417 protein-coding genes and 2 tRNA genes (1 of these 419 running past the window's edge) are annotated in these 451493 nt (G+C 63.5%); 238 read left to right on the top strand and 181 right to left on the bottom strand.

Translation table 11 applies throughout. The features are described from left to right. Window positions 1–228: 228 nt before the first annotated feature. Window positions 229–801, bottom strand: a complete 573-nt coding sequence (locus O0880_RS00005; RefSeq protein ID WP_289884376.1) for an acyloxyacyl hydrolase — start codon at window positions 799–801, stop codon at window positions 229–231. 111 nt (window positions 802–912) lie between these two features. Here O0880_RS00005 and O0880_RS00010 point away from each other — a divergent pair, with 111 nt between their 5' ends. Further along, complete coding sequence (locus O0880_RS00010; RefSeq protein WP_289887259.1) at window positions 913–1797, top strand: NAD(P)-dependent oxidoreductase; 885 nt, start codon at window positions 913–915, stop codon at window positions 1795–1797. Window position 1798: 1 nt separating this feature from the next. On the opposite strand, the gene O0880_RS00015 is transcribed toward O0880_RS00010, so the two are convergent. Further along, entirely contained in the window at window positions 1799–2992 is a 1194-nt protein-coding gene (locus O0880_RS00015; RefSeq protein WP_289884378.1) for a M20 aminoacylase family protein, read from the bottom strand. Between the two features lie 206 nt (window positions 2993–3198). Between O0880_RS00015 and O0880_RS00020 the strand changes: the two genes are divergently transcribed. The 4 genes from O0880_RS00020 to O0880_RS00035 all read left to right on the top strand — a co-directional run bounded on the left by O0880_RS00020 (window position 3199) and on the right by O0880_RS00035 (window position 10026). Beyond that, window positions 3199–5274 carry a molybdopterin oxidoreductase family protein gene (locus O0880_RS00020; RefSeq protein WP_289884380.1) on the top strand — a complete coding sequence of 692 codons (2076 nt, stop codon included), beginning with the start codon at window positions 3199–3201 and terminating at the stop codon, window positions 5272–5274. A 1-nt stretch (window position 5275) separates the two neighbouring features. Next, a complete protein-coding gene (locus O0880_RS00025; protein WP_232251015.1) occupies window positions 5276–6325 on the top strand; it encodes an aminopeptidase in 1050 nt (349 codons plus the stop codon). A gap of 275 nt (window positions 6326–6600) precedes the next feature. Then, complete coding sequence (locus tag O0880_RS00030; protein ID WP_071321661.1) at window positions 6601–8283, top strand: long-chain fatty acid--CoA ligase; 1683 nt, start codon at window positions 6601–6603, stop codon at window positions 8281–8283. 60 nt (window positions 8284–8343) lie between these two features. Then, complete coding sequence (locus O0880_RS00035) at window positions 8344–10026, top strand: long-chain-fatty-acid--CoA ligase (RefSeq protein ID WP_289884383.1); 1683 nt, start codon at window positions 8344–8346, stop codon at window positions 10024–10026. Here O0880_RS00035 and O0880_RS00040 read toward each other — a convergent pair. Beyond that, on the bottom strand, window positions 10023–11195 hold the full coding sequence (locus O0880_RS00040; protein WP_289884384.1) for an acyltransferase family protein: 1173 nt from the start codon (window positions 11193–11195) through the stop codon (window positions 10023–10025). The two genes, O0880_RS00035 and O0880_RS00040, sit on opposite strands and share 4 nt — an antisense overlap. Before the next feature lie 161 nt (window positions 11196–11356). On the opposite strand from O0880_RS00040, the gene O0880_RS00045 reads away from it, so the two are divergent. Further along, on the top strand, window positions 11357–12229 hold the full coding sequence (locus O0880_RS00045) for a LytTR family DNA-binding domain-containing protein (protein WP_289884385.1): 873 nt from the start codon (window positions 11357–11359) through the stop codon (window positions 12227–12229). Between the two features lies 1 nt (window position 12230). Here O0880_RS00045 and O0880_RS00050 read toward each other — a convergent pair whose 3' ends face one another. Together O0880_RS00050 and O0880_RS00055 are read right to left on the bottom strand one after the other, a co-directional pair. Next, window positions 12231–13823: an alkaline phosphatase D family protein gene (locus O0880_RS00050; protein ID WP_289884386.1), complete on the bottom strand. Its 1593-nt coding sequence runs from the start codon at window positions 13821–13823 to the stop codon at window positions 12231–12233. 24 nt (window positions 13824–13847) lie between these two features. Beyond that, window positions 13848–14288 (bottom strand): acyl-CoA thioesterase, encoded by a 441-nt coding sequence (locus O0880_RS00055; protein ID WP_071321665.1) that lies wholly within the window; start codon window positions 14286–14288, stop codon window positions 13848–13850. A 61-nt stretch (window positions 14289–14349) separates the two neighbouring features. Between O0880_RS00055 and O0880_RS00060 the strand changes: the two genes are divergently transcribed. The 12 genes from O0880_RS00060 to O0880_RS00115 all read left to right on the top strand — a co-directional run bounded on the left by O0880_RS00060 (window position 14350) and on the right by O0880_RS00115 (window position 26319). Beyond that, window positions 14350–16203, top strand: a complete 1854-nt coding sequence (locus tag O0880_RS00060; protein ID WP_289884388.1) for an ABC transporter ATP-binding protein/permease — start codon at window positions 14350–14352, stop codon at window positions 16201–16203. A 196-nt stretch (window positions 16204–16399) separates the two neighbouring features. Beyond that, entirely contained in the window at window positions 16400–17356 is a 957-nt protein-coding gene (locus tag O0880_RS00065) for an amino acid ABC transporter substrate-binding protein (RefSeq protein WP_071321666.1), read from the top strand. A gap of 99 nt (window positions 17357–17455) precedes the next feature. After that, entirely contained in the window at window positions 17456–18205 is a 750-nt protein-coding gene (locus tag O0880_RS00070; RefSeq protein WP_071326160.1) for an amino acid ABC transporter permease, read from the top strand. 1 nt (window position 18206) lies between these two features. Beyond that, the gene (locus O0880_RS00075) at window positions 18207–18899 is read left to right on the top strand and encodes an ABC transporter permease subunit (protein ID WP_071321667.1); all 693 of its coding nucleotides are present in this window, start codon (window positions 18207–18209) and stop codon (window positions 18897–18899) included. A gap of 41 nt (window positions 18900–18940) precedes the next feature. Further along, entirely contained in the window at window positions 18941–19666 is a 726-nt protein-coding gene (locus tag O0880_RS00080) for an amino acid ABC transporter ATP-binding protein (protein WP_071321668.1), read from the top strand. A 39-nt stretch (window positions 19667–19705) separates the two neighbouring features. Next, on the top strand, window positions 19706–21166 hold the full coding sequence (locus tag O0880_RS00085) for an amidohydrolase family protein (protein ID WP_289884390.1): 1461 nt from the start codon (window positions 19706–19708) through the stop codon (window positions 21164–21166). Between the two features lie 151 nt (window positions 21167–21317). Continuing rightward, window positions 21318–22382, top strand: coding sequence for a dihydroorotase (gene pyrC, locus O0880_RS00090; RefSeq protein WP_071321670.1), 1065 nt, complete (start codon window positions 21318–21320; stop codon window positions 22380–22382). Between the two features lie 7 nt (window positions 22383–22389). Then, complete coding sequence (locus tag O0880_RS00095; RefSeq protein WP_289884392.1) at window positions 22390–23193, top strand: DUF3025 domain-containing protein; 804 nt, start codon at window positions 22390–22392, stop codon at window positions 23191–23193. Between the two features lie 34 nt (window positions 23194–23227). Continuing rightward, complete coding sequence (locus O0880_RS00100; protein ID WP_071321672.1) at window positions 23228–24217, top strand: Gfo/Idh/MocA family oxidoreductase; 990 nt, start codon at window positions 23228–23230, stop codon at window positions 24215–24217. An 11-nt stretch (window positions 24218–24228) separates the two neighbouring features. Beyond that, complete coding sequence (locus O0880_RS00105) at window positions 24229–25443, top strand: MFS transporter (RefSeq protein ID WP_289884393.1); 1215 nt, start codon at window positions 24229–24231, stop codon at window positions 25441–25443. Beyond that, window positions 25443–25568 carry a hypothetical protein gene (locus O0880_RS00110; RefSeq protein ID WP_257786871.1) on the top strand — a complete coding sequence of 42 codons (126 nt, stop codon included), beginning with the start codon at window positions 25443–25445 and terminating at the stop codon, window positions 25566–25568. Before O0880_RS00105 ends, O0880_RS00110 begins: the two co-directional genes overlap by 1 nt. A gap of 259 nt (window positions 25569–25827) precedes the next feature. Continuing rightward, a complete protein-coding gene (locus O0880_RS00115) occupies window positions 25828–26319 on the top strand; it encodes a transposase (RefSeq protein ID WP_289884395.1) in 492 nt (163 codons plus the stop codon). A gap of 186 nt (window positions 26320–26505) precedes the next feature. On the opposite strand, the gene recG is transcribed toward O0880_RS00115, so the two are convergent. After that, window positions 26506–28608: an ATP-dependent DNA helicase RecG gene (gene recG, locus O0880_RS00120; protein ID WP_289884396.1), complete on the bottom strand. Its 2103-nt coding sequence runs from the start codon at window positions 28606–28608 to the stop codon at window positions 26506–26508. 199 nt (window positions 28609–28807) lie between these two features. On the opposite strand from recG, the gene queA reads away from it, so the two are divergent. From queA to O0880_RS00165, 9 genes are all read left to right on the top strand, one after another. After that, window positions 28808–29863: a tRNA preQ1(34) S-adenosylmethionine ribosyltransferase-isomerase QueA gene (gene queA / locus O0880_RS00125; RefSeq protein WP_289884397.1), complete on the top strand. Its 1056-nt coding sequence runs from the start codon at window positions 28808–28810 to the stop codon at window positions 29861–29863. Between the two features lies 1 nt (window position 29864). Continuing rightward, a complete protein-coding gene (tgt, locus tag O0880_RS00130; RefSeq protein WP_034745502.1) occupies window positions 29865–31004 on the top strand; it encodes a tRNA guanosine(34) transglycosylase Tgt in 1140 nt (379 codons plus the stop codon). Window positions 31005–31199: 195 nt separating this feature from the next. Beyond that, on the top strand, window positions 31200–31532 hold the full coding sequence (yajC, locus tag O0880_RS00135; protein WP_071321676.1) for a preprotein translocase subunit YajC: 333 nt from the start codon (window positions 31200–31202) through the stop codon (window positions 31530–31532). 96 nt (window positions 31533–31628) lie between these two features. Then, window positions 31629–33494 (top strand): protein translocase subunit SecD, encoded by a 1866-nt coding sequence (gene secD, locus O0880_RS00140; protein ID WP_071321677.1) that lies wholly within the window; start codon window positions 31629–31631, stop codon window positions 33492–33494. A 90-nt stretch (window positions 33495–33584) separates the two neighbouring features. Continuing rightward, window positions 33585–34607, top strand: a complete 1023-nt coding sequence (secF, locus tag O0880_RS00145; RefSeq protein ID WP_071321678.1) for a protein translocase subunit SecF — start codon at window positions 33585–33587, stop codon at window positions 34605–34607. A 73-nt stretch (window positions 34608–34680) separates the two neighbouring features. Continuing rightward, window positions 34681–35430, top strand: coding sequence for a hypothetical protein (locus O0880_RS00150; RefSeq protein WP_289884402.1), 750 nt, complete (start codon window positions 34681–34683; stop codon window positions 35428–35430). After that, a complete protein-coding gene (locus O0880_RS00155; protein ID WP_071321680.1) occupies window positions 35427–36128 on the top strand; it encodes a YafY family protein in 702 nt (233 codons plus the stop codon). The genes O0880_RS00150 and O0880_RS00155 overlap by 4 nt, the downstream gene beginning before the upstream one ends. 74 nt (window positions 36129–36202) lie before the next feature. Further along, entirely contained in the window at window positions 36203–36829 is a 627-nt protein-coding gene (locus O0880_RS00160) for a glutathione S-transferase family protein (RefSeq protein ID WP_289884404.1), read from the top strand. Window positions 36830–37032: 203 nt separating this feature from the next. Beyond that, entirely contained in the window at window positions 37033–37233 is a 201-nt protein-coding gene (locus O0880_RS00165) for a hypothetical protein (RefSeq protein ID WP_289884405.1), read from the top strand. Here the strand turns inward: O0880_RS00165 and O0880_RS00170 are convergent. The 3 genes from O0880_RS00170 to O0880_RS00180 form a co-directional block, all read right to left on the bottom strand. Next, a complete protein-coding gene (locus O0880_RS00170; protein ID WP_071321682.1) occupies window positions 37230–38078 on the bottom strand; it encodes an HDOD domain-containing protein in 849 nt (282 codons plus the stop codon). The two genes, O0880_RS00165 and O0880_RS00170, sit on opposite strands and share 4 nt — an antisense overlap. Before the next feature lie 232 nt (window positions 38079–38310). Beyond that, window positions 38311–38595, bottom strand: coding sequence for a hypothetical protein (locus tag O0880_RS00175; protein ID WP_070290811.1), 285 nt, complete (start codon window positions 38593–38595; stop codon window positions 38311–38313). A gap of 44 nt (window positions 38596–38639) precedes the next feature. Continuing rightward, a complete protein-coding gene (locus O0880_RS00180) occupies window positions 38640–39074 on the bottom strand; it encodes a MarR family transcriptional regulator (protein WP_071321683.1) in 435 nt (144 codons plus the stop codon). A 132-nt stretch (window positions 39075–39206) separates the two neighbouring features. Here O0880_RS00180 and O0880_RS00185 point away from each other — a divergent pair, with 132 nt between their 5' ends. The 10 genes from O0880_RS00185 (at window position 39207) to O0880_RS00230 (ending at window position 54195) form a co-directional block, all read left to right on the top strand. Further along, window positions 39207–40151: a helix-turn-helix domain-containing protein gene (locus O0880_RS00185; RefSeq protein WP_289884410.1), complete on the top strand. Its 945-nt coding sequence runs from the start codon at window positions 39207–39209 to the stop codon at window positions 40149–40151. Window positions 40152–40290: 139 nt separating this feature from the next. Further along, complete coding sequence (astC, locus tag O0880_RS00190) at window positions 40291–41532, top strand: acetylornithine/succinylornithine family transaminase (protein WP_289884412.1); 1242 nt, start codon at window positions 40291–40293, stop codon at window positions 41530–41532. Between the two features lie 94 nt (window positions 41533–41626). Beyond that, window positions 41627–42658, top strand: coding sequence for an arginine N-succinyltransferase (locus O0880_RS00195; RefSeq protein ID WP_071321686.1), 1032 nt, complete (start codon window positions 41627–41629; stop codon window positions 42656–42658). Between the two features lie 13 nt (window positions 42659–42671). Beyond that, window positions 42672–43724 (top strand): arginine N-succinyltransferase, encoded by a 1053-nt coding sequence (gene astA, locus O0880_RS00200; protein WP_289884413.1) that lies wholly within the window; start codon window positions 42672–42674, stop codon window positions 43722–43724. After that, window positions 43717–45198, top strand: a complete 1482-nt coding sequence (gene astD, locus O0880_RS00205) for a succinylglutamate-semialdehyde dehydrogenase (protein ID WP_289884414.1) — start codon at window positions 43717–43719, stop codon at window positions 45196–45198. The genes astA and astD overlap by 8 nt, the downstream gene beginning before the upstream one ends. 24 nt (window positions 45199–45222) lie before the next feature. After that, on the top strand, window positions 45223–46563 hold the full coding sequence (gene astB, locus O0880_RS00210; protein ID WP_289884416.1) for an N-succinylarginine dihydrolase: 1341 nt from the start codon (window positions 45223–45225) through the stop codon (window positions 46561–46563). 148 nt (window positions 46564–46711) lie between these two features. Then, complete coding sequence (locus O0880_RS00215; protein ID WP_289884418.1) at window positions 46712–51439, top strand: NAD-glutamate dehydrogenase domain-containing protein; 4728 nt, start codon at window positions 46712–46714, stop codon at window positions 51437–51439. Further along, window positions 51439–52464, top strand: a complete 1026-nt coding sequence (locus O0880_RS00220) for a succinylglutamate desuccinylase (RefSeq protein WP_289884419.1) — start codon at window positions 51439–51441, stop codon at window positions 52462–52464. Before O0880_RS00215 ends, O0880_RS00220 begins: the two co-directional genes overlap by 1 nt. A gap of 148 nt (window positions 52465–52612) precedes the next feature. Beyond that, on the top strand, window positions 52613–53584 hold the full coding sequence (locus O0880_RS00225; protein ID WP_289884420.1) for a DUF2167 domain-containing protein: 972 nt from the start codon (window positions 52613–52615) through the stop codon (window positions 53582–53584). A 101-nt stretch (window positions 53585–53685) separates the two neighbouring features. Next, on the top strand, window positions 53686–54195 hold the full coding sequence (locus tag O0880_RS00230) for a DUF1993 domain-containing protein (protein ID WP_071321692.1): 510 nt from the start codon (window positions 53686–53688) through the stop codon (window positions 54193–54195). On the opposite strand, the gene O0880_RS00235 is transcribed toward O0880_RS00230, so the two are convergent. Next, a complete protein-coding gene (locus O0880_RS00235) occupies window positions 54192–54758 on the bottom strand; it encodes a glycine zipper 2TM domain-containing protein (protein ID WP_289884422.1) in 567 nt (188 codons plus the stop codon). The two genes, O0880_RS00230 and O0880_RS00235, sit on opposite strands and share 4 nt — an antisense overlap. 177 nt (window positions 54759–54935) lie before the next feature. Here O0880_RS00235 and O0880_RS00240 point away from each other — a divergent pair, with 177 nt between their 5' ends. The 6 genes from O0880_RS00240 to O0880_RS00265 all read left to right on the top strand — a co-directional run bounded on the left by O0880_RS00240 (window position 54936) and on the right by O0880_RS00265 (window position 64008). Further along, window positions 54936–56048 carry an NADH:flavin oxidoreductase/NADH oxidase gene (locus O0880_RS00240; RefSeq protein WP_289884423.1) on the top strand — a complete coding sequence of 371 codons (1113 nt, stop codon included), beginning with the start codon at window positions 54936–54938 and terminating at the stop codon, window positions 56046–56048. 195 nt (window positions 56049–56243) lie between these two features. After that, complete coding sequence (locus tag O0880_RS00245; RefSeq protein WP_289884424.1) at window positions 56244–57827, top strand: ATP-binding cassette domain-containing protein; 1584 nt, start codon at window positions 56244–56246, stop codon at window positions 57825–57827. Between the two features lie 255 nt (window positions 57828–58082). After that, window positions 58083–58541 (top strand): RidA family protein, encoded by a 459-nt coding sequence (locus O0880_RS00250; RefSeq protein WP_071321696.1) that lies wholly within the window; start codon window positions 58083–58085, stop codon window positions 58539–58541. Window positions 58542–58657: 116 nt separating this feature from the next. After that, complete coding sequence (locus O0880_RS00255) at window positions 58658–60088, top strand: amino acid permease (protein WP_071321697.1); 1431 nt, start codon at window positions 58658–58660, stop codon at window positions 60086–60088. Between the two features lie 418 nt (window positions 60089–60506). After that, on the top strand, window positions 60507–61979 hold the full coding sequence (locus tag O0880_RS00260; protein ID WP_289884425.1) for an amino acid permease: 1473 nt from the start codon (window positions 60507–60509) through the stop codon (window positions 61977–61979). Window positions 61980–62046: 67 nt separating this feature from the next. After that, window positions 62047–64008, top strand: a complete 1962-nt coding sequence (locus O0880_RS00265) for a S9 family peptidase (RefSeq protein ID WP_289884426.1) — start codon at window positions 62047–62049, stop codon at window positions 64006–64008. Between the two features lie 11 nt (window positions 64009–64019). Here O0880_RS00265 and O0880_RS00270 read toward each other — a convergent pair whose 3' ends face one another. Beyond that, window positions 64020–66170 carry an FUSC family membrane protein gene (locus O0880_RS00270; protein WP_289884427.1) on the bottom strand — a complete coding sequence of 717 codons (2151 nt, stop codon included), beginning with the start codon at window positions 66168–66170 and terminating at the stop codon, window positions 64020–64022. Between the two features lie 90 nt (window positions 66171–66260). After that, a complete protein-coding gene (locus tag O0880_RS00275) occupies window positions 66261–67949 on the bottom strand; it encodes a M14 family zinc carboxypeptidase (RefSeq protein ID WP_289884428.1) in 1689 nt (562 codons plus the stop codon). 154 nt (window positions 67950–68103) lie between these two features. Between O0880_RS00275 and O0880_RS00280 the strand changes: the two genes are divergently transcribed. Beyond that, entirely contained in the window at window positions 68104–68679 is a 576-nt protein-coding gene (locus O0880_RS00280; protein WP_289884429.1) for a hypothetical protein, read from the top strand. Between the two features lie 82 nt (window positions 68680–68761). On the opposite strand, the gene O0880_RS00285 is transcribed toward O0880_RS00280, so the two are convergent. From O0880_RS00285 to purB, 6 genes are all read right to left on the bottom strand, one after another. Beyond that, the gene (locus tag O0880_RS00285) at window positions 68762–70915 is read right to left on the bottom strand and encodes a S46 family peptidase (RefSeq protein WP_289884430.1); all 2154 of its coding nucleotides are present in this window, start codon (window positions 70913–70915) and stop codon (window positions 68762–68764) included. 306 nt (window positions 70916–71221) lie between these two features. Further along, window positions 71222–71491 carry a GlsB/YeaQ/YmgE family stress response membrane protein gene (locus O0880_RS00290; RefSeq protein ID WP_071321703.1) on the bottom strand — a complete coding sequence of 90 codons (270 nt, stop codon included), beginning with the start codon at window positions 71489–71491 and terminating at the stop codon, window positions 71222–71224. 175 nt (window positions 71492–71666) lie between these two features. Continuing rightward, a complete protein-coding gene (locus O0880_RS00295; RefSeq protein WP_289884431.1) occupies window positions 71667–72242 on the bottom strand; it encodes a YceI family protein in 576 nt (191 codons plus the stop codon). A 135-nt stretch (window positions 72243–72377) separates the two neighbouring features. Continuing rightward, window positions 72378–72932 carry a YceI family protein gene (locus O0880_RS00300; RefSeq protein ID WP_071321705.1) on the bottom strand — a complete coding sequence of 185 codons (555 nt, stop codon included), beginning with the start codon at window positions 72930–72932 and terminating at the stop codon, window positions 72378–72380. Window positions 72933–72974: 42 nt separating this feature from the next. Then, window positions 72975–73499, bottom strand: coding sequence for a cytochrome b (locus O0880_RS00305; protein ID WP_046684510.1), 525 nt, complete (start codon window positions 73497–73499; stop codon window positions 72975–72977). 185 nt (window positions 73500–73684) lie between these two features. Further along, a complete protein-coding gene (gene purB / locus O0880_RS00310) occupies window positions 73685–75064 on the bottom strand; it encodes an adenylosuccinate lyase (protein ID WP_289884433.1) in 1380 nt (459 codons plus the stop codon). Between the two features lie 278 nt (window positions 75065–75342). Between purB and O0880_RS00315 the strand changes: the two genes are divergently transcribed. Further along, window positions 75343–75957 carry a glutathione S-transferase N-terminal domain-containing protein gene (locus tag O0880_RS00315; protein ID WP_289884434.1) on the top strand — a complete coding sequence of 205 codons (615 nt, stop codon included), beginning with the start codon at window positions 75343–75345 and terminating at the stop codon, window positions 75955–75957. A gap of 180 nt (window positions 75958–76137) precedes the next feature. Here O0880_RS00315 and bfr read toward each other — a convergent pair whose 3' ends face one another. Next, a complete protein-coding gene (gene bfr / locus O0880_RS00320) occupies window positions 76138–76614 on the bottom strand; it encodes a bacterioferritin (RefSeq protein ID WP_289884435.1) in 477 nt (158 codons plus the stop codon). A 421-nt stretch (window positions 76615–77035) separates the two neighbouring features. Here bfr and O0880_RS00325 point away from each other — a divergent pair, with 421 nt between their 5' ends. Continuing rightward, a complete protein-coding gene (locus tag O0880_RS00325; RefSeq protein WP_289884436.1) occupies window positions 77036–77716 on the top strand; it encodes a Fe2+-dependent dioxygenase in 681 nt (226 codons plus the stop codon). 202 nt (window positions 77717–77918) lie between these two features. Here O0880_RS00325 and O0880_RS00330 read toward each other — a convergent pair whose 3' ends face one another. After that, window positions 77919–78620 (bottom strand): energy transducer TonB, encoded by a 702-nt coding sequence (locus O0880_RS00330; protein WP_289884437.1) that lies wholly within the window; start codon window positions 78618–78620, stop codon window positions 77919–77921. Between the two features lie 16 nt (window positions 78621–78636). After that, complete coding sequence (locus O0880_RS00335; RefSeq protein WP_071075208.1) at window positions 78637–78852, bottom strand: (2Fe-2S)-binding protein; 216 nt, start codon at window positions 78850–78852, stop codon at window positions 78637–78639. A gap of 412 nt (window positions 78853–79264) precedes the next feature. Here O0880_RS00335 and O0880_RS00340 point away from each other — a divergent pair, with 412 nt between their 5' ends. From O0880_RS00340 to O0880_RS00355, 4 genes are all read left to right on the top strand, one after another. After that, a complete protein-coding gene (locus O0880_RS00340) occupies window positions 79265–79549 on the top strand; it encodes a FeoA family protein (RefSeq protein ID WP_071321711.1) in 285 nt (94 codons plus the stop codon). A 2-nt stretch (window positions 79550–79551) separates the two neighbouring features. Then, the gene (locus O0880_RS00345; protein ID WP_289884438.1) at window positions 79552–81453 is read left to right on the top strand and encodes a ferrous iron transporter B; all 1902 of its coding nucleotides are present in this window, start codon (window positions 79552–79554) and stop codon (window positions 81451–81453) included. 9 nt (window positions 81454–81462) lie between these two features. Beyond that, window positions 81463–81744: a hypothetical protein gene (locus tag O0880_RS00350; RefSeq protein WP_071321713.1), complete on the top strand. Its 282-nt coding sequence runs from the start codon at window positions 81463–81465 to the stop codon at window positions 81742–81744. Between the two features lie 64 nt (window positions 81745–81808). After that, complete coding sequence (locus tag O0880_RS00355) at window positions 81809–81970, top strand: hypothetical protein (protein WP_156894640.1); 162 nt, start codon at window positions 81809–81811, stop codon at window positions 81968–81970. Window positions 81971–82005: 35 nt separating this feature from the next. Here O0880_RS00355 and O0880_RS00360 read toward each other — a convergent pair whose 3' ends face one another. After that, a complete protein-coding gene (locus O0880_RS00360; RefSeq protein WP_289884439.1) occupies window positions 82006–82926 on the bottom strand; it encodes an AraC family transcriptional regulator in 921 nt (306 codons plus the stop codon). A gap of 128 nt (window positions 82927–83054) precedes the next feature. Here O0880_RS00360 and O0880_RS00365 point away from each other — a divergent pair, with 128 nt between their 5' ends. Further along, a complete protein-coding gene (locus O0880_RS00365; RefSeq protein WP_289884440.1) occupies window positions 83055–84044 on the top strand; it encodes an oxidoreductase in 990 nt (329 codons plus the stop codon). Window positions 84045–84090: 46 nt separating this feature from the next. Here O0880_RS00365 and nagZ read toward each other — a convergent pair whose 3' ends face one another. The 4 genes from nagZ to O0880_RS00385 all read right to left on the bottom strand — a co-directional run bounded on the left by nagZ (window position 84091) and on the right by O0880_RS00385 (window position 89711). Then, complete coding sequence (gene nagZ / locus O0880_RS00370; protein WP_289884441.1) at window positions 84091–85632, bottom strand: beta-N-acetylhexosaminidase; 1542 nt, start codon at window positions 85630–85632, stop codon at window positions 84091–84093. Window positions 85633–85812: 180 nt separating this feature from the next. Then, window positions 85813–87423, bottom strand: coding sequence for an FMN-binding glutamate synthase family protein (locus O0880_RS00375; protein WP_071321717.1), 1611 nt, complete (start codon window positions 87421–87423; stop codon window positions 85813–85815). 223 nt (window positions 87424–87646) lie between these two features. Next, the gene (locus O0880_RS00380; RefSeq protein WP_071321718.1) at window positions 87647–88657 is read right to left on the bottom strand and encodes a M48 family metallopeptidase; all 1011 of its coding nucleotides are present in this window, start codon (window positions 88655–88657) and stop codon (window positions 87647–87649) included. Window position 88658: 1 nt separating this feature from the next. After that, entirely contained in the window at window positions 88659–89711 is a 1053-nt protein-coding gene (locus tag O0880_RS00385; protein ID WP_232251017.1) for a YjgN family protein, read from the bottom strand. Window positions 89712–89875: 164 nt separating this feature from the next. Between O0880_RS00385 and O0880_RS00390 the strand changes: the two genes are divergently transcribed. From O0880_RS00390 to O0880_RS00405, 4 genes are all read left to right on the top strand, one after another. Then, on the top strand, window positions 89876–90547 hold the full coding sequence (locus tag O0880_RS00390) for a glutathione S-transferase (RefSeq protein ID WP_289884443.1): 672 nt from the start codon (window positions 89876–89878) through the stop codon (window positions 90545–90547). A gap of 118 nt (window positions 90548–90665) precedes the next feature. Beyond that, the gene (locus O0880_RS00395; RefSeq protein ID WP_289884444.1) at window positions 90666–91100 is read left to right on the top strand and encodes an Sbal_3080 family lipoprotein; all 435 of its coding nucleotides are present in this window, start codon (window positions 90666–90668) and stop codon (window positions 91098–91100) included. A 69-nt stretch (window positions 91101–91169) separates the two neighbouring features. Continuing rightward, window positions 91170–91943, top strand: coding sequence for a 5'-3' exonuclease (locus O0880_RS00400; protein WP_289884445.1), 774 nt, complete (start codon window positions 91170–91172; stop codon window positions 91941–91943). A 145-nt stretch (window positions 91944–92088) separates the two neighbouring features. Continuing rightward, window positions 92089–92496, top strand: a complete 408-nt coding sequence (locus tag O0880_RS00405) for a response regulator (protein ID WP_071326165.1) — start codon at window positions 92089–92091, stop codon at window positions 92494–92496. A 4-nt stretch (window positions 92497–92500) separates the two neighbouring features. Here O0880_RS00405 and mnmA read toward each other — a convergent pair whose 3' ends face one another. Together mnmA and O0880_RS00415 are read right to left on the bottom strand one after the other, a co-directional pair. Next, window positions 92501–93616 (bottom strand): tRNA 2-thiouridine(34) synthase MnmA, encoded by a 1116-nt coding sequence (gene mnmA / locus O0880_RS00410; protein ID WP_289884447.1) that lies wholly within the window; start codon window positions 93614–93616, stop codon window positions 92501–92503. Between the two features lie 31 nt (window positions 93617–93647). Continuing rightward, a complete protein-coding gene (locus tag O0880_RS00415) occupies window positions 93648–94127 on the bottom strand; it encodes an NUDIX hydrolase (RefSeq protein WP_071321724.1) in 480 nt (159 codons plus the stop codon). A gap of 413 nt (window positions 94128–94540) precedes the next feature. On the opposite strand from O0880_RS00415, the gene O0880_RS00420 reads away from it, so the two are divergent. From O0880_RS00420 to O0880_RS00430, 3 genes are read left to right on the top strand one after another with little or no spacing between them, the layout of a single operon-like run. Continuing rightward, complete coding sequence (locus O0880_RS00420; protein ID WP_071321725.1) at window positions 94541–95653, top strand: Re/Si-specific NAD(P)(+) transhydrogenase subunit alpha; 1113 nt, start codon at window positions 94541–94543, stop codon at window positions 95651–95653. Window positions 95654–95677: 24 nt separating this feature from the next. Beyond that, complete coding sequence (locus O0880_RS00425) at window positions 95678–95992, top strand: NAD(P) transhydrogenase subunit alpha (protein WP_071321726.1); 315 nt, start codon at window positions 95678–95680, stop codon at window positions 95990–95992. An 8-nt stretch (window positions 95993–96000) separates the two neighbouring features. After that, window positions 96001–97455 (top strand): NAD(P)(+) transhydrogenase (Re/Si-specific) subunit beta, encoded by a 1455-nt coding sequence (locus O0880_RS00430; RefSeq protein ID WP_289887260.1) that lies wholly within the window; start codon window positions 96001–96003, stop codon window positions 97453–97455. A gap of 46 nt (window positions 97456–97501) precedes the next feature. Here the strand turns inward: O0880_RS00430 and O0880_RS00435 are convergent, their stop codons facing one another. The 5 genes from O0880_RS00435 to O0880_RS00455 form a co-directional block, all read right to left on the bottom strand. Beyond that, complete coding sequence (locus O0880_RS00435) at window positions 97502–98446, bottom strand: sensor domain-containing diguanylate cyclase (RefSeq protein WP_071321728.1); 945 nt, start codon at window positions 98444–98446, stop codon at window positions 97502–97504. A 115-nt stretch (window positions 98447–98561) separates the two neighbouring features. Beyond that, on the bottom strand, window positions 98562–99704 hold the full coding sequence (locus tag O0880_RS00440; protein WP_289884453.1) for a UbiH/UbiF/VisC/COQ6 family ubiquinone biosynthesis hydroxylase: 1143 nt from the start codon (window positions 99702–99704) through the stop codon (window positions 98562–98564). 9 nt (window positions 99705–99713) lie between these two features. Next, on the bottom strand, window positions 99714–101036 hold the full coding sequence (locus tag O0880_RS00445; protein ID WP_289887261.1) for an aminopeptidase P N-terminal domain-containing protein: 1323 nt from the start codon (window positions 101034–101036) through the stop codon (window positions 99714–99716). Beyond that, window positions 101036–101764 (bottom strand): N-acetylmuramate alpha-1-phosphate uridylyltransferase MurU, encoded by a 729-nt coding sequence (murU, locus tag O0880_RS00450; protein ID WP_289884455.1) that lies wholly within the window; start codon window positions 101762–101764, stop codon window positions 101036–101038. The genes O0880_RS00445 and murU overlap by 1 nt, the downstream gene beginning before the upstream one ends. A gap of 210 nt (window positions 101765–101974) precedes the next feature. After that, complete coding sequence (locus O0880_RS00455; RefSeq protein WP_289884458.1) at window positions 101975–103042, bottom strand: phosphotransferase; 1068 nt, start codon at window positions 103040–103042, stop codon at window positions 101975–101977. Between the two features lie 99 nt (window positions 103043–103141). Between O0880_RS00455 and O0880_RS00460 the strand changes: the two genes are divergently transcribed. The 4 genes from O0880_RS00460 to rsmA all read left to right on the top strand — a co-directional run bounded on the left by O0880_RS00460 (window position 103142) and on the right by rsmA (window position 108780). Further along, window positions 103142–105391: an LPS-assembly protein LptD gene (locus O0880_RS00460; RefSeq protein WP_289884459.1), complete on the top strand. Its 2250-nt coding sequence runs from the start codon at window positions 103142–103144 to the stop codon at window positions 105389–105391. Window positions 105392–105494: 103 nt separating this feature from the next. Further along, complete coding sequence (locus O0880_RS00465; RefSeq protein WP_289884461.1) at window positions 105495–106883, top strand: peptidylprolyl isomerase; 1389 nt, start codon at window positions 105495–105497, stop codon at window positions 106881–106883. Between the two features lie 16 nt (window positions 106884–106899). Beyond that, complete coding sequence (pdxA, locus tag O0880_RS00470) at window positions 106900–107949, top strand: 4-hydroxythreonine-4-phosphate dehydrogenase PdxA (protein ID WP_289884462.1); 1050 nt, start codon at window positions 106900–106902, stop codon at window positions 107947–107949. Between the two features lie 51 nt (window positions 107950–108000). Next, complete coding sequence (gene rsmA / locus O0880_RS00475; protein ID WP_071321735.1) at window positions 108001–108780, top strand: 16S rRNA (adenine(1518)-N(6)/adenine(1519)-N(6))-dimethyltransferase RsmA; 780 nt, start codon at window positions 108001–108003, stop codon at window positions 108778–108780. Between the two features lie 14 nt (window positions 108781–108794). Here rsmA and O0880_RS00480 read toward each other — a convergent pair whose 3' ends face one another. Continuing rightward, entirely contained in the window at window positions 108795–109712 is a 918-nt protein-coding gene (locus tag O0880_RS00480) for a LysR family transcriptional regulator (RefSeq protein ID WP_289884463.1), read from the bottom strand. A 228-nt stretch (window positions 109713–109940) separates the two neighbouring features. Between O0880_RS00480 and O0880_RS00485 the strand changes: the two genes are divergently transcribed. From O0880_RS00485 to O0880_RS00515, 7 genes are read left to right on the top strand one after another with little or no spacing between them, the layout of a single operon-like run. Continuing rightward, window positions 109941–111056: a porin gene (locus tag O0880_RS00485; protein ID WP_232251018.1), complete on the top strand. Its 1116-nt coding sequence runs from the start codon at window positions 109941–109943 to the stop codon at window positions 111054–111056. Window positions 111057–111114: 58 nt separating this feature from the next. After that, complete coding sequence (locus tag O0880_RS00490; protein WP_289884469.1) at window positions 111115–112137, top strand: ABC transporter substrate-binding protein; 1023 nt, start codon at window positions 111115–111117, stop codon at window positions 112135–112137. A gap of 21 nt (window positions 112138–112158) precedes the next feature. Further along, complete coding sequence (locus tag O0880_RS00495; RefSeq protein ID WP_289884471.1) at window positions 112159–112998, top strand: ABC transporter permease; 840 nt, start codon at window positions 112159–112161, stop codon at window positions 112996–112998. After that, on the top strand, window positions 112995–113774 hold the full coding sequence (locus O0880_RS00500; RefSeq protein ID WP_070290842.1) for an ABC transporter permease: 780 nt from the start codon (window positions 112995–112997) through the stop codon (window positions 113772–113774). Before O0880_RS00495 ends, O0880_RS00500 begins: the two co-directional genes overlap by 4 nt. A gap of 13 nt (window positions 113775–113787) precedes the next feature. Beyond that, window positions 113788–114819 carry an ABC transporter ATP-binding protein gene (locus O0880_RS00505; protein WP_289884483.1) on the top strand — a complete coding sequence of 344 codons (1032 nt, stop codon included), beginning with the start codon at window positions 113788–113790 and terminating at the stop codon, window positions 114817–114819. Between the two features lie 17 nt (window positions 114820–114836). Beyond that, a complete protein-coding gene (locus O0880_RS00510) occupies window positions 114837–115781 on the top strand; it encodes a nucleoside hydrolase (protein ID WP_289884484.1) in 945 nt (314 codons plus the stop codon). 35 nt (window positions 115782–115816) lie between these two features. Beyond that, the gene (locus O0880_RS00515) at window positions 115817–116887 is read left to right on the top strand and encodes an adenosine deaminase (RefSeq protein ID WP_289884486.1); all 1071 of its coding nucleotides are present in this window, start codon (window positions 115817–115819) and stop codon (window positions 116885–116887) included. A gap of 1 nt (window position 116888) precedes the next feature. Here the strand turns inward: O0880_RS00515 and O0880_RS00520 are convergent, their stop codons facing one another. After that, a complete protein-coding gene (locus O0880_RS00520; RefSeq protein WP_071321742.1) occupies window positions 116889–118271 on the bottom strand; it encodes a short-chain fatty acyl-CoA regulator family protein in 1383 nt (460 codons plus the stop codon). A 158-nt stretch (window positions 118272–118429) separates the two neighbouring features. On the opposite strand from O0880_RS00520, the gene O0880_RS00525 reads away from it, so the two are divergent. The 5 genes from O0880_RS00525 to mmsB are packed head-to-tail and all read left to right on the top strand — an operon-like array spanning window position 118430 to window position 124042. Next, window positions 118430–119938 (top strand): CoA-acylating methylmalonate-semialdehyde dehydrogenase, encoded by a 1509-nt coding sequence (locus tag O0880_RS00525; RefSeq protein ID WP_071321743.1) that lies wholly within the window; start codon window positions 118430–118432, stop codon window positions 119936–119938. Window positions 119939–119947: 9 nt separating this feature from the next. Continuing rightward, window positions 119948–121108: an acyl-CoA dehydrogenase family protein gene (locus O0880_RS00530; protein WP_071321744.1), complete on the top strand. Its 1161-nt coding sequence runs from the start codon at window positions 119948–119950 to the stop codon at window positions 121106–121108. Then, window positions 121105–121890 carry an enoyl-CoA hydratase gene (locus O0880_RS00535; RefSeq protein WP_289884491.1) on the top strand — a complete coding sequence of 262 codons (786 nt, stop codon included), beginning with the start codon at window positions 121105–121107 and terminating at the stop codon, window positions 121888–121890. Before O0880_RS00530 ends, O0880_RS00535 begins: the two co-directional genes overlap by 4 nt. Continuing rightward, window positions 121883–123016: an enoyl-CoA hydratase/isomerase family protein gene (locus O0880_RS00540; RefSeq protein WP_289884494.1), complete on the top strand. Its 1134-nt coding sequence runs from the start codon at window positions 121883–121885 to the stop codon at window positions 123014–123016. The genes O0880_RS00535 and O0880_RS00540 overlap by 8 nt, the downstream gene beginning before the upstream one ends. Before the next feature lie 21 nt (window positions 123017–123037). Beyond that, entirely contained in the window at window positions 123038–124042 is a 1005-nt protein-coding gene (mmsB, locus tag O0880_RS00545) for a 3-hydroxyisobutyrate dehydrogenase (RefSeq protein ID WP_289884496.1), read from the top strand. Window positions 124043–124228: 186 nt separating this feature from the next. Here the strand turns inward: mmsB and O0880_RS00550 are convergent, their stop codons facing one another. Continuing rightward, the gene (locus O0880_RS00550; protein ID WP_071321748.1) at window positions 124229–124810 is read right to left on the bottom strand and encodes a hypothetical protein; all 582 of its coding nucleotides are present in this window, start codon (window positions 124808–124810) and stop codon (window positions 124229–124231) included. Window positions 124811–124846: 36 nt separating this feature from the next. Further along, window positions 124847–125446 (bottom strand): hypothetical protein, encoded by a 600-nt coding sequence (locus O0880_RS00555; RefSeq protein ID WP_289884500.1) that lies wholly within the window; start codon window positions 125444–125446, stop codon window positions 124847–124849. A 245-nt stretch (window positions 125447–125691) separates the two neighbouring features. Here O0880_RS00555 and O0880_RS00560 point away from each other — a divergent pair, with 245 nt between their 5' ends. Continuing rightward, window positions 125692–126417 (top strand): HAD family hydrolase, encoded by a 726-nt coding sequence (locus O0880_RS00560; RefSeq protein ID WP_289884501.1) that lies wholly within the window; start codon window positions 125692–125694, stop codon window positions 126415–126417. Between the two features lie 102 nt (window positions 126418–126519). After that, on the top strand, window positions 126520–127536 hold the full coding sequence (hrcA, locus tag O0880_RS00565; protein ID WP_071326168.1) for a heat-inducible transcriptional repressor HrcA: 1017 nt from the start codon (window positions 126520–126522) through the stop codon (window positions 127534–127536). A gap of 94 nt (window positions 127537–127630) precedes the next feature. On the opposite strand, the gene fur is transcribed toward hrcA, so the two are convergent. After that, complete coding sequence (gene fur, locus O0880_RS00570) at window positions 127631–128062, bottom strand: ferric iron uptake transcriptional regulator (RefSeq protein ID WP_071321751.1); 432 nt, start codon at window positions 128060–128062, stop codon at window positions 127631–127633. 123 nt (window positions 128063–128185) lie between these two features. Here fur and O0880_RS00575 point away from each other — a divergent pair, with 123 nt between their 5' ends. Genes O0880_RS00575 through O0880_RS00585 form a run of 3 tightly spaced genes read left to right on the top strand, consistent with a single transcriptional unit; the run spans window position 128186 to window position 130045 of the window. After that, window positions 128186–128881 carry an outer membrane protein assembly factor BamE gene (locus O0880_RS00575; protein WP_083411572.1) on the top strand — a complete coding sequence of 232 codons (696 nt, stop codon included), beginning with the start codon at window positions 128186–128188 and terminating at the stop codon, window positions 128879–128881. A 19-nt stretch (window positions 128882–128900) separates the two neighbouring features. Then, window positions 128901–129710, top strand: coding sequence for a 4-hydroxy-tetrahydrodipicolinate reductase (dapB, locus tag O0880_RS00580; protein ID WP_071321753.1), 810 nt, complete (start codon window positions 128901–128903; stop codon window positions 129708–129710). Window positions 129711–129718: 8 nt separating this feature from the next. Further along, complete coding sequence (locus tag O0880_RS00585) at window positions 129719–130045, top strand: barstar family protein (RefSeq protein ID WP_289884510.1); 327 nt, start codon at window positions 129719–129721, stop codon at window positions 130043–130045. 94 nt (window positions 130046–130139) lie between these two features. Here the strand turns inward: O0880_RS00585 and O0880_RS00590 are convergent, their stop codons facing one another. After that, complete coding sequence (locus O0880_RS00590) at window positions 130140–131387, bottom strand: CaiB/BaiF CoA-transferase family protein (RefSeq protein ID WP_071321755.1); 1248 nt, start codon at window positions 131385–131387, stop codon at window positions 130140–130142. Then, complete coding sequence (locus O0880_RS00595) at window positions 131387–132565, bottom strand: acyl-CoA dehydrogenase (protein WP_289884512.1); 1179 nt, start codon at window positions 132563–132565, stop codon at window positions 131387–131389. The genes O0880_RS00590 and O0880_RS00595 overlap by 1 nt, the downstream gene beginning before the upstream one ends. A gap of 161 nt (window positions 132566–132726) precedes the next feature. On the opposite strand from O0880_RS00595, the gene O0880_RS00600 reads away from it, so the two are divergent. Next, complete coding sequence (locus O0880_RS00600) at window positions 132727–133623, top strand: LysR substrate-binding domain-containing protein (protein WP_289884513.1); 897 nt, start codon at window positions 132727–132729, stop codon at window positions 133621–133623. On the opposite strand, the gene O0880_RS00605 is transcribed toward O0880_RS00600, so the two are convergent. Both O0880_RS00605 and O0880_RS00610 read right to left on the bottom strand, forming a co-directional pair. After that, window positions 133620–133985: a glyoxalase/bleomycin resistance/extradiol dioxygenase family protein gene (locus tag O0880_RS00605; RefSeq protein WP_071326169.1), complete on the bottom strand. Its 366-nt coding sequence runs from the start codon at window positions 133983–133985 to the stop codon at window positions 133620–133622. The two genes, O0880_RS00600 and O0880_RS00605, sit on opposite strands and share 4 nt — an antisense overlap. A gap of 76 nt (window positions 133986–134061) precedes the next feature. Then, window positions 134062–134826 carry a helix-turn-helix domain-containing protein gene (locus O0880_RS00610; RefSeq protein ID WP_289884515.1) on the bottom strand — a complete coding sequence of 255 codons (765 nt, stop codon included), beginning with the start codon at window positions 134824–134826 and terminating at the stop codon, window positions 134062–134064. A 177-nt stretch (window positions 134827–135003) separates the two neighbouring features. On the opposite strand from O0880_RS00610, the gene leuS reads away from it, so the two are divergent. The 15 genes from leuS (at window position 135004) to O0880_RS00685 (ending at window position 153742) form a co-directional block, all read left to right on the top strand. Continuing rightward, a complete protein-coding gene (gene leuS / locus O0880_RS00615) occupies window positions 135004–137643 on the top strand; it encodes a leucine--tRNA ligase (RefSeq protein WP_289884517.1) in 2640 nt (879 codons plus the stop codon). 2 nt (window positions 137644–137645) lie between these two features. Continuing rightward, on the top strand, window positions 137646–138251 hold the full coding sequence (lptE, locus tag O0880_RS00620) for an LPS assembly lipoprotein LptE (RefSeq protein WP_289884518.1): 606 nt from the start codon (window positions 137646–137648) through the stop codon (window positions 138249–138251). Between the two features lie 10 nt (window positions 138252–138261). Next, complete coding sequence (gene holA, locus O0880_RS00625; protein WP_071321760.1) at window positions 138262–139278, top strand: DNA polymerase III subunit delta; 1017 nt, start codon at window positions 138262–138264, stop codon at window positions 139276–139278. A 23-nt stretch (window positions 139279–139301) separates the two neighbouring features. Next, a complete protein-coding gene (locus O0880_RS00630; RefSeq protein WP_289884521.1) occupies window positions 139302–140567 on the top strand; it encodes a glutamate-5-semialdehyde dehydrogenase in 1266 nt (421 codons plus the stop codon). A gap of 71 nt (window positions 140568–140638) precedes the next feature. Continuing rightward, the gene (locus O0880_RS00635; RefSeq protein ID WP_034745744.1) at window positions 140639–141076 is read left to right on the top strand and encodes a CopD family protein; all 438 of its coding nucleotides are present in this window, start codon (window positions 140639–140641) and stop codon (window positions 141074–141076) included. A 10-nt stretch (window positions 141077–141086) separates the two neighbouring features. After that, window positions 141087–141704 carry a 2-hydroxychromene-2-carboxylate isomerase gene (locus O0880_RS00640; RefSeq protein ID WP_289884530.1) on the top strand — a complete coding sequence of 206 codons (618 nt, stop codon included), beginning with the start codon at window positions 141087–141089 and terminating at the stop codon, window positions 141702–141704. Between the two features lie 142 nt (window positions 141705–141846). Next, window positions 141847–143016 carry a class I SAM-dependent RNA methyltransferase gene (locus O0880_RS00645; protein ID WP_071321762.1) on the top strand — a complete coding sequence of 390 codons (1170 nt, stop codon included), beginning with the start codon at window positions 141847–141849 and terminating at the stop codon, window positions 143014–143016. A 189-nt stretch (window positions 143017–143205) separates the two neighbouring features. Then, window positions 143206–144486 carry a multidrug effflux MFS transporter gene (locus tag O0880_RS00650; protein WP_198043851.1) on the top strand — a complete coding sequence of 427 codons (1281 nt, stop codon included), beginning with the start codon at window positions 143206–143208 and terminating at the stop codon, window positions 144484–144486. A gap of 259 nt (window positions 144487–144745) precedes the next feature. Further along, on the top strand, window positions 144746–146851 hold the full coding sequence (locus tag O0880_RS00655; protein WP_232251022.1) for an HDOD domain-containing protein: 2106 nt from the start codon (window positions 144746–144748) through the stop codon (window positions 146849–146851). A gap of 5 nt (window positions 146852–146856) precedes the next feature. Continuing rightward, window positions 146857–149061, top strand: coding sequence for an EAL domain-containing protein (locus O0880_RS00660; RefSeq protein ID WP_071321765.1), 2205 nt, complete (start codon window positions 146857–146859; stop codon window positions 149059–149061). 3 nt (window positions 149062–149064) lie between these two features. Continuing rightward, the gene (locus O0880_RS00665; protein ID WP_289884534.1) at window positions 149065–150624 is read left to right on the top strand and encodes an SEL1-like repeat protein; all 1560 of its coding nucleotides are present in this window, start codon (window positions 149065–149067) and stop codon (window positions 150622–150624) included. 177 nt (window positions 150625–150801) lie between these two features. After that, a complete protein-coding gene (locus O0880_RS00670) occupies window positions 150802–151506 on the top strand; it encodes a DUF4197 domain-containing protein (protein ID WP_289884535.1) in 705 nt (234 codons plus the stop codon). A gap of 58 nt (window positions 151507–151564) precedes the next feature. Beyond that, window positions 151565–151638: transfer RNA gene (locus O0880_RS00675), tRNA-Gly, on the top strand. Window positions 151639–151850: 212 nt separating this feature from the next. Beyond that, window positions 151851–153071: a DNA cytosine methyltransferase gene (locus O0880_RS00680; protein WP_289884536.1), complete on the top strand. Its 1221-nt coding sequence runs from the start codon at window positions 151851–151853 to the stop codon at window positions 153069–153071. Next, window positions 153068–153742, top strand: a complete 675-nt coding sequence (locus tag O0880_RS00685) for an Eco29kI family restriction endonuclease (protein WP_289884537.1) — start codon at window positions 153068–153070, stop codon at window positions 153740–153742. The genes O0880_RS00680 and O0880_RS00685 overlap by 4 nt, the downstream gene beginning before the upstream one ends. Before the next feature lie 57 nt (window positions 153743–153799). On the opposite strand, the gene O0880_RS00690 is transcribed toward O0880_RS00685, so the two are convergent. The 10 genes from O0880_RS00690 to O0880_RS00735 all read right to left on the bottom strand — a co-directional run bounded on the left by O0880_RS00690 (window position 153800) and on the right by O0880_RS00735 (window position 159212). Beyond that, the gene (locus O0880_RS00690) at window positions 153800–154789 is read right to left on the bottom strand and encodes a tyrosine-type recombinase/integrase (RefSeq protein ID WP_289884538.1); all 990 of its coding nucleotides are present in this window, start codon (window positions 154787–154789) and stop codon (window positions 153800–153802) included. A 19-nt stretch (window positions 154790–154808) separates the two neighbouring features. Next, window positions 154809–155054: a DUF4224 domain-containing protein gene (locus tag O0880_RS00695; RefSeq protein WP_289884539.1), complete on the bottom strand. Its 246-nt coding sequence runs from the start codon at window positions 155052–155054 to the stop codon at window positions 154809–154811. A gap of 9 nt (window positions 155055–155063) precedes the next feature. Further along, window positions 155064–155276 carry a hypothetical protein gene (locus O0880_RS00700; RefSeq protein ID WP_289884540.1) on the bottom strand — a complete coding sequence of 71 codons (213 nt, stop codon included), beginning with the start codon at window positions 155274–155276 and terminating at the stop codon, window positions 155064–155066. Then, window positions 155270–155572 (bottom strand): hypothetical protein, encoded by a 303-nt coding sequence (locus tag O0880_RS00705; protein ID WP_289884541.1) that lies wholly within the window; start codon window positions 155570–155572, stop codon window positions 155270–155272. Before O0880_RS00705 ends, O0880_RS00700 begins: the two co-directional genes overlap by 7 nt. Continuing rightward, window positions 155566–155718, bottom strand: a complete 153-nt coding sequence (locus O0880_RS00710) for a hypothetical protein (RefSeq protein WP_289884542.1) — start codon at window positions 155716–155718, stop codon at window positions 155566–155568. Before O0880_RS00710 ends, O0880_RS00705 begins: the two co-directional genes overlap by 7 nt. Continuing rightward, complete coding sequence (locus tag O0880_RS00715) at window positions 155715–157553, bottom strand: replication endonuclease (protein ID WP_289884543.1); 1839 nt, start codon at window positions 157551–157553, stop codon at window positions 155715–155717. The genes O0880_RS00710 and O0880_RS00715 overlap by 4 nt, the downstream gene beginning before the upstream one ends. Continuing rightward, window positions 157543–157896, bottom strand: coding sequence for a hypothetical protein (locus O0880_RS00720; RefSeq protein ID WP_070313738.1), 354 nt, complete (start codon window positions 157894–157896; stop codon window positions 157543–157545). Before O0880_RS00720 ends, O0880_RS00715 begins: the two co-directional genes overlap by 11 nt. A gap of 101 nt (window positions 157897–157997) precedes the next feature. Then, window positions 157998–158399 (bottom strand): hypothetical protein, encoded by a 402-nt coding sequence (locus O0880_RS00725; RefSeq protein ID WP_289884547.1) that lies wholly within the window; start codon window positions 158397–158399, stop codon window positions 157998–158000. A 121-nt stretch (window positions 158400–158520) separates the two neighbouring features. Then, the gene (locus O0880_RS00730; RefSeq protein WP_071079002.1) at window positions 158521–158784 is read right to left on the bottom strand and encodes an ogr/Delta-like zinc finger family protein; all 264 of its coding nucleotides are present in this window, start codon (window positions 158782–158784) and stop codon (window positions 158521–158523) included. Window positions 158785–159014: 230 nt separating this feature from the next. Then, entirely contained in the window at window positions 159015–159212 is a 198-nt protein-coding gene (locus tag O0880_RS00735; RefSeq protein ID WP_289884549.1) for a hypothetical protein, read from the bottom strand. A gap of 314 nt (window positions 159213–159526) precedes the next feature. Here O0880_RS00735 and O0880_RS00740 point away from each other — a divergent pair, with 314 nt between their 5' ends. The 3 genes from O0880_RS00740 (at window position 159527) to O0880_RS00750 (ending at window position 161503) form a co-directional block, all read left to right on the top strand. Continuing rightward, window positions 159527–159964: a helix-turn-helix transcriptional regulator gene (locus O0880_RS00740; protein ID WP_289884550.1), complete on the top strand. Its 438-nt coding sequence runs from the start codon at window positions 159527–159529 to the stop codon at window positions 159962–159964. Between the two features lie 318 nt (window positions 159965–160282). Further along, entirely contained in the window at window positions 160283–160645 is a 363-nt protein-coding gene (locus tag O0880_RS00745) for a hypothetical protein (protein WP_289884551.1), read from the top strand. Between the two features lie 453 nt (window positions 160646–161098). Continuing rightward, window positions 161099–161503 (top strand): hypothetical protein, encoded by a 405-nt coding sequence (locus O0880_RS00750; protein ID WP_289884552.1) that lies wholly within the window; start codon window positions 161099–161101, stop codon window positions 161501–161503. A 332-nt stretch (window positions 161504–161835) separates the two neighbouring features. Here O0880_RS00750 and O0880_RS00755 read toward each other — a convergent pair whose 3' ends face one another. Beyond that, complete coding sequence (locus O0880_RS00755) at window positions 161836–162180, bottom strand: hypothetical protein (protein WP_289884553.1); 345 nt, start codon at window positions 162178–162180, stop codon at window positions 161836–161838. Between the two features lie 447 nt (window positions 162181–162627). Further along, a complete protein-coding gene (locus tag O0880_RS00760) occupies window positions 162628–163152 on the bottom strand; it encodes a hypothetical protein (RefSeq protein WP_289884554.1) in 525 nt (174 codons plus the stop codon). Between the two features lie 282 nt (window positions 163153–163434). On the opposite strand from O0880_RS00760, the gene O0880_RS00765 reads away from it, so the two are divergent. Then, complete coding sequence (locus O0880_RS00765; RefSeq protein WP_289884555.1) at window positions 163435–164187, top strand: hypothetical protein; 753 nt, start codon at window positions 163435–163437, stop codon at window positions 164185–164187. Window positions 164188–164306: 119 nt separating this feature from the next. Here the strand turns inward: O0880_RS00765 and O0880_RS00770 are convergent, their stop codons facing one another. The 24 genes from O0880_RS00770 to O0880_RS00885 all read right to left on the bottom strand — a co-directional run bounded on the left by O0880_RS00770 (window position 164307) and on the right by O0880_RS00885 (window position 182429). Then, window positions 164307–165539 (bottom strand): phage late control D family protein, encoded by a 1233-nt coding sequence (locus tag O0880_RS00770; RefSeq protein ID WP_289884556.1) that lies wholly within the window; start codon window positions 165537–165539, stop codon window positions 164307–164309. Next, complete coding sequence (locus tag O0880_RS00775; RefSeq protein ID WP_289884557.1) at window positions 165536–166144, bottom strand: phage tail protein; 609 nt, start codon at window positions 166142–166144, stop codon at window positions 165536–165538. The genes O0880_RS00770 and O0880_RS00775 overlap by 4 nt, the downstream gene beginning before the upstream one ends. A 15-nt stretch (window positions 166145–166159) precedes the next feature. After that, window positions 166160–169000 (bottom strand): phage tail protein, encoded by a 2841-nt coding sequence (locus tag O0880_RS00780; RefSeq protein WP_289884558.1) that lies wholly within the window; start codon window positions 168998–169000, stop codon window positions 166160–166162. Window positions 169001–169030: 30 nt separating this feature from the next. Continuing rightward, window positions 169031–169144, bottom strand: coding sequence for a GpE family phage tail protein (locus tag O0880_RS00785; RefSeq protein WP_071650284.1), 114 nt, complete (start codon window positions 169142–169144; stop codon window positions 169031–169033). An 8-nt stretch (window positions 169145–169152) separates the two neighbouring features. Then, window positions 169153–169461: a phage tail assembly protein gene (locus O0880_RS00790; protein WP_289884561.1), complete on the bottom strand. Its 309-nt coding sequence runs from the start codon at window positions 169459–169461 to the stop codon at window positions 169153–169155. 35 nt (window positions 169462–169496) lie between these two features. Then, on the bottom strand, window positions 169497–170006 hold the full coding sequence (locus O0880_RS00795; protein WP_289884562.1) for a phage major tail tube protein: 510 nt from the start codon (window positions 170004–170006) through the stop codon (window positions 169497–169499). Between the two features lie 53 nt (window positions 170007–170059). Then, the gene (locus tag O0880_RS00800; RefSeq protein WP_289884563.1) at window positions 170060–171235 is read right to left on the bottom strand and encodes a phage tail sheath protein; all 1176 of its coding nucleotides are present in this window, start codon (window positions 171233–171235) and stop codon (window positions 170060–170062) included. A gap of 5 nt (window positions 171236–171240) precedes the next feature. Next, window positions 171241–171474, bottom strand: coding sequence for a hypothetical protein (locus O0880_RS00805; RefSeq protein ID WP_289884564.1), 234 nt, complete (start codon window positions 171472–171474; stop codon window positions 171241–171243). After that, window positions 171475–173004: a phage tail protein gene (locus tag O0880_RS00810; protein WP_289884565.1), complete on the bottom strand. Its 1530-nt coding sequence runs from the start codon at window positions 173002–173004 to the stop codon at window positions 171475–171477. It lies immediately after the preceding gene. Next, window positions 173001–173609 carry a phage tail protein I gene (locus tag O0880_RS00815; RefSeq protein ID WP_289884566.1) on the bottom strand — a complete coding sequence of 203 codons (609 nt, stop codon included), beginning with the start codon at window positions 173607–173609 and terminating at the stop codon, window positions 173001–173003. The genes O0880_RS00810 and O0880_RS00815 overlap by 4 nt, the downstream gene beginning before the upstream one ends. A 4-nt stretch (window positions 173610–173613) precedes the next feature. Continuing rightward, a complete protein-coding gene (locus tag O0880_RS00820; protein WP_289884567.1) occupies window positions 173614–174525 on the bottom strand; it encodes a baseplate J/gp47 family protein in 912 nt (303 codons plus the stop codon). Further along, on the bottom strand, window positions 174522–174866 hold the full coding sequence (locus O0880_RS00825) for a GPW/gp25 family protein (RefSeq protein ID WP_289884568.1): 345 nt from the start codon (window positions 174864–174866) through the stop codon (window positions 174522–174524). The genes O0880_RS00820 and O0880_RS00825 overlap by 4 nt, the downstream gene beginning before the upstream one ends. Then, the gene (locus tag O0880_RS00830; protein WP_289884569.1) at window positions 174863–175525 is read right to left on the bottom strand and encodes a phage baseplate assembly protein V; all 663 of its coding nucleotides are present in this window, start codon (window positions 175523–175525) and stop codon (window positions 174863–174865) included. Before O0880_RS00830 ends, O0880_RS00825 begins: the two co-directional genes overlap by 4 nt. Window positions 175526–175623: 98 nt before the next feature. After that, window positions 175624–176505: a PIN domain-containing protein gene (locus tag O0880_RS00835; protein ID WP_289884570.1), complete on the bottom strand. Its 882-nt coding sequence runs from the start codon at window positions 176503–176505 to the stop codon at window positions 175624–175626. 103 nt (window positions 176506–176608) lie between these two features. After that, window positions 176609–177076, bottom strand: a complete 468-nt coding sequence (locus tag O0880_RS00840; RefSeq protein WP_289884571.1) for a phage virion morphogenesis protein — start codon at window positions 177074–177076, stop codon at window positions 176609–176611. Further along, window positions 177073–177561 carry a phage tail protein gene (locus tag O0880_RS00845; protein WP_289884572.1) on the bottom strand — a complete coding sequence of 163 codons (489 nt, stop codon included), beginning with the start codon at window positions 177559–177561 and terminating at the stop codon, window positions 177073–177075. Before O0880_RS00845 ends, O0880_RS00840 begins: the two co-directional genes overlap by 4 nt. Further along, window positions 177545–178057 (bottom strand): lysis system i-spanin subunit Rz, encoded by a 513-nt coding sequence (locus tag O0880_RS00850; protein WP_289884573.1) that lies wholly within the window; start codon window positions 178055–178057, stop codon window positions 177545–177547. Before O0880_RS00850 ends, O0880_RS00845 begins: the two co-directional genes overlap by 17 nt. After that, window positions 178054–178614 (bottom strand): glycosyl hydrolase 108 family protein, encoded by a 561-nt coding sequence (locus tag O0880_RS00855; RefSeq protein WP_289884574.1) that lies wholly within the window; start codon window positions 178612–178614, stop codon window positions 178054–178056. Before O0880_RS00855 ends, O0880_RS00850 begins: the two co-directional genes overlap by 4 nt. Next, on the bottom strand, window positions 178614–178985 hold the full coding sequence (locus O0880_RS00860) for a hypothetical protein (RefSeq protein ID WP_035820867.1): 372 nt from the start codon (window positions 178983–178985) through the stop codon (window positions 178614–178616). The genes O0880_RS00855 and O0880_RS00860 overlap by 1 nt, the downstream gene beginning before the upstream one ends. A 64-nt stretch (window positions 178986–179049) precedes the next feature. Beyond that, window positions 179050–179259, bottom strand: a complete 210-nt coding sequence (locus O0880_RS00865; RefSeq protein WP_289884578.1) for a tail protein X — start codon at window positions 179257–179259, stop codon at window positions 179050–179052. Further along, complete coding sequence (locus tag O0880_RS00870; protein WP_289884579.1) at window positions 179259–179762, bottom strand: head completion/stabilization protein; 504 nt, start codon at window positions 179760–179762, stop codon at window positions 179259–179261. Before O0880_RS00870 ends, O0880_RS00865 begins: the two co-directional genes overlap by 1 nt. A gap of 95 nt (window positions 179763–179857) precedes the next feature. Further along, a complete protein-coding gene (gpM, locus tag O0880_RS00875; RefSeq protein WP_289884581.1) occupies window positions 179858–180574 on the bottom strand; it encodes a phage terminase small subunit in 717 nt (238 codons plus the stop codon). Continuing rightward, window positions 180574–181593, bottom strand: coding sequence for a phage major capsid protein, P2 family (locus O0880_RS00880; protein WP_070345468.1), 1020 nt, complete (start codon window positions 181591–181593; stop codon window positions 180574–180576). The genes gpM and O0880_RS00880 overlap by 1 nt, the downstream gene beginning before the upstream one ends. A gap of 47 nt (window positions 181594–181640) precedes the next feature. Beyond that, window positions 181641–182429: a GPO family capsid scaffolding protein gene (locus O0880_RS00885; RefSeq protein ID WP_289884583.1), complete on the bottom strand. Its 789-nt coding sequence runs from the start codon at window positions 182427–182429 to the stop codon at window positions 181641–181643. Between the two features lie 136 nt (window positions 182430–182565). Here O0880_RS00885 and O0880_RS00890 point away from each other — a divergent pair, with 136 nt between their 5' ends. From O0880_RS00890 to O0880_RS00900, 3 genes are read left to right on the top strand one after another with little or no spacing between them, the layout of a single operon-like run. After that, on the top strand, window positions 182566–184377 hold the full coding sequence (locus tag O0880_RS00890; protein ID WP_289884584.1) for a terminase ATPase subunit family protein: 1812 nt from the start codon (window positions 182566–182568) through the stop codon (window positions 184375–184377). A 14-nt stretch (window positions 184378–184391) separates the two neighbouring features. Continuing rightward, complete coding sequence (locus tag O0880_RS00895) at window positions 184392–185429, top strand: phage portal protein (protein ID WP_289887262.1); 1038 nt, start codon at window positions 184392–184394, stop codon at window positions 185427–185429. Continuing rightward, window positions 185426–185641: a hypothetical protein gene (locus O0880_RS00900; protein WP_289884585.1), complete on the top strand. Its 216-nt coding sequence runs from the start codon at window positions 185426–185428 to the stop codon at window positions 185639–185641. Before O0880_RS00895 ends, O0880_RS00900 begins: the two co-directional genes overlap by 4 nt. A gap of 578 nt (window positions 185642–186219) precedes the next feature. On the opposite strand, the gene O0880_RS00905 is transcribed toward O0880_RS00900, so the two are convergent. After that, window positions 186220–188214, bottom strand: a complete 1995-nt coding sequence (locus tag O0880_RS00905) for an ATP-binding protein (protein WP_289884586.1) — start codon at window positions 188212–188214, stop codon at window positions 186220–186222. Between the two features lie 815 nt (window positions 188215–189029). Here O0880_RS00905 and trmB point away from each other — a divergent pair. Beyond that, the gene (gene trmB, locus O0880_RS00910) at window positions 189030–189710 is read left to right on the top strand and encodes a tRNA (guanosine(46)-N7)-methyltransferase TrmB (protein ID WP_289884587.1); all 681 of its coding nucleotides are present in this window, start codon (window positions 189030–189032) and stop codon (window positions 189708–189710) included. Window positions 189711–189896: 186 nt separating this feature from the next. Beyond that, on the top strand, window positions 189897–190916 hold the full coding sequence (gene galE / locus O0880_RS00915) for a UDP-glucose 4-epimerase GalE (protein ID WP_289884588.1): 1020 nt from the start codon (window positions 189897–189899) through the stop codon (window positions 190914–190916). A 113-nt stretch (window positions 190917–191029) separates the two neighbouring features. Here the strand turns inward: galE and rfbD are convergent, their stop codons facing one another. The 11 genes from rfbD to O0880_RS00970 all read right to left on the bottom strand — a co-directional run bounded on the left by rfbD (window position 191030) and on the right by O0880_RS00970 (window position 203579). Beyond that, window positions 191030–191914: a dTDP-4-dehydrorhamnose reductase gene (gene rfbD, locus O0880_RS00920; protein ID WP_289884589.1), complete on the bottom strand. Its 885-nt coding sequence runs from the start codon at window positions 191912–191914 to the stop codon at window positions 191030–191032. A 53-nt stretch (window positions 191915–191967) separates the two neighbouring features. Continuing rightward, window positions 191968–192513 (bottom strand): dTDP-4-dehydrorhamnose 3,5-epimerase, encoded by a 546-nt coding sequence (gene rfbC, locus O0880_RS00925; RefSeq protein WP_289884590.1) that lies wholly within the window; start codon window positions 192511–192513, stop codon window positions 191968–191970. Window positions 192514–192550: 37 nt separating this feature from the next. Then, window positions 192551–193444 (bottom strand): glucose-1-phosphate thymidylyltransferase RfbA, encoded by an 894-nt coding sequence (gene rfbA / locus O0880_RS00930; RefSeq protein WP_289884591.1) that lies wholly within the window; start codon window positions 193442–193444, stop codon window positions 192551–192553. Then, complete coding sequence (gene rfbB, locus O0880_RS00935; RefSeq protein WP_289884592.1) at window positions 193441–194523, bottom strand: dTDP-glucose 4,6-dehydratase; 1083 nt, start codon at window positions 194521–194523, stop codon at window positions 193441–193443. Before rfbB ends, rfbA begins: the two co-directional genes overlap by 4 nt. Before the next feature lie 1255 nt (window positions 194524–195778). Then, on the bottom strand, window positions 195779–197065 hold the full coding sequence (locus O0880_RS00940) for a Glu/Leu/Phe/Val dehydrogenase (protein ID WP_034785857.1): 1287 nt from the start codon (window positions 197063–197065) through the stop codon (window positions 195779–195781). A gap of 214 nt (window positions 197066–197279) precedes the next feature. Then, window positions 197280–198257: a LysR family transcriptional regulator gene (locus O0880_RS00945; protein WP_289884594.1), complete on the bottom strand. Its 978-nt coding sequence runs from the start codon at window positions 198255–198257 to the stop codon at window positions 197280–197282. A 44-nt stretch (window positions 198258–198301) separates the two neighbouring features. Further along, the gene (locus tag O0880_RS00950) at window positions 198302–198796 is read right to left on the bottom strand and encodes a hypothetical protein (RefSeq protein WP_289884595.1); all 495 of its coding nucleotides are present in this window, start codon (window positions 198794–198796) and stop codon (window positions 198302–198304) included. Further along, the gene (gene recQ / locus O0880_RS00955; protein WP_071321788.1) at window positions 198796–200619 is read right to left on the bottom strand and encodes a DNA helicase RecQ; all 1824 of its coding nucleotides are present in this window, start codon (window positions 200617–200619) and stop codon (window positions 198796–198798) included. Before recQ ends, O0880_RS00950 begins: the two co-directional genes overlap by 1 nt. Before the next feature lie 6 nt (window positions 200620–200625). Beyond that, entirely contained in the window at window positions 200626–201471 is an 846-nt protein-coding gene (locus tag O0880_RS00960; RefSeq protein ID WP_289884596.1) for an undecaprenyl-diphosphate phosphatase, read from the bottom strand. Between the two features lie 155 nt (window positions 201472–201626). Next, the gene (locus O0880_RS00965; protein ID WP_071321790.1) at window positions 201627–202775 is read right to left on the bottom strand and encodes an MFS transporter; all 1149 of its coding nucleotides are present in this window, start codon (window positions 202773–202775) and stop codon (window positions 201627–201629) included. A 33-nt stretch (window positions 202776–202808) separates the two neighbouring features. Next, window positions 202809–203579, bottom strand: a complete 771-nt coding sequence (locus tag O0880_RS00970) for a DeoR/GlpR family DNA-binding transcription regulator (RefSeq protein ID WP_289884597.1) — start codon at window positions 203577–203579, stop codon at window positions 202809–202811. 180 nt (window positions 203580–203759) lie between these two features. On the opposite strand from O0880_RS00970, the gene O0880_RS00975 reads away from it, so the two are divergent. Next, window positions 203760–204053, top strand: a complete 294-nt coding sequence (locus O0880_RS00975; protein ID WP_289884598.1) for a hypothetical protein — start codon at window positions 203760–203762, stop codon at window positions 204051–204053. A gap of 40 nt (window positions 204054–204093) precedes the next feature. Here the strand turns inward: O0880_RS00975 and O0880_RS00980 are convergent, their stop codons facing one another. Both O0880_RS00980 and O0880_RS00985 read right to left on the bottom strand, forming a co-directional pair. Beyond that, window positions 204094–204372, bottom strand: coding sequence for a YkgJ family cysteine cluster protein (locus O0880_RS00980; protein WP_289884599.1), 279 nt, complete (start codon window positions 204370–204372; stop codon window positions 204094–204096). Between the two features lie 71 nt (window positions 204373–204443). Next, window positions 204444–205313 carry a head GIN domain-containing protein gene (locus O0880_RS00985; RefSeq protein ID WP_071321794.1) on the bottom strand — a complete coding sequence of 290 codons (870 nt, stop codon included), beginning with the start codon at window positions 205311–205313 and terminating at the stop codon, window positions 204444–204446. 346 nt (window positions 205314–205659) lie between these two features. On the opposite strand from O0880_RS00985, the gene O0880_RS00990 reads away from it, so the two are divergent. The 4 genes from O0880_RS00990 (at window position 205660) to O0880_RS01005 (ending at window position 208932) form a co-directional block, all read left to right on the top strand. Then, a complete protein-coding gene (locus tag O0880_RS00990; RefSeq protein ID WP_071321795.1) occupies window positions 205660–206310 on the top strand; it encodes a TetR/AcrR family transcriptional regulator in 651 nt (216 codons plus the stop codon). Between the two features lie 168 nt (window positions 206311–206478). Further along, the gene (locus O0880_RS00995; RefSeq protein ID WP_071321796.1) at window positions 206479–207129 is read left to right on the top strand and encodes a protein-L-isoaspartate O-methyltransferase; all 651 of its coding nucleotides are present in this window, start codon (window positions 206479–206481) and stop codon (window positions 207127–207129) included. A gap of 15 nt (window positions 207130–207144) precedes the next feature. Then, window positions 207145–207468 (top strand): rhodanese-like domain-containing protein, encoded by a 324-nt coding sequence (locus O0880_RS01000; RefSeq protein ID WP_071321797.1) that lies wholly within the window; start codon window positions 207145–207147, stop codon window positions 207466–207468. Window positions 207469–207612: 144 nt separating this feature from the next. Further along, window positions 207613–208932 (top strand): TolC family outer membrane protein, encoded by a 1320-nt coding sequence (locus tag O0880_RS01005; protein ID WP_071321798.1) that lies wholly within the window; start codon window positions 207613–207615, stop codon window positions 208930–208932. A 72-nt stretch (window positions 208933–209004) separates the two neighbouring features. On the opposite strand, the gene O0880_RS01010 is transcribed toward O0880_RS01005, so the two are convergent. After that, the gene (locus O0880_RS01010; protein ID WP_289884600.1) at window positions 209005–209472 is read right to left on the bottom strand and encodes a DMT family transporter; all 468 of its coding nucleotides are present in this window, start codon (window positions 209470–209472) and stop codon (window positions 209005–209007) included. A 93-nt stretch (window positions 209473–209565) separates the two neighbouring features. Between O0880_RS01010 and O0880_RS01015 the strand changes: the two genes are divergently transcribed. Beyond that, window positions 209566–210465 carry a LysR substrate-binding domain-containing protein gene (locus tag O0880_RS01015; RefSeq protein WP_289884601.1) on the top strand — a complete coding sequence of 300 codons (900 nt, stop codon included), beginning with the start codon at window positions 209566–209568 and terminating at the stop codon, window positions 210463–210465. A gap of 6 nt (window positions 210466–210471) precedes the next feature. On the opposite strand, the gene gloA is transcribed toward O0880_RS01015, so the two are convergent. The 4 genes from gloA to O0880_RS01035 form a co-directional block, all read right to left on the bottom strand. Then, complete coding sequence (gloA, locus tag O0880_RS01020; RefSeq protein ID WP_070290874.1) at window positions 210472–210879, bottom strand: lactoylglutathione lyase; 408 nt, start codon at window positions 210877–210879, stop codon at window positions 210472–210474. A gap of 113 nt (window positions 210880–210992) precedes the next feature. Continuing rightward, window positions 210993–211415: an OsmC family protein gene (locus tag O0880_RS01025; protein WP_071321801.1), complete on the bottom strand. Its 423-nt coding sequence runs from the start codon at window positions 211413–211415 to the stop codon at window positions 210993–210995. A gap of 102 nt (window positions 211416–211517) precedes the next feature. Beyond that, complete coding sequence (locus tag O0880_RS01030; RefSeq protein ID WP_289884602.1) at window positions 211518–212828, bottom strand: sorbosone dehydrogenase family protein; 1311 nt, start codon at window positions 212826–212828, stop codon at window positions 211518–211520. 39 nt (window positions 212829–212867) lie between these two features. Then, window positions 212868–213134 carry a hypothetical protein gene (locus tag O0880_RS01035; RefSeq protein ID WP_289884603.1) on the bottom strand — a complete coding sequence of 89 codons (267 nt, stop codon included), beginning with the start codon at window positions 213132–213134 and terminating at the stop codon, window positions 212868–212870. A gap of 264 nt (window positions 213135–213398) precedes the next feature. Between O0880_RS01035 and O0880_RS01040 the strand changes: the two genes are divergently transcribed. The 7 genes from O0880_RS01040 to can all read left to right on the top strand — a co-directional run bounded on the left by O0880_RS01040 (window position 213399) and on the right by can (window position 222610). Then, entirely contained in the window at window positions 213399–214358 is a 960-nt protein-coding gene (locus O0880_RS01040; protein ID WP_232251024.1) for an NAD kinase, read from the top strand. Window positions 214359–214406: 48 nt separating this feature from the next. Further along, entirely contained in the window at window positions 214407–216074 is a 1668-nt protein-coding gene (gene recN, locus O0880_RS01045) for a DNA repair protein RecN (RefSeq protein ID WP_071321804.1), read from the top strand. A 269-nt stretch (window positions 216075–216343) separates the two neighbouring features. Then, complete coding sequence (gene hemH / locus O0880_RS01050) at window positions 216344–217453, top strand: ferrochelatase (protein WP_289884604.1); 1110 nt, start codon at window positions 216344–216346, stop codon at window positions 217451–217453. A 480-nt stretch (window positions 217454–217933) separates the two neighbouring features. After that, window positions 217934–218470, top strand: a complete 537-nt coding sequence (grpE, locus tag O0880_RS01055) for a nucleotide exchange factor GrpE (RefSeq protein ID WP_289884605.1) — start codon at window positions 217934–217936, stop codon at window positions 218468–218470. A 91-nt stretch (window positions 218471–218561) separates the two neighbouring features. Continuing rightward, window positions 218562–220505: a molecular chaperone DnaK gene (dnaK, locus tag O0880_RS01060; RefSeq protein WP_071321807.1), complete on the top strand. Its 1944-nt coding sequence runs from the start codon at window positions 218562–218564 to the stop codon at window positions 220503–220505. Window positions 220506–220666: 161 nt separating this feature from the next. Next, window positions 220667–221800: a molecular chaperone DnaJ gene (dnaJ, locus tag O0880_RS01065; RefSeq protein ID WP_034745985.1), complete on the top strand. Its 1134-nt coding sequence runs from the start codon at window positions 220667–220669 to the stop codon at window positions 221798–221800. A gap of 138 nt (window positions 221801–221938) precedes the next feature. Beyond that, window positions 221939–222610, top strand: coding sequence for a carbonate dehydratase (gene can / locus O0880_RS01070; RefSeq protein ID WP_289884607.1), 672 nt, complete (start codon window positions 221939–221941; stop codon window positions 222608–222610). 18 nt (window positions 222611–222628) lie between these two features. On the opposite strand, the gene O0880_RS01075 is transcribed toward can, so the two are convergent. Then, entirely contained in the window at window positions 222629–223114 is a 486-nt protein-coding gene (locus O0880_RS01075; RefSeq protein ID WP_289884608.1) for a hypothetical protein, read from the bottom strand. A 224-nt stretch (window positions 223115–223338) separates the two neighbouring features. On the opposite strand from O0880_RS01075, the gene O0880_RS01080 reads away from it, so the two are divergent. The 4 genes from O0880_RS01080 (at window position 223339) to O0880_RS01095 (ending at window position 227000) form a co-directional block, all read left to right on the top strand. After that, window positions 223339–224223 (top strand): TauD/TfdA family dioxygenase, encoded by an 885-nt coding sequence (locus O0880_RS01080; protein WP_071326177.1) that lies wholly within the window; start codon window positions 223339–223341, stop codon window positions 224221–224223. Between the two features lie 116 nt (window positions 224224–224339). After that, window positions 224340–225284: an ABC transporter substrate-binding protein gene (locus tag O0880_RS01085; RefSeq protein ID WP_289887264.1), complete on the top strand. Its 945-nt coding sequence runs from the start codon at window positions 224340–224342 to the stop codon at window positions 225282–225284. 1 nt (window position 225285) lies between these two features. Then, a complete protein-coding gene (locus O0880_RS01090) occupies window positions 225286–226131 on the top strand; it encodes an ABC transporter ATP-binding protein (protein ID WP_289884609.1) in 846 nt (281 codons plus the stop codon). Beyond that, on the top strand, window positions 226128–227000 hold the full coding sequence (locus O0880_RS01095; RefSeq protein WP_289884610.1) for an ABC transporter permease: 873 nt from the start codon (window positions 226128–226130) through the stop codon (window positions 226998–227000). Before O0880_RS01090 ends, O0880_RS01095 begins: the two co-directional genes overlap by 4 nt. Here O0880_RS01095 and O0880_RS01100 read toward each other — a convergent pair whose 3' ends face one another. Continuing rightward, the gene (locus O0880_RS01100; protein ID WP_289884611.1) at window positions 227001–227894 is read right to left on the bottom strand and encodes an HTH-type transcriptional regulator ArgP; all 894 of its coding nucleotides are present in this window, start codon (window positions 227892–227894) and stop codon (window positions 227001–227003) included. 138 nt (window positions 227895–228032) lie between these two features. Here O0880_RS01100 and O0880_RS01105 point away from each other — a divergent pair, with 138 nt between their 5' ends. The 5 genes from O0880_RS01105 (at window position 228033) to O0880_RS01125 (ending at window position 234594) form a co-directional block, all read left to right on the top strand. Continuing rightward, window positions 228033–230507, top strand: a complete 2475-nt coding sequence (locus tag O0880_RS01105; protein ID WP_289884612.1) for a PBP1A family penicillin-binding protein — start codon at window positions 228033–228035, stop codon at window positions 230505–230507. Window positions 230508–230511: 4 nt separating this feature from the next. After that, on the top strand, window positions 230512–231135 hold the full coding sequence (locus tag O0880_RS01110) for a trimeric intracellular cation channel family protein (protein ID WP_071321814.1): 624 nt from the start codon (window positions 230512–230514) through the stop codon (window positions 231133–231135). Between the two features lie 96 nt (window positions 231136–231231). Next, complete coding sequence (locus O0880_RS01115; protein WP_289884613.1) at window positions 231232–233109, top strand: beta-propeller domain-containing protein; 1878 nt, start codon at window positions 231232–231234, stop codon at window positions 233107–233109. Window positions 233110–233170: 61 nt separating this feature from the next. Next, window positions 233171–233743 (top strand): sigma-70 family RNA polymerase sigma factor, encoded by a 573-nt coding sequence (locus O0880_RS01120; RefSeq protein WP_071326178.1) that lies wholly within the window; start codon window positions 233171–233173, stop codon window positions 233741–233743. Next, window positions 233740–234594 carry a hypothetical protein gene (locus tag O0880_RS01125; protein ID WP_289884614.1) on the top strand — a complete coding sequence of 285 codons (855 nt, stop codon included), beginning with the start codon at window positions 233740–233742 and terminating at the stop codon, window positions 234592–234594. The genes O0880_RS01120 and O0880_RS01125 overlap by 4 nt, the downstream gene beginning before the upstream one ends. A gap of 6 nt (window positions 234595–234600) precedes the next feature. Here O0880_RS01125 and O0880_RS01130 read toward each other — a convergent pair whose 3' ends face one another. Continuing rightward, window positions 234601–235746: an MFS transporter gene (locus O0880_RS01130; RefSeq protein WP_289884615.1), complete on the bottom strand. Its 1146-nt coding sequence runs from the start codon at window positions 235744–235746 to the stop codon at window positions 234601–234603. Window positions 235747–236029: 283 nt separating this feature from the next. Here O0880_RS01130 and O0880_RS01135 point away from each other — a divergent pair, with 283 nt between their 5' ends. The 7 genes from O0880_RS01135 to O0880_RS01165 all read left to right on the top strand — a co-directional run bounded on the left by O0880_RS01135 (window position 236030) and on the right by O0880_RS01165 (window position 244324). Next, entirely contained in the window at window positions 236030–236806 is a 777-nt protein-coding gene (locus tag O0880_RS01135) for a gamma-glutamyl-gamma-aminobutyrate hydrolase family protein (protein WP_289884616.1), read from the top strand. A 58-nt stretch (window positions 236807–236864) separates the two neighbouring features. Beyond that, window positions 236865–238235 (top strand): glutamine synthetase family protein, encoded by a 1371-nt coding sequence (locus O0880_RS01140; protein WP_034788700.1) that lies wholly within the window; start codon window positions 236865–236867, stop codon window positions 238233–238235. Between the two features lie 11 nt (window positions 238236–238246). Beyond that, a complete protein-coding gene (locus O0880_RS01145; protein WP_289884617.1) occupies window positions 238247–239707 on the top strand; it encodes an aspartate aminotransferase family protein in 1461 nt (486 codons plus the stop codon). Window positions 239708–239845: 138 nt separating this feature from the next. Then, the gene (potA, locus tag O0880_RS01150) at window positions 239846–240994 is read left to right on the top strand and encodes a polyamine ABC transporter ATP-binding protein (RefSeq protein WP_289884618.1); all 1149 of its coding nucleotides are present in this window, start codon (window positions 239846–239848) and stop codon (window positions 240992–240994) included. Window positions 240995–241001: 7 nt separating this feature from the next. Beyond that, a complete protein-coding gene (locus tag O0880_RS01155; protein WP_289884619.1) occupies window positions 241002–241943 on the top strand; it encodes an ABC transporter permease subunit in 942 nt (313 codons plus the stop codon). Further along, window positions 241940–242797: an ABC transporter permease subunit gene (locus O0880_RS01160; protein WP_071321823.1), complete on the top strand. Its 858-nt coding sequence runs from the start codon at window positions 241940–241942 to the stop codon at window positions 242795–242797. The genes O0880_RS01155 and O0880_RS01160 overlap by 4 nt, the downstream gene beginning before the upstream one ends. 36 nt (window positions 242798–242833) lie before the next feature. Further along, window positions 242834–244324, top strand: coding sequence for an aldehyde dehydrogenase (locus O0880_RS01165; protein WP_289884620.1), 1491 nt, complete (start codon window positions 242834–242836; stop codon window positions 244322–244324). Window positions 244325–244440: 116 nt separating this feature from the next. On the opposite strand, the gene panB is transcribed toward O0880_RS01165, so the two are convergent. From panB to O0880_RS01195, 6 genes are all read right to left on the bottom strand, one after another. Continuing rightward, window positions 244441–245316, bottom strand: coding sequence for a 3-methyl-2-oxobutanoate hydroxymethyltransferase (panB, locus tag O0880_RS01170; protein WP_198043854.1), 876 nt, complete (start codon window positions 245314–245316; stop codon window positions 244441–244443). A 98-nt stretch (window positions 245317–245414) separates the two neighbouring features. Continuing rightward, a complete protein-coding gene (gene folK / locus O0880_RS01175; RefSeq protein ID WP_071321825.1) occupies window positions 245415–245894 on the bottom strand; it encodes a 2-amino-4-hydroxy-6-hydroxymethyldihydropteridine diphosphokinase in 480 nt (159 codons plus the stop codon). Between the two features lie 8 nt (window positions 245895–245902). After that, entirely contained in the window at window positions 245903–247276 is a 1374-nt protein-coding gene (pcnB, locus tag O0880_RS01180; RefSeq protein ID WP_289884621.1) for a polynucleotide adenylyltransferase PcnB, read from the bottom strand. Then, complete coding sequence (locus O0880_RS01185) at window positions 247269–247940, bottom strand: HAD family hydrolase (RefSeq protein ID WP_071326180.1); 672 nt, start codon at window positions 247938–247940, stop codon at window positions 247269–247271. Before O0880_RS01185 ends, pcnB begins: the two co-directional genes overlap by 8 nt. Beyond that, window positions 247940–248608 carry a DnaA regulatory inactivator Hda gene (hda, locus tag O0880_RS01190; RefSeq protein ID WP_071321827.1) on the bottom strand — a complete coding sequence of 223 codons (669 nt, stop codon included), beginning with the start codon at window positions 248606–248608 and terminating at the stop codon, window positions 247940–247942. The genes O0880_RS01185 and hda overlap by 1 nt, the downstream gene beginning before the upstream one ends. A 76-nt stretch (window positions 248609–248684) precedes the next feature. Continuing rightward, window positions 248685–249767: an AI-2E family transporter gene (locus O0880_RS01195; protein WP_071321828.1), complete on the bottom strand. Its 1083-nt coding sequence runs from the start codon at window positions 249765–249767 to the stop codon at window positions 248685–248687. Between the two features lie 189 nt (window positions 249768–249956). Here O0880_RS01195 and purM point away from each other — a divergent pair, with 189 nt between their 5' ends. Next, window positions 249957–251000: a phosphoribosylformylglycinamidine cyclo-ligase gene (purM, locus tag O0880_RS01200; protein ID WP_034788683.1), complete on the top strand. Its 1044-nt coding sequence runs from the start codon at window positions 249957–249959 to the stop codon at window positions 250998–251000. A 65-nt stretch (window positions 251001–251065) separates the two neighbouring features. Here the strand turns inward: purM and O0880_RS01205 are convergent, their stop codons facing one another. Together O0880_RS01205 and O0880_RS01210 are read right to left on the bottom strand one after the other, a co-directional pair. Further along, complete coding sequence (locus O0880_RS01205) at window positions 251066–252388, bottom strand: MFS transporter (protein ID WP_071321829.1); 1323 nt, start codon at window positions 252386–252388, stop codon at window positions 251066–251068. Window positions 252389–252555: 167 nt separating this feature from the next. After that, the gene (locus O0880_RS01210; RefSeq protein ID WP_289884624.1) at window positions 252556–254172 is read right to left on the bottom strand and encodes a choline dehydrogenase; all 1617 of its coding nucleotides are present in this window, start codon (window positions 254170–254172) and stop codon (window positions 252556–252558) included. Window positions 254173–254335: 163 nt separating this feature from the next. Here O0880_RS01210 and O0880_RS01215 point away from each other — a divergent pair, with 163 nt between their 5' ends. Beyond that, window positions 254336–255169, top strand: a complete 834-nt coding sequence (locus tag O0880_RS01215) for an IclR family transcriptional regulator (RefSeq protein ID WP_083411584.1) — start codon at window positions 254336–254338, stop codon at window positions 255167–255169. Here the strand turns inward: O0880_RS01215 and O0880_RS01220 are convergent. The 5 genes from O0880_RS01220 to O0880_RS01240 all read right to left on the bottom strand — a co-directional run bounded on the left by O0880_RS01220 (window position 255166) and on the right by O0880_RS01240 (window position 261130). Beyond that, window positions 255166–256392 carry a 6-phosphofructokinase gene (locus O0880_RS01220; protein ID WP_071321831.1) on the bottom strand — a complete coding sequence of 409 codons (1227 nt, stop codon included), beginning with the start codon at window positions 256390–256392 and terminating at the stop codon, window positions 255166–255168. The two genes, O0880_RS01215 and O0880_RS01220, sit on opposite strands and share 4 nt — an antisense overlap. A gap of 116 nt (window positions 256393–256508) precedes the next feature. Beyond that, entirely contained in the window at window positions 256509–258557 is a 2049-nt protein-coding gene (locus O0880_RS01225) for a sodium:solute symporter family protein (RefSeq protein ID WP_289884629.1), read from the bottom strand. Next, window positions 258554–258868, bottom strand: a complete 315-nt coding sequence (locus O0880_RS01230; protein WP_289884631.1) for a DUF4212 domain-containing protein — start codon at window positions 258866–258868, stop codon at window positions 258554–258556. The genes O0880_RS01225 and O0880_RS01230 overlap by 4 nt, the downstream gene beginning before the upstream one ends. Continuing rightward, on the bottom strand, window positions 258861–260399 hold the full coding sequence (locus tag O0880_RS01235) for a sensor histidine kinase (RefSeq protein ID WP_289884633.1): 1539 nt from the start codon (window positions 260397–260399) through the stop codon (window positions 258861–258863). Before O0880_RS01235 ends, O0880_RS01230 begins: the two co-directional genes overlap by 8 nt. Next, entirely contained in the window at window positions 260396–261130 is a 735-nt protein-coding gene (locus tag O0880_RS01240; protein WP_071321835.1) for a response regulator transcription factor, read from the bottom strand. Before O0880_RS01240 ends, O0880_RS01235 begins: the two co-directional genes overlap by 4 nt. Before the next feature lie 202 nt (window positions 261131–261332). Here O0880_RS01240 and recA point away from each other — a divergent pair, with 202 nt between their 5' ends. The 6 genes from recA to O0880_RS01270 all read left to right on the top strand — a co-directional run bounded on the left by recA (window position 261333) and on the right by O0880_RS01270 (window position 267097). Then, entirely contained in the window at window positions 261333–262439 is a 1107-nt protein-coding gene (gene recA, locus O0880_RS01245; protein WP_289884635.1) for a recombinase RecA, read from the top strand. A gap of 265 nt (window positions 262440–262704) precedes the next feature. Continuing rightward, window positions 262705–263160 (top strand): recombination regulator RecX, encoded by a 456-nt coding sequence (gene recX / locus O0880_RS01250; protein WP_071321837.1) that lies wholly within the window; start codon window positions 262705–262707, stop codon window positions 263158–263160. Between the two features lie 405 nt (window positions 263161–263565). Beyond that, window positions 263566–264276, top strand: a complete 711-nt coding sequence (locus O0880_RS01255) for a DUF2889 domain-containing protein (protein ID WP_354669876.1) — start codon at window positions 263566–263568, stop codon at window positions 264274–264276. A gap of 78 nt (window positions 264277–264354) precedes the next feature. Continuing rightward, window positions 264355–265524, top strand: a complete 1170-nt coding sequence (gene sucC / locus O0880_RS01260) for an ADP-forming succinate--CoA ligase subunit beta (RefSeq protein WP_071321838.1) — start codon at window positions 264355–264357, stop codon at window positions 265522–265524. Window positions 265525–265537: 13 nt separating this feature from the next. Further along, window positions 265538–266419, top strand: coding sequence for a succinate--CoA ligase subunit alpha (gene sucD / locus O0880_RS01265; RefSeq protein WP_034746085.1), 882 nt, complete (start codon window positions 265538–265540; stop codon window positions 266417–266419). Between the two features lie 213 nt (window positions 266420–266632). Further along, window positions 266633–267097, top strand: coding sequence for a prepilin-type N-terminal cleavage/methylation domain-containing protein (locus tag O0880_RS01270; RefSeq protein WP_083411585.1), 465 nt, complete (start codon window positions 266633–266635; stop codon window positions 267095–267097). A 21-nt stretch (window positions 267098–267118) separates the two neighbouring features. On the opposite strand, the gene O0880_RS01275 is transcribed toward O0880_RS01270, so the two are convergent. Beyond that, the gene (locus tag O0880_RS01275) at window positions 267119–267841 is read right to left on the bottom strand and encodes a flagellar brake protein (protein ID WP_289884641.1); all 723 of its coding nucleotides are present in this window, start codon (window positions 267839–267841) and stop codon (window positions 267119–267121) included. 162 nt (window positions 267842–268003) lie between these two features. On the opposite strand from O0880_RS01275, the gene O0880_RS01280 reads away from it, so the two are divergent. Continuing rightward, complete coding sequence (locus O0880_RS01280) at window positions 268004–268381, top strand: DUF6713 family protein (RefSeq protein ID WP_071321841.1); 378 nt, start codon at window positions 268004–268006, stop codon at window positions 268379–268381. A 17-nt stretch (window positions 268382–268398) separates the two neighbouring features. Here O0880_RS01280 and moaC read toward each other — a convergent pair whose 3' ends face one another. After that, entirely contained in the window at window positions 268399–268905 is a 507-nt protein-coding gene (gene moaC, locus O0880_RS01285; protein WP_289884642.1) for a cyclic pyranopterin monophosphate synthase MoaC, read from the bottom strand. Window positions 268906–269096: 191 nt separating this feature from the next. On the opposite strand from moaC, the gene O0880_RS01290 reads away from it, so the two are divergent. Continuing rightward, window positions 269097–270683, top strand: a complete 1587-nt coding sequence (locus O0880_RS01290) for a M48 family metalloprotease (RefSeq protein WP_289887265.1) — start codon at window positions 269097–269099, stop codon at window positions 270681–270683. Between the two features lie 3 nt (window positions 270684–270686). On the opposite strand, the gene O0880_RS01295 is transcribed toward O0880_RS01290, so the two are convergent. The 4 genes from O0880_RS01295 to O0880_RS01310 form a co-directional block, all read right to left on the bottom strand. Next, window positions 270687–271277, bottom strand: coding sequence for a DUF2946 family protein (locus O0880_RS01295; protein WP_289884644.1), 591 nt, complete (start codon window positions 271275–271277; stop codon window positions 270687–270689). Continuing rightward, window positions 271270–272283, bottom strand: a complete 1014-nt coding sequence (locus tag O0880_RS01300) for an alpha/beta fold hydrolase (RefSeq protein ID WP_289884645.1) — start codon at window positions 272281–272283, stop codon at window positions 271270–271272. The genes O0880_RS01295 and O0880_RS01300 overlap by 8 nt, the downstream gene beginning before the upstream one ends. Before the next feature lie 10 nt (window positions 272284–272293). Then, complete coding sequence (locus O0880_RS01305; protein ID WP_071321845.1) at window positions 272294–272719, bottom strand: nuclear transport factor 2 family protein; 426 nt, start codon at window positions 272717–272719, stop codon at window positions 272294–272296. A 70-nt stretch (window positions 272720–272789) separates the two neighbouring features. After that, the gene (locus O0880_RS01310) at window positions 272790–272984 is read right to left on the bottom strand and encodes a zinc-finger domain-containing protein (protein WP_071326184.1); all 195 of its coding nucleotides are present in this window, start codon (window positions 272982–272984) and stop codon (window positions 272790–272792) included. Window positions 272985–273242: 258 nt separating this feature from the next. Between O0880_RS01310 and O0880_RS01315 the strand changes: the two genes are divergently transcribed. From O0880_RS01315 to O0880_RS01365, 11 genes are all read left to right on the top strand, one after another. Further along, entirely contained in the window at window positions 273243–273977 is a 735-nt protein-coding gene (locus O0880_RS01315; protein ID WP_071321846.1) for an AzlC family ABC transporter permease, read from the top strand. After that, window positions 273970–274320 (top strand): AzlD domain-containing protein, encoded by a 351-nt coding sequence (locus tag O0880_RS01320; RefSeq protein ID WP_071321847.1) that lies wholly within the window; start codon window positions 273970–273972, stop codon window positions 274318–274320. The genes O0880_RS01315 and O0880_RS01320 overlap by 8 nt, the downstream gene beginning before the upstream one ends. Before the next feature lie 77 nt (window positions 274321–274397). Beyond that, complete coding sequence (locus O0880_RS01325) at window positions 274398–275609, top strand: phosphoglycerate kinase (RefSeq protein WP_289884646.1); 1212 nt, start codon at window positions 274398–274400, stop codon at window positions 275607–275609. A 113-nt stretch (window positions 275610–275722) separates the two neighbouring features. Further along, window positions 275723–277177 carry a pyruvate kinase gene (gene pyk / locus O0880_RS01330; protein ID WP_071321849.1) on the top strand — a complete coding sequence of 485 codons (1455 nt, stop codon included), beginning with the start codon at window positions 275723–275725 and terminating at the stop codon, window positions 277175–277177. Window positions 277178–277249: 72 nt separating this feature from the next. Next, on the top strand, window positions 277250–278314 hold the full coding sequence (gene fba, locus O0880_RS01335) for a class II fructose-bisphosphate aldolase (RefSeq protein ID WP_010401625.1): 1065 nt from the start codon (window positions 277250–277252) through the stop codon (window positions 278312–278314). Between the two features lie 118 nt (window positions 278315–278432). Continuing rightward, window positions 278433–279326: a phosphoribosylaminoimidazolesuccinocarboxamide synthase gene (locus O0880_RS01340; RefSeq protein WP_289884650.1), complete on the top strand. Its 894-nt coding sequence runs from the start codon at window positions 278433–278435 to the stop codon at window positions 279324–279326. 1 nt (window position 279327) lies between these two features. Then, complete coding sequence (purE, locus tag O0880_RS01345; protein WP_289884651.1) at window positions 279328–279828, top strand: 5-(carboxyamino)imidazole ribonucleotide mutase; 501 nt, start codon at window positions 279328–279330, stop codon at window positions 279826–279828. A 15-nt stretch (window positions 279829–279843) separates the two neighbouring features. After that, window positions 279844–281052 (top strand): 5-(carboxyamino)imidazole ribonucleotide synthase, encoded by a 1209-nt coding sequence (locus O0880_RS01350; RefSeq protein WP_289884652.1) that lies wholly within the window; start codon window positions 279844–279846, stop codon window positions 281050–281052. Beyond that, window positions 281049–282083 (top strand): L-threonylcarbamoyladenylate synthase, encoded by a 1035-nt coding sequence (locus tag O0880_RS01355; RefSeq protein WP_289884653.1) that lies wholly within the window; start codon window positions 281049–281051, stop codon window positions 282081–282083. Before O0880_RS01350 ends, O0880_RS01355 begins: the two co-directional genes overlap by 4 nt. A 240-nt stretch (window positions 282084–282323) precedes the next feature. Next, window positions 282324–283715: an esterase gene (locus tag O0880_RS01360; RefSeq protein ID WP_289884654.1), complete on the top strand. Its 1392-nt coding sequence runs from the start codon at window positions 282324–282326 to the stop codon at window positions 283713–283715. Between the two features lie 99 nt (window positions 283716–283814). Next, complete coding sequence (locus O0880_RS01365; RefSeq protein WP_071321854.1) at window positions 283815–284501, top strand: OmpW family outer membrane protein; 687 nt, start codon at window positions 283815–283817, stop codon at window positions 284499–284501. A 38-nt stretch (window positions 284502–284539) separates the two neighbouring features. Here the strand turns inward: O0880_RS01365 and O0880_RS01370 are convergent, their stop codons facing one another. Then, window positions 284540–285046: a flavin reductase family protein gene (locus tag O0880_RS01370; protein WP_071321855.1), complete on the bottom strand. Its 507-nt coding sequence runs from the start codon at window positions 285044–285046 to the stop codon at window positions 284540–284542. Between the two features lie 211 nt (window positions 285047–285257). On the opposite strand from O0880_RS01370, the gene msrA reads away from it, so the two are divergent. Next, window positions 285258–285791, top strand: coding sequence for a peptide-methionine (S)-S-oxide reductase MsrA (msrA, locus tag O0880_RS01375; protein WP_071321856.1), 534 nt, complete (start codon window positions 285258–285260; stop codon window positions 285789–285791). A 40-nt stretch (window positions 285792–285831) separates the two neighbouring features. Here msrA and O0880_RS01380 read toward each other — a convergent pair whose 3' ends face one another. Together O0880_RS01380 and pdxH are read right to left on the bottom strand one after the other, a co-directional pair. Next, the gene (locus O0880_RS01380; RefSeq protein ID WP_289884657.1) at window positions 285832–287073 is read right to left on the bottom strand and encodes a cyclopropane-fatty-acyl-phospholipid synthase family protein; all 1242 of its coding nucleotides are present in this window, start codon (window positions 287071–287073) and stop codon (window positions 285832–285834) included. Between the two features lie 111 nt (window positions 287074–287184). Further along, a complete protein-coding gene (gene pdxH / locus O0880_RS01385; protein ID WP_289884658.1) occupies window positions 287185–288402 on the bottom strand; it encodes a pyridoxamine 5'-phosphate oxidase in 1218 nt (405 codons plus the stop codon). 112 nt (window positions 288403–288514) lie between these two features. Here pdxH and tcdA point away from each other — a divergent pair, with 112 nt between their 5' ends. Further along, window positions 288515–289357, top strand: coding sequence for a tRNA cyclic N6-threonylcarbamoyladenosine(37) synthase TcdA (tcdA, locus tag O0880_RS01390; protein ID WP_071321858.1), 843 nt, complete (start codon window positions 288515–288517; stop codon window positions 289355–289357). On the opposite strand, the gene thpR is transcribed toward tcdA, so the two are convergent. Beyond that, window positions 289354–289881 carry an RNA 2',3'-cyclic phosphodiesterase gene (thpR, locus tag O0880_RS01395; protein ID WP_289884662.1) on the bottom strand — a complete coding sequence of 176 codons (528 nt, stop codon included), beginning with the start codon at window positions 289879–289881 and terminating at the stop codon, window positions 289354–289356. The two genes, tcdA and thpR, sit on opposite strands and share 4 nt — an antisense overlap. 85 nt (window positions 289882–289966) lie before the next feature. Here thpR and O0880_RS01400 point away from each other — a divergent pair, with 85 nt between their 5' ends. Next, window positions 289967–290431: an FKBP-type peptidyl-prolyl cis-trans isomerase gene (locus tag O0880_RS01400; protein ID WP_071321860.1), complete on the top strand. Its 465-nt coding sequence runs from the start codon at window positions 289967–289969 to the stop codon at window positions 290429–290431. Window positions 290432–290515: 84 nt separating this feature from the next. Continuing rightward, entirely contained in the window at window positions 290516–291448 is a 933-nt protein-coding gene (gene cysK / locus O0880_RS01405) for a cysteine synthase A (protein ID WP_289884664.1), read from the top strand. On the opposite strand, the gene O0880_RS01410 is transcribed toward cysK, so the two are convergent. Then, window positions 291409–292725: an SGNH/GDSL hydrolase family protein gene (locus O0880_RS01410; protein WP_289884665.1), complete on the bottom strand. Its 1317-nt coding sequence runs from the start codon at window positions 292723–292725 to the stop codon at window positions 291409–291411. The two genes, cysK and O0880_RS01410, sit on opposite strands and share 40 nt — an antisense overlap. 97 nt (window positions 292726–292822) lie before the next feature. Here O0880_RS01410 and O0880_RS01415 point away from each other — a divergent pair, with 97 nt between their 5' ends. After that, window positions 292823–293734, top strand: coding sequence for a LysR family transcriptional regulator (locus O0880_RS01415; RefSeq protein WP_289884666.1), 912 nt, complete (start codon window positions 292823–292825; stop codon window positions 293732–293734). 116 nt (window positions 293735–293850) lie between these two features. Next, on the top strand, window positions 293851–294252 hold the full coding sequence (locus O0880_RS01420; RefSeq protein ID WP_071321864.1) for a DUF2809 domain-containing protein: 402 nt from the start codon (window positions 293851–293853) through the stop codon (window positions 294250–294252). A gap of 6 nt (window positions 294253–294258) precedes the next feature. Here the strand turns inward: O0880_RS01420 and O0880_RS01425 are convergent, their stop codons facing one another. The 3 genes from O0880_RS01425 to O0880_RS01435 form a co-directional block, all read right to left on the bottom strand. Next, a complete protein-coding gene (locus O0880_RS01425) occupies window positions 294259–297072 on the bottom strand; it encodes a pitrilysin family protein (RefSeq protein ID WP_289884667.1) in 2814 nt (937 codons plus the stop codon). Between the two features lie 86 nt (window positions 297073–297158). Further along, the gene (locus O0880_RS01430; RefSeq protein ID WP_289884668.1) at window positions 297159–297515 is read right to left on the bottom strand and encodes a hypothetical protein; all 357 of its coding nucleotides are present in this window, start codon (window positions 297513–297515) and stop codon (window positions 297159–297161) included. Further along, complete coding sequence (locus O0880_RS01435) at window positions 297515–298243, bottom strand: hypothetical protein (protein ID WP_071321867.1); 729 nt, start codon at window positions 298241–298243, stop codon at window positions 297515–297517. The genes O0880_RS01430 and O0880_RS01435 overlap by 1 nt, the downstream gene beginning before the upstream one ends. 212 nt (window positions 298244–298455) lie before the next feature. Between O0880_RS01435 and O0880_RS01440 the strand changes: the two genes are divergently transcribed. Continuing rightward, window positions 298456–300225 carry a GGDEF domain-containing protein gene (locus tag O0880_RS01440; RefSeq protein WP_289884670.1) on the top strand — a complete coding sequence of 590 codons (1770 nt, stop codon included), beginning with the start codon at window positions 298456–298458 and terminating at the stop codon, window positions 300223–300225. Between the two features lie 22 nt (window positions 300226–300247). Here the strand turns inward: O0880_RS01440 and O0880_RS01445 are convergent, their stop codons facing one another. Further along, complete coding sequence (locus tag O0880_RS01445) at window positions 300248–300730, bottom strand: CinA family protein (protein ID WP_289884671.1); 483 nt, start codon at window positions 300728–300730, stop codon at window positions 300248–300250. 258 nt (window positions 300731–300988) lie between these two features. Between O0880_RS01445 and O0880_RS01450 the strand changes: the two genes are divergently transcribed. The 3 genes from O0880_RS01450 to O0880_RS01460 are packed head-to-tail and all read left to right on the top strand — an operon-like array spanning window position 300989 to window position 306212. Then, window positions 300989–301606 carry a YfiR family protein gene (locus O0880_RS01450; RefSeq protein WP_289884672.1) on the top strand — a complete coding sequence of 206 codons (618 nt, stop codon included), beginning with the start codon at window positions 300989–300991 and terminating at the stop codon, window positions 301604–301606. A gap of 2 nt (window positions 301607–301608) precedes the next feature. Continuing rightward, complete coding sequence (locus O0880_RS01455) at window positions 301609–303639, top strand: ATP-binding protein (RefSeq protein ID WP_289884674.1); 2031 nt, start codon at window positions 301609–301611, stop codon at window positions 303637–303639. After that, complete coding sequence (locus tag O0880_RS01460; RefSeq protein WP_071321871.1) at window positions 303636–306212, top strand: EAL domain-containing protein; 2577 nt, start codon at window positions 303636–303638, stop codon at window positions 306210–306212. Before O0880_RS01455 ends, O0880_RS01460 begins: the two co-directional genes overlap by 4 nt. 18 nt (window positions 306213–306230) lie before the next feature. On the opposite strand, the gene thiL is transcribed toward O0880_RS01460, so the two are convergent. Further along, the gene (gene thiL, locus O0880_RS01465) at window positions 306231–307211 is read right to left on the bottom strand and encodes a thiamine-phosphate kinase (RefSeq protein ID WP_289884676.1); all 981 of its coding nucleotides are present in this window, start codon (window positions 307209–307211) and stop codon (window positions 306231–306233) included. A 112-nt stretch (window positions 307212–307323) separates the two neighbouring features. Here thiL and O0880_RS01470 point away from each other — a divergent pair, with 112 nt between their 5' ends. After that, entirely contained in the window at window positions 307324–307893 is a 570-nt protein-coding gene (locus tag O0880_RS01470) for a hypothetical protein (protein WP_289884677.1), read from the top strand. 6 nt (window positions 307894–307899) lie between these two features. Here the strand turns inward: O0880_RS01470 and O0880_RS01475 are convergent, their stop codons facing one another. Then, window positions 307900–308421: a MarR family transcriptional regulator gene (locus O0880_RS01475; protein WP_289884678.1), complete on the bottom strand. Its 522-nt coding sequence runs from the start codon at window positions 308419–308421 to the stop codon at window positions 307900–307902. A 122-nt stretch (window positions 308422–308543) separates the two neighbouring features. Between O0880_RS01475 and O0880_RS01480 the strand changes: the two genes are divergently transcribed. The 3 genes from O0880_RS01480 (at window position 308544) to O0880_RS01490 (ending at window position 312647) form a co-directional block, all read left to right on the top strand. Continuing rightward, window positions 308544–309737 carry an MFS transporter gene (locus tag O0880_RS01480; RefSeq protein WP_289884679.1) on the top strand — a complete coding sequence of 398 codons (1194 nt, stop codon included), beginning with the start codon at window positions 308544–308546 and terminating at the stop codon, window positions 309735–309737. A gap of 35 nt (window positions 309738–309772) precedes the next feature. Beyond that, window positions 309773–310135: a hypothetical protein gene (locus O0880_RS01485; RefSeq protein WP_289884681.1), complete on the top strand. Its 363-nt coding sequence runs from the start codon at window positions 309773–309775 to the stop codon at window positions 310133–310135. A gap of 193 nt (window positions 310136–310328) precedes the next feature. After that, window positions 310329–312647, top strand: coding sequence for an NADP-dependent malic enzyme (locus O0880_RS01490; RefSeq protein WP_071321875.1), 2319 nt, complete (start codon window positions 310329–310331; stop codon window positions 312645–312647). Window positions 312648–312989: 342 nt separating this feature from the next. Here the strand turns inward: O0880_RS01490 and O0880_RS01495 are convergent, their stop codons facing one another. Further along, a complete protein-coding gene (locus O0880_RS01495; protein ID WP_289884683.1) occupies window positions 312990–314009 on the bottom strand; it encodes an HD domain-containing phosphohydrolase in 1020 nt (339 codons plus the stop codon). Further along, a complete protein-coding gene (locus O0880_RS01500; protein WP_289884685.1) occupies window positions 314006–317359 on the bottom strand; it encodes an MHYT domain-containing protein in 3354 nt (1117 codons plus the stop codon). The genes O0880_RS01495 and O0880_RS01500 overlap by 4 nt, the downstream gene beginning before the upstream one ends. Before the next feature lie 321 nt (window positions 317360–317680). Here O0880_RS01500 and O0880_RS01505 point away from each other — a divergent pair, with 321 nt between their 5' ends. After that, on the top strand, window positions 317681–318481 hold the full coding sequence (locus tag O0880_RS01505; RefSeq protein WP_289884688.1) for a class I SAM-dependent methyltransferase: 801 nt from the start codon (window positions 317681–317683) through the stop codon (window positions 318479–318481). Window positions 318482–318484: 3 nt separating this feature from the next. On the opposite strand, the gene O0880_RS01510 is transcribed toward O0880_RS01505, so the two are convergent. The 3 genes from O0880_RS01510 to O0880_RS01520 all read right to left on the bottom strand — a co-directional run bounded on the left by O0880_RS01510 (window position 318485) and on the right by O0880_RS01520 (window position 320220). Next, window positions 318485–318985: a hypothetical protein gene (locus O0880_RS01510; RefSeq protein WP_071321878.1), complete on the bottom strand. Its 501-nt coding sequence runs from the start codon at window positions 318983–318985 to the stop codon at window positions 318485–318487. A 64-nt stretch (window positions 318986–319049) separates the two neighbouring features. Continuing rightward, on the bottom strand, window positions 319050–319796 hold the full coding sequence (locus O0880_RS01515; protein ID WP_289884689.1) for a M56 family metallopeptidase: 747 nt from the start codon (window positions 319794–319796) through the stop codon (window positions 319050–319052). Window positions 319797–319803: 7 nt separating this feature from the next. Continuing rightward, window positions 319804–320220: a GNAT family N-acetyltransferase gene (locus tag O0880_RS01520; protein WP_289884690.1), complete on the bottom strand. Its 417-nt coding sequence runs from the start codon at window positions 320218–320220 to the stop codon at window positions 319804–319806. A 144-nt stretch (window positions 320221–320364) separates the two neighbouring features. Between O0880_RS01520 and O0880_RS01525 the strand changes: the two genes are divergently transcribed. The 4 genes from O0880_RS01525 to O0880_RS01540 all read left to right on the top strand — a co-directional run bounded on the left by O0880_RS01525 (window position 320365) and on the right by O0880_RS01540 (window position 322979). Beyond that, the gene (locus tag O0880_RS01525; RefSeq protein ID WP_071321881.1) at window positions 320365–320757 is read left to right on the top strand and encodes an Imm10 family immunity protein; all 393 of its coding nucleotides are present in this window, start codon (window positions 320365–320367) and stop codon (window positions 320755–320757) included. 69 nt (window positions 320758–320826) lie between these two features. Next, entirely contained in the window at window positions 320827–321408 is a 582-nt protein-coding gene (locus tag O0880_RS01530; protein WP_289884693.1) for an NnrU family protein, read from the top strand. Window positions 321409–321422: 14 nt separating this feature from the next. Beyond that, on the top strand, window positions 321423–322010 hold the full coding sequence (locus tag O0880_RS01535; RefSeq protein WP_289884695.1) for a GNAT family protein: 588 nt from the start codon (window positions 321423–321425) through the stop codon (window positions 322008–322010). A 465-nt stretch (window positions 322011–322475) separates the two neighbouring features. Continuing rightward, window positions 322476–322979, top strand: coding sequence for a hypothetical protein (locus O0880_RS01540; RefSeq protein ID WP_289884696.1), 504 nt, complete (start codon window positions 322476–322478; stop codon window positions 322977–322979). A 238-nt stretch (window positions 322980–323217) separates the two neighbouring features. On the opposite strand, the gene O0880_RS01545 is transcribed toward O0880_RS01540, so the two are convergent. Continuing rightward, window positions 323218–323304: transfer RNA gene (locus O0880_RS01545), tRNA-Leu, on the bottom strand. A gap of 148 nt (window positions 323305–323452) precedes the next feature. On the opposite strand from O0880_RS01545, the gene O0880_RS01550 reads away from it, so the two are divergent. Continuing rightward, on the top strand, window positions 323453–325423 hold the full coding sequence (locus tag O0880_RS01550) for an APC family permease (RefSeq protein ID WP_071321884.1): 1971 nt from the start codon (window positions 323453–323455) through the stop codon (window positions 325421–325423). A gap of 67 nt (window positions 325424–325490) precedes the next feature. Here the strand turns inward: O0880_RS01550 and O0880_RS01555 are convergent, their stop codons facing one another. Together O0880_RS01555 and O0880_RS01560 are read right to left on the bottom strand one after the other, a co-directional pair. Further along, a complete protein-coding gene (locus tag O0880_RS01555) occupies window positions 325491–326807 on the bottom strand; it encodes a hypothetical protein (protein ID WP_071321885.1) in 1317 nt (438 codons plus the stop codon). Between the two features lie 275 nt (window positions 326808–327082). Further along, complete coding sequence (locus O0880_RS01560) at window positions 327083–329443, bottom strand: DNA polymerase II (RefSeq protein WP_289884700.1); 2361 nt, start codon at window positions 329441–329443, stop codon at window positions 327083–327085. Between the two features lie 154 nt (window positions 329444–329597). Here O0880_RS01560 and O0880_RS01565 point away from each other — a divergent pair, with 154 nt between their 5' ends. Beyond that, entirely contained in the window at window positions 329598–331277 is a 1680-nt protein-coding gene (locus tag O0880_RS01565; RefSeq protein ID WP_289884702.1) for an AMP-binding protein, read from the top strand. A 98-nt stretch (window positions 331278–331375) separates the two neighbouring features. On the opposite strand, the gene O0880_RS01570 is transcribed toward O0880_RS01565, so the two are convergent. The 8 genes from O0880_RS01570 to hutC all read right to left on the bottom strand — a co-directional run bounded on the left by O0880_RS01570 (window position 331376) and on the right by hutC (window position 341917). Continuing rightward, complete coding sequence (locus O0880_RS01570) at window positions 331376–332350, bottom strand: choice-of-anchor A family protein (RefSeq protein WP_232251027.1); 975 nt, start codon at window positions 332348–332350, stop codon at window positions 331376–331378. Between the two features lie 214 nt (window positions 332351–332564). Beyond that, a complete protein-coding gene (locus O0880_RS01575; RefSeq protein WP_289884703.1) occupies window positions 332565–334289 on the bottom strand; it encodes a glycosyltransferase in 1725 nt (574 codons plus the stop codon). Window positions 334290–334468: 179 nt separating this feature from the next. After that, a complete protein-coding gene (locus O0880_RS01580; protein WP_010401544.1) occupies window positions 334469–334738 on the bottom strand; it encodes a type B 50S ribosomal protein L31 in 270 nt (89 codons plus the stop codon). 228 nt (window positions 334739–334966) lie between these two features. Next, window positions 334967–336229 carry a transcription termination factor Rho gene (gene rho, locus O0880_RS01585; RefSeq protein WP_010401543.1) on the bottom strand — a complete coding sequence of 421 codons (1263 nt, stop codon included), beginning with the start codon at window positions 336227–336229 and terminating at the stop codon, window positions 334967–334969. Window positions 336230–336384: 155 nt separating this feature from the next. After that, window positions 336385–336711 carry a thioredoxin TrxA gene (gene trxA / locus O0880_RS01590; RefSeq protein ID WP_071321891.1) on the bottom strand — a complete coding sequence of 109 codons (327 nt, stop codon included), beginning with the start codon at window positions 336709–336711 and terminating at the stop codon, window positions 336385–336387. Window positions 336712–337002: 291 nt separating this feature from the next. Further along, a complete protein-coding gene (locus O0880_RS01595) occupies window positions 337003–337464 on the bottom strand; it encodes a response regulator (RefSeq protein WP_071321892.1) in 462 nt (153 codons plus the stop codon). A gap of 72 nt (window positions 337465–337536) precedes the next feature. Beyond that, the gene (locus O0880_RS01600) at window positions 337537–340881 is read right to left on the bottom strand and encodes a PAS domain-containing hybrid sensor histidine kinase/response regulator (protein ID WP_289884709.1); all 3345 of its coding nucleotides are present in this window, start codon (window positions 340879–340881) and stop codon (window positions 337537–337539) included. 316 nt (window positions 340882–341197) lie between these two features. Beyond that, complete coding sequence (gene hutC / locus O0880_RS01605; protein WP_289884711.1) at window positions 341198–341917, bottom strand: histidine utilization repressor; 720 nt, start codon at window positions 341915–341917, stop codon at window positions 341198–341200. A gap of 181 nt (window positions 341918–342098) precedes the next feature. Here hutC and ada point away from each other — a divergent pair, with 181 nt between their 5' ends. The 12 genes from ada to O0880_RS01665 all read left to right on the top strand — a co-directional run bounded on the left by ada (window position 342099) and on the right by O0880_RS01665 (window position 357036). Then, complete coding sequence (gene ada / locus O0880_RS01610) at window positions 342099–343154, top strand: bifunctional DNA-binding transcriptional regulator/O6-methylguanine-DNA methyltransferase Ada (protein ID WP_071321894.1); 1056 nt, start codon at window positions 342099–342101, stop codon at window positions 343152–343154. Then, window positions 343151–343840, top strand: coding sequence for a 2OG-Fe(II) oxygenase (locus tag O0880_RS01615; RefSeq protein WP_289884714.1), 690 nt, complete (start codon window positions 343151–343153; stop codon window positions 343838–343840). Before ada ends, O0880_RS01615 begins: the two co-directional genes overlap by 4 nt. 74 nt (window positions 343841–343914) lie before the next feature. After that, window positions 343915–345573, top strand: a complete 1659-nt coding sequence (locus O0880_RS01620; RefSeq protein ID WP_289884716.1) for a mechanosensitive ion channel domain-containing protein — start codon at window positions 343915–343917, stop codon at window positions 345571–345573. A 146-nt stretch (window positions 345574–345719) separates the two neighbouring features. Continuing rightward, complete coding sequence (locus O0880_RS01625) at window positions 345720–346346, top strand: GNAT family N-acetyltransferase (protein ID WP_289884717.1); 627 nt, start codon at window positions 345720–345722, stop codon at window positions 346344–346346. A gap of 67 nt (window positions 346347–346413) precedes the next feature. Next, complete coding sequence (locus tag O0880_RS01630; RefSeq protein ID WP_289884718.1) at window positions 346414–348087, top strand: amidohydrolase; 1674 nt, start codon at window positions 346414–346416, stop codon at window positions 348085–348087. 106 nt (window positions 348088–348193) lie between these two features. Beyond that, window positions 348194–349897, top strand: a complete 1704-nt coding sequence (gene hutU, locus O0880_RS01635) for a urocanate hydratase (RefSeq protein WP_289884719.1) — start codon at window positions 348194–348196, stop codon at window positions 349895–349897. Window positions 349898–349916: 19 nt separating this feature from the next. Further along, window positions 349917–351476 (top strand): histidine ammonia-lyase, encoded by a 1560-nt coding sequence (gene hutH / locus O0880_RS01640; protein WP_289884720.1) that lies wholly within the window; start codon window positions 349917–349919, stop codon window positions 351474–351476. A gap of 56 nt (window positions 351477–351532) precedes the next feature. After that, window positions 351533–352321, top strand: a complete 789-nt coding sequence (gene hutG, locus O0880_RS01645) for an N-formylglutamate deformylase (RefSeq protein ID WP_071321901.1) — start codon at window positions 351533–351535, stop codon at window positions 352319–352321. Beyond that, window positions 352306–353694: a formimidoylglutamate deiminase gene (locus O0880_RS01650; RefSeq protein ID WP_289884721.1), complete on the top strand. Its 1389-nt coding sequence runs from the start codon at window positions 352306–352308 to the stop codon at window positions 353692–353694. Before hutG ends, O0880_RS01650 begins: the two co-directional genes overlap by 16 nt. After that, on the top strand, window positions 353694–354269 hold the full coding sequence (locus O0880_RS01655; RefSeq protein ID WP_071321903.1) for a HutD family protein: 576 nt from the start codon (window positions 353694–353696) through the stop codon (window positions 354267–354269). The genes O0880_RS01650 and O0880_RS01655 overlap by 1 nt, the downstream gene beginning before the upstream one ends. A 14-nt stretch (window positions 354270–354283) precedes the next feature. Continuing rightward, a complete protein-coding gene (gene hutI / locus O0880_RS01660) occupies window positions 354284–355510 on the top strand; it encodes an imidazolonepropionase (protein WP_071321904.1) in 1227 nt (408 codons plus the stop codon). A 44-nt stretch (window positions 355511–355554) separates the two neighbouring features. Beyond that, window positions 355555–357036, top strand: coding sequence for a glycine betaine ABC transporter substrate-binding protein (locus O0880_RS01665; RefSeq protein WP_289887266.1), 1482 nt, complete (start codon window positions 355555–355557; stop codon window positions 357034–357036). Between the two features lie 11 nt (window positions 357037–357047). Here O0880_RS01665 and O0880_RS01670 read toward each other — a convergent pair whose 3' ends face one another. Continuing rightward, window positions 357048–357227 carry a hypothetical protein gene (locus tag O0880_RS01670; RefSeq protein WP_034746290.1) on the bottom strand — a complete coding sequence of 60 codons (180 nt, stop codon included), beginning with the start codon at window positions 357225–357227 and terminating at the stop codon, window positions 357048–357050. Window positions 357228–357456: 229 nt separating this feature from the next. Between O0880_RS01670 and O0880_RS01675 the strand changes: the two genes are divergently transcribed. Next, the gene (locus O0880_RS01675; protein ID WP_289884724.1) at window positions 357457–357594 is read left to right on the top strand and encodes a hypothetical protein; all 138 of its coding nucleotides are present in this window, start codon (window positions 357457–357459) and stop codon (window positions 357592–357594) included. A 209-nt stretch (window positions 357595–357803) separates the two neighbouring features. On the opposite strand, the gene O0880_RS01680 is transcribed toward O0880_RS01675, so the two are convergent. The 4 genes from O0880_RS01680 to O0880_RS01695 form a co-directional block, all read right to left on the bottom strand. Continuing rightward, on the bottom strand, window positions 357804–358313 hold the full coding sequence (locus O0880_RS01680) for a GNAT family N-acetyltransferase (protein ID WP_289884725.1): 510 nt from the start codon (window positions 358311–358313) through the stop codon (window positions 357804–357806). Further along, window positions 358310–359254, bottom strand: coding sequence for an EamA family transporter (locus O0880_RS01685; protein WP_289884726.1), 945 nt, complete (start codon window positions 359252–359254; stop codon window positions 358310–358312). The genes O0880_RS01680 and O0880_RS01685 overlap by 4 nt, the downstream gene beginning before the upstream one ends. 332 nt (window positions 359255–359586) lie before the next feature. Next, a complete protein-coding gene (locus tag O0880_RS01690; RefSeq protein WP_071321907.1) occupies window positions 359587–360036 on the bottom strand; it encodes a glycine zipper 2TM domain-containing protein in 450 nt (149 codons plus the stop codon). 154 nt (window positions 360037–360190) lie between these two features. Further along, entirely contained in the window at window positions 360191–360619 is a 429-nt protein-coding gene (locus tag O0880_RS01695) for an Mpo1-like protein (protein WP_071321908.1), read from the bottom strand. 150 nt (window positions 360620–360769) lie between these two features. Here O0880_RS01695 and O0880_RS01700 point away from each other — a divergent pair, with 150 nt between their 5' ends. Then, window positions 360770–361648: a hypothetical protein gene (locus O0880_RS01700; RefSeq protein WP_289884727.1), complete on the top strand. Its 879-nt coding sequence runs from the start codon at window positions 360770–360772 to the stop codon at window positions 361646–361648. A 33-nt stretch (window positions 361649–361681) separates the two neighbouring features. Beyond that, window positions 361682–362215: a DNA-deoxyinosine glycosylase gene (locus tag O0880_RS01705; protein ID WP_289884728.1), complete on the top strand. Its 534-nt coding sequence runs from the start codon at window positions 361682–361684 to the stop codon at window positions 362213–362215. A 14-nt stretch (window positions 362216–362229) separates the two neighbouring features. Here O0880_RS01705 and O0880_RS01710 read toward each other — a convergent pair whose 3' ends face one another. The 3 genes from O0880_RS01710 to O0880_RS01720 form a co-directional block, all read right to left on the bottom strand. Next, window positions 362230–362880 (bottom strand): hypothetical protein, encoded by a 651-nt coding sequence (locus O0880_RS01710; RefSeq protein WP_289884729.1) that lies wholly within the window; start codon window positions 362878–362880, stop codon window positions 362230–362232. 104 nt (window positions 362881–362984) lie between these two features. Next, window positions 362985–364193, bottom strand: coding sequence for a hypothetical protein (locus O0880_RS01715; protein WP_071326193.1), 1209 nt, complete (start codon window positions 364191–364193; stop codon window positions 362985–362987). Window positions 364194–364303: 110 nt separating this feature from the next. Further along, a complete protein-coding gene (locus tag O0880_RS01720; protein ID WP_071326194.1) occupies window positions 364304–365170 on the bottom strand; it encodes an HDOD domain-containing protein in 867 nt (288 codons plus the stop codon). Window positions 365171–365444: 274 nt separating this feature from the next. On the opposite strand from O0880_RS01720, the gene O0880_RS01725 reads away from it, so the two are divergent. Then, window positions 365445–366023 carry a DNA-3-methyladenine glycosylase gene (locus tag O0880_RS01725; RefSeq protein WP_071321912.1) on the top strand — a complete coding sequence of 193 codons (579 nt, stop codon included), beginning with the start codon at window positions 365445–365447 and terminating at the stop codon, window positions 366021–366023. 15 nt (window positions 366024–366038) lie between these two features. Here O0880_RS01725 and O0880_RS01730 read toward each other — a convergent pair whose 3' ends face one another. Then, entirely contained in the window at window positions 366039–367742 is a 1704-nt protein-coding gene (locus tag O0880_RS01730; RefSeq protein ID WP_289884730.1) for a methyl-accepting chemotaxis protein, read from the bottom strand. A gap of 75 nt (window positions 367743–367817) precedes the next feature. Further along, window positions 367818–368276 carry a cache domain-containing protein gene (locus O0880_RS01735; protein ID WP_071321914.1) on the bottom strand — a complete coding sequence of 153 codons (459 nt, stop codon included), beginning with the start codon at window positions 368274–368276 and terminating at the stop codon, window positions 367818–367820. A 281-nt stretch (window positions 368277–368557) separates the two neighbouring features. Here O0880_RS01735 and O0880_RS01740 point away from each other — a divergent pair, with 281 nt between their 5' ends. From O0880_RS01740 to O0880_RS01765, 6 genes are all read left to right on the top strand, one after another. Continuing rightward, a complete protein-coding gene (locus O0880_RS01740; RefSeq protein WP_083411591.1) occupies window positions 368558–369934 on the top strand; it encodes a lysine 2,3-aminomutase in 1377 nt (458 codons plus the stop codon). 2 nt (window positions 369935–369936) lie between these two features. After that, on the top strand, window positions 369937–371262 hold the full coding sequence (locus O0880_RS01745) for an MFS transporter (RefSeq protein WP_289884731.1): 1326 nt from the start codon (window positions 369937–369939) through the stop codon (window positions 371260–371262). A gap of 129 nt (window positions 371263–371391) precedes the next feature. Beyond that, a complete protein-coding gene (locus tag O0880_RS01750) occupies window positions 371392–373122 on the top strand; it encodes a serine hydrolase domain-containing protein (protein ID WP_289884732.1) in 1731 nt (576 codons plus the stop codon). Between the two features lie 110 nt (window positions 373123–373232). Then, window positions 373233–374081, top strand: coding sequence for a fumarylacetoacetate hydrolase family protein (locus tag O0880_RS01755; RefSeq protein ID WP_071321916.1), 849 nt, complete (start codon window positions 373233–373235; stop codon window positions 374079–374081). Beyond that, on the top strand, window positions 374081–374647 hold the full coding sequence (locus tag O0880_RS01760) for a carboxymuconolactone decarboxylase family protein (RefSeq protein ID WP_289884733.1): 567 nt from the start codon (window positions 374081–374083) through the stop codon (window positions 374645–374647). Before O0880_RS01755 ends, O0880_RS01760 begins: the two co-directional genes overlap by 1 nt. Window positions 374648–374740: 93 nt before the next feature. Further along, a complete protein-coding gene (locus O0880_RS01765; RefSeq protein ID WP_289884734.1) occupies window positions 374741–376309 on the top strand; it encodes a S1C family serine protease in 1569 nt (522 codons plus the stop codon). 54 nt (window positions 376310–376363) lie between these two features. Here O0880_RS01765 and O0880_RS01770 read toward each other — a convergent pair whose 3' ends face one another. The 3 genes from O0880_RS01770 to yjgA form a co-directional block, all read right to left on the bottom strand. Further along, on the bottom strand, window positions 376364–377032 hold the full coding sequence (locus O0880_RS01770; protein ID WP_289884735.1) for an alpha/beta hydrolase: 669 nt from the start codon (window positions 377030–377032) through the stop codon (window positions 376364–376366). After that, window positions 377029–377661: a molybdopterin adenylyltransferase gene (gene mog, locus O0880_RS01775; RefSeq protein ID WP_071321921.1), complete on the bottom strand. Its 633-nt coding sequence runs from the start codon at window positions 377659–377661 to the stop codon at window positions 377029–377031. Before mog ends, O0880_RS01770 begins: the two co-directional genes overlap by 4 nt. Window positions 377662–377750: 89 nt before the next feature. Further along, complete coding sequence (yjgA, locus tag O0880_RS01780; protein WP_071321922.1) at window positions 377751–378350, bottom strand: ribosome biogenesis factor YjgA; 600 nt, start codon at window positions 378348–378350, stop codon at window positions 377751–377753. Window positions 378351–378446: 96 nt separating this feature from the next. On the opposite strand from yjgA, the gene pmbA reads away from it, so the two are divergent. From pmbA to O0880_RS01795, 3 genes are all read left to right on the top strand, one after another. Further along, on the top strand, window positions 378447–379799 hold the full coding sequence (gene pmbA / locus O0880_RS01785; RefSeq protein WP_071321923.1) for a metalloprotease PmbA: 1353 nt from the start codon (window positions 378447–378449) through the stop codon (window positions 379797–379799). Between the two features lie 251 nt (window positions 379800–380050). Continuing rightward, complete coding sequence (locus O0880_RS01790; protein ID WP_289884737.1) at window positions 380051–382462, top strand: TonB-dependent receptor; 2412 nt, start codon at window positions 380051–380053, stop codon at window positions 382460–382462. 30 nt (window positions 382463–382492) lie between these two features. Continuing rightward, window positions 382493–383812, top strand: coding sequence for an aminotransferase class V-fold PLP-dependent enzyme (locus O0880_RS01795; protein ID WP_289887267.1), 1320 nt, complete (start codon window positions 382493–382495; stop codon window positions 383810–383812). A 52-nt stretch (window positions 383813–383864) separates the two neighbouring features. Here the strand turns inward: O0880_RS01795 and O0880_RS01800 are convergent, their stop codons facing one another. Beyond that, window positions 383865–384989 carry a M14-type cytosolic carboxypeptidase gene (locus O0880_RS01800; RefSeq protein WP_289884738.1) on the bottom strand — a complete coding sequence of 375 codons (1125 nt, stop codon included), beginning with the start codon at window positions 384987–384989 and terminating at the stop codon, window positions 383865–383867. Window positions 384990–385131: 142 nt separating this feature from the next. On the opposite strand from O0880_RS01800, the gene O0880_RS01805 reads away from it, so the two are divergent. After that, window positions 385132–385383 (top strand): hypothetical protein, encoded by a 252-nt coding sequence (locus tag O0880_RS01805; protein WP_071321926.1) that lies wholly within the window; start codon window positions 385132–385134, stop codon window positions 385381–385383. A gap of 155 nt (window positions 385384–385538) precedes the next feature. On the opposite strand, the gene paaX is transcribed toward O0880_RS01805, so the two are convergent. Beyond that, window positions 385539–386468 carry a phenylacetic acid degradation operon negative regulatory protein PaaX gene (paaX, locus tag O0880_RS01810; RefSeq protein ID WP_289884739.1) on the bottom strand — a complete coding sequence of 310 codons (930 nt, stop codon included), beginning with the start codon at window positions 386466–386468 and terminating at the stop codon, window positions 385539–385541. A gap of 224 nt (window positions 386469–386692) precedes the next feature. On the opposite strand from paaX, the gene paaA reads away from it, so the two are divergent. The 20 genes from paaA to O0880_RS01910 all read left to right on the top strand — a co-directional run bounded on the left by paaA (window position 386693) and on the right by O0880_RS01910 (window position 407044). Continuing rightward, complete coding sequence (gene paaA / locus O0880_RS01815) at window positions 386693–387682, top strand: 1,2-phenylacetyl-CoA epoxidase subunit PaaA (RefSeq protein WP_289884740.1); 990 nt, start codon at window positions 386693–386695, stop codon at window positions 387680–387682. Between the two features lie 28 nt (window positions 387683–387710). After that, on the top strand, window positions 387711–387995 hold the full coding sequence (gene paaB, locus O0880_RS01820; protein ID WP_034746356.1) for a 1,2-phenylacetyl-CoA epoxidase subunit PaaB: 285 nt from the start codon (window positions 387711–387713) through the stop codon (window positions 387993–387995). Further along, window positions 387995–388762: a 1,2-phenylacetyl-CoA epoxidase subunit PaaC gene (gene paaC / locus O0880_RS01825; protein ID WP_289884742.1), complete on the top strand. Its 768-nt coding sequence runs from the start codon at window positions 387995–387997 to the stop codon at window positions 388760–388762. Before paaB ends, paaC begins: the two co-directional genes overlap by 1 nt. Beyond that, window positions 388762–389289, top strand: a complete 528-nt coding sequence (gene paaD / locus O0880_RS01830) for a 1,2-phenylacetyl-CoA epoxidase subunit PaaD (RefSeq protein WP_071321930.1) — start codon at window positions 388762–388764, stop codon at window positions 389287–389289. The genes paaC and paaD overlap by 1 nt, the downstream gene beginning before the upstream one ends. A 39-nt stretch (window positions 389290–389328) precedes the next feature. Continuing rightward, complete coding sequence (gene paaE / locus O0880_RS01835; protein WP_289884743.1) at window positions 389329–390408, top strand: 1,2-phenylacetyl-CoA epoxidase subunit PaaE; 1080 nt, start codon at window positions 389329–389331, stop codon at window positions 390406–390408. Between the two features lie 50 nt (window positions 390409–390458). Continuing rightward, entirely contained in the window at window positions 390459–391250 is a 792-nt protein-coding gene (gene paaG, locus O0880_RS01840; RefSeq protein ID WP_289884744.1) for a 2-(1,2-epoxy-1,2-dihydrophenyl)acetyl-CoA isomerase PaaG, read from the top strand. A 1-nt stretch (window position 391251) separates the two neighbouring features. Next, a complete protein-coding gene (paaH, locus tag O0880_RS01845) occupies window positions 391252–392820 on the top strand; it encodes a 3-hydroxyacyl-CoA dehydrogenase PaaH (RefSeq protein WP_289884745.1) in 1569 nt (522 codons plus the stop codon). Further along, window positions 392810–393268 carry a hydroxyphenylacetyl-CoA thioesterase PaaI gene (paaI, locus tag O0880_RS01850; RefSeq protein ID WP_232251031.1) on the top strand — a complete coding sequence of 153 codons (459 nt, stop codon included), beginning with the start codon at window positions 392810–392812 and terminating at the stop codon, window positions 393266–393268. The genes paaH and paaI overlap by 11 nt, the downstream gene beginning before the upstream one ends. 70 nt (window positions 393269–393338) lie before the next feature. After that, window positions 393339–394667 (top strand): phenylacetate--CoA ligase PaaK, encoded by a 1329-nt coding sequence (paaK, locus tag O0880_RS01855; RefSeq protein WP_071326197.1) that lies wholly within the window; start codon window positions 393339–393341, stop codon window positions 394665–394667. 30 nt (window positions 394668–394697) lie between these two features. Then, complete coding sequence (gene pcaF / locus O0880_RS01860; protein WP_289884746.1) at window positions 394698–395903, top strand: 3-oxoadipyl-CoA thiolase; 1206 nt, start codon at window positions 394698–394700, stop codon at window positions 395901–395903. An 84-nt stretch (window positions 395904–395987) separates the two neighbouring features. After that, window positions 395988–397139: an ABC transporter substrate-binding protein gene (locus tag O0880_RS01865; RefSeq protein WP_289884747.1), complete on the top strand. Its 1152-nt coding sequence runs from the start codon at window positions 395988–395990 to the stop codon at window positions 397137–397139. Between the two features lie 73 nt (window positions 397140–397212). Continuing rightward, window positions 397213–398091 carry a branched-chain amino acid ABC transporter permease gene (locus O0880_RS01870; protein WP_046684305.1) on the top strand — a complete coding sequence of 293 codons (879 nt, stop codon included), beginning with the start codon at window positions 397213–397215 and terminating at the stop codon, window positions 398089–398091. After that, entirely contained in the window at window positions 398088–399104 is a 1017-nt protein-coding gene (locus O0880_RS01875) for a branched-chain amino acid ABC transporter permease (RefSeq protein WP_289884748.1), read from the top strand. The genes O0880_RS01870 and O0880_RS01875 overlap by 4 nt, the downstream gene beginning before the upstream one ends. Before the next feature lies 1 nt (window position 399105). Next, complete coding sequence (locus tag O0880_RS01880) at window positions 399106–399861, top strand: ABC transporter ATP-binding protein (protein WP_289884749.1); 756 nt, start codon at window positions 399106–399108, stop codon at window positions 399859–399861. Next, window positions 399861–400595 carry an ABC transporter ATP-binding protein gene (locus O0880_RS01885; RefSeq protein WP_289887268.1) on the top strand — a complete coding sequence of 245 codons (735 nt, stop codon included), beginning with the start codon at window positions 399861–399863 and terminating at the stop codon, window positions 400593–400595. Before O0880_RS01880 ends, O0880_RS01885 begins: the two co-directional genes overlap by 1 nt. 9 nt (window positions 400596–400604) lie before the next feature. Continuing rightward, window positions 400605–401219, top strand: coding sequence for a phenylacetic acid degradation protein PaaY (gene paaY, locus O0880_RS01890; RefSeq protein ID WP_071321940.1), 615 nt, complete (start codon window positions 400605–400607; stop codon window positions 401217–401219). 32 nt (window positions 401220–401251) lie between these two features. After that, on the top strand, window positions 401252–403303 hold the full coding sequence (paaZ, locus tag O0880_RS01895; RefSeq protein ID WP_289884750.1) for a phenylacetic acid degradation bifunctional protein PaaZ: 2052 nt from the start codon (window positions 401252–401254) through the stop codon (window positions 403301–403303). Between the two features lie 417 nt (window positions 403304–403720). Continuing rightward, entirely contained in the window at window positions 403721–404986 is a 1266-nt protein-coding gene (locus O0880_RS01900; protein ID WP_289884751.1) for a hypothetical protein, read from the top strand. 10 nt (window positions 404987–404996) lie between these two features. Further along, a complete protein-coding gene (locus O0880_RS01905) occupies window positions 404997–405404 on the top strand; it encodes a hypothetical protein (RefSeq protein WP_289884752.1) in 408 nt (135 codons plus the stop codon). A gap of 65 nt (window positions 405405–405469) precedes the next feature. Next, window positions 405470–407044, top strand: coding sequence for a methyl-accepting chemotaxis protein (locus O0880_RS01910; RefSeq protein ID WP_289884754.1), 1575 nt, complete (start codon window positions 405470–405472; stop codon window positions 407042–407044). Between the two features lie 63 nt (window positions 407045–407107). Here O0880_RS01910 and O0880_RS01915 read toward each other — a convergent pair whose 3' ends face one another. The 12 genes from O0880_RS01915 to O0880_RS01970 form a co-directional block, all read right to left on the bottom strand. Further along, the gene (locus tag O0880_RS01915; RefSeq protein WP_289884755.1) at window positions 407108–408331 is read right to left on the bottom strand and encodes a Xaa-Pro peptidase family protein; all 1224 of its coding nucleotides are present in this window, start codon (window positions 408329–408331) and stop codon (window positions 407108–407110) included. A 45-nt stretch (window positions 408332–408376) separates the two neighbouring features. After that, entirely contained in the window at window positions 408377–408916 is a 540-nt protein-coding gene (locus O0880_RS01920) for a type II secretion system protein (protein WP_289884757.1), read from the bottom strand. Beyond that, window positions 408903–409292, bottom strand: a complete 390-nt coding sequence (locus O0880_RS01925) for a type II secretion system protein (RefSeq protein WP_289884758.1) — start codon at window positions 409290–409292, stop codon at window positions 408903–408905. Before O0880_RS01925 ends, O0880_RS01920 begins: the two co-directional genes overlap by 14 nt. 5 nt (window positions 409293–409297) lie before the next feature. Then, window positions 409298–409792 carry a type II secretion system protein gene (locus O0880_RS01930; protein ID WP_289884759.1) on the bottom strand — a complete coding sequence of 165 codons (495 nt, stop codon included), beginning with the start codon at window positions 409790–409792 and terminating at the stop codon, window positions 409298–409300. Then, window positions 409789–411675 carry a secretin and TonB N-terminal domain-containing protein gene (locus tag O0880_RS01935; protein ID WP_289884761.1) on the bottom strand — a complete coding sequence of 629 codons (1887 nt, stop codon included), beginning with the start codon at window positions 411673–411675 and terminating at the stop codon, window positions 409789–409791. The genes O0880_RS01930 and O0880_RS01935 overlap by 4 nt, the downstream gene beginning before the upstream one ends. A gap of 17 nt (window positions 411676–411692) precedes the next feature. After that, window positions 411693–412232, bottom strand: a complete 540-nt coding sequence (locus O0880_RS01940) for a hypothetical protein (RefSeq protein ID WP_289884762.1) — start codon at window positions 412230–412232, stop codon at window positions 411693–411695. Beyond that, entirely contained in the window at window positions 412229–412849 is a 621-nt protein-coding gene (pilO, locus tag O0880_RS01945; protein ID WP_289884763.1) for a type 4a pilus biogenesis protein PilO, read from the bottom strand. The genes O0880_RS01940 and pilO overlap by 4 nt, the downstream gene beginning before the upstream one ends. After that, entirely contained in the window at window positions 412837–413379 is a 543-nt protein-coding gene (locus tag O0880_RS01950; RefSeq protein ID WP_289884764.1) for a hypothetical protein, read from the bottom strand. The genes pilO and O0880_RS01950 overlap by 13 nt, the downstream gene beginning before the upstream one ends. Then, on the bottom strand, window positions 413370–414170 hold the full coding sequence (locus O0880_RS01955; RefSeq protein WP_289884765.1) for a hypothetical protein: 801 nt from the start codon (window positions 414168–414170) through the stop codon (window positions 413370–413372). Before O0880_RS01955 ends, O0880_RS01950 begins: the two co-directional genes overlap by 10 nt. Beyond that, entirely contained in the window at window positions 414157–415854 is a 1698-nt protein-coding gene (locus O0880_RS01960) for a GspE/PulE family protein (RefSeq protein WP_289884766.1), read from the bottom strand. The genes O0880_RS01955 and O0880_RS01960 overlap by 14 nt, the downstream gene beginning before the upstream one ends. A gap of 24 nt (window positions 415855–415878) precedes the next feature. Next, on the bottom strand, window positions 415879–417072 hold the full coding sequence (locus tag O0880_RS01965; protein ID WP_071321955.1) for a type II secretion system F family protein: 1194 nt from the start codon (window positions 417070–417072) through the stop codon (window positions 415879–415881). Window positions 417073–417320: 248 nt separating this feature from the next. Further along, on the bottom strand, window positions 417321–419855 hold the full coding sequence (locus tag O0880_RS01970) for a M4 family metallopeptidase (protein WP_289884768.1): 2535 nt from the start codon (window positions 419853–419855) through the stop codon (window positions 417321–417323). A gap of 666 nt (window positions 419856–420521) precedes the next feature. On the opposite strand from O0880_RS01970, the gene O0880_RS01975 reads away from it, so the two are divergent. Next, window positions 420522–421178 (top strand): hypothetical protein, encoded by a 657-nt coding sequence (locus tag O0880_RS01975; protein WP_071321957.1) that lies wholly within the window; start codon window positions 420522–420524, stop codon window positions 421176–421178. 52 nt (window positions 421179–421230) lie between these two features. Here O0880_RS01975 and argH read toward each other — a convergent pair whose 3' ends face one another. Further along, window positions 421231–422628 (bottom strand): argininosuccinate lyase, encoded by a 1398-nt coding sequence (argH, locus tag O0880_RS01980; protein WP_071321958.1) that lies wholly within the window; start codon window positions 422626–422628, stop codon window positions 421231–421233. A gap of 265 nt (window positions 422629–422893) precedes the next feature. On the opposite strand from argH, the gene O0880_RS01985 reads away from it, so the two are divergent. Further along, window positions 422894–423091, top strand: coding sequence for a hypothetical protein (locus O0880_RS01985; protein ID WP_071321959.1), 198 nt, complete (start codon window positions 422894–422896; stop codon window positions 423089–423091). A 253-nt stretch (window positions 423092–423344) separates the two neighbouring features. On the opposite strand, the gene O0880_RS01990 is transcribed toward O0880_RS01985, so the two are convergent. Genes O0880_RS01990 through O0880_RS02000 form a run of 3 tightly spaced genes read right to left on the bottom strand, consistent with a single transcriptional unit; the run spans window position 423345 to window position 426564 of the window. Further along, window positions 423345–424892: a M56 family metallopeptidase gene (locus O0880_RS01990; protein WP_289884769.1), complete on the bottom strand. Its 1548-nt coding sequence runs from the start codon at window positions 424890–424892 to the stop codon at window positions 423345–423347. Continuing rightward, window positions 424892–425308 (bottom strand): BlaI/MecI/CopY family transcriptional regulator, encoded by a 417-nt coding sequence (locus O0880_RS01995; protein WP_289884770.1) that lies wholly within the window; start codon window positions 425306–425308, stop codon window positions 424892–424894. Before O0880_RS01995 ends, O0880_RS01990 begins: the two co-directional genes overlap by 1 nt. Further along, on the bottom strand, window positions 425305–426564 hold the full coding sequence (locus tag O0880_RS02000; RefSeq protein WP_289884771.1) for an alpha/beta hydrolase: 1260 nt from the start codon (window positions 426562–426564) through the stop codon (window positions 425305–425307). The genes O0880_RS01995 and O0880_RS02000 overlap by 4 nt, the downstream gene beginning before the upstream one ends. 255 nt (window positions 426565–426819) lie before the next feature. Here O0880_RS02000 and O0880_RS02005 point away from each other — a divergent pair, with 255 nt between their 5' ends. Then, window positions 426820–427020: a hypothetical protein gene (locus O0880_RS02005; protein WP_071321962.1), complete on the top strand. Its 201-nt coding sequence runs from the start codon at window positions 426820–426822 to the stop codon at window positions 427018–427020. Window positions 427021–427190: 170 nt separating this feature from the next. Continuing rightward, entirely contained in the window at window positions 427191–427616 is a 426-nt protein-coding gene (locus O0880_RS02010) for a GNAT family N-acetyltransferase (RefSeq protein ID WP_071321963.1), read from the top strand. Window positions 427617–427660: 44 nt separating this feature from the next. On the opposite strand, the gene O0880_RS02015 is transcribed toward O0880_RS02010, so the two are convergent. Both O0880_RS02015 and O0880_RS02020 read right to left on the bottom strand, forming a co-directional pair. Further along, on the bottom strand, window positions 427661–429052 hold the full coding sequence (locus O0880_RS02015; RefSeq protein ID WP_289884773.1) for a YfcC family protein: 1392 nt from the start codon (window positions 429050–429052) through the stop codon (window positions 427661–427663). A gap of 14 nt (window positions 429053–429066) precedes the next feature. Next, on the bottom strand, window positions 429067–430203 hold the full coding sequence (locus tag O0880_RS02020) for a succinylglutamate desuccinylase/aspartoacylase family protein (RefSeq protein WP_289884774.1): 1137 nt from the start codon (window positions 430201–430203) through the stop codon (window positions 429067–429069). Between the two features lie 235 nt (window positions 430204–430438). On the opposite strand from O0880_RS02020, the gene O0880_RS02025 reads away from it, so the two are divergent. From O0880_RS02025 to O0880_RS02035, 3 genes are all read left to right on the top strand, one after another. After that, window positions 430439–431449 carry a MurR/RpiR family transcriptional regulator gene (locus tag O0880_RS02025; protein WP_289884775.1) on the top strand — a complete coding sequence of 337 codons (1011 nt, stop codon included), beginning with the start codon at window positions 430439–430441 and terminating at the stop codon, window positions 431447–431449. Between the two features lie 32 nt (window positions 431450–431481). After that, complete coding sequence (locus tag O0880_RS02030) at window positions 431482–434283, top strand: TonB-dependent receptor (RefSeq protein WP_289884776.1); 2802 nt, start codon at window positions 431482–431484, stop codon at window positions 434281–434283. A 154-nt stretch (window positions 434284–434437) separates the two neighbouring features. Next, on the top strand, window positions 434438–435691 hold the full coding sequence (locus tag O0880_RS02035) for a cyanophycinase (protein ID WP_071321967.1): 1254 nt from the start codon (window positions 434438–434440) through the stop codon (window positions 435689–435691). Here the strand turns inward: O0880_RS02035 and O0880_RS02040 are convergent. Next, window positions 435682–436896, bottom strand: coding sequence for a DUF418 domain-containing protein (locus O0880_RS02040; RefSeq protein WP_289884777.1), 1215 nt, complete (start codon window positions 436894–436896; stop codon window positions 435682–435684). The genes O0880_RS02035 and O0880_RS02040 overlap by 10 nt on opposite strands. 8 nt (window positions 436897–436904) lie before the next feature. Continuing rightward, entirely contained in the window at window positions 436905–437507 is a 603-nt protein-coding gene (locus tag O0880_RS02045; protein WP_289884778.1) for a TetR/AcrR family transcriptional regulator, read from the bottom strand. 215 nt (window positions 437508–437722) lie between these two features. On the opposite strand from O0880_RS02045, the gene O0880_RS02050 reads away from it, so the two are divergent. The 10 genes from O0880_RS02050 to O0880_RS02095 form a co-directional block, all read left to right on the top strand. Continuing rightward, window positions 437723–439159 (top strand): IgA Peptidase M64, encoded by a 1437-nt coding sequence (locus O0880_RS02050; RefSeq protein ID WP_289884779.1) that lies wholly within the window; start codon window positions 437723–437725, stop codon window positions 439157–439159. 441 nt (window positions 439160–439600) lie between these two features. Further along, on the top strand, window positions 439601–439786 hold the full coding sequence (locus O0880_RS02055) for a hypothetical protein (protein ID WP_156894665.1): 186 nt from the start codon (window positions 439601–439603) through the stop codon (window positions 439784–439786). Beyond that, window positions 439783–440568 carry an enoyl-ACP reductase FabI gene (gene fabI, locus O0880_RS02060; protein WP_198043860.1) on the top strand — a complete coding sequence of 262 codons (786 nt, stop codon included), beginning with the start codon at window positions 439783–439785 and terminating at the stop codon, window positions 440566–440568. The genes O0880_RS02055 and fabI overlap by 4 nt, the downstream gene beginning before the upstream one ends. Window positions 440569–440578: 10 nt before the next feature. Beyond that, window positions 440579–442015 (top strand): efflux transporter outer membrane subunit, encoded by a 1437-nt coding sequence (locus O0880_RS02065; protein ID WP_289884780.1) that lies wholly within the window; start codon window positions 440579–440581, stop codon window positions 442013–442015. Between the two features lie 17 nt (window positions 442016–442032). Next, window positions 442033–443106, top strand: coding sequence for an HlyD family efflux transporter periplasmic adaptor subunit (locus tag O0880_RS02070; RefSeq protein WP_289884781.1), 1074 nt, complete (start codon window positions 442033–442035; stop codon window positions 443104–443106). 2 nt (window positions 443107–443108) lie between these two features. Continuing rightward, window positions 443109–445853: a ribosome-associated ATPase/putative transporter RbbA gene (gene rbbA, locus O0880_RS02075; RefSeq protein ID WP_289884782.1), complete on the top strand. Its 2745-nt coding sequence runs from the start codon at window positions 443109–443111 to the stop codon at window positions 445851–445853. 1 nt (window position 445854) lies between these two features. Then, a complete protein-coding gene (locus tag O0880_RS02080) occupies window positions 445855–446979 on the top strand; it encodes an ABC transporter permease (RefSeq protein ID WP_289884783.1) in 1125 nt (374 codons plus the stop codon). Between the two features lie 101 nt (window positions 446980–447080). After that, on the top strand, window positions 447081–449357 hold the full coding sequence (locus O0880_RS02085; protein ID WP_289887270.1) for a DUF3141 domain-containing protein: 2277 nt from the start codon (window positions 447081–447083) through the stop codon (window positions 449355–449357). A 9-nt stretch (window positions 449358–449366) separates the two neighbouring features. Further along, a complete protein-coding gene (locus O0880_RS02090; protein ID WP_071321973.1) occupies window positions 449367–450782 on the top strand; it encodes a bifunctional enoyl-CoA hydratase/phosphate acetyltransferase in 1416 nt (471 codons plus the stop codon). Beyond that, window positions 450779–451493: the 5' portion of an acetate/propionate family kinase gene (locus O0880_RS02095; RefSeq protein ID WP_289884784.1), read on the top strand. It continues 503 nt past the right edge of the window; only the first 715 of its 1218 coding nucleotides appear in the window; the start codon lies at window positions 450779–450781; its stop codon lies off the right edge, out of view. Before O0880_RS02090 ends, O0880_RS02095 begins: the two co-directional genes overlap by 4 nt.

The raw sequence follows: 451493 nt of genomic DNA on the forward strand, positions 1-451493 counted from the left end.
CCCACCCCTTCCCATCCCGAACAGGACCGTGAAACAACTTTGCGCCGATGATAGTGCTGCAACCAGTGTGAAAGTAGGTTATCGTCAGGCTTGTTATACGCAGTAGAGAAAAACCCCACCGGACTCCGGTGGGGTTTTTTTTCGTCTGCCGGTTTTGTTTGAGGCAGTCGAATGGCAGGCATAAAAAAAGGCACCGCTACGCGGTGCCTTTGTCATTTATCACGCCCATTAAAAATGGTAAGCGACTTTGATGTTCATGTAATTGACGCCGCTATTCGGTTTCTTGTAGCCACCGTTCGAGAAATGCTGGATCTTTGCAGCGACTTCCCATTTGTTATTGAAGATATAGCCGACGCCGATATGGTCGCCGAACTGGAAGTGGGTCGACAGGCGGTTATCGTCGTTATCGTACAGCTTGGACAGCATATGCACGCCTATGCCGCCTTCGGCATAGAAGCCCAGTTTATTTGTGTTTTCAAAGCGGAACACGGGGGTAAAACCCAGATCCCACAGTTTTTGATGCTGGCCAGGGACATTGCGATAGCTCTTGCCATCCCAACCGCCGATGCTGGCATCCCAGTAGCCGCTCAATTGCGTGCCATTCGATACGAACCAGGCCTTATCCCAGTTCGAGGTCACGCCAGCGCGCACCATTTGCACCTTTACGCCCTTGGCGTATTCACCGTAGACGGAGTCGATCAGTTTGTCGTCGGCGGCAAAGCCGGCATTGGCCGCCATCAGCGCGGTCAAGGCGGCGATGGATTTGAGGAGATTCTTCTTGAAGAACATAGAGGCTTTCATCGTAAAATTGGCCGATAGGCTGCTGTCTTGTTTGCGCAGGCGCAAGCTTGCTTTGCATGCCGCTTTCGCCACTTGTTGATCTCAGGGGTTCAATTGACATTCTCTACAAAAATCGCGTTTCTCGGTATCGGTCTGATGGGGGATCCGATGGTCCGGCGCCTGCTGCACGCTGGATATTCTGTCACAATTTGGAATCGCACGCACAGCAAGGCCCAAGTCCTGCGTGCGGCAGGCGCGCAGCCTGTCGTTTCCATCGCCGAGGCGGTCAATGGTGCGGACGTGATCATCTCGATGCTGGAGGCGGGTCCCATCGTGGCGCAGGTGCTGCAAGATGCGTTGCCGGCCCTGCCGGCTGGCGCGATCTGGATCGATATGAGTTCCACCAAGCAAGCCGAAGCCCAGCAATTTCATGCCACCTTGCAAGCAGCTGGCCATGCCTTTGTCGATGCACCCGTTTCAGGGGGCGTCGGCGGCGCCCAGGCTGGCAGCCTGGCCATCATGGCCGGCGCCAGCGCCAGCGATTATGCGCGCGTGGCGCATATTTTGACGGCAATGGGGCGGCCGACCCTGGTGGGGCCGGCCGGCAGCGGCCAGGTGGCCAAGTTATGCAATCAGCTGATCGTCGGCGCGACCCTGAATATCGTGGCAGAAGCATTGCTGCTGGCCCAGGCGGCCGGCGCCGATGCGAGCGCCGTACGGGCCGCGATCCGCGGCGGCTTCGCCGAAAGCAAGATTCTGGATGTGCATGGTCAACGCATGCTGGAACGTAATTTCGTTGCCGGTGGCCAGGTGAAAAGCCAGATCAAGGACATGCACAATATCCTTGCGGCGGCCGAGGCGGCCCATGTCACCTTGCCGGTGACGCAATTGGTGACGCAACGCTATGACAGCATCGCCGCCACCTATCCGACGGCGGACCATGCGGCCGCCTTGCTGGCCCTGGAAGCGTTGAATCCGGGCCAGCGCCTGGGCGGCGGTCCGGACAAGTTGAGCTGATTCAAGTGACGGGCAGGCTCGCTTCGGCCAGCTTGACCCAGAAACTGGCGCCGATCGGCAGCAGATGGTCGTTGAAGTCATAACTGCCATTGTGCAGGACGCACGGTCCCAGGCCGTGACCGCCATCGCGGTGCTCGCCATCGCCATTGCCGATGAAAATGTAGCAGCCGGCTTTTTCCTGCAGGAAAAACGCAAAGTCCTCGGCACCCATGGTGGGCTCGACATTGGCGTTGACCTTGTCCGCTCCCACCACGCTCTGCATCACTTCGACGGCAAACGCCGTTTCTTTCGCATGGTTGACCAGCGGCGGATAGTTGCGCTTGAAGTGGAAATCGACTTCGGCGCCAAAGGCGGTGGCCGTGTGCACGGCGATATCGCGCATGCGCTCTTCGATCAAGTCCAGCACGGGCGTGGTGAAGGTGCGTACCGTGCCGACCAGGCTGGCGTCATCGGGGATCACATTGGTGGCGCTGCCCGCATGGATTTGCGTGATCGACAGCACGGCCGTGTCGAGCGGACTCTTGTTGCGGGTAATCACGGTTTGCCAGCTTTGCGCGATTTGCACGGCCACCATCACGGGATCGATGCCCTTGTGCGGCTGGGCCGCGTGCGCTCCCTTGCCTTTCACTGTGACGTGGAATTCATTGCTGGAAGCCATCATCGGTCCTGGCACCACGCTCAGGGTGCCCGTTTCCGCGCCCGGCCAGTTGTGCATGCCGTAGATGGCATCCATGGGAAAGCGGGTAAACAAGCCGTCTTCGATCATTTCGCGCGCGCCGGCGCCGCCTTCTTCGGCCGGCTGGAAGACCAGGTACACGGTGCCGTCGAAATGGCGGTGCTGCGCCAGGTGATGGGCGGCGCCGAGCAGCATGGCCGTGTGGCCGTCATGGCCGCAGGCGTGCATCTTGCCCGGATGGCGCGAAGCATGCTCGAAGGTATTCATTTCCTGCATGGGAAGAGCATCCATGTCGGCACGCAAGCCGATGGCGCGCTTGGACGTGCCATTCTGGATGATGCCGACCACGCCCGTGCGGCCCAGGCCGCGTACCACGGGAATGCCCCATTCCGTCAGTTTGGCGGCGACGACGTCCGAGGTGCGCTGTTCTTCATAGCACAGCTCGGGATGGGCGTGCAGGTCGCGGCGGATAGCTTGCAGCTCGGATTGAAACGCCAAGATGGGATCAACTAGTTTCATGGGACTCTCCTGTGGATGCTGGCGCGCAGCCATGTAGGGCGCGCCGGACCGCGTTTGTCTGATCAAAAACAGGCGCGGCTAATAATGCATTGTAGCCCTTGTTAGCCGGGGAAATCCAGCGCACGGCCGAGCTTGCCATGGCGCCAACAGCAAGCGTGCGGAATGGTTTACAGTATCGCCTTCCGCCAACGTTTTTGGATTGCACCATGACCACGACCCAAGTGCGCGCCGCCTGCCCGCTCGACTGCCCCGATACCTGCGCCCTCCTGGTCACGGTGACCGACGGCGTCGCCACGGCCGTCAAGGGCGATCCCGACCACCCGACCACGGCTGGCGTGCTGTGCACGAAGGTGTCGCGCTTCACGGAGCGCACCTACCATGCGGACCGCCTGTTGACGCCGCTGCGCCGTGTGGGCAAGAAAGGCGAGGGCAAGTTCGAGCCCATCAGCTGGGACGAGGCATTGCAGACCATCGCGGCCCGATTGAAACCGATCGCCGCGCGCGATCCGCAAGCGATCTTGCCGTACAGCTACTGCGGCACCATGGGCCTGGTGCAGGGCGAGTCGATGTCGTCGCGCTTTTTCAACCAGCTGGGCGCTTCCCTGCTGGACCGCACCATCTGCGCCTCGGCCGGCGCCACCGGATACCGCTATACGGTGGGCGCCAGTATCGGCACGGACCTGGAACAGTTTCAGAATGCCAAGCTGATCATCATCTGGGGCGGCAATCCGATCGCCTCGAACCTGCATTTCTGGATGCGCGCGCAGGAAGCCAAGCGCCATGGCGCCACTCTGATCGCCATCGACCCCTACCGTTCGCTGACGGCCGAGAAATGCCACCAGCATATCGCCTTGCTGCCCGGCACCGACGCGGCCCTGGCGCTGGGCTTGATGCATGTCTTGATCACGGAAGATTGGCTCGATCATGATTACATCGAACGCTACACTGTCGGCTATGACGCGTTGCAACAGCGCGCGCTGGAATGGCCGCCCGAGCGCGCGGCCGAGGTGTGCGGCATCACCGCCACGGAAGTGGTGGAACTGGCACGCCTGTACGGCCAGACTTGCCGTAACGGCGACGGTGCCGCCATCCGCGCCAACTACGGCGTGCAGCGCGTGCACGGGGGCGGCATGGCGGTGCGCAATATCGCCTGCCTGCCCGCGCTGACGGGCGCCTGGCGCCATGCGGCCGGCGGCATGCAGCTGTCGAGCTCGGGTTCCTTCCCCGTCAACCGCAAGGCCTTGCAGCGCCCTGATTTATTGAAGGGAAGCCCGCGCACCATCAACATGAGCACCATCGGCGACGACCTGTTGAAGGAAAGCTCGCCCGAGTTCGGCCCGCAAGTCGAAGCCGTGATCGTCTACAACTCGAATCCGCTGGCCGTGGCGCCCGACTCCTCGAAAGTGGCGCAGGGTTTTGCCCGCGAGGATTTATTTACGGTCGTGCTCGAGCACTTCCAGACCGATACCGTCGACTACGCCGACATCGTGCTGCCCGCCACGACGCAGCTGGAACACGTCGACGCGCACGCCACGTATGGCCATTTGTACATGATGGCGAACAACGCGGCCGTGGCGCCGCTGGGCGAGGCGAAGGCGAATACGGAGATTTTCCGCCTGCTGGCGCAGCACATGGGCTTTGATGATCCGTGCTTCCAGGAAAGCGACGATGCGCTGGCCGCGCAGGCGTTTGACGCGACCCATGCGCGGGCCGTGCATTTCGATTGGGAATCGCTGAAACGCACGGGCTGGCAAAAACTGGCCATGCCCGAGGCGCCGTTCGCCGACGGCGGCTTCCCCACGCCATCGGGCAAGTGCGAGTTCTACTCCGATGCCATGGCGCAAGCAGGACTCGATCCCTTGCCCACGTATATCGCGCCGTACGAATCGCTGGCCAGCAATCCCGCGCTGGCGGCCCGTTATCCGCTGGCGATGATTTCCCCGCCGGCCCGCAATTTTTTGAATTCCACTTTCGTCAACGTGACTAGCCTGCGCGCGGCCGAAGGCGAGCCGCACCTCGATATCCATCCCGAGGATGGCGCCGCGCGCGGCATCGCGGCCGGCGACATGGTGCGCATCTTCAATGACCGCGGCAGTTTTGTGGCCAAGGCCAGGGTGACGGACAAGGCAAGAAAAGGCCTGGTGGTGGGCTTGTCCGTGTGGTGGAAGAAACTGGCCAGCGATGGCAAGAACGCCAATGAAGTGACGAGCCAGCGCCTGACGGACATGGGCCGCGCTCCCACCTTCTACGACACGCTGGTCGAAGTGGAAAAGGCTGGCTGACATGGCGCGCTGGCCGGCCCGGCTGCTTGCAGGCATGCTGTGCCTGTCGCTGGGCGGCTGCACGCAGCTGCGCTATTACGCGCAGGCGGCGCAGGGACAGTATGCGTTGTGGTCCGGCGCGCGTCCCGTCGACGACTGGATGAACGACCCTGCCACCGAGCCGCGCCTGAAGGCCCGCCTGCTCAAGGCGCAGCAGATCCGCCGTTTTGCCGTCAGCGAACTGGACTTGCCGGACAATGGCAGCTACACGCAATACGCCGCCTTGTCGCGGCCGTTCGTGCTGTGGAACGTGGTGGCCACGCCGGAACTGTCGCTGCAGCCGCTGCAATGGTGTTTTCCCGTCGCCGGCTGCGTCAGCTACCGCGGCTATTACAGCAAGGACGAGGCCCTGGCCTACGCCGATGAACTGCGGGCCCAGCATTACGACGTGCAGGTGGGCGGCGTGCCCGCGTATTCCACGCTGGGCTGGTTCGACGACCCGCTGCTGTCGACCTTTATCCATTACAACGATGCGGAGCTGGCGCGCCTGGTCTTCCACGAACTGGCGCACCAGGTGGTGTACGTGCCCGGCGATTCCGCCTTCAACGAATCGTTTGCCGGCGCCGTGGAAGAAGCGGGCGTGCAGCGCTGGCTGGCGCGCGAGGGCAATGACGCCATGCGCGACGCCTATGCCCGGTATGCGGCGCGGCGCCAGGATTTCCTCGCCTTGCTGCTGCACTACCGGGGCGAACTGGAAGCCGTGTATGCGGGCGACGCCAGCGATGCGCAGAAGCGGGCGCGCAAGGCGCAGCTATTTGCCGAGTTGAAAGAGGCGTATCAGGTGCTGCGGCAAAACTGGGGCGGTTTTGCCGGTTATGACCGCTGGTTCGAGCAGCCATTGAGCAATGCGCACCTGGCTTCCGTGTCCACCTACAATGAATTTTTGCCTGCCTTCAAAAAATTGCTGGAAGAAAAAAAGAACTTTCGTGCTTTTTATGCTGCAGTGCACACAATGTCTCAGATCAAGAAGCCTGAGCGCAGGCGTGCGCTGGAACAATTGTCCAGCCCCTGACCCGTAAAGATTGCCCCGTACGCCGAGGCGAACGATCCTGCAACGGCGTATTTATCATGCTGCAATGCAGCACAAAACTGCCCTAGAGTTGCTGCTCGAATACTGTTGAAAGCGCTTGCATGGAAGCGCGGCGACCGATAGCATCGCGTTAGTAGCATAGAGCAATTGCTCGTCAGAATGCTCAAACCGACTGCAGGACGACAGAATCCGCAGCAATGATCCGCGCCGGCAAGGTGCGCCGGCTCCCCACGATTATTCGAGACAAGAGGCACAGGATGGAAAAAATTTGGCTGAAGTCGTACCCTCCCGGCGTACCTGCCGACATTAATCCTGATCAATATCGTTCGCTGGTGCATGTGCTGGAAGAAGCGTTTCAAAAATATGCGGACCGCAATGCCTATGTCTGCATGGACAAATTTCTCACCTATGCCGAACTCGATACCTATTCGCGCCAGTTGGGCGCCTGGCTGCAAAGCCGTGGCTTGAAAAAAGGGGCCAGAGTCGCCCTGATGATGCCGAACGTGCTCCAGTATCCGGTGGCGATTGCCGCCGTGCTGCGCGCCGGCTACACGGTGGTCAACGTCAATCCGCTGTACACGCCGCGCGAACTCGAGCACCAGCTCAACGATTCGGGCAGCGAAGCCATCATCGTGCTGGAAAACTTCGCCCACACGCTCGAACAGGTGTTGAGCAAGACAGCCGTCAAGCACATCATCGTTGCCAGCATGGGCGAGATGCTCGGCGGCTTGAAGGGCATGATCGTCAATTTTGTCGTGCGCAACGTCAAGAAGATGGTGCCCGCGTATTCCCTGCCGAACGCCATGCGTTTCAAGCAGGCGCTGGCGCTGGGCAGCCGCATGAAACTCACACCGGTCGAGCTGAGCATCAACGACGCCGCCTTCCTGCAATACACCGGCGGCACGACGGGCGTGTCGAAAGGCGCGACCTTGAGCCACCGCAATGTGATCGCGAATGTGCTGCAGAGCGAAGCGTGGTCGGGCGCGGCGCTCGACCAGAACAGCAAGGAGCAGCTGATCATCGTCTGCGCCTTGCCGCTGTACCATATCTTCGCGCTGACGGCGTGCGCGATGTGGGGCACGCGCGTAGGCGCGCTGAATATCCTGATTCCGAATCCGCGCGATATCCCGGGCCTGATCAAGGAACTGGGCAAGTACAAATTCAACTTGTTGCCGGCAGTCAATACGCTGTACAACGCGCTGGTGAATCACCCCGATTTTGCCCGGCTCGACTTCTCGGGCTTGAAGATCGCCAATGGCGGCGGCATGGCGGTGCAGCAATCCGTCAACGACAAATGGCTGCAGGCGACGGGCGTCTCCATCATCGAAGGCTATGGTTTGTCGGAAACATCACCGGTTGCCACCTGCAACCGCGCCGACACCACGGTGTTTTCCGGCACCATCGGCTTGCCCGTGCCGTCGACCGACATCGCCATCCTCGACGATGACGGCAAGGAAGTGCCGCTGGGCCAGACGGGCGAGATCGCCATCCGCGGTCCGCAAGTGATGACGGGCTACTGGAACCGCCCCGACGAGACGGCCAAGGTGATGACACAGGACGGTTACTTCAAATCGGGCGACGTGGGCATCATGGACGAGCGCGGTTACGTGAAGATCGTGGATCGCAAGAAAGACATGATCCTCGTCTCCGGCTTCAATGTGTATCCGAACGAGGTCGAAGCCGTCATCGCGGCCCATCCGGGCGTGCTCGAATGCGCCTGCGTGGGCGTGCCGGACGAACATTCTGGCGAAGCCGTGAAAGTGTTCGTCGTGCGCAAGGACCCGAACCTGACCCAGGAAGTGCTGGCCGCGTATTGCAAGGAGCAGTTCACGGGCTACAAGCGGCCGAAATACATCGAATTCCGCGATGAACTGCCGAAGACCAACGTTGGCAAGATTTTGCGTCGCGCCTTGCGCGACGAGAAGAAGATAGCAGCATAAACAGTGCCGGGGGCGCCCAAGGCTGCGCCCCCTTTAATACAGATAAAGATGAGGCAATTGATGGACAAGATTTGGTTGAAGTCGTACCCGGACAGCGTTCCCGCAGAGATCGACTGCACGCAGTATCGTTCCGTCACGCATTTGCTGGAAGAATCGTTCCAGAAATACGCGGACCGCAACGCTTTCGTGTGCATGGATAAATTCCTCACCTACCGCGAACTCGACAAGCTGTCGCTGCAGATGGGTGCCTGGCTGCAAAGCAAGGGCCTGAAGACGGGCGCGCGCGTGGCGATCATGTTGCCGAACGTGCTCCAGTATCCGGTGGCGATGGCGGCGATCTTGCGCGCCGGCTACACAGTCGTCAACGTCAATCCGCTGTACACGCCGCGCGAATTGCAGCACCAGCTGATCGATTCGGGCAGTGAAGCGATCATCGTGCTGGAAAACTTTGCCACCACGGTCGAGCAGGTATTGCCGCATACCCAGGTCAAGCATGTGATCGTTGCCACCATGGGCGACTTGCTGGGTGGACTGAAAGGCACGATTGTCAACTTCGTCGTGCGCAAGATCAAGAAAATGGTGCCCGCGTTTTCCTTGCCTGGCGCCATCAGCTTCAACAAGATGCTGGCCGAGGGAGCGCGCCTGACCTTGACGCCCGTGCAGCAGGGCCATGACGATATCGTCTTCCTGCAATACACGGGCGGCACGACGGGCGTGTCGAAGGGCGCCATGCTGCTGCACCGTAACGTGATCGCCAACGTGCTGCAAAACGAGGCGTGGATTTCGCCCGTGATGACCAAGGAAATGCGCGCCACCTCGATGGGCTTCATGTGCGCCTTGCCCCTGTATCACATCTATTCGCTGACGGTCAGCGCCCTGATGGGCATGCGCGTGGGTGGCTTGAACGTGCTGATCCCGAACCCGCGCGACATTCCCGGTTTCGTCAAGGAATTGTCCAAGCACAAGATCGTCGTCTTCCCGGCCGTCAATACGCTGTACAACGCGCTGCTGAACAATGCCGAGTTTGCCAAGCTCGATTTCTCCAGCTACAAGGTGTGCAACGGCGGCGGCATGGCCTTGCAGCGCAACGTGGCCGAGCGCTGGCTGAAATTGACGGGCTGCCCGCTGATCGAAGGCTATGGCATGTCGGAAACGTCGCCCGTGGTGACGGGCAACCGCGTCGACATCACGGAATTCACGGGCACCATCGGCTTGCCTTTCCCGTCGACGGAAGTGGCGATCCTGAACGACGACGGCGTGGAAGTACCGCTGGGCGAACCGGGCGAGATCGCCGTGCGCGGCCCGCAAGTGATGGCCGGCTACTGGCAGCGTCCGGACGAGACGGTCAAGTCGATGACGGCGGACGGCTATTTCAAGACGGGCGACGTGGGTGTCATGGACGAGCGCGGCTATGTGAAAATCGTGGATCGCAAGAAAGACATGATCATCGTCTCCGGCTTCAACGTGTATCCGAACGAGGTGGAAGACGTGGTCGCGTCGTGTCCGGGCGTGCTCGAATGCGCGTGCATCGGCGTGCCCGATGCGAACTCGGGCGAAGCCGTGAAAGTGTTTGTCGTGCGTAAGGATCCGAATCTGACGGTGGAACAGATCCGCGAGCATTGCAAGCATGAATTGACGGCCTACAAGAAGCCGAAATACATCGAATTCCGCGATGAATTGCCAAAAACCAACGTCGGCAAGATCTTGCGCCGGCAATTGCGCGACGAAAAGAAAGCTGCTTAATTTGCAGGCAAGGCTGTGTCCGCCGCTACGGCTTGCCGTGGCAGGGCGGGCAAGCCGAAGCAGGGACGCAGCCAGCTCACCTTGCTGATCAACAGCGACGTCCCCAGCCAGCAGAGCGCCACCGTGCCGGCCAGTATCAGCAATGGCTCGAGCACGGGACCCAGCCGCAGCGGCACCAGCCAGAACGCCAGCAGCACGATCGCGCTCTGGTGCAGTATGTACCAGGGAAAGACCGCCTGGCGCGCCCATGGCAGCCAGGAAAAGGGCCGGTTCAGCAAGGTGTGCGACCAGCCCAGGATGGCGCAGATGGCCAGCCACATGTACAGGTCGCGCATGGGCCAGGAGCCGGCCGAAGCCCAGGTCAGCAGGTTTTCCGAATACACGAGGTCAAAGCCCAGATACGCGGCAAACGCGCATGGCGCCAGCAGCAGCGCATGCCAGCGCAGCCGGGCCAGTTCCTGCCACACTCCCTTGTCGTTGCCCAGCCACCAGCCATACAGGTACATGGTGAAATAGATGGCGTGCGCGTACCAGTCCTTGAGCAGCGCGTGGTTTTCCGGATAGCGCAGTTTCAGGAAGACGGTTGCCGCCAGCGTTGGCAGGGCGGGCAGGATCAGCAGGCGCCAGCCGCGCAGTCTCGTGAACAGCGGCCTGGCCTGGGCCAGCAGCGGCTGCAGCGCCGCCAGCACGAGGGTGTACAGCAGCAGATACACGAGATACCACAGATGGTTCCAGGTAAAACTGGTTTTCCAGCCCGTAAATGCGCCGGCCGGCCAGGCGTAGCCGCCAAAATAATGCAGCAGGAATTGTCCATAGCCAGGCTCGACCAGGCCGTTGCTGACGCCTTCGCAATACGGCTGCACGGGCACCACCAGCAGCACGCCAAACAGCAGGGGCAGCAGCAGGCGCGCGAGCCTGCGCCGCAGGAAAGCGCCACGGGACGCTTGCGTCATCATGGCGCATGACACGCCGGAAATGAGGAAGACGATTTCCATGCGCCAACGGTTGATAAAGACCATGGGGAAATTCAACGTTTCCGTCAAGTACGTGCTTTTCATATGGAAGGCGGCGCCGTCCAGATACAGCATGGCCGTGTGGTAGGCGATCAGCAGGCTGAAGACAAGAAAGCGCAAGGCGTCGATATCGTAACGGCGAGAATGGATGCTCATGATGGGCGATGGGGACGTTGGTGTAGGAATGCCCGAGCATAGGCAGGTCGCGGCGGCCGACCCAGTGAAAAGTGACCAATTGCGGGCAGTTTGTGACAAGCGGCAACGCCGGGACGGCGGTGGGACATTACAATCATGCAACTCATTCACCGTCCGCCACCATGCGCCTTTCTTCCACCGATTTGTTGCAACGATATCAACGCTGGCGCAAGCTCGCCGAGCCAGCTTTCTGGATCGTCCTGTATCTGCTGCAAACTTCGCTCAACTGCTGGATCAGCTGGACCGACCGCGTGCGCGCCGGGCTCGCGACGCCATTCTGGGAAGTGGCCGTGTGGGAATGGAGCAGCAACCTGGTGTTGCTGGCGCTGGTACCGGTAGTGATCCTGGCCAACCAGCTGCGTCCCCTGCACCTGGTATTCCAGCGCCGGAACCTGCGCTGGCACCTGGCCGCGTCGCTCGTCTACAGCCTGGTGCATGTGCTGGCCATGGTGGCCTTGCGCAAGCTCGCGTACTGGAGCCAGGGCAGCGATTACGATTTCGGCGACTGGTGGCGCGAATTGCCATACGAGTATGTCAAGGATGTGCGTACTTACTTCTCCATTTTATTGTTCACCGGCTTTTACCAGTTGCTGCTGATGCGCTGGCAAGGCGAGGCGACCTTGCTGGGCGAACCCGATGCAGGGGCGGCCGTGGAACCGGTGGAGCAGCCGGAACGCTTCCTGGTGCGCAAGCTGGGCAAGGATTTCCTGCTGCCCGCGGCCGACATCGAATGGATACAGGCCTGGGGCAATTATGTGAACCTGCATGCGCGCGGCCACGACTACCCGCTGCGCTCGACCATGGCGGCCATCGAGCGCCGCCTCGATGGCAAGCGCTTTGTGCGCGTGCATCGCAGCTATATCGTCAACCTTGATTTCGTGCAAACGATCACGCCGCTGGAGTCGGGCGAGGCGCGCATCGGCCTGAGCACGGGCGGCGAGGTGCCCGTCAGCCGGCGCTACCGCGACGCCCTGAAACAGCTGTCGATGGCGTGATTCAGCTTTGCTGCAGGCCGGGGATACCGTCGCGCACGGTAAAACTGGCCAGCGGCGCGATGGCGGAGGCGCGGTCGCGCACATTTTCCAGGCCCTGGAACACGGTCGTGGTTTTCTCTGGCGTGATATCCATCCACATATAGCCGCGCTTGTCGCTGCGTCCGTAGCGGATGTGCGGATTCATCGCCACGTACTGGTCCGTGCGCGCCTGCGGACGGGAACTCGAGGTGACGGAGGTGCCGCAAAACTCGGTGGCCAGCACGGGATTCGCCTTGCCAATGGAACGCGTGGCGTTGCGGCTCAGCTCCGTCGCATAAAACGTGTGCACGTCGCCTGACAGCACCAGCGGGTTGCGGGCCTGGCTGTTGTGCAGGGCGTCGAGCAGGTGCTGGCGCGCCAGCGGATAGCCATCCCAGCCATCGGTCCAGATGCGCTCGTCGCCGGGCCGCACGATCGGCACCTGGCTCGATTGCGCCATCAGTGTTTGCTGGGCCAGAATGTTCCAGTGCGCGGGAGAATTGTCGAGCCCGGCTTGCAGCCAGCGCTGCTGTTCTTCGCCCAGCATGGTGCGACCCGGTTTCAGCAAGTCGGGGCAGTTGCGCGTGGTGACGGAATTCGAGCCGCCGCGGCCCGGTCTGGCGCACGCGTGGTAGGCGCGGTACTGGCGGTCGTCCAGCACATGGAAGCGCGCCAGGCGGCCCCAGTCGTAGCGCTGGTAGATGCGCATGTCGACGAAGCCGCGCCGTCCCAGCGGCAGCAGACGCAGCGGCATGTGCTCATAGAACGCCTGGTAGGCGGCCGCGCGGCGCGCAAGGAACGACGGCGTGAGCAATTCATCGCGGTCATTGCCGTAATCGTTGGCCACCTCATGGTCATCCCAGGTGACGATCCACGGCGCGGCCAGGTGCGCGTCCTGCAGATCCTGGTCGCTCTTGTACTGCGCATAGCGGACGCGGTAGTCGGCCAGGGTGAAGCTTTCATGCGTGCGCATGGCCCGGCCCGGGTGCTGCAGCTGGTACGGCCCCCATTCGTAGATATAGTCGCCGAGGAAGGCCACCAGGTCGGGCGCGGCCGCGGCGATATGCCGGTGCGCCGCGTAGGCGCCAAATTCCCAGTGCTGGCACGAGGCCACGGCCAGTTTCAGCGAGGCGGGCAGGGCATCGGCGGCCGGCGCCGTGCGCGTGCGGCCCACGGGGCTGACGGCGTCGCCCAGCATGAAGCGGTACCAGTACCAGCGTCCGGGCGCCAGGCCTGCCACGTCCACATGCACGCTGTGCGCGAGCGCCGGCGTGGCCGTCGCTTGCCCCTTGGCGGCGATGCGCCGGAACGCTTCGTCCTCGGCCACTTCCCAGCGCACGGTGAGGGCGATGGCGGGCGTGGCGGCCGCGTGCAGCGGGTCGTAGCAGATGCGCGTCCACAGCACGACGGCATCGGGCAGGGGCGAGCCGGAAGCGACGCCGAGCGCGAATGGATAGCCGCCGCCATTCAGGCGCGTGGTGGAGCGTGCGCCGGAACCGGACAGCATGCCGCCGGCGGCGGCCAGGGCACCGATGCGGGCGGCGCTGTGCAGGAAGATGCGGCGCTGGCTATCCATGCCGGCGGAGCCTGCGGAGTGGAATTATTGCGACAACAAGGTTTCGATCGGCGGCACCTTGCGCGGCTTGCGGTCGGAATCGGTGGCGACATAGATCAGGGTGGCTTCCGTGACTTTCACGATGCACGCCTGCAGGCGGTTGCGCTCGGCATACACTTCGACATTGACGGTGATCGAGGTATTGCCGACCTTGACGATATCGGCGTAGAAGGACAGTAGATCGCCGACGAACACGGGGTTTTTGAAGACGAAGGAGTTGACGGCGATGGTGGCGACGCGGCCGTTGGCGCGTCGCGTAGCCGGCAGGGAGCCGGCGATATCGACTTGCGACATGATCCAGCCGCCGAAGACGTCGCCGTATACATTGGCGTCCGATGGCGCGGGCATCATGCGCAGTTCGGGCATTTTTCCGGCGGGCAGGCCGGAGGCGAGGCAGTTATCGGGGCGGGCGGGGGAGGTGCTCATCTTTTATTCTCATGAAAGGCTACAATTGCCCCGATTGAACCATAAAAAGCCGACCTTCGCCATGCGCCGTTCCCAGACTCCCCCTCCGCCCCGCTCGCCAGCTTCCGCCAGCCACAGCGATTTCGCCACCATCAAGACCCTGCTGCCGTACTTATGGGTCTACAAATGGCGGGTGCTGCTGGCGCTGCTCTGCCTGGTGGGCGCCAAGCTGGCCAACGTGGGCGTGCCCCTGATCCTGAAAAAACTCGTCGACGCCATGACCATCACGGCGGCCCATCCGCAAGCGCTGCTGGTATTGCCGGTGGGCTTGCTGGTGGCCTACGGCTTGCTGCGCCTGTCGACCACCTTGTTTACGGAGCTGCGCGAATTCCTGTTCGCCCGGGTCACGCAGCGCGCCGTGCGCACCATCGCGCTGCAAGTGTTCCGCCACCTGCATGCGCTGTCCTTGCGCTTTCATTTGAACCGCCAGACGGGTGGCATGACGCGCGACATCGAACGGGGCACGCGCAGCGTCGGCTCGCTCATTTCCTATACCTTGTTCAACATCTTGCCGACCCTGGTGGAAATCACCCTCGTGCTCGGCTATCTGGTCTTGCATTACGACATCTGGTTCACCGTCATCACGGCGGTGGCGCTCGTGTCCTATATCGCGTTTACCGTGCTGGTGACGAACTGGCGCACGCACTTCCGCCGCACCATGAACGACCTCGATTCCAAGGCGAATACCAAGGCCATCGATTCGCTGATCAACTATGAAACCGTGAAATATTTCGGCAACGAGGATTACGAAGCGAAGCGCTATGACGAGGGCTTGCAGCGCTATGAAAGTGCGGCCGTGAAATCGCAGACTTCCTTGTCCCTGCTCAATACGGGCCAGTCGCTGATCATCGCCACGGCCGTCACATTGATCCTGTGGCGCGCCACGGTGGGCGTGATCGCCGGCACGATGACCCTGGGCGACCTGGTGCTGGTGAACGCCTTCATGATCCAGCTGTACATTCCCCTCAATTTCCTTGGCGTCATCTACCGCGAAATCAAGCAGAGCCTGGCCGACATGGAGCGCCTGTTCTCGCTGCTGAACGAAAACCGCGAAATCGCCGATACGCCGGAAGCCAGGCCGCTCGTCACGCGGGGCGCGGCCGTGCGTTTCGAGCATGTGGATTTCAGCTATGAAGCCAAGCGGCAAATCCTGTTCGACGTGGATTTCCAGATCGCCGCCGGCACCACGACGGCCGTGGTGGGCCACAGCGGCTCGGGCAAGTCGACCCTGTCGCGCCTGCTGTTCCGCTTCTATGAAGTCGATGGCGGCGGCATCACCATCGACGGCCAGGACTTGCGCAGCATCACGCAGGATTCCTTGCGCGCCGCCATCGGCATCGTGCCGCAAGACACGGTGTTGTTCAACGACACCATCGAATACAACATCGCCTATGGCAAGCCGGGCGCCAGCAAGGACGCCATCGTGGCGGCGGCGAAGGCGGCGTCGATCCATGATTTCATTGAAAGCTTGCCCGATGGCTACAACTCCATGGTGGGCGAGCGGGGCTTGAAGCTGTCGGGCGGCGAAAAGCAGCGCGTGGCCATCGCCCGCACCTTGCTGAAGGATCCGGCCATTTTGATCTTCGATGAAGCCACCTCGGCGCTCGATTCGAAGGCCGAACAGGCGATCCAGGCGCAGCTGAAGGACATCGCCAGGAACCGCACCACGCTGGTGATTGCGCACCGCCTGTCGACGGTGGCCGACGCCCAGCAAATCCTCGTGCTCGACCATGGCCGCATCGTCGAGCGCGGCACGCATCCGCAATTGCTGGCCGCAAATGGCCTGTATGCGCAGATGTGGCAACGCCAGCAGGCGAATATGGACGATGAGACGGAAGAGGACGACGCGCTGGCGGGCTTGGCGCCAGCAAAATAAATCGGGAATGGGAAATCAGTAGGAAAAATGCTACAGCCGCGCCCCTTCAGGCGCGCGTATAGCGCCTATTTGAGGGCAATCGCAGAAAACGGCTAGTCCGGCGCTGAAAATGAAATAAAATTAATTCCATTGGTGGCGTCTGCACCACAGTTGTTTCGTCCGGAGTCGCATCCGGTTTGTCCGCCCAGGAGAATTTATGAAATTGACCAGAATCGTCGCCACGCTGCTCAGCGTTGGCGTCCTTAGCAGCATGTCGCCAGCCCAGGCACAGGAATTGACCGGCACATTGGCCAAGATCAAGAAAGCCGGTTCCGTCACCCTCGGTGTGCGTGACGGCTCCGTGCCCTTCTCCTATCTCGATGACAAGCAGCAATACCAGGGCTATTCGATCGACCTGTGCATGAAAGTCGTCACGGCCCTGCAAAAGCACCTGGGCCTGAGCGAACTGAAAGTGGTGATGAGCCCCGTCACGTCGGCCAACCGCATCCCGCTGATGGCCAACGGCACCATCGACCTCGAATGCGGCTCGACGACGAACAACCTCGAGCGCCAGCAGCAGGTGGCATTCGCGCCCACCATGTTCGTCATCGGCAACCGCGTGCTGTCGAAAAAATCCTCGAACATCAAGACCCTGGAAGACTTGCGCGGCAAGACCCTGGTCGCCACGGCCGGCACGTCGACCATCAAGCAGATGACCATCCTCAACAAGGAAAAGAACCTGGGCATGAACATCGCCGTCGGCAAGGACCATCCCGAATCGTTCCTGATGCTGGAAACGGGCCGCGCGGTGGCCGAAGCCAACGACGATATCTTGCTCGCCTCGCAGGTGGCCAATTCGAAAAATCCGAACGACTACGAAATCACCAAGGAAGCGCTGTCCGTCGAGCCATACGGCATCATGTTGCGCAAGGGCGACCCGGCCTTCAAGAAGGTGGTCGACGACGCCCTGATCCGCCTGTACAAGAGCGATGATATCAACCGCATCTACGCCAAGTGGTTTACCTCGCCGATCCCGCCGAAAAACATCAACCTGAAATTCCCCATGCCGCCGCAATTGAAGGCGGTCTTCACGAATCCGACCGATTCGGGCGATCCGGCCGCGTATGCGGCCGTGCCGGAAGCGCAGAAGACGTCGGACAAACGGAAAAAGTAACAAGAGTGCGTAAAAACCGGGGGGCGCAAGCCTCCCGTTTCATTTGCGGGGCGGGCGGCGGGCAAGCCGCCGTCCTTGGGCCGCATGGGAAGGATGATCATGAATTACAACTGGAATTGGCGCATTTTCTGGGAGATATCTCCCGATGGCGTCGGCACGTATATGGACACCCTGTGGTCCGGCTTGATCTGGACTCTGGCCACGGCCGGCACGGCCTGGATCATGGCCCTGATCCTGGGCCTGGTGATCGGCACCATCCGCACCCTGCCGAATAAATGGATCGTTGGCGTGGCCAACGCGTATGTCGAATTGTTCCGCAACGTGCCGCTGCTGGTGCAGATGTTTCTCTGGTATTTCGTCATGCCGGAGCTGCTGCCCACGGACATGGGCAACTGGGTCAAGTCGCTGCCGAACGCACCGTTCGTCACGGCGGTTCTGTGCCTGGGATTTTTCACTTCCTCGCGCGTCGCCGTGCAGGTGACGACGGGCATCGAGGCGCTGCCGCGCGGGCAGAAACTGGCCGGCACGGCGCTCGGCCTGACCCTGCCGCAAACCTATCGCTTCATCCTGCTGCCGATGGCCGCGCGCGTCATCATGCCGCCGCTGACCAGCGAGTTCCTGAACATCATCAAGAACAGCTCCGTGGCGCTGACCATCGGCCTGATCGAACTGACGGCCAGCGCGCGCGCCATCCAGGAATTCTCGTTCCAGGTCTTCGAAGCGTTTTCGGCCGCCACCATCATCTACGTCGTCGTCAATCTGCTGGTGGTGGTGCTGATGCACCTGATCGAGAAAAAGGTCGCCATCCCGGGCTTCATCGTCGCCGGCGCCAAGACGGGAGGACACTGACATGTTCGGTAACTTCGACTTCGATGTCATCTCCCGCTCGTGGGTCTACCTGTTCCAGACCGGCATGGTGTTCACCCTGAAACTGACGGCGCTGTCCATGGTGGGCGGCATCGTGCTGGGTACCCTGCTGGCGCTGATGCGGCTGTCCAGCAACCGCATCCTGTCCGGCGTGGCGTCGAGCTATGTCAACCTGATACGCTCGATCCCGCTGGTGCTGGTGATCTTCTGGTTCTACTTCCTGGTGCCGTACATCGCCGCCTGGATCATCGGCGCCGCCGAGCCCGTGAAGGTGGGCGCGTTTTCCTCGGCGCTGATCACCTTCATCATGTTCGAGGCGGCCTACTATTGCGAGATCATGCGCAGCGGCATACAGTCGATCCCGCGTGGCCAGGTATGGGCGGGCCAGGCGCTGGGCATGAACTACCGGCAAACCATGGGCAGCATCGTGCTGCCGCAGGCGTTTCGCAACATGATCCCCGTGCTGCTGACGCAAACCATCGTGCTGTTCCAGGACGTCTCGCTCGTGTACGTGCTGTCGATTCCCGATTTTGTCGGCGCCGCCTCGAAAATCGCGCAGCGCGACGGCCGCCTGGTGGAGATGTACGTGTTCGTCGCCGTCGTGTATTTCGTGCTGTGCTATGCCTTGTCGTTCCTGGTGAAACGCCTGCAAAAGCGCGTCGCCATCATTCGCTAATCCATTCCAGCCTGATGCTCGGGAAAACAAGAAAGAAGACCATGATTGAACTGAACAAAGTAAGCAAATGGTATGGCCAGTTTCAGGTGCTGACCGACTGCACCACGCAAGTGGCCAAGGGCGACGTGATGGTCATTTGCGGACCGTCCGGCTCCGGCAAGTCGACCCTGATCAAGACCGTCAACGGCCTCGAGCCGATCCAGCAGGGGCAGATCATCGTCGACGGCATCGCCGTCAACGACCCGAAAACGAATCTGTCGAAACTGCGCGCGCGCATCGGCATGGTGTTCCAGAATTTCGAGCTGTTCCCGCATTTGTCGATCCGCGAAAACCTCACCATCGGCCAGATCAAGGTGCTGGGCCGCAGCGCCGACGAAGCCAATGCCAAGGGCTTGAAATACCTGGACCGCGTGGGTCTGCTGTCGCAGCAGGACAAATTCCCCGGCCAGCTTTCGGGCGGCCAGCAGCAGCGCGTGGCGATCGCCCGCGCGCTGTCGATGGACCCGATCGCCATGCTGTTCGACGAACCGACATCGGCGCTCGACCCGGAAATGATCAACGAAGTGCTCGACGTGATGGTGGGCCTGGCGCAGGAAGGCATGACGATGATGGTCGTCACGCATGAAATGGGCTTTGCCAAGCGCGTGGCCAACCGCATCGTCTTCATGGACCAGGGCAAGATCATCGAGGATTGCAGCAAGGACGATTTCTTCAACACGACGCGTTCGGACCGCGCGCGCGATTTTCTCGCCAAAATCATCCATTAATTTTTTATCTGTTGAACTGGAATGACATTGAAATTGGTAATGCTGCCTGTACTGAAAAAAATGGCCGGCGCGATGCTGGCGCTGGGCTTCCTGGCACAGGCCCACGCGGCCGACAGGATCGCCGTCGACATCGCCCTGCGCGACGCCACCGTGATCGACGTTGCCGCCGGCCGCGCCATCACGGGACAATCCGTGCTGCTCAAGGGCGACAGCATCGTCGCCGTTGTCGATGACGCGCAGCTGCGCAGCTATGCGCCGAAGCGCACCATCCGCCTGCCCGGCAAATACCTGATGCCGGGCCTGTGGGACACGCATGTGCATTTCGGCGGCGGCCCCGAGCTGATCGACGAGAACAAGCAGCTGCTGCCGCTGTACCTGGCGCACGGCATCACCACGGTGCGCGACTGCTCGGGCGACTTGCCCGACACGGTGCTGGCCTGGCGCCAGCAGATCAATGCGGGCCAGCTGCAGGGGCCGACGATTTTTACCTCCGGCGCCAAGCTGGAAGGCATCAAGCCGCTGTGGAAGGGCACCATCGAAGTGGGCACGCCGCAGGAAGTCACGCGCGCGCTCGACGGCCTGCAGGCGCAGCACGTCGACTTCGTGAAGATCACGGAAAACACCCTGAAGCCGGAGCTGTACCTGGAAGCGCTGCGCCAGGCGCGCGAGCGCGGCATGCGCACCTCGGGGCATATCCCCGTGCAGCTGACATTGGGACAGATGGCCGACGCGGGCCTGGGCACGATCGAGCACCAGTCCTACCTGCTGCGCGCCACCACGCCGCGCGAACAGGAACTGACGGACCAGGTGGCCGCCGGCAAGCTGACGGGCAAGGAGGCGATGCGCGCAAGCGTGCAAAGCTATGACGAACCGACGGCGCGCAAGGCCTTCAGCTACCTGGCCGCGCGCGGCACGGCCATCGTGCCGACCCTGTGGGGTTCGCGCGTGACGGCTTACCTGGACCGCGAAGACCACACGCACGATCCGGCCCTGCAATACATCGGCAAGGGGCTGCGCGCCACTTACGACTGGCGCGTGCAGCGCGCCGCCAAGGATGGTCCGGAAGCCATCGCCCAGCGCCATGCGCAGTTCGAGCAATCGGCAAAGCTGCTGCCGATCTTGCAGCAGCAGGGCGTGAGCATCATCGCCGGCACCGATGCGGGCTTCCTCAATTCCTTCGACTATCCGGGACAGGCCCTGCACGATGAAATCGGCCTGTACGTGCAGTATGGACTGACGCCGCAGCAAGCCTTGCAGTCGGCCGTCATCAACGGCCCCCGCTTCCTGGGCAAGCTGGCGCGCTACGGCAGCGTGGCGGCCGGCAAGGCGGCCGACCTGCTGGTGCTCGACGCCAATCCGCTGCAGGACATCGGCGCCACGCGCCAGATCCGCCTGGTGGTCAGCCGTGGCCACGTGTATGACCGCGCCGCGCTGGACCGGATGCTGACCGATATCCGCGCCTGGGTGGCGAAGCAGGAGGCGCCGCCTGCCAAATCCTGATGCGCATGCGCTCCTGATATGCAAAACGGCCAGCGCACACTGGCCGTTTTACCGTCAGGGCGGCAGCGCATACGGGCTTTCCCGGCGGGCGAGGCGGCCCGGCGGCTGGTAAAATGGCGCTATTCGCAATGACCGCCTGAGAGCAGCCGCCATGTCCACACCCGATCACACCCCGACCGCCGTTCCTTCGTCCATCACCATCACCCGTCCAGACGACTGGCATCTGCACCTGCGCGACGGCGCCGTCATGGCCAGCGTGCTGCCGCACAGCGCGCGCCAGTTCGGCCGCGCCATCGTCATGCCGAACCTGAAACCGCCCGTCACCACCACCGCCGACGCAGCCGCCTACCGCGAACGCATCCTGGCGGCCGTGCCGGAAGGCGTGAACTTCGACCCGCTGATGGTGCTGTACCTGACGAACAACACCTCGCCCGATGAAATCCGCCGCGCGCAGGACAGCGGCATCGTGCAAGCCGTGAAACTGTATCCGGCCGGCGCCACCACCAATTCGGATGCGGGCGTGACGGACCTGAAAAACTGCTACAAGGTGCTGGAAGTGATGCAGGAAGTGGGCATGCCCTTCCTTGTGCATGGCGAAGTGACGGACCCGGAAATCGATATTTTCGACCGTGAAGCCGTCTTCATCGAGCGCGTGATGCGTCCGCTGCGCAGCGCCTTCCCGGCCCTGTCCGTCGTATTCGAGCACATCACCACCAAGGATGCGGCGCAGTACGTGGCCGAAGCGGAAGGCCCGATCGCCGCCACCATTACGGCGCATCACCTGCTGTACAACCGCAACGAGATCTTCAAGGGCGGCATCCGCCCGCATTACTACTGCCTGCCGATTCTCAAGCGCGAAGAGCACCGCCTGGCGCTGATGACGGCGGCCGCCAGCGGCGACGAACGCTTCTTCCTCGGCACAGATTCGGCGCCGCACGCGCAAGGCGCCAAGGAAATGGCTTGCGGCTGCGCCGGCTGCTACACGGCCCTGCATGCGATGGAAATGTATGCCGAGGCGTTCGAGCGCGCCGGCGCGCTCGACAAGCTGGAAGCGTTTGCCAGCTTCCACGGCCCGGCCTTCTACGGCGTGGCGCGCAACACGGACACCATCACCCTGAAGCGTGAAAGCTGGACCCTGCCAGCCTCTCTGCCGCTGGGCGACAGCCATGTCATTCCGCTCAATGCCGGCGAGCAGATCAACTGGAAAATGGTGTAAGCGCTTCATGCTGCCATCGATAGACTGGACCCGCCCCTGGTATGCCACGGTGCTACCGGCGCGACGGCAGCTGGACCTGCAGCGCGACACGGTCATCGCCGCGCTGAACGGGCAGGCGCGGGCGCTGGACTTGCGCAATCCATCGGGCTTGCCGCTGGCCTTCGTGCCGCAAAGCGAGCTGCCCGAAGGCGTCGCGTATGAAGAATTCATCGGCGCCACGGGCGGCGTGCCCACGCGCGACAATCTGCATGACTTTTTCAATGCGCTCGTATGGCTGACCTTCCCGCGCATCAAGCGGCAGCTGAACGCCTTGCAGGCGGCGCAGATCGCCCTCTCCGGCGTCGGCAAGTCGCGTGGCCCGGCACGCGACGGCGCCACCATTTTCGATGAAAATTCGGCCTTGCTGGTGCTGCGCGACAGCGATGCGGGGCGCGCGCTGGAAGCGGCGTTGCGCGGACACGACTGGCGCGGCGCTTTCATCGCGCAGCGCGGCAAGTTTGGCGCCGGCGGCGACGCCGAAGTCTGCCTGTTCGGCCACGCGCTGATGGAAAAACTGGTGGCGCCGTACAAGGCCATCACGGCGCACGCGCGCGTGATCTTTGCCGGCGACGCCTACTTCGCGCTCGACGATGCGGCGCGGCGCGCCTGGCTCGACGAGCGCGTGGCGCAGGACCTGGCCAGCGGCGGCCTGACGACGGCCGATTTTACGCCGCTGCCCGTGCTGGGCTTGCCCGGCTGGAGCGAAGGCCAGGACGACGATTTTTACAATGACGCGGCGGTGTTTCGTCCGAAGCGCAAGGCGTCAACTTAACGCATGCCGCTGCGGCGGCCAAAGGGATCGATGCATGGATAAGGTGATACGCTGGGGCATCCTCGGCACGGGCAAGATAGCGCGCGCAATGGCCATCGGCTTGCGCGATGCGCCGGGTGCGCAACTGGTGGCGGTGGCCTCGCGCAGCGATGCCGGCGCGCTGGCCTTCGGCGCCGAATTCGGCATCGAACGCTGCCACGGTTCGTACCAGGCGCTGGCCGACGACGCGGACGTGGACGTGATCTACATCGCCACGCCGCACACCCTGCATGCGGAAAATGCGCTGATGTGCCTGGCCGCCGGCAAGCACGTCGTGTGCGAAAAGCCGTTCACCATGAACGCGCGCGAAGCGCAGGCCGTGGTCGACATGGCGCGCGAGAAAAAGCTGTTCCTGATGGAAGCCATGTGGAGCCGCTTCCTGCCGGCCGTGCAGGAAGCCAAACGCATCATCGCCAGCGGCGAAATCGGCGTGCCGCAGCAGGTGCAGGCCGATATCGGCTTTGTCGCCAGCTTCCCGCCCGAACACCGCATGTTCAATCCTGAATTGGGCGGCGGCGCGCTGCTCGACGTGGGCATCTATCCGCTGTCGATGGCGGCCTTCTTCCTCGGACCCGTGTCGGCCGTGCAGGCGCTGGCCGAGATGGGCGCCACCGGCGTCGACGAGCAAGTCGTCTTCTCGCTGCTGCATGCTGGCGGCGGCACCTCGTCCTGCGCCTGCAGCCTGCACGCGCTGACGCCGACGGAAATGACGATTTCCTGCAGCCTGGGGCGCATCCGCCTGCCCAACCGTTTTTACAAGCCCGACTCCTTGATCGTCGAAGCGATGGACGGCGAACGCCGCGTGGTCGCCGCGCCCTGCCTGGGCAATGGCTACACGCACGAAGCGCTGGAAGCGATGCGCTGCATCCGCGCCGGCCTGCTGGAAAGCCCCGTCATGCCGCATGCCGACAGCGTGGCGCTGATGCATAATCTGGACACCATGCGCGGCCAGATCGGCCTCGTTTACAGCGCCGACCAGGCGTAATCAGGAGCCCCATGACATTGCCCTCATCCCGTCCCAGCCTGAAAACCGTCCTGATCGCCAGCGGCGTTGTCCTGACCCTGGCGATGGGCGTGCGCCATGGCCTGGGCTTCTGGATGCAGCCGATTTCGCAAGCCAATGGCTGGACGCGCGAAACGTATTCGCTGGCGCTGGCCATGCAAAACCTGATGTGGGGCGTCTTCGGCCCGTTCGCCGGCATGGCGGCCGACCGCTTCGGCACCATGCGCGTCGTCATCGTCGGCGCCATCAGCTACATGGCCGGCCTCGTGTGGATGGCGCTGGTGACGCAGCCCACGCTGTTCATCGTCGGCTCGGGCATCTTCATCGGCCTGGCGCTGGCCTGCACGGCGTTTGGCGCCATCAGCGGCATCATCGGCCGCAGCGCGCCGCCCGAGCAGCGTTCGTGGGCCTTCGGCATCTCGTCGGCGGCCGGCTCGTTTGGCCAGTTCCTGATGATGCCGGTCGAGCAGCAACTGATTTCCGCCGTGGGCTGGCAAAACGCCTTTTACGTGCTGGCCGCGCTGGTGCTGCTGGCCATGATCCCCATGGCCTTTTACCTGCGCGAGCCGCCCGTCACGCACGCCAGCGGTCCGCAGCAAAGCATCGGCGCCGCCTTCAGCGAAGCCGTCGCCAGCCGCTCGTTCTGGCTGCTGCTGGCAGGGTATTTCGTGTGCGGCTTCCAGCTGGTGTTCATCGGCGTGCACTTGCCGGCCTACCTGAAGGACCAGGGCCTGATGAATCCGAATATCGCCGTCACGGCGCTGGCGCTGATCGGCCTGTTCAATATCGTCGGTTCCTACTACGCGGGCAAGCTGGGCGGAAAAATCGCCAAGCGCTATCTGCTGTCGGCCATCTACGTGGCCCGCGCGGTGGTCATCACGCTGTTCCTGCTGGCGCCGTTGTCGTCATGGTCGGTGTACCTGTTCGCCGCCGGCATGGGCGTGCTGTGGCTGTCGACCGTGCCGCTGACGAATGGCATCATCGCCGGCATCTTCGGCGTGAAGCACCTGTCGATGCTGGCCGGGATGGTGTTCTTCTCGCACCAGGTGGGCAGTTTTCTCGGCGCATGGCTGGGCGGCTACCTGTACGAGCACCAGGGCACGTACCACGCCGTGTGGATGATCACCATCGGCCTGGGCTTGCTGGCCGCGCTGATCAACCTGCCGATCGACGAGCGCGCCGTCAAGCGCGCGGCGGTGGCGGCGTAATGGGCAGCTGGCGCGCATGGCTGTGGCGCCTGCTGGGCGCCGCGCTGCTGGCCATCGTCTTCATGGCGTATCTGCGGCCCGATTTCATGCTCGACCTGGCGAACCGCTTCTGGATGTGCATGTAGGCTGCGCGGACGCAAGGTCGATTGCGAAAAGCCGGCTTATGCTGGAAGTCGGATTACGCCACGCTAATCCGACCTACCCGACCTGCCGCCGCATATGTGCGTAGGTCGGATTAGGCCGTAGGCCGTAATCCGACAACACCGGGAAGCAAGAAAAGCCATAGCGATTAGGCCGCAAGGCCGTAATCCGACAACACCGGGAACCAAGAAAAGCCGTAGCGATTAGGCCGCAAGGCCGTAATCCGACAACACCCATGAAACTATGCGATACCGACGCGCATTCCAGCCAGGCGGCAGCTTTTTCTTCACGGTGGTGACGGCACACCGCCGGCCCGTTTTTGCTACTGCCACTGCCGTGGATTTGCTGCGGGACGCTTTCCGCACCGTACGCCATAAACGGCCATTCAATATCGACGCTATCGTTATCCTGCCCGATCACCTGCATTGCATCTGGACCCTGCCTGAAGGCGATGCCGATTTCATGACGCGCTGGAGGCTGATCAAGACATGGTTCAGCAAGCATGCAGGAATTAAAGATACTTGGCAGCACCGCTTCTGGGAGCATGTGCTCCGCGACGAACGCGACCTCGCCAATCATGTCGATTACATCCATTACAACCCGGTCAAGCATGGCTTGGTGGAGCAAGTCATCGATTGGCCGTATTCCAGTTTTCATCGGTATTTAAAGCAGGGATGGTGTGCCGCGGATTGGGGCGGGGAGGGCGTGGACGTGGCGGGTGTTGGGCGGGAGTGAGCAGCGTCAACAATGTTGTCGGATTACGCTACGCTAATCCGACCTACCCGACCTAACGTTGCGTATTTGCGTAGGTCGGATTAGGCCGTAGGCCGTAATCCGACAACACCCGTCAATCAGCAATACCAATAGTGTTTAGGCCGCAGGCCGTAATCCGACAATACCCGTCAATCAGCAATACCAGATCTACACCTTCAAAAATTCCTCTTTCCCGCCGAGCCAGCGCGCCAGGTGGGCTTCCACGGTGGCCGCGGCGGCGGCCGTGGTGGCGTGCAGCAGGTCGTGCGCCACGTCGCGCGCCTGGTCTACCAACCATTGGTCCGTTTCCAGGTCGGCGAAGCGCAGCATGGCCTGGCCGGACTGGCGCGCGCCGAGGAACTCGCCGGGGCCGCGGATTTCCAGGTCGCGGCGGGCGATCTCGAAGCCGTCCGTCGTTTCGCGCATCGTCATCAGGCGCTGGCGGGCCACGCCGCCCAGCGGGCCCTGGTACAGCAGCAGGCAGACGCTGGCCGCCGAGCCGCGGCCCACGCGGCCGCGCAGCTGGTGCAGCTGCGACAGGCCGAAACGCTCGGCGTGCTCGATCACCATCAGCGAGGCATTCGGCACGTCGACGCCCACTTCGATGACGGTGGTGGCGACCAGCACGTGCAGCTGGCCGGCGATGAAGGCGTCCATCACTTCCTGTTTTTCCGCCGGCTTCAGGCGCCCGTGCACGAGGCCCACCTGCAGCGCGGGCAGGGCCTCGGCCAGCATCATGTAGGTGTCGGTGGCCGTCTGCAGCTGCAGCGCCTCCGATTCCTCGATCAGCGGGCAGACCCAGTACACCTGCCGGCCTTCCAGCGCGGCCGCGTAGACGCGGGCGATGACTTCGTCGCGCCGGTTCTGGTCGATGGCGCGCGTGACGATGGGACTGCGCCCGGGCGGCAGCTCGTCGATCACCGACACTTCCAGGTCGGCGTAATAGGTCATGGCCAGGGTGCGCGGGATCGGCGTGGCCGACATCATCAGCTGGTGCGGCACGGCCGCGCTGTCGCCCTTGTTGCGCAGGGTCAGGCGCTGGCCCACGCCGAAGCGGTGCTGTTCGTCGACGATGACCAGGCCCAGTTTGGCGAACTGCACGTTGTCCTGGATCAGCGCATGCGTGCCGATCACCAGCTGCGCTTCGCCCGATTCGATCAGGGCCAGCGCGGCCGTCTTTTCCTTTTTCTTCAAGCTGCCCGTCAGCCAGGCCACCTTCACGCCCAGCGGCTCCATCCAGGCGGCGATCTTGCGGAAGTGCTGCTCGGCCAAAATCTCCGTGGGCGCCATCAGCGCGGCTTGGTAGCCGCTGTCGATGGCCTGCGTGGCGGACAAGGCCGCCACCACCGTCTTGCCGCTGCCGACGTCACCCTGCAACAGGCGCTGCATCGGATACGGCTGGCGCAGGTCGGCGCGGATTTCGGCGAGCACGCGCGCCTGCGCGCCCGTCAGCTTGAAGGGCAGGGCGGCGCCAAAGGCTTCCGACAACGTGCCGACGATGGGCAGCGAGGCGGCGCCTTTCGAGCGGCGCGCGCGCTGGGCGCGTTTCAGCGACAGCTGCTGCGCCAGCAGTTCATCGAATTTCATGCGCACCCAGGCCGGGTGCGAGCGGTCCATCAGCGCGCTTTCATCGATGTCCTGCGGCGGATAGTGCAGCAGGTGCACGGCGGCGCGGAATGGCGACAGCTGCATCTCGTGCAGCAGCGGCTCGGGCAGGGTGTCCTGCCAGTCGATGCGGCGCATGGCGTCGGCGATCTCGCGCCGCAGGACGTGCTGCGACAGGCCTTCGCCGGACGGGTAGACGGGCGTCAGGGCCGTGGGCAGCGGCGCGCCCTCGTTGACGACCTTGTAGGTCGGGTGCACCATCTCGGCGCCGAAAAAGCCGTGTTTGAGTTCGGCGCGCGCGCGTACCCGCGTGCCTTCGGCCAGTTGCTTGACCTGGCTGCCGTAGAAATTCATGAAGCGCAGCAGCAGGTTGCCCGTTTCATCGGCGATCGTCACCAGCAATTGCTTGCGCGGCTTGAAACTGACTTCGCACTTGGTGACGACGCCCTCGACCTGCCACGACTCGCCACCGCGCAGGCAGGCGTCGCGTATCGTGTAGACCTTGGTTTCATCTTCGTAGCGCATCGGCAGGTGCAGCACCAGGTCCATATCGGTACGCAAGCCCAGCTTGGCCAGGCGGCTTTCCGTGCTGACCACCTTTTTGGCCGCTTTCGGCTTGGCGGCGGGCTTGGCGGCGGGGGGAAGATCGGGCGTTGGATCGGGCATATGCAAGGTTTTGGTGCCGCTGGCGCAAGTTTCAGTGCCGCTAGCGTAAAATAGAGGGTTGTCCGGCACACCCTGTGCGTACCGCAGTCATCGTTTGTTGCGGCGGATTATTGTAATGCCTGTATAGGCGCACAGTATAGTGCCAGATCTTCCATTGCGCACTCCTAATCATTTTTGACGTATTTTTGAAGCAAAACGCATGTATTCGCTTTCCGATTTCGATTTTAATTTGCCGCAAGAAAACATTGCGCAAACTCCGCTGGCCGAGCGCAGCGCCTCGCGCCTGTTGCATCTGGACGGCGACGCCCTGGTCGACCGCCAGTTCGCCGACATCGTCGGACTGCTGCAAGCTGGCGACCTGCTGGTGATGAACGACACGCGCGTGCTGAAAGCGCGCTTCTTTGGCGTCAAGGAAAGCGGCGGCAAGATCGAGGCGCTGGTCGAGCGCGTGCTCGATGAGCGCACCGTGCTGGCCCAGGTGCGCGCCTCGAAGTCGCCGCCGCCCGGCTGCCGCATCCGCCTGGCCGACGCCTTCGACGTGACGGTGGGCCAGCGCGCCGGCGAATTCTTTACCCTGCATTTCGAGGCCGACGTGTTCGAGCTGATCGAGGCGCATGGCCGTTTGCCGCTGCCGCCGTATATCGAGCATGACGCGGACGAATTCGACGAGACGCGCTACCAGACCGTGTTCAACAAGGTGCCGGGCGCCGTGGCCGCGCCGACGGCGGGCCTGCATTTCGACCAGGCCCTGCTCGACCAGCTGAAGGCCAAGGGCGTCAACTTCGCCTATGTGACCCTGCACGTGGGCGCCGGCACCTTCCAGCCCGTGCGCACGGAAGTGTTGTCCGAGCACAAGATGCATACCGAGTGGTACACCATGCCGCAGGACACCGTGGACGCCGTGCGCGCCACGCAACTGGCCGGGCGCGACGTGGTGGCCGTCGGCACGACCAGCCTGCGCGCGCTGGAATCGGCCTCGCAAAGCGGGCAATTGCTGGCGGGCAGCGCCGATACGGCCCTGTTCATCACGCCCGGCTATGCGTTCAAGACGGTGACACGGCTGATCACCAACTTCCATTTGCCGAAATCGACCCTGCTGATGCTGGTGTCGGCCTTTGCCGGCTATGAGCCGATCCGCCATGCCTACGCGCATGCGATCGCGCAGAACTACCGTTTCTTCAGCTATGGCGACGCGATGCTGCTGACCACGCAATCGCGCGCTGCGCTGAACCTCCATACTCCCGTGAAAGACTGACATGCTGGAATTTACATTACTCAAGACCGACACGAGCGGCCTGACCAAGGCACGCCGCGGCACCTTGAAACTGAACCACGGCGTCGTGCAGACGCCGATCTTCATGCCAGTGGGCACTTACGGCTCCGTGAAAGCCATGTCGCCGCTGGAACTCAACGAGATCGACGCGCAGATTATCCTGGGCAACACGTTTCACCTTTGGTTGCGTCCTGGCAACACCGTCATGGAGAAATTCGGCGGCTTGCACGGCTTTATGGGCTGGAACAAGCCGATCCTCACGGATTCCGGCGGTTTCCAGGTGTTTTCGCTGGGCGCCATGCGCAAGATCACGGAAGAGGGCGTGCATTTCAATTCGCCCATCAACGGCGATAAATTGTTCCTGTCGCCGGAAGTGTCGATGCAGGTGCAGCGCGTCTTGAATTCCGACATCGTCATGCAGTTCGACGAATGCACGCCGTACGAGATCCAGGGCCGCCCGGCCACCATCGAGGAAGCGGCCAAGTCCATGCGCATGTCCTTGCGCTGGGCGCAGCGCTCGAAGGACGAGTTCCACCGCGGCGAGAACCCGAATGCGCTGTTCGGCATCGTGCAGGGCGGCATGTTCGAAATGCTGCGCGACGAGTCCTTGGCCAAGCTGGAAGAGATCGACTTCCCCGGCATCGCCATCGGCGGCCTGTCCGTCGGCGAGCCGAAGGAAGACATGATGCGCATGCTGGCCCACGTGGGCCCGCGCCTGCCGGCCAACAAGCCGCATTACCTGATGGGCGTGGGCACGCCGGAAGACCTGGTGGCGGGCGTGTCGAACGGGATCGACATGTTCGATTGCGTCATGCCGACGCGTAATGCGCGCAATGGCTGGCTGTTTACCCGTTTCGGCGACATCAAGATCAAGAACGCCAAGTACAAGGAAGACCAGGCGCCGCTGGACGAGACGTGCAGCTGCTACGCCTGCCGCAATTTCTCGCGCGCGTATCTGCACCATCTGCACCGCTCGAAGGAAATCCTCGGTGCGCGCTTGAATACCATCCACAACCTGCATTACTACCTGGACTTGATGCGCCAGATGCGCGAAGCGCTCGACGAAGACCGTTTCCACGCGTTTACGCTGCAATTCCACGCGGAACGCGCACGGGGAACTTAAGAAATCCTTATGCCGATGGCCACTGGCGCCATGGCCTGATGTTTTATATATTGGTGCTTGGACTGGGGCTATAAAGCATTGCATAATGCCTTTTTAGCCCCATTTAAAGTTGCCATGCCTACAATTAGGGTAATGGTCTATCGCCAATGCTAGAATACAGCGCTATTTTTCAAACTGATTAGAACTGGAGTCACCGTGTTTTTCATTTCCAACGCTTATGCGCAAGCCCCTGCCGATGCCCTGGGTTTCGGCGGCAACCTGACCAGCTTCCTGCCGCTGGTATTGATGTTCGTGGTCATGTACTTCCTGATGATCCGCCCACAGCAAAAACGCGCCAAAGAACAAAAGGCGATGATGGACGCGCTGACCAAGGGTGACGAAGTCGTCACCGCCGGCGGCATGCTGGGCCGTGTTGTCAAGGTAGTGGACGCTTACGTCACCATCGAAGTGGCGACCGGCACCGAAATCACGGTGCAAAAGAGCTCCATCACCACCTTGCTGCCTAAAGGCACCCTGAAGGCGCTGTAATTCCTCGCTGTCATTGCCACGGCAATGACTGACCGGGGCGGCTATCCGCCGCCCCCCGCGACGCCTCCGACGCTCAACACTGAACGCTGAATCAATATGAATCGCTACCCTGCCTGGAAATACATCATCATTGCCGTCGCCTTATTGCTGGGCGCACTCTATACGGCGCCCAATTATTTCGGTGAATCACCGGCGCTGCAAGTAACCAGCGGCAAGTCGACCGTCAAAGTGACGGGCGAGTTGATGACGCAAGTCGAGCAAATATTGACGAAAGAGAGCGTCAAGTCGGAAGGTATCACCATGGACGGCGTCGGCAATCTCGCCTCCGTGCGCGTGCGTTTCGCCGATCCGGATACCCAGTTCAAGGCCAAGCTGGTACTGGAAAAGGACCTGAACACGGATCCGAGCGACCCGACCTACGTGGTGACGGTCAATCTGCAAGCGAATACCCCGCAATGGATGCAAAAATTGCATGCCTTGCCCATGTTCCTGGGCCTGGACTTGCGCGGTGGCGTGCACTTCCTGATGCAAGTCGACGCGAAAGCCGTGCTGACCAAGAAAGTCCAGGGCATCCAGTCCGCCGCGCGCAGCGTGTTGCGCGACAAGAATATCCGCCACGCCGGCATCGAACGCGTGGGCGACAGCATCGACATCAACTTCCGCGACGCGGAAACGCGCCTGAAGGCAAAAAATGTGCTGTCCGACCAGATGTCGGAGCTGGCCTTTGCCGATGCCGGCAGCGGCAGCGATCTGAAACTCGTCATCACCCTCAAGCCGGCGGCCCTGAAAGCCACCATCGATGAAGGCGTAAAACAGAATATCTCGACGCTGTCCAAGCGCGTCAATGAACTGGGCGTGGCCGAGCCGCTGATCCAGCAGCAAGGTCCCGACCGCATCGTGGTGCAATTGCCCGGCGTGCAAGACGTGGCCCGCGCCAAGGCCATCATCGGCCGCACGGCCACCCTGGAAGTGCGCCTCGTCGACGAAAGCATCGTGCCTGGCACGGAGCTGTCGAGCGCCATCCCGTTCAATTCCGAACTGTTCACCGTCGGCAAGGGCGTGCCTGTCGTGCTGTCGAAAGACGTGATCCTGACGGGCGACTATATCTCCAGCGCCACGGCCAGCTTCGACCAGAACCAGCAAGCGGCCGTGTCGATCGACCTGAACGGCGACGGCGGCCGCAAGATGCGCGAAGCGACCCGCGAACGCGTGGGCAAGCGCATGGCCATCGTGCTGTTTGAAAAAGGCAAGCCGGAAGTGCTGTCGGTCGCCACCATCCAGCAGGAACTCGGTTCGCGCTTCCAGATCACCGGCATGGGCGGCGCGGAAAACGCCAACGAACTGGCGCTGCTGCTGCGCTCGGGCGCCTTGTCGGCACCGATGACGGTCATCGAAGAACGCACGATCGGACCGCAGCTGGGCGCGGAAAACATCGCCAAGGGCTTGCATTCGACGATGTACGGCTTCCTTGCCATCGCCGTCTTCATGATCGCCTACTACATGATGTTCGGCGCCTTCAGCGTGCTGGCCCTGGCCTGCAACCTGTTGCTGCTGATCGCCCTGCTGTCGATGATCCAGGTCACGCTGACACTGCCAGGTATCGCCGCTATCGCGCTGGCGCTGGGTATGGCGATTGACGCCAACGTGCTGATTAACGAACGTATCCGTGAAGAGCTGCGCGCCGGCAGCACGCCGCAGGCGGCGATCGCCGCCGGCTTCGACCGCGCCTGGGCGACGATTCTGGACTCGAACGTGACCACCCTGATCGTCGGTATCGCCCTGCTGGCCTTCGGCAGCGGTCCGGTGCGCGGCTTCGCGGTGGTGCACTGCCTGGGTATCCTGACCTCGATGTTCTCCGCCGTCTTCGTTTCGCGCGGCGTGGTCAACCTCTGGTATGGCCGCAAGAAAAAGCTGACCACGCTGTCGATCGGCACGGTCTGGGTGCCAGGCACGAGCAAATAAGCCAGCGCCCCGTCCTACTCAATAGCGTCAACAGCGATAGCGTCCGGTGGCCCAGCCGCCGGACGCACAGAACAGAACTCAGAGGATTTCATGGAATTTTTCCGGATCAAAAAAGATATTCCCTTCATGCGCCATGCGTTGATTTTCAACGTGATTTCGGCGCTTACCTTCGTGGCGGCCGTGTTCTTCCTGCTGCACAAGGGCTTGCACCTGTCCGTGGAATTCAAGGGCGGCACCGTGATGGAGGTGAAATACCCCAAGGCGGCCAATCTCGAAGGCATACGCGGCACCCTGATCGGCATGGGCTATGAAGAGCCGGGCGTGACCAGCTTCGACACGGCGCGCGACGTGATGATCCGCCTGCCGGTGGAAAAGGGCGTCACCGCCGCGAATACCTCGCTGCGCGTGTTCGAGGCGCTGTGCAAGGCCGAGCAAGGCACGACCAAGGGCATCGACACGGTCACCGAAAAGGGTGAGCACGTGCTCAAGAGCGCCTGCCTGGATGCGGCCGGCAACGAGGCGCTGGTCTTGCAGAAAGTCGAATTCGTCGGCCCGCAAGTGGGCGAGGAACTGGCGCAGAACGGCTTGAACGCGCTGGTGATGGTGATCATCGGCGTGATGATCTACCTGGCCATCCGCTTCGAATGGAAATACGCGGTGTCGGCCATCGTCGCCAACTTGCATGACGTGGTGATCATCCTGGGCTTCTTCGCCTACTTCCAGTGGGAATTCTCGCTGACGGTGCTGGCGGCGATCCTGGCGGTGCTCGGCTACTCCGTCAACGAATCGGTGGTGATCTTTGACCGTATCCGCGAAAACTTCCGCAAGCACCGCAAGGCCAGCGTGCATGAAGTGATCGACAATGCGATCACCAGCACCATCTCGCGTACCATCATCACCCACGGCTGTACCCAGATGATGGTGCTGTCGATGCTGTTCTTCGGCGGCCAGACCCTGCATCACTTTGCCATCGCGCTGACCATCGGTATCTGCTTCGGTATTTACTCGTCCGTGTTCGTCGCCGCGGCCATCGCCATGTGGCTGGGCGTGAAACGCGAAGACTTGATCAAGCCAGTCAAGGAAAAAGACGAGACCGACGGCGCCGTGGTGTAAGCGCGGGTCGTTGCATGTCGATTCCAAGACGATCACCGTTCGCGGTGGTCGTTTTTTTTTGTAACGGATGACGATGAAGCGTTTTTTATGCATGGGCATCATGGCCGGCGCGACCGCGCTGGCCGGTGCCGCCGATTTCAGCCGCATGGCCGATGGCAGCATCGCCATGCGCGGCGCGATCGCCGAGGGCGACGTGGACAGGCTGCGCCAGCTGGCCCCGCGCGAAGCGACCCTGTTGCGCGTGAATAGCGACGGCGGCGACGCGCAGGCCGCCATGCTGCTGGCGCGCCTGGTCCGCCAGCAGGGGCTCGACATCGCCATCGACACCGTCTGCACGGGCAGCTGCGCCAGCTATGTCTTCCCGGCCGCGCGGCGCAAGCGCATCCCGGCCGACGGCGTGCTGGCGCTGCAGGAATCGGCCTTCCTGCGCGCGCAGGCGAGGCCGGCGCAGTTGCGGCGCACGCTGGTCGAGGCGGGCGTGGCGGCCGAGGACCTGGAAGCGGAAACGGATGCGCTGGCCGCGCAGCTGGCGGATGCGGCAGCGCTGGAAGCGGCATTTGCCCGCGACCTGGGCATCGCGCCCGCCTTTTACCGCGACTTCCGCCAAGTCGCGGCGCAGGCCGAGGCCACGCGCCAGCGCTTTCCCGACCAGGATGCGGCCGTCTTCTGGTGGCCGGCGGCCAAACGCCTCGAGCGCTGCTACGGCATCGCGGCTGTCGACGAGGGCGCCCGCGCGGCGCGCCTGGCACCGGGCGGCTACCTGTATGTGCCGGCCCTGTCGGCGCTCGTCATGGGCGACCAGGGCTTGCAGGCCTGCCCATGAGCCGCAGCGGCCGTTTGTTCCTGCTGATGGACGCCATGCGCGCGAAACGGGTGCCGGTGACGGCCGCCCAGCTGGCGCAGCAGCTCGGCGTTTCCGAGCGCACGATTTACCGCGATATCCAGACCCTGGCCGAACTCGGTGCGCCGCTGCAGGGCGAGGCCGGCATCGGCTATGTGCTGCGCCGTGGCGTTTTTTTGCCGCCGCTGATGTTCGGTCCCGACGAACTGGAGGCGCTGGTGCTGGGCGCGCGCTGGGTGCGCCGCCAGGGCGATGCGGGCCTGGCGCAGGCAGCGTCCGCCGCGTTGGCGAAGATCGCCGCCGCCTCGCCGCGCGACCTGCGCGACAACATGGCCGAAACCAGCCTGTGGGTGCCGCTGGGGCGCCCCGCCGATGGCACGGAACCGGCCGACCGGTATGTGCAGCCGGTGCGCGAAGCCATCCGCTACGAGCAGAAACTCACGCTGGGCTACCAGGATGAGCGTGGCAGCGCCACGCAGCGCACGGTCTGGCCGTTTGCGCTGGCCTTTTTTGAGGGCAAGCGCCTGCTGGCCGCCTGGTGCGAGCTGCGCGGCGACTACCGCCATTTCCGCATCGACCGCATCGCCAGCGTGGACAACTGCGGCGAGCGCTATCCCACGCGTCGCCACGTCTTGCTGGAAACCTGGCGCAAGGCGCACGATATCGACCCGGAAACATAGAGTACGCTCCTGACAAAAACTGTCAGTGACGGCTCGTACGATGGTGGCTTTCTCACTCACTGGAGCTATCCATCATGCGCCTCTACCACCACCCCATGTCCTCGAATGCCCGCCGCGCCCTGATGACGGCGATCCACCTTGAACTGCCTCTGGAGCTGGCCGAAGTCGATCTGATGAATGCGGATGACCGCCGCCGCCTGGCCGAACTGAACCCGAACGGCAAGGTGCCCGTGCTGGCCGATGGCGATTTCCTGCTGTGGGAGTCCTGCGCCATCATGCAATACCTGGCCGAGCAGGTGCCGGGCCAGACGATTTATCCGTCGGCGCCGCAGGCGCGTGCCGATGTCAACCGCTGGCTGTTCTGGGCCGCGCAGCATTTCGCGCCCGCCATCGGCGTGCTGGCGTGGGAGCGCGCGTGGAAAGGCATGACGGGCGGCGGCCCCGCGGATCCGCTGGAAGAGGCGCGCGGCGAGCGCGAACTGCATGCGTGCGCCGCGGTGCTCGACGCGCACCTGGCAAGGCGCAGCTGGCTCAGCGGCGAAGACGTGACCCTGGCCGATTTTGCCGTGGCCGCGCCGCTGATGTACAGCGAGGCGGTGCGCCTGCCGCTGGGACAGTATGCGCAGATCCAGGCGTGGTTCGGGCGCGTGCGGCAGCTGCGCGCCTGGCAGGCAACGCAAGTCGATCTGAGCGTCGGATAAATGTGCGCGCTAAGTGTGCCAGCGCACGGAGCCGTTGCCACGCACCGCATAAGATAGGGCTGTCTCTTTCAGGACATCCCTAGCTTTGGACTTTACCCGCTTTCGAGCGGGTTTTTTTTGTCCTGTTTTTTTGTACCGTTGGAACTTGAAAAGTTGATAAGTGCTCCGCATGTGGGCCGTACTCTCTTTCAAGAAGGCCCGCCATGTTCATGCCACGCCATCCGAAGCCGCTGCTGAGTACCAAGGCCGTCGCCACGCTGGTCGTCCAGCATCGGCAGCAAAGCCAGGCGGCGGACAAGCATGTGCTGATCGTCGAGACCGCCAAGGCCGCGCTTATCGCACCCGCACCCGCACCCGCACCCGCACCCGCACCCGCACCCGCACCGAAGGCGGGCAGCGATTAATGCACGAGCACCTTCAGCAGCGACTGCACTTCATCGTCCGATTCTTCCATGATGCGCGACAGGGTCAAGTCATCGCCGATGACGCAGTCGATGCTGCGCGCGGCGCGGGCGGCCCGCACGGCGATGGCGGCCGGGCTTTCGTTGAGCGGCGACGCCACCGGCGCCAGGTCGTTGGCCAGCAGCAAGGTGTCGCCCAGCGATTCGGGCGGAATGGCGCGCAAGCCTTCCCACAGGGAGCCAATGGCTTGCATCACGGCTTCCGGCACCTTGAGCTTGGTCAAGACGCCGTGGCCGATGGCTTGCTCGCCGTGTTCGACCCAGTCTTGCGGCTCGCCTTCCAGGATGCCGGGAAACTCGGCCGCGCGCGACAGCATGTAGAAACCGCCCACTTCATGCATGATGCCGGCAAACAGCGCGGTATCGGGATCGACCTTGGTGACGCGGCGCGCCAGCACCTGCGACAGCGCCGCCACGTGGGCCGTATGCTCCCACAGCTGGTTGGCCTTCGCTTGCAGCACGGGATCGGTGATGGTGCTGCCCAGCTGGCGCACGATCAGCGACGCCACCACCGATTGCAGGGTGCGCACGCCGAGTCGTTGCACGGCATTGCGCACGCTGGTGATTTCGTTGCCGGAGCGGTTGAAGGCCACGGAATTGGCGATGGCCACCGTGCGCGCGGCCAGCAGCGGATCGGCCTGCACCAGCTTGGCCGCCGCCTCGATATGGCAGTCGGGATCGGCCAGCGCCTGCTGCAGCTTGAGCGAAGCGTCCACATTGGCGGGAAAGGTCAGCTCGCCGCGACCGGCAAGTGCGGCGATACTTTTAAAGGCGTCGAGTCTGTTCATTGAAAAAATTATACTCGCAATATTTCCGTACGGAACTTTTTAAGCGTGATCTTTTCGCAAACAGCCTGGCAAAAGGCAAGCAAAGCCTCGTAAACGCCAAAAGGGCACGCCACTGTATCAGCGGCATGCCCTTTTTTAATGACAGCGATCGTTAAAGCGCTGGACAGGACCATCGCGAGCGGATCATCGCAGGCCGCAAAGCCCACCGCGCAGCAGGTCCCGTCAAGCGCTACTACAGAGATTCGCTGAAGATGGCATCGCAGCCTTCGACCAGCTCGTCGCTGTCTTCCAGTTCATCCGTCAAGCCCAGGTCGAACAATTCCTCGACGGCGTTCATGAAGCTGTTGTGCTTGGTCGCGCCGATCAGGCGGTAGATTTCGCCATCTTCGTTGCGCACGCCGATGATCAGTTTTTCCTGGCGCACCAGTTCAGGCGTGCTGGCGTTGAGCAAGAGGTTGCCGATGATGTGTTTGTCGAAATGAGCGGGCTTTTTGCCTTCGAGCAGTGTGGTTTTCAACTTGTTTCCTTTGTCTTGTTTGAATGTCTGTGCTTGATGAAATGTCAGCTGTGACCGTTGGCGATGGCATGTTTCAAGCCCGTCAGGGTCGTTTCCAGGCGACTGAAATCGTCGTCCGTATAGTGCGCAAACAGGCGCTGGCCCTGCGTGGTCAGCTTGGGGAACACGTCATGGAACACGTGCTCGCCCTCGCAGCTCAGGCGCACGAAATAGGAGCGCTTGTCGCGTGGACAACGCTCCCGTATCACCAGCCCCTTCTGTTCCAGCCGGTCCACCACGCCCGTCAAGGTCCCCTTGGTGATCAGGGTTTTCTGGCCCAGTTCCTTGTAGGACATGCCGCAGGTGTTGCCGAGCGTGGCAATGATGTCGAATTGCGCATGCGTCAAGCCGTACTGGCGCACGAAGTCGCCTGAAAACCGCTCGAAGCCTTGCATGCACTCGGCCAGCAGCCGGATACTTTTTAAATATCGTTCACCCATAGGGCGTGATTATATCCTTCTGTCCCGCTTTTTTCCGCCGCGTCAGGATGCGCTGTTGCATGAGGGTCTGGATGGGGCTGAAGTCCGGTATCATGTGTGCAACTCAGCCCTTGCCCCTATCCCGCCTCGCCGATGTCTTTCGCTAATCTTTCCCGTATCGGCCTCGACAAACCGCTGCGTTTGCTGCTGGTCCATGCCGGCGATGCCGAGTCGATCACCTGGGCCGGCCTGGTGCAGCCGCTGCGCCTGTGCGCGCGGGCGCTGGGCCCCGAGGCGCTGCAGCTCGAGGTGCGCACGCCCGAACAGGTGGCCGCGCAGGGCGGCAACTGGCATATCGCGCTGCTGGTGGCCGACGAGACGGAAGCGCCGCTGCGCGCCGAACTGTGCCGGGCCGTGATCGAGCGCTGCCGCTCGGCGCCGTTCTGGGGCGGCGTGGGCGCCGCCGTGCTGTGGCTGGCCGACGCGGGCGTCATGGATGGCGTGCGCATCGCCTTGCCGTGGGCCCTGTATGCGGATGCGGAAGCGAAGGCCGAGCGGGCCATCCTGACGCCGCACCTGTTCGACATCGACGGCTCGCACATCACCTGCTGCGGCGGCGCGGCCAGCATCGACTTTTCGCTGACCCTGATCGAGACCGTGTTTGGCGCCGACGTGCAGGCGCTCGTCAAGGAAGCGCTGTGCGTGGACAAGGTGCGCGGCAAGGAAGAGCGCCAGCGCGTGGCCCTGCAGGCGCGTTTCGGCGTATTGCAGCCGAAACTGTCGGAAGCCGTCACCTTGATGGAGGCCAATATCGAGGAGCCGCTGTCGACGGACGACATCGCCAGCCTGGTGGGCCTGTCGCGGCGCCAGCTGGAGCGGCTGTTCAAGCAATACCTGGGCAGCCTGCCGTCGCGCTATTACCTGGAGCTGCGGCTGCAACGCTCGCGGCAACTATTGCTTGATACACATTATTCCATCGTGCAAGTGGGCCTGATGTGCGGTTTTTCTTCCGGTTCGCACTTTTCCACGGCGTTTGGCACCCTGTTTGGCAATACGCCGCGCGAGGAGCGGCAAAGAAAGCTCATGCCCCCACCTTAATGAGGCAAGCCCGGCTGTGATGAATTGTGAAAATCCTTGTCGCAGATTCAAAAGAGTTTTAGCATCCCGCTTTTTATAATGCTGTACACACGTGGCTGTCGTAGCTGCGGGAGTACCTAACATATTGATGGGGAATGCTATGAATGCCAAGCTTGATTCGACCGTAACGGCTCGTCCAGTCACCCGGGAAACCTTTGACCAGGTCCTGGTTCCTACCTACGCTCCCGCTGCCATGGTTCCCGTGCGCGGTACCGGACTGGATCTGTGGGACCAGTCTGGCAAGCATTACCTCGATTTCACCTCCGGCATCGCCGTCAACAGCCTGGGCCACTGCCATCCGGTCCTGGTCGACGTGCTGACCAAGCAAATCAACAACCTGTGGCATTTGGGCAACGGCTACACCAACGAACCCGTGCTGCGCCTGGCGCTGGCCCTGACGGAAGCGACCTTCGCCGACCGCGCCTTCTTCTGCAACTCGGGCGCGGAAGCCAATGAAGCGGCCCTGAAACTGGCGCGCAAGTATGCGCACACCAAGTTTGGCGCGCACAAGTCGCGCATCATCTCGTGCTTCAGCTCCTTCCACGGCCGCACCTTGTTTACGGTCTCCGTCGGCGGCCAGGCCAAGTACACGGAAGGCTTCGAGCCGCTGCCGCAAGAAATCAACCACATCGCCTACAACGACATCGAAGCGGCACGCGCCGCCATCGGTGACGACGTATGCGCGGTGATCGTCGAGCCGGTGCAAGGCGAAGGCGGCGTGGTGCCAGGCAATCCGGAATTCCTCAAGGAGCTGCGGGCCCTGTGCGACAAGACCGGCGCCCTCCTGATTTTCGACGAAGTCCAGTGCGGCATGGGCCGCACTGGCGCGTTGTTCGCGTACATGGGCTATGGCGTCACGCCGGACATCCTGACGGCCGCCAAGGCGCTCGGCAACGGCTACCCGATCGGCGCCATGCTGACCACCGACGCGCTGGCGCAGACGCTGGCCGTCGGCACCCACGGCACCACCTACGGCGGCAACCCGCTGGCCGCCACCGTGGCCCTGAAAGTGCTGGAAACGATCAACACGCCGGCGTTCCTGGCGCGCGTCAAGGACGCCAGCGTCAACACCATCGCCATGCTGCAAGGCTTGATCAGCGACTACCCGCAAGTGTTCTCCGTGGTGCGCGGCAGCGGTTTGCTGCTGGGCCTGGTAGTCACCGATGCCTACAAAGGCCGCGCGAAAGACATCCAGAAAGCGGCCGAAGCGCAAGGCTTGATGGTGCTGATCGCCGGCATGGACGTGGTGCGCCTGGCGCCGGCCCTGATCGTCTCGGATGAGCAGATCGCCGAGGCGGGCCGCTTGCTGCGCGTGGCCATCGACGGCTTGCTGAAAGCCTGACGCTGGCTTCGCTCCCTGTTTGATCACCGGCCCGCCGCTTTGCTGCGGGCCGGCTTGGTTCTACCCTAGGATTGTCCGCATTGAAGGAGTACCCATGTATGTTGTCCGTCCGGTAGAAATTGCGGATATTGCAGCCCTCGAAGCGCTGGCCGCGGTAACCATGCCGGGTGTCCATACCCTGCCGAAGACGCGCGAGAAAATCGCCGCCTCCGTCGAGCGCTCCATCGCCTCGTTTGCCGCCCATGTCGACATCCCCAGCGAAGAGTCGTATCTCTTCGTGCTTGAATCCCTGCTCGACAAGAGCATCGCCGGCACGGCCGCCATCTTCGCCTCGGCCGGCTCGAACGGCACCTATTTTTCCTTCCGTAACGACGTCATCCAGCAAGTCTCGCGCGACCTGAACATCAGCCACAGCGTGCATGCGCTGACCCTGTGTTCCGAGCTGACGGCGTACTCGCAGCTGTCCGGTTTCTATGTGCGCAATATGGACCAGGCGGGCCTGGAAGCGGCCCTGCTGTCGCGCGCGCGGCTGCTGTTCGCCGTGCTGGCGCCGCACCGTTTCGGCGACCGCTTCTTCGTGCCGCTGGCCGGCATCACGGATGCCGACGGCCAGTCGCCGTTCTGGGATGCGCTGGGCCGCAAGTTCTTCCAGATGGATTTCCTCGATGCCGAAAAGGTCATCGGCGGCGCGCGCAACCGCACCCTGATCGTCGAGCTGATGCCGCATTACCCCGTGTACGTGCCGCTGCTGCCCGGCGACGCGCAGGCGGCCATGGGCCAGATCCACCCGAGCGGCGAACTGGCGTTCAACCTGCTGACGGAAGAAGGCTTCGAGGCCGACGACTACATCGACATCTTCGACGGCGGCCCGATCCTGCAGGCGCACAAGAATTCGCTGCGCTCGTTTACGGGCTCGCTCACGCGCCGCGTCGTCGCGGGCGTCACGCCCAGCCGCACGGGCCTGAAAGTCAATTACGCGATCGCCTCGGGTGCCGAGCGCAATTTCCGCGCCGTCACCTTCACCTGCGATGCGCTCGAAGCGCAGGACACCATCGGCTTGCCGGCCGAACTGCTCGAAGCGCTGGCCGTGGCCGAAGGCGACAGCGTCATTTGCGTGCGTATCTAAGGGAGTCAATTTTATGTTAGTAGTACGCGCCATCAACGCCAACGACCTCGATGCCCTGTATGGCCTGGCCAGCCAGGTCGGCACCGGCATGACCACCCTCAAGCCGGACATGAAAATGCTGGGCGACCGCCTGGCCATCGCCTGCGCCTCGTTCGCCGAAACCATCCCGCCCGAAAAGCGCGACTACATGTTCGTCATGGAGGATACCGACACGGGCCGCCTGGCCGGCGTGTGCGCGATCAAGGGCGCCGTGGGCCTGGAAGAACCGTTTTATAACTATCGCATCGGCACCCTCGTGCATTCGAGCCGCGAGCTCGACGTGTTTACGCGCATGGAAACGCTGTACCTGTCGAACGACCTGACGGGCAGCACGGAACTGTGCTCGCTGTTCCTGCACCCCGATTACCGCAGCGGCAACAACGGCAAGCTGCTGTCGAAAAGCCGCTTTCTCTTCATCGCCCAGTTCCCGCACCTGTTCACGGAAAAGCTGATCGCCGAAATGCGCGGCTACCAGGCGCCGGACGGCAGCTCGCCATTTTATGAGGGCCTGGGACGCCACTTCTTCAAGATGGATTTCCACCACGTCGACGATTTGACGAGCCTGGGGAAAAAATCCTTCATCGCCGAGCTGATGCCGCGCCAGCCCATGTACGTGGCCTACCTGCCCGACGAAGCGCAGGAGGTCATCGGCAAGGTGCATCTGAGCACGGCGCCCGCGCGCCGCCTGCTGGAGCAGGAAGGCCTGCACTTCGAAGGCTATGTCGACATTTTCGACGCCGGTCCCGTACTGCAGGCGCGCGTCTCGGAGCTGCGCGCCATGCGCGACAGCATGCTGGCCGTGCTCGATGCCGGGGCGGCGCCTGAAGCGTGTGGCGACCTTGCCCAGGCCGAGCCATACCTGGTGTCGAACACCGACCTGAAAGATTTCCGCATGATCGTCACCAGCGCCAATCCGCATAGCGGCAAGATCGCGCTGGACGACGCCGAACTGCACCTGCTGCGTAGCCACAACGGCGACACCGTGCGCACGCTGTCACTCAACCCGAGGAAGCATCCCCATGTCTAATGTGAATACCACGCAATCGAACTTCATCAACGGCGCCTGGCTGCCAGGCACGGGCCGCGAACTGCTCACCATCGATCCGTCGAATGGCAAGCAGACCTGGGCCAGCCTGGAAGCGACGCCAACGCAGGTCGAACAGGCTTGCCAGGCGGCCCGCGCCGCTTTTGAAGCATGGGCCGACACGCCCGTCGAAGAGCGCATCGCCATCTGCGTGCGCTTTCGCGAACTGCTGAAGGAACATGCCGAAGCGCTGGCGCTCCTGATCTCGGAAGAAGTGGGCAAGCCTTTGTGGGAATCGCGCACGGAAGTGGCCACCATGGCCAACAAGATCGATATCTCGGTGCAGTCGTATCACGCGCGCACCGGTATCACGCAAAGCAAGATCGCCGATGGCGATGCCGTGCTGCGTCACCGCCCGCATGGCGTGTTCGGCGTCTTTGGTCCGTACAACTTCCCCGGCCACCTGCCGAACGGCCATATCGTGCCAGCCCTGATCGCCGGTAACACCATCGTCTTCAAGCCCAGCGAATACGCACCGCGCAGTGCCATCAAAACCGTGCAGCTGTGGCAGCAGGCGGGCTTGCCGAATGGCGTCGTCAACCTCGTCAACGGCGGGCGCGACACGGGCGTGGCCCTGGGCGCGAATGCGCACCTCGACGGCGTGCTGTTTACGGGTTCCTGCCAGACGGGCATCAGCCTGCACCGCCAGTTCGGCGGCCAGCCGGGCAAGATGCTGGCGCTGGAAATGGGCGGCAATAACGCTTTGGTGGTGTGGGACGTGAAGGACGTGGACGCCGCCGTGCACCACGCGATCTTCTCCGCCTTTGTCTCGGCCGGCCAGCGCTGCACCTGCGCGCGCCGCCTGGTGGTGCAGGACAATGCCGCCGGCGCCGCCTTTGTCGCGCGCCTGGTGGAAGTGGCGGCAAAACTGGGCATCGGCGCTTCCGACGCCCAGCCGCAGCCGTTCATGGGCCCTGTCGTATCGAGCGCCGTGGCCGCGCGCCTGGTGCAGGCGCAGGCGGACATGGTGGCCAAGGGCGGCACCACCCTGCTGCAGATGCGCCAGCTGAATCCCGAGGCCGGGTTTGTGACGGCCGGCATCGTCGACGTCACCAACGCCAGCGGCATTCCCGACGAGGAGTGGTTCGGCCCCTTGCTGCAGGTGATACGCGTGGCTGATTTCAACGCCGCCCTGAAGGTCGCCAACGCCACCGAATTCGGCCTGGCCGCCGCGCTGCTGTCCGATGATCCGGCCCTGTGGCAGACCTTCCAGGTACGCGCGCGCGCCGGCATCGTCAACTGGAACCGTCCGACCACGGGCGCGGCCAGCACGGCGCCGTTCGGCGGCATCGGCAAGTCGGGCAACCACCGTCCGAGCGCGTACTACGCGGCCGATTACTGCGCTTATCCGGTCGCCTCGATCGAGAACGGCGCCCTGGAAATGCCGGCCAAGCTGTCGCCCGGCCTGAATTTTTAAGTTTAAGGTTTATAAGGAATACCCATGCACAGCACGCGCGAATACAACTTTGACGGCCTGGTGGGCCCATCGCATAACTATGCGGGGCTCTCGTTCGGCAACGTGGCCTCGTTCAGCAATGTGAAAAGCGCTTCGAATCCGAAGCAGGCCGCCTTGCAGGGCCTGGCCAAGATGCGCGCGCTGGCCGCGCGCGGCTTTGCACAGGCCTTGCTGCCGCCGCAGGACCGTCCGAATTTCCGCCTGCTGCGCTCAATCGGCTTTACCGGCAGCGATGCGGAGGTATTGGCGCGCGCGTACAAGGAATCGCCCGTCATCCTCGCGTGCGCGTATTCCGCTTCGCCCATGTGGACGGCGAACGCCGCCACGGTCAGCCCGTCGGCCGACACGCAGGATGGGCGCGTGCATTTCACGGCCGCCAACCTGAATAACAAGCTGCACCGCGCCTTCGAGCATGCGCAGTCGGCGCGCAGCCTGCGCGCCATTTTCAAGGACGACAAGCACTTCGCCGTGCACGATGCGCTGCCGTCGACGCCCGCCTTTGGCGACGAGGGCGCGGCCAACCACACGCGCCTGGGCGCGGGCCATGGCGCGCCATCAGTTGAATTGTTCGTGTATGGTCGCGTGGAGTTCGACCCGTCGGCCCCGAGTCCGAAGCGCTACCCGGCGCGCCAGACCCTGGAAGCGTCGCAAGCCGTGGCGCGCCTGCATGGCCTGGACGCGAAGCGCACCGTGTACGTGCAGCAAAACCCGGACGTGATCGACCAGGGTGTGTTCCACAACGACGTCATCGCCGTCGGCAACGGCAATGTGCTGTTTTATCACGAGCAGGCGTTTGCCGATGAAGAGGCGAGCCTGTCGCAGCTGCACCGCGCCGTCGCCGGCACGGGAGCGGACCTGCAGGCGCTGCGCGTGGACACGGGCCAGGTGCCGATCGCGGACGCCGTCAGCAGCTACCTGTTCAACAGCCAGCTGCTGACGAAGGAAGACGGCAGGATGGCGCTGGTGATTCCGCAGGAGTGCCAGGAAAACCGCGCCGTGTCGCGCTACCTGGCAAGCCTGGTGGCCAGCGGCGGCGCCGTCGATGAACTGATTCATTTCGACCTGCGCCAGAGCATGCGCAACGGCGGCGGGCCCGCCTGCCTGCGCTTGCGCGTGGCGTTGACGGAAAACGAAGCGCGCGCCATGCACCAGGGCGTGATCATGACGGAAGCGCTGTACCATCGGCTGGTGCAATGGGTGGAGAAGCATTACCGCGACCACCTGGAACCGAGCGACCTGGCCGACCCGCAGCTGGCGCTGGAAGTGCATGCGGCGCTTGAAGAATTGACGATCATCCTCAACTTACCTGGATTGTACGACTTGTAGGCGATAGAAAAACACACAGAAAATCCGAGACAGACTATCCGTAGCACAGAATTGGACGGGCGACCCCCGTCTCTTGACACCGCTGCCGCGCAGCCACAAGCCCGAACGACAGCGTTGGACATTCACATTACCGTAATGGAGATGCAAGATGAATCACACGCCACAAGATTTGCGTACACAAACGCTGGAGCTGGTCAACGCAGTGAGCAATGCAGGCAAGGCGGCAGCGCCGGTCGTGCAGCTGGTGCAGGCATGGCTAGACTCGCTCGACGCCGAAGACCTGGCCGACATCGCGCCCGGCAGCCTGGCGCCGGTACTGGTGGACGGTTTCACGCAAGCGGCCAGGCGCACCGGCAGCGGTTGCCAGATCGCCACCCTGCGTTATGCGGATGGCCGCGGCGGTATGGCGAGCGCCTTGCTGATCCTGAACGAAGACATGCCTTACCTGGTCGACTCCATCGTCATGGCCATGCGCCGCCAGCACCTGGCCGTGCGCGGCGTGATGAACACCGTGCTGCCCGTGCGCCGCGCCGCTGACGGCAGCGTGGAAGCCGTGCGCCAATCCGGCGACCCGCTCGAATCGTATGTGCTGGTGCTGCTCGACGAGGAACTGGCGCCCGACGCGCTGGCCGCGCTGGTCGCCGCCATCGACATGGTGGCGCGCGACGCCTTTGTGGTGCGCCGCGACAGTGCCGTCATGGGCGAGCGCCTGGCGGCTGTCGCCACGGCCGCATCGCAGCATGGCGAAGAGGGCGCGGAAGTTGCCGCTTTCCTGGAATGGGCCCGCAGCGGCGGCTTTGAAGTCTTCGGCTATGCCTACTACCGCGTCAAGCCGGGCGTGCGCGAACTGGAACGCGATATCCCGAGCCGCGTCGGCGTGCTGCAGGATACGGCGCACCCTGTGTACGGCACCTGCCTGGCGAATATCCCGGGCGACTTCGACACCCTGGCCAAGCGCGAATCGGCGCTGTCCATCGTCAAGGCGGACGTGGCAGGCACTCTGCACCGCGACCAGCAGCTCGACTTCATCGGCGTGCGCGACACGGACGCGCAAGGCGCGATCCTGGGCGAGCATTGCTTCGTTGGCCTGTTCACCCGCGCCGGCAATTCCACCCCGCTGGCGGCGCTGCCTTTCGCGCGCGGCCGCGTGGCCAAGGTACTGAGCCTGGCCGGCGTGCGCCAGCAGGGCTTCCGCGCCGAGAAATTCCGTGAAATCCTCGAGTCCTTGCCGCGCACCGAAGCGCTGGAAGCGGACCTCGACTGGCTGGCGCAGGTATGCGGCGCCGTCGTCTCGCTGTACAAGCAGCCGCGCACCAAGGTGTTCGCGCGCCGCGACGTATATGCGCGCCACCTGAACGTGCTGGTGTACCTGCCGCGCGAACGCTACAGCGCCAGCGTGGCATCGAGCCTGGCGAAGGCCCTGCAAGCCAGCTCCGGCGCCACGCATGTGAGCACGCAGACCCTGGTGGCCGACGGCCCTCTGGCGCGCGTCTACCTGATCGCCCACGCCGCGCGCTATCCGCTGGACCTGGAAACGGATATCGAGCAGCCGCTGCTGGGCGTACTCGATGGCTGGCATAACGGCTTCGCCGCCGTGGCCGACGCCGTGCCCGACGTGGCACTGCGCACCAGCCTGCGCAAACTCTGCGCCACCCTGCCGCTCGATTACGTGGCCGCCACGGCGCCGACCGTCGCCTTCCGCGATCTCGACACCATCCTGCGCAACACCGACCCATCGCACGTGGCCGTGCGCATCGAGACGGGCGCCGTCACCACCATCCGCCTGTACTCGGCCAACCGCGTGCCATCGCTGTCGACCATCCTGCCGGCCCTGCATAACGCGGGCGTGGCGATCGACCGCGAACAGGCGTATTCGATTTCGCCGGCCGAAGGCACGCGCTATTTCGTCACCAGCCTGACGGTCGATGCCGCCAGCGCGGCGAAACTGGCGCAGCCATCCGTCGTCGCCGTGGCGCAGGAACTGTTTGCCGCGCTGTTCAACGATGAAGCCGAAGACGGCCGCCTGAATGGCCTGGTCATCGAAGGCGGACTGTCGACGCGCGAAGTGCAGCTGGTGCGCGCCTACACCAGCTACTGGCGCCAGACGGGCAGCCGCTTCTCGGTGCGCTACATCGCCGAAAGCCTGCGCAAGCAGCCGGCCCACGTGAAAGCCCTGGTCGAAGCCTTCCTGCAGCGCTTCGATCCATCGCTGTCCGACGCGCAGCATGCGGCGGCCCTGGAAAGCATCGCCGCCATCAAGGCCGGCCTGCCGTCCGTGAACCACGCCGATACCGAGGAAATCCTCGGCGCGCTGGCCGATTTGATCAGCGCCACGCTGCGCACCAGCTACTTCCAGAACAAGCAGCAGGGCGACAAGATCATCTTCAAGTTCGACACCAGCAGCCTGGCGCTGGTGCCGGAACCGCGTCCTTACCGCGAGATTTTCGTGTTCTCGCGCCGCTTCGAAGGCGTGCACCTGCGCGGCGGCCCCGTCGCCCGCGGCGGCTTGCGCTGGTCGGACCGCATGGAAGACTACCGCACGGAGGTGCTGGGCCTCGTCAAGGCGCAGATGGTGAAGAATGCCGTCATCGTGCCGGCCGGCGCGAAGGGTGGTTTTGTCTGCAAGATGATGCCGAAGGACGCCGTGCGCGAAACCATCGCGGCAGAAGGCGAGGCCGTCTACCGCCTGTTCATCTCCAGCCTGCTGGAAGTGACGGACAACCGTTCGCTGGGCAATATCGTCCCGCCAGTCGACACCGTGTGCTTCGACGACGCCGATCCTTACCTGGTGGTGGCTGCCGACAAGGGCACGGCCACCTTCTCCGACATCGCCAACGGCATCGCCGTGCAGCGCGGCTTCTGGCTCGGTGACGCGTTTGCCTCGGGCGGCTCGAACGGCTACGACCACAAGAAGCTGGGCATCACGGCCAAGGGAGCGTTCGAAGCCGTGAAACGCCATTTCTATGAAATGGACCACGACCTGAACACGACGCCGATCACCATGGTCGGCGTGGGCGACATGTCGGGCGACGTGTTCGGCAATGGCGTGCTGCTGTCGCGCCAGCTGAAACTGGTGGCCGCGTTTGACCACCGCCACATCTTCCTCGACCCGACACCGGACGTCGCCGTCTCGTTCGAGGAACGCGCGCGCCTGTTCGCCTTGCCGCGTTCGTCGTGGGACGACTACAACAAGGACTTGATTTCGGCCGGCGGCGGCGTGTATCCGCGCTCCGCACGCACGATCGAGCTGTCGCCGCAGATCCGCGCCGCGCTCGATATTGCAGAGACCTCGCTGGCGCCGGAAGAACTGATGCACCGCATTCTGAAGTCGCCTGTGGACCTGTTCTACAACGGCGGCATCGGCACCTACATCAAGGCGTCGACGGAGAGCCACGCGCAGGTGAAGGATCGCGCGAATGACCATATCCGCGTCAACGGCAATGAGCTGCGCGTGAAGGTCGTGGCCGAAGGCGGCAACCTCGGCGCGACGCAGGCGGGCCGCATCGAGTTCGCGCTGACGGGCGGTCGCATCTTCACCGATGCGATCGACAATTCGGCCGGCGTGGATTGCTCGGACCATGAAGTCAACGTGAAAATCTGGCTGGACGTGGAAGTCAACGCCGGCAAGCTGACGGAGGAAGAACGCAACCGCGAGCTGTATGCGATGACGGACGACGTCGAGCGCCTGGTCTTGCGCGACAACACGCAGCAGACGCATTTGCTGGTGCGCGAATTGCAGGCGCAGGGCGAGAGCGCCGTGCAGGATGGCTACGCCGCCCTGATCGCCAGCCTGGAAGAAGAGGGCGCCCTGTCGCGCGAACTGGAACAGCTGCCGTCGGTGGCCGAACTGGCGCGCCGCAAGGCCGACGGCCGTGGCCTGACCACACCGGAGCTGGCGGTGGTGATCGCCAACGTGAAGAACCGCTTCAAGCGCATCCTGTCCGCGCTGCCGCTGACGGATGCAACGTGGGCCGAGCCGGTGCTGAAACCCTACTTCCCGTCCTTGCTGGTGGAAACCCGTTCTGCGCTCGACCACCCGCTGGCCAACGCCATCCTGGCGACCGTGCTGGCCAATGAAGTGATCAACCGCTGCGGCCCGCTGATGATCCGCAACCTGGCGGCGGAGCATGGCGTCGACGAGTCGGCCGTGATCCTGGCCTGGGGCCAGGCCTGGGTGGCGCTGAACCTGGCGCCCGTGTTCGACGCGCTCGATGCCGATGCCCTGACGATTCCGCGCGAAGTATCGATCAAGGTCGATGCGCAGACGCGCGTGCTGCAGCAAACCATGATCGCCGGCGTGCTGTCCGTGCCGGCCGAGCAGCTGCGCGGCGCCGGCCTGGCCGAGCTGACCCGCCTGTTTGGCGCGGAATCGAAGCGCGAACTGCTGCAAGCCGTCGGCATCAAGTCCGAAGCGGCGCTGGTGCCGGGCCTGAAGCCGGCATTCGTGCAGGCGTGGGATGCGGTCGATGCGCTGGAAGTCGTCGCCGGCTTCCTGTTCCCGGCCTTGTCCGTGCCACGTCCTGCCTCGATGGACCTGGCGGCCTTCCTGCAACTGGGCCTGGCCCTGCGCAGCCAGGCCGGCATCGACACCTTGGAACGCGGCCTGAAGCTGGCGGCGCAAGGCAAGTCGCAGGAACAGCTGCGCAACTACGCGCAGCAAGCCCTGCGCCGCACGCAACAGCGCCTGCTGACGCAAGTGCTGGCGCGCGCCGAGCAAGGCAATGCGGGCCAGGCCGTCGATGCGGTGACGGGCGCGCTGGGCCTGTCGGCCTATGTGGCGGCGACGGAACTGGAGCAAGCCATGCTGGACGTATGGACGCTCTCCGAAGCCGTGAATAAAATCACGGCGAAAACCCCAGCGGAAGCGGCGGTGTAATGACGCAAGCAGCAACACAAGGAGCAGCGCAGGCCGTACCGGGCGCCGGCGGCTTGCCGCCGGCCGTGCAGGCGCTGGCGCAAGCCGATTTCAGCGCCGTGGCGCAGCTGTTCGCCAACGCCGGTTTCATGGTGGCCTTGCCGGCGCCCGGCATGCTGCAGGTGCGCAAGCCGGGCGAAGGCCGCGTCAGCGTGGCCGTCTCGGTGGGCGTGCATGGCGACGAGACGGGGCCGATCGAAGTGCTGGCGCATCTGCTCGACGCCCTGTCGCGCGATGCGTCGGCACTGGCCGTCGACCTGCTCGTCTGCGTGGGCAACGTCGACGCGATCCGGGCCGGCAAGCGTTTCATCGACGCCGACCTCAATCGCATGTTCCGCCCCGTGCGGGGGAGCCTGGCGCAAGCGGCGGAAAGCGCGCGCGCCGATGAAATGATCGCTGCCACGGCAGCGTTCTTCGGCGCGGCCGGCCCCGTGCGCTGGCACCTGGATTTGCACACGGCCATCCGTCCTTCCGTGTATCCGACGTTCGCCATCGTGCCGGACCTGGTGGCCGACGACGCCAAGGCGCAGCTGATAGCCTGGCTGGGCCAGGCGGCCATCGGCGCCATCATTATGAACCCGCAGTCGGCCGGCACCTACAGCTATTATTCGGCCGAGCATTTCGGCGCGGCCGCCAGCACGGTGGAGCTGGGCCGCGTCGGCACCCTGGGGCAGAACGACTTGTCCCTGTTCGACGACGTGTCGCGTGCGCTGGACGGCTTGCTGCGCGACCTGCCGGCGCAACCCGTCAAGGCGGCGCCGCACGTGTTCAAGGTGGCGCAGGAAATCATCAAGCACAGCGATGAATTCCGCATGGCCTTCGACCGCAGCACGCAAAACTTCACGTCGCTGCCGCAGCATGCCGTGATCGCCAGCGATGGCGAGCATGTCTACACGGTGCAGCATGCGGAAGAGCTGGTGGTGTTTCCGAATCCCGACGTGCGCGTGGGCTTGCGCGCGGGATTGATGGTGGTACGTACCTCCTGAGTGTTCGGCCACGACACTGCATCAGGCGCCAGCCGGGGAAACCCGCCTGGCGCTTTTTTCATGGAAAAGATGCCGCACAGAAATAATTATCCATTAGGCAATCATTTGGGCTAAAATATTTGCCCCTTTGAAATTCTTTGGATCGATCATGTTGAAACGCCTGCTGGCAGCCCTGCTGTGCCTGACCCTCTCCGGCCTGATGGCCGCCGCCCATGCCGAAGAGAAGGCATCCGCAACGGAAATGACGGCCGAGCAATTCCTTGACCAGTTGCACCTGCAGCGCGGCAAGATCACCTTGCCAGGCGGCATCGCCACCCTGGACTTGCCAGCCAACTTCCGCTACCTGTCGCCGGCCGATGCCGAGCGCGTGCTGGTCGACGCCTGGGGCAATCCACCGGGCATGGAATCGCTGGGCATGATCGTGCCCGCCAAGATCAGCGTGCTCGAGCGCGATAGCTGGGGCGTGGTGGTGACGTATGAAAAGGAAGGGCACATCAAGGACGACGATGCGGACAGTATCAAGTACGACGAGTTGTTGAAGGATATGCAGGCCTCGGTGCTGGAAAACAACGCGGAGCGCAAGAAGCAGGGCTATCCCGGCATCCATTTGATGGGCTGGGCGGAAAAACCCAGCTACGCCAAGGAGACGCACAAGCTGTACTGGGCCAAGGATCTGATGGTCGATGGCGGCGAGCACTCGCTGAACTACAACGTGCGCGTGCTGGGCCGCGAAGGCGTGCTGAACCTGAATGCCATCGCCAGCATGCAGCAGATCGCGACGATCAAGCAGGAAATGCGGCAGGTGACGGCATTCACGGAATTTACCGAGGGTAACCGCTACGCGGACTTCGACAGCAAGACGGACAAGGTGGCCGAGTATGGCCTGGCGGCGCTGGTGGCTGGCGGCGTGGCCAGCAAGATGGGCCTGTTTGGGAAATTGCTGGCGCTGCTGCTGGCCTTCAAGAAAGTGCTGATCCTGGCCGTGGTGGGCGCCGGTGCCGCCATCGTCAAGTTCTTTGGCGGCAAGCGCAAGGAAACGCAGCCGCAGCCAGCGCCGCAGCCGGACGCGGATGAACAGCCCGGCCATGCGCCGGATGGCAAGGTGAATCTGGATAAATAGGACGAACTGGGCCGATCCGTGTGCTGGCGCACATGCGTGCGCAGCCACAGGATGGCGCCTCGGGTACACTGGCTCATCGTTCAATTTACCAGGAGTCCGCCATGTCCGTGTCCATGTATCAGGCAACCATTCCCGTCTTCATCCGCGGCTTGCGCGTCGTTTCGGCCTTGCTGGAAAAGGGCCAGGCGCACGTCGAGGAAGACGGCATCGTGCCCGAGATCTTACTGGGCGCGCAGCTGGCGCCCGACATGCTGGACTTGACGGCGCAGGTGCAGCGCGTCAGCGATACGTCGAAGATGTCGGTCGAGCGCCTGAGCGGCGTGCCGGCGCCGAAGTTCGAGGATAACGAGGCATCGTTCGAGCAATTGCAGGAACGCATTGCCAACACCATCGCCTATATCGACAGCGTGAATGCGGGCCAGATGGCGGGCAGCGCGCAGAAGGAAGTCGTGCTGAACTGGACTGACGAGGGGACGACCTTCTCGGGCGACGATTACCTGCTCAGCTTTGCCTTGCCGAACTTCTATTTCCACGTTTCCATGGTCCACGCCATTTTGCGGAACAATGGCGTGGCCGTGGGCAAGCTCGATTATCTGGGACCATACGATTAACGTTGCGGCTGCTGTACCTGGTTCTGTACTGCATTACCCAGCATGCCGCCGCCGATGACGCCGGCCACGGTCGCCAGCGCCTTGCCGCGGCCGCCACCTACCTGATTGCCGATCAAGCCGCCGATGACGGCGCCCGTGCCGATGCCCACGTAGTTGGGCTGGGCCGGGGCCGGCGCCGCTTGTTGCTGGCGTACCGGTTCGCGATAGGCCGTCTCGCGGTAGCCATCGTTGCTGTCATTGTAGGCGGGGCGCGCCTGCGCCACTTGCGTGTGGTGCACGACGCGCTTGTGCACGACGGGCGCCGGGGCTGGCGCCGGGGTGGCTTGCGCGACGACAGGCGCGGCGAGCGGTGCCGGCACGGGAGCCGTCGCGGGAGCGGCCAGGGCAGCGGCGCTGGCCGGCGTCATGGCGGCCATGTCGGCAGGAACGGCTGGCGCATTCGCGCGCGAATTGGGCAGGATGCCGGCGATGGACGCCGCGCCCACCAGGCACAGGACCGTGACGGAAATGGCGGCGCCGGCCATCAAGGGGTGGATGCGGTTGGCGGTGGTCGTCGTGTTCATGTGTTCTCCTGGGTGTGGCACTGCGGGTGTTGTTACTGCGGGTGTTGTTGATGTGGCCAGATTAACGGTCTCCTCGCCGCAAGGCTAGACGCTGCGCTGTATCAAACGTAAGCAGGTGTAAGGCCCCGATCGCCAAAGCGCAGTAGAATCGGTGCTTCCCCTTTTCCGGAGTGCGCCATGAGCCAGTTATTCACGCCGTATGCGCTGGGCCCCTTGCAGGTGGCTAACCGCATCGCCATCGCGCCCATGTGCCAGTACTCGGCCGACAACGGCAACGCCACCGACTGGCACATGATCCACCTGGGGCACCTGGCCCTGTCCGGCGCGGGCGTGCTGATGACGGAGGCGACGGCCGTCTCGCCCGAGGGACGCATCTCGGCCGAGGACCTGGGCCTGTGGTCGGACGCCAACCAGGCGGCGCTGGAAAAAGTGGTGCAGGCGATCCGCCGCCACGCGCCTATTCCGCTGGTGGTGCAGCTGGGCCATGCGGGACGCAAGGCGTCGAGCCGCGCGCCATGGCAGGGGGGCGCTTGCGTGCGCCTGGCCGATGGCGGCTGGCAAACGGTGGCGCCGTCCGCCATCGCCCACGCGCCGGGCGAGACGGTGCCGCTCGCCCTCGATGAGATGGGCTTGTTGCAGATCAAGGGCGCCTTTGTCGCCGCCGCCCAGCGCGTGCATGCGCTCGGCATCGAAGGCATCGAACTGCACGCGGCGCATGGCTATCTGCTGCACCAGTTCCTCTCGCCCCTGTCGAATCATCGCACGGATGCGTATGGCGGCAGCCTGGACAATCGCATGCGTTTTCCGCTGGAAGTCTTCGACGCCGTACGCGCCGCCGTGCCCGCGAGCGTGGCCGTGGGCGTGCGCCTTTCCGCCACCGATTGGGTCGACGGCGGTTGGGAGATCGAGCAAAGCGTGCGCTTCGCGCAGGAGCTCAAGCAGCTGGGCGCCGATTTCATTCACGTCTCCAGCGGTGGCATTTCTCCGCAGCAGCAAATTCCCGTCGGCCCCGGCTACCAGGTGGCGTTTGCCGAACGCATCAAGCGCGACAGCGGCTTGCCCACCATCAGCGTGGGCTTGATCACGGAAGCGCAGCAGGCGGAAGACATCATTGCGCAGGGCCAGTCCGACATGGTGGCGCTGGCGCGCGCCATCCTGTTCGACCCGCGCTGGCCCTGGCATGCGGCGGCCCAGCTGGGCGCGCAAGTGTCGGCGCCACCGCAGTACTGGCGTTCGCAGCCGCGCGAATTGAAGCAGCTGTTCGGCGACACGACCCTGGGCCAGCGCTGACAGGCCGAGGCTGGCGTGCCGCGCGTGCCGCGTCGGCAACGCGCGCCATCTTCTGCTAGACTCACGGCTCCTTTCCCCATTCCTCCAGGACGCTTCGACATGCGCCATTGATACTGCCGTGCTGTGCACGGCCTTGCCCTTCCCGCCAGCGCGCTGCGTGCCGCGCGGGTTCGCCAGCCTGCCCAAGGAGTATCCATGCCCGCTTTGCTACAAATCGACCGTCTGTCTTACGCCTTGCCCGATGGCCGGGCCCTGTTTTCCGATCTGCAATTTACCTTCGCTCCGCAGCGTATCGGCCTCGTCGGCGATAACGGCGTGGGCAAGAGCGTGCTGGCGCGCCTGCTGGCCGGCTTCGAACAGCCCAGCAGCGGCGCCGTGCGTCGCGACGGCACGCTCCATTGCGTGGCGCAGGAACTCGACCCGCAGCGCTATCCCACCGTGGCCGCGCTCGCCGGCATGGATGGCTTGCTGGCCGCGCTCGAACGCATTGCCGCCGGTTCCGTCGATGCCGACGATTACGCGCTGGTGGGCGAGCGCTGGGATGCGCAGGCCCGGTTGCGCCAGGCGCTCGACGAGATCGACTTGCCGCATGTGGAAGCCGGCACGCCGACGGCCAGCCTGAGCGGCGGCGAACGCCAGCGCATCGCCCTGCAGGGGGCCTGGCTGTCGCAGGCGGACTGGTTGCTGTTCGATGAGCCGAGCAACCATCTCGATGCGCGCCAGCGTGCCCGCCTGGTGGCGCAGATCGCGCGCTGGCCGCGCGGCTTGCTGCTGGTCAGCCATGACCGCGGCTTGCTGCAGCACGTCGATGCCATCGTCGAATTGTCGAGCCTGGGCTTGCGCAACTATGGCGGCAATTATGCGTTTTACGCGCAGCAGCGCGCGCAGGAGCAAGCCGGTTTTGCTGCCGCCCTGCAGGCGGAGAAGGCGGGCGCCAGGCGCGGGCAGCGCGAGGCGCAGCAGCAGGCGGAGCGCCAGCAGCGCAGGGTCGGGCGCGGTGAGAGGGAAGGGCGCGAAGGCAATCAAAGCAAGCTGCTGCTCGATGCGAAAAAGGAAAAGAGCCAGGATAGCCAGGGCAAGCTGCGCCTGCGCGCGCAGGAGGCGCAGCAGACGCGCCAGCAGCGGGTGCTTGAAGCCCGCGCCCGCTGCGCGCCCGACGCCGAACGCCTGCTGCTGGCGCCGGACAGCGTCGTCCCCAACGGCAAGTTGCTCCTTGAGCTGCGCGCGCTGGTCTTGCCGTATGGCCAGGCGCAGCCGCTGGACTTGCAGCTCAGCGGCCCGCGCCGCCTGGCCGTGACGGGAAACAACGGCAGCGGCAAGTCGACCCTGCTGCGCGTGATCGCGGGGCAACTGGCGCCCGCCGGCGGCGAGCTGCGTTGCCATGCGCGGGTGGCCTGGCTGGACCAGCACGCGGGCGCCCACGCCGGTGGCTTGAGCGCCGTGCAGCGTTTGCAGGAGCGCAACAGCACCCTGGCGGAAGGGGAGTTGCGCACGCGACTGGCGCTGCTGGGCATCGCCGGCGCGCGCGCCACCATGCCCAGCCACCTGCTCAGCGGAGGCGAGCGCATGAAGCTGGCGCTGGCGGCCGAACTGTACGCGCAGGCGCCGCCCCAGTTGCTGCTGCTCGACGAACCCGACAATCACCTGGACCTGGCCAGCCTGCAGGCGCTGGAACAGATGCTGCTGCAATATCAGGGTGCGTTACTTGTGGTATCGCACGACCAGGCGTTTCTGGATGCGATAAACCTTGATCCTGCGGGCTTGACATTGCTTAAGTGATAATTGAATGAAAAAATACACGCTCGATGCCTGTAGAGCATGCTTCATGAAACGATGCTGAATTTTGTTTGATTGTCGGTATAATCCACTGAATAACCGGGCCTATTTGTGAACTAAAACTGCTGGTTCACCAATATGATGACGTTTAATCTGGCACTGTTGACGGTCTATGACCGCGCGGCCAGGGCAGCGTTATCCCAGCCCAGCCGTTCATGAATTTCGGTTTCGTTTATATTGTTTTCTTGGAGAAATAGCATGTCGTTTTACGAAAAACTCAAAGCCCTCAACATCGAATTGCCAGTCGTTGCCGCGCCAGCCGCCGCCTATGTGATGCATGCCCGCACCGGCAATACCGTGTTCCTGTCCGGCCACCTGGCCAAGAAGGATGGCAAGGTCTGGGTCGGTCAACTGGGCAAGGATGTCAGCACGGAAGAAGGCAAAGTGGCCGCGCGCGGCATCGCCATCGAACTGATCGCCACCCTGCAAGACGCTTGCGGCGGCGACCTGAACAAAGTCAAACGCATCGTCAAGGTCATGAGCCTGGTCAATTCCACCTCCGAGTTCACGGAACAGCACCTGGTCACCAACGGCGCTTCGGAACTGTTCGTCGAAGTCTTCGGCGACAGCGGCAAGCATGCCCGTTCCGCCTTCGGCGTGGCGCAAATCCCGCTGGGCGCTTGCGTCGAGATCGAACTGATCGCCGAACTGGCCTGATCATCTGAGCATGCCGGCGATTGCCGCCGGCTCGCCCTTTCCTCCTTTCCAGCAAGAGCGGAACCGCCATTGGGGTGGAGGGATCGGTGTATTCAAGAAAAAAACGGAGACACGTAATGAAAACGAGTGAACAAGGCTTGCACCGCGGCCTGGGCGAGCGGCAGATACGCCTGATGGCGCTGGGTGCGGCGATTGGCGTGGGCCTGTTTCTGGGTTCCGGCAACGCCATCAAGATGGCCGGTCCCGGCATCATGCTGTCGTATATTATCGGTGGCGCGGTCATCTTCATGATCATGCGCGCGCTGGGCGAAATGGCCGTGCACAATCCGGTGGCCGGCTCGTTCAGCCGCTATGCCCAGGATTACCTGGGCCCGCTGCAAGGCTACCTGACGGGCTGGAACTACTGGTTCCTGTGGCTGGTCACTTGCGTGGCGGAAATTACCGCAGTCGCCATCTACATGGGCATCTGGTTCCCCGACACGCCGCGCTGGATCTGGGCCCTGGCGGCGCTGGGTTCCATGGGCGCGATCAACCTGCTGGCCGTGAAAGCCTACGGCGAATTCGAATTCTGGTTCGCCCTGATCAAGGTGGTCACCATCATCATGATGATCATCGGCGGCGCCGGCATGATCATCTTCGGTTTCGGCAACGACGGCGTGGCCATCGGCATTTCCAACCTGTGGACGCATGGCGGCTTCTTCCCGAATGGCGCGCAAGGCGTGCTGATGTCATTGCAGATGGTGATGTTTGCCTACCTGGGCGTGGAAATGATCGGCCTGACGGCCGGCGAAGCGGCCAACCCGAAGAAATCGATCCCGGACGCCATCAATTCGGTGTTCTGGCGCATCCTGATTTTCTATGTCGGCGCGCTGTTCGTCATCCTGTCGATCTATCCATGGAATGAAATCGGCACCACGGGCAGCCCGTTCGTGATGACGTTCGAACGCCTGGGCATCAAGACGGCGGCCGGCATCATCAACTTCGTCGTGCTGACGGCAGCCTTATCGTCGTGCAATGGCGGCATCTTCAGCACCGGCCGCATGCTGTACAACCTGGCACTGCAAGGACAGGCGCCGAAAGCGTTTGCGGAAACCACCTCGAGCGGCGTGCCGCGCCGCGCCATCCTGGTGTCCGTCTTCGCGCTGCTGCTGGGCGTGCTGCTGAACTACCTGGTGCCGGAAAAAGTGTTTATCTGGGTCACCTCGATCTCCACCTTCGGCGCCGTCTGGACCTGGGGCGTGATCCTGGTCACGCAGATTCAGTTCCGCAAGACCTTGACGCCGCTGGAAATCAAGAACCTGGCCTTCCGCATGCCGTTCGCGCCATACGGTTCCTGGATTTCGCTGGCCTTCCTGGCGCTGGTGATCGGTCTGATGGCGTATTTCCCCGATACGCGCATCGCCCTGATGGTCGGACCGGCCTGGCTGATCCTGCTGACGGTGCTGTACTACGTGCTGGGCCTGGCGCCGAAAGACCGCCGCGACGACGTGCCGCAAGGCTACGAAGCGGGCTGGCCACCGGCCGATGCGCCGCAGGGCAAGAAGTAATCCGGCTCGGCTGAGCTGAACCGACAGCGCGCCCCTGCTCCTGCAGCGGCGCGCTTTTTCTTTCATATTGGCAACTCCATGCTCTCCTAGCGCCAGCGCGCGTTTTGCGGCGCACGCCTGGCGTTGTTTCCTTGCATCAAACTTCTGTTTAGCTGAGCCGATGAAAGCCCTATAATCGCTTAGTTTTGAAAATGGACGCGATCTTTCCGGTTTTTTGCCAGGTAGGGCCGGAGCGCCGTTTTTAAGTGTTTTTACCCGTCATGTTCCTAACAACATCTAGCAAAACCGTAGCGAGCGGGATGAGTTGTGGCCAAGAAGCGCAGCTGTGCGAATGCACGGCGAGCATCGCCGGCCGCGAATCACGACGCGCAGCAGGTTTTGCTCGGTGTGTAAGTGCATGCCTCATAAAGGAATGCTAGTGAGCCAAACCCTGGTCCAGAAACTTTGCCGCACCAAGCCGATCGATACCACGGTCGAGTATGGTGAGGGCCTCAGCAGCAGCGGCTTGAGCCGATCCATCGGCCTGTTTTCCCTCACCATGATCGGCGTCGGCGCCACCATCGGCACGGGCATTTTCTTTACCATGGTCGAGGCCGTCCCTAAGGCGGGCCCGTCAGTCATCCTGTCGTTCCTGATCGCCGCCATCACGGCCGGCCTGACGGCCCTGTGCTATGCGGAGCTGTCGTTCCGCATTCCTGCCTCCGGTTCCTCGTATTCGTTCGCCTATGCCACCGTGGGCGAGTTTCTTGCCTTCATCATGGCCGCCTGCCTGTTGCTCGAATACGGGTTGGCGGGCAGCGCCGTAGCCATCGGCTGGTCGTCCTATCTGAATAACTTCCTGGAAAATGCCTTCGGCTGGCATATTCCGGAAATGCTGCGCACGCCGATGATTGTTTCCGGCCCGCATGGCATGGAATTTCATGCCGGCCACATCAACCTGCCGCCCATCTTCCTGATCTGCATGTGCGGCTTCCTGCTGCTGCGCGGCGCCAAGGAATCGGCCCTGATGAATGCCATCATGGTCATCATCAAGCTGGCGATCCTCGTGTTCTTCATCGTCATCGCATTTTCCGGTTTTAATGCCGACAACTTCTTCCCCTTCTTCAATTCCGACAACAGCAAGGGCTTTGCCGGCATGACGGGCGTGACGGCCGCCGCCGGCACCGTCTTCTTCTCGTTCATCGGCCTCGATACGGTGGCGACGGCGGGTGACGAGGTAAAAAATCCCACGCGCAATGTGCCGCGCGGCATCCTTGGCGCCCTGCTGATCGTCACCGTGTTTTATCTGCTGGTGGCCGTGGCCGCCCTCGGCGCGCAGCAGGCGAAACTGTTCGAAGGCCAGGAAGCGGGCCTGGCGGTGATTCTGCAAAACGTCACGGGCAAGACCTGGCCGGCGCTGGTGCTGTCGGCCGGCGCCGTCATTTCCGTCTTCAGCGTGACCCTGGTGACCATCTATGGCCAGACGCGCATCCTGTTTGCCGTCAGCCGCGACGGCCTGATTCCGAAATCGTTCCAGAAAATCCACCCGCGTACCCTGGTGCCGGTCAGCAATACCATCATCGTCTGCCTGGTGGTGGCCGTGGTGGCCGGCACGGTGGACGCGACCTATCTGTGGGACATGGTCAGCATCGGCACCCTGACGGCCTTCATGGTGGTGTCGATCGCCGTGCCCGTGCTGCGCCACAAGCAGGGCGCGAACCGCATCGAAGGCTTCAGCGTGCCGTTCGGTCCGTATGTGATTCCCGGCCTGAGCGTGATGGCTTGCCTGTACATCATGCGGGACTTGCCGCATACGACGTTTGTCGTGTTCAGCGTGTGGATGGCCGTCACGGTGGCTATTTATTTCCTGTACAGCGTGCGGCATTCGCACCTGGGCAAGCAGGCCAAATGATGCTGTGTTGTTGACTCGAAACCGCCGCGCTTGCCGGCGGTTTTTTTTATTTCTAACCGGAAATTACATGATGAAAATAACTGATCTGGCCAGCTATGGCCTGCTGGCAAGCATGCTCCTTGGCGCGACGGTACAAGCAGCCCCCGCGGTGAAATCGGGCACGGCCCCGGCCTTGCGCGACTATCGCGCCGTGGCCCTGTCGGGCAATGGCCAGCGCATCGTCGCCATCGAATCGAGCAAGGCTGGCGCCCAGCCGCAGCGCCCGCATGCGGCCATCGTCGTGCGCGACGCCGCCAACGGCGCCATCGTGCAAGAGTTTGACCCCTGCGCCGTATGTTCTTACGACAAGCCCAGCTGGTCGCCCGATGGCCGTCAGCTGGCGTTCGTCGGTTATGACGCCAAAGCGGGCATGGCGCATCTGTACCTGGTCACGATGACACAGACGCAAGCCAAGGTATTGACCAGCATCAAAGGCGTGGCCAGCACGGCGCGCTGGTCGCCCGATGGCAAGCAGGTGGCCTTGCTGGCCACGGTGGGCGCGCGCAAGCTGGCCGGCGCCGTGGAAGCGGGCGCGCGCCAGGTGGGCGAAGTGGGCAGCGAAGACGATGCCCAGCGCATCGCCGTGGTGGCGGCCAGCGGCGGCGAGCTGCGGTTGCTGTCGCCGGCCGACACCTATGTGTATGAATACAACTGGACGCCCGATGGCCGCGGCTTCGTTGCCAGCAGCGCGCAAGGCAATGGCGACAGCAACTGGTGGGTCGCCAAACTCAGCCATATTGATGCGGGCACGGGCGCCTTGCGCGTGATCGCCGCGCCGGCCATGCAGCTGAACCTGCCTTCGGTCTCGCCGGACGGCAAGACGGTGGTCTTCATCGGCGGCCTGATGAGCGATTTCGGCTCCATCGGCGGCGATCTCTACACCGTGCCGCTGGCCGGCGGCACGCCGCGCAACCTCACGCCCGATTACCGCGGCACCTTCAACGGCGTCGTTTGGCGCGGCGCGGGCTTGCTGGCGACGGCCCTGATCGACTCGCAGCTGGCGCTGGTGCCCGTCGATGCGCAAAATGGCCCCGCCCAGCCTGTGCTGCTCGGCGAACTCAGCAGCAGCGCGGCCGATGGCCGTTTGTCGTTCAGCGCCGACGGCCAGCAGGCCGCCGCCGCACAGGAAGACTTTACGCACGCCAGCCACCTGGTGGCCGGGCCGGTCGGGCAGCTGAAAAAGATTACACAAGCCAATGACCAGTTTGCGCCGCAGGTGAGCGTGCAAAACGTGGGCTGGACGAATGAGCAATACCAGGTGCAAGGCTGGCTGCTGGGGCCGTTGAAGACGGAAGCGGGCAAGCAGTATCCGATGATTGTCAATGTGCATGGCGGACCCGGCGCGGCCGCCTCGCCCCGCTACGTGGAAGCGGCCACCGTGATTCAGGAATTGACGCAGAAAGGCTATTTTGTCTTCCTGCCCAATCCGCGCGGCAGCTTTGGCCAGGGCCAGGCCTTTACGCGCGCCAACATGGCGGACTTTGGCGGCGGCGACTGGCGCGACATCCTGGCCGGCATCGATGCGGTGCAAAAAGTGGCGCCCGTCGATGGCCAGCGCCTGGGCCTGATAGGCCATTCGTATGGCGGCTTCATGACCATGTGGGGCGTCACGCATAGCGACCGTTTCAAGGCGGCCGTGGCCGGTGCGGGCGTGTCGAACTGGATCAGCTATTACGGCCAGAACGGCATCAATCAGTGGATGATCCCGTTTTTCGGCGCTTCCGCGTATGACAAGCCGGACGTCTACCGCCGTGCCTCGCCCATCGAATCGATCAAGGCGGCGAAGACGCCGACCCTGATCTATGTGGGCGAGCGCGACGTGGAAACGCCGGCCGCCCAGTCGCTGGAATTCTGGCACGGCTTGCGCGCCATGGGCGTGCCGTCCAGCCTGTTCATCTACGATGGCGAAGGCCATTCCTTCCGCAAGCCGGAAAACCAGCGCGACTTGCAAAAGCGCACCATCGGCTGGTTCGAGCGGTATCTGAAGTAAATTCCCGCGGCCTAGCGCGGCGCCACGATATGCACGATCGCCGCGCTATGTATCACGATCTTGTCCGCATCGGCCTGCAACAGGCGGATACGGCGCTGCACCAGCGGCCAGCCCGACCAGGCCACGTCGCTGACGGGCGGCGCGGGCGGTGCGGCCAGCGGCGCGCTGATGGCGGCCTTGTCGTCGAGCTGGTCGAGCGCGCGCGACAGGGTCAGACACACTTGCGTATGGCTGTGGCTGAGCAAGGCGTTGACGGGCGCGACAGGCAGCTGGCTGGCATGGCGCCCCAGGATGGAACGCAGCGCCGCCACGTGGGCGACCAGCAGGTAGTTTTGCACGATGAACAGGTTGATGTCTTCCACGGCCCGCTGCTTGCTGGCCGGTTCGTCGAGCATGCGCACCAGCGCCGAGCTGAGCGCGGCCAGGCTGTCCATCAGGCGCTTGCGCTCGATGCGGTAGGCGAAGTCATCGAAACATTTGCCTTGCAGGAGTTCGAAGCTGGTTTGCATATAGCTCAGGTTCACGTTGAGCACCTGGCGCACCAGCCTTGGCAGGCTCTGGTATTCCCAGTTGGCCAGCACGAAGCTGAACACGGTGGCCACCGCCGCGCCGATCAGGGTGTCGATCAGGCGCTCGCTGACGAGATTCGGGTTGCTGGGCGCCACCAGATGCATTTGCAGCAAGATCATCAGGCTGACGGCGATGGCCGTGTAGCGGTAGCGCAAGTAAATGAAGGTGGGCGTGGCCACGATGGAAAGGAACAGGATGGCCATCAGCACGATATTGCTGTGCACGAAGCGGATCACGATGGCGGTGATCACGCAGCCGATGATGGTGCCGATGATGCGGTCGGCGCGGCGCTGGCGCGTCATGCTGAAGGTAGGCCGCAGGATGATGACGATGGTGAGCACGATCCAGTAACTGTGCGCCGCGTACGGCAGCCAGTGGCCGATCAGCAATCCCACGGAAATGGCCATCGACACGCGCAGGGCGAAGCGGAAGACGGGCGAGTCCAGGCGCAGGTTGGCCAGCAGGGTCTTCAGTTCGTATTTTTGCTGCGACAAAAACGGCGCCATGTCCGCGCCGCTCCAGAACGGCACGTCGGCATAGACCTTTTGCGTGGCCAGGTGCAGCTCGCCGATCATCTTCAGGATGGCGCGAATCTTGTTGCGCTGCGCGCGCAGGGTCGCCAGCGCTTCCTGTGCGTTTTCTCCCTTCGCTTGCAGGCGAGCAATCTCGGCTTCGATGTCTGCCCATTCCTTGTCATAGCTGATCTGTGCATACGAGGCGCGCTTGCGCGTGACGGCATACGCGACGGACTCGATGTCGCGCGCCGCCTTGTAGGCCAGGTCGTGCAAGGATTTCAAGACGTCGGAGTCGGCCAGGTGATGGCGCAGCAGCGCGTAATCGGTGTGCGTGGAAAGGATCAGCTCATATAGATCGAGCATGCACACGTGCACCTGCACGACGATCGCATCCTTGCTGTTTTTGTGGCTGCGGAGAATCAAGTCGCGCGACGCTTGCTGGCGGTCGGCCAGGATGCTTTGATGGCGCACCAGCTTGTTGAACTGCTCCGTCAGGTTGAAGCGCGTGTCGTAGAAATCGGCCTTGATGTCGATGTAGGCGGCCAGTTCGAACAGCGCTTCGGCCAGCACTTGCTGCTTGATGCGGTGGCGCAGGACCCAGGCGATGGCCATGGCGTAGGCCAGATAGATCAATCCCCCCAGCATGAACAGGCCCGCATGGTGGAACGATTGCTGCCATGTCATCTGATGCTCCATCGACATGGTCATGATGAACAGGGCCGCCAGCTGCAAGGGCATGGATTTCTTGCCGTACACCACCATCATACTGGCAAGGAAACTGACCAGTACCAGCACCGTCATCAACAGCCACTGCACGGGGCCGCACAAGCTGATCAACAGGGTGACGGCGCTGCACAGCAGGACCGAGGCCAGCATCTCGTTGAACTTGTGGCGCAGCGGACTGGGCATGTCCATCAAGGTCGTGCACAGGGCGCCGATGCACACCGTCATGGCGGTATTGCTGTCGCTGATTTCCAGGGTCAGCAAGGTCAGGCCGACCAGGCCGATGGCCACGCGCAAGCCCAGGTAAAAATAATGACTGTAAATAAAGGTGCGCAGGTTCAATGCGTAGTGCATGGGTGTACCTTGTGGGTAGAGCACAGAAAGAGGCGCCGCACCGGGGTCTCCGATGCGGCGCCAGGATATTGCATTCGCTACAGCCCGGATTTACATCAGGGCGATCACTGGATAGCGTCGCCATTCCGGCTCGGCGAAGCGCTGGCAGTTGGCGAAGATGAAATCGAGCACGGCTTCCTGATCACTCAGCAAGGCCGGGTTGGCTGCTTTCCAGTCGGCAAACTTGGCGGCCAGCGCCGGCTCGTCGCGCAGCAGCTCGGACGCCATGTCTTCGAACACGTAATTGGAAAACGCTTCTTTTTTCTCCAGCACGCTGTTGAAGAAACCCCAGCGGAAGAAGCTGTCGTGCGCCTGCGGCTCCAGGGTTTCCACGGCGTAGCGGGCATTGTCCTGGTCCAGGGTCACCACGTAGTCGCCCGCTTGCAACGTGAACTGGCCCGTGCGCGCTTCGACTTCGACCGTGTCGTGGAACATATGCCCTTCATAGGCCGTGGCGCGCGTGCCGACGGAAGCGATGTGGTAGTAGCGCGCCGTTACCGTCCGTTCGGCGGTGATGCGTGACATTTCGACGCCATTCCAGCGCAGGCGCTCGATGACTTCGCGCCAGGCTTGCGGCACGACATAGGCTTTCGGCGCGGCGATGGTCACATCCGCATCGAAACGGTTGTAATAGGTGATATCGCGTTCCCACGGCTGCGAGCGGTCATACGACAGGCGCTGGTAGTCGCCCAGCACGCTAGCCGTGTACTTGGCCGCGTAGCCCTTGAAGGGGAAGGTCGACGGTTGCTCTTCGTTCATGGCCCAGTGGATGGGCCACTCGGCCTGCGTGCGGCCCGCCGCCTTGGCCTGGGCGCGCAGTTGTTTGATCTGTTCGCCGTGTTTGACCGTAAATGCCATGGTGATGTCGAGCAGGGCGCGCATGGAGGCGTAGCGGTCGGCAAAGGGCTTGAGCATATGCGTTTCCGGCATGAAACCGATGACATGATGCAGGGCCGCAAAACCCGTCGAAAAACGCGGTACTTCGAGGAATTCGGCGATGCCGTGGTCCGGGCTGTCTTTGACGGGATTCACGTAAGGACAGGTGGGCCAGCCGGCGCCTTCCATCTGCGCAAAGATGTGCGGCAGCATGGTGTCTTGCAGGAAGGGGCCCAGGCCATTGCCCAGCTTATCCGTCTGCGTGTGGATCAGGGTCATCGTGTACGGATAGTCGGCGCCGTTCGACGTGTGCGTGTCGACCATCACGTCCGGGTCCCAGCTTGTCAGCAGGCGGTTGAACACTTGCGCGTTCAGGCTGTCGCACTTGATGAAATCGCGGTTCAAGTCCAGGTGGCGGCTATTGCCGCGGAAACCGAATTGCTCCGGGCCATCCTGGTTCACGCGCGAGGTGTTGGCGCGGTTCAGGCTGCCATCGACGTTGTAGATCGGAATGAACAGCAAGACCGTCCTGCCCAGCGCCGCCAGGCGGGCCGGTTCGGTGCACAGGTCGCGCACGATGGCCATGCAGGCGTCGATGCCTTCCGGTTCGCCCGGGTGGATGCCGTTGTTGTTGAAAAAGACGGTGCGGCCTTCGCGCTTGATTTGCTCGCGGTCAAAGACGCCATCGGCGCTGACGACGCCAGCGTGGATGGGCACGCCCGAATCGGACAAGCCGATCTGTTCGAAGCGCAGCACGTGCGGATAGCGTGCGGCGAGATCTTTGTAGAAAGTGATGCATTCCAGCCAGGTCGTGGTCTGGTTGTGGTTACCGAGTTCGTAGGTCGTGCGCAAGTCTGATGGCATAGCGGTCTGAGTCTGGGAGGGGCAGGAAAAGCGCGCTGGGTAAGCACGCCGCCGGGTTGTCAATTGTAGCACCGGCGCTCCGGCCTTGATGCGCCGCAGCGGCCCTGGGCCCAACTTGTGTTATGAATAGCGCATACACGCAAGCGGAGGCGGCATGCGCAAGAGGCTGGCAGCGGCGATGGTGTTGTGCATCAGCCTGGCTACGCAGGCGGCGCCGCTGCGTTTGCCGGCCGCATCCGTGCCGGTGCCCGACGGCGGTTCCGTCACGGCGCTGGGGCAGGGCGCGCTGATACGTTACCGTGGCTGGCTGCTGGCCGTCGATGACGCCGCGGCCGATGCGCGGGCCGACGTGCGCCTGGCGTCGGCCAGCGGACAGCGGGCGCCGCGCGCGCAGGCCGGGCGCGTGGCGCGCGACTTGCCCGTGTGGACGGCGCTCGAGCTCGTCAAGGGGGCTACGCGCTTGCGCATCACGGCGCTGCCGGGGCCAGGGTCGGATGAGGCGCCGGCCCTGCTGCTCGACTTCGGCGACGGCGATTACCGCATCGTCATTCCCGCCCACGCGCTCGCCCCGCCACAGCATGCGCAACTGGCGCAGCGCTTTCCCGGCGCCGACCTGGCCTTGCTGCTGCAGGAGGGCCGGCGCGTGATGTTGCCATTGGGAAGCAGTCGCGTGCAGGTGTTTGGCGCGGAGCAAGCCGTGCCCTACCTGTTTTCCAAGGTAAAACGCTAGGCGAAAAAAAGCCACTCCCGGGGGGAGTGGCTCAGGTGAAACGCGCCCGTTGCCGGGCTTGTTAGTTTTTGTTGTCAGGCAATTACTCGGCGCCCATTTCTTTCAGCAGGTTGTCTGCGTGGTCGATGTGTTTCATGTTCCACAGCATGTAGCGCAGGTCGACCTGGATCGAACGGGTGTTGGCCTTGTTGTAGTCCCAATCGGAGATGATCGAGTCCAGCGTGCCGTCGAATGCCAGGCCGATGAATTCGCCTTTCGAGTTCAGGGCTGCCGAACCGGAGTTGCCGCCGGTGATGTCCAGGGTCGCCAGGTAGTCGACCGGCACGGTTTTCAGCTTCGGATCGACGAATTTACCGAAGTCCTTGGCTTTGATCGCGGCCAGTTGTTTCGCTGGTGCATTGAACTCGCCTTCGCCCGTGGCTTTGGCAACGACGCCATTGACGGTGGTGAATGCGGTCCAGGTGGTGCCATCGGCGCCATGGTCGCGGCCAGCCACTTTGCCGAAGGTCACGCGCAGGGTGCTGTTGGCGTCAGGATAGACGGCTTGGCCCTTGCTCTTCATGAAGGCGATCTTGGCTTTCATGTAGTTGGCGTACGCCTGCTGGATCTTGCCTGCCAGTTCTTCTTCTTCCGCTTCGTTTTTCAGCGAGTCCGGATACATGGCGACGGCGGCCTGGATGAAGCTGTCCTTGCTGGCCTGGAATTCAGCCGGCGTGCGTTTCAGCCATGCTGCGCGCTCTTCCTTGTCGGCCAGCTTGCTGCCGGCATACAGTTTGTCCAGAGCGGCGGCCAGGTCGGCTTGCGACATGCCATCCTTGATGCCGATGGCGGCGTCGAAGCTGGCGCGGCGTTGTGCTGCCGATTGCGCGGCGTACTTGGTCAGGCTGTTCAGTACCAGCGCCTTGTCGACTTTTTCATCGTAGGTGCGCTCGACCGACGTGATGCCCGACGACAGGCGCGGCAAATCGCGCGTCTGGTAGCCGGACTTGCGTTCCGTATCGGCCTTGGTGCTTTCGTTCGACAGGCGGTACAGGCTGCGTGCCGTGTTCAGCAGGCGTGGCTGTGCGTAACCGAGGAAGAAATCGCGCTTGGTATCGGCATCGCGCTCGGCGATCAGCTTTTCCACTTGCTCGATGTCACCGGCAAATTCCGCCTTGCGGGCAGGATTGGCGTTGACCCAGGTTTTCAGTGCTTCGTGTTCCGTCGTCTTGCGCGCCAGGAAGTCGCTGCCGGCGTACGAGTCCAGCATGCCTTGGCGGTTCTTGTAGTAATTGTTCACGCCAGCGACCTGACCCGCGTATTTCAGGGCCACATCCTTGTTGTCCTTGGTTTCGCGCGCGATGATGGCCAGGGTTTCGCCCGACGCTTTCACGAAGGCCGGGTAGTTCCAATCAAACGTGAACGCCACTTCCGATGGCAGGCGGTGACGGTTGGTGCGGCCAGGGTAGCCCAGCGCCATCACGAAATCGCCTTCTTTCAAGCCATCCTTGGCCAGTTTCAGCACGTGTTTTGGCTGGTATGGCACGTTGTCCTTGCTGAAGTCGGCAGCTTTGCCGTCCTTGCTGACGTAGGCGCGGTAGAAACCGTAGTCGCCCGTGTGGCGCGGCCACATCCAGTTGTCGGTGTCGCCGCCGAACTTGCCCACGCCGGCTGGCGGCGCGTGCACCAGGCGCACGTCGCGGATTTCCAGTTGCTTGATCAGGTAGAACTCCAGGCCGCCGTAGTAGCTCGACACGGTGCAGCGGAAGCCCGCTTCTTTTTCGCATTCGGCCACCAGTTTTTTCTGGTTTTTCTCGATGGCGTCGATGCGTGCCTTGCCTTGCAGCTTGGCCACGTCCGCCGTGATGATCTTGTCGCTGACGTTGGTCACGGCCGAGGTGACGAAGATGCGGCTGCCTGGGGCGGCCGGCAATTCTTCAGCGAAGGTCTTGGCCAGGAAACCGTTGGCCAGCAAATCGCGCTCTTTGGTCGAATTGACCGCCACGCTGTTGTAGACGCAATGGTGGTTGGTGGCAACCAGGCCTTGCGGCGAAACAAACGAGGCCGAGCAACCGCCCAGGCTGACGATGGCGCCCATCGGGAATTCGGTCAGCTTGGTCAGGGTGGTCGGATCGAGTTTCAATCCGGCCGCTTTCAATTCCTTGGCTACTTGTGGCAGCTGTTGGGGCATCCACATGCCTTCATCGGCGTGTGCGAAGTTGCTCAGGATGGCGAGCGCGATTAGAGATTTTTTCATTCGAGTTCTTGTCTTTTACATGGTGGGAAGTCGGAATCAGCGTGCGTACCCAGTGTTTTTCTCAGCGGGCGATATAGAGTATCCGTATCGAACTCGCACTAGTCAATCACATTTTCCGCAAGGCATGGTCGACATATATGGCAGAGTTACCACAGTTTCCAGTGCGCCATGGGTGAAAACGGGCCGCCAGCGCGCATTTTCTCGTGCCGCGACTGTGGTATTGTCCATACAATTGTCCTGGCAGCAATAAAAATGGCCGGGAGCTTGCGCGGCCCGGCCATCCCGAGAAGAACGGCGAGTCAGGACTCAGCGGATTTTTCCACGACGTAAAAGATTGACGATGCCCAGCAGGATCACGGCGCCCAGGAACGAGACGAGCAGCGCAGACAGGCTGAAATTGTCGCTATTGATGGTGCCCGTGCCAAACAGCGGCGCCAGCAGCCAGCCGCCGAGGAAGGCGCCGACGATGCCGACCACGATATTGAGGAAGATGCCCTGTTGCGCATCGGTTTTCATGACCATGCTGGCCAGCCAGCCGATGACGCCGCCAATAACGATCCAGATAATGAAATTCATGTAATCCTCCGCGCGATGGATGAGTGGTTTGCCATATCAGAAAAACATCATGACAGCTGATACTGATGCCGCACGATAGAAAAGTCCAGCGGATTCGCGCTGCGCATGCAAAAGCCCGCCTGGCTGCGGGCAGCGAGGCGGGCTTGTCATGCGGCAAGGCGAGTGGACCAGACCGTTAGTCGGCCTTGATGGCTTCCACCTGAATCGCCAGTTTGACTTCCGGCGAGAACGCCGGCATGCCGTAGTTCAGGCCAAAGTCGCTGCGCTTGAATTCCGCGCTGGCATCGGCGCCGCACACTTCACGCTTGTAGCGCGGGTGCATGATGCACTTGAACTTGCTCACGTTCAGCTTGACGGGCTTGGTCACGCCCAGCAGGGTCAGCTCGCCGTCGACTTCCACCAGCTGTTCGCCATTGAACTTGAACGATTTGCTCTTGTAGCTGATTTCCGGGAATTTTTCGACGTTGAACATGTCCGCTTTTTTCGCGTGCGTGTTCATGGCGTCGAGGCCGAAGTCGATCGAATCGGCGTCGATCACCAGGTCCAGGCTGCCCGTCTTGGCGGCGCGGTCCAGGGTGACGGTACCCTTGGTCTTGTTGAACTTGCCACGCCAGACGGACATGCCCATGTGATCGGCTTCAAAGCTGGGGAAGGTATGCGTCGGGTCGAGGTTGTAGGTGTCGGTGGCGGCCATGGCCGAACCGGCGCCGGCGGCTGCCAGCACGGCGATCATCAAGTGCGAAAATTTCATGCAGATCCTATAGTTGAACAGGTGGTAGGGGTGTGCTTGGTCAGGCCTGAAAAACGTTCAGGACCAGGCGCCTTGCCGCAGGCCGCATGAACGGACGGCCAGGCAAGAGCAACGCCATGGACGTTTTCCCGGGCCTTACTGTGCTGCGACGTGGAATTTGATGGTGACCTCGTCGGCAACCATGCTCGTGTCTTTCCACTCGCCTTCGCCGATGTTGTAGGTCAGGCGCTTGATCGGCAGGGCGCCGTCGAACGTGTACTTGCCGCCGTCGGCTTTCACCGTCAGGGGGAAGGTCACGTCGGTGGCCTTGCCCTTGATGTTCAGCTTGCCGGTAACCGTCAGCTTGCCTGCGCCGGCCGCCTTGATGCTGCTCGAGACAAACGTGGCTTTCGGGAACTGGGCCGAGTTGAACCATTCTTTCTTGGCCACTTCCTTGTTGTATTCCGGATCGCCGATATCGATGCTGGCCGTGTCGATTTCCACCGACGCTTTCGAGGCGTCCGGCGTCGCCGGGTTGTAATCGATGGCGATATTGAATTTCTTGAATTTCGCTTCCACCGGCACATTCATTTGCTTGAAGACGGCCGATACGCTGGTCTTGGCGGGATCGACTTTCAGCAGGGTGGCAGCGGTGGCGGCCACGGACAGGCCCAGCAGTGAAGCGAGGACGATGCGTTGGGTGTTTTTCATCTTATTTTTCCTGGAGTTTCAGTGAGCAAGGGGAAGTGGACGTCAAGGCAGCATGCGTTTAAGCACGCCGTCGCGGTCGATGAACTGGTGCTTGAGCGCCGCCAGCACATGGGCGGCCACGGCGGCGGCCATGGTCATGTTCAGAACATAATGAATCTCTTTTAAAAGCGGCTTAAGTTCGGGGTTCGGCGCCATGATGACGGGCAGCTGGAACAGGCCCAGGTAGACTACCGGCACGCCGGCGGCCAAGGTGTACAGGTAGCCGGAAACGGGCACGGCGAAGATCAGGATGTACAGCAGCACGTGCATGGCGTCGGCCGCCTTCTTTTGCCAGGCGACCATGCTGGCCGGGTGCGGCGGCGGCACATTGGCCTTGCGCCACAGCAAGCGGATGGCAGCGATGGCCAGCACGGTCACGCCCAGCCACTTATGCCACGAGAAATATTTGAGCTTGGTGGGCGTCAGGCCGGGAATGTCGACCATGACCAGGCCCATGACAAAGGCGCTGATGATCAGCAGGGCGGTCAGCCAGTGCAGAATGATGGCGGTGGTGGTGTAGCGTTGCATCGACGGCTTTCTTGAAAGTAGTACGTGTTAGGACTAATTCGGCCTAATATACCAAAGAAAAGCAAATTGCGCTGCGTGCTGGAGATTCTACAAGAAAGACTGCCGGAAAAACCGCGGGGCGGCCAGCATTTGTGTGCTGGCCGCCCCGCGGGAGGGGATCTGCCTGATCCCGATGTGGAAACTGCTTAGATGGCCTTGGCCAGCTGCGCGGCGATACCGATGTAGTTCGCCGGCGTCATGGTCAGCAGCACGTCCTTGGCATCTTGCGGGATGGCCAGGCCGTTGACGAAGGTTTGCATCGCTTCTTTCGAGATGCCTTTGCCGCGCGTCAATTCTTTCAGCTGCTCGTACGGATTTTCGATGCCGTAACGGCGCATCACGGTTTGTACGGGCTCGGCCAGCACTTCCCACGTCGCGTCCAGGTCTTGCGCCAGGCGCGCGTGGTTCACTTCGAGCTTGTTCAGGCCGCGCAGGCAGCTGTCATACGCGAGCAAGGTGTAACCGAGGCCCACGCCGATGTTGCGCAGCACGGTCGAATCGGTCAGGTCGCGCTGCATGCGCGAGACGGGCAATTTTTCCGACAGGTGCTTCAGGACGGCGTTGGCCAGGCCCAGGTTGCCTTCCGAGTTTTCGAAGTCGATCGGGTTGACCTTGTGCGGCATGGTCGACGAGCCGATTTCGCCCGCTTTCAGTTTCTGCTTGAAGTAGCCCAGCGAGACGTATGTCCAGATGTCGCGGTTCAAGTCGAGCAGGATGGTGTTGGCGCGCGCGAAGGCGTCGAACAGTTCGGCCATGTAGTCGTGCGGCTCGATCTGGATGGTGTACGGGTTGAATACCAGGCCCAGGCGCTGTTCGATGACGGCTTGCGAGAACGCCGGCCAGTCGAAGTTCGGGTAGGCCGACAGGTGGGCGTTGTAGTTGCCGACGGCGCCATTCATCTTGCCGAGGATTTCCACTTGCGCGATGCGCTTGACGGCGCGCTGCAGACGGGCCACGACGTTGGCGAATTCCTTGCCCAGGGTGGTCGGGCTGGCCGTCTGGCCGTGCGTGCGCGACAGCATCGGCACGTCGGCATTGTCGTGCGCGATCTGCGTCAGCTTGGCCACCAGGCCGTTCAGTGCCGGCAGCATCACGCCGTCGCGGGCCGCTTTCAGCATCATGCCGTGCGAGGTGTTGTTGATGTCTTCCGAGGTGCAGGCGAAATGGATGAATTCCGACGCCGCCACCAGTTCCGGCACGTCCGCGACCTGTTCCTTCAGCCAGTATTCGACGGCCTTGACGTCATGGTTCGTGACCGCTTCGATGGCCTTGATGCGGGCCGCGTCGGCTTCCGAGAACTCGGTGGCCATCTTCTCGAGCAGGGCGTTGGCCGCTGGCGAGAACGGTTGGATCTCGGCGAAACCGGCTTGCGACAGCGCTTGCAGCCAGGAGATTTCCACTTTCACGCGGTGGTGCATGAAACCGGCTTCGGACAGGATCGGGCGCAGCAGATCGGTCTTGCTGGCGTAGCGGCCGTCGAGCGGAGACAGGGCCGACAGCGTGGAATACGGAGTAGTAGAAGTCATGAGAGCGGACGCAAGTTAAAAGAAACGGTTGGCGTGTGGCGCGCGGGGAGGGCAGGGCTATTTCAATACAGCAACACTGACGGCGCCACAGTAAAGGGCGATTTTACCACCGCTGGCGCGTTGCCAGCCGTCCGTCGGCCGCTGGCGGCCCCCATTTCCGCAGAATCGGGCGCCGATGCGGCGTGCCTGCCACACCGTGGAGCGCGCGGGGCGCGCGCTGCCAAATGCCGCTGCCGCCGATGCTATACTGGCTGCTGCTCCTTTACCATAAAGTGTCTATGAAACTCATCGGTTCCCTCGCCAGCCCGTATGTCCGCAAAGCCCGTATCGTGCTGGCGGAAAAAAAGCTCGACTATGTCTTCGAGCTGGAGAACGTCTGGGTGCCGGAAACGCGCATCGCCCAGGCCAATCCGCTGGGCAAGGTGCCTTGCCTGGTGATGGAAGACGGCAGCGCGCTGATCGATTCGCGCGTCATCGTCGAATACCTCGATACGCTCACGCCCGTGTGCAAGCTGCTGCCTGCCGGCGGCAATGGCCGCGAGCGGGCCGACATCAAGAATTGGGAAGCGCTGGCTGACGGCATCCTCGATGCGGGCGTGCTGGTGCGCCTGGAGCGCACGCAGCGCCCGCCCGAGCAGCAAAGCGCGGCCTGGATCGAACGCCAGCTCGCCAAGATCACCCTGGGCCTGGCGGCGCTGGAGACGCGCCTGGGCGAGAGCGCCTATTGCGCCGGCCGCAACTACACGCTGGCCGACGTGGCCGTGGGCTGCGCGCTGGGCTGGCTCAGCTTCCGTTTCCCGGAAATCGACTGGCGCACGGATCACCCCGCGCTGGCGCGCCTGTTCGACAAATTGTCCGAACGCCAATCGTTCAAGGACACCGTGCCGCAGTAAAGGCACGGCCGTAAAAAAACCGGCAATTGCCGGTTTTTTTATTTCACCATAGAGATTGCGACGCCTGGCAAAACCGTAGCGAGCGGAAGGAAGAGGTTGCCGAGAAGCGCAACCGTACTTTCGTACGGTGAGCATCGCAGGCCGCCTATGCCGACGCGCAGTAGGTTTTGCCAGGTGTTATCACTCTTCGATGGCCATCTGGCTCTGCAGGTAGTTCTGGATGCCGACCTTGGCGATCAGGTCGATCTGCGTTTCCAGCCAGTCGATATGCTCTTCCGTGTCTTCCAGGATCATCAGGAACAGATCGCGCGAGACGTAGTCGCCGGCTTTTTCGCAGGTGGCGATGCCTTCCTTGACGGTGGCGTGCGCGGCGCGCTCCAGTTTCAAGTCGCATTCCAGCATTTCCGGCGTGTTCTCGCCGATCAGCAGCTTGTGCAGCGCTTGCAGGTTAGGCAGGCCGTCGAGCATCAGGATGCGGTCGATCAGCTTGTCCGCGTGTTTCATTTCGCCGATCGATTCTTCGTATTCCTTCTTGCCCAGCTTTTCCAGGCCCCAGTGCTTGTACATGCGCGCATGCAGGAAGTACTGGTTGATGGCGGACAGTTCGTTGGTGAGCTGTGCGTTGAGCAAGCGGATGACTTCTTTATCGCCCTTCATGGGATTTCCTTTGTTCTGTGTTGCGTTCGATGATGAAACCGGAGGCTGCTGGCGGCCACTGCCGGGTGGCGCAGGGCTGCCTGGTGGCGCGCATGTTGCCGGTCTCGCTATGCCCGCATGATAGCGCAAAATGTCGGCGATTTCTGCTGCAAAACGGTGTTTTTCCGTCTTTTTAACGTAAATATCGTGCGAATAAAACCCATTCTCAAGTGGATTGCCACACTTTTCCGTTTTTTATTTGTTAAGGCAAATGAAGGCCATTCTCATTCGCGTTCATGCTGTCTTTTTTGCATGTTCGGCGATCCGCTGCGCCCACGTGACAAGATGGGAAAATGTTTGCGTGCTTCTTGCCTTTCGCTGTTCTGGGGCCGCGCTGGCGGTGCGATAATCAGGCAGCGATTTTTTCGAAAGGGATAGCACGATGATGTTGCATATACCCGGCGTGCTGACGCCGGAACAGGTGACGCAGTTTCGCCAGCGCCTGGCGCAGACGGACTGGGTCGACGGGCGCTCCAGCGTCGGCGCGCAAGGGGCGCAGGTCAAGCGCAACCGCCAGCTGGCCGAAGGCTCGCCGCTGGCGCTGGAACTGGGCGAGATCGTCAGCCGCGCCTTGATGGCCAACCCGCTGTTCTTTGCGGCCGTGCTGCCGCTGCGCATCCTGCCGCCGTTTTTCAACAGCTATGCGGGCGGCGAACACTATGGCCTGCATATCGACGGCGCCATCCGCACGCCGAAAAACGGCATGCAGTCGATGCGCGCCGACGTCTCGTCGACCGTGTTCCTGAGCGAACCGGACGAATACGAAGGCGGCGAGCTGGTGGTGGTCGATGCCTATGGCACGCATGAAGTGAAACTGCCGGCCGGCGACGTGATCGTGTATCCGTCGAGCAGCGTGCATCAAGTGCTGCCCGTCACCAGCGGCGAGCGCATCTGCTCGTTCCTGTGGACGCAAAGCATGGTGCGCGAGGACTGGAAGCGCAGCATGCTGTTCGAGCTCGACCAGAATATCCAGAGCGTGCGCGGAGAACACGGCGATTCGCCGGCGACGGTGGGGCTGACGGGCCACTATCACAACCTGCTGCGGATGTGGGCGGAGATGTAGCGCGAGCGCGCATGGCGGCGTTGCCTGGGCGCGCCGTCCTTGCATAGGCAAAAAAAAGTCTGCCTGGCCCGGGGATGTAGGCTGGCAGACTGAAACAAGCAAATCGCTTGACTAAAAACGGTATAAAAAGCAGGGCGCAAAAAAGCAAGCAGGCACTCGGTGCGATGCTTGCGGGCTGGCAGCGGCGCGGGGCCGCCGTGGGCTAGCTCAGCTGGAAGGTCAGCGGTACGAGGACGTACACGGGTACGGCTTTGCCGTTTTCGATCATCGGCTTGAACAGCGCGCGCTGCGCGGCCTGGCGGCCCGCTTCATCGAGGTTGCTGTAGCCGGTCGATTTGTGGACCAGGATTTGCTCGGGCAAACCCTTTTCATTGATCAGGATGCGCAGCACGACGGTGCCGCTTTCGCCCAGGCGGCGCGACAGGTTCGGGTAGATCAGTTGCGGCGCCTTGATGTATTCCACGCTGCTGACGGTACGCGGCGCGGAAGGGGCCGGTGGCGAAGGCGCCGGTGTCGATGGCGCCGTCGGCGCGGCGGTGGCCACGGGCGCCGCTTCGGCGCGCGTTGGCTGCGGCGGCGTGATCGTCGGTTCGGTCGGTGCCACGGCGACCAGCGGCAGCGGCGGGATGATGGCGCGCGGCACGGGGGCGCTCAGTTCCACGGTCTTCGGCACGGAGGGCGCCGGCGGCTTCGGCGGCGCCGGCGGGGCGATGATGCTGATGGTGGTGATGGTCGGCATGGCTGCCGTGACGACGCGGCTCAGCAGGCCGCTCTGGATCGCGTAGAAACCGGCGACATGCAGGACGACGATGGCCATCAGCGGCGCGAATTTGCTGCGTTTCTTGTCGAAATCGGCAAATTGTTCCACGGCCTGCACCGTTATGGGCGGGGGCATCATCGTCATGGCATTCATCACTTTCTTAGTTTGTCAGTACAGCTCGCATCAATACGGTTTCTTGCAGCACTACGGTGGCGCTCAGGTGATCGTTCAGCACTTCGCGGGCACAGGTATGGCATTTGCCGCAGCACGTGGCCACGCCGAGGTCGCGGCGCAGTTCGGCCATGCTGGACAGGCCAAGATCGACGGCTTGACGGATTTCACGATCAGATATGTTGTTGCAGACACATACAATCATTGATACACCTTCTGGCTGGATGATGAACAGACACTAGTGCTGTGAAGCATTATTGCTAGTGTTTTAATGAGAATCATTATCATTACGTTTCATTGTCGCGCAAAGTGCAGGACAATGCAAGCGATTTTGATCAAGCGTGCGGCGCTTGGCGACTTGGCGCGGTGCGTTGATTGGCTGTCTGCGCGAATGACGCAGCCCTTGGCAGGGGCGGCTCTCCGGGCTAAATAAAAACAATTCGCATTCATGTTTATAATGCTGGTATTGTCTCGGACGGTCGCCGTCTGAACATACGGAAAGGCCGCTTGTCGGTAATGCGCAACAGCTTGCGCCTTGCCTTACAAACCTGAGCCAGTGCAGGGCGCTACGCGCGGCAGCTGGTATCAGGTGTTCTTAATCTGAACGGAATTTGCTCATGACTCTAGTTCCACCCTTGATGACGCTCGACGCGCTGGCCGTCGGCCAGAGCGGCACCGTGTTGAAGATCACGCCCCACGCGGCAGGACAGACGGAGGACGGCGTCGACCTTGCCCGTCGCTTGATGGAGCTGGGATTCGTTCCTGGCGAACGTATCCGCATGCTCAAGCGCGGCATTCCCGGTGGCGACCCGCTCGCCATCAAGGTCGGCAATGCCACGTTCGCCCTGCGCCGCTTCGAAGCGGCGCTGATTACGATTCAACCGCTGATTCAACCGGAATAATTATGGGTGCTGTAGAAACTATCGCCGATGCGGGCCTGCACAAGCCGCCGCATCAGCCACAAATCGCCTTGCTGGGCAATCCGAACTGCGGCAAGACCGCCCTGTTCAACCGCCTGACGGGCGCGCGCCAGAAAGTGGCGAACTACGCCGGCGTGACCATCGAGCGCAAGGAAGGCCATTTCACGTCGCCCGCCGGCAAACCCGTGCGCCTGCTCGATCTGCCGGGCGCCTACAGCCTGTCGGCCACCACGCCCGATGAAGCGATCACGCGCGACGTCGTGGGCGGCTTGCGCCGCGGCGATCCGCGTCCGGACGCCATCATCTGCGTCGTCGACGCCACCAATCTGCGCCTGAACCTGCGCCTGGTGCTGGAAGTCAAGCGCCTGGGCCTGCCCATGCTGCTGGCGCTGAACATGACGGACGTGGCGCGCAAGCGCGGCATGCTGATCGACACGGCCAGGCTGTCGGCCGAACTGGGCATGCCCGTGGTCGAGACGGTCGCCGTGCAGCACGATGGCGAAAAAGCCCTGCTCAATGCCATCGACGCCATGCTGCCGCTGCCCGTCGTGGAAGCCAAGCCGCTGGCGGCCATCGACGCCGTCTCCGTCGAAGAGACCCAGCGCGAAGTGCGCCGCATCCTGGCCGCCGTCAGCAATGACACGAGCGACAAGGGCAACCTGACGGAAAAAATCGACGACGTGGTGCTGCACCCCGTCTTCGGCCCCATCATCCTGGCCGTGCTGATGTTCCTGATCTTCCAGGCCGTGTTTGCCTGGGCCGCGACGCCGATGGAGATGATCACGGATGGCGTGGGCCACCTGGGCGCCTTGCTGACGGCGAACATGCCCGACGGCCACCTGAAAAGCTTGCTGGTGGAAGGCATCATCGGCGGCGTCGGCAGCGTGCTGGTGTTCCTGCCGCAGATCCTGATCCTGTTCTTCTTCATCCTCAGCCTGGAAGACTGCGGCTACCTGCCGCGCGCCGCCTTCCTGCTGGACCGCATGATGGGCGGCGTGGGCCTGTCGGGCCGCGCCTTCATCCCGCTGCTGTCGAGCTTTGCCTGCGCCATCCCCGGCGTGATGGCGGCGCGCACCATCCAGAACCCGCGCGACCGCCTGGTGACCATCATGATCGCGCCGCTGATGACGTGCTCGGCGCGCCTGCCCGTGTATGCGCTGATCATCGCCGCCTTCATCCCCGAACGCCAGGTGTGGGGCTACCTGAGCCTGCAAGGCCTGGTGCTGTTCGCCCTGTATTTCGCCGGCATCATTTCGGCCATGGCCGTGGCCTGGGTCATGAAGCGCGGCATGGGCGTGCGCGGCAACCAGCCGCTGCTGCTGGAACTGCCGGCCTATCACTGGCCGCATTTGCGCAACCTGGCCGTCAGCCTGTGGGAGCGCGCGAAGATCTTCCTGACGCGCGTCGGTACCATCATCCTGAGCCTGATGATCATCCTGTGGTTCCTCAGCACCTTCCCCGGCGCGCCGGACAACGCGATCCACCCGCCGATCTACTACAGCCTGGCCGGCATCCTGGGCCGCGGCCTGGAAGTGATCTTCGCGCCGATCGGCTTCAACTGGCAGATCTGCATCGCGCTGGTGCCGGGCATGGCCGCGCGCGAAGTGGCCGTCGGCGCCCTGGGCACCGTGTACGCGCTGTCGCAAACGGGCGATGCGCTCGCCTCCACGCTGGAGCCGCTGATCGCCCACTCGTGGTCGATGGCCACCGCGCTGTCGCTGCTGGCCTGGTATGTCTTCGCGCCGCAGTGCCTGTCGACCCTCTCCGTGGTGAAACGCGAGACGGGCGGCTGGCGCTATCCGCTGCTGATGGCCGGCTACATGTTCGCGCTGGCGTATGCCGCCTCGTTCATCACTTACCGTCTCGCCCTGTTGCTGGGCGCCTAGGAGAAAGCCATGTGGCAAACCCTGATTGTCGCCCTGATCGTCGCCGCCGCGCTGCTGCACTTCTCGACCAAGTACCTGCCGGCCGGCGTGCGTCGCGCCATCGTGCGTGGCCTGGTGCGCTGCGGCCTCGATGAGGCGAAGATGTCGACCCTGTTCAAGGTGGCGCCGGGTTGCGGCAGCGGCTGCGGTTCCTGCGGCTCCTGCGACAGCCCGCCACCGCCGTCCGCCACGCCGCCGTCCGACGGCAGCAGCAAGCGCGTGATCCTGATGCAGGTGCAGCGCCAGGATTGATGTAGGTCTGGCCACGGGCGCGCCCGTGGGCTACACTTGGCTTTCCGCATGGCAAGGAGTGGCAATGGCGATACTGTTGATCTTCATGTTTTTGTTTGCGGTCGCCACCTGGCTGCTGGCCAGCCGGCGCGGCCGCCACGGCGGCCTGTGGTTCGGCATCGGCCTGTGCCTCGGACCGTTTGCCTTGCTGGCGGTGGCGGCCTTGCCGCCCGTGCCGGCGCGCTGACCCTGTATTGCCACAACCCGCCAGCGCGGGTTTTTTTACGCCTGCGCGTCCGCGTGGCGCAGCCGGTACTGGCGTGGCGAGCATGCCATGACGCGCTTGAAGGCATGGCTGAAGGCACTGTCCGAATCGTAGCCCAGCGCCTGCGCGATCGACGTCACTGTCGCGGCACTGTCCTTCAGGCGCCGCGTGGCCAGGCGCATGCGCCAGCGCAGCAGGTAATCGAGCGGGGTCACGCCCACCCGGTTCCTGAAGTGCAGGGCAAAGGCGGAGCGCGACTGTCCCGCGACGGCGGCCAGCTGCAGCAAGGTCCAGCGCTGCGCCGGCTGCGCATGCATGGCCTCGATGGCGGCGCGCAGCCGGGGATCGGCCAGCGCGAACAGCCAGCCCACGGGATGCGACGCCTGCGCTTGAAGATACTGGCGCAGCATCTGCAGCAGCATCATGTGGCCCAGGTGGCGCGTCATCAGCGTCGCACCGGGCGCCGTCGCCTGCAGTTCCTGCGCCAGGCGCTGCAAGGCCCAGTGCAGCACGCTGGCCTGGTCCGTATCGCCGCGCACGTGCAACAGGGGCGGCAGGCAGTCGAGCAGGATGGCCGCCTCGTCGCCAAAGCTGAAACGTCCACCGATGAGGAAGAAATCGTGTTCCGGCCCGCCGTGGCGGGTCACGCCCTGCTGCGCGTGCCGGTACACTTCCAGCGCCGGCGTGGCCGGCAAGCCGGGCGTGCTGGCCAGCGTGAATGCGCGTCCGGGCGCCAGCAGGAAGCAGTCGCCCGTGCGCAGCTGCACGGGAGCGTCGATGCCCGCGACCATCAGCCAGCAAGTACCTTCGATCACGGCGTTGAACTTGATGCCGTCCGGCGGCGGAAAGTCGATGGCCCATGCGCCGCCCGCCTTCAGGCCGGCAAAATAGGAGCTGCGCGTGTCAAACAGCGACAGTACATCGGAAAGCAGATCCATGGCGGGTTCCAGTTCTGGACGATGGCGACAGTATCAAGGATTTTACGCCATTCACAGTCCAGAACGGCCCGCGCAAAATATGCATGTCGCCAGCCATCCCGCGCTGGCCCCCACATGCAGAGGCAGACATGACATACGGCGATCCCAGGCAGACTCCCCTTCACACCGGCTTCGGCGCGGCCACCACCGCCACCGAGGCGCTGGCCGGGCGCACCCTGTCCGGCATGCAGGCCATCGTCACGGGCGGTGCTTCAGGGCTAGGCCTGGAAACGGTGCGCGTGCTGGCCGGCGCGGGCGCCCGCGTGGTGGTGCCGGCGCGCGACCCGCGCCAGGCGCAAGCTGCATTGACCGGTCTGGCCGGCGTGGAAGTCGCCGCGCTCGACCTGCTCGATCCGCAATCGATCGACGCATTCGCGGCTGCCTTCCTTGCCACCGGCCGCGCCCTGCACCTGCTGGTGAACGGCGCCGGCATCATGGCCACGCCCTTGCTGCGCGATGCGCGCGGCTACGAGGCGCAGTTCGCGACGAATCACCTGGGGCATTTCCAGTTGACGGCGCGCCTGTGGCCGGCCTTGCGGCAGGCGCAGGGCGCGCGCGTGGTGTGCGTGTCGTCGCTGGGCCACCGGCAGGCGGGCGTCGACCTGGACGACCCGCATTTCCTGCGCCAGCCGTACGACAAATGGCGCGCGTATGCGCAGTCGAAAAGCGCCAACGCCCTGTTTGCCGTGGAGCTGGACCGGCGCGGTGCGGCGCACGAGGTGCGCGCCTTTTCGCTGCACCCGGGCGCCATCCTGACGCCGCTGGTGCGCCACCTGGACCAGGATGATTTGCGCAGGGTGGGCGCGCTTGACGATGCGGGCCAGGTGAATCCGCCGCCGCAATCGGGTTTCAAGAACGTGGCGCAGGGCGCCGCCACGGCCGTCTGGTGTGCCACCAGCACGCAACTGGACGGTCTTGGCGGCGTGTATTGCGAGGATTGCGATATTGCCGCCCTGGTGGCGGACGACAGCACGGGGGCGGGCGTGCGGCGCTGGGCGGCCGACCCTGCGCAGGCGCGCCAGCTATGGGCGCTGAGCGAACAGATGACGGGCGTGCGTTTCGATCCCGGCGCTGCATGAAAAATGCCGGGCAAGGCCCGGCATGTGCAGGAAGGGCGGCGTGGATTTACGCCTTGCCCGCCAGTTTTTCCACCACGGGCGCCAGCGCGGCCGGGCGGCAGCCGAAGGCGGCCAGGCGGCCTTGGGCGGCGGGCGCCAGGTCGAGGTCATACGGCAAACGGCCCGCCACCAGCCACAGTTTATCGTGCGGCAGGGCGTCGACCAGGCGGCGCTGGCCATCGATGAACATGGCGTTATACGTCTGCAGCACGATCTGCTGCGCGCCTTGCGCAAAGGCGATGGCGGCGTCCACTTCCTCGTCCAGCGCCTCGGCCGACAGGGCGTATTCGCGCACGTCCAGCCCCGCCTCGAGCAGCGCCGGCAGCATCGAGCTGCGCGCTTCCTTGTTGCGGCCCAGCGCCACTTCGTCGATTTCGCTGCGCGAGCGCACTTCCACCGTCAGCAGGGTCACGGGCAGGCCCGCGTCGAGCGCGCGGTAATCGCCCTGCACGCGCAAGGCCGCCTTTTGCAGCAGCTGCGACAGGGCCATGGCGGCCGGCTGCATCAGCGCCGGCGGGGTGAGCGGACGCGCGCGCCAGTCGCGCACGGCGCGGTTGCGCTTGAGTTCAGCCACGCGGGCACAAGCCGCGTCGATGCGGGAGAGCGCAATGTCACCGCGTTCCACGGCGGCGATGACGGCGTCGATGGCCGCCGTCTGCTGCGCTTCGCGGTGCGAGATGAGGACGATGTCGGCGCCCGCCTGCAAGGTGGCGATGGCGCCCTGGGCGATGCCGATGCCGTCGGCGATGGCCGCCATTTCCAGGCAATCGGTGATGACGACGCCCTTGTATTGCAACTCGCCGCGCAGCAGGTCCGTCAGCACGCCTTTCGACAGGGTGGCCGGCACGCTGGTGTCGGCTTCGAACGCGGGGAAGACCACGTGCGCCGTCATGATGGCGTCGACGCCGCCGGCAATCGCCGCGCGGAACGGCGCCAGTTCCACGGCGCGCAGGCGTTCCTTGTCGTGCGGCACCAGGGCCATGGCATAGTGCGTGTCGATGGCCGTGTCGCCGTGGCCGGGGAAATGCTTGGCCGTGACGGCCACGCCGCTGGCGCGCTGGCCGCGCATGGCGGCCATGCCGTATTCGATGACGGTGGCGGCATCCTCGCCATACGCGCGCACGCCGATGACGGGGTTGTTGCGGTTGTTGTTCACATCCAGCACGGGGGCCAGCAGCATGTTGATGCCCACCTGGCGCATCTCGTCGCCGCTGATCTGGTTCATGCGTTCGCAGTCTTCAGGCGAGCCGGCGGCCTGGAAGGCCATCGCGGCGGGAACGGGCGTGACGCCCTGTTCGATGCGCATCACCATGCCGCCTTCCTGGTCGATGGAGATGAGCAGCGGCGTGTCGGACACTTCCGCGTTGATTTCCTGCAGTTCGCGGCACAGGGCCGACACTTGCGCGGGCGTGTGCACATTGCGGCGGAACAGGATCACGCCGCCCACCTTCTTGTCGCGTATCAAGGTCTTGATATGCTCGTCCGCCTGCAGGGCGTCGAAGCCCACCATGAACAACTGTCCTACTTTTTCGCGCAAACCCTGCTCCATGCTGCAACTCCTCCGGTATTCATTGTGATGATGGCATACGTATTGTGGCATCGTGGTGGCGCGTCCTGGCGATCACCGGAAAAGCTGCCTGGTTTTGTACTTGTTTTGGTATTGTATTGGATTTGGATATTTGCGCAAGTGGTTATTAAGTGGTATTAGTCCACTTGCGCCATGCATGGCTTAGTCCAGGCGCTGGAACGATGCGGCCTGCGCCTTCGGCCAGTACAGGCCGAACACGGGCGGCAGTTGCGGCAGCTGGCTCGGGTCGAGCAATTGCCCCGCTTCCAGGAAGGGCAGCAGGGCCGAGGCCAGTTTCACCTGGTTGGGCGAGATGCGCCGCACCAGGTGGTGCGGGCGCAGGTCCTGCGGGTGCGCCAGGCCGGCGGCGGCGATCAGTTCGGCCAGCGCCTTCATGGTGTTCTGGTGGAAGTGCGCCACGCGGGAAATCTTGTCGGACACCACCAGCGCGCGCTGGCGCTGCGGATCCTGCGTGGCCACGCCCGTCGGGCAGCGGTCCGTGTGGCAGCTTTGCGACTGGATGCAACCCAGCGCGAACATGAAGCCGCGCGCCGAATTGCACCAGTCGGCGCCCAGCGCCAGCAGGCGGGCGATGTCGAAGGCCGTGATGATCTTGCCCGAGCAGCCGATCTTGATCTTCGCGCGCAGGTTGGCGCCCACCAGGGTGTTATGCACGAGCACCAGCGCTTCCTGCAGCGGCGTACCCACGTGGTCGGTGAATTCCACGGGCGCGGCGCCCGTGCCGCCTTCGCTGCCGTCGACGACGATGAAGTCGGGCGTGATGCCCGTTTCCAGCATGGCTTTGACGATGGCGAAAAACTCCCACGGGTGGCCGATGGCCAGCTTGAAGCCCGTCGGCTTGCCGCCCGACAGGGTGCGCAGGCGGTCGATGAAGTGCAGCATTTCCAGCGGCGTGGAAAAGGCGCTGTGCGCGGCCGGCGAGATGCAATCCTCGCCCACCATCACGCCGCGCGTGGTGGCGATCTCGATGGTCACCTTGGGACCGGGCAGCACGCCGCCGTGGCCTGGCTTGGCGCCCTGCGACATTTTCAGCTCGATCATTTTCACTTGCTCCGAGCTGGCGTTGGCGACGAAGCGCTCCTCGGAGAAGGTGCCGTCCGGGTTGCGGCAGCCGAAGTAGCCGGAACCGATTTCCCAGACCAGGTCGCCGCCGTTTTCGCGGTGGTAGGGACTGATGCTGCCTTCGCCCGTGTCGTGCATGAAGCCGCCGCTGCGCGCGCCGCCGTTCAGGGCCAGGATGGCGTTGGCCGACAGGGCGCCAAAGCTCATCGCCGAAATATTGAAGACGCTGGCCGAATACGGTTTCTCGCGCGGGCAGTCCGGGTGGTTGCCGATGTCGATGCGGAAGTCGTGTCCCGTCACCTTGGCGGGGGCGATGGAATGGTTGATCCATTCGTAGCCGGCCTGGTACATGTCGAGCTGGGTGCCGAACGGGCGCTTGTCCGTCTGTTCCTTGGCGCGCTGGTAGACGATGCTGCGCTGGCTGCGCGAGAACGGCGTCGCTTCCGTGTCGCTTTCCAGGAAGTACTGACGGATTTCGGGGCGGATGCTCTCGAAGAAAAAGCGGAAATGCGCAAGGATGGGGTAGTTGCGGCGCAGCGCGCGCTTGGTTTGCAGCAGGTCGCTGATGCCCAGCAGGGTCAGCGCACCGGCCAGCACGGGCAGCCAATAATGGTCGTAGTAAAACAGGGACAGGACAAAGATGGCGGCCGTCGCAATGAAGGTCAGGTAGCGAAATGGTACTAGGTGCATGGGCACTCCGGTGAAGTCAGACTGATACTGCTGAGTGTACCGGTGATTTGTAGATCTTGCTGACTGGGAAAGTGTACTGTCAGAGCGGCGCTATCCATACGCGCGACACCTGACAAAACCGTAGCGGGCGGCAGCGATTTGCGGCCGAGAAGCGCAACCGTACTTTGGTACGGTGAGCATCGCCGGCCGCAAAGCGCGACGCGCAGCAGGTTTGGTCAGGTGTTCACCGTTGTGCGGCGCGGATGCGGGCCACCCGTTCGGCGCTGGCGGGATGGCTCGACAGATACGGCGTGGCGTCGCCGAGCTTGTCGAGGGCGACAAACACCTGTGCCAGGTGCTCCAGCGCAATGCCGTTCTGGCGCAGCATGGCGATCGCATAGTCGTCCGCCTCGCGCTCGACGTCGCGCGAGTACTTCAAGTCCAGCAGCAGCGGCGGCAGCGTGGCCACCACCGTCGACACGTCGCCGAACAGCAGCGCCGCGCCGGCGCCCACGGCCGAGGTCTGGATCAGGCGCCGCGTCAGGTGGCGCTGCTGCAGGTGCCCCAGCTCATGCGCGAGCACGCCCATGATGGCCAGGTCGTCCGGCATCAGTGCCACCATTTCATCGGTGAGCACGATGTCGCCCGAAGGCAGGGCGAAGGCGTTCGGGCCGATCTTGCTCTTGCGAAAGACGATGCGGTGCTCGGGCGTGCTGTCGCCGGGCGTGGCCAGGCGCGCGAACTGGGCGCGCAAGGCTTGCTGGCGCGCGCCATCGAGCTTGCTCGCCTCAAACACGTGCTTGTCGAGGAAATCGAGCACGCCCTGGCCCAGCTGGCGCTCGACGGACTGGGGAATCGCATACGCGATGCCTTGCGCCGCCACCGGCAGCAGGTATTGATAGCTGAGCCACAGGGCCAGCACGGTGGCCACCGTGGCCAGCAGGGCGCCGCGCCAGCTTTGCTGCAGGCGCACCACCCAGCCGTCGCGGTGACCCGTGTCGTGCAGCAGGCGGTTGAAGGCGGCCAGGTCGGCGATTTCCAGGTAGGCGCCATCGGGGAAGCTGACCTTGCGCGCGGCGTGGCTGCTGCGCTCGGACACGTGCAGCTCGCCCAGCGGGCAGCTGCGCTCGATGTCGCCGGCCAGCACGGCCATGCCATCGTGCACGGCCAGCGTCACGTGGTACAGGCGCGAGCTGTGGCCGTCGAAATAGCGGGCGGCCAGCGGCGCCTGCGCGGTCGGGCTGTCGTTGTGCATCTTACAGCGACAGGTCGAAGTCCAGCAGGTCGACCACGCCTTCGCCGGTGGCCGACACTTGCTGGCCCGTGGCGGCGACAAACTCGTCCAGGCTGCCATGCACGAGCATCGAGGTCGCTTCCAGCCGGTATTTCAGCCAGCGCACGTGGGCGAACGGCGAAAACAGGCCCAGGGTGACGACGATGCCGATCAGGTTGGTCAGCATGATGAAGGTGGTACGGCCCCACGTCAGCTGCGACTGGAACTGGTGCTGCTGCAGGCGCGTGTGGTTCCAGATCAGGTTCTGGATCATGGTGAGGAACAGCGGCAGCACGATGAAGGCCCACGCATACAGGGCGGCGACGGCGCCGAAGATGCTGCCGGCCTTGGTGGCGTCGTTGGCATGCGTGGCGAACGTGGCGAAGACGCTGGCGAAGACGACAAAGATCAGCACCAGGAAGCCGGCCAGCAGCAGGGCGAAGAACAGCAGATAGGTCTTGTAGAAGCTGCCGACGCTGGCGTCGAAGCTGAAGTTGCTGGTGCCGAAGCGGCTGTGCGTGTGCTGGAAGCGTTTCAGGCGCTGGTGCAGGAACGGCGTCATCAGGCCGCCCGTGAAGGTGTTCAGGATCGGCAGCCACAGGAAGTATTTATAGGCTTCCTTGGCGCTGCCGCCAAAGCCGAAGCGGATGCCGCGATAGCTGGTGTTGTACAGCTTGAATTGCAGGCTTTTCCATACGAGCCAGGGCAGCACGGCGAGCATCAGCACGAGCATGATCAGGCCGACGACGGGCGAGACCTGGAAGGCGATGTTGTAGCCGCCGATCAGCACCACGGCCGCGATGCGGCCCTTCAGGATGGCGACGGCGTTGCCATGGTATTCGAAGCTGCTGCCGGCCAGGTGGGTGCTGGAATAGAAATAGCGGTTGCGGCGCACCTTGGCCCAGGCCGAGTAAATGCCGAGGGTGACAATGCTCAGCAGCAGGTTGACGATCCAGATACGGAAGTATTCGCTGCCGGTGGCGCTGAAGGTGATCGCTTCGCGCTGGGGATTGGTGTTGTTGACGTCGACGTGCACGGGGAGATTCCTTACTTATTGGAAACAAAACAAGATAAGGGAATACTGAAAAGTTATCAATTGAAACTACTGTTTTTCGCAATTTTTTCGTCGATACGCTTGCGCCGCCGCAATCTGGCCGTCCCGGCTATACTGGAACTCAACCATCGCCTACCGGGAAAACCATGATCGTCGTCCACCATCTGAACAATTCGCGCTCGCAGCGCGTGCTCTGGCTGCTCGAGGAACTAGGGCTCGATTACGAGGTCAAGCGCTACCAGCGCGACCCGAAAACCATGCTGGCGCCCGCCGCGCTGAAGGCCGTGCATCCGCTGGGCAAGTCGCCCGTGATCACGGACGGCGCCAACACCATCGCCGAATCGGGCGCCATCATCGACTACCTGCTCGAGCGCTACGGCAATGGCCGCCTGGTGCCGGCGGCGGGCACGCCGGAAAAGCTGCGCTGGACCTACTGGCTGCATTTCGCGGAAGGCTCGGCCATGCCGCCGCTGCTGATGAAGCTGGTGTTCGACAAGGTCGAATCGTCGCCCATGCCCTTCTTCGTGAAACCGATCGCGCGCGGCATCGCCAGCAAGGTCAGGGACAGTTTCATCATGCCGAACATCAACAGCCAGCTCGCCTACATGGAAGCGGAGCTGGAGAAAACCAAATGGTTTGCCGGCAATGAATTCACGGCCGTCGACATCCAGATGAGTTTTCCCCTGGAAGCGGCCGCCTCGCGCGGCGGCCTCGATGCGCGCCTGCCGAAGCTGACGGCCTTCCTGCAGCGCATCCATGCGCGGCCCGCCTTCCAGCGCGCGCTGGAAAAAGGCGGGCCTTACGACTTTGCAAAGTGAACAGATTGCTCGCGGCATAGGTCATACAAAGAAAGTAATATTACTTTTTTACATGGTTTTGCTATAAAATATTTTCCTTTATGCAACCATATGCCAGCGCCGCGACGCGCTCTTTTCCATGATCAAAAAAATAGTGCTCTTTGCCGCCGTGATGTTTCTCTTTACCGGCTGCGCGATTCACCAGACCGTCAAACCGGTTGGGAACTTTGCCACCAAAGAAGTTTGTATCCTGAATAACCCGGATGTGCGCGTCGGCTTCATGGCCGCGTACAAGCGCGCGCTGGAAGGCAAGGGCTATGTCGCACGCCAATTGCCTGTCACGGCATCGATCATCGAATGTCCGCTGACGTCCACCTACACGGCGAACTGGCGCTGGGATCTGGCGATGTATATGCACTACGCCAATATCAAGGTGTACAACAACGGCAAGGTGGTCGGTGAAGCCGTGTACGACGCCAAGCGCGCGGGTCTGAACACGGGGAAGTTCATTGATGCGGATCAAAAAATTGGCGAGTTGGTCAACCAGCTTTTCCCGGGCGGCGCCGGTAGCTGAAACTGCTCGGCACCATGGCCATGCGGTAGAATGCGGGCTTGAACAAGCCTCAAAAGTCATCATAACCGCATGGCCAGACTCCTCGCTATCGACGGCTTGAATATCGTACGCCGCGTCTACGAAGCCAGTCCTGAACCCGATTCCGACCTGAAGGCGGAGATCGCGCTGCGCCATGCGCTGTCGTCGTTCCGCACCCTCATCAACGACCACGAGCCGACGCACATCCTGCCGGCCTTCGATTTTGGCGGCCCCACCTGGCGCCACGCCCTGTATGCGGGCTACCGCGAGGGGCGCCAGCCCATGCCGCAGGTGCTGCGCGACGCCTTGCCCGGCTTTTACGCCACCCTGGCCAGCTTCGGCATGCACGTGGTCAGCATTCCCGAAGTCGAGGCCGACGACGTGATCGGCACGGCCGTCATGCGCTGGCTGCACGAGGGGCGCGGTGCGGCCGTCATCGCCACCACCGACAAGGATCTGCATGGACTGATCGCGCACGGCGCCCTGGTCTGGGACCATTTCAAGGGCATCTGGCACGATCACGCCTGGGTCGAGAAAAAGTTCGGCGTGCCGCCGGAACTGCTGCCCGACCTGCTGGCGCTGATGGGCGACGTCACCGACAGCATCCCGGGCGTGTCGAAGATCGGCCTGAAAACGGGCGCGAAACTGTTGCGCGCCTACGGCAATATCGACGCCGTGATGGCTGGCGCCGGCATTTTGCCCGGCGCGCTCGGTGAAAGCCTGCGAAAAGAGCGGGAAATACTGTATCTTTCAAGAAAGTTGGTGGAACTCAAGACGGATGTCACGCTGGGTGTCACCTGGAACAAACTCGTGTGGGAAAAGTAGAGTGCCAAACAGAAAGCCCATGGCGTCGTTGCCTTGCCTCGTCGTACATCCGTACTGCCTTCGGCAACGCGCCTGGCCCTGGACGTTTTCCTGGACGCTCTGTTGGCCAGAACACGGAATCAATCAAGCAAGGAAGTAAATCATGATGTTAAAGGCAGTCCTGATCGATAGCAGCGCGGTGGCGCGCGGCCTGCTGAACACGGTCCTGATCGATGGCGGCTACGATGTCTGCGGCCAGACGCATACCAGCGCGCTGGGACTGGCGCTGCTGGTCAAGCATCGGCCGCATTTCGTGTGCATCGCGCGCGAGCAGGTGGAAGATGGCAGCAACGTGGTGCAGACCATCCGCGAGCAGTATCCGAAGACGCTCATTTTCATGATTTCGGGCGGCATCGACGCCGCGTCGCTGCAGGCGGCGCACGCGATGGGCGTGTCGGGCTTCATCGTGAAACCCTTCATGGCCGACACGGTGCTGAAGACCGTGCGCAATACCGTCATCGCCATGGTGCGCAAGCAGCAAGCCCTGGCCGCCGCCGCGCAGGGCAACGCCTAGGAAATTACGCCAGTCCCGTCGAACCGGCGATGATGCCGCCGCCGAGGCACACGTCGCCGTCGTACAGCACGGCCGACTGGCCCGGCGTGACGGCCCATTGCGCCTGATCGAAGGCCAGGCTGAAGTGTTCATTCCCGTCCGGCAGCAGCTGGCAGGCGACGTCGGCCTGGCGGTAGCGCGTCTTGGCGCTCAAGGCGCCCGCCTGCGGCGCCGTGCCGGCGATCCAGCTGGCCTGGTCGGCCGTCAAGGCTGGCGACAGCAGCCACGGATGGTCGTGGCCCTGCACCACCCACAGGGTGTTGTTGGCGATATCCTTGCGCGCCACATACCAGGCGTCGCTGCTGCCGTCCGCATTCTGGTACGACTTCACGCCGCCGATGCCGATACCCTTGCGCTGGCCCAGCGTGTAAAAACTCAGTCCCACGTGCTCGCCCACGGTCTTGCCGTCCGGCGTTTTCATCGGACCCGGCTTGTACGACAGGTAGCGGTTCAAAAATTCGCGGAACGGGCGCTCGCCGATGAAGCAGATGCCCGTCGAATCCTTCTTTTGCGCATTCGGCAGGGCCAGCTTTTCGGCGATCTGGCGCACTTGCGTCTTCGGGATTTCGCCGAGCGGGAACAGGGTCTTGGACAATTGCGCCTGGTTCAGGCGGTGCAGGAAGTAGCTCTGGTCCTTGCTGGCGTCGACGGCTTTGAGCAGCTCGAAGCGGCCCGCCTCCGTCGGCGCCTGGCGCACGCGGGCGTAATGGCCGGTGGCGATCAGGTCGGCGCCCAGGGTCATGGCGTGGTCGAGGAAGGCCTTGAACTTGATTTCAGCGTTGCACAGCACGTCCGGGTTCGGCGTGCGGCCGGCCTGGTATTCGCGCAGGAAGTCGGCGAACACGCGGTCCTTGTATTCGGAGGCGAAATTGACGGCCTCGATATCGACGCCGATGACGTCGGCCACGCTGGCCGCGTCGATCCAGTCCTGGCGCGTCGAGCAGTATTCCGAATCGTCGTCGTCTTCCCAGTTTTTCATGAACAGGCCGATGACTTCATAGCCTTGTTCCTTCAGCATCCATGCCGCGACCGAGGAATCGACCCCGCCCGACATGCCGATAACGACTTTCTTCTTGCTCATCTTGCTTTCCAGTTACTTTTAGATAATATTGCTATGCGCTATTGAAAACGGACGCATGCGTGTGCAGCAGGGCCAGCGGCGCGCGCCGGCCGGCCAGGTATTCATCGACGCATTGCAGCACCAGCGGGCTGCGGTGGCGCTCCTGGCAGGCCGCCAGTTCGTCGCGCGTCATCCACAGCGTGCGCAGGATGCCTTCATCGAGCGGGCGGTCATGCTCGGCGCCGGCCGTGCCGCAAAAGGTGAAGCGCAAATAAGTCACGTCCTCGCCCGTGCGCTGCGACTGGTAGCGCGACATGTACATGCCGACCAGCGCCGTGGGGATGAAATCATAGGCAGCTTCTTCCAGCGTTTCGCGGATCACGGCCTGCTCCAGCGACTCGAACGGGTCGAGGTGGCCGGCCGGTTGATTCAGCTTGATGCCTTCGCTGGTCTCTTCTTCAATCAGTAAAAACAGGCCGTCGCGCTCGACGATGGCGGCAACGGTGACAGAGGGTTTCCAGATTCTCGGCATGATTCCATCCTTGAAAGAGCCGACATTTTATCTTGTTCTGCGCGCGCGGTTTGAAGCCGGCCTTTTGTTGCGAGGACATATTGATAAATGACAACGTTTTAGCAAATAGCGGTGGGAGGTACTTACGTCTTTCCCCGCGAGCGCACTAGCATGGGGGCTTTGGCGGCAAGGTGGCAGGAAGCGCCCGTCAATATAGGCTTTCCCTGTGGTCAAAACAAGCGCGCACGCCGATTGGACTGTGGTGAGATTGACACACCTTTCCCACAATACGGGTGCCGTACCGCATGGCGGAACGGTGGATGCGATTACGGGGCAATTAGTGTCCAGCGCCTAAAAGTTGCTGGTTCACAAACGTTTAACGCGAAGGTTTCCGTGTTAGATTCTAGTCAGTTTATTAATTTGCGGAGGCATTCATGAGGATAGGCATACCGGCCGAATCACGGCCCGGTGAGACCCGGGTGGCAGCGACGCCCGAGACAGTCAAGAAGCTGGCAGCCAAGCATCAGGTCGTCGTGCAGGCGGGAGCGGGCTTGCACGCCTCGATTCCCGACGACGCGTATGCCGCCGCCGGCGCCCAGATCGGCAGCGCCCAGGAAGCGTATGGCTGCGCCATCGTGCTCAAGGTGCGCGCCCCCGATGCCGATGAACGGGCCCTGATGGCCAGCGGCACCGTGCTGATCGGCATGTTGAATCCCTTTGACGCCGACAATATCGCCGCCATGGCCGCGGCCGGGCTGTCCGCTTTCGCCCTGGAAGCCGTGCCGCGCATCACGCGCGCGCAGTCGATGGACGTGCTGTCCTCGCAGGCGAACATCGCCGGCTACAAGGCGGTGCTGGTGGCGGCCAATACCTATCAGCGCTTCATGCCGATGCTGATGACGGCGGCCGGCACCGTGAAGGCGGCCCGCGTGCTGATCATGGGCGTGGGCGTGGCGGGTTTGCAGGCGATCGCCACGGCCAAGCGCCTGGGCGCCGTCATCGAGGCGTCCGACGTGCGCCCGCCCGTCAAGGAGCAGGTCGAGTCGCTGGGCGCCAAATTCCTCGACGTGCCTTTCCTTACCGATGAAGAGCGGGAAATCGCCAAGGGTTCGGGCGGTTACGCGCGCGCCATGCCGGCCGACTGGATGCGGCGCCAGGCCGAACTGGTGCATGAACGGGCAAAACAGGCCGACATCATCATCACCACGGCCCTGATTCCCGGCCGCGCCGCGCCCGTGCTGATTTCCGAGGAGACGGTGAAGGCCATGAAGCCGGGTTCCGTCATCGTCGACCTGGCCGTCGAGCAGGGCGGCAACTGCCCGCTGTCGGAGCTGGGCAAGACGGTGCTCAAGCACGGCGTCTACATCGTGGGCGAGCCGAACCTGGCGACCCTGGTGGCGGCCGACGCGTCGGCCCTGTATGCGCGCAACGTGCTGGACTTCCTCAAGCTCATCATCGACAAGGACGACCAGCTGCTGATCGACCGCGAGGATGAAATCATCAAGGCCAGCCTGGTCTGTGCGGGCAGCGACATCTTACGTAAATAATACGGCGCCGGAGAGAACAACATCATGGAAATCAGTCACACCATCACCAACCTGATCATCTTCGTGCTGGCCATTTATGTCGGCTACCACGTGGTCTGGACCGTCACGCCGGCGCTGCACACGCCGCTGATGGCCGTCACCAACGCCATTTCCGCCATCATCATCGTCGGCGCCATGCTGGCCGCCGGCCTGACGGACGGACCGCTGGCGCAGGCCGCCGGTACCCTGGCCGTGGCGCTGGCCGCCGTCAACGTGTTTGGCGGCTTCCTCGTCACGCAGCGCATGCTCGAGATGTTCCGTAAAAAAGAACCGAAGGCCAAGCAAGGAGCGAAAGAATGAGTCACGCCATGAGCTTCGTCACCATGAACCTGGTGACGATGATGTACCTGATCGCCTCGGTGTGCTTCATCCAGGCCCTGAAGGGCCTGTCGTCGCCATCGACGGCGCGCCGCGGCAACGCCTTCGGCATGAGCGGCATGGCCATTGCCGCCGTCACCACCGTGGCGCTGATCCTGAAACTGAAGGAACAGCAAACGGGCGGCATGGGCCTGACCCTGGTCATCATCGGCATCGTCACGGGCGGCGTCATCGGCGCCTACCTGGCGAAAACCGTGGAAATGACGAAGATGCCGGAACTGGTGGCGGCCATGCACTCGCTGATCGGCCTGGCGGCCGTCTGCATCGCCGTGGCGGCCGTATCGGAGCCATGGGCCTTCAATATCGCCAAGCATGGCGAGGCGCTGCCCATCGGTAATCGCTTCGAGCTGTTCATCGGCACCTTTGTCGGCGCCATCACGTTCTCCGGTTCGGTGATCGCCTTCGGCAAGCTGTCGGGCAAATACAAGTTCCGCCTGTTCCAGGGCGCACCCGTCAGCTTCAAGGGCCAGCACATGCTCAACCTGGTGCTGGCGCTGGTGATGGTCGGCCTGGGCCTGGCCTTCTGCTTCGCCGACGGCGTGGAACCGGCGTGGACGCCGTTCGTCATCATGGCCGTGATCGCCTTTGCCCTGGGCGTGCTGATCATCATTCCCATCGGCGGCGCCGACATGCCGGTGGTGGTCTCGATGCTGAACAGCTACTCGGGCTGGGCCGCGGCCGGCATCGGTTTTTCGCTGAATAACTCGATGCTGATCATCGCCGGCTCGCTCGTGGGGTCTTCCGGCGCGATCCTGTCGTACATCATGTGCAAGGCCATGAACCGCTCGTTCTTCAACGTCATCCTCGGCGGCTTCGGCGGCGCCGCACCAGCCGCCGGCGTGGCCGGCGCGCAGGAACAGCGTCCCGTGAAATCGGGTTCGGCCGACGATGCCGCCTTCATCATGAGCAATGCGGAAACCGTCATCATCGTGCCCGGCTACGGCCTGGCCGTGGCGCGCGCGCAGCACTCGCTGAAGGAACTGGTGGAAAAGCTCACGCACAAGGGCGTCACCGTCAAGTATGCGATCCACCCGGTGGCGGGGCGCATGCCGGGCCACATGAACGTGCTGCTGGCCGAAGCCGAGGTGCCGTACGACCAGGTCTTCGAGATGGAGGACATCAACGGCGAATTCGGCCAGACCGACGTGGTGCTGGTGCTGGGCGCCAACGACGTGGTGAACCCGGCGGCGAAGGACCCGGCATCGCCGATCGCCGGCATGCCTATCCTGGAAGCGTACAAAGCCAAGAGCATCATCGTCAACAAGCGCTCGATGGCTTCCGGCTATGCGGGCCTGGACAATGAACTGTTCTACCAGCCGAACACGATGATGGTGTTTGGCGACGCCAAGAAGGTCATCGAGGACATGCTCAAGGCAGTCGAGTAAGAACGCCTTGCGCCACTGAAAACGGCCCGCCTTGCGCGGGCCGTTTTCATTCTGCCGCCACCACCTTGTTGCGGCCCTGGTGCTTGGCCGCGTACAGCGCCTTGTCCGCTTCCGACATGGCCGCGTCCATGCTGGCGCCCTGCGTCAACGGCGCCAGGCCGATGCTGATGGTGACGTGCAGCGCGCCGCCGTCGGGCAGCACGGTGACGGCGGCCGCCACGGCCGCGCGGATGCGTTCGGCCACCTGGCAAGCTTGCGTCAAGGTCGCGTCGGGAAACAGCAGGCCGAATTCCTCGCCGCCCATGCGCGCCGCCACGTCGGTGACGCGGCCCGTGTCGCGCAGCACCTGCGCCACCGTGCGCAGCACGGCGTCGCCCACGGCATGGCCATAGCGGTCGTTGATTTTCTTGAAATGATCGAGGTCGGCCACGCCCACCGTCAGCGCGGCGCCGCTGCGCGCCGTGCGCGCCATCGCTTGCTCGGCCTGGGCTTCATAGGCGCGCCGGTTCGGCAGCGACGTCAGCGCATCGTGCAGCGCCTGCTGCTCCAGCTGCGCCAGCAGGCTGGCATTCTTGGCCGCCAGTTCGCGCCGCTCGCGCACGTCGAGCAGGAAGGCGCCGAAATAGCGCATGCCATCGACGACGCCCAGGTCGAGCGCCTTCATCTCGATGGGGATCATTTGCGCATCGCGGTGGCGGATGGCGAATTCGCGGATCTTTCCCAGCACGCTGGACGGGCGCGAGCTGCGGATGTAGTTGATGACGTGGTTGTCGTGCTGGGTGGCGACGGCGTCGGGCAGCAGGCCGTTCAGGGTCTGGCCCAGCAGTTCTCCACTGGCATAACCGGACAGCGCCTGCATGGCGCCGTTGATGTAGCGGATGCGGCACTGTTCGTCGATGATGATGACGGCGTCGAGGGCGTCTTCCAGCAGGCGGGAAAAGAGTACTTCGGGAAGTGCGGCAGGCGGTGCTGCGGGCAATGCGTCTGTCATGGGACTGTCGCCAAAATCCAGGTGATACCCATTGTCGCATCCGCGGGCCGTTTATTCCATGCCGGATAGCCCGCCTGTTTCTTTTTCGCCCGCGCTCTTTCTTTATTGCTAAGGCTCAGCGCCGGCCGTACATCATCAGTTCAGCCAGGCTCTTGCGCGCCGGGCTGAAGACGTCGAGCAAGCCCAGCGACAGGCCCAGGACGCCTTGCGTGGGCGCCGTGCCCGTGAAGATGCGCGCCATGGTGTCGGTGACGCGCACCGTCAGGCCGCGGTCGGCCTGGCGCAGGCTGGCATAGCGTTCCAGGCTTGCCGGGCTGCCGTCCTGCGCCAGCACGCGGGCCAGCACGGCGGCGTCGCGCAAGCCCAGGTTCAGGCCTTGCCCCGCCACCGGATGCAGGGTTTGCGCCGCATTGCCGATGGCGACCGTGCGCGCCGTGCCGCCCGCCTGCGCGTTCAGGCCCAGCGGATAGGCCAGGCGCGGCGTCGTGTGGTTGAAACGTCCCAGGCGGCTGCCGAAGGCCGCGCCCAGGCGCGCCAGAAAGGCCGCATCGTCGAGGGCCAGCAATTGTTCGGCGCGCGTGGGCGGCACGCACCAGACCAGCGCGTAGCCGTCGTCCTGCGGCAGCAGGGCCAGCGGACCTTCGTCGGTGAAGCGTTCATACGCGCGGTGGGCGATGGGAGCACTGGTGCGCACGTGGGCAATGATGGCGCTTTGGCCATAGTCGCGGCTGACGGCGCGTTCCTGCTGCTGGCCGAACAGGCCGCCCTCGGCCTGCACCAGCAGGCTGGCGCGCAGGCTGGCGGCGGCGCCGTCCTGTTCGATCTGCACGGTGACGCCATCGGCGTCTTCGGCGCTGGCCGTCACCAGCGCCGGGCGCAGGCTGGCCACGCCGAGGCGCTCGCACACGTCGGCCAGCGCGCTGACCACGGCGCCGTAGCGTGCCACATAGCCGAGGGCATCGACGCCATGTTCAGCGCGGTCCATCAGGCTGCGCCCGAAATGGCCGCGGCGCGAGACGTGAATTTCGTGGATCGTCGTCGCTGCGACGGGCCAGGCGCCCGCTTCCTCGAGGATCTGGCGGCTGCCGTGCGACAGGGCGATGGTGCGCGGATCGCGCCTGGCCTGCTCGATGGATTTGGCGTCGAGCAGGGCGATGCCGGCGGCGCGTGCGCCCCGTTGCACCAGCAGGGCGGCCAGCGCCATGCCGACGGGGCCGGCGCCGCAGATGGCGAGATCGAAGGGGGGCGGTGTATGCATGCTGCTGCGTTAATCCTGTGACATCAGTTGTTCGATTTCAGCCACGCTTCTGGGCGCCGTGCTGAACACTTCATGGCCTTGCGGCGTGACCAGCACATCGTCCTCGATGCGGATGCCGGTGTGCCAGAACTGCTCGGGCACACCGGCGCCGGGGCGCACGTAGATGCCCGGTTCCACCGTCAGCACCATGCCAGGCGCCAGCGCGCGCCATGGCTTGCCGGGTGCGGCCGTGTCGCGGTAGGCGCCGACGTCGTGCACGTCCATGCCCAGCCAGTGGCTGGTGCCGTGCATGTAGAACGGGGTATAGCTCTTGTCGGCGATGACATCCTGCACGCTGCCGTTTTTTTGCCGGTCCAGCAATTTCAAATCCAGCATGCCCTGCGCCAGCACCTGCACGGCCGCCTCGTGGATGGCGCTGTGCGGCAAGCCGGGGCGCACCATGTCCAGCGACGCCTGCTGGGCCGCCAGCACCAGTTCATACAGCGCCCGCTGCGGGCCGCTGAAGCGGCCGTTGACGGGCCAGGTGCGGGTGATGTCGGAGGCGTAGCCATCGAGTTCGCAGCCGGCGTCGATCAGCACCAGATCGCCGTCCTGCAGCTGCGCGTCGTTGGCGTTGTAGTGCAGGATGCAGGCGTTGGCGCCGCCGGCCACGATGGACGAGTAGGCGGGAAACTGCGCGCCGCTGCGGCGAAATTCGTACAGCAGCTCCGCTTCGAGCGCATATTCCGGCATGCCGGGCCGCGTGGCGCGCATGGCGCGCACGTGGGCGGCGCTGGAAATGGCGGCCGCGCGGCGCATCAGCGTCTGTTCCTCGCTGTCCTTCAGCAGGCGCATGGCGTCGAGCATGCCGTTGATCTCAATGGCCATGGCGGGGGCGGTGATGCCGCTGCGGGCCTTTTGCCGCACGCTGTGCAGCCAGACCTTGACCTGGGCATCGAGGTTGCCGCCCAGCGCGTAATACAGGGCCGGCGCATCGGCCAGCAGGCGCGCCATTTCCACGTCGCGTTCCTCGATGGGGAAGGCGGCGTCGAAGCCGAAGGTGGCGCGCGCCGCCTCGGGGCCGTGACGGAAGCCATCCCAGATTTCGCGCTCGGTATTCTTGGCGCGGCAAAACAGGATGGCGCGCGCGGGCGCAGTGGCGCTGGCGGCCACCAGGGCCATGGCGCTGTCGGGCTCCGCAAAGCCGCTCAGGTAGTAGAAATAGCTGTCGTGGCGATACGGATAGTCGCAATCGCTGTTGCGCGCCACTTCGGGCGCCGTGGCGAGGAAGGCCACGCTGCCTGGCAGCATCTGCGCCAGCAGCGCCGCGCGCCGTGCCGCGTAATTGGCCATCATGCCGCAGGCGCCTTCGGGCCTGTGCTGGCGACGCCGTTGAGCACGTCGAGCTGCGCCGGCGTGCCCACATTCGTCCACTCGCCCGGATAGATTTCGCCGCCCACGCGGCCCTGGTCCGCATACTGGCGCAGCAGGTCGCCCAGTTTGGCGTGGCTGCCTGGCGTAATGCCGTCGAACATTTCAGGACGGTACACGCCGATGTTGGCGAAGGTCCATTTGGTGTCGTCCGTATTGTTGATCGAGAACAAGGTCAGGCCGAAGTCGCCGTGCGGGTGGAAGTCGGGATTGGGCACCAGGTAGGTCCAGGCGATGTCGCGCTGGTCGGCCGGATACGGCGTGCCCAGCACATCCTTGTCGGCCAGCACGTCGAGCACTTGCTTGAAATCAAAGTACGGGCAATAAATGTCGCCGGAGATGGCCAGGAACGGTTCCTCGCCCAGCAGGTGGCGCGCCTGGGCGATGCCGCCCGCCGTTTCCAGCGGCGTGCTCTCCGGCGAATACGCGATGCGCGCGCCGTACGCGCTGCCATCGCCCAGGGTTGCCTCGATCAGATGGCCCAGGTGCGCATGGTTGATGACGATGTCCGTGATGCCGGCGCGCACCAGATTCAGCACATGCCAGACGATCAGCGGACGGCCGCGCACTTTCAGCAGCGGTTTGGGACAGGTGTCGGTGAGCGGACGCATCCGTTCACCGCGGCCTGCGGCGAAGATCATGGCTTTCATGGTGGGACTCGTTTTCTGTTTTGTTCGGTAAATGTTGCGCGGCGTGAGCCGCACAATAGCTTAATTCTGCAGTCGCGACACCTGACAAAACCGTAGCGAGCGGCAGTGAGGCCCGGCGCCTCCTTGTGGCCAGGAAGCGCAACCGTACTCGGGTACGGTGAGCATCGCCGGCCGCAAAGCGCGACGCGCATCAGGTTTTGGCGCGTGTCGTCAGAAGGTGTAGCCGACTTGCGGCGTCTTATTTTCCAGCGCGTCGAGCAAGCGCACCAGCGGCTTGAGTTCCGTATAGCGGTTGGCTGTCTTGCGCACATAGTCGAGTACGGTCGGCAGGTCGCCCATGTACAGGTCCTTGCCATCGCGGTAATTCAGGCGCGCGAACAGGCCAAGGATTTTCAGGTGGCGCTGCAGGGCCGTGAATTCGAAATCGCGGTAGAAGGCGTCGATGTCGGGATTCACTGGCAAGCCCAGCTGCTTGGCGCGCTGCCAGTAGCGGATCACCCAGTCGAGCACCAGTTCTTCATCCCACTGCAGGTAGGCGTCGCGCAGCAGCGAAGCGATGTCGTAGGTGACGGGGCCAAACACGGCGTCCTGGAAGTCGAGGATGCCCGGATTGGGCATCGAGCCATCATTGATGTGCATCAAATTGCGCGAATGGTAGTCGCGGTGCATGAAAACTTGTTGCTGCGACAAGATATTCGCCGTGATGGCTTCGAACACCTTGTCCAGCTGGGTTTGTTGCACATCCGTCAAGGTGGCGCCCAGATGCTTGCCGATGAACCATTCCGGGAACAGATTCATTTCGCGCAGGATGAAGGCGCGGTCGAACTCGGGCAGCACGTCGGGTCGGCTGGCCAGCTGGATTTTCATCAGCGATTCGAGCGCTTCGGCGTACAGCACGCTGGCATTGTCGTGGTTCAGGGCGTCCAGGTAGGTGGTCGTGCCCAGGTCGGAGAGCAGCAGGAAGCCGTGCTCGAGGTCTTGCGCGATGATGTCCGGCACGGACACGCCGGCCGCTTTCAGCAAGCCGGCCACCTTGATAAAGGCGGGCACGTTTTCGCGCTCGGGGGGCGCATCCATGGCGATCAGTGTGCTTCCTGGCAATGTTGCATTGCCGGGCAAGACATCGAGGCGGTAGTAGCGGCGGAAGCTGGCATCGCTGGATGCGGGGCGCGCGGAATCGGGCGAAACGAGGTTCAACGGGGCCAACCAGGCTTTCAACAGGGTCAGGCGAGCGTCGGCGGAGGCCGGCGCGGCAGGGGAATTGGGGGAGAATGACATTAAGCGGCCTGTGGAATCGGGTTGATGGTGCAGATTCCCATATAATAAGGGATTCAAATCAAAAAATCGCCTGTCAATGGTGCTTGCCCCTTCCAATTCATGAGCTGGTTTTCGGCCTCCCCCCCTTCGCAGCGCTGGGCTTTCGCCATCAGCGCGCTCGTCGCCGCCACGACGGTGCCTGTTCACGCCCAGAAAGCACCACGTCCGGTTCATGTGGAAGATCCGGATGCGCCCACCGTCATGACGGCGGAAAGTATGCGCGGCCGACCGGAACGGGAGCTCAATCTGGACAAAAATGTCGTCATTGAGCGTGGAAAAACCACAAAAATGACGTCCGATACAGCTTGTTACAAACAAGTTGACGATGAGTTCGATGCCGAGGGCCATATCAAGATGTGGCGTTTCGGCGATTACTACACGGGCGACGTGCTGAAACTGAACATGGAGACGGGCAAGGGCTTCCTGCTCAATCCCACCTACCGCTTTGAAGTGGGCGGCGGGCAGGGCAAGGCCGAGCGCGTCGACTTCATCAATCCCGACGAAGCCAATGTCATCGACGGTACCTACAGTACCTGCGAAGGCCCGAATCCGGACTGGTACCTGAAATCGAGCACCCTGAACCTGGACACGGGGCGCGACGTGGGCACGGGCAGCAAGACCATCATCTATTTCAAGGACGTGCCCATTCTCGGCACGCCCGGCATCTCGTTTTCCCTGTCCGGTGCGCGCCGTTCAGGCTGGCTGGCGCCGACGCCGGGTTTTGCCTCGAAGAATGGTTTTGAGCTGACGGTACCGTACTACGTGAATATCGCGCCGAACCGCGACCTGACCCTGTTCCCGAAATACATACAGCGGCGCGGCATCCAGCTGGGCGCCGTGGGGCGCTACATCGGCGAGACGGATGCCGGTTTGTACAGCGGCGAAACCTCGATCGAGTATCTGCCGAATGACAAGCAGACCAAGACCGACCGCTACATGATCAAGTCCAAGCACGATCAGGCGCTGGCCCCGGGCTGGACCTATGGCTGGGATGTGCGCGACGCGTCCGACAATAATTATCCGAGCGACTTCTCGAAGACGGTGGCCACGGCCACCGAGCGCCAGTTGCTGCGCGAATTGCGCACCGAGTACCGCACCGAGGACTGGAGCCTGACGGCGCGCGTGCAGAATTACCAGGTGCTGCAGGATCCCGATGCGGTGACCGATCCCAGCCTGTTCGTCACGCGCCCGTATGACCGTTTGCCGTCGGTTAACTTCCATGCCGGCAAATACGACGTATGGGGTGGTTTCGACTGGACCTTCGACGCGGAGGCGACGCGCTTCGTGCATCCGACCCAGGTGCAAGGTTCGCGCCTGGTGGCGGTGCCGCAGGTGAGTTTTCCCATCGTCCGCCCCGGCTACTTCATCACGCCCAAGCTGATGCTCAATGCCAGCGCATATCAGCTTGATAACGATAGCCGGACCAAGGCGCAGTTCCCGAATACCTCGTTTACGCGCGCCGTGCCGACGTTTTCGGTCGACAGCGGCCTCGTGTTCGAGCGCGACACGAACCTGTTTGGCGCCAAGGGCGGCACGCAAACGCTGGAGCCGCGCCTGTTCTACGTCTACACGCCGTACCGCGACCAGTCGCAATTCCCGAATTTCGATACGGCCGACGGCACCTTCAGCCTGACGCAGATCTTTACGGAAAACCGTTTCGTCGGCAGCGACCGCATCAGCGACGCCAACCAGGTCACGGCAGCCGTCGTTTCGCGCTTCCTGCAACCGGACGGCGCCGAGCGCATGCGGCTGACCTTCGGCCAGCGCTTCTATTTTGCCGACCAGCGCGTGCAGCTCAATTCGTCCACGCCGGTCAACCAGTCGCGTTCGGACATCCTGCTGGCGGCGACCGGTCGCGTGTCGGAGACTTGGACCGTCGATAGCCTGGTGCAGTACAATCCCAGCGACCGTCAGCTGATGAGCTACAACTACACCTTGCAATATCAGCCCGGCGCGAAGAAAGTATTGAATTTTAGTAACCGTTTCCAGCGCAACAGCTTCCGTAACGCGGAAATTTCCACGCAATGGCCGCTGACGGACCGCCTGTATGGCGTGGGCCGCATCAGTTATTCCTTGCTGGACCGCCGCATGCTGGAAAGCCTCGTCGGCCTGGAATACAAGGGCGACTGCTGGGTTTTCCGCATGGGCGCGCAGCGTTTCGTAACGTCGGCCAAGAATGCCTCGACGCCGATCTTCTTCCAGCTGGAATTGACGGGCCTGTCAAACGGCCTGGGTCTGGGGGCGAATGGCCTCGAGACATTTACCAAAACGATCCCTGGCTACCAGGCACTGAGCCAGCCACTCCGTTAAGATGGTCACCGTTGCCGCCGCCGGTGTCCCCGGCGCTGGCACAAACCGGTTTTTTTATTCACCTGAACTCATGAGCGCTCTACACATTATGCGTAATGCCAGTATGCACCAACTCAAAATTGCAACGGTTTTGTTGTGCGCCATTTCCGGCGCCGCGACCAGTAGTGTCTGGGCGCAACAGGCCGCTCCTGCTCCTGCCGCCGCCGTGCCTGCCGCCGCAGCGGTCAAGGGTTTCACGCCGCCCGCCTCGAGCAGCGGCCAGACCATCGATTCCATCGCCGTCGTCGTCAATGATGATGTGATTACGCGCAATGAAGTGGCGACCCGCATCAAGAGCGTGGAGCAGCGCATGAAGGCGCAGAATATTCCGCTGCCCGATCCGGCCGACCTGCGTCGTCAATTGCTCGAGCGCATGATTGTCGAACGCGCACAAATGCAGCTGGCCAAGGAAATGGGTGTCCGCGTGGATGACCTGACCCTGGACCGCGCGATTGGTCGTATTGCGGAACAGCAAAAGATGACGGTGCAAGAGTTGCGCAACCAGATGGAAAAGGAAGGTACGCCGTTTGCGACCTTCCGCGAGGAAATCCGCGACGAAATCATCATGCAGCGCCTGCGCGAACATGAAGTCGACGCCAAGATCCAGATCTCGGATTCGGAAGTGGACAATTTCCTGGACGCGGAAAAAGCGGCGGCCAGCGAACAGGTCGAAATGAACCTGGCGCAGATTCTCGTGCGCATCCCAGAAAACTCCAGCCCGGAACAGATCGCCGCGCGCCGCGCGCGCGCCGAAGAAGTCAGCCGCCAGCTGCGCACGGGCGCCGATTTCGCCAAGACGGCCGCCAGCTATTCCGATGCCAGCGATGCACTGAGCGGCGGCGATATCGGCTGGCGCAATAGCGACCGCCTGCCGCCCCTGTTCACGGAGCAATTGCTGAAATTGAAACCGGGCCAGATCACGCCTATCATCAAGAGCAACACGGGCTTCCATATCCTGAAGCTGGTGGACCGCCGCAGCGCGGCCGAGGCGCAAGCCGTGGCCGCCGTGCAGCAGACGCATGCCCGCCACATCCTGCTGAAAGTGACGCCGACCATGTCGGCCGCGGAAGCCAAGCGCAAGCTGGCCGAATTGAAGGAACGCCTCGACAACAAGGCGGCCAAGTTCGAAGACCTGGCCCGTTTGTTCTCGAATGATGGATCGGCTGCCAAGGGCGGCGACCTGGGCTGGCTGTATCCGGGCGACACCGTGCCGGAATTTGAAACGGCGATGAATGCGCTGAAACCGGGTGAAGTGAGCGAGCCGATCGAATCGAGTTTTGGTTTCCACCTGATCGAAGTGCTGGAACGCAAGAGCGACGACGTCTCGAAAGAGAAGCAGCGCAGCGCCGCACGCAATGCCTTGCGCGAACGCAAGCTGGAAGAAGCGACGGAAAGCTGGGCGCGCGAAGTGCGCGACCGCGCCTATGTCGAATTCCGCTCGGACGACCAGTGATCGTGACTGTTTGCGCATGAGTACCCAGCCAGCCACGCGTCGTCCAGCCATCGCCATTACCTGTGGCGAACCGGCTGGTGTCGGCCCGGAAATTTCCATCCGCGCGGCCTGGGCCATGCGCCATGAAGTCAACTGCATCCTGCTGGGCGACGCCGCCTTCCTGGCGCTGACGGCCAGCCTGATCGATCCCGACATCCGCCTGGCGGCCCTGTCGCTGCAAGCCGTGCGCAACAGCGGCCTGCCGCAGTTCGGTCCCGGCCGCCTGGCCGTGATCGATATTCCCACCGTCAACAATGTCATCCCTGGCGTGCTCGACAAGGATAACGGGCGCGCCGTGCTCGATACCCTCGATGCGGCCGTGGAAGGCGTCGCGGCCGGCTGGTTTGGCGCCATGGTCACGGCGCCCTTGCAAAAGAGCACCATCAACGATGCTGGCGTGGCGTTTTCCGGCCATACGGAATACCTGGCGGAAAAAACCGGCACGCCGCACGTGGTCATGATGCTGGCCGGCGAACCGGGACATGGCGAACCGACCCTGCGCGTGGCCCTGGCCACCACGCACCTGCCCCTGAAAGACGTGTCGGCCGCCATCACGCTGGACAGCCTGGCCGTCACCCTCGATATCATGCAGGCAGACCTGCAACAGAAATTCGGCATCGCCGCGCCGCGCATCCTCGTTACCGGCCTGAACCCGCATGCGGGCGAGGGCGGCTACCTGGGACGCGAGGAAATCGACGTCATCGCGCCGGCGATCGCCGCGGCGCAGGCGCGCGGCATCGATGCGCGCGGGCCGTATCCGGCCGACACCCTGTTCCAGCACAAATACCTGGCCGACGCCGACTGCGTGCTGGCCATGTACCACGACCAGGGCTTGCCCGTGCTGAAATACGCGACCTTCGGGCGCGGCATCAATGTCACGCTGGGCTTGCCGCTGATCCGCACCTCGGTCGACCATGGCACGGCGCTGGACCTGGCCGCGCAAGGGCTGGGACTGGCCGATTGCCACAGCATGCAGCACGCGCTGCAAACGGCGCTCGACATGCTGCGCGCCAGCCGCGCGGCCTGAACATTTCATCCGCATTACCGCGCCTTACCCGCATTTATAGAAGAACAGAATATGAAACACGTTGCCCGCAAACGCTTTGGCCAGAACTTCCTGCATGACCGCTTCGTCCTCGACGACATCACGGCCGCCATCGCGCCGCAGCCGGACGATGCCATGGTCGAGATCGGCCCCGGCCTGGGCGCCATGACGGAGCAGTTGCTGCGCCACTTGAAGCAGATGCACGTGGTGGAACTGGACCGCGACCTGATCGTGCGCCTGGAAAAGACGTTCAATCCGGCCAAGCTGACGATCCATTCGGGCGATGCGCTGAAGTTTGACTTTGCGCAAATCCCCGTGCCGGCCGGCCAGAAATTGCGCATCGTGGGCAACTTGCCATACAACATCTCCAGCCCGCTGCTGTTCCACCTGGCGGATTTCGCGCCGCTGGTGCTGGACCAGCATTTCATGCTGCAAAAGGAAGTGGTCGAGCGCATGGTTGCCGAACCGGGCAGCAAGGCGTATGGCCGTCTGTCCGTGATGCTGCAATGGCGCTATGACATGTCGCTGCTGTTCATCGTGCCGCCGACGGCCTTCGACCCGCCGCCGAAGGTGGAATCGGCCATCGTGCGCATGATTCCCGTGGCCGAACGCCTGCCATGCGACCAGGAAACCCTGGAAGCGGTCGTCATGAAGGCCTTCTCGCAGCGCCGCAAGGTGATCCGCAACTGTCTGGCCGGCATGTTTACGGAAGAGCAGATCAAGGCGGCCGGCATCGACCCGACCCTGCGTCCGGAAACCGTGGGCCTGGAACAGTATGTTGCCCTGGCCAATCTATTGAAAGCGCCTGTTTAAGCCCGTGGCTTAACTTAAAACCACTGGTCGACCTGTTGCAAGTCTTGTCGCAACGCTGAAAAGCAGTCGTCGACGTGGTGGTTGCGGCTGATTTCATTGCGCCGCATCAGGGCGATCTTGCGCTTGCAGGTGGGCTGGCGCAGCGGCGCCACATGCAGCTCCTCGTCGTTGAGGAAAGTCGTGTACAGGCTGGGCATGATGCCCACGGCGATGCCGGCGCGCACCACGCCATACAGCGATTCGCTGTGGATCATCTGGTACAGGCTCGACGGGCTCAAGCCATGCTGGCGCAGCGCGCTCGAGGCGAATTCCCAGATGCTGCCCTTGGTAAACACGACGATTTCCTGGCCCGCCAGCTGTTCCCAGCGCACTTCCTTGAGCGGCGCCAGCGCATGGCGCCGCGCCGTCACCAGCACCAGTTCGTCTTCGAACAGTCCCACGCTCTCGAGCGAGACGGAGCCGGGCACCTCGATGCCCACGCAAAAGTCCAGCTGGCCCGAGTGCAGCGCATGCAGCAAGCCATCGTTGGGCATGTCCGACAGGACGATTTCCACTTCATCGCCATGCTGCTCGCTGTAGCGCGCCACCACGGCCGCCGTCATCGCCATCGCCGATGGGATCGCGCCGATGCGGATGCGGTGCCGCCCGCTGCCGATGGCGCGCTGGATATCGGCGAAGGTATTGCTCGCCGTATTCAATAAATGCGTGGCGTAGTCGAGCGCCAGTCTGCCTTCGCGCGTCAGTTCCAGCTGGTGGGTTGTGCGGTTAAACAACTTTTTTCCCAGCTGATTTTCCAGCAGCTTGATCGACGCGCTGAGGGCCGGCTGGGTCACGCACAATTCCTGTGCAGCCTTGCTGAAGCTGTTTACCCGGGCTAAGGTGGAAAACGCTTGTAAATGTCGTAAGGAAATTTTCTTGCTCAGTTCATGCATGCGCGTTGCTTATTAGAAAAAGTAATGGATTTATAAAAATAAACAAATTTTCTTATCCCGCAATTTACCATATTCTGGACTGGTCTTTACTTGTCTTGAAAGCAACAATTTTCAGAGAAGCGCTTGCCATGCGGCGCCGACACTCGCGGCAGCCACCATGCAAGGGACGCATCAATCAAAATAATTCCAAAAAATACTCAGGGTTTACTCTTTTTTAGGGCGGCGGCGATGAATAAATGGATGACGGGAACGATGGTAGTGGGTGGCTTGCTGGCGGCGCAGGGGGCGGCGCAGGCGCAAAGCAGCGTGCAAGTGTATGGTTTGCTGTCGGCCGGCATCGGCTATGTATCGGATGAAGGCAAGGGCAGCCGCACGCATGCGCTGAGCGGCACCAACCAGAATCCCCGTATCGGCTTTCGCGGCCAGGAAGACCTGGGCGATGGCACCAAGGCCATCTTCGTGCTGGAAAACGGCTTTAACGTCATGACGGGCACGGCGGCGCAAAGCGGCCGCCTGTTCGGCCGCCAGTCCTACGTGGGCCTGTCGAGCAACGACAAGGGCACCCTGACTCTGGGGCGCCAGTATGAAGCCGTGAAGGACTTGCTGGGTCCGGTGGTGATCGCCAGTAACGGCGTGCACATCGGCGACAACGACAACGGCTACAACAACTTGCGCGTGCAAAACGCCGTCAAGTATGTCAGCCCGAACCTCAGCAACCTGTCGTTCACGGGCTTGTACGGTTTCAGCGAGAATCCGGAAGATGCCAACCGCAACCGCGTCTACAGCATGGGTGCCGGCTACAAAGTCGATGCCTTCAGCTGGGCCGTGGCCTACACCAAGATGGATCACCCGAACAGCCCCGATGCGCCGAATGGCGCCATCGGCAACGACTATGGCAGCTCCTTGTTGATCTTCAACAAAAGCGCCGTCAGCGGCGCCGGCGTGAACAGCCAGGCCATCGCCGGCACGGGAGGCTTTTATAATGTCGGCAAGACCAAGTTTGGCGCGCTGTACACCAACGTGCGTTACCACTACCTGGACCAGAGCAATCTGACCTTGCAAAACGTGGATCTGAACATGAACCACAAGCTGACGGAAGCGCTGAACCTGGGCGCATCGTATTTCTTTACCACTGGTAAATATGATGTGATCAACAAGACGCCGAAATGGCATCAGGTCAACTTCCAGGCCGATTACTTCCTGTCCAAGCGCACCGATGTCGCCATCACCTGGAGCTACCAGAAAGCGGCCGGCGATGCGACGTTCGCCCGCGTGTTCGGTTTCGGCGCCTCGGCCGGCAAGACGCAAAGCGTCTTGATTGTTGGCATGCGACATTATTTCTGACGACTGATTCATCTTTACAGGCGCTGTCCCGCAGCGCCGCCCCCTGAAAGGAAGCATCTTGAAAAAGCACCTCATGCTGGCTTTGAGCCTAGGCTTGCTGGCAAACGCCGCCCACGCGGAAAAACGCGAGCTGGTCATTTCGGCTTATCCGATTGCCCAACCCTTGTTCATGAAATATGTGTACGAGCCGTTCAAGGCCAAATGCGGTTGCGATATCAAGGTGGAAACGGGAAACAACGCGGACCGCATCGCCAAGCTGGTGGTGCACAGCAAGAATCCGGTGATCGACCTGGTGCTGCTGTCCGATTCCGGCATGCTGGAAGCGGCGCAGAAGGGCGTCATCCAGCCCATGGATTATTCCAAGCTGAGCAATTACAAAGCCTTGTACGACGTGGCGAAAAACCCTGTCGGCGGCAATTTTGCCGTCGGCTACACCCTGTATTCGGTGGGCCTGGTGTACCGCAGCGACAAGATTGCCCCGCTGACGTCCTGGAAGGACCTGTGGCGCCCCGAACTGAAGGGCCGCGTGGCCTTCCCTGACGTGAGCACCACGCAGGGCCCGCTGATGCTGCGCATGGCCGATGCGGCCTGGGGCGGCAAGACGGACGACTACGCCACCGGTTTTGCCAAGATCGTCGGCATGAAGGGCAACGTCGTCACGTTCTCGAAAAACAGCGCGCAGCTGGCAGCCCTGTTCGCCCAGGATGAAATCTGGGCCGCCCCCGTGGCGCGCTTTACCTGGTCGCAGATGCTCAAGACGGGCTTGCCCCTGAAGTGGAGCATCCCGGCCGAAGGCCAGGCGGCCGGCATGAACGTGATGGGCATCGTCGCCGGTTCGAAGAACGCGGACCTGGCTTACCAGCTGATGGATTTCTGGCTGTCCAAGGAAGTGCAGACGCAGCTGGCGACCAACCTGGTCGACTCGCCCGTCAACAAGGACGTGCGCCTGTCGGTGGCGGCCGCGCAATTCAATACCTATGGCGCCGACCAGATCAATTCGCTGAAATTCGTCAAGCCGGAAACCATCCTCAAGCAGCGTACCAACTGGATGACGCAGTGGAACAAGGCCATGAGCAAATAGTGGTGACGAGGAGAGAACACCATGTTTGCTGATCCAAAAAAGCGCCTGGGCCTGCTGCTGGTCCTGCCTGCGCTGATCTTTATCGTCGTCTGCTTCCTGCTGCCCGTGCTGGCCCTGCTGGTCGACGCCTTCCGCGTCGGCGACGGCATGCAATGGGGCGTGGACCGCTTCGTCGAATTCTTTTCACAGGAATTCAACCGCACCATCTTCTGGCGTACCCTGCGCATCGCCGCGCTGGTGACCCTGGCCTCCGTCATCCTCGGCTATCCGGCCGCGCAAGCCGTGGCGCGCGTGTCGCCGAAGTGGCGCGGCCTGGTGGTGGGCATGATGATCCTGCCGCTGATGGTGTCGCCGATCGCGCGTACCTACGCCTGGATTGTGCTGCTGGGCCGTAACGGCGCCGTCAATGCGGCGCTCGTCAACATGGGCTTCACGGAAGAGCCGCTGCGCCTGTTGTTCAGCGAATTCGCCGTCTTTGTCGGCCTGCTGCAACTGCTGCTGCCGCTGATGCTGATGTCGCTGGCGGGCGCGCTGGAAAACCTGCCGCGCGACGTGGAACCGGCCGCCGCGACCCTGGGCGCCAATCCATGGCAAGTGTTTTGCAAGGTCACCCTGCCGCTGACGCAGGAAGGCCTGGTGGTCGGCGGCACGCTGGTGTTTACGGGCTGCGTGACGGCCTATGTGACGCCGGCCCTGCTGGGCGGCACCAAGGTGCTGATGCTGGAAACCCTGCTGTACCAGAAGGTCAGCGTGGAGAGCGATTTCGGCGCGGCCAATGTCATTGCCGTCATCCTCGTCTGCATGACCCTGCTGGTGAATGCCGGCCTTAAACGTATTTCCTCGAGCCGGAGTTCCGTATGAAAGAAAGCTTATTCTCGCGCGCCGTCCTGTGGCTGGTGTTCCTGTTCCTGCTGGGGCCATTCGCCATCGTCGTGCTGGCCGGCTTTTCCGGCGGCGAAACGCTGGCCTTCCCGCCCGAGTCGTACTCGCTGCGCTGGATCCTCGAAGTGTGGGCTGCGCCCGAGTTCCGCCGCGCCTTCCAGACCAGCCTGGAGATCGGCCTGATCGCCACCGTCATCGCGCTGCTGCTGGGCATACCCGTCGCGTATGCGTTTTCGCGCATGCCGCCGCCCGGCATCGGCGCCATCCGGCAAATCCTGACGTCGCCGCTGATCATTCCCGCCATCCTGGTGGGCCTGGGCTTGCTGCACCACCTGGTGCTGACCATCAATGCGCCCGTGTATGTGGGCCTGCTGATCGGCCATATCGCGCTGCTGATTCCGTATTCGGTGCGCGTCGTGTACGCCAGCCTGGTGAACCTGCGCGTCGATATCGAGGATGCCGCCATCACCCTGGGTGCGTCGCGTCTGCGCGCCTTCTTCATGATCGTGCTGCCGAATATCCGCAACGCCGTGATCGCCGCCTTCTTCCTCGCCTTCGTCACCTCGTTCAACCAGGTGCCCGTCTCGCTGTTCCTGACGGGGCCGGGCATCAGCACCTTGCCGATCGAGATGCTGGGGCATATGGAAAACAGCTTCGACCCGTCGATCGCTGCCCTGTCGACCTTGCTGGTCTTGTTCACCATGGCGTTCGTGATGGTGACCGAGAAGGTGCTGGGCATTTCTAAATACATGTAAGAGGCAACACACGATGAGTTATCTGGAACTGCACAAGCTGAACCTCGGCTACGCCAAGAACACGACGTCCGTGAAAGACCTGGATCTGCACGTCGAGCAGGGCGAGCTGATTTCCCTGCTGGGCCCCAGCGGCTGCGGCAAGACCACCACCATGCGCGCGATCGCCGGCCTGATGCCGCTGCAGTCGGGCCGCATCGTGCTCGATGGCCGCGAGATCGGCAAGCTGGCGCCGAACAAGCGCAATATCGGCATGGTCTTCCAGTCGTACGCGCTGTTCCCGCACCTGAATGTCTACGACAACATCGCCTTCGGCCTGCGCCTGCGCAAGGTCGCGCCGGCTTTGCTGAAAACGAAAGTGGAAGCCGTGATCGCCGCCGTCGGCCTGACGGGTTTCGAGACGCGCCTGCCGGCGCAGATGTCCGGCGGCCAGCAGCAGCGCGTGGCGCTGGCGCGCGCCATCGTCGTCGAGCCGGCCCTGCTGCTGCTCGACGAGCCGCTGTCGAACCTGGACGCCAAGCTGCGCGTGCAGATGCGCGCCGAGCTGCGCCGCATCCAGCGCGAACTGGGCATCACCATGCTGTACGTGACGCATGACCAGGAAGAAGCGCTGGCCCTGTCCGACCGCATCGTCGTCATGAACAGCGGCCGCATCGAGCAGCTGGCCGCGCCGGAAGCCGTCTTCAATACGCCGTCGACGCGCTTCGTCGCCAACTTCATGGGCTTTGAAAACCTGTTCGACTACCGCGACGGCGCGCTGCACCACGCGGGCGACAGCCTGCCGTACGCGGCGCCGGTGGCATCGGGCACGACGGTGCTGGGCTGGCGTCCGGACAAGGTGCGCGTCTGCGCGCCCGACGCTGCAAGCGCCCAGTATCCGGGCACCGTGCTGGCGCGCGGCTTCCTCGGCGACACCGTCGAATACCTGCTGCAAACCCCGCTGGGCCAGGTCAAGGGCATCTGCGCGGCCGGCGGCGCCACGTGGCGCGAAGGCACGGCCGTCTCGTTCGTGCTGCCGGCCGACAGCGCCCTGTGTCTGGCTGCGTAACTTCTAATGGAACCATCATGACCAAAGCCTTGAAAAAGATCTGGCTCGATACCGATCCCGGTTTCGACGACTGGCTGACGATGCTGCTGCTGGGCAGCAATCCCGGCATCGAGTGGCTGGGCGTGAGCGTGGTGGCGGGCAATGCGCCCGTCGACATCACCTACGACAACGCCTTGCGCATCAAGGCCCATGACGGTTTGACGGTGCCGATCTACCGCGGCTGCGAAGAACCGCTGGCCGGCGTCATCGAGACGGCGCAGCGCATCCTCGGCGACAGCGGCATGCCGACGACGGGCGAGATCCTGCCGCCGGGCGCGGCCAGCGACGCCGCCGGCCACGCCGTCGATGCGCTGATCGCCGCCGTGCGCACGCATCCGGGCCAGATCACCATCATGGCGATTGCGCCGATGACGAACCTGGCCACGGCCTTGGCCCGCGCGCCCGACATCGCCGGAAAGATCGTCGAAATCATCCTGATGGGCGGCTCGACCGACCAGGGCAACCATACGGCGGCGGCCGAATTCAATATCTACGCCGATCCGGAAGCGGCCGACCAGGTGTTCAAGGCCGGTATCCCGCTGCGCATGTTCGGCCTGAACCTGTGCCGCCAGCTGCTGGTGACGAATGCGGAAGTGGAGCAGCTGCGCGCCATCGGCACGCCGCGCGCGCAGCGTCTGGCCGGCTACCTGGAAGCGTATGTGCGCATCCGCAGTAGCGACGGCTCCGTGCCCATGCCGATGTACGACCCCGTGGTGGCGCTGTACCTGGAAGCGCCGCAGCTGTTCCATTTCCAGCCGGCCCACGTGGCCATCGAATTGACGGGCGAACTGACGCGCGGCATGACGGTGTGCGAATTCCGCGTGCCGCGCCGCGCCGCCATCAACACGCAGGTGGCGATGCTGGCCGACGGCCCGGCCGCCATCGAACTGCTGATGCGCCGCCTGACGGCCATCCTGATGTGATCTTGTAGTCTTTATCCACTAGCGAAGCGAGCTTCATGAGTAACCCTGCCGACACCCTGCCAGCCTTGACCATCGAACAGTTTTTACGCGCCATGCCCAAGGTGGAGCTGCATTGCCACCTGTTCGGTACGGTACGCCAGGCCACTTTCCGTGCGCTGGCCGCGAAGACGGGCAATGTCGTCACGCCTGAAGAAATCGACGCCTTTTATACGCGCGGCGACAAGCCCGTCGGCGTGCTGCGCGTGCTGCGCGCGCTCGACGCGCACCTGATCGTCTCGCCGACGGACCTGTATTGCCTGACGTATGAATACCTGGAAGACGTGCATGGCCACGGCGTGCGCTATGCGGAGTTCTTCTGGAACCCGACCGGCACCGTGCGCGTATCGGGCATCCGCTATGACGCGGCGCAAGACGCCATCGTGGCGGCCATCCGCGACGCGCAGCGCGATTTCGGCGTGATCGGCCGCCTGATCCCCAGCATCGACCGCGAAGCGGCGCCGGCCGAAGCCGTGCAGATGGTGGAATGGATGAAGGCGCACCGCGCGCCGGAAGTCATCGGCATCGGCATCGACTACCGCGAAAACGACCGTCCGCCGGAACTGTTCATCGACGCTTACCGCGCCGCGCGCGCGGCGGGCTTCAAGTGCACGGCCCACGCCGGCGAATTCGGCATGCCGTGGATGAACGTGGCAACTGCCGTCGACGAGTTGCAGGTGGACCGGGTCGATCACGGCTACACCATCGTCGATAATCCTGAACTGGCGCAGCGCTGCGTGGAGCGCGGCCTCGTGTTTACCGTGGTGCCGACCAATTCATATTATCTGCGCACCCTGGCGCCCGAGCGCTGGGCCCTCGACCACCCGATCCGCGCCATGGCCAAGCTGGGCCTGAAACTGCATCCGAATACGGATGACCCCACCCTGCACCATGTGACGCCGACGGGCGCCTGGATGATGATGCGCGAATTCGGCTTCGGCCTCGATGACATGCGTGGCTTCATGCTGAATGGCCTGGACGCGGCCTGGATCGACGAGTCCACGCGGCGCGACTGGCGCGCCGAGTTCTGCGCCGCATTCGACGCGTTGCGCGCAAGAGTCGCCGAGTAAATCAGGCGGACGCCGGTGGCGGCGCCAGCAGCGAGGGAAACGCCCGCTGCGGGCACGCTTGCCGCTCGCACACCTTGCAGCCCGTGCCGATCGGCGTGGCGCTCGTGGGGTCGTGCAAATCGAGTCCCTTCGAGTAAATCAAGCGGTGCGCCTGCGAGATGTCGCAGCCCAGCGCCACGGCAAAGGTCTTGCCGGGCGCGCGGAAACCCGGTGACGCCGTGCTGACCTGGCGCGCGATCCACAGATAGGTGCAGCCGTCCGGCATGCTGGCCACCTGCGTGAGCACCTGGCCCGGATGGCTGAAGGCGTCGTAGACGATCCACAGGGGGCAGGTGCCGCCCACCCGCGAAAAGTGGAAGTCCGTGGCCGACTGGCGCTTCGAGACATTGCCCGCGCGGTCCACGCGCACGAAGAAGAACGGCAGCCCCGCCGCATCGGGGCGCTGCATGGTGCTCAGGCGGTGGCACACGGCCTCGAAGCCCACGCCGAACTGGTGCGCCAGGCGCTCGATATCGTAGGCCCGGGTTTCCGCCGCCTGCAAAAAGCGCTGGTAGGGCATCAACAGGGCGCCGGCGAAGTAATTCGAAAACGCCAGGCGCGCGCCCGTTTGCGCGGCCGCGCCGGACAAGCCCGCCGCCAGCACGAGGGCGTCGATCAGCTCGCTGTGTTCGAGCAGGCTGATTTGCGCCGCCATCTGGAACGCGCGCTGGCCGCCCGTCAAGGTATCGGGCAGCCACAGGATGCGCTGCTGGGCATCGTAGCGGTGCTTGCGCACCATGCCCGCGTCGCCATCGGACAATTGCATCCTGACGCCGTGGCGCTCCAGCAGGCGCGCCTGCAGCGCATCGAGCGTGCGCAGGGCGGGATCGAGTTCGCCGGCCACGCTTTCCGCCGCCCGGTCCAGCTCGTCGATATAGTTTTGCCGCCGGTTCAGGTATTCGCGCACTTCCTCGTCCGTGGACGGCGCCGCCGAGCTGGCGCCGCGGCTGCCGTCATCGAGGCGCGCGGCCAGGGTATCGGCCCGTTCCGCCATCACCCGGTAGCGCCGCTGCAAGAGCAGGATCGAGCGCGCCAGTTCCGGCATATTCTCCACCAGCATTTTGAGCTCGGCCATCGAGGTGGGCGGCGCGTCCGGCAATTCGCCAAAGACGTCGCGCACGTCGGCCACCAGGCTGGCGCTGTCGTGTTCGGAAAAGATTTGCGGGTCGACCCCCAGCACGCTGCCGATGCGCAATAAGATCGGCACCGTCAGCGGGCGCTGGTTGCGTTCCATCTGGTTCAGGTAGCTGGGAGAAATGCCCAGGGCCTTGGCCAGCGCCACCTGCGTCATGCGCCGTTCCTCGCGCAGCCGCTGCAGGCGCACGCCCATGAAAACCTTCGCCATCGCGCTTTCCCTTCCCCGGTTTGTGGAATCTGCAAATTTACAAACTTTGCAGATTAACAGATTCGTCTTTGCATTATCTCGCATTTTCACGCCTTGTTTGCGCCCGGTATTGTGCGAATAATGCAAACAGACCTATACCCCCAACGAGGAGACACCGAGTGACCACGCAAACTGCCATCCCTACCGTTCCACTGCTGATCAACGGCGAGTGGGTTGAATCGACCACCACCGTGTGGCGCGACGTCGTCAACCCCGCCACGCAGGAAGTGCTGGCCAAGGTGCCGTTCGCCACGCCGGACGAAGTCAACGCCGCCATCGCCGCGGCCCAGCGCGCTTTCAAGACCTGGCGCAAGACGCCGATCGGCGCCCGCGCCCGCATCTTCCTGAAACTCCAGCAGTTGATCCGCGAAAACATGGCCGACCTGGCCGCGACACTCACGATGGAACAGGGCAAGACCCTGCTCGACGCGGAAGGCGACGTGTTCCGCGGCCTGGAAGTGGTCGAGCATGCGGCCAATATCGGTACCCTGCAAATGGGCGAATATGCGCAAAACGTGGCCGGCGGCGTCGATACCTACAGCGTGATGCAGCCGCTGGGCGTGTGCGCGGGCATCACCCCGTTCAACTTCCCCGCCATGATCCCGCTGTGGATGTTCCCGATGGCGATTGCCTGCGGCAATACGTTTGTCTTGAAGCCGTCGGAGCAGGATCCGCTGGTGACGGAAAAACTCGTGCGCCTGGCCCTGCAGGCAGGCATCCCCGCCGGCGTGCTGAACGTCATTCACGGCGGCGAAGACGTGGTCAACGCCCTGTGCGACCATCCGGACATCAAGGCCATCTCGTTCGTGGGATCGAGCAAGGTGGGCACGCATGTGTACCAGCGCGCCAGCCTGAACGGCAAGCGCGCGCAATGCATGATGGGCGCCAAGAACCACGCCGTCGTGCTGCCCGATGCGAATAAAGAGCAGACCCTGAACCAGTTGCTGGGCGCGGGCTTCGGCGCGGCCGGCCAGCGCTGCATGGCCGCTTCCGTTGCCGTGCTGGTGGGCGAAGCGCGCGAATGGCTGCCGGAACTGTCGGCCAAGGCGCAGACCCTGACGGTCGGCGCGGGCAAGGACAATCCGGACCTGGGCCCCGTGATCTCGTGCGCAGCCAAGGAGCGCGTCTTCAGCCTGGTCGCCAAGGGCATCGAGCAGGGCGCCGTGCTGACCCTCGATGGCCGCGACGTCAAGGTCGATGGCTATCCGAACGGCAACTTCGTCGGGCCGACGATTTTGTCCGGCGTGAAGCCTGGCATGGTCGTGTATGACCAGGAAATCTTTGGCCCCGTCTTGATCGTCGTCGAAGTCGACACGCTGGACGAAGCCATCGCCCTCGTCAACGCGAATCCGAACGGCAATGGCACGGCGCTGTTTACGCAAAGCGGCGCGGCCGCGCGTTACTTCCAGGAAGAAATCGACGTGGGCCAGGTCGGCATCAACGTGCCCATTCCCGTGCCCGTTCCCCTGTTCAGCTTTACGGGTTCGCGCGGCTCCAAGCTGGGCGACCTGGGGCCGTTCGGCAAGCAGGTCGTGCTGTTCTACACGCAGACGCAGACCATCACCCAGCGCTGGTTCACGGACGCGGCATCGGTGGGCAAGGTCAATACCACCATCAGCCTGAAATAAGGAGCGGCCATGGACTTTGAATTGAGCGACGAGCAGCGCGAGTTCCAGCAGGCCGCGCGCGCGTTTGCGGAAGGCGAACTGGCGCCGCATGCGGCGCATTGGGATGCGGAATCGATCTTCCCCGTGGACACCATCGCCAAGGCGGGCGAGATGGGCTTTTGCGGCCTGTACACGCCGCAGCGCTGGGGCGGCCTGGGCTTGACGCGCCAGGACGCGGCCATCGTGTTTGAAGAGCTGGCGGGCGGCTGTACCTCGACGACGGCCTACATCACCATCCACAACATGGCTACGTGGATGCTGTCGCGCTGGGGACAGGAAGCCCTGTGCGACGAGTGGGTGCCGGCCATGGCGGCCGGCCAGAAGCTGGCCAGTTATTGTCTGACGGAACCACAATCGGGCTCGGACGCGGCCTCGCTGCGCACCAAGGCCGTCAGGGATGGCGACTTCTATGTTCTCGACGGTACGAAAGCGTTCATTTCCGGCGCGGGCCAGACGGACATGCTGATCGTCATGGCGCGCACGGGCGGCGAGGGCGCGGCGGGGATTTCCGCGTTTGCCGTGCCGGCCAACCTGCCCGGCATCGCGTATGGCAAGAAAGAAGAAAAGATGGGCTGGAACAGCCAGCCCACGCGCATCATCAGTTTCGACCAGGTGAAAGTGCCTGTTGGTAATTTGCTGGGCGCGGAAGGCGAAGGCTTCACGATCGCCATGAAGGGCATCGATGGCGGGCGCATCAACATCGCCGTGTGCTCGGTGGGCACGGCGCAGGCGGCGCTCACGCGGGCGCAGACCTATATGAAGGAGCGCACGCAGTTTGGCCGCGAGCTGGCCCAGTTCCAGGCCCTGCAATTCAAGCTGGCCGACATGCTGACGGAACTGGTGGCGGCGCGCCAGATGGTGCGCCTGGCGGCCTGGAAACTCGACCAGGAAAGCCCGGACGCCACGGCGTATTGCGCCATGGCAAAACGTTTCGCCACGGATGTGGGCTTCAATGTGGCCAACGATGCGCTGCAATTGCACGGCGGCTACGGCTACATCCGCGAGTATCCGCTCGAGCGCCATGTGCGCGACACGCGGGTGCACCAGATCCTGGAAGGGACGAATGAAATCATGCGCCTGATCGTCGCGCGAGCGATTTTGAAAGACGGCGCCACGGAGACCCTACGATGACCAAAGTGTATACCAACCTGCTGCTCGAACGCCGTGGCCATACGGCCCTGGTGACCCTCGACAACCCGCCTGCCCATACGTGGACCCAGGCCAGCCTGAACGCGCTGACGCAACTGGTGGCCGACCTGAATGCCGATCCGGACATCTACGCGCTCGTGATCACGGGCGGCGGCGCCAAGTTCTTCTCGGCCGGCGCCGACTTGAACGTGTTTGCCGATGGCAACAAGGACACGGCCTTCGCCATGGCGGCCGCGTTTGGCGAGGCGTTCGAGGCGCTGTCCGCGTTTCGCGGCGTCAGCATCGCCGCCATCAATGGCTATGCCATGGGCGGCGGGCTGGAATGTGCGCTGGCCTGCGATATCCGCATTGCCGAGGAGCATGCGCAAATGGCCTTGCCGGAAGCATCCGTCGGCTTGCTGCCGTGCGCGGGCGGCACGCAGCACTTGCCGTGGCTGGTGGGCGAAGGCTGGGCCAAGCGCATGATCTTATGTGGCGAGCGCGTCGATGCTGCCAAGGCCCTGGCCATCGGTCTCGTCGAGGAAGTCGTGCCGACCGGCAAGGCTGCCGCCACGGCGCTGGCCCTGGCGGCCAAGGTGGCGCGCCAGAGCCCCAGTAGCGTGACGGCATGCAAGACCCTGATCCAGGGCGCGCGCAGCCGTCCGCTGGTCGAGTCCCTGCCCGACGAACGCACCTTGTTCCTCGGCCTGTTCGATACGCAAGACCAGAAAGAGGGCGTGCAAGCGTTCCTCGAAAAACGCGCGGCGGAGTGGAAGAATGGCTGAAAGCACCCTGATTGATACGGTGAAGCTCGAGGAGCGCGACTGTCCCGGCGGCATGAAGCTGGGCGTCATCACCCTCGATGCGCCGAAATCGCTGCATGCGCTGACCCTGGACATGATCCGCGTGCTCGATGCTGCCCTCGTGCGCTGGGCCGACGATGATGCCATCGCCTGCGTGGTGCTGCAATCGTCGACGGACAAGGCCTTTTGCGCCGGCGGCGACGTGCGCAGCCTGCGCTCGGCCGTGATGGAACAGCGTGGCGTGGTACCGAACCCGCAGGCGCTGGCCTTCTTTGCCGAGGAGTACCGGCTCGACCACCGCATCCATACCTATGCGAAACCGCTGCTGGTGTGGGGCGGCGGCATCGTCATGGGCGGCGGCCTGGGCCTGATGGCGGGCGCCAGCCACCGCGTGGTGACGGAAAGCACGCGCATCGCCATGCCGGAAATCACCATCGGCCTGTTCCCCGACGTGGGCGGCAGCTGGTTCCTGGGCCGCATGCCGGGACGCAGCGGCCTGTTCCTGGGCTTGACGGGCGCGCCGCTGAACGCGGCCGACGCGCTGTTTGCGGGCCTGGGCGACCATTTCCTGCGCCAGGAAGAGCGCGCCATGGTGCTCGACGCGCTGGCGCTGGCGCAATGGCAAGCGAGCCCGCAGGCCAATCACCAGCAGCTGAGCCGTTTGCTGCGCGGTTTTTCGGCGCCGGCGTCGCTGTTGCCCGTGTCCGAAGTGCGGGCCAATTTCGACGCCATCGCCGCGCTGACGCAAGCGCCTACTCTGCCCGAAGTGGTGGCCGCCATTGCCGCGTATGACGGCGATTCTGCCTGGCTGCAAAAGGCCGCGCATGCGCTGGACAAGGGCGCACCCAGCTCGGCCGCCCTGGTGTGGGCCATGCGCGAGCGCACGCGGCATCTGAGCCTGGCGCAAGTGTTTCAGCTGGAATTGATTGTCGCTGTGCAATGTTGCGCCCATGGCGACTTCAGCGAAGGCGTACGCGCCTTGCTGATCGACAAAGATAACGCGCCGCAGTGGCAGCCGGCCAGCCTGGCTGACGTCAGCGCAGCGTATCTGGACGAGTATTTTGCGGCGCCGTGGACGCAGCATCCCTTGGCTGACTTATCCATTTAAACATTTAAGTAGTGCATAAAAATGCTCAGGGCGCGGCGCCTTGCCGAAGCCAGTACGACGAGTACGATTCGGCAAGGCAACAACGCCAAGGGCTTTTTAGGCGCGACAGGAGACATACACATGCAACATATCGCTTTCATCGGCCTGGGCAACATGGGCGCGCCGATGGCCCGCAACCTGGTCGCCGCCGGCTTCCATGTATCCGTCTTCGACCTGGCGCCGGCCGCCGTGGCCTCGCTGGTCGAGGCGGGCGCTACGGCTGCCGTGTCCGCCAGCGCGGCCGTGCAGACGGCCGACGCCGTCATCACCATGTTGCCGGCCAACAAGCATGTGCAGGAGCTGTACCTGGCCGAAGGCGGCGTGCTCGATTCGGCCAAGGCCGGCGCTCTGTTCATCGATTGCAGCACCATCGCCGCCGATGTGGCGCGGCAAGTGGCGCAGGCGGCCACGGCACGCGGCTTTGCCATGATCGATGCGCCCGTCTCGGGCGGCACGGCCGGCGCGGTGGCCGGCACCTTGACCTTCATCGTGGGTGGACCGGACGCGGCCTTGCAGCAGGCGCGGCCTTTGCTGGAAAAGATGGGCAAGAACATTTTCCATGCAGGCGAGGCCGGGGCGGGCCAGGTGGCGAAGATTTGCAATAACATGCTGCTGGGTATCTTGATGGCCGGTACGGCCGAGGCATTGAACCTGGGCGTGGCGCATGGGCTGGACCCGAAAGTCTTGTCCGACATCATGGCCAAGAGCTCGGGCCGCAACTGGACCCTGGAAGTGTACAACCCGTGGCCAGGCGTCATGGAAGGCACGCCCGCTTCGCGCAATTACAGCGGCGGCTTCGGCACGGCGCTGATGCTGAAGGACCTGGGCCTGGCGCAGCAGGCCAGCCTGTCGTCGAATGCCGCCACGCCATTGGGCGGCCTGGTGCGCCAGCTGTACCAGGTGCATGCCCAAGCCGGTTATGCGCAGCAGGATTTTTCCAGCATCGTGCAGTTGCTGCGGCCTGGCTTGCCACAAGCTGCTGAGTGAAAATTTTTGGACAAAAAAAAGCCCGCTGGTGAAAGCGGGCTAAATCCAATTCTTGGAAGAGTTGGAGGAGACAGATGCATTATGCTGCATCGCCACATATAACTCCAATTTATCTTTGGAATATCAAATATTCATTTTGGTGATATCTCTTCCTGGCAGCCGCCAAGCGGCTGCCAGCCACGCTACTTAGCCCGGATTGCAGGCAATTTGCACGGTGGTGACTTTGGCTTCGCCCATGGTGCCCACGCCGGTGCCAGGCGCCACGGCGCACTTCAGGCCAGTTGGCTGGGTAAACACGCTGATGCCATAGTTGTCGCCATCGGCGACAGGCAGCCCCAGCGTAAAGGTCGTGCTGTCCTTCGCCACCGTGGTTTGCGCATTACCGTTGATCAAGACCAGCCCATCCGCCGTCAGGCCCGTAATCGTGCCGCCCACCGTGTAGGTGTTTTGCGAACACAGGACCGATGCTTCGATGCTGACGTAGTGACCGGCCGAACCGGTGCCGCCACTGACGCTGCAATTCATGTGGGCAGGGTTTTGCTTGACCGTGATGTCGTAGCTGGTGCCGTAATCGATGCTCTTGCCAAATTTGAACTTGGTGGCGCCGGCGGCAGGCGTGACGCTGTCGCCGCCGTTGACCAGGATCAGGCCATTGGTGTTCAAATTGCTGATGGTGCCGGTGACTTCATACGAGGCCTTGCCACCGCAAGCAGCCAGTCCCAGGGTCAGCAGCAGCGCGGCGAGTGGGCGCAGGCAGGATAACTTCATGTATTTCTCCAATAGTGTGGTGACGAATCGCGTGGCTTACCGCGGTGTGCAGGTCAGTGTGGCGCTGGTCGTGGCGGCGGAACCCATGGTGCCGACAGTATCGCGGCCATCGGCGCTGGCGGAGCCCTGGAAACGGCACGTCTGGCCCGTCGGATAGGTCGTTATGGAAATATTGTAGGGGATGCCATCAGCGATGGTCGGGAACGTGTAGGCGGTGCTGCCTGCAAGCGGGCTGATGCTGTTGACGCCCATTGCCAGGGTCAGGCCGTTCGCGGTCAGGCCCGTGATCGTGCCGCTCAGCGGATAGGTGTTGGTCTGGCAAACAACCACGGCCGGCGATATGGAGTAGCTCGATGCCTTGCCGCTGCCATTGACCATTTTGCAGACGGCGCCTTTCGGCTGCTGCTTGATGGTGATGTCATAGCGATCATCATTGTTGAGCAGCTTGGTGAAAGTAAAGCCGGAAGCACCCGCCGTGATGGGCAAGCTTTCGTCGCCGTTCTGGAGGATCAAGCCATCTTTTGCCAGGTTCTGGACTTGGCCTTGCAGATACAGATTGCCGCCGCTGCCGCCGCAGGCTGCCAGTGTGGCGGCGCAAGCCGCCGCCAGCATCGAGCGCAGGTACAAATTTTTCATACATTCTCCAAAACGAATTAGGTAGGGTAGCGCAACGCGGACGCTGGCGCCGCATTGGAATGGCGCCTATTTTAGTCTATCTGGCAAGCCGATTGATCTTGCCTTGTATCTCCGTGTAACAATTTTTCTGCGCGAAGCGCCCGCCAGGCCCCATTTGTCGACCGGGCGCCCATGCCGCCAGCGGCGATCGGTGCGACAATACAGGCAGGCCGCGCATCGTGGCGCGGCATCCATTTGCGAGTCCCATGTCACCTACCTCTGTAAAAACGGCCGTGCCGCCCAAGGCCATCCTGTTCGACCTCGACGATACCTTGTGGCCCATCGCCCCCGTGATTGCCGCGGCGGAAACCCTGTTGCACGACTGGCTGGCCACGCATGCGCCGAAGGTGGCGCAGCAGTTTTCCATCGAGCTGTTGCGCCAGCACCGCCTGGCCATGCTCAATGAACAACCGCATTTTCATGGCAACCTGATCGAACTGCGCCGCGCCGGCCTGCTGACCGCCTTCGAGGCCGCCGGCGAGGATCCCGCCCTCGTCGACGGCGCCATCGCCCAGTTCCTGGCCGCGCGCCACCGCGTCCAGCCGTATGACGACGTCCTGCCCGGCCTGGCCTGGCTGGGGCAGCGCATGCTGGTCGGTTCCATTTCGAATGGCAATGCGGACCTTGAAATTATCGGCCTGGCGCAGCATTTCAAGGTATCGATCGCCGCCAGCGACTTTGGCGTGGCCAAGCCCGATGCCAGCATTTTCCTGGCCGGCTGCGCCGCGCTGGGCGTGGCGCCGCGCGACGCCGTGTATGTCGGCGATGATTTATATTTCGATGTGACGGGGGCGCAAGGGGCGGGCATGCGTGCCGTGTGGATGAACCGCAAGGGCAGCGATGCGCACCTGGCGGCCGGCGTGCAGCCCGACGCCATCTGCGCCAACTTTGATGAATTGCTGCTGTGGCTGCAGGGGCAACTGGAAGATTGATCGCCGCTGGCCGGGCGAACGTGCATAATAGCTGCTATTGACGCACGTTTGGCCGCCTTCGCTGCCGTTTGCGTCGCAGAATACTTGCTTAACTACAACATCATGCAACTCGATACACGTGCCCAAACCCTGCTGAAAGCCCTGGTCGAGCGCTATATCGCCGACGGCCTGCCGGTCGGTTCGCGCGCCTTGTCGAAGATTTCCGGCCTCGACCTGTCGCCGGCCACGATCCGCAACATCATGGCCGACCTGGAAGAACTCGGTTATGTGTCCAGCCCGCATACCTCGGCCGGACGCATACCCACGCCGCGCGGTTACCGTATCTTTGTCGACACCTTGCTGACCGTCAAGCATCTGGACGAGCATCTGGTGGAGTCGCGCATGCGCCTGCAGACGCCGCAGCCGCAGCGCACCATCGCCAACGCGGCGCAGATGCTGTCGTCGCTGTCGCAATTCGCCGGCGTGGTGCTCAGCCCGCGCCGCGAATCCGTGTTCCAGCAAATCGAATTCCTGCGCCTGTCGGAAAAACGCATCCTGCTCGTCATCGTCGCTCCCGGCGGCGACGTGCAGAACCGCCTGCTGTTGACGGAGGCCGACTACACGCCGGCGCAACTGGTGCAGTCGGCCAACTACATCAACCAGAATTACGGCGGCCTGTCGTTCGACGCCGTGCGCGTGCGCCTGCAGGGCGAGCTGCGCCAGTTGCGCGACGACATGGGCAGCCTGATGCAGGCGGCCGTGGAAGCGGGCAGCGAAGCGATGGCCGACCATAGCGACGATATGGTGATTTCAGGCGAACGCAACTTGCTCAGCGTGAGCGATCTGTCATCGAATATGAGTTCGCTGCGCCAGATGTTCGACATGTTCGAGCAAAAGACGGGCTTGATGCAGCTGCTCGACGTATCGAGCAAGGCGACGGGCGTGCAGATTTTCATCGGCGGCGAATCGAACCTGGTGCCGATGGATGAAATGAGCGTGGTGACGGCGCCGTATGAAGTCAACGGCAAGATCGTGGGAACGCTGGGAGTGATCGGGCCGACCCGCATGGCGTACGAGCGCGTCATCCCGATTGTCGATATCACGGCCAAGCTGCTGTCAAGCGCACTGAGCCATCACTAGGGACAGCTGACCACACCTGCTGCGCGTCGGTTTTGCCAGGCGTTGTATTGCAGGGTATTACGCGAGCCGCTCCCGTGGGAGCGGCAAGCTTGCGTCAGGCTGATTTGTGCGGGCAGGCGACCTTGATGCAGTTGCCGTAGATGGCCAAAGCGTGTTCGGCGATCTTGAAGCCGCGTTCTTCGGCCACTTTTTGCTGGCGGACTTCAATGTCTTCGTCGAAGAATTCCTCGACCCGGCCACAGTCGAGGCACACCAGGTGGTCGTGGTGGGAGCCTTCGTTGAGCTCGAAAATCGCCTTGCCGGTTTCAAAATGGTTGCGGTTAAGCAAGCCGGCTTGTTCGAATTGCGTCAGGACACGGTAGACAGTTGCCAAACCGACATCCATATTGTCGGCCAGCAGAATCTTGTAGACGTCTTCCGCTGTCAGGTGGCGTACCGGGCTACTCTGGAAGATATCGAGTATCTTCAGCCGTGGCAGGGTCGCTTTCAGGCCGCTTGCCTTGAGATCACTAGGATTGTTACTCATGTTTGTTGCTCGTATGTGGGTCAGGTGCTTTATCATATAGCGTTTTAGCGGGGAGTGCCAAAATATGCATTTTTTGGCTGGCCGGTCACTCCTGGCGTTTTGTTCATCAAATTGAGGTCATTTATGCGCGTAACACCGGCTGTATTGCCATCTCTCTGGCACCGTATTTCATTTCGAGCTCCAGTCGTGGCGGGCATGGTCTGTGTCGCGCTGACGCTGTCTGGCTGTGCCAGCCGCGGCATCCTTGGCGAAAAGCCCGCCGTCACGCTGAAAGAGGGCAAGGAAGTCGTACCCGAGCAAGGCGCGCAGACGACGACCGTCACGCCGCTGCAGAAATTCATGTGGTTTTTCTCGCCCTATCGTCCTGACATTCAACAAGGCAACTTTATCTCCGAAGAGATGCTGGCCCAGTTGAAAGTGGGCATGACGCGCGACCAGGTGCGTTTCGTCCTCGGCACCTCCCTGCTGACCGATATCTTCCATGCGGACCGCTGGGATTACCCATTCCGCCTGGCCCGTGGCAATGGCGAAACCACCAGCAGCCGCGTAGTCGTGTTCTTCGACAAGGAAGGCAAAGTGGCGCGCTTCGAAGGCGGCAACCTGCCGACCGAGAAAGAATACATCGACCGCATCGCCGGACCATCGCCATTCGCCAAGGTGGCCAAGGCCGATGTGCCAGCCGCTGTCGTGCCGTCGCCCGTGGCGCCGAGCGCCGTGCCGGTGCCGGCCGATGCCACGCCCGCCATTCCTGTGAGCAAGCCTGACGTGGCACCGGCGCCTGCCGCCGAGCCTGCACCTACTGCCGAGCCCACCAAATAAGTTGCTGTAAGAGAATAAAATGACTGAACTGAAAATTGCCATCGCCGGCGCCAGTGGCCGCATGGGCCATATCCTGATCGAAGCGGTCAGCAACGCGCCCGACGCCGTGCTCGCCGGTGCGCTCGACCGCGCCGGATCGCCCTCGCTCGGCCAGGATGCGGCCGCCTTCCTCGGCAAGCCTGCCGGCGTGCCGATCGAGTCCGACCTGGCCGCAGGCCTGGCCGGCGCCGACTACCTGATCGACTTCACGCGCCCCGAAGGCACCTTGCAGCATCTGGCGTATTGCGCCGAGCACGGCATCAAGATGATCATCGGCACCACCGGTTTCGATGACGCGGGCAAGGCGGCGATTGCCGCCGCCGCCGAAAAGACGGCCATCATGTTCGCGCCGAACATGAGCGTGGGCGTGAATGTCACCATGAAACTGCTGGAACTGGCCGCGAAAAGCCTGTCCGAAGGCTACGACATTGAAATCATCGAGGCGCATCACCGCTTCAAGGTCGATGCGCCGTCGGGCACGGCCCTGCAAATGGGCGAAGTGGTGGCGGGCGCGCTGGGTCGCGATCTGAAGGAGTGCGCCGTGTACGGCCGCGAAGGCGTGACGGGCGAACGCGACCCGTCGACCATCGGCTTTGCCACCATCCGCGGCGGCGATATCGTCGGTGACCATACGGTGCTGTTTGCCGGCATCGGCGAGCGCATCGAGATCAGCCACAAGTCGAGCAGCCGCGTCACCTACGCCCACGGTGCCCTGCGCGCCGCGCGTTTCCTGGCCGACAAGCCGACCGGCCTGTTCGACATGCAGGATGTGCTGTCGCTGAAGAACTGAGGAAGACCATGGCCACTGCCATCCTGAATGGAAAAGACATCACCGACGAAGCGAGCTTCCACGCGCAATGCGCGCAAGCCTTCGGTTTCCCCGAGTTCTACGGCCACAACATGGATGCCTGGGTCGATTGTCTCAGCTATCTGCGCGACGACGAGAACATGACGCAATTCCGCCTGAAGCCGAATGAAGTGCTCGAGATCGTCGTGCAAGACGCGGCGGCAATGAAGGCGCAAGTGCCTGATTTACTGGAAGAAATTACGTTCTGTATCGCCGGCATCAATGAGCGCTATGACGATTATGGCGAAAAGCCGGCGCTGAAGCTGGTCTTGAAGTAGGTCGGATTAGCGCGCAGGCGCGTAATCCGACGTTACCAGCGCCAACAATGTGTCGGATTACGGCCCGCAGGGCCTAATCTGACCTACCCAGCATTTACACGACCTTGCGTTCGCGCAAGCCGTCGATCTGGCCGCTGTCGAGGCCCAGCCACTGCTGCAGCACTTCCTGCGTATGCTGCCCCAGCAGCGGCGGCGGCAGGCGGTACTGTACCGGCGAACCCGACAGGCGCACGGGATTGGCCACCAGCGCCACCGTGCCCGCCGTCGGATGCGGCATCTCCACTTTCAAGCCACGCGCGATCACTTGCGGGTCGGCAAACACCTGGTCGATGCGGTTGACGGGGCCGCACGGCACGGCCTGCGCCTCGAAGGCGCTGATCCACTCTGCCGTGGTGCGCATGACGGTAGCCTGGCGCAGCAGGGGAATCAGGATGGCGCGGTGCGCCACGCGCTGCGGGTTGGTGGCGAAACGCGCATCCTGCGCCCATTCCGGATGGCCGACGATGGCGCAGAAGCGGGAAAACTGCCCGTCGTTGCCGATCGCCAGGATCATGTCGCCATCGGCCGTGGGAAAGTCCTGGTAGGGCACGATGTTCGGGTGCGAGTTGCCCATGCGCTGGGGCACTTTTCCCCCGCACAGGTAGTTGGCCGCCTGGTTGCCCAGCGCCGCCACCTGCACGTCGAGCAGGGCCAGGTCGATATGCTGGCCCAGGCCGGAACGCTCGCGCTCGGCCAGCGCGGCCTGCACGGCGATGGTGGCATACAGGCCCGTCATGATGTCGGTCTGCGCCACGCCCACTTTTTGCGGCCCGGCGCCCGGTTCGCCATCGGGCACGCCGGTGATGCTCATCAAGCCGCCCATGCCCTGGATCAGGAAGTCGTAGCCGGCGCGCGCCGCGTACGGTCCATCCTGGCCAAAGCCCGTGATCGAGCAGTAGACGAGGCGCGGGTTGAGGGCCAGGAGGCTGGCCGCGTCCAGGCCGTATTGCTTCAAGCCGTCCAATTTGAAATTTTCCAGCAGCACGTCGGCTTCTTGCGCCAGTCGGCGCACCAGGGCTTGCCCTTCAGGGGCCGCCAGGTCGATGCACAAGGAGCGCTTGTTGCGGTTGGCGCACTGGAAATAGGCGGCCTCGGCGGTGTCGCGGCCGTCCGCGTCCTTTACATACGGCGGACCCCACGAGCGCGTGTCGTCGCCGCGGCCCGGCTGTTCGACCTTGACGACGTCGGCACCGAGGTCGGCCAGCAGTTGCCCGGCCCACGGACCGGCCAGCACGCGCGACAGATCCAGCACGCGCAAACCGGTCAGCGGGGCGGGCCGCAGGGTGGAAGCGAGGCCTTCCATTAATTGAAGGCGGCGATGCCGGTGATGGCGCGGCCGATGATCAGCGCGTGCACGTCGTGCGTGCCTTCGTAGGTGTTGACCACTTCCAGGTTGACCAGGTGGCGGATGACGCCGAACTCGTCGGAAATGCCGTTGCCACCCATCATGTCGCGCGCCACGCGGGCGATGTCGAGCGCCTTGCCGCAGCTGTTGCGTTTCATGATCGAGGTGATTTCCACGGCAGGCGAACCTTCATCCTTCATGCGGCCCAGGCGCAGGCAGCCTTGCAAGCCCATGGTGATCTCCGTCAACATGTCGGCCAGTTTCTTTTGCACCAGCTGATTCGCGGCCAGCGGACGGCCGAATTGCTGGCGGTCCATCGTGTACTGGCGTGCCTTCAGGTAGCAGTCTTCGGCCGCGCCCAGCGCGCCCCAGGCGATGCCGTAGCGGGCGCTGTTCAGGCATGTAAACGGGCCTTTCAAGCCGCGCACGTCGGGGAAGGCGTTTTCTTCAGGGCAAAATACTTCATCCATGACGATTTCGCCGGTGATGCTGGTGCGCAAGCCCACCTTGCCGTGGATCTCGGGCGCCGACAGGCCTTTCCAGCCCTTTTCCAGCACGAAGCCGCGGATCGCGCCTTCATCGTCCTTGGCCCAGACGACGAAGACGTCGGCGATGGGACTGTTGGTGATCCACATCTTGGCGCCGGACAGGCTGTAGCCGCCCGCTACCTTGCGCGCGCGGGTGACCATGCTGCCCGGATCGGAGCCGTGGTTCGGCTCCGTCAGGCCGAAGCAGCCGATGTATTCGCCCGTCGCCAGCTTCGGCAGGTATTTCTGTTTCGTTTCCTCGTTGCCGAAGGCATTGATCGGCACCATCACCAGCGACGATTGCACGCTCATCATCGAGCGGTAGCCTGAATCGACGCGTTCGACTTCACGCGCGGCCAGGCCGTAGCATACGTAGTTCAGGCCGGCGCCGCCGTATTCCTCGGGAATGGTGGTGCCCAGCAAGCCCAGTTCGCCCATTTCGCGGAAGATGGCGGCGTCCGTGCGGCCATGGCGGAACGATTCGAGCACGCGCGGCACCAGGCTGCCCTGGCAATAGTCGCGGGCCGCTTCCAGCACGGCGCGTTCGTCGCCCGTCAGTTGTTCTTCCAGCAGCAGGGGGGAATTCCAGTCGAATACGGTTTTGCTCATCACAGGCCTCGCAGGTGAGCGCCGGTGATCGGCGCAAGATTGAATATGGCTCATGGTAGATTTTCAGCCAGCCTTGCGCAAACGATTTTTTCGCACCCAGACATGCGTGCTGCGCATATCTTGCGGCATACTTGAGGCTTCTTTCCAGCCCGCCTCCCCTCATGTCCAGAAAAATTCCCATGCTGCAAGCTTTAAACTGCTTCGAGGCCGCCGCGCGCCACCAGAGCTACACGCATGCGGCGCGCGAACTGTCGCTGACGCAAAGCGCCGTCTCGCGCCAGATTGCATCCCTGGAGAGTTTTCTCGGCGTGCAACTGTTCCAGCGCACGCGCCACGGCGTATTGCTGACTACGGCCGGCGCCTCGTATGCGCGGCAGATCGCCGCCCGCCTGGACGGCCTCGAGCGCGATACGCTCGATACCATGGCGCGCCAGGGCGGCGGCAGTACCTTGCAGCTGGCCTCGGTGCCCACGTTTGCCACGCGCTGGCTGATGCCGCGCCTGGGCAGTCTGGCCACCCGGCATCCCGATATCGTCGTGCATATCGATGCCTATACGAAACCGTTCATGTTTGCCGATACGGAATACGACGCCGCCCTGTATGCGGGCACGCCCGAGCAGCTGGCGCGCTGGCCCGGCACGCGCGCCACCTTGCTGATGCATGAGGAGATCGTGCCCGTCGCCAGTCCACGCCTGCTGTCGGCGCGCACCCATTGGCAGCCGCAGGATATCCTGGCTTTGACGCTATTGCAGCAAAGCACGCGGCCTGGCGCCTGGCGCCAGTGGTTTGACGCCATGCAGGTCGATGGGGAACTGGCGCGCTACGGGGCGCGCTATGAACTGTTTTCCATGCTGGCGATGGCGGCCGTGCAAGGGCAGGGCGTGGTCTTGCTGCCGCGCATGCTGGTCGAGGCGGAGCTGGCGCGCGGCGAGCTGCGCATCGTGTGCGAGCGCCCACTGCGCGGCCAGCGCGCGTATTACCTGATCACGCCCGAGGCTGCACATGAAAAAACGGCAATGCAGCAATTGCGGCTGTGGCTGCAGGACGAGGCGGCCTAGACGACTTTGGCGGTCTCGAAATGGGGATTGTCGATGAAACCGATCTGGTTGCCGAACGGGTCGAGCAATTCCACCGTGCGGATGCCGTCGCCCACGTCCGTGATCGGATGGTGCAAGGTGGCGCCCAGTGCGATGACGCGGTCGACTTCCTGCTCGATGCCTTCCACGCCCCAGTACGTCACGCTGCCCTGCGTGCCCGGTTCGCCGCCCGGCAGCAAGCCCAGCTCGAAGCCGCCGATGGCAAAACCCACATAAAACGGCTGGTCGAAATACGGTGCGGTGCCGAAAACCTGGCTGTACCAGGCCTTGGCCTTGTCCAGGTCCGGGACGGGATAGGTGACGGTGCGTAAGCCCTTGATCATGTTCTGCTCCTGGTGAATAAAGAATGACGTCATCATGCCACCGGCGTGCGCGCGGCGATTGTAAAAATGGAAGGTCTCAATGCCGGCGGTGCATGAACCATGCCTCGGGCGAGCTGTGGGCGAAATCCTGGAAGTCGTGGATCAGGTGCGATTGGTCGAAATAGCCATATTCCAGGGCAATTTGCGCCCAATCCGGCTGCCCGTGCAGATGTTTCAAGCCATGGCTGGCGGCACGGAAACGGCAGATGCGGGCAAACAATTTCGGGCTGATGCCGACCTGCTGGCGAAATTGCAGCGCCAGGTGCTGGCGCGACACGCCCAGCTGCGCGGCCAGGCCATCCACGCGCACCCTGCCTTGCGCGCCCTGGATGGCGGCCAGCGCATGCTCCGTCACGCCGGCCGGGCGCAGGCGCGCTCCCTGGCGCAGGCGCAGCAGCAGAAAATCTTGCAAAATAGCGACTCGCTGCGCATCGGACAATGGCTCGCTCCACAGCGCATCGCCCAGGCGCGCCGCCAGGTCGTGGCCCCACAGCTGCTGCAGATCCGTGCGGCCATCGTTGAGTTCGCACAAGGGCAGCTGGAAGAAGCGCGCCGCCGCGCCCGGCTTGAAACGGGCCGCCACCGTCTGCACCAGGCCATGGCTGACGACGTGTATCGGCGCCGTCATCATGCCGACGGCAAAGCTGGCGTCCTGCTGGTCCTGGCACAGAATATCGATGCAATTGTCCGGCAAGACCTGGTGCGTCAGGGGCGTGGCGCCCGCCTGCGCGCGGCAGGTCCAGACGCAGTCCAGCCAGGGCCGCAGGGCGGGGACGGGGGCAACTTCCTGATAGACGATCATGGCCGGCTTTGATGCAAAGAACAAGATTGCACATATATTACACAGCAATTACGCGGCGGTCCGCCGCATATTTATGCGCTGGCAAAAATATGCGGAAGCGGGCGGGCGCCGTGCCGCGCTATCGGGCGGCGACAACCAGTATAATGCTCGGTTCATATCCACTATTGGCCGCACATCATGCAAGATAAATATAGTCCCGCCGACGTCGAACAAGCCGCCCAATCGCACTGGAAGGCGATCGACGCCTATAAAGCCGTCGAACACGACCCGCGTTTCCCAAAAGGCAAGTATTTCGCTTGCTCGATGCTACCTTACCCTTCGGGCAAGCTGCACATGGGTCACGTGCGCAACTATACGATCAATGATGTGATGTACCGCTACCTGCGCATGAACGGCTATAACGTGCTCATGCCGATGGGCTGGGATGCGTTCGGCATGCCGGCGGAAAACGCGGCCATGGCCAACAACGTGCCGCCCGCGCAATGGACGTATTCGAACATCGCCCACATGAAGCAGCAGATGGAATCGATGGGCCTGGCCATCGACTGGTCGCGCGAGATGACCGCCTGCAAGCCCGAATACTACAAGTGGAACCAGTGGATGTTCCTGAAAATGCTGGAAAAAGGCATCATCTACAAGAAGACCGGTACCGTGAACTGGGACCCGATCGACCAGACCGTGCTGGCCAATGAGCAAGTGGTCGACGGCAAGGGCTGGCGTTCGGGCGCGCTGATCGAAAAGCGCGAAATTCCGATGTACTACGCGCGCATCACCGATTACGCGGAAGAACTGCTGGCCTATGTGGATGACAAGCTGCCGGGCTGGCCCGAGCGCGTGCGCACCATGCAGACCAACTGGATCGGCAAGTCGACGGGCGTGCGCTTCGCCTTCCCGCATGCAATCAAGGATGCCGAAGGCGCCCTGATCGGCGACGGCAAGCTGTATGTATTTACCACGCGTCCGGACACCGTCATGGGCGTGACTTTCTGCGCCGTGGCCGCCGAACATCCGCTGGCCATCCACGCCGCGCAAAGCAATCCTGCGCTGGCCGCCTTCAACGCCGAGTGCAAGCTCGGTTCCGTCATCGAGGCGGACATGGCGACGATGGAGAAGAAGGGCATGCCGACCGGCCTGTTCGTCACCCATCCGCTGACGGGCGCGCAAGTGGAAGTGTGGGTCGGCAACTACGTGCTGATCACCTACGGCGACGGCGCCGTGATGGGCGTGCCGGCGCACGATGAACGCGATTTCGGCTTTGCCAAGAAATACGACCTGCCGATCAAGCAAGTGATCGAAGTCAAGGGCCAGGAATTCTCGACCGACGCATGGCAGGAATCGTATGGCAGCAAGGAGGGCGTCTGCATCGCCTCCGGCAAATACGACGGCCTGCATTTCGCCTCCGCCGTCGACGCGGTGGCCGCCGACCTGGCCGAACTGGGCCTGGGCGAGAAGAAAACCACGTTCCGCCTGCGCGACTGGGGCATTTCGCGCCAGCGCTACTGGGGCACGCCGATCCCGATGATCCATTGCGCCGACTGCGGCGTGGTGCCGGTGCCGGAAAAAGACTTGCCGGTGGTGCTGCCGGAAGACTGCGTGCCGGACGGCACGGGCAATCCGCTGAACAAGTACGAAGCCTTCCTCAAGTGCGACTGCCCGCAGTGCGGCAAGCCGGCGCGCCGCGAGACGGACACCATGGATACCTTCGTCGATTCGTCGTGGTACTACATGCGCTATACCTCGCCTGGCTCGAACGACGCCATGGTCGACGCGCGCAACGATTACTGGATGCCGATGGACCAGTACATCGGCGGCATCGAACACGCCGTCATGCACTTGCTGTACGCGCGCTTCTGGACCAAGATCATGCGCGACTTCGGCCTGGTCAAGTTCGACGAGCCGTTCGTCAACCTGCTGACGCAAGGCATGGTGCTGAACGAAACCTACTTCCGCAAGGATGCGGCGGGCAAGACCACCTGGTTCAACCCGGACGACGTGCGCCTGTCGCTCGATGACAAGGGCCGTCCGCAAAGCGCCATCCTGGTGGCCGATGGCGCGCCGGTGGAAATCGGCGGCACGGAAAAAATGTCGAAGTCGAAGAACAACGGCATCGACCCGCAAGCGCAGATCGAGCAGTATGGCGCCGACACGGCCCGTCTGTTTACCATGTTCGCTTCGCCGCCGGAACAGACGCTGGAATGGTCGGGCAGCGGCGTCGAAGGCGCGAACCGCTTCCTGCGTCGCGTGTGGAACTTCGGCTACGCCCAGTCGGCAGGCATTCAGGCCGCGCTGGCCGCGGCGCCTGCGCCAGCGACGGGCGACGCGCAGAAAAACCTGCGCCGCGAACTGCACAAGCTGCTGCAGCAAGCCGATTACGACTTGAAGCGCATCCAGTACAACACCGTGGTGTCGGCCTGCATGAAGATGCTCAACACGCTGGAATCGGCCAAGCTTGATGACAGCGCGCAGTCGAAGGCCCTGATCGCCGAAGGTTTTTCCATCTTCCTGCGCCTGCTCAATCCTGTCGCGCCGCACATCACCCACGTGCTGTGGCAGGAACTGGGTTACGCCGGCGCGCATGGCGACCTGCTCAACGCGGCCTGGCCGCAAGTCGATCCGGCCGCGCTGGAACAGTCCGAGATCGAGATGATGATCCAGGTGAACGGCAAGCTGCGCGGCTCGATCACGGTGGCCAAGGATGCGGACAAGGCCAGCATCGAAGCGGCCGCGCTGGCGTGCGAGAGTGTGCAGAAGTACGTCGAGACCACGCCGAAGAAGATCATCGTCGTGCCAGGCAAGTTAATCAGCATCGTGGTGTAACTATGACAACCTCCTCTTCCGTATCGCCGTTCGGCGGGCGCGCCTGGCGCGCCATGCTGGCCATCGCCCTGACCATGCTGTTGTCGGCCTGCGGCTTTCACTTGCGTGGCTCGAACGGCAGTTTCATGCTGCCGTTCGCGACGATGAATATCGGCCTGCCCGAGACGTCGCCGCTGGCGATTGACCTGAAGCGCTACATCCGCGCCATCGGCAGCACGGAAGTGGTCGACACCCGGGACGGTGCCGACGCTTTCCTGGAAGTTCTCAGCGATCCGGAGAGGAACCGTACCAAGACCATCCTGTCCCTGAACAGCAACGGCCGCGTGCGCGAGTACCAGCTTGGGTACGCCATCAATTTCCGCGTGCTGGACAAGGCGGGCAACCAGTTGCTGGGACCAACGTCCATCAGCCTGGTGCGTCCCATCACCTTCAACGAATCGCAGGTGCTGGCCAAGGAAACGGAAGAAGCGCAGCTGTACCGCGACATGCGCAACGACATGGTGCAGCAGATCATGCGCCGCCTGGCCGCCATCAAGCCGGTGCTGCCGGCCATGTCGGTGGCGCCAGCGGTGCCCGTGACGCCAGTCGCGCCAGCTCCGCAGCAGTAACGGGGACGCCATGCAATTGCGGATAGACGCGCTCGACGGGCATGTGGCCAAGCCGCTGGCGCAACTGTATGTGATCACCAGCGACGAGCACCTGCTGGCGCTGGAGGCGGCCGACAAAATACGCCGGGCGGCGCGCGCGCAGGGTTATTCCGAACGCGACGTGCTGACGGTGGAGCGCAGCTTCAAATGGGGCGAGCTGCTGGCGGCCAACCAGGAGCTGTCGCTGTTCGGCGACAAGAAGCTGATCGAGCTGCGCATCCCTACCGGCAAGCCGGGCAAGGATGGCGGCGCGGCGCTGCAAAGCTACGCCAAGAATCTCAGTCCCGACAACCTGACCCTGATCACCCTGCCCAAGCTGGACTGGGCCACGCAAAAGGCGGCCTGGGTCGCCAGCCTGCAGCAGGCGGCCGTCTACATCGAGATTCCGAATGTGGAACGGGCGCAGTTGCCGGCGTGGATAGGCCAGCGCCTGGCCGCGCAGGGGCAGAGCGCCGAGCGCGCCAGCATCGACTTCATCGCCGAACGGGTGGAAGGCAATCTGCTGGCGGCGCACCAGGAAATCCAGAAACTGGGTTTGCTGCACGAAGCGGGCAAGCTGACGTATGAACAGGTGCAGGACGCGGTGCTGAACGTGGCCCGCTACGATGTCTTCAAGCTGTCCGAGGCCATGCTGGCCGGCGACCCGGCGCGCCTGGTGCGCATGCTCGAAGGCTTGAAGGGCGAGGGCGAGGCGCTGCCGCTGGTCTTGTGGGCCGTCTCCGAGGAAATCCGCACGCTGTTAAAATTGAAGGCCGGGATGGCGCAGGGACGTCCGCTGGGCGCGCTGCTGAAGGAATACCGCATCTGGGGCCCGCGCGAGCGGATGATGGAGCCGGCCCTGCGGCGCATTTCGCTGCCCGTGCTGGAAGCGGCGCTGCAGCAGGCGGCGCAGGTGGACAAGATGATCAAGGGCCTGCGCGCCAAGGGCTACGCGGGAGACGCCTGGGACGCCATGCTGCAACTGGGCCTGAAAATCGCCCGAGGCTAGGTTTTTACTATATGGATACGAGCATGGATATCACTGAATATATGCAGGACGTGGGCACGCGCGCGCGCATCGCTTCGCGCGCCATGGCGCGTGCCGACAGCGCCACGCGCAACCGCGCCCTGACGTTGATCGCAAAGGCCATCGTGCGCGATGCCGATCTGCTGCGTGCTGCCAACCAGCGCGACCTCGATGCGGCGGCCGCCGCCGGCCTGGCGCCGGCCATGCTCGATCGCCTGACCCTGTCCGACGCGGCCATTGCCACCATGGTCGAAGGCCTGACGCAGATCGTGTCGCTGGCCGATCCTATCGGTGAAATCTCGAACATGAAATTCCGTCCGACGGGCATCCAGGTGGGGCAGATGCGCGTGCCGCTGGGCGTCATCGGCATCATCTATGAAGCGCGTCCGAACGTGACGGTGGATGCGGCCGGCCTGTGCATCAAGAGCGGCAACGCGACGATTTTGCGCGGCGGCTCGGAAGCCATCCATTGCAACCGCGCCCTGGCCAAGCTGGTACAGGAGGGCCTGGCGGGCGCCGGCCTGCCTGCCGATGCGGTACAGGTGGTCGACACCACCGACCGCGCCGCCGTCGGCGCCCTCATCACCATGCCGCAATACGTGGACGTCATCGTGCCGCGCGGCGGCAAGGGCCTGATCGCGCGCCTGATGGAAGAAGCCACGGTGCCGATGATCAAGCACCTCGATGGCATCTGCCACGTCTACATCGACGCCAAGGCCGATATGCAGAAGGCGCTCGACATCGGTTTCAACGCGAAATGCCACCGCTACGGCACCTGCAACACCATGGAAACCCTGCTGGTGGCACGCGCCATCGCACCTGTCGTACTGCCGCAGCTGGCCGAACTGTATCTGACCAAGCAGGTCGAATTGCGCGCCGATCCCGAGGCGCATGCCATCCTGGCCGGCTACCCGCATCTGGTCGCCGCCACCGAGGAAGACTGGCGCACCGAGTACCTGGCGGCGATCCTGGCGGTGAAGGTGGTCGACGGCATCGACGAGGCGATGGATCACATCAGCCAGTATTCGTCGAAGCACACGGAAGCCATCATCACGGAAGACTACAGCGATGCGCTGCGCTTCCTGCGCGAGGTCGATTCCGCCTCCGTGATGGTGAACGCCTCCACGCGTTTCGCCGACGGTTTCGAATATGGCCTGGGCGCCGAGATCGGCATCTCGAATGACAAGCTGCATGCGCGCGGCCCGGTGGGACTGGAAGGTCTGACCTCGCTCAAATACGTGGTCTTCGGCCACGGCGAAGTACGTCAATAATGCTTCTTCGCGGGCCGCCCACGAGGCGGTCCGTTCTCTCACCCTTCGATATCTCTGACACTGGGAACCCCATGCTCTTTCTCTGGACCAAAGCATTCCACATCATCTTCGTCATGTCCTGGTTTGCCGGCCTGTTTTACCTGCCGCGCATTTTCGTCAACCTGGCGATGGAGACGGAAACGGTCGCCACCGAGCGCCTGCTGCTGATGGCGCGCAAGCTGTACCGCTTCATGTCCCTGCTGGCGCTGCCGGCCATGGTGCTGGGCCTGGCGTTGATGTGGATGCTGTACGGCGGGGGCGAAGGCCGCATGAAGATGCCGGGCTGGATGCATGCCAAGCTGACGTTCGTGGTGCTGCTGCTCGGCTATCACCACGCCTGCGGCTCCATTCTGCGCAAGTTCGAAAAAGGCCTCAACAAGCGCAGCCACACCTGGTTCCGCTGGTTTAATGAAGTGCCGGTGGTGATGCTGCTGGCCGTCGTCGTGCTGGTCGTGGTCAAGCCTTTCTAAGGGAGTCGAGATGAGTGCAAGCCAGAACAAGGTTGTCCAGTATTTCTTTGCTCCCCATTCGCCATGGACCTACCTGGGCCATGCGCGCCTGATGGCCATCGCCGCGAAGACCGGCGCGCAGATCGACGTGCGCCCCTTCGACCTGGGCAAGGTCTTCAGCGTTTCGGGTGGCTTGCCGCTGGCCAAGCGCGCGCCCCAGCGCCAGGCGTATCGCCTGAGCGAACTGGCGCGCTGGTCGGCTTTCCTGCAAGTGCCGCTGACCTTGCAGCCGAAGTTTTTCCCCGTCTCGCCGGAAGCGGCGGCCAAGCTGATCATCGCCACGCGCCTGGCGCATGGCGTGGAAGCGTCGCTGAAGCTGGCGCATGCCATCATGCGCGGCCTGTGGGCGGAGGAGCGCAATATCGGCGATGAAGATACCCTGGCGCAGATCGCCCTGGATGAGGGATTCGACGGCCGCCAGCTGCTGAAAACGGCGGAAACGGCCAGCGTGCAGGCGGAATATGACGCCAACACGGAAGCGGCCACCGCCGCCAGCGTCTTCGGCTCGCCGTGGTACATCGTCGATGGCGAAGGCTATTGGGGGCAGGACCGCCTCGATTTTGTCGAGCGGGCGCTGGAAGGACAGTAAGCTGGAAGGACAGCAAAGTAGCAGTAGTTTTTTTACATGGTATTAACGTAGTAAACAGCGTCTGTAATCTAGCGGGCGTTCAACACAATGGAATAAGGGTACACCAACCATGGCTTCATATTTTTGCCCATGCCCGCGCGGCATGGAAGCGGCGCTGGCCGAGGAACTGGGCGAGATCGCCCAGGATAGTTCGACCATGAAGGTCCACAACCAGGTGCCGGGCGGCGTACACTGCTCGGGCGACCTGCTCGATGCCTACCGCATCAACCTGCATTCGCGCATCGCTTCACGCGTGCTGATGCGCATGGCCCATTCCGGCTACAAGACGGAAAACGACATCTATGACCTGACCCTGGCGCAAGCCTGGGAAGACTGGTTCGGCGTGCACCACACGATCCGCGTCGACGTCACGGCCGTCAAATCGCCGCTGCGCAGCCTGGAATTCACCACGCTGAAGATCAAGGATGCGATCTGCGACCGTTTCCGCGACCAGTTCAACGAGCGTCCATCGGTCAATACCAAGACGCCGGACATGCGCATCGTCGGCTTCCTCGACGCGCATACTTTCACCGTCTACCTCGACACGTCGGGCGAAGCGCTGTTCAAGCGCGGCTGGCGCGAGGAGACGGGCGACGCGCCGCTGCGCGAAAACCTGGCCGCCGGCCTGCTGCGCGTGTCGGGCTGGAAGCCGGGCATGGTGCTGTTCGATCCGATGTGCGGTTCCGGCACCATCCTGGCCGAAGCGGCGCAGATGCTGCAAGGGATTCCGCCGGGCGCCTCGCGCCAGTTCGCATTTGAAAATTTCCACGACTTCGATCCGGCGCCGTGGAATGCCATGAAGAACGCCATCAAGGTCAATCCGCTGCCGGCGGAGCCGACGATTTTCGGCAGCGATATTTCGGGCGACATGGTGGCCATGACGCGCCACAACCTGCGTTGCGCCGGCGTGCGCTTCGAGGTGCCGCTGAAACAGATCGAGGCGCAGGAAGTCAAGCCGCCAAGCGACGTGCCGGGCATCATGCTGACCAATCCGCCATACGGCGAACGTATCGGCGTGCGCGGCGACAGCACCATTCCGGAAGACGAACTGTCGACCTCCTTCTATTCGGCCATGGGCACCACCCTGAAGCAGCGTTTTGCCGGCTGGACCGTGTTCCTCTTCACGGCCGACCTGGGCCTGCCCAAGCTGCTGCGCCTGAAGGAAGCGCGCAAGACGCCATTCTTCAACGGCGCGCTGGAATGCCGTTTGTTCCGCTTCGATATGGTCGCGGGCTACAACCGCCGCGAAGAAGCCAAGCCAAAAAATAACTGATCAAACCTGCTGCGCGTCGGGATAGGCAGCCTGTGATGCTCGCCGTACTGGTGTACGGCTGCGCTTCCCGGCCACCTCTCCCTTCCGCTCGCGACGGTTTGATCAGCTATTTTGCAGTCTGTAGACGTTTGTAGTAACGCAGTACCTCGCGCTGTCCGACGCCGGTCCGCGCGCCACTTTGGATCCGCCATGTTTCCCACCCCTCCGGCCAATGTGCCGCCCGATCCGGTCACGCCCGTGCCGCCTCCCACACCGAGCCACATGGCGCCTTTGAGCCGCGGCGCGCTGGCCATGATGCTGGCCGGCCTGTCGATGCTGGGACCACTATCGATCGACACCTATCTGCCCGCGTTCGGCGCGATCCAGGGCTCGCTGCAAGCTTCGCCGCTGGAAGTGCAGCAGTCGCTGACGTTCTACATGCTGGCCTTTGCCGGCATGGTGCTGTGGCATGGCGCGATATCGGATACCTTCGGCCGGCGCAACGTCATCCTCGTGTCGCTGCTGATGTTTGCCATCGGCTCGCTCGGCTGCGCCTCGGCGCACACGGTTCACTATCTGTGGTTCTTCCGCATCATGCAGGGCGTGTCGGCCGGCGCCGGCGTGGTGATCAGCCGCGCCATCATCCGCGACCTGTACGCCGATGCGGCGGCCGCGCGCCTGCTGTCGCTGGTGACGATGATCTTTTCCATCGCCCCGGCCGTGGCGCCCATTTTGGGCGGCTGGATCGTCATCTGGTTCGACTGGCGCTCGATCTTCCTGTTCCTCGCTTTCTACACGGTGATCCTGCTGGCGTTCTGCTACTGGCGCCTGCCCGAAACCCTGCCGGTGGAAAAGCGCCAGCCGTTCAATCCCCGCTTCCTGGCGTCGAGCTACGGCCAGATCCTGCGCTCGCCCCTGTTCCACATCAAGGCCGGCATCGTCGCCCTCAATTTCGCAGGCCTGTTCCTGTTCATCACGGCCGCGCCGGAAATGCTGCCCAAGCAACTGGGCCTGGGGCCGTCGCAATTCGGCTGGCTGTTCATTCCCTGCGTGAGCGGCATTTTCATGGGCGCCGCGGCGGCCAACCGCATCGCCGGCAAGGTGACGTTCGCGCGCCAGATCGGCATCGGCTTTGCCTTCCTGCTGTGCGCGGCCAGCGTCAATGTCGTGTACCACCTGTTCCTGCCGCCCTCGCTGCCATGGTCGGTGCTGCCGCTGTTTTTCTACACCTTCGGCATGTCGCTGGTGGGGCCGGGCGCGACCCTGCTGGCGCTGGACCTGTTCCCGCATATCCGCGGCACGGTCGCCTCGTGCCAGTCGTTCGCCAGCACCATGCTCGGCGCGGTGGTGGCCGGCGTGATCTCGCCCTTGTTGTCCGGCTCCGTGTTGTGGCTGGCCTCCGGGCAGCTGGCGTTTACGGCGCTGGCGCTGGCCCTGTGGCTGATTTCGCGGCGCTTCCGCCACCGTTTGCTAGGTTCCTTCAAGGCATAAGTTTCCACTGCAGAACGCTGGATTTATTTCAACTTAATTTTCTATATTGCAAGTAATATCCGGCGCTTATGATAAGATGACTTTTTTTCCCGGCATCCTCTCAGGCGACATTTTTTGGGTTACAGGAGTGGAGGATTCCTCTGACGTGGCCGCGCTTTGCTGCTGAGCGCGCTTCCTTTTCGAACCGGCAATGCCTGATACGATGCATCAATCTGATCAAGATATACGCAATCGCCTGCTGATTGCCCGTCTGCCGGCCATGCCGCAGATTCTCATCAAGCTGATCGCCCACCTGCAGGCCGACGACGCCGGCATGCCGGAACTGGCCGCCCTGATCGCCAAGGATGCGGGCATGACCAGCAAGATCCTCGGCGTGGCCAACAGCTCGGCGTATCACCGCCAGGGCCGGGTCGTCAGCCTGGAACAGTCGCTCGTCTCGCTGGGCACGGACATGATCAAGACCCTGGTCATCAGCGAATCCGTGTTCCAGACCTTCAGCAGCTTCCCCCATTCCGGCAGCACCGATTTGCGCGCGTTCTGGAAAAGTTCGCTGTCGGCCGCCGTCATGGCGCGTGCGCTGGCCAAGGCCATGGCCTATCCGCATGTCGAGGAAGCGTACCTGGCGGGCCTGCTGCACAATGTGGGCCGCCTGGCCCTGCTGGCCACGGCGCCGAAGGAATACGCGTTCAATTTCACGGCCCGCGACGATGCCGCCCTGTGCGCGGTGGAGCAGCGCACCCTGCAGATCACGCATGCCGAAGCGGGGGCCTGGCTGATCGAACGCTGGCACCTCGATTCCTTCCTGGCCGACAGCGTGCTGTATCACCATGAACCGCTGGCGCGCCTGGAGGCGAGCCATCCCCTGATCCGCATCGTGCGCCTGGCGCACCTGCTGTGCTGCCACGCCGGCGATGCGGAGTCGATCGCGCAGGCGGCGCGCCTGTGCGCGCTGGACGTCGAGGTGCTGGAGACCCTGGCCGGCAGCGTCGCGCGCCAGGTGGAACAGGCCGCGCAGCACCTGGGCATCGACCTGGCCGGCGCCGACGATATCGCCACGCCGCCGGCATTCGCGCCGCCTGCCGTCGATCCGGTGCAGCAGCGCCTGTCCGACGAAGTGCGCAATATGGTGCTGGTGTCCGAAGTGGGCCAGACTTTCGCGCGCCAGCAGGGCGAGACCAGCCTGCTGGAAGCCATCACGCGTTCGGCGCGCATCCTGTTCGACTTCGAGACTACCGTCATCCTGCTGCAAAACCCCACCGGCCATGCGCTGGTGGGCGTGGCGGCGGGAGAACAGCAGCACCGCCTGGCCGGTTTTTCCGTGCCGCTGGCAAAGGGCGGGCCGTTGGCCGCCTCGGCGCTCGAATGCAGCCTGGCCTTTCTGAAAGGCGACATGCCGGGCCTGGGCATCGTCGAGGAGCAGCTGTTCCGCATCCTTGGCACCGACAGCCTGGTCTGCCTGCCGCTGGTGGCGGGCCAGCGCAGCCTGGGCGTGCTGATTGGCGGCGTGGCGGCGTGGCAGATTCCCGCCTGTCAGAAGCGCGAGGGCTTCCTGCGCGCTTTCGGCAACCAGGCCGCGAGCGCGCTGGAAACGGCGATCAGCGCGCGCGGTTTGGCGCGGCGCCAGCTCGATCACGTGGCCGAGGAATACCGCGAAGCGTCGCGCCGCGTGGTGCATGAGGTGAACAACCCGCTGTCGATCATCAAGAACTACCTGAGCGTGCTCGATCACAAGCTCGAGAAGCAGGAGCCGGTGACGGGCGAGATGTCGATCCTGAACGAAGAGATCGACCGCGTCGGGCAGTTGATCAATGGCCTGGCTGACCTGCAGCCGGCGGTAGCCAGCGGCGTCACCGATTGCGCGCGCGTCGTCGACGATGTGCTGCGCCTGTTCCGCGCCACCGATTTCCTGCCGTCGAAAATCGAGGTGGTCACGCGCATGCAGGATGCGCCATGCGAGGTGGAGGCCGATGCCGACATGCTCAAGCAGATCCTGCTCAACCTGCTGAAAAATGCCGTCGAGGCCTTGCCGGACGGCGGCCGCATCGAAGTGGCGAACCGGGGCCATGTCAACCGCGACCGACGCCTGTACCTGGAACTGTGCGTCAGCGACAATGGCGCCGGCCTGGCGCCTGAGGTGCTGGCCAACCTGTTCTCGCCCGTGCGCAGCAGCAAGCCGGGCGCGCATCATGGCCTGGGCTTGTCCATCGTGCACGACCTGGTCACGCGCCTGCATGGCGTGATCGGCTGCCGCAGCGGCAAGGGCGGCACCTCGTTTGAAATCCTGCTGCCCCTGCCGCAGGCCGCCGCCGCTGCCACCGTTTCCGATGCCGTGCCCGCGCTCGGCAATACCGCTCTATCTTCGTAACGCCCATGAATTCCTCCGCCACTCCGCTTGACCTGGAAAATAGCCCGCGCATCCTGCTGGTCGACGACGAGCCCCGGCTGCTCGCCTCCCTGCATGAATTGCTGAAGGACCGTGGCTATCAGCTGTACACGGCCACCTGCGGCAGCGAAGCGCTGGCGCAATTGGCGAAACTGCGCTTCGACCTGATCCTGCTGGACCTGCGCCTGCCCGACATGAGCGGCCATGAAATCATGGACCACATCAACCGGCGCGGCATCGAGGGCGACGTCATCGTCATGAGCGGCGATGTCGGCATCGAGGCGGCCATCGGCGCCCTGAAGCGTGGCGCCTACGATTACCTGCGCAAGCCGTACAGCCGCGAGGAACTGCTCAAGACGGTGGAAAACGCGCTGCAAAAGCGCCGGCTGGCGCTGGAGAACGAACGCATCGCGCTGCAGCTGGAAAACTCGGAAAAGATGTACCGCTACCTGGTCGACAGCTCGCCCGACATCATCTATACGCTGAACCACGAAGGCCGCATCACCTTCATCAACGACCGCGTGCACCAGTTGCTGGGCTTTAGCCGCGAAGAGCTGATCGGCAGCCATTATTCCATCCTCGTGCACGACGAAGACCAGGAGCGGGCGCGCTATGCCTTCAACGAACGTCGCCTCGACGAGCGCGCCTCGCGCAATGTGGAACTGCGCCTGAAGTGCCACAGCGGCAGCGGCAACGACCGCACCTTCAACAATACCCTGATGACGATCCCGCTCAATTCGATCGGCGTGCACAGCCTCGATCACGAAGCGAAAAAGCAGGAATACTTCGGCACCTACGGCGTGGCGCGCGACATCACCGACCGCAAGCGCGCCGAGGAGGTGATCTCCTACCAGGCTTACCACGATATCCTGACGGATCTGCCGAACCGCATGCTGTTCAAGGATCGCCTGGGACTGGCCGTGATCCAGGCGCGCCGCAAGCTGACGGAGCTGGCCGTGATGTTCATCGACCTGGATCGCTTCAAGCTGGTCAACGATACCCTGGGCCACGTGAAGGGCGACGAATTGCTGCAGCAAGTGGCGCTGCGCCTGAAGGATTGCCTGCGCCGCGGCGATACGCTGGCGCGCCAGGGCGGCGATGAATTCACGATCGTGCTGCCGGAATTGCGCGACCGCCAGGATGCGCGCCTGATCGCCGACAAATTCCTCGAATGCCTGCACCAGCCGTTCGACCTTGACGGCAACCAGGTGCATATCTCGGCCTCGATCGGCATCGCCATCTACCCGGGCGACGGCGAGACCATCGACGAACTGCTGCGCCATGCCGACATCGCCATGTACCAGGTCAAGGCGCTGGGCAAGAACGGCCACAGTTTTTATCACGAGTCGATGCTCGACGTGTCGCACCAGAAGATCGCGCTTGAGCAAAGCCTGCGCAAGGCGCTGGAGCTGAACCAGCTGGAAATGTATTACCAGCCGCAGGTGGACGTGACGACGGGCCGCATCGTCGGCGCGGAGGGGTTGATGCGCTGGAACCACCCGCAGCGCGGGCTGCTGACGGCTGGCGAATTCCTGCCGTTCGCGGAAGAAAACGGCCTGATGCTGCCGATCTCGGACTGGATGCTGGGCGCGCTGTGCCGCGACCTGCTGCAATGGAATGCGGCCGGCGGCGAAGCCGTGCGCCTGTCGCTGAACCTGTCGCCGCAATACCTGGACCGGGGCGACTTTTTCGAGAAGATGCGCGGCGCGCTGACGCGCTACGGCATCGCGCCGGAAAAGATCGAAGTGGAAATCACGGAAAACATCTGCATCCGCAATCCGCAGTATGCGATCGAGCAGTTGAACAAGCTGTGCCAGCTGGGCGTGTCGGTGGCCATCGACGATTTCGGCACCGGCTATTCGTCGCTGTCGTACCTGCACCGCTTTCCTATCCACACGATCAAGATCGACCAGTCGTTTGTGAAGGAAATCCACGACGAGCACGGGCATTATCCCGTCATCCTGGCCATCATCTCGATCGCGCGCGGCCTGGGCCTGCACCTGATCGCCGAGGGCGTGGAAACGGAAGGGCAGGCGCGCTACCTGCAAGACAAGGGCTGCACCACGATGCAGGGCTATCTGTATCACCGGCCCATTTCGCTGGGCAGCTTCATCGCCGTGCTGCAGGAGCAGAACCGCCTGATCGCCGATGGCGTGCCGGCGGTGCCGCAGACGCTTGCCGTCGAGGCCTGATCCATGCCGGTCGCCGACGCCCGTTACACGGCCGATTACCTGCGTTTGAAAGGACTGGCCGAGAAGGGCAATGCGAATGCCCAGCACAGCCTGGGCTTCATGCATTTCAATGGCCAGGGCATCGAGCAAAGCTATGCGCTGGCGCTGCACTGGTATGGCCTGGCCGCCGCGCAGGGACTCGAACACGCGCAATACAACCTGGGCGTGATGTGCCAGAAAGGCCAGGGCGTGGCGCAGGATTTTGCGCAGGCCGCGCAGTGGTACCTGAAGGCGGCCGAACAGGGCTACGCGGCGGCGCAGTACAACCTGGGCTGGCTGTATGCCAAGGGCCAGGGCATCGCGCAGGACAGCGGCCAGGCCATGCTGTGGTTCAGCCGCGCGGCCGAACAGGGCGACGCGGGCGCGCAAAACAATCTGGGCATGATGTACGACAACGGCAAGGGCGTGCCGCAGGACTTCGCGCAGGCGATCGCCTGGTACCGCAAGGCGGCCGAGCAGGGATATGCGCGCGCGCAGTTCAACCTCGGCCTGCGCTATGACAATGGGCAGGGCGTGCGGCAGGACCGTCAGCAAGCGACGGCCTGGCTGCGCAAGGCGGCCGAGCAGGGCTATGCGCCGGCCCAGTTCAACCTGGCGCTGCGCTATGAAAATGGCGACGTGCTGCCGCAGGACAGCGGGCAGGCGATCACCTGGTACCGGCGCGCGGCGCAGCAGGGGCACGCCAGTTCGCAGTTCAACCTGGGCCTGATCTACGACAATGGCCAGGGCGTGCCGTGCGATAAACAGGCGGCGCTCGGCTGGTACATCAAGGCGGCGGACCTGGGCCACGCGGCGGCCCAGCATAACCTGGGCCTGCACCACGAACATGGCGCGCACGACTACACCCAGGCGCAGCGGTTTTACCGCCAGGCCGCCGAACAGGGTTTTCCCGCCGCCCAGTATCAGCTGGCGCTGCTGTACGAGCATGGGCAGGGCATGCCGGCCGATGCGCAGGAGGCCGTATTCTGGTACCGCAAGGCGGCCGACCAGGGACATGTGCGGGCCCAGTTCGGCCTGGGCTTGCGCTATGAGCATGGCCAGGGCGTGCCGCAGGATTTATCTCTGGCGCTGGAATGGTACGCTCGCGCCGCCGAGCAGGATTACGCGCCGGCGCAATACCTGCAGGGCGTGCTGCACGACCGCGACGACGGCCCGGCGCCCGACAGCCAGCGGGCCTGTGCCTGTTATTGCCGCGCCGCCGCGCAGGGCCACAGCCTGGCGCAGTTCGCGCTGGGCCTGCGCCATGACAATGGCCAGGACGTGCCGCAGGATTACGCCGCCGCGTGGGAATGGTATGCACTGGCTGCGCACCAGGGTCACGCGCGGGCGCAGATGAATCTGGGCCTGATGGCGGCCAGCGGCCAGGGTGGTCCGGTCGATTTGCAGCAGGCGTATATCTGGCTGTCGATGGCTGCCGCCGCCGGCGTGGCCGGCGCGGAAAAGTCCCTGCGCCAGACGGCGTCGCGCATGCGCGAGACGGACTTGCTCCAGGTACGCCAGCGTATGGCGGTGCTGGCCGACTGATTCAGTCTCTCCCTGGACTGCACCGCTCGAATGCGCGCGGAGGCCACAGGGGGGCTGTGCCGTGCCAGCCGCGCCGGCATGCCTGGCTGTTCCTGTTGCGACAAAAAATGCTGGCATCGCTGCGATTTTGCTATGCTAAGGGTTCAAGAACCATTGGCTTTCAAACAAAGGATGAATATGCGCCCGACCTCTTTTCCCGTCCGCCCCGCCGCCATGGTGTGCGCGCTGGCGCTGTGCTCGTCCATGGCAGGCGCCGCCAGCCCGCTCGCCGCCCTCAGCAACCAGGACGCCAGCAATGGCTTGAAGGCGGCGCTGGAAGCCGGATCGGCCGCCGCCGTCGCCAAGCTGGGCATCGAAAATGGCTTCCTCAACAATGACAAGGTGAAGATCAAGCTTCCGGGCATCCTGGAGCAGGCCAAGCCCTTGCTGAAAATGACGGGCCGCGGCCAGCAGCTGGACGACCTGGTGGTGTCGATGAACCGGGCCGCCGAGTCGGCCGTACCCATGGCCAAGCCCTTGCTGCTCGATGCGGTGAAGTCGATGAGCGTCACCGATGCGAAGAATATCCTGTCCGGCGGCGACACCTCGGTCACGGACTTCTTCCGCCAGAAGACTTCTGCGCCGCTGGCCGTCAAATTCCTGCCGATCGTCAAATCCGTCACGGACCGCTCCGGCCTGGCCAGCAAGTACAACAGCACCATGAGCCAGATCGGCAAGACGGGCCTGGTACCGCAGCAGCAATCGACCGTGGAAGGCTACGTCACCGACCGCGCCCTCGACGGCCTGTATCTGATGATCGGCGAAGAAGAAAAAGCCATCCGCAGCAATCCGCTCGAGTATGGCAGCAAGATCATCGGCAAGGTCTTCGGCAGCCTGAAATAAGAACCACCACCGCGAAGATTTGCTCGCCGCATTCCATTCGGCGTAAAATGCAGGCTTCGCGGGTGTAGCTCAATGGTAGAGCAGAAGCTTCCCAAGCTTACGACGAGGGTTCGATTCCCTTCACCCGCTCCAGTCAAAAACGGCGAAAAACCTGTTTTTGCTGCTCCACAAAGCCGCCGTCGCTCCACAAAATCGTGTTAAATGTACTAGCACACGCCTAATCTGGCACTGACTGTCTGATAAAGTAGAGTTCTTCTGAGGGCTGGAGGGCTGGAAGCATGACACAAGAAAAAAGGATACCCTAGCTTGATGTATGAGAATTTTTTGGAATCGGAGAGCTGTAAATGAAGGCTGTTGAGCTTTTTGCAGGCGCTGGCGGACTTGCCATGGGCGTCAGTCTAGCGGGCTTTAAGCCACTGGCAGTGGTCGAATGGGATAAGTGGGCTTGTGATACGGTGCGTGACAATCAAGCTAGCGGGTATCCGCTTATCGCAGATTGGCCCTTGCACGAAGGAGATGTGCGTCACTTCGACTGGTCTGGCATTAGCGAGTCGGTTGATCTGGTCGCAGGCGGCCCTCCTTGCCAGCCATTTTCTATGGGGGGCAAGCACAAAGCCAATGATGATAGTCGCGACATGTTCCCGGCAACGGTCGATATTATTCGTCGCCTTCGTCCGAAGGCATTCATTGTTGAGAATGTCAAGGGACTGACGCGCTCGACGTTTGCAAATTACTATCAATATATTCTTCTTCAGCTAGAATTTCCCGAGCTTCCTTCGCGGAAGAACGAAGAATGGTTCGATCATTTTCTTAGACTGCAAGCGCAGCGTTCAAGTGGCGGTCAACGCGGGAAAAAGCTGACTTACAACGTCACTGCAACGTTGGTGAACGCTGCGAACTACGGTATCCCACAGAAGCGTGAACGGGTCTTTATCATAGGCTTTCGGTCTGACCTGAACATTGAATGGAGCTTCCCACGGCCGACTCATAGCTATGACCGGCTGTTGCATGATCAATGGGTTACTGGGGACTACTGGAAGCGGCATGATGTTCCTGCCGCTAAGCGTCCTACGATGCCGGCAGCGTTAGCTGCACGGGTGAAGAAACTTGCGGCCAAAAATGATCTGCCAGCCTCGCTCCCTTGGCGAACAGTGAGAGATGCCATTGTTGGTTTGCCTGACCCACAGACGGCAGCAGGTAAGAAGATTGCGAATCACAAATTTCAGCCAGGTGCAAAAGTTTACCCTGGCCATACTGGTAGCCCGTTGGATTTGCCTGCGAAGACCCTCAAGGCAGGAGACCATGGCGTTCCTGGTGGTGAAAATATGTTAGTCAATCTTGATGGAAGCGTACGATATTTCACTATCCGTGAATCGGCTCGAATCCAAACGTTTCCCGATGGCTTTCATTTTCACGGTTCGTGGTCCGAGACGATGCGCCAATTGGGCAATGCTGTGCCAGTGGCTCTTGGTCACGTTGTTGCCCGTAGTGTTGCAGAAAAATTGATTCGTAATGAAATGAAGCACTTGGCAGAGCAAATGGTACAGATGAAGGGCGTGGCATGAGTAAGGGCAACATCATTCCTTTTAATCCCCTCGACAAAAAAAATCTCGGCGCTAGTGTCGCTGAGGCAATGCTAGAACAGAACGCTCTTCCTTTAGCAAAACTGACATCTTTTGTTGGCGTGGGTATCTACGCAATTTATTACATGGGGGACTTTCCCGCGTATGCGGCTTTATCTGCACGCAACTGTGACGGAGTGTATACAGCACCTATTTATGTTGGTAAGGCTGTACCGGCAGGGGCGAGGAAGGGTGGAGGAGTCGGTGAGATCGGAAGCACCGCGCTTTATAAACGCTTACGTGAACATGCCGAGAGTATCGGTGCTGCGAGCAATCTTCGTATAGAGGACTTTTTTTGTCGCTTCTTAGTTGTTGATGACATTTGGATTCCACTGGGTGAGTCTCTTTTGATTGCGAAGTTTACTCCCGTGTGGAATGTACTCGTAGACGGTTTTGGCAACCATAATCCTGGTAGTGGTAGGCTCAAAGGGCTATGTCCCAAATGGGATGTGTTACATCCTGGTCGTGCCTGGGCTCCATTATTGCAGTCTCGGAAGGAGACTCCGGAGCAAATTAGCGGGGAGATTGAGGACTATTTCCGTTCGATCGCTTTCCCTGCGAGCCACCATATACTAGCCCCATCGCAACAGCCAACCAACACATCCCTGTTTTAAGCTCTAGTTCGATCATCGAGTGTCCTTTCCCAAGGACACTCGTTTACTGCATTAATCCTATCTCGTTGGTGCCACAATTTTTCCCCTTCGAAGGTAATGGCGTTGTGTCGTCTTCACGCTATCATGTCCCAAAAGATCGCTGGCTGCTTGGTCGCCACGATCATCCGAAGTATCGTCGGCCGCCTTCGCGCGCAGGTCGTAAAACCAAAATGCCATGATGTCCTGAGCCAGCTCGGGCATATGCTTGGCCGCTCGCTTTTTTGCTGTGTCAAAGTGTGTGCGAAGCGCTGGCGCAGTCAGGCGTTTGCCGTGAATATTGGTCAGTAGCGCGCCCGTCACGACCTTGTGCGTTGCTTTGCGCGCCCGGATGCGGTCCATCAGCTTGGCCAGCTCTCCAGTGATAGTGATGCGCAGCGGCTGCTTGGTTTTTTCTTGTGTAATGATCAGGTGCCCGTCGATTATGTCTTGTTCAGTCATGCGCAGCGCATCAGCCGGACGCTGGCCAGTCAGGTATGCCAAGTCCATCGCATCCCGTAGCGGCGCGCTGCCTTGCATGCGTACAGCGGAGAACACGGCATCCGTAATGTAGACGGTTCGCTTCGCCAGTGAATGTCCCTGGATGCCCTCGCAAGGGTTCGGCAGACTCGTATAGCCCCAGCCGCGCGCATGGTTCCACATTGTTGAAAATACCCGTTTGCAACGGTTGGCGGTGGTTGGCTTGTCGGCGTGGTCGTCTAAGAACTGTCGAATATGCATTGGCTTGATCTGGTCCAGCGGCGCCCCGGAAAAGGCAGCCAGCAGGTGTTTGATGTCAGACCGATACATGCGCGCTGAACTGGTGGCGAGTTTTGGAACCGCTTCAACCAGGTAGCGCATTTCGACATCGGAGAATGTCGCGTTGGCAGTAAGCTCCACTACGATGTTCAGCTCAGCATATTTTTTCAAGGCCAGGATGAAGTCGGGCCCAAGGGGGATTTCCTTGCGCGGCTTATCTTTCGTGTACATGTAGTAATACACCCTGCCGCTGCGCTGGGTGCGCGGGTGCATGTTTGGTGGCATGTTCAAGTTACGCGTGTTTCGTCGACCCATTTTTATTAATCCTTGGCATTACCCATGTTTTTTCCCTTGGCGCTTCCTTGCGCCCCTCTACTGCAGCAACCGTAACAACTGGCCGCCCGATGGCATTTACCCAGAAGGGGAGGCCCATCTTCCGCAGTGCCTCAATTTGCTTCGTTTTCATCTTCCGGCCGGTCAGGGCGCAAATATCGTCCATCGAGAGGAAGGCAGAATTTGCGGTGATGTGGTTTGTCATACCGCATCCCTAAATCAATGCGGGAGCAATCGCCGCCAATGGCACGGCACGGAACATGCCGGCCCACTGGTGATCCAGTTGTACCCAGGCGTGTAGCTCACCATTGCCCACGTCTCGGCGCAGATCGCTGACGGTGCCTGCCAGCTGGCCCTCATCGCTGTCGAACGTTACGCGGGCGCCGCGAGTCACTTGCGGCGACGAGATGGTCAGGTTGTTCAGCATTGCAGGCTTCCTTTCAATTTTTGGGCGTACAGAATATTCAAGGTGACGTCGATTTGACGGATGTCTGCATGCGCGGCAGAAACATCTGCCTGGCACACGCCTGTTTTCCGGATCCCACACATGTGAGTAAGCATTTGCTCTATGAGTCCCTCCTTGCGTTCGAGAGCTATATGCCGCTTCTTGTGCAATATCCGCAGTTCGTTGGCGATCCGCGCCTGGTAGCCCTCGTCGGTATTGATAGTCACACGGTCGCCCAGGGCGATTTGCCGCAGCGAATTGGTCAGGTTGGTCAGCATTGCGGTACTCCTTTCAATTTGGCAGAAACGCCGCATACGCCGTAGCGGTCGATGGCGTTCAGAATCACGTCGCCGCAGCAAGCGGCAATCGCGGCATAGTCAAAGCGTTCGGTTAGCGTGCGAACGATCACGGCATAGGTGCTCATGTGCCATTTCCTTCATAGGGTGGGTTGTCGGGGACGATCAGCCGAGGATAGGGGCAGGCGTTGACGGCCGCCCAGGCGGCAATGACTGCTGTTTTTGCCTCATCGGAAAGGTTCGGCGCGGGTGCCGCCGGCGGCGTGGCCGGGGCAGCGCCAACGGGGTGCGTACAGTTATTTACACGAGTCCGAGGAACGGCAACCCCGACAGCCACCGCGCGCCCGCCTGTGGCCTGTACCGGCGTCCACGTATGGCGCACGGACTTGAAGACCACGCCAATCAGATCGCTGCAGCGCACGCCGTAGGGCGTGATGCGTTGGGTTTCACCATAGCGACCGATGACGTTTTTTTCGTCCTTGGCCAGGGTGACGACCAGTTCCTTGCGCGGCACCAGGGCGCCGCCTTGGGCGCGCAGGTATTCGGCCCAGCAGGCGCGCTTTTCGCCGTCGATCTTTTGCACGGCATCCCAGGCGCGCCGCATGGCGGCCGGCGCTTCAGTGAGCATGCTTTCCTCGATGCGGCGCAGTTCGCGCCACACGGTGACGGGCGCGCCGCCCCATTGCTGGAATTGGCGGATGCCCCAGCACGCGGCCCAGGACTCGACGCGCGCCGATGGCGTCAGCTCGACATCGCCTTCGGTGTCGGCCGTGACGACATAGCCTTCCTTGGTTTTGTGGTCGGCTACGCCGTCGATGTTCTTGGCCACGTACTTGGCGATGTAGCCGGCGGCGCTGCCCTTGGCCCAGTCGATGCGTTTCACGTCCAGGCGGCGCGCGAAGGCGCCCGGTTCGCCACGGTCCACGCGCCAGGCGTAGCGCTTCATGATGCGGATGGCACGGCCGGCCACGTCCCGCAGGTGAGCCGTCTTGTATTTCGCGGTGGGGCGCACGAACAGCAGCAGATGCCAGTGCGGGCAGCCGTCGTGATGCGGCTCGGCGATGCGAAAGCCGTACAGGCCAATGCCACGGCGCGCCAGCGCGGAGCGGCACAGCGATGTCATCTTGCCCAGGTAGGCATTCGCCTCGCGCGGCGTGGAGCCGTCGAACTTGTCGTTTGCCTTGCCGCTGTGCTGCATGGCGTGGAAGCGCGATGGGCACGTCCAGGTGATGAAAATGCCCTGGTCGCCGCATTCGCGGGCGATCTGTTCAAAGCCGTTGATGCGCAACATTAGTTCGCCGCGTCGGATGGCTTTATTCGACGTCGTTTTCTCGGCCAGCTCGGCGATGCTGAATTGCTGGCCATTCTCGTTCTGCACCAGAGTGGCCGCCAGCGCTGCCGCATTGCGGCGGTTCTGCGCAAGGCGCGACAGCACGGTGTCATTGCTGGCGTAGGGCTCGCCGCTGTACTTCACATAGCCCAGGCGGATATTGCCCGCCTCAAAGGCGCGCTTGACGCGCTTGCGCAGTTGGCGGCGCCACCAGCGGGCGTCCACCAGGCGGGCGATGGTGTCGGTCAGTGCGTCGAACTCGGGCAGCTCGATGCCATACGAGGCGCATTCGTCTTCCATGATCTGCAGGGCGTGCGTGTCAGACACGGCCATCCACAGCATTTTGGTGACGCCGGCCGCCGCGCGCTCGGCGGTGGCCACGATGTCGGCGTCGCTTTGCGACAGGTCTACGCCGGCCGGCACGTACTGTTCGGCGAACTCGCGCACAAAGCTGGTGGCGATGGATTCATAGACCTTGTACCAGGACGACCAGGCCATCTTGGCCATGGCGGCCGTGATGATGCGGTTGCGCCACTTGAACGGGATGCGGGCTAGCTCGGGCGCGAACTGGGCGGATCGCAAGAAGGCTTCGTGACGCTGCGGGGCAGACAGCAGGATTTGTTTAGATTGCATTCAACAGTCTTTCGTACACACGGATAGCGGCAGAGGTGGCGGCGCGCAGCTCGATGCGCTCTTCCTCGGTAAATGAATGGATGGGCGATTCCCAGCGGTCGGCGTCCATGCCGGCGGCGATCAGCACGGAACGGCGCGCGCCGCGCGGCGACAATCCCCACGCCTGGGCGATGAAGGGCGCCAGGTTGCGCGGCTTGATGCTGCGCAGCTGAGCCTTGGCTTCGGCGATGGCGGCCAGCGCATGCCCGGCACCTGGCGGCGTCGGCATGTCCTTGTCGCGTGCAGCCAGGATCTCGGCGGCAGGCTGGAAGGACAGGTGATTGTCGATAAGGGACGCCGGCATGGTTCAGTCCTTGATGGCGCCGATGGCCCGCAAAACGTCAGGGGTAATGACGATCAGGACCGACAGCAGCCAGATGCCGCAGATTTTGGCCAGGCGCAGCATCAGCGTGCTCCTGCCTTGAGAAAATGCTCTGCCCAGTACGGGAGCGTGTGCGATGCGCCGCAGCAGTGCCGGGAACTCGCTTCAGTGGCGAAAAGGTAGTTCAACTCGATGGGCAGCTTGCCGACCAGGGCGCGCTGCTTGGCTGGCGCGAAAAAACCGTCACGCTCCAGTGCCTGCGCATCGCTGACGATGAAGGTCAGATTGGCAGCGCCGTAGGCGTGATAGGTCTTGGCAATCTCGCGGATATAAGCGGACAGCGCCTCGATGTCGGCGCCAGTGCAGGGTTGCAGCAGGAAGCAGGTCGGCGCCACCGGCACTAGGCACTTTTGCATGGCTGGGCGGGGCGCGCCCGGCGCCGTGGAATAGTCGGCATGACTGATGGCATACGGCGTGTTTTCCATCGGTTTTCCTTATTTCAGGTTGAACGAATCCCGCACGCTCAAAAGGGAGCGCTGCAGGGCACAGCAAAATAGGGGGAGTTACGGCGGCCGGGCTACGGCGGCGCGAGGATCGGGATATTCATCAGCAGCCCGCCGTTAGGTCCAGGGCCAGCTGGCTGGTGGCCGCAGTACGTGCATGCTGGGACATCGGGATGCGGATATCCGGCTTGGGCATGGCGGACAGCGAGAGGGTGCGCAATACTTCCAGGCCTGCCACGAAGGAGTGCCCGCAATCGGGGTTCTGGCACATGTAGGTGATTTCCTTGAACATGGCGGACATCGTGCGGCTTTTGACGGCGCGGACGGTGTATTCGCAATGCGGGCAGGGCAGGCCGATGACTCTCATTTGTTCTTTCTTTTCACTTGATACAGGGCACGGCCTCGGCCGCTCATCTTGCGAATCCCGATTCGTACGTTATCCTTAATCAACCACTCGATAGTCTGGTCGATGGTGTCCAAGCCCTGCTGTATTCGGACACGTTCAAACGTGTCTTGGTCTTCATCGCATGTTTCTACAGGTACGGAACGGTCGGGCATATTTTCGGCTGCTCAAAAGTTGCTGATTGGTGACTTCATTTAGGCAGCAATGCTGGGTAAGGTGACACTGTTGTCGTCGCCAAGCACTATTGCCGCCTGGCGAAGCGCGAGCTGCCGCAGAAACGGCGCCAATTCATCGCCCTGATAATTGGCGATGGCGGCCAGGACGTCATACTCATATTCGTCAAGTCGTACCATGACACGGTTGTTACGGACGCGTTTTGGATCGGGATACATGGGCCTGCTCCTGTGCTGTTAAGCGTGATGGACAAGGGAGAATTGTTCGAGTTCGGCCTCGTAAGACTGCAGGCCACGTAGCAGCATCAGGCGCATAAAAGATGCGCGTGAACGGGAGTCTTGCTGTGCGAATTTTTCCACGCGTTCGATCTCAGGAGGGAGCAAGCGAATCGGGATTGGCTGCGAAAGTGGGTTCTTTGGCTGCCGCGTGACTGGGGCGGTAGATGTCATAGGATATGATTTGTATACGTCACATGGTAATGACGTAAATATAGTGGACAAACGTCCACATGTCAACGTAAAAGAGTGGTCATATGTCTTATTTTAAGGATCGTTTGCGCGCTGAGCGTAAACGACTAGGGCTTAGTCAGGAAAAATTTGCTGCGATAGCAGGGGTGACCAAGGACACTCAATTAAATTACGAGAGTGGTGCGCGTAAGCCAGACTCCGATTACTTAATCGCTGTTTGCAGTGCTGGCGTCGATTCACATTATTTATTGCATGGCACACCATCCGGCGCGGATTTATCCGAGGAAGAGGGCGAGCTATTGCGTGGTTTCCGCAGCCTGGATCTGCGCGGTAAGCTGCGATTGCTTGGCATGGTTGAGGGAATGTCTGATGCCCCATCAGTCGCTATGCCGAAGACTGCCGAAAGGCAGACGCAACTAATTGTCCACGGCAAAGTTGGTCAGCAGATTCACGGGGATATTACGGCCCCACAAACGATCAACATGGGCCGTAAAAAAAAATGACCAGCGGAAATCGCGGCGGACTAGGGGCGCGCCGCCAAAGTGGGCGCCTCGATGGCCAGTCGTGGCATTTTTTGCACTGACTTTAGCATGCTGCTGGCCGATATTTAAATGTGAATTGATGGCTACGACAACTGGCGAGAGTGTTAAGAATTCATGTTTTTTTGACGGGAAGGCTTACACGGTTGGTATTGTCATCGAGACGGCGCAGGGTATCAGATGTGAATGTGCTCCTGCTGCCACTGATGGTTTTCCAGCATGGGTGAGCGGTAGCTGGAGCTAGTTACTGTACAGCTAGACGCTGGCTTGAAGAGTGGCTTCATGGCTGATAGCAGTGTCCGTTATCGGCCAATTGCAGACGCTCACGAATCTCTCCTCAATATGAACAACCGTGTGCGCTATTTAATTGTTGACGGAAATCTCTCAGGAACCGGTGTCCGTAACGCCGTCGAGGGTGGCTGGCTGACGGCACCTGCACTAGGCATTTCAGAACGTCTAGTCGATGAAATTTCCGAGTGGCAGAAACGATATGAGTTGGCTCACTTTCGGACATTTACAGACTTGAACGAAGTTGATAAATTAGACACGGATGGATTAGTCCTGTGTCAAAAACTAGCTGAGGAGTTAACTCAAGCAAAGGTGCAGTATTTTTCTAGCGCTAGGATGCAGTTGATAATTCCTTGATTGCCTGTATACGGCCAGAAGCGGTCGTATAGCAACATTCATTTTTTGACCTGGCTACTCAATCATCTAGAGGTAGAAATGGCATCTTTACTACATGAGGTTTGGGAGGAGGAAGATGGAATAACGGTTTGTATTGCTAACGGGAGTCGGCCGGAATTTATGACGGCTGATGCTCGATTTATTGCAACGTTTGAAGCATCTTCCTGGACAGAAGCAATGACAAAGTATTATGAAATGTACGATTTGGGAGTTTACAAGCCCTTCGATTCATCCTCAGAGCCTTACTCCGAAGAGTCGAAAGCTCGCCAAATCGATCAGTTAAAAACGCGTCAAATACGACTGACTTAAGTTAATCTTGGACATGTCGGTTACGTCTGCTTCGGGGTGTAACCTGCCAACGACGGCAACCGGCCAGGAGCAGACCTACCCCTTCACAAATGTTGAGAATGACAAATGACGTACCGCCCGGCATCTGATCCAAAAATTCATGAGCTTGTATCCGCTCTGTACACGGAAAGATGGACGAGTTCGGCCAGCAAGATTGAACAACTGGTGGCAATTTCCGACGCTTGGAAAATCTGCGAGCTTCTCACTTCCAGTGAAGGATGGAGGGAGCGGGTCGTCGCAGCGAAAATTATTGCTGCATTCGATTTCGTTGATCTCATCACACCCTTGATCAGTACATTCATCGGCCGTGCCGAGTCGAACACCCTTCACTCCTTCGTCAAGCTGATCATTACTACTGCAATGCCGGACACCAAGCACAAACTCCTTGAGGAGCTTCGTGCTTGCTGTCCCGATACATCGTATGGCAGACACATGATCAAGGTGATTGACGATGCTTCCGATGCAGTTTAGAACTTTGCAGCTACCAAGCTTTGTCGCAAGATCGAACGGCCGCTTCGGGGCGAAAGCAGCCGCTGAGCGGACGTAAATTGTGCACGCTCATGCCGCTTCCACACCAGCTACTGCTTGCGTAGGTCGCCAAGGTTCCTCACTGTTTTCGCGGATGATGTCCCGTACCTCCTCAATTTGCTTCCACGCATGCAGTGCCCGCTCGTTTTCGCCGCCTGCGACGCCGTTAACTGTGTCTAATGCTTGGTTGTTTGACGATTGGCGTGCGGCCAGAAAAATGTAAGGTAGATATGCCTGGGGCATTTGGCGGCATGAGAGTTTTTTATAAAATCCTGTCAGTTTTTCAAAATCATAAAATAGTCAAGGGTTTCTGAATAAGATTGATCTGTACAGGTATTACGCCCTCTAAATAAAACGCTTTTTCCTGAGGCGAAAGCAACCAAGAGTCCGGCATAATATTCTTTGGCGTGAGGACGTGTCAGCGAAAAAGATAAATAATCGCCATTTTTGCCATGGCAAGCGGGGGCGCCGGGAACGCCTCCAACGGGAAAAACATAAACCAGTGCGCCGTCTCCATAAATTAGAATTTTTTCTATTGGCGCTGAAAATTCCGTCGCGTGGCAGAAATTGCTGGCAAAGAAGAAGAGAAAAACTGAAAAGAATACTTTGTGGAGTTGCATTTTTTATACCTCATTGAAATTGATGAAAATTAGATATGATTAGCATCACGTATTTGTCGTTAGAAATTTTTCATACCTGTGACTTGAAAAAATGTATTTTTAAATAAATTAAAAATACATAATTTTTCTGCTGCACTTATCTTATTAGAAATAACTGTATGTACTTTTACCTTTAAAATTCTCCATAATTAGACGGTTTTCTGTTCACTAAGTGCGTTGGCAATACTTTCCTGGCTTGCCAAGCTAAGAATCCGCAACCCGATTTCCATCGACTTTCTTCGGTCGCTAATGCCACATAATTGGTTATGTATATGGTGCGGGATTGACGTTTCTCTTAGTCTGTTGCTCATCAATCTTTACCTTTCTGACTGTCGTTCAGATTGATCTTCATAATAAATCATTTCGCGCTTTCTTATAGCACTTATCTATCGCTTCACATTCTGGGTTTCAACGTTCGTCGCTGTTCTCGCTGATAATGTCTCGCACTTCCTCAATATGCTTCCACGCGTGCAGCACAGCCCGCTTCGCGGCCTGCTTGCTTTTGTAAACGTGCTCCAGCGTCTTGAGCGTGCCCGTCGCCCCGGCCTGTTCCTGTCCCGCTTTTTTCTTCTTCGCCGCCACGTCCTTCCACTTGGCCACCACGCCCGTGACGCCTTCGTCCGGGTCTTTCTCGTCCTCGCGCTCAGCCTCGACCGCTTCCGTTTTCGTTTCAAACTCCACGCGGGTGGTAAAGCCGCTGCCGCCCAGGCTGTGCGTGACCTTGACCGATAGCCAGTCGGTGGCGTCGATCTCGGGCTTGAAGCCTTGCACCGTCACAGGCGATTGCGGGAATACGGCCGGGTTGCCCAGGGCCAGGCTCATTTCAAAGGTGGCCAGGCCGCGCAGGATGCGCTGCCATTCGGCCACGGCCGCCGCGCGCGCGTCGGTTTCGTTGGCAAAGGTGGTACGCAGGCGCTTGCTTTTGCCGGGCACGCCGGCCACCACACTGCGGCGGTGAACGATGCAAGGCTCATGTCAAAGGCCCCCCGATGTTCGCCTAGCTTGTTACTGTAAAGATACTTGCGCTGAAACTCCGCTGCGAATAGGGTAGATTGGCGTCGCTTAAATGCTCACTTTGAGCAAAACGGAAACTCTCGAGGCGGCTAAACGCTTGTGTCGCTTTTTATGCGCCCAGCCACTGTTATTGCCCATGACCGAATAACGTCCTACCGTACTGACGCACCAGTCTTGTTGCTTATTGTTAGGAGCACGAAAATGAGTAGATTTTCTGATACGGTTCGCTTTTTCCTTGATTCCAAAACCCACCAATGCCTTTTGCTTGGAGATAGCAAGCATGGCAAGAAAAGTCTAAAGTCATTGGCAGTCGCCGTCCCCGAGTTGTCGCTGGATCTGCATTTTTACAAAGTGCTTATTCTTGTTGAAGGAGCAAGGAGCGGCGAGATTCATGCAGACGATCACCATGATTTCATGGTACTCAAGGAAAATGGGGCGGAAATAAGAGGGTGTGAAACCGATCAAAGCTTGAGCGCGGAGAGCGAAATAAATGCACTTGAGGTTAGGAGGGCTGAATTGGGGGCGAAATTGGAGCATCTTTCCGCTGAGGAGAACGAGCACTGCAAAAATTTGCTAGAGCAACGCATCGTGAATGCCAATGAGTCGTGGGAACGACAGATAGTGGAAGCATGCATGAGATCCGGGGAAAAAGTTATTTTGTGTTGCGGAACCAGTCACCTCCCCCAATTCGCTGGTAGGTCATGCGTTGATGTCGGATTGATCGCTAGGTTGCAAAAAAACATACGTGCTTTGGGTTTCGCGGTTGAAAATTCCAACAATAACGATGACAAATATGAACCGGAGAAGGGGATAAGTGCATTTGGAAGAATCACTGCCATCGGTCATCACGTAGAATTGCGGACGGTTCAAGCGCCTTTGCGCAGATCCAAAGGTTGGTCGTGTTTGATGACCCTATGTAATATTTTCAGGTGCGGCAAAAGACGTTCAGCCTAATCTAGGCATTTAGATTAAAGCGTTGCGGCCATCGCTTGAATCTGCTGGCAAAAGTAGCCGATGAGGGGGGATGGTATACGTTCATGCTGAGTCTGCACCAGCTACCGCATGCGAAGGTTTCAAGTTTCCTCGCTGTTCTCTCGGATGATGTCCCGCACCTCCTCAATATTCTTCCAAGCCTGCAGGGCCGCCCGCTTTGCAGCCTGCCGGCTCTTGTAAAGATGCTCCAGCGTCTTGAGCGTGCCCTTGGCGCCTGCCTGTTCCTGCCCCGCCTTTTTCTTTTTCGCCGCCACGTCCTTCCACCTTGCCTCGACGCCCGTGATGCCTTCGTCCGGGTCTTTCTCTTCCTCGCGTTCGGCCTCGACCGCTTCCGTTTTCGTTTCAAATTCCACGCGCGTGGTAAAGCCGCTGCCGCCCAGGCTGTGCGTGACCTTGACCGATAGCCAGTCGGTGGCGTCGATCTCGGGCTTGAACCCTCGCACGGTGACGGGTGATTGCGGGAACACGGCCGGGTTGCCCAGGGCCAGGCTCATTTCAAAGGTGGCCAGGCCGCGCAGGATACGCTGCCATTCGGCGACGGCCGCCGCGCGCGCGTCCGTTTCGTTGGCAAAGGTGGTACGCAGGCGCTTGCTGTTGCCGGGCACGCCGGCCACCACGCTGCGGCGGCGCGCGTAGCGTTCGTCGTGCCAGAAGGCGCGCACGCCCGTGTAGGCGTCGCTTTCGGCGCTGTGGTAGCGGTGGCCGTCGCCCAGGGCGCGCGTGATGGGGATGACGGGCAGCGTCTTGCCGCTGGCGGTGCGGCTCTGGTTGATGGGGATGAAGAGCAAGGTGTCGTTCTTGACGGTGGCCACCGCGTCGTATTTCCTGCCCAGCCGACGCAGGAAGGCCGCATCGCTTTCGTGCGTCTGGTCGATGTGCTCGACGGCGGTATCGCGCAGGCGCGCCGACACGCCCGACGCCAGCTCGTTGCGGAAGGCGATGGCCTCGATGATGGCGCCCAATGTGGTCTTGTGGAAACTGTGTTCCTGCTGCTGCTTAAACGTGTCGATCAGGTTGGCCGACCTGGCGCGCAGGGTGATGGTGTCGGGCGCGCCGCTGTGCTCCACCTCGTCGACTGTGAAATTGCCCATGTCCACCAGGCCGGTGGCTTGCCAGCCCAGCGCCAGGGTGATCTGCGCACCGCGTGGCGGCAGGGCCAGCTTGCCGTCGCTGTCATCCAGGGAAATGTCGAGCTGGTCGCTCTCGTCGCCACGGCACAGAGTGAGGGTGAGATTAATCAGCCGCGGCGAGACGATGGCCGTCAAATCCTTGTCCTCGATGCTGACCTTGAAGGCGGGGATGTGCTCGCTCATTTGAACTTGTCCGCTGCGCTGCCGATGGCGCCGCTGATGCTGCCGCCGATCTTGTCTTTCATTTCGCTGACCACCCCACCATATTTCGAGGTGATGCCGCCGACCACATTGCCCACCACGCTGCCCACGGCATTCTTGGTCGCGCCGGCGATGCTACTGGTCATGCCGTCGATGCTGAGCATGTTTTTCAGGTCGCCGATATCGCCCAGGCCGACCATGGCCAGCACACCGTCGTCGTCGCGCTTGAGCGCAATCGAGAACTCGACGCGCCGTGCGCCGCCGCTGCCGTCCAGGATGCTGCGCCCCTCCGTCATGCTGGTGATGCGGTACGATCCAAGAATGCGGCCCGTGCCCTGGATCAGTATCCACGATTTACCGGTGTCGGCCATCATGCGCAGCGCATCGAGCGAGTACAGGGAACCGGTCAGTTCCGGCGCCACCCAGCCCGACAGGGTAATGGTGTCGTCGCCTGGCCCCACGTACTGGTGCGCGTCGCGCAGGCCCACGCGCGCCGTGCTGGCGTGCTTCCATTCCGTTTGCCGCTGCAGCTCGTGATAGGCCAGGGTCGGCAGGCTGAAAACGAACATTCCTAAAATCATCATCATGGTGGTTATTCCTTGTTAATCGTGGTCGCGCAGGGACGAGCGGATGCGTGCCGCCTTTTCGCGGTCGCGTTGTTCCATGGCTGCATACACGGCGCGTGCGATGGCCTGGGGATCGGAACCGGCTTGCGCCTGGATCGTGATTTCGATCTTGTCGCCCTGAATCGTCATGCCGGCGCCGAACCCGCCCTGGGCCAGCGGCGCGCGCGTATCGAAGGCGCTGGCGGGCAGGGCGGTGGCCGTGCCGATGGCGATGCCTGCGCCCAATTGCGTCAGGCGCTGCGCCAGGCCGGACACCTTGGCAATCGGCGCGCCTTCGCTGCGGTCCAGGCCCACGGCCAAGCCTTGCATGGTGTAGTCGCCGAGCTGGGCAAACACGCGGCTCGGGCTGTGGATGCCCAGCTTTTCCTTGAACCAGGCAATGGTGCTGGAACCGGCATTGCTGATGGCATCCTTGACGGCGCCCATGGAACCCGTGATGCCGTTGACCAGGCCGCGCAGGATGTTGGCACCGAACTCCGTGAACTGGGCCGGCAGCTTGATGCCGAACCAGCTCATGACGCCCGCGAACGCCTGGTAAAACACGCCGACCGGCGACCAGTTGATAATCATGGCCGTGATGTTGCCCATGCCGCTGGCGCAGACCGTGCGCAGGCGCGACCAGATATCGCTAAAGAAGGCGGCGATAGGTGTCCAGGACGCGGTGATGCGCTGCAGGATGCTGGCGCCGAAGTCGGTGAACTTGGCCGGCAGCGCGATGCCGAACCAGCCCAGCACGCCCGCGAAGGCACGATAGAACAGGCCCAGCGGCGACCAGTTGGCGATCAGGGCGCTGACGCCGCCTATACCGCCGGCAAGCGCCGTTTTGACGTGCGACCAGATGCCGGTAAAGAAGGCCTTGATCGGCTCCCAGTATTTATAGATCAGGTAGGCGGCGCCGGCGATGACCGTGATGGCCAGGCCAATCGGATTGAGCATGAAGGCACGGCCCAGCCACAGCACGGCGCGGCCCGCCCACATGAAGGCGCCGCCCAGGCCGCGCAGAATCGGCGTGAGCACGCCGCCCGTCACGCCCATCTTGGCGAACATGACGTGCAGCATGGCATAGGGGCCGATCATGGCGGCGATACCCAGCATCAGCGGGCCGAGCACCAGCAGCAGGCCGGCCAGCACGGCAAAAGCGGTAATCATGATCTTGGCCACTGTCGGGTTGCGCTCCATGAAGCCATTCAGGCGCTGCACGGCGGCAATCGCCATTTCCAGCCCCTGCGCGTACAGCGGCAGGATTTTCTCGCCCATGGTGAGCTTGAGGTTGGCCAGCTTTGATTGCGCTTCCAGTTCCTTGCCGGCGGCCGTGTCTCGGCCCAGCTTGTCCAGCTGGCCGATATTGGCGGCGCCACGGTTGAGATTTTCGTTCTTGTGGATCTGCACGCGCTGCAAGTACATCTGCGAGTACAGGTTCGACGCCGTGCGATTGGAAAAGATGCTGCCGATGGCATCGAGCACCTGTTTCTTTTCCGTGATGCCTTTTTTTGCCAGTTGCGGCAACAGTACCTTTTCCAGCCATTCGAACTGGTTTTCCCGGAACAGCTCGGAACCTAGCAGCGCACCGGGATCGAGGAATGCAATTTGCCCGGCTTTATCTGGCGTGACCTTGCTTTTGTCGCCAATCAGGCCAAACTCGTCCAGCTTCCTGGCCGAGCGCTTCGTCGTGCGGCCCTGGTACAAGTTCTGGTACGCACTCATCAGGGACGTGCCGACGCGGTTGCCGCTCATTTCCTGCACCAGCGGTTCCATCTGGTAGTAAAAGGCGTCATCCTTCAAGCCCTTGGCGGCGATGCCGCCCGTTTTGATCATGTTCAGCCATTCATTCGGGCCGACGCGCCCGCCCGTGGCGGTGATGACCTGCTGCACGATATTGGCCTGGGCTTCAAACTTTTCCTTGCTCTCCAGGCCGCCGCGCAGCTCGATCACCTTGAGCATGTCCATGAACTTGCGTTCGTTGTCCGCGCCCTCGGCCTCGCCAAAGAAGGCGTGATTGGCAAACTTCATCTTGGCCAGGGTAGGGGCGACCATTTCCGCGTGGTGCACGTCGGCAAAGGCGCTCATGCCATCGCGCATGAGCTGCAGGTTGTCGAGCTGGCTGGTGCCGTAGGTCTTCATGTTGCGCGCGAAGGCGACGGCCTCGGCTGATACCTTGTCGCCCAGGCCCAGGGCGTTGACCCTGCCCACTTCCGTTTGATAGTGCTTGGCTTCGTCCAGCCCCTTGACTACGGGTGCGCCCAGCACGGCGCCCGTGGCGGTCGCGCCAGCGCCGGCCATGGCCAGGTTGCCCGCCTTGTTGCGCAGCTTGTCGGCGTGCTGGGTGGCATTGGCGACACGCTGCTGCTTGGCGGCCGCGTTGGCCAGCTTCTGCTGCTGCAGCGTCATGGTTTTGTTGGTGGCCTCGATCTCGCGGCGCAAGGTGCGCTCGTGGGTGGCCAGGTCTTTGGTGCTGATGCCGGCGGCGCCCAGGCGCTCGCGCATGACCTGCAGTTGCTGGGCCTGCTGCTGGCCGGCCGTCTTCAAGGCACCGGTCGCTTTAACGGCGGCGTTAAATTCGCGCGTCATGGCGCGCGTGGGCGCTTCCGTCTGTTTCATCTTGGCGGCCAGGCTGGCCACCTTTTGCTGTGCCGCTTCCAGCTTGCTGCGGGTAGCGTCCAGGCCACCGTGCAGCTCGCGGAATTTGCTGATGTTTTTTTGTTGGGCGTTGAGGTCGCGCAAACGGTCGCTGGTCGCTTTCAAGGCCTTGGCCGTGTCGCTGGAACCGCCCATGATTTTTTTCAGCGGGCCGGTGATCTTGTCCAGCGCTGCAAACACTACCTGTAACCGCAAATCCCGACCAGCCATTTACTCCGCTCCGCTTCGCTGCCGGGCGCGTTCGCGCCAGGCCATCAGTTCATCAATCGTAAAACCGTCCATCGCTGCCGGCGTCCAGTGGAAGACGCCGGCAATGTCGGCCATGGCGTCTTCTACTTCGCCGGGGATACCGAAAGGCGATCGGCTTTGCTCGCCAAAAAACTGGCAACCTCGACGCCTACGGCCAGCAGGTCGGCCGGGTCCATGTTGGCCACGTCGTGCGCGGTCAAGGTTGGCTCGGTGATGCGCGGCAGCACGATCTGCAGGGCCGACACGTTCAGGTTGCCCAGCTCGATCAGGGAAATGCCGCGCAGGGCGCCCGCCCTGGGCTTGCGCACAGTGAGCGAGGTGATGAAGGTATCGCCGCGCTTGATCGGTTCGTCCAGCTCGATGACGGCTTGATTGTTGTTTTCGGTGTTCATGATGTTGTCCTTGTGTGTGGGTAGTAAAAAAGGGATTACAGGCCGCTGGCCTTGCGGATGGCCGCATTGGTGTCGACGCCGCCGAAGTTCTCGATGCCGCTCATGAAGTCCAGTTCGATGACGGTGGCGCCGTCGATCATCAGCTTGTAATAGCTGCATGGCATGGTGTACTTGTGGGTGGTGTCGTCGCCCATCTTGGCCGCGCCCATGTCGATTTCTTTGTAACGGCCGCGCACGACGACTTCGATGGCGGCGACGTTGCCGTCATCGTCGCTTTGATAAGCGCCGGCAAAGCGCAGCATCACCGCACCGTGCGCATGCGCGCCGTATTGCTTCAAGGCTTCGGCGATCAGGCCGCCAGCGCTCCATTCCAGTGACAGCGCCTCGTTGCCGAAGTCGACGGAAACCGGACCGCTCATGCCGCCGGCGCGGTACTCTTCCATCTTGCGGCTCAGCTTGGGCAAGGTGACTTCGGGCACCATACCCATGAACAGCACGCCGTTTTGAAACACGTTGAATTGTTTAAGCTTGTGGGGCATACCCATAGTTTTCTCCAGTAGTCAGGGGCGCCCGTGCGAGGCGGGCGGTAGCAAATTGTTTAGCCAGTGATGCGAGAGGCGAAGTCGGCCAGGTAGCGGTCGGTGATGCGCTGCTGGAAGCGCAGGTTTTCCAGCGGCGGCACTGGCGTGTAGTCGTAGTCGATGGCCAGCTTGCCGTCTTTCAGCCCTGTCTTGTCGTTGTACTGCTCGTCATACCAGGCCTGGCCGTCGATGATGTAGCCCTGCAATTTCAGGTCGCGGAACTTGGCATTGATGCTCTCGAGCAGGTCGCGCACCAGGGATGGATGCAAGGGTAGGTCGACAAAGGTGAAATGCGCTTCGGCAATGGTGTCGGCCAGCACCTGGGCCGTGCGCGTGTAGCTCTCGAAATAGAAGAAGCCGCCCGGCGCCTCGCAGGTGCGCGAACCCCAAAAGCGATAGCCACCCATGTTAATCAGGGTGGTCACTTCCTTGGCGTTGAGCACGCCGGCATCGGTGGCCGGGTCTTGCAGGTCGAAGAACACATCGCGAGTCAAGCCGGTGGGGCCGTTGACGACCACGTTCGACAGCGTCTTGTGCCAGCCCGTTTCCTCGTCGATCTTGGCGCGCAGGCCCATGGCGTAGGCCACAGCGGAAATGCTGGCCTCTTCGTCGATGGCGGTATTCCAGTTCACAAAATCGGGCCAGATGATCATGACCTCGCGCTGGCCGAACTGGCCGCGATAGGTGGTGGCGGCCACCACGTTGCTGCAGCCATACGCGGAGGCGTACACGAAGCTGCGCAGTTGCTGCGCCACGCTGGCCAGGGCATTGGTGACGGCCTTGGTGTCCAGGCCCGGCGCGCCCAGGATACGCGGTTTCACGCCGAGCTTGCTTTGCGCGGCCAGCAAGGCTTTCACGCCCAGGTATTTCCCATCGGGCGACACGCCGCCCACCACATTCGTGCTGGTTTCCGCTTCCGTCTCGCCCTCGGCCACGCGCACAACGATGGTCAGGGGCTTGGTTTGCGCGGCAATCGCCTCCAGCGCACGATACAAGGTGCCCGTCTTGCCGGCCTTGCCCATAGCGGCCAGCACGTTGGTGATGAGCACGGGCGTGTCCAGCGGGAAGGCGGCCGGGTCGGCATCGTCGGCCGTGGCGATCAGGCCCAGCACGGCCGTGGACACGGTGCGGATGGGGCGCGAACCCTCGTTGATTTCAATGACGCGCACGCCATGGTGGTAGTCGGTGGCCATGTTTGCTACTCCTGTTCAATTGGGTGATCGGTGGATGGGGTGCGCGGGTCAGGCGCGGTAAGTGCCGGGGGAAAGCCTGCCGGAACGGCGATCCATACGTCATCGACCAGTCGCCAGTCGCCGGGCACCAGGTTGAAGCTCAGGGGTTCGGTTCGCGATAGGTCGCCCACTTCGTTGGCATCGACAAAGCCCCAGGCCTTGAGGACGTGCGTGACGGGGTCACGAAAAGAATTTTTCACTTAACAATCTCCATTGGGAACGATATAGCCCATGACGGCGATATAGGCGCCACCCTTAGCTCCGGCCGTGATGGCGTAGTTGAAGCGCCTGGCGCTGTCGAGGGGAATCTCGACGGTCCCTGCGCCTTGCATGTAGGTGTCGGGAGTGGCGATGGAAAATTTCACCGGCGCGAACTGCATACCCAAGACGACGATGGATAGCAAAAACATCGCTGTCGATGAGCTAGATAGCTGTAGCTCGCAGTGCAGGATGGCCCGTGCCGCGTTCGCCGGCACATACTGGGAGCAGTCAACAGGCGAGGTCGGCGAGGTCACGGCGCCGCCGCTCAGCACCCGGGTGGCGCTGGAGTCGTTGGCATAGAACACTTTGGCGCCACGGACGAGCATGGGCGTGATGACGTTTGCCCCCTCGTAGCGGATGGTGGTGGCATAGGCGAAGAAGGAGAACCCGGCCGGTAGCGTTGGGGCGTCTGCCGACACGCTCCACAGCAGGGCGGTCACGCCCGTCGCGGGATTGAAGATGAAGTGCAGATGCACCGACGCGGTGCTGGCAATGACGGCCGTTTGATCCCGGCCGTTCGCTCCCACCACCGACATGTCCGCCGTCAAGGCGCCGGTGGCATGTTTCGTGATGGTCTGCCCGGTGGCCGGGTTGCGCATCGTGACGGCCAGCGCGGACACGGTGAATTTGTTTGCAGGCGAAGCGATGCTGTTCGCGCCGGCCAGTCCCTGCACGCCGGCGCGCCCCTGCGTCGCCTCGACCAGAGCGCGGGCGTTCACCACGCGTACGGAATTGTCGCCGTGCGGAATCGTCGGCGCGTTCGGCGTGCCGGTGAAGGCCGGCGAGTCGAGCGGGGCTTTCAATGCCAGCGCTTTGGTGATTGTGGTAGCGAACTGGGGATCGCGGCCCAGCGCATCGGCCAGTTCGGCCAGGGTATTCAAGGTTTCGGGCGAGCTATCGACCAGGGCGGCAATCGCTGCGGCGATCTTGGCGTCGCCGTCGATCTTGCTCAGGTACTGCGGGTGTGGGTTGGCCTTCGCCTCATGCGCCATGACAGCCTCGGCGGCTTTGTCGTCGGCATACTTGCGCGTGGCCAGCACCACGGACGGATCAATTTTCAGCTCGATAGCGGCCGTGCTGGCGACGATCAGCACCACGCGCACCACTTGCGTGCGGCCGCTGCCTTCGACCATCAGGGGCTTGTAGCTGGGCGGGCAGTTGGCCACGGCGCACAGGTCGCCCGCCTCGTCGTAGATGCCGATTTCGCGCAGCCACCAGCCGCCCACGTCCTCGGGCAAGACTTGCTCGACGATGATCTGGCTGGCGTTTGCCGGGTCGATGGCTAACTGGTTCAGGTCGGCGCGGCGTACTTCATGCACGAGCGCCTTTTGCAAGCGATCCGGGATCGGCAGGGTGCCGTTGCCGTCGCCCACGCCCATTTTTTTCAGTTTCAGGGTTTGGCCCAGGGCGATGGCGTTGGCCAGCTTGGCCTCGCCAACTTGCGTCAGAATGGCAAAGTATGTGCTCATGGATAGATGGTCATGGTGTCAATGGTATGGGGTGCGCCGCCTTGTACCAGCTTGCCGCGCACTTCGATTTGTTCGGCGATCCACGGATAGACCGTCATCGCATCGCCGTGATAGGCGCTCAAGCCGATCCGCACCTGGCCACGGGTTTCCAGATACAGCGCCAGGCCCGTCAAATGCCGGCTGACGGGCTTGGCGTCGGCGATCAGGCGTTCCATTTCCTGAAACATGGCGTCCGTGATGCCTGTGTCCAGCACGCCCACGTCGAGGCGGAAGGTGCCCGGCACGCCGGGCGGCGTGGTTTGCCACCATTCGGTGATGCGGATCAAATAGCCCAGGGACTCGACCACACGGCGCACGGCGGCAATCGTGCCCTTGTGCTTGTGGATGAAGTAGGACGCCTTGATCGTGCCGCGCTTGATCGACTCGGGCCAGGCGTCGTCCCAACGGTCGACGGAACAGGCCCAGGCCAGGAACGGCAGCAGATTGACGGGGCAGCGGTCGGCGTTCCACAGCTCGCGCAGCGGCACGGGCACGTTGACCAGCTCAGCGCAGGCCACGGCAATGGCGCGCTCCAGTGCCGTGGTGTTGGGGGGCAGGGTAGGCACAATGCTATTCATCGAGCACCACCACATGCAGGTTGATGCCGGTGCAGCGCGCGGCCTGGGTGGCGTCCAACTCGATATCGGCCGCCGGGCTGGCCAGCACGACCTTGCGCACACCCTCGACGTGCACGGCGGCGCTGCAGGCGGAGCGGTAGATGCTGTGGCCCAGTGGGCGGCGCGGCTGCGACACGCGCGCGGCGTTGGCTTGTGCGGCGGCCAGCAGGATCGGCACTTCCGGGCCGACGCCGATATACAAGGTGGCCTCGATCTGGTAGTCGATGACCTGGGCGGGTTGTACCGTCAGACGGTCGCCCAGGGGGCGCACTTCCTCGGCGTTGAGCGCGCGCGCCACGGTGCCCAAGAGTTCGGCGCTGGCGATGCCGGTGACGTTGTTGGCCAGCACCGTGACGGTGACGCTGGCCGGCGCCGGGCTGGTGGCGCTTGCGTCCTTGACGCGGCCGTCGCTGCTGCGCGCGTGGAATTCGTAGGACGCTTTCGGGCCGGCCACGGACAGGCCGTCCGGTGCTTCCTGGATGCGCAGGCGGTAGGCGTCGTTGTCTTCCATGACGGCGGCCACGGGCGGCAGGGCGTTGGGATTAGCTGGCGTGATGACCAGGCGCGCCACGTTGACGTTGGCGCCCAGTTGATCGAGGTCGCCGTCGAGCGCAAACGCCAGCATGACGGCCTTGCCCGCTTCGTTGACGCGGTTGCGCAGGATGGTTTCCTGATAGCTGTTCTCTTCCAGCAGCTTGGTGGCCGGTTCCGATTCCAGCTCCAACAGGGCCGTGACGGCTGCGCGCTCGACTTCCGGCAGCAGGCTGACCAGGTGCGCCTTGCGCTTGGCCAGAATGGTTTCGAAGTCGAGCACTTCCACGACGCTGGGCGCGGGCAACTGGGTCAGGTCGATGGGCGTGCTCATACGATGCCCCCTTGCTTGACGGGCACGGACAGGGTAATGCCCTGGCCATTCGCCGTGCCGTCGAGTAGCAGCGCGATGGCGCCGTCCGTGTCGCGCGTGAGCTGGACGCTGGCGAGCTGCAGGCGTGGCTCCCAGCGGCGCAGGGCAAAGGCGGTCGCGGCGTAGATGCGCAACTGCGTGGCGCTGTTCAGGGGCTGGTCGATCAGCTCGGGCACTTCGGAACCATAGCGGCGGCGCCGGATGCGCGAGCCCATCGGCGTGGTCAGAATGTCTTTCACGGACTGGCGCAGGTGGCCCAGGCCCGTCAGGCTGCGCCCGGTGGCGGCGTGCATGCCCATCATGGCTGCGGCCCGCCCGACTGGTCGCCGCCGGCTTTGACGCCGCTGTGCGGATGCTTGGCCAGGCTGATGGCGCCGGCCAGCACGTCGTCGCTGGCTTTGACAGTGCCTTGCACGGCCATGGCCACGCCGCCAGTGGCGCCGGCCTTGGCGTTCACGCCGCCGTTCAGGGCGGTGGCGCCTTCTACGGTGGTGGACTGCATGACGATCAGGTTTTTCATGACGGTCAGGTCGCCCGTGCAGATGGTGCTGGGTGCGTTGGACGTCACCTTGTCGGCGGTGATGGTGGCGGTGCCGCCGGGCAGCGTCGCCGTCAGGGCATGGGCCGCATGGTCGTACTGCACCACGGCGCCGTCGGGGTAATGCGTGGTGTGGATGCTATCGCTGGCTTCGGGCGCGTCAAACGCCTGCGAGTAGAGCGCCGGCAGGATGATGCCGCGCGTCAGGTCGCCGCCGGGGGAAAAGACGATGACCTGTTCGCCGATAGTCGGCGCCGACCAGGTGCGCGTGCTGCCGGCGCGTCGGGTGGCCCATTTCAGCCATTCGGTGGTGAGTGTCGGCCCGAGCCGTACGCGCGCCTTGGCCCCTTTGACCTCGGCGATGGTGCCCAGGCGGATCAGGTTTTGCAGCAAGCGGAGGAGGTCGGACAGGTCGGCGTTCATGCAGTGCATGTTGCCGAAGTCCGCGTGCGGATGCACGCGGGGGCGGGTTGATATGTAGGTTAGTGCCTATAACAAAATTTTACTTTGCACGTTCGAGCTTATTTTTGACGCAGGAAGAAGAAGCTCTTCCATTTTGTCTCATATGGGGTGCCTTCTATCCATTTGGCGATGTTATCGAACCCCCTGACCATGACGTAAATGCCGCCGGCAATTTGTAGCAGCATATTTAGGTCAAGTGTTGCTGCGGGGTTGAAGAGGTTGAGGCTTGGAAATAAGACGGCATAGCAAATCATAATGCCAATACCAAGCTCAAAAAAACCATAGGTGAGACGTTGTTTTTCCCTAATTATGTATAGAAGATAACCTAAAATTGGTACTGCTAGATACACTAGGTTGAGTGGCGTAGCGGCCGTGATCGCGGAGAAATAACGAAAAATAACCCATGCGATAGTAAGTAGAAGAACGGCAAAGCTAAAGCCAGTACCGACTAACCACTTTATTTTTCTTATGTAACCTTGTGCAGCATCGTTAATTTCAGTATTTACCTCAGAAGTCGCATTTTTTTCAAACCATTCATCAGGAGTAAGTGCCTGGATGCCATACTTTTTTAACGCACGTTGCAGGTATCTATCTAACGTTAAAACTGTAACTTGGTTTGCTCCATTTTTCTTTTTACATGCTAAAGCAAGGCGCAAAATATCAATGTCAACCCCATCAATTTTTTCTGGTACTGGCTCATGCATCATTGCGCTCAGCTCAGGGAGATCAGGATTGTTGATGGTTGAAACTATTTCGACTCGACCAAGTCGTACTGCTACGTTAATAATTGTATGAAGATCTGTTCTTGCCGGCCCTTTGCGGTTCTCAAAGCTAAATAGTTCACCAATTACACTGTCAGGAATAAGAAAATCACCTACCTCAGTTTCCGCCAAAATTCGAGGGGTTGTATGAACGGCACTGGTATCAAGAATGATCTGCATATTGCGGGCTCCTTTTTTAAAGATGGAAATAATATACGATATTGCCATCTGGAAACTTGCTTGATGGAAAATAAATTACAAGTGAGCCGTGTAGCTTTACAGTTTATATCGCCATCAGGTGGTGTAAAAGTTGCACGCGTATAAGTGCGCAATCTTGAGTGTTGAGCCCTACGAGTGGCCGCGGAGAATATCTATACAGCGGCCCCTTTTTCGAAATACGCTCTTGCAGACCAAACTGATGCACCCGCGCCACGCGCGCCACCCAGCCAAAGAAACCAACCTCGATCTGATCGCCGGTCGCCTTCACCTTCAGATGTTTGGCGGTGCGGATCTTGGCGAACATCGCCGCCTTCTGCCGCTTGATGCGTCCATTCTTCCCCTTGCATTCCTTGCGGCGCTTGCGCGCCGGATAGGCCGCGCCATCCGGTCCCTGCTGGGCCTTGATGCGCTGCGCCTGGCTGCGGCGCAGGTCGATGGCCACCTTGTGATTGACGGCGCGGCGCTGGGCTGGCTGCAGCTTGGCCAGCAGGGCGCCGGCCCACGCTTCCAGCGCGTGCAGGTCGTCGCTCATGTTGTGGTCTCGGGTATGCGCCATTCGGCCAGCAGGGTGTTGCCGTCATACAGCTTCCAGAACTCGTCCGCGTAGGCCGGCATGTGCTGTATCTCGGCGAGGTGCTGGATGTCCAGGCGGCCCGCCTCGCCGGCCTTGACGGCCACGCGCTCGGTCAAGTCCAGCTTGATGGAAATGTCGACCGTTTCATGGTTATTAAAATCCACCTCGAAGGCGATGCCGTGCTTGCGCGTTTCCTCGTTGGCCATCAGGTCGAGCTGGTGGACTTTCAGCCAGGCGATCAGGGCCACCATGATGGCGTCGGCGTCGCCCGCGTAGTCGGTCACGATCAGGTTGAGCTTGAAGCGGTATTCGAAGGACAGCGAGGCGGTGGCGGTGGCCACCACGTTGCCCTCATCTGCGAAGACCAGCAGGCGGTCGGGATCGCGCTGCAGGTCGGGGATGGCGGCGGCCAAGTGCTGGCGCAGGCTATTCGGTTTGTACATGGTAGGTGTCTCGCACGGTGTTGTAGGCGTCGATGCAGGCGTTCAGCTGGCGGGTGGCGTCGTCGCCGTCGCCGGCAATGGTGTCAAGAGCTGCCGCAGTCGCTGTGTCAAGTTCGGCGCGCGCTTGGTGCCGATGGTCTGCGGCAGTGGTGGAATCTGCAGTGGCTGCGCACTGGCCACTGGCGACGGGGATTGACAGGCGCACAGCGCCGCTGCGCACGTCAGCATTGAAACGATCACGTTCAGTTTTCGCATGGGTTTGTTCCTGGTTGAGGTGGTCGGTGCGCTGCGCCAGGGCGGCGCCGGCGGCGCGCTCCAGGGTGAGCACGCGGGCGGTGGCCTGGGCCAGGGCGGTGGCGGCGGTAGCCGCCTGGGTTGCCGCCGCCCGCTGCAGCGTGGCGATGCCGGCATCCTTGCGCCAGCCCTGCGCCGTCCAGCCCGCCAGGGCGCCGCACAGGAGAACGGCGGCCAGCGGGCGCCAGGTGGTCGCGGTCACATTGCCACCCGTTCCTTGATCCAGCCGAACAGGAAACGGCGCTGGGTCTTGGTCGCTTCGGTGATGGACAGATAGCGCGCGGCCTGTACGCCGTTCAGGCCGCGCAGCAGCACGGCGGCGCCATCCTGGCCGCGCCATTTCAGGAAGGCGGCTAGCGCGCCCAGCGACTGCGCGCCCAGCCGGCCGTCGACGAACAGGGCGGGGTAGCGGCCGCCTGTGTCGTTGAAACCGTTCAGCCAGCGCTGCAGGAACTCGGCCGCGCGGTGCGGCCCCATGTTCACGCCCGTGTCGATCAGCTCGGCGCCGATGCCGGCATGCAGGGCCAGCACCTGGTCGAACTTCGGTTCCGTGATGTAGCGCGCCGTGTAGATGGCGCGCGCCACCGTCACGGGCAGGTCGCGCATCGGCCCCGTGTAGCCGTTGGCGCGGGCCACGGCGACAGTGATGCCGTAATTGGTTTCGCCGCCCTTGTCTTGCGGGTCGTTCACGTAGCCGCCTTCGGCGCGCAGGATGGCGTCAATGACGCGCGCGATCAGGGGATTTTCAGGGGGGGCCATCAGTGTTCCTTGGCGTCTTTGACCAGCTCGGCGATGTCCTTGTCGCTGCGGCGCTGGAACCACAGGGCCACGGCACGCGATACCCACCAGCCGGGCGCGCCCACGATCAAGTCGATGGCGGAGGCGTTGACCATGGCGCCGATGGCGGGGAGCTGGGCGCACAGCAGCTGATACACGGTGCCGCCCAGCAGGCACGAGAACACGCCCGCGCAGGCCAGGCGGGCGACGAATTCGCCCTTGTTGAAGGTGCCGTCGCTGTTCAGCGGTGGCAGCACGATGTACAGCATGGCCGCGCCGACCATGCCCAGCGCCGCCTTGAAGCCGTACAGTTTGACCAGGGTGGCGAAACCACCAAACGATTCTGCGGACATTGCTTGATTCTCCGGTGAGAGGGTAGATAGATTTTTCATGATGGATAAAGGGTAAATGCCAGGATCAGTCCCATAGCTGCACGATGTCGGCCGCTTGGGCCGTGCTGGGCGCCGGCTCGGGCAGGGTGAGGACCAGGCCGGCGGGCAGCACGGCGCCGTGGCGCGCCAGCGCGGGATTCATTTCCAGGGTTTGCTCGACGTATCCCGCGCCGTCGCCCAGGTAGCGCCACACCAGGGCGTCTACCGTGTCGTGCTGCTGCGTGCGCACCTGCATCAGATCAGTTCCACGGTCAGGTGCGTGCGCCCGACCATATCGGCGATGGCCCATTGCGCATTGCGCCGCTGTGCGCCGGGCGCATCGTCCAGCCATTCCATGCTTTTCTTGTCGCTGACGGAGGTGGCCGTGCTGTCGTAGTCGCGGTAACGCTCGATCAGATCCGCTTTGGCCGTGCTGTAGACGGCGCGCCGGTACTGCGCCAGCAGGCGGGATTCGCGGTTGATGCGCGCGGCCGGCACGTCCACCAGGGCGGTGATACCTGCGGCGGCATGCTTACCCTGCCAGTCGGCCAGCTCGCGGTTGACCTGCAGGATGGCATCGACCACGGCTTGCACCAGGCGCGCGTCGGTGACGGTGCCATCCAGGCGCATGGCGTCGCGCATATCGGTGAGCAGGATGTCGGGAAACCAGCCGTCGTTCTCGAGGATGCCGGGGGCAAGTGCCGGCGGCACCGGGGTGGTGCCGGGTGGGATGGACGGGGGCAGGGCCATGAAGGACATACGGTGCGCTTTCAAAAATGGGCGGTGGACGGGGTTCATCAGGTCAAAGGGTTGGCCAGAATCCCCCCGTGCCGCCGTGCTGCGGGGGATGCTCTTTACGTGGAACCGGCCGCGCGCTTGATGCGCCGTTCAAGTTTTTCCATATCTTTCTTGACGCCGCACGACTCGGACAGGGCGCGGGCACGTTTCAACTGGGCCATTGCCGTTTCCGCCTGCGTCACCAGCGCCGGGGCGATGTCCGTGTCGTCCGCCTGGTCCAGCACGGCGATCATGGCCAGGCCGATGGCCTTGTGCAGCTTGGCGCGCGCCTGGTCGGGCGCGTCGCTGGCGGCCGTCAGTTGCTCGACGGTGCCCAGCACCTGGGCCGCGTGCTGCGGATCGCTGGCCAGCTTGCCGTGTAAATAGCCTTCGGCAAATTCGTCCAGCATCAGGGTGGCAATGTCGCGGCTGTAAGTCTCGGGCAGGGTGAATTTGTGCGCCAGCGCGTATTCGGCCATGACCAGGGCGCGCGCGTACTCGCCTGTGTCGATGTGCCACACCAGCAGGGTGGCAAACACGTCATCCTGGGCGCCCTTGCCACCGGCCAGCACGCCGTCGATCCATTGCGCGTAGTCGGGCAGCATGGTGGCCTTGACCTCAATCTTGCGCTCGACGGACTGAATGGACTTCAGGCGGCGGCGGTCGTCGGACAGCTTGTACAGCATCATTTCGTAGGCCGTGCCGGTAGTGACGCCTTGCGGTGCGGCGGCGCCGGCCGTGCGCTCGGCCAGCATGCGCGCGCGGTGGCGCAGGGCGGGGGAGGTATTCGCCATCACTTGTCTTTCAGCTCGATGTTTTCCACCAGCGCGGCCAGGCCCAGGTCTTCGATCACATAGGCGTCGTTCGACGACTCGTAGTTTTCGATGCGGTCGCGCTTGGGTTCGTCCACCACGCGGCGGCGGCGCGCGCCGTCCTGGAAGTAAATCGACAGATTGTCGAAGCGGGTAATCAGGATGGCGTTGTCCGGGAAGTAGGGCACGCGCGCCGCCGGCAAGCCGCCAATGCGTTTCTGGCTGATGATGATGTCGGCCGCCAGCGTTTCCGTGGGTGCCTGCTTGGTGTTGACCAGTGGGAAGTATTTATCGTTCAGCAGCTTGCGCCCGACGATGGCCACCAGATTGGTGTCTTCCTGATACCACGGGTCCAGCAGGTTGACGGCATCGGTGACTGCCGCGTCCAGGTTGGCATAGTCGGCGCCGTCCACGTCGCCGATGATGACCTTGCCCGGCATGCCGTTGGCGACCAGGCCCAGCACGCGCTCGGGCGCCTGTTCGCGCAGGTGCTGCAGCCAGCCCTTGTTCACGTCCTGCAGCAGCGGATTGGCGGCCAGGTCGGTAGTGGCCATGACTTTCACGCCATTGAAACCGATGACGATGCGGTCCAGCGCCTGGCGCGTCAAGATGGCATTGGCCACGCGCGACTGGAAGTCCTGGAACTTGGCCCAGGCGTCCAGCTTGGCATAGCTCAGATGCGTGTCGAAGTTGGTTTGCTCGCAGCGGTACTTGGTGCTGTCCATGGTGGACAGGTCTCGCGTTTCGCGTTCCTTGTCCTTGGTGTTGGTGCGGCTGGCAATCGGGCCGGACACGCCCAGGCCCAGTTTTTCGCCTTCCTGCTCGCCCACGCCGATGATGTTAACCTTCGACAGGAACTCGCTCGATTCCTGCATCTTGTTTTCCAGCTTTTGCTGCACGCTGGGCGTGACGCTGAAGGTCTTGGCCACGTTGTCCGTGTCGTTCAGTTGGCCCAAGCGGGTTTCATATTGGCCAAAGACCTGGCGCGTTTGCTTTTTCATGGTTCGGTGCTCCGTTGTTGAATGGGGGGAAGAAACGGCGAAGGCGCTTAAAACTCGGTCTGCACGGCGCCGTCGTTGCCGGTGGCGGCCGGGCGGCGCGGCCCGTTGCCGGGCGCTTCGTCCATCTGCGCCTTGAAGGCGGCCAGCTCGTCCTGCGTGGCCTTCAATGCCGTTTCGGTTTTCTCCAGGCGGGCCGTGACGCCCGTGTAGTTGTCGTTGGCGGTGACGACGTGGCCGGCCAGCGCCTCGACGGCTTCGCTGATGTCGGCGAACTGCGCGGCGTCGGTGCCGGATTTATTGGAGAAACGCGACAGCAGGTTTTTTACGGCGTCGGCCAGCTTGATGCCCTGCGGCTCTTCAAATTCCAGCGTTACCTCGACGGCGGACGTAAACAGGTTGGTGCTTTGCTGCTTGCGACTGGCCGAGAATTGCAGCGCCTCGGTGCCCAGGCTGGCCGGGCTGTCGGTGACGCCCAGGCCGACCAGATAGGGCTGCGACGAGTCAGCAAAGTCGGGCTGGATTTCCAGGCTGGTATAGAGCTTTTGTTTCGCCTTGTTGATGGCCACCAGTTCCGGCGTCGGTTCGATCTGCGCGAACAGGGCCAGTTTCTTGCCGCTGTCGGTGTCCACTTCCTCGGCTTTCACGGCGATCACGTCGCCGTAAGCCTTGAACTGGCTGTCGGGCAGGATGCCGCGAATGTGCTCCAGCCAGATGCGCGCGCCGTAGGTTTTTGGGTTGTAGGTGGCGGCGATCTGCTCGATGGTGGCGCGGTCGATGTTGCGGCCGTCCGTGGTGGCGCCTTCGGTGGCGACGCGGAAAAATTTCGATTTGGACATGGTGGGCGTTCTCGGTTGATCGGATAACGCCATGGTCAACGTCTTGGCGCTGCGATTCAATGTGGTGTGGGTTGCTATGGGCCATAGCGACTTTTGCCTTTCCCCGCTCCGCGCGCGCGCGGCCTACGCTGGCGGCATGCTGACAATCGAGAAAAAAAGCGAACAAACGCCCGACGAGAAAATCGCCGAACTGGCTGTGCCCGAATCCGAGCCGCGCCGTGCCGCGCGCGCCCTGTACTGGAAGGGCTGGCGCATTTCGTCCATCGCCCGCCACCTGGGAATCAAGCGCAGCACGATCAATAGCTGGAAGCTGCGCGACGAGTGGGACAAGGCGCAGGCCATCGAGCACGTCGAAGCGTCGGCCGAACTGCGCCTGGTCAAGCTGATAGAAAAAGAGGTCAAGAGCGGCAGCGACTACAAGGAAATTGACCTGCTGGCGCGCACCATCGTGCAGATGGCGCGCGTGCGCCGCTATGAGCAACCGGGCGGCAATGAGGTCGATCTCAACCCCAAGCTGGCGAACCGCAATGCCGGCCCGAAGAAGAAGCCGACGCGCAACGACTTCAGCGAAGAGCAGAAAATTCAGTTGCTTGACGCCTTCCAGGATTCGCTCTTCGACTATCAAAAGGTCTGGTTCCGCAACGGCGACCAGCGCACGCGCGCCATCCTCAAGTCCCGCCAGATCGGCGCTACCTGGTATTTCGCCCGCGAGGCGCTGGCCGACGCGATGCAGACGGGCCGCAATCAGATTTTCCTGTCCGCCTCAAAAAGCCAGGCGCACGTCTTCAAGCAATACATCGTGCAATTCGCGCGTGAGGCGGCCGGCATCGAGCTGACGGGCGACCCCATCGTGCTGCCGAACGGTGCGCACCTGTATTTCCTGGGCACCAATGCGCGCACGGCGCAGGGCTATCACGGTAATTTCTACTTCGATGAATTTTTCTGGACGCAGAATTTCCAGGAGTTGAACAAGGTGGCCTCGGGCATGGCCATCCACAAGAAGTGGCGCAAAACCTATTTCTCCACGCCATCCTCTACCACGCACCAGGCCTACCCCTTCTGGACGGGCGAGCTGTTCAACAAGCGCCGCGCCAAGGCGGACCAGGTCAACATCGACGTGAGCCATGCCCGCTTGTCGTCGGGTTTTACCGGTGAGGACAAGATCTGGCGCCAGATCGTCACCATCCTGGACGCCGAGCGCGGCGGCTGCAACCTGTTCGACATCGACGAGCTGCGCAACTTCGAATACAGCCCGGACCAGTTCGACAACCTGCTGATGTGCAATTTTATCGACGACTCGGCCTCGGTCTTCCCGCTGGCCGAGTTGCAGCGCTGCATGGTCGATTCCTGGGTCGAATGGGACGACTATAAGCCGTTGCTGGGCCTTCGCCCGTTCGGCAACCGGCCCGTGTGGATCGGCTACGACCCGGCCTTGAGCGGAGACAGCGCCGGCTGCGTGGTGCTGGCGCCACCCATGACGGCCGGTGGCAAGTTCCGCATTCTGGAGCGCCACCAGTGGCGCGGGCAGAGCTTTGAAGACCACGCCGACGCCATCCGCCAGATGACGCAGCGCTACAACGTCGAATACATCGGCATCGACACGACCGGCATGGGCATCGGCGTGCTGCCCATCGTGCGTGGCTTCTTCCCGGCCGTCACGCCGCTGAACTACTCGCCCGAAGTCAAAACCCGCATGGTGCTGAAAGCCAAAAACATCATCAGCAAGGGCCGGCTGGAGTTTGACGCCGGCTGGACCGACATCGCGCAGTCCTTCATGGCGATCCACAAGACCCTCACCCCAAGCGGCCGGCACGTGACCTATGTCGCGGGCCGCAGCGATGAAACCGGCCACGCCGATCTGGCGTGGGCCTGCATGCACGCCCTCGACCACGAACCGTTCGAAGGCACCACCGAAAACAACCAGTCCTTCATGGAGATTTATTCTTGAGCAAAGCACGACACTTGCGGGGCCGCCAGGCCCAGCCCGCCCCACCAGCGGCCACGGCGCCGGCCACCGCCGGCATCGAGGCGTTTTCCTTCGGCGACCCGACGCCCGTGCTCGAGCACGCCGACATTCTCGATTGCTTCGAATGCTGGAAGAACGGCCACTGGTATGAGCCGCCCGTCAACTTGGCCGGCCTGGCCAAGTCCTTCAATGCCGGCGTGCACCACAGCAGCGCCATCCACTTCAAGGCCAACGTGTTGACGTCGACCTTGATGCCGACGAAGTACCTGTCGCGCGATGGCTTCAAGCGTATGGCCCTGGACTATCTGACCTTTGGCAATGCCTACCTGGAAGACCGGCCCAGCCGCAGCGGCAAGGCGCTGGCGTACCAGCATGCGCTGGCCAAGTACATGCGGCGCGGCGTCGATCTGGACACGTATTTCTTCGTCAATGGCTACCAGGCTGTGCACCAGTTCGACAAGGGCCGGGTGTTCCACCTGATGGAACCGGACGTGAACCAGGAGCTGTACGGCGTGCCGCAGTACCTGAGCGCGCTGCAATCGGCCTGGCTCAACGAGGCGGCCACTCTGTTCCGCCGCAAGTATTACAAGAACGGTTCGCACGCCGGTTTCGTGTTTTACATGACCGACGCCGCGGCGAACACACAGGACGTGGACAACCTGCGCCAGGCCATGCGCGACAGCAAGGGACCGGGCAACTTCCGCAACCTGTTCATGTACGCGCCGAACGGCAAGAAGGACGGCATCCAGATTCTTCCCGTGTCGGACGTGGCCGCCAAGGACGAATTTTTCAACATCAAGAGCGTGACGCGCGACGACCAGCTGGCCGCGCACCGCGTGCCGCCCCAGCTGATGGGCATCCTGCCGAACAACGCCGGCGGCTTTGGCGCCGTCGAGCCGGCTGCGCGCGTCTTCGCGCGCAACGAACTGGTGCCGCTGCAGGCGCAGTTCATGGCGATCAACGAGTGGGCAGGCGTGGATGTGGTGCGCTTCGCCCCGTATGACCTGGCCACGAGCGGGGAGGGTGCGCAATGAGCGACCACGTCGACAACACCGACAAGATCATCTTTGCGGAGGTGGCGCGTGGTTTGGCCGCCGTGCGGCGCCGGCCGGGCCTGATGGCGCACGGCTGCTGCCACTACTGCGACGAGGCGCTGGCGCCCGCGCTGCTGTTCTGCAATGTGGACTGTCGCGACGACTATGACAAAGAGCAGGCGGCCAAGGCCCGCGCTGGCCGCCCAGGATGAGCGCCACGCCGCGATAGCCGGCGGGGCAGGGCCGCGACAGTCGAGTCGTGCCAGAGCGCCCTAGCCACCGCACAAGCCGCCCACGAGGCGGCTTTTTCACGTCCTGACAAATGAAGTTGCTCTTGGAGCAAGAAAAAGGTCCATTTCGGCCCGGCGCGCGCAGTTGTCCCCCCTCCACACCTGCCCGCTATATAGGGGTCTTTTGACTCAAATTTGCGCCATGGCCGAAGGCGCATGAGGACAGGCGCGGCGGGGCGAAGAGGGGGCATGCGATTTGACGCATTTTGACGCACTTTGAGCTGATTTTCATTCGGGTGGTGTAATGGCGTGGGACGAGTGTTCTTCGTACGCTGACGGGGCTGTGTCGCAGCCTCACGGCTTGTCTCCATTTGCCGCTGGCCAGCGGCACAGCAATCTCTGGCCGCGCCGCGCCACGGTTCAATTTGGTGGTCATGGCATGCCAGCCTCCAAGCACCCTATGAATCAACCCGTGTCCGAATGGCCGAAGCCCACTCTGCCCGGCTGGCCTGATTTATGGTTTAAACAGGTTTTGTTATAGGTCCTAAATTAATAAGTTATCAGTCGAGATATGAATTTACGTTCTCTTCTAACCAGGTCATAGTTCCCCGAAAAATTTGCATGTCCGAGTCGGGTACATTTTTTCGATGTGCGTCACTTCTACCTATGGAATTTAGTAATATCATTTTCGAATTAAATTTCTCAACATCTTCAGAGAAAACATTTTGAAATGATGGGTTCCAATTCTTTCGCATAAGTTCCCGTAAATCATCAAAATATATTTCATGCTTATGTGGGTCGAAAAGCTCTTTGTAACTTAAGCTGAAATACTTTCTTTTTGATTTTACATCATGCTTTGCCAAAATCTGCTGTATTGCTGCAGACTCGCCCAATAGAACTCGAAGTATTTGTTGAACTAATTTTCTGAGACGATGTTCGACGTGGTTTCTACGTTCACTAATTTCTGCCAGTTTTTCTGCATTCGTCAGCTTAAGACGTTGATACTTTTCTTTTCTTGCCAAATGTTTTTTTATGGCGTCAATCTGAAAATCGTATCCAATGGTCGCCTTATATATAACTCCGTAGCCAACTAAATGTTGTACATAGTTCCCGTCATTTAGTGCTAGCTGATCAAAATCTTCATTATCGCCGCGTGCAAGGTAGCACAGCATTGTGTACTCATCAGGGTAATGCTCAGCTAAAACACCGACTACCATATCACAAAAACCTTGACCTACTCCTTCATTGAAGTTCTTGGCAGCTTCTTCATAAAGAATTCTATCAACGCGCCGATTTGAATTTGCATCAAGCATATTTTTTATGTAGGAACATGCTTGTCTTATTAGAAACGGATGCCCGCCAAATTCTCGAGTTAGATAAGAATATATGTCTTCCTCAAATTTAATTCCCATGTAAGAAGATAGGGTTTCTATCATTTGTTTTGTTTGGGGAACCTCAAATTTTTCAATATATTCCGGAGCAATTTGTCCAAAAAGAGGGTTGTCTCCGCCATGTGCAATGGGAGTTTCAAGACAGCGAGGATTTGTTCCAGCTATGGAGAAAGTTATTGGAGGCTGAGGTTTTTGAAATACACTTCTCAGAACATGCCAAAATTTTACATAATCTTCGCCACTACGCCAATGTGCTGAAAAAGAAATGTCAAATGTTATTTGTTCAATTTCATCCAATATTAGTAATATTGTTTTTCCATTTTTATGGAATATTTTAGTTATGTCTTTGTCAAACTCCATTCCAGAATTAAATTCTGTGTAATTTCCTCTGTTAATATTTATTTTGCTTCTCGTATCTTTCGAAGCTTTATCGGCTATAAAATACAAAGCGTCCCACCATCGCCCTAAGTGTAGTAATTGGCAATCAACTAAAGTAAAAAGCCCTCCCTTGGCAGCTAGTCGTCTGCACACGGATAATAAAATTGATGTTTTTCCACTACGTCGCAAACCAAAGAGAGATGAATTTTGCAGAGATTCATGTTTGTCTATGATTGATAAACAAATATTGTCGCGACCAAAAAAATATAAATCTTTTCGTAATGGCGAGTCAAAATCAAAAAGATTTCTTTCAAAGAAATATTTTTTTATTCGCTCACGGTAAAAGTCATCATTTCTATCGATTGATAACTCCAAGTACGTAAAAGGTGTAACAATTCTTGATTCCTTGTGACTTTTTATGGTCCTGTCAATTTTATCAATAAATTTTTCATCTTTTGAAATGACGAAAGCACATATTTTGTCAAGCCTAAATCCTGAATTTTTTTCTTGAATTTCCTCAATAGCATCAAGAGTTCTGGGCTCAAAATTTTCAAAAGGACTGAATAAAACGATTATTTCATCGTTTAAACCATATGTCATTGCTTTGGCTGTGGTGAACTTTAAAAAGAAATATCTATACTGACTTTTCCCTATTTTTATTTCTTTGCATCCTGTGGTGACGTAAAAGTGCCTTGATAAATTGTTTACTATTTTATATTCATCGGCCGTGAAGTTTTCCAATCGAGCGGCGGGATTTATCCCATGAAAAACATCTTTGCTTGTCATTTTAAGTCCTAGGGCAATATTGGCGGAAGTTAATTAATGGGTAACTCTGAAATAAGTAACGTTCATGTAACGTTGATCAGATTATTGCTAAATATCATGACTTTAACCTATCTTTTTCTTGTTGTCAGAAAATTTAACTTAACCGAATGTATGCACAACGTAAATCTTTGCGAGGGAACGAGAAGGGAAGTCTCTTTCATTGATTCAGACACAGACTGAGCATTAGCAACCGTGTTTTGAAATTTGTATGCGACCCGCAACCTAGTCAATAGAATCGGAAAGGAGTGGCACTTACATAAGTAGTCGGGATTGAGGCGATGAACGGTGCTCACCGAAATCCGGCAAAGCACGCGCTGAACAGAGTGCAAATTTACTTCCCGGTAATCTGTAGTGTGATAGTAAATGCAAAAAATTGCCAACTTGCACTTGGAAATTTTTTTATTCATTGATGGAAGCGACAGGAGTCAAACTTGCCCCATTCGGCTACAGTATCGGTAGTTGGAGGGCAATGTTCCAAGGCGTTGCTGAAGAAGGTGTGCTTATCGTCAAGCAGGAGGAATTTGCTCCTCAATCACAAAAACCTCCACATGGATAGCCATCTGTGGGGCTGCTATAATGTCACCTTTGCGGAGCAGAAACGGGCCGCAAGCCCGCATGGGTGTTGAGTTCCTTGTCGAGCTTCCCAAGCTTACGACGAGGGTTCGATTCCCTTCACCCGCTCCATTTTCCTCTGGCGCCTGGCTTTGTGTGGCGCGGCTATTTATTTCTTCATTTCCATGTCCTCTGATACCCCAGCAAACGGCCCGGCGCGGCCGATGATGTACGATCCGACCGAACACCGCATCCGCAGTTTCGTGACCCGCGCGGGACGGCTGTCCGTGGCGCAGGCGCGCGCGCTTGAGACGCTGGGGCCGCAATTCCTGTTGCCTTTCGCCAAAGAATCCGTGGATTTCGAGCAGGTCTTCGGCCGCAAGGCGCCTGTCATCCTGGAAATCGGCTTTGGCATGGGCGCGACCACGGCGCATATCGCCAAGGCCATGCCGGAGAAGGATTTCATCGGCGTCGAGGTGCATACGCCCGGCGTGGGCAGTTTGCTCAAGCTGATCGGCGAAGAGTCGCTGACGAACCTGCGCTTGCTGCAGCACGACGCCGTGGAAGTGCTCACGCATATGATTCCCGCCAATTCGCTGGCCGGCATCCACGTCTTCTTCCCCGATCCATGGCACAAGGCGCGCCACAACAAGCGCCGGCTGATCCAGTCGCCATTCGTCAAGCAATTGACAGATCGCCTGGCGCCGGGCGGCTACCTGCATTGCGCGACCGACTGGGAAGACTACGCCGTGCAGATGCTGGAAGTGCTGGGCGCCGAGCCGCAATTGCAGAACAGCGCGGAAGGCTATGCGCCGCAGCCCGCGTATCGTCCGCTGACCAAGTTCGAGAACCGTGGCTTGAAGCTGGGCCATGGCGTATGGGATCTGGTGTTCATCAAGAAATAAAGCGCCGACTAATAGCGCGCCGACTGCGGGCCGGGTTACCTGCGCCCGTTTGTCCGGGAAAGCTGCCGCCGTGACAGCGCAGGCTTTTTTCATCCCTGAGGCGTATATTTCCTGTGCTGGCTGCGTGCTGCCTTGGCAAGGCTGGCGAATTCGTGTAATTTTGTATTTTTTGCATTGATTGACATTATGACTAAGAAAATACTCGTGACGGGGGCGTCCGGCTTCATCGGATCGCATACCTGCGTCGAATTGCTGGCCGCTGGCTTTGATGTGGTCGCCGTGGACAATCTTTGCAACAGCGCGCGCGAAGCGATGGCGCGGGTCGAGCGCATTTCCGGCAAAAGCATTCCATTTTATGAAGCAGACGTGCGCGACCGTGCCGCCATGGCCGCCATCCTGCGCGAGCATGCAATCGATGCCGTGATCCATTTCGCGGGCTTGAAGGCGGTAGGCGAATCGGTCGCCCAGCCATTGATGTACATGGACAACAACGTGACGGGTACTGTGGCCCTGCTCGAAGTGCTGGCGGCCGCGAATGTGAAGCGTTTTGTCTTCAGTTCGTCGGCCACCGTGTATGGCGATCCGGAAGCCTTGCCTATCCTGGAGACGTCGCGCCTGTCCGTGACCAACCCGTATGGACGCTCGAAGCTGATGGTCGAGCAGATCCTGGCCGACCTCGTGCATGCCGATGCGCAGTGGCAAGTGGGCGTGCTGCGCTATTTCAATCCGGTGGGGGCGCATGCGAGCGGCTTGATCGGCGAGGATCCTGCCGGCATTCCGAACAACCTGATGCCGTTCATCGCGCAGGTGGCCGTCGGCCGCCGCGAGCGCCTGGCCGTCTTCGGCAACGACTACCCGACGCCGGACGGCACGGGCGTGCGCGATTACATCCACGTGGTCGACCTGGCACTGGGCCATGTGGCCGCGCTGAACCGCCTGTTTTCCACCGAGGGCGGCTTCACCGTCAACCTGGGCACGGGCCACGGCTACAGCGTGCTCGATACCGTGCGCGCCTTCGAGGCCGCCAGCGGCCGCGCGGTGCCGTACGACATCGTGCCGCGCCGCCCTGGCGACATCGCCAGCTGCTACGCCTCGGCCGACAAGGCGCGCGAGCTGCTGGGTTGGCAAGCGCAAAAGAACATCGACGACATGTGCGCCGACCACTGGCGCTGGCAACACCAGAATCCGCAGGGGTATGGGGCTTGAGGATGACTGGGCGGCGCGAGCTGGCCGCCTGCGGTTTGTCGACGAAGTGACGGGATAGGACGATGCTGGCCGCCGCCGTTCAAATGGAATGGCGGGCAGTCATGCCTGCATTGTCAATCCAATATGGCGTTCTGGCACAGCCATAGCGCATCTTGCCATTGCGGCAAGCCACAGAAGGTGTCGAGCAGGCGTTGCGATGACAGCTGCGAATTGGCAGGACGTTTCGCCGGCGCGGCGTAGTCTTGCGCCAGTATCGCCCGTAAACGGGGCTTTTTTATGACCGACGGGTGCGCCATGATCGCTTCGGCAAAGCCGAACCATGTGGTTGTCCCCTGTGCCGTCAAATGATACAGGCCCGAGCGGGCGTCCCACCAGCTGTGCTGGTCGGCAGCGGCCAGCGACTGGGCCACGATGCGGGCCGTGGTATCGGCGATCGTGCGGCTCCAGGTCGGCGCGCCATGCTGGTCCGATACGATGGCCAGTTCTTCGCGCTCCTGTGCCAGGCGGCGCATGGTCAACAGGAAGTTTTTGCCATGCGTGCCGTAGACCCAGCTGGTGCGCAGGATCAGATGGGGAATGCCCGTTGCCTGAATGGCTATTTCCCCCGCCAATTTGCTGCTGCCGTAGACATTGATCGGGCACGCCGGATCGGTTTCTGTATACGGCCCTGCTTTTGAACCATCGAAGACATAGTCGGTGCTGTAATGTATCAATGCGGCGCCCAGCCTCCCGGCTTCTGCCGCCATCACGCCAGGTGCTTCGCCATTGACGCGCAGTGCAAGGGCCGGCTCGCTTTCGGCCTGGTCGACTGCGGTGTATGCCGCGGCGTTGACGATCAGGGTCGGCTGGATGCGCCGGATCGCATCGCGCACCTGGTCGAGGTCGGCCAGATCCATCTGCTGGCGGTCGAGGGTGATGACTTCTCCCAGGCCTTGCAAGCTACGCTCAAGTTCGTAGCCGACCTGGCCGGTTTTTCCGGATATGAGAATGCGGCTCATGCAATGTTTTCATTCATGTTGAAACAGCCAGTGGTGCACCGGTGTGCCTGGCGTCAGGCGAACACATCGGCGTCGGCCAGCAAGGTCCCCAGCTTGTCTTTGTTCGACAGCAAGGGCTCGCCATCGAGCGGCCAGTCTATGCCGATTTGCGGATCGTTCCACAGGATGCTGCGCTCAAATTCCGGTGCCCAATAGTCCGCCGTCTTGTACTGGAATTCGGCGCTGTCGCTGGTGACAAGATAGCCGTGGGCGAAGCCTTCCGGTATCCATAACTGGCGCTTGTTGGCAGCGGACAATTCAACACCGACCCATTGACCGAAGCTGGGCGAGCTTTTGCGCAAGTCGACGCTGACGTCGAATACGGCGCCGACAGTGCAATGCACGAGCTTGCCCTGCGCTTGCTGGATCTGGTAATGCATGCCGCGCAACACGCCCTTGCTGGACCTGGAATGGTTGTCCTGGACGAATGTGCGGTCAATTCCGGTGAGTTCCGTAAAGCGTTTCTGGTTGTAGCTTTCATAGAAAAAGCCACGTTCATCACCGAACACCGTTGGTTCGATGATCAGGACATCCGGTATGGCGGTGGAGTGGATTTTCATGGCATTGTTTCAGCTAAATAATGAACAGATTGGAATGCTAGAAAACGGTGTCATCGAGCAAGCGCAGCAAGTATTGTCCATAGGTGTTTTTTTTCAAGGGCTGCGCCAGGCTTTCCAGTTTTGCCGCGTCAATATAGCCTTTGCGATAGGCGATCTCTTCCGGACAAGCGATTTTCAAGCCCTGGCGTTTTTCGATGGTGGAGATGAATTGTCCCGCCTCCAGCAAGGATTCATGCGTGCCGGTATCGAGCCACGCCATGCCGCGGCACATGATCTCGACGTTTAACTGATTGCGCTCAAGATAAGTGCGATTGACGTCGGTAATTTCCAGTTCGCCGCGTGCGGACGGCACGATGCCGGCGGCGATATCGCACACCTGATTATCGTAGAAATACAGGCCGGTCACGGCATAGTTGGATTTTGGGCTGAGGGGTTTTTCCTCGATGCTGACGGCGCGTCGCTGGGCATCGAATTCGACCACGCCGTAGCGTTCCGGCGATTGCACATGGTAGGCGAAAACGGTCGAGCCGCTGGTGCGCGTCGAGGCGAGGCGCAACTGCGCTTCGAAGTTGTTGCCGTAATAGATGTTATCGCCGAGGATCAGTGCCGATGGCGCATCGCCAAGAAAGGCGCGGCCGATGATGAACGCCTGTGCCAGGCCTTCCGGCGCCGCTTGCACGGCATAGCTCAGTTTGATGCCCCATTGGCTGCCATCGCCGAGCAGTTCCTCGAAACGCGGCGTATCTTGCGGCGTCGAAATGATCAGGATGTCGCGTATCCCTGCCAGCATCAAGGTGGTCAGCGGATAGTAAATCATCGGCTTGTCATATACCGGCAACAATTGTTTCGATATCGACATGGTCACGGGATACAGGCGGGTACCCGAGCCACCGGCCAGGATGATGCCTTTGCGTTCAATCGGAAAGTTCATGCTGTCGTTCCCTTGGTGTCGTTGCGTTCTGCATAGTTTTTCTGTACCCAGCTCAGGTAGTCACCGGACTGGACGTCGCGGACCCACGCTTGATTGTCCAGGTACCATTGAATCGTCTTGCGTATCCCCGTCTCGAATGTTTCGGCCGGTTTCCAGCCCAGTTCGCGTTCGATCTTGCGCGCATCGATGGCATAGCGGCGGTCGTGGCCGGGGCGATCCTGCACGTGGATGATTTGCTCCCGGTAGCTGCCGGACGCCTTGGGATCGAGGGTGTCGAGGATATCGCATAAGGTGTATACGACATCGAGGTTGGTCATTTCGTTCCAGCCCCCCACGTTATAAACCTCGCCTGGACAGCCCGCTTCGAGTACGCGGCGGATCGCCGAGCAATGGTCGCCCACATACAGCCAGTCGCGTACCTGCAGGCCATCGCCATACACCGGCAGCGCCTTGCCGGCGCGCGCATTGCTGATGATGAGCGGAATCAGCTTTTCCGGGAAATGGAAGGGGCCATAGTTGTTCGAGCAATTTGTCGTCAGCACGGGCATGGCATAGGTATGGAAATAGGCGCGGACCAGGTGGTCGGAGGCCGCTTTCGAGGCCGAGTACGGGCTATTTGGCGCATATGGCGTCATTTCGTGAAAGGGAGGATCCTGTGGCCCCAGGGTGCCATATACCTCATCGGTTGAGATATGCAGGAAACGAAAATCAGCCTTGCGTTCGCCGCTCAGGCCGGACCAGTAGGCGCGTGCCGCTTCCAGCAGGCTGAAGGTGCCATTGACGTTGGTCGCAATGAATTCACCCGGGCTGTGGATGGAACGGTCGACATGGCTTTCCGCCGCAAAATGCACGATGGCCCGCGGCTTGTATTCTGCCAGCAGGCGGGAGAGACGGTCGGTATCGCAAATGTCGCCACGCACAAAAATATGCCGCGGGTCGTGTTCCAGACTGGCCAGATTGCTGAGATTGCCCGCATACGTCAGTTTGTCAAAGTTAATGACGGACTCATCGTTGAGCGCCAGCCAATCCCTTACAAAGTTGGAGCCGATGAACCCAGCTCCGCCAGTCACTACAATCATATCGCCATCCTATCGTTTGTTTCTTGGGCAGTGCTGAACTCGCTATTGCGCCTGGAGGAGCTCTGCAGGGGCGTGGTGGATTTTTAGATATACCATTATTGTTCTTTTTTTTCGCTTCGCAAGTAGTGCTTATGCGGTTTCGACCTGCCGCGTCATGCTGCCGGCAGGCGCCAGATTCAAGGACGACATCAGGTGGATGAATAATGCCGAACCCTGTTCAACGTGACGCGAGATGCTGAGTATAAACGACGGCTGGCATGCCGATAGGGTCCTTGTGGGGATGGCCTTGCTGAGGCTTGCGCCCGCTGCGCGGTCTCGCGTCGATGAAGGGGGCAGGGAGAGCTGGTGGCGGGCGAAAGTGCCTAGTGGCGAGCTTGGCAAGCGCCCCTTGAAAAGGGCAATGCGGAGCAGACAAAAAATCCCGCTCACACGCAGTGTGACGGGATTTTTTCAAGCGCCAGCAACCCAATGGCACCTGAAAAATGCCCAGGGCCAGGCGCCGCCGCGAAGACAGTACGCGAGTACGGCGAGACGAAGCAACAACGCCCGGGACAATTTTTCAGGCAGCCATCGGGCGCAGACAAAAAAAATCCCGCTCACACGCAGTGTGGCGGGATTTTTTCAAGCGCCAGCAACCCAATGGCGCCTGAAAAATGCCCAGGGCTAGGCGCCGCCCCGAAGACAGTACGCGAGTACGGCGAGACGAAGCAACAACGCCCGGGACAATTTTTCAGGCAGCCATCGGGCACAGACAAAAAAAATCCCGTTCACACGCAGTGTGGCGGGATTTTTTCAAGCGCCAGCAACCCAATGGCACCTGAAAAATGCCCAGGGCCAGGCGCCGCCCCGAAGACAGTACGCGAGTACGGTGAGACGAAGCAACAACGCCCGGGACAATTTTTCAGGCAGCCATCGGGCACAGACAAAAAAAATCCCGCTCACACGCAGTGTGACGAGATTTTTTCAAGTGCCAGCAACCCAATGGCGCCTGAAAAATGCCCAGGGCCAGGCGCCGCCCCGAAGACAGTACGCGAGTACGGCGAGACGAAGCAACAACGCCCGGGACAATTTTTCAGGGAGCCATCGGGCGCAGACAAAAAAAATCCCGCTCACACGCAGTGTGGCGGGATTTTTTAAAGCGCCAGCAATCCAATGGCGCCTGAAAAATGCCCAGGGCTAGGCGCCGCCCCGAAGACAGTACGCGAGTACGGCGAGGGGCAGGCAACAACGCCCTGGGCTTTTTCTCAGGCAGCCATTATGGGTACAGGCCGCGCACTTCGCGGGCTTGCAGCACGCGCGTGCACGCCAGGATGAAGGTGGCGGTACGCATCGACACTTTCTTCTCTTGCGACACTTGCCATACCGCGTCGAAGGCTTCGCGCATGATGCGGGTCAGGCGGCTGTTGATTTCCTCTTCCGTCCAGAAGAAACTCGAGAAGTTCTGCGCCCACTCGAAGTAGCTGACGGTCACGCCGCCGGCGTTGGCCAGCACGTCCGGCACGATCAGCACGCCGCGGTCGGTCAGGATGTCGTCCGCTGCCGGCAGGGTCGGGCCGTTGGCGCCTTCCAGGATGATCTTGGCGCGGATCACTTGTGCGCGCTCGGCGGTGATCTGCTGCTCCAGCGCGGCCGGGATCAGGATGTCGCAATCGATGCCCCAGAAATCTTCGCGTGGCACGAATGCCTCGGCGCCCGGGAAGCCTTCGACGCTGCCCACTTCGGCCACGTGTGCCAGCAGTTGCGGGATGTTCAGGCCGCCGGCGTGCACGACGGTGGTCTTGTGGTCCTGTACCGCGACGACTTTCGAGCCGGCTTCAGCGAACATGCGGGCAGCGACGCCGCCCACGTTGCCGAAACCTTGCACGATGACTTTCGCGCCTTCGAGCGACATGCCGACCTTGGCGGCCGCATCGCAACCGACGACGAACACGCCGCGGCCCGTCGCATCGCGGCGACCCAGGCTGCCGCCCAGCGAAATCGGCTTGCCCGTGACCACGCCGGTCGACATATTGCCGCCGATCATGGCATAGCTGTCCATCATCCACGCCATGACTTGTTCATTCGTGTTGACGTCCGGTGCCGGGATATCCTTGTTCGGTCCGATGATCATGCTGATCTCGCTCGTGTAGCGGCGCGTCAGGCGCTGCAGCTCGTTGCGCGACAGGGTCTTCGGATCGACACGGATACCGCCCTTGGCGCCGCCGTATGGCACGTTGACCGCCGCGTTCTTGACCGTCATCCAGGCCGACAGGGCCATCACTTCCGACAGGGTCACGTCCTGGTGGAAGCGCACGCCGCCCTTGCCGGGGCCGCGCGACAGGTTGTGCTGCACGCGGTAGCCTTCGTAGTGGGCAATGGTGCCGTCATCGCGCTCGATAGGCACGTCGACCGTCAGGATGCGCTTTGGACGCTTCAGCGTTTCCACCCAGCGCGACAGGTTGCCCAGGTACGGCGTAACGCGGTCGATCTGCTCGAGGTAGACGCCCCATGGGCCCAGGTCTTCAGGATTGAGGTAGGAAGGAAGTGCGTGCTTGCTGGTCATGCTTGATAAGCTCCTGGACAAAACGGTGATGTAACGCCAAAAAATCTGCAGAGCATCGCGATGATTTTTTGGCGTTCAAAAATGCTGTGGTAGGCGCACCTTAAGGTTGCGCGCAGCGGAACCGCATCGTAGGCGATAGCCTCATGCCCCGGCCAATGCTTTGTGCGCATCCGGTTATGCATTTATTGCATAGTTGTATTGTCAGGATTGCCAGTCAGGATTTGACGGCTTCGATGGCGCGCTTGCGGCGCTTGCTGGTGCGGGCCTTGCCTTCCTGCGACTGCACCAGGTATTGCCACAGGCTTTCGACGATCTGCTTGCCGGGACGCAGGCTGGACGGACGCTCGCGGTACAAACGGATTTCCAGCTCGATTTCCCAGCCTGGCGCGCCGCCGTCGGCGCGCGCCAGGTGCTTGTACTTGACGTCGCGCATGACGGCCGATTCCGGCAGGAAGGCGATGCCGCGTCCTTCCAGTGCCATCATTTTCAAGCCTTCGGCCATGTCCGTCTCGTAGCAGGTGTCGAGGAACAGGGGCGCCTTGGCGTCGGCCACCAGCAATTCCACCATGCGTCCCAGGTAGGCATTGTTGGTATAGGAGAGGAAGGGCAGCGGCTCCTTGGCGCTGCCGGGCAGGACGAAGTCCGGCACCCGGTCCTGGCCGCAGCGCGCATACGCGCGCAGGGTTTCGCGGCCCATCACCAGCATGTCGTAGCGGCCCGGATCCAGCTGCACCGGCTGGCGCGGATGGTGGTAGCACAGCAGCAGGTCGCAGCCGCCGTCGACCAGCTGCAGCACGGCGTCGTGCACGTTCAGCGCCATCAGGCGGCTGTTGATCGGCGCAAAGCCCTCTTCCAGCGCCGTCAGCCATTTCGGCATGAAGGTCAGCGACAGGGTGTGGGGTACGGCGAAATCGACGCTCGTCTGCGTGGCCGCCCGCTTGCCGCGCAACAGGGCGCGCACGCCGTTGATCTGCCCCAGCATTTCCAGCGCCTGTTCGTAGAACACGGCGCCGGCCGGCGTCAGTCGCGTCGGGTAGGACGTGCGGTCGACCAGGTCGATGCCGAGCCAGTTTTCCAGCGACTGGATGCGCCGCGAAAAGGCGGGCTGGGTGACGTGGCGCAGGGCCGCGGAACGGCTGAAATTATGCGTTTCAGCAAGCGAGATGAAGTCTTCCAGCCATTTGGTTTCCATCGCGGCAGCATTCCGTTATCAAGGGCAGAGGCAAGGTGAAGTGGTCAGGGCGTATCGGGCGATGCCGCCGGCTGGTACAGGGCGGCGGGCAGGCCGAAGAAGGATGGCGGGCCCAGAGTCGTCCCCTTGAGCGAGCCGCCCGCATTCAAGCCCTTGTTGATGGCCGACAGCAGGGAGCTGCGGTCGGCCAGGTTTTGCATCAGCGCGCGCGGGCCGTTGTGGAAGGTGTGCTGGGCGATGTCCACGGCGACGACAAAGATCGGTTCGCGGCGCATGGAGAACTCCACCCACTCGCCGTCCTCGTCCTGCGCGCAGAAGGTATCGGGCAGGGTCATGGTATCGGCGTCGGGCAGGTGCGACGCCAGCACCAGGCCGAAGGCTTCCGGCACCACGTCGGCCAGGCGGCGCACGGTGAGGTCGTCCTGCACCAGTAACCGTACTTGCGCTTCCACCGCGTCTTCGGCGTCGGGCTGGGCGCCGAGGATTTTCACGGCCTGGTAAATCAGGTCGGACGAGAGTGCTTCCATCAAATCTTGCATCAAATCATCTCCAGGATCATGGCGACGATTTCGTCGCCGTACGAGGCCAGTTTTTTCTCGCCCACGCCGCTCACGCCGCGCATCTGCTCGAGCGAGGTGGGTTTGGCCTTGGCGATTTCGCGCAGGGTGGCGTCGACGAAAATCACGTAGGCCGGCACGTTGTGCGTGCGCGCCGTCTCCACGCGCCACCAGCGCAGCTTGTCGAAGATCGCTTGCTCGCTGGTCGACAGGTCAGTCTCGACATAACCTTTCGCCACGCTGGTGCTGCGCTTGCTGGTTTTCACCGGTTTCTGGTACTGGCGCAGCTGCACTTTCTGGCCGCCCTTGAGCACGGGGCGCGAGGCGTCCGTCAGTTTCAGCGAGCTGTATTGTTCATGGTCGACCGAGACGAGGCCCAGCGCGATGGCCTGACGCAGGATCGACTTCCACTCCGCTTCGCCCAGGTCCGAGCCGATGCCGAACACGGACAGCGTATCGTGGTGCCAGGTCTTGATGCGTTCCGACTCCACGCCGCGCAGCACGTCGATCACGTGGCCGCCGGCGAAGCGCTGGTCGACGCGGTAGATGGCCGACAGCAGTTTTTGCACGGGCACCGTGCCGTCGAACGACACGGGCGGCACCAGGCAGGTGTCGCAATTGCCGCAGGGCGAAGCCGGTTCGCCGAAGTATTCGAGCAATCGCATGCGGCGGCAGCTCAGCGTTTCGCACAGGCCCAGCATGGCGTCGAGCTTCACGCCGAGCACGCGCTTGAAGGTGTCGTCCGCCTCCGATTCGTCGATCATGCGCCGCTGCAGCACCACGTCCTGCAAACCATACGCCATCCAGGCGTTGGCGGCCATGCCGTCGCGTCCCGCGCGTCCCGTTTCCTGGTAATAGCCCTCGATGCTTTTCGGCAGATCCAGATGCGCGACGAAGCGCACGTCGGGCTTGTCGATGCCCATGCCGAAGGCGATGGTGGCGACCATGACGATGTTTTCCTCGCGCAGGAAGCGCGCCTGGTTGGCGCTGCGCTTGGCGTACTCCATGCCGGCGTGGTAGGGCAGGGCGCGGATGCCGCTCTGGTTCAGGAATTCCGCCGTTTCCTCGACTTTTTTGCGCGACAGGCAGTAGACGATGCCGCAGTCGCCCGTGTGTTCCGTGTTGATGAAGTCGAGCAGCTGCTTGCGGCCGTTGGCCTTTTCCACGATCTGGTAGCGGATGTTCGGACGGTCGAACGACGAGACGAACTGGCGCGCATCGTCGAGCTGCAGGCGCAGGGCGATTTCGGCGCGCGTCTGCGGGTCGGCGGTGGCCGTCAGGGCGATGCGCGGCACGTCCGGGAACTGCTCGTGCAGCACCGACAGCTTGATGTATTCGGGACGGAAGTCGTGGCCCCACTGGGCCACGCAATGGGCTTCGTCGATGGCGAACAGGGCGATCTTGGAGGCCTGGAACAGGTCCAGGCAGCGCTGCGTCATCAGCCGTTCCGGCGCCACGTAGACCAGGTCGATCTGGCCCGTGCGCACCAGGCGCTCGATGCGGCTGGCCTCTTCGTAGGTCTGCGTGGAATTGAGGAAGGCGGCGCGCACGCCGACTTCGGCCAGCGCGTCGACCTGGTCCTGCATCAGCGCGATCAGCGGCGAGATGACGACGCCGACGCCGTCGCGCAGCAGCGCGGGTATCTGATAGCACAGCGACTTGCCGCCGCCGGTGGGCATCAGTACCAGCGCGTCGCCGCCGTGGCTGACGTGGTCGACGATGTCGGCTTGCTGGCCACGGAAGGCCGGGTAGCCGAAAACGGTCTGCAGCAGGTCGAGCGCGCGCTGGTTAAGATCTTGATTCATAGTGCCTTATTCTGCCCAAACAACCCAGCCGTAGTGGGCGCTGGCCAACACCAGCAGGCCAAACACGATGCGGTACCAGGCAAAAAACGTGAAGTCGTGCGAGCTGATGTAGCGCAACAGCCAGCGCACGCACAGGAAGGCGGAGACAAAGGCGGCCACGGTGCCAAGGCCAAACAGGGGCACGTCGGCGGCCGACAGGATGTCGCGCGCTTTGTACAGCGAATAGAAGGTGGCGGCCAGCAGGGTGGGGATCGCCAGGAAGAATGAGAATTCGGTGGCCGTCTTGCGCGACAGGCCCAGCAGCATGCCGCCGATGATGGTCGAACCGGAGCGGCTGGTGCCGGGTATCAGCGCGAACGCCTGCGCGCAACCCACTTTCAGGGCGTCGAACGGCGTCATTTCATCGACCGAGTTGACGCGCACGGTGACCGGGTTGGTGCGCGCGCGGCGTTCCACCAGCAAAATCACGATGCCGCCGATGATGAAGGCCATGGCGACGGGCACGGGCTTGAACAGCGCGTGCTTGATCATCTTGCCGATGGCCAGGCCGATGATGGCCAGCGGAAGGAAGGCGATGGCGACGTTCAGCACGAACTTGCGCGATTTTGCCTCGCTGCCGAAGGTGGTCAGCACGCTGCCGATGCGCTGGCGGTATTCCCAGCAGACGGCCAGGATGGCGCCGGCCTGGATGGCGATCTCGAAGACATCCATGACCTCTTTCGATACATCCTTGGTAAAGTCGAGCAGGCTGCCGGCCAGGATCAGATGTCCGGTGGAAGAAATCGGCAAGAATTCGGTAAAGCCTTCGACCAGCCCCATGATGATGGCTTTTAACGCAAGAATGAGATCCATAGATGTATAAATGGGTATAAGTGACAGGATGGGGTGAGCGCGTGACGCCAGCAATGCGCGCGGGGTCGAAGCTTACCACGAGAGAGGCCCGTGCTCCGGGTTTGGCTGCTGGCGGGCGGCGGTTTTTTAGCGTCGCCGCCAGGCGAGGGGAGGGGTCAGGCGCTCTGTTTGGCAGGCGCGGCCAGGCGCGCGCTGGCGGCCACCAGCAGCAGGGCGGCGCCCAGCATGCTGAAGGCGATATTCAGGCTGGTGGCATGGGCGACGAAGCCGATCACGGCCGGACCGGCCAGGATGCCCGCATAGCCGATGGTGGTGATGGCCGCCACGGCCAGGCTGGCCGGCATGGCGCTCTGGTTGCCGGCCGCCGTAAACAGGATGGGCACGATGTTCGCCGCGCCCAGGCCGATCAGCACGAAGCCGGCCATGGCCAGGCTGGCATGCGGCGCCAGCACGGCCAGGAAGAAGCCGCTGGCCGCGCACAGGCCGCCGAAAGTAAGCACACGCTTTCCGCCAAAGCGGCTGACTACCTTGTCGCCCGTGAAGCGGCCCACCGTCATGGCGATGGCGAAGGCGGCGTAGCCGAGACCGCCCTTGGCTTCTTCCACGCCGCGCGTGGTGGTGAGGAACAGGGCGCTCCAGTCGAGGATGGCGCCTTCGGCCAGGAAGACGATAAAGCACAGCAGGCCGATGAAGATGACGGCGCCGTGCGGCATGACGAACAGCGGCGTCTTTTCGCCCGTGGCCGAGGCGGTCGGCAGCAAGTGGCCCTGGGCCGCGCCCAGCACGCCGCACAGCAGCAGCATCACCACCACGCACGACCAGGCGGGCGTCAGGCCCAGCCACAGCAGCAGGGCCATGCAGGCGGCGCCGGCGAAGCCGCCCACGCTGAACAGCGCATGAAAGCCCGACATCATGGCGCCGCCATTGGCTTTTTCGATGATCACGGCCTGGATATTGATGGCCACGTCGAAGGTGCCCATGGCCGCGCCGAAGACCAGCAGCACCAGGCCCAGTTGCAGCGGGCTGGCGGCCAGCGCCAGGCCGGGCAGGATGGCGGTCAGGAGCAGGCCGGCGCTGACGATGACCTTGCGGCAGCCGAAGCGCGCCGACAGCATGCCCGTAAACGGCATCGCGCACAGCGAGCCGGCGCCCAGGCACAGGAGCAAGATGCCCAAGGTGGCTTCATCGAGACCCAGGCGCGACTTGGCGTAGGGCACCAGCGGCGCCCAGGCGGCCATGCCGAGGCCGGCGGCGAAGAAGACCAGGCGCGTGGCGCGTTGTTGCAGGGTACCGGTAAGGTGCATGGGAGTGTTTCCAGAGTCAGGTGTGAATAAATATCAGGCGCGGGCGCGCAGTACCTGCACGCCCAGCCGCTCAAAGGCGGCCGCGTGGGCCGCGTCGGCATCCGCTTCCAGCACCAGGTGCTGCAGCAAGCCCGTGGCCAGCACGCCGAATGGCGCGGCCGTGCCCAGCTTGTCGCTGGTGACGGCCACGACGACGGCCTTGCTGGCGCCGGCGATGCTGCGCTTGAATTCGGCCTCGTCGTAATTGAATGCCGTCACGCCCGCGCCCGCATCGGCGCCGCAAGCACCGAGGAAGCACAGGTCGGGATGCATGCGCTCCACCGTGCGCAGCGCCTGCGGGCCCAGGCTGGCGCCGGCGCGGCGGTCGACGCGGCCGCCAGCCATGATCAGCTCGATCTCGGGGCGCTCCATCAGCAGCATGGCGATGGCCGGAGCGTTGGTGACGACAGTGAGCGCCAGCTCTGGCAAGGCGCCGGCGATGGCCAGGTTGGTCGACCCCGCATCCAGGAACAGCACCTGGCCGGCGCGCACGAGGGACACGGCGGCCTGCGCCAGCCGTTCCTTGCGCTCGGGCGCTGCCTGCTTGCGCTGCGTCAGGCTGCCGCCGTCGGGCGCCAGCGGCAGGGCGCCGCCATACACGCGCTGGCACAGGCCGGCCGCCGCCATGTCGCGCAAGTCGCGCCGTATCGTGTCTTCGGACACGTCGAGCTGGCGCGCCAGGTCCAGCGCCAGCACGCGCCCATCGGCCTGTAATTGTTGCTGGATCAGCGCATGGCGTTGTTTGAGGAGCAGGGTGGGGGACATGGGTTTGGTTTAAAACGTGCAGGAATGTGCATGAATATACGCAAACGTGCATTCCGGGTCAACGTTTTTCGTCGTTGGCGGCAAGATTACCTTCCTTCAGGGGCCACATAGTTGGCTATCGCTGCATCTCTACGGCTTACACTGGCTGGGGAATGAACAGCTATGGCGAGAAATGCTCAAATGAAATACTCGGGAAAAATTGTGCTGCTATCGCGTACGGCGTATCTGTCCGGTCGCGACGACGGTTTTCTGCGCCAGTTGTGCGACGCGCGGATAGAACTCTTCTGCGTCCTCGGTGTCGATGCCCAGGCATGGGAAGACGCACTCGACTGGATGTGCATCGGCGAAGACGGCCAGGGCCGGCACTGCATCGTCACGACGTCGCATCGGGATGAGTCGCTCGCGCAGGTGATTGACTTTGCGCAGCGTTTTGACACCCGCATGGCGCATGCCGTGCAAGTGATCGAACGTTGAGTTGTTGTTCTGGCGCCTGCCAGGAGGGCACTTTGCGCGCTCAGGCCGGCGCGGTCGCCCGTTCGAGTGCGTCGAGCCAGCGGATGGCGTGTGCGCGGCTGCTGCCGCACATCTCCTCGGACGGCTGCAAGCCGCCGCAAAACGCGGGCCGTTCCGGTTGGCCGAAGATGCGGCAGCGGTTGTCGTCGGCCAGTTGCACGCAGCGCACACCCGCCGGCTTTCCATTCGGCATGCCGGGAATCGGGCTGGTGATGGACGGTGCGGTGCAGCAGGCGCCGCAGGACGGGCGGCATGCCAGGGAGGCGGCGGGGGACGGCATGGCGGTGGGCTGAGTAGGGATAGAGGCCGACAGTATAGCAAGCCGGCCCCGGTGCGCCGCCGGGAGCGCGTTTAGCGCACGATGCTGACGCGCTTGCCCGACAGGGTGCGGCGGGCCGGATCGCCATGCACGGTGATGCGGCCGGAACCGCTGGCGCGGGCATTGACTTCATTCTGAACGGTGACATCGATGTCGCCGGAACCGTTGCTCGCCAGATAGGCAACGTCGCTGCGCAGGGCGGCCAGGTTGATGTCACCGGAGCCATTCACGTTGGCGTCGAGGCGCTGCACGGCGCCGCTGGCGCTGATGCTGCCCGAGCCGTTGACGGCCACGTTGATGCGTTCGCCGCGCATGTTGCCCAACTGGATGCTGCCCGAACCGTTCTGGACCGCGTCCGTGTTGCCGCTGGCGAGGGCCGCCGCATTGATGCTGCCTGAGCCATTGTTGGCCACGTCGAAGCGCCCCACCGTGCCCGACAATTCGCTCTTCATCGAACCGCGCTGCTCCAGGCTGAAGTCTTCTCCATTGAAACCGCTGGCCACCAGACGGCCAGAGCCGGAGATGCTGATCTTCTTCAATTGCGGCGTCGTGTAAATGACGTGGATGCCATTGCTGCTGCGAATGTTCGTGTCGCTCCAGATGCGCAGGGTATTGCCGCTCACTTCGCTATGGATGCGTGGCTGCAGATTGCTGTCCGCCTCGATCACCAGCGACGTTGCCGGCCCGACGCGCACGTCGATCTTGAGATCGATGCGCTTCATGCTGTCGATGTCGAGCGTGTTGATGTTGCTGACCTGGCGCACGTCGCGGCTTACTTGTTCGTTGCCCTGGATGGCATTGCCACCGGAATCGGCATAGCGTACTTCGCCGTCGTTCGGGTTGATGACGATGGCGCAGCCGCCAAGGGCAACGGCACAGCACAGGGCCAGCAAAGTACGCATGGTGTTTCCTTTATGATTGTTTTAACCGCGGAATAAGAAAAAGCCGGCTGCCGCGCCGCGGCTGCCGTGCTGTCGATGAGAAGATAGCAAAGCCGATATGTTTGCTAAGGGGAAATGCGATGAACTGCGCAAAACGCGGGTTGAACTGCATGCAGGCCTGTCCGAAGCCGTGTCTGTCCTTGCCTGGTGTGGCCGGTGACGCGGCCGGTGGCGGTCCGGAGGGTACAATGCAGTCACTTCGATGCCAGGCGAGGTGTCCCGTGCGGCCGTTGCAGGCCGGCGCTTGACCTTCCCTGTAGACAAGTCTAATATTAATGACTCAAAAGTAAGTTACCCGGAATGACACATGCACGCCCCGATTGATACCAAGCCCCGCTGGGAGCGGCGCAAGGATGCCCGCCCACAGGAGTTGCTCGCCGCCGCCCTCGACCTGTTCGTCGAACGCGGCTTCGCGTCGACGCGCCTGGAGGATGTGGCCAAGCGGGCCGGCGTGTCGAAGGGGACTTTATATCTGTACTTTGAGAATAAACAAGAGCTGTTCAAGGCCGTGGTGCGCGACAATATCGTGCATTCCATCGGCGAGGCGGAAGACAGCCTGGCCGCCTCCGACAGCAGCAGTGCCGAGTTGTTGCGCAGCATGATGATGCAGTGGTGGGAAGAGTTTGGCGCCACCAAGCTGGCCGGCTTGACCAAGCTGATGCTGGCCGAAGCGAACAATTTCCCGGAACTGGCGCAGTTTTACAACGAAGAAGTGGTCGCGCGCGGCAATGCGCTGATCACCACCCTGCTGGAACGGGGCATGCGCCGCGGCGAATTCCGCCAGGTCGATCCCGTGCTGGTCAGCGCCATCCTGAGCGCGCCCGTCACCATGCTGATGATGTGGACGCATTCCTTCCTGCCGTGCGAGGTCAAGAATATTGATCCTGTCGCGTACATGGATGCCTTTCTCGACATGAGCTTGCGCAGCCTGCAGGTGGAGGCGCCCGGGAAAAGCTGATGCGCGGGGCCGGCCGCTACCGTTCAGTTGCCCCTTTCCAAGGTTCGCCCCCCCAAATCTGCAGATCGTCGCAAATTTCCTCCATCCCCCGTCTTTATGGTTAACATGTGCTTTCAGCCAGTTCAACGATAAAATGGCGGATTATTACTTCACTTACCGAGTCCAAAGATGAATATCGAACAAGCCCGCTTCAATATGATCGAACAGCAAATCCGTCCATGGGACGTACTGGATCTCGACGTGCTGGAGCTGTTGAACGTGGTCAAGCGTGAAGATTTCGTGCCGGCCGCCTATAAAAACCTGGCCTTCGTCGATACTGAAATCCCACTGGGCGGCGGCGAAAGCATGTTCACGCCGAAGCTGGAAGCCCGTATTTTGCAGGACGTTGCCGTTAAAAAGCACGAAAATGTGCTGGAAATCGGCACCGGCAGCGGCTACATGGCGGCGTTGCTGGCGCACAAGGCGCGTCACGTGACGAGCGTGGAAATCGTGCCCCAATTGAAAACCCTGGCCGAGCAGAACCTGGCCGCCAACGGCGTCACGAATGTCACCGTGGAACTGGGCGATGGCGCCCAAGGCTGGAGCAAGGGCGCGCCCTACGATGTTATCGTCGTTTCCGGCGCCCTGTCCGTGTTGCCGGAAGCACTGTTGCAACAAGTGAAAGTGGGCGGCCGCATCCTGGCCATCATCGGCGAAGCACCGATCATGTCGGCACACCTGATCACCCGCAGCTCGGACAAGGCCTACGATACGCGCAAGCTGTTCGAGACCAATGTGACGCCGCTGCAAGCCGTCGCGCCGTCGCACTTCCAGTTCTGAGACGACGGAGATTCGATGGAGCATTTGAGCGCACCGCAGCTGGCCGCCTGGCTGGCTGATACCACCCGCCCGCGTCCCTTCCTGCTGGATGTGCGCGAGCAGTGGGAGTTTGAGCTGTGCCACCTCGACGGCGCCACCCTGATGCAGATGAATTCGATTCCGGCGCGCATCGATGACCTCGATGAAGATGCCGAGATCGTCTGCATCTGCCACCACGGCGCGCGCAGCATGCAAGTGGCCGCCTTCCTGGAACGCAATGGTTTTGGCAAGATCAGTAATTTGACGGGCGGCGTTCATGCCTGGGCTGTGCAAGTCGACAGCGCAATGCCTAAATACTAAGTTATTTTGCAGTAGATGCACCCAGGCATGCTTTCCCGCATGCCTGCGGATGCCTGTACCCCGCTCCTACCCGGACGGGCGCAAGGCAAGCTGTAGCAGATTTTTGATTCCATCAACTTTTGACGACTCCAACGGAGAAATGCAATGCGGAAACCCCTTATCGCCGTGCTGATGACCAGCGCTTTTTTCTCGCTCAACACACAGGCGGCCGATCTCATCCAGGTGTACCAGCAGGCGCTGGCCAACGACGCGCAGTATGCCAGCGCGCGCGCGGCCCTGTCGGCCGGGATGGAGCGGGTACCGCAGGGGCTGTCAGGCTTGCTGCCGCAAATCTCCGCATCGGGCACGAATACGCGCGGCAACCAGGAACCCATTGCCCTGATCAATGGCAACAAGATCACCATGCCGACCGTCAGCGTGCACACGAATACCTACAACCTGACCCTGGCGCAACCGCTGTTCCGCTGGGATCGCTGGGAAACCTATCAGCAAAGCAAGCTGGCGCAGGCCATCGCCGAAGCGCAATTTGCACAAGTGCAGCAAGACCTGATCACGCGCGTGGCACAGGCGTATTTCGACGTGCTCAGCGCGCAAGACAACCTGGGCGCGACGCAGGCGCAAAAGGTGGCCACGACGGAGCAGCTGGCATCGGCCAAGCGCAACTTCGAAGTCGGCACGCAAACGATTACCGACACGCATGAAGCGCAAGCGGCCTACGACCTGGTGGTGGCGCAGGAATTTGCCGCCATCAATGACCTGGCCAACAAGCGCAGCGCCCTGCAAACCATCATCGGCGAAGCGCCGACCGCGCTGGCGCCGATGCGCACGGGCGTGGTCATCAGCGCGCCGGAACCGGCCGCCATCGAGCCGTGGGTATCTTCCGCCGAAGAGCAGAACTATGGCGTCGTCACGGCCCAGTTCAACGTGGAATCGGCCAAGCGCGATATCGGCCGCAACCGTGCCGGCCACTATCCGACCCTGGACCTGATCGCCAACACGGGCCACACCTACACCACGGGCGGCGGCGGCGGCGCCAACAACAACGCCATCGGCGTGCAGTGGAGCATCCCGATCTTCAGCGGCTTCGCCGTCACCAGCAAGGTGCGCGAATCGATCGCGCTGGAAAACAAGGCCCGCAACGACCTGGAAACGGCACGCCGCACGGCATCGCAGGGTGCGCGCCAGGCTTTCCTCGGCGTCAACAGCGGCCTGGCCCAGGTGAAGGCACTGGAAGCGGCGGAAGTGTCGAGCAAATCGGCGCTGGAATCGAACCAGCTTGGCTATCAAGTGGGCGTGCGCATCAATATCGACGTCTTGAATGCGCAGAAACAACTGTTTTCGACGCAAAAAGACCTGTCGAAAGCCCGCTACGACACCATCATGAACGGCTTGCGCCTGAAGTCGGCGGCCGGCACCCTGAAGGAAACGGATCTGTTGCCAGTGAACGCCTTGCTGGACAAGTAATCTTTTTCTCCAGAGTCAGATCAAAACCAGCCCCGGCAACGGCGCTGGTTTTTTTCGTCCAATCAGGCGTATTCAGGCCGCGCGGCTGTTGGCCACTTGCGTGAGAACCACGCCCGCCACCACGAGGCACCCGCCCGCCCAGTGCAGCGGTGAAATGTGCTTGACGGCAAAACCCAGCAAGCCGTAGCGGTCGATGGCCAGCGCGGCCAGCATCTGTCCGCCGATGACGGCCGCCATGAACGGGCCGGAGCCCATGCGCGGCGCCAGCATCAGCGCGGCCGTAATATAAAACACGCCGGCTGCGCCACCCAGCCAGGACCAGCCCGGGCCGCGCACGGCCAGCGCGACATCGGGCGCCGGTACGCGCCAGAACAGCATCAGCAGCGAAGCGAGCACGGCGCTGACGCCCAGCGAGGCGACAGTGGCCCACAGCGGGTGTCCCAGGTTGCGGCCCAGCGCGGCATTCGCGCCCGCCTGGAAAGGGACGACGGCGCCGGCCAGCATGGCCAGCGGGGCAAACAAGGTGATCCATCCATGCATATGCGACTCCATCTTTGTTGAGTTGATGGCCCCATCGTATTATGCTGTGATGATTAAATCCAATTCGTAGTTTGTCATTAAACTATGCACCAAATGAATAATCTGCGCGCCGTCGATTTGAACTTGCTGGTGATCCTGGAGGCGCTGCTCAGCGAGCGCCATTTGTCGCGCGCGGCCGAACGCCTGCATATGAGCCAGCCTGCCGTCAGCCATGCGCTGGCGCGCCTGCGCCACCTGCTCGATGATCCGTTGCTGTTGCGTGGCAAGGGCGGCTTCCAGCCGACGGCGCGCGCGCTGGCCCTCGCGCGGCCGCTGGCCGAGGCCTTGCAAAGCGTGCGTTCCGTGCTCGGTGGCGCCATCTTCGAGGCGGCCACGGCGCAGCGCACGTTTCGCCTGGCGATGTCCGACTATGGCGCGGCCCTGATCCTGCCGCGCTTGCTGCGCCGCTTGCGCGTGGAAGCGCCCGGCATCGACCTGGCCGTCAGTTATGCCAGCCGGCCGGCCGTCGTGGCCGGCGTGCAGGATGGCGAGATCGACCTGGCGCTGGGCGTGTTCCCGCAACTGCCCGAGCAGTTACATCGAGAAACCTTATTCGAGGAAACCTTCATGTGCGCGCTGGACCCGGCCAGCCTGGCCGATGGCGAAACATTGAACCTGGAAACGTATCTGGCGCGGCCGCATGTGCTGGTAGCGTCCAGCGAGGGCGGCATGGCGGCCGAAGTCGATGCGGCGCTGGCCCGGCTGGGCCAGGCGCGCCGCATCGCCGTGCGCTTGCCGCACTGGACGGTGGCGCCCGATATCGTGCCGGGGACGGACTTGATACTGACGGTGGCGCGGCGCGCCGTGCAGGGAAGCGCAGCGCAGGGGCTGGCGCTGCATGCGCCGCCATTTGCCATCGCGCCGTTTGCATTTGAAGCGATACGCCACCACCGCACGGATGGCGATGCGGGCATCGCCTGGCTGCGCGCGGCCATTGCCGCGGCAACCATCTGAACCACCTTACAGGCCGCCGCCCTGGCCGTCGAACTTGCGTTCGATCAATTCGATCTTGTAGCCGTCCGGATCGGTGATGAAGGCGATGACGGTATTGCCGCCCTTGACCGGGCCCGGTTCGCGCGTGACGTTGCCGCCATTCGCCCGCGCCGCATCGCAGGCGGCGACGATGTCGTCGGCCGAGATGGCGATGTGGCCATAGGCCGTGCCCAGCTCGTAACTGGTGGTGCCATAGTTATACGTCAGTTCCAGTTCCGCGTGGTCGGGATTCGCGCCGTAGCCGACGAAGGCCAGCGTGTATTGGTATTCCGGATTGTCGCTGGTGCGCAGCAGCTTCATGCCCAGGACGTTGGTATAAAAATCGATGGAGCGCTGCAGGTCGCCGACCCGCAACATGGTGTGCAAAATACGCATCGTAAATCCTTGATGGTGATAGGGGAATGGCAGGATTTTATGCGTTTTACGGCTTTTGTGCCGAGACCGCCCCTGCCGCCCGCTTGCACAGGGGGCGGCGGACGGTGGCGTGCTTACTCCAGATGGGCGTCCAGCGTGATGTCCGTGGCCAGCAATTTGGACACGGGACAACCGAGCTTGGCGCGCAGGGCCGCATCCTGGAAGGCTTCCTCGGTGGCGCCAGGTATGGTCGCCACGAGGGTCAGGTGGACGGCCGTGATGGCATAGCTGCCATCGATCTTTTCCAGGGTGACATCGGCCGTGGTTTTCAGGGCCGTGGCGCGCATGCCCGCCTCGCCCAGCTGACCGGACAGGGCCATGGTGAAGCAGGCCGCATGGGCGGCGCCGATCAGCTCTTCCGGATTGCTGCCGGGGCCATCCTCGAAGCGCGTGTTGAAGCCGTAAGCCACATTGTCGAGCGCGCCGCTTTGGGTGGAAATAAATCCTTTGCCATCTTTGAGGCCGCCACTCCAGACGGCCGATCCTGTTTTTTTCATGATGTACTCCTTGCGTGGTTCGAGCGTCCATCATGCGCGCCAGCGCTTGCCGCTTCCGTTCGTTGCGCCACACAGGGGGCGCATGCAGGGGCGCAAATAGGTTCAGGGCGCCGGCGCCACGCGCCAGATGACGTTGCCCACGTCGTCCGCCACCAGCAGCGCGCCCGCCTTGTCGATGGCCACGCCGACGGGACGCCCCTGCGCCTTGCCGTTCCTGTCGAGGAAACCGGCGACGACATCCTGCGGCGGGCCATTGGGCACGCCATTGGCAAACGGCACGAAGATGACCTTGTAGCCGCTGAACGGTTTGCGGTTCCACGAGCCGTGCTGGCCGATGAAGGCGCCGCTGCGGTAGCGCTCGGGCAGCAAGGTGCCGTCATAGAACGCCAGCCCCAGCGAGGCCGTGTGCGCGCCGAGCGCGTAGTCGGGCGAGACGGCCGTGGCGACCAGTTCGGGACGCGGCGGCTTGACGCGCGCATCGCCATGCTGGCCGAAATAACTGTAGGGCCAGCCATAGAAGGCGCCGTCCTTGACCGAGGTCATATAGTCCGGCACGAGGTCGTTGCCCAGTTCGTCGCGTTCATTGACGGCCGTCCAGAGCGCGCCCGTCTGAGGCTGCCAGGCCATGCCGTTCGGGTTGCGCAAGCCCGTCGCGTACACGCGCGCCTTGCCCGTGGCCCGCGTGAATTGCCAGATGGCGGCGCGGCCGTCTTCGGCCGACATGCCGTTCTCGCCCACATTGCTGTTCGAGCCGACGGACACGTATAAAAACTTGCCGTCGGGGCTGGCGATGACGTTCTTGGTCCAGTGGTGATTGATGGGGCCGCCAGGCAAGTCCATCACCTTGACCCCCGGGGCCGCGATGCTGGTCTGCCCCGTTGCATAGGGAAAGCGCACGAGGGCGTCGGCATTGGCGATATACAGTTCGTTGCCTACCAGGGCCATGCCGAATGGCGAGTTCAAGCCTTGCAGGAAGACGCTGCGCGTCTGTGCCACACCGTTCGCATCGATGCCACGCAGCAAGGTGATGCGGTTGGCGCTGGGCGTGGCGGCGCCCGCCTTTTTCATCTGCATCTGCATGATGGCGCCCCTGATGCCCTGGCTGTCTTCGGGTTTCGGCGGCGCATTCGTTTCCGCCACGAGCACGTCGCCATTCGGCAAGACATACAGCCAGCGCGGATGGTCGAGGTCGCGTGCATACGCGCGGATGGCCAGGCCGGCCGCCACCGCGGGGCGTTGCCCGGCCGTCCACCTTTGCACGGGCGCAACATTGACGGTGGGAATCCATTGCTTGTCGGGCGCGGGCAACGCGGGCTGGGGGCCGAAGCCGACGGGCATGGCTGGCGCCTGCGCCTGGGCGAGGCCGGCGCAGCAGCTGGCAAGCAACAGGATGGAGCGAACAGAGCTGTGCATGGCGTACTCCTGTAACGCAGCGGTGCAGTGGAGTTGGACTCAGCGCGCCTTCTTCGGTTCCGCTTGCGCATCGGGGCGGGCCTGTTGCGGGGCGGCCGGCTTGACCTTTTCCACGCCCGGCTGGGCGCGCCGGTCCGTATCGACCAGGCCTTGCTCGAGGTCGCTGGCCGCCTGCTGCATGACCTTGCGCGGGCGTATGTTTTGCGCGTCGGGCGATTCGTCGCGTTCGTGCGGCAAGCGGTCGACGCCGTCGTTGCTGACCTTGGCATCGGTATTGATCTTGCGCTCGCTATGTGGGGTAACCATATGGCCTCCTGGGGCGAAAAGAATGACTGATGCCAGTGTCCCGTTGCCACAGGCCGCATGCAAGCGGATTTGTCCATGCTGGGAGCGCTGGCGCACGCATGGCGAATTCTTTTTCTGCGCTACACTGCGGCAACACTTATAAACGCCCCTTGCCGGCACACGGCAGCCGCACTATACTGTGCATATATACAGTATCATGCGATGCCGGCGTGCAGTGCGACAGCCAGGGGCAACTTGCCACCGAATTTATTTGCCGAGATTTTTATGCCCGCCGAAAAACACGCCGAAGCGCCAGCAGCCAGTTCGCCAGCCCCGGGACATCCGTTCAACCTGGGGGCCAAGACCATTGCCCTGGTCGTGCGCCAGAATACGGATGGCATTGCCGAGCCCGTGAAAAGCATCGTCGATTTCTTGCAGGTGCTGGGTCATACCGTCGTCTTTGAAGCGGAAACGGCCGCGCACCTGAACCTGGCATTTCCCGGCGTGCGCGCCATGTCGCCCGCCGAGATCGGCGCCGCCGCCGATTGCGCCATCGTCATGGGCGGCGACGGCACCATGCTGGGTATTGCGCGTCAGCTGGCGCCATTCGACGTTCCCTTGATCGGTATCAATCAAGGGCGATTGGGCTTCATGACCGATATTCCGCTCGAGCGTATGCTGCCCGTACTGGCGCAAATTCTCGGCGGCCGTTTCAAGGCCGAGCGCCGCACCTTGCTCGAAGGCAGCGTGCTGCGCGACGGCCAGTCGATCCACGTGGGCATGGCCGTCAATGACGTCGTCGTCTCGCGCGGCGCTGGCGCCGGCATGGCGGAATTGCGCGTCGAAGTTGACGGGCACTTCATGTACAACCAGCGTTCGGATGGCTTGATTATTTCCACGCCCACGGGCTCGACCGCGTATTCGCTGTCGGCCGGCGGCCCGCTGCTGCACCCGACCCTGGGCGGCATCGTGCTCGTGCCGATCGCCCCGCATGCGCTGTCGAATCGCCCTATCGTCTTGCCCGACTCCAGCCAGATCGTCGTGGAAATCGTGCGCGGGCGCGATATCAGCGTCAATTTCGACATGCAGACGTTTGCCAGCCTGATCCAGCAAGACCGCATCATCATTCGCCGTTCGCCGCACACGATTACCTTCCTGCATCCGGAGGGGTGGAGTTACTACAACACCCTGCGTGAAAAACTGCACTGGAACGAATATCCGTCGGGCGAGGGCAAGCTCAGCTAACCAGTTTCTTCACGCTAACCCGCGGTGCGCCGCCTAACTACAGAAGCCATGCTCCATACACTGTCCATCCGCGATTTTGTCATTGTCGATACCATTGAACTGGAATTTTCCGCTGGCTTCAGCGTGCTGACGGGCGAGACGGGCGCCGGCAAGTCCATCCTCATCGATGCGCTGACGCTGGCGCTGGGCGGCCGCGGCGACGCCAGCGTGGTGCGCGAGGGGGCGGCCAAGGCCGACATCACGGCCGATTTCTCCGTCAGCGAGGTGGCGCAGGCGTGGCTGGCGGCCAATGAATTTGCCAACGACGAGGGCGGCGCCCTGCTGCGCCGCGTGATCGACAATGCGGGCCGCTCGAAAGCCTACATCAACGGCATCCCCGCCACGGCCGCGCAGCTGCGCGAGCTCGGCGACATGCTGGTCGACATCCACGGCCAGCACGCGCACCAGTCCTTGCTGAAAAGCGAGGCGCAGCGCGCCCTGCTCGACGGCCAGGCGACGGCGCGCGAGGCGGGCGCGGAACAGGATGCGCGGCAAGTGGCGGCGCTGCACAAGCGCTGGCGCGCGCTGGTGCGTCAGCGCGAGGAATTCGAAACGAATGCCGCCAACGTGCTGTACGAGCGCGAACGCCTCGAATGGCAAGTGGGCGAACTGGAAAAACTGGCGGCCAAGCCCGGCGAATGGACGGAGATCACGAACGAGCACAGCCGCCTGTCGCACGCGGCCAGCCTGCTGGAAGGGGCGCAGGAAGCGCTGGCGATTATTTCCGAGCAGGAAGACCACCCGATCGTCTCGCAACTGTCGGCCCTGAACCAGAAACTGGGCAAGCTGGTGTCCGTCGATGCGGAACTGCAGCCTATCGTCGACCTGATCGAATCGTCGCGCATCCAGCTGCAGGAATCCGTGTATGCGCTGAACAATTACCTGGACCGCGTGGAACTGGATCCGGACCGCCTGCACCAGCTCGATGCGCGCATGGAAGCGATGCACAGCACGGCACGCAAGTTCCGCGTCACGCCCGAGGAATTGCCCGACGAACACGCCAAGCTGTCGGAAAAGCTCCAGCACCTGGCCGACGCTTCCGATATCGAAGGCTTGCTGCGCCAGGAAGCGAAGATCGAGGCCGAGTACCGCAGCGTGGCCGAACGGCTGTCAGGCACGCGCCGCGCCGCCGCCCTGGAGCTGGGTCACGCCGTCACGCGCGCCATGCAGGAGCTGAGCATGACGGGCGGCAGCTTCGAGATTGCCTTGAATCCGTGCGAGCCGGCCGCCCACGGCCTGGAACAAGTCGAGTTTCTCGTCGCCGGCCATGCGGGCACGGCGCCCCGTTCGCTGGCCAAGGTGGCGTCCGGCGGCGAGCTGGCGCGCATCGCGCTGGCCATCTCCGTCATTACCTCGCATGCCACCACCACGCCGACCCTGATCTTCGACGAAGTCGACAGCGGCATCGGCGGCGCCGTCGCCGAAGTGGTGGGGCGTCTGTTGAAACGCCTGGGGCAAGGACGACAAGTGCTGTGCGTGACCCATTTGCCGCAAGTGGCCAGCCAGGCCAACCAGCATTTCCAGGTGGCAAAAAGCACCCTGGACAATGGCAAGACGGCGTCGCGCATCGACATGCTCGATGCCAAGGCCAGGGTGGAAGAGGTGGCGCGCATGCTGGGCGGCCTGGAAATCACGGCCACCACGCGCAAGCATGCACGCGAATTGCTGGCCATCTAGTACACCCAAGCCAAGCTGCTGCGCGTCGCGATTGCGGCCTGCGAGGCCCACTGCCTCGGCGGCCCCGTGCTTCGCACAGCTGCGCTGCTCGGGCCAACGGGGCAGCGAGCCTCGCTGCCGCTCGCGACGGTTTTGTTGGGCGTTGTGAGCGTAAACCGGTCTGGCGAAAATGGCAGTTGGCCTGATGCCGTTCCTTTCCAGCTTTCCGATGTTGATGCAATGTAACTATAATGGTTGGCTAATCCGTCCAACGTCTTCGAAGAGCCTTCATGTCATTTCAAGTAGAACCTCCGTACACGCATGGCAGCATCGACCGCAGCGCCGTGGTGCTGGTCAACCTGGGCACGCCCGATGCGCCGACCTCGTCGGCAGTGCGACGCTATCTGAAGCAATTCCTGTCCGACCCGCGCGTGGTGGAGATTCCCCGCATCGTCTGGTGGTTCATCCTGCATCTGATCATCCTGCCGTTTCGTTCTGGCCAGTCGGCCAGGAAATACGCGTCGATCTGGACGCGCGACGGCTCGCCCCTGAAGGTGCACACGCAGAAGCAGGCGAAATTGCTGGCCGGCGCCCTGGCCGAGCGCGGCCATGATGGCGTCACCGTCGCCATGGCCATGCGCTACGGTTCGCCATCGTTGCCCGAGGTGCTGGCGCAACTGAAAAGCGCGGGCTGCGAGCGCATCGCCATCCTGCCGGCTTATCCGCAATACTCGGGCACGACGACGGGCTCCATCTATGACGCCGTGTTTGCCCACTACGCCACGGTGCGCAATGTGCCGGAATTGCGCTTCATCAAGCAATACCACGAGCACGACACGTATATCGACGCCCTGCGCGACTCCGTGCTGAACCACTGGGAAGCGCATGGCCGGCCGGAAAAGCTGGTGATGAGCTTTCATGGCGTGCCGAAGCGCACCTTGCTGCTGGGCGACCCCTATCACTGCCAATGCCTGAAAACGGCGCGCCTGCTGGCGGAAAAGTTGAAACTGACCAAAGAGCAATATGTGGTGACCTTCCAGTCGCGCTTTGGCAAGGCCGAATGGCTGCAGCCATACACGGCGCCCACCCTGGTGGCGCTGGCGCAGCAGGGCGTCAAGCGCGTCGATCTGCTGTGTCCGGGTTTTACCAGCGATTGCCTGGAGACGCTGGAAGAGATCGCCATGGAAGCCAAGCATGATTTCGAGGCGGCCGGCGGCAAGCACTTCCATTACATCGCGTGCTTGAATGAAACGCCCGCCTGGATCGCCGGGCTGGCGGAAATTGCCGAACAGCATATGATCGGCTGGCCGACGATGAAGACGGCGGCGCAGCGCGAAGCGGACAAGAAGCATGGCGAGCAGGCGCGCACGGCGGCCCTGGCCCTGGGCGCCGCCAACTAGCAATAGTTGCTTTTATTGAATGTAAAGCCGCGCTTGCGCGGCTTTGTCATCTCTGGCGCAAGCATGAGGTTTTCCAAATAGCAACACCAGCAGTGGTAATGGCCTTGGGCGGGCTGGTAGAATGCCGGCTTTGCTGGGGGGAACCAGGCTGTATCAGAGGGAGCGCACGGCTTGTTGCCCGAAATGGGAAGCGATTTGTAATAAGCTGTAACATTAGCCGACGTAAAGCTTGGCGTTGACGCCAATACCCCTTGAAACAGTAGGATATAGCCCCATCTGCCGGTTAGTGTTGTAAAGATGTATAGCCTAACCCATTTAACGACGCCAAACAAAACCGTAGCGCGGATGTGATTCGTCGCTGAAAGGCGCAGCTGTGCGAATGCACGGAGACGCCGAGTCAGTGAAGCTCGGAAGCCGCGAATTGCGATGCGCAGCAGGTTTTGGCAGGCGTTACAAGCCATTGATTGTAGGAGCTTTTAGATGCAAGATCAGGAAAACCAAGCTGTACCTAATCCGCAAGCGGACGCCGCGGCGACTGCCCCATCGACTCCCGCAGAGCCAACTTTGGAAGAGCAGCTGGCGAGTACCGAAGCGCGTCTTGCAGAGATGCACGATGCCTTCATGCGTGCCAAGGCCGATGGCGAAAATATCCGCCGCCGCGCGCAGGAAGATGTTGCTAAAGCGCATAAATTTGCAGTGGAAAGCTTTGCCGAAGCCATGGTGCCGGTGAAAGACAGCCTGGAAACGGCGCTGACGGTGGAAGCACCGACGATCGAGTCCTTGAAAGAGGGCGTCGAGCTGACCTTGAAGCAATTGAATGCCGCGTTCGAGCGCAACCGCCTGGTGGAAGTCTTGCCAGCGCAGGGCGAAAAGCTCGATCCGATGAAACACCAGGCTGTTGCCGTGGTGCCAGCGGAGCAGGAAGCCAATACCATCGTGTCCGTCCTGCAAAAGGGCTATATGATTGCGGACCGCCTGCTGCGTCCAGCCATTGTAACGACCGCGCAAGCAAAATAATCAGAGGGCGGCATCAAGCAAGCCTTGAAACCATGCCGCTTTGCCACATATAAGAACCATCTGAAATCTAGCAAATAAAAGGAAAAAAATCATGGGTAGAATTATCGGTATCGATCTGGGAACCACGAATTCCTGCGTTTCCATCATGGAAAACGGTCAACCAAAGGTAATCGAAAACGCTGAAGGCGCACGCACGACGCCGTCGATTATTGCTTATCAAGAAGATGGCGAAATTCTCGTCGGCGCGCCAGCGAAACGCCAGGCCGTGACCAATCCGAAAAACACGCTGTACGCAGTGAAGCGTTTGATCGGTCGCAAGTTCGACGAAAAAGAAGTACAAAAAGACATCGCGCTGATGCCGTACCAAATCATGAAAGCCGACAACGGCGATGCATGGATCGGCGTACGCGACAAAAAACTGGCGCCGCCGCAAATTTCGGCTGAAGTGCTGCGCAAGATGAAGAAAACGGCAGAAGACTACCTCGGTGAAGAAGTCACCGAAGCCGTCATCACCGTGCCTGCGTACTTCAACGACTCGCAGCGTCAGGCGACCAAGGATGCCGGCCGTATCGCCGGTCTGGACGTCAAGCGCATCATCAATGAGCCAACCGCGGCAGCGCTGGCGTTTGGCCTGGACAAGGCTGAAAAAGGCGACCGTAAAATCGCCGTGTATGACTTGGGTGGCGGTACGTTCGACGTGTCGATCATCGAAATCGCGGATGTTGATGGCGAGAAACAATTTGAAGTGCTGTCGACCAACGGCGACACCTTCCTGGGCGGCGAAGACTTCGACCAACGCGTCATCGATTACATCATCGACGAGTTCAAGAAGATCAACGGCATCGACCTGAAAAAAGATCCGATCGCCCTGCAGCGCATCAAGGCTTCGGCCGAGCGCGCGAAGATCGAATTGTCGTCGTCGCAACAAACCGAGATCAACGAGCCATACATCGCCATGGCGAATGGCGCACCGGTCCACTTGAACCTGAAGATGACCCGCGCCAAGCTGGAATCGCTGGTGGAAGAGTTGATCACGGCCACGATGGAACCTTGCCGCACCGCTATCAAAGATGCAGGCGTGAAAGTGTCCGACATCGACGACATCATCCTGGTCGGCGGTATGACCCGCATGCCGAAGGTGCAGGAAAAAGTGAAGGAATTCTTCGGCAAGGATCCACGCAAGGATGTGAATCCGGACGAAGCCGTCGCCGTGGGCGCAGCAATTCAAGGTTCGGTCCTGTCGGGCGAACGCAAGGACTTGCTGTTGCTGGACGTCACTCCTCTGTCCCTGGGTATCGAAACCCTGGGCGGCGTGATGACCAAGATGATCCACAAAAACACGACGATTCCGACCAAGTTCAGCCAGGTGTTCTCGACGGCCGACGACAACCAGCCTGCGGTGACCATCAAGGTCTTCCAGGGTGAGCGCGAAATCGCCGCCGGCAACAAGGGCCTGGGCGAGTTCAATCTGGAGGGCATCCCGCCAGCATCGCGTGGTACGCCACAGATCGAAGTGACGTTCGACATCGACGCCAACGGCATCTTGCATGTCGGCGCGAAAGACAAGGCCACCGGCAAGGAAAACAAGATCACGATCAAGGCCAATTCCGGCTTGACCGAGGCTGAAATCCAGAAGATGGTGAAAGACGCCGAGTTGAACGCGGAAGAAGACAAGAAGGTCAAAGAATTGGCCGAGTCGCGCAACCAGGCCGATGCTCTGGTACACTCGACCCGGAAATCCTTGACCGAATACGGCGACAAGCTGGAAGCGGGCGAGAAAGAGAAGATCGAAGCGGCAATCACCGACCTGGAAGCAAGCATCAAGGCCGGCGACAAGGCTGAGATCGACGCCAAGGTGGAAGCACTGTCGAGCGCATCGCAGAAAATGGGCGAAAAAATGTATGCCGACATGCAAGCTCAGCAAGCTGCCGGCGGCGCGGAAGGTGCACAGCAAGCTGCTGGCGCATCCGATGCAGGCGCCAAGCAAGACGACGTCGTTGACGCTGACTTCAAAGAAGTCAAAGACAGCAAGTAATTGTCTTGCGCTCCCATAAGCTGGGAGCAGCCGGGCTGAACGCTACATCGCGGGATTAGCCGCGAAGACCGGCCGAGCCGAGTCGTTGCCCAGTGCAGCACTCGACTCGGCTTTTTCGTGTAATTTTTACATCAGTAGATAGACTGCAAGGTGCCGACAACATGGCAAAGCGTGATTTTTACGAGACACTCGGTGTCGCAAAAAATGCTTCGGAAGAAGAGATCAAAAAGTCTTACCGTAAACTGGCGATGAAATACCATCCGGACCGCAATCCGGATAGCAAGGAATCGGAAGAAAAGTTTAAGGAAGTCAAAGAAGCCTACGAGATGCTGACCAATCCGGAAAAGCGCGATGCGTATGACCGTTACGGTCACGCCGGCGTGGACCCGAACATGGGCGGCGGTGGCGGCTTCGGCGGCGGTGCTGGCGGCTTTGCCGACAGCTTCGGCGATATCTTCGGCGACATCTTTGGCGGTGGCGGTGGACGCAGCCGCAATGCGGGTCCACAAGTGTACCGTGGCGCCGATTTGCGCTATAACCTGGAAATTACACTGGAGCAAGCTGCTCACGGCTTCGACACGACCATTCGCGTGCCGAGCTGGGACAAGTGCGACACTTGCCACGGCAGCGGCGCCAAGCCAGGCACGTCGCCGACCACCTGCGGTACCTGCGGTGGCCACGGCCAGGTGCGCATGCAGCAAGGTTTCTTCAGCATCCAGCAAACCTGCCCGAAATGCCATGGCAGCGGCAAGGTCATCACCGACCCCTGCACGCCATGCGGCGGCGCGGGCCGTATCAAGCGCAACAAGACCCTGGAAGTCAAAATTCCAGTCGGTATCGACAACGGCATGCGTATCCGTTCGTCCGGCAACGGCGAACCGGGCACGAATGGCGGTCCGTCGGGCGACCTGTATGTGGAAATCCACATCAAGCCGCACGCCGTGTTCCAGCGCGAAGGCGACGATCTGCATTGCGAAATGCCGATTTCCTTCACCAAGGCAGCCCTGGGCGGTGAAATCGAAGTGCCGACCCTGAACGGCAAAGTGTCGTTCACGATCCCGGAAGGCACCCAGTCGGGCAAGACCTTCCGCCTGAAAGGCAAGGGCATCAAGGGCGTGCGCTCCGGTTACGCGGGCGACCTGTTCTGCCACGTGGCCATCGAAACGCCGGTGAAACTGACGGAAAAACAGAAAGACCTGTTGCGCGACTTTGAAAAATCGACGACCGAGGGCGGCGCCAAGCACAGCCCTCAAAGCAAGACCTGGAAAGACAAGGTCAAGGATTTTTTTGAGTAAGCACACGTAACACCATGCGCCGGGATGCTCACACATCCCGGCGTTTTTTTACCCAGGTTGACGCAGCATCTGCGCGCATCGCACGCCAACGCAGGCGATCGGCGCGCTGCTCAACCGAACTTACAGAATGGGAGCGATATGACCGAACAGAAAAGCGGCCTGGCCCTGGCGGAACTGCTGCAGCGTAACCGCCGCTGGGCCGACTCGATGGTGGCGAAAGACCCGAACTTCTTCAAGAACCTGGAAGCGCAGACCTCGCCCGAATACCTGTGGATCGGCTGTTCAGACAGCCGCGTTCCCGCCAACGAACTGCTGGGCATGGCGCCTGGCGACGTGTTTGTGCACCGTAATATTGCCAATGTGGTCGTGCATTCCGACCTCAATTGCCTGTCCGTCCTGCAATTTGCCGTGGACGTGCTGAAAGTCAAACATATCATCATCGTCGGCCACTACGGCTGCAAGGGCGTGCATGCGGCCATGACGGGCACGCGCATCGGCCTCGTCGACAACTGGCTGCGTCACGTGCAGGACGTGGGCCAGAAGCACGAGCGCTACCTGGGCGACGTGCTGACCAGCCGCCAGCGCGGCGACCGCCTGTGCGAACTGAACGTGGTCGAACAAGTGCTGAACGTGTGCCAGACCACCATCGTGCAAGATGCGTGGGAACGGGGCCAGGAACTCAGCGTCCATGGCTGGGTCTATGGTTTGAAAGACGGCTTGCTGAACGACCTGGAAGTGACGGTCACGGCCGGTCACGAGCTGGCGCCGCGCATGGCGGCCCGCCTGGCCCTCTACGAAGCAATAGCGTAAGCGATGCCGGCGCCGTGCCTACGGCGCCGCATGCTCCAGGCGGACGAGATACTCGGCCGCCTCGCGCACGCCCTCCTGCGCCGCCTGGCGCAGCCAGGTTCGGGCCTGGGGAATATCCTGCGGCGTGCCGCGGCCTTCGGCCAGCGCCACGCCGTAGTGATAGCGGGCCAGCCGCGCATAGGCGGCGTCATCGTTCGTGTGGGCGCCGCGCCGCATCAGCGCCGTCGCTTGCGCCTCATCCTTCATCACGCCGACGCCCGTTTCATACAGCTGGGCCAGCCAAATCATCGAGTACACATCGTTCCAGCGCCGGATGCAATCTTCAAAGATGGCGACGGCCGCCGCATGGTCGCCCGTCTTGTCGGCCGCATAGCCGTACAGACACTTGATGCGCTTGTCGCTGTGCACATAGGCTTTGTAGCTGAGGTCGCTTTCTCCCTGGCCGTCCTGCGCGCGGACGGGAATGGCAAACAGCAGGGCGAGCAGCAGGGGAACGATGGGCATGGCGGTTCTGTCGGCAGAGGGGAAATTGGTCAATAAGCAAGTTGCGTGCTAGCACCATTCAAGGGCGCGGCCGCTCGTGGCGGCGCCGCCCCTGTGCCATGGCGTGACAGGCGCTGTTGCAACATGGCGCAACGGGCCGCGCATATCCATATAGTAAATGCTTCGTTTGCAAGGCGCGCCGGCCGGCATACAGTGGACTTCCCTTGTTCACTGATGAAGCCATCATGTCGGCCGTCCTCAAATCGTCGCTACCCGCCAGCCCGTTCCGTATCGAGACTTTCGATGCGCCGCTCGGCGCGCAGGTGCTGGGGCTGGACCTGGCGCAGCCGCTGTCGCTGGGCGACTTCCAGCGCCTGCACCACGCCCACCTCGACCATCACGTGCTGGTGTTCCGCGAGCAGCACATCACGCCGCAGCAGCAGGTCGATTTCAGCCGCCGCTTCGGCCCCCTGCAAATCCACGTCCTGCGCCAGTTCCAGCTGCCATCGCAGCCGGAAGTGCTGATCATTTCGAACATCGTCGAGGATGGCCAGCCCATCGGCCTGGGCGATGCGGGACACTTTTGGCATTCCGATCTGTCGTACAAGGAAGTGCCCAGCCTTGGTTCCATGTTGCACGCGCAGGAATTGCCGGACGAGGGCGGCGACACCGTGTTTGCCAACATGCACCTGGCCTGGGAAAGCCTGCCGGCCGCGCTGCGCCACGCCGTGCGCGGCGCCCGTGCCGAGCACAGTTACCTGAGCCAGTACGAGGAATTGCGCCGTCGTAATCCCTGGCGCCCTGCGTTGACGCAGGCGCAGGTCGATGAAGTCAAGCCCGTCACCCATCCCGTCGTGCGCGTGCATCCGGAAACGGGACGGCGCGCCCTGTTCGTCAGCGAGCATTTCACCACGCGCATCGTCGGCTTGCCCGACGATGAAAGCCGCGCCCTGCTCGATGAACTGTTCGCGCACAGCGTGCGCCCGGAGCACCTGTATGTGCACCGCTGGCAGCCGCACGACCTGGTGTTCTGGGACAACCGCTCCCTGATGCACCTGGCCACCGGTTGTCCGCCCGGGCAGCGCCGTAAACTCTACCGCACCACCATCGAAGGCGATGCGCCGTACTGACTTTGACTGTTGACCTGACCCAAGGAGTGTCCATGCTGCCGTTCTTTTCCCTCACCCGCCACCGCCGTGTTGTCGCCGCCATTGCCCTGCTGGGCGCCGCATGCCTGGCGATTCCCATGGCCCGGGCCGAAGGACAGATCCGCATCGCGGGCCAGCATGGCATCACCTTCTTGCTGCTCAACATTGCGCAGGAACACAAGCTGATTGAAAAGCATGGCAAGCAGCAGGGCGTGGACGTCAAAGTCGAGTGGATCACCCTGTCCGGCGGTCCCGCCATCAACGACGCTTTGTTGTCCGGCAATATCGATATCGCGGGGGCGGGGCTGGGTCCGTTGTTGACGATCTGGGACCGCACGAAAGGCCGGCAGAATGTGCGCGGCGTGGCGTCCTTGGGCAACTTTCCTTATTATTTGATCAGCATCAATCCCAAGGTGAAAACCCTGGCGGACTTGACGGACAAGGACCGCATTGCCTTGCCCGCCGTCTCCGTTTCCGTCCAGGCGCGGATATTGCAGATGGCGGTGGCGAAGCAGTGGGGCGACAAGGAATTCGCCCGCCTCGATAAAATCACGCAAACCTTGCCGCACCCGGATGCGGCGGCCGCCATCATCGCCGGCGGCACGGAGCTCAGCGGTCACTTCGGCAATTCGCCTTTCCAGGAGCAGGAACTGGCGCAGAACCCGAACGCCCGCATCGTCCTGAACTCGTATGACGTGCAGGGCGGGCCCAGCTCGTCGACCTTGCTGTATGCGACGGAAAAGTACCGCAAGGATAATCCCAAGACTTACCGCGCCTTCATCGCGGCGCTGGCGGAAGCGGCGCAGTATGCGAGCAGTAACCCGCAGGGCGCGGCCGACATCTATATCAAGGTCAACAAGAGCAAGGTGGACCGCAATCTGTTGCTGAAAATCTTTGCCAATCCGCAAGTGCAATTCAAGATCGCGCCGCAGAATACCTATGGCCTGGCGCAATTCCTGCACCGCGTCAACGCCATCCGCAACCTGCCCGACACCTGGCGCGATTATTTCTTCGACGATCCAGCCATCGCGCAAGGAGGCTGACATGAACGCGCCCGCTTTCCACCTCGTGCGCCCGCCTGTGGCGGTGCTGCCCTTGCTCAGCGTCCAGCATGTCAGCCTGGAATACCAGACGGAACGGCGCAGCGTGCGCGCCACGCATGACGTCTGTTTCGACGTGTTTCGCGGCGACCGCTTCGTATTGCTGGGGCCGTCCGGCTGCGGCAAGTCGTCGCTGCTGAAGGCCGTGGCCGGCTTCATCGCGCCGCGCGCGGGCAGCATCGCCATGCACGGTCAAGCGATCCACAAACCGGGGCCGGACCGTGTCGTCGTGTTCCAGGAATTCGACCAGTTGCCGCCGTGGAAAACAGTGCTGGAAAACGTGATGTTTCCCTTGCTGGCCAGCAAGCGGCTGGACAAGGCGGCGGCCCGCGAGCGCGCCCATCACTGGATCGCCAAGGTGGGGCTGGCCGGCTTCGAGGACGCCCACCCGCACACCTTGTCGGGCGGCATGAAGCAGCGCGTGGCCATCGCGCGGGCGCTGGCCATGCAGCCGGAAGTGCTGCTGATGGACGAACCGTTCGCCGCCCTCGACGCTTTGACGCGGCGCAAGATGCAGGAAGAGCTGAGCCGATTGTGGGAAGAGCTGCGCTTCACGCTCGTGTTCGTCACGCACTCGATCGAGGAAGCGCTGGTGGTGGGCAACCGCATCCTGCTGCTGTCGCCCCATCCGGGCAGGGTGCGCGCCGAACTGAACAGTCATCAATTCGGCTTGCACAGCGCCGGCAGCGCGGAATTCCAGGCCGCCAGCAGCCGCATCCACGGCCTGCTGTTCGACGAGGAAACTGCTGCCGCTGCGCCAAGCGGGACCGCGCACAGGGAGGCCGTATGAGCGCGCTGCTGGAGCCGCCGATCCGCCAGGAGTTCGTGTATGCGCCGCCGCCGCCGGCCGGCGTGGCCGTCGAGCGACCGTTGTCGCGCTGGCAGCGCCTGAGCCAGCAGGCGCTGTGGCGCAAGGTCTTGATTCTGCTCAGCCTGGCCCTGCTGTGGGAAGGCGCGGCGCGCTGGACGCACAACGATTTACTCTTGCCCGGCTTTCTGCAGACGGCGCAGGCGTTTATCGGCGGTATCGCCAGTGGGGAATTGCTCACGCGCACGGCCGCCTCGCTCGTCGTCCTGCTGCAGGGCTATGCCGTGGGCGTGCTGGCCGCCTTCGTGCTGACCTTGCTGGCCGTTTCCAGCCGCATCGGGCGCGACGTGCTGGAAACCCTGACGGCCATGCTCAATCCCTTGCCGGCCATCGCCCTGCTGCCATTGGCCCTGCTGTGGTTTGGCCTGGGCCGCGCCAGTTTGATCTTCGTCATTGTCCACTCCGTGATGTGGCCGCTGGCCTTGAATACGTATGCGGGTTTCCAAGGCGTGCCCGAGACCTTGCGCATGGCGGGCCGCAATTACGGGCTGAGCGGCCTGCGCCTGGTGTTGCACATCCTCGTGCCGGGCGCCCTGCCATCGATCGTCTCGGGCTTGAAGATAGGCTGGGCGTTTGCCTGGCGCACCCTGATCGCGGCCGAACTGGTATTTGGCACCACGTCGGGGCAGGGCGGCCTGGGCTGGTACATTTTCCAGAACCGCAACGAGCTGTACACGGACAAGGTCTTCGCGGGCCTGGCGGCCGTCATCGTTATCGGCTTGCTGGTAGAAAACATCGGCTTTCGCAGCCTGGAGCGCGTGACTCTGAAGCGCTGGGGCATGCAGCGATAGCTACTTGAGGATCTTGCGCGCCGCCGCGATGATCTGCCGCGACAGCTGCTCCATGCGCGGCGACTGCACCTTCCACGTGTGCCAGTACAGGGCCACGTCGGCGGGGGTCTTGGGGGTGAGCATTTCCACCAGTTCGCCGTCCGCGTTCGCCTTCAGCAGCAGCTCGGGCACCATGCCGTAGCCGAGGCCATAGCGGATGGCGTTGAAGTGCGAGGTGGCACCCGGCACGTAATGGCAGGGGTAGGCGCCTTCGGGCAAGCCCAGCGCCTCTTGCAGGTACGACGACTGCAAGGTGTCCTTGCGCGTGTAGGCGACCACGGGCGCCGTGCGCGCCGCCTTGCGCGTCAGGCCGTGGGCGAACCATTGCTGGCGAAACGCCGGCGTGGCCACCAGCCAGTAGCGCATCACGCCCAGCGGCTCGGCCGTGCAGCCGCGCATGGCTTTTGCCTCCGTGCTGATGCAGCCGATCGCCATGCCCGTTTCCAGCAAGGTGTACGTGTGGTCCTGGTCTTCCACGGTCAGGTCCAGCAGCACGCGCTCGCGTATCAGCACCTCGGACAGGGCAGGGAAGAACCAGGTGCCCATCGAATCGGCGTTCAGCGCCAGCACCAGCGTCAGCGGCGCATCCTGCTGCACCGCCAGTTCCGCCTGCAGGTCCGCTTCCAGCAGCTTGGCGCGTTTCAGGTACTGCATCAGGCGCTGGCCCATGCGCGTGGCGCGCGCGGGGCGGCTGCGCACGATCAGTGCATTGCCCAGCTGGCTTTCCAGCGCCCGCACGCGCTGCGAAATGGCCGGTGACGTCAGGTGCAGCCGCAGCGCCGCCTGTTCGAAGCTGCCCGTTTCGACGACGGCGCGGAACGCTTCCGTATGTTTGGGATTGAGATCCATGGACACTGCCTAACATAAGAAAAATTTATCAATACTAAATAATACTTACTTTTTATAAGGATGGGCGTGTTGCAGTGCACAATGGCTCTTTGATGGAGTGCTGCGCGCCTGCGCGCGGTCTCCTGGCAGCAAAGGAATGACCATATGGAAACGCAAGATACGGCGCAAGATAGTGAAAAAGACGGCGCGAAAGCCAGCACCACTACCACGACCACCACCCGCAAGCCGCCCTCGAAGCTGGCGCGCAATCTGAAATTCGGCCTGGGATTGACCCTGGGCCTGGGCCTGTCCGCAGCCCTGGCGGGCGGCTACTGGCTGCGCCAGGCGTGGCAGGATTTGCCGGCCGTCGAACACCTGGCGCAATACAAGCCCGCGTTGCCGCTGCGCATCTTTTCCAGCGAAGGCGAGCTGCTGGCCGAATATGGCGAAGAGCGCCGCGAATTCCTCCCATTGAAAGAGATCCCGCTGCGCATGCGCCAGGCCTTGCTGGCCATCGAGGATGCGCGTTTCTATGAGCACGGCGCCGTCGATTTCTATGGCTTGACGCGCGCGACGCTCGCCAACGTCGTCACGGGCCATCACGCGCAGGGCGCCAGCACCATCACCATGCAGGTGGCGCGCGACTTTTTCCTGTCGCGCGAAAAGACCGTGCAGCGCAAGCTGACGGAGATGCTGCTCGCCTACAAGCTGGAGCAGCACTACGGCAAGGACAAGCTGCTGGAACTGTATATGAACCAGATTTACCTGGGCGAGCGTTCCTACGGCTTTTCCGCCGCCTCGAACATCTATTTCGACAAGCCGCTGGCCGACGTCAGCATCGCCGAAGCGGCCATGCTGGCCGGCTTGCCGAAGGCGCCATCGGCCTACAACCCCGTCGCCAATCCGCAGCGCGCCACCGTGCGCCAGCACTACATCCTGCAGCGCATGCGCGAACTCGGTTACATCACCGAGGCCGAATACGCCGCCGCCGTGGCGGAAAAGCTGGCCCTGAACAAGGACCGCAACAGCTCCGTGCATGCGGCCGCGTATGCGGTCGAGGAAGCGCGCCAGCTGATCCTGCAAAGCTATCCCGAGGGCGCCTACAGCATGGGCCTGGACGTGACGACGACCATCCGCATGGCGCCGCAGCTCGCGGCCGACAAGTCGCTGCGCGACGGCTTGCTGAACGCGCAGGCGCGCCGCGGCTACCGTGGTCCCGAAGCGCGCCTGGCCGCCTCCGCGGACAGCGCGGCGCGCCAGCTGGCCGCCTATCCGGACAGCGGCGAACTGCGCGCCGCGCTCGTGCGCAAGGTCGAGACCGCCGGCAAGCGCCAGGTGACGGCGCAGCTGCGCAATGGCGAGGAAGTCGTGCTGGCAGCGTCGGATGCGCGCCTGGGCGGCAAGCTGCCGCTCGAGGGCAAGCGCGCCATTGCGGAAAACAGCGTGATCCGCGTGGTGCACGACGCGGCAAAGAACCGCTGGCTGGTGAGCCAGCTGCCCGAGATGGAAGGCGCGCTCATTTCCGTCGATGCGCACAGCGGCGAAATCGTCGCCATGGCGGGCGGCTTCGATTTCTATCGCAACCACTACAACCACGCCACGCAGGCCTACCGCCAGCCCGGTTCCAGCTTCAAGCCCTTCGTGTATTCGGCGGCGCTGGAAAAGGGCTACTTCCCCGGCACGGCCGTGGACGACACGCAGCGCTTGCTGCTGCCGCAGGAAACGGGCGCGCAGCCGTGGCGTCCGCGCAATTACGGCAACAACTATGAAGGCTTCATCAGCGTGCGGCGCGGCCTGGTGCGCTCGAAAAACCTGGTGGCCGTCAGCCTGATGCAGGCGGCCGGCCCCGGCTACGTGCAGCACTACGCCACGCGCTTCGGCTTCGAAGGCGCGCGCAACCCCGTTTCGCTGCCGCTGGCCTTGGGCGCGGGCGCCGTCACGCCGCTGCAGCTGGCGCAATCGTATGCCGTGTTCGCCAACGGCGGCGTGCAGATGCCGCCAAAGCTGATCAAGGAAGTGCGCAGCCGCAGCGGCGCGGTGCTGTTCAGCGATGCGGCGCCGCGCGCCAAGGATGCGCCGGTGCCCGGCACGCAGGTCATCTCCACGCGCAATGCCTACGTCATGGACAGCATGCTGCGCGACGTCGTCAAGAGCGGCACGGGGCGCGGCGCGCTGGCGCTGGGACGCGGCGACGCGGCCGGCAAGACGGGCACCTCGAACAATGCCTATGACGCCTGGTTCGCCGGCTATTCCTCGGGCCTCGTCTCCGTCGTCTGGCTCGGCTACGACCAGCCCAAGAGCCTGGGCAACGCCACGGGCGGGACGCTGGCGCTGCCCGTCTGGCGCGACTACATGCAGGTGGCCGTGCAGGGCCGCCGCGAACAGGTGCTGGCCGAGCCGCAAGGCCTGGCCCTGCTCGACGGCGATTACGTGTATGCCGAATACCTGGCCGGCGACTGCCTGCGCGACAGCCACGCCTTCATCCACAGCAGCGTCAGCTGTGGCAGTGGCGGCCATAACGCCGATACGCGCCTGGCCAACGGCGAAGAGCGCGGCAGCAGCGGCGCCGGCCATGAGGCGCGCACCCTGAGCGAAGCGCGCGAACGCGAACAGATTCTCAAATCATTTTCAGAAGAGTAAGACCATGTTGTTATATACGATATATCTGGTGGCGATTGTCGCCGAAGCGATGTCCGGCGCCATCATGGGCATGCGGCGCGGCATGGATCTGTTCGGCATCTGCATGATCGGCACCGTCACGGCGCTCGGCGGCGGCACCATCCGCGACGTGCTGCTGGGACACTATCCGCTGGGCTGGATCGCGCACCCCGAGTATCTGCTGTTTACGGTAGGCGCGGCCGTCGTCACGGCCGTCGTGGCGCGCTACCTGCACCACTTGCGCACGGTATTCCTGCTGGTCGACGGACTGGGGCTGGTGGCGTTTTGCGTGATCGGCTGCGACATCGCCATGTCGGCCAAGATGCATCCGGCCATCGTCGTGCTGGCGGGGATGATCACGGGCGTCTTCGGCGGCCTGCTGCGCGATATCCTGTGCAACCAGATTCCGCTGGTGCTGCAGCGCGAAGTGTATGCCACCGTGGCCCTGTTTACGGGCAGCCTGTACGTGGGCCTGCTGTACTTCAAGGTCGACAGCGCGGTGGCGCAGCTGGCGTCCATCGGCGCCGGCTTCCTGTTCCGTTTCCTGGCCCTGCATTTCGAGTGGCGCCTGCCGAACTTCAATGGCGACCGCATACGCGGTTTCGAGTAGGGCGGCGGCCAGGTGAATATTTTCACGCGCATGTAACCCCTTTTTCTCCGCCGCTGCGTTTCATGGTTGACACCCCAGCCAACCGGAGAAGAAGCGATGCCCAGCGCCCTCAAGATCACATTGATACTGTCCCTGCTGCTGTCGGCAGGCAGCCATGCCGCCGACACGGCGCCGCGCAAGACCCTGGCGCCGTTTGCCAGCGAGCAGGCGCTGGGCGCCTACCTGCAACAGCTGCAGGCGCGCCAGGCGGCGCTGGTGCTGAAACAGCAGAAACTGCAGCGCGCCACGGCGCAATACACGGCCGCGCCCCCGGCACCGCCGGCCGCGCCGATGGCGGCGGAGGCGGCGGCAAAATCGGCGGATGCGGCCGAATCGGTCACCAACGTGCAGACGGCGGGCGTGGACGAAGGCGGCATCGTCAAGCTGCACGGCAAGCACCTGGTGATGCTCCGGCGCGGCAAGCTGTTCACGGTGCAGGTGGGGGGCAATGCGCTGCAGCCCGTCGCCTCGCTCGATGCGTTCGCGCCTGGCAGCGACCCGTCGGGCAGCTGGTATGACGAGATGCTGATCGATGGCGACACGCTGGTGGTGATCGGCTACAGCTACAGCCGGGGCGGCACGGAGATCGGCCTGTTCGACATCGGTGCCGACGGCAAGCTGGCCTACCGTTCCACCTACCATTTGCGCTCCAACGACTATTATTCGTCGCGCAATTACGCCAGCCGCCTGGTCGGCAGCAAGCTGGTGTTCTACTCGCCCTTGTCGCTGGACTTGCGCCGTGGCGATCCGTTCGGCGGCTTTCCCGCGCTGCGCCGCTGGCGTCCCGGCGCCGTGCCGTCCGACTTCAAGCGCATCGCGCCCGCCACGCGCATCTACCGCACCGATGAAGAGCCCGAACCCGGCGCCGGCCTGACCCTGCACACGGTCACCGTGTGCGACCTGGCCCGGCGCGACATGCGCTGCGAAGCGACCGCCGTCATGGGGCCGCAGGGCCGCGTGTTTTATGTCTCGGGCGAGTCCGTTTTCGTGTGGACGACGCGCCGTGGCAGCGATTCGGGCGTGTTCCGCATTCCCCTCGACGGCAGCGCGCCCAGCGCCCTGAAGGTGGCTGGCGCGCCCGTCGACCAGTTCTCGTTCCTGGAAAGCCTTGACGGCCACCTGAACGTCCTGCTGCGCGCCGAAGGGCAGGGTGACGCCATGTGGGATGGTGCGCGCGGCCGGGGCGACATGGCCTTGCTGCGCGTGCCGCTGGCATCGTTTTCCGATGGCCGCGACAGCGCGCCGGCCGGCAGCTACAAGCCCTTGCCCGGTGGCGGCGGCTATGGTTTGCAGAACCGCTATGTGGGACCGTATCTGCTGTATGGGAACGCAGGCAATGGCGGACGCCGACAGGCGGACCAGGCCTGGCCGCGCCAGCCCCTGTATGCCGTGCGCTGGGCCGACGCGGGCAGCGTGCAGGCGCTGTCCCTGCCGCACGGCGTGGAGCGCATCGAGGCGCTGGGCAATGACGCCGTGGCGATCGGCGCGCAGGGCAGGGACCTGCACTTCAGCAGCATCCGCCTGGGGGCGCAGGCGGCGATTGCCACGCGCTACATCCGCGCCGACGCGGCGCAGGGCGAGTCGCGCAGCCACGGCTTTTTCTACAAGCCGCAGACGGCCAGCGAGGGCGTCATCGGCCTGCCCATCCTGGGCGCGGACGAGCGGCCAGGCTTGAACAGGCCTTCTGCATCCGTCCTGTACCTGCGCAACAGCGGCCTGCAACTGACGGAACTGGGCGCGCTGGCGGCGCGGCCCGGCCCGGCGCCGGACGATGGTTGCCGCGCATCGTGCGTGGACTGGTACGGCAATGCGCGGCCCCTGTTCCTGCAGGGCCGGGTCTTCGCCCTGCTGGGCTATGAATTGGTGGAAGGGGCGCTCAAGGAGGGACAGGTCCGTGAAGTGCGCCGCGTCAGCTATGCCCCCGCCGCCCGCTGACGCGATGGTGAGCGACGCGCGGCATTTGTCGCTGCCGCGTAGTTCGGCTACACTGGTCCGCATGCCCGATACCTTGATCAACGCGACGGATGAAGAGCTGATGCTGCGCTACAGCGCCGGCGACCTGCCGTCGTTCCGCGAGCTGTACCGGCGCCATAGCCAGGGGCTGTACCGCTTCGTGGCCTGGCGTGCGCCGCGCCGCGCCTGGGTCGACGAGATCGTGCAGGACGCCTGGGCCAGCCTGCACGCGGCGCGCGCCGGCTACCGGCCGCAGGCGGCGTTTCGCACCTATCTGTACCAGATCGCGCGCAACCGCCTGATCGACATCCTGCGCCAGCGGGAAGGCCAGGCGCAGGATGGCGAAGCACCGGGCGAGCTGGCGTCCGAGGGCGCCTCGCCGCAGCAGTCGCTGGAACAGAAGCAGCAGCACGCGCTGCTGCATGCGGCCATCGCCGCCCTGCCGGCCGAGCAAAAAGAGGCGCTGGTGCTGCAGCAGTTCAGCGGCATGAGCATCCTGGATATCGCCGTGGTGACGGGGGCGGAAGCGGAAACCGTCAAGAGCCGGCTGCGCTACGCCATGCAGAAATTGCGCGCGGGGCTCGATAGCGCCGCGGGCGCGGGAGGACAGGCATGACTACGCACAGGACAGACCAGGATCAAGACCACGAAGCCGGCGACGATGCATTGCATGCGCTGCTGGCCAGCTTGCCGCAGCCCGCGCCTTCCAGCGCGCTCGATGCGGCCATCCTGGCGGACGCTGAAAAGGCGTTGGCAGCACCCGTGGCCGCCAACGACAGCGCCGATGGCGTGCTGCGCACCCTGCCAGTGAAAAAGGCGCCCGATTATCTGCAGCGCTGGCGCGTTCCGCTGGGGCTGGCCGCGGCCGTGCTGTTGACGGTGAACCTGATCGGCGTGGACTGGTTCGGCTCGAAGCCGGCGCAATTTCCCGTCGTCGGGGAGCCGCTCACGCAGGAGGTGATGCCGGTGCCTGATGCCGCACCGGCGCCGCTTGCCGATGCGGCATCGCAGCCAGCGCCACACCCGCCGCCGGCGGTGCCGGCCCCGCGCGCGCAAGCCAAGATGGCGGCCAGGCCGGCGGCGCAGGCCGAGCCGGCGCCTGTACCTGCCGTGCGGCCAGCGCCCCAGCTGACGGCGACGCTACCCCTGGCGCCGCCGGCGCCACCGCCCCCACCGCCGCCAGCCACGCCAATGCGCGAGGCGATGGAGCAGCAAGCGGCCATGCGGGCCGAATCGGGCCTGCAGCGCCAGGCGCTGGCGATGCCCGCTCCCGTTGCTGCGCGCTCCGCACCGTTGCCGCCGCCGGCCAGGCTCGACGCGTCCGTGTGGCTGGTGAAGATTGACGCCCTGCTTAAGGCGGGCGAAGGTGCGCTGGCGCAGGAGGAGTGGGCCGCGTTCAGGCAGGCCTATCCCGATTATCCGGTGGCCGAAGAGCTGCGGCAGCGGCTGGAAAAGCTGAAACAGTAGCGCCGGCTACACGATCCCCTTCTTGCGCTCCCACACGGCGCTGCCGACGAAAATGGCGGCGCAGACCCACATCACGGCCGGCAGCGCGTTGACGCCCGCCGATTGCATCAAGACGCCCGTCAGCAGGGGGCCGCCGCCGCTGGTGACACCCCAGGTGGCGTTGACGATGGCGCTGGCGCTGGTCAGCGACAGGCCCGTGAAACGCTCGCCGCACGCCACCAGCGCCAGCATGTAGATGCCGCCCGCCGCCGCGCCCAGCAGCAACAGCAAGGTCCACCACAGCCACGGCGTGCCGACGGCGAACGGCAGCAGCGGCAACAGCAGGCAGACGGCCACGCCGCAGCCCGCATGGACTTTGGCGCGGCCGAAGCGGTCGGCCATCCATCCCAAGGCGAATTGCAGGCCCGTGTCGCCCACCAGCACCACGGTGGCCGATAGCAGGGCCAGGTCCGTGCCGATGCCGTGTTCCATCGCATACAGGGGCAGCAGGCTCAATGCCAGCGTGTCGAACAGGGCGAAGAAGGCCGCGCCCAGCACGATCATCGGCATGCGCGGCAGGATCAGGGTCCATTTCACGCCATGCTCTTCCTGCTCCTTTTCCGGGCCGCTGTTCGAGATCAGCATCAGGCCCGGCACGGCGAGCAGGAACAGCAGGCCGCAAGCGGCGAAGCTCCACGTAATCCTGTCGTTGAACAGCGCCACCAGGGCGGGACCGATCAGCTGGAAGAAGGTAAAACTGGTGGTGTACATGGCCACCACTCTGCCCCGCGAATTGTCGGGCGCGAGCCGGTTCACCCACGCTTCGCCGATGGTAAACAACACGCCCATGGCGCCGCCAAACAGGAAGCGCAGTACGCTCCACGCCAGCAGATGGTCGGTGAACTGCATGGCGATCGTTGCCAGCGAGGCCACCCAGACGGCGCCCAGCATGGTGGCGCGCGCGCCAAAGCGCCCCACCCAGCCAGAGACGAACGGCGAAGCGGCCAGGATGCCGAGGGCGCTGACGGCCGTGATCATGCCGATGATGTCCGTACCCACGCCGCGCTGGTGCAGTGTCAATGCGGTGAGCGGCATGGTCGCGCCCAGTCCCAGGCCGACCACGCCGATGCTCACCACGAGGGCGAAGAAATCGCGCCACGGCATGTGCTTCATGGCAGCCTCCGCGCGGGGGAAAACAAGGTCGGGATGGCGTGAAAGTGGTGTGGATGCATGGGAAAGAGGGGGACTTTGCCGGTGGCGCTGGCATTTGGCGCCGGACGGGCATATGATGATTTTACGAAAGACAATATGGCAAAGCCGTAGTGTAGCCGCAGGACGGTCCCGTTGGCCACGCCCATGGGTGTGGCCGCTGCCGCCGGCTCTGCTGTACAGTGAAGCGAGCGGCAGCGCTGTTTGGCGCTGTCATTGGATCGTCACGCCAGCGAGGTAGCACTCTATGCGCCGTCCCATTGTTCTCGTTCCCGCCTGCCAGCGCCAGCTTGGCAACCACGCCTGGCATATGGCGCAGGACAAGTACCTGCACGCCGTGCTGCGCGGTGCAGACTGCATGCCGCTGCTGCTGCCCGCCCTGGGCGCTGACGCCGACCTGGAAGCGGCGCTGCGGATCGCCGACGGCGTCATGCTGACCGGTTCCGCCTCGAATGTCGATGCGCGCCTGTATGGCGAAGACATCCTGCATCCCGAACTGCCGCAAGACCCGGCGCGCGACGCCACCACCTTGCCCCTGATCCGCGCCGCGCTGGCGCGCCAGCTGCCCTTGCTGGCCATCTGCCGCGGCTTCCAGGAAGTCAATGTGGCCCTGGGCGGCAGCCTGCACCAGGCCGTGCATGCGGTGCCGGGCATGCTCGATCATCGCGAGAACGTGCTCGATCCCCTCGGGCGCCAGTACGCGCCCGCGCACCGCGTCAAGCTGGCGCCCGAGGGCCTTTTGTCTCGCCTGCTCGGTGGCGAGGGCGAAATGATGGTCAATTCCCTGCATGGCCAGGGCATCGCCCGCCTGGCCGACGGCTTGCTGGTGGAAGCCCTGGCCGACGACGGACTGGTGGAAGCCTATACGGTGGCCAGCGCCGCCGGTTTCACGCTGGCGGTGCAGTGGCACCCGGAATGGCGGGTGGAAGACAACCCGCACGCCATGCGCCTGTTCGGCGGCTTTGGCCAGGCGTGCCGCGATTACCAGGAACAGCAGCGCAACAGAAAGGATGACGGCAACTAGCACGGGCGCGCCGCACCAGCACCATGCGGCGTCTGATCAAGACCAGAGAGAGGGAAACATGGCAATACGCGAAAATTTCACCTATACGGATATGGATTTGTGGCTCAATGAAAAGCGGGTCACGGAAATCGAATGCCTGGTCCCCGACTTGACGGGCGTGGCGCGCGGGAAGATCCTGCCGCGCGGGAAATTCACCCAGGAGCGCGGCATGCGCATCCCGGAAGCGGTACTGGGCATGACGGTGACGGGCAATTATCCCGTCGACGATGGCGGCTATGACCGCGCCATTTCCAGCACCGACCGCGACATGATTTTAAAGGCCGACCCCACCACCATCACCATGGTGCCGTGGGCCACCGATCCCACGGCGCAAGTCATCCATGACTGCTATTTCGCCGACGGCATGCTGGTCGATTTCGCCCCAAGATCCGTGCTGCGCCGCGTGCTGAAACTGTATGCGGACAAGGGCTGGAAACCGGTGGTGGCGCCGGAACTGGAGTTCTACCTGACGGCGAAAAACACGGACCCGGACCTGCCATTGAAGCCGCCCATCGGCCGCAGCGGCCGGGCCGAGACCAGCCGCCAGGTGTACAGCATCGACGCCGTCAACGAATTCGATCCGCTGTTCGAGGATATCTACGATTACTGCGAACTGATGAACCTTGACGTCGACACCCTGATCCATGAAATCGGCGCGGGGCAGATGGAAATCAACTTCCTGCACGGCGATCCGCTGGGTCTGGCCGACAAGGTGTTTTTCTTCAAACGCACCCTGCGCGAAGCGGCGCTGAAACACGATATGTACGCCACCTTCATGGCCAAGCCGATGGCCGGCGAGCCGGGGTCCGCCATGCACGTGCACCAGAGCGTCGTCGATGCGAAGACGGGCCTGAACATTTTCAGCAACGAGGACGGCTCGGCGGCGCCCATCTTCAAGCACTACATCGCCGGCCTGCAGCGCTACATGCCGTCGGCCATGGCCATAGTCGCGCCGTATGTGAATTCCTACCGCCGCATCGTGCGTCACACGGCCGCGCCGATCAACATCCAGTGGGGCCTGGACAACCGCACGGTGGGCTTTCGCGTGCCCGAATCGGGCGTGCAGGACCGGCGCGTGGAGAACCGCATCATCGGCGCCGACGCCAATCCCTACCTGGCGCTGGCCGTGACTCTGGCATGCGGCTACCTGGGCATGACGGAGCAACTGGAAGCGACGCCGATGATGGTGGGCAGCGCCTATGACATGAAGTTCGAACTGCCGCAAGGCTTGCCGGAAGCGTTGCAGCTGCTGCGCGCGGAAGACAAGCTGCGCACGGTGCTGGGCGAGCGCTTCATCGACGTGTATGCGGCCATCAAGGACCTCGAGCACCAGGAATTCATGACGGTGATCAGCCCCTGGGAACGCGAACATTTGTTATTGCACGTTTAAAAGGAGCACGCATGAGCACAACAAACAATCCGCTGGCGCCCGGCGCCGCGCTGGTCGCCTCCGTGGCGCAAAAGAATGCGGCGCCGCAGGTGTACGACACGGCCGCCATCCAGAAGATGGACTCGGCCCACTACCTGCACCCGTTCACCGATTTCCAGGACCTGGCGTCGAAAGGCGCGCGCGTGATGGTGCGCGGCGACGGCGTCTACCTGTGGGATAGCCAGGGCAAGAAAATCGTCGACGGCATGTCGGGCCTGTGGTGCGTCAACGTCGGTTATGGCCGCACGTCGATCTCGCAAGCCGTGTACCGGCAGATGGAAACGCTGCCGTTCTATAACAGCTTCTTTGGCACGACGAACGTGCCGGCCGCGCAATTGGCCGCCAAGCTGGCGCAGATCTCGCCGCCGCAGTTCCAGCACGTGTTTTTCACCAGCTCCGGTTCCGAAGGCAACGACACGAATTTGCGCATGGTGCGCCGCTACTGGGACATTCTCGGCTACAAGGAGCGCCATACCGTCATCAGCCGCCACAACGCCTATCACGGCAGCACGGTGGCGGGGGCATCCCTGGGCGGCATGGATAGCATGCATGCGCAGGGCGGCTTGCCCATCCCCGGCATCGCGCACATCGGCCAGCCGAATTATCTGGAAGCGGGCCATGGACTGAGTCCGGAAGCATTCGGCCTGAAGGCGGCGTCCTGGCTGGAAGACAAGATCCTGGAAATCGGCGCCGACAAGGTGGCCGCCTTTATCGGCGAGCCGGTGCAGGGCGCCGGCGGCGTCATCATCCCCCCAGGCACCTACTGGCCGGAAATCCAGCGCATCTGCGACAAGTACGGCATCCTTTTGATCGCCGATGAAGTCATCTGCGGCTTTGGCCGGCTGGGACGCTGGTTCGGCTCCGAGCTGTTCGGCATCAGGCCGGACCTGATCACGTTTGCCAAGGGCGTCACCTCGGGCTACGTGCCGCTGGGCGGCGTGCTGGTGGGTGACAGGGTGGCCAAGGTGCTGATCGAGCAGGGCGGCGAATTCACGCACGGGTTCACGTATTCGGGCCATCCCGTCGCCTGCGCGGCCGCGCTGGAAAACATCCGCATCATCGAGGAAGAGCAGCTGGTGGCGAAGGTGGCCGAGGATACGGGGCCGTACCTGAAGCAGTGCTTTGCCAGCCTGGGCCAGCATCCGCTCGTGGGCTATGCGGACAGCTGCGGCCTGGTCGCGGGCCTGAACCTGGTGCGCAAGAAGGGCGCTACCGTGCACGAGAACGAACTGTTCGACGAGGAGCAGGGCGTGGGCATGATCTGCCGCGGCCACATGTTCGACAATGGCGTCATCATGCGCGCCGTGGGCGAGCGCATGATCGTCGCCCCGCCGCTGGTCATGACGCGGGCGCAGATCGACGAGATGGTGGGCTTGATACGCCTGTGCCTGGACAAGACGCATGCGGACGTGAAGGCGAAGGGCTGGGTGTAGGTTTTTGCCCCATTTTGCCGCCATCTGCGCAATTTTTGGACCGCAATGGCGGCAGTTCCGCTAAACTTCCATCCTGGTCGCTCTTTGTAGCGGCCAGTTTTTCATTTTGACACCCATTTACCCAGAAGCCACCCACACATGACGATAGCAACACCCGCCGCGTCGGCCAGCGACGCCCCAGCGCCTTTCTTGCTGATTGATCAATTGGTCAAGGAATTCGATGGCGTGCGCGCCGTCAATGATATTTCCGTGACGATCAACAAGGGCGAGATTTTCGCCCTGCTGGGCAGTTCAGGTTGCGGCAAGTCGACCCTGCTGCGCATGCTGGCGGGCTTCGAGACGCCGACCTCGGGGCGCATCACCCTGGCCGGCAACAGCATCGTCGACGTGCCGCCGCACCAGCGCCCCATCAACATGATGTTCCAGTCGTATGCGCTGTTCCCCCACCTGTCCGTGTGGGACAACATCGCCTTCGGCCTGCGCCGCGACGGCTTGCCGAAAGCGGAGATCGCCGCGAGGGTCGAGCAGATGCTGGCGCTGGTGCAGCTGGGGCAGTATGCGAAGCGCAAGCCGCACCAGCTGTCGGGCGGCCAGCAGCAGCGCGTGGCGCTGGCGCGCAGCCTGGCCAAGCGTCCGCAATTGCTGCTGCTCGACGAGCCGCTCGGCGCGCTGGACAAGAAACTGCGCGAACGCACGCAGATGGAGCTGGTGAACATCATCGAGCAGGTGGGCGTCACCTGCGTGATGGTCACGCACGACCAGGATGAAGCGATGAGCATGGCCGCGCGCATCGCCGTCATGAGCGAGGGGCGCATCCTGCAGGTGGGCGCGCCCGGTGAAATCTACGAGACGCCGAATTGCCGCTTCGTCGCCGATTTCATCGGCAGCGTCAACCTGTTCGACGGCCGCATCGCGCAGGACGAACCCGACCACGTGGTGATCGCCACGCCCGATGGCGAACACTATGTCTCGCACGGCATCACGGGCAACCTGGGCATGGATGTCTCGGTGGCCGTGCGCCCCGAAAAAATCGGCATCCAGATCGAGCCGCCCACGTTGGACGAGCGGGCGTCGCCGGCGGAACATGGCTACAACTGCGCCCAGGGCGTGATCGTCGCCATGGCGTATTTTGGCAATGAAACCAGCTACCACGTGCGTCTCGACAGCGGCAATGTGGTGAAAGTCTCGCGCACCAACGCGGCCCGCCACGACGTCTCGCGCCTCGAGCGCGAGCAGCGCGTGTGGGTCTGGTGGGATGGCGCCGACATCGTCGTGCTCACGAGCTGAGGCCATCATGACGCCTATTCTGCAATTGCTGCGCAATCTCGTCACCCTGCGCTGGATAACGGGAAAAAATGCGGGCCGCAACGTCGTCATCGCCGTGCCGTCGCTGTTCCTGGCGGCCGCCTTCCTCGTGCCTTTCCTGATCGTGCTGCGCATCAGCCTGTCGGACATGGAAACGGCGGGCAGCCCGTTCGGCGGCCTGCTGTCGTACGTCGACGGCATCGTCGTGCTGAAGGTCAAAATCGCCAACTACCTGTTCATCGCCGCCGACGAACTGTATCTGCTGACCTACCTCAGCTCCCTCAAATACGCGGCGATCACCACCGCCATCTGCCTCGTCATCGGCTACCCGTTCGCCTACTTCATGGCGCGCGCCAGGCCGTCGATACGCCCCGTGCTGATGATGCTGGTGATGCTGCCGTTCTGGACCTCGTTCCTGCTGCGCGTGTATGCGTGGAAGGGCATCCTGGCCAACCACGGCCTGCTCAACGACCTGCTGATCGCGCTGGGCGTGGTGAACGAACCGCTGCACATGATGAACACCTCGTTCTCGCTGGTCGTCGGCATGGTGTACGCCTATCTGCCCTTCATGATTTTGCCGCTGTACGCCAACCTGGTCAAAATGGACATGCGTTACCTGGAAGCGGCGGCCGACCTGGGCGCCACGCCCCTGCAGGCGTTCTGGCGCATCACCGTGCCCCTGTCGAAGTCGGGCATCATCGCCGGCGCCATGCTGGTCTTCATCCCGTCCGTCGGCGAATATGTGATTCCCGAGCTGCTGGGCGGCCCGGAAACCCTGATGATAGGCCGCGTGCTGTGGGATGAATATTTCACCAATAACGACTGGGCCATGGCCTCGTCGGTGACGGTGCTGGTGATCCTGCTGATCCTCGTGCCGATGGCGATTTTTAACAAGTACAAGATGGACCAGGACGCGGGGAAACAAGCATGAGCACAGGTAACAATGCGCACTCTTTCCTGCAGCGCTGGTTCGGCCGCGGCTGGCTCTCGCTGGGCTACCTGTTCCTCTACCTGCCCATCATCGTGCTGATCGTCTTCTCGTTCAACAGCTCGCGCCAGGACATGGTGTGGAGCGGTTTCTCGCTGCGCTGGTACAGTGAGCTGATGAGCGATACGGAGATCATCTCGGGTTTCGGCCTGTCCCTGAAGATCGCCTTCATGTCGGCTACCTCGTCTGTGATCCTCGGCACGTTTGCCGCCTTTGCCCTGACCAGCTACCAGCGCTTCCGCGGCCGCACCGTGTTTTCGGCCATGGTCAGCGCGCCGCTCGTGATGCCGGAAGTGATCATCGGCCTGTCCCTGCTGCTGATGCTGGTGTCCATGCAAAAGGTCTTCGGTTTTCCCGAGCGGGGCGTGCTGACCATCTGGCTCGGTCATACCTTGCTGGGCATGGCGTATGCGGCCGTGGTGGTGCAGTCGCGCCTGCAGGAGATGAGCAAGTCGCTGGCCGAGGCGGCGATGGACCTGGGCTGCCGCGCGCACCAGGTCTTCTTCCTCGTGACCCTGCCGAACATCACGCAGGCGCTGGCCTCGGCCTGGCTGCTGACATTTACCCTCTCGCTCGACGACGTCGTGCTGTCCGCCTTTTTGTCCGGCCCCGGTTCGACGACCATGCCGCTGGTGATTTTCTCGCGCGCGCGGCTGGGCCTCGACCCGCGCGTGAATGCGGTTGCCGCGCTGACCATCCTGGCCGTGTCGATCGCCGTGATCGTGTATGCCGTGATGCTGGCGCGCGCCGACCGCAGGCGCCGCAAGCAACTGTCCGCGGCCTATACGCCAGACTAGGAGTAAGCTGGCGTTTTCACCTTGCAGGAGACGACCATGACGGAAAACACCAGCTGGCATGCACGGGCAGCAGCGCTCACGATCGATGGCCGCGCCATCATCAACGGCGAACGGGCCTGGGCCAGGTCCGGCCAGACCTTCGACAATCTGTCGCCCATCGACGGGCGCCTGCTGGGGCAGGTGGCCCGCTGCGATGGCGCGGACGTGGACGCGGCCGTGCTGGCCGCCCGCGCCGCTTTTGACGACCGCCGCTGGGCGGGAAAATCGCCGGCGCAGCGCAAGCGCGTATTGATCAAGTTCGCCGACCTGGTGCAGCAGCACGGTCCCGAACTGGCCCTACTGGAAACCCTGGACATGGGCAAGCCGATCAAATACAGCCAGAGCGTGGACGTGGGCGCCACGGCCAACTGCCTGCGCTGGTATGGCGAGGCGATCGACAAGGTCTACGATGAAATCGCGCCCACGCCGGCCAACAGCCTGGCCCTGATCACGCGCGAGCCGGTGGGCGTCGTCGCCGCCATCGTGCCGTGGAATTACCCGATGATCATGGCCGCCTGGAAGATCGCGCCTGCGCTGGCGGCAGGCAACAGCGTCATCCTGAAGCCGTCGGAAAAATCGCCGCTGACGGCCCTGCGCCTGGCCGACCTCGCGCTGCTGGCGGGGCTCCCGCCGGGCGTGTTCAACGTGCTGCCCGGCTACGGCAACGAGGCCGGCGCCGCGCTGGCGCTGCACATGGATGTCGATTGCATCGGCTTTACGGGCTCCACGCGCACGGGCAAGCTGATCGTGCAGATGGCGGGCCAGTCGAACCTGAAACGGGCCTGGACGGAACTGGGCGGCAAGTCCGCCAACATCGTCTGCGCCGATTGTCCCGATCTGGACAAGGCCGTGGCGGCCGCCGTCGGTTCCATCTTTTTCAACCAGGGCGAAAGCTGCAACGCGCCCTCGCGATTGTTCGTGGAAGAGTCGATCAAGGACGAGTTCCTGGCCAAGGCGCTGGCCATGCTGCCGCGCTTCCAGCCGGGCGATCCGCTCGACGAAGCCACGGTCATGGGCGCCATCGTCGACGCCACGCAGATGCACACCGTCATGGGCTATATCGCGGCGGGCAAGAACGAGGGCGCGACACTGCTCGGCGGCGGCGCCGCCGTGCGCGCGGAGACGGGCGGCTACTACGTGCAGCCGACCGTGTTCGGCGACGTGGATGCCGGCATGACGATCGCGCGCGAAGAAATCTTCGGTCCCGTGCTGTCCGTGCTGGGCTTTACGGATATCGCCGAAGCGGTGAAACAGGCGAATGCCACGCCGTATGGCTTGCAGGCGGCCGTGTGGACGTCGGACATCAGCAAGGCCATCCAGACGGCACGCGCCCTGCGCGCCGGCACCGTGCACGTCAACCAGTACGATGGCGACGACATCACCGTGCCGTTCGGCGGCTACAAGCAGTCGGGCAATGGGCGCGACAAGTCGCTGCACGCGCTGGACAAGTACACGGAACTGAAGACGACGTGGATACAGGTGGGGTAGTGGCGAGAGTTTGAGCTGGTGGCGGTGTCGGCTTACGCTGCGCTAACCCGACCTACGATGCCGACAGGTCGTAGGTCGGCCTGGCGCGCAGCGCGCAGGCCGACAAACACACTACATCAGAAGCAGTGTTCCAGCGCCGGGAAGCTGCCATCCTTGACGGCCTTGACGTAGCCGGTGACGGCGTCGTCGATGCTGGCAGCGCCTTCCATGAAGTTGCGCACGAAGCGCGCCTTGCGGCCTGGGAACACGCCCAGCATGTCGTGCATGACGAGTACCTGGCCCGAACAGTCGGGACCTGCGCCGATGCCGATGGTCGGTATCGTCAGCATGTCGGTGACTTCCTTGCCCAGCTGCGACGGCATCGCTTCCATCAGCACGATGGCGGCGCCCGCGTTTTGCAGCACCAGCGCGTCGTTCTTCAGTTCTGCCGCGCTTTCCGTGCTCTTGCCCTGCACTTTATAACCACCGAGCTGGTGCACCGATTGCGGCGTCAGGCCGATGTGCGCGCAGATGGGGATGCCGCGTTCGGTGAGGAACTTCACGATCTCGGCCAGCCAGGCGCCGCCTTCGATCTTGATCATGTGCGCGCCAGCCTGCATCAGGATGACGGCGTTGGCATAGGCCGTTTCGGGCGTGCCGTAGGCGCCGAAGGGCAGGTCGGACATGATCATGGCCGACTTGCTGCCGCGCGCCACGGAAGCCGTGTGGTAGGCCAGTTCGGCCACGGTGACGGGCAGGGTGGAGTTGTGGCCGTTGCAGACCATGCCGAGCGAATCGCCGATCAGCAGGATCTCCACGCCGCAGCGATCCATCAGGGACGCGAAGCTGGCGTCATAGCAGGTCAGCATGGTGATCTTTTCGCCGGCGGCGCGCAGCGTGGCCAGGGTGTGGATGGTCACGGCCTTGTTGGCGACAGGCTTGGATGGCGCCGGCGCTGGTGTGGCGGCCTTGTCTTTTGCGGCCAGATCTGTTCCTTGCAAATAAGCGGACATAGGTATTCTCTAGAGTGAAAGGGGTACGACGCCGCTAGTGTAGTACTTTATGCGGGGCGCTGCAGGAGCGGCATTGTAGAGGATGGAGACGGCTCTGGTCAGAGCTGGCTGATGGCCTGGTCGGCCACAGCCACCAGGTAGTCCTGGGCCGGTCCCAGGCCAGGCACGACGATGGCAGGCGCCAGGGCCAGCAGCGGCACCAGCACGAAGGCGCGTTCCGTCAGGCGTGGATGCGGCACCGTCAGCGTGGCGCTGGCGATCCGTTCGTCGCCGTACAGCAGCAAGTCCAGGTCCAGGGTGCGCGGGGCGTTGCGGTAGGGGCGCTCGCGCCCGTGCGCCGCCTCGATGGCGTGCAGGGCCTGCAGCAGCGCTTCGGCCGGCAGGGTGGTCGCGATGCGCGCCACGGCATTGATGTAGTCATCGCCGCTCGAGTCGATGGGCGCCGTGCGGTAGCTGGCCGAGGCGTCGAGCAGGCTGGCGCCGGACAGGCGCGCCAGGCGCGCAAGCGCGTCCTGCACGTTGGCGCGCGCGTCACCGAGGTTGGCGCCGATGCCGATGTAAGCGGTTACTGTCTGCATGACCGCGTTTACTCGCCGCTGGTGCTGCCGGTGGTCGAGCCGCCTGTGCCCGTCTTGCTGCGCGTGCTGCGGCGTGGCGGGCGCTTCTTCTTGACGGCGCCCGGCGCCGCATTCGCGCTGACGAGCAGCGCTTCGCGCGTCTCCTCGTCGCCTTCGTAGAATGCGGTCCACCATTCGCCGATGTCCATGTCGATCTCGCCCGAGGCGCAGCGCAGCAGCAGGAAGTCGTAGCCGGCGCGGAAGCGCAGGTGCTCGAGCAGCTTGTACGGCGCCTTGCCGACGCGGCGCTCGAAGCGCGGCTGCATCGACCAGATGTCGCGCATGTCCGAGCCGATCTTGCGCTGCAGGGCCAGTTTTTCCGTCTGCGAATCGAGCACGTCGTCGGCCGCCAGGTGCAGCGCGGGAATGGTCGATTCGCCGGCGGCGCGGTAGGCCGTCCATTTTTCCAGCACCTGGTGCCACAGCAGCGAGGCAAACAGGAAGCCTGGCGAGACGGTCTTGCCGGCGGCGATGCGGGCGTCGGTGGCGTCCAGCGCCAGGGTGACGAATTTCGCGCCCAGCGGCTGCTCCAGCACCACGTCGAGCAGCGGCAGCAGGCCGTGATGCAAGCCTTCCTTGCGCAGCTGCTGCAAACAGGCCAGCGCGTGGCCGCTCATCAGCAGTTTCAGCATCTCGTCGAACACGCGCGGCGCGGGCACGTTGTTGATCAGCGGGGCCATGACGGGAATCGGCGCGGCGGTGGCCGGCTCGATGGTGAATTTCAGCTTGGCGGCGAAGCGCACCACGCGCAGCATGCGCACCGGGTCTTCGCGGTAGCGTTCTTCCGGCTTGCCGATCATGCGCAGGGTCTTGGCGCGGATGTCTTCCACGCCGCCATGGTAGTCCAGCACTTCCTGCGTGGCCGGGTTGTAGTACATGGCGTTGATGGTGAAGTCGCGGCGCAGCGCATCTTCGTGCTGCAGGCCGAAGGTGTTGTCGCGCAGGACGCGGCCATGTTCATCCTTGGGCGCGGAATCGGCGCCGGCGCCGCGGAAGGTCGTCACTTCCAGCAAATCCTGGCCGAACATCACGTGCACGATCTGGAAGCGCTTGCCGATGATGAAGGCGCGGCGGAACAATCGCTTGACCTGTTCCGGCGTGGCGTTGGTGGCGATGTCGAAGTCTTTCGGTTTGACGCCCAGCAGCAGGTCGCGCACGGCGCCGCCGACGACGAAGGCTTCGAAGCCCGCTTCCTGCAGGCTGCTGGTGACGCGGATGGCATTCGACGACACCAGTTTCGGGTCGATTCCGTGTTGCGCGGGACCGAGCACGATGGGGGCCGTGGTGTCGCGCGCTGCCTCTTTTTTAACGCCGAGGATCTTGCGGATGAATTTTTTAATCATTGAATAAGTGGAGTGATGGCCAGCCGTGGAGGGATGCGTGTGCGCTCAAGGCAGCATTGGGATTGGTCGCGACAGGGTGGGTAACGACCGACAGCAAGGGAATGTCGTTGTGCGAATCGCTGTAGAAATAGCTGCGCTCGAACTGTCCCAGTTCCTTGCCCATCTTTTCCAGCCAGGCGTGGGTGTGGGTCAGCTTGCCGGCGCCGAGGGTGGGCGTGCCCAGCAGCTTGCCCGTGACATTGCCTTCGGCGTCATATTCGGGCATGGCGGCCAGCAGGTGCTCGACGCCCAGCGCTTCGGCGATGGGTTTGGTGATGAAATGGTTGGTGGCCGTGACGATGGCCAGCAGGTCGCCCGCGTCCTGGTGCTGCTTGAGCAGGGCCACGACTTCCGGGCGGATGGCCGGCATGACCACTTCGGCCATGAATTGCCGGTGCAGCGCCTCGAGGCGATCGCGCGGGAATTGCGCCAGGGTGCCCAGGGAAAATTCCAGGTATTCCACCGGGTCGAGGGTGCCGGCCTGGTATTGCGCGAAGAATTCGTCGTTGCGTCGGGTGAATTCGGCGGCGTCCACGGCACCGATGCGTACCAGGAACTCGCCCCACTCGTGATCCGAGTCGATGGGCAGCAGGGTGTGGTCGAGGTCAAACAGGGCCAGATTCATCATTCTTTCGCTTCCGCCTGCAACAACTCGCGCAACAATGGCAAGGTGATCGGACGTTGGGTTTCAAGGGAGTATAGGTCGAGAGAGTCCAGCATCGTCGACAGCGAACGCATGTCGCGCCGGAAATGGGACAGCAGATAGGGTAACACGCCCGGCGACAAGGTCAAGCCGCGGGTGCTGGCCGCCTGGGTCAGGGCGGCGATTTTTTCATCGTCCGTCAAGCCGTGGATCTGATAGATCAGGCCCCAGCCCATGCGCGTGCGCAAGTCTTCGCGCACGGGCAGCACGGCGGGCGGCACGGCGCCGCTGCACACCATATAGGCCTTGTTGGCGCGGATTTCATTGAACAGGGCAAAGGCGTCGATCTGCGCCAGCGGCGAGAGTTTTTCACAGTCGTCGAGCAGGTACAAATCCACGTCAGGCGAATACACGAATTCGGACTCGATCGAGAACGGCGAAATATAGCGCGCGCGCTCGGTGCTGGCCAGGGCCTTGAGCAGATGGCTCTTGCCGGCGGCCAGTTCGCCCCACAGGTAGGCAAAATGTTCGCGCGACGTGCGCGCGGCGAACTGGCGCATCAGCTGCGCCACTTCGGCATTTTGTCCCACCTCGAAGGTATCGAGGCTGTGCGCCTGGTCTGTGCCTAAATCGAGCACCAGTTGTTTCATGGCGTACGCCTTGTCCTGTTTTTCATTACTGCATGTGCATCGTGGTATTGCTAGGTTGATATAATATCCGCTTTTATTATGTATTATAGAAGCTGCTGGACAGGTAGTGGCGCCGAAGATGCTTAAAAGCGACCATCAGCACGGCAGAAGCGGGTAAAGCGAGCAAAACGCCGACGAAACCAAATAATTGCCCAAACGCCAACAGGGCGAAAATTACGGCCAGCGGATTCAAGCCGATGCGCTCGCCCACCAGGCGCGGCGTGAGGAAAAAGCCTTCGATGACCTGGCCGCAGCCGTAGATGACGGCCACGGCGATCACGCCGCTCCAGTCGGCAAACTGCAGCAGGGCGGCGATCAGCGCCAGCGCCAGCCCCAGGCCGAAGCCCAGGTAGGGGATGAAGACCAGCAAGCCCGTGATGATGCCTACAGGCAATGCGACCTCGAAGCCGGCGATGGCCAGCGCGGCCGAGTAATACGTGGCCAGCACCAGCATCACCAGCAGCTGGCCGCGCAGGTATTGCGCCAGCAGGGTGTCGACTTCCTGCGCCATGCCCACCGTGCGGCCGACCCAGCGGCGCGGCACGGCGCCGGCGATGCGCGCCAGCATCGGATGCCAGTCCAGCAACAGGTAGAACAAGACTACGGGGATCAGCACGACGGTGGCCAGCCAGCCCAGCACGGCCGTGCCGCCGATGCGTGCCGACGCCAGCACGGTGCTCCAGATTTCATCGCCGCTGGTGGCCATCTGCTGGCTCAGCATGCGCTTGATGCCCGTGCCGTCCAGGCGCACGCGGATGCCCAGGTCGCGCAGCTTCGGCGCGAGGAACTCGTTGGCCTTGCTGAGAAACTGCGGTATCTGCGCCTGCAGCAACGGGATTTCCTTTTGCAGCACGGGCACGACGATCAGCACCAGCGCCGTGATCGCGAGGAAAAACAACACTACGACGACCAGCACCGCCAGCGGCCGGGGCAGGTAAAAACGCTTGTAATGCAGGCGCTGCAGGCGGTCCACGCCCGGATTGAGCACGTAGGCGAGGATGGCGGCGGCCAGGAAGGGCGTCAGGATGGGGCCCAGGCTGACCAGCAACAGCAGAAATGCCAGCCAGACCGCGATCCAAAATGCTGTTTGCTTCTGTTCTGCGGTGATGGGAAATGGCATGTGGTTTGTGCTGTTGCGTTAAAAAAAGGCAGTTAATTACGAAATTGCGGGGGCAGTTTGATAAAATAGCGTATTGATCGACCGAATTCACCGGCTGGCCGCCTGCCGCACGATGTTGAAAAACATGCTTGCGCGCGCGTGCCGGCGGGTATCCGCCTTCTATTTTACCGCCTCCGCTGCCACCACACCATGAACCAGACTTCTAATGTTTCCCTTTCCTACCGTGACGCTGGCGTCGATATCGACGCAGGCGACGCTTTAGTCGAAGCAATCAAGCCGTTTGCCAAGCGCACCCTGCGCGAAGGCGTGATGGGCGGCCTGGGCGGTTTTGGCGCCATGTTTGAAATCAGCAAGAAGTACAAGGAACCGGTCCTGGTCTCGGGCACCGACGGCGTCGGCACTAAATTGCGCCTGGCGTTCGAACTGAACCGCCACGACACGGTCGGCATCGACCTGGTCGCCATGAGCGTCAACGATATCCTGGTGCAAGGCGCCGAGCCGCTGTTCTTCCTCGACTACTTCGCTTGCGGCAAGCTGGACGTGGCCATTGCCACCGACGTCATCAAGGGCATCGCCCAGGGTTGCGAACAAGCGGGCTGCGCACTGATCGGCGGCGAAACGGCGGAAATGCCGAGCATGTACCCGGCCGGCGAATACGATCTGGCAGGTTTCGCCGTCGGCGCCGTGGAAAAATCGAAAATCATCGACGGCACCAAGATCGCCCCGGGCGACGTGGTGCTGGGCCTGGCGTCGTCGGGCGTGCACTCGAACGGTTACTCGCTGGTGCGCAAGATCATCGAAGTGGCGAAACCGGACCTGGAAGGCGATTTCCACGGCCGCAAGCTGGCCGACGTGCTGATGCAGCCGACGCGCATCTACGTCAAGCCGCTGCTGGCCCTGATGGATGCCATGGAAGTCAAAGGCATGGTGCACATCACCGGTGGCGGCCTGGTGGAAAACATCCCGCGCGTGCTGCAGCCTGGCCTGGTCGCCGAACTCGATTCGAAGGCATGGACCATGCCGCCGCTGTTCACGTGGCTGCAACAGCATGGCGGCGTGGCTGACGCCGAGATGCACCGCGTCTTCAACTGCGGCATCGGCATGACCGTCATCGTCTCGCAGGAAAACGCGGACGCCGCCATCGCCCAATTGCAGGCGGCCGGCGAAACCGTCTCGCGCATCGGCACCATCCGTGCCCGCGTGGGTGACGAGCACCAGACGATCGTCATCTAAGTTTTCGCTTGGATAAAAAAGCAGGCCTCTTTCGAGAGCCTGCTTTTTTTACGCCTGTCGCCAGCTTACCTTGCGTGCGCCGGCTTCATGCCCCCTTCCGGCTGCGCGCCGCCCTTGCCGATCATGGCCACGCTGACGGCCGAGACGAGGGAGGCGAACAGGATGTAGCCGACGATGTGCCACGGCTCGCCATTGCCCGTCTTCAGCAGATAGGTGGCGATGATGGGCGTCAGGCCGCTGGCGAAGATGCCGGAGAACTGGTAGACGAAGGAGATGCCCGTGTAGCGCACCCTGGCGTCGAACAGGTCGCAGAACAGCGCCGCTTCCGGGCCGTACACGGCCGAATACAGCACGCCGAGCGGGATGATCACGGAGCACCACAGCAGCAGCGGATTGTCGGCGTGGTTGAGCATGATCCAGAAGGCGGGAATCGACGACACGCCCGTGATCAATGAACCCCAGAAAAACACCTTGCTGCGGCCGATGCGGTCCGACAGCCGGCCGAAGAAGGGGATGCAGAAGCACATCACGACGGCCGACGCCATCACGCCCATCAGCGCCTCCGTGCGGGCGATCTTGATGGTGTTGGTGAGATACGTGATGGAAAACACGCCGAAGATATTGAAGAAGACGCCGTCGATGTAGCGCGCGCCCATGCCCTTCAAGACGTTGCCCGGATAGCGTTTCAGCAGGTCGAAAAACGGAATCTGCGTTTCCGCGTTCTTCTCCTTGACGGCCTGGAATTCCGGCGTTTCCATCACGTTCAGGCGTATCCACATGCCGATGAAGACGAGGGCGGCCGACAGGATGAAAGCGACGCGCCAGCCCCAGGACAAAAATTGCGCATCCGTCAGGCTGTACGACAGGATCGCCACAACGCCGGAAGCGAGGCACAGTCCGATGGCCAGGCCGATCTGCGGCAGGCTGGCATAGAAGCCGCGCTCCTTCGGCGGCGCATATTCATACGCCATCAGCACGGCGCCGCCCCATTCGCCACCGAGGCCGATGCCCTGCAGCACGCGCAGGAACAGCAGCAGGGCGGGCGCCCAGTAACCGATGTGGTCATAGGTCGGCAGCACGCCGATCAGGAAGGTGGAGATACCCATGATCATCAGGGTCATCACCAGCATGCTCTTGCGGCCGATCTTGTCGCCGAAGTGGCCGAAGATCACGCCGCCGATGGGGCGCGACAGGAAGCCCACGGCGAAGGTGCCGTAGGCCAGCATGGTCGAGACGAGCGGATCGCCGCCCGGGAAATACAGCTTGCTGAACACGATGCCGGCGACGACGCCGTACAGGAAGAAGTCATACCATTCGATGGTGGCGCCGATCACGCTGGCCATCACGACTTTCCGTAGCTCTTTGGCCTTTTTCGGATTGTTGTCCATATATCTAGTCTCCAATCGATATCGATTATGTGTTTTTTTTGGATGGTTGGGGTGCAGCCGCCGCGCTGCTGGCGCGGCGGCTGGTCAAACAGGGGCGGGCCGGTCTGCCCGCCGCTGGCATCCTCCTCGGGTAGGGGGGAATCGGGTGCGAGTGGATCGGGCGTCCGCTATGCCGCCTGCGGCAGGCGCACGGCATCCGCCAGGATCATGTCGGCGGCTTTTTCGGCGATCATGATGGTGGGCGCATTCGTATTGCCCGAGACGATTTCCGGCATGATCGAGGCGTCGACCACGCGCAAGCCCTGCATGCCGTGCACGCGCAGGCGGTCATCGACGACCGCCATGGCGTCGTGGCCCATCTTGCAGGTGCCGCTCGGGTGGTAGATCGACTGGCTGAAGCGGCGCGCCGCATCCAGCAGCTGCGCGTCCGTCTCGAATTGCGGGCCGGGCACGAACTCGGAAATGATGTGCGGCGCCAGCGACGGCGCCCCGGCGATGCGGCGCGCCACGCGCAGGGCGGCAATCGCCGTCTGCTGGTCGCGCGGGTCGGACAGGTAATTCGGGTAGATGCCCGGATAGGCGAGGGGATCGGCGGACTTGATCGACACGTGGCCGCGGCTGTGCGGTCGCAGCTGGCACACGGACGAGGTGAACGCGGAAAACGGATGCGCGCCTTCGCCCGGCTTGTCGGCGCTCAGCGGCTGCATGTGGAACTGGATGTCGGGCCGCTCCACCTCGGGCGAGGACTTGGTAAACACCGTCACCTGGCTGGCCGCCAGGGTCAATGGCCCCGAGCGGGAAAACACATACTGCATGCCCACCCACAGCTTGCCCCACAGGCTGTTGACTTCATCGTTCAGGGTTTTCAACCGGGTCTTGAAGACGAGGCGGATTTGCAGGTGGTCTTGCAGGTTCTGTCCCACGCCGGGCAAGTCGTGCACGAGCGGCACGCCGACTTCCTCGAGCAGGGCGCGGGGACCGACGCCCGAGCATTGCAGGATTTGCGGCGAACCGATGGCGCCCGCGCATAAAATCACTTCGCCGCCGGCGCGCGCCTGGCGCAGCTGGCCATCCTGCCGGTATTCGATGCCGACGGCGCGCCTGCCTTCGAACAGCACGCGCGTGATTTGCGCGCGCACTTCCACGCGCAGGTTGGCGCGCTTGCGGGCCGGCCGTAAAAAGGCTTTCGCCGTGCTCCAGCGCAGTCCATTGCTGGCCGTCTGCTGGAAGTAGCCGACGCCTTCCTGCGTGGCGCCGTTGTAATCGGCATTGAAGGGGATGCCGCTTTCCGTGGCGCCGGCGATGAAGTGTTCGGCGATGGGACGGCGCAGGCGCAGGTCCGACACTTTCAAGGGGCCGCCGACGCCGTGGTAGTCGCTGGCGCCGCGTTCCTGGTCTTCCGATTTCTTAAAGTAGGGCAGCACCTCGGCATAGCTCCAGCCGGCGTTGCCCAGTTCGGCCCAGCGGTCGTAATCTTCCTTCTGGCCCCGTACATACAGCAAGCCGTTGAGCGAGCTGGAGCCGCCCAGTACCTTGCCGCGCGGCCATTGCAACTGGCGCCCGGCGATGCCGGCGTCCGCTTCCGTGCGGTAGCACCAGTCCAGCCTGGGATCGTGCATGGTCTTGAAATAGCCGACCGGCACGTGTATCCAGGGATTGTTGTCCTTGCCGCCCGCTTCCAGCAGCAATACCTGGTTGCCGCTGTCGTGCGACAGGCGGTTGGCCAGCACGCAGCCGGCCGAACCGGCGCCGACGACGATGTAATCGTAGTGTGTTTGCGACATGATGCTTGTCTCCTGCGTTGCGGTATCTGGCTGCCTCGGCGGGCGTTTTTTGCGATACACTGGTCTTTATTGATTATTTCTGGAACATCTGGTTCCATTTATAAAAGACGCGCAACACCGAGACAAGCGGAAACACCCGCATACGCGAGAGGTGAAACAGAACATGCATGATGCGTTTCAAAAACGGTCGGCCGAGACCGAAGACGCTGGCCAGGCGGGCGCTGCCGCCGCCAGCCATGGCGACGAGGCGCGCGGCTTGCGCGTGCTGCGCCTGATCGAGCACCTGGCCAGCGCCAGCCAGCCACTGACCCTGTCGCAGCTGGCCACGCGCATGCAGGTGCCCAAGGCCAGCATGATGCGCCTGCTCGATACGCTGGAACAGCACGGCTACGTGCTGCGCACGCCCGTGGGACGCGGCTATGTGCCGGGCGCCGCCTCGACCAACCTGGCACTGGCCACCCTGCGCAACAATGCCCTGATCCGTGTCAGCCGCAGCATCCTGGGCAGCCTGGTGGCGGCCACGGGCGAGACGTGCAACCTCGCCATTCCAGAAGGCAATGCCATCGTGTATGTGGACAGGGTGGAAACGCAGGAACCGCTGCGCCTGCACCTGGTGCTCGGTACGCGCGCGCCCATGCATTGCACGGCCAGCGGCAAGCTGTTCCTGGCGCACATGTCCTTGCTGGAGCGGCGCGAGCTGCTGGCCATGCTGCGGCTGGAAGCGCGCACGCCAAAGAGCATCACGGATCCCGCGCTGCTCGAGCGCGAGATCGTGCGCATCGCCCGCCTGGGCATCGGCATCGACGACGAGGAATTCGTGCACGGCATGGTGGCCGTGGCCGTGCCCATCTGCGCTGCCGACGGGCGCATCGTGGCGGCCGTCGCCTGCCACGCGCCCGTGGCGAGAAAGTCCGTGGAACAGTTGATGCAGCACGTGCCGCAGCTCAAGGAGGCCGCCGTCAAGCTGCGGCCGCTATTGCTGGCGGAAAGCCACTAAGGCTTCAAGACTTTCGCTACTTTGGCGGCGCGCAGGCGGAAGGCGTCCGGCATGCCGGAACCGAGCAGCGGACGCAGGTAGAGCCTGAAAGCATCGGTCACGTCCGTGCCGCTGGCGCTGATGAACTCGTCTTCCATGGTGCGCGTCTTGCCCGCCACGTCCGACAGGGGCAGCAATGCATAGTCGACGGAATAGAAGCCCGTGCGCTTGATGGCGACGGAACCGTCGCGCTCGCCCCACATGGCGAACTGCACGGCCTTTTCGCCCACTTCGCGCGCCTCGCGCTGGTCGACGTCGGAAACGCAGCCGATGAAGGAGCGCTGCAAATAGCCGAAGGTGTCGCCGCGCACGCGCTTGATGCCGAGCTTGGACTTGATCTCGTCGCACAGCAGGTCGGCCAGCGCGCCCGTGCCCGACAATTGCACATTGCCGTGCGCATCGCGCTCGACCTCGTTGCCCACCTGTTTGGCCAGCAGGCTGGCGATCGGCTCGCCCGAGGCATCGTGGATGCCTTCGGAGACGGCGATCACGCAGCGCCCGTACTTGGCATACGCGGCCTTCACGTCGGCGAGGAAGTTTTCCAGCACGAAGACGCGCTCGGGCAGGTAGATCAGGTGCGGGCCATCGTCGGGGAACTTCTTGCCCAGCGCCGAGGCGGCTGTCAGGAAGCCCGCGTGGCGGCCCATCACCACGCCCACGTAGACGCCAGGCAGGGCGGCGTTGTCGAGGTTGGCGCCGGCGAACGCCTGCGCGACGAAGCGCGCGGCCGAAGGAAAGCCGGGCGTGTGGTCGCTGCCCACCAGGTCGTTGTCGATGGTCTTGGGAATGTGGATGCAGCGCAGCGGGTAGCCGGCCTTGTGCGCTTCCTCGCTGACGATGCGCACCGTGTCGGACGAGTCGTTGCCGCCGATGTAAAAGAAGTGTTCGATCTCGTGCGCGCGCAGCACTTCGAAGATTTGCTGGCAGTAGGCGATGTCGGGCTTGTCGCGCGTGGAGCCGAGGGCGGACGAGGGCGTGGCGGCCACCAGTTCCAGGTTATGGCTGGTTTCTTGCGTCAGATCAACAAACTCTTCATTGACGATGCCGCGCACCCCGTGCAGCGCCCCATACACGCGCGTGACGTGCTGGAAGCGCCGCGATTCGAGCACCACGCCCACCAGTGACTGGTTGATGACGGCGGTGGGGCCGCCCCCTTGGGCGACAAGAATTTTTCCAGACGGCATGGGATTTCCTCGTAAGTGGAACGGCCCTCCAGCCTACTCCTTTTTTGCGGCTGTGCCGTCTTTTCCCATAAGTCTGTTGAGACATTGTTTTGCATCCCCCAGCCCTCGGTGCATTGTTATTCCGGCGCGCGGATATGCTCGACCAGTCCCGTGCTGCGGCGTCCCGGCGCCGGCGTCAGCCAGCTGACGAGGATGGCGGCGGCCAGGCCGGCCGGCACGCCGAAGATGCCGGCGGAAATCGGTGCGATATGCAGCCATTGCCCGGCTGCACTGCCGCCCAGCATGGCGCTCGTGTGCAGCATGTAATACAGGCACACGCCGAAGCCTGCCAGCATGCCGGCCAGCGCACCCTGGTAAGTGGTGCGTTTCCAGAACACGCCCAGCACGAGGGGCGGGAACAGGGTCGAGGCGGCCAGCGAGAAGGCCACGCCCACCAGCGACAGGATGTCGGCCGGTTTTTGCGAGGCCGCGTAGGCGGCGATGAAGGCCACGGCCAGCAGCAGCAGTTTCGAGATCGTCACGCGCTTCTGCGTCGATGCGGTGGGATCGACCACCTTGTAATAGATGTCGTGCGAGAGGGCGTTGGAGATGGCCAGCAGCAAGCCGTCCGCCGTCGACAGGGCGGCGGCCAGGCCGCCCGCCGCCACCAGGCCGGATATCACGTAGGGCAGGCCGGCGATCTCGGGCGTGGCCAGCACCAGCACGTCGGCGTCGATGGAAATTTCCGCCAGCTGCACGATGCCGTCGCGGTTGACGTCGACGATGCTGATCAGGGGGCTGAGCTTGTCCACGTTGGCCCAGTACGATACCCATGTGGGCAGGTTCGCGTATTGCGTGCCCACCAGCGCCGAGTAAATGTCGTACTTGACCAGCACGGCCAGCGCAGGAATCGTGAGATAGATCAACAAGATGAAGAACAGGGTCCAGAACACGGAGACGCGCGTTTCGTGCACGGAGGGCGTGGTGTACGATCGCATCAGGATATGGGGCAGGGCGGCCGTGCCCAGCATCATGCAAAACACGAGGGCGAGGAAATTGTTGCGCTTGATGTCGGATTGCGCGCGGTCCGGCGCGGGAAACGGCAGCGCGTGCGGCGTGATGGGCTCGGCGCGCTTCTGGTTGTGCGCTTGCGCCGTTTGCCACAGCGCGCGCGCTTCATCGGGACTTTTCGGATAGGCGATCAGGCTGCGTTCCGCGTTGCGGATATCGAACAGTGAGGCATTGCGCTGGCGCAAATTGTCGAGCTGGCGCTGGGCGGCCAGGTGGCCTTGTTCCCAGGAACCGGGCAAGCCGTCGATGCGCGCCTGGTAGCTGATGGCGCGCTGGCGGAAGATGGCGCGCACCTCGTTTTCCTTCGGATCGGCCTCCAGCACGTGCTCGCGCGCGCTCAGTTGTGGCAGCACCTTGCCATACGCGATCTGCGGCACGGGATTGTCCGCATGCTTGACGGACAGCCACATGGCGGGAATCAGAAAGGCGACGAGGATGATGATGTATTGCGCCACCTGCGTCCAGGTGATGGCGCGCATGCCGCCGAGAAAGGAGCACACGAGTATGCTGGCCAGGCCCAGGAAGATGCCGACGGAAAAATCCACGCCCGTGAAGCGCGAGGCGATCAGGCCGACGGCGTAGATTTGCGCCACCACATACGTAAACGACACGATGATGGTGGCGGCCACGGCCACCACGCGCACGGCGGCGCCACGCCCGTCCGCGCCGCTGCCGTAGCGGGCAGCGAGGAAATCGGGGATCGTGTACTGGCCGAACTTGCGCAGGTAGGGCGCGATCAGCAGCGCTACCAGGCAATAGCCGCCCGTCCAGCCCATGATGAAGGCCAGGCCGTCGAAGCCATTCAGGTACAGGCCGCCCGCCAGGCTGATGAAGCTGGCGGCCGAGATCCAGTCGGCGGCCGTCGCCATGCCGTTGAACATGGCCGGCACCCTGCGCCCCGCCACATAGTATTCCGTGACGTTCGAGGTGCGGCTGATGACGCCGATGGTGGCATACAGGCTGATGGTGGCGAACATGAACAGGTAGCCGATCCAGACGCGCGGCATGCCTTCCTGCTCCAGCACCGTCAGGGCCAGCAGGAAGGCGGCGAAGCCGCCGGCAAACAGCAGGTAGTAGTGGCACAGCCGGCCAAAGAAGGTACGCTGGCCGCTCATGTTTGCTCGCTGGCATGGAAGGCCCGGTCCAGGCGGCGCATGCGCCAGGCATACACGGCGATGATGGCCAGGTACACGAGCGAAGCGCCCTGGGCCGCCATATAGAAGGGCAGCGGCCAGCCGAACAGATTCAGATGCAGCAGTTCGCGCGCATAAAACACGGTCAGAAAGCCTGTCAGCAGCCAGATGAGCAGCAAGACGGCCGTCAGGCGCCGCGTCCTGAGCCAGTGCGCATCGAGGCGCTGCTGCAACTCGGGACTGGGCGCGCGCGACGGCCGCGCCGGCGCGGCAGGGGGAACCGGCTTATCCATATGTGATGTCATCCTCTTCGGGCGCTTCCGGCAGCAGCAGGGCTATGCATAGGCGCAACAGCGTGCCCGGCAGCTTGGGCGACTGCGCACGCGGATTATTGAAAATGTCGACTTCGGCGCCGTGCTGCTGGGCGATTTCGCGCACGATGGCCAGGCCCAGGCCACTGCCGTCGGCATTGCTGCCGAGAATGCGATAAAAGCGTTCGAACACGTGCGCCCGCTCGGCTGGCGGAATGCCGGGGCCCGTATCCTCCACTTCCAGGATGGCCAGCTCGAGGGTGCTGCGCACGCGCACCGTGACGCTGCCGCCGGCAGGCGTGTAGCGCAGGGCGTTGTCGATCAGGTTGCTCAGCAGTTCGCGCAGCATGATGGCATTGCCGGAAATTATGATCGGGTACGCTGCCTGCTCGAAGCCCAGGTCGATATGCTGGGCAAACGAGGCTTGCACCCAGTCCTGCACCACGCCGCGCGCCAGTTCGCTCAGTTCGATCGGTTCAAACGCCGTGCCCGCCTGCGGCTGGTTTTCCGCGCGCGCCAGGGCCAGCAGCTGGTTCACCAGCCGCGTGGCCGCCTCCGAACTTTTGGCCAGCTGCAACAGCGAGCGGTGGATCTCGTCGTGGTCGGTCTGGCGCAAGGCCAGCTCGGATTGCATGCGCATGCCGGCCAGCGGCGTCTTCATCTGGTGCGCCGCGTCGGCGATGAAGCGCTTCTGCATGTCGATCGACAGCGACAGACGCGCCAGCATGTCGTTGAGCGAACCGACCAGTGGCGTGATTTCCTCGGGCACCTGGCCCGATTCGATCGGCGACAAATCGTCCGGCGGCCGCGCGCGTATGCGTTCCTGCAACTGCGCCAGCGGCGACAGGCCGCGCGCCAGGGCAAACCAGACCAGGGCCAGGATCACGGGCAGGATGATGAACTGCGGCAAGATCACGCCCTTGATGATTTCATTTGCCAGCTGCGCCCGCTTTTCCAGGGTTTCGGCCACTTGCACCAGGGCGCGGCGCGGTTCGTCGTCGGTGCTGGCCGGCATGTCGAGATAGCTGAAGGCCACGCGCACGGGCGTGCCATGGATGGTGTCATTGCGAAACAGCACGGTGCCGCTGCGGTATTTGTCGGGGTCCTGCGGCGGCGGCAAGTCGCGGTCGCCGTCGAGGTATTCGCCGCGCTCGCCCAGTACCAGGTAATACAGGGTGTCGACATCGTCGCCGCGCAGGAAGTCGCGGCCCGTGTTGCTGGCGTTCTTGTCCGGCTGGCGGCGCAGCATGGCGCCATCGGCCTGCTTGACCTGCTGCGTCAGCACGGTGACGCTGTCTTCCAGTGCATGGTCGAACGGTTGATTCGCGATGCTCTTGGCCACCAGATAGGTGATGGCGATGCTCATCGGCCACAGCAGCAGCAGGGGCGCCAGCATCCAGTCGAGGATTTCGCCGAACAGCGAATGCTCGATGGTGTCATCCTGTTCCGTGGTGGGCGGCTCGAACCAGTCGTCGTCCGCCGCCTCGTCCGCGGGCGCCTCGCGGGCCTTCACTTGGTGGCGGGACCGCTGGCAGGGGCGGCCGCCTCGCCCGCTTCGGCTTGCAGGCGCGCCGCTTCCGAATATTTTTCCAGGCAATAGCCGAGGCCGCGCACGGTGGCGATGCGCACGCCGCCCACCTCGATCTTCTTGCGCAGCCGGTGCACATACACTTCGATGGCGTTGTTCGACACCTCTTCTCCCCATTCGCACAGGTGGTCGACCAGCTGCTCTTTGGAAACGAGACGGCCCGTGCGGCCCAGCAGGATTTCCAGCAAGCCCAGTTCGCGCGCCGACAGGTCGAGCATCTGGTCGTTGATGTAGGCGCTGCGTCCCACCTGGTCATAGCTGAGCGGACCGTGCTTGATGATGGTGGCGCCGCCGCCCGCGCCGCGCCGGGTCAGGGCGCGCACTCTTGCCTCCAGTTCCGACAGGGCGAACGGCTTGGCCATATAATCGTCGGCGCCCAGGTCGAGGCCGTTCACACGTTGCTCGATCGAATCGGCGGCCGTCAGGATCAGCACGGGCAGCAGCGAAGCGCGCGCGCGCAGGCGGCGCAGCACTTCCAGTCCCGACATCTTCGGCAAGCCGAGGTCGAGGATCAGCAAGTCGAATTCCTGGGTGGACAGGGCCGTATCGGCTTCCTGTCCGTTCTTCACGTAGTCGATGGCATAGCCGGACTGGCGCAGCGAACGGGTCAGCCCGTCAGCCAGCACGCTGTCATCTTCGGCAAGTAAAATACGCATGGTCAGGCTTCCTCGGCTTGCGACGGTAGAAGCTTGTATTGTGTTTCATTTTCCGCAAGGTGGCGAGTTTTTGTGAAAAACAAGGCTTGTATTGATCTGTTTCAAAACAAATCCACGTTCCGCTTGCATTGATCACTGTTTTTTTATACAGTAGTGTCTGTAACGAATTTAACCCACGCGCTCACCCAGGCTGAAAGAACATATGGACGATAAAAAAGCTGTAGTACCCGCATCGGAAAAAGCCAAGGCGCTCGCCGCCGCACTGGCGCAGATCGAGAAGCAGTTTGGCAAAGGTTCGGTCATGCGCATGGATGCCAGCGCACCGATCGAAGAAGTGCAAGTCGTGTCGACCGGTTCGCTCGGCCTGGATATCGCGCTGGGCGTCGGCGGCTTGCCGCGCGGCCGCGTGGTGGAAATCTACGGTCCGGAATCGTCGGGTAAAACCACCTTGACCCTGCAAACCATTGCAGAAATGCAAAAACTGGGCGGCACCTGCGCCTTTATCGATGCCGAGCACGCGCTTGACGTCGGCTATGCGCAAAAACTGGGTGTAAATCTGCATGAATTGCTGATCTCGCAACCGGACACGGGCGAGCAGGCGCTGGAAATCTGCGACGCCCTCGTGCGCTCGGGCAGCGTCGACCTGGTGGTCATCGACTCCGTGGCCGCACTGACGCCACGCGCCGAGATCGAAGGCGACATGGGCGATTCCCTGCCGGGCCTGCAAGCGCGTCTGATGTCGCAAGCGCTGCGTAAATTGACCGGTTCCATCAACCGCACGAACACCCTGGTCATCTTCATCAACCAGATCCGCATGAAGATCGGTGTGATGTTCGGCAGCCCGGAAACGACCACCGGCGGCAATGCGTTGAAATTCTACGCTTCCGTGCGCCTGGACATCCGCCGTACCGGCTCGATCAAGTCCGGCGATGAAGTGATCGGCAACGAAACCAAGGTCAAGGTCGTCAAGAACAAGATCGCGCCGCCATTCAAGGAAGCGCACTTCGACATCCTGTACGGCGCCGGCACCTCGCGCGAAGGCGAAATCCTCGACCTGGGCTCGGATGCCAAGATCGTGGAAAAATCCGGTTCGTGGTACAGCTATAACGGCGAACGCATCGGCCAGGGCAAGGACAACGCCCGCGCCTTCCTGCAAGAGCGTCCGGCACTGGCACGCGAGATCGAAAACAAGGTCCGCGCTTCGCTGGGCGTGCGTGAACTGCCGCCGCTGGCCGCTGAAAAGCCGGAAAAAGCGGATAAAGTCGCCGACAAGGCGGCCAAGGCTGCGGAAGCGAAAGCGGCCGAGTAAACAGGCAACTTAGCAGGCAACTCAGCAGGCAATTTAGCCGGCAACTCAGCAGGAAAATTGGCTGGCAGGCCAGTTGCTGCGGCAGGGGCCGCTTCCGGGCTGGTCCTGCCGCGGCAGGATGGCGGCCCCTTGCGCCGCAGCTTGCCGGGCAAAAGATCTACAATGAATGCCGCCTCGCGCCCGTGCGCCAGGCGGCATTTGTATTTTGGCGGTATGTTTGACGATATATCTGTGGTGTTGATGTGATGGACGATAGGGTGGAATGATGGCAGCGGTACAGTTGAGCCTGAAGGGCAGGGCGCTACGCTTCCTGTCGATGCGTGAACACAGCCGCATGGAATTGCGGCGCAAGCTGCAGCGCCATGCGCAGGAAGGCGACGATGTGGAAGCCTTGCTCGACAGCCTGGAGCAGGCCAACTGGCTGTCGCAGGAACGTTTTTCCGAATCGCTGATCCATCGCCGCTCGGCGCGCTTTGGCAACAGCCGCATCATGGCCGAGCTGCAAAGCCATGGCATCGGCGGCGAGGCGCTGCAAGAGCTCAAGGCCGGGCTGGCCGAAGGCGAGGTGGCGCGTGCCTGCGAGGTGTGGCGCCGCAAGTTTGGTGTAGTGGCGCAGGATGCCGAGCAGCGCAGCAAGCAGATGCGCTTCCTGATGCAGCGCGGTTTTTCCCAGCGCGCCGTGCAGGTGGCCTTGAAAGGCCTGGAGCCCGAGGACGACTAGCCGAACCGGCGTGGTTCGCACGGTACGCGCACCGCACCTTGCTGCGTCGCCACCCCGCTCCGGGCCGCTGCTCGTATGCTGGCCGGCGGGCCGGTCTCGGCTGTGTTCCATCTGCAACAGTCACGGTCCTGTCCGTGCCGGCGCTGGCGGGCCGGTGCCGCCGCGTATCATTATCTTCCTGCTAATGCCGTTTGCCTTGCTCATCCGCTGGTCGGATGGCGGCGTATTGTTGCACTGCGCATCGTTCGTCGGGCCAGCCCAGCCGCCTGCCGGGGCGATGGGCCAGTTTGGCGCGGCGCATGGCGAGATCGGGCCATATCTATCATCACCATGCGTGATAACAGCGTCAATTTCCATGTGAATTCTTTATGCTTTGAAATGTTTTTATCAAAGCAATGAAAAATTATGTTGCGGCGCAACCGGCGTCCAGTGTGCTACACTTTTAGGGTTTTTGCGGCGCCGCAGGTGCGGTTGCTGTTCGTAGAAGCTGCGAACGGCGTGCTTTATGCACATGGCTGCTTACTAAATTTTGGCCGCGCAAGCGGCATCGGTCTTATGCCCCTGTCAACTCCCGTATCCCGGCGCGCCCTACGGCACTCCCGCGTTATCGACGTCCAAGCGTATCTGCGCGACGACGGCCTGTGGGATATTGACGCCCGTATCACCGATATCAAAAGCTATGACGCGACCCTGGCCTCCGGCCCCCGTCCCGCCGGCGCTCCCCTGCATGACCTCCATTTACGCATTACCGTCGATCGCGAACTGACCATTGTCGAGGCCGAAGCTGCCTCCGATGCCGTGCCGTATCCCGGTTTTTGCGATACCATCGGCCCCGCCTACAGGGCGCTGATCGGTCTGAATCTATTGAAGAATTTCCGCCGCGACTTGAAACAGCGCCTGGCGGGAATCGCCGGCTGTACCCATTTGACCGAACTGGCGCAAGTCTTGCCGACTGCAACGGTTCAGGCATTTGCCGGCGATGTCTGGTCGACCCGTGACGGTGCGAATGCTGACTTGTCGCATGAAAAGCCGTTTCAACTCGACAAATGCCACGCCCTGCGCACCGATGGCGGGGCAGTTGCACAGTATTACCCGCGCTGGGTAGCCAAGGCGTGACCCCGGCGCTCTGTTTTTCCTGTTTTTTTTGCACCACTAACCGTATTTTTACAAATCAGTATCAGAAGGGAAGCCAGCATGAAAATCCATGAGTATCAAGCCAAAGAAATCCTCCGGCAGCACGGAGTGACGGTACCACGCGGTATTCCGTGCATGTCCGTCGACGAAGCCGTCAAGGCTGCGGAAACCCTGGGCGGTCCGGTATGGGTCGTCAAGGCGCAGATCCACGCAGGTGGCCGCGGCAAGGGCGGCGGCGTGAAAGTGGCAAAATCGATCGAACAGGTCAAGGAATACGCCGACCAGATCATGGGCATGCAGCTGATCACGCACCAGACCAGCGCCGAAGGCCAGAAAGTCAACCGCCTGCTGGTGGAAGAAGGCGCCGACATCAAACAAGAACTGTACGTTTCGCTGGTCACCGATCGCGTCACCCAGAAAATCGTCCTGATGGCTTCGTCCGAAGGCGGCATGGACATCGAAGAAGTGGCCGAGAGCCACCCTGAGAAGATCCACCACGTCACCATCGATCCGGGCGTAGGCCTGACCGATGCCCAGGCAGACGACATCGCCGCCAAGATCGGCGTGCCTGCCGGTTCCATCGCCGACGCCCGCGTCAACCTGCAAGGCCTGTACAAAGCGTACTGGGAAACCGATTGCTCGCTGGCCGAAATCAACCCGCTGATCGTCACCGGCAGCGGCAAAGTCATCGCCCTCGACGCCAAGTTCAACTTTGACCCGAACGCCCTGTTCCGTCATCCGGAAATCGTCGCCCTGCGCGATCTGGACGAAGAAGATCCAGCTGAAATCGAAGCGTCGAAATTCGACCTGGCCTACATCTCGCTCGACGGCAACATCGGTTGCCTGGTGAACGGCGCCGGCCTGGCCATGGCCACCATGGACACCATCAAGCTGTTCGGCGGCGAGCCAGCCAACTTCCTGGACGTCGGCGGCGGCGCCACGGCAGAAAAAGTGACCGAAGCGTTCAAGATCATGCTGAAAAACCCAGGCCTGAAAGCTATCCTGGTGAACATTTTCGGCGGCATCATGCGTTGCGACGTGATCGCCGAAGGCGTCATCGCCGCGGTGAAAGCCGTTTCGCTGAACGTACCGCTGGTCGTGCGCATGAAGGGCACCAACGAAGACCTGGGCAAGAAGATGCTGGCCGATTCCGGTCTGCCTATCATCGCAGCCGACACCATGGAAGATGCAGCCAAGAGCGTCGTTGCCGCTGCTGCCGGTCAAGCTTAATTAAGGAATCAACATGTCCATTCTGATCAATAAAGATACCAAAGTCGTTACCCAAGGGATCACCGGCAAGACCGGCCAGTTCCACACCCGCGGTTGCCGCGACTACGCGAACGGCAAAGCTGCCTTCGTGGCAGGCGTGAACCCGAAGAAAGCCGGCGAAGACTTCGAAGGCATTCCTATTTTCGCTAACGTCACCGAAGCGAAAAAAGAAACCGGCGCCAACGTTTCCGTGATCTACGTACCGCCAGCAGGCGCGGCAGCGGCGATCTGGGAAGCTGTCGAAGCTGAAATGGATCTGGCCATTTGCATCACCGAAGGCATTCCTGTCCGTGACATGATGGCCCTGAAAGACCGCATGGCTAAAGCCAACAGCAAAACCTTGCTGCTGGGCCCTAACTGCCCAGGCTTGATCACGCCAGACGAAATCAAGATCGGCATCATGCCAGGCCACATCCACAAGAAGGGCCGTATCGGCGTGGTGTCGCGTTCGGGCACGTTGACCTATGAAGCAGTGGGTCAGCTGACCGCACTGGGCCTGGGCCAATCGTCGGCAGTCGGCATCGGCGGCGACCCGATCAACGGTCTGAAGCACATCGACATCATGAAGATGTTCAATGACGATCCAGATACCGACGCGGTCATCATGATCGGCGAAATCGGCGGTCCGGATGAAGCCAACGCGGCTTATTGGATCAAAGACAACATGAAAAAACCGGTCGTTGGCTTCATCGCTGGCGTGACCGCTCCTCCAGGCAAGCGCATGGGCCACGCCGGCGCGCTGATCTCGGGCGGTGCCGATACGGCACAAGCCAAGCTGGAAATCATGGAAGCTTGCGGCATCACCGTGACCAAGAACCCGTCGGAAATGGCGCGTCTGCTGAAAGCCATGCTGTAATTCCAGCCTGGTCGCCGCAGTACAAAAAAGGAGCTTCGGCTCCTTTTTTTTGTCTGTGCGCTACGGCGGATCGTGGCGCCGAGGGACGAAAAGCGCCCGATGGCGCCCAAATGCGTCGTTTTTCTTGCTTTCCCATCCCTTCCTCCCCATGCGCGCCGCTGGCATGGTGCTTGCACCGTGCAGGACATGAGCATCTGCACAAGGGAGGAAACGATGCGCGCGCAAAGCGGATTTACCCTGATAGAACTGATGATCGTCGTGGCCATCGCCGGCATCCTGGCGGCCGTGGCCATTCCCCAGTATGGCGACTACACGATGCGGGCCAAGGTCAGCAACGTGCTGGCCGCTGCCGCTCCGTTGAAGACGGCCGTGGCCCTGTGCGTGCAGGAAAATGGCGGCGCGGCAGCCATCTGCAGCACGCCCGCCGCCAACGTGCCCGGCGTCATCCCGCTATTCACGCCGACGCGCGAAGTGGCCAGCGCCAAGGTCACGACGGGCGATATCGAGCTGACCCTGGCGGGCGATCTGGGCAATGGCGTGGGTGGCAAGATCGTGAAAATGACCTTGACGCCGGGCAGCAGCAGCCTGACGTGGATGAACAGCACCACGGTGACGAATGGGGCGGCAATCGAGGCCATCCTGAAGAACAATCCGCCGCCGCCGGCGGCAACGCTGTGAGCGCCGACTGCCTGGCCGCCGTCAGACGATTTTTTGCCGGTCCGCGATCAGCGCTTCGTAGGTGAGGTTTTGCAGCAGCGTGTAATGGGTCGGTTCCAGGTCGATGAATTGCACGCCATACGTATAGATTTCGGGCGTGTCGGCCGCCTGGCCATGCGACGGCTTGCCGACGCTGACGTTCTGGATGCGCGCGCGCGTGTTGACGCGCATCTGGTGCTTGTTCGGCTGCACCAGCAGGGTAAAGCTCAGGGCAACGCCGTCGTCGTCGGGCGTGAGCATGCTGGGCGCCTCGATCAGCGCACCGGAAACGCTGAGGTTGACGATGAACACGGGCACGGCCGCCACATCGCGGTAGCTGAGCTGCGCGGGTATCTCCACCTTGACGCGCATCGCCGTGCGCAGGCTCGTGCCCTGGATGGTGTCGGGAAAGCTCAGGTGGACATAATTGAGGGGGCGGCCAAAGATGCGCAGCACGCTGCAGGAAAACGAACACACGGTAACGCCGGAAAACACGCGGATGGTCAGCTTGTCGCCCTCGTTGAGCATGATGGCGGCGCCGTTTTCCTGCGGAATCTTGACGATCAGATACTCATCCTTCACATAGCCGATCACGGTCGAGAAATGCTGGATGGGCTTGATGGTGCGGTGCGTGATGAACTGGATGCGCCCGCCCACCTGCAGATTCATGGCTTCGAATTCGAAGTCCTGGAGCTTGCTTTCCGCGGCGGGCTTGTTGCTTGTCATGCGCTACTCGTCTCAATGTTGTCGAATAGCAGTATGCATGATTTCTTGATGAAAAAGCATTTACATCAATAAAATCGGGATGGGCTGCAAAAAATACGCGACGGCGTGCCGGCACGCGCCGCAAGCTTTACAATTGCGTCAATATTGACGAATGTAAATCTTATGGCACGCAGCTATTTCTGGACGATGTTGTTGCTGATCCTGCATCAGGTCGATGCGGCGTATTGGCGCGAATGGGAAATGTTTCATGTGCCGGGCGGCATACAGGGTTTCCTGGTATTCAACCTGGCGGCGATTGCCCTGGTGCTGGCCGGTTACCGCCACGTGTTGCTGGGCACCATGCAGGCACGGCGCTATGCGGCGGTGTGCGCCGCGCTGGGCGTGGGCACATTCCTGATCCACGCCGGCTTTGCGCTGGCGGGGCTGGAGCAATTCCACCTGCCGCTGTCGATCGCCATCCTCGTGCTGTGCCTGGGCAGCGCCGTGTGGCTGCTGTGCGACTTGCGCCGCCTCAAGGCGGCGCCGCCAGTGCCCGCCTGAAGCGGTGGCGCTGCGCCCTAGACCTCGGCGTGCCAGTCGCCCGACTTGCCGCCATGCTTTTCCAGCACGCGCACATTGGTCATGACCATGCCGCGGTCGACGGCCTTGCACATGTCGTAAATCGTCAGCAAGCCGATCTGCACGGAGGTCAGCGCTTCCATTTCCACGCCCGTCTTGCCCGTCGTGTCGACCTGGGCGCGGCAGTGCACGCTGTTGGCGGCGGCGTCGATGTCAAAGTCGACCGTCACGCGCGTGAGCGCCAGCGGGTGGCACAGGGGAATCAGGTCGCTGGTGCGCTTGGCGCCCATGATGGCGGCGATGCGGGCGATGCCCAGCACGTCGCCCTTCTTGGCGTTGCCGGAGATGATCAATGCCAGTGTCGCCGGCTGCATGCGGATGGTGCCGGCCGCCACGGCGCTGCGGCGCGTGTCTTCCTTGCTGCCCACGTCGACCATATGGGCCTGGCCCGTGGCGTCGAAATGGGTCAGTTCCCCGGAGGGGGCTTGCTTGTCTGCTGTTGTCATGGCGTCAAAAGTGGGTCAGGAAATGGGGGCGCGGCATGTCGTAAGGGAAATCCGTGCCACAAGCATATCGCATGCCTGTCGCGCGGAAACGGCGCCGCGAACAAGGTATGATATCACCCGTGAATTCAAAAACTACCCTCCAGTCCGTACTTGAAAACGCCGGCGCGGCATTGCGGCGCCAGCCATGGCGCATGTCCGTGCTGGCCGCGTTATGGCTGGCTGCGCCCTGTGCGCTGGCGCAAACCTATACCTCGGCGCCAGCCGCCAGCACCGCTGCCAAGCCGGCCAGCGGCTGGACGCCGTCGGCCGTGCCGCCCGCGCCGAATCTGCCGAACCTGGGCGACACCTCGCGCGAAGACCTGTCGCCGGCGATGGAGCGCAAGATCGGCGAGGAAATCATGCGCGGCGTTCGCGGCGACCGCGATTACCTCGACGACGCCCCGCTGCTGGAATACCTGAATACCTTCGGCAACGCCCTCGTGGCGGCGCGGCCCAGCGTGCGCGGCGAAACGAATTACGATTATTTCTTCTTTGCCGTGCGCGATCCGCAATTGAACGCGTTCGCCTTGCCCGGCGGTTTCATCGGCGTGCACTCGGCCCTGCTGCTGGCCGCGCAAACGGAAGCGGAACTGGCGTCCGTGCTGTCGCACGAGATCGGCCACGTGGCGCAGCGCCATATCGCGCGCATGCTGGGGCAGCAGCGCCAGGATGCCCTGATGCCGCTGGCGGCCATGCTGCTGGCGGCGCTGGCGTCGCGCGCGGGCGGCGACGTGGCCATGGGCGTGTTTGCCGCCGGCCAAGGCCTGGCCATCCAGCGCCAGCTCAATTTCGGCCGCGACGCCGAACGCGAGGCGGACCGCATCGGTTTCCAGATCATGGGCGAGGCCGGTTTCGACACCACCGGCATGGTGGCCTTCTTTGGCCGCATGCAGGCGGCCAGCCGCTCGTACAGCGACCTGATGCCCGCCTACCTGCAGACGCATCCCCTGACCACCGAGCGCATCGCCGACATCCAGGCGCGCATCCGCGAGCAGCCCTACAAGCAGCGTCCGGACAGCCTGAATTTCCACCTGGCGCGCGCGCGTGCCCGCGTGCTGCAGGATGAAAGCGTGCAAGGCCTGTTGAATGCCCGGGCCGTCTTCAAGACACAGCTGGAGCAGCAAAGCCGCTTCCAGGTGACGGCCGCCCACTATGGCTTGTCCTATGTGGCTGTCAAGCAAGGTAAGCCCGCCGAGGCGCAGAAGGAACTCGATGCGGCCAATGCGGCCCTGCATCAGCCGGTCGGGCCGAATGTGTTTACCTCGGGCGGCACGCAGGGCCCCAATTCGCTGCTGGCGGCGATGGGGCTGGAAGTGCTGCTGATGCCGGCGCAAAAGAAGGAGGTGGCGCAACAGGCCTTGAAGGCGGCGGACGCGGCGCGCCAGCAGTTTCCCCTCTCGCGCGGCATCGCGCGCCAGTATGCGGAAGCGCTGATGGCCGCCGGCAAGCTGGAGCAGGCGACCCTGTACCTGCGCGACCAGGTGCAACTCTACAAGGAAGAGCCGGAACTGTACGATTTGCTGGCGAAAGTGTATGCGGACCAGGGCAAGATGACCTTGCAGCACATGGCGCTGGCCGAATCCTATGTGCTGCAGGGTGCCACCATGGCCGCGCTGGACCAGCTGACGATTGCCCGCAAGTCCACCGACGCGACCTTTTATGACCAGGCCGTGATCGATGCGCGCGAGCGGGAATTGCAGGAAAAACGCCGCGAACAGCTGAAGGAGCAGAAGGGCTAACCCCTATGCTGCTTGCGGCGCGCGCTGGAAGCCGAAGCTCTGCGGCACGGCGGCATGCGCCAGCGGCTGCACGGCAATCTCCTTGCCATCATGTAACAAGGTCAGCTTGCCTTGTCCCCCTTCCAGCCAGGCCAGCAGGGCGTCGTCGCCGAGCGCCTGGCCATCGAGGCGCAGCGCGGGCAGCACCTGCGCCATGTCGCGGTCATCCACCTGCGCCACGATGGCGCCATGGCGCAGGATCAGGGCGCCGTTGTCGCACAGCCAGGCCGCATCGATGGCCGCCAGCGGCGCGCCCGTCTGCAAGACAAAACCATGCTGCGGATCGCTGCGGGCGATGTAGGGCGTCGCTTCCAGGTTCAGGTAGACGCGCTGCGGACCGTTCTGGAAAAACCAGCAGCCGCGCTCGTCATGGTCGTAATTGCGGTTGATAAACCCCAGCAGCGCTGGGTGGGCGATCTTGTCGCCCGGTAGTTGCTGTTGCTGCGCATGCTGGTCGCGCATGCGCCAGTTGCCGCGCGCGTCCAGCCCCAGCCAGCCGTAGCAGTGGGGTACGTTCGGCCATTTGGCCAGGGCCTGCTTGACGAGATCATCCATGTAAGGCGTTTTCTGTTGAAGTGCGCAAGCCCTCAGCGTGACAGTTTTGCGGCGAAGACGGCGCCGCGCTGCCGCCTTCAAAAAAGGACAGCAGGCGCTGCGGCAACCAGTCTATGCTGCCAGGCAATTTCCCGACGGCAAAGCCCACGTGGCCGCCATGGCGCGGATAGTCGAGCGTGACCGTGGGCGCGGCGCTGGCAGGCAGGAAGCGCCCGGGCAGGAAGGGGTCGTTCTGCGCGTTGAGCACGAGGGTCGGCACGGTGATGTCCTGCAAGACGTGTTTCGCGCTGGCGCGGTGCCAGTAATCGTCGGCGTCGCGGTAGCCGTGCAGCGGCGCCGTGACGACATTGTCGAACGCGTGCAGGTCGCGCGCGGCCAGCATGGCGTCGCGTGGGAACAGGCCGGGAAACTGCTCGAGCTTGGCCAGGCATTTGGGTTTCAGGGTGTTCAGGAACATGCGCGTGTAGAGCCGGTTGAGGCCCGCGGACAGGGCCTTGCCGCCCTGCGCCAGGTCCAGCGGGGCGGACACGGCCGCGGCCGCGTCGACGAAGTCCGCCTGGTGCTGCGACTGGCCCAGCCAGCACAGCAGGGCGTTGCCGCCCAGCGAGACGCCGGCCGCATAAAACTTGCCGCTGGCGCGCGGTCGCAGTGCGCGCAAGACCCAGTCCACTTCCTGCGCGTCGCCGGAATGGTAAAAGCGCGGCGCCAGGTTTGCTTCGCCCGAGCAGCCGCGAAAATGCGGCACGGCGCCCGACCAGCCGCGCGCGGCCACTTCGGCCATCATGGCGCGCGCGTAATGGCTGCCGGAGGAGCCTTCCAGGCCATGGAACAGCACGACGAAGGGCTGGCCCGGCTGGCCATCGACCAGGTCGACGTCGACGAAATCGCCATCGGGCGCCTGCCAGCGTTCGCGGCGGAAGGGCACGGCAGGCTTGCTGATGCACAGGGCCGGATAAATCGTTTGCAAGTGGCCGCTGGGCAACCAGAATGGGGCGGTGTAAGTCATCGTTCAGAGATTAGTGCAGGATCTGCGCTCCCGCATGGTCCGCCGGTGCGCCGCCCGGCGCGATGGAGGCGTGGTGCAGCACGATGCGCCAGCCGCGCGGCGTTTTCACATAGACATTGGTGGCCAGCAGGTGCGCCGGCCCGCCTTCCTCGGCGGTGACGCCTTCGATGACCGTGTGTACCGAGCTCATCAGATTGTGCGTTTCATGCAGCTGGGCCGGCACGATGTGCAGGCCGCCGCCGGCCAGGATGGCTTCCCAGGAAGCGCGGATGGCCGCATGGCCGATCAGGCGTGCGCCGCCCGGGTGGATGCAGACGATTTCTTCGTCGTCGGCCCATAGCGCCATCAGCGCTTCGAGGTCGGCGCGGTGCAAGGCATCGTAGAACGCCGCTTCGATTTCCGCGGCGCTGCCATTGAGTTCCTTCAGACGTTTCATGACGACTCCGGACTGATCGGTACAGCTGTGCAAATGAAAACGGCGCGCTGGTGGCGCGCCGCTGGGCAGTTTAATGATGGCCGGCGCTGGCGCCTTCCTTCAGGGTGTAGGCGGTGCCGCAGTACGGGCACTTGGCGATGCCGCTCTTGTTGAATTCCAGGAACACGCGCGGATGCGACGACCACAGCGGCATGGCCGGGTTAGGGCAGTGGGCTGGCAGGTCTTTACTGTCGAGTTCGACCGCTGGCTGGGTGGTATTTGTCATCTTGTCATGCTCCGTGAGGCTGTATGGATGGAAGTCGGCTGCTGCCAAAAGCACGATTTTAACGGATTCAGGCAGACAGCAAAAATCATGGCTAAAATGGCGGCTCGACCCTCTTCGGCTGCGGCGCGGTTTTTTGCGGAAATATGGCGCCTGCAGCGCCACCATGACTGGATTTGCCTTGCCGGTATCGCCGTTGTCGCCCTTGTCGCCACGCACCATTGTTGTGCAGTTACCACACTCAGCCTGCCGGAGCGCCGCGTGAACGCGATCGCGGCCGCCCGCGATGACGCTCTGCTGAAAGACGCCTGGCATGCCGGCCTGAAACTGGGGGCGCCCAGCTTGCTGGGCATCGCGGCCTGGGGCATGGTGGTGGGCGTGGCCATGGTGAAGAGCGGCCTGACGGTGGCGCAGGCGGGCGCCATGACCCTGTTCGTCTTTGCCGGTTCGGCCCAGCTCGCGTCCTTGCCCCTGCTGGCCGCGCAGGCGCCCGTGTGGGTGATCTTTGCCACGGCCCTCGTCGTCAATTTGCGTTTTGTCATCTTTTCCGTGCTGCTGGCGCCCCATTTCGCCCATCTGCCGTGGCGCCAGCGTTTTGCGCTCGGCTATGTTTCCGGCGATATCACGGTGGGGCTGTTCCTGCAGCGCTACCGCGACGAGGCGCCGGACCCGGCCAAGCTGCCCTTCCTCAAGGGCTTGATCTATCCCAACTGGCTGGCCTGGCAGATCGGTTCCTTCATCGGCATCGTGCTGGGTGCCGTTGTGCCGGCCGAATGGGGGCTGGGCTTTGCAGGGACGCTGGCGATCCTGTGCGTCACCGTGCCGCTGATCCAGAACCGCGCCGCCCTGTGCGGCGTGCTGGTGGCGGGCACGGTGGCCGTGCTCGCCTTCAGCCTGCCGTATAAGCTGGGCTTGCTGGTGGCCGTGCTGGTGGGCATGGTCAGCGCCATGGCCGTGGAAGAATTGACGGAAAAGTGGACAAAACGCCATGTTTGACAATATCGACTGGGGCAGCTTTGACGTGTGGCTGGCCATCGCCGTGCTGACGGTGGCCACGGCCGCCACGCGCAGCACCTTCTGGCTGGTCGGCCACCACATCACCATCCCGCGCCGCGTGGGCGAGATGCTGCGCTATGCGCCGGCCTGCGCGCTGGCGGCCATCATCGCGCCCGACATGCTGATGGAGGGGCAGCAGGTGCACCTGGAATTGTCCAATTTGAAACTCTTGTCGGGTATTGCCGCCACGATCTTTTTTGTGATTCGGCGCAATATGTTGCAAACCATCGTGTTTGGCATGCTGGTTTTCACGGGCTTGCGACTGTTGCACGTTTTTCAGTAAAGCAGGACAAATCGGCGATTTGGTCTGGTCATTGCGGTAAAATAGCGCACTTCCTTCCACTCGTCATCTGGATCGCCATGTCAGCTGTTCTCAACTTCATCCGTCTGCAAGATTTGATCGACCAAAATGCACTGCAAGGCAAGCGCGTGTTTATCCGCGCCGACCTCAACGTCCCGCAAGATGACAGTGGCAAGATCACCGAAGATACGCGCATCCGCGCCTCGGTGCCGGCCATCCGTGCCGCGCTGGACGCTGGCGCCGCCGTGATGGTGACGTCGCACCTGGGCCGTCCGACGGAAGGCGAGTTCAAGCCTGCCGACAGCCTGGCGCCCGTGGCCGCCCGCCTGTCCGAGCTGCTGGGCCAAGAAGTTGCATTGAAGCAAAATTGGATCGATGGCGCCGGCCTGGAGTCCTTGGCTGCCGGGCAAGTGGTCTTGCTGGAAAACGTGCGCGTGAACAAGGGCGAAAAGAAAAACAGCGATGAGCTGGCGCAAAAAATGGCCAAGCTGTGCGATATCTACGTCAATGACGCGTTCGGCACGGCCCACCGCGCGGAAGCGTCCACGCACGGCATCGCCAAGTTCGCGCCTGTCGCCTGCGCCGGCCCGCTGCTGGCGGCCGAACTCGATGCGCTGGGGAAAGCGTTGCACGCGCCGGCCCGCCCCTTGCTGGCGATTGTTGCTGGTTCGAAAGTATCGAGCAAGCTGACCATCCTGAAAGCCCTGTCCGACAAGGTCGATAATCTGATCGTCGGCGGCGGCATCGCCAACACCTTCATGAAGGCCGTTGGCTTGAACGTCGGCAAGTCGCTGGTGGAAGCGGAACTCGTCGAGGAAGCCCGTGCCATCATCGACATCATGGCCAAGCGCGGCGCGCAAGTGCCGATTCCCGTCGATGTCGTGTGCGCCAAGGAGTTCTCGCCTGCGGCCGCCGCCACCGTCAAGGACGTGGCCGATGTGGCCGACGATGACATGATCCTCGATATCGGCCCGAAAACGGCTGCCCTGCTGGCGCAGCAGATCGCCGCTGCCGGCACCATCGTGTGGAACGGCCCCGTCGGCGTGTTCGAATTCGACCAGTTCGGCAACGGCACCAAGACCCTGGCGCTGGCCATTGCCGAATCGAAAGCATTCTCGATCGCCGGCGGTGGCGACACCCTGGCGGCGATTGCCAAATACGACATTACCGATCAAATCAGCTATATCTCGACGGGCGGCGGCGCCTTCCTGGAGTTCCTGGAAGGTAAGACGTTGCCCGCCGTGGAAATTCTGATGCAGCGCGCTGCGTAAGGCGCAGCAGTTAGCCGTTCAGTACCAAGCGCAGCCTGACCGCTGCGCTTTTACCTTGCCGGATGTAACATCAAACCGGCCTTGATCACCTTCGCTCGCGCACAAGGAATCCTATGCCACGTGGTACAAAAATCGTAGCAACAATCGGCCCCGCCTCCACCGACTTCGACATCCTGGTGAAGATGATACGGGCGGGCGTCGACGTGGTGCGTTTGAATTTTTCCCACGGCAAGGCGCAGGACCATATCGACCGCGCGGCGCTGGTGCGGCTGGCGGCGGCCGAGTGCGGCCGCGAAGTGGCCATCATGGCCGACATGCAAGGGCCGAAGATTCGTGTCGGCAAGTTTGAAAACACGCGCATCGCGCTCGAGCCGGGAGAGCGCTTCATCCTCGATGCCAAGTGGGGCGAGAATGGCGAGCTGGGCAACCAGGAACGCGTGGGCCTCGATTACAAGGCCCTGCCGCGCGACCTGCACAAGGGTGACGTGCTGCTGCTGAACGACGGCCTCATCGTGCTGATCGTCGAGCGCATCCACGGCAGCGAAATCCACACCACCGTCAAGATTGGCGGCGAGTTGTCGAACAACAAGGGCATTAACCGCCAGGGCGGCGGCCTGTCCGCGCCGGCCCTGACGGCGAAGGATATGGAAGATATCAAGACGGCCATGAGTTTCCAGGCCGACTATCTGGCCATTTCCTTCCCGAAATGCGCGACCGATATGGAAATGGCGCGCCAGCTGGCCAATATCGCGGGCGAACCGTACCACCACAAGCCGATGATGATCGCCAAGATCGAGCGCGCGGAAGCCATTCCTGCGCTGCAGGAAATCCTCGACGCGTCCGACGGCATCATGGTGGCGCGCGGCGACCTGGCGGTCGAGGTGGGCAACGCGGCCGTGCCGGCCCTGCAAAAGCGCATGATCAAGATGGCGCGCGCCTCGAACAAGCTGGCGATCACGGCCACGCAGATGATGGAATCGATGATCGTCAACGCCGTGCCGACGCGCGCCGAAGTGTCGGACGTGGCCAATGCCGTGCTCGACGGCACGGATGCCGTGATGACGTCGGCCGAGACGGCCTCGGGCAAGTACCCGATCGAGACGGTGGAAATGATGGCCGCCATCTGCATCGAGGCGGAACAGTCCGAATACAACAAGCTCGATGCCGATTTCCTCAATGTCACGTTTACCCGCATCGACCAGTCGATCGCGTATGGCGCCCTGTTTACGGCCCACCATTTGCGCGTGAAAGCCATCGTGGCCCTGACGGAATCCGGTTCCACGGCCTTGTGGATGAGCCGCCACAGCATCGACACGCCGATCTACGCGCTCACGCCCAGCGTCACGACTTTGCGCAAAGCGGCGCTGTACCGCAATGTACGGGCGTATCATCTGATGCAGAACGCCCCCAGCGCGCAGGTGCTGAAGCAGGCGGAAGAGCTGTTGGTGGCGCAGGGCATCGTGCGCAAGGGCGACATGATCGTCGTGACCTGGGGCGAGCCCATGGGGCAGGTGGGCGGTACCAACGCGCTTAAAATCGTCAAGGTCGGCGAGTTTGACCTGACGTAAGCATTCAGGCGCCGGCGCGGTGATCGACCGCGAAGCGCCGCAACGGTTTCTATTGTTATCTGGAGTATTACCATGTCTCTCGTATCCATGCGTCAACTGCTGGACCATGCCGCCGAAAACGGCTATGGCATTCCTGCTTTCAACGTCAATAACCTGGAGCAAGTGCAAGCCATCATGGCCGCCGCCGATGCCCTGAACTCGCCGGTGATCATGCAGGCGTCCGCCGGCGCCCGCAAATACGCTGGCGAAGCCTTCCTGCGCCACCTGATCGACGCCGCCGTCGAAGCGTATCCGCACATTCCTGTCGTCATGCACCAGGATCACGGCCAGTCGCCGGCCGTCTGCATGGCCGCCATCCGCTCGGGCTTCACGTCCGTGATGATGGACGGTTCGCTGGAAGCGGACGGCAAGTCGGTGGCTTCCTACGAATACAACGTGGAAGTGTCGCGCGAAGTGGTGAAGTTCTCGCACGCCATCGGCGTGACGGTGGAAGCGGAACTGGGCGTGCTCGGTTCGCTGGAAACCATGAAGGGCGACAAGGAAGACGGCCACGGCGCCGACGGCACCATGACCCGCGAGCAACTGCTGACGGACGTGGCGCAAGCTGCCGACTTCGTGCAGCGCACCCAGTGCGACGCGCTGGCCATCGCCATCGGCACCTCGCACGGCGCCTACAAATTCACGCGCAAGCCGACGGGCGACATCCTGGCCATCGACCGCATCAAGGAAATCCACGCGCGCATCCCGAACACCCACCTGGTGATGCACGGTTCGTCGTCGGTGCCGCAGGAATTGCTGGCCATCATCCGCGAATTCGGCGGCGACATGAAGGAAACCTACGGCGTGCCGGTGGAAGAAATCCAGGAAGGCATCCGTCATGGCGTGCGCAAGATCAACATCGACACCGACATCCGCCTGGCGATGACGGCCGCGATCCGCAAATACCTGTTTGAAAATCCATCGAAATTCGACCCGCGCGACTTCCTGAAGCCGGCCCGCACCGCTGCCGAGCAGATCGTGCGCGCCCGCATGCAGGCGTTCGGCTGCGAAGGCCAGGCGTCGAAAATCAAGGTTATCACGATGGAAAAAATGGCCGAGCGCTACAAGGCCGGCGAGCTGTCGCAAATTGTGAAGTAAAATTCTGTCTGGAACGGGCAGCAGGCATACGCAGATAGCGTATCCTGGTGCCCGATTTTCTCGACCGGCGGGCGTCCCCTGCCTGCCGGTTTCGTTTCATCACATCATTCCCTCCGCTATGAACAGCCTCTATCAGACTTCCATCCAATCCCTGCCACTGCTGGGCCACGGCAAGGTCCGCGACAACTATGCCGTCGGCGACGACAAGATCCTGATCGTCACCACCGACCGCCTGTCGGCCTTCGATGTCGTCATGAACGAACCGATTCCCGGCAAGGGCAAGGTCCTCAACCAGATGAGCGACTTCTGGTTCGAGAAACTGGGCCACATCGTGCCGAATCACCTGACCGGCGTGGCGCCGGAGTCCGTGGTGGCGCCCGAGGAAGTGGAGCAGGTGCGGGGCCGCGCCGTCGTCGCCAAGCGTTTGAAGCCCATCATGGTCGAGGCGGTCGTGCGCGGCTACATCATCGGTTCGGGCTGGAAAGATTATCAGGATACGGGCAGCATCTGCGGCATCGAATTGCCAGCCGGCCTGCAACAGGCGCAAAAGCTGCCGGAACCGATCTTCACGCCGGCCGCCAAGGCCGAGCTGGGCGAGCATGATGAAAACATCAGCTTTGCGGACATGGAACAGCGCATCGGCGCGGAACTGGCCGCCAAGATGCGCGACGTGGCCATTGCCCTGTACAAGGCCGCCGCCGACTACGCCGCCACGCGCGGCATCATCATCGCCGACACCAAGTTCGAATTCGGCCTGGACGACAATGGCGTCATGCATCTGATGGATGAAGTGCTGACGGCCGATTCGTCGCGCTTCTGGCCGGCGGATTCGTACCAGCCTGGCATCTCGCCACCGTCGTTCGACAAGCAATTCGTGCGCGACTACCTGGAAACATTGACGTGGGGCAAAACCGCACCGGCGCCTGCGCTGCCGGCCGACGTCATCGAAAAAACCCAGGCCAAGTATTTCGAAGCCATCGAACGCCTGACGGGCGAGAAGCTGAAGGCCTGAGATGACTGAGCAGAACAAGCCGCTGGTCGGCGTCATCATGGGCTCGTCCTCGGATTGGGACGTGATGCAGAATGCAGTTTCCATCCTGAAACAGTTTGGCGTGCCATTCGAGGCGCAAGTCATTTCCGCGCACCGCATGCCCGACGAAATGTTTGCCTACGCGAAAAGCGCGCGCGCGCGCGGCTTGCGCGCCATCATCGCCGGCGCCGGCGGCGCGGCCCACCTGCCTGGCATGGTGGCCGCGATGACCATCGTGCCGGTGCTGGGCGTGCCCGTGCCGTCGAAATACCTGCGCGGCGAAGATTCCATGCTGTCGATCCTGCAAATGCCCAAGGGCGTGCCGGTGTCGACCTTCGCCATCGGCGAAGCGGGCGCGGCGAATGCGGCGCTGACGGCGGTGGCGATGCTTGCCGCCACCGACGACGCCCTGGCCGACCAGCTCGAGGCGTTCCGCGTCACGCAAACGGCCGCCGCCAAGGCCATGGTATTGCCGCTAGACTAATGTGCTTGAAAAATAATGAATAGTAAATTGACTTCCCCATTGTTGCCCTCCGCCAATCCACCGGCGTGGCTGGGCGTGATGGGCGGCGGCCAGCTCGGCCGCATGTTTGCCCAGGCCGCCCAGAGCATGGGCTATCAGGTTGCAGTTCTTGAACCTGTGCTGGAGCCGGCCGCCAGCTGCCCTGCGGGGCAGGTGGCGCAGCGCCTGATAAACGCCGGCTATGACGACCTTGACGGCCTCGACGCCTTGGCCGCCCAGTGCCTGGCCGTCACCACGGAATTCGAAAACGTGCCGGCCGACAGCCTGTCGCGCCTGGCCGGCCACGTGTTCGTGGCGCCCAATGCGCACGGCGTGTCGGTAGCGCAAGACCGCATCGCCGAAAAGCGTTTCTTTGTCGACTGCGCGCAGACATCGGGCGTGCTGCCGGCGCCGCACATGGTCATCGCCACGCAGCTTGACATCGACGGCATAGTCGACGACTTGCTGCCGGGCATACTGAAAACCGTGCGCATGGGCTATGACGGCAAGGGCCAGTACCGCGTGCGCACGCGCGACGAGGTGCGCGCCGCCTTTGCCGAAATGGGCCAGGTGACTTGCCTGTTGGAAAAAATGCTGCCGCTGGCCTACGAAGTGTCGGTGCTGACGGCGCGCGGCGCGGACGGCCAGTCGGTCGTGTATCCGATCGCCGAAAACGTGCACCGCGACGGCGTGCTGTTTACCACCACCGTGCCGGGCCCGAACGTGTCGGCCGACAGCGCCGCCAGGGCGCAGCGGGCGGCGCAAGCCATGGTCGCCGAGCTCGGCTATGTTGGCGTGCTGTGCATTGAATTTTTTGTCTTGACCGACGGCAGCCTGGTGGTCAATGAAATGGCGCCGCGTCCGCATAACAGCGGCCACTACACGATGGATGCCTGCGTCACCAGCCAGTTCGCGCAACAGGTGCGGGCCATGGCGCGCTTGCCGCTGGGCGACGTGCGCCAGCATTCGCCGGCCGTGATGCTCAACATCCTCGGCGATGCCTGGTTTGCCGATGGCAGCGATGTCGCCTGCGAGCCGGCCTGGGAGCGCATCCTGGCCCTGCCGGGCGCCTGCCTGCACCTGTACGGCAAGGACGATCCGCGCCGTGGACGCAAGATGGGCCATCTGACCCTGGTGGCTGCCAGCCTGCCGGAAGCGCAGCAGCGCCTGCGCGACGCTTGCCTGATCCTGGGAATCGCGCCGTGAGCGTGCCCGAACTGGATCTGGACCAGGCCGCCATCGCGGCGGCGGCCGCCGTGCTGGAAGCGGGCGGTCTCGTCGCGTTCCCGACAGAAACCGTGTACGGCCTGGGCGCCGACGCGGAAAATCCGGCCGCCGTGGCGCGCATCTACGAAGCCAAGGGCCGGCCTTCCGACCACCCGGTGATCGTGCACGTGGCGCCGGACGCCGATCTGGCGCACTGGTCCGATGATATCCCGCAAGAAGCACAGCAACTGGTGGCCGCCTTCTGGCCCGGTCCGCTGACCCTGATCCTCAAGCGTGCCGCGCACATTCCCGACGCCGTCTCCGGCGGCCAGGATACGGTGGGCTTGCGCTGTCCGTCGCACCCGGTGGCTATCGCATTGCTAGGCACTTTCAAGGGCGGCAAGGGGGGACTGGCGGCGCCGTCGGCGAACAAGTTCGGCAATGTCAGCCCGACCACGGCACAGCACGTGCGCGACGAATTCGATGCGGAACTGGACAGCGGCCTGCTGGGCGCGGTGCTCGATGGCGGGCAGAGCGACGTCGGCATCGAGTCGACCATCGTCGACCTGTCGCGCCTGGCCACGCATGGCCCCGTGTTGTTGCGTCCCGGCCATATCAGCAGCGAGCAGATCGCCGCCGTCATTGGCCGCGCGCCGGCCATGGCCGATGCGGCTGCGCCGCGCGCATCGGGCACGCTGGAATCGCATTACGCGCCACACACGCCTGTTGCGATGCAGCACAGCGATGAACTGGGCGAGACGCTGAACCGCTTGCTCAACGACGAGCGCCGCGTAGCGCTGATCCATTATTCGGACATGCCGCCGGCCAGCGCCAGCGTGCGCCTGGAAGCGGACCCGCACAGCTATGCGCATGCGCTGTACGCCTCGCTGCGCACGATGGACCAGGTCGGTGCCGAGCTGATCCTGGTGGAAGCGCCGCCGACCGGCCCCGAGTGGCTGGGCATCAATGACCGTTTGCGGCGTGCCGCGTTTGGCTCAAGTGGTATCTTGCAGCAATTTCTATCAGCCTGACAAAAGCCCCGCAAGGGGCTTTTTCTTGATGCAGCGCAATAGAGATGCTTGCCACGAAACATCTTAAATCCTCCATAATCCATGCATCCGTTCCACTGCGGCCGGGTGTCGCGCTGTTGTTATTTCGTTGATTTTTAAAACATATTTTCTATACAAGCCTGAGGAACGATGGCATATTAGTTGGGTAGCGAATAGCACGCCCGTTCGTTTAGAAACCAGAAAAAAGACCGAGGAGACAAAATGCATCAAACCAAATTCGCGCTGGCCGTGCTGGCAGCGGCTGTCCTGGCAGGTTGCGGCGGCGCCAGTGGCGGTGATCAAGCCTTGAAAGTCAAATATACGGCGCAGGTGTCATTCGGCGACAGCCTGTCCGACGTGGGGTCGTACGCCGTCGGCACCGTGGCCAAGCTCGGTGGCGGCAAGTTCACCATCAATGGCGACAATACCAAGATCAATCCTGAACTGACGGGCAAGAACTGGACCGAGCACCTGGCCGCCCAATTTGGCCTGGCCGCGCCATGCGCCGCCGAAACGGGGCTGGAAGGCAATGCCGCACAAGGCCTGGCCGTCGCCCGCGTCAAGCATGCGGGCTGCTTCGGCTACGCCATGGGCGGTTCGCGCGTGACCAATCCGGTCGGCCCGAACAACAAGCTGACGGGTAGCGCGCTGGGCGCGCTGACGGTGCCGGTGGTGACGCAGATCGCCAATCACCTGGCCGTTTCCGGCGGCAAGTTCAGCGGCACGGAAGCTGTCTTCGTGATGGCTGGCGGCAATGACGTGCTGTACCAGCTCGGTGCACTGCAGGCCGGCGCGACGGCGGCTGGCACGAAGGCTGGCGCGGATGCGGGCGCCAAGGCATTCGCCACCAACCTGACCCTGGCCCTGGCCGCCGGCGCCACCAACCCCGCCACGGCGGCGGCGTCGATCGGTGCCGCTGTCCAGACCGCCAGCACGGCGCCCGGCGCCACGCCGACAACGATCGTGGCCGCTGCCGTGCAGGCTGCTGTGATCGCCGGCAATACGGCGGTAGCTGCGCCAGCCGTCTATGGCCCGCTGGTCGCCAAGGCGCAAGCCGATGCGACGGTGACGGGCAATGCCGCCGGCGCCAAGGCCGGTGCCGACTACGCTGCGGCCCAAGGCCCGGCGCTGGTTGCTTCCATGGCGCTGGCAGGCAAGGAGCTGGTGGCGCTGGTCAAGGACCAGGTCATCGCCAAGGGCGCCAACTATGTGGTGGTCAACAATCTGCCGGACGTGGCCGGCACGCCATCGGGCTTGAGCAAGGATGCCAATACCAAGGCACTCATCAACGCCATGGTCAGCGCCTATAACAGCGAACTGAGCACGGGCTTGAATGGCAATGCGAAAGTCTTGCTGGTCGACGTGTTTGCCGTCAGCCATGACCAGGGCGTCAATCCCGGCCCGTATGGCTTGACCAACGTCAGCGAGACGGCGTGCGACCTGACGCCGGCGAAAAACATACTGGGCAGCTCGCTGGTATGCAATGGCACGAACCTGAAATCGGGTGACGTCAGCCACTATGCGTATGCCGACGATGTGCATCCTACGCCGTTCAACAACCTGTTGCTGGCCCGCTTCGTGGCCAAGGAAATGGTCGTGCGCGGTTGGCTGTAAGGGAAGGCCGCGCCGGCCATGCCTTCGGGGCAGGGCCGGCGCCGGCAGCGACAAGACTCGATAGCGGAACACTCCGCACATGATGAATCAGGAGACAAGATGAAGAATCGTTTGAATACCGCTGTACGCGTGCTGGCCGCCGCTGCCGCGATGGTCGTGGCGACGGGCGCTTCGGCGCAAAGCGCAGGCACCTGGATGGCCAAGGTTGGCCTCAACAAGATCACGCCGCATGTGGACAGTGGCGACGTGTCGGCGCCAGCCTTGCCGGGCACCAAGGCCGACGTCAAGTCGGATACCAAGCCCATCCTGACGTTTGCCTACATGATCACGGACAATATTTCCGCTGAAATGATCCTTGGCGTGCCATACAAGCATGAACTGGTCGGTGACGGCGCCATCAAGGGCACGGGCAAGCTGGGGACGGCGGAAGCCTTGCCGCCAACGGCGTTCGTCCAGTACCGTTTCTTCCAGCCCAATGCGATGATCCGCCCTTACGTGGGCGCGGGCCTGACGTACGCCTATTTCCAGAAGGAAAAAGGTTCGGGACAGCTGACGGCCTTGCTGGATCCGGGTGGCAAGCCAGTCACCTACCGCATGGATAACAAGCTGGCCGGCAGCCTGGTGGTCGGCAGCACGCTGGCCCTCAACGAGCGCTGGTTTGCCGACGTGGCCGTGGTCAAGACCTTCCTGAAAACCAAGGCGAAATTCTCGACGGGGCAGACGCAGGACATCAAGCTCGACCCGCTCGCCGTGAGCGTCAGCATCGGGTATAACTTTACCCTGTAATGCAAAAAATCCGCTTCGGCGGATTTTTTTTGTCCCGCTCAGGCTGGCGGCGTATTGAACTTTCCATTGTGGAAGATCAAGGGCGCCTGCGCGGCAAACGCGCATTGTTCCACTTCGCCCACGAAAATGACGTGGTCGCCTTCCGGATAGCGGCTGCGGTTGTGGCATTCGAACCAGGCCGACGCCCCTTTCAGGATGGGCTGGCCCGTGCGCGACAGTTCGTACTCGACGTCGTCGAACGGGTTCGGCGTGCGGCGTGAAAAGCGCTGCGCCAGTTCCGCCTGGTCGGCGCCCAGCACATTGATGACGTAATGCGAATTGCCGCTGAAGATGGGCATGCTGTTCGCCACGGAACCGAGGCTCCACAGCACCAGCGGCGGCGACAGCGAGACGGAATTGAAGGAACTGGCAGTCAATCCACGGAAGCTGCCATCGGCCAGGCGCGTGGTGATCACCGTCACGCCCGTCGCAAACTGCGAAAGTGCTTGGCGGAAATGGGTCGTATCGAATTCTTGCGCTGGCGCGCGGGGAGAGCGTGTGTTCATGGGAAACCTGTCTATTTGCTGACATTATGCCAAAAATCGGCCATGCCAGCGCAATCCTGGCCGGCATGCCCCTATGTGCGGTGGGCCACGCGCCGTTTCAAGCGGCGCTGCAAGCCAGGGCGCTTTGCGTTACAGTGGTGGAAGAGACAAGTATTTCCTGTCTTTCAAGGGCCGGCACCGGTCCGGGATCGCATCGACGGGGGAGAGCATCATGGATGGACAGACGGAAGTCGCGGTACTCGGCGGCGGCTGCTTTTGGTGCCTGGCCGCCGTGTACCTGGAAGCGCGCGGCGTGACGCGCGTCGAGTCCGGCTACACGGGCGGCAGCGTGCCGGCGCCCACGTACGAGCAGATTTGCACGGGCCAGACGGGACACGCGGAGGTGGTGCGGCTGGAATTCGATCCGGCCATCATCAGCTACCATGACTTGCTGGAAATATTCTTTACGCTGCACGACCCCACCACCCTGAATCGCCAGGGCAATGATGTCGGGACGCAATATCGCTCCGTCATCTATTACCAGTCGGCCGGGCAGGAAAAGGTGGCGCGCAAGGTCATCGCCGAGATGGCCGGCGTGTGGGATGCGCCCATCGTCACGGAACTGGCGCCCGCACAAGCGTATTACCCGGCCGAGGATTATCACCAGAATTACTTCGAGCAACATCCCCTGCAGGGGTATTGCGCTTTCGTGGTGGCGCCCAAGGTGGCGAAATTTCGCGCCATGTATGCGAACCGCCTGAAGTGAGGCGTGCGCGGGACGCCGGCCCGGGCCGCTGGCTGGCTGCTCAGCCCGCCAGCACGGGCGCTGGTGCCGGCAGGTGCGCCGCCTCATACATGTAATTGCGCGACCACGGCAGGGTCGAGGAACGCCGGCCCGCCTTCACGCAGACGATCTGGTACAGGCTGATCAGGTCTTGCTCGAAGGCATATGCGCAGCCGGCCAGGTAGACGTGCCAGATGCGGAAGCGCCGCTCGCCCGCCAGGGGACGGATCTGCTCGGCGTGGGCTTCGAAATTTTCCGTCCACAGGGCGCAGGTGCGCGCATAGTGGCGGCGCAGGTTTTCCACGTCCAGCACTTCCAGCCCCCCCTGCTGCATGGTCTTGAGCACATTGCCGATGTGCGCCAGTTCGCCGTGCGGAAACACATATTTCTCGATGAATTCGCCGCCGCCATACGGCGTTTCGCCATTGTCCGGGTCGGTCGAGGTGATGCCGTGGTTCATCGCCATGCCGTCGGGCGCCAGCAGTTTGTTGATGATGGAAAAATAGTCGGGCAAGTGTTTCAGGCCCACGTGCTCGAACATGCCCACGCTGGTGATGCGGTCGAACTGGCCCGTCACGTCGCGGTAGTCCTGCAGGCGGATCTCGACCAGGTGCGTCAGGCCGGCCGCCGCCACGCGCTCGCGCGCCAGCGCATACTGGTTTTCCGACAGGGTCACGCCGACGCAACGGGCGCCGTATTGCTGTGCGGCACGGATGACCAGCGCGCCCCAGCCGCAGCCGATGTCGAGCAGGGTCTGGCCCGGCTGCAGCTGGATTTTCTTCAGGATATGGTCGATCTTCTTGACCTGCGCCTGGGCCAGGGTTTCATCGCCGTTTTCAAAGTAGGCGCAGGAATACACGAGGGCGGGGTCGAGAAACTGTTCGTAGAACGCATTCGACACGTCGTAGTGATAGCGGATGGCCTCGGCATCCTTGCTCTTGTCATGCGTAAAGCTGCGCACGATGCGGGCCAGCTTGCCTTCGGGCTTGAGCGTGTTGCGCGCCAGCGCGTTGCAGATGGCGATCATGTCCATGGCCGTGCCCTTGACCTCGATATTGCCTTCCACATAGGCCGAACCGAGGTTGGCCAGCGATGGATTGAGCAGATAGCGGGCCGAGGCGGCTGTTGGCAGGCGGATGGTGACTCTGGGCGCTTCGCTCGACAGGTCGACATGCTGGCCGTTCCACAATTCTATGCGCAGGGGCAAGGCGGTCTTGCTGCGGATACCGGCAATCCAGGACTTGAGTTGGTTTTGTACAAACAAAATGGCCTCCAATGAAGCGGCCGCTGGCGGCCGCAAATTGAGCAACAATGTTACTTAACCTCTATCCCTCATAGCCTACACCTATATTGTCGAGCCTGCTTTACGGCGCGCTCAGGGTTGTAATCGTTGCAAGCTCCATTGTCCGTCGGCGCCGCGCGTAAACACGATGCGGTCGTGGAAGCGCGAGCGGCGGCCTTGCCAGAACTCGATGCGTTTCGGCTGCAAGCGGTAGCCGCCCCAGTGGGCCGGACGTGGCGGCTGCGCCTCGCCGATGGCGGCGGCCACGGCTGCGTAATTCGCTTCCAGCGCGGCGCGGTCGGCGATCGGCGCGCTCTGTTGCGAGGCGATGGCCGACAAGCGGCTTTGCAGTGGGCGCACATTGAAATACTCGTCGCTTTCGGCGGCCGAGGTTTTCACCACCGTGCCTTCGATGCGCACCTGGCGCTCCAGCTCGCGCCAGAAGAACAGCAGGGCCGCATGCGGGTTGTGCTCGAGCTGCTGGCCCTTGTCGCTGGCGTAATTCGTGTACCAGGTAAAGCCGCGCTCGTCGAACTGCTTGATCAGCACGATGCGCGAGCTGGGCTTGCCGTCAGCATTGACGGTGGCCAAGTCCATGGCATTCGGCTCGATCACCTGGGCCTGGACGGCTTCGTCAAACCATTTCTGGAATTGCGCGATGGGGTCGGCCAGCACGTCCGTCTCGCTCAGGCTGGACTGGACATAATCGGTGCGCATGGCGGTCAGGGCGGCGCTTGGCCCGGGCCGTGCCGGCGGCGCCGCTGCCGCGGGGGCGTCGGGTGCGATGCCGCGGCGGCGCTGCATGGCCGTGCCCAGCTGTTCCATCTGCTGCGCGCTGAACAGGCGCTTGGCCATGGGCGCCAGCTGGCCCTCTTCCTTGCTCATGTGCGCCTGGTAGGCGGCCGCGTAATCGTGCACGCCGGCGGCGGACAGCTGCGTGCCCGTGCCGGCCGCGATGGCGTCGAGCGCCGGGCGCAAGGCCAGCCAGGCCTGGTCCATGCGCTGGTGGTCGGCCAGGATGTCCGGCACCAGGGTGGCCAGCAGCGCGGCGTCGTCGCCCGTGGCGGTCGCTTGCAGCATCGGCATCAGGTCTTGCTCTTCATCGTCATGGTGCAGATGGGCGGCTTTATTGAAGTATTGCAACACGGCCCTGGCCGCCTGCTGCGCCTCCGCCGTATTGCCATGCTGTGCCAGGTGGCCCGGCAGGTTTTGCAGGGTGCTCAGTTGCTTGCGGATCTTGTCGTGGCAATGCTTGAGTACGGCGATGGGCTGGTCAAAGCCGGGAACGGAGTCGAACAGGGGAGAGGTCATGGCGAGTTCTCGTGGTGGCGGTGTGGGGGCGCGGCGACAATCGGGCCTTGTCGCTGTGTCAATTCGGCTATTTTAGAATATCCGCCAGCGCAGTGTCCGTTAAAATGGCGGCATGCATACCTCCACCAACGAACTAATTTCCATGGACTTGACCGAGATCGATTTCGAGCGCCGTTTCGGCGGCATCGCCCGCCTGTATGGCGCCCCCGCACTGGCGCGCTTTCGCGCCGCCCATGTGTGTGTGATCGGCGTGGGCGGCGTCGGTTCCTGGATCGTCGAAGCGCTGGCGCGCAGCGCCATCGGCCGCCTGACCCTGATCGACCTCGACAATGTTGCCGAATCGAACATCAACCGGCAGATCCAGGCCATGAGCGACACCATCGGCAAGGCCAAGATCACGGCCCTGGCCGAGCGCATCGAGTTGATCAACCCATGTTGCCAGGTCACGCAGATCGAGGATTTCATTGCGCCCGATAACCTCGAGCAATTGCTGGGCGGGCGCGACTTCGATTACCTGATCGACGCCATCGACAATGCCAAGGCGAAGGCGGCCGTGATCGCGTATTGCCGCGCGCGCAACATTCCCATGCTGACCATCGGCAGCGCCGGCGGTCAGACGGACCCGACCCTGATCGCCGTGCGCGACCTGTCGAAAACGGAACAGGAGCCGCTGCTCAAGCGCGTACGCAAGCTGTTGCGCACCGAATATGGTTTCCCCCGTGGCGTGAAAAACAAGTTCAATGTCGACGCCGTGTTTTCCATGGAACCGTTGACGACGCCCGAGAGTGCGGAAGCGTGCGCCATCGACGGCACGGCCGCCGGCGTGACGGGCCTGAACTGCGCCGGCTTCGGTTCCAGCGTGGTCGTGACGGCCAGCTTCGGCATGGTGGCGGCCGCCCATGCGCTGAAAACCTTGCGCCAGGACACACTGGCTGCCGTGCCAGAGGCCGCTTAACTTAATTCCCGGCGTCCCACGATGCGGTAGTCGCCGCTGCTTTTCAGCGATTCCACCAGCACCAGTTCGCTTGCCTGCCAGGCGATGGGCGCCAGCGCGTATGCGGCCGGCGGCGGCGCCTGGCGCGCCAGGGTCACGTGCGGCGTAAAGCGGTCGTGCTCGAAGCGCGGCGCCAGTCCCTGTTCCGCCAGGCTGTGCATGCAGGCCGCGCGCAGGGCCAGCAAGGCAGGCGACGGCTGCGCCAGGGCGGCCCAGGCGAGGGCCAGGCGGGGAAAGTGGCTGACGTGATCGAATCCCAGCGGCATGGGGCGCGCCGGCAATTGCGCCAGGATGGTTTGCAGGGCCGGCAGCTCGCCGGCGGGGCGCTGTCCCAGGAAGGCCAGGGTCAGGTGCAATTTGTCGGCACGCACGGGCTTGCCCCCCAGCGGCGCCTGCCAGGCGGCCAGCGCCGCGCGCGTGGCGGCATCGGGCCACAGCGCGTAAAACAGGCGGGGAAACTGTGAATCGGGCGACAAGTTTTTCATATCGTTGCGGCGGTTTGCTATCATTGGCGTTCCCTGTCCGCAGCTGGTGCAGGGATCTCACCGAAACTCAATGAAAGAATACATCATGACGCGTAGCTCCGTTTTGTTTGCCCTGATCTGCTCCGTCGCCGCGTCGCTGGCGCAGGCACAGGCGCCAGCACCTGTTCCCGCCTCCGCCGTATCGCTGAGCCCCGGCCCTGCCGCCGACAAGCTGATCATCATCGACAACAAAGTCGGCACGGGCAAGGAAGCGATTGCCGGCAATACCGTATCCGTGCACTACACGGGCTGGCTGTACCGTCCGCTGGCGAAAGATTCGCGCGGCAAGAAATTCGACAGCTCCGTGGGCCGTGGTCCGTTTGACTTCCCGCTGGGCAAGGGCATGGTCATCAAGGGCTGGGACCAGGGCGTGGCCGGCATGAAAGTGGGCGGCAAGCGCACCCTGGTCATTCCTGGCGAACTGGCCTATGGCCCGCGCGGCGCCGGCAATGGCGAGATCCCGCCGAACTCGGCACTGATCTTCGACGTGGAATTGCTGGACGTTAAGTAATTGTTCACTTTGGCGGCGGCGCATGCTCGCGCCGTCGCCAAAAGCGGTAGACTGGGGTTTCTTGAAATAGCGGAGATTCCTTCCATGAACATCGCCAACGACGTCACTGAACTGATCGGCAACACCCCCCTGGTGCGCATCAACCGCATCGCCGCCGGCTGCCATGCCAGCATCCTGGCCAAACTCGAATTCTACAATCCCGCCCACAGCGTCAAGGACCGCATCGGCCTGTCCATGATCGTGGCGGCGGAAAGCGCGGGCAAGATCCATGCCGATACCGTCATCGTCGAGCCCACCAGCGGCAACACGGGCATCGCGCTGGCCATGGTCTGCGCCGCGCGCGGCTACCGCTGCACCCTCGTCATGCCCGACACCATGAGCCGCGAGCGGCGCATCCTGCTGCGCGCCTACGGTGCCGAGCTGGTGCTCACGCCCGGCAGCGAAGGCATGCTGGGCGCCATCCGCAAGGCCGAAGAGCTGGTGGCGGCCGATCCCCGCTATCTGATGTTGCAACAATTCAATAATCCGGCCAATCCCGCCATTCACCGCGCCACGACGGCCGAGGAAATCTGGCGCGACACGGATGGCCAGGTGGACATCGTCGTGGCCGGCGTGGGCACGGGCGGCACCATCACCGGCATCGGCGAAGTGCTGAAGGAGCGCAAGCCTGGCCTGCACGTGATCGCCGTGGAACCGGAAGCGTCGCCGATGCTGTCGAAAGGCACGAAAGGCCCGCACCCGATCCAGGGCATCGGCGCCGGTTTCGTGCCGCAGATCCTGAACACGGCCATCTACGATGAAATCATTTGCGTGAAAAACGACGATGCGTTCGCCACGGCGCGCCTGGCCGCCAGCGACGAAGGCTTGCTGGTCGGTATCTCGTCGGGCGCCGCCCTGTGGGCCGCGCTGCAAGTGGCGCGCCGTCCGGAAAATGCGGGCAAGACCATCGTCACCATCATCCCCTCGTTCGGCGAGCGCTACCTGAGCACGGCCCTGTACGCGGGATTGGGCGACTGATCTTTAAACAGCAGCGGCAGGGCTATTCCTTCCGCCAGCGCCCGGTTGCCCGCGTCGCCCGGGTGCAGGTGGTCGCCCGAGTCGTAGGCGGGCAGCAGGCGCTGCCGGTGGGCCGGATCGCGCAGCCAGGCATCGAAGTCCAGTACGGCATCGAAACTGCCGCTGTCGCGTATCCAGGCGTTCAGTTGCTGGCGCAGCGCGTCTTTTTCCGGCTGGTAATAATCGCTGAGCGGCGTGCCGGGCAGGGCGCCCTCGAACGGCGTCAGGGTGGCGCCGATCACGCGCACGCCGCGGCCGCGCGCCTGCGCCAGCAGCTGGGCATAGCCGGCCGTTAATGCTTCCAGCGTGGGACGCCGTTCCTGCCGCGCGAACGCCGTGCCGGGCCAGCTGATGTCATTGATGCCGATCAGGACGATGACCGTGCGCACGCCCGGCTGCGCCAGCACGTCGCGCTCGACTCGGGCCAGCGCATTCTCGCCCATGCCGTCGGACAACAATCTCCCACCGGAAATACCCGCATTGAGCACGGCCACGCCCTGCAGCGCCAGGCGTTCGGCCAGCACGTCGGGCCAGCGCGCATCGCCGCCCAGGCTGGCGCTGGCGCCATCGGTGATCGAATCGCCGAGGATGGCCACGGCTTGCGCGCCTGGCGCCGCTTCCACCTCAATGGCACTGAGCAGCAGGCGCGCCGTCGTGCTCTGCACGCCGGCCTGGGCGATGTCGATGTGGGCCGCGCGCGTCTGGTCATGCGGCGCGAGCCACGCCGTCTCGCGGCCATCCCAGTGAAAGGTCGACACGGGGCTGGCCTGCGGCAGGTGGATGCTCACCGTCAGCCGCGCCAGGTCCGGCACGGCCAGATCGACGGGATCGCTGACGAGGGGGGCGCCGGGCGCGATGGTGGCTGCAGACCGGCCGGCAAAGGTGAGCGTGCGCAGGCTGTCCGGACGGATGGCCGGGCCGCTGGCCGCCAGCGCCAGCGTGGCCGCGCCGATGCGCAGCGGCGCCTTGCCATACGCATTCGACAGCACGAGGCGCACGCGCCGGCCGCCCACGCTCACGCGCGCCACCTGGCGCACGGTGTGGCCGTGCAGCACGGCGGGCACGTTGCTGGGGAAGAGGAAGTCCGGTCCCCACACGGCTTGCGGACTGGCCGTCCAGCTGGCCAGCCAGCCGGCGTCGGGACGGGGACCGGCGTGGGCGTCGGCCGCGTGGGCGGCGACGGTGTTCAGGGCCAGGGCCAGCAGGGCGGTGGCGGGGAGGGCATGCAATGGTTTCATGGTGTCGTGCTCCATCAAGGGGATGCGCCATGATGCCGCTCCCGCCATTTATGCACTAGACTGTGTTAACGAAGAACATTTATGAGCTGAATTCACAATGGGCAGAAGCGACGTCAATCGCTCCGGCGAGCTGGAAGTATTTGTGCGGGTGATCGAACTGGGCGGCTTTTCGGCCGCCGCGCGCGCCTGCGGCATGACGCCGTCGGCCGTCAGCAAGCTGGTGTCGCGGCTGGAGCAGCGCCTCGGCGCCCGCCTGCTGAACCGTTCCACGCGCCAGCTGCAGCTGACGGCCGAAGGCTGCGGCCTGTATGAGCGGGGCGTGCGCGTGCTGGCGGCCCTCGACGAGGCCGAGCGCTGCGCCGGCATCCAGAGCACGCCGCGCGGCAAGGTGCGCGTCAACGCGAATGTGCCGTTCGGCCAGCATTTCCTGCTGCCGCTGGCACCTTTGTTCCTCGAACGCTATCCGCAGCTGACGCTCGACATCGTGCTCACCGATGCCGTTGTCGATATCCTCGAACAGCGCACGGACGTGGCCGTGCGGGCTGGCCCCCTGAAAAGCTCGAACTTGATGGCGCGCAAGCTGGGCCAGACGCAGATGCGGATCGTGGCGGCGCCAGCGTACCTGGCGCGGCGCGGCACGCCGCGGGCACCGGCCGACCTGGCGGCGCACAACTTGCTGGACGCCAACTATGCGCGGGCGAAGTCCGGCTGGCCGCTGCGCCAGGCCGGCGGCGACATCGTCGTGCCCGCCACCGGCAATGCGCAGGCCAGCGATGGCGAAGCCCTGCGGCAACTGGCGCTGGCGGGACTGGGGCTGGCGCGTCTGGCTGCCTTCCAGGTGCGCGACGATATCGCGGCCGGCCGTTTGCAGGCCGTGCTGGAAGAGTTCAATCCGGGCGACAGCGAGGAAGTGCATGCCGTGTATGTGGGGCAGGGCGGCCACCTGCCGCTGCGCGTGCGCGCCTTGCTCGATTTCCTGGCGGAGCAGGTGCGGCTGGATGGAGCGTGACCAGGCTGAACTTGCCCTGACGAAATAGACGCCAGGCGGGCAGGGCAGGCGCAGTACAATACCGGACACAACGGGGCCGCAATGGTTCGGCCCGTATTGTGTCTTTGAATGGAAATATGTTCCTGGTAAAACCTGAACGCCGCCGCCTGCTGCAGGTGGGCGCAACCGTGGCTGTCATCGCGCTGGGCCTGGCCTCGCGCGCCTTTCCCCAATTCGTTCCTGAGGCGCTGGGCAAGTACCCGGGCGACGCCTTGTGGGCCATGATGGTGGTCTTCGCGCTGGGCGCCTTCGCCACGCGGATGCGCACGTGGCAACTGGCGCTGGTATCGCTGCTGATCTGCTTTGCCGTCGAATGCGGCCAGCTGTACCAGGCGCCGTGGATCAGCGACATCCGCGCCCATCCGCTGGGGCACCTGGTGCTCGGTTCCCACTTCGGCTGGGTCGACCTGGTCGCCTACACGGCGGGCGTGGCGCTGGCGGCGCTGGTGGACAAGGCTGTCCTGTTCCGGCGCCGCTAAGCCCGCTTACTTGACCTTACCCTCCGCGTCGCGCACTTCCACGGGCGCCAGTTTCAGCTTGGACAATTGCGGCGCGATCTTCGCCTTGTCGCCCACGCCGATGACGATCAGCTTTTCCGGCTGCAGGTATTTCTGCGCCACCTGCTGCACCTGTTTGTCCGTCACGCTGGCAAAGCGCTGCGGCAAGGTGGCGTAATAGTCGATGCCCAGGTCGTAGATGTAGGTGTTGGCCATGCTGGCGCTGATGCTGGCATTCGTCTCGAACTGGCCCGGCAGCGACAGCACCTGCGAATTGCGCGCATTCGACAATTCCTTGGCCGTCAGCGGCCTGGCGATCATGGCGCGGATTTCCTTGAAGGTTTCCGACACGGCCGGACCCGTCACGTCGGTGCGCACGCCGGCGGCGATCGAGAACGGTCCCGGCTGGCGGCGGTACTGGAATTGCGAACGCACGCCATACGTATAGCCCTTCTCTTCGCGCAGGTTATTGCTTAGCCGGCTCGTAAACAAGCCGCCCAGCGCCGCGTTCATCACTTGCAGCGGCGCATAATCGGGCGTCGCGCGGGCCACGGCGATGGTCGACAGGCGCACGGCCGTTTGCGGCGCGCCCGGCTTGTCGACGAGGATCAGCCTGGCCTTCGCCGTTTGCGGCGCCGCCGTCACGGACGGCGCCACCGTGCCCGCCTTCCAGCTGCCGAACTTGGCTTCGGCCAGCGCCTTCAATTCCGCTTCGCCGATGTCGCCCGAGACGATCAGGGCCGCATTGTTGGGCAGGTAGTGCTGCTGCCAGTAGCCTTGCAGGTCGGCGCGGCTGGCCGCCTTCAGCGCCGCTTCCGTGCCCAGCTGGATGTAGCCGTATGGATGTTTCGGGCCGTACAGGGCCGCCGCCTCCACGCGGGCCGCGACGGCGCCCGCGTTTTCGCGCTGCTGCGCCAGTTCGCCGATGCGGCTGGCGCGCTGGCGTTCCACTTCCGCCTGCGGGAATTGCGGGTGCTGCACCACGTCGGCCAGCACGTCGAGCGCCTGCGGGAACGTGGCTTTCAGGGAAGTCAGCTGGGCGAACGAGGCGTCGGCGCCGGAACCGGTGCCGAGGAAGGCACCCAGCTGCGCCACGTCATCGGCGATTTGCGGCGCGCTGCGCGTGGCCGTGCCTTCTTGCAGCATTTGCGCCGTAAAGCTCGACAAGCCCGGCTGCGCCAGCGGATTGGCGCCCGAACCGCTTTTCACCACCAGCTGGCTCGATACCAGCGGCACGGCCGGATTGTAGTTGTGGATCACGGTCAGGCCGTTTGCCAGGGTGAAGGACTTGGCTTGCGGCAGCACAATCTTGGGCGCGGGGCCGGCGGCCGGCACCTTGTTGCGCCACGGCTCGTCCGCATTGATGGCCGTGCCTGGCGCCGGCTTGACCTTGCCCGGCGCCGGCGTCGGCACTTCCGCGCCCAGGTCGGGCGTGCCCGGCACGCCATACACGACCACGCGGGCCTGGTTCTTCAGGTAGGTGTCGACGGCGCGCTGCACGTCGGCCACCGTCACCTTGCGGTAGCGTTCGATATCCTTGCCCAGGTAGCCGGGGTCGCCCAGGTACTGGTTGTACTGGTTCATCAGGTTGGCATTGCCGCCGACCTTTTCCACCTGGCTCAGCATGCCCGTCTCGATGCCGTTGCGGGCCCGCTCCAGTTCCTTCTCGGTGGGACCGCTGGCGCGCAATTGTTCCAGTTCGGCATTTAACGCCTGCTCGATTTCCTCGGGCTGGTGGCCGGGGCGCGCCGTCACGTCCACGCTGAAGATCGAGGTGAGGGCGTTCGAACTCTGGCTGGCGCCCACGTCCTGCGCGATCTGCTTGTCGTACACGAGCGATTTGTACAGGCGGCTGGACTTGCCGCCGGCGAGGATTTGCGCGGCCATCGTCAGTTCCGCGTCATCCTTGGCGTAGGCGGACGGCGTCAGCCAGGCCATGAAGACGCGTGGCAGCTCGACCCGGTCCTGCACCACCAGGCGGCGCTCCTGCGTGATGGGCGGCGTCACGACAGCGGGTTTCGGCACGGCCGGGCCGCTCTTGAAACTGCCGAAGTACTTGTTGACCAGTTCCTTGGTCTTCGCCTTGTCGATATCGCCCACGATCACCAGGCTGGCGTTGTTGGGGCCATAGTAGTTGGTGAAGAATTCCTTGATGTCGGCCAGCTTGGCGTTCTGGATATCCGCGTGCGAGCCGATGACGCTGGCGTAATACGGATGGTTCTTGGGGAACAGCTGGTGGTACAGCGCTTCCTGCACGATGCCGTACGGCGCGTTTTCCACGCTCTGGCGGCGTTCGTTGCGCACCACGTCCTGCTGGTTCGTCAGGGCCGTCTGGTCGAGCACGTCCAGCAGGTAGCCCATGCGGTCGGAATGGGCCCACAGGGCCAGTTCCAGCTGGTTCGACGGCACCGTGTCGAAATAATTGGTGCGGTCGAAATCCGTGCTGCCATTTGAATCGGTGGCGCCCGCCCCTTCCAGCAACTGGTCGGCCATGCCGCGCGGCACGTGCTTGGTGGCGGCAAACATCATGTGTTCGAACAAGTGCGCAAAGCCCGTCAAGCCCGGCGCTTCATTCGCCGGACCCACGTGGTACCAGATATTGACGGCCGTGACGGGCAATTTATGGTCTTCCACGAGAATCACGTCTAGGCCGTTCGGCAAGGTGTATTTTTCGTAGGCGATATGCGGCACGGCCGTCGCGCCCGTGGTGGCGGCCGCATCGGCGGCGTGGGCGAGGCCCAGGGGAGCGCCGTACAGCGACAGCATCAGGGCGGGAATGGCCAGCAGTTTGATCGGTTTCATGCGTGCTTCCAGAAGAGGGTGGGAAGGATGCTGCGATAGCCTGGCGGCTGGCGCCGTGGCTGCCGCAGGTGTTGCCGATGATACATTTATTTAAACAGCAGCGCCGCCCCGCCCAGCACCAGCAGGGCGCAGGCGACGGAGACGATGGCGGCGGCGGCCAGCAGGCGCCATTCGCGCGGCGTGAAGCCGGCCGGCCCGGCCGGCGCTGGCACTTCCGGCACAGGCCGGGACAGGGCCGCCGCCGGCTCTGCTGGCAAGCCGCCCGTGGCGCGCGCCTGCGCCGCCAGCGCCTGCGTGGCCGCGTCCAGCAGGACCAGCTGGCGTTCGACGGTGTCCGCCAGCACCGCTTCGTTCAGCGCCACGAGGGCGAATATCGGGTCGTCGACGTCGATCCTGATGCCCGTCTTGTCGAATACGTGCGTGCGCAGTTTATGCTGGTCCACTACCATTGCACCTTGTCGAGTTGTTCGAAAATGTCGCGGTAGACGACCTTGATGCGCTGCTTTTCCATGATGTTGAACTTGTCGTTCTGCAGCACTTCCTGCATCGTCAGGCGCGCCGTGTTCATCTTCTTGACGTCGGCGCCGAAGGTGTCGGGATTGCGCTGGCTCAAGGTGATGCTGCCTTTGACACGCGCGCGGTTGTCGGCGTACGACTGCGATTCGACAAACTGCTTGCCCGATGCCGATTGCAGCAGGCCGAAGTGTTCGTTTTGCCACAGCACCAGCGGCACCTTCGTCGATTGCGCCGTGGCGACAAAGCCCGTCGCCGTGTCGTGCAGGGTGTCGCCGCCGCCGACGATGGTGTGGATGTACACCTTGCGGCCCGACTCTTCCAGCAGCGAGAAGCAATCGTTTTCCAGCAGATAGCCCATCAGCGGCGAAAAGGTGTTGGCGCCATTGTCGACCACGCAGTTGCCATCCTCTTCCAGGATATCGATCATCAGCGCGTCGAAGCGCTTCGGGTCGATATTGCGCGCGTCCGTCATCACGGGCACGTGCTTGACGTTCATCGCCTTGTAGCGCGAAAAGGTGGCGTTTTCCTGGTCGGTGTCATAGCAGCGCAGGGGCGTGCCGTCCTTGCCGCCTATCCATTGCGCCAGCAGGGTCGAGACCAGGGTCTTGCCGATGCCACCCTTGCCCTGCAGGATGAAATGTACCGTGTTTTGCATTGCGACTACTCCAAGTTGTTGCGTCAGTGACTACCAAAGATCCGTGACAGCGGCGATTGCTCCCGGCCAGACTGCAACTGGCATTTTTACCACAATCCTTTGCAAATATGCCATGGGGAAGAGCGAATCTGGTTATGATGTTAATCAGGATACCATTGATGTAGAGCAAGTTTTGCGTGAAAAATTCACCCCAGCGTGTGTACGAGGATGCAGTGCCGATATCCAGTCTCGATAAAGCCGACATTGACCGCCTCAATCAGCAGGCCCTGTCCTGCCTTGTCGGCAACCGGCGCCAGGCGCGGCGGCTGGCGCACATGGCGCTGGCGGCGGCGCAGCGCCAGCAGTATGCGCGCGGCAGCGCCTACGCGGAACTGAATCACTGCTGGCTGGCGTATTACGCGGGCGAGGCCGAACCGTCGTGCGAGCGCCTGTGCGACTATTTCCAGCAGACGTGCGACCTGGAAGGGGGCATGGAAGTGGCCGCCCTGCGGGGCGCGTATGCGAGCCGGCGCGGCGACTTTGCCGATGCCGAGCAGCATTTCCTGCGGGCGCGCGGCCAGGCGGCGCAGATTCCCGATTCGCTGCATAAGTTCATGCTGTACGCGCGCCTCGGCGTCGATGCCCTGAACCGTGGCGACACGCAGGACGGGCCGCGCAACTTCCTGCTGGCGCTCGACATCGCCGAGCGCTTCGGCAGCCCCGCGCACCGCGTCAACAGCCTGTCGAACCTGGCCTCGTCGCAGCACGACCTGGGCAACGACGAAGACGCCATCCCCCTGCTGGTCGAGGCGCTCGACATCATCGGCACGCAAAAGCTCAAGTACCAGCAAACCATCGTCTCGGCCAACCTGGCCATGTGTTTGCTGGCCACGGGCAAGCCGGCCGAGGCGCTGGCGCTGGTCGAACCGTTTTATGAGTGGCCGGAAGAGGACCTGGCCATCCGCGCCTTCCTGTTCTGCATCGCCGCCCATGCCGCCATCCTGCTGCAGCAGCCGGCCAGCGCGCTGCAACTGCTGCTGCGGGCGGAAGAATATGCGCGGCGGGGGCAGGACCTGGAAGAGCAGATGCACGCCTGGCTCGTGCGCGGCAAGCTCGACCTGCATGCGGGCCAGACGGCGCAGGCGCTGGCGTCGCTGACGCAGGCGCACAGCCTGCTGAGCTGGACGCGCAATCCGTTTCACCAGCAACAGATCTTGCGTGGTTTGTCCGATATCAATGCCCAGCTGGGCGAATGGCAGGCCGCATATGGTTTCCTGCAGCAATACCAGGCCGCGTTCGAGGCCAGCAGCAAATCGGCGCGCGCCTCGCGCATCCTGATGCGCAACCTGGAAAAGGAAATGCGCAACCTGAAGGCCGAGCGCGACAAGGCGCTCGAGCTGCAGGCCGCGCGCGAGACGGAAAACGTCAAGCTCGAGCACCTGAACCGCGAGCTGGCGCACCAGATCATGCATGTTAACTCGCTGCAGGACAGCCTGAAGGAGCAGGCCATGCGCGACCACCTGACGGGCCTGTACAACCGCCGCCATTTCGAAACTTGCCTGAACGCCATCCTGCACGAAGCCGATGCGGATGCGCCCGTGGCCATCGCCATCATCGACCTGGACTTTTTCAAGCGCGTCAACGATACGTACGGGCACAATTTTGGCGACGAGGTGCTGATCCAGTTCGCGCGCCTGGTGGAGAGCCAGCTGCGCGGCAGCGACATGCTGTGCCGCTATGGCGGCGAGGAATTCTGCCTGCTGTTGCGCGAAGCCGACAGCGCGATCGCGGCGCACAAGATCGACGATATCGCCGCGCGCTACCGCCAGCTGCTGATCCGCCAGGCGCCGCACAGCTTGACGGGCTGCACCTTTTCGGCCGGCATCGCCGAGTATCCGCGCCATGGCGCGGGCCGCCACGAATTGCTGATGCGCGCCGACAGCGCCCTGTACGCGGCGAAACAGGCGGGCCGCGACCGCGCCTGCATCGCCGGCACGGATTGAACCCGATCCATACGCCAGAAGGTCAAGCGAGGAAGCGCAGCAGTCCCTGCAGGGCATGGACGACGGCCTGCTCGCGCACGGCCTGGCGGTCGCCCGCGAAGACCAGGCGCTCGGTATGCACGCGGCCATCCCGCGCCCAGCCGAAACAGACGGTGCCCACGGGCTTGCCGGGCACGCCGCCCGTGGGGCCGGCGATGCCGGTGGTCGACACGGCCACCTGGGCCGGGCTGTGGGCCAGGCTGCCTTGCGCCATGGCGGCGGCCACGGCTTCGCTGACGGCGCCGTGCTCGGCGATCAGGGCGGCCGGCACGCCCAGCATGCCGGTCTTGGCCGCGTTCGAATAGGTGACGAAGCCGCGCTCGAACCAGGCGCTCGAGCCGCCGATGTCGGTGACGGCTTGCGCCACGCCGCCGCCCGTGCACGATTCGGCCGTGGCGAGCAGCCAGCGTCTGGCATGCAGGGCCTGGCCTACCGCGGTGGAGAGGGAGATGAGATCGTTGTCCATGAGTGTTTCCTGCATGCATGAAGAGGGGCGCTGCGCTGGCCGCCGTTTTGCGCGGCCAACGTCATGGCATGACTGTAGCATGGCGCGCGGTAGAAGAAACTTTCCCCGCTACCAGCGAAAATGCGTACACTCTTTTATACATTTGCTACCAATACGGGCCGGCAGGCAGTCTGCTGCTGTACCACATCGGTTCGCATCGCCCCACTGGGACGCGGCCTGGCGCCGCGCCTTCGAATGCATTATCTTTACTCGGTTGTCATGGCACTTCTGAACTGGACCTGGCGGCAGCATGCTGGCCCCCTGCGTAGCCCCTTGCGTGGCGCTCGCCGCAGCACCATCCGCTGGGGCTGGCTATTGCTGTTGCTGGGCGTGTTGTGCGCCGGCGTGCGGGCCCAGGTGCCGGGCGAGCTGGAGCGCCAGGTGAAGGCCGCCTACCTGTACAAGTTTGCCGGCTTTGTCGAGTGGCCGGAAGGCAGCTTCGCGCGGCCCGATGCGCCGCTGGTGATCGGCGTGGCCGGCGCCGACGGGCTGGCCGAGCAGCTGGAACAGAGCGTGGCCGGACATAGCGTCAACGGGCGCACCGTGCAGGTGAAAAAAGTGCGCCGCGGCGAAGCGCTGGCCGGGCTGCACGTGCTGTACCTGGGAGCGCTGGAGAAGGCGGTGCTGCAGGAAATGCTGGCGGCCAGTCGCGGCCTGGCGCTGCTGACGGTGTCCGATTCGGATGAGGTCTATGCGATGGGCAGCATGATCAATTTTGTGATGGCCGACGACAAGGTGCGCTTCGACGTGGCCCTGAAGCCCGTGGCGCAGGCGCATATCCGCATCAGCGCGCGCATGCTGCTGGCGGCCTACCGCGTGCAGACGGGGGGCGCCTGACCATGATACGGCTGCGCTCCATACGCCACAAGCTGATGTCGGTGGTCTTGCTGACCACCCTGGTGGCGCTCGTCATCTCGCTGGGCACCATCGTCGTCTACGACTTGCGCGCCTATCACCGCAACCTGGTGGCCGATATCAGTACCCAGGCCCAGCTGCTGGGACACATGAGTTCGGCCGCGCTGGCCTTCGACGATGAACGGCTGGCGCTGGAAAACCTCAATTTGATGCGCATCCGCCCGCGCGTGACGGCCGGCGCCCTGTACAAGGCCGACGGCAGCCTGTTTGCCAGCTACCGCGCGAATCAGAAAACGGGGCCGCTGCCGGCCCATGTCGGCGGCGAGGGCGTCAGCATCCAGGGCAAGTCGGTGGAATTGTTCAAGCCCATCGTCGACAATGGCGAATTGCTGGGTACGGTCTACCTGCGCGCCGATTATGAATTGGCGGGCCGCACGGTCGATTACCTGGCCATCGCCCTGAGCGTGACGGTGCTGGCGCTGCTGGTGGCCTTGCTGCTGCTGCGCCGCCTCGACCACGTGATCACGCAGCCCATCCTCGATATCGCCGACGTGGCGCGCGAAGTGATCGAGACGGGCGACTATTCGCGCCGCGCGCGCAAGCTCAGCGCCGACGAGGTGGCGCAGCTGGTCGATTCCTTCAACAAGATGCTGGCCGAGATCGAGCACCGCACGCGCGCGCTGGAGCGCTCGAACGGCGAGCTGGCGCGCGAGGGCGAGCAGCGCGCCCAGGCGCAGCAGGAAGTCATGCGCCTGAACCAGGAACTGGAAGTGCGCGTGCACGAGCGCACGGTGCAGCTGGAAATGACGAATGGCGAGCTGGCCATGGCGATGGAAGAGGCGCGCAGCGCCAACTATGCCAAGTCGGCCTTTTTGTCGTCGATGAGCCATGAATTGCGCACCCCCCTGAATGCCATCCTCGGCTTCGCGCAAATCCTCAGCTCCGACCGCCTGCCGTCGACCCTGGCGCAAAAGAAGGAATTTGCCGGCCATATCCTGAAGTCGGGCCGGCATCTGTTGACATTGATTAATGAAATCCTCGACCTGGCGAAGGTCGAATCGGGCACGGTCAGCCTGTCGCTGGAACCGGTGGCCCTGCACGCCATCTTGCAGGAATGCCGCGACATGATCGCGCCGCTGGCCAGCCAGCGCGGCATCGGCATGACCTTTCCCGACGCCTGTCCGCTGAACGTGCTGGCCGACCGCACGCGTTTGAAGCAGATCTTATTGAATCTGCTGTCGAACGCGCTCAAGTACAACCGCGCGCAGGGCGCGGTGCGCATCGAGTGCACGCCGCAGCCGGGCGGGCTGGCGCGCATCAGCGTGCGCGACACGGGCGTGGGACTCGACAGCGAGCAAGTGGCGCTGCTGTTCCAGCCGTTCAACCGCCTGGGCCAGGAAGGCGGCACGGAAGAGGGCAGCGGCATCGGCCTGGTGGTCACCAAGCGCCTCGTGGAATTGATGGACGGCAGCATCGGCGTGAGCAGCGAACCCGGTGTCGGCAGCACCTTCTGGATCGAGCTGCGCGCCGTCGAGAGCTTGCCCAGCCCCGCGCCGGCCGGCTTGCCGCTGCCGGACCTGGCCGGCGCGCTGCTCGACAACAGCGCCCCCGTCACCCTGCTGTACGTGGAAGACAACCCCGCCAACCTGACCCTGGTCGAGGAAATCGTCCGCTATTGCCCGCAATTGCGGCTGCTGACGGCGCCCGATGGACGGCTGGGCGTGGAAATGGCGCGCACGCATTTGCCGCAACTGATCTTGATGGATATCAACCTGCCCAACGTGAGCGGCACGGAAGCGCTGAAACTGCTGCGCGCCGACCCGCGCACGGCGCACATCCCCGTCATCGCGCTGACGGCCAACGCCATGCCGGGCGACGTCGAACGCAATATGGCGCTTGGCTTCTACCGCTACCTGACCAAGCCGATCAACCTCGAGGAATTCACCGAGGCCATCAACAGCACCCTGGCCTATGTGGCGCAGCAGCGCCAGCAGAAGGGAACGGGGGCGCCATGATCAGCCAGGCCGATATCTATGGCGCGAAAATCCTCATCGTCGATGACCAGGAAGTCAACCTGCGCCTGCTCGAGCACCTGCTGCAAAGCGGCGGCTACACGGCACTGTCGAGCACGCTTGATGCGCGCGCCGTGGCCAGCCTGCACCAGCGCCACCAGTATGACCTGATCATTCTCGACCTGGTGATGCCGGGCATGAGCGGCTATGCCGTGATGGATGCGCTGCGCCCGCTGGAACTGGAAGGCTACCTGCCCGTGCTGGTGATCGCCGCCGATCCGGACGCCAAGCTTGCCGCGCTGGAGGCGGGCGCGCGCGACTTCATCAGCAAGCCCTTCGACGCGCTCGAAGTGCTCACGCGCATCCGCAACATGCTCGAAGTGCGGCTGCTGCACCGCGCCGCGCGCCACTACAATGCGCTGCTCGAGCGCACGGTGGGCCAGCGCACGGCGGAACTGCAGCGCTTTCGCGGCGCCATGGACGCCACCACGGACGCCATCTTCCTCGTCGACGTGCTGGGCATGACCCTCGTCGACGCCAACGATGGCGCCTGCCGGCTGCTCGGCTACACGCGCGCCGAGCTGCTGTCGCTGTCGCCGGGCGCCCTGCTGCCGTCGCCGCCGCCGGCGCCGCTGGCCGCGCTGCACGGCGGCTCGGCCCACCTGGCCACGGACGTGACCGAGTGCGAACTGGTACGGCGCGACCTGAGCCTGGTGCCCGTGGAGCTGGGCTGGCACTGGTATGCGCAGGCGCCCGTGGCCGGCGCGCCCGCCACGGGCGGCCTGCTGCTGATCGCCGTGGCGCGCGACATCAGCGAGCGGCGCCAGGCCCAGGAACGCCTGAAGCACCTGGCCCATTACGACGGTTTGACGGGATTGCCGAACCGCAGCCTGTTCTACCAGACGCTGGCCCAGGCCGTCGAACTGGCGCAGGAAAAAAGCTGGCGCATCGTCGTGCTGTTCATCGCGCTCGACCGTTTCAAAAGCATCAACGATACCCTGGGCGCGGCGCTGGGCGACGAGTTGCTGCGCCAGTTCAGCAACCGCCTGGTCGAATGCGTGCGCCTGCGCGACACGGTGGGACGCCTGGGCAATGACGAATTCGCGCTGATCCTGACCATGAGCCGCAACCAGCAGGAGGCGGTGGCGGTGGCCAACCAGGTGCGCGAAGCGCTGCGCGCGCCGTTCGACCTGCATGGCCACGCGGCGACCCTGACGGCCAGCATCGGCATCGCCATGTATCCGGACGACGCCACCGACCCGGAAACCCTGATCAAGTACGCGAATACGGCCATGGGCGGCGCCAAGCAGGCGGGCCGCGACGGCTACCGCTTCTTCACGGCCGGCATGAACGTGCAGGTGCTGGCGCGCCTGGACCTGGAACTGGCGCTGCGCCACGCGCTCGAACATGAACAGTTCATCCTGTACTACCAGCCGAAGGTGGACTTGCGCACGGGGCGCATCAGTGGCGTCGAGGCGCTGCTGCGCTGGCGCCGCCCCGGCTACGGCCTGGTGGCGCCGGCCGAATTCGTGCCGGTGCTGGAAGACACGGGCCTGATCGTGCGCGTCGGCGCCTGGGTGATCCACGCCGCCTGCCGCCAGATCGCCGAGTGGCGCGACAGCGAAGTGGGGCCCGTGCACGTGGCCGTGAATGTCTCGAGCCGCCAGTTCGCCGAGGGCGACCTGGAAGGCGAAGTGACGCACGCGCTGGCGCAGCACGGCGTGGCGCCCGAACTGCTGGAGCTGGAGCTGACGGAAACGGCGCTGATGTCGAACGCCGAGCGCACCATCGTCGTGCTGGGGAAACTGAAGAAGATCGGCGTGAAGGTGGCCATCGACGACTTCGGCACCGGCTATTCGAGCCTGGCGTACCTGCAGCGCTTCCCCATCGACAAGCTGAAGATCGACATCGCCTTCGTGCGCAACATCACCAGCAACCCGAACGACGCGGCCATCGCGCTGGCCATCATCAGCATGGCGCACAGCCTGAAACTGAGCGTGGTGGCCGAGGGCGTGGAGTCGCGCCCGCAGCTCGAATACCTGCGGCGCAACCGCTGCGACGAGATCCAGGGTTTTTATTTCAGCCGCGCCCTGCCGGCGCTGGAACTGGGGCAGATGATCGTCGCCGGCGCCGGCCTGCCGCCGGGCCACGACCCGGCCGCCCAGCCGGCGCAGACCCTGCTCATCGTCGACGACGACGTCAACGTGCTGTCGTCGCTGCACCGCCTGTTCCGCCCCGAGGGCTACCAGATTCTCACGGCCAGCACGCCGGCCGAGGGTTTCGAGATGCTGGCCCTGCACCGCGTGCACGTGATCGTCTGCGACCAGCGCATGCCCAGCATGAGCGGCACGGAGTTCCTCAGCAAGGTCAAGGAGCTGTACCCGGAAACCATCCGCATCATCCTGTCCGGCTACACTGGCCTGGAAGCCGTGCTCGACTCCATCAACCGGGGCGCCATCTACCGTTTTTATACGAAACCGTGGGATGACACCCAGCTGCGCGACAACATCCGCCTGGCCTTCCAGCATTACTGGATGGTGAACCAGCCGGGCCTGGCGCGCGTGGCGGTGCGCTAGCGAAAAGCCAGCGGAAAGTCAGTCGCTGAAGTGGTCGAACGACGACAACTGCAGGTCGAGCGGCATGCCCGAGGCATCGACCAGGCGCAAGCCCGCTTCGGCGTCGATGCGGCCCACGCGCGTGGCCGGCGTGCCGCAGCGCAGCGCCAGCGCGGCGATGGCGTCGCGCGAGGCGGCCGGCGCCGTGAAGCACAGTTCATAGTCGTCGCCGCCGGCGGCCGTGTAGCGGCGACGCAGGGCTGTGGCTTGCTGCGCCAGGATGGGGCCGGCCGGCAGGGCGTCGACGTCGAGCGTGGCGCCCACGCGCGACGCCTTCAATATGTGGCCCAGGTCGCCCACCAGGCCGTCCGAAATATCGATGGCCGCATGCGCGAGGCCCGCTTCGGCCAGGCCGCAGCCGAGCGCCACGCGCGGCGTCGGCGTGTGCATGCGCGCGGCCGCCGTGGCCAGGTCGGCGGGCGCCAGCGGCTGCTCCATGCGATAGCCGGCCAGCGCCAGGCGCGCGTCGCCGAGGGTGCCGCTGACCCAGATATCGTCGCCGGCCACGGCCGCGCTGCGGCGCAGGGCCTGGCCCGGCGCCAGTTCGCCGAACACGGTGATGCAGATATTCAGGGGACCCTTGGTGGTGTCGCCGCCGATCAGTTCGCAGCCAAAGGCGTCGGCCAGCGCGAACAGGCCGTCGGCAAAGCCGGCCAGCCAGGCCCGTTCCGCCTGCGGCAGCGCCAGGGCCAGCGTGAACGCCACGGGACGCGCGCCCATGGCGGCCAGGTCCGACAGGTTCACGGCCAGGCTCTTATGCCCGAGCATGCGGGCGCCGGCGCCGGCAAAGAAATGCCGGTCCTCGACCAGCATGTCCGACGAGATGGCGATCTGCTTGCCGGCACCGGGCGTGAGCAGCGCGCAATCGTCGCCGATGCCGAGGGTGGCGCGGCCGGGGCGCGGGCGCACGAAATACTGTTTGATCAGGTCGAATTCGGAAAGCGCGTCGTGTGGGGCCATGGCGTAGTGGGCAAGTTGAGTGGAGGTGTGGCCCGGCTATTATAGGCTGGCCTACAATACGGGCCCTTGCCACTGCCGATATGCCCCTATGCCCTTCCACGATATCCACGCCGTGATGCAATCCTATCTTGACGATGGCTGGCTGCGCGAGCCGCAGGCCGTCGGCCTGGCCACGTTCACGGCGCCGGAACTGCGGGCGCGCGGGTTTTACGAGCTGTGCGATGGCGGCCAGTTGTGCCTGTATGAGGATGAGCGCTGGTTCCGCTGCGCCAGCCGGGCCGTGCAAGCATCGTTCAAGGTGTATCTGCAAGGCGGCCGCTTGCACGCGAATGGACTGGAACTCGGTTATCAGGTGCGCCTGGCCAGCGTGCTGCGCGCGGCGCGGCGGCCCTTGCCGCCGTATCGCCTGCTGCTGGAGGCAGGGGCGCGCAGCGGTGCGCTGCTGTTCGACTGCGGCCTGGTGCTGCAGTTCGCGGCCAACCTGCGCGGCGTGCAGCGCCATTATTTCCTGACCCTTGTCGAAGGGCAGTTGCCCGATCCCGGTGCGGGCGAGCTCGACCTGCGCGCCGCCAGCGAGGGCCACGTCCAGGCCCTGTATGAACACTGTGCGCCGGAAGAATTGCAGCGCCAGGCACGGCGCGGCCATGCGGCGCTGCGCGAGCTGGCGCAGCTGCTTTCCTGACTTTTCCTAACCTTTCTTCGCCTGGGCCATGCCCTGCAGCAGCTTGGCCAGCAACTGGTCGAGCTGGCGCTGCTCGTCCTCGCTGAGGGACGCCAGCATGGCACGCTCGTTGTCCACGTGCAGCAGCACCAGTCGTTCAATCAATGCCCATCCCCTCGGCGTCAAGGCCACCAGCACGCCGCGCCGGTCGCTCGGGTGCTTCTGCCGTTCGATCAGGCCCGCCGCTTCCAGGCGGTCGATGCGGTTGGTCATGCCGCCCGAGGACAGCATGGCCGCCTCGTACAGGGCCGTCGGCGTCAGCGCATGCGGCGCGCCCGAGCGGCGCAGGGTGGCCAGCACGTCGAATTCACCGGGCTGCAAGCCGTGTTCGGCGAACAGCGGGTTGAGCCAGTCGCGCGCCATCAGTTGCGCCACCGTGCCCAGCTGGCCCACCAGCTGCATGGCGCGCGTATCCATCTGCGGCAGTTCGCGCTGCCATTGCGCGGCGGCAAACTGGGCGCGCCGGTGTTCTTGCGGGGTATCTGTCATGGCGTTATCCATTTATCTCGACATCAAGATATATTTCTATCTTTATGTTAAGATACTTTTCATCGAGTTATTTATATGACGCATTAAACCATGTGCCTCCCAGCGAGGCAAGGACTATCCCCATGCCATCCGAACGCCCCGTATCCTCTCCCTCGTCCGCCCTGCTGGTGGCCGCCATCATCCTGCTGGGCCTGAACCTGCGCCCCATCCTGGCCGTCATCGGCCCCCTGCTGGACAGCATCCAGGCCAGCACGGGCCTCGGCAATGCCGACGCGGGCCTGCTGACCACCGTGCCCGTGTTCGCCATGGGCGTGTGTGCGCTGGCGGGCGCGCAGCTGCAGCGCCGCCTGGGCGTGGCGCGCGGCATTACGCTCGGCATCGCCATCATCGCCATCGCCTGCGCGCTGCGCTGGCCCCTGCACGGCAGCGGCGGCTTGCTGGCCACGGCGGCGCTGGGCGGCCTGGGCATCGCGCTGGTGCAAGCCTTGCTGCCCGCCTTCATCAAGCGCCACTTTCCTGCGCGGGCCGGGCAGTTGATGGGTTTCTATACGACGGGCATCATGGGCGGCGCGGCCATTGCCGCCGCGTCCGCCTCGCCGCTGGCGCAGTCGCTGGGCTGGCCCGTGCTGCTGGCCCTGTGGGCCTTGCCTGCCGCCGCCGCCGCGCTGCTGTGGCGCCGTGCCGCGGCTTCGCGCGTGGACGTGGCCAGCGGCGCCGGCACCGGCCTGCCCGTGGGCAGCCCCCGCGCCTGGCTGCTGATGGTGTTCTTCGGCATCGGCACGGGCGCCTACACGCTGGTGTTGGCCTGGCTGCCGCCGTTCTACACGGAACTGGGCTGGAGCGCGGCCGACAGCGGCCTGCTGCTGGGCGCCCTGACCCTGGTGGAAGTGCTGGCGGGGCTGGCCGTCTCCAGCGTCATCAACCGCTTCCCCGACCGCCGATTGCTGCTGCTGTGCGTCTTGCTGGCCGTGCTGGGCGGCCTGGCGTGCCTGATCCTGGCGCCACGGCAACTGGCGCTGCCCGCCGTGATCCTGCTGGGCTGCGGCATCGGCGCCCTGTTCCCGCTGTCGCTGATCGTCAGCATGGACCATGTGGCGGACCCGGCCGGCGCCGGCGCCCTGCTGGGCTTCGTGCAGGGCGGCGGCTACATCATCGCCAGCAGCATGCCCTTCATTGCCGGCCTGATCCGCCAGCATTCGTCCAGCCTGGCCCAGGCGTGGATGGTGATGGCGGCCGGCGTCGTGCTGCTGCTGCTGATTGCGGTGCGCTTCGCGCCAGGCGCGCGGCTGGCGTCGCCGGCACGGAAAATCGCGTAGGCTGTCGGCTTTCCTTGCCAGAAAGCATCGCTGCCATGACCACACCCGCCACCACGCCGCCAGTCTTGTTGCCCGCCAACCGCCGCATCGTGCTGTCCGGCGAGGATGCGTTGCGCATCCTGCGCGAGATCGAATTCCTGCTGCAGTCGCTGCACCACATCGGCCGCCATTACTATCCGGATGGCGACGATGACGGCGCCGATGCACAGCGCCGCGCGCGCTACTGCGCGGAGACCACCCGTTTCATCGACGGGCAGCAAGCCACGACCCGCCTGGCGCTGATGCGCAGCATCCTGTCCGCGCCGTTCGACACCACCCTGGGCGCCGATGACATGGACGATATCGAGCGCGCCGTCGAAGCGCTGCCGCTGTGGCGCGCGCCTGGCGCGTCATCATAAAAACTAATTGAAATATAAAATTTGATAGTTTTTCCTGTTCAGGACGTTTGTGCTGCCGGACGGCCTTACAATGCGAGGTTATGCGTTTTCGTGATATCAGACTGTGGCTAGCGGAAAATACCTAGCTAATTGAAAGTATCGGTCTGATAAAATCGGAAGCACCCCGATCGACCAAACAGGAAGGCAGCACAGCATGGATTCGTCATCTGATAAAAAAGAAGAATTGCGTCAACAATTGCGCTTGGCCGCACTCGAGTACCACGAGTGCCCGCGCCCCGGCAAAATCAGCGTGACGCCCACCAAACAACTGACCAACCAGCGCGACCTGGCGCTGGCCTACTCGCCAGGCGTGGCCGCTCCCTGCGAAGAAATCGTGATCGATCCGGCCAATGCCTATAAATACACGGCGCGCGGCAACCTGGTGGCCGTCATCACCAACGGCACGGCCGTGCTGGGCCTGGGTAACATCGGCCCGCTGGCCGCCAAGCCGGTGATGGAAGGCAAGGGCGTGCTGTTCAAGAAGTTCGCCGGCATCGACGTCTTCGACATCGAAATCAACGAGATGGATCCGGACAAGCTGGTCGACATCATCGCCTCGCTGGAACCGACCTTCGGCGGCGTGAACCTGGAAGACATCAAGGCGCCCGAGTGCTTCTACATCGAGCGCCAGCTGCGCGACCGCATGAAGATTCCCGTCTTCCATGACGACCAGCACGGCACCGCCATCATCGTCGGCGCGGCCATCCTGAACGGCCTGAAAGCCGTCGGCAAGAAAATCGAGGACTGCAAGCTGGTCGTGTCGGGCGCGGGCGCGGCGGCGCTGGCCTGCCTGGACCTGATCGTCGACCTGGGGTTTCCGCTGAAAAACATCTACGTCACCGACCTGGCCGGCGTCGTCTACAAGGGCCGCACGGAACTGATGGACCCGGACAAGGAACGCTTCGCGCAAGACACGCCGCTGCGCACCCTGGGCGAGATCATCCCGGACGCCGACATTTTCCTCGGCGTTTCCGCCGGCGGCGTGCTGAAACAGGACATGGTGCGCAAGATGGCGCCGAATCCTTTGATCCTGGCGCTGGCCAACCCGAATCCGGAAATCCTGCCGGAAGAAGTCAAGGCCGTGCGCAGCGACGCCATCATCGCCACCGGCCGTTCGGATTACCCGAACCAGGTCAACAACGTGCTGTGCTTCCCGTACATCTTCCGCGGCGCCCTCGATTGCGGCGCCACCACCATCACGCGCGAAATGGAAATCGCCGTGGTGCACGCGATCGCCGACCTGGCGCATGCCGAGCAGTCGGACATCGTGGCCACCACGTACGGCATCAGCAACCTGTCGTTCGGTCCTGAATACCTGATCCCGATGCCGTTCGATCCGCGCCTGCTGATCAAGATCGCGCCAGCGGTGGCCAAGGCGGCCGAGGATTCGGGCGTGGCCACGCGTCCGATCAAGGACTTGCAGGCGTACGCGGACAGCCTGCAGCAATTCGTCTACCGCAGCGGCACCTTCATGAAGCCGCTGTTCCTGATGGCCAAGTCCACGCCGGCCGACCTGAAGCGCATCGTCTACGCCGAAGGCGAAGAAGAGCGCGTGCTGCGCGCCGTGCAAGTGGTGGTCGATGAAAAACTGGCGCGTCCCATCCTCGTCGGCCGTCCGCCCGTGCTCGAAGCGCGCATCCAGAAGTTCGGCCTGCGCCTGAAGCAGGGCGTCGATTTCGACGTCATCAACCCCGACTTCGACGAGCGCTATCGCGATTACTGGAATACGTACTACGACATGACGAGCCGCAAGGGCGTCACCGAGGAATACGCGAAACTGGAAATGCGCCGCCGCCACACCCTGATCGGTTCGATGATGATCCACAAGGGCGACGCCGACGGCATGATCTGCGGCACCTTCGGCACTACGCAGCTGCACCTGAAATACATCGACCAGGTGCTGGGCAAGCGCGCCGGCAGCAATGTCTACGCCGCCATGAACGTCTTGATCATGCCGGAACGCCAGCTGGTGATGGTCGACACGCACGTCAACGAAAACCCGGACGCCGAGCAATTGGCCGAGATCACCATCATGGCCGCCGAAGAGATGACCCGTTTCGGCCTGTCGCCGCGCGCGGCCCTGCTGTCGCACTCGAACTTCGGTTCCAGCGACAGCGCCTCGGCGCAAAAGATGCGCGCCGCGCTGGCCATCATCAAGGAACGCGCGCCGGAGCTGGAAATCGACGGCGAAATGCACGGCGATACGGCCCTGGACAGCAAGCTGCGTCAAAAAATCATGCCGCATTCGGCACTGAAGAACGACGCCAACCTGCTGGTCATGCCGAACATCGAATCGGCCAACATCGCCTATAACCTGGTGAAGACGGCCGCCGGCAACGGCATCGCCGTGGGCCCGATCCTGCTCGGCTGCGCCAAGCCCGTGCACATCCTGACGCCATCGGCCACCGTGCGCCGCATCGTCAACATGACGGCACTGTGCGTGGTCGATGCGGTAGCGCAGCGTAAAGTCTAAGGCTGGGCTGTCGCCTGAAAGCCGCGCCATCCGCAAGGGTGGCGCGGCTTTTTTACGTCAGTGCGCCAGCGGCACGGGCAAGTCCGGCATGGGCGCCATCGGCGGCGCGGTTGTCGTGCCGGGCTTGATGCGGGTCAAAAAAAGCACAGGCCCAGACCATGCACAAGCGGGTTGGCAGGAAATGCAGGTCTATTTGATGTGCATCAAAATGCATTGTCGCTTGCCAGCCATAATGGAAGCGAACTCCTGGCCCTTCCAGTGGTCTGCATCGGCGTCGACACCATCGTGTTCGACACATCCTTGTGTGACGCAACAACACCGGACGTGGCGGGAGTTCACTCCTCACGCCTGCGCGTGCTTGTCCTCTTTCTCCGCCCAGCGCAGGCGGATGGCGTCGATGGCGGGCAACTGCCCGATGAACAGGTCGACCAGGTGCGCATCGAAATGGCTGTCCTGCTGTTGCTGCAGGTAGGCGACGGCGTCCGTGACGGGCCAGGCGCGCTTGTACGGGCGGGCCGAGGTCAGTGCGTCGAAGACGTCGGCCACGGCGACGATGCGGCCCGCCAGCGGAATGTCCTCTCCCGCCAAACCGCGCGGATAGCCGCTGCCATCCCATTTTTCATGGTGACTGAGGGCAATCTCGTGCGCCAGCGCCAGCATGCCGCCGGGCGCGTGCTGGCCGATGATGTCGGCACCGATGCCTGCGTGCGTCTGCATGATGGCCCATTCGTCCGCGTCGAGCTTGCCCGGCTTTTGCAGGATGCGGTCCGGGATGCCGATCTTGCCGACGTCGTGCATGGGCGCCGCGTGCAGCAGGTCGTCCGCCTGCGCCTCGTCCATGCCGGCGGCCACGCCCAGCAGGCGCGCGTAATGGCTCATGCGGATCACGTGCAGGCCCGTTTCATTGTCCTTGTATTCGGCGGCCAGGCCCAGACGCTGGACGATCTGCAGCCGCGTTTCCTTCAACTCGTCGATGCGCACCAGCGACAGGTGGGTGCGCACGCGGGCGCGCACGATGGCGGGGCTGAGCGGCTTGGTGATGTAGTCGACGGCGCCGGCCTCGAAACCGCTGAGTTCGTCGCGCATGTCGTTGAGGGCCGTGACAAAGATGACGGGGATGGCGCGGGTCAGGGCTTCGGCTTTCAGGCGGCGGCACGCGTCGTGGCCGCTCATGCCGGGCATCATCACGTCGAGCAGGATCAGGGCCGGGCGTTCCTGCCGCGCCAGTTCCAGCGCGCGCGCGCCATCCTTGGCGAACAGCAGCGCGTAATCGTCCTGCAAGATCTGGCGCAGCAATTGCAGGTTGGCCGCTTCGTCGTCGACGACCAGCAGCAGGGGCTTGTGCGGGCGTAGCACATTCATGGGGACTCCCGTTCGAACGATTGCAGCACGTCGTGCAACAGCGACTGTGCCAGGGAAAAGTCAAAGTCGTCGATGGCGTGCACGAGCGGCGCCAGCCGGGCCGCTTGCGCGCCCATGGCCTGCTGCAGGCGGGCTTGCGCCGCGTCATCGAGTTCGCCGCGCCGCAGGGCTTGCAGCAGCGTGCCGGCCGCTTGCCGCACGGCGGGGAGATCGCTGGCGTGCAGCGCCTCGGCCTTGGCGGCGGGCGGCGCCAGTCTGGCGATGGCGGCCAGGGCCGCCGGCCATTGCGTCAGCAGGGCGCCCACGGTTTCGTCCCGCTGCTGCGCCGGGGCGGGGCCGGACGTGGCGCACAGCTGTTCCAGCGTCGCCAGGCTCGCCGCCAGCTGCTCCAGCCCCAGATTGGCCGCCACGCCCCGCAGTTTGTGGCTGAGGGCCAGGATCGGGGCTGGCGAGCCGGCCTCGATGGCGGCCAGCAGCGCCGGCGGCAGGCGCGGATGCTCGCTGGCGAAACGGAGCAGGGCGCCGCGGTAGGCGCTCTCGTTGCCGGCCCAGCGCTGCAGGGCGCCCGCATGGTGCAGCACGCGCCGGCCCGCCGGCGCGGCCGGGCCGGCGCCAGCGTCGGCCGGGTCCGCGTCCAGGCCCAGCACGCGCGCGATTTCATGCGACAGGGCTTGCCATTCGACGGGCTTGGTGGCGAAGCCGTCCATGCCGGCCGCCAGCGCCGCCTTGCGGTGCGCGGCCAGCACGCTGGCCGTCATGGCGATCACGGGCACGCGCGCGCGGCCGTCGCGCAGGGCGGCGGCGCGGATCGCCTGCGTGGCGGCCAGGCCATCCATGCGCGGCATTTGCAAGTCCAGCAGCAGTACGTCGAAATCGTGCTGCTGCGTCATCTGCAGGGCCAGTTCGCCATCGCTGGCCGTTTCCACCGTATGGCCGCGCTTGCGCAACAGCAAGCACAGCAGTTCCAGGTTTTGCGGCACGTCGTCGGCGGCCAGCACGCGCAGCGGCGGCAGGTGCACGCTGCGCCGTTCGCTGGCGGGCAGCGCCTGCTGGCGCGCCGGCGCCAGCGGCAGCATCACGTGGAATACACTGCCGTGCGGCAAGGCGGCATCGGCCCAGATGCTGCCCTGCATCAGGGTCACCAGCTGCTTGCTGATGGTGGTGCCCAGGCCCGTGCCGCCATAGCGCCGCGTGGTCGAGGCGTCCGCCTGCACGAACGGTTCAAAGATGGCGTCGCGGCGCTCGGCGGCGATGCCGATGCCGCTGTCCTGCACCAGCAGGTGCAGCTGGCCATTGTCGCGGCGGGCGGCCAGGCTGACGGCGCCGCTGGCCGTGAACTTGATGGCGTTGTCGAGCAGGTTGCCCAGTACTTGCCGCATGCGCAATTCATCGCCATGCAGCAGGGCCGGCAGTTGCGGGTCGTACTGCACCTCCATGCGCAAGCCCTTGGCGCGCGCATGGATGCCGTACGTGGAAGCGAGTTCGTCGACCAGGGCCAGCAGGCTGTAGTCGCGCAGTTCCAGCGCCACCGCGCCTTTGTCCAGCTTGGCCGTGTCGAGCACTTCATTTAGCAGGCGCAACAGCGAGCGCCCGGACTGGCGTACCGTGTCCAGGTGGCGCCGCTGTTCCGGCGTCAGCGGCGAGTCCAGCAGCACGTCCGTGAAGCCGAGGATGGAATTCATCGGCGTGCGGATCTCATGGCTCATGTTGGCGACAAAGCTGGCCCGCGTGGCGGCGGCCAGCTCCGCTTTTTCCTTGGCCATGCGCAAGTCTTCCTCCATTTGCCGGCGCTCGCTGATGTCGAGGATGACGCCGTCGACCCAGCGCGCGGCCGCTACCGGATCGTGCACGACGGTGCCGCGTTCCCACAGCCAGCGCAGGCGGCCGTCTGCGTGCTGCAGCCGATATTCGAGCAGGTAGGGTTCGCCGCTGGCGACGCTGCGGTTGAAGACGTCGACCACGTAGGCGCGGTCTTCGACGGCGATCAGGCCCGTGATGGTGCGGCGCGGCGTGGCGCCGAGGAAGTCGGCCGGCGCATAGCCGGTGATGGCTTCCACGCCGTCGCTGATGAACAGCATGGGCTGGTTTTCTGCCGTGGTGCAGCGGAACGCGATGCCGGGCAGGTTGCCGACCAGCGAGCGCAACTGCTGTTCGCTTTCGCGCAGGGCGGCCAGCATGGCGCGCCGTTCGCTGATGTCCGTAATGAACAGCACATACAGGTCCTGGTCGGCCAGGCGCGCGCTGGCCATCGAGCGCTGCACGGCCACCGGGGCACCATCCTTGCGCAGGTACATGATTTCCTCGCTGGCGTGGACGGCCTCGCCTTCGCCCGTGCGCAGGTAGTGCAGCAAGCCGTGCCGCTCGGACTCGCGCACATCGCTGACCAGCACGCTGACGTGGCGGCCGAGAATATCGGCCTGGCGCCAGCCGAGGATGCGCTCGGCGGCGCCGTTGAAGTCGACGATGTTGCCCGCCCTGTCGATGGTGATGACGCCGTCGACGGTGCTCGTCAGCAGGGAACGCGTCCAGTTTTCGCTCTGGTTCAGGTGGCGGAACAGTTCGCGGTAGCGCAGCACGCCGACGGCCGAGGCGACGAAGATGGTTAGGGCGACGGTGAGCAGGGTCACGCAGACCACGAGCATGGGGCGGTTCGCATCGGCATCGTTGCCAGGAGGAATAGTGCCGACGAAGCGGGCCGCATACATGCCCATGTAATGCATGCCAGAAATTGCGCTGCCCATGACGCAGGCGCTGATCAGGTTGCGCTGCGACGGCCCCAGGGCCGCGCTCCAGCCGCGCAGGCCGAAGCGTATCCACAGGGCCAGCGTGGCCAGCACGACGGCAACGAGCAAGGACAGCGCGAACAGCAGCGGCTCGTAGCGCAGCGACAGGCCGACGCGCATGGCGTGCATGCCCGTGTAGTGCATGGCGCCGATGCCCAGGCCCACCAGCAGCCCGCTGCGCAGCAGCAGCGGCGCCGAGACGGCGCGCCGGCTGATGGTGGACAGGGCCACGAACGAGGCCGCCACGCTGGGCACGATCGACAGCAGGGTCAAACCCGGGGCATAGTCGACGCTGGTGCACAGGTCGAAGGCCAGCATGCCGACGAAATGCATGGCCCACACGCCGCAGCCGAGGGCCAGGCTGCCGGCCAGCAGGCACAGCAGATGCAGCTGGCGGCTGATGCTAGCCTGCGCGCGGCTGTAGACCGTCATTTGGAAGGCCATCCACGACGTGAAAATGGCGATCACGACGGACAGCAGCACGAGGCCCGGCTCATACAGGCCGAAGTGCAGCAGGGCCGGATCGGCGGGAAGGCGGAACAGCTGTTGGACGCTGGCAGGTATCATCGTAGGCAGACTGGTAGAGCGTCGTGGCGCTGGAATCAAGGTACGGCAAGGTTCGGGGCCGGTCGCCGCGACAGGTGGTCGGGTGGCCGATGCGGATTACCTTACCAGATTTCCGGAAACAAATATCTTAATTGTAATTATTTTGTCTGTCGTGCAATGCATCCGACGGCAGGAAAGTGGCGTACCCGCCTTGCCGTGCCCATGGAATTGCCGTGTCGGGAGGAAAGTTGCAACTGGGAATTGTGTGGTTTTTCTGCAAAGTGCGACAGGCGTGCCGCCGTCATGCTACATTCGCGCCCTGTTTTTTCTGAAAGGATGACGATGCCCTCAAGCAGCAACTTCTTGCAGCATAATCAGCAAGCCTGGGATGCCCAGGCTGCACAGAACAGCCCGTGGTCGCAGCCCGTCGACAGCGCCACCATCGCCGCGGCGCGCGCCGGGCAGTGGCAAGTCCACCTGACGCCCGGCCCCCTGCCTGCCGGCTGGCTGGGCGACGTGCGGGGCCAGCGCATCCTGTGCCTGGCCGGCGCCGGCGGGCAGCAGGCGCCCGTGCTGGCCGCCGCCGGGGCGCACGTGACCGTCTTCGACCTGTCTGACCAGCAACTGGCGAAAGACCGCATGGTGGCCGAGCGCGACGGCTTGCAGCTGGCCACCGTGCAGGGCGACATGCGGGACCTGGCCTGCTTTGCCGATGCCGGTTTCGATGTCATCGTCCATCCCGTGTCGAACCAGTATGTGCCCGACATCGCCCCCGTGTGGCGCGAATGCGCGCGCGTGCTGGCCGATGGCGGCGTGCTCTTGAGCAGCTTTTTCAATCCGGCCGTGTTCATCGGCGACCGCGACCCGCAATGGGCGCGGCAGGGCTTGATACGCCCGCGTTTCGTGCTGCCGTATTCGGACGTGGAGGATATGGCGCCGGACGCGCTGGCGGCGCGCATGGAGAGGGGCGAGGCGCTGCTCTTCGGCCATGGCCTGGACAGCCAGATCGGCGGCCAGCTGGCGGCGGGCTTCGTGCTGGCGGGCTACCACGAGGAAATGCATCCCCACCCGCGCTTTGAAATTGAAAAGTACCTGCCCAGCTTTATCGCCACGCGCGCCGTCAGGCTGGCGCGCGCGGCATAGGCGTTAATTGTAGGGCTGCAGATCGAGCCAGACGGCGTATGACAAACGCTTGCCATTCCACAGTCCGCCGCCGCGGATGACGGCGTCGCACGAGGTCAGCTGGCCCACCAGGTCCTGGCGGCCCAGGTTGCGGCGCAGGCGCAGCGCGTCGTTGTGCGACAGGTAGCCGACCAGCTGGCCATCGATGAAGACGGCGATGGCCTTGTCCTGGAACGGGTTGGCGTCGTCGCAGACGAGCAGGGCCAGGCATTTTTCTTCCGCGTTGCCGGGGCCGTGCTCGCCGGCCAGCTTGGCGATGGCGGGCTGGTACATCGATTCGTTTTCCACTTCCGAGGCAAAGCGGCCGCCATCGCTCCAGTGGTGCGCCGGTGCGCCCGCAGGTATCGCCGGCACGTACTGGCGCACCGAGACGAGTGGCTTGTGCAGCGGTTTGACGGGCGTGCGGCCGCTGAAGACGTAGTACAGCAGGGCGATGACGATCACGATGGCAAGCAGGTAAAGCATGGTATCTCTCTGATTTCTGATGGGGAAGCCGGGGGCGCGGGCGTACTGCGCGCCGCTGCCGCTACTATAGCAAGTTCGCCGCCTGCTTCCGGGTAAATCTGGCCATCAGGTGGCGGCGCCGGCGCAGTGCGCGCGGGTCGTTCAGCACGATGGGCGAGGCGCCCGTCAAGCCCGAATAATACTGGCCGTGCCGGCGCAGGACGGCGGCATAGTCGCGCGGCGCGTGGCCCTGCGCCAGCATGCGCGCGTCGCAATCGACTTCGATGGCAAAGCGCAGCCGGTGCAACTGCCACCACAGGGGCAGGTTCCACGGCATGAGGATAATCAGGGCGTAGGCCAGGGCCAGCCATTGCGGGTCGCGCGCGGCCAGCCGGCATTGCTCATGCGCCAGCAGCAGCGCCTGTTGCTGCTGCGGAATCAGCGACAGCCAGACGGGCATCACGATGCGCGGCCGCAGCAGGCCCGCCACGCAGGGACCGATGCCGCCGCTGAGGAAGACGGGCGCGCCCAGCAAGCTGGTTTTTTGCCAGCGCCGCTGGTGCGACAGCAGCCAGGCGCTGCGCAGCGCCAACATCAGCAGCATGCCGCCCGATAACATGAACCAGGCCAGTTTCAGCTGCGACTGTGCCGGCGGCAGGGCCGCCAGCACGCCGGGCAGCCATGGCAGCGGCAGCAGCACGGACGCGGCCATCGCCGCCAGCCATGGCCAGCGCGTCCGGCGCCCGCGCCGCCGCAGCATGCGCTCGGCCCGCCAGGTGCCCGCCGACAGCAGCAGCGCCAGCGCGAGTGTGAATAGCAGCCAGGCTGGCACCGGTCGCCTAGCGCTTCAGCGCCATGCCGACGGAGGCGGGCGCCGTGTGCTTGAAGCCAAACTGCGCGTACAGGTCTTGCGCCTGGCCATCGGCGATCAGGCTGACATACGCGCTTTCCGGCACGTCGCTGTCGATGAACTGGCGGATTTCGCGCATGATCACCTTGCCCAGGCCTTTGCCCTGGTGGGCCGGCAGCACGGCAATGTCGACCACCTGATAGAAGCAGCCGCCATCGCCGATGACGCGCCCCATGCCGACCACCTCGTCGCCATGCAGCACTTGCACGGCAAACAGGGAATTGGGCAAGCCCCTGGCGGCCGCGGCCGCGGTCTTCGCGCTCAGGCCGGAAGCTACGCGCAGGTGCTGGTAAGTGGCGGCCGATGGAATGGCAAGGTGGGTGGTGTAGGGCGATGCTGCGCTCAAGGCGGTCTCCTGTGAATTTGTGGTAACGGCAATTATAGGCGGCGATCACCGCCAGGGGCGGCACGCTTTATTTGTCGCGGGTATTCTGTCCGCGCCGCTTTTGCGCTATGGTGGCGCCATCCACCCATTTGTTGAAAGCACGCCATGTCCGCAGGATTTACCGCCACCGAGTTGTCCGTCGTCAATGAAGACGACGCCCTGATCACCACCCTGGCCGCGCCGGCCGGCAAGGGCGAGCCCGTCTACCTGATGCTGCAGCGCGCCGATGACTACGACGAGCAGGACGTGGCGCTGGGCATGGACGAGCCGTATATCGAGTACTGCGGCCAGGAGTTCGCGTGGTATGGCCACATGCACGCCGTGATCCTGCATCCGAACCGCCTGTCCGTGCAGATGGATGCGGAAGCGGCCATGCAGATGGACGACGACGGCCAGATCGACGTGCGTTTCAACTTGACGCCCGAGCGCTACGCCCAGCTGCAGCAGGCGCTGCGCACCACATTCGAGGGCTGCGACTACTATCGCGAGGAACGTTGATCTGCGTGGACGGCGCCGGTCGCGGTGTCGTCTATGCTCGATAGCGGGTATGGAGTGGGGGAGAAGACGATGACTGTGCTGATACTCGGTTTGCTGTTGTTCCTGGGCTTGCACTCGGTGCGCATCGTCGCCGACGGCTGGCGCGGCGCCCAGCTGGCCCGCCTGGGCGAGCGGCGCTGGAAGGGCGTCTATTCGCTGCTGGCCCTGCTGGGCCTGGGCTTGATCGTCTGGGGCTACGCCCTGGCGCGCCAGCAGCCGCTGGCGCTATGGACGCCACCGATGGGCTTGCGCCACGTCAGCGGCCTGCTGATGCTGTTTTCGCTGATACTGCTGGCGGCGGCGAACGTGCCGCGCAACCGCATCAAGACGCTCGTGCACCACCCCATGCTGCTGGGCACGCAACTGTGGGCCGCCGCCCATCTGCTGGCCAATGGCACCTTGGCCGATGTGCTGCTGTTCGGCGCTTTCCTCATCTGGTCGTCGGTCGACCTGTATTCCGCCGTGCAGCGCGACCGCGCGGCCGGCGCCGCATACCAGGGCGGCACGCTGAAAGGCACCCTGGCCGCCATCGGCGCCGGTGTCGCGCTGTGGCTGCTGCTGGCATTCTGGCTGCACGGCGTGCTGTTTGGCGTGCGGCCGTTTGGCTATTGAGGAGGAGGAAAAAAATGGATCCAGCGATGGAGATCGCCTTGCGTGGCCAGCTGGTCGAGCTGCTGCCGCTGCAGCCCGAGCACGGTCCGCAGCTGCTGCAGGCGGCCGCCGATGGCGAGTTGTGGAACATGACCGTCACCGTCGTGCCTGGCCCCGACAGCATGGCGCGCTACATCGCCACGGCCATCGAAGGCCGGCGTGCCGGCACGGTCATGCCCTTCGTCATCGTGCAGCGCGCCACGGGCGCCATCGTCGGCAGCACGCGCTTCTGGAAGATCGACCGCGTCAACCGCAAGATGGAAATCGGCCACACCTGGCTGGCCGCCTCGGCGCAGCGCTCGGGCGTGAACACGGAAGCGAAATTGCTGCTGCTGACGCACGCCTTCGACGCCATGCACGCCGTGCGCGTGCAATTGACGACCGACGAACTGAACGAGAAATCGCGCGCCGCCATCCTGCGCCTGGGCGCCGTGCAGGAAGGCATCGTGCGCCACGAACGCATCATGCCCGACGGCCGCAAACGCAATTCCGTGCGTTTCAGCATCATCGATACGGAGTGGGCGGGCGTGAAGGCGGGCCTGGAGCACCGGCTGGGGCGCTGACAAGTTCAGGGTATTGCCGGATATGGCAGGCACGAGAATGGCTTGTACCTTGCATAAGGTAGCTATGCCGGCGCTTCTTGCGTGTCTCCGCCAGCATGGCGTTGTGCCGAGTCCCGGCCGGCGTCATGGTCGGGGGCCTGCTTTGCTGTCGCCATGCGGCATTGCTACATGGCAGGTATTGTCGCGGGTGGATGGCCGGTGCTCCCGTTTCCTCGATCGGCGCATGCGCGATGCCGGCTGGGTTCGATTCCCAGGGGAAGCCTGGCCTGTCGGCCTGGCTCTCCTGTTGCCGCTGGGCGTAGTTTGCAATAGATAGACTTGGCGTTTATCGCGGGTGTCCATGCCGGTCATTCTCGCAGCCGTAACATCCAGCACCCGCATAAGCGGGTTTTTTTATGCAAGCTTATATTTCGAGCTTTGCTTCACGTATTATTTATGGCTGATTGCATTATTTCAGGAGAGGGCATGAATGCGCAGATAGGCGATGTGGTGATTGTTTATGGTATGGGACAAGATGTCTATACGGTGACGGGTCTTTGGCCGGATGATAAAGTGGTTGCCTGCATCGACGATGCAGGCAAAGAACACAACTTTGTGGCTTCCGATCTTCGGATCGTCCGGTGCAAGGATCAGACCGCGTTTGACGCGATCATCAGCCATGTCCATGATTTTTATGATTCGTTGCACAGTGTCCAGGCTGCCGAAGAAGCGGCCAAACAAAAATTTGATGAGTATCAAGAGTTCGTGCATAGCGAAATCCGGCGAATCGGACCGCTTCTGAATGATGCCTCGGTCACCTTGCTCCTTGCCGAGCTGGCTCTGGACTCAGCCAAGGCAGCTGCAGCGACATCACACTCCAAACTCATAAATGGCTACGCAAGAGAACAGCGCGCCTTCACCGCAATGAAAGGGGATTACGAGTTGTTGAGCGATGTTCTGGCCGCCCTCTATAAAAGGGTGGGGCGGTGATAAGGCATCTGACCGTGTCCGTTTGCTCGCAGCATGGAGCCGGTCAGATTATCTGCGTGCCAGCCGGCCGAACGTTTTCTGAACGAGGCGATTAATCCCCCGTCCATGCATCGTCAGTGCGTAATGGGCCGCGGTTTTTATCGGGTTTAATGGGGAGTGGCTGGACAAGAAAAAAGCCACTAAATCCTTGATTGCATGGGATTTAATGGCTCTATCGGTATCTCTTTGATGTGTTCTGTGGTGCCGGGAGCCGGAATCGAACCGGCACGCTGTTTCCAGCGCGGGATTTTGAGTCCCGTGCGTCTACCTATTCCGCCATCCCGGCAACGCGAGACGCATTATCACTGATTTGTCACAATCCGGCAAGTTTTTTGCTTGGCGTGTGTTTTGCATAAGCATTCCGCAATGCTTGTTTGCGGGTATGATCGGCGGTATTCCAAGCCCGATGCCGGCGCCGCAGGCCGGCCTGACGCATGAGACACAAGAAGATACGCGAAATTATCCTCGGCAAGCCGCTCGACCCGATGAAGGTCGAGACGCGCCATTCGATGGCGCTGGTGGCGTTCCTGGCGTGGGTGGGACTGGGCGCCGACGGCCTGTCCTCGTCGGCGTATGGCCCCGAGGAAACCTTCCGCGCGCTGGGCGAGCATGCGCACCTGGGCCTGTACCTGGCGCTGGCCACGGCCGTCACCGTCTTCATCATCGCGCTGGCCTACAACCAGGTGATCGAGCTGTTTCCCACGGGCGGGGGCGGCTACCGCGTGGCCACCAAGCTGGTGGGCCCGTACATGGGCCTCATTTCCGGCTGCGCGCTGATCCTCGACTACGTGCTGACGATCGCCATCTCGATCGCCTCGGGCGTCGATGCGCTGGCCTCGTTCCTGCCGCTGGGCTTCCAGCCCTACAAATTGTGGGCCGAGATGTTTTTCATCGGGCTCTTGATCATCATGAACTTGCGCGGGCTCAAGGAGGCGATCCAGATCCTGCTGCCCATCTTCATCGGCTTCGTCATCACGCACCTGGTGCTGATCGTCTACGGCGTCATCGCGCACGCTTCGCACCTGCCCGAATTGCTGCCCGTGACCATGGCCGAGACGAAGGCGCTGGCCGGCAGCATCGGCTGGGCCGGCGTGGCCGGCATGCTGCTGCTCGCCTATTCGCAGGGCGGCGGCACCTACACGGGCCTGGAAGCCGTCTCGAACAACGTCAACCTGCTGGCCGAACCGCGCGTGCGCACCGGCAAGATCACCATGCTCTACATGGCGCTGTCGCTGGCCTTCACGGCGGGCGGCATCATCCTGCTGTACCTGCTGTGGAACGCCACGCCCACGCCGGGCGAGACCCTGAACGCGTCGACCTTCAAGACCATCATCGCCAGCATGGGCCTGGGCGGCGAGATGCTCAACCAGGCGCTGCTGGTGATCGTGCTGGCCTTCGAGGCGGGCCTGCTGTTCGTCGCCGCCAACACGGGTTTCCTGGGCGGACCGTCCGTGCTGTCGAACATGGCGGCCGATTCCTGGGTGCCGCACAAGTTCCGCTACCTGTCGACGCGCCTCGTCACGCAGAACGGCATCGTCGTGATGGGCGTGGCGGCGCTGGCCATCCTGTTCTGGACGGGCGGCAGCGTGACCCTGCTGGTGGTGCTGTATTCGATCTCCGTCTTCCTGACCTTCGCCATTTCCCTGTTCGGCCTGTGCCTGTACTGGCTGCGCAACCGCGTGCCGGGCACGCACTGGCTGCGCCGCCTGCTGCTGTCGCTGGTCGGCTTCATCATCTGCGCCGGCATCCTGGTGATCTTGCTGTACGAGCGCTTCATGCAGGGCGGCTGGGCCACGGTGCTGATCATCGCCGCCATCGCGGCCCTGTGCATCGCCATCCGCCGCCATTACCGGCGCACCAAGCAGGCGATTTTGCAAGTGGACGAAGTCTTCGCGCACCAGCCGTTCGGCGCGAACACGGACCCCATCGTGCCGCTCGAGCCGGAGCCGGAAGCGCAGACGGCCGTGTTCATCGTCGGCACCTCGCGCGGCGGCGGCCTGCACGCGCTGCTGTGGGTGCAGCGCATGTTCCCTGGCCATTTCAAGAATTTCTTGTTCGTCAACGCGCGCACCGTCGATTCGCACGCGTATGGCGGCGAGGGGGCGATGGCGCAGATGCGCCAAGAAGCGGCCGACACGCTGGAATTCTTCGTCGACTTTTGCCACAGCCACGGCATGGCGTCCTCGTCCTACCTGGGCTTCGGCACGGACGCCGTCGATGAAATCACGAAACTGTGCGAAGCCATCAACGAGGAATTTCCCAATTCCATCTTTTTCACCAGCAAGCTGATTTTCACCACCGATAACTGGACCACGCGGGTGCTGCACAACCAGGCCTCGCTGGCCGTGCAGCGCAGGCTGCACCTGGAAGGCTTGCAGATGGTGATACTGCCGATGAAAGTATAAACGCCGCCCCAGGCGCACGTGCGAGGCACAGGCGCGGGACGGCGTTGTCGGTGCGGCAGGACTAGATTCAGTTATGTACCGAGTTCAGCTGGCGCGCGATGATGTCGTGGTTGAGCCAGATGACGGGCGCTTGCGGTTCCGACATGGCGTGGAACATCAGCGGGCCCGTGCCTTCCAGCACCAGCGAGCTCAGGTGGTCGGTGATCAGTTCCTTGCGGTCCTTGTGCAGCTTGGTGATGTCGTCCGAGGTGCCGATCATGACTTCGGCCAGCTCCGGCGTGTTGTCCATCGGCCAGGCGGCGAAGTTGCGGAACTGCACGCTGGTGGCGTCGCCATTGTAGGCGGCGATACGGTCGAGCAAGTCTTGCAGCGAGACGCCGTCTTCCAGCAAGCCCTGGCAGATTTTCCACTGTTCTTCGGCCCAGGCCGCGCCGCCTTCTTTTTTCAGCGCGTCGAGCAGGGGGAACAGCGACAGCTCCACGCCAACGAAGATGTCGGACGAGTTGGTGCGGATTTCCGGGCAGTTGAAGACGGTGGCCTTGATGCCTTTTTCCCACGCGGCCTTGGCCACGTTTTCCAGGCGCATCTTGGCCAGGCCTTGCGTGTAGTTGCTATACGTTTGCCACTGGTACTTGCCGTCGATCAAGATCTCGGTGCCGTGGTAGCCGTAGGCGCTGTAGCGCACCTGGCCGCCCGTTTGCTCGATGCGGGCGCGGATGGCGGCGCTGCCGTCGATCAGGTGCTGCAGGGTGTTGGCCGTGACTTCGTCGAAGTTCATCAGGATCAGCTTGCCCAGGTCGCTGTCGAGCAGGGCGCGCGAGGACATGAAGCGCTCGCCGCGGCCCTTGTAGATGCGGTTGGCGATGGCGAGGAAGACTTTGACTTTCGGAATGCCACCGGCCATGGTGTGGGCGAAATACACATTGCTGCCGTCAGGAATCAGGCTGTCCAGCTCGGCCATGGCTTTCGCCACGGATGCGCTGAAGCGGGCGATGCCGGCTTCGCGGCAGCGTTCGATCTGTGCCCAGTCCAGCTTGTCCTCTTGCCAGCTTTTCAGCGTCATGTCGGCCAGCAGGGCCGTCGGCGTCGGTTCGCCGGCTGGCGCGTCGAGGTCGAAACCGGCCATCAGCGGCACGTTGATGATGCGGCCGCCCAGGTTGGCTTCGGCTTCCGCCAGCTCTTCCGCGTTCAGCGGACGCAGCGCCATGTTTTCATCGCGGCGGCCGACCGTCATGCCGACGATATTCATGCCCGCCTTGCGCGCTTCGTCCAGCAAGCCATTTACATAGCCGCGGCCGAACAGCTCGCCGAACAGCACAAAGGTGTCGCCCTTGCGGAAGATATTTTTTTGCGGGATGTCTCTTAAGGACGTGATCTCGGTCATGGTGTCAATTCATTCAAAAATTAGCAGGGCAGGTGGCTGATGCTGCTGCCCGCTGGTTCAACATAGTTGTAAATTATGCGCCATTACAGTGGGGAAAATCATGTTGCGAACGATTCTCGTCTGGAACGGCATCTTCTTCTGCGGTGGAGCTCTTATTCTTTCGCCATGGCGTATTTTACGCTGCCGCCGCGCGCAACGCCCGCGGACAGGGCCAGACTACGTCCGGCAGGCGCCGATATTACCTCAGCTTGGCAGTGCTGGTCAGCAAAATTGATCTAAAACAAATCCTGCTGCCCCGACACCAGGCGCGAAAAGTCGTCGCCGAGGAAGGGCAGGATCGCATCGGCCACCGGCTGCAGCTGGCGCGTCAGGTAGTGGTGGTAGTCGATGGGCGAGCGCTGCGTTTCCAGCGGTTCCGGCCCTGCCACCGTGATCACATAGCTGATCCAGCCGCCATTCTGGTATTGCAGCGGCCGGCCCTGCGCCAGGTTGTAGGCGTCGGCCGTGCGCGCCGCGCGCACGTGGGGCGGTACGTTGCGCTGGTAATCGTCGAGCGGACGGCGCAGCCGCTTGCGGTAGACCAATAAAGCGTCGAATTCGCCGCGCACGGTGCGCGCCACGTAGTCGCGCACGTAGTCCTGGTAGGCGGCGCGCTGGAAGATGCGCAGGTACAAGGCTTGCTGGAATTGCTGCGCCAGCGGCGTCCAGTCGCTGCGCACCGTTTCCAGTCCCTTGTAGACCATCTGCTCGCTGCCGTCCGGCTTGCCCACCAGGCCCGCGTAGCGTTTCTTGCTGCCCTCTTCCGAGCCGCGGATGGTGGGCATCAGGAAGCGCCGGTAATGCGTCTCGAACTCGAGTTCCAGCGCATTTTCCAGGCCGAATTCCTCGCGCAGATACTGGTCCCACCAGGCGTTCACATGCGTCACCAGGGCGCGGCCGATCTTGCCCGCCTCTTCATCCGTATGCGCGGTTTTCAGCCACACGAAGGTGGAATCCGTGTCGCCATAGATGACCTGGTAGCCTTGCTGCGTGATCAGCTCGCGCGTGCGGTGCATGATGTCGTGGCCGCGCAGGGTGATCGACGACGCCAGGCGCGGGTCGAAGAAGCGGCAGCCGCTCGATCCCAGCACGCCGTAAAACGCGTTCATGATGATTTTCAGCGCTTGCGACAGCGGCGCGTTGCGCTCGCGCTTGGCCACTTCGCGGCCCTGCCACACCTGTTCCACGATGGCGGGCAGGCAGTGCTTGACGCGCGAAAACTGCGCGCCCCGGTAGCCGGGCACGGTTTCCGCCTCATCGCCGCGCGTGCCCACGACCAGGCCCACGGGGTCGATCAAAAAGGTGCGGATGATGGACGGGTACAGGCTTTTGTAGTCGAGCACCAGCACGGAATCGTACAGGCCCGACTGCGAATTCATGACGAAGCCGCCCGGGCTGTTGTCGCCGGAGACGTCGCCCAGGTTGGGCGCCACATAGCCTTGGCGGTGCATCAGCGGCAGGTACAGGTGTTCGAAGGCGGCCACGGAGCCGCCGCTGCGGTCGGCCGCCAGCCCCGTCACGCTGGCCCGCTCCAGCAAGAAGGTCAGCAGTTCGGTTTTCGCAAAGATGCGCGTGACCAGCTCGCAATCCTTGAGGTTGTAGCGGGCCAGCGCCGGCTTGTCTTCGCGGAAACGCCGGTCGATCTCGGCCATGCGCTGGTAGGGATTGTCGATGGACTTGCCTTCGCCCAGGAGCGTCTGCGCCACGTTTTCCAGGCTGAACGAGGAAAAATTCCACGTCGCCGATTTTAACGCTTCGATGCCGTCGATGATCAGCCGGCCCGCGGCGGCGGCAAAGTAATGCTCCTGCTTGCCGCCATGCTCGCGCCATTCCATGACGGCGCCCTCGCGTCCCAGCTTCAGGGGTATGTTGTAGCGCTCGGCATGTTCCCTGAGCACGCGCAAGTCGAACTGCACCAGGTTCCAGCCGATGATGGCGTCCGGGTCGTGTCGTTCCATCCACGTGTTCAGGCGCTCAAGGATCTGTGCGCGGCTGTCGCAGTATTCGAGGTCGAAGTCGGGCACCTGAGCGTCGCCGTTTTTCGGCCCCAGCATGTAGACCTGGCGCTGGCCGCAGCCTTCCAGGGCCAGCGAATACAGTTCGCCATGGGCCGTCGTCTCGATGTCGAGCGACACCAGCTTCAGGGCGGGACGGTAGCCGGGCGCCGGTTTCAGCTGCACTTCCTGCAGCGGGTCGCCGCTGAACGACACGGGCGCCGTGATGAAGCGTTCCATCAGGTAGCGCTCGGAAGGCCGGATGTCGGCTTCGTAGACGTCGACGCCATGCGCGCGCAGCTGTTTTTCCAGCTTCAGCAAGTGGCGGTACTGCTTGCAGTACAGGCCCAGCACGGGACGGTGATGGAAGTCGGACAGGGACAGGGGCCGCAGCTCCACATGGCGTTCGCCGCGCAGCAGCAATTCCGCTTGCGCGCGCTGTTCCATGGGGATAAAGGCGACGGCCGTCTGCACGGGCAGGCGCACGTGGCGGGGCCCGGCATCCGTCGCCAGCCACAGATCGACCTCCGTGCCGGCGCGCGTGTCGCGCCAGTGGCGGGTGAGGATAAAGCCCTGTTCGGGTGGGGGTGCTGTGCTGTCCATGCCTGTCGTGTGTGTAGCGTGCCCCCGGTAGTGTGGCACCGGCCTGCACATTACAGCAAGCCGGCACAGGACGGGTGCGTATGCGGCTATAATTTTTGCTATCGATGTCTATCACCATAACAAGAGCGCGTCGCGCCACCAGCCTGGAGACGGTATGCAAGCAATGAGTTATGTACACGGCGCCCACGAGACGCCGTTGATCGGGGAAACCATCGGCGCCTACCTGGACGGCATCGCGGCCCGCTACGGCCAGCACGACGCCCTCATCGTGGCGCACCAGAACGTGCGCTGGACGTACGCCGAATTCCAGCAGCGCGTGCACCGGCTGGCCGCCGGCTTGCTGAAGCTGGGCTTGCAGCCGGGCGAGCGCATCGGCATCTGGTCGCAAAACTGCGCGGAATGGGTGCTGACCCAGTTCGCCACGGCAAAGGCCGGTTTGATCATGGTCAATATCAATCCCGCCTACCGGCGTTCGGAACTCGAATACGTGCTCGACAAGGTGCAGTGCAGCGCGCTGATCCTGTCGCCCAGCTTCAAGTCCAGCGACTACCTGGCCATCGTGCAGGACGTGGTGCCGGAAATCGCCCGTACGCGTGCCGGCGCCCTGCAGTCGCCGCGCCTGCCGCAATTGCGCCACGTCATCCGCCTGGGCGCGGCCGCCACGCCAGGCATGCACAACTTCGACGCCTTGATGGACGGCATCACCGAGGCCGACCTGGCGCACCTGGAAGACATCAGCGCCACCTTGCAGTTTGACGACGCCGTCAACATTCAGTTCACTTCCGGCACCACGGGCGCGCCCAAGGGCGCCACCTTGACGCACCACAACATCCTGAATAACGGCTTCTTCATCGGCGAAGCCATGCGCCTGACGCAACAGGACCGCTTGTGCATCCCCGTGCCCCTGTACCATTGCTTCGGCATGGTGCTGGGCAACCTGGCCTGCGTCACGCACGGCGCGGCCATGGTGTACCCGGGCGAAGGCTTCGACCCGAAGGCCGTGCTCGAAACGGTGCAGGCCGAGCGCTGCACGGGGCTGCATGGCGTGCCGACCATGTTCATCGCCATCCTCGACCATCCCGATTTCAAGCAATACGATCTGTCGAACTTGCGCACAGGCATCATGGCCGGCTCGCCATGCCCGATGGAAGTCATGACGAGGGTCATCGAGCTGATGCACATGGCGGAAATCACCATCGCGTATGGCATGACGGAAACGTCGCCCGTCAGCTTCCAGACGTCTATCGACGACCCGCGCGAGATGCGCGTCTCGTCCATCGGCCGCGTGCATCCGCACCTGGAAGTGAAGATCATCGACGCGGAAGGGCGCATCGTGCCGCGCGGCGAGAAAGGGGAGCTGCTGACGCGCGGCTATTCCGTCATGCAGGGCTACTGGGGCGACGCGGAAAAGACGGCCGAAGCCATCGACACGGCGCGCTGGATGCACACGGGCGACCTGGCCGTGATCGATGAGAACGGCTTTTGCAGCATCGTCGGCCGCTCGAAGGACATGGTGATACGCGGCGGCGAAAACATCTATCCGCGCGAAGTCGAGGAATTCCTGTACCGCCACCCGAGCGTGCTCGACGTGCAATGCGTGGGCGTGCCCGATGCCAAGTATGGCGAGGAGCTGTGCGCCTGCATCATCTTGCGTCCCGGCACGCAGGCCACGAGCGAGGATATCCGCGCCTTCTGCGATGGCCAGATCGCGTACTACAAGATTCCCCGCTACGTGCGCTTCGTCGAGGAATTCCCCATGACGGTGACGGGCAAGATCCAGAAATACTTGCTGCGAAAACAGGTGGCGACGGATCTGGGCCTCGGTACGGACTAAGCGCGGCGGCCGTAAGCGCGGTTACTTTCCTGTCGCACATAAAAAAACACCGGGACGCTCGCGCGGCCCGGTGTTTTTTTAGTGATGCAGCGTAAAGCTTAGGCCATCGCGGCTTGCGGTGCGCGCGCTGGCGTGCGGCGGCGCATGAAGGCGAGCAAGCCCAGGCCGGCCAGCAGCATGGCGTAGGTGCCTGGTTCCGGCACGGGCGACACGTTCACGGTGTTGAAGCCGGAACCGTTCATCGACACATGGCCATTGCCGGCGATGACCGAATTGGCGATCAGCGTGCCGTTCAGGCTGCCCGAACCCGAAAACGTGCTTTTCGGCGCCAGGATGCTGCCCGTCACGCCGGCATTGGTCAGGCTGGTGCTGGTGGCGTTGGCGAAGTTATACAGCGTGCGATCGGCATAGTTGCTGAAGTTGTCGAAGCCGCCGCTCATGATGATTTCGCTGGCCGTGCCGTTGATGATGATGCTGGCCGTGCTTTTCAGCGACGACAGGTCCAGCGTCAGGTTGTGCAGGTTCGTTGCATCGATATTGAAGATGTTCACGTCGGCGTTGATGTCGCCCACCAGCTTGAAGCCGCCGTATTGCGAGATCACGGTGCCGGTCGATTGCAGCTTGGCCACGTCGCCCGACAGGGTCGTCAGTTGTTGCTTGGCAGCAGCGAAGTCCAGCGTGGACGCGTTGCCCTTGCTGATGTTGCCGGTTGGGAACCATTGTGGCGCCGTCAACGTGGCGTTGGGATTGCTCACGCCATACACGGCCGAACCGTTGATGGTGCCCCAGCCCGTGTTCAGGTTGCCGCCGGCGACGATGGTCGTCGCGCTGCTGGTGGCGTTCTTGTTCGTGCCGACAGAGTAGTTGTTCAGGTAAATGTTGCCACCGGCGGCCAGGCTGCCGCCAACGCTGGTAAAGCCGCTCGTTGCGCTATTGCCGATATTGCCAAAGATGAAGGCCGAGTAGCCGTTCGCGACGCCGAGGTCAACGACGGTCGCCTGGGCCGATGCGCTGAACGCCATGGCGAACAGGGCGGCGCTGATGAGCGGGAGGGAGCGAGCTGCAAAGGACATCGATTTCATGTGGACTTTCAAAGTATAGATTGGACGGATAGGCGGGAAAGCAAGGACACCGCCATCACGCTGGCCATCATTATAATCTAAAAAACAATTTTAGTTCAATTTATGTAATTAACTATATTTTAAAGCAACACTTTTCCCGCTTCCGTCATTTGCTTGCCGGGCATAAAAAAACCGGGCCAGGCCCGGTTTTTTCGCTGCGACATGCTTACTTGACGCGCTGGTACAGGCGGAAGCGTTCCACGCTGTCGGTGGGGCGGCGTCCTTCCCACAGCTTGATCCAGTCGGCGCCGTGGTGTTCGGGCAGCTTTTCCTTGTTATCGGGCACTTTGATGCTGTCTTGCAACAGGAACAGGTCGCAGTGCTGCTTTTCCACGCCGGCAAACGGCAAATGGCCGTAGTAGGCGAACGTGGCGCGTTGCGCCGCGCCGACATTGCTGTTGATGCAGGTGCTGCCTGGTGGCACGTTGACGGAAATCTGGTGCGCCACGCTGGTGTAGCTCTTGCTGTAGTTCAGTTCGGGCAAGAACAGGGTCATGATGAGGACCCAGATCAGGATCAGGCCGCCGGACGACAGCACGACGGCGCGCCACAGCACGGCCGGTTGGCGCGAGATGCGCCAGTGCACGAGCGCCACCCAGCCCGCGCTGACGCAGGCGGCGACAAAGAAGGCCACCAGTTCCAGTTCGGGCTTGAATCCAGGCAGCAGTTTTAGTGCGTTGTAGGCCAGGCGCGGCGGCCAGCCCGTCAGGGTGGCGAACCAGAACAGCCACAGCACGAAGGCGCAGATGGTCAGCACCATCACGGAGAACCAGTCGATGGCGTTGATGGCGCCCCGCTTCATGGTCAGCAGGCCGAACGCGGCCATCACGGCCAGCGGCGGCAGCAGGGGCAGCAGTTGGCTCGGGTCCGGATCGGGATGGCACAGGCCGAGGATGGCCAGCATGGCGACAAAGGTCAGCGGCACGACGATGTGCAGCACGTGGTGCTGGCGGCGCCAGGCATACACGGCCCAGGCGGCGAATGGCCAGGCGGGCCAGAAGAACCAGATGCCGACGCGCAAGAAATACTGCACGCTTTTCAGGCTCGGGGCGCTGAACTGGCGGCAATTCCACTCCATCCACGCTTGCAGCGGCGACTGGCCATAGGGCTGCAGCAGTTCGCCCGGCAGCAGCCACACCAGCGTCAGCGCCACGGCAACGAGCACGGCCAGCGCCAGATGGCGCACGCTGCGCAGCAGCGGCAGGCGCAGGAACACGGTGCACAGCAGCATGGCGATGGTCAGCGCCGCCGGCGTGATCCAGCCGCGCGTCAGGGTCAGGCCGCCCAGCGCCAGGCCCAGCAGGGCCGCATTGCGCACGGACGGACCTTCCACGTAGCGCACGGCGCGGTACAGCAGGTAAGCCATCAGGGAAACATACAGCGCCTCGGCCGTGATGTCGTGGCTGTGCTGCAGCAAGCCCAGGCAGCCCAGGTAGATGAGGACGGCCGCATCGGCCAGGGTGCGGCCGAAATCGTCCGGCTCGGGCTGGCCGCCGAAGGCCAGGCGCAGCGGCTGGGCGTCGCCGCGGCGGCCCAGGTTGAAGGCGGTGTACCAGACGGACAGGGTGCTGACGACGAAGATGCCGATGGTGGACATGCGCGCGCCGAACACGTCGCCGTCGATCCAGCCAAACAGCTTGATGAAGATGGCGCCGAGCCAGAAGGCCAGCGGCCCTTCATCGGGCAGCGACAGGCCGGCGACGTTGGGCCACAGCCAGTCGTTCAGGCCGCCATGCGCCATGGTCCACATGATGCCGAAACTGGCGGCGTCATCGTTCTTCCACGGTTCGCGGCCGATCAGGCCGGGCAGGATGTAGAGCAGGCCAAGCGCAAACAAGGCCCATCGTGGCAGCGCGAGTGTGGCAGCGGCGGGAAGGCGGACTGGCTTCATCGATGGTGGTATCAGTAAAAATGGTAAGACGCGAGAAATGGCGTCGGGTCAGCGGCAGTGGCAGTATAAAGTAAAGCGGGAAGGAAAGCCGGTAAAGCGGCCAAAGGCAAAAAAGGCAGCCGAGGCTGCCTTTTCTCTGGTAGCCGAAGCTGCCCTTTTTTGCCGCCGAGCGGCAAAAATTAGCCTGCTGCGACTGCGGTTTTCGAACCAACGGTACCGAACTTCTGACGGAACTTCTCGACGCGACCAGCGGTATCGACGATTTTGTGCTTGCCCGTGAAGAATGGGTGCGATTCAGCCGAAACCTCGATCTTCACCAGTGGGTATTCTTTACCGTCGTGGGTGATTTTTTCGCGGGTTTGGATGGTCGAGCGGGTAACGAATTTGAAATCGCACGACAGATCGTGGAAAACAACTTCGCGGTATTCTGGATGGGTATCGACTTTCATGGGATTCTCTCTAAGTAGGTAGCCAAACAGCACTTCGTCGGTCGTCTTGCTTCTTGACCCGATTGCCGATCACTTGCCAGGGTTTAAAATAATGCAACCGTCGATTATATAGCGCTTTCGGACGGCAGGCAATAAGAAAGCCGCTCAATGAGCGGCTTGCACTACGATCCGGCACCGGGGAGCGGGAAACCGTAGCGAGCAGGCCGTAGAGCGGGACGCGCAGTAGGTTTACCCCCCCCGGCGCATCATGTCGAAGAATTCGGCGTTGTTCTTCGTCGCCTTCATCTTGTCCAGAATGAACTCCATCGCCTCGATCTCGTCCATCGAGTACAGCAACTTGCGCAGAATCCAGATTTTTTGCAGCTCGTTCGGCTTGATCAGCAGTTCTTCGCGACGGGTACCCGATTTGTTCAGGTTAATTGCCGGATAGACACGTTTTTCAGCCAGGCGGCGTTCCAGATGCACTTCCATGTTGCCGGTACCCTTGAATTCTTCAAAGATCACGTCATCCATGCGCGAACCCGTTTCGATCAGCGCCGTGGCGATGATGGTCAGCGAGCCGCCTTCTTCGATATTGCGCGCGGCGCCGAAGAAGCGTTTTGGACGTTGCAGCGCGTTGGCGTCGACACCGCCGGTCAGCACCTTGCCCGAGGCAGGGATGACGGTATTGTAGGCGCGGGCCAGGCGGGTGATCGAGTCGAGCAGGATCACCACGTCTTTTTTCATTTCGACCAGGCGCTTGGCTTTTTCCAGCACCATTTCAGCCACTTGCACGTGGCGCGTGGCCGGTTCGTCGAAGGTCGAGGCGACGACTTCGCCGCGTACCGAACGTTGCATTTCGGTCACTTCTTCCGGACGTTCGTCGATCAGCAGCACGATCAGCGTGATATCGGGGTGGTTGGCCGTGATCGCATGCGCGATGTGCTGCAGGATCACGGACTTGCCGGATTTCGGCGACGCCACCAGCAAGCCGCGCTGGCCTTTGCCGATCGGGGCGATCAGGTCGATGATGCGGCCGGTGATGTTTTCCTGGCCATTCATTTCACGTTCCAGGCGCAGCGGCTCGTTCGGGTGCAGCGGCGTCAGGTTTTCAAACAGGATGCGGTGTTTCGAGGCTTCCGGCGATTCGCCGTTGACCTTGTCTACTTTGACCAGTGCGAAATAGCGTTCGCCATCTTTCGGGGTCCGTACCTCGCCCTCGATCGAATCGCCGGTATGCAGATTGAAGCGGCGGATTTGCGAAGGGGAGATGTAAATGTCGTCGGTGGACGCCATGTAGCTGGCGTCAGGCGAGCGCAGGAAGCCGAAGCCGTCAGGCAGCACTTCCAGGGCGCCATCGCCAAAAATCTGTTCGCCGGACTTGGCGCGTTTTTTCAGGATAGCGAACATCAGCTCCTGTTTGCGCAAGCGGGCTGCGTTGTCAATGTCAAGACCGATCGCCATCTCAAGCAGGGCGGATACGTGTAGGGCCTTTAGTTCGGATAAATGCATATGTGTTGAGTGTCCCGAGACGGGATGTAAAGGTAGGGGAGGGGACTGCGTGGCTTGATTAATTATTGGGGAAGGTTTTGCACGAATGGTACGAAAGCCGCTTCCCGGACGATCCAATCAGGCGGCGCTGCGGGCGCAGCGCTGCCTATCATACATTAAATGTTGCTGTCGACGAAAGCGGTCAACTGGCCTTTGGCCATGGCGCCGACTTTTTGCGCCGCTGCCACGCCATCCTTGAACAGGATCAGGGTCGGGATGCCACGGATGCCGAACTTGGCAGGCACTGCCTGGTTGGCGTCAACGTCCATCTTGGCGATCAGGATGCGGCCCGCGTATTCCTTGGCGACTTCTTCCAGGATCGGAGCGATGGCCTTGCAGGGACCGCACCACTCTGCCCAGAAGTCCACCAGGACTGGCAATTCGGATTTCAGGACGTCTGCTTCAAAAGATGCATCGCTAATGTGTTTGATATTTTCGCTCATATTTTCCTCAAATGAGGGTGGGATCAATAATGCCTGGAATTAACCATACGCTGGTTCGCCATCCATGCTTCCTGGAATGCAACTAGAAGATGGGGACAATGGGCACGAATTCAATGTTCTTGGAAGGTGCGACCAGAGGTATGCAGGCGGGGATGGCTGAAATAATAACCCATTTTTTCAAAGCGTGGCGATTATTGCAGAAAAACTTGAGGCAGATCGTCCCCGAACGCCGTGGCTGGTCCGCAAAGCCGCATGCCTGCTGGCTTGCGGCGTGCGGGCCAGCAGGCAGGACTAGGCTTGCATGCCGGCCAGGCGGGCCGTTTTCTGCAGTTGCAAGTTCACCATCAGCTGCAATTCCGCGCTTTCCATCGGTTTGCGGAAGGTGCCTAATATATGCAGGCCATTCGCCACGGCCAGGCGCTCCGCCGCCAGGCGCACGGCCGAATGCAGGCCAGACAGCAGGACGACGCCGCCGCGGAAGCCGTTGTCGGCCGCCATGCGCAGAAATTCGATGCCGTCGATGTCGGGCATGGACAGGTCGCAGATCAGCAAGTCCGGCTGGTGCTGCTGCAGGGTGGTCAGGGCCAGCTCGCTGTGCGATTCGCAGCGGATATCGAACTCGCCCAGCTGCTCGAGCATGTCGCTGAGCACGTCGAGCATGAAGACGTCGTCGTCGAGCAGCAGCACGCGCAGCGGCGCCGCCTCGCTTGCCTGAGCCTGGGCCTCGATGTGTTGTTTGGATGCGTTGTTCATGTGCTGTCTTTCTGTGTGTAGGCTGCATCGTGGCCGATGCCGGTACCCGGCTGCAATGGACGTTGGCGGTGGCTAGTCGTCATTGGCAAAGCTGGTGTTGTTCATGATTTGTTCGGTAATCTGTTCCAGCAGGGGCCACAGGCGTGTGACGATGCGCCGCGCCCGTTCTGCTTCCTCGGCCGGTTCGCCCGGCGGCAGGGTTTCCAGGCTGTGGCACAGTTCGGCCAGGCCCAGCGCGCCCACCGTGCGGGCCGAGGATTTGATGCGGTGCCCCAGTTCGCGCACCTGGTGCACGTCGCCGCGCGCCAGGGCGGCGTCGATGTCGCCAAAGCCATCCTGCGTCGTTTGCAGGAACTTGAAGGCAAACTTGCGCACTTTTTCCGGGTTGTAACCCAGCAACTTGGCCAGGATGGACAGGTCGATCACTTGCGGGTCGCCGGCCAGCGTGGTCTTGAAGGCGGGCGCGGCGCGGCTGCGGGCGGGCGGGGGCGGGGTCTCGCGCGCCGGCAGCCAGCTGGCGATGGTCTGGTACATCATGGCCGGCTGGATGGGCTTGGAAATGAAATCGTCCATGCCGGCGTCCAGGCAGCGCACGCGGTCTTCGCTGGTGGCCGTGGCCGTCATGGCCAGCACGCGCAGGTGCGCCAGCTGCGGATCGGCGCGGATGTGGCGTGTCGCCTGCAAGCCATCCATCAGCGGCATCTGCACGTCCATCAGCACGCAGTCGAACTGCGTCTGGCGCAGCAGGTCGAGCGCCTCCTCGCCATTGTTGGCCAGGCAGACGGAGGCGCCCGCTTCTTCCAGCAGTTCCAGCGCCACTTGCTGGTTGAAGGTGTTGTCTTCCACCAGCAGGATGCGCGCATGCTTGAGCGTGCGCATCACCAGGGCCGCATCGGCGCTGGCGCGCATGGCGGCCGCCGTCTGTACCATGCTGTCGAGCATGGCCGGCGCCGCCTGGTCGGAAATGCCCAGGTTGGCCGTGAACCAGAAGGTGCTGCCGGCGCCGGGACGGCTGTCGACGCCGACGTCGCCGCCCATCAGCTGGGCCAGCTGCTTGCAGATGGCCAGACCCAGGCCCGTGCCGCCATACTCGCGCGTGGTGGACGTGTCGGCCTGCTGGAATGACTGGAACAGCTTGCTCATTTCATCCTGCGACAGGCCGATGCCGTGGTCGCATACTTCAAAGCGCACCAGGCAGTGCTTGGCGTCGCCGATGACCTTGTGGACCTTGACCGTGATGCTGCCCTGTTCGCTGAACTTGATGGCATTGTTCGCGTAGTTGATCAGTACTTGCCCCAGGCGCAAGGGGTCGCCCACCAGCACGGCCGGCAGTTGCGGGTCGATTTCAAACACCAGTTCCAGGTTCTTGCCGGCCGCGCGCGGCGCCACCACCGTCATCAGCGTCTGCACCACGTGGTCAAAGCTGAAGTTGACGCGTTCGATTTCCAGCTTGCCCGCCTCGATCTTCGAAATGTCGAGGATGTCGTCGATGATGCCCAGCAAGTGTTCTCCGGCAAAGCGGATCTTTTCCAGGTAATCGCGCTGGCGCGGTTCCAGTTCCGTCTTCAGCGCCAGGTAGGCCATGCCGATCACGCCATTCATCGGCGTGCGGATTTCATGGCTCATGTTGGCCAGGAACTGTCCTTTCGCCAGGCTCGCCTCTTCCGCCACCTGCTTGGCCTGGTCGAGCTGCTCCGTGCGCTGCGCCACCCGTTCTTCCAGGTGTTCATTGAGCTCGCGCAAGGCGCTCTCGCTGCGCTTGTGATACGTGATGTCCGTCAGGCTGGCCACCACCATGCTGACCTTGCCGTATTCGTCGCGGATCGCTTCCGTGTTCACGGACAGCCATGACAGGCTGCCGTCCGTTTGCTGCACGCCCATCAGCACGTCGCGCATGGCTTCGCCCGTCGACAGGGTGATGTGCACGGGGTGGCTGCGCTGGTCGAAGGCGGAACCATCTTCGCGGATGGCTTGCCACAGGCTGTTGCCGGCCGGACTGGCCGCCAGCATGCGCGCGGCGGCCGCATTGCTTTCCAGTATGTGGCCACGGCTGTCCTGCACCACCAGGCCATTCGTCACGGCGCCGAAGACGGACGCCATGCGCTGGCTGGAATTCGACAGGGCGATCGAGGCCTGGCGCCGTTCCGTGATGTCGGTGATCATGGCCAGGGTGCCGCCCGGCTCGCCATTGTCGGACTGGATGCTGGTGCTCGACAGCAGGCCCCACAGGCTGGACAGGTCCTTGCGGAAGAAGCGGAAGTCGACCTGGTCCGGCTGGCTGGCCAGGCTGCCGTGGCTGGCCAGGCGGCGCTGCATCAGCAATTGGCTGTCGCGGTCCATGAAGTCGAGCATGGGGCGGCCCAGCATTTCCTGCACCGTGTAACCGAGCATATGCGCCATCTTCGGGTTGACGAAGGTGGTCTTGCCATCCCCGTCCGTCATCCAGATGCCTTCGGCCGCCGTCTGCACGATCAGGCGATAGCGCTCCGAACTGGCGTGCAGCGCTTCCTCGGCGCGTTGCCGCTGCGTCATGTCGCGCAGCGAGACGATGGAAAACACCTGGCCGGCCATGCGCAGCGGCGACAGGCTGACCTTGGCCGGGAAATGCGTGCCGTCGCGGCGGCGCGCCATCATCACCCTGCCTGGCAGGCTGTGGCGTGCTTGCGGGTCGCTGGCCGAGTGGCTGGCCGTGCTTTCCGGTACCAGCTGCTCCAGCGACATGCCGATCAGTTCGGCCAGCGGGTAGCCGAAGCAGCGCGCGCCGATCTGGTTGGCGTAGTGCACCTTGCCGTCGATATCGGCCACCAGCATCGCTTCGGGCGCCGCTTCGAGCATGCAGCGCATGCGCGATTCCTCGTCCGCCTTGCGCTCGCTGATGTCGCAGACGATGCCGCTGGCCTGGGTGGCGGCGCCATCGGAGGCGCGCGTCAGGACGGCGCCGCGCGCCAGCAGCCAGCGCCAGTGGCCATCGCTGTGGCGCAGGCGAAATTCGCAGCTGAAGCTGCCTGGCGCCTGGCCGTCTATATGCTGGTGAAATATCTGGCTCAGGCGCGCGCGGTCATCGCGGTGCACTTCGGCCAGCCAATCGGCCAGCGTGTGCGCGAGCCTGGCGTTCTTGTCGCCGAGCAAATCCTGGTACTGGGGAGCGAACAGCAGCTGGTCGGACTGGCGCCGCCACGTCCAGCCGGTCATGGCCGCGCCGCGCAAGGCTTGCGTGGCATGCGGCCCGGCCATGCGGTCGGGCGGCAGCTGCAGGTGTTGCACCTGTTGCCGCCAGCGCCAGGCTTGCCAGCAAGCCAGTCCCGCCAGGGCCGTGGCGCTGGCCGCGGCAAACGGCCACAGCAGCACAGGCGCGGCGACGGACGCGGCCGCCTGCGCCAAGGCGGGCAGGGTCAGGGGGATGCCCGCAGCCAGCATCGTACGAGCGAGCCTGCGCAGCGCAAGGCGCCGACGGCGTGGTGCGCTGAAACTCGTGTGGCTGCAAGACGACAAATGCATCCCTTTCTGGGGCGTGATTGGACAGGGCTGGCACGACAGGACGCGCACGCAAATACGCGCCCGTGGCGCTTTCTGGCGGCAACTATAGCATCGAATATTTACTCGGAGTATTTAAGTTCCGAAACGGCCAAAACGGGGATTTTTTTGCCCCGGAATGGCCGATTTATTCGCGATTTGGTGAGAATTCGTGAGAAAGTTTGCGTGAAATCATGCTACTGAATCACAAGGCGTGGCTTCAGGCGAAGCTGCCGGCGAACTGATAGCGGTGGCCCGGATGCCACATGGTGGCGATCGAGGCGATCTTGCCGCCCGAGCGCGTCTGGCGACGCAGCACCAGGCACGCCTGTTTCGTGTCGATGGCCAGCATTTCGGCGATGTCGCGCGGCGCCGACAGCGCCTCGATGCTGTAGGTGGCGCCCTGCAGGGGCGCGGCCGCCATCAGGTACTCGTTCGGCGTGATGCTGGAAAAGTCCTGCGTCATGTAGTCGGGCGCGCAGTCGGGATTGACCCAGCGGTCTTCCACCTGGATCGGCACGCCGTTTTCAAAGTGCACGATCAGCGAATGAAACAGCGGGTGTTCCGGCACCATGCCGAATTGCTTGGCCAGCAAATCCGATGCCTTGGTGCGTTCCAGCAACTGCAAGCTGCTGCGGTGGATATGCCCGCGCGCGCGCACTTCATCGGCGATGCTCTTGATTTCCAACAAGGTCGCCTGGTATTTTTGCTGCGCCACATAAGTGCCCGATCCCTGGCGCCGCGTCAGCACCTGCTCGCTGGTCAGTTCGCGCACGGCGCGGTTGACGGTCATGCGCGAAACGCCGAATTGCTTCACCAGCGCTTGCTCGGAAGGAATGACGTCACCTTCCTTCCAGCGGCCGGCGGCGATGCCGGCCAGCAGAAAATCCTTGATGCGCTGGAAAATGGGCGTATTTTCTTGTGTAATGTGATCGTCCAATGCGGTTTCTCCGAAGCGCGGGCTGGGCGCGCCTCCGGGCGGAGGCGCGATGAACGATTTTAGCACCGAGCAAGGCAGGCGCCGCCAGCCTTTTTTTGAATTCAAAAGCAAGCGCCGGAGTGTGGCGTCCGGCGGCGCTGGCTATGCTGGCTACTTACTATCTATTTGCAGGGAGTCCGCCATGGAACACGCTTATCTGACCGACGACGAACGCTGGGACGGCGTGCAGCGGCGCGCGCCTGACGCCGACGGCGTCTTTTATTATTCGGTGCGCACGACGGGCGTGTATTGCCGGCCCTCTTGCGCGGCGCGTCCCGCCTTGCGCCGCAACGTGGCTTTCCACGCCAGCTGTGCCGCGGCGGAAGCGGCCGGCTTTCGGCCCTGCCTGCGCTGCAAGCCCGACCAGCCGCCGCTGGCCCAGCGCCAGGCGGCCGTCGTGGCCGACATCTGCCGCCTGATCGACGCCAGCGACGACTTGCCCGACCTGGACAGCCTTGCCAGGGCCGCCGGCATGAGCCGCTTTCACTTTCACCGCGTCTTCAAGGCGCACACGGGCATCACGCCGAAAGCGTATGCGGCGGCGCGGCGCGGCGAGCGGCTCAAGGCCGGCTTGCAGGGCGCCGCGAACGTCACGGACACTTTATATGCGGCCGGCTTCAATTCCAGCGGGCGCTTCTATGCCGCCACGCCGGGCTTGCTGGGCATGACGCCGGGCGCCTTCCGCGACGGCGGCAGCGGCGCCGTGATCCGCTTTGCCATCGGCGCCTGCTCGCTGGGCGCCATCCTCGTGGCCAGCACGGACAAGGGCATTTGCGCCATCCTCATCGACGACGACCCGGAAGTGCTGCTGCGCGACTTGCAGGACCGCTTTCCCCGCGCCGAGCTGCGCGGCGCCGAGCCCGAGTACGAGCAGACGGTGGCGCGCGTCGTCGGCCTGGTCGAGGCGCCGGGCCTGGGCCTGGACTTGCCGCTCGACGTGCGCGGCACCGTCTTCCAGCAGCGCGTGTGGCAAGCCTTGCGCGAGATTCCCGCCGGCAGCACCGTCAGCTATGCCGAACTGGCCCGCCGCATCGGCGCGCCGAACGGGGCGCGCGCCGTGGCGGGCGCCTGCGCCGCGAATGCGCTGGCCATCGCCATCCCCTGCCACCGCGTGGTGCGCAACGATGGCGCCCTGTCCGGCTACCGCTGGGGCGTGGAGCGCAAGCAGGCGCTGCTGGAACGCGAGGGCGAACGGTGAGGGCGCTCGATTGGCAGCGCATCGAGGATGAGCTGAATCAATATGGCTGCGCCGTCGTGCCTGGCTTGCTGAGCGGGGAGGATTGCGCCGCGCTGGCGGCGCTATATGACGACGCGTCGCGCTTTCGCAGTCGCGTGGTGATGCAGCGCCATGGATTTGGACAGGGCGAGTACCAGTATTTTGCCTATCCGCTGCCGGATGCGGTGGCCGCCCTGCGCATGGGCTTGTATCCGCGCCTGGCGCCGATTGCCAACCGCTGGCAGGCCAGCCTGGGCCTGGATGCGCGCTTTCCATTGGCGCATGCGGATTTCCTCGCGCGCTGCCATGCGGCGGGGCAGGCGCGGCCCACGCCCTTGCTGCTGCGCTATCGCGAAGGCGATTACAACTGCCTGCACCAGGACCTGTATGGCGAACACGTATTTCCGCTGCAGCTGGCCGTGCTGCTGTCGCGCCCGCACGAGGATTTCACGGGCGGCGAGTTCGTGCTGACGGAGCAGCGCCCGCGCATGCAGTCGCGTGCCGAGGTGGTGCCGCTGGCGCAGGGCGACGCCGTGCTCTTTCCCGTGGCGCAGCGCCCCGTGAACGGCACGCGCGGCAATTACCGCGTCAACATGCGGCACGGCGTGTCGCGCCTGCGTTCGGGCTCGCGCCATACCCTGGGCATCATTTTCCACGATGCGGGCTGAAGCGGATGCGTGGCGCTTGAGTTTCCGGGATTACATGGCATGATGGCTGTTCCCTGTCACTTATCGACCCTGCCATGTCCGCGTTTTTCCGCCTGCTGTGCCTATTGACGATCTTCCTCTTGCCTGCGGCCCATGCGCAGGAGGCTGCGCCATCCCTCGTCGCGGAGGCCGCCTCTGTCATGGCGCCAGCGCCTGCCGTGGCGGTCAGGACGGCGCCGCTGATGTTTGCCAACCGCAAGGTATTCGTCTTCCGCGCCGCGCTGGCCGGCTATCCGCCGGAAGAGCGGGCCACGGGCGCGCAGCGCCGCCTCGACGGCGTGCTGGCGAAGAACGGCCCCTTGAAGACGAGCACGCGCATGATTCCCGAAGGCACGCAGGTGCTGCTCGACGGCGTGCAGCTGTTTGTCGTCGTGCCCGGCGACGTCAACCAGCTGGCCGGCGACACGACGGAAAGCGTGGCGAAAACGGCGGCCGAGGAGTTGAGCAAGGCCGTGCTCGATTACCAGGAGCAGAACAGCTGGCGCTACCTGGCCATCGCCGCCGCCGTGTGCGCGGCCGCCACCCTCGTATTCTGGCTGGTGTGGATGGGCCTGACGCGCCTGTACCGCTGGGCCAAGCGCCGCAGCGGCATCCTGCTGGCCTCGCGCCTGCGCGACGTGCGCCTGAAAAACGTGCGCGTGCTCGATGCCGAGCATTACATCGCCTTTGCCTACCAGTTGCTCAGCGCCGTGCTGTGGGGCTTGCGCCTGATGGCCACGTACCTGTGGGCCGCCTTCGTGCTGGGCCGCCTGCCCTACACGCGCTCGTGGGGCGAAAGCCTGAGCGGCTACCTGTTCGACGTGGCGGCCGACGTCTTCCACGCCATCATCGGCGCCCTGCCGGGGCTGGTGCTGGTGTGCGTGATCTTCGCCATCGCGCGCCTGATCGCCGCCACGGCCGCTTCGCTGTTCAAGCGCGTGGAAAGTGGGGAACTGCAGATCGGCTGGCTCGACAAGGACACGGCCCTGCCCACGCGCCGCATCGCCAGCGTGGTGATCTGGCTGTTCGCGCTGGCCATGGCCTACCCCTACCTGCCCGGTTCGCACACGGCCGCCTTCCAGGGCCTGTCCGTGCTGGTGGGCCTGATGGTCTCGATCGGCGCGTCGAGCATCGTCGGGCAGGGGGCCAGCGGCCTGATCCTGATGTACACGCGGGCCTTGCGCAAGGGCGAATATGTGCGCGTGGGCGACAGCGAAGGCACGGTGGTCGACGTCGGCATGTTCGAGACGCGCTTGCGCACGGGCCTGGGCGAGGAAGTGGCCTTGCCGAACGCGTGGGTGATGTCGCAGACGACGAAGAACTATTCGCGCGCCCAGCCCGGCGGCGGCTTCGTGCTCGACTCCACCGTCACCATCGGCTACGCCACGCCATGGCGCCAGGTGCACGCCATGCTGGAGCTGGCCGCGTCGCGCACAACGGAACTGTCCGCCACGCCGAAACCGTATGTGATGCAGCTGGCCCTGCAGGATTATTATGTGCAATATCGCCTGGTGGCCTACGCCAGCGCGGAAGTCCCGCGCCAGCGGGCCGAAGTGCTGAACCAGCTGCACCAGAACATCATCGACGTCTTCAACGAATTCGACGTGCAGATCACCTCGCCGCACTACATCGATGACCCGAAAGAGTCGCATGTGGTGCCGCCGGAGCAGTGGTTCAGGGCGCCGGCGAAAAAGCCGCAGGACGGGGCGAAGTAAGGTCACGCGACGCGGTGCCTGATCATGGGGCAGTCCACCTGACAGCCTCGGCGCAGGCCCGTGGCGTCTTGCACGTATTGGCCGGTCGCAAGAGATCGGTGCTTGCGTTAAGATGCCGGGCGTTACAACGAAGAGAAAGCGTATTCATGTCCGAGCCATCCCGCACCGAAGTTTCCAATACCGCCCGCAGCCTGGCCGCCGCCCTGATCGGCGACCCGTTTTACCGCGCCGTCACGGTGGCGTGCGGCGAGGACGAGGCGGCGCGGCGGGACATGCTGGCGGCCTACTTCGCGCTGGCGCTGCTTGAAGGCGAACAGGCGGGCCGGGTCGACCTGGCCGATGCGGCCGGCCATGGCGCGGCCATCTGGACGACGGATGCGCCGGCGGCCGTGCGCCAGGCCGCGTATGCGCAGCGCGAGCAAGGCTTGCGCGCGCTGCTGGGAGAGCAGGGCTTCGTCCATTTCACGGCCATCGTGGCAAACATGGAACACGCGCTGGCGCCGCATGGCTTGCACGATGCGTGGTATTTGTCGATCGCCGGCATTCACCCGGACGCGCAAGGCCGCGGGCTGGGCGCCTGCGTGCTGGCGCCTGGCCTGGCGGCCGTCGATGCGGCGGGCGCCGCCTGTTTCCTGGAGACCTACAACGAACGCAGCCTGCCATTCTATCGCCGCCTCGGTTTCGACGTGGCGGCACGCCATGCGGAAGCCGTCACGGGGCGCGATTACTGGCTGATGCTGCGGCCCGCAGCAGGAAACCCGCACGCTGCCTGATTGACCATTTTGCCAATTTCTATACACTCGTCTTTTCACTTATTCACTTAAAGACTTGGAGATGGACATGCCGACCCTGCCATTGCACCGTACCCTGCTCACGCTCGCCTGCCTGGGCGCCCTGGGCCAGGCCCACGCCGACACGGTGATCGACAATGCCAATGGCTACACGCTCGACGCAAACGGCAAGGTGATCCGTTTCACGGCGCTGGCGTTTGACGACGCGGGCAAGCTCATTGCCGTCGGCAGCGCGGCCGATGTGAAACGCAAGGCGGCCAAGGGCGCCACGCATGTCGATGTGCAGGGCAAGACGGTGCTGCCGGGCCTGATCGACGCGCACGGCCACGTCTTCGGCCTGGGCACGATCGCCAGCGGCGTGATGCTGTACGGTTCCCCGTCGCTGCCGGCCGCCGTGCAGGCCGTGGGCGACTTCGCGCGCGCGCATCCGGAGCGCGGCTGGGTCGTCGGCAATGGCTGGAACCAGGAAATCTGGAAGCTGGGGCGCTTTCCCACGGCAGCGGAACTCGATGCGGCGGAAAGCGCGCGCCCCGTGTGGCTGCGCCGGGTCGATGGCCACGCGGGCTGGGCCAACAGCCGCGCGCTGGCGCTGGCCGGCATCACGCGCGATACGCCCGACCCGGCCGGCGGCAAGATCGAGCGCGACGCGGACGGCCATGCCACGGGCGTGCTGGTCGATAACGCCATGGACTTGATGGATGCCGTGCTGCCCAGGCCAGGCGACGTGGAAAACCGCGCCGCCCTCGATGGCGCGCTGGCGCAGCTGTCGCAGGTGGGCCTGACCAGCGTGCACGACGCGGGCATCGGCCGGATGCAGGACCGGCTGTTCCGCGATTATGCGGATCAGGGCAAGCTGACGGTGCGCGTGTACGGCATGATTGCCGACACGACGGACGACTTCGATGCGCTGGCGAAAAACGGTCCGCTGAACAGCTACGCGCGCGATATGTACGCCTTGCGCGCCGTCAAGCTGCTGTCCGACGGCGCCCTGGGCAGCCGCGGCGCGGCCCTGCTGGCGCCGTACAGCGACGATCCGTCTACCCGTGGCCTGCTGTTCTACCCGGATGCCGTCATGCGCGCGAAGATGGAAAAAGCCATGCGCGCCGGCTACCAGGTGAATGTGCACGCCATCGGCGACGCGGGCAACCATCAGATCCTCGACGGCTACCAGGCCCTGATCGGGCAATACCGCAGCGCGGGCCTGCGCCACCGCATGGAGCATGCGCAGGTGGTGCAATTGAGCGATATCCCCCGCTTCAAGAGCCTGGGCATCGTGCCGTCGATGCAGCCGACGCACGCCACCTCGGACCAGAACATGGCGGAGCAGCGCGTGGGGCACGAGCGCATCAAGGGCGCGTATGCGTGGCGCACCTTCCTCCAGCAGGGTTCGCGCATCGCCTGCGGCTCGGACTTCCCCATCGAGTCGCCGAACCCGTTCGAGGGCATCCACGCGGCCGTCACGCGGCAGAACAGCGAAGGCTTTCCGGCCGGCGGCTGGTATCCGCAGCAGGCGATGACGGTGACGCAGGCGCTGCGCTGCTTCACGCTCGACGCGGCCTGGGCGGCGCACCAGGAGAAAGTCATCGGCACGCTGGAACGGGGCAAATGGGCCGACTTCATCGTCGTCGACCAGGACCTGTTCAAGGTGGCGCCTGGCGCCATCGGCAAGACGCAGGTGCTGCAGACGTGGGTGGCGGGCAAGCGAGTATTCGAGAAAAAATAGGCGGTTTACGCTTGCAAAAATCTGTTGACTTGGTTGTATAGACAACCTATGCTGGGAGCACCAGAGCGGGTCACGCATGCCCGCTCGCCCCCTACGAGGAGACAGCATGAACAGCACAATGGACACCGATCCACGCTTTGATGCCAGCCGCACCGTCCGCGCCCCGCGCGGCACGGTGATGGCTTGCAAGAGTTGGCAGGCCGAGGCGGCCTACCGCATGTTGCAAAACAACCTGGACCCGGAAGTGGCGGAAAACCCGCAGCACCTGGTCGTCTACGGCGGCATCGGCCGCGCGGCCCGCAACTGGGCCTGCTTCGACCAGATCCTCGCCTCGCTGCGCGAGCTGGAAGATGACCAGACCCTGCTGATCCAGTCCGGCAAGCCGGTGGGCGTGTTCCAGACCCACGCGGACGCGCCGCGCGTGCTGATCGCGAACTCCAACCTGGTGCCGAAATGGGCCAACTGGGAGCACTTCAACGAACTCGATCGCCAGGGCCTGTTCATGTACGGCCAGATGACGGCCGGCAGCTGGATCTACATCGGCACGCAGGGCATCGTGCAAGGCACGTATGAAACCTTCGCCGAGGCGGGCCGCCAGCATTTCGGCGGCGACTGGGCCGGGCGCTGGATCCTGACGGCGGGCCTGGGCGGCATGGGCGGCGCGCAGCCGCTGGCCGCCACCATGGCGGGCGCCGTCTCGCTCAATATCGAATGCCAGCAAAGCAGCATCGACTTCCGCCTGCGCACGCGCTACCTGGACAAGCAGGCGGCCAGCCTGGATGAGGCCCTGGAACTGGTCAAGTACCACACCGAACGCAAGGAAGCCATTTCCATCGGCTTGCTGGGCAACGCGGCCGAAGTGCTGCCGGAGCTGGTGCGCCGCGCGAAGGAGGGGGGGCTGGTGCCCGACCTGGTGACTGACCAGACGTCCGCGCACGACCTGGTCAACGGCTACCTGCCGCGCGGCTGGAGCGTGTCGGACTGGAAGGCGGCGCAGCAGGACCCGCAGCGCCATGCGCGCCTGACGGTGGCCGCCGCCGATTCCTGCGCCGCCCATGTGCAGGCCATGCTCGATTTCCACGCCATGGGCGTGCACACTGTCGATTACGGCAACAACATCCGCCAGGTGGCGTTCGACCAGGGCGTGCAGAACGCCTTCGACTTCCCCGGCTTCGTGCCCGCGTACATCCGCCCGCAGTTCTGCGAGGGACGGGGGCCGTTCCGCTGGGTGGCCTTGTCGGGCGATCCGGAAGACATCTATAAAACGGATGCGAAGATCAAGGAGCTGTTCCCGCACCACAGGCAGGTGCACCACTGGCTGGACATGGCGCGCGAGCGCATCGCCTTCCAGGGCCTGCCGGCGCGCATCTGCTGGCTGGGACTGGGCGAGCGCCACATCGCGGGCCTGGCCTTCAACGAGATGGTGCGCACGGGCGAGCTGAAGGCGCCCATCGTCATCGGCCGCGACCACCTGGACACGGGTTCCGTGGCCAGCCCGAACCGCGAGACGGAAAGCATGAAGGACGGCACGGATGCCGTCTCCGACTGGCCGCTGCTCAACGCCATGCTCAATACGGCCGGCGGCGCCACCTGGGTCTCGCTGCATCATGGCGGCGGCGTGGGAATGGGGTATTCTCAGCATGCGGGCATGGTCATCGTGGCCGATGGCAGCGAAGCGGCGGCGAAACGCCTGGCGCGCGTGCTGGTCAACGACAGCGGCTCGGGCGTGATGCGCCATGCCGATGCCGGCTATGAAACGGCGGCCGCCTGCGCCAAGCGCAACGGCCTGATTCTTCCCATGATTCCCTGAGACCTTGATCCGAATGACTATGACACAGCATGCCAAAAGTTGGACCCTGAAACCGGGCGCGATGACCCTGGCCGACCTGCGCGGCGTATGGGCCGCGCCCGCCAAACTGATCCTCGCCGCCGAGGCCTATCCCGTCATCGAGGCGTCGGCCGCCGCCGTGCAGGCCATCGTCGCCAAGGGCGATGCGGCCTACGGCATCAACACGGGCTTCGGCTTGCTCGCCAAGACGCGCATTCCCGATGAAAAGCTCGAGCAATTGCAGCGCAACCTGATCCTGTCGCATTCGGTCGGCACGGGCGAACTGCTGTCGGACGCCGTCGTGCGCCTGATCATGCTGATGAAGATCGGCAGCCTGGCGCGCGGCTTTTCCGGCGTGCGCCCGCTGATCGTCGACACCCTGATCGCCCTGTACAACGCGGGCATCATGCCGGCCATTCCCGCCAAGGGCTCCGTCGGCGCCTCGGGCGACCTGGCGCCGCTGTCGCACATGACGCTGGCCATGCTGGGCGTGGGCGATGTGCGCGTCAACGGCGAACTGATGCCGGCGCCGGACGCGCTGGCGCAGGCGGGCATCGCGCCCGTGGTGCTGGCGGCGAAGGAGGGCCTGGCGCTGATCAACGGCACGCAGGTGTCGAACGCGCTGGCGCTGCATGGCCTGTTCATGGCCGAGCGCCTGTTGGAAGCGGCGATGGTCACGGGCGCGCTGTCGCTCGACGCGGCCAAGGGCAGCGATGCGCCGTTCGACGCGCGCGTGCACGCCGTGCGCGGCCAGCCAGGCCAGATCCTGGCGGCGCAGATGTACCGCCAGCTGGTGGCGCACAGCGCGATTCGCGCCTCGCACCTGGAAGGCGACGAGCGCGTGCAGGACCCGTACAGCCTGCGCTGCCAGCCGCAAGTCATGGGCGCCTGTCTGGACCTGATCGGCAATGTCGGCCGCACCCTGCTGATCGAAGCCAATGCCGTCACCGACAACCCGCTGATCTTCCAGGATGGTCCCAACGGACAGGCGGAAATCGTCTCGGGCGGCAATTTCCATGCGGAGCCGGTGGCCTTTGCGGCCGACACGCTGGCGCTGGCGATCGCTGAAATCGGCGCGCTGGCCGAGCGCCGCATCGCGCTGCTGATCGATGCCACGCTGTCCGGCCTGCCGCCCTTCCTCGTGCGCGATCCGGGCGTCAATTCCGGCTTCATGATCGCCCACGTGACGGCCGCCGCGCTGGCGTCGGAAAACAAGTCGCTCGCGCATCCGGCCAGCGTCGACAGCCTGCCGACGTCGGCCAACCAGGAAGACCACGTGAGCATGGCCACGTTCGCCGGGCGCCGCCTGGACGACATGGCGCACAACACGGCCGTCATCGTCGGCATCGAGTTGCTGGCCGCGGCGCAGGGCATCGATTTCCACCGCCCGCTGAAAACCTCGCCGCACCTCGAGCACGTGCACCAGCAGCTGCGCCAGAAAGTGCCGTTCTTCGACGCCGACCGCTTCTTTGCGCCCGATATCGAGGCGGCCAAGCAGATGGTCTTGCGCGGTGAGCTGAGCACCACGTGCAAGAGCCTGTTCGCCCCGCTGTACGCCTAGACATGAACTGACGCCTGGCCGGCCCTCGGGCAAGCGCCGGGCGCAAGGAGACGACAATGGATTTCCGTTTCAACGAAGGCAGCATCCCGCTGCTGGTGTCGATGCCCCACGTGGGCACCGATATTCCCGACGATATCGCCGCGCGCATGACGCCGCAGGCGCTGATCAAGGCCGACACGGACTGGCATCTGCGCGAGCTGTATGGCTTTTTGCACGAGATGGATGCATCCGTGCTGTCGGCGCGCTGGTCGCGCTACACCATCGACTTGAACCGCCCGCAGGAAGACACCAATCTGTATCCGGGCCAGGACACGACGGGCTTGCTGCCCAACGATACCTTCCACCGCGAGCCGCTGTACCTGCCGGGGCGCGAACCCGACGCACAGGACGTGCAGCAGCGCTTGCAGCGCTACTGGGCGCCGTACCACCGGCAGCTGCGCGCGGAACTGGAGCGCCTGCTGCGCGTGCACGGCGCCGTGGTGCTGTGGGACGCCCATTCCATCGCCTCGCGCGTGCCGCGCTTTTTCGAGGGCAAGCTGCCCGACCTGAATTTCGGCACGGCCGACGGCGCCAGCTGCGATGGCGGCCTGACGTCCGCCGTGGTGGATATCGCGCGCGCGCAGGAACAATTCACCGTGGCGCTGAACGGGCGCTTCAAGGGCGGGCATATCACGCGCCATTACGGCCAGCCGGAAAGCCGCGTGCATGCGATTCAGCTGGAGATGTGCCAGTGCCTGTACATGGATGAAGCGGCGCCGTTCGGCTACCGGCCCGACCTGGCCGCGCAGGTGCAGCCGCTGCTGCGCCAGATGATGGAAGCGGCCGTGGCATGGGTGGCGCGTTGAACGGCTGCCTGTTCGCGCGCCACGCGCTGCTGCCGCAGGGCTGGCGCCGCGACGTGCTGCTGGCATGGGATGCGGCCGGCGATTTGATGCATGTCACGGAAGGCGCCGCGCCGCCGCCTGGCGCGGAAGTGGCGGAATACGTCTTGCCCGGCATGGTCAACCTGCATTCGCACGCCTTCCAGCGCGCGCTGGGCGGCATGACGGAAGTCGCCGGGGATGGCGCTGGCAAGGTAGCGGACAGCTTCTGGACCTGGCGCGAGCTGATGTACCGCTTCGCGCGCCACATCACGCCGCAGCAGATGGAAACCATCGCCGCGCAGCTGTTCGCCGAATGCCTGCGCCATGGCTACACGGCCGTCTGCGAATTTCACTACCTGCAGCGCGATGCGGGCGGCGCCCTGTATGCGCGTCCCGCCGAGACGGCCGAGCGCGTGCTGGCCGCGGCGCGCATCAGCGGCATCGGCATGAGCATGCTGCCGGTGCTGTACAGCCATGCGGGCTTCGGCGAACAAGCGTTGAAACCGGAGCAGGCGCGCTTCCGCACGGATGCGGACGATGTCCTGCGCATCATCGAAGCGCTGGCGCCGCTGCGCGGCGGGCAGGTGGAAGTGGGCTTTGCGCCGCATTCGCTGCGCGCGGCCAGCGTGGAACAGATCCGCGAAGTGGCGGCGGCGCTGCCTGCGGGCCGTCCCATCCACATCCACATCGCCGAGCAGCAGGGCGAAGTGCGCCAGAGCCTCGACTTCAGCGGCCGGCGCCCGGTGCAGTACCTGTACGAGCAGGTCGACGTCGATGCGCGCTGGTGCCTGGTGCACGCCACGCATGTGCAGCCCGACGAGGTGGCGCAGATGGCCGCCAGCGGCGCCGTGGCGGGCCTGTGCCCGACGACGGAGGCGAACCTGGGCGATGGCCTGTTCCCGCTGGCCGAATTCATCGCCGCCGGCGGGGCATTTGGCGTCGGCAGCGACAGCCACGTGTCGCAGTCGCCGGTGGAGGAATTGCGCTGGCTCGAATATGGCCAGCGTTTGCAGCGCCAGCAGCGCAATGTCGCCGCCACGCCGGATGAACGCCATGTAGGCGACTACCTGTGGCAGGCGGCCTTGCGCGGCGGCGCGCAGGCGGCCGGGCGCAAGCTGGGCGCGCTGGCGCCGGGCTGCCGTGCCGACCTGCTGGTGCTCGACGAGGCGCACGTCAACCTGGGCGGCGTGACCATCGACGATGTGCTGGGCAGTTTTCTCTTCTGCGGCAACGACAACCTGGTACGCGACGTGCTGTGCGGCGGCCGCTGGCAGGTGCGCGGCGGGCGCCACGTGGCGCAGGACGCCATCGCCACCGCCTACAAGCGCACGCTGGCGCAACTGAGGGCGCTCTGATGGCCACCTTCATCCCGCACGAATGCCTGCGTGCCGCGCCGTGGAAAAATGGCGGCGGCAGCACGACGGAAATCGCCATTTCGCCAGCGGGCGCCGGCTTCGACGATTTCGACTGGCGCATCAGCCTGGCGACGATCACGGCCAGCGGGCCGTTTTCCAGCTTTCCCGGCATCGACCGCAGCCTGATGCTGGTCGATGGCGACAGCGTGCAGCTGATGCTCGATGGCGCGCGCAAGGTGACCTTGAGCGCGGCGCAGCCCATGCTGTGGTTTCCCGGCGAGGCGGCCGTCGATGCGCAAGTCAAGGGGCCGACCACGGATTTCAATGTGATGACGCGGCGCGACCGCTGCCGCCACCAGCTGGAAAAAATCACGGCGCCGGTCAATCTGGCGCGGCGCAGCGCTGCCACCTTGCTGTTCGTCGCCGGCGAGGGACCCGTGCTGGCGCGCGCCAGCGACCAGCAGTTCGCGCTGGCCCGCTACGACGCGCTGCTGCTGGACGCCGACGATGCGCAGGACTGGCGGCTCGACGCCTTGCAGCGCACGGCCGTGTTCCGCGTCGACCTGTTCATCTAACGAGGAAAACACCGATGCAAGACTGGGATCTGGTCATCCACAACGTCCACCTGGCCACCATGGAGCACGGCTACGGCGAACTGCTCGACGCGGCCATCGCCGTCAAGGATGGCCGCATCGCCTGGTTCGGCCCCGGCGACGAACTGCCGGCCAGCGGCGCGCCCCTGTTCGACGGCCAGGGCTGCTGGCTGACGCCGGGCCTGATCGACTGCCATACGCACATCGTCCACGCGGGCAACCGCAGCGACGAATTCGAGGCGCGCCTGAACGGCGCCAGCTATGAAGACATCAGCCGCGCCGGCGGCGGCATCATGTCCACCGTGCGCGCCACGCGCGCTGCCAGCGACGAGGAATTGCTGCGGCAAAGCCTGCCCCGCGTGCTGGCGCTGCTGGCCGAGGGCGTGACCACGTTGGAGATCAAGTCCGGCTATGGCCTGGCTGCGGACAGCGAGGCGAAGATGCTGCGCGTGGCGCGCCGGATCGGGCAGACTCTGCCAGTCACCGTGCGCACCACGTTTCTTGGCGCGCACGCGCTGCCGCCCGAGTATGCGGGCCAGGCCGATGCGTATATCGACCTGCTGTGCAGGCAGATGCTGCCGGCGCTCGCCGGCGATGGCCTGGTCGACGCCGTCGACGCCTTTTGCGAGCGCATCGGCTTTACGCCGGCGCAAACCGAAACGGTGTTCGAGGCGGCGCGCGCCCTGAATCTGCCCGTCAAACTGCATGCGGAGCAGCTGTCCGACCTGGGCGGCGCGGCCCTGGTGGCGCGCTACGGCGGCCTGTCGGCCGACCACCTGGAATTCTTGTCGGACGAGGGCATCGCCGCCATGGCGCGGCACGGCACGGTGGCCGTGCTGCTGCCCGGTGCGTATTACTTTTTGCGCGAGACGCAGCCACCGCCCGTCGCGGGGCTGCGCGCGGCCGGCGTGCCGATGGCCGTGTCCACCGATTGCAACCCGGGCACCTCGCCCATGACGTCCCTGCTGCTGGCGATGAACATGGCCTGCACCCTGTGGCGCCTCACGCCGCAGGAAGCGCTGGCCGGCTGCACCATCCACGCGGCGCGCGCATTGGGCCTGCAGCAGGAAACGGGCAGCCTGGTGGTCGGCAAGCGCGCCGATTTCGCCCTGTGGCGCATCGCGCGTCCGGCCGATCTGGCGTATGCGCTGGGCCTGAACCCGTGCGCCGGCGTGGTGCATGGCGGTGTCTGGCGCATGCCGGTGGTAAGCTTGGCGGATTGATCATTCGTCCGGAGCGCCGCGTGCGTTGCATCTACCTGCTGTTGATGTTTGTTTTCGGCGCCGCGGCGCCCGCGCATGCCATGGACGCCGGCACCCTGAAGGTGGGCTCGAAGCGCTTCACGGAATCGTACATCCTCGGCGAGATCGTCAGGCAGAGCGCCGCGCCGCACGTCGCGGCGCAGCACCGCCAGGGCCTGGGCAACACGGCCATCGTGCTGGCCGCGCTGCAGGCGGGCAGCATCGACGTGTATGCCGAATACATGGGCACCATCGCCAGCGAAATCCTCAAGCACGACAAACCGATCGACCTGGAACAGATGCGGCGTGAACTGGCGCCGCTGGGCCTGGGCGTGGCCGTGCCGCTGGGATTCAATAATACCTATGCGCTGGCCGTGCGCGGCGATGAAAAATCCATCGCCAGCCTGGCGCAGCTGGCGCAGCAGCCTGGCCTCAAATTCGGCCTGTCGCATGAGTTCATCGGCCGCGTCGACGGCTGGCCGGGCCTGGCCGCGCGCTATGGCTTGCCGCAGCGCCCGCGCGGCCTCGATCACGGCATCGCCTATGAAGCGCTGGAGCAGCGCCAGGTGGACGTGATCGACATCTATTCGACGGATGCGAAGATACGCCAGTACGGCTTGCGCGTGCTGGCCGACACGCAGCACTATTTCCCCCGCTACGACGCCATGCTGCTGTACCGGCTCGACGTGCCGGCGCGCTTTCCCGCCGCCTGGCAGGCGCTGCAAGCGCTGCAGGGGCGCATCAGCGAGAGCGACATGATCGCCATGAACGCGCAAGTGGAAATCGACGGCAAGAGCTTTGCCGGCGTGGCGCGGCAATGGCTGGCGTCGGGCAAGGCGGCAGGCAAGCCGGCTGCCGCCAGCGCCGCGGGCGTGCGCAGCGGGCTGCTGGCGAAAATCATCGGCGACGACTTGTGGACCCTGACGCGCCAGCATGTGACCCTGGTCCTGCTGTCGGTGGCGCTGGCGTGCGTGATCGGCATTCCGCTGGGCGTGCTGGCGGCGTTTTCGGCGCCGCTGCGGCAAACGGTGCTGGCGCTCGTCGGCGTGCTGCAGACGGTGCCCTCGCTGGCGCTGCTGGCGATCTTGATCCCCGTGCTGGGCATGATCGGCACCGTGCCGGCGCTGGTGGCGCTATTCGTCTACGCGCTGCTGCCCATCGTGCGCAACACGTGCACGGGCATCCTGCAAGTGCCGCAAGGCTTGCGCATGGCGGCGCTGGCGCTGGGCTTGAGCAAGCGCGACCGCCTGCTGCACGTGGATTTGCCGCTGGCCTTGCCCGTCATGCTGGCAGGCATCAAAACGGCGGCCGTGATGAGCGTGGGCACGGCCACGATTGCCGCCTTCATCGGCGCGGGCGGCTACGGCGAACGCATCACCATCGGCCTGGCCCTGAATGACAACGACATGCTGCTGGCCGGCGCGATCCCCGCAGCCGTGCTGGCCCTGCTGACGCAGGGCTTGTTCGAGCTGGTGGAGCGCTGGGCCGTGGCTGGCCGGCAGCGCTGACGGCATCACGGTTACAGAGAGTGCAGTTTCGAGCGCACCGAGACGACCGCCTGGTGCAGGATGCGTTCGGCCTGGAAGTCGTTCTCGCGCTGTTCGGCGATGGCTTGCAGGTCGCGCGTGTAGCGTTCCAGGCGCGAGCGCAGGTAGGCGCGGTAGATTTTCATGACGAGTGGTTTGGCAGAAACATTCATGATGTGGCTCCCGGGTGCGTAATGATGCGTTCATTTTGTGTGAGCGGAATGCCGCCACTTTGCGTCACATCAAACGCCATGACCCCGTCAAATTGGCGCGGTTGACATTACGCAATGCCCCCAAGGCCGAAGATGCCACACTGCATCTTTCCTGCTTACCCTAGCCAATGTTGCGCAGCAGGTTATCCGCAGATTCGTCTCCCCCTGAAGTGCTTTCAAGGAGTGTCGCATGGTCATTTTTGCCGTGGTTGCTGGCTGCATCGCCTGTCTGACAGTGTACCAAATCTATAAAAAATCGCAGGGAGCAAGTGGGGTTGCGCCACAACATATCGGCTTGCATGGCACATTGATTGAACCACGGAAATAATCAGTGTCATCCGAGCGACATTTGGTTAAGAGATTTAAGTCAAATGTAAGGCCCGGTAAGCAAATGTAAAGGTCGGCGCCGCGACAGGCCGCAGCGTTTATATTGATAACCGTTGATTGCATTCTCCCCCTCCCACTTGACAATGGGTTCACCCCGCGGTGCCGCTAGCCCGCGGGGATTTTTTTTGCAGCCTGCGCTTTCAATGCCAATCAGGCCGGTTTCGGCGTGCCTGCCGACAATTGCGTCAAGGCATCGCCAGCAACCCGGCATATGCGCCAGTCCGGCATCACGTCGGCACCCATGCCCTTGTAGAAATTGATCGCGTTTTCATTCCAGTCCAGCACCGACCATTCGAAGCGGCCGCAATCGCGTTCGACGGCCAGTTGCGCCAGCGCCACCAGCATCTGCTTGCCATAACCGTTGCCGCGCACCGATTGCCTGACGTACAGGTCTTCCAGGTACAAGCCCTTGCGGCACAGGAAGGTGGAAAAATTATGGAAGAACAGGGCGAAGGTCACCACTTCACCATCTTGCGTGCCGACCAGCGCTTCGCAGGCGGGATGCTGGCCGAACAGGCTGTCGCGCAGCATGGATTCCCTGGCGATCATCATGTGCTCGAGTTTTTCAAACACGGCCAGTTCGTGGATCATGCCGAAGATGGCGGCGACGTCGGCTTCCTGGGCGGGACGGATGGCGAGGGGGGACAGGGAGGAGCTCATGTTGCCTTTGCGGGTGGAGTGGTGGAAATGGCGGATGCCGTAGCGGTCTTGCGCGCGCCCGAGGTCAGGGCCCAGGCCACGCTGGACAGGCACAGGACCATGCCCGCCCATTCGATGGCGGCGGGCCGGTAGTGTTCGAACTGCACCGACAGCAGCACGGAAATGACGGGCGTGACGACGCCGATATACACGGTCTTTTGCGTGCCGATGCGGGCGATCAGCGTGAAATACGCGCTGAAGGCGATCACCGAGCCGAAGATGGCCAGGTAAAACAATCCCATCCAGTAACTGGGGCGCGCGGGCAACTGCCACGACTGGCCCGTGGCGACGGCCCAGACGGCGACCATCAAGGTGCCCCACAGCATGGTCCAGGCCATGGTCAGCATCACGTTGCCCGACTGTTCGCGCACCTTCATGACGAGGGCGTTGCCCACGGTGCTAGAGACGGTGGCCACCAGGGCCAGCATGAAGCCGAGCAGGAAGTGGCCATTGCCGCCCCCCACGATGTCTTGCAGTGCGGCGCCGATCGACTGGTAAAACAGCAGCACGATGCCGGCGATGGCGACGAAGGCCGCGCAACACGTGCTCCAGGTGATGGGCGTGCCGAAAACGATGCGGTTGAGCAACGGCGTCCAGAACACCATCAGCGCGAACAGCACGCTGACGAGGGCCGAAACCAGGTATTGCTCGGAGCTGTAAGTACAGACATAACTGAGGGCAAACGAGGCCAGGCCTTGCAGCAGCATCCATTTTTGCGCGCGCCAGGGCAGGCGCAGGGCGTCGCCGCGCACGGCGCACCATGCGAACAGGGCGGCTGAAGCGAGGCCGAAGCGGTAGACCACGGAGACGGCGGGGGCGACATCGCCCAGCTGCAAGGTAATGGCCCAGAAGGTGGAGCCCCAGATCAGGCAGGCAATGATGAACAGGAGAGGAGAGGACATCGCGCAAGTATACGGGCATCGCGCGGGGATGGCGAGTGCCGGTCGGGCTTGCTTTATGGATAGTGCGATGCACGCCGGCATTGAGCCAGCGCAGCGCTTTTGGAAAACGTTGAGTTTATGAAAATATTTACATTACTATCAAGTAAATATTTTCTCAATTGCATCGTTATGGAGAAACGCCATGCCAGCCTCACTGCAGATCAAAGTATGGAGCGTGCTCACATGTCATCGTGACCACCTTGATCGCCGTCTGGCTGCACGAGGGCATGGCGCCCTCATCCCTGCTGATCGCCGCCGGCGCATTCGGCTGAACGCATGCGCCGGCAGGGGGATTAATGCGTGACGCGGGTCTTGCGGCCATCGGACAGCAGGCGCACGCGCTCGCCCGGGCGGAACAGCTCGTCGGCGTCCTGCACGATGGCGCGCATGTCGCCATTGTCCAGGCGCACGGTAATTTCCAGGCCGGCCTTGTTCGAGGCATTCGCTTCGATGCTCTTGCCAGCCATGCCGCCGGCGACCGCGCCGAGGATGCTGGCCGCGATGGCGCCCTTGCCGCCCCCGACCGCCGAGCCGGCCACGCCGCCCAGCGCCGCGCCAGCCAGCACGCCCGTGCCCGTTTCGCCCTTGTCGATGGTTACCTGGCGCACGGATTCAACCGTGCCCATGCGGACCGATTGTTCGTTTTGCGCCTGGCGCGCATTGTAGACATTCGCCGAGTTCGGTTGTACGGCGCAGCCGGCCAGGGTGGCCAGCAATGCCACTGCAATAATTGGTGCTTTCATGTGAAACTCCTTGGACAAAGATGGTGAGCCGATTACGTCGACCGGCCATAAAAATGCTTATTACTTATCATAAGGATACTTTCTTAGGATAACTAGTTGTGAATGGTAATAATCTGTTACTCGGCACCGGTGTTGCCCCCCGATCCTGCGCCTCTCAATATGCGAGCCGCAGGCGCCGGTACAGGAAGCCCAGCACGAACAACGGACCGATCAGCAGGAAGCGCAGGTCGTCGAGGAACGACGGTTTCCTGCCTTCGATCTGGTGACCGATGAACTGGCCTATCCACGCCAGCACGAACACACCCAGCGACAGGGGCAGGATGGTCATGGGCGGCATGGCGAGCAGCAGGCCCAGCATGGCGGCCAGCATCAGCAGCATGCCTGCAGCAAACGGACGCGACAGTTTGTAATAGTAGTATAAGGCGAGAATGCTGCCGAGCAGCGCCACGCTGGCGTGCACGCTCCACAGCAGCCCCAGCAGGCTGAAAACGATCAGCGGCACGCACACGATGTGCACCCATTCATTGACGTGGTTGCGGTGGCTGTCGCCATACCGGGCCAGCAGGGTGTCGATGGTGCGCATGGGCGTCTCTCTATGGTGGCGTTCTGGCTGGAAATTCTACACCGGAACACGGCTTGCCGAACGCGGCGGGAAAAGCGGGAGTTGTTAAATTGGTAATTTCACGTTATTATTGCCAGTTGGAAATATTTCCGTGCATTTCAAAAGGTCGTCGTGACATCACCAGCCAGCCATCCTGATTACCAGCGCTATTCGATGGCGTCCCTGCAGCAAGCGTTGGCCGGACCGGAAGGGACGGATGCGGCGCGGCGCCAGCGGATTGAAATGGAAATTGCCCAGCGCCAGAAGGATGACCTGGAGGCACAGCAGCGCCAGTGGGCGGCGCGGCCGCAGGACAAGCCGCTCGATCCCGCCGCTGCGGCACTGGCGGCAGCGGCCAGGCCCTACTTGCAGTCGGCAGGCTATGTGCTGCTGTTCACGTGGGTAGTGTTGACAGCCAGTGTTTGCTTGGAAATCGTCCTGGCCGATAGCCGGATTTATGTTGTCGGCGGCGTCGAGTTGCTGATCTTTGGCATCTTCTTGTTGCGTGGCAGCCTGCGCGCGGCAAGATGGCTGCGCTGGCTGGCGGTTTTCTGTGTGGTGCCGACCGTGCTGGCGCTCGATTTCCTGTTCCTGCAACCGTGGTCCCTGACGGTGGCCCAATTCAAGCTGGCGCCCGCGTATCGTCTCTGGTCGGTGCTGGAAGTCGTGCTGTCGTTGTGGGTCATGCGCTATCTGTATCGCCAGCTGGGCATGCCTGCCGTGGCGGCCGCCTGCGATGCCAAGGGGTACAAGCGGCGCGACCTGCGCATTCCGGCGCTGCTGGGATTGATTCTCGGCATCGTTGGCGTCGGCGTCAAGCTGGCTGCCTTGCATGGCGATACGGCCTTGCAGGCGCGCGCCATCGTGGCGCAGCGCCATGGACCCGGTTACGGCTACCATGTCAGTGGCGTGGGGCGGAGCGTCACGCCGCAGGGCACATTGCATACGGCGCTGGTGCAGGTGTGGGATGACAAGGGCATCACGCAGGTGCCCGTGCAGTGGCCACAGTAAAATAGGCAACCTCCACCGCACAGGACGCCACTTTTGAGCAGGAATCTACTCCCCGCAGCTGCCTCGCCGGACACGCGCAAGCGCTGTTTCGATCCTGTCGTCGACGCTGATACGCGCTTGCTGCTGCTGGGCAGCCTGCCCGGCGAAAAATCGCTGGCGCACGGCCAGTACTATGCGCATCCGCAAAACAAGTTCTGGATGCTGATGGGCGAGGTGCTGGGCGTGGACTTGACGAGCCTGCCCTATGAGGCGCGCCTGGCCGCCTTGCTGGCGCACGGCGTGGGCCTGTGGGACGTGGTGGCGCAGGCGCAGCGCACGGGCAGCCTGGACAGCAATATCCGCGCGCGCGACGACAATGACCTGCTGGCCCTGGCGGCCAGCCTGCCGCGGCTGCACACCATCGCCTTCAACGGCGGCACGGCCGCGAAGCTGGGCATCAAGGTGCTGGGCGAGCAGGCGCAGCGCTACCGCATCGTCAGCTTGCCGTCCAGCAGTCCGGCCTACACGCTCGCGTATGCGCAGAAATTGCAAGCCTGGCTGATGCTGCGCGGCATCGAGGCCACGTAGGGCCACGCTGGCGCTCAGCGCGCGCCAGCCCGCGCTGCTTCCTGCCGGTACTGGCGGCGCCAGAACCAGGCGATGCATAGCAAGCCCAGCAAGGATGGCGCCAGCTGCGTCCACGGCTGGCCCACGCGCAGCAAGTTGCCGGCGGCGGCCGACAGCATGGCGAATAGCGAGGCGAGCAGTTTGTAGATGTGTTCGTAGCGCCACAGGACGCCATGCCAGCGGCGGGGAAACAGCCAGCGCGCGCTGTCGTAGACGACGATGGTGGCCAGGCCGCCCAGCGACGACAGCACGACGATGGCTTGCTGCCCGGAAGCGTCCTGCCGCAAGCGCAGCAGGATCAGCAGGCCGGCCGCCAGCGCGGCGGCCGTCATCGCGCCATCGACGGCTTGCGGACCGGCATCGCGCGTGTAGATGGCGCGCCAGCCGCTCAGCAGCTGGTACAGCACCAGCACGGTCAGCACGGCAAACACGGGACGATAGCCAAACAGCACATTGCCGACGGCGGCCGTGGCGCAGACGAGCAAGGTCAGCCACGCAAACTGGCGGCCGTGGCGGCGGTGCGCGGGCGTGCCCTTGGTCATTGCCAGCAGGAACAGTCCCAGTCCGATGGCGGCGCTGCCGGCCAGCACGTGGAGGGCGATATTGATCAGTTGTGGCTGGGGCATGCGCATCTCCGGATGCGGGCCAGGCTGGCGCACGCTCGCGCAGATGGTATCTTGATAATTGCCGCTTGCCAAGACAGCAAACGGCGGCCGGGAGGCGGCAGGACTTAGGCCGGCGCGTACGCCTGCACTTCCAGCGGCTGGCCCTGGGCATCGAACTTCAGCGCCACGGACAAGCTGGTGACGCCGATGGTGGCCAGCGCGTCGCAGATATCGTCGACCTCGTCCTGCAGGTCGGCGGCCAGGTCCAGCGGCTTGTCCGCGCTGTGCAGCACGTCGCCGCCTGCCGTGTAGACATTCACGCGCAACAGCATCTCGCCATGCTCGTCGGCCGGACCGACGACGACCGAGACGTCGCCGGCGGCCACGCCGTTTTCCGCCAGCGCATGGTTGATGCCCGACATCATTTGCAGCATCGCATATTCGCTCATGCCTTGTTCCTTGCCGCCATGGAACAGATCCTGGTACAGGAAGCTCGCTTCCAGTCCTGCGCCGGCCGGTGCCAGGCAGCGCTTGACGAGCGCGCCCACTTCCGTCGTCCACTGCTGGTAGCGCGCCATGCGGGCGTCGAACCAGGCGTCGAGCGCCGCTTCATCCTTCGGCTCCACATAGAACGGGTCGTCCACGCGCTTCAGGGCAAAGCCCAGCAGGAAGCGCAGTTCGACGGCCGTATCCTGCGGGCCGAAGGCCGTTTCGCTCCAGCCGACGATGCTGCGCTCCAGGCCCGGCGTGGCCGCGATTTTCTTGTCCGTCATCGACGAATAGGCGTCGCGCACCATTTCGTGCAGGTGGCTGTAGGTGATGCGGTCGATCTCGTCGAGGTCGTAGGCATGGCTCATCAGGACCACCTTGGCTTTCGGGCTTTCCAGTCCTGCTTGCTGAAAACTTTTCACCAGCGCTTCAAACGCTTCCTGGTCCTGGAAGCTGTCCGCTTCGCGCAGGCCGCCCGTGCTTTGCACGAGCAGGGGCACGACGAAGGCGTTGATTTCCATGGTCGGCGCATTGTCGCGGCGGATCAGCACGATGGAGGCGGCTTCCTCGATATGGCTGCGCAAGTACTGGTAGGCGCCCACGTCTTCGTACTTGGCCCGCTCGATGGCGTCGTACAGCACTTCATCTTTCTTCTGGTTCAAGGCCTTGCGGATGATGCGGCCGAACTCGACGGCTTGCTCGGCCAGCACCGTGCCCTGCGATTCGCTGTCTTCCTGTTCCGCCAGGTTCAGGGCCATCGTGCACAGCATGCGCGTGACGGACTCGTCCTTGTCTTCAGGCGTGTTGGCGGATTTACGGGGGACAGGGCGCTTATTTTTGGGCATGGCGATCAAATGGTTAGAGGACTACGGTCAGGCAAACGGAAGCGGGCGCCGCTGGCGATGCCGGCTGGCGCCCGGTGACATGATACAGGCGGCAGCCGCCGCCCGATACATCAATGGTCGGTATCGAACATCTCGTGCAGTTCGTCGAGCAGGTCGGCGGCTTCTTCCTGCGACAAGCCGAGATGCTGGCAAGCAAGTTCGCCGCCCTTGTCCCACTCGAGCGAGGTGCTGTTGCCATGGTAGCGCTGAATGCCCTTTTCGGCCAGCAGCGACAGGGCGACGAGCGAACGGATGGCGTCATCCGTGGACGGGTCGGCCAGCACCGCGTAGTCGTGGTGGTGCAGGATGGCCCAGGACACATCGGATGACAGGCCCCAGTTACGTGCCAGCAAGCAACCGATGGCCGCATGGTTGGTCTGGTGGCGCGCATCTTCCACGCTGGTAAAGCAATTGTGCGCGTCATTCGCCGCCGCCGCATAGGTGTTGACGTAGTCGGGGAAGCGGTTCATCAGCAGGGGCACGCCGATATCGCAGAACAGGCCGAAGGTGTGGGCGATGTCGGGCGGGGCGATGCGCAGCTTGCGCGAGGCAAACACCACGGCGCGCGCGCGCTTGGCCGACACGTCCCAGAAGTGGGTCAGTTCCACGCCTTCCGCTTCCAGCGCCTGGCGCGCCAGCAAGCCCGTCATCATGGCGCTGCACTGGTTGATGCCGAGGAAATTGATGCCTTGCTCGACGGACTTGGCCTTGCGCGCGGCGCCATAGAATGGCGAATTGGCCAGTTTCAGCAGGGCGCCCGACATGCCGACGTCGTCGGCGATGATGCGCGCGATGCGGCGCGGCGACGGGTCGTCTTCGGCCAGTTCGCGCTGCAGGTCGACCAGCAGGCTGGGGCGCGGCGGGATACGGATGGAACGCATCAGGGCGTCAACCGGATCATCGTGCACTACCTGCTTTTGCGCTGCCGCTCTCATCATCATTGTCTTGCCCGGTGGTTATCTGGTGGCGCTGCCGCTGCCCGCTGCATGAGCGTCTGGCGCAGTGCCCGACGATTATCGCTGTTTATGCATGGCAATAGTTCATCTCTGCAATATTTTGTCGACAAAATCCCCATTTTTTCCTTGCCAGAGGCCGATGCGGGCCGTTTTGCGACGCCGCCGCGCCGCATTTGCATGATTAAAAAATCAAGATGGTTTTGTTTTCAAGGCTGGGCGAAACGTGCGACGGCATGTGCGGCGCTACAATTGCTGTATGAAAAACATCCTTGCCGGTATCGATTTTGCGGACGACTCTTGCCATGTGGCGCGCCAGCTGATCGGCGTGACCGTGCTCGTCGATGGCGTGGGCGGGCGCATCGTGGAAACGGAAGCGTATGACCGGCTGGATCCGGCCTCGCACACGTATGGCGGCTTGACGCCGCGTAATGCCGCCATGTTCGGTCCGCCCGCGCACGCCTATGTGTACCGCTCGTATGGCATCCACTGGTGCCTGAACTTTGTCTGCCGCGAGCCGGGCCATGGGGCGGGCGTGCTGATACGCGCGCTCGAACCCGTGGCGGGGCTCGATGCCATGCGCGCACGGCGCGGCGTCGACGAGGCGCGGCTGCTGTGTTCGGGGCCGGGCAAGGTATGCCAGGCGCTGGGCGTCACGCATCTGCACAACCGGCTGGCGCTGGAGGCGCCGCCGTTCATGCTGCTGGCGCGCGAGGAGGATGCCCTGGTGCTGGCCGGCCCGCGCATCGGCATTTCCAAGGCGATGGACACGCCGTGGCGCTTCGCCCTGGCCGGTTCTCGCTACCTGAGCAAACCGATGCGCATGCCCGTGGACTAGGCTGGATGCCCGGATTCAGGCGCCGCGCCGGCGTGGCGGCCTGGGCCTGGCGCCGGCCGCTCCGGCCCCGGACTTGCCGCGTAGCGGACTGTGCAGTGCACGCCGTTCCTGGCCAGCCGTCCTGGCGGGGTCCTGGAAGGCGTCTTCGGCCGTGCCTTGTGTGGCCGGCGTGGCGGGATCGAGGGTAAACACGCTGACGGCCGCCGACAGCTTGACGGCCTGATCCTGCAGGCTGGCCGCCGCGGCCGCGGCTTGCTCGACCAGCGCCGCATTTTGCTGCGTGACATCATCCATTTGCGCGACGGCCTGGTTCACTTCCGTGATGCCCGAAGCCTGCTCGGCGCTGGCCTGTTTCACGCGCTGGATGATCTCGTTGACTTGCTGCACCGAGGCGACGATGGCGCTCATGCGCTCGCCCGCCTGCTGCACGGCGACGCTGCCGCCATCGATCGTGGTGACGGAGGTGGCGATCAGGGTCTTGATTTCCCTGGCGGCCTGCGCCGAGCGGTGCGCCAGCGTGCGCACCTCGGAAGCGACGACGGCAAAGCCGCGGCCCTGTTCGCCCGCGCGCGCCGCTTCCACCGCCGCATTCAGGGCGAGGATGTTGGTCTGGAAGGAAATCCCATCGATCACGCCGATAATATCCACGATCTGGCGCGAATTGGCGCGGATGGTCGTCATCGTCGTCACTGCCTGCTGCATCGCCGTGCCCCCTTGCACGGCCAGGCTCGACGCTTGCGCCGCCAGGTCGCAGGCCAGCTGGGCATTGTTGGCATTGTCGTTGACGGCTTCCGTCAGGGTTTCCATGGCGCTCGACGTTTCTTCCAGCGAACTGGCCTGCATTTCCGTGCGGGCCGACAGGTCCAGGTTGCCGGTGGCAATTTCGCGCGAGGCCGTATCGATCGATTGCACGGCGTCCATGATGGTGCGCAAGGTCTGGTTCAGATTGGCGATGGTCTGGTCCAGCACGCGCGAGGTGTCGGCGATCTCGTCGTTGCCCGGCTTGGGGGCGCCGGCGATCAGCTTGCCGGCGGCCAGGTCTTGCACGGCGTCGGCGATGCCGCGTATCTCCACCAGCATGGCGCGCCGCACCAGCATGGTCACGACGATGGAAACGAGGATGGACAGCAGGACGGTCAGCAGCAGGCTCCAGCCCAGGCTGCGAAATTCCGCGCTGGCCGTCGCATGGGCCTGGCTGCTGAGCGTCGTTTCCAGCGCCGACAGCTGCGCCAGCTGGGCATTGAAGCGCACGAACTGGGTTTCCGCCTTGAGCATGGAGTTGGTGGCGATCGACTGGTCCATCTGCGCCATTTCCATGGTTTCCAGCACCGCCTTGCGGTAGCCGGCCAGCGCCGTGATGGCCGCATCGAGCAGTGTCAGTTCGGTGCCCGTGGACGTCGTGCGCAGCGTCGCCAGCTGAGTGCCGATGCTGGCGTGGCGCGCCTTGATCTGCTGTTCCAATGCATCGATGCGGGCCTTGGCGAAGCTGCCATTGGTCCACGACAGCAACTGGTACATATTGCCATGCACATGCTTGGCCTCGCCGGCCACGTCGGAAGCGGCTTTCAGATGCGTGATGCGTACCTGCACCATGTTTTCCAGCGAGGCATTTTGCCGCACCATGCCATACCAGGCGCCGGCGGAGCTGAGTATCAGCAGCAGCAAGACCAGAGCGGGCGCCAGCAATAATTTTGGTCCGATGCGTAGTGTATTGAGCATGCTTGACTCCTGGCTGTTCCAACCGCAAGCGGCGCCGCGGCAGGCGAGCGCCCGCCGCGCACGGCAGCGGCTGTCTTACTTTTTGTAGATGCCCGCTTCCAGCACCACATCGTTGACGCGCAGGATATACGTGGTCTTCGGCTCGATCTTGCCGCTGGTGGGGTTCTTGTACTGGTAGTCGACCCAGCCCTTGCCTTGCTTTTGCGCCAGCTCGATGATTTCACGGCGATATTTCTTGCCATTCGCATCGGGCACATCCGTCAAGTCCTTGCCCACGATGGAGGGGTTGATCGGGTGGGCCAGCACGATGCCCGTCTTGATGTCGCGCATGTCCACATACAGCGAGCCTTGCACGAAGTCGGGGTCTTTCGCCGTGATTTTCTTCATCATTTCTTCCTTGCCATGCGCCTTCATGAAGGCGGCTCCCCGTTCGGCCATGGCGATCGCATCTTTTTCCGTCGGTTCTACCGCGGCGCTGACGCTGGCGCCGGCAAATGCCAGGCACAGCAGACTACCCGTGAATAAGCGTTTCATGAAGACTCCTTGTGATATCGAGGGATGTGTTGCCAAGTCGTAATTTACGTCGCCATGGCCCGCATTAAATTGCGATGGAACAAACTAAGGTGTTGCCGCATGGCAGTTGGTGGCTTATCGGCAAGCTTGTTGATTTTTGGCAATTTGGTTCCAGGTAGCAAGAATTATGATGACTTTCACAGCATGCCGGTGTCAGGCGGCAGGCGTGAAAACAGGTTGAATTGGCTGACGTAGGGCTGATTTCATGGAAGTTATCGTTATTTACTGGTAAGGAGCCGACCGTGGCCGCATTCATCACCGAACCGTTTTCACCCAAGTTCAAGCCCTATACGCGGCAATCCATCCAGCAAGCACGGCAGTGGTCCTGGTTGCCGGAAGAGCAGCGCGAAGCCGTGCAAGTGGTGTCGCATGTGTTGCCATTTCGCACCAATGAATATGTGCTCGATCAATTGATCGATTGGAACAATATTCCTGACGATCCCATCTACCGGCTCGTCTTCCCGCACCGCGACATGCTGCCGCCCGAGCAGTACGCGCATTTGCGCGACCTCGTGCTGGTGCAGCGGGACAAGGCGGCTATTGATGCCTATGTGCATGGTTTGCGGCTGGGCATGAATCCGCATCCGGCCGGGCAGATGACGCATAACGTGCCCCGGGTCAACGATGCACCCGTGCGCGGCTTGCAGCATAAATATGCGCAAACCGTGCTGTTTTTCCCCAGCGCTGGCCAGACGTGCCATGCGTATTGCACCTTCTGCTTCCGCTGGCCCCAGTTCGTCGGCATGGACGACATGAAATTCGATGCGCGCGAATCGCATGAGCTGGCTGCCTACCTGAAGCTGCATCCGGAAGTGACGGACGTGCTGATCACGGGCGGCGATCCGATGATCATGAATACGCGGCAACTGGCCGCCTACCTGGAGCCGCTGCTGGACCCGGCCCTGGAACATATCCAGAACATACGCATCGGCACCAAGGCGGTGGCGTATTGGCCGCAGCGCTTTGTGTCCGACCGCGATGCCGATGATTTGCTGCGGCTGTTCGAACGCATCGTCAAGGCCGGCAAGAACCTGGCCGTGATGGGCCATTACAGCCACGCCGTCGAGTTGCGCCAGGACATTGCGCAGCAAGCCGTGAAGCGCATCGTGTCCACGGGCGCCACCTTGCGCATGCAGGGGCCGCTGATCCGGCATATCAATGAAGACCCGAAAAGCTGGGCCGAACTGTGGCAGACGGGCACGCGCCTGGGCGCGGTTCCGTACTACATGTTTGTCGAGCGCGACACGGGCCCGCGCGGCTATTTCGAGTTGCCACTAGCCAAGGCGCACGAAATTTTCCAGGCCGCCTACCAGATGGTATCGGGCCTGTCGCGCACGGTGCGGGGACCGTCCATGAGCGCGTTTCCCGGCAAGATCGTCATCGATGGCGTGGTCACCATCAATGGCGAGAAACTGTTTGCCCTGCAATTTTTGCAGGCACGTAATCCCGACTGGGTACGCCGGCCGTTCTATGCGAAGTTCGATGCGGAAGCGACGTGGATGGACCATTTGAAACCCGCGTTCGGCCAGGAAAAATTCTTCTTTGAAACAGATGCGAATGGCAACGATCCTGTGCCGCAGTTTCCGCACAAAATCATCCGCCTGGCGCAGGCCGCCTGAGCATGCATGGCGCGGGCACGCCATCGCGCTCCGGCGTGGCCGTGTTTTGCCTCGTGTTCCTGCCATTTGCTCTCGGTCATTACCTGTCTTGCCTGCTGCGCGGCGTCAATGCTGTGCTGATGACGGAACTGCTGGCTTCCGTCGCCCTGACGCCAGCACAGCTGGGCTTGCTGACCAGCGCCTTCTTCCTGGCGTTTGCGCTTGTGCAATTGCCGGTTGGCATGGCGCTGGACCGCCACGGCCCCCGCACGGTGCAAGTGTGGCTGCTGGCGCTGGCGGCCGTGGGCGTATGGCTGTTCAGCCGGGGCCACAGTTTTGCCGAGCTGATGTGGGCGCGCGCCATCATGGGCGCCGGGCTGGGCGGCTGTTTCATGGCGGCCGTGAAAGCGATCTCGTGCGCCATCGCGCCGGCGCGCCTGCCGTCCGTGCATGGCTACCTGATCGCCGTGGGCGGCCTGGGCGCGGCCACGGCCACCATGCCCGTCAAGCTGGCGCTGCACTACACGGACTGGCGCGGCGTCTTCCTGGGCCTGGCGCTGGCGGCGCTGGCCATCGGCTGCCTGATCCGCCTGCTGTCGCCGGCCCTGCCCGCGCCCGCCGCTGCCGCCGGCAAGGCTGGCAAGGTCAGTGTCTGGAGCGTGTACCGCGACGCGGCTTTCCGCCGCACCATCGCGCTGATCCTGCTGCCGCACACGGTGTTCTTCGGCGTGCAAGGCTTGTGGATAGGCCGCTGGCTGGCCGACGTGGGCGGCTTGTCCGACGATAACGTGGCGTATCTGCTGTACCTGGGCATGGCGGCCGTCATCTTCGGCGCCATCGGCATGGGCATGCTGACGGAATGGGCGGCGCGGCGCGGCATCACGCCGATGCGGCTGGCGGCCGCGGGCATCGCCCTGTTTATCGCCGTGCAACTGGGCATGGCGTGCAATAGCGTGCCCAGCCTGCCTTTGCTGTCCGTGCTGTTTACCCTGCTGGGCACGGTGACGGGCCTCGAGTATGCAATCGTCGCGCAAAGCATGCCGGCCAGCTTGACGGGCAGGGCGGCCACCTGCCTGAACTTGCTGATCTTCACGGGCGCCTTCCTGGTGCAGGCCGGCTTTGGCCTGATCCTCGGCTGCTGGCCCCTGAACAGCCAGCAGCAGTATCCGCCGCAGGCTTACCAGGTGGCGTTTGGTGTGCTGGCGGCCCTGCAGTTGCCGGGACTGGCGCTGTTTGTCATGCGCCGTGGCAGGACGGCTAGCACGGCGCCAGCGGCGAACGGCGAGCCAGGCTATGCAAGGCCTTCATTACGAGAATCCGGACAGGGCAACGCCGCGCCTGACCGATGAGGGCGGCAGCGTCGCAAGGTGAACCCGGTCTGGCCGCATCGACTCGTCATGGAGAAAAAATTTGCTTTTTTGATACTTGAATAATATACACTCCTCGCTACCGACCATTTCCATGGGGAAATTCAAGACATGAAGGCACTTTGCTACCTCGCGATCGTCTCGCCTTTGCTGGCCCTGCAACCGCCTGTTTGGGGCAAGCCGCCGGCGGCATCGGCCACGCAGGCCGCCACCAGGGCGCAGCAGGTGGACGCCCTGTTTGCAAAATGGAATCGGGCCGATACACCGGGCGCGGCGGTGATGGTCGTGAAGGATGGCCAGCGCGTCTACCGGGGCAGCTTCGGCATGGCCGACATCGAACAGAACCGTCCGATCACGCCGTCGACCAGCTTCCACGTTGCCTCGCTGTCGAAGCAATTCACGGCGTTCGCCATCCTGCTGCTGGCGCAAGACGGCAAGCTGTCGCTCGACGATGACGTGCGCAAGCATGTGCCCGCGCTGCCGGACTTTGGCCAGACCATCCGCATCCGTCACCTGCTGACCCACACCAGCGGCTTGCGCGACCAGTGGAATCTGCTGGCGATGGCCGGATGGCGCATGGACGACGTCATCACGGACGACGACGTGCTGCGCCTGGTGCGCCGCCAGCGCGCGCTCAATTTCGTGCCGGGCAGCGACTTCGCATACAACAACACGGGCTACACGCTGCTGGCCGCCATCGTGCGCAAGGTATCGGGCCAGCCGCTGGCCGCGTTTGCGCGGGAGCGCATCTTCGATCCGCTCGGCATGCGGCACACTTTTTTCCACGAGCAATATGCCACCCTGGTCGCGGGCCGCGCGCAGTCTTACCAGCCGGCGCCGCAGGGCGGCTACAGCCGGATCGCCCTGTCGTACTCCACGGTCGGCCCGACCAGCCTGGTCACGACCGCGGACGATCTGCTGCTGTGGGCGAACAATTTCAACGATGCCCGCGTCGGCGGTCCTGCGTTGCTGGCCCGGATGCAGACGTCGGCCACCTTCAACGATGGCAAGGCCACCGGCTATGGCGGCGGTCTCGATATCGGCGCGTACCGCGGCCTGAAAACCATCGACCACAGCGGCGCGGACGCGGGCTTTCGCAGTTATCTGGTTCGCTTTCCCGACCAGCAACTGACGGTCGTCATCATGGGCAACGGCGCCGACGTGCAGGCAAGCCGGCTGGGCCAGCGCATCGCCGACATCTATCTCGATGGTCAGCTGCAACCCTTGCCCAAGCCTATGCCCAACTATTCGGACGGCGTGCAGGTGCCGCTGGCGCCCGCTCGCCTGGATGCCCTGCTCGGCACCTACGCGCTGGAAAACGGTTCGGCCATCACTTTCGCCAGGGAAGACGAGCAGTTGCTGGGCTGGACGGCGGGTGACGACAAGATGCCGTTCTACCCGGCGGGCGAGCGCGAATTCTTTGTCAAGCTGAGCAACGCCAGCTTTCGCTTCGATGCGCCGGACGCGGCGGGCGTCATCGGTGGCGGCACCTGGCTGCGCAACGCGCGCGCCATCCGCGCCAAACGCATGGCGCCCGCGCGGCTGCCGGATGCCGCGCTGCAGCCCTTGCTGGGGGAGTACTACAGCGATGAACTGCATGCGCTGTACACGGTGACGGCGCAGGAGGGCAGCGTCGTGCTGGGCTTTTCGCGTGGCGACATCGCCCTGGCGCCATTCGGAAAAAATAGCTTCGTGGGACCCTGGCCATTCGGTCTCGTGACCTTCCAATGCCTGGCCGCCAGCGATTGCACGGGTTTCACGGTGACGGAAAGCCGCGCCAGCGACGTGCAATTTACCCGCGTGGCCTTGCCCGGCTTGCGCGGGAGCACGGCCACGCCCTGACGGTGGATGGCCGCACCTTGCGCTGTTTTTCAGCGGCCGCCACAGGCGTGCCGGACCATCCGGTAAAATGGCGGCCTGCACAGCGGCAATGATCAACTCCAAGGAAGACTATGAAACTCGTTCGTTATGGACGTCCAGGCAAGGAAAAACCGGGCCTGATCGATGAAGAAGGCAAACTGCGCGACCTGTCCGGCGTGATCGTCGATATTGATGGCGCGCAACTGTCCGACAAGGCCCTGCGCAAGCTGGCCAAGCTCGACGAAAAGACGCTGCCCCTGGTGCGCGGCAACCCACGCTTCGGCGTGCCGCTGGCCAAGGTCGGAAAATTCATCGGCATCGGCCTCAATTACGCGGACCACGCGGCCGAAGCGGGCATGCCGATCCCCGCCGAACCGATCGTCTTCATGAAGGCGATCAGCTGCCTGAATGGCCCGGACGACAATGTCGTGTTGCCGAAGGGCTCGAAAAAGACGGATTGGGAAGTGGAGCTGGGCGTGGTCATCGGCACGCGCGCGCAATACGTGAGCGAAGACGATGCGCTGAAATACGTGGCCGGCTACTGCGTCGTCAATGACATTTCCGAGCGCTCGTTCCAGCTGGAACGGGGCGGCCAGTGGGACAAGGGCAAGGGCTGCGACACCTTCGGTCCCGTCGGCCCATGGCTGGTGACGCGCGATGAAGTCATCGACGAGCAGGACCTGGACCTGTACCTGGAAGTCAACGGCAAGCGCATGCAGACCGGCAATACGCAAACCATGATCTTCACGGTGGCGCAGATCGTCAGCTACCTGTCGCAATTCATGACGCTGGAACCGGGCGACATCATCGCCACGGGCACGCCGCCGGGCGTGGGCCAAGGCCGCAAGCCGCAGCGCTTCCTGAAAAAAGGCGACAGCCTGCGCCTCGGCATCGCCGGCCTCGGCGAGCAGCAGCAGGACGTGGTCGCCTGGACCGCCTGATGGCCGGTAGCGATATCGACCGCTTGCCGCCGCTGCCGCCGGACCAGCTGGACCAGCAGCAGCGCGCCGCCGCGCAAGCCATCATCGATGGCCCGCGCGGTGCCCTGTACGGCCCCTTCGTGCCGCTGATCCGCAGCCCCGAGCTGATGGAAACGGCGCAACGCATGGGCGAGTACCTGCGCTACCGCAGCGCCATCGGCACGCGGCTGTCGGAACTGGCGATCCTCGTGACGGCGCGCCAGTGGGACCAGCAGGTCGAGTGGGCCATCCACGCGCCGCTGGCCGTGCAGAATGGCATCGCGCAAGCGGCCGTGGACGCCATCGCCGCGCGCCGCGCGCCCCCTGCCCTGAAAGAGGACGAGCAAGCCGTGCATGACTTCTGCATCGAGTTGCAGCAGAACAAGCGGGTCGGCGATGCCACGTATGCGCGCGCGCTGGCCCTGTTTGGCGAGCACGGCGTGGTCGACTTGATGGGCATCAATGGCTACTACACCCTGTTGGCCATGGTGATGAATGGCGCGCAGACGGCCGTGCCGGCATTGGGCGTGCCGCCGTTGCCGGCCTGATTGGCGCGGTTTTTGTGGAAGATGGACAAATTGTAATAATATTGCCGTTATTCAATATATAATTTTGCTTCCCTTCCATTGCGAAAAAGCTCAATGAAAACTCGTCCGTGCTTCACCCTGATGGGCCGCGCCTGCCTGGCGCTGGCCCTTTCTTTTTGCCCATTGATGATGGTCAATGCCGTCGCGGCGGAAACCAGCGCCGCGCCCAGCGCTTCCGCGCTGGAAAACTCCGTCGTCAAGGTGTTTTCCACCCTGCGCCGGCCCGACCCGTACAAGCCGTGGAGCAAGGCCGCGCCCCAGGATGTGACGGGCTCCGGCGTCGTCATCGATGGCCGCCGCATCCTGACCAACGCGCATGTGGTCGGCTACGCGAGCCAGGTGCAGGTGCAGGCCAACGGTTCCGGCGACAAGATACCGGCCACCGTGCTGGCCATTTCGCGCGGCATGGATCTGGCCTTGCTGAAACTCGACGATGACAGTTTTTTCGACAGCCACAAGCCGGCGCCGCGCGCCAATGTCTTGCCCGACGTGCGCGATGCCGTGCTCGCGTATGGCTACCCGCTGGGCGGCACCTCGCTGTCGATCACCAAGGGCATCGTCTCGCGCATCGAGTTCGTGCCCTACCGCTTTCCCGCGTCCGGCCTGCGCATCCAGATCGATGCGGCCATCAACCCGGGCAATAGCGGCGGCCCCGTGATTGCCGGCGACAAGATGATCGGCCTGGCCTTTGCGGGCGCGCAAAATGCGCAAAACATCGGCTACATCATTCCGAACGAGGAAATCGAACTGTTCCTGCGCGAGCAGGCGGCGGGCAAGACGGACAAGGATGGCGAAGGCAAGCCGGCCATGTTTGACGTGACGCAAACACTGGAAAATCCCGCCTTGCGCAGCCTGCTCAAACTGGGCAAGAATGTGGAAGGCGTGGTGGTCATGTCGCCGCTGAAAAAAGATGCCGGCTACCCGCTGAAAGAGTGGGACGTCATCACGCACATCGGCGACTCGGCCATCGACAACCAGGGCATGGTCAAGCTCAATGCCAACAGCCGCGTGCGCTTCCAGTACCGCGTGCAGCAGGTGGCGAGCCATGGCGCGGTGCCGCTGACGCTGGTGCGCAATGGCGCCGTCATGAAGGTCAGCCTGCCCGTGTCGGCGCAGCGTCCCATGCTGATCGGCGACTTGCAGGGCGATTACCCTTCGTATTTCATCTATGGCCCCATCGTCTTTTCGCGCGGCACGGCTGAATTCCTCGCCTCGGCCAGCAGCAATGCGACGACGCTGGCCGCCATGAGTTTTTATGGCAATCCGCTGGTGACGCGGCGCGGCGATGCGCCCGATGCGGCGCGCGAGGAACTGGTGGTGATCGCCGCGCCGTTTTTCCCGCACAAGCTGATGACGGGCTACAGCAATCGCTTTGGCGCCGTGGTGCAATCGATCAATGGCGTGCCCGTGCGCAGCCTGGCGCACCTGGTGACCTTGCTGCGCGACCAGACCGATGAGTTGCTGACGATACGCTTCGACCAGCACGGCGGCGAAACCATCGTCGTGCCGCGCAAGGAGATGCTGGCGGCGACGGAATCGGTATTGACGGACAACGGCATCCGCTCGGAAGCGTCGCCCGACATGCTGAAAATCTGGCAAGAAAAAACGCCGGCAGGCAAATAAGCCTTCGGCGTCCGTGATACTGGCAGGCATGGCGCACGCCATGCCTGTTTGACCTTAAGCCACTACTTTTTTCAGCCACGCGCCGATGGCGTCGATCTCTTCCTGGCACAGCGAATGCTGCATCCGGTATTCATGCCATTCCACCTTGTAACCCATGCCGGTCAGCAAGTCGCGCGACTGTTGTGCGCGGCCCAGCGGCACCACGGGGTCGTCCGTACCATGCGCCATGAAGATCGGTGTTTCCAGGCTGGCCGGCGTGCGTTCGGCAGCCGTCTTGTCGGCCAGCGGCAGGTAGCCGGACAGGCACATCAGGCCGGCCAGCGGCTCCGCATGGCGCAAGCCCGTCTGCAGGGTCATGGCGCAGCCCTGGGAGAAGCCGGCCAGGATGATGCGGCTGGCGGGAATGCCGCGCGCCTTTTCGCGCGCGATCAGCGCCTCGATCTGCGCCTGCGAGGCGCGCAGGCCGGCTTCATCCTCGCGACGCACCAGGTCGTTGACGAGGATGTCGTACCAGGCGCGCATCACATAGCCGTTGTTGATGGTGACGGGCATGGTGCCGGCGCTGGGGAAAATGAAGCGGATGGCGGGGCAGCCGCGCAAGTCGAGTTCTTTCACCAGGGGCACGAAGTCGTTGCCGTCGGCGCCCAGGCCGTGCATCCAGATGATGGAAACGGTGGGGTGCGGTGCGCTGTCGAGTTCTATGGTTTCCAGCAAGGTGCTCATGTATTTTCCTCAGGTAAAGGTTGCGCCGGACGCAGCGCCGATTTGGGACGGAAGGCCTTGCAGATGGCCGTGTCGGTTTCCATGTAGGGGCCACCGATGAGGTCGATGCAATACGGCACGGCGGCAAAGATGCCGTTTACCAATTGATTTCCATCAACATCCTTCAAGCCTTCCAGGGTTTCCTTGATGGCTTTCGGCTGGCCCGGCAAGTTCATGATCAGGGCGGCGCGCTCGGGCGTCTCGCGGATCACGGCCACCTGGCGCGACAAAATGGCCGTCGGCACGAAGCGCAGGCTGATCTGGCGCATCTGTTCGCCGAAACCGGGCATTTCCTTGGTTCCCACGGCCAGGGTCGCGTCCGGCGTCACATCGCGCCGCGCCGGGCCCGTGCCGCCCGTCGTCAGGATCAGGTGGCAATGGTTCAGGTCGACCATGTCGATCAGGGTGTTTTCAATCTGCGAGCGGTCGTCCGGAATCAGCCGCTTTTCCAGACGGAACGGCGTGCGGATGGCGGCCGAGAGCCAGCTTTCCAGGGCAGGGATGCCCTGGTCTTCATACACGCCGCCGCTGGCGCGGTCCGAGATCGACACGAGGCCGATAATCAATTCGTCTTCGATGGTGGTGGGCATCTTGCACCTATAGAGTCTGGAGTGGCGTAAAAACAATAAAACCGGGATTATCCCGGTTTTTTGTCCATCCCTGCGTTTCGGACGGCCGATTATTCGTCGTCTTCTTGCTCAACGCCATCTTCGTCAGCATCATCCTTGCCGCCGTTTTGCTTCTTGGCGATCTGTTTCAGGATCTGGAAGATTTCGCGGTAGGCTTTTGGCGGCTTGTTCTCGGCCTGCTCCTTGCGGGCATTGCGGATCAGGGTGCGCAGGTGCTGCACGTCCAGTTCCGGGTTTTCCGACAGCAAGACGGTCAGGGCTTTGTCATCCGTCAAGAGCTTGTCGCGGCGGCGTTCCATCGCGTGCATGGCGGCCGTGTCGGCTTTCGACAAGCCTTTCCAGCTATCAATGGTGCGTTGGATGGCGGCAACTTCTTCCTCATCCAGGGTGCGCATCTTCTTGCCCACGTATTGCAGCTGGCGGCGGCGGCCTTCGTGATCCTTGATCAGCTGGCATTCGAGGATGGCGTCGCGTACGTCTTCCGGCATCGGGACGCGCTTGACGCGGTCGCGTGCTTCATTGACGAGTTCTTCGCCCAGCTTTTGCAGGACGGTCATCTGGCGCTTGAGTTCCGATTTCGACGGACGTTCATATTCCTGTTCGAATTCGGACGATTGGAAGCCGCAAGCTCCCCGGTTTGGATTTGGCATGATATATAAGGCGGGAGAGGACTTGTGGACCGCTCCTGTAAACTGTAAACGACTGCTATGATAACCTTTTTAGCGGCTTTCCGAAGAAAACAGCACATGAACGACTCCGTATTTACCCATAGCCAAGAGCAATTGAAGCAACTTGCCCGTGATGTGTTGTCTTTTGCGCGGGAAGCGGGCGGCACCGACGCCGCCGTCGAAGTCAGCGAAGGCGGTGGCCTGTCTGTTTCTGTACGAAAAGGCAAGATCGAGACGATCGAGCAAAACAAGGACAAGGGCATGGGCGTGACCGTGTTTGTCGGCAAGAAGCGTGGCAATGCCAGCACGTCCGACTTTTCGCCGTCGGCCCTGCGCGCCACCGTGGATGCCGCCTACAACATCGCCCGCTTCACGGCCGAGGACGATTGCGCGGGCCTGGCCGATGCCGAGCTGCTGGAAATGGCGCCCCGCGACCTGCAGCTGTTCTATCCGTGGCTCATTTCCGCCGAGGAAGCTGTCGTGCTGGCCCAGCGGGCCGAAGCGGCCGCGTTTGCCGTCGACCCGCGCATCACGAACAGCGAAGGCGCCGGCGTGCACGTGCAGCAATCGCATTTCGTTTCCGCCAATTCGCGCGGCTTCATCGGCGGCTACCCGTTTTCGCGCCACACGCTGTCCGTGGCGCCCATCGCCGGCAAGGGCGCGAAGATGCAGCGCGACGACTGGTATTCGTCCGTGCGCGATGCATCGAAAATGTCGAGCCCGGAAGCCATCGGCCGCTATGCCGCCGAACGCGCGCTGTCGCGCCTGAATGCGCGCAAGCTGGGCACGCGCACCTGTCCCGTGCTGTTCGAGGCGCCGTTGGCGGCCGGTTTGCTGGGTACCTATGTGCAAGCGACCTCGGGCGGCGCGCTGTACCGCAAGTCCACTTTCCTGCTCGATTCCCTGGGCACGCAGGTGCTGCCCGATCACCTGCAGATCTTCGAGGATCCGCATGTGATCGGCGGCGTCGGTTCGGCGCCGTTCGATGAGGAGGGCGTGAAGACCGTCAGCCGCGACGTAGTCAAGGATGGCGTGGTGCAAGGGTATTTCCTGTCGACCTATACGGCCCGCAAGCTGGGCATGCAGACGACGGGCAACGCGGGCGGTTCGCACAATCTCTACCTGACGTCGTCCCGCACGGCCGCCACCGACGATTTCGTCGCCATGCTGAAAAAGCTGGGCACGGGCTTGCTGGTGACGGAACTGATGGGGCAAGGAACCAATTATGTGACGGGCGACTATTCGCGCGGCGCCTCCGGCTTCTGGGTGGAAAATGGCGTGATTCAATACCCGGTGGAAGAAATCACCATTGCCGGCAACATGAAGGACATGCTGCGCAATATCGTCGCCGTCGGCGCCGACGTGTTGCGCCGCGGCACCAAGCAGACGGGTTCCATCCTCATCGAGAGCATGGTGGTGGCCGGCGGCTGAGCGCTGCCAGCTCCTCCTTCCGCAACAAGGCGCCGTGGGCGCCTTTTTTCTTGTCCGCGTGCTTTCTGCTCCGTGATCCTGGCGTCATACGGGTGAAATATTCGCTTCGTATGATGGCGCCATCTGACGTTATTTGCGCAAATTAGATGCTTTTAATGTAAGTAGGCCGAACTTCGTGATATTTCATGCAAGATGCGAATCTTGCCCATCACGCGTCGTTGTTGATCCAATCCTGCATAGTGACTCTTTCCATGACCTACTCCCGTACCCGCATCGCCCGCGCGGTGGCCCTGTTGTGTGCCATGCACGCCGTCTTCGCCAGCCAGGTGCATGCCGATGGCGGTGCGCCCGCCGTTTCCGCGTCCGCCGGCGATGCCCTTGAGGCGCCGCAAGCCGTGATCGTCACGGGCACGCGCGGCAGCAACCGCACGCAGTTCGACACCATGGCGCCCGTCGATGTGTTCAACCGCGAAGATATCGGCGCCGTCGAGTCGTCGGACTTGAACGATGTGCTGGCGCAACTCGTACCGTCGTACGTGGTACAGCGTTTGCCGATGGCCGATGGGCAAGTCTTCGTGCGTCCTGCAACCTTGCGCGGCCTGTCGCCGGACCAGACCCTGGTGCTGGTCAACGGCAAGCGTTTCCACCGCAGTGCCCTGCTCGGCGCGCGCGGCGCGCAGGCGGCCGACCTGGCGCAGATTCCCGTGTCCGCCATCAAGCGCATCGAGGTGTTGCGCGACGGTGCCTCGGCCCAGTATGGTTCCGATGCGATCGCGGGCGTGATCAACATCATCCTCGACGATACGCTGGGCACGGAACTCTCCGTGCACCATTCGCAATACTCGGAAGGCGATGGCAAGGGTAACGAGCTCAACCTGAAAACGGGCTTTACGTTTGGCGAGACGGGCAAGGCGACGATTTTCGGCGCGCTGGCCAAGTCCGACCCCACTTCGCGCACGCGCCAGCGGGCCGACGCCATTGCTTTCCAGAACGCGCATCCGGAGCTGAAGGTGCCGAATCCCGTGCAGCGCTGGGGCCAGCCTGAACTCGACAGCAAGCGCCTCGGCTTCAATGCCAGCATGGCCCTGTCCGACACCACGGAGCTGTACGGCTTTGGCCTGTTCAGCCGCAGCGACGGCACCTCGGACTTCAACTGGCGCAACCCGGACACGAGCACGGGCGCGTACAAGACCAGCAGCCTGTTTCCCGGCTGGGACTTGCGCAGCATCTATCCGCTCGGTTTCAGCCCCAGCTATTCCAATGACCAGGACGACCTGCAAGTGGTGGCCGGCGTGCGCGGCCGCTTCAACGACCGCTTCGGCTGGGATGTGAGCGCGTCCTACGGCCGCAACCGCATCGATTACCACTTGGCCAATTCCATCAATGCCTCGATGGGGCCGACCAGTCCTACGGCGTTTTACCTGGGCCAGCTGTCGCAGGCGGAAAAGATCCTCAACGCCAATTTCAACTACGAATTACCGGTGGCCTCCTTGCCGCAGCCCGTCAATATCGCGTTTGGCGCGGAAGCGCGCAACGAAACCTATGGCGTGCGCGCCGGCGATGCGGCGTCCTACCTGGTGGGACCGGGCGCGGCCATCGGCCTCGATGCGAACGCCAACGGCGCCCCCGGTTTCAGCGACCGCCAGGCGGGCAGCTGGGGCCAGGACAGCTATGCGGCCTACCTGGACGTGGAAGTGCCGTTGAGCCGCGCCTGGAGCGTGGGCGGCGCGGCCCGCTATGAGCATTTTTCGGAATTCGGCAGCACCGTCAACGGCAAGTTGTCGGCCCGCTACGCGCTGAGCGAGAACTTCGCCTTGCGCGGCTCCTACTCGACGGGCTTCCGCGCGCCGACGCCGGGCCAGTCGAATACCAACAGCACGAATCAGGGCCTCGATACCAAGACCTTGCTGCTGTTTACCAGCGGCCGCCTGGCGAATAACGATCCGCTGGCCATCCTGCTCGGCGCGCAGGCGCTGAAACCCGAAAAATCGAAGAACCTGTCGCTGGGCTTTACATGGAAGACGCCGGCCGGTTTTTCCGGTTCCGTCGACGTGTATGACATCAAGGTCAGCGACCGCTTCAGCACGTCCGCCGCGTTCGCCGTGCCGGCCGGCGTGGCCAACCCGCTGCGCTACACCTCCGTCAGCTATTTCACGAACGACTTCGACACCACCACGCGCGGCATCGATATCGTCGGCAGCCACCTGAGCCGCATCGGCGACGGCAAGCTGAACCTGACTCTCGCCTACAACTACAACACGACGCAAGTCGATGGCGGCAAGTCCAGCCTGGTCACCAATCCTGCCCAGCGGCAAGTGTTCGAAGAGCGCCTGCCGCGCCAGAAGGCCACCATCAGCGCAAACTATGATCTCGGCAGCTGGAATACCCTGGCCCGCGTGCGCTACTATGGCGCCTGGACGGACAATTCCGGCAATGCCACGGGCGATATCTTCCAGCGCTTCGGCGCCATGCAATTTCTCGACCTGGCCGCCAGCTACAAGATCAGCGAGCAGCAGTCGCTGCGCGTGGGCGTCGACAATGTGCTGGACAAGTATCCCGATGAGGCAACGTTCCAGGCCAGCCGCGGTCTGATTTACTCGCGTAATGCGCCGTACGACACGGATGGCCGCAACCTGTATGTGGAATATAAAGTGAAGTTCTAAGCGTCACATTCTAAGGGGCACTTTTTGAAAATGAATCCTCAACGCCGCGCGCTGCTGTGCGCCGGTTCGCTGGCGGCGGCACTGCCGTTTGCCGCCAGCGCTGCGGGCGCCGCCGGCGCCGCGCCGCTGGCGGCCGCCTTGCCGCCGCTGCCAACGGTTGCGCCCGGCACCATGCCGGACATGCTGGCAACAGACCAGGCTTACTGGCAAGCCGTGGCCGCGCAATACGACACGACCGATGCGGTCGTGCAACTCGATAACGCCTTCTGGGGTTCGATGGCCAGGCCCGTGCTGGCACATTACGAGCAGCAACTGGCCATGGTCAACCGCGACAACGCTTGGTATGCACGCATGCGTTTTCCCGCCGATTTCGAGGCGGCGCGCGCGGCGGCGGCGAAGGCGCTGGGCGTGGCTACCGATGAAATCGTGCTGACGCGGGGCGCCACGGAAGCACTGCAAGTGCTGATCGCCGGCTACAACCGCTTGCAGCCCGGCGATACGGTGCTGTACGCGGACATCGATTACGACAATATGATCACCGTCATGCGCTGGCTCAGGCAGCGGCGCGGCGCCGACGTGGTATCGATTGCCATACCAGAACCGTTTACGCATGACAACGTCGTTGCCGCCTATGTGGCCGCCATGGACCGTCATCCCAAGCTGAAGCTGATGCTGCTCACGCATGTGAATCACCGCAACGGCATGGTCTTGCCCGTCGCCGAAATCAGCCGCCTGGCGCGCGAGCGGGGTATCGATGTCATCGTCGATACGGCGCATGGTTTCGGCCAGCTGGGCATGACGATTCCCGACCTGCAGGCGGACTTTGCCGGCATCAACCTGCACAAATGGATAGGTGCGCCCGTGGGCGTGGGCGCCGCCTACATCAAGCGGGGCAGGGTGGCCGATATCGACCCGTATATGGGAGAAACGGCGGGAGAGGATATCCGCACGCGCGTGCACACGGGCACGGTCAATTTCGCTGCCTACCTGAGCTTGCCGACGGCGCTGGACTTGCATGCGCACATCGGCGTGGCCAACAAGCAGGCGCGGCTGCGGCTATTGCGCAACCGCTGGGTGGACGCGGCGCGCGGCATCGACGGCATCGAGGTGCTGGCCTCAAGCGACCCGCGCCTGACGAGCGCCATCGCGTCGTTCCGCCTGAAGGGCAGGACGAGCGTGGCCGATAACTTTGCCTTGTCGAAAAAACTGGTGCAGGAACACGGCATCTTTGCCGTGCCGCGCGACGGTCTCGCTTCCGGCGCTTGCCTGCGCGTGACGCCAGGCATCTTTACGCCCGAGTCGCACCTGGACAAGCTGGTGGAGGCCTTGCGCCAGGTGGCGAAAGGCTGAGAGAAGAGCGCGGCCCGTCTGCGAGGGGCGGGCCGGGTGACGGCGGTGAGGCTTAGGCGCGCAGGGTAGCCAGGATCGGTTGCAGCACGGCAGCTCCCAGGGCGGCGCTGCGGGCACCGCTCCAGCCCGTTTGCGGGTCCGGATCGTTGGCGTTGTCCTTGAACGGCAGTTCCAGGGTCAGCGACAGGCAGCCGAAGGCGTGGGTGATGTGGGGCGAACCCATGGTCAGCACTTCCGGCGTGAACGGGCCGTCTTCATAGCCGTGTTCATCCTGGAAGTCGGGGCTGGCCACCTTGAAGTCGGCGATGAAGCGGTCTTGCTCGGCTTTTTGTGCTGGCGTGAAGTTTTCCAGCGCATCGCTGCCGGCCACGAACACGTACGGCAAACCTTCGTCGCCATGCACGTCGAGGAACAGGTCGCAGCCGATTTCATGCATCTTCTGTTTCACCAGGAACACTTCTGGGCTGCGCTCCATCGTCGGCGTCATCCATTCGCGGTTCAGGTTGGCGCCGGCCGCGTTGGTGCGCAGGTTGCCATGCACGGAACCATCCGGGTTCATGTTCGGCACCACGTAGAAGACGGCGTCTTGCAGGCATTGGCGGGCAAATGGATTGGCCTGGTCCAGCAGCGCCTCGAGCATGCCTTCGACAAACCATTCGGCCATCGTCTCGCCCGGGTGCTGGCGCGCAATGACCCAGACTTTCTTCTCGGCATCGGCATCGCCGACCACCAGCAGATTCATGTCGCGGCCTTCCACCGTGCTGCCCAGGTCGATCAATCGCACCAGCGGCGACGCTTGCGCGCTGTCGATCAGGGCCAGGTGGCGGTCCCATGGGTACGGTTCGAAATAGGCGTAGTACACGCTTTCCTCTTCCGGCGTGTGCGCGATGGTCATCACGGTGCCGTCAAAGCTGGTCGGCACGCGGAACCACGTTTCGCGGTCGTAGCTGGCGACAGCCTGGTAATCCTTCCAGCCGTCCGGGTAGGCCGACTTGCCTGCATTCATGAAGCGGATCGTGCACGCCTCGCCCTGTGCGCCTTGCAGGCGGAAATAAAACCACTGCGTGATGTCGGCGTGGGAATCCTTGCGAATGTTCAGCTCGATGGATTGGGCATCGTCGGCGCGCAGCACTTCGATCGCGCCGGCATCGAATTGCTGGCTGATTTTAATGGTCATGAGTGTTCCTGATAAAAACAAGAGAGGTTTTGCATCGTGTGCAATGGCGCGATGATACCTGTTTTGTCTGCGTCTTTGTGCTGGCGCAAACGACGCGCGATGCGCTTTGCTAAGGTGATAGCTCGAACATCGGGAGATCATCATGGACGACAACGGTAAACACATACGCGAGCTGGAAAAGAAAGTCAGCGCCCTCAGCGACGCGCTGGCGCACCTGGGCAAGGGCACGACCTTGCAGGAATTGCTGCGCATCCTGCGCTTTCCCGGCTACACGACGCCGGCCGAATTCACCTTCAATGCCGCCATCCTCGACACCATGCTGGTGCAGGCCAATGCGCTGGAAAAGCTGGGGCAGGATTTGCTGGCCGGGGCGAAACAGGTCGTCGTCAAGTAATGAGCGTCTGATGAATCGTCTGATGAATCGTCTGATTAATCAGCGCCTGTTGCTGCACGCCTGCCGAACGCCTGCAAAATGTTCGGGGCCCGGCGCAGGGCCGCAGGCAGCACAAACGTAGGCCCGGGCCCTGCAACGCCGCCATGGACGTTTTCTCAGGTGTTCAACCCGCCGAAACGTTCGTAGAACCACGGCTCCACATCGGGCGCCTGCGCATCCTCGCGCCGCAGGGTGGCCAGGATATGCTCCTCGGCGGCCGCATACGTGATGCGGTACAGCGCGCGCGCCAGCGCGTAGGCCTGCGTGCCGGGCCACGGTTCGGGCAGCAGCTCGACGGGCAGTTGCGGATCGTGCAATTGCACGCGGCGGTAGGCGTGCGTCAACAGTGAGCGGATGACGAACGCTTGTTCGGCGTCGAACACGGGGTTGTCTTGCAGCAAGGTCAGCAGCGGCTGGAAGCTGGCGATGAATTTTTCATAGCCGGCCATCACTTCCGACAAATCCCAGCATTCGCCCACCATGTCGCGCAGCGGGCGCGTACTGACGCCCGGCAATTCTGTGGTGTGGCACACATACAGCTTGCCCTGCACTTCGTTGCGCGCGAGGATATCCTCGAGCGCTTCCGCATTGCTGGCCGGATGGCCGAAGATGCCGGGCGCGATCAAGCCATAGCCAGCCCACAGCAATTCCTTGCGCAGGGCGCCCCGTTCGGCGGCGCCGATGCTGCCGGCCGGGCCGATCACCAGTGTCCAGCTGCCATCCCAGTGCGCGACCAGCGGCGCATAGATGCGGCGGTAGGCGCGCTCGAAGCGGGCCAGCGCGTCGGGACGTATCGTATAGGCGCTGCGGCGGCCATCCCTTTGCGAGCTGAGCCAGCCTTCCTGCGCCAGGCGGAACACGCTGGTGCGCAGCAAGCGGTCGTTGACGCCGAACGGCGCCAGCAATTCGATCAGGCTGCCGAGCCAGATGGCGCCGCCGCGCGGCACGATGGCATCGCCGAAAATCGTCATCACCAGCGACTTCGAGCGGGGCGGGTCGGTGGCGAGGAAGGCGGCTATCCATGCGCTGCAAGCGGTGTTCTTCATGTGGTCCTGGTCTGGCCGTATTGGTCGTTTCAATAAAAGCAGCAGTTTACTTTGCCATGCGCCGGGGCGTGGACTATTTTTTCACATCATACCTCCGTAAAAGGCTCATAAGATACGGATTTATGAAATGATTCAAATCAAGTGTATGCAAATCGTTTTATGTATCGTATTATCCGTGTATCGCTTTGCGCTATAGCAAAGAAACACGACATGGGAGACACATCATGTACGCACAAATGGTTGAAACCGGCCTCAAAAACGTCCGCTCGATCGACGACATGGGATCGGAAGAACGCGCTTTTCAGGCGCGCATCGACGAAGGCATCAAGATCGAAGCCAAGGACTGGATGCCGGACGCCTACCGCAAGACCCTGATCCGCCAGATTTCGCAGCACGCCCACTCGGAAATCGTCGGTCAATTGCCTGAGGGTAACTGGGTCACGCGCGCGCCTACCCTGAAGCGCAAGTCCATCCTGCTGGCGAAGATCCAGGACGAAGCGGGCCACGGCCTGTACCTGTACAGCGCCGCGGAAACTCTCGGTGTCTCGCGCGACGAGCTGCTGGCTGCCTTGCACTCAGGCAAAGCCAAGTATTCCAGCATCTTTAACTATCCGACCCTGTCGTGGGCCGACATGGGCGCCATCGGCTGGCTGGTCGACGGTTCCGCCATCATCAACCAGATTCCCCTGTGCCGCTGCTCGTATGGCCCGTATGCACGCGCCATGATCCGCGTCTGCAAGGAAGAATCGTTCCATGCGCGCCAGGGTTACGACATCATGATGTCGCTGTGCAAGGGCACGCCCGCGCAGAAAGCCATGGCGCAGGATGCGCTGAACCGCTGGTGGTGGCCTTCGCTGATGATGTTCGGCCCGTCCGACGCCGCTTCCGTCAACAGCGCCCAATCGGCGCAATGGCGCATCAAGCTGTTTTCGAACGATGAGTTGCGCCAGCGCATGGTCGACCAGACCGTGCCGCAAATCGAATACCTGGGCCTGACCGTGCCCGACCCCGACCTGAAATTCAATGCCGAAACGGGCCACTACGAATTCGGCGAGATCGACTGGTCCGAGTTCAACAATGTCTTGAAGGGCAATGGCCCGTGCAACCGCGAGCGCCTGCAAACGCGCGTGAAAGCGTATGAGGACGGCGAATGGTTCCGCGATGCCTTGGTCGCGTATGCAGACAAGCAAGCCGCTAACAAAGCGGCAGCGTAAACAGATAAGACAGATAGGGGAGAGCAACATGAGCAAAGAATGGCCATTGTGGGAAGTTTTCATCCGCAGCCAGCACGGGCTGGCACACAAGCATGTGGGCAGCCTGCACGCTTCCGACGCCACCATGGCGGTCAACCATGCGCGCGACGTCTACACGCGCCGCAATGAGGGCGTGAGCATCTGGGTGGTGCGCGCAGCCGACATCGTCGCCAGCAGCCCCGGCGACAAGGGCGCGCTGTTCGAACCATCGAACAGCAAGGTGTACCGTCACCCCACCTTCTTCCCGATGCCGGAAGAAGTCAAGAACCTGTGATGGGAGCGCCTGCGATGGATGACAAGGTCAATTACCTCCTGCGCCTGGGCGACAACGCCCTGGTCCTCAGCCAGCAGCTGTCGCAGCTGTGCGGCAAGGGCCCGGCGCTGGAAGAAGACATGGCGCTGACCAACGTGGCGCTGGACCTGCTGGGCCAGACGCGCTTGTGGTTCAACTATGCGGCCGAACTGGAAAACGCGGGGCGCGACGAGGACGATATCGCCTTCCTGCGCGACGCCCACGACTTCAAGAACTGCCTGCTGGTCGAGCAGCCGAACGGCAATTACGCCGACACCATGATGCGCCAGTTCTTCTTCGACACCTGGCACTACTTCCAGCTGCTGGAACTGACGAAATCGGCTGACGCGCGCATCGTCGAAGTGGCGCAGAAGTCGATCAAGGAAGTCACGTATCACCTGCGCCGCAGCGGCGATCTTGTTGTGCGCCTCGGCGACGGCACGGAGCAAAGCCACGCGAAAACGCAGGCCGCGGCCGATGCGCTGTGGATGTACACGGGCGAGATGTTCAAGTACGACGCCGTCGATCAGGCCATGGTCGCCGCCGGCATCGCACCACCGTCCGACATCCTGCGCCAGGCTTTCCTCGAGCACGTGGCCGAGATCTTCGCCGAAGCCACCCTGGCCATGCCGGCGCCGGACGCCTGGATGCAAAAGGGCGGCAAGCAGGGCACGCACACGGAGCACCTGGGCTTTATCCTGGCCGAGATGCAGTTCCTGCAGCGCGCCTATCCCGGGGCGGAGTGGTAATGAACACGGCCACGGCAGCGCTGGACGCCGCCCAGGTCTGGGCCTGGCTCGGCGACGTGCCGGATCCGGAAATCCCCGTCATTTCAGTGGTGGACCTGGGCATCGTGCGCGCCGTCGAAGTCACGGACGGCGATGCGTGCATCGTGACGATCACGCCCACGTATTCGGGCTGTCCCGCCATGCAGGTGATCGCCGATGCCGTCACGGATGCCTTGCGCAGCCACGGCGTGGCCAAGGTGACCCTGGTGAACCAGCTGTCGCCTGCGTGGACCACGGACTGGATGAGCGAGGCGGGCAAGGTCAAGCTGCAAGGCTATGGCATCGCCCCGCCGCAGCAGCAGGTGATCGACATCAGCGGCTTGCGTGGTGGCGTCAAGCGCCAGGCCATGCCAAGGCTGGACGTGATCTGCCCGAACTGCGGCTCGACGCATACGCAGCTGACCAGCCAGTTCGGCTCCACGCCGTGCAAGGCCCTGTACAAATGTCTCGACTGCCGCGAACCGTTTGATTACTTCAAGTGCCACTAGCCACGCTAAAACAAGGCACGAAGAAACTGGAGATGAAGCATGAGTAAATTTTATCCGCTGTCCGTGGCAAACGTGCGCAATGAAACGCGCGACACCATCGCCGTCACGTTCGCCGTGCCGGCCGAGCTGGAACAGCAGTTCCGCTTCCAGCAGGGCCAGCACCTGACCCTGCGCGCCAATATCAATGCGGAAGACGTGCGCCGCTCGTATTCGATCTGCTCGGCGGTGCAAGACGGCACCCTGCGTGTGGCCATCAAGCGCACGCCGGGCGGCGCTTTTTCGACCTGGGCCAACGACACCCTGAAAGCGGGCGCCACCATCGAGGTGATGCCGCCCATGGGTCACTTCAACGTGCCGCTCGACTGCGTCAACCGCAAGCACTACCTGGCTTTCGCGGCCGGCAGCGGCATCACGCCCATCCTCTCCATCATCAAGACCACCTTGCTGACGGAACCCCTGAGCCGTTTCACGCTGTTTTACGGCAACCGCGCCTCGTCCTCCGTCATCTTCAAGGAAGAATTGACGGACTTGAAGGATGTGTACCTGGAGCGCCTGAACCTCGTGTATGTGATGAGCCGCGAGCAGCAGGACATCGAATTGTTCAACGGCCGCATCACGCAGGAAAAATGCGAGCAGTTCCTGCAGCACTGGATCAAGGTCGAGGACTACGACAACGCCTTCATCTGCGGCCCGGAAGACATGATGCTGGGCGTCTCCGCCGCCCTGCAGGCGGCCGGCATGCCGAAGCAGAATATCAAGATCGAACTGTTCGCCGCCAGCATCCCGAAAAACGCCCACAAGCCGCGCGCCCAGCTGGACGCGGGCGTCGTGCAGGAAACGGAAGTGACCGTCATCATGGACGGCAACCACACCACCTTCACGATGGACAAGGACAAGGAATCCATCCTCGACGCCGGCCTGCGTCAGGGCATCGACATGCGCTACTCGTGCAAGGGCGGCGTGTGCTCCACCTGCCGCTGCAAGATCCTCGACGGCAAGGTCGAGATGGACGTCAACTATGCGCTGGAAGATTATGAAGTGGCGCGCGGTTTCGTCCTCAGCTGCCAGAGCTTCCCGCTGACCGACAAGGTCGTCGTCGACTTTGACCAGGCAGAATAAAGCCGGCGCAGGGCTGGTGCCCTGCCGTACCCATTAAAAAGCGAGACGCCATGAGCTACCAAAACATCCTCTTCACCATCGAGCAGGGCATCGCCACGCTCACCCTGAACCGCCCCGACAAGCTCAATAGCTTTACCCAGGCCATGCACGAGGAAGTGCGCGACGCCATCGCCAAGGTCAACGCCGACAGCGCCGTGCGCGTCTTCGTGCTGACGGGCGCGGGGCGCGGCTTTTGCGCGGGGCAGGACTTGTCCGACCGCGCCGTGGAGCCGGGTTCGAAAGGCGTGGACCTGGGCGAGTCGGTGGAAAAAAACTATGCGCCGCTGGTGCTGGCCCTGAAGGCCTTGCCGATGCCCGTGATCTGCGCCGTCAATGGCGTGGCGGCGGGCGCGGGCGCCAACCTGGCCCTGGCCTGCGATATCGTCATCGCCGGCAAGTCGGCCAGCTTCGTCGAGGTGTTCTGCAAGCTGGGCCTGATCCCGGACACGGGCGGCACCTTCTTCCTGCCGCGCCTGATCGGTTCCGCGCGTGCCATGGGCCTGGCCATGCTCGGTGAAAAACTGACGGCGGAAAAAGCGGAAGACTGGGGCCTGATCTGGAAATGCGTGGATGACGCGCAGCTGGCGGAAGAAACGCAGAAATTGGCCGTGCACTTTTCCACGGCGCCTACCAAGGGCCTGGCGTTCACCAAGCAGGCGCTGGCCGCCAGCGGCGCCAACACCCTGCCGCAGCAGCTGGCGCTGGAAGCGCGCATGATGAGCGAACTCGGTAACAGCGATGATTACCGCGAAGGCGTGGCCGCCTTCATGGAAAAGCGCGCACCGCAATTCAAGGGACACTGATATGACCGCATTGGCACACAACAGCATTGTCGCCGTCATCGGCAGCGGCGCCATGGGCGCCGGCATCGCGCAGGTGGCCGCTGCCGCCGGCTACCGCGTAAAGCTGTACGACACGCGCGCGGAAGCCGTCAGCAAGGCCTTGCTGGATATCGGCAAGATGTATGCGAAGCTGGCCGAAAAGGGCCGCATGACGGCTGACGACGCGGCGGCCGCCACGGCGCGCCTGCAGGCGGCGGGCAGCCTGGCCGACGTGGCTGACGCTTCCCTGGTGGTGGAAGCCATCGTGGAAAACCTCGACGTCAAGCGGGGCCTGTTCGCCGAGCTTGAAGCGGTGGTCAGCGACGACTGCATCCTGGCGACGAATACCTCGTCGATTTCCGTTACGGCGATTGCCGCCAGGCTGCGCCGCCCGGAACGCCTGGTCGGCATGCATTTCTTTAACCCGGTGCCCTTGATGGCGCTGGTCGAGGTGATCAGTGGCCTGGCCACCAGCGCGCAAGTCGCCGCCACCGTCTACGATACGTCGATTGCCTGGGGCAAGAACCCCGTGCATGCGAAATCGACGCCGGGCTTCATCGTCAACCGGGTCGCCCGTCCGTTCTACGCGGAAGGCTGGCGCTTGCTGAACGAACAGGCGGGCGATGCCGCCACCATCGACGCCGTGCTGCGCGAAGCGGGCGGTTTCCGCATGGGGCCTTTCGAATTGATGGACCTGATCGGTCACGACGTGAATTTCTCCGTCACGCAATCCGTGTTCGGCGCCTATTTCAACGATCCGCGCTTCACGCCGTCCGTGCTGCAGCAGGAAATGGTCAACGCGGGCTTCCTGGGCCGCAAATCGGGCCGCGGCTTTTACCCATACGGCGAAAGCGCGGCCGCTCCCGTGGCGCAGGCGGAAGGTCCGCAGCCGAAGCCGGAGTTCGTCGCCATCTCGGCGGCCATCGGCAGCGACGGGCGTGGCCACAGCGGCATTGTGCATAGCCTGGTGCAGCGCCTCGAGCACGCCGGCCTCACTGTCAGCCGCCGCGTCGTGCAGGAAGGCGAAACATGCGATGAAGCGCCCGCCCTGCATTGCAACGGCGCCGCGATCTACCTTACCGACGGGCGCAGCGCCACCCAGCGCGCGCACGACAACCAGCATCCGGACACGGTGCTGTTCGACCTGGCACTCGATTACGCCGCTGCCAAGCGCATCGCCGTGGCGCGCGCCGACCAGTGCAGCGACGCGGCCTATGCGGCTGCCGTGGGCCTGTTCCAGGCCGCCGGTTTCATCGTGACCCGCCTGGACGACGTGCCTGGCCTGGCTGTCATGCGCACCGTGGCCATGCTGGCCAACGAGGCGGCAGACGCCGTCAACCAGGGCGTGTGCACCGTGGCCGCCGTCGATATCGCCATGCAGAAGGGCGTCAATTACCCGCGCGGACCGCTGGCCTGGGCCGACCAGGTGGGCGTTGCCCACATCGTGACCGTGCTGCACAACCTGGCGCAGGGCTATGGCGAGGACCGTTACCGCGTCTCGCCGCTGCTGCGCCGCAAACTCGCCAATGGAGCACCGTTTCATGCCGAATGATATGTCGAATGAAGATCGCAACCTGACCGCCCAGGCCCTGGCCGAAGCTTCTGCCGCGTCCATGCTGTCGCGCGATAACGCCACCGCCGCCATGGGCATCGCCCTGGCCGAAGTACGCCCGGGCTATGCGCGCATGACGATGACGGTGCGCGCCGACATGCTCAACGGCCACCAGACCTGCCATGGCGGCTTTATCTTTGCCCTGGCAGACAGCGCCTTTGCCTTCGCCTGCAACAGCTACAACATGAACACCGTGGGCGCCGGCTGCACCATCGACTACCTGGCGCCGGGCCGCGAAGGCGATGTGCTGACGGCCGATGCCGTCGAGCAGGCGCTGGCGGGCAAGAGCGGCGTCTATGACGTCAAGGTCAGCAACCAGGAAGGGCGCGCGATCGCGCTATTTCGCGGCAAGTCCATCCGCGTGGCCGGCGAAGTCATTAGCGCTTGAAGTAGCACAAGAGCAGGTTTGAACTGCCGCAGCTGATTTGAAAAATTGAAGAACCGATTAGGAGACAATGATGGTCCAACGCTATCCCGCCCCGAATGACCTGGAAGCGATCGAGCGCGCCAGCAAGGATGAACTGCAGGCGCTGCAGCTCGAACGCATGCAATGGTCGCTCAGGCACGCCTATGACAACGTGCCCCATTACCGCGCCGCTTTCGATGCGGCGGGCGTGCATCCGGATGACCTGAAGTCCTTGGCGGACCTGGCCAGGTTTCCGTTCACGGACAAGAAGGTCTTGCGCGACAATTATCCATTCGGCCTGTTCGCCGTGCCGCGCGAGCAGGTGGTGCGCATCCACGCCTCGAGCGGCACCACGGGCAAGGCCACGGTGGTCGGCTATACGCAGAACGACATCGACACCTGGGCCAATGTGGTGGCGCGCTCGATCCGCGCCGGCGGCGGCCGCGCCGGCGACATGGTGCATATCTCCTACGGCTACGGCCTGTTCACGGGCGGCCTGGGCGCGCACTACGGCGCCGAGCGCCTCGGTTGCACGGTCATCCCGATGTCCGGCGGGCAGACGGAAAAACAGGTACAGCTGATCCAGGACTTCAAGCCATCGATCATCATGGTCACGCCATCGTACATGCTCAACATCATCGAGGAATTCACGCGCCAGGGCCTCGACCCGGCCGAATCGTCGCTGAAGGTGGGGATTTTCGGCGCCGAGCCGTGGACGGACGCCATGCGTTCGGAAATCGAGGCGCGCGCCGGCATCGACGCCGTCGACATCTACGGCCTGTCCGAAGTGATGGGTCCTGGCGTGGCATCCGAATGCATCGAAAGCAAGGACGGCCCCGTCATCTGGGAAGACCACTTTTATCCGGAGATCATCGATCCGGAAACGGGCGAAGTGTTGCCCGATGGCGAAGAGGGCGAGCTGGTATTTACGTCGCTGTCGAAAGAGGCGCTGCCCATCATCCGCTACCGCACGCGCGACCTGACCCGCCTGCTGCCGCCGACGTCGCGTTCGATGCGCCGCATCGGCAAGATCACGGGCCGTTCGGACGACATGCTGATCATCCGCGGCGTCAACGTCTTCCCCACGCAGATCGAGGAACTGATCCTCAAGATGCCGCGCCTGGCGCCGCAATACCAGCTGGTGGTCACGCGCGACGGCCATCTCGACAAGCTCGAAGTCATCGCCGAGCTGCGCATCGACCTGACGTCCACCATCTCGGCCAGCGAGACGGACGCCCTGGCGCGCGAGCTGGAGCACCGCATCAAGACACACGTGGGCGTGAGCACGCGCGTGCGCCTGGTGGCCGCTTCCGGCATCGAACGCACGCTGACGGGCAAGGCCCGGCGCGTGATCGACCAGCGCCCGAAGATTTTCTCCTGATCAGACAAAATAGACAGAACAAGGACAAACATGAACGACGCTTTTATCTGTGACGCCGTGCGCACGCCCTTCGGCCGCTATGGCGGCGCGCTTTCCGGCGTGCGCGCCGACGACCTGGGCGCGCTGCCGATCGCCGCGCTGATCGCGCGCAACCCGTCCGTCGACTGGTCCGCCATCGACGACGTATTTTACGGCTGCGCCAACCAGGCGGGCGAAGACAACCGCAACGTGGGCCGCATGGCCGCGCTGCTGGCCGGCTTGCCGGATGTGGTGCCCGCCAATACCATCAACCGCCTGTGCGGCTCCAGCCTGGATGCCGTCGGCATGGCTGCCCGCTCCATCAAGGCGGGCGAGGCGGAACTGATCATCGCCGGCGGCGTGGAAAGCATGACGCGCGCGCCTTTCGTCATGGGCAAGGCCGACAGCGCGTTCTCGCGCGCGGCGAAAATCGAAGACACCACCCTGGGCTGGCGTTTCGTGAACGGCAAGATGAAGGCGCAGTACGGCATCGACACCATGCCTGAAACGGCGGAAAACGTGGCCGTGGAATTTGGCATCAGCCGCGCCGACCAGGATGCTCTGGCCTTGCGCAGCCAGCAGCGCTGGGCGGCCGCCCACGCGGCTGGCGTGTTCGAGCGCGAAATCGTGCCCGTCGCCGTGCCGCAAAAAAAGGGCGATCCGAAAATGGTCACCAGCGACGAACATCCGCGCCCGGACACCTCGCTGGAGATGCTGGCAAAGCTCAAGGGCGTGGTCAAGGCGGACGGCACCGTCACGGCCGGCAATGCCTCGGGCTTGAACGATGGCGCCTGCGCCATCCTGCTGGCGTCCGCGGCCGCCATCGACAAATACAAGCTGACGCCGCGCGCGAAGGTGCTGGGCATGGCTACGGCCGGCCTGGCGCCGCGCATCATGGGCTTCGGTCCATCGCCGGCCTCGCGCAAGGTGCTGGCGCAGACGGGCCTGAGCATCGAACAGATGGACGTGATCGAACTCAATGAGGCGTTTGCCGCGCAGGCGCTGGCCGTCACGCGCGACCTGGGCCTGGCCGACGATGCCGCGCACGTCAATCCGAATGGCGGCGCCATTGCCATCGGCCATCCGCTGGGCGCCTCGGGCGCGCGCCTCGTGATGGCCGCGCTGAACCAGCTCGAGCGCACGGGCGGGCGCTATGCGCTGTGCACCATGTGCATCGGCGTGGGGCAGGGTATCGCCGTCGTGATCGAACGCGTATAACAAAGTAAAAACAAAAAAAGGCGCAGGCTTGTAAAAAAGCGCCGACCATACATTGACCGCAGTGCCAACCTGGTGGAGACCACAATGATTGCCAATATCTTCAAGAAAACCCTGATCGCCGGCGTACTGGCCATGTCTGCCGCGGGCGCGTACGCGGCCGAGAATATCAAGATCGGTTCCGTGCTGTCCGTCACGGGGCCGGCCGCCTTCCTGGGCGACCCTGAACTGAAAACCCTGCAGCTGTACATCGAGAAGATCAACGCGGCCGGCGGCGTCCTGGGACGCAAGCTGGAACTCGTGCACTACGACGATGGCAGCGATGCGGCCAAGGCCAACGGCTTTACCAAGCGCCTGATCGAGTCGGACAAGGTCGATGTGCTGATCGGTGGTACCACCACGGGCGCGACGATGGCGATGGCGCCGCTGGTGGACCGTGCCAGCATGCCGTTCATCTCGCTGGCGGGCGCCGTGGTCATCATCGATCCGGTGAAGAAATGGGTCTTCAAGACGCCGCACACGGACCGCATGGCGGCCGAAAAAGTGTTCGAGGACATGAAGAAGCGCGGCATCAGCAAGGTGGGCCTGCTGTCGGAAACGAGCGGCTTCGGCGCCTCGGGCCGCAAGGAATCGCAGATCGTCGCCTCCAGGTATGGCATCACCCTGGTGGCCGATGAAACCTACGGTCCGAAGGACACGGACATCACGGCGCAGCTGACGCGCATCAAGAATACCAAGGGCGTGCAAGCCGTATTCGTCTTCGGCCTGGGCCAGGGCCCTGCCGTGGTCACCAAGAACTACGGCCAGCTGGGCATGGCTGCGCTGCCGCTGTACCAGTCGCATGGCGTGGCCTCCGACGAGTACCTGAAACTGTCGGGCAAGTCCGCCGAGGGCGTGCGCCTGCCGACGCCGGCCCTGCTGATCGGCGCCATGCTGCCCGACAGCGATGCGCAGAAAGCCGTCGTCGTCGGCTACGACAAGACCTACAAGGAGCGCTACAAGATCGAACCATCGACGTTCGGCGGTTATGCGCTCGACGCCTTGAACCTGTCGGTGGACGCCATCAAGCGCGCCGGCGGCACGGACCGCGAAAAAGTGCGCGCGGCGCTGGAGCAGACCAAGGGCTTTGTCGGCACCACGGGCGTGTTCAACATGTCGGCGAAAGACCATATGGGCCTGGACCTGTCGGCGTTCCGCATGGTCGAAGTGAAGAACGGCGAATGGCAACTGTCGAAATAATGTAAGCCGGAAGTACCTGCGCGAGGCCGCCCTCGAAGGTGGCCCGCGCGTAGCCGAACATAATGGAGACACCATGGAAGTCGCTCAATTTCTACAATTTCTGTATTCCGGGATGACGGTCGGTTCCGCCTACGCGCTGGCGGCGCTGGGCTTCACCATCATCTACAACACCAGTGGCGTGATCAACTTCGCCCAGGGCGAATTCATCATGTTGGGCGGAATGCTGGCCGCCGTGATGTCGGCCGCCGGCGTGCCGCTGCCGCTGGCCATCATCCTGGCCGTCATCGCCACGGGCCTGGTCGGCCTCCTGATGGAAAAAACCGTGATCGAGCCGGCGCAGAACGCGCAGGTCATCACGCTGCTGATCATTACCATCGGCGCCTCGCTGGTGCTGCGCGGCCTCGTGCAAATCTGGCTGGGCAAGGATACGCATTCGCTGCCGGCCTTTTCCGGCGACGCGCCGATCGAATTCCTGGGCGCCAGCCTGCTGCCGCAAAGCCTGTGGGTGCTGGGCGTGACCGTCGTCATCGTGCTGGTGCTGGGCTGGTTCTTCGGCCGCACCCTGATGGGCAAGGCCATGCTGGCCACCTCGCACAACAAGCTGGCCGCGCAACTGGTGGGCATCAACACGCGCAAAGTGCTGCTGTTTTCGTTCGGCCTGTCGGCCCTGCTGGGCGCCGCGGGCGGCATCCTCGTCGCGCCGATCACCTACACCTCGTACGACGCGGGCATCATGCTGGGCCTGAAAGGCTTTGTCGCCGCCGTATTGGGTGGCCTGGGCGGCGGCGCGGGTGCGATTGCCGGCGGCCTGATCCTCGGCATCGCCGAAGCCATGACGGCCGGCTATATCTCGTCGGCGTACAAGGACGCCGTGCCCTTCGTGCTGATTCTATTGATCCTGTTCTTCCTGCCGCAAGGCTTGTTTGGCGCCAAAAATTCGGAGCGTGTATGAAGACGCAGTTGCCAACTTTCTTTAGCCGTTCGCGCCATGGCGGGCTGCTGGTACTGGCACTCGTGCTGGCCATCCTGCCGCTTTTCCTCAGCAATGCGTTCTACTATGACGTGGCGATCCGCATCGCCCTGAATGCCATCGTCGTCATCGGCCTGAACTTGCTGATGGGCTACACGGGCCAGATCAGCCTGGGCCACGCCGGTTTCTATGGCCTGGGCGCGTATGCGTCTGCCGTGCTGACCACGCACTATGGCTGGCCGCCGCTGGCGGCGCTGGCCGCCGGAGCGGTCGCCACGGGCTTGCTGGCCCTGCTGCTGGCCCGTCCCGTGCTGAAACTCAAGGGGCATACCCTGGCCATGGCGACCCTGGGCCTGGGCATCATCATTTCCATCGTCATCAACAACGAGACGCAATGGACGGGTGGGCCGGACGGCATCGGCGTGTCCGCCTTCACGGTGGCCGGCCTGGAAATCGCCGGCGAAAAATCGTGGTACATCGTGTGCGCCGTGCTGCTGTTGCTGGTCACGTGGCTGGCCCTGAACCTGATCGATTCGCCGGTCGGCCGCGCGCTGCAGGCCATCCACGGTTCGGAAGTGGCGGCCCGCGTGGTGGGCGTCGACACGACGCGCTTCAAGGTGCGCGTGTTCGTGCTGTCGGCGGTGATCGCCAGCATCGCGGGCAGCATCAGCGCCCACTACATCGGTTTTATTACCCCCAACCTGGCCGGCTTCTTCCACTCGATCGAGCTGGTGACGATGGTGGTGGTGGGCGGCATGGCGTCGATCTTCGGCTCCATCATCGGCGCGGCCCTGCTGACGGTCCTGCCGCAGCTGCTGTCCAGTTTTGAGGGCTGGGAAACGGTGGTGTTTGGCGTGATCCTGATGGCCACCATGATCTTCATGCCGAAAGGCCTCGTGCCCAGCCTGGCCAGCCGCTCGCGCAAGTGGGCAGCGGTGCCGCAGGCACCCAAAGCCTCCGAAGGCGCGGCAAAACCACCGGCGCAGGAGGTATGAAATGCTGACGATTAAGAATCTGAGCAAGAGCTTTGGCGGCGTGCACGCGGTGCAGGATGTCAGCTTCACGGTCAAGGAGGGCAATATCCACTCCGTGATCGGGCCGAACGGCGCCGGCAAGACGACCCTGTTCAACCTGATCACCGGTGTCTACACGCCGACCAGGGGAGAAATCCTGCTCAATGGCGAAAACGTGGCGGCCATGCCGCCCGACGCGCTGGCGCGGCGCGGCATGAGCCGTACCTTCCAGAACCTGCAGGTGTGCATGAACATGACGGCCATCGACAACGTGATGGTGGGCGCGCATTTGCGCCTGAACCAGAACCTGTTCGCCTCCATGCTGCGCCTGCCTTCCGTGCGGCGTGCCGATGCGGCGTGCCGCGACGAGGCGGCGGGCCTGATGGAGTTTGTCGGCGTGGGGCGGCATATCGACGACGAGGCGGGGCAGATGTCGTACGGCGCGTTAAAACGCCTGGAGATCGCCCGCGCGCTGGCGGCCAAGCCGAAGGTGCTGCTGCTCGATGAGCCGGCGGCCGGCTTGAACCACACGGAGACGGGCGAGATCGAAGCGCTGATACGCAAGGTGGCGCAGTCGGGCGTGACGGTGGTGCTGGTCGAGCATGACATGAAGCTGGTGATGAATCTGTCGGACCATATCCTGGTGCTCGACTATGGCAAGAAGCTGGCCGAGGGAACCGCCGCCGAAGTGCGCGCGAATCCCGACGTGGTGGCGGCGTATCTGGGAGTGGCGGCATGATGCAGGAGAATCTCAACAAGCAATCGTCGCTGGTACTCGATATCCAGGGACTCACCAGCCATTATGGCCGCATCCAGGCCCTGCACGGCATCGACCTGCAGGTGCGCCAGGGGCAGCTGGTGGCGCTGGTGGGCGCGAATGGCGCCGGCAAGACGACCCTGCTGCGCGCCATCTCCGGCGTGCAGCCGATCAGCGCCGGCAGCATCGCCTTTGCCGGACAGGACGTGGGCCGCATGAGCGCCGACAGGCGCGTGCGCGCCGGCATTTGCCAGGTGCCGGAAGGGCGGCAGGTGTTCGGCCCCATGACGGTCGAGGATAATCTGCGCCTGGGTGCCTTTACGCGCCCCGCGCAGGACGTGGCGGGCGACATGGAGCGCATGTACGGCCTGTTCCCGATTTTGAAGGAAAAATGCGGCCTGCTGGCCGGGACGCTCTCTGGCGGCCAGCAGCAGATGCTGGCCATGGCGCGCGCGCTGATGGGCCGTCCGCAACTGCTGCTGCTCGATGAGCCGAGCATGGGCCTGGCGCCCTTGCTGATCGCGGAAATCTTCCGCATCGTCGCGGAGCTGCGCGACCAGGGCATCACCATCTTCCTCGTCGAGCAGAATGCGCATGCGGCCCTGTCGATCGCCGACGTCGGTTATGTGATCGAGACGGGCGCCATTACGCTGTCCGGCCCCGGTCCCGAATTGCTGCATAACGAGCAGGTACAAAGCGCCTATCTGGGCATGTAAGGAGTCTGTATGGTCAAAGTGTATGAAATCAACGGCGTCACCCCCGTCGTCCACCCCAGCGCCTATGTGCATCCGAGCGCGGTGCTGATCGGCGATGTGATCGTCGGCCCGCGCTGCTATATCGGCCCGCTGGCTTCGATCCGCGGCGACTTCGGCCGCCTGATCCTGGAGGAAGGCGCCAATCTGCAGGACACCTGCGTCATGCACGGTTTCCCCGGCTGCGACACGGTGGTCGAGGTCGACGGCCATATCGGCCACGGCGCGGTGCTGCACGGCTGCCGCATCGGCCGCAATGCGCTGGTCGGCATGAACGCCGTGGTGATGGACAACGCCGTCATCGGCGAGGAATCCATCGTTGCGGCCATGAGTTTCGTCAAGGCGGGCATGATCGTCGCGCCGCGCAGCATGGTGGTCGGCACGCCGGCCAAGGTGATGCGCGCGCTGACCGACGATGAAATCAAATGGAAAAGCTCGGGCACCGGCCAGTACCATGAGCTGGCCGTGCGCTCCATGCAGACGATGCGCGAAGTGGAAGCCCTGACGGAAGTCGAGGCGAACCGCCAGCGCCTGAATTTTGAATCGGCCTTGCCGCTGCATTTGCACAAGAACGCCGCAGCGCAGTAAGCACGCAGTAAACCAACATAGGAGTAGTATCCATGGCTCAAATATCCACGCTGCAAAGCCTGATCGCCGGCCGCTGGCTGGGCGAAAGCGCCGCCGTGCCCCTGCACAGCGCCTTGAACAACCGCGTCATCTATCACACGCACGCGGAAAAGATCGATTTCGACGAAGCCGTCACCTATGCCCGCAAGACGGGCGTGCCGGGCCTGATGGCGCTGGACTTCCAGCAGCGCGCCGCGCGCCTGAAAGCGCTGGCGCTGTACCTGGTCGAACGCAAGGAAGAACTGTATGCGATCTCGCACCTGTCGGGCGCCACGCGCGCCGACAGCTGGGTCGATATCGAAGGCGGCACGGGCACCCTGTTCGCCTACGCCAGCATGGGCAGCAACGAGCTGCCGTCGTCGAACGTGCTGCACGAAGGCCCGGCCATCGCGCTCGGTAAAAAAGGTGGCTTCGCCGGCACGCACATCCTGGTGCCGCGCGGCGGCCTGGCCGTGCACATCAACGCCTTCAATTTCCCCATCTGGGGTCTGCTGGAAAAATTCGCCCCGAGTTTTCTCGCCGCCATGCCCTGCATCGCCAAGCCGGCCACGGCGACGAGCTACCTGACGCAGGCCGTCGTGCGCATGATGCACGAATCGGGCCTGCTGCCGGCCGGCAGCCTGCAGCTGGTGATCGGCTCCACGGGCGACTTGCTGGACCGCCTGAATGGCCAGGATTTCGTCACCTTCACGGGATCGGCCGCCACGGCCGCCAAGCTGCGCACGAATCCGAACCTGATCGCCCAGTCCGTGCCGTTCAATGGCGAAGCCGATTCGCTCAATTGCGCCATCCTGGCGCCGGACGTCACGCCAGACGACGTGGAGTTCGACCTGTTCGTCAAGGAAGTCGTGCGCGAGATGACGGGCAAGTCGGGCCAGAAGTGCACGGCCATCCGCCGCATCATCGTGCCCGAGCACCTGATGGACGCCGTCGGCACGCGGCTGCGCGAGCGCCTGGCCAAGGTGGTGGTGGGCGACCCGTCCATCGAAGGCGTGCGCATGGGCGCGCTGGCTTCGAAAGAGCAGCAGAACGACGTGGCCGAACGTGTCGCCACCCTGTCGCAGGGCAATGAAGTGGTGTTCGGCGCAGCCGACGGCTTCAATCCCCTGGGCGATGGCGCGCAGGATGGCAGCTTCTTCTCGCCGACCCTGCTGCTGTGCCGCGACGCCTTCGGCAACGATGCCGTGCATGACTTGGAAGCGTTCGGCCCCGTCAGCACCATGATGGGCTACAAGGATATCGACGAGGCGCTGGCGCTGGCCGCGCGCGGCAAGGGCAGCCTGGTGAGCACCCTGGTGACGCGCGATCCGAAGATCGCCGCGCGCGTGGTGCCGCAAGTGGCGGCCACGCATGGCCGCGTGCATGTGCTCGAGCGCGTGGCGTCCGTCGATTCGACGGGCCATGGCTCGCCCCTGCCACAGCTGAAGCATGGCGGCCCTGGCCGCGCGGGCGGCGGCGAAGAGCTGGGCGGCGTGCGCGCCGTGCGCCACTACCTGCAACGCGCGGCGGTACAGGGTTCACCGACCATGCTGGCGGCCATCACCGGCGAATACGTGCGCGGCGCGGACGTCAATGAAAGCCCGATCCACCCGTTCCGCAAGCATTTCGAGGACCTGAAGACGGGCGACTCGCTGCTCACGCACCGCCGCACGGTCAGCGAAGCGGACATCGTCGCCTTCGGCGGCATCTCGGGCGACTTCTTCTACATGCACTTCGACGAGATCGCGGCCAGGGAATCGCAGTTCGGCAAGCGCATCGCCCATGGCTACTTCGTGCTGTCGGCCGCCGCCGGCCTGTTCGTTTCGCCCGGTGTCGGCCCCGTGCTGGCCAACTATGGCCTGGACAACCTGCGCTTCGTCGCGCCCGTCGCCATCGGCGACACCATCCGCGCGCGCCTGACCTGCAAGCGCAAGGTCGACCGCAACCGCAAGGACGTGTTTGGCGTGGGCCAGGGCGTCGTTGCATGGGACGTGCAGGTGACCAACCAGAACGAGGAACTGGTGGCCAGCTACGATATCCTGACGCTCGTCTCGAAGCGCGAGTAAGCGTCTCAGGCAGGACTGGTTTGACCGGCGCCGCCCGCGATATTCGCGCGGGCGGCGTTTTTTTATGGGCGCCGCGCGATTCATGCAGCGCTCCGTTATTTTTGTCTTGAATTATCCATAAGTGTATGAAAAATAGGGATAAAGTGTGGTTTCACGCGGCGTGCTATTTAGAAAATCTCCTCTAGAAAGCGTGCTTTTTCCTGCAAAAACGGCGAAATGGCTCATTGCCTCAGGAAAACTTTCCAAAGTAAAACCTTTTCTCTGTAGCATGGTTTGACTCACTGGTCACGCTGCCATGCACCCGATGCACGGCGATGGCGGCGTGCAAAAAATGGACCCGGTCTGTCACGGCCGGTGAACCTTCGACCGCGAGTCCACTCCACGATTAACGTTCTCCGCTACGGGTATTTGATTACTATGAATAAACACGTCCTGCTTTTGCTGCTGGCCATGCCCCTGGCTATCAGCCATGCCTACGCCGAAGATGCCGCCAGCGGCCCCACCGTCAAGATCAGCGGCTACGGCACGGCCGCGCTGACCATGGCCGATACGGACAGCGCGCAGTTTGCGCGTCCCAACCAGGCCAGCGGCGCGGGCCGCAGCGCCCGCACGGGCGTCGATTCCAACCTGGGCCTGCAGGCCAGCGTCACCGTCAACCCGTGGCTGTCGGCCACCGCGCAAGGCCTGGCGCGCAAGGATGGCGAAGATGATTTCGGCGCCGAACTGGCCTGGGCCTTCGCCAAGGCCAAGGTGTCGGACAGCTTCAGCGTGCGCATTGGCCGCATGGGCCTGCCCGTCTTCATGATCTCCGATTACCGCAACGTGGGCTATGCCAACACCATGCTGCGTCCGCCCGGCGAGATGTATTCGCAGGTGCCGCTCAACAGCATCGACGGCATCGACGGCACGTATCAATTCAGCGCGGGCGACACCAGCGTGACGACGCAGCTGGCGCTGGGCAGCACCAAGGCGACCCTGGCGACGGGACCCGATTCGACCGTGCATGTGAAGGGCAAGTCCATCGTGGCCCTCAATGTGGTGGCCGAACATGGCCCGGTCACCGTGCGTTTCGGCCGCGCCGAGACCAAGCTGACCATCGACGATTCGCCGAGCCAGAATACCCTGATTGCCAGCCTGCGCGCGGCCGGTTCCGGCTACAAGTTCGCCCAGCTGGGCGCCCTGGCCGATGCGCTGGTGGTGAAGGACAAGAAAGCGTCGTTTACGTCCGTCGGCCTGGGCCTGGACTGGAACAATGTGCTGCTGCAGTCCGAATATGCGAAGCGCAAGACGGACAGCTATGTCAGCGACAGCACCTCGTGGTACGTGATGGCCGCTTACCGTATCGGCGCTTTCCTGCCGTACTACAGCCACGCCAGCCTGAAGGCCGATGGACGCGTGAACAACACCGTGCCTGCCGCGTGTCCGCCAGGTTACCCGGCCGCCTGCACGCCGACCCTGCGCGCGCTGGCGGCCGGCGTCGACACCATGGCCAACACGCGCAATCAGCTGGAGCAATCGACGGACAGCATCGGCGTGCGCTGGGATTTCCACCGCTCGGCCGCCTTGAAAGTGCAGATCGACCGCATCAAGCCGAAAAATGGCCAGGGCCTGTTCGTGCAAGCCAAGCCAGGCTTCCACGGCCCCGTCACGGTGGCTGCCGCCGCCATCGATTTCGTTTTCTAAGGAGCGCCGCATGAAACCAATGATTGTGAATGTGGCTGCCTTGCTGGCGCTGGCGATCGCCGTTCCGGCCATGGCCGAAGTGGTCGTGGTGGTCAATACGAAGAGTGCCGCAGCGGCCATGACGAATGAACAGGTGGCCCAGTTCTTTCTCGGTAAATCGACGGCCATGACGCCGATCGACCAGCCGGAAAGCGCCCCCGTGCGCGCCGAGTTCTACAAGAAAGTGACGGACAAGGAACCGTCGCAGGCGAAGGCCCTGTGGTCCAAGCTGGTTTTCACGGGCAAGGCCACCTTGCCGAAGGAAGTGGCGAATAGCGCCGACGTGAAGAAGGCCGTCGCCGCCGATCCGAAAGCCATCGGCTATATCGAGAAAAGTGCCGTCGACGGCACGGTGAAAGTGGTGCTGACGACGCCATAAGGCCGTCATGGCGGCATGCGGCGACGCATGCCGTCTTTTGCACGAGATAACATCAGGAGACAGCAATGAGCATCAAACGCAAGATATGGGCGCTGCCTGTCGTCTCGGCCATCATTTTCGGACTGGGACTGGCGGTCAGCGCCTATCTGTCCACGGCCGCGCTCAATTCCATTCACGCCACCGAAAGCGTGGACTATCCCGTGCTCGACATGGCCAAGTCGCTGACCCTGGACGTAGCCGCCGTCGGCGACGCCTTGCGCGACGCCGTCAGCGAAGGCGACAAGGAGCGCATCGCCCAGGTCGATGGCCAGGCCGTCAAGCTGCGCGCGAAGCTCGATTCCTTTGCCGCGATTCCCGGCCAGCGCGAGCATGGGCTGCGGCTGGCCAGGGAATTCGATGCCTACTATGCGCCGGCCCTGAGCGCGGCGCGCATCATGCTGGAAATGGAAGAGGGCGACCCGCAAGCCACCGTGGCGCGCATGCAGGGCGCGCTGGCGGCGCTCAATACGGACCTGGCGAAGACCAACGAGCAGGCGCAATCGCAGTTCAAGCAGGGCATCGAACGCAGCGCAGCCAACGTGCGCAATGCGCTCAATACCAGCATCGCCGTGGCGCTGATCGTCATCGTCTGCCTGGTGGCCGTCTCGCACTTCGTCGTGCGCGCCATCTGGCAGCAGCTGGGCGGCGAGCCCGAATACGCGCGCCAGATCGCGCGCGCCGTGGCCGACGGCGACCTCTCGATGGATATCGCCACCGAGGCGGGCGACCAGGCCAGCCTGCTGGCGGCCTTGAAGGACATGCGCGGCAAGCTGGGCGGCATGGTTTCCGACATCAAGGCGTCGGCCGAAACCATCCAGGTAGCCAGTGCCGAAATCGCGCAGGGCAATGCGGACCTGGCCGCACGCACGGAATCGCAGGCGGGCAGCCTGGATCAGACGGCCCGCAGCATGGACAGTCTCACAAGCACCGTGCGCGACAACGCCGCCAACGCGGGCCAGGCGCACGCACTGGTGGTGTCGGCGTCCTCGGTGGCGGTCAAGGGCGGGCAAGTGGTCAGCCAGGTGGTGACCACCATGGGCGAGATCAACGACTCATCGAAGCGCATCGTCGACATCATCGGCGTCATCGACAGCATCGCCTTCCAGACGAACATCCTGGCGCTGAATGCGGCCGTGGAAGCGGCGCGCGCGGGCGAACAGGGCCGCGGCTTTGCTGTCGTGGCCTCCGAGGTGCGCAACCTGGCGCAGCGCAGCGCCGGCGCGGCGCGCGAAATCAAGCAGCTGATCGGCGACTCGGTGGCGAAGGTGAATGTCGGCTCGAAGCTGGTCGACGAGGCGGGGCTGACCATGGGCCAGATCGTCGATTCGGTGAAGAAGGTGGCCGATATCATGGCCGAGATCAGCGCCGCCAGCCAGGCGCAGAGCGCCGGTATCGGCGACATTGGCGTGGCCATCGGCAGCATGGACCAGATGACGCAGCAAAATTCCGCGCTGGTGGAGGAAGCATCGGCGGCGGCCGAATCGCTGCAGGAACAGGCCGTGCAACTGGGCACGGCGCTGGCCGTGTTCAAGCTGGCGCAAGTGAGCGCTGTGTCGGATTACGCGCAGGGCGCTAATCCGACCTACCTGACATTGCGGTGATACCAGCTTGACCTGCATGGCATGGCGTAGGTTGGATTAGCGCAGCGTAATCCAACACCTGGACTACGCCTGCAGGCCGAACGGATCGTCGATGCTGTGCGCCGGCTGCGTGAACCAGCGCGGACCATTCTCCGTCATGTAGAAATGGTCTTCGTGACGGATGCCGAATTCGCCGGGGATGCAGATCATCGGCTCGTTCGAGAAACACATGCCCACGTCCAGCGGCGTGGTGTCATTGCCGACCAGGTAAGGCCATTCGTGGATGTCGAGGCCGATGCCGTGGCCCGTGCGGTGCGGCAGGCCGGGCAGCTTGTAGCCGGGGCCAAAGCCGTCGGCCTCCAGCGAGACGCGGGCGGCGCGGTCGACGTCGCCGCAGGGAACGCCCAGCCGGGCGGCGGCAAACGCGGCGGCCTGCGCCGCCTTTTCGCTGTTCCACACGGAGCGTTGGCGCTCGCTGATGGCGCCGAACACATAGGTGCGCGTGATATCGGAGATGTAGTTCATCACCTGGCAACCCGTGTCGATCAACACCGTGTCGCCCGCCTTCAGCGTTTGCACGTAATTGACGCCATGCGGGTAGGCGGTGGCTTCGCCGAACAGCACGATGCAGAAGTAGGAGCGCGGCGCGCCTACCTTGCGGTGCGCGCGCTGGATGAATTCCTCCACTTCCACCGTCGTGATGCCTTCGTACAGCATGCTGGCCGTGGCCACGTGCACGGCCAGGGTCATGTCCATCACGCGCTGCATCAAGGCGATTTCCGCCTCTGACTTGCGGCTGCGGCAGTATGCCGTCACGGCGCGCGCGTTTTCCAGCGCGTAGCCGGCGGCCAGCGGCTTGATGCCGTCGTAGATGAAAAAGGCTGCGCTTTCGCAAATGCCCACGCGCGGCGGCCTGGCCACATCCTGCGCCACGCCCATGCGGGCCAGCACGTCGACGAACAGCTGGTACGGGCTTTCATGCTCCTCCCAGCAATTGACCTTGCCTTCGATGAGCATGAAGCCCTTCAAGGTGCTTTCCTCGAACGCGGGAGCGATGTATTCGATCTCGCCGCTGGCCGGCAGGATGGCGCCCACCATGCGTTCGCTGGCATACCATTTGGTGCCCGTGAAGTAGGTGAGGTTGGCGCCCGCGTTCAGATAGATCGCGGCGATGCCCTGTTCACGCATATAGGCTTGCGCCTTGCCGATGCGTTGCGCGTGTTCGTCCTTGCCGATGGCGACCATGCCGCCTGTCATGTCCGACAACGATGCCAATGCCTGTTCGATGGAAGTGCCACCTATGCTCATGCCTGCTCCTTTGTGCGATGCGCGATGCTGAAAGCGAGCATGATATCAGTTCGGGGCTTTCGGCTTGAGCCCGGGCGCGCCGCCGGCGGCATCGGGCGGCGTCAGAACCAGGTCGTGCGGATAGGTGAATTGCCAGTCCGCGTAGCGCTGCTTGCGGCGCAGGCTGGCGTCTTCATCGAGGAAGTTGTCCTGCTTGACCGGCAGCTGCGGCGACAGCGAATGGATGCCGACGATGCGTCCCTCCTGCCGCAGCAGGCCCCATTCCGCCTTGCCGGTGACGGGGTCCGCATACAGGCGGCGCAGGTGCCGCCGGGCGTTGGCGAAGCGCGGATCCTTCAGCAATTCCTGCATGGTCAGCGGATAGCGGGGGCGTCCGTCATCGGGCGTGCTTTCATAGTAGCGTCCCAGCGCATTGCGGAATTCATGGCCGATGAACAGCAGTGCGCGTTCCTTGTCGCGCCGCGCGGCCGTGGCATGCAGTTCGCTGGCCAGCACCAGGCCCACGCCCATGAAGGCCACCAGCATCAGGGTCCAGATGTAGGCGAAGCCTGCTGCCCGCCGCCGCATTTTCCTAGAGCTGTTCAAAGGGGATGCCCTCGCGCGTCTTGCCCTTGGCGCCGCTGCGCACGTCGGCCACGCCGCTGATCTCGCCATTGGGCGAGGAAACCAGCTGCCAGGTGGCGCTGGACTCGGTGACGGGATCGAGCGGCACGCTGCGGAAGTAATGGTGGGTCACGAGGTCGGCCAGCGCGGCCGGATACTCCCCCTTGTCGGCATAGTATTTATCCAGGCCGCTGCGGAGCACCTGCAGGTTTTCCTTCAGGGCGACTTCCTTCGACTTTTCCACGGAACCGAAATAGCGGGGAATGGCGATCGTCAGCAGCAGCGAGATGATCGCCAGCACCACCAGCAGTTCGACCAGGGTGAAGCCGCGGGGGCGGCGCGGGGAGGGCAGGCGCATGGCAGTCACCATTCGTTGAGCGGCACGCCGTTCAGGCCCACCTTGGTCGAGCGCGAAGCGACGTCGAACACGTCCTCGCCTTCGCTGGGATTGTCGGGTGGCGAAGCGTAGGCGCGCTTGCTCCAGCTGTCGGCGGCGCTGCCGGCCTGGCCATCCGTGCCTGTTGCGTGAAACGGGTCGCGCGGCAGGCGGCGCAGGAAATAGATGTTCTGCTTGGACGGGCTGCGCTGGTCGGGCACGCCTTCGACCAGTTCATCGAGTTTTTTCGGATAGCCCGATCCTCCCAGCGACAGCTTGATGCGGCCGTTGTCGGACGCGCGCTTGTAAGCGTCGATGGCTTCGCGGATCTCGATCAGGGCCGAACGCAATTCGTGCTCCTTCGCCCGTTGCAGCGCCACCTGCGCCATCGGCACGGCCACCGTGGCCAGGGTCGCCATGATCGCCAGGGTGATCATCAGCTCGATGAAGGTAAAGCCAGGCTGAAGACCATGCCGCTTCACTGGCCACCCTTGACGGTGGCGCTGGGCGTGACGGCAGGCTTGTCGCCGGCAGGCGCTTCGTCGCCCCCCGTCATGGGGGAGACGGTGCGCGGCGCTGCCTGCTCGGGCGCGGCGACGGCTTCCGCGGCGCCGCCCACGCTGGCGCGGCCGCCCACGGCCGCCTCGGTGCCGGAATTGAATTCGGCCGTCATCAGGTCCGGCCTGCGGATGCTGCGCAGCAGGCGCGGCGTGATCGACAGCACGATCTCGCTGCGCATGGCATCGTCCTTCTGGCTGCCGAACAGGCGGTTCAGCACGGGCAGCTCGCCCACGCCGGGCACCTTGTTGGCCGTGCCCCGGTCCTCGTCGCTGATCAGCCCGGCCAGCACCTGCGTCTCGCCATCCTTCAGGCGCAGCACGGTCGACGCGCTGCGCGTGCCGATTTGGTAAGCCTGCGTGCCCGTCTTGCTGATCACTTCCTTGACGACGTTCGACACTTCCAGGTTGATCTTGATGGCCACTTCGTCGTCCAGGTAGACATTCGGTTCGACGTCGAGCTTCAGGCCCACGTCGATGTAATTGACGCTGTCGGAGCTGACGCCGTTATTCGTCGTGACGGTAATGACGGGCACGCGGTCGCCGATCAGGATCTTGGCCTTTTCCTTGTTGCGCACGCGGATGCGCGGATTGGCCAGGATATTGCTGTCGCTGTCGGTCTTGTTGGCATTCAGGGTAACGCCGCCGATGCCCAGGTTGATATTGTCGCCATTGATGCGGTGCAGGTCCGCCACCTTCAAGCCACCGAGTCCGCTGCCGACGCCGGCCAGTGTCAGGCTGGCCTGGTCCGGCCAGCGCACGCCCAGCTCCATCAGGCGCGTGCGTTTCACTTCCAGCACCTCCACCTCGAGCATCACTTCCGGGTCGGCCAGGTCCTGCACGTTGATGATGCGTTCGGCCATGCGCACCATTTCCGGCGTATCGCGCAGCATGATGATGCCCAGGCGTTCATCGGTAACGACGTCCTTGGCCTTGAGCAGGGTCTTGATGGAAAACGCCACGGTCTTGACGTCGGCATTGGTGATGAAAAAGGTGCGCACCACCAGCTGCTGGTAGTCCTTCACCTTTTGCGGCGTGTTCGGGTAAATCGTGATCGACTTGTCGCTGGTGACGCTTTGCTCGAGCTGATTGGCCCCCAGCAGCATGGCGATGGCTTCCTCGATGCTGGTGTCGCGCACGGAAATGGTGGCGCGCAGGGCGGGGTCGACTTCCTTGTCGAAGACGAAATTCAGGCCCGAGACCTTGCTGATGAAGTCGAAGACGGAGCGCAGCGGCGCATCGCGAAACTCCAGCGTCACGGGTTTGCGGTAGGCCGCCGCCAGCTTGCCGCCGGCCGGCAGGCTTTTCGCCTGCGCCTCGCCGATGCGGGCTTTCAGCAGCAAGGCGTCGTGCTGGGCGGGACGCTCCTGCAGCACCTGGCGCAAGGTGTCCTGCGCCTGGGCGATATTCGCCTCGCCGCCGCGCTGGTAGCTGGCCTGCGCTTCCTGCACCAGCTTGCGGTGGCGCTCATCCTGCGCCACGCCGGCCAGGCCCCGCTGCGCCACGTCGTTGCTGGCGTCCAGCGCCAGCGCCTGGCGGTACAGCGCCTGCGCCTCGGGCAGGCTGCCTTGCTGGCGCAGCGCGTCGGCGCGGCCGTTCAGGCTATTGAGCGCGCGCATCCTGCCATTCGTGACGGCGATGCGGTACTTGGCGTTGGTCGGTTCCGCCTGCGCCGCCTGCTCCAGCAGGGCCAGTCCCTGTTCCGTGCGGCCGGCGCCCAGCATGGCCTGGCCGTCGTTAAAAGCCTGGTTGCCGGCGCAGGCGGCCAGCAGGGACAGCAAGGGCAGCAAAGCAAGACTGCGTGGCATACGTGGCGCGCATCGTTTCAATTGAGGTCCCCTACGGCGAGTGTCTGTTTCTGGTTGAGCGGCAGATAGGTAAATTGCAGGGCGCCCTGCACCACGCCGTCGAAGCGGTAGCGCTCCTCGAGCATGTCGCCGGGCCGCGCCACCACATTGCGTTCGCCCGCCTGCAGGAAGTAGGCGGCCTTGCCTTCGTCGACAAAGCGCCCGAGGAACTGGAACGGCAAGGGTGGCGGCGCATTTGCATCGACGGCCGCCGCAGGCAGCGCAGCCTTGGCGGCCTGCTGGTCGAGCATGATCTTTTTCGGCGTCTCCGGCTGCCAGCTCTGCTTGGCAAACAGGGTGGCCGCCTCTTCATCGTCGAGCGCGCGGCGCGGATGGATGGCCAGCGCGGACGGGGGAGCGGGTGGCGCGGCCACGGCAAGCGGCAGCGGCGCCGGTACCCGCTCCACCTGGCGCGTGGTGGCGGTGGCCGGTCCGACGATGCTGCCTTCGTCTTCCGGCGCGAAGAGGGCGGCCAGCAAGGTCGCCACGGCGGCGCCGGCCAGCACGACTTTTTTCATGGCCGCACCTCCGGCTTTTTCACCAGCAGGATGAACTGTATGCGCGCCTCGATTTCTCCCGCTTCGATCTGTTCGCGCTTGAAGATCACGGAGTCGAGGGTCAAGGTAGGCAATTCCTGCAAGGCGTCGACGATAAAGGTTTGCAGCTGCATGTATTCGGCCTTCACGGGCAGCGTGATCTGGTAGCGCAGGAACGCCATGTTGCCGTCCTCCTGCGGCTTGTAGTCGGCCTTGGCGAGGGTCACGCCGCTCTTCTGCGCCACGGCCAGCAATTGCTGCAGCTGCTCGGGGATGCTGTCATGCGCCGGCAGGTAGGCATGGAAGGCGGCCAGGCTGTCGGCGTCGCCGTCCGTGCTGGCGGGTGCCTGCGGCAGCGCCGCCTGTTTGGCGGCCGTCGCCAGCTGTGCCGCCAGCTGCTGCTGGCGCGCCGCCAGTGCGCCGCCTTGCTGCACGGCGAAGGCGGCCAGCGCCAGGCAGGCCGCGCCGATGGCGCTGGGCCAGCCCAGCCTGCGCCCCAGGCGCGCCGCTTCCCATGCGAGACGCGGCGGCATGCGCAGTTGCAGGCGTGGACGAGCCAGCGGCGTATTGGCTTTGAATACGGGTTTTATTGCCGCCATTGCGCCTCCAGTTGAAAACGATACGGGTGTTCCGGCGCGTTGGCGTTCATTTCGTGCTTGAGCAGGTACACGGAGCTGAACATCGGCTGCTGGTTCAGGAAGGCCAGGTAATTGAGCATGTCCTGCGGCGTTTCCGCTTCGGCGGCGATCTTCAGGGCGCTGGCGCCATCCTGTCCCTGCTGCGCATTCAGGTCCAGCCCCAGCAGGGCGATGCGCACGTCGCGTGGCGGCTGCACCGTCTTGATCAGGCGCGTGACGGGCAGGTTGAGCTGGCGCACGGCGGTGGCCACCAGTTTCAGTTCGATGTCGCGCTCGCGCTGCTGGCTGGCCGACAGCGGCGGGCGCACCGCGCGCGCGGGCTGCAGTTGCGCCAGTTGCGCTTCCAGGCGCCGCGTTTCCTGCGCCTGCACCAGCCACAGCACGGTGGCCGGCAGCAGGACGGCGATGCCCGTCAGGCACAGCGCCACGCGCCAGCCGGAAAACGCCTGCGTCGCGCCAGGCGGCAGGAATTCGAGACGGCTCAGGCCCATGCCGCCTCCCGCATCAGGTGCGCGGCGCTGGCCACGGCGACGGGCTCGAAGCGTGCCGGCACGTCCGCCTGCGGCATGCCGCTCAAGTCGATCAGCGCCACGCGTTCGATGGCGTCGAGCTGTGGCGCGCGCAGGTTCCAGCGCCGCCACGCCCGTTCCAATTCATCGCCCCAGGCCTCGGCGCAAGGCTGGCTGTGGATGGCGGCAATGCGCCCGCCGCTGCTGGTGGCCAGCAGCAGCCGTCCCGCCTCCACCAGGGCGAAGGCGGTCAGCTTGCCGCCGGCCGGCCTGGCGCTGGCGATGCTGCGCCAGGCCGGCCCGACGATCGGTTCGATGGACAGGCAGCGCCGGCCATGCGCGCCGGCCGCATCCTGCACGCCCTGCAGCAGCGCGGCGTCGATGCCGCAGGCCAGGCGCGGCTTGCCGTAAGGCGCATCGTCGGCCGCCAGGCGCCAGGCGCGCGCGCCGTCGCCATACACGGCGCCGAACTGGCTGTGCAGGAAACGCTGCGCGCTGGCCTGGGCCAGCAGGGCGCCGCTCCACGGCACCACCTGCATGGCGCACCAGCGGCTGGCCAGGCTGACGGCCAGCGGCAATTTTGCCTGGTCCTGTTCCAGCCAGCGGTTCAGGGCCGCCAGCGCCACTTCCCAGCTGGCGTCCGGGTTTTCGATCGGCAGCTGGAAGGCGCTGTCCGGCAGCGGGCGGCCGGCCCGCCGCAGCACGCCATGCAGCCCGTGCGGCGCCAGGTGCAGACATACCGTGGCTCGGGTAACGCGTTCAATAAGTGACACGATTGAGCTCCGTCAGAGTGGTTTCGCCGCGCCGTACCAGGTCCATGCCCGCCTCGCGCGCCAGGCGGAAGCCGTTGCGCGCCGCCTCTTCCTTCATCTGGCTCAGCGGCGCGCGCGTGCAGATCATTTCGCGCATGGCGTCGCTGAGCATCAGCACTTCGGCGACGGCCTTGCGGCCCTTGTAGCCGGTGCCGCGGCAGTGGCCGCAGCCCTTGCCGGCCATGAACTGCCAGTCCTGCACGCGCTGGGCATCGAGGCCGCTGGCCTGCAGCAGGGACGTGTCGGCCAGCGTTTCCGCTGTCGCATCGACGGCGCAATGGGCGCAATTGAGGCGCAGCAGGCGCTGCGCCACGATGCCGTTCAGGGCCGCGGCAAAGCTGTAGGCGTCGACGCCCATGTGCAGGAAGCGGCCCACCACGTCGAACACGTTATTCGCGTGCACGGTGGTAAACACCAGGTGGCCCGTGAGCGCCGCCTGCACGGCGATCTGCGCCGTCTCGTCGTCGCGGATCTCGCCGATCATGATCTTGTCGGGGTCGTGGCGCAGGATGGAGCGCAGGCCGCGCGCGAACGTCAGCCCCTTCTTTTCGTTGACGGGGATCTGCAGCACGCGCGGCAGCCGGTATTCGACGGGGTCTTCGATGGTGACGATCTTGTCGCGCCCCGTATTGATTTCCGTGATGGCCGCATACAGGGTGGTGGTCTTGCCGGAACCGGTGGGCCCCGTCACCAGCAGCATGCCGTGCGGCTTGGCGGCCAGGCGGCGGATCTGCTCGATGGCGTCCTCGTTCAGGCCCAGGCTTTCCAGGCGCAGCGCCTGTGCCGCCTCCGTCAGCGCGCGCCGGTCGAGCAGGCGCAGCACGGCGTCCTCGCCAAAGATGTTGGGCATGATGGAGACGCGGAAATCGATCTCCGCCCCTTTCACGCGCACCTTGAAGCGGCCATCCTGCGGGATGCGCCGCTCGGCGATGTCGAGATCCGCCATCACCTTGATGCGCGAGATGATCTGCTCGGCCATCGCCAGTCCCTGCACCTGGCCCGCCTGCACCAGCACGCCGTCGACGCGGTACTTGATGACCAGGCTGGCCACGTCGCACTCGAGGTGGATGTCGCTGGCCTGGAATTTCAGGGCGTCGTAGATGGTGGAGTTCACCAGTTTCACCACCGGGCTGCTGTCTTCGCTGATGCGGATCAGCGAGATGTCCTCGATGCTCTGGTCGAGGCCCGGCACGTCGTCCCCATGCTGCATTTCCTGCATCGCCTGCTGCACGCTTTCCTGCTGCTGCAGGTAGGCGGCCAGGTCGTCCGGGTGGGCCAGCGCCACCGTGAATGGCGTGCGCAGGGCAAAGTCGGCCCATTGCAGCAGGTCGTCGGCGAAAGGATTGCCGATGACGAGCACGGGCGATGCGCCGGCGGCGGGCGGCTGCATCAGCACGCAGTCGTGCTGGGCGCAATCCGTGTAAGGCAGCAGCGCGAAGGCGGGCAGGCCAGCCTGCAGCTCGGCCATCGTCCAGGCCGGGTAGCGGAACAGGGCGGCCAGCTGGCGCAGGAAGACTTCGGGCGGCAGGGCCGCCGTTTCCTGCAGCACGGCCATTTGCGGACGGCCCTGCGCCAGCGCGCTGGCGTGGGCCTGGCGCAGCATGGCCGCATCGAGCACGCTGCGTTCTTCGTCGCGCGCGTTCATGGCAAGCTCCTCATGGTAGACCCGTCACGATAAGCTCCCGGCCAGTTCAAAGATCGGCATGTACATCAGCACCACCACGCCGCCGATCACCACGCCGATGATGGTCATCAGCAGGGGCTCGAGCAGGCGCGAGGCCCAGTCCACCCAGCGGGCGAATTCCTCGTCGTGGAACTTGGCCGAGCGTTCCAGCATGTCGCCCAGGCGGCCCGTGTTTTCGCCCACCTTCAGCAGCGATTGCGCCACCGGCGTGGCCATGCTGGCCTCTTCCAGCGCGGTGGAAAACGGCATGCCTTCCTGCACCGCGCGGCGCGCCTGCGCCAGCTGCTCCTGCTGTGCCGGCAGCAGCATGGGCGCGACCATGGCCAGCGCCTTGTGCAGCGGGATGCCGGCGTGCAGCAGCAGGCTCAGGGCGCGGTAGAAGCGGGCCAGGCGAAATTCGGCGGCCTTGTCCGCCAGCACGGGCAGGCGCAAGAGGCGCAGCACCAGCGCCATGCGCATGGCGCGGTTGGCCACGCCGAACACCACGGCCGCCACGCTGGCGGCGAGCGCCGTGGCGCACAGCAGCGGATGGGCCGCCAGCGTCTGGCCAAAGCCCAGCAGCATCTGCGACATCCAGGGAATCTCGCGGCCCGAGCTTTCATACACGACGCTGAATTTCGGCACCACGTAGCCGAGCAGGAACAGCGTCACCAGGCCGCCGACGACGAGCAGCATGCACGGGTAGATGGCGGCCGAAATGAGCTTCTTGCGGATGGCGTCGAATTGCAGCTGATAGCCGACGAAGCGCGCCAGCGCTTCCGGCAGGTTGCCCGAGCGCTCGGCCGCGTGCACGGTGGCGATGTAAATGTCGGGGAAGATGTCGGGGAAGTCGGCCAGGGTGTCGGAAAAGCTCTTGCCCTGCTGCAGGGTGAGCACGATGGCGCCCAGGGTGGCCCTGGCGGCCGTGCGCGTTTCCTTGTTGTGCAGGGTGGCCATGGCTTCACCCAGGTTCAGGCCCGCTTCGAGCAGGGCCAGCAGCTCCTGGCTGAACTGCAGCAGGGGCAGGCCCTGCTTCCCCGGGCGGACCACGGCGCCTGCGTCTTGCGCGGCGCCGTCGTCCACGGCCAGCACGCGCCAGCCGCCGCGCACGGCCGCGCGGATCGCCTCGGCTTCGCTGGGCGCGTCGATGGCCAGCGCCTGGCTGCCGGCAGGGCCTTGCACCTGGAGGTGGAACTGCATGAGCGGGTCAGGCGAGCATGGCGTTGGACGCGAAAAGGGACAGGCTGGCGGGTGGCAAGGCGCGTGTGATCAAAGTAGGCATCGGTCAGGAACAATCAAAAAGAGTTCAATTCGTCGCGGGTACCGGCAGCAGGCAAGATGCAATTCGCTGCCTCAGGGTAGACTGGAATTGCAAGAAAATCAATCGTGTTCTGCGAATGGTGCGGGCAGGCAGTCCTTCTCGACTGCCTGCCCGCACGCTTAGCCGCTTACTGGGTAACCAGGCTGACCTTGTCGATCACGAACGAGGTTTGCAGCGATGCATCCTCGGTCGCGGCAAACGAGATCTGCACGGTCTGGCCTTTGTAGGCGATCAGGTCGAAGGTGCGGATCTGGTAGCCGGCCGCCTTGTTCACGTTCGAGTACGAGGCCAGGGTGCCCAGCACCGTGCCGGCGCTGTTTTTCACGGTCACCACCAGCTTGTCGTACACGGTATTGCCCGTTTCGGCCGTGTCGATATGCAGCGCGAAGGTCAGGCTGGCCGAGGTGGCGGCGGCAGGAATGGCCACGCTTTGCGTCAGCGATTCGCTGGCCGTCGCGCCATTGCCGCCGAGCCAGGCGTACTTCGTGCCTTCATACGCGGTTTGACCCGTGAAGGTGCCGATGGCGCCCGTGGTGCCGCTCCATCCCGTGGCGCCGGACTCGAAGCCGCCGTTCGTCACGCGTTCGGTGGCGCTGCTCGTGCCGACGGTGAGGGTGGCGTTGTTCGACGTGGCCGTCACGGCAGGCGAGGACGAATCCGTCACCGTGGCCTTGAAGACGGCGCCGTTGTCGGCCGCCACGGTCGTGAAGCTGTAGGCCGGCGACGTGGCGCCGCTGATCACGGCGCCGTTGCGGTACCACTTGTAGGTGTACGGCGCCGTGCCGCCACCCGCGCCGACGGCAAACGAAGCGGTGGCGCCCGGCGCGACCGTGAGGCTGGCCGGCTGGCTGGTGATGGTCACCGCGCCGCCCGTCGTCGATTCATCGACGTCGGCGCCCACGTTGATGGCTGCGTACGCGCGCTTGACGGCCGTCGCCTCGGCGCTGCCCACGCCATACAGTTCCTCGGCTGCCAGCAGCACCTTGTTGCGCGCGTCGGCATAGTTGGTCGACGAGGTGAACTTGGTGGTCGCGGCCTTGAACCAGATGCGGTAGGCCTTGTCGCTGCCGATACCGGTCATGGCCAGCGGGCTCTTGTTCAGGTAGGAGCTGTAGTAGTCGCTGCTGGCGGTGGAGTTCGAGCCTTGCGACAGGAAGTAGAACATGCGGTTGTTCGGGCCGCTGCTGTAGTGGACGTCCAGGTTCTTGATGGTGCTGCTCCACGCATTCGGGCTGCTGCCATCCTTGCTCGGCTTGTACAGCCAACGCAGCGGCTGGCCATTCTTGGCGATCTCCTTGCCCGTCATCCAATCGTTGCCCGTGTTGGGGATGGTGGTGCCCGTGCCGCCGGCGCGCGCATACGCTTCCACCATTTCACCGGCGATGTCCGAGCTCGATTCGTTCAAGCCGCCCGACTCCTGCGAGTAGATCAGGCCCGAGGTGGCGTCCGTGATGCCGTGGCCCATTTCATGGCCGATCACGTCGATGGAACCGAGGTTGTTGAACGAGCTGCCGCCGTCGCCGATGTACATGCACTTGCAGCTGCTGTCGTAGTAGGCGTTGTCGTAGGCCGTGTTGACGTGGGCGGCGATGTGGGTGGCCGTGTTGTTGCCGTCCAGGCTGGACCAGCCCAGCACATTCTTGTGCGTGTCGTAGGTGTTCATCAGGCCCCACATGGCGTTGACTGCCGCCGTCTGGCCGTTGGCGTTGGTGGTGCTGCCGCCATTGATGTATTGCTGGCCGTCGCCCCAGGTATTGCTGGTGCTGCTGTACACGCTGCCCGAAGTGGTGCCGTGGTTGGCGTTGGTGATGGCCATGCCGCCGAAGCTGCCGCCGGTGCCGCGGCTGGGGTCCTTCATGGTGTAGGTGCTGCCGGTGAGCGTGGTATTGAGCGGCACCTGGCCGTTGTACTGGCTGTTGCCGATGCCGGCCACGGTTTTCAGGGCTTTCCACTGGCGCAGGATGCGGCCATCCTTGGCGCTGACGATGGTGTCGTAGTACACCGGCTTGCTGCCGCTGATCATGCGGGTTTGCACCAGGTAGGCCAGCTCGTAGTGGTCGACCACGTCCTGCACGTCGAGGGCATTGAGCGAGGCTTCCGATTTGTTTTCGGCGCCTGCCACGCGCACCGTTTTCATGACGGGGTAGATCAGCAGCTGTGCATGCGGCGGCACATGGTCGACGGCCGGCACGCCGATGCTTTTCACTGCGGCGGCGATGGCCGTTGCGGCGCTGACGGCGGGCGTGGTGTCGATGTCGGCGGTGGCGCTGCGGGTGACGGAATTGACGCCGCCGCTACCGAGGCCGGAGGCGCGGTCCGAGACCGATTCGCTGACGATGTCGCCGGCGTTATTGCTGACCACCACCGTTTCCGAGCCAAACACGGGCAAGCCCTTGTAGGTGTGCTGCACGCGGCTGACGCGCGTGCCGCTGACGCCCGGATGCTGGGCGCCAACGACAAAGCCATGCTCGGTATTCAGGCCGCGGCTGCGCGCCTGTGCCGCCAGTTTGTTGACCAGGCTGGCCGTCTCTTGTGGCGACGCCAGGCTGACAGGGGCGGCCATCAGGGTCGGTGGCAGCGGGGTGGCGGCATGTGCCGTCGTGGTGGCCATCAGCGGCAGGGCGGCGATGGATGCGGCAACTATCGTCAAACGTAAATTCATTTCTGCTCCATGGTATCGGTTAGGAAAATAGTGAATGAGCTGGCCGCGATTGTCTGATGGCCACCCCGGCGTGCCGGACGACGGGCGGGTAGCCTGCCGCTTTTTTTATGACGTTACCGCCGGGTAGGGCGACACTAAACTTGTCGATATCGCCATGTCAAAATTTTCAAGAAATGGGTCAAGCGGGCTTTTTTTGTTAAGAATTGAACATTTATCGGCGCGCTACTATAGGAAAGTTTGATCTGCCGCAAGCTGTAACTTTTGTTTTGGACTAGTCCCTCAAATGGCGCGTTCTGTTGGCAAAACACTGTTGCATTTTTTAAATGTTGCGATCTACACTAGGTATTCGCGCTGTCCGCTGTCGGGGCAAGGCGTAGATAAAAAAAGCGCACGCGGCAATGACCGCGTTCACATGGCGCAACGGGAAAAAATCGGGAGTTTCACATGACGTCAGTTCTGCCTTCTGCTAGCGGTTTCAGCCATTTCCCCTCTGGAGCGGCGTTGATGCTGCATCCGCCTTCCTAGCCGCCGCCCGCCTCTTTCCCGCAAGGGTACTCAGCGAAACCGGCCACGCCTCCAGGCGCGGCCGCTGGTGCAGTGCAGCCTTTTTTTCAGGAAGGGTTGCCGGCTCCTGGTGCGTGCACCGGAATGCCCGGCACATGAACTATGCTTTCGATAGCGACTAAAGTGGAACAGATCGTGATGGAGTCGGCGTTTCTCAGCGAGGGCCTGGGCCGCGGCTTGCTCAACCTCTCGGAGCTGGCGCGCCAGTTGCAGCCGCAATTGCAGACCGACTTGTGGAAACCGGTAGGCCAGGCCGCCGTGGTGATGGCGCTGCGCCGGCTGGCCGAACGCATGCCGCAGCAGAAAAGCGGCGAGATCGTGCTGGCGCACCGCGCGGGAGAACTGTCCACGCGCAGCGAATTGATGATTTTTACCTACCGTTACTCCGACCAGACGTATGACTGCCAGCGCCAGTTGCTGGCGCTGGCAGCGCCGCAGCGCGGCACCTTCATTACCGTGACGCGCGGCGTCAACGAGGTGATGGTGATCTGCAGCCGCTCGCTGCATGCGCTGGTGGACGAGGTCTTTGGCGGCGAGCAGGAACTGGCGCGCCTCGAGCGCGTGACGGCCGTGACCCTGCATCTGGCCCCCGAGACCTGCTATACGCCAGGCGTGTATCACGCCATCCTCAAGCGCCTGGCCTGGGAGCGCATCAACCTGATCAACATCATTTGCACCTACACCGAGCTGACCTTGCTGCTCGAAGCATCGCAGACGGGCGCCGCCTTCTCCGTCCTGTCGAAAATCGTCGCCCAATAAAAAACGCCCCGCTGCATCGCTGCTGCGGGGCGCTTGCCGGGGAAATCCCCGCTTATTTTTCCAGCTGCGTGCGCACGCGGGCGATCGCGGCGCGCACCTGGCGCGGCGCGGTGCCGCCCACGTGGTCGCGCGCGGCGACGGAGCCTTCCAGGGTCAGCACCTCGAACACGTCTTCGCCGGTCAGCGGAGAGAACGCGCGCAGCTGCTCCAGCGACAGGTCGGCCAGGTCGCAGCCCGCATCGACGCAGGCGCGCACGGCCAGGGCCACCGCTTCATGGGCATCGCGGAAAGGCAAGCCCTTCTTGACCAGGTAGTCGGCCAGGTCGGTCGCCGTGGCGTAGCCTTGCAGGGCGGCCGCGCGCATCGCTTCCGGCTTGACCGTGATGCCGCCGGCCATGTCGGCAAAGATGCGCAGGGTGTCGATGACGGTGTCGACGGTATCGAACAGCGGTTCCTTGTCTTCCTGGTTGTCCTTGTTGTAGGCCAGCGGCTGGCCTTTCATCAGGGTCAGCAGGCCGATCAGGTGGCCGTAGACGCGGCCGGTCTTGCCGCGCGCCAGTTCAGGCACGTCCGGGTTTTTCTTTTGCGGCATGATCGACGAGCCGGTGCAGAAGCGGTCGGCGATGTCGATGAAGCCGATGCGCGGGCTCATCCAGATCACCAGTTCCTCGGCCATGCGCGACACGTGCATCATCAGCACGGCGGAGGCGGCGCAGAATTCGATGGCGAAGTCGCGGTCCGAGACGGCGTCGAGCGAATTGTGGCAGACGTCGTCAAAGCCCAGCGTCTTGGCCACGCGCAGGCGGTCGATGGGGAAGGTGGTGCCGGCCAGTGCGGCGGCGCCCAGCGGCAGGCGGTTGACGCGCTTGCGGGTGTCGGCCATGCGCTCGGCATCGCGGCCGAACATTTCAACATAGGCCAGCATGTGGTGGCCGAAGGTGATCGGCTGCGCCACCTGCATGTGGGTAAAGCCCGGCATGATGGTGTCGGCATGCTGTTCGGCCAGGTCCGTCAGCGCGCCGCGCAGGGTGGCCAGCAGGGCGGTGATGTCGTCGATGGCGGAGCGCACGTACAGGCGGATGTCGGTGGCCACCTGGTCGTTGCGCGAACGGCCCGTGTGCAGGCGCTTGCCCGCATCGCCTACCAGTTCGGTCAGGCGTTTTTCGATATTCAGGTGGACATCTTCCAGGTCCAGCAGCCATTCGAACTGGCCGGCGGCGATTTCCTGCGAAATTTGCGCCATGCCGCGCTGGATTTCAGCGTAGTCGGCCGGGCTGATGATGGCTTGCGCATGCAGCATTTCCGCATGGGCCAGCGAACCTTCGATATCGAACAGCGCCAGGCGCTTGTCAAAAAATACAGAAGCGGTATAGCGCTTGACGAGGTCCGAGACCGGTTCGGAAAACCGGGCCGACCAGGCTTCGCCCTTTTTGGAGAATTGATCAGTCATGAAAGAAGTCCTTTAGTGTAGGGCGATTATAAACAAGGTTGGCCTGCGGTAGGGCTTTTAGGGCCTTTCCCAGCGCGGAAATGGCCTGGAATGGGGCTTGCAAGCCTCAAACGGCGCGCCGGATGCCCGCCATGCGTTCCATCCGGCCTTTTTGTATTCTGTCCCGCAAATTGTGTGTTTGGTCGCAATCCGATGGCGGTTCAGGGACGATAAGCCTACAGTTCAATCATCGCAGGACCCAACCACCGACCCAAAGGAAAACATCATGAACATCGCTAAAAACATGGAAGCCATCTTCGTTGCCATCATCGCCATCGCTGCCGCCACCAGCCTGGCCACCGCCTCGGTGCCGAAGTTCCGCGCCGCGCCTGCGACCATCGTGGCCAGCGCCGACGCCGCCACCATGCACACGGTCTACGTCAGCGCCAAGCGCTTGAGCGCCGCAGAAAAAGCCGCCCTGTAAGCACGGCGATGCCATGCGGGCAGTATCGCCAACAGCAGTCGCAGCACCTCGTAGCATCCCATCACGGGCAATCGGAACGGGCGGCGCCCCCGGTTCTCTCCAGCCCTGGTGACGGCAGCAATACACAATAACAGCAGACAGCAGTCACAGTCAGTCACAACGGCGGAACGCAAGCTTCCAGCCAGCCTATTCTTACCAGCTATTCTCATCATGAGCCACCGGCAGCGCGCCGAAGGCAGTGGACCGCTACGCCCTAGCGCATTTCGCCCAGGGCCCAGCGCACTTCGCCAGCCACGTCGGAATCCGGATCGTTCAGCTGCCGTTGCAGCATGGGGATGCTCGCGGCAACCTGCAGGTCGCCCAGCGCATGCGCCACGCGGCGGCGGACCACGGCATCCTGGTCGCCGAGCATGGCGATCATGGGCGACAGCCAGCGCGTCTCCTGCATGTCGCCCAGCGCACCGACCGCCTCGGCGCGCACCGACGCCTCCGGATCTGCCAGCAGTGCCGCCACCGCGGGCGCCGTTTCGGGAAAGCGCATCTCGCCCAGGCCCCACACGGCAAGCCGTCGCACCACGGGGCGCGGATCGCGCAAGGCCAGCAGCAGGGGCGGTATCGCGGCGCGCTGGCGGAACGATGGACCATCGGCCGCATGGCGCAGCGCGTAGTCGCCGGCGCGCATCGCGGCGGCCAGCTGGGTGAAATTGCGATTGTCCAGGGCTTGCAGCAAGGCGATCGGATCCTGGTTCCTGACGCCGGAGGCGGGCAGCAGGCTGTCCGGCCACAGCACATGTTCGCCGCGCAGCTGGAGGCTGGCGACCAGGCACACGAGCGCCAGGCTGGCCAGCGTTCCGCTCCACCATTGGCGTCCCGTGACGCGGCCGCGCGGGCGATGCGCTTCCAGCAGCGCCGCGATGCGGGCGCCCAGCATGGCGCCGCTGCTGGCGATGCGGTTGGCCGGGCGCCGTGCCGGCGTGGCGACGGTTCCCGAAGCGAAGGCCTGGCGCGAAACCGTGAGCAGGGTGTGGGCGTAGTGCGACGGCGTGGCGCCGGTTGCCAGCACGGCGTCGTCGGCCGCGCATTCCGTATCGTGTTCGAGCATGCGCAGCAGCGGATACATCAGCGGCTGCCACCAGTACAGGGCGAGCAGCACGCGCGCCAGCAGCAGCATGGGCCAGTCATGTGCGCGGAGATGCGCGAGTTCGTGGGCCAGCACCGCCTGCGGCGCGGCGCTGGCGGCGCTGTGCCGGTCCAGCACGATCACGGGATGCCGCCAGCCCCAGCTGTATGGCGAGGACGCCGTATCCGACAGCAGCAGGCGCGCGGGGCGGCGCAGCCGCAGCGACAGATGCAGGCTGTGCAAGGCCGCTTCCCAGGCCGGCGCTTCGAACCGCTGCGCGGCAGCGGCGGCCTGGCGCAAGCGCCGCAGGTTCAGCGCGAGGCGCAGCAGATGGCACAGCACGCCCAAGGCGTACACGGCCAGCAGCCAGCGTCCCAGCCGGGCGGCACGCTCGGGCATGGACACGGCATCCTCGATGGCGGGCAGTGCGGCGGTCGTCACGCTGGCCGGGATCGCGAGCGGCGGATCGAGCAGGGCCGACACGGCCAGCGGCATGCGCAGCGGCAGTTGCGGCAGCAACAGCCAGAACAGCGGCAGCAACAGCAGCGCCACCAGGCCGCAGCGCGCGGCAAATACGCGGCGCGCCGCCGAGGCGCGATACAGCAGCCGCAGCGCCAGCAGCAACAGCACGACCGTCACGCTATGCTTCAGCAGAAGCTGCGCGAGGTCGGTTCCCGCCATCAGCGGCCTTCCTTGCGTGCCTTCGCGATCATCGCCTCGAGGTCATCGAGCTCTTTCGAACTCAGTTCGCCCGACATGCCGAGCAAGGCCGTTGCGGCGCTGGCCTTGGAATTGTTGAAGAAGGTGCCGACCAGTTTTTTCAGCGCGGACTCGCGCACCTTGGCCTGCGGCGCCACGGCGCTGTACAGATAGCGCTGGCCGTCGACGCGATGCTGGAGTATGCCCTTGGTTTCCAGCCGCGCCAGCATGGCGCGCACCGCCGAATTGCTCAGGTCGGGTTTCAGTTCTTCCTGGAGCTGCGCGGCGGTAGCCTCCTGCAGCCGGTAGACGCACTCGACGACCTGTCGCTCGCGCGGCGCCAGGTCTTCCAGCCCGCGCATCTCGGTAGCCGCAGTGGCTGGCGCATTTTTTTTCATGGTTGTTTCAATGCCTGTTCTGCTTGCGAAAGATGCTGCCGGTAGCCGGCCATCGCCTGTGCGCGCGCGCCGTTGGTCTGCCCCAGTGCGAGCGCCCGTGCGAACTGGCGCCTTGCTGTCTCGGCAAGGCCGCCTGCCAGCAAGGCTTCGCCATGGCTGTCGGCGGCATTGTCGGACTGCGCGTATGTCTGGCTATTGTACGCCAGCACCAGCGTCGCCAAAGGCAGCCGCTTCACCTTGAGCAGCAGGTCGAAACCGAGCGCATTGATGTCGGCTTCGCTCAATGTGCTGTCGCCGAGCGCTGCCGCGACCCGGCGCGCGGCAGCGTCCTGCTGGTGCTGTTCCAGCAGGGCCGCGCTCTGTTCCAGCTCACCCATCAGTGTTTGCTTTGCCTTCGCCCTGGCCACGCGCGCCGCGTTTTGCGTGGCCAGGGTCAGTACCTGGCCGATGGCGGCGACGACCAGTTCGGGTTCCTGCATCTGGATGCCGTGGCCGCTGTTCGGCGTGAAGACATGCGCGCCGCTTGAAAACTGGCTGAGGAAGGCAGCGTGTCGCTCGCGCTTGATCTTGACGACGCCGGGCGTCTCCTGGAAGAAGTCCGAGCCGGCGCACGCCTGCACGGAGGTGAGCAGTACCGTCGGCACGTCGGGCAGCGCGGGCATGGCCGGCAGCGTGCCCGCATCGAGCAGCTTCTGGATCGTCTGCAGCTCGCCCTGCCATTTCGGCGGGATGCTCGACGCGAGCAGGCGCCGGTCTTGCTGCAGGCGTACCGGGTCGATGCCTTTGAGTACGGCCTCGAGGCCTTCATCCGCCGGGTCGACGAAGACCAGGCCGGCAACCCGCTGCGGATGGGTGGCCGCGAAGTAGCGGATCAGGAAGGCGCCGTACGAGTGGCCCACGAGGATCAGCGGCCCGTCCACCTTGCGCTGGCTCAGCACTTCAGCCAGTTCGGCCGCGCTCTGTTCCATGCCGAGCGGCTGCGCGCGCACCGGCGACTTGCCATAGCCTGCGCGCGAGTAGACCAGCACCGCCGCCTTCTTCGCGATGTCCGGCACTACCTTGCGCCACACCGACTGATCGCTGGCGAAGCCCGCCTCGAAGACGACGGTATAGGGGCCTTCGCCCGCCTGCGTCACCTGCAACTGGTGCTGGCCCACGTTGACCATGCCGTCAAAATCGGCGGCCGCCGCCGTTGCAGTGAAGGCTGCCGCGGACAGCAGGCCGGCCAGTTTCCACTTCCATGCGCACGAAAACATATTTTTCCTTGTCGAGTGTGTTTGCTACAAATGTAGCATGCCACATTTGTAGCACCCCCGCAAGGAATACAGGGTGCGCCATGGGCTACGCGACTGGGCTGGCTGCGTTGCAGGGTGCTGCAACGCTTCATCGCAGCTGTTGGTATTCTGTCCCGCGAATCGCGCGGTTTGTCGCAATCCGGTGGCGATGCAGCGGGTGTTGGCCTAAAGTTCCATCATCGCAGGACACAAACCACTGACCCAAAGGAGCACATCATGAACATCGCTAAAAACATGGAAGCCATCTTCGTTGCCATCGTCGCCATCGCCGCCGCTACCAGCCTGGCCACCGCCGCCGTGCCGAAGTTCCGCGCCGCGCCAGCACCGCTCGTGGCCAGCGCCGACGCCGCTGCCACCATGTACACCGTCCATGTCAGCGCCAAGCGTTTGAGCGCCGCAGAAAAAGCCGCACTGTAAGCGCGGCGATGCCATGCCGGCAGTACGGAAAAGGGCAGTAGCAGCAGTCAATCGTCATACCCCAACATGGGCAAGCGGAACGGGTGGCGCCCCCGGTTCTTTCCAGCCCTGGTGACAGCAGCCGCAAAAAGGCCGATGATCGTGTTTTCAACGACAGCAGGGCCAGCGCAATGTCACATCTGAAAATCAGCACCGACAAGGCGGAACTCGACGTTCCGGCCATCCACCATTTTCTCAGCACCCAATCGACATGGGCCATCGGCATCCCGCTGGCTACCGTGCAGCGCGCGATCGACCATTCGCTGTGTTTTGGCGGCACGCTCGACGGCCGCCAGGTGGCGTTTGCCCGCGTGGTCAGCGACTATGCCACGTTTGCCTATCTGGTCGACGTGTATGTACTCGACGACTGTCGTGGCCGCGGCTACAGCAAGCGCTTGATGGAAGCCGTCATGGCGCATCCCGACTTGCAGGGCTTGCGCCGTTTCATGCTGGCCACCGGCACCGCGCATACGCTGTACGCGCGCCATGGCTTCACGGCGCCGCTGCGCCCGGAAACGCTGATGGAGCGCTATGTGCCGGACATCTACCAGCGTTGACTGCCCGTATTGAAGGGCGAGCCAAGTCGCCGTGGCTGGGGTGTTTACTGCCAGTGCATCAGGCACGGCGGAATCAGCAGCAGCAGGGCCAGCACCAGATAGATCAGCTGCAGCGGTATCATCCACTTGGCCCACGTAATCCAGGGGATGCGCGCCAGCGCCAGCACGCCCACGGTGATGCCGGAGGTGGGTATCATCGGCGTGGTGAATTCGCCGAACTGGAACGCCAGGATGGCCGTCTGGCGCGTCACGCCGACCAGGTCGGCCAGCGGCGCCATGATCGGCATGGTCAGCGCGGCCTGGCCGCTGCCCGAATGGATGAAGAAATTGATCACCGACTGCATGAAGAACATTTTCTGCGCGGCGAAGACGGGGCTCGACGAAGCCACCAGCGGCGTGAGCGCATGCAGCATGGTGTCGATGATCTGTGCGTCGCGCGCCAGGATCATGGTGCCGCGCGCCAGCGCGATGACCAGCGCCACGCCCACCATGTCGCGCGCGCCCTGCACGAAAGACGCCACCAGGCTGTCCATGTCGAGCCGGCCGACCAGGCCGACGACGATGGCCATGCCGAGGAACAGGGCGGCGATTTCATCGATGAACCAGTCGTACTTGACGACGCCGACGACCATCGTCAGCAGGGTCGCCATGAAGATCCACAGCACGGCGCGGTGCGTGCGCGTCATGCCGGCAAAGGTGGAAAAGTCCAGCGTATGCTCGCCGCGCTTTTCAATGTCGAGCAGGTAGGTCGGGCTTTTTTCCGGATGGCGCTTGATGCGCGCCGCGTACCACATCAGGAAGACGATGCTGACAAACGTGGCGATGGCCCACACGATCAGGCGATAGCCGATGCCGGAAAAGATCGGCACGCCGGCGATGCCCTGCGCGATGCCGACATTGAACGGGTTCAGGAAGGCGGCCGAAAAGCCCACTTGCGAACCGATGAAGGGAATCGACACGCCAACGATGGAGTCGTAGCCCAGGGCCAGTGCCAGCGGCACGAAGATCAGGATGAAGGGAATGGCTTCCTCGTTCATGCCGAAGGTGGCGCCGCCGAGGGAAAACATGGTGAAGAAGACGGGAATGAGGGCGGCGCGCACGAAGCGCGAACTGGTGTGCGCCTTGGCGATGGACTTGATCAGCGAATCGAAGGCTTCCGTTTTTTGCAGCACCGAGAAAGCGCCGCCGACGATCAGCACGAATCCGATGATCAGGCCGGCGTCGACGAAGCCCTTGATGGGCGCCATCATCAGGGCGGCAAAGCCCTGCGGCTTGTTGTCGACATAGTGGAAGGTGCCGGGAACGATCAACTGCTTGCCGTTGACCAGCTGGGTGTCGAATTTCCCGCCCGGTACCAGCCAGGTCGCCAGCGCGATCATGGCCAGGATGCCGCATAGCAGGACAAAGGTATTGGGTAGCTTGAAGTATTTTCTCATGCGGGTTTTCTTTATTATTGGCTGAGCAGGCTGCCGCCGCGGAAGGCGACGGCGCCGGCGACCTTGCCGACATTCATGCCGCGCAAGACGTGGCGGTGGGCGCTGCGCGCGAAGAAGACACCGGCGACCGTGCAGCGCAAGGTCGTCGTTTCACCGCTGACGGGGTCGATCAGGTCGGCCAGCGCATCGCCGGCGGCCAGCACGTCGCCCATCTCGCGCAGATACACCAGCACGCCGTGATGCGGCGCGAGGATCGGTTCCACGCCGGCCAGCGGCGTCGGCTGGCATTGCGGCGCGGGCAGGTCGTCGCCGGCGCCGGCGATGTCCAGCACGCCCTCGATGGCGAGGAAGCGCAGCAGGGCTTGCGCATCGCGCTCGGCCAGGGCATAGCCCACTTCAACTTCGCCGCGCAACTCGACGGTGGTCGACAGGCAGGCGGCGGGAATCGGATAGCGGTCGCCGAAGTGCGCGTCGAGGTCCCACCACAGGCGGCTGCACGCTTCGTCGAACGGCTCTTCGCCGGCCGCCAGTTCCAGCAGCACGGCGCGCGCGCCCAATAGCGCCGACAGGGGCGCGAGTTGCGCCGCCAGCGGCGTGCCCGTATACAGGTGCAGCGCGGCCTCGTTGTCGCAGTGCAGGTCGAGCACGATGTCGGCATCGATGGCCATGCCCAGCAGCGTTTTTTTCAGCACGCCCGCATCCGTGCCAGGCTGCCAGGCGGCGACGGCGGCGCGCGCATGCTGGCGTATCAGCGCCACGTTGGCATCGGCATCGGGCCCCAGCAGGCCATCGAGCGTGGTTTTCAGCTCATCGGCCACGTGGCGGTAGGCGCGGTTGAAGTTGATGCCGGTGGTCAGGTCGAAGCGGCCGAACGGCGCGCCATGGATGGCTTGCGCCAGGCCGATCGGGTTAGCTGCCGGCACCAGGATCACTTCGCCATGGATCTTGCCGGCCGCTTCCAGCGCCAGCAGTTCGCGGCGCAAGAATTGCGCCACCAGCATGCCCGGCACCTCGTCCGCGTGCAGCGCCGCCTGGATATACACCTTCTTGCCGCTGCGGCTGCCGGCGGCCGGACTGCCGAAGTGAAAGCTGCTCAACTGGCAGGCAACGCTGGCGTGCGGCGTGGAGATCGGATGCTGGTGTACTTGCATGATGATTTCGCCCCAAAACGGGGCGCGGTTGATGGATTCCGGTCGATTATGTAGCATTATTTTCACGAAGTAAATCAATGAAAATCCTTTTACAAAAATTTGTTGAGTTTTCTTTTTGATATGCGTAAAGTGGTTTCAAACGGCGCATCCTGCGCCGCTTTGCCACGCTTTCTTCGTCCATGCGCAGCATGCAGGCTGCCATTGCAGCGCGTAAAAACAACAGGCCGCCAGTGATATGAAACCATCCGCCAGTCCTGCCCGCAACAGCGCGCCACGCGCGGCACCGGCCGCCGCCATGTCGCCGTCCGATGCCGCGTTTGCGCAGTCGCCGCTGGGACAGGCCCTGATGCATGTGCTGGCCAGCGGCTCGGCCTCGCAGCGGCAGATCGCCGACTACCTGCTGCGCAACCAGATGCGCGTCACGGCGCTGGGCATCGAGGAGCTGGCCGACAGCTGCCAGGTGTCGACGGCCACCATCAGCCGCTTCGCGCGCGATATCGGCCAGAAGAATTATTCGGCCATGCGCGGCGCCATGGCAGAAACCCTGCAGGCATTGCTGCAACCGGTCGACAAGCTGCGCCATACGATAGAACGGCGCGCGCGCGCCACCTCGCCCGTCACGCAAAGCCTCGAGTATGCGGCCGCGAATATCGCCGCCACCTCGGGCAGCCTGTCGCTGTCGGACATGCACGCCGTGGTGCGCCGCCTGACGCGTGCCAAGGTAGTGTACGTGATGGGCTTTGGCCTGTCGGCCAACCTGGCCGGCATGCTGGTGCAGCATTTGCAGCCGTTCTGCGCGCATGTGGTGGAAGTGGTGGGCATCGGCGGCTCGGAAGTGGCGGCCGGCCACCTGGTCAACCTGACGGCGAGCGACGTGCTGGTGGTCATTTCCTTTCCCCGCTATACGCTCGACTGTATCGGCCTGGCCAGCTTCGCGCGCGACCGCGGCGCGCGCATCGTGGCGCTGACCGACTCGCCCGCGTCGCCCTTGGCCGAACTGGCCGACCATGTGCTGTACGCGCAAAGCACGCATCCCGTGCTGCCCAGCAGCGCCAGCACGGCACTGGCCATGATCGAGGCGCTGGTCGTGGCGCTGATGGTGTCGAACAAGGACAACGTTGAAAAAGCAGCGCGCCTGAGCGAGGTGATCGCCGCCTACCTGTATGGCGGCGAGCATGGCGCGCAAGGCCCCCGGAAAACAGCAGTCAAGCAGCGCAAGGCAGTACCCAAAAAGCAGTCACTATAAAAATCAGGGTTAAACCATCTGGGAGAGTTGAAATGCACATGGAAAAACAACCGGGCAGGCAGGTGCTGCCACGCGAGTCGGTACTGGCGCACGCCGTGCGCCTGGCATTGCGCGCCTTGAGCGTGTCGGCGGCGCTGGGCATGCTGGGCGGCGGCGCGCTGGCGCAGGAACAGGCGGCACCGGGCGAGGCCGCCATGCCCGTGCCGAAGCTGCAGCGCGTGGAGATTACCGGCTCGGCCATCAAGCGGCTGGAATCCGAAACGGCCCTGCCGGTGCAGATCATCACGCGCGCGGAGATCGAAAAAGCGGGCGTGACGACGGCGGCTGAACTGATGGCGCGCGTTTCGGCCAACGTGGGCGGCTTGACGGATGGCGCCAGCATCAATGTGGGCGGCGACCAGCGCGGCTTCAACAGCGCCAACCTGCGCGGCGTGGGCACCTCGTCGACGCTGGTGCTGCTCAACGGCCGGCGCATGGCCAATTTCGCCTCGCCCGGCGACGATGCCGGCGTGGACCTGAACAACATTCCCGCCGCCGCGCTGCAGCGCGTGGAGGTGCTGCTCGACGGCGCCTCGGCCCTGTATGGCACGGACGCCATCGGCGGCGTGATCAACTTCATCACGCGCAAGGATTACCAGGGCGTGGAGCTGAACGCCTACGCCAGCGGCACCGACGAAGGCGGCGCCGGCAAGCGCACGGCCAGCATCACGGCCGGCACGGGCGACCTGGCCACCGATGGCTACAATATCTTTGCCGTCGTCGATCTGCAGCAGACGGACCGCCTGCGCTCCTCGCAGCGCAAGTTCATCCCGAACCTGCAGATTCCGCAGCGCCTCGGGCATTTGCTGTCGAGCTTTACCAGCCCGGCGAATATCCGCCTGTCGAGCGCCCAGCGCACGCATCTGCAGGACAACGGCTTCCTGCTCAATGGCCAGCCCATCACCAACCGCCAGATCAATTTCGCCATCCCGGACTGCGCGCCGCCGGCCAATCTGTACCTGCCGAAAGGCACGGGCGGCGTGGATGGCTGCACCTATGACTACATGGGCGATACGGAGCTGTATCCGAAGACGGACAAGCAGAACCTGCTCACGCGCGGCGTGCTGAAACTGAATAACGATCACCAGCTGTACGCGGAGGTCGCATTGAGCCGTTCGCGCAGCTATTACGTGGGCTCGTCGGCACGCGTGATCGGCTACCTCGATTACAGCAAGGTGCCGCAGCTGGCCAATGCCGGCTTCGATACGGCCGTCGATGAAGACGGCGAGCCGGTGGGGCGCGAGCTGGAACTGCGCATGCGCCTGAACGAGGCCGGCATGCGCACCAGCCAGCTGACCAGCGAAAGCCAGCGCTACGTGGTGGGCGCGACCGGCACCGTGGGCGGCTGGGACTATGACGTGGGTTTCAACCACAGCGTCAACATCGTCAAGGACCGGGATACGCATGGCTACGTCCTGTATGACCAGCTGCTCGCGGGGATCGCCGATGGCCGCATCAACCCCTTCGGGGCATCGGGCGCGGAAGGCAAGGCGCTGCTCGACAGCATCCAGGTCAACGACGAGGTGCGCCATGCGCGCGGCAGCATGGACGCGCTCGATTTCAAGGCTTCGCGTGCGCTGATGGCCATGGGCGGCGGCGACATGGCGCTGGCCGTGGGCGGCGAAGTGCGGCGCGAACGCACGCAGTTCCGTCCATCGGCGCTGCTGATGAGCAACAACATCAACAACGATGATGCGCCCGAGGGCGGCAAGGTCACGAGCGACAGCCGCAATGTACAGGCCGTTTACGGCGAGCTGCTGCTGCCGTTCAGCAAGCAGTGGCAGGCGCAGTTGTCGGGCCGCTACGATCACTATGAGCAGGTGGGCGGCGCTTTGAGTCCGAAGATCGGCCTGACCTACATGCCCAGCAAGCAGGTGCTGATGCGCGCCTCGGCCGGCAAGGGCTTCCGCGCGCCGTCGATGTCGGACTTGCACCGCCCCACCGTGTACAGCAGCACGGCGACCCTGCCTGATCCCGTGTACTGCGCCGCCGAGAACAACGACTATTCCGTCTGCGCCGACAACTGGGATACGCGCCGCTACAGCAACGACAAGCTGAAACCGGAGCGCAGCCGCCAGTTCTCGGCCGGCCTGGTGCTCGAGCCCAGCGAGCACTGGACCTTCAGCTTTGATTACTGGAACATCAAGCGCACGGACCTGATCAGCGAAATCGGCGACGATATCATCCTGGCCAATCTGTCCAAGTACGGCGACCTGGTACACCGCGATGAAGACGGCTTGATCGACTACATCGAACTGCGCAAGGAAAACCGCGGCGCGCAAAAAGCCGCAGGCATCGACATCACTGCCGACCTGCATGGCGTGAAAACGGCATGGGGGCGCTTCGGCGGCCACCTGAGCGGCACCTATGTGCTCGATTCGAAAATCCAGACCAGCCCTGGCGACGTGTTCATCAGCAACCTGAATAAATTCGTCACGGACGGCGTGGTGCAGCGCTGGCGCCATACGATCACGCTGGACTGGGATAACGGCCCGTACTCCGCCAGCCTGTCGAACACGTATTCGAGCGGCTACGATGACCAGAATTCGGCCATCAACATCGACGATGGCAGCGTGGTCAAGTCGAACCGGGTGAAGGCGTACACGCTGTGGGACATGTCGGGCGCCTATGCGGTCAGCAAGCAGTTCAAGCTGCGCGCGGGCATACAGAATATGTTCAATACCAGTCCGCCATACTCGAACCAGGCGTATTTTTTCCTTTCCGGCTATGACCCCAGCTATTCGGACCCGCGCGGGCGGCGCTTCTATGCCAGCGCCAATTACACCTTCAAATAAGGCTGGAAAGCAGGAGATGCCGCAATACCGCTGTCACACGCAGCGGGTAGTATCGTAGTTCGATGGAGTTCGGTAGCAAGCAGCAGAATCGGCAGCAATGGCGCGTGTTTGTATCGGCAAGTGCGCGCCACTTTTCTCGCATTCGAAAGGCACCATGAAATCATCCGCAAGCCTGTATCAAAAACTGTCTGCCGCGCTGCTGTTCGCGCTGGCGTTTTGCAGCATCCATGCCATGGCGGCGCCGGCCGGCAGTGCCATCGGCAGCGCGCCGCAAGGCACCCTCGTCATCATCGGCGGCGGCCTGCGGGCCGATAATGCCGAAGTCTGGCAGCGCATAGTCAAGCTGTCGGGCGGCCCTGGCGCGCGCATCGCCGTGCTGGCCTCGGCCGCGATGAACCCGGAAAAATCGGGCGAAAGCATCATCAAGAAACTCAATCAATACGGCGCCGATGCTTTTTTCGTGCCGCTGGCCGTCAAGCTGCCCAATAGCGATTACCGCAAGGCGGCCGAAGACCCGTCCATCGTCACGCAGATCAAGTCGGCCAGCGGCATCTATTTCGCTGGCGGCGACCAGGGCCGCATCACGCAAGCGTTGCTGCGCCAGGACGGCAGCCGCACGGCCGCGCTGGAAGCCATCTGGTCGGTATACCGCAACGGCGGCGTGATCGCCGGTTCCAGCGCCGGTGCCGCCATCATGAGCACCACCATGTTCTACGATGCCAAGCCGGTGCTCGACATGCTCAAGATGGGCGTCACGGACGGCCGCGAAATCGCGCCTGGCCTGGGCTTCATCGGCAGCGACGTGTTCGTCGACCAGCATTTGCTGGTGCGCGGCCGTTTCGCGCGCATGATTCCCGTGATGCTGAAAAAAGGCTATCACCTGGGCCTGGGCATCGACGAAAACAGCGCCATGGTGGTCGACGCCATGCGCGATGTGGAAGTCATCGGCTACAGCGGCGCCCTGCTGATCGACCTGTCGGGCGCCATCAGCGACCGCGGCGTGAAAAATTTCAACATCAGCAATGCCGCCATCAGCTACCTGGACCGGGGCGACAAATTCAACCTCGTCACGCGCGTGTTTACGCCGTCGCCTGACAAGGCCGACAACAAGCTCGATCCGAACCAGCCCGACATGCGCGAACCCGTGTTTACCAACGATATCCTCGGCAATAACGCCGTGCTCGACCTGATGGGCAACCTCATCGACAACGCCCAGCAGGAGGCCATCGGCATCGCCTTCGGCAACCCGCGCGACCCGTATCCGGACCTGGGCTTCGAATTCAGGTTCAGCAAGACCGTCAACAGCGTCGGCTACAGCTCGACCGAGGCGGAAGCGTATTCGGTGCTGAAGCTGCGCCTCGACATCCGCCCCATCCAGCTGCGCCAGCCACTGTACCGCTACAAATAAGCGGCACCGGTGCGCCGCCAGCGCGGCCATGCCGCGATCGTCAGTGCCCGCAGCAGCCACTCGACGGGACCATACGCATGGCCGCGCAGCCACCAGCGGCTCAGTGGCAGCTGCGCGCAGAAGATGGCGGCGGCCAGCGCCAGTGCCCCCAGCGGCGAGACGCTGCCCATCAGGCGCGCGCCATAGGCGAGGAACAGCCAGGCGCAGATGGCCGATTGCAGCAGGTAATTCGACAATGCCATGCGGCCCGTATCGGCCAGCAGGGAAAACAGCGTGCCATCGCGCAGCCGGTCGAACAGGGCCAGCGCCAGGGCCACGTAGGCCCCGGTCAGCAGCGGCGCGCTCGCCACGCCCACGGCCAGTCCCGCCAGCTGCCACGCCTGGTCGCCCGCATACACGGACGTCCACGCATAGCAGGCCGCTCCGGGCAGGCCCGCCAGCGCGCCGGCCCACAGCAGGCGGCGGCGCAGCGGCAGGTAGGCGGCCGCATGCAGCAGCATCTCGCGCTTGCCGGCAGCCAGGCCGCACAGGAACATGGCCAGCGCGCACGGTGCCTGCAGCAACAGCAGGACGACCCAGATCTCGCCCAGTTCGCGCACGTGCTGGGCGATGACGGTGACCGGCGTGTCGCGGTAGGCGGCCAGCGCGGCCGCCGCCTTGCGCGCCATCGCCACGGCATGCTCCACGGCGTCGCCCGGTGGCTGCAGGCCTTGCAGCCAGGCCATCGCGGCCCACAAGCCGGCGCAGCCGATGACGAGGAAGGCGGCCATGATCAGGGCTGGCCGCTCGCCGCAACGGTGCAGGGCCAGCAGCACCATGCCCAGCACGGCATAGGTGGTCAGTATGTCGCCATGAAACAGGAAGACGGCATGCAGGGCGCCGAGCAGCCACAGGCCAGCCTGGCGGCGCAGCATGCGCGGCGCGAACGGGGCGCCGGCGCGCGCGGCCGCCTGCATCTGCAGGGTGAAGCTGTAGCCGAACAGGAAGGAAAACAACAGGTAGAACTTGGTCTCGAACAGCAGCGCGACGAGGAAGTGCGTGGCGCGGTCGACCGCGCCGGCAAAGGCGGGGTCGGTCAGGCCCAGGCCGAACCAGGGCGTGGCGAAGGCGCCGATATTGACGACCAAGATGCCGAACAGGGCGCAGCCGCGCAGGGCGTCGACATCGGCGATGCGCGCGGGGGGCGTGGTCGGTGCGCCTGGCATGGCGGCGCTCATGCCAGGGAAGGGCGCAGGAAGCGCGCCAGCAGCAGGTGCAGGCCGGCGCGCTGCGCCAGCGGTGCGTAATGGGGATCGACGGCGACGCGGTTGAAGATGCCGTCGATCAGCGCGGCGATCCAGCCGGCCGTCTGCGCCGGGTCGAGCGCGGCGTCGACCCGGCCTTGCGCGGCCGCGCTTTCCAGCAGCGCCTGCACGCCGGCGCGCAGCACGGCATCGTTGCGCGCCACCCTGGCGGCGATATCGGCGTCGCGCATCGCTTCGGCCGAAATGTCCAGCGCCAGTCCCGCAAATGCCGCGTCGGCGGCCAGCGCCAGCACCAGGTCCATGAAGCCGAGCAGGGCGCCATAGGCATCGGCGTCGCCTTGCGCGCCGGCGAAATACGCGGCCGTTTCGCTGCCTTCCTGGTCGACGATGGCGGCGATGATGGCTTGCTTGGTGGGGAAATAATGAAACAGGTTGCCGGGACTCATGCCGGCCTGCGCGCAGATGGCGGCCGTGCTGGTCTGGTGAAAGCCCTTGCGGGCGAAGCACTGGCGCGCGGCCGCGAGGATGGCGTCGCGGCGGGCCGCGTGTTTGTCGGGATCGATGGTGCGCATGGTGGCTGGCTATCCTTTTAATTAATCGACTAGTCGGTCTAATATAATGGAGGCCGGTCGCAAGGTCAAGCGGATACGCATCAATGGAGGCTTTGCAGGCCCTGATCCTGTCGCTACAATGTGCCGCAGCGGATTTTCCCGAGCCTCCCGGCATGGCCGCCGTATATTTGGAAAATCGATCCCTTCACCTGTTTTTCTACCGTTTTAGGAATGACATGCAGCAGACCCCGATTCGATCCTTCCTGTGCGCGCTGGCGCTGGCCGCCGGCATGGTCCCTGCCGCGCACGCCGACTTTGCCACGCTGCCGGCCACCATGCGCCTCGACTACCAGCACAGCGGCAATGCGCTGGGCGAACATTATGCGGTCGAGCGCGTGCTGATCGAGCCCTTGCCATGGGCGGGCAACCTGGCGCGCCCCATCGACGACAGCAACCGTGGCAACAACCTGCTCGAAGTGGTCGATATCAAGTCCGGCAAGGTGCTGTATTCGCGCGGCTTTTCCACCATCTTTGGCGAGTGGGCCAGCACCGACGAGGCGAAGACCACCACGCGCGCCTTCCAGGAATCGGTGCGCTTCCCGCAGCCCGAGCAGCCCGTGCGCGTGCGCATCCTCAAGCGCGACGAGCGCGGCCTGTTTTCCATCGTGTGGAGCACCGATGTCGACCCGGCGGCGCAGGACGTGATCCGCAAGCAGCCGCCGGCGCCGGCCAAGCCGATCCCGATCCGCATCAGCGGCCCATCGTCGGGCAAGGTCGACCTGCTGATCATGGGCGATGGCTACACGGCCGCCGAGATGGGCAAGTTCGAGGCGACGGCGCGCAAGCTGGCCGACCACCTGTTCACGGTGTCGCCGTTCCGCGAGCGGGCCAATGACTTCAACGTGTGGGCCATGGCCGCGCCGACGCAGGAGTCGGGCGTGTCGCGCCCATCGACGGGCGTGCACCACGCCTCGCCGCTGGGCACGCGCTACGATATCTTCGGCAGCGAGCGCTATGTGCTGACCACCGACAACCGCGCCTTGCGCGACCTGGCGCAATACGCGCCGTATGAATTCATCGAAATCCTCGTCAACAACGACACGTATGGCGGCGGCGGCATCTTCGGCCAGTTCAGCACGGCGGCGGCCAATAGCGACTGGGCCAACTATCTGTTCGTGCATGAATTCGGCCACCATTTCGCCGGCCTGGCCGACGAGTACTACACCTCGCCCGTGGCGTATCAGTCGAACGGCGAGCGCCAGGAACCGTGGGAGCCGAACGCCACGGCGCTGCGCGATCCGGCCAGGCTGAAATGGAAAAACCACGTGAAGGCCGGCACGCCGCTGCCGACGCCGTGGCCGAAGGAAGCGTACGACAGCCATGCGCGCGAGTACCAGAAGCAGCGCGCGGCCCTGCGCGCGGCGAATCGCCCGGAAAGCGAAATGAGCGCCTTGTTCAAGGCCGACCTGGCGTACACGCAGCAGCTGTTCTCGAAGGCGCCGCAGCGCCATGCCGTGGGCGCGTTCGAAGGGGCGAATTACGAATCGTCCGGTTATTACCGCCCGGAGATGCAGTGCATTATGTTCGACCGCAGCGAGACATTCTGTTCCGTATGCCAGGATGGCATCAGCACCATCATCGACCTGTATTCGCGTCCGGCCGCTACACGGTAGCCTGGCAATAAATTAATAATATCAATGCAGTAATCAATGGGATGCCATGTTGCGTCGCAATAGCATGGCTCCCCATTTGGCTTTTCCTGCAGCATTCCCTCTCTGCAATACCTTTCCTCCACGTATTTCTCCACTAATACCAATTTGAGTTCCGGCAGTAACTTTCATTCTCGCCACTCCAGCATAGTTATCAAATAAATACCGCGATTCGATTGCTTACAATTTGTTTCATTTAAATACTATTGATGTAGAATTTGATGTACATCAATGTTGCATCGCCGCAATCGCACTTATAGTTGACCTTTCTCAAAGCCTTATGCATGCGCCCCGGCTCCATCGCAAATCGCGCGTCTAAATGCTGTAGAGTAATTTTCGCCAGGTACCAGTCCACTTCGCATGGCCTGGTGCCGGCCTCGAATTTCAGTGACGGAAGCCAGATACATGAAGATGCAGATCCCCGCGCCTGACGCGTGCAGCACCCTCCATCCCCACACTCCCATCGTGCTGCCGCATGCGCGTGCCGGCGGCGTTACCCTCGCTGCCTGCGCCGCATCGTTCTGCGCGGGCGCCGTGCAGTGCGTGAACGCCGCCACGCCGTGGCCGGCATTGCGTCCGTCCAAGCCATGACGGCCCCCTCGTTGCCGTCCCCGCCATTGCAGGGCAAGCGGGGGCTGGTGGTGGGCATCGCCAATACGCACAGCATCGCCTGGGGCTGCGCCAGCGCCCTGCGCGCGGCCGGCGCCGAACTGGCCGTGACCTGGCTCAATGAGAAGGCGCGCCCGCATGTGGAACCGCTGGCCGTGCAGCTGCAGGCGGCCATCATGGCGCCGCTCGACGTGTCCGTGCCGGGCCAGCTGGAAGCCGTGTTTGCGCAGATCGAACGGCAGTGGGGGCGGATCGATTTCGTCGTCCATTCCATCGCCTACGCGCCGAAGCAGGATTTGCACGGCAGGGTCACGGACAGTTCGGCCGCCGGCTTCGCGCAGGCGATGGACATCTCCTGCCACTCCTTCATGCGCATGGCCAGGCTGGCCGAACCGCTGATGCCTGCGGGCGGCAGCCTGATGACCATGAGCTACCTGGGCGCCGAGGAAGTCATCGCCGACTACGGCCTGATGGGCCCCGTGAAGGCGGCGCTGGAATCGTCCGTGCGCTACCTGGCGGCGGAACTGGGTCCGGCCGGCATCCGCGTCAACGCCATTTCGCCGGGTCCCCTGGAGACGCGGGCCGCTTCCGGCATCGCCCATTTCGACCGCCTGATGGCCGACGCCATCGAACGCTCGCCGCTGCGGCGCCTGGCCACCATCGAGGACGTGGGCGCGCTGTGCGCCTTTCTCGCCGGCGACGGCGCGCGCGCCATCACGGGCGGCACCTTGTATGTCGACGGCGGCTACAACATTCTGAATTGACTGGAAGAAGATGACCATGCCTGTTTCCGTTCTCCCCGCGCGCGCCAGGCTGGCCGCTGCACTGGCCACCACGCTGGTCCTGGCCGGCTGCGCCTCGCTGGCGCCGCCGTACGCGCCGCCGCCGCTGCCCGTGGCGGCGCAGTATCCGGAAAACGATGGCGCCGGCGCGCATGCGCCCGACATCGCCTGGCAAGCCTATTTTGCCGACCCGCGCCTGCAGGCGATGATTGCGCAGGCGCTGGCGAATAACCGCGACATCCGCATCGCCGCGCTGCGCGTGGACGAGGCGCGCGCCGCCTATGGCATCCAGCGCGCCGAACAGTTTCCCACCGTGGCGCTGGGCGCTTCCGGCAGCCGCTCTCGCGTGCCGGACGACCTGAGCCTGACGGGCCGCGCCATGACGAGCGCGCAGTATCAGGCGGGCTTGAACGTGAGCGCCTGGGAGCTCGATTTCTGGGGCCGCGTGCGCAGCCTGAAGGACAGCGCGCTGCAAACCCTGCTGGCCAGCGACGCGGCGCGCCGCGCCGTCGGCGTGGCCCTGGTGGCGCAGGTGGCGAACGGCTACCTGGCACTGCGCGAGTTCGATGAACGGGTGGCGCTGGCGCGCGCCACCGTCGACAGCCGCGCCGAATCGCTGCGCATTTTCACGCGCCGCTTCGAGGTGGGTTCGATTTCCAAGCTGGACCTGACGCAGGTGGAAACCCTGCTCAGCCAGGCCCTCTCGCTGTCGGCCCAGCTGGAGCAGGCGCGCGCCGTGCAGGCGCACGCGCTGGCGCAACTGGTGGGCGGACCCGTCGACCTGACGCCGGACACGCGCCGCTTCGACGACGCCAGCGTGCTGCAGCCGCTGCATGCGGGCCTGCCATCGGCCTTGCTGGCGCAGCGCCCCGACCTGGTGGCGGCCGAACACCAGCTACGCGCCGCGCAGGCGAATATCGGCGCCGCGCGCGCCGCCTTCTTCCCGACGATTTCGCTGACGGCGGCCTACGGCACGGCCAGCGCGGAATTGAGCGGCCTGTTCGACTCGGGCAGCGGCGCCTGGAATGTCGCGCCGCGCCTGGTGCTGCCGATCTTCGACGCGGGGCGCCTGCGCGCCAATATGGACCTGGCGGAAGTGCGCCGCGACGTGGCCGTGGCCAATTATGAAAAGAGCGTGCAGGGCGCCTTCCGCGAAGTGGCGGACGCCCTGTCGAACCGGCGCTGGCTGGCGCTGCAGGTCGATATCGGCAAGACCACGCTGGCCGCGCAGAGCGAACGCGCGCGCCTGGCCAAGCTGCGCTATGACAATGGCGCCGCGCCCTACCTGGAAGTACTCGATGCGCAGCGCGACTTGCTGACGGTCGAGCAGCAACTGGTGCAGACGCGCCGCGCGCTGCTGGCCAGCCAGGTCAGCCTGTATGCCGCCCTGGGCGGCGGCGCGCCCGCCGCCGCCACGTTCACCAATTAAAAGCGATTGCCGATACCATGACTCCACAACTGAAGAAGAAACTCGTTCCCGCAGCGCTCGTCGTGGCCGTCCTCGTGCTGGGCTATGTGGCCTGGCAAAAAATGCGTCCAACGGGCCCCGGCGAAGGTTTCGTCAGCGGCAATGGCCGCATCGAAGCGACCGAGATCGACGTCGCCACCAAGCTGGCGGGCCGGGTCAGGGAGATCCTCGTGCGCGAGGGAGACTTCGTCAAGGCGGGCCAGCCGCTGGCCAGCATGCAGGTCGATTCGCTGTCGGCCCAGCGCGACGAGGCGCGCGCGCGCCAGCAGCAGGCATCCGACGCCGTGGTCGGCGCGCAGGCGCAGGTGGCCGTGCGCGAAAGCGACAAGGCGGCCGCGCTGGCCATGGTGGCGCAGCGCGAAAGCGAACTCGATGCGGCCAGGCGCCGCCTGGCCCGTTCCGAAACCTTGTCGAAGGAGGGCGCTTCCTCGGTGCAGGAACTCGACGACGACCGCGCCCGCGTGCGCAGCGTGGCGGCGGCCCTGAACGCGGCCAGGGCGCAAGTGACGGCGGCGCAGGCGGCCATCGACGCGGCCAAGGCGCAGGTGGTCGGTTCCCGCTCCGCCGTCGTGGCCGCCGAGGCGACCACCGCGCGCATCGATTCCGACCTGGCCGACGGCCAGCTGACGGCGCCGCGCGACGGCCGCGTGCAATACCTGGTGGCGCAGCAGGGCGAGGTGCTGGCCGGCGGCGGCAAGGTGCTCAACCTGGTCGACCTGTCGGACGTCTACATGACGTTCTTCCTGCCCGAGACGGCCGCCGGCAAGGTGGCCCTGGGCGGCGAAGTGCGCATCATCCTCGATGCGGCGCCCAATTACGTGATTCCGGCGACGATTTCGTTTGTCGCCGCCAGCGCGCAGTTCACGCCGAAGACGGTGGAAACGGCCAGCGAGCGGCAGAAGCTGATGTTCCGCGTGAAGGCGCAGATCAGCCGCGAGCTGCTGCAAAAGCACCTGGCCCTGGTCAAGGTGGGCTTGCCCGGCGTGGCCTGGGTGCGCCTCGACGCGCAGCAGGCCTGGCCCGCTGAACTGACGGCCAAGGTCCCGCAGTGACCATGGACGTGAACCCATTTGTCGTCAGCATCAAGGGCGTCAGCCAGCATTACGGCAAGACGGTGGCGCTCGACGCCATCGACCTGGACGTGCCGGCCGGCCGCATGGTGGGCCTGATCGGTCCCGATGGCGTGGGCAAGTCGAGCCTGCTGTCGCTGGTAGCCGGCGCGCGCGCCGTGCAGCAGGGCAGCGTGATGGCGCTGGGCGGCGACATGCGCGATGCGCGCCACCGCGACGACGTCTGCCCGCGCATCGCCTACATGCCGCAGGGCCTGGGCAAGAATCTGTATCCGACCCTGTCGGTCGAGGAAAACCTGCAGTTTTTCGCGCGCCTGTTCGGCCACGACGCGGCCGAGCGCCGCCGCCGCATCGACCAGCTGACCCGCAGCACGGGCTTGCAGCCCTTCCTGGCGCGCCCGGCGGGCAAGCTGTCGGGCGGCATGAAGCAGAAGCTGGGCCTGTGCTGCGCGCTGATCCACGATCCCGACCTCCTGATTCTCGATGAGCCGACCACCGGCGTCGATCCGCTGGCGCGCGCCCAGTTCTGGGACCTGATCGCGGGCATCCGCGTGCAGCGCCCGCAGATGAGCGTGATGGTGGCCACCGCCTACATGGACGAAGCGCAGCGCTTCGACTGGCTGGTGGCCATGGATGACGGCAAGGTGCTCGACACGGGCACGCCGGCCGAGCTGCTGGCGCGCACGCACAGCGACAACCTGGAAGCGGCCTTCATCAAGCTGCTGCCCGAGGCCAAGCGCGCCGGCCACCAGCCCGTGGTCATCACGCCGCTGGACGCTGCCAGCGCGCAGGATGTCGCCATCGAGGCAAAGGACCTGACCATGCGCTTCGGCGATTTCACGGCCGTCGACCATGTGAATTTCCGCATCGGCCGCGGCGAGATTTTCGGTTTCCTCGGTTCGAACGGCTGCGGCAAGTCGACCACCATGAAGATGCTCACTGGCCTGCTGCCGGCCACGGAAGGCAAGGCCTGGCTGTTCGGCAACGAGGTCGATTCCAGCGATATCGACACGCGCCGCAGGGTCGGCTACATGTCGCAGGCATTCTCGCTGTACAGCGAGCTGACGGTGCGCCAGAACCTGGTGCTGCACGCGCGCCTGTTCCACGTGCCGGAGAAAGACATCCCGGCGCGCATCGACGAGATGGCGCAGCGCTTCGACTTGCGCGAGGTGATGGACGGCTTGCCCGACAGCCTGCCGCTGGGCATACGCCAGCGCCTGTCGCTGGCCGTGGCCATGGTGCACAAGCCGGAAATGCTGATCCTCGACGAGCCCACGTCTGGCGTCGACCCCATCGCGCGCGACAATTTCTGGCGCCTGATGATCGAGCTGGCGCGGCGCGACCACGTCACCATTTTCATTTCCACCCACTTCATGAACGAGGCCGAGCGCTGCGACCGCATTTCGCTGATGCATGCCGGTAAGGTGCTGGTCAGCGACGCGCCGGCCGAACTGGTGCGCAAGAAGGGCGCGCCGTCGCTGGAAGCGGCCTTCATCGCCTACCTGGAAGAAGCGGGCGGCGGCACGGCGCCGGCGGCAAAGGAGAGCGAGGCGCCTGTGCAGGAAGCGGCAGCGCAGGCACCGGCGCCGCAGCACCGGCGCAGCCGCTTCAGTCTGGGCCGCATGCTCAGCTACATGTGGCGCGAAACGCTGGAATTGCGCCGCGACCCCGTGCGCCTGACGCTGGCGCTGGGCGGCTCGGTGCTGCTGCTGTTCGTCATCGGCTTCGGCATCAGCCTGGACGTCGAAGACCTCAGCTACGCGGTGCTCGACCACGACCAGACGACGCTGAGCCAGAATTACACGAACAACCTGGCCGGCTCGCGCTACTTCATCGAGCGCCCGCCGCTGCGCGACTATGCCGATATCGACAAGCGCATGCGCAGCGGCGAACTGTCGCTGGCCATCGAGATCCCGCCCGGCTTCGCGCGCGACGTGCAGCGCGGCGCGCCGGCCCAGGTGGGCGCGTGGATCGACGGCGCCATGCCGATGCGCGCCGAAACCGTGCAAGGCTACGTGCAGGGCATGCACCAGCTGTGGCTGGCCGACCAGGCGCTGCACCGCTATGGCGTCAAGGTGAGCAATCCGGTCGCCATCGAGACGCGCTTCCGCTACAACCCGGACGTGAAAAGCCTGCCCGCGATGGTGCCGGCCGTGATCCCCTTGCTGCTGCTGATGCTGCCGGCCATGCTGGCGGCGCTGTCCGTCGTGCGCGAAAAGGAACTCGGCTCCATCATCAACCTGTACGTGACGCCCGTCACGCGCCTGGAATTCTTGCTTGGCAAGCAGGTGCCGTACGTGGTGCTGGCCATGTTCAACTTCGTCCTCATGGCCCTGCTGGCGGTCACCGCCTTCGGCGTGCCGATCAAGGGCAGCCTGCCGACCCTGATCGGCGCCACCTTCATCTTCAATATCTGCGCCACCGGCATCGGCCTGTTCGCCTCGACGTTTACGCGCAGCCAGATCGCCGCCCTGTTCGTGACCATGATCGGCACCATGATCCCGGCCATCCAGTTTTCCGGCCTGCTCAATCCGGTCTCGTCGATGGAAGGCGTGGGCAAGGCGATCGGCCTGATGTACCCGGCCACGCACATGCTCAACATCAGCCGCGGCGTGTTCAACAAGGCGCTGGGCTTCGGCGACCTGCACGCCTCGTTCTGGCCCCTGCTCGTCGCCATTCCCGTGATCCTCGGCGTGACGGTGGCGCTGCTGAAGAAACAGGAGAGCTGATTTGCGACACCTTGAAAATATCTACCGCCTGGGCGTGAAGGAAATCTGGAGTCTGATCCGCGACCCGATGATGCTGATCCTGATCCTCTACACGTTTACCCTGGCGATCTACGTGGCCGCCACGGCCAAGCCGGAAACCCTGCACATGGCCTCGATCGCCATCGTCGACGAGGATGGCTCGCCCCTGTCCGGACGCATCGCCTCGGCCTTTTTCCCGCCGCAGTTCACGCCGCCGGCCATGATCAACCAGAGCCAGGTCGATGCGGGGCTGGACGCGGGCCAGTACACATTCGTGCTGACGATCCCGCCCAAGCTGCAGGCGGACGTGCTGGGCGGGCGCCAGGCGGAGCTGCAGCTGAACGTGGACGCCACGCGCATGAGCCAGGCCTTCAGTGGCAGCGGCTATATCCAGCAGATCGTCGCCGGCGAAGTGGCCGAATTCGCCAAGCGCTATCGCGGCGCGACGGTCTCGCCGGTGGAACTGGTGATGCGCGCGCGCTTCAACCCATCGTTGAGCCAGGCCTGGTTCGGTTCGCTGATGGAAATCATCAACCAGGTGACGATGCTGTCGATCATCCTGACGGGTGCAGCCCTGATCCGCGAACGCGAACACGGCACCATCGAGCATTTGCTGGTGATGCCGGTGACGCCGGCCGAAATCATGCTGGGCAAGGTCTGGTCGATGGGCCTCGTGGTGCTGCTGGCCGCCGCCCTGTCGCTGAACCTGGTGGTGCGCGGCATGCTGCACGTGCCCATCGAAGGCTCGATCGCGCTGTTCCTGTGCGGCGCCGCCCTGCACCTGTTCGCCACCACCTCGATGGGGATTTTCCTTGCAACCGTGGCGCGCAGCATGCCGCAGTTCGGCATGCTGCTGATCCTCGTGCTGCTGCCGCTGCAGATGCTCTCGGGCGGCAGCACGCCGCGCGAAAGCATGCCCGAGCTGGTGCAGAACATCATGCTGATCGCGCCCACCACGCACTTCGTCGAATTGAGCCAGGCGATCCTGTACCGGGGCGCCGGCATCGACGTGGTATGGAAGCCGTTCCTGGCCCTGCTGGCGATCGGCACGGCCCTGTTTACCTTCGCGCTGGCGCGTTTTCGCAAGACCATCAGCCAGATGGCGTAGGTTCCGCGCTGGAATGTTCCGGCACTCACTGCATGAAAAGGATAGTCATGAAGATCGAATCTGCTCCATTTTTCTCCACCGGCGGCCTGCCCTCGCTGGGCATGCTGGGCGACTATGCGCGCGACTCGTGGCAGCGCATCGTGCTGTATGCGGACGTGATGCGCCGGCGCGGCAACCAGTACCAGGAGCATCTGGCCGAGGAAGTGCCGAACGTGCTCGATTTTCCGGCCGAAGTGGTGATGTCTGGCCTGGAACTGGCGCGTCCCGTCAATTACGGCCTGGCGCGCATCCTCGTGGCCGATGCGCCGGAACCCGATCCCACGAAACGCCCGTTCGTCGTCGTCGATCCGCGCGCCGGGCATGGCCCCGGCATCGGCGGCTTCAAGGCCGAAAGCGAGATCGGCGTGGCCCTGCGCGCCGGCCATCCCTGCTATTTCATCGGCTTCCTGCCCGATCCCGTGCCGGGCCAGACGGTGGAAGACGTGATGCACGCGGAAGCGCAATTCCTCGAAAAGGTCATCGCCCTGCATCCGCACAGCGAGGGCAAGCCTGTCGTCATCGGCAATTGCCAGGCGGGCTGGCAAATCCTCATGACGGCGGCCATGCGCCCGGACCTGTTCGGCCCCATCATCGTGGCCGGCGCGCCCGTGTCGTACTGGGCCGGCTGGCATGGCCGCAACCCGATGCGCTATGCGGGCGGGCTGATGGGCGGCAGCTGGGCCACGGCGCTGGCCGGCGACCTCGGCAACGGCCGTTTCGACGGCGCCAGCCTGGTGCAGAATTTCGAGAACCTGAACCCGGCCAATACCCTGTGGAGCAAGCAGTACAACCTGTACGCGAACATCGACACGGAAGCGCCCCGTTACCTGGAATTTGAAAAATACTGGGGCGGCCATGTCTTCCTGAACGACGTCGAGATGCAGTACATCGTCGACAATCTGTTCATCGGCAACCGCCTGGCGACGGCCGAACTGATCACGTCCGACGGCGTGCGCCTGGACTTGCGCAATATCCGTTCGCCCATCGTCGTGTTTTGTTCGAACGGCGACAACATCACACCGCCGCCGCAGGCGCTGGGCTGGATCACGGACCTGTACCGCGACGACAAGGACGTGCTGATGCACGACCAGACCATCGTGTATGCCGTGCATGACAGCATCGGCCATCTGGGCATCTTCGTGTCGGCCAAGGTGGGGCGCAAGGAGCACCAGAAGTTCGCCAGCAATATCGACCTGATCAACCTCCTGCCGGCCGGCATCTACCAGGCCCTGATCGTCGACAAGACGCCCGACACGCCGAACGCGGATCTGGCCAGCGGCGATTACGTGCTGCAGGTCGAGCGCCGCAGCATCGAGGACGTGCGCGCCATCGTGCAGCCGGACGTGGAAAACGACCGCAAGTTCGCCGCCGCCGCGCGCGTGTCCGAAGTCAACCTGGCCCTGTACCGCACCTTTGCGCAGCCGTGGGTGCGCGCCATGGTGACGCCGCAGACGGCGCGCTTCCTGCAGCTTACGCATCCGCTGCGCGTGTCGTACGAGCGCTGGACGGACCACAATCCGCTGGCCGCGCTGGTGGCCAGGGAGGCGGAAAAAGTGCGCGCGAACCGCCAGCCGGTGGCGCCCGACAATCCGCTGCTGGCCATGCAGGAGGCGTTCTCCGGCGCCGTCACGGCGGGCTTGAACAGCTGGCGCGACTGGCGCGACACGCTGCAGGAAACCACCTTCGACCTGGTGTATGGTTCGCCCCTCGTGCAGGCGCTGACGGGACAAGCCATCGGCGATGCCACGCCGCCACGCCCGCATCCTGGCATCTCGCCCGAGCATTGCGAGTACGTGCGCTGCGAAACGCGCAAGATGGACGAGGACATGCAGCAGGGTGCACTGGTGGAAGCGGCCGTGCGCTCGCTGTTCTATATCTACCGCTTCCGCATGATCGCCGACGAGCGCCGCGTCAACCTGGCCCTGAAACTGGTCAAGCCGCAGTACACGCAGGGCGTCAGCATGGAAGAATTCCGCCACATCGTGCGCCAGCAGGCGCGCCTGATGCTGCATGATTTCGACGCCGCCGTCGCCGCCTTGCCGGTGCTGTTGTCGCGTGCCGAACCGGATGCCATCCGCGCGCTGGCCGAATGGCTGCAGCAAGTGCTGCTGGTGCCGGACGCGCCGACGCCGGACGAGGAGGCGAGCCTGCAGCAGATGCTGGCCGTCTTCGACCGCGCCGCACGGGCGCAGGAAACGGTGCAGAAAAAGGTGCAAGAAGCGGTGCAAGAAGCGGTGCAAGAAAAGGCGCAGCCGGCGGCCGTGCGAGAATCGCAGCCTGTCCCTGCATCCACGACGAAGCCCAAAGCCAAACCTGCCAAGAACATTACCCCAGCCTAGAAGGCCAAGATGACCACCACCAAAACTGACGACTTGAATATCGTGCGCAACCGCACCTTCGAGCAGATCGCCATCGGCGACACTGCCAGCATCACGCGCACCCTGAGCATGGACGACATCGCCCTGTTCGCGGTGATGTCGGGCGACGACAATCCGCAGCACCTGGACGCCGAATTTGCCGCCTCCAGCCGCTACCAGGGCGTGATCGCGCATGGCATGTGGGGCGCGGCGTTGATTTCGGCCGTGCTGGGCACGCGCCTGCCCGGCGCCGGCACCGTCTACACGGGCCAGACCCTGCGTTTCCTGCAGCCCGTGCGCGTCGGCGATACGCTCGATATCAGCGTCACCGTCACGGCGCTGGAACCGCGCAACCGCCACGTGACCCTGGCCTGCCGCTGCGTCAATCAGCATGGCGCCGTGGTGCTCGATGGCGAAGCGCAGGTGGTCGCGCCGGCCGAACAGATCGAACGCGCGCGCGCCACCCTGCCCGAAGTGCGCCTGCATAACGGCGACGGCACGCGGCGCCTGCTGGAGCATGCGCGCACCCTGGGGCCGATCAAGGTGGCCGTGATCCACCCTTGCGATGAATTGAGCCTGTCGGGCGCGCTCGACGCGCATGCGGCCGGCCTGATCACGCCCGTGCTGGTGGCGCCGCGCGCACGTCTGGAAGCCGTGGCGGCACAGGCGGGCCTGAGCCTGGAAGGCATCGCCATCGAAGACGTCGAGCATAGCCATGCGGCTGCCGCGCGCGGCGCCGAACTGGCGGGCAAGGGCGAGGTGGAAGCGCTGATGAAGGGCAGCCTGCACACGGACGAACTGATGTCGGCCGTGCTGTCGGCCAGCGCCGGCCTGCGCACCAAGCGCCGCATCAGCCATTGCTTCCTGATGCAGACGCCCGCCTATCCGCGCCCCTTCATCATCACGGACGCCGCCATCAATATCGCGCCCAACCTGGCGATGAAGGCCGACATCGTGCGCAACGCCATCGACCTGGCGCACGTGATCGGCGTGGCCGAACCGCGCGTGGCCATCCTGGCCGCCGTGGAAACGGTGAATCCGGACATGCCGGCGACCTTGGACGCGGCGGCCCTGTGCAAGATGGCCGACCGCGGGCAGATCACCGGCGCCATCCTCGACGGCCCGCTGGCCTTCGACAACGCCGTCTCGATCGCCGCCGCCACCGTCAAGGGCATCGTTTCCGAGGTGGCGGGCCGCGCCGACATCCTGCTGGTGCCCGACCTCGAGAGCGGCAACATGCTGGCCAAGCAGCTCGAATACATGGGCGACGCGGACAGCGCCGGCATCGTGCTGGGCGCGAAGATTCCCGTCATCCTCACCAGCCGCGCCGACTCGCGCGCCAGCCGCATCGCCTCGTGCGCCATCGCCGTGATGCTGGCCAACCACTACCGGAGCACGCCGCCATGAACACCCCTGTCCAACATGCCGACGGCGCCCTGATCCTGGTGCTTAATTGCGGCTCGTCGAGCATCAAGTTCGCCCTGTTCCAGCAGGCGGACGGCGTGCTGCCGCAGCAGGCTGAATGGAGCGGCAAGGTCGAAGGCATCGGCCGCGAAAGCGCCACCTACCGTGCCGGGGGCCTGCCGGCCGAGGCCCTGCAGTTCGACCCGCAGCAGCCGCACCATGCGGCGCTGGCGCACATCCGCGAAAAAGTCGTCGAGCGCCTGGCCGGGCGTCCGCTGCAGGCCGTGGCGCACCGCGTGGTGCATGGCGGCAGCAAGTATTTCGCCCCCGTGCGCATCGATTTCAAGGTGCTGGCGGACCTGAAAAGCTTTGTGCCGCTGGCGCCCTTGCACCAGCCGTTCGCGCTGGAGGCGATCGAGGTGCTGCTCGAGTCGCGTCCCGACATCGCGCAGGTGGCGTGCTTCGACACGGCCTTCCACCATACGGTGCCGCAGGTCGAGCAGATGCTGGCCCTGCCGTACGATGCGTGGGAGCGGGGCTTGCGCCGCTATGGCTTCCACGGCCTGTCGTATGAATACCAGTCGCTGGTGCTGGAGCAGCGTTTCGGTGCTGTCGCGCGGGGCAAGGTCATCGTCGCGCACCTGGGCAGCGGCGCCAGCCTGTGCGCCATGGAGAACTTGCACAGCGTGGCCACCACCATGGGCTTTTCCGCGC

Origin of the sequence: Janthinobacterium sp. SUN118 (genome assembly GCF_030397695.1) — a bacterium.
Lineage (GTDB): Bacteria > Pseudomonadota > Gammaproteobacteria > Burkholderiales > Burkholderiaceae_D > Janthinobacterium.

What these genes read in the sequence shown, in the direction of transcription:
- O0880_RS00070 (WP_071326160.1), top strand. Translation starts at nt 17,456, where the DNA reads ATGAATTACAACTGGAATTGGCGCATTTTCTGGGAGATATCTCCCGAT.
- paaI (WP_232251031.1), top strand. Translation starts at nt 392,810, where the DNA reads ATGCCGAATGATATGTCGAATGAAGATCGCAACCTGACCGCCCAGGCC.
- tcdA (WP_071321858.1), top strand. Translation starts at nt 288,515, where the DNA reads ATGCATACCTCCACCAACGAACTAATTTCCATGGACTTGACCGAGATC.
- O0880_RS01770 (WP_289884735.1), bottom strand. Translation starts at nt 377,032, where the DNA reads ATGAGCACCTTGCTGGAAACCATAGAACTCGACAGCGCACCGCACCCC.
- paaH (WP_289884745.1), top strand. Translation starts at nt 391,252, where the DNA reads ATGACCGCATTGGCACACAACAGCATTGTCGCCGTCATCGGCAGCGGC.
- O0880_RS01255 (WP_354669876.1), top strand. Translation starts at nt 263,566, where the DNA reads ATGTTGCGGCGCAACCGGCGTCCAGTGTGCTACACTTTTAGGGTTTTT.
- O0880_RS00030 (WP_071321661.1), top strand. Translation starts at nt 6,601, where the DNA reads ATGGAAAAAATTTGGCTGAAGTCGTACCCTCCCGGCGTACCTGCCGAC.
- O0880_RS00755 (WP_289884553.1), bottom strand. Translation starts at nt 162,180, where the DNA reads ATGCAACTCCACAAAGTATTCTTTTCAGTTTTTCTCTTCTTCTTTGCC.
- O0880_RS00255 (WP_071321697.1), top strand. Translation starts at nt 58,658, where the DNA reads ATGAAAACGAGTGAACAAGGCTTGCACCGCGGCCTGGGCGAGCGGCAG.
- O0880_RS01370 (WP_071321855.1), bottom strand. Translation starts at nt 285,046, where the DNA reads ATGAACACACGCTCTCCCCGCGCGCCAGCGCAAGAATTCGATACGACC.
- O0880_RS00195 (WP_071321686.1), top strand. Translation starts at nt 41,627, where the DNA reads ATGTATGTTGTCCGTCCGGTAGAAATTGCGGATATTGCAGCCCTCGAA.
- O0880_RS00160 (WP_289884404.1), top strand. Translation starts at nt 36,203, where the DNA reads ATGCGCCTCTACCACCACCCCATGTCCTCGAATGCCCGCCGCGCCCTG.
- rfbC (WP_289884590.1), bottom strand. Translation starts at nt 192,513, where the DNA reads ATGAAAATCCACTCCACCGCCATACCGGATGTCCTGATCATCGAACCA.
- O0880_RS00335 (WP_071075208.1), bottom strand. Translation starts at nt 78,852, where the DNA reads ATGATTGTATGTGTCTGCAACAACATATCTGATCGTGAAATCCGTCAA.
- O0880_RS01910 (WP_289884754.1), top strand. Translation starts at nt 405,470, where the DNA reads ATGAGCATCAAACGCAAGATATGGGCGCTGCCTGTCGTCTCGGCCATC.
- O0880_RS00535 (WP_289884491.1), top strand. Translation starts at nt 121,105, where the DNA reads ATGACCAAAGTGTATACCAACCTGCTGCTCGAACGCCGTGGCCATACG.
- O0880_RS00700 (WP_289884540.1), bottom strand. Translation starts at nt 155,276, where the DNA reads ATGCTGAACAACCTGACCATCTCGTCGCCGCAAGTGACTCGCGGCGCC.
- O0880_RS01280 (WP_071321841.1), top strand. Translation starts at nt 268,004, where the DNA reads ATGGCACGCAGCTATTTCTGGACGATGTTGTTGCTGATCCTGCATCAG.
- O0880_RS01965 (WP_071321955.1), bottom strand. Translation starts at nt 417,072, where the DNA reads ATGCAGTTCCACCTCCAGGTGCAAGGCCCTGCCGGCAGCCAGGCGCTG.
- O0880_RS00165 (WP_289884405.1), top strand. Translation starts at nt 37,033, where the DNA reads ATGTTCATGCCACGCCATCCGAAGCCGCTGCTGAGTACCAAGGCCGTC.
- O0880_RS02000 (WP_289884771.1), bottom strand. Translation starts at nt 426,564, where the DNA reads ATGTTTTCGTGCGCATGGAAGTGGAAACTGGCCGGCCTGCTGTCCGCG.
- O0880_RS01300 (WP_289884645.1), bottom strand. Translation starts at nt 272,283, where the DNA reads ATGACTTACACCGCCCCATTCTGGTTGCCCAGCGGCCACTTGCAAACG.
- O0880_RS00380 (WP_071321718.1), bottom strand. Translation starts at nt 88,657, where the DNA reads ATGCACAACGACAGCCCGACCGCGCAGGCGCCGCTGGCCGCCCGCTAT.
- O0880_RS00495 (WP_289884471.1), top strand. Translation starts at nt 112,159, where the DNA reads ATGTTTGCTGATCCAAAAAAGCGCCTGGGCCTGCTGCTGGTCCTGCCT.
- O0880_RS00595 (WP_289884512.1), bottom strand. Translation starts at nt 132,565, where the DNA reads ATGAGCAAAACCGTATTCGACTGGAATTCCCCCCTGCTGCTGGAAGAA.
- O0880_RS00830 (WP_289884569.1), bottom strand. Translation starts at nt 175,525, where the DNA reads ATGAACGCCGACCTGTCCGACCTCCTCCGCTTGCTGCAAAACCTGATC.
- thiL (WP_289884676.1), bottom strand. Translation starts at nt 307,211, where the DNA reads ATGGCCCCACACGACGCGCTTTCCGAATTCGACCTGATCAAACAGTAT.
- O0880_RS01500 (WP_289884685.1), bottom strand. Translation starts at nt 317,359, where the DNA reads ATGATACCTGCCAGCGTCCAACAGCTGTTCCGCCTTCCCGCCGATCCG.
- paaB (WP_034746356.1), top strand. Translation starts at nt 387,711, where the DNA reads ATGAGCAAAGAATGGCCATTGTGGGAAGTTTTCATCCGCAGCCAGCAC.
- O0880_RS01145 (WP_289884617.1), top strand. Translation starts at nt 238,247, where the DNA reads ATGAGCACAACAAACAATCCGCTGGCGCCCGGCGCCGCGCTGGTCGCC.
- dnaK (WP_071321807.1), top strand. Translation starts at nt 218,562, where the DNA reads ATGGGTAGAATTATCGGTATCGATCTGGGAACCACGAATTCCTGCGTT.
- O0880_RS01760 (WP_289884733.1), top strand. Translation starts at nt 374,081, where the DNA reads ATGGCCGGTAGCGATATCGACCGCTTGCCGCCGCTGCCGCCGGACCAG.
- O0880_RS00100 (WP_071321672.1), top strand. Translation starts at nt 23,228, where the DNA reads ATGGATAAGGTGATACGCTGGGGCATCCTCGGCACGGGCAAGATAGCG.
- O0880_RS00825 (WP_289884568.1), bottom strand. Translation starts at nt 174,866, where the DNA reads ATGATGGGCATGCACGCCGCCACCGGGCGCAGCCTGACGGGCCTGGGC.
- O0880_RS01650 (WP_289884721.1), top strand. Translation starts at nt 352,306, where the DNA reads ATGGGTGGCGCGTTGAACGGCTGCCTGTTCGCGCGCCACGCGCTGCTG.
- O0880_RS00835 (WP_289884570.1), bottom strand. Translation starts at nt 176,505, where the DNA reads ATGCAGATCATTCTTGATACCAGTGCCGTTCATACAACCCCTCGAATT.
- O0880_RS00970 (WP_289884597.1), bottom strand. Translation starts at nt 203,579, where the DNA reads ATGTCCCCCACCCTGCTCCTCAAACAACGCCATGCGCTGATCCAGCAA.
- O0880_RS00670 (WP_289884535.1), top strand. Translation starts at nt 150,802, where the DNA reads ATGCGCCCGACCTCTTTTCCCGTCCGCCCCGCCGCCATGGTGTGCGCG.
- yjgA (WP_071321922.1), bottom strand. Translation starts at nt 378,350, where the DNA reads ATGCCAAATCCAAACCGGGGAGCTTGCGGCTTCCAATCGTCCGAATTC.
- O0880_RS01415 (WP_289884666.1), top strand. Translation starts at nt 292,823, where the DNA reads ATGGGCAGAAGCGACGTCAATCGCTCCGGCGAGCTGGAAGTATTTGTG.
- ada (WP_071321894.1), top strand. Translation starts at nt 342,099, where the DNA reads ATGGAACACGCTTATCTGACCGACGACGAACGCTGGGACGGCGTGCAG.
- O0880_RS01140 (WP_034788700.1), top strand. Translation starts at nt 236,865, where the DNA reads ATGGCAATACGCGAAAATTTCACCTATACGGATATGGATTTGTGGCTC.
- O0880_RS00225 (WP_289884420.1), top strand. Translation starts at nt 52,613, where the DNA reads ATGTTGAAACGCCTGCTGGCAGCCCTGCTGTGCCTGACCCTCTCCGGC.
- O0880_RS00155 (WP_071321680.1), top strand. Translation starts at nt 35,427, where the DNA reads ATGAGCCGCAGCGGCCGTTTGTTCCTGCTGATGGACGCCATGCGCGCG.
- O0880_RS01795 (WP_289887267.1), top strand. Translation starts at nt 382,493, where the DNA reads ATGAATCCTCAACGCCGCGCGCTGCTGTGCGCCGGTTCGCTGGCGGCG.
- hda (WP_071321827.1), bottom strand. Translation starts at nt 248,608, where the DNA reads ATGAAACAACTGGTGCTCGATTTAGGCACAGACCAGGCGCACAGCCTC.
- O0880_RS01155 (WP_289884619.1), top strand. Translation starts at nt 241,002, where the DNA reads ATGACGCCTATTCTGCAATTGCTGCGCAATCTCGTCACCCTGCGCTGG.
- hemH (WP_289884604.1), top strand. Translation starts at nt 216,344, where the DNA reads ATGTCATTTCAAGTAGAACCTCCGTACACGCATGGCAGCATCGACCGC.
- pdxH (WP_289884658.1), bottom strand. Translation starts at nt 288,402, where the DNA reads ATGACCTCTCCCCTGTTCGACTCCGTTCCCGGCTTTGACCAGCCCATC.
- paaX (WP_289884739.1), bottom strand. Translation starts at nt 386,468, where the DNA reads ATGAAGAACACCGCTTGCAGCGCATGGATAGCCGCCTTCCTCGCCACC.
- O0880_RS00460 (WP_289884459.1), top strand. Translation starts at nt 103,142, where the DNA reads ATGAGCTGGTTTTCGGCCTCCCCCCCTTCGCAGCGCTGGGCTTTCGCC.
- O0880_RS00505 (WP_289884483.1), top strand. Translation starts at nt 113,788, where the DNA reads ATGAGTTATCTGGAACTGCACAAGCTGAACCTCGGCTACGCCAAGAAC.
- O0880_RS02055 (WP_156894665.1), top strand. Translation starts at nt 439,601, where the DNA reads ATGAAGATGCAGATCCCCGCGCCTGACGCGTGCAGCACCCTCCATCCC.
- O0880_RS00480 (WP_289884463.1), bottom strand. Translation starts at nt 109,712, where the DNA reads ATGCATGAACTGAGCAAGAAAATTTCCTTACGACATTTACAAGCGTTT.
- O0880_RS01575 (WP_289884703.1), bottom strand. Translation starts at nt 334,289, where the DNA reads ATGAAGCCAGTCCGCCTTCCCGCCGCTGCCACACTCGCGCTGCCACGA.
- O0880_RS01480 (WP_289884679.1), top strand. Translation starts at nt 308,544, where the DNA reads ATGCCATCCGAACGCCCCGTATCCTCTCCCTCGTCCGCCCTGCTGGTG.
- O0880_RS01350 (WP_289884652.1), top strand. Translation starts at nt 279,844, where the DNA reads ATGAATAGTAAATTGACTTCCCCATTGTTGCCCTCCGCCAATCCACCG.
- rfbB (WP_289884592.1), bottom strand. Translation starts at nt 194,523, where the DNA reads ATGATTGTAGTGACTGGCGGAGCTGGGTTCATCGGCTCCAACTTTGTA.
- O0880_RS01505 (WP_289884688.1), top strand. Translation starts at nt 317,681, where the DNA reads ATGCCCTCAAGCAGCAACTTCTTGCAGCATAATCAGCAAGCCTGGGAT.
- O0880_RS01755 (WP_071321916.1), top strand. Translation starts at nt 373,233, where the DNA reads ATGAAACTCGTTCGTTATGGACGTCCAGGCAAGGAAAAACCGGGCCTG.
- O0880_RS00660 (WP_071321765.1), top strand. Translation starts at nt 146,857, where the DNA reads ATGAATTCCTCCGCCACTCCGCTTGACCTGGAAAATAGCCCGCGCATC.
- pcaF (WP_289884746.1), top strand. Translation starts at nt 394,698, where the DNA reads ATGAACGACGCTTTTATCTGTGACGCCGTGCGCACGCCCTTCGGCCGC.
- O0880_RS01110 (WP_071321814.1), top strand. Translation starts at nt 230,512, where the DNA reads ATGTTGTTATATACGATATATCTGGTGGCGATTGTCGCCGAAGCGATG.
- O0880_RS00905 (WP_289884586.1), bottom strand. Translation starts at nt 188,214, where the DNA reads ATGACAAGCAAAGATGTTTTTCATGGGATAAATCCCGCCGCTCGATTG.
- O0880_RS01340 (WP_289884650.1), top strand. Translation starts at nt 278,433, where the DNA reads ATGAACAGCCTCTATCAGACTTCCATCCAATCCCTGCCACTGCTGGGC.
- O0880_RS01880 (WP_289884749.1), top strand. Translation starts at nt 399,106, where the DNA reads ATGCTGACGATTAAGAATCTGAGCAAGAGCTTTGGCGGCGTGCACGCG.
- grpE (WP_289884605.1), top strand. Translation starts at nt 217,934, where the DNA reads ATGCAAGATCAGGAAAACCAAGCTGTACCTAATCCGCAAGCGGACGCC.
- O0880_RS00870 (WP_289884579.1), bottom strand. Translation starts at nt 179,762, where the DNA reads ATGTCCTTCATGGCCCTGCCCCCGTCCATCCCACCCGGCACCACCCCG.
- recX (WP_071321837.1), top strand. Translation starts at nt 262,705, where the DNA reads ATGGCAGCGGTACAGTTGAGCCTGAAGGGCAGGGCGCTACGCTTCCTG.
- O0880_RS01360 (WP_289884654.1), top strand. Translation starts at nt 282,324, where the DNA reads ATGCATCAAACCAAATTCGCGCTGGCCGTGCTGGCAGCGGCTGTCCTG.
- O0880_RS00415 (WP_071321724.1), bottom strand. Translation starts at nt 94,127, where the DNA reads ATGCCGAGAATCTGGAAACCCTCTGTCACCGTTGCCGCCATCGTCGAG.
- paaE (WP_289884743.1), top strand. Translation starts at nt 389,329, where the DNA reads ATGAGTAAATTTTATCCGCTGTCCGTGGCAAACGTGCGCAATGAAACG.
- O0880_RS00440 (WP_289884453.1), bottom strand. Translation starts at nt 99,704, where the DNA reads ATGCATACACCGCCCCCCTTCGATCTCGCCATCTGCGGCGCCGGCCCC.
- O0880_RS01800 (WP_289884738.1), bottom strand. Translation starts at nt 384,989, where the DNA reads ATGACCATTAAAATCAGCCAGCAATTCGATGCCGGCGCGATCGAAGTG.
- pcnB (WP_289884621.1), bottom strand. Translation starts at nt 247,276, where the DNA reads ATGATTAAAAAATTCATCCGCAAGATCCTCGGCGTTAAAAAAGAGGCA.
- O0880_RS01985 (WP_071321959.1), top strand. Translation starts at nt 422,894, where the DNA reads ATGAACATCGCTAAAAACATGGAAGCCATCTTCGTTGCCATCATCGCC.
- O0880_RS00585 (WP_289884510.1), top strand. Translation starts at nt 129,719, where the DNA reads ATGGCCACTGCCATCCTGAATGGAAAAGACATCACCGACGAAGCGAGC.
- O0880_RS00340 (WP_071321711.1), top strand. Translation starts at nt 79,265, where the DNA reads ATGACTCTAGTTCCACCCTTGATGACGCTCGACGCGCTGGCCGTCGGC.
- O0880_RS01225 (WP_289884629.1), bottom strand. Translation starts at nt 258,557, where the DNA reads ATGAGCGGCCAGCGTACCTTCTTTGGCCGGCTGTGCCACTACTACCTG.
- recG (WP_289884396.1), bottom strand. Translation starts at nt 28,608, where the DNA reads ATGCCCGATCCAACGCCCGATCTTCCCCCCGCCGCCAAGCCCGCCGCC.
- O0880_RS00305 (WP_046684510.1), bottom strand. Translation starts at nt 73,499, where the DNA reads ATGCAACGCTACACCACCACCGCCATCATTCTGCACTGGCTGACCGCC.
- O0880_RS00065 (WP_071321666.1), top strand. Translation starts at nt 16,400, where the DNA reads ATGAAATTGACCAGAATCGTCGCCACGCTGCTCAGCGTTGGCGTCCTT.
- O0880_RS01080 (WP_071326177.1), top strand. Translation starts at nt 223,339, where the DNA reads ATGTCGGCCGTCCTCAAATCGTCGCTACCCGCCAGCCCGTTCCGTATC.
- O0880_RS00785 (WP_071650284.1), bottom strand. Translation starts at nt 169,144, where the DNA reads ATGGCCGACATTGCCGGCGTCTTCCACTGGACGCCGGCAGCGATGGAC.
- O0880_RS00430 (WP_289887260.1), top strand. Translation starts at nt 96,001, where the DNA reads ATGAGCTTCGTCACCATGAACCTGGTGACGATGATGTACCTGATCGCC.
- astD (WP_289884414.1), top strand. Translation starts at nt 43,717, where the DNA reads ATGTCTAATGTGAATACCACGCAATCGAACTTCATCAACGGCGCCTGG.
- O0880_RS01115 (WP_289884613.1), top strand. Translation starts at nt 231,232, where the DNA reads ATGCCCAGCGCCCTCAAGATCACATTGATACTGTCCCTGCTGCTGTCG.
- hrcA (WP_071326168.1), top strand. Translation starts at nt 126,520, where the DNA reads ATGCAACTCGATACACGTGCCCAAACCCTGCTGAAAGCCCTGGTCGAG.
- O0880_RS00220 (WP_289884419.1), top strand. Translation starts at nt 51,439, where the DNA reads ATGACGCAAGCAGCAACACAAGGAGCAGCGCAGGCCGTACCGGGCGCC.
- O0880_RS01130 (WP_289884615.1), bottom strand. Translation starts at nt 235,746, where the DNA reads ATGAAGCACATGCCGTGGCGCGATTTCTTCGCCCTCGTGGTGAGCATC.
- O0880_RS00515 (WP_289884486.1), top strand. Translation starts at nt 115,817, where the DNA reads ATGAGTAACCCTGCCGACACCCTGCCAGCCTTGACCATCGAACAGTTT.
- O0880_RS00375 (WP_071321717.1), bottom strand. Translation starts at nt 87,423, where the DNA reads ATGCACCTAGTACCATTTCGCTACCTGACCTTCATTGCGACGGCCGCC.
- O0880_RS00345 (WP_289884438.1), top strand. Translation starts at nt 79,552, where the DNA reads ATGGGTGCTGTAGAAACTATCGCCGATGCGGGCCTGCACAAGCCGCCG.
- O0880_RS01905 (WP_289884752.1), top strand. Translation starts at nt 404,997, where the DNA reads ATGAAACCAATGATTGTGAATGTGGCTGCCTTGCTGGCGCTGGCGATC.
- O0880_RS00845 (WP_289884572.1), bottom strand. Translation starts at nt 177,561, where the DNA reads ATGTACAAACCGAATAGCCTGCGCCAGCACTTGGCCGCCGCCATCCCC.
- O0880_RS00645 (WP_071321762.1), top strand. Translation starts at nt 141,847, where the DNA reads ATGGAAGCGGCGCTGGCCGAGGAACTGGGCGAGATCGCCCAGGATAGT.
- O0880_RS00290 (WP_071321703.1), bottom strand. Translation starts at nt 71,491, where the DNA reads ATGAATTTCATTATCTGGATCGTTATTGGCGGCGTCATCGGCTGGCTG.
- O0880_RS00240 (WP_289884423.1), top strand. Translation starts at nt 54,936, where the DNA reads ATGAGCCAGTTATTCACGCCGTATGCGCTGGGCCCCTTGCAGGTGGCT.
- O0880_RS00265 (WP_289884426.1), top strand. Translation starts at nt 62,047, where the DNA reads ATGATGAAAATAACTGATCTGGCCAGCTATGGCCTGCTGGCAAGCATG.
- O0880_RS00020 (WP_289884380.1), top strand. Translation starts at nt 3,199, where the DNA reads ATGACCACGACCCAAGTGCGCGCCGCCTGCCCGCTCGACTGCCCCGAT.
- O0880_RS01875 (WP_289884748.1), top strand. Translation starts at nt 398,088, where the DNA reads ATGAAGACGCAGTTGCCAACTTTCTTTAGCCGTTCGCGCCATGGCGGG.
- O0880_RS01560 (WP_289884700.1), bottom strand. Translation starts at nt 329,443, where the DNA reads ATGGACAGCACAGCACCCCCACCCGAACAGGGCTTTATCCTCACCCGC.
- O0880_RS01095 (WP_289884610.1), top strand. Translation starts at nt 226,128, where the DNA reads ATGAGCGCGCTGCTGGAGCCGCCGATCCGCCAGGAGTTCGTGTATGCG.
- rbbA (WP_289884782.1), top strand. Translation starts at nt 443,109, where the DNA reads ATGGACGTGAACCCATTTGTCGTCAGCATCAAGGGCGTCAGCCAGCAT.
- O0880_RS00840 (WP_289884571.1), bottom strand. Translation starts at nt 177,076, where the DNA reads ATGAGCGACGACCTGCACGCGCTGGAAGCGTGGGCCGGCGCCCTGCTG.
- O0880_RS00740 (WP_289884550.1), top strand. Translation starts at nt 159,527, where the DNA reads ATGTCTTATTTTAAGGATCGTTTGCGCGCTGAGCGTAAACGACTAGGG.
- O0880_RS01720 (WP_071326194.1), bottom strand. Translation starts at nt 365,170, where the DNA reads ATGATGAGAGCGGCAGCGCAAAAGCAGGTAGTGCACGATGATCCGGTT.
- sucC (WP_071321838.1), top strand. Translation starts at nt 264,355, where the DNA reads ATGAAAATCCATGAGTATCAAGCCAAAGAAATCCTCCGGCAGCACGGA.
- O0880_RS00230 (WP_071321692.1), top strand. Translation starts at nt 53,686, where the DNA reads ATGTCCGTGTCCATGTATCAGGCAACCATTCCCGTCTTCATCCGCGGC.
- O0880_RS01165 (WP_289884620.1), top strand. Translation starts at nt 242,834, where the DNA reads ATGACGGAAAACACCAGCTGGCATGCACGGGCAGCAGCGCTCACGATC.
- O0880_RS01690 (WP_071321907.1), bottom strand. Translation starts at nt 360,036, where the DNA reads ATGAAAGCACCAATTATTGCAGTGGCATTGCTGGCCACCCTGGCCGGC.
- O0880_RS00950 (WP_289884595.1), bottom strand. Translation starts at nt 198,796, where the DNA reads ATGCAAGATTTGATGGAAGCACTCTCGTCCGACCTGATTTACCAGGCC.
- O0880_RS00530 (WP_071321744.1), top strand. Translation starts at nt 119,948, where the DNA reads ATGGACTTTGAATTGAGCGACGAGCAGCGCGAGTTCCAGCAGGCCGCG.
- recN (WP_071321804.1), top strand. Translation starts at nt 214,407, where the DNA reads ATGCTCCATACACTGTCCATCCGCGATTTTGTCATTGTCGATACCATT.
- O0880_RS01870 (WP_046684305.1), top strand. Translation starts at nt 397,213, where the DNA reads ATGGAAGTCGCTCAATTTCTACAATTTCTGTATTCCGGGATGACGGTC.
- astA (WP_289884413.1), top strand. Translation starts at nt 42,672, where the DNA reads ATGTTAGTAGTACGCGCCATCAACGCCAACGACCTCGATGCCCTGTAT.
- dnaJ (WP_034745985.1), top strand. Translation starts at nt 220,667, where the DNA reads ATGGCAAAGCGTGATTTTTACGAGACACTCGGTGTCGCAAAAAATGCT.
- O0880_RS02030 (WP_289884776.1), top strand. Translation starts at nt 431,482, where the DNA reads ATGCACATGGAAAAACAACCGGGCAGGCAGGTGCTGCCACGCGAGTCG.
- nagZ (WP_289884441.1), bottom strand. Translation starts at nt 85,632, where the DNA reads ATGGAGCAGGGTTTGCGCGAAAAAGTAGGACAGTTGTTCATGGTGGGC.
- purM (WP_034788683.1), top strand. Translation starts at nt 249,957, where the DNA reads ATGAACCAGACTTCTAATGTTTCCCTTTCCTACCGTGACGCTGGCGTC.
- O0880_RS00860 (WP_035820867.1), bottom strand. Translation starts at nt 178,985, where the DNA reads ATGTCCGCAGAATCGTTTGGTGGTTTCGCCACCCTGGTCAAACTGTAC.
- O0880_RS01580 (WP_010401544.1), bottom strand. Translation starts at nt 334,738, where the DNA reads ATGAAAGTCGATACCCATCCAGAATACCGCGAAGTTGTTTTCCACGAT.
- O0880_RS01940 (WP_289884762.1), bottom strand. Translation starts at nt 412,232, where the DNA reads ATGAAAAAAGTCGTGCTGGCCGGCGCCGCCGTGGCGACCTTGCTGGCC.
- O0880_RS00965 (WP_071321790.1), bottom strand. Translation starts at nt 202,775, where the DNA reads ATGCACCTTACCGGTACCCTGCAACAACGCGCCACGCGCCTGGTCTTC.
- O0880_RS01085 (WP_289887264.1), top strand. Translation starts at nt 224,340, where the DNA reads ATGGCCCGGGCCGAAGGACAGATCCGCATCGCGGGCCAGCATGGCATC.
- O0880_RS00180 (WP_071321683.1), bottom strand. Translation starts at nt 39,074, where the DNA reads ATGGGTGAACGATATTTAAAAAGTATCCGGCTGCTGGCCGAGTGCATG.
- O0880_RS01425 (WP_289884667.1), bottom strand. Translation starts at nt 297,072, where the DNA reads ATGAAACCGATCAAACTGCTGGCCATTCCCGCCCTGATGCTGTCGCTG.
- O0880_RS00685 (WP_289884537.1), top strand. Translation starts at nt 153,068, where the DNA reads ATGAGTAAGGGCAACATCATTCCTTTTAATCCCCTCGACAAAAAAAAT.
- O0880_RS00650 (WP_198043851.1), top strand. Translation starts at nt 143,206, where the DNA reads ATGTTTCCCACCCCTCCGGCCAATGTGCCGCCCGATCCGGTCACGCCC.
- O0880_RS01485 (WP_289884681.1), top strand. Translation starts at nt 309,773, where the DNA reads ATGACCACACCCGCCACCACGCCGCCAGTCTTGTTGCCCGCCAACCGC.
- O0880_RS00555 (WP_289884500.1), bottom strand. Translation starts at nt 125,446, where the DNA reads ATGAAAAATTTGTACCTGCGCTCGATGCTGGCGGCGGCTTGCGCCGCC.
- O0880_RS02085 (WP_289887270.1), top strand. Translation starts at nt 447,081, where the DNA reads ATGCTGGGCGACTATGCGCGCGACTCGTGGCAGCGCATCGTGCTGTAT.
- O0880_RS01695 (WP_071321908.1), bottom strand. Translation starts at nt 360,619, where the DNA reads ATGCGCACCATCGACACCCTGCTGGCCCGGTATGGCGACAGCCACCGC.
- O0880_RS01205 (WP_071321829.1), bottom strand. Translation starts at nt 252,388, where the DNA reads ATGGACAACAATCCGAAAAAGGCCAAAGAGCTACGGAAAGTCGTGATG.
- O0880_RS00900 (WP_289884585.1), top strand. Translation starts at nt 185,426, where the DNA reads ATGAGCGACCACGTCGACAACACCGACAAGATCATCTTTGCGGAGGTG.
- O0880_RS00600 (WP_289884513.1), top strand. Translation starts at nt 132,727, where the DNA reads ATGTCCAGAAAAATTCCCATGCTGCAAGCTTTAAACTGCTTCGAGGCC.
- O0880_RS01670 (WP_034746290.1), bottom strand. Translation starts at nt 357,227, where the DNA reads ATGAATGTTTCTGCCAAACCACTCGTCATGAAAATCTACCGCGCCTAC.
- O0880_RS01550 (WP_071321884.1), top strand. Translation starts at nt 323,453, where the DNA reads ATGAGACACAAGAAGATACGCGAAATTATCCTCGGCAAGCCGCTCGAC.
- O0880_RS00405 (WP_071326165.1), top strand. Translation starts at nt 92,089, where the DNA reads ATGTTAAAGGCAGTCCTGATCGATAGCAGCGCGGTGGCGCGCGGCCTG.
- O0880_RS01510 (WP_071321878.1), bottom strand. Translation starts at nt 318,985, where the DNA reads ATGCTTTACCTGCTTGCCATCGTGATCGTCATCGCCCTGCTGTACTAC.
- O0880_RS00080 (WP_071321668.1), top strand. Translation starts at nt 18,941, where the DNA reads ATGATTGAACTGAACAAAGTAAGCAAATGGTATGGCCAGTTTCAGGTG.
- O0880_RS01655 (WP_071321903.1), top strand. Translation starts at nt 353,694, where the DNA reads ATGGCCACCTTCATCCCGCACGAATGCCTGCGTGCCGCGCCGTGGAAA.
- hutG (WP_071321901.1), top strand. Translation starts at nt 351,533, where the DNA reads ATGGATTTCCGTTTCAACGAAGGCAGCATCCCGCTGCTGGTGTCGATG.
- O0880_RS00330 (WP_289884437.1), bottom strand. Translation starts at nt 78,620, where the DNA reads ATGACGATGATGCCCCCGCCCATAACGGTGCAGGCCGTGGAACAATTT.
- pyk (WP_071321849.1), top strand. Translation starts at nt 275,723, where the DNA reads ATGCCACGTGGTACAAAAATCGTAGCAACAATCGGCCCCGCCTCCACC.
- holA (WP_071321760.1), top strand. Translation starts at nt 138,262, where the DNA reads ATGCAATTGCGGATAGACGCGCTCGACGGGCATGTGGCCAAGCCGCTG.
- hutI (WP_071321904.1), top strand. Translation starts at nt 354,284, where the DNA reads ATGCAAGACTGGGATCTGGTCATCCACAACGTCCACCTGGCCACCATG.
- O0880_RS02020 (WP_289884774.1), bottom strand. Translation starts at nt 430,203, where the DNA reads ATGCAAGTACACCAGCATCCGATCTCCACGCCGCACGCCAGCGTTGCC.
- O0880_RS02090 (WP_071321973.1), top strand. Translation starts at nt 449,367, where the DNA reads ATGACCACCACCAAAACTGACGACTTGAATATCGTGCGCAACCGCACC.
- O0880_RS01460 (WP_071321871.1), top strand. Translation starts at nt 303,636, where the DNA reads ATGATCAGCCAGGCCGATATCTATGGCGCGAAAATCCTCATCGTCGAT.
- O0880_RS01035 (WP_289884603.1), bottom strand. Translation starts at nt 213,134, where the DNA reads ATGGTTACCCCACATAGCGAGCGCAAGATCAATACCGATGCCAAGGTC.
- O0880_RS00865 (WP_289884578.1), bottom strand. Translation starts at nt 179,259, where the DNA reads ATGCAGGTGCGCACGCAGCAGCACGACACGGTAGACGCCCTGGTGTGG.
- O0880_RS02045 (WP_289884778.1), bottom strand. Translation starts at nt 437,507, where the DNA reads ATGCGCACCATCGATCCCGACAAACACGCGGCCCGCCGCGACGCCATC.
- O0880_RS00960 (WP_289884596.1), bottom strand. Translation starts at nt 201,471, where the DNA reads ATGGATCTCATTCTTGCGTTAAAAGCCATCATCATGGGGCTGGTCGAA.
- O0880_RS01160 (WP_071321823.1), top strand. Translation starts at nt 241,940, where the DNA reads ATGAGCACAGGTAACAATGCGCACTCTTTCCTGCAGCGCTGGTTCGGC.
- recA (WP_289884635.1), top strand. Translation starts at nt 261,333, where the DNA reads ATGGACGATAAAAAAGCTGTAGTACCCGCATCGGAAAAAGCCAAGGCG.
- O0880_RS01935 (WP_289884761.1), bottom strand. Translation starts at nt 411,675, where the DNA reads ATGCCACGCAGTCTTGCTTTGCTGCCCTTGCTGTCCCTGCTGGCCGCC.
- O0880_RS00445 (WP_289887261.1), bottom strand. Translation starts at nt 101,036, where the DNA reads ATGGCCAATTACGCGGCACGGCGCGCGGCGCTGCTGGCGCAGATGCTG.
- O0880_RS00275 (WP_289884428.1), bottom strand. Translation starts at nt 67,949, where the DNA reads ATGCCATCAGACTTGCGCACGACCTACGAACTCGGTAACCACAACCAG.
- O0880_RS02005 (WP_071321962.1), top strand. Translation starts at nt 426,820, where the DNA reads ATGAACATCGCTAAAAACATGGAAGCCATCTTCGTTGCCATCGTCGCC.
- paaD (WP_071321930.1), top strand. Translation starts at nt 388,762, where the DNA reads ATGAACACGGCCACGGCAGCGCTGGACGCCGCCCAGGTCTGGGCCTGG.
- O0880_RS00295 (WP_289884431.1), bottom strand. Translation starts at nt 72,242, where the DNA reads ATGAAATTTTCGCACTTGATGATCGCCGTGCTGGCAGCCGCCGGCGCC.
- O0880_RS00520 (WP_071321742.1), bottom strand. Translation starts at nt 118,271, where the DNA reads ATGGCGAAGGTTTTCATGGGCGTGCGCCTGCAGCGGCTGCGCGAGGAA.
- O0880_RS00245 (WP_289884424.1), top strand. Translation starts at nt 56,244, where the DNA reads ATGCCCGCTTTGCTACAAATCGACCGTCTGTCTTACGCCTTGCCCGAT.
- rsmA (WP_071321735.1), top strand. Translation starts at nt 108,001, where the DNA reads ATGAAACACGTTGCCCGCAAACGCTTTGGCCAGAACTTCCTGCATGAC.
- O0880_RS00075 (WP_071321667.1), top strand. Translation starts at nt 18,207, where the DNA reads ATGTTCGGTAACTTCGACTTCGATGTCATCTCCCGCTCGTGGGTCTAC.
- O0880_RS00050 (WP_289884386.1), bottom strand. Translation starts at nt 13,823, where the DNA reads ATGGATAGCCAGCGCCGCATCTTCCTGCACAGCGCCGCCCGCATCGGT.
- O0880_RS00765 (WP_289884555.1), top strand. Translation starts at nt 163,435, where the DNA reads ATGAGTAGATTTTCTGATACGGTTCGCTTTTTCCTTGATTCCAAAACC.
- O0880_RS00045 (WP_289884385.1), top strand. Translation starts at nt 11,357, where the DNA reads ATGCGCCTTTCTTCCACCGATTTGTTGCAACGATATCAACGCTGGCGC.
- O0880_RS01475 (WP_289884678.1), bottom strand. Translation starts at nt 308,421, where the DNA reads ATGACAGATACCCCGCAAGAACACCGGCGCGCCCAGTTTGCCGCCGCG.
- O0880_RS00250 (WP_071321696.1), top strand. Translation starts at nt 58,083, where the DNA reads ATGTCGTTTTACGAAAAACTCAAAGCCCTCAACATCGAATTGCCAGTC.
- hutH (WP_289884720.1), top strand. Translation starts at nt 349,917, where the DNA reads ATGACACAGCATGCCAAAAGTTGGACCCTGAAACCGGGCGCGATGACC.
- O0880_RS00745 (WP_289884551.1), top strand. Translation starts at nt 160,283, where the DNA reads ATGGCTGATAGCAGTGTCCGTTATCGGCCAATTGCAGACGCTCACGAA.
- O0880_RS00435 (WP_071321728.1), bottom strand. Translation starts at nt 98,446, where the DNA reads ATGACAGACGCATTGCCCGCAGCACCGCCTGCCGCACTTCCCGAAGTA.
- paaG (WP_289884744.1), top strand. Translation starts at nt 390,459, where the DNA reads ATGAGCTACCAAAACATCCTCTTCACCATCGAGCAGGGCATCGCCACG.
- O0880_RS01990 (WP_289884769.1), bottom strand. Translation starts at nt 424,892, where the DNA reads ATGGCGGGAACCGACCTCGCGCAGCTTCTGCTGAAGCATAGCGTGACG.
- O0880_RS01030 (WP_289884602.1), bottom strand. Translation starts at nt 212,828, where the DNA reads ATGCACAGCTCTGTTCGCTCCATCCTGTTGCTTGCCAGCTGCTGCGCC.
- O0880_RS01710 (WP_289884729.1), bottom strand. Translation starts at nt 362,880, where the DNA reads ATGCCCCAGCCACAACTGATCAATATCGCCCTCCACGTGCTGGCCGGC.
- O0880_RS01320 (WP_071321847.1), top strand. Translation starts at nt 273,970, where the DNA reads ATGTTTGACAATATCGACTGGGGCAGCTTTGACGTGTGGCTGGCCATC.
- O0880_RS01565 (WP_289884702.1), top strand. Translation starts at nt 329,598, where the DNA reads ATGCAAGCAATGAGTTATGTACACGGCGCCCACGAGACGCCGTTGATC.
- O0880_RS00285 (WP_289884430.1), bottom strand. Translation starts at nt 70,915, where the DNA reads ATGAAAAAATCTCTAATCGCGCTCGCCATCCTGAGCAACTTCGCACAC.
- O0880_RS01970 (WP_289884768.1), bottom strand. Translation starts at nt 419,855, where the DNA reads ATGAATTTACGTTTGACGATAGTTGCCGCATCCATCGCCGCCCTGCCG.
- pyrC (WP_071321670.1), top strand. Translation starts at nt 21,318, where the DNA reads ATGTCCACACCCGATCACACCCCGACCGCCGTTCCTTCGTCCATCACC.
- O0880_RS00350 (WP_071321713.1), top strand. Translation starts at nt 81,463, where the DNA reads ATGTGGCAAACCCTGATTGTCGCCCTGATCGTCGCCGCCGCGCTGCTG.
- O0880_RS01455 (WP_289884674.1), top strand. Translation starts at nt 301,609, where the DNA reads ATGATACGGCTGCGCTCCATACGCCACAAGCTGATGTCGGTGGTCTTG.
- O0880_RS00985 (WP_071321794.1), bottom strand. Translation starts at nt 205,313, where the DNA reads ATGCGTACTTTGCTGGCCCTGTGCTGTGCCGTTGCCCTTGGCGGCTGC.
- trmB (WP_289884587.1), top strand. Translation starts at nt 189,030, where the DNA reads ATGATGTACGATCCGACCGAACACCGCATCCGCAGTTTCGTGACCCGC.
- O0880_RS00420 (WP_071321725.1), top strand. Translation starts at nt 94,541, where the DNA reads ATGAGGATAGGCATACCGGCCGAATCACGGCCCGGTGAGACCCGGGTG.
- secF (WP_071321678.1), top strand. Translation starts at nt 33,585, where the DNA reads ATGGAATTTTTCCGGATCAAAAAAGATATTCCCTTCATGCGCCATGCG.
- argH (WP_071321958.1), bottom strand. Translation starts at nt 422,628, where the DNA reads ATGACTGATCAATTCTCCAAAAAGGGCGAAGCCTGGTCGGCCCGGTTT.
- O0880_RS02050 (WP_289884779.1), top strand. Translation starts at nt 437,723, where the DNA reads ATGCAGCAGACCCCGATTCGATCCTTCCTGTGCGCGCTGGCGCTGGCC.
- O0880_RS00325 (WP_289884436.1), top strand. Translation starts at nt 77,036, where the DNA reads ATGATGTTGCATATACCCGGCGTGCTGACGCCGGAACAGGTGACGCAG.
- recQ (WP_071321788.1), bottom strand. Translation starts at nt 200,619, where the DNA reads ATGAATCAAGATCTTAACCAGCGCGCGCTCGACCTGCTGCAGACCGTT.
- O0880_RS00945 (WP_289884594.1), bottom strand. Translation starts at nt 198,257, where the DNA reads ATGGAAACCAAATGGCTGGAAGACTTCATCTCGCTTGCTGAAACGCAT.
- O0880_RS01435 (WP_071321867.1), bottom strand. Translation starts at nt 298,243, where the DNA reads ATGCAAAACACGGTACATTTCATCCTGCAGGGCAAGGGTGGCATCGGC.
- O0880_RS00500 (WP_070290842.1), top strand. Translation starts at nt 112,995, where the DNA reads ATGAAAGAAAGCTTATTCTCGCGCGCCGTCCTGTGGCTGGTGTTCCTG.
- O0880_RS01410 (WP_289884665.1), bottom strand. Translation starts at nt 292,725, where the DNA reads ATGAAACCATTGCATGCCCTCCCCGCCACCGCCCTGCTGGCCCTGGCC.
- O0880_RS00400 (WP_289884445.1), top strand. Translation starts at nt 91,170, where the DNA reads ATGGCCAGACTCCTCGCTATCGACGGCTTGAATATCGTACGCCGCGTC.
- bfr (WP_289884435.1), bottom strand. Translation starts at nt 76,614, where the DNA reads ATGAAGGGCGATAAAGAAGTCATCCGCTTGCTCAACGCACAGCTCACC.
- O0880_RS01665 (WP_289887266.1), top strand. Translation starts at nt 355,555, where the DNA reads ATGTTTGTTTTCGGCGCCGCGGCGCCCGCGCATGCCATGGACGCCGGC.
- tgt (WP_034745502.1), top strand. Translation starts at nt 29,865, where the DNA reads ATGCTGGAATTTACATTACTCAAGACCGACACGAGCGGCCTGACCAAG.
- O0880_RS00975 (WP_289884598.1), top strand. Translation starts at nt 203,760, where the DNA reads ATGAAATACTCGGGAAAAATTGTGCTGCTATCGCGTACGGCGTATCTG.
- O0880_RS01995 (WP_289884770.1), bottom strand. Translation starts at nt 425,308, where the DNA reads ATGAAAAAAAATGCGCCAGCCACTGCGGCTACCGAGATGCGCGGGCTG.
- rho (WP_010401543.1), bottom strand. Translation starts at nt 336,229, where the DNA reads ATGCATTTATCCGAACTAAAGGCCCTACACGTATCCGCCCTGCTTGAG.
- O0880_RS00735 (WP_289884549.1), bottom strand. Translation starts at nt 159,212, where the DNA reads ATGTATCCCGATCCAAAACGCGTCCGTAACAACCGTGTCATGGTACGA.
- O0880_RS01325 (WP_289884646.1), top strand. Translation starts at nt 274,398, where the DNA reads ATGTCAGCTGTTCTCAACTTCATCCGTCTGCAAGATTTGATCGACCAA.
- O0880_RS00280 (WP_289884429.1), top strand. Translation starts at nt 68,104, where the DNA reads ATGCGCAAGAGGCTGGCAGCGGCGATGGTGTTGTGCATCAGCCTGGCT.
- O0880_RS01040 (WP_232251024.1), top strand. Translation starts at nt 213,399, where the DNA reads ATGCCCGCCGAAAAACACGCCGAAGCGCCAGCAGCCAGTTCGCCAGCC.
- O0880_RS00005 (WP_289884376.1), bottom strand. Translation starts at nt 801, where the DNA reads ATGAAAGCCTCTATGTTCTTCAAGAAGAATCTCCTCAAATCCATCGCC.
- O0880_RS01960 (WP_289884766.1), bottom strand. Translation starts at nt 415,854, where the DNA reads ATGAACGCGCGCGACGAAGAACGCAGCGTGCTCGATGCGGCCATGCTG.
- rfbD (WP_289884589.1), bottom strand. Translation starts at nt 191,914, where the DNA reads ATGAGCCGCATTCTCATATCCGGAAAAACCGGCCAGGTCGGCTACGAA.
- O0880_RS00455 (WP_289884458.1), bottom strand. Translation starts at nt 103,042, where the DNA reads ATGTCATTCTCCCCCAATTCCCCTGCCGCGCCGGCCTCCGCCGACGCT.
- mog (WP_071321921.1), bottom strand. Translation starts at nt 377,661, where the DNA reads ATGCCCACCACCATCGAAGACGAATTGATTATCGGCCTCGTGTCGATC.
- O0880_RS01765 (WP_289884734.1), top strand. Translation starts at nt 374,741, where the DNA reads ATGAAAACTCGTCCGTGCTTCACCCTGATGGGCCGCGCCTGCCTGGCG.
- O0880_RS01215 (WP_083411584.1), top strand. Translation starts at nt 254,336, where the DNA reads ATGCATGATGCGTTTCAAAAACGGTCGGCCGAGACCGAAGACGCTGGC.
- O0880_RS01570 (WP_232251027.1), bottom strand. Translation starts at nt 332,350, where the DNA reads ATGTCCTTTGCAGCTCGCTCCCTCCCGCTCATCAGCGCCGCCCTGTTC.
- fba (WP_010401625.1), top strand. Translation starts at nt 277,250, where the DNA reads ATGTCTCTCGTATCCATGCGTCAACTGCTGGACCATGCCGCCGAAAAC.
- paaY (WP_071321940.1), top strand. Translation starts at nt 400,605, where the DNA reads ATGGTCAAAGTGTATGAAATCAACGGCGTCACCCCCGTCGTCCACCCC.
- O0880_RS01540 (WP_289884696.1), top strand. Translation starts at nt 322,476, where the DNA reads ATGAATGCGCAGATAGGCGATGTGGTGATTGTTTATGGTATGGGACAA.
- O0880_RS01295 (WP_289884644.1), bottom strand. Translation starts at nt 271,277, where the DNA reads ATGGATGATCTCGTCAAGCAGGCCCTGGCCAAATGGCCGAACGTACCC.
- pilO (WP_289884763.1), bottom strand. Translation starts at nt 412,849, where the DNA reads ATGGCGGCAATAAAACCCGTATTCAAAGCCAATACGCCGCTGGCTCGT.
- O0880_RS01735 (WP_071321914.1), bottom strand. Translation starts at nt 368,276, where the DNA reads ATGAAACGCTTATTCACGGGTAGTCTGCTGTGCCTGGCATTTGCCGGC.
- O0880_RS00550 (WP_071321748.1), bottom strand. Translation starts at nt 124,810, where the DNA reads ATGAAGTTATCCTGCCTGCGCCCACTCGCCGCGCTGCTGCTGACCCTG.
- O0880_RS01105 (WP_289884612.1), top strand. Translation starts at nt 228,033, where the DNA reads ATGGAAACGCAAGATACGGCGCAAGATAGTGAAAAAGACGGCGCGAAA.
- O0880_RS00790 (WP_289884561.1), bottom strand. Translation starts at nt 169,461, where the DNA reads ATGAACACCGAAAACAACAATCAAGCCGTCATCGAGCTGGACGAACCG.
- O0880_RS01745 (WP_289884731.1), top strand. Translation starts at nt 369,937, where the DNA reads ATGCATGGCGCGGGCACGCCATCGCGCTCCGGCGTGGCCGTGTTTTGC.
- O0880_RS00425 (WP_071321726.1), top strand. Translation starts at nt 95,678, where the DNA reads ATGGAAATCAGTCACACCATCACCAACCTGATCATCTTCGTGCTGGCC.
- potA (WP_289884618.1), top strand. Translation starts at nt 239,846, where the DNA reads ATGACGATAGCAACACCCGCCGCGTCGGCCAGCGACGCCCCAGCGCCT.
- paaZ (WP_289884750.1), top strand. Translation starts at nt 401,252, where the DNA reads ATGGCTCAAATATCCACGCTGCAAAGCCTGATCGCCGGCCGCTGGCTG.
- moaC (WP_289884642.1), bottom strand. Translation starts at nt 268,905, where the DNA reads ATGACAACAGCAGACAAGCAAGCCCCCTCCGGGGAACTGACCCATTTC.
- O0880_RS00690 (WP_289884538.1), bottom strand. Translation starts at nt 154,789, where the DNA reads ATGCACCCGCGCACCCAGCGCAGCGGCAGGGTGTATTACTACATGTAC.
- O0880_RS00715 (WP_289884543.1), bottom strand. Translation starts at nt 157,553, where the DNA reads ATGCAATCTAAACAAATCCTGCTGTCTGCCCCGCAGCGTCACGAAGCC.
- O0880_RS00710 (WP_289884542.1), bottom strand. Translation starts at nt 155,718, where the DNA reads ATGAGCACCTATGCCGTGATCGTTCGCACGCTAACCGAACGCTTTGAC.
- O0880_RS00215 (WP_289884418.1), top strand. Translation starts at nt 46,712, where the DNA reads ATGAATCACACGCCACAAGATTTGCGTACACAAACGCTGGAGCTGGTC.
- O0880_RS00795 (WP_289884562.1), bottom strand. Translation starts at nt 170,006, where the DNA reads ATGGGTATGCCCCACAAGCTTAAACAATTCAACGTGTTTCAAAACGGC.
- O0880_RS00110 (WP_257786871.1), top strand. Translation starts at nt 25,443, where the DNA reads ATGGGCAGCTGGCGCGCATGGCTGTGGCGCCTGCTGGGCGCCGCGCTG.
- O0880_RS02035 (WP_071321967.1), top strand. Translation starts at nt 434,438, where the DNA reads ATGAAATCATCCGCAAGCCTGTATCAAAAACTGTCTGCCGCGCTGCTG.
- O0880_RS01900 (WP_289884751.1), top strand. Translation starts at nt 403,721, where the DNA reads ATGAATAAACACGTCCTGCTTTTGCTGCTGGCCATGCCCCTGGCTATC.
- O0880_RS01450 (WP_289884672.1), top strand. Translation starts at nt 300,989, where the DNA reads ATGGCACTTCTGAACTGGACCTGGCGGCAGCATGCTGGCCCCCTGCGT.
- O0880_RS00730 (WP_071079002.1), bottom strand. Translation starts at nt 158,784, where the DNA reads ATGAGAGTCATCGGCCTGCCCTGCCCGCATTGCGAATACACCGTCCGC.
- can (WP_289884607.1), top strand. Translation starts at nt 221,939, where the DNA reads ATGACCGAACAGAAAAGCGGCCTGGCCCTGGCGGAACTGCTGCAGCGT.
- dapB (WP_071321753.1), top strand. Translation starts at nt 128,901, where the DNA reads ATGACTGAACTGAAAATTGCCATCGCCGGCGCCAGTGGCCGCATGGGC.
- O0880_RS00990 (WP_071321795.1), top strand. Translation starts at nt 205,660, where the DNA reads ATGCACGCCCCGATTGATACCAAGCCCCGCTGGGAGCGGCGCAAGGAT.
- O0880_RS01270 (WP_083411585.1), top strand. Translation starts at nt 266,633, where the DNA reads ATGCGCGCGCAAAGCGGATTTACCCTGATAGAACTGATGATCGTCGTG.
- O0880_RS01125 (WP_289884614.1), top strand. Translation starts at nt 233,740, where the DNA reads ATGACTACGCACAGGACAGACCAGGATCAAGACCACGAAGCCGGCGAC.
- O0880_RS01490 (WP_071321875.1), top strand. Translation starts at nt 310,329, where the DNA reads ATGGATTCGTCATCTGATAAAAAAGAAGAATTGCGTCAACAATTGCGC.
- astC (WP_289884412.1), top strand. Translation starts at nt 40,291, where the DNA reads ATGAATGCCAAGCTTGATTCGACCGTAACGGCTCGTCCAGTCACCCGG.
- O0880_RS01630 (WP_289884718.1), top strand. Translation starts at nt 346,414, where the DNA reads ATGCCGACCCTGCCATTGCACCGTACCCTGCTCACGCTCGCCTGCCTG.
- O0880_RS00390 (WP_289884443.1), top strand. Translation starts at nt 89,876, where the DNA reads ATGATCGTCGTCCACCATCTGAACAATTCGCGCTCGCAGCGCGTGCTC.
- O0880_RS01680 (WP_289884725.1), bottom strand. Translation starts at nt 358,313, where the DNA reads ATGAGCTCCTCCCTGTCCCCCCTCGCCATCCGTCCCGCCCAGGAAGCC.
- pdxA (WP_289884462.1), top strand. Translation starts at nt 106,900, where the DNA reads ATGAGTACCCAGCCAGCCACGCGTCGTCCAGCCATCGCCATTACCTGT.
- secD (WP_071321677.1), top strand. Translation starts at nt 31,629, where the DNA reads ATGAATCGCTACCCTGCCTGGAAATACATCATCATTGCCGTCGCCTTA.
- O0880_RS01975 (WP_071321957.1), top strand. Translation starts at nt 420,522, where the DNA reads ATGCTTTCGATAGCGACTAAAGTGGAACAGATCGTGATGGAGTCGGCG.
- O0880_RS00880 (WP_070345468.1), bottom strand. Translation starts at nt 181,593, where the DNA reads ATGAAAAAGCAAACGCGCCAGGTCTTTGGCCAATATGAAACCCGCTTG.
- O0880_RS01185 (WP_071326180.1), bottom strand. Translation starts at nt 247,940, where the DNA reads ATGAATCTGGCCCTGTTTGACCTCGACCACACCCTGCTGCCCATCGAC.
- O0880_RS00360 (WP_289884439.1), bottom strand. Translation starts at nt 82,926, where the DNA reads ATGGATCTGCTTTCCGATGTACTGTCGCTGTTTGACACGCGCAGCTCC.
- O0880_RS00725 (WP_289884547.1), bottom strand. Translation starts at nt 158,399, where the DNA reads ATGGAAAACACGCCGTATGCCATCAGTCATGCCGACTATTCCACGGCG.
- msrA (WP_071321856.1), top strand. Translation starts at nt 285,258, where the DNA reads ATGGATGGACAGACGGAAGTCGCGGTACTCGGCGGCGGCTGCTTTTGG.
- O0880_RS02065 (WP_289884780.1), top strand. Translation starts at nt 440,579, where the DNA reads ATGACCATGCCTGTTTCCGTTCTCCCCGCGCGCGCCAGGCTGGCCGCT.
- O0880_RS00855 (WP_289884574.1), bottom strand. Translation starts at nt 178,614, where the DNA reads ATGGCCCCCCCTGAAAATCCCCTGATCGCGCGCGTCATTGACGCCATC.
- O0880_RS00170 (WP_071321682.1), bottom strand. Translation starts at nt 38,078, where the DNA reads ATGAACAGACTCGACGCCTTTAAAAGTATCGCCGCACTTGCCGGTCGC.
- O0880_RS00025 (WP_232251015.1), top strand. Translation starts at nt 5,276, where the DNA reads ATGGCGCGCTGGCCGGCCCGGCTGCTTGCAGGCATGCTGTGCCTGTCG.
- cysK (WP_289884664.1), top strand. Translation starts at nt 290,516, where the DNA reads ATGAACATCGCCAACGACGTCACTGAACTGATCGGCAACACCCCCCTG.
- O0880_RS00365 (WP_289884440.1), top strand. Translation starts at nt 83,055, where the DNA reads ATGACATACGGCGATCCCAGGCAGACTCCCCTTCACACCGGCTTCGGC.
- mmsB (WP_289884496.1), top strand. Translation starts at nt 123,038, where the DNA reads ATGCTCAGGGCGCGGCGCCTTGCCGAAGCCAGTACGACGAGTACGATT.
- paaK (WP_071326197.1), top strand. Translation starts at nt 393,339, where the DNA reads ATGGTCCAACGCTATCCCGCCCCGAATGACCTGGAAGCGATCGAGCGC.
- panB (WP_198043854.1), bottom strand. Translation starts at nt 245,316, where the DNA reads ATGTCCGCTTATTTGCAAGGAACAGATCTGGCCGCAAAAGACAAGGCC.
- O0880_RS01075 (WP_289884608.1), bottom strand. Translation starts at nt 223,114, where the DNA reads ATGCCCATCGTTCCCCTGCTGCTCGCCCTGCTGTTTGCCATTCCCGTC.
- O0880_RS00035 (WP_289884383.1), top strand. Translation starts at nt 8,344, where the DNA reads ATGGACAAGATTTGGTTGAAGTCGTACCCGGACAGCGTTCCCGCAGAG.
- O0880_RS00235 (WP_289884422.1), bottom strand. Translation starts at nt 54,758, where the DNA reads ATGAACACGACGACCACCGCCAACCGCATCCACCCCTTGATGGCCGGC.
- O0880_RS00980 (WP_289884599.1), bottom strand. Translation starts at nt 204,372, where the DNA reads ATGCCGTCCCCCGCCGCCTCCCTGGCATGCCGCCCGTCCTGCGGCGCC.
- sucD (WP_034746085.1), top strand. Translation starts at nt 265,538, where the DNA reads ATGTCCATTCTGATCAATAAAGATACCAAAGTCGTTACCCAAGGGATC.
- O0880_RS01555 (WP_071321885.1), bottom strand. Translation starts at nt 326,807, where the DNA reads ATGACCGAGATCACGTCCTTAAGAGACATCCCGCAAAAAAATATCTTC.
- O0880_RS01090 (WP_289884609.1), top strand. Translation starts at nt 225,286, where the DNA reads ATGAACGCGCCCGCTTTCCACCTCGTGCGCCCGCCTGTGGCGGTGCTG.
- fur (WP_071321751.1), bottom strand. Translation starts at nt 128,062, where the DNA reads ATGAGTAACAATCCTAGTGATCTCAAGGCAAGCGGCCTGAAAGCGACC.
- O0880_RS01015 (WP_289884601.1), top strand. Translation starts at nt 209,566, where the DNA reads ATGAATAATCTGCGCGCCGTCGATTTGAACTTGCTGGTGATCCTGGAG.
- O0880_RS00465 (WP_289884461.1), top strand. Translation starts at nt 105,495, where the DNA reads ATGCACCAACTCAAAATTGCAACGGTTTTGTTGTGCGCCATTTCCGGC.
- O0880_RS01885 (WP_289887268.1), top strand. Translation starts at nt 399,861, where the DNA reads ATGCAGGAGAATCTCAACAAGCAATCGTCGCTGGTACTCGATATCCAG.
- O0880_RS01525 (WP_071321881.1), top strand. Translation starts at nt 320,365, where the DNA reads ATGTCCGCAGGATTTACCGCCACCGAGTTGTCCGTCGTCAATGAAGAC.
- leuS (WP_289884517.1), top strand. Translation starts at nt 135,004, where the DNA reads ATGCAAGATAAATATAGTCCCGCCGACGTCGAACAAGCCGCCCAATCG.
- O0880_RS00315 (WP_289884434.1), top strand. Translation starts at nt 75,343, where the DNA reads ATGAAACTCATCGGTTCCCTCGCCAGCCCGTATGTCCGCAAAGCCCGT.
- O0880_RS00485 (WP_232251018.1), top strand. Translation starts at nt 109,941, where the DNA reads ATGAATAAATGGATGACGGGAACGATGGTAGTGGGTGGCTTGCTGGCG.
- O0880_RS01275 (WP_289884641.1), bottom strand. Translation starts at nt 267,841, where the DNA reads ATGACAAGCAACAAGCCCGCCGCGGAAAGCAAGCTCCAGGACTTCGAA.
- galE (WP_289884588.1), top strand. Translation starts at nt 189,897, where the DNA reads ATGACTAAGAAAATACTCGTGACGGGGGCGTCCGGCTTCATCGGATCG.
- lptE (WP_289884518.1), top strand. Translation starts at nt 137,646, where the DNA reads ATGACAACCTCCTCTTCCGTATCGCCGTTCGGCGGGCGCGCCTGGCGC.
- O0880_RS01310 (WP_071326184.1), bottom strand. Translation starts at nt 272,984, where the DNA reads ATGACAAATACCACCCAGCCAGCGGTCGAACTCGACAGTAAAGACCTG.
- O0880_RS00590 (WP_071321755.1), bottom strand. Translation starts at nt 131,387, where the DNA reads ATGGAAGGCCTCGCTTCCACCCTGCGGCCCGCCCCGCTGACCGGTTTG.
- O0880_RS00770 (WP_289884556.1), bottom strand. Translation starts at nt 165,539, where the DNA reads ATGAGCGAGCACATCCCCGCCTTCAAGGTCAGCATCGAGGACAAGGAT.
- O0880_RS00540 (WP_289884494.1), top strand. Translation starts at nt 121,883, where the DNA reads ATGGCTGAAAGCACCCTGATTGATACGGTGAAGCTCGAGGAGCGCGAC.
- O0880_RS00355 (WP_156894640.1), top strand. Translation starts at nt 81,809, where the DNA reads ATGGCGATACTGTTGATCTTCATGTTTTTGTTTGCGGTCGCCACCTGG.
- O0880_RS01210 (WP_289884624.1), bottom strand. Translation starts at nt 254,172, where the DNA reads ATGTCGCAAACACACTACGATTACATCGTCGTCGGCGCCGGTTCGGCC.
- O0880_RS02010 (WP_071321963.1), top strand. Translation starts at nt 427,191, where the DNA reads ATGTCACATCTGAAAATCAGCACCGACAAGGCGGAACTCGACGTTCCG.
- O0880_RS02070 (WP_289884781.1), top strand. Translation starts at nt 442,033, where the DNA reads ATGACTCCACAACTGAAGAAGAAACTCGTTCCCGCAGCGCTCGTCGTG.
- O0880_RS01135 (WP_289884616.1), top strand. Translation starts at nt 236,030, where the DNA reads ATGCGCCGTCCCATTGTTCTCGTTCCCGCCTGCCAGCGCCAGCTTGGC.
- O0880_RS00810 (WP_289884565.1), bottom strand. Translation starts at nt 173,004, where the DNA reads ATGAGCACATACTTTGCCATTCTGACGCAAGTTGGCGAGGCCAAGCTG.
- O0880_RS00610 (WP_289884515.1), bottom strand. Translation starts at nt 134,826, where the DNA reads ATGATCGTCTATCAGGAAGTTGCCCCCGTCCCCGCCCTGCGGCCCTGG.
- hutU (WP_289884719.1), top strand. Translation starts at nt 348,194, where the DNA reads ATGAACAGCACAATGGACACCGATCCACGCTTTGATGCCAGCCGCACC.
- O0880_RS00940 (WP_034785857.1), bottom strand. Translation starts at nt 197,065, where the DNA reads ATGACCAGCAAGCACGCACTTCCTTCCTACCTCAATCCTGAAGACCTG.
- O0880_RS01685 (WP_289884726.1), bottom strand. Translation starts at nt 359,254, where the DNA reads ATGTCCTCTCCTCTCCTGTTCATCATTGCCTGCCTGATCTGGGGCTCC.
- O0880_RS01730 (WP_289884730.1), bottom strand. Translation starts at nt 367,742, where the DNA reads ATGCTCAATACACTACGCATCGGACCAAAATTATTGCTGGCGCCCGCT.
- O0880_RS00890 (WP_289884584.1), top strand. Translation starts at nt 182,566, where the DNA reads ATGCTGACAATCGAGAAAAAAAGCGAACAAACGCCCGACGAGAAAATC.
- O0880_RS00085 (WP_289884390.1), top strand. Translation starts at nt 19,706, where the DNA reads ATGCTGCCTGTACTGAAAAAAATGGCCGGCGCGATGCTGGCGCTGGGC.
- O0880_RS01230 (WP_289884631.1), bottom strand. Translation starts at nt 258,868, where the DNA reads ATGGATAAGCCGGTTCCCCCTGCCGCGCCGGCGCGGCCGTCGCGCGCG.
- O0880_RS00105 (WP_289884393.1), top strand. Translation starts at nt 24,229, where the DNA reads ATGACATTGCCCTCATCCCGTCCCAGCCTGAAAACCGTCCTGATCGCC.
- O0880_RS01805 (WP_071321926.1), top strand. Translation starts at nt 385,132, where the DNA reads ATGGACGACAACGGTAAACACATACGCGAGCTGGAAAAGAAAGTCAGC.
- O0880_RS00395 (WP_289884444.1), top strand. Translation starts at nt 90,666, where the DNA reads ATGATCAAAAAAATAGTGCTCTTTGCCGCCGTGATGTTTCTCTTTACC.
- O0880_RS00015 (WP_289884378.1), bottom strand. Translation starts at nt 2,992, where the DNA reads ATGAAACTAGTTGATCCCATCTTGGCGTTTCAATCCGAGCTGCAAGCT.
- O0880_RS00995 (WP_071321796.1), top strand. Translation starts at nt 206,479, where the DNA reads ATGAATATCGAACAAGCCCGCTTCAATATGATCGAACAGCAAATCCGT.
- O0880_RS01620 (WP_289884716.1), top strand. Translation starts at nt 343,915, where the DNA reads ATGTCCGCGTTTTTCCGCCTGCTGTGCCTATTGACGATCTTCCTCTTG.
- astB (WP_289884416.1), top strand. Translation starts at nt 45,223, where the DNA reads ATGCACAGCACGCGCGAATACAACTTTGACGGCCTGGTGGGCCCATCG.
- O0880_RS00300 (WP_071321705.1), bottom strand. Translation starts at nt 72,932, where the DNA reads ATGAAAAACACCCAACGCATCGTCCTCGCTTCACTGCTGGGCCTGTCC.
- O0880_RS00560 (WP_289884501.1), top strand. Translation starts at nt 125,692, where the DNA reads ATGTCACCTACCTCTGTAAAAACGGCCGTGCCGCCCAAGGCCATCCTG.
- O0880_RS00800 (WP_289884563.1), bottom strand. Translation starts at nt 171,235, where the DNA reads ATGGCCACCGACTACCACCATGGCGTGCGCGTCATTGAAATCAACGAG.
- O0880_RS00185 (WP_289884410.1), top strand. Translation starts at nt 39,207, where the DNA reads ATGTCTTTCGCTAATCTTTCCCGTATCGGCCTCGACAAACCGCTGCGT.
- O0880_RS01220 (WP_071321831.1), bottom strand. Translation starts at nt 256,392, where the DNA reads ATGCCGTCTGGAAAAATTCTTGTCGCCCAAGGGGGCGGCCCCACCGCC.
- O0880_RS01365 (WP_071321854.1), top strand. Translation starts at nt 283,815, where the DNA reads ATGAAGAATCGTTTGAATACCGCTGTACGCGTGCTGGCCGCCGCTGCC.
- O0880_RS00720 (WP_070313738.1), bottom strand. Translation starts at nt 157,896, where the DNA reads ATGCCGGCGTCCCTTATCGACAATCACCTGTCCTTCCAGCCTGCCGCC.
- O0880_RS00510 (WP_289884484.1), top strand. Translation starts at nt 114,837, where the DNA reads ATGACCAAAGCCTTGAAAAAGATCTGGCTCGATACCGATCCCGGTTTC.
- O0880_RS01445 (WP_289884671.1), bottom strand. Translation starts at nt 300,730, where the DNA reads ATGGACAACGATCTCATCTCCCTCTCCACCGCGGTAGGCCAGGCCCTG.
- O0880_RS00655 (WP_232251022.1), top strand. Translation starts at nt 144,746, where the DNA reads ATGCCGCAGATTCTCATCAAGCTGATCGCCCACCTGCAGGCCGACGAC.
- O0880_RS00640 (WP_289884530.1), top strand. Translation starts at nt 141,087, where the DNA reads ATGAGTGCAAGCCAGAACAAGGTTGTCCAGTATTTCTTTGCTCCCCAT.
- O0880_RS01240 (WP_071321835.1), bottom strand. Translation starts at nt 261,130, where the DNA reads ATGCGTATTTTACTTGCCGAAGATGACAGCGTGCTGGCTGACGGGCTG.
- O0880_RS02015 (WP_289884773.1), bottom strand. Translation starts at nt 429,052, where the DNA reads ATGAGAAAATACTTCAAGCTACCCAATACCTTTGTCCTGCTATGCGGC.
- O0880_RS00820 (WP_289884567.1), bottom strand. Translation starts at nt 174,525, where the DNA reads ATGAGCACGCCCATCGACCTGACCCAGTTGCCCGCGCCCAGCGTCGTG.
- O0880_RS00150 (WP_289884402.1), top strand. Translation starts at nt 34,681, where the DNA reads ATGAAGCGTTTTTTATGCATGGGCATCATGGCCGGCGCGACCGCGCTG.
- O0880_RS02025 (WP_289884775.1), top strand. Translation starts at nt 430,439, where the DNA reads ATGAAACCATCCGCCAGTCCTGCCCGCAACAGCGCGCCACGCGCGGCA.
- O0880_RS01750 (WP_289884732.1), top strand. Translation starts at nt 371,392, where the DNA reads ATGAAGGCACTTTGCTACCTCGCGATCGTCTCGCCTTTGCTGGCCCTG.
- pmbA (WP_071321923.1), top strand. Translation starts at nt 378,447, where the DNA reads ATGAACGACTCCGTATTTACCCATAGCCAAGAGCAATTGAAGCAACTT.
- trxA (WP_071321891.1), bottom strand. Translation starts at nt 336,711, where the DNA reads ATGAGCGAAAATATCAAACACATTAGCGATGCATCTTTTGAAGCAGAC.
- O0880_RS01420 (WP_071321864.1), top strand. Translation starts at nt 293,851, where the DNA reads ATGTTCCTGGTAAAACCTGAACGCCGCCGCCTGCTGCAGGTGGGCGCA.
- O0880_RS00095 (WP_289884392.1), top strand. Translation starts at nt 22,390, where the DNA reads ATGCTGCCATCGATAGACTGGACCCGCCCCTGGTATGCCACGGTGCTA.
- O0880_RS01000 (WP_071321797.1), top strand. Translation starts at nt 207,145, where the DNA reads ATGGAGCATTTGAGCGCACCGCAGCTGGCCGCCTGGCTGGCTGATACC.
- O0880_RS01535 (WP_289884695.1), top strand. Translation starts at nt 321,423, where the DNA reads ATGGATCCAGCGATGGAGATCGCCTTGCGTGGCCAGCTGGTCGAGCTG.
- O0880_RS00605 (WP_071326169.1), bottom strand. Translation starts at nt 133,985, where the DNA reads ATGATCAAGGGCTTACGCACCGTCACCTATCCCGTCCCGGACCTGGAC.
- O0880_RS01290 (WP_289887265.1), top strand. Translation starts at nt 269,097, where the DNA reads ATGTCCGTGCTGGCCGCGTTATGGCTGGCTGCGCCCTGTGCGCTGGCG.
- O0880_RS00635 (WP_034745744.1), top strand. Translation starts at nt 140,639, where the DNA reads ATGCTCTTTCTCTGGACCAAAGCATTCCACATCATCTTCGTCATGTCC.
- murU (WP_289884455.1), bottom strand. Translation starts at nt 101,764, where the DNA reads ATGAAAGCCATGATCTTCGCCGCAGGCCGCGGTGAACGGATGCGTCCG.
- gloA (WP_070290874.1), bottom strand. Translation starts at nt 210,879, where the DNA reads ATGCGTATTTTGCACACCATGTTGCGGGTCGGCGACCTGCAGCGCTCC.
- O0880_RS00630 (WP_289884521.1), top strand. Translation starts at nt 139,302, where the DNA reads ATGGATATCACTGAATATATGCAGGACGTGGGCACGCGCGCGCGCATC.
- queA (WP_289884397.1), top strand. Translation starts at nt 28,808, where the DNA reads ATGTATTCGCTTTCCGATTTCGATTTTAATTTGCCGCAAGAAAACATT.
- O0880_RS02040 (WP_289884777.1), bottom strand. Translation starts at nt 436,896, where the DNA reads ATGCCAGGCGCACCGACCACGCCCCCCGCGCGCATCGCCGATGTCGAC.
- O0880_RS01915 (WP_289884755.1), bottom strand. Translation starts at nt 408,331, where the DNA reads ATGAGCATAGGTGGCACTTCCATCGAACAGGCATTGGCATCGTTGTCG.
- O0880_RS00060 (WP_289884388.1), top strand. Translation starts at nt 14,350, where the DNA reads ATGCGCCGTTCCCAGACTCCCCCTCCGCCCCGCTCGCCAGCTTCCGCC.
- O0880_RS00270 (WP_289884427.1), bottom strand. Translation starts at nt 66,170, where the DNA reads ATGCACTACGCATTGAACCTGCGCACCTTTATTTACAGTCATTATTTT.
- fabI (WP_198043860.1), top strand. Translation starts at nt 439,783, where the DNA reads ATGACGGCCCCCTCGTTGCCGTCCCCGCCATTGCAGGGCAAGCGGGGG.
- folK (WP_071321825.1), bottom strand. Translation starts at nt 245,894, where the DNA reads ATGCAGACAGTAACCGCTTACATCGGCATCGGCGCCAACCTCGGTGAC.
- O0880_RS01025 (WP_071321801.1), bottom strand. Translation starts at nt 211,415, where the DNA reads ATGAAAAAAACAGGATCGGCCGTCTGGAGTGGCGGCCTCAAAGATGGC.
- O0880_RS00115 (WP_289884395.1), top strand. Translation starts at nt 25,828, where the DNA reads ATGCGATACCGACGCGCATTCCAGCCAGGCGGCAGCTTTTTCTTCACG.
- O0880_RS01625 (WP_289884717.1), top strand. Translation starts at nt 345,720, where the DNA reads ATGTCCGAGCCATCCCGCACCGAAGTTTCCAATACCGCCCGCAGCCTG.
- O0880_RS01865 (WP_289884747.1), top strand. Translation starts at nt 395,988, where the DNA reads ATGATTGCCAATATCTTCAAGAAAACCCTGATCGCCGGCGTACTGGCC.
- O0880_RS00885 (WP_289884583.1), bottom strand. Translation starts at nt 182,429, where the DNA reads ATGTCCAAATCGAAATTTTTCCGCGTCGCCACCGAAGGCGCCACCACG.
- O0880_RS00695 (WP_289884539.1), bottom strand. Translation starts at nt 155,054, where the DNA reads ATGACAAACCACATCACCGCAAATTCTGCCTTCCTCTCGATGGACGAT.
- O0880_RS01005 (WP_071321798.1), top strand. Translation starts at nt 207,613, where the DNA reads ATGCGGAAACCCCTTATCGCCGTGCTGATGACCAGCGCTTTTTTCTCG.
- O0880_RS00040 (WP_289884384.1), bottom strand. Translation starts at nt 11,195, where the DNA reads ATGAGCATCCATTCTCGCCGTTACGATATCGACGCCTTGCGCTTTCTT.
- O0880_RS00775 (WP_289884557.1), bottom strand. Translation starts at nt 166,144, where the DNA reads ATGATGATGATTTTAGGAATGTTCGTTTTCAGCCTGCCGACCCTGGCC.
- O0880_RS01925 (WP_289884758.1), bottom strand. Translation starts at nt 409,292, where the DNA reads ATGCGCCTGCCCTCCCCGCGCCGCCCCCGCGGCTTCACCCTGGTCGAA.
- O0880_RS01195 (WP_071321828.1), bottom strand. Translation starts at nt 249,767, where the DNA reads ATGCCATTTCCCATCACCGCAGAACAGAAGCAAACAGCATTTTGGATC.
- O0880_RS01400 (WP_071321860.1), top strand. Translation starts at nt 289,967, where the DNA reads ATGACGCGTAGCTCCGTTTTGTTTGCCCTGATCTGCTCCGTCGCCGCG.
- O0880_RS01010 (WP_289884600.1), bottom strand. Translation starts at nt 209,472, where the DNA reads ATGCATGGATGGATCACCTTGTTTGCCCCGCTGGCCATGCTGGCCGGC.
- mnmA (WP_289884447.1), bottom strand. Translation starts at nt 93,616, where the DNA reads ATGAGCAAGAAGAAAGTCGTTATCGGCATGTCGGGCGGGGTCGATTCC.
- O0880_RS01595 (WP_071321892.1), bottom strand. Translation starts at nt 337,464, where the DNA reads ATGAACAACGCATCCAAACAACACATCGAGGCCCAGGCTCAGGCAAGC.
- O0880_RS00750 (WP_289884552.1), top strand. Translation starts at nt 161,099, where the DNA reads ATGACGTACCGCCCGGCATCTGATCCAAAAATTCATGAGCTTGTATCC.
- purE (WP_289884651.1), top strand. Translation starts at nt 279,328, where the DNA reads ATGACTGAGCAGAACAAGCCGCTGGTCGGCGTCATCATGGGCTCGTCC.
- O0880_RS00665 (WP_289884534.1), top strand. Translation starts at nt 149,065, where the DNA reads ATGCCGGTCGCCGACGCCCGTTACACGGCCGATTACCTGCGTTTGAAA.
- thpR (WP_289884662.1), bottom strand. Translation starts at nt 289,881, where the DNA reads ATGAAAAACTTGTCGCCCGATTCACAGTTTCCCCGCCTGTTTTACGCG.
- O0880_RS01790 (WP_289884737.1), top strand. Translation starts at nt 380,051, where the DNA reads ATGACCTACTCCCGTACCCGCATCGCCCGCGCGGTGGCCCTGTTGTGT.
- O0880_RS00575 (WP_083411572.1), top strand. Translation starts at nt 128,186, where the DNA reads ATGCGCGTAACACCGGCTGTATTGCCATCTCTCTGGCACCGTATTTCA.
- O0880_RS01715 (WP_071326193.1), bottom strand. Translation starts at nt 364,193, where the DNA reads ATGCCCAAAAATAAGCGCCCTGTCCCCCGTAAATCCGCCAACACGCCT.
- O0880_RS01600 (WP_289884709.1), bottom strand. Translation starts at nt 340,881, where the DNA reads ATGCTGGCTGCGGGCATCCCCCTGACCCTGCCCGCCTTGGCGCAGGCG.
- O0880_RS01675 (WP_289884724.1), top strand. Translation starts at nt 357,457, where the DNA reads ATGGTCATTTTTGCCGTGGTTGCTGGCTGCATCGCCTGTCTGACAGTG.
- O0880_RS01495 (WP_289884683.1), bottom strand. Translation starts at nt 314,009, where the DNA reads ATGAATGTGCTACGCCCGCACAAGCCCCTGCTGCTGGTCGTCGACGAC.
- paaA (WP_289884740.1), top strand. Translation starts at nt 386,693, where the DNA reads ATGTACGCACAAATGGTTGAAACCGGCCTCAAAAACGTCCGCTCGATC.
- O0880_RS01725 (WP_071321912.1), top strand. Translation starts at nt 365,445, where the DNA reads ATGAAAAACATCCTTGCCGGTATCGATTTTGCGGACGACTCTTGCCAT.
- O0880_RS01120 (WP_071326178.1), top strand. Translation starts at nt 233,171, where the DNA reads ATGCCCGATACCTTGATCAACGCGACGGATGAAGAGCTGATGCTGCGC.
- rfbA (WP_289884591.1), bottom strand. Translation starts at nt 193,444, where the DNA reads ATGAACTTTCCGATTGAACGCAAAGGCATCATCCTGGCCGGTGGCTCG.
- O0880_RS01950 (WP_289884764.1), bottom strand. Translation starts at nt 413,379, where the DNA reads ATGGGCCTGAGCCGTCTCGAATTCCTGCCGCCTGGCGCGACGCAGGCG.
- paaC (WP_289884742.1), top strand. Translation starts at nt 387,995, where the DNA reads ATGGGAGCGCCTGCGATGGATGACAAGGTCAATTACCTCCTGCGCCTG.
- gpM (WP_289884581.1), bottom strand. Translation starts at nt 180,574, where the DNA reads ATGGCGAATACCTCCCCCGCCCTGCGCCACCGCGCGCGCATGCTGGCC.
- purB (WP_289884433.1), bottom strand. Translation starts at nt 75,064, where the DNA reads ATGACTTCTACTACTCCGTATTCCACGCTGTCGGCCCTGTCTCCGCTC.
- O0880_RS01530 (WP_289884693.1), top strand. Translation starts at nt 320,827, where the DNA reads ATGACTGTGCTGATACTCGGTTTGCTGTTGTTCCTGGGCTTGCACTCG.
- O0880_RS00055 (WP_071321665.1), bottom strand. Translation starts at nt 14,288, where the DNA reads ATGAGCACCTCCCCCGCCCGCCCCGATAACTGCCTCGCCTCCGGCCTG.
- O0880_RS00705 (WP_289884541.1), bottom strand. Translation starts at nt 155,572, where the DNA reads ATGCTGACCAACCTGACCAATTCGCTGCGGCAAATCGCCCTGGGCGAC.
- O0880_RS00680 (WP_289884536.1), top strand. Translation starts at nt 151,851, where the DNA reads ATGAAGGCTGTTGAGCTTTTTGCAGGCGCTGGCGGACTTGCCATGGGC.
- O0880_RS01305 (WP_071321845.1), bottom strand. Translation starts at nt 272,719, where the DNA reads ATGAAACGTCTGAAGGAACTCAATGGCAGCGCCGCGGAAATCGAAGCG.